Origin of the sequence: Chryseobacterium lathyri (assembly GCF_019970085.1) — a bacterium.
Taxonomy (GTDB): domain Bacteria; phylum Bacteroidota; class Bacteroidia; order Flavobacteriales; family Weeksellaceae; genus Chryseobacterium; species Chryseobacterium lathyri.
The window spans coordinates 1-461,373 of sequence record NZ_JAHXYG010000004.1; the positions used below are offsets into that span (position 1 = coordinate 1).

The 461,373-nt window shown below is 37.1% G+C and carries 466 protein-coding genes, 2 tRNA genes and 2 pseudogenes (1 of these 470 only partly in view); 209 read left to right on the forward strand and 261 right to left on the reverse strand.

Annotated features, from left to right (window positions below; genetic code table 11):
- Positions 1-607, reverse strand: a 607-nt coding sequence (locus LC418_RS12860; RefSeq protein WP_338075539.1) for an MvdC/MvdD family ATP grasp protein, incomplete at its 3' end; no start/stop codon positions are given.
- Positions 608-678: 71 nt separating this feature from the next.
- Positions 679-819, reverse strand: coding sequence for a microviridin/marinostatin family tricyclic proteinase inhibitor (locus LC418_RS12865; protein WP_111953573.1), 141 nt, complete (start codon positions 817-819; stop codon positions 679-681).
- A gap of 735 nt (positions 820-1,554) precedes the next feature.
- Between LC418_RS12865 and LC418_RS12870 the strand changes: the two genes are divergently transcribed.
- Both LC418_RS12870 and LC418_RS12875 read left to right on the forward strand, forming a co-directional pair.
- Complete coding sequence (locus tag LC418_RS12870; RefSeq protein ID WP_223559412.1) at positions 1,555-1,983, forward strand: transposase; 429 nt, start codon at positions 1,555-1,557, stop codon at positions 1,981-1,983.
- Positions 1,956-2,291 (forward strand): helix-turn-helix domain-containing protein, encoded by a 336-nt coding sequence (locus tag LC418_RS12875; protein ID WP_223559413.1) that lies wholly within the window; start codon positions 1,956-1,958, stop codon positions 2,289-2,291. Before LC418_RS12870 ends, LC418_RS12875 begins: the two co-directional genes overlap by 28 nt.
- A 107-nt stretch (positions 2,292-2,398) precedes the next feature.
- Here the strand turns inward: LC418_RS12875 and LC418_RS12880 are convergent, their stop codons facing one another.
- The 7 genes from LC418_RS12880 to LC418_RS12910 form a co-directional block, all read right to left on the reverse strand.
- Complete coding sequence (locus tag LC418_RS12880; RefSeq protein ID WP_223559414.1) at positions 2,399-2,956, reverse strand: DUF4256 domain-containing protein; 558 nt, start codon at positions 2,954-2,956, stop codon at positions 2,399-2,401.
- 55 nt (positions 2,957-3,011) lie between these two features.
- Positions 3,012-3,425, reverse strand: coding sequence for a DoxX family protein (locus LC418_RS12885; protein WP_111953565.1), 414 nt, complete (start codon positions 3,423-3,425; stop codon positions 3,012-3,014).
- Positions 3,426-3,442: 17 nt separating this feature from the next.
- On the reverse strand, positions 3,443-4,021 hold the full coding sequence (locus tag LC418_RS12890; protein ID WP_223559415.1) for a YdeI/OmpD-associated family protein: 579 nt from the start codon (positions 4,019-4,021) through the stop codon (positions 3,443-3,445).
- Between the two features lie 81 nt (positions 4,022-4,102).
- Complete coding sequence (locus LC418_RS12895; protein WP_223559416.1) at positions 4,103-4,564, reverse strand: SRPBCC family protein; 462 nt, start codon at positions 4,562-4,564, stop codon at positions 4,103-4,105.
- Positions 4,565-4,643: 79 nt separating this feature from the next.
- On the reverse strand, positions 4,644-4,976 hold the full coding sequence (locus tag LC418_RS12900) for an ArsR/SmtB family transcription factor (protein ID WP_034725549.1): 333 nt from the start codon (positions 4,974-4,976) through the stop codon (positions 4,644-4,646).
- Positions 4,977-5,183: 207 nt separating this feature from the next.
- A complete protein-coding gene (locus LC418_RS12905; protein ID WP_223559417.1) occupies positions 5,184-5,579 on the reverse strand; it encodes a VOC family protein in 396 nt (131 codons plus the stop codon).
- A gap of 694 nt (positions 5,580-6,273) precedes the next feature.
- Positions 6,274-6,657, reverse strand: coding sequence for a winged helix-turn-helix transcriptional regulator (locus LC418_RS12910; protein WP_111953557.1), 384 nt, complete (start codon positions 6,655-6,657; stop codon positions 6,274-6,276).
- A gap of 128 nt (positions 6,658-6,785) precedes the next feature.
- Here LC418_RS12910 and LC418_RS12915 point away from each other — a divergent pair, with 128 nt between their 5' ends.
- Positions 6,786-7,577, forward strand: a complete 792-nt coding sequence (locus LC418_RS12915) for an SDR family oxidoreductase (RefSeq protein ID WP_223559418.1) — start codon at positions 6,786-6,788, stop codon at positions 7,575-7,577.
- A gap of 21 nt (positions 7,578-7,598) precedes the next feature.
- Positions 7,599-7,922 (forward strand): nuclear transport factor 2-like protein, encoded by a 324-nt coding sequence (locus LC418_RS12920; RefSeq protein ID WP_223559419.1) that lies wholly within the window; start codon positions 7,599-7,601, stop codon positions 7,920-7,922.
- 218 nt (positions 7,923-8,140) lie between these two features.
- On the opposite strand, the gene LC418_RS12925 is transcribed toward LC418_RS12920, so the two are convergent.
- Positions 8,141-8,314 (reverse strand): hypothetical protein, encoded by a 174-nt coding sequence (locus LC418_RS12925; protein ID WP_157963351.1) that lies wholly within the window; start codon positions 8,312-8,314, stop codon positions 8,141-8,143.
- A gap of 173 nt (positions 8,315-8,487) precedes the next feature.
- Between LC418_RS12925 and LC418_RS12930 the strand changes: the two genes are divergently transcribed.
- The 4 genes from LC418_RS12930 (at position 8,488) to LC418_RS12945 (ending at position 14,075) form a co-directional block, all read left to right on the forward strand.
- Complete coding sequence (locus LC418_RS12930) at positions 8,488-9,450, forward strand: beta-1,6-N-acetylglucosaminyltransferase (RefSeq protein WP_223559420.1); 963 nt, start codon at positions 8,488-8,490, stop codon at positions 9,448-9,450.
- Positions 9,451-9,671: 221 nt separating this feature from the next.
- Entirely contained in the window at positions 9,672-12,539 is a 2,868-nt protein-coding gene (locus LC418_RS12935; RefSeq protein ID WP_223559421.1) for an AsmA-like C-terminal region-containing protein, read from the forward strand.
- Positions 12,540-12,658: 119 nt separating this feature from the next.
- Entirely contained in the window at positions 12,659-13,444 is a 786-nt protein-coding gene (locus LC418_RS12940) for an XRE family transcriptional regulator (RefSeq protein WP_223559422.1), read from the forward strand.
- Between the two features lie 19 nt (positions 13,445-13,463).
- A complete protein-coding gene (locus tag LC418_RS12945; protein ID WP_223559423.1) occupies positions 13,464-14,075 on the forward strand; it encodes an alpha-ketoglutarate-dependent dioxygenase AlkB family protein in 612 nt (203 codons plus the stop codon).
- Between the two features lie 11 nt (positions 14,076-14,086).
- On the opposite strand, the gene xth is transcribed toward LC418_RS12945, so the two are convergent.
- The gene (gene xth, locus LC418_RS12950; protein WP_223559424.1) at positions 14,087-14,860 is read right to left on the reverse strand and encodes an exodeoxyribonuclease III; all 774 of its coding nucleotides are present in this window, start codon (positions 14,858-14,860) and stop codon (positions 14,087-14,089) included.
- 141 nt (positions 14,861-15,001) lie between these two features.
- Between xth and LC418_RS12955 the strand changes: the two genes are divergently transcribed.
- The 4 genes from LC418_RS12955 (at position 15,002) to LC418_RS12970 (ending at position 16,962) form a co-directional block, all read left to right on the forward strand.
- A complete protein-coding gene (locus tag LC418_RS12955; RefSeq protein ID WP_223559425.1) occupies positions 15,002-15,229 on the forward strand; it encodes a glutathione synthase in 228 nt (75 codons plus the stop codon).
- Between the two features lie 10 nt (positions 15,230-15,239).
- Positions 15,240-15,470: a hypothetical protein gene (locus LC418_RS12960; RefSeq protein WP_223559426.1), complete on the forward strand. Its 231-nt coding sequence runs from the start codon at positions 15,240-15,242 to the stop codon at positions 15,468-15,470.
- 142 nt (positions 15,471-15,612) lie between these two features.
- Positions 15,613-16,179: a YciE/YciF ferroxidase family protein gene (locus LC418_RS12965; protein ID WP_111953541.1), complete on the forward strand. Its 567-nt coding sequence runs from the start codon at positions 15,613-15,615 to the stop codon at positions 16,177-16,179.
- Positions 16,180-16,359: 180 nt separating this feature from the next.
- Complete coding sequence (locus tag LC418_RS12970) at positions 16,360-16,962, forward strand: DNA-3-methyladenine glycosylase (RefSeq protein WP_223559427.1); 603 nt, start codon at positions 16,360-16,362, stop codon at positions 16,960-16,962.
- A 50-nt stretch (positions 16,963-17,012) separates the two neighbouring features.
- On the opposite strand, the gene LC418_RS12975 is transcribed toward LC418_RS12970, so the two are convergent.
- Complete coding sequence (locus LC418_RS12975) at positions 17,013-18,410, reverse strand: alkaline phosphatase (RefSeq protein ID WP_223559428.1); 1,398 nt, start codon at positions 18,408-18,410, stop codon at positions 17,013-17,015.
- A gap of 130 nt (positions 18,411-18,540) precedes the next feature.
- Positions 18,541-18,879, reverse strand: coding sequence for a MerC domain-containing protein (locus LC418_RS12980; protein ID WP_223559429.1), 339 nt, complete (start codon positions 18,877-18,879; stop codon positions 18,541-18,543).
- 86 nt (positions 18,880-18,965) lie between these two features.
- Here LC418_RS12980 and LC418_RS12985 point away from each other — a divergent pair, with 86 nt between their 5' ends.
- On the forward strand, positions 18,966-19,355 hold the full coding sequence (locus tag LC418_RS12985) for a Fur family transcriptional regulator (RefSeq protein WP_223559430.1): 390 nt from the start codon (positions 18,966-18,968) through the stop codon (positions 19,353-19,355).
- Between the two features lie 148 nt (positions 19,356-19,503).
- Complete coding sequence (locus tag LC418_RS12990) at positions 19,504-19,995, forward strand: hypothetical protein (protein ID WP_223559431.1); 492 nt, start codon at positions 19,504-19,506, stop codon at positions 19,993-19,995.
- Between the two features lie 88 nt (positions 19,996-20,083).
- Here LC418_RS12990 and LC418_RS12995 read toward each other — a convergent pair whose 3' ends face one another.
- The 4 genes from LC418_RS12995 to LC418_RS13010 form a co-directional block, all read right to left on the reverse strand.
- Positions 20,084-21,103, reverse strand: coding sequence for an alpha/beta hydrolase family protein (locus LC418_RS12995; RefSeq protein WP_111953529.1), 1,020 nt, complete (start codon positions 21,101-21,103; stop codon positions 20,084-20,086).
- Between the two features lie 90 nt (positions 21,104-21,193).
- On the reverse strand, positions 21,194-22,039 hold the full coding sequence (locus LC418_RS13000; RefSeq protein WP_111953527.1) for a helix-turn-helix domain-containing protein: 846 nt from the start codon (positions 22,037-22,039) through the stop codon (positions 21,194-21,196).
- A 52-nt stretch (positions 22,040-22,091) separates the two neighbouring features.
- On the reverse strand, positions 22,092-22,556 hold the full coding sequence (locus tag LC418_RS13005; protein ID WP_223559432.1) for an NUDIX hydrolase: 465 nt from the start codon (positions 22,554-22,556) through the stop codon (positions 22,092-22,094).
- A gap of 44 nt (positions 22,557-22,600) precedes the next feature.
- Positions 22,601-23,443, reverse strand: a complete 843-nt coding sequence (locus LC418_RS13010) for an AraC family transcriptional regulator (protein WP_111953523.1) — start codon at positions 23,441-23,443, stop codon at positions 22,601-22,603.
- Between the two features lie 90 nt (positions 23,444-23,533).
- Between LC418_RS13010 and LC418_RS13015 the strand changes: the two genes are divergently transcribed.
- The 5 genes from LC418_RS13015 (at position 23,534) to LC418_RS13035 (ending at position 27,978) form a co-directional block, all read left to right on the forward strand.
- The gene (locus LC418_RS13015; protein ID WP_223559433.1) at positions 23,534-24,511 is read left to right on the forward strand and encodes a polysaccharide deacetylase family protein; all 978 of its coding nucleotides are present in this window, start codon (positions 23,534-23,536) and stop codon (positions 24,509-24,511) included.
- 11 nt (positions 24,512-24,522) lie between these two features.
- Positions 24,523-24,927: a DoxX family protein gene (locus LC418_RS13020; protein ID WP_223559434.1), complete on the forward strand. Its 405-nt coding sequence runs from the start codon at positions 24,523-24,525 to the stop codon at positions 24,925-24,927.
- A gap of 162 nt (positions 24,928-25,089) precedes the next feature.
- Positions 25,090-25,257, forward strand: coding sequence for a lmo0937 family membrane protein (locus LC418_RS13025; protein WP_111953517.1), 168 nt, complete (start codon positions 25,090-25,092; stop codon positions 25,255-25,257).
- A 173-nt stretch (positions 25,258-25,430) separates the two neighbouring features.
- Complete coding sequence (locus LC418_RS13030; RefSeq protein WP_223559435.1) at positions 25,431-27,089, forward strand: FAD-binding dehydrogenase; 1,659 nt, start codon at positions 25,431-25,433, stop codon at positions 27,087-27,089.
- A gap of 85 nt (positions 27,090-27,174) precedes the next feature.
- A complete protein-coding gene (locus LC418_RS13035) occupies positions 27,175-27,978 on the forward strand; it encodes an SDR family oxidoreductase (protein ID WP_223559436.1) in 804 nt (267 codons plus the stop codon).
- Positions 27,979-28,058: 80 nt separating this feature from the next.
- Here the strand turns inward: LC418_RS13035 and LC418_RS13040 are convergent, their stop codons facing one another.
- The 6 genes from LC418_RS13040 to LC418_RS13065 form a co-directional block, all read right to left on the reverse strand.
- Positions 28,059-29,051, reverse strand: a complete 993-nt coding sequence (locus LC418_RS13040; protein WP_223559437.1) for an aldo/keto reductase — start codon at positions 29,049-29,051, stop codon at positions 28,059-28,061.
- Positions 29,052-29,188: 137 nt separating this feature from the next.
- Positions 29,189-30,085 (reverse strand): hypothetical protein, encoded by an 897-nt coding sequence (locus tag LC418_RS13045; RefSeq protein WP_111953510.1) that lies wholly within the window; start codon positions 30,083-30,085, stop codon positions 29,189-29,191.
- 10 nt (positions 30,086-30,095) lie between these two features.
- A complete protein-coding gene (locus LC418_RS13050; RefSeq protein ID WP_223559438.1) occupies positions 30,096-30,920 on the reverse strand; it encodes a hypothetical protein in 825 nt (274 codons plus the stop codon).
- 12 nt (positions 30,921-30,932) lie between these two features.
- On the reverse strand, positions 30,933-31,760 hold the full coding sequence (locus LC418_RS13055; protein ID WP_223559439.1) for a hypothetical protein: 828 nt from the start codon (positions 31,758-31,760) through the stop codon (positions 30,933-30,935).
- Positions 31,761-32,015: 255 nt separating this feature from the next.
- Positions 32,016-32,336, reverse strand: coding sequence for a helix-turn-helix domain-containing protein (locus LC418_RS13060; RefSeq protein ID WP_223559440.1), 321 nt, complete (start codon positions 32,334-32,336; stop codon positions 32,016-32,018).
- Positions 32,337-32,343: 7 nt separating this feature from the next.
- Positions 32,344-32,778 carry a transposase gene (locus LC418_RS13065; protein ID WP_223559441.1) on the reverse strand — a complete coding sequence of 145 codons (435 nt, stop codon included), beginning with the start codon at positions 32,776-32,778 and terminating at the stop codon, positions 32,344-32,346.
- A gap of 404 nt (positions 32,779-33,182) precedes the next feature.
- Here LC418_RS13065 and LC418_RS13070 point away from each other — a divergent pair, with 404 nt between their 5' ends.
- Both LC418_RS13070 and LC418_RS13075 read left to right on the forward strand, forming a co-directional pair.
- Complete coding sequence (locus LC418_RS13070) at positions 33,183-34,784, forward strand: tetratricopeptide repeat protein (RefSeq protein WP_223559442.1); 1,602 nt, start codon at positions 33,183-33,185, stop codon at positions 34,782-34,784.
- Positions 34,785-35,017: 233 nt separating this feature from the next.
- Positions 35,018-36,865 carry a chloride channel protein gene (locus tag LC418_RS13075; RefSeq protein ID WP_111953498.1) on the forward strand — a complete coding sequence of 616 codons (1,848 nt, stop codon included), beginning with the start codon at positions 35,018-35,020 and terminating at the stop codon, positions 36,863-36,865.
- A 102-nt stretch (positions 36,866-36,967) separates the two neighbouring features.
- Here LC418_RS13075 and LC418_RS13080 read toward each other — a convergent pair whose 3' ends face one another.
- The 7 genes from LC418_RS13080 to LC418_RS13110 form a co-directional block, all read right to left on the reverse strand.
- Positions 36,968-37,912, reverse strand: a complete 945-nt coding sequence (locus LC418_RS13080) for an aldo/keto reductase (protein WP_223559443.1) — start codon at positions 37,910-37,912, stop codon at positions 36,968-36,970.
- 226 nt (positions 37,913-38,138) lie between these two features.
- Entirely contained in the window at positions 38,139-39,944 is a 1,806-nt protein-coding gene (locus tag LC418_RS13085; RefSeq protein WP_223559444.1) for a hypothetical protein, read from the reverse strand.
- 215 nt (positions 39,945-40,159) lie between these two features.
- Entirely contained in the window at positions 40,160-40,852 is a 693-nt protein-coding gene (locus LC418_RS13090) for a hypothetical protein (RefSeq protein WP_223559445.1), read from the reverse strand.
- A gap of 72 nt (positions 40,853-40,924) precedes the next feature.
- Complete coding sequence (locus LC418_RS13095; protein WP_223559446.1) at positions 40,925-41,494, reverse strand: Crp/Fnr family transcriptional regulator; 570 nt, start codon at positions 41,492-41,494, stop codon at positions 40,925-40,927.
- A gap of 39 nt (positions 41,495-41,533) precedes the next feature.
- The gene (locus tag LC418_RS13100; protein ID WP_223559447.1) at positions 41,534-42,316 is read right to left on the reverse strand and encodes a siderophore-interacting protein; all 783 of its coding nucleotides are present in this window, start codon (positions 42,314-42,316) and stop codon (positions 41,534-41,536) included.
- Positions 42,317-42,326: 10 nt separating this feature from the next.
- A complete protein-coding gene (locus LC418_RS13105) occupies positions 42,327-43,502 on the reverse strand; it encodes an MFS transporter (protein ID WP_223559448.1) in 1,176 nt (391 codons plus the stop codon).
- Positions 43,503-43,587: 85 nt separating this feature from the next.
- The gene (locus tag LC418_RS13110; RefSeq protein WP_111953486.1) at positions 43,588-44,196 is read right to left on the reverse strand and encodes a hypothetical protein; all 609 of its coding nucleotides are present in this window, start codon (positions 44,194-44,196) and stop codon (positions 43,588-43,590) included.
- Between the two features lie 312 nt (positions 44,197-44,508).
- Between LC418_RS13110 and LC418_RS13115 the strand changes: the two genes are divergently transcribed.
- Together LC418_RS13115 and LC418_RS13120 are read left to right on the forward strand one after the other, a co-directional pair.
- Complete coding sequence (locus tag LC418_RS13115) at positions 44,509-45,204, forward strand: Crp/Fnr family transcriptional regulator (protein ID WP_223559449.1); 696 nt, start codon at positions 44,509-44,511, stop codon at positions 45,202-45,204.
- 335 nt (positions 45,205-45,539) lie between these two features.
- Entirely contained in the window at positions 45,540-45,884 is a 345-nt protein-coding gene (locus LC418_RS13120) for a mannan-binding lectin (RefSeq protein WP_040995112.1), read from the forward strand.
- Between the two features lie 76 nt (positions 45,885-45,960).
- On the opposite strand, the gene LC418_RS13125 is transcribed toward LC418_RS13120, so the two are convergent.
- Positions 45,961-46,743 (reverse strand): helix-turn-helix domain-containing protein, encoded by a 783-nt coding sequence (locus tag LC418_RS13125; RefSeq protein WP_223559450.1) that lies wholly within the window; start codon positions 46,741-46,743, stop codon positions 45,961-45,963.
- A 72-nt stretch (positions 46,744-46,815) separates the two neighbouring features.
- On the opposite strand from LC418_RS13125, the gene LC418_RS13130 reads away from it, so the two are divergent.
- The gene (locus tag LC418_RS13130; protein ID WP_223559451.1) at positions 46,816-48,021 is read left to right on the forward strand and encodes a CynX/NimT family MFS transporter; all 1,206 of its coding nucleotides are present in this window, start codon (positions 46,816-46,818) and stop codon (positions 48,019-48,021) included.
- 200 nt (positions 48,022-48,221) lie between these two features.
- Here the strand turns inward: LC418_RS13130 and LC418_RS13135 are convergent, their stop codons facing one another.
- Positions 48,222-48,656 (reverse strand): nuclear transport factor 2 family protein, encoded by a 435-nt coding sequence (locus tag LC418_RS13135; RefSeq protein ID WP_223559452.1) that lies wholly within the window; start codon positions 48,654-48,656, stop codon positions 48,222-48,224.
- A gap of 125 nt (positions 48,657-48,781) precedes the next feature.
- On the opposite strand from LC418_RS13135, the gene LC418_RS13140 reads away from it, so the two are divergent.
- A complete protein-coding gene (locus LC418_RS13140; protein WP_223559453.1) occupies positions 48,782-49,186 on the forward strand; it encodes a winged helix-turn-helix transcriptional regulator in 405 nt (134 codons plus the stop codon).
- Between the two features lie 32 nt (positions 49,187-49,218).
- Here the strand turns inward: LC418_RS13140 and LC418_RS13145 are convergent, their stop codons facing one another.
- Together LC418_RS13145 and LC418_RS13150 are read right to left on the reverse strand one after the other, a co-directional pair.
- The gene (locus LC418_RS13145) at positions 49,219-49,926 is read right to left on the reverse strand and encodes a DUF421 domain-containing protein (RefSeq protein ID WP_223559454.1); all 708 of its coding nucleotides are present in this window, start codon (positions 49,924-49,926) and stop codon (positions 49,219-49,221) included.
- A 92-nt stretch (positions 49,927-50,018) separates the two neighbouring features.
- Positions 50,019-50,780, reverse strand: coding sequence for an MBL fold metallo-hydrolase (locus tag LC418_RS13150; RefSeq protein WP_223559455.1), 762 nt, complete (start codon positions 50,778-50,780; stop codon positions 50,019-50,021).
- A 92-nt stretch (positions 50,781-50,872) separates the two neighbouring features.
- Here LC418_RS13150 and LC418_RS13155 point away from each other — a divergent pair, with 92 nt between their 5' ends.
- Complete coding sequence (locus LC418_RS13155; RefSeq protein ID WP_111953480.1) at positions 50,873-51,190, forward strand: winged helix-turn-helix transcriptional regulator; 318 nt, start codon at positions 50,873-50,875, stop codon at positions 51,188-51,190.
- Here LC418_RS13155 and bioA read toward each other — a convergent pair.
- The 5 genes from bioA to LC418_RS13180 all read right to left on the reverse strand — a co-directional run bounded on the left by bioA (position 51,144) and on the right by LC418_RS13180 (position 55,937).
- Positions 51,144-52,466, reverse strand: a complete 1,323-nt coding sequence (bioA, locus tag LC418_RS13160) for an adenosylmethionine--8-amino-7-oxononanoate transaminase (protein WP_223559456.1) — start codon at positions 52,464-52,466, stop codon at positions 51,144-51,146. The genes LC418_RS13155 and bioA overlap by 47 nt on opposite strands.
- 101 nt (positions 52,467-52,567) lie before the next feature.
- Complete coding sequence (gene bioB, locus LC418_RS13165) at positions 52,568-53,554, reverse strand: biotin synthase BioB (RefSeq protein ID WP_223559457.1); 987 nt, start codon at positions 53,552-53,554, stop codon at positions 52,568-52,570.
- 2 nt (positions 53,555-53,556) lie between these two features.
- Positions 53,557-54,171, reverse strand: coding sequence for a dethiobiotin synthase (bioD, locus tag LC418_RS13170; RefSeq protein WP_223559458.1), 615 nt, complete (start codon positions 54,169-54,171; stop codon positions 53,557-53,559).
- Between the two features lie 49 nt (positions 54,172-54,220).
- Positions 54,221-55,321: an aminotransferase class I/II-fold pyridoxal phosphate-dependent enzyme gene (locus tag LC418_RS13175; RefSeq protein ID WP_223559459.1), complete on the reverse strand. Its 1,101-nt coding sequence runs from the start codon at positions 55,319-55,321 to the stop codon at positions 54,221-54,223.
- The gene (locus LC418_RS13180; RefSeq protein ID WP_223559460.1) at positions 55,314-55,937 is read right to left on the reverse strand and encodes a hypothetical protein; all 624 of its coding nucleotides are present in this window, start codon (positions 55,935-55,937) and stop codon (positions 55,314-55,316) included. Before LC418_RS13180 ends, LC418_RS13175 begins: the two co-directional genes overlap by 8 nt.
- 65 nt (positions 55,938-56,002) lie before the next feature.
- Here LC418_RS13180 and LC418_RS13185 point away from each other — a divergent pair, with 65 nt between their 5' ends.
- Positions 56,003-57,490 (forward strand): aminotransferase-like domain-containing protein, encoded by a 1,488-nt coding sequence (locus LC418_RS13185; protein WP_223559461.1) that lies wholly within the window; start codon positions 56,003-56,005, stop codon positions 57,488-57,490.
- 450 nt (positions 57,491-57,940) lie between these two features.
- On the opposite strand, the gene LC418_RS13190 is transcribed toward LC418_RS13185, so the two are convergent.
- From LC418_RS13190 to LC418_RS13230, 9 genes are read right to left on the reverse strand one after another with little or no spacing between them, the layout of a single operon-like run.
- Positions 57,941-59,125: a PepSY-associated TM helix domain-containing protein gene (locus tag LC418_RS13190; RefSeq protein ID WP_223559462.1), complete on the reverse strand. Its 1,185-nt coding sequence runs from the start codon at positions 59,123-59,125 to the stop codon at positions 57,941-57,943.
- Between the two features lies 1 nt (position 59,126).
- Complete coding sequence (locus tag LC418_RS13195) at positions 59,127-61,565, reverse strand: TonB-dependent receptor (protein WP_223559463.1); 2,439 nt, start codon at positions 61,563-61,565, stop codon at positions 59,127-59,129.
- Positions 61,552-62,940 (reverse strand): AMP-binding protein, encoded by a 1,389-nt coding sequence (locus tag LC418_RS13200; RefSeq protein WP_223559464.1) that lies wholly within the window; start codon positions 62,938-62,940, stop codon positions 61,552-61,554. The genes LC418_RS13195 and LC418_RS13200 overlap by 14 nt, the downstream gene beginning before the upstream one ends.
- A gap of 4 nt (positions 62,941-62,944) precedes the next feature.
- Positions 62,945-63,190, reverse strand: coding sequence for an acyl carrier protein (locus tag LC418_RS13205; RefSeq protein WP_062646915.1), 246 nt, complete (start codon positions 63,188-63,190; stop codon positions 62,945-62,947).
- A 1-nt stretch (position 63,191) separates the two neighbouring features.
- Positions 63,192-64,595 (reverse strand): MATE family efflux transporter, encoded by a 1,404-nt coding sequence (locus LC418_RS13210; RefSeq protein WP_223559465.1) that lies wholly within the window; start codon positions 64,593-64,595, stop codon positions 63,192-63,194.
- Positions 64,592-66,406, reverse strand: a complete 1,815-nt coding sequence (locus LC418_RS13215; RefSeq protein ID WP_223559466.1) for an IucA/IucC family protein — start codon at positions 66,404-66,406, stop codon at positions 64,592-64,594. Before LC418_RS13215 ends, LC418_RS13210 begins: the two co-directional genes overlap by 4 nt.
- A gap of 7 nt (positions 66,407-66,413) precedes the next feature.
- Entirely contained in the window at positions 66,414-67,730 is a 1,317-nt protein-coding gene (locus tag LC418_RS13220; protein WP_223559467.1) for a lysine N(6)-hydroxylase/L-ornithine N(5)-oxygenase family protein, read from the reverse strand.
- A complete protein-coding gene (locus tag LC418_RS13225) occupies positions 67,723-70,149 on the reverse strand; it encodes a GNAT family N-acetyltransferase (protein ID WP_223559468.1) in 2,427 nt (808 codons plus the stop codon). Before LC418_RS13225 ends, LC418_RS13220 begins: the two co-directional genes overlap by 8 nt.
- Positions 70,121-71,647, reverse strand: a complete 1,527-nt coding sequence (locus LC418_RS13230; RefSeq protein WP_223559469.1) for a pyridoxal phosphate-dependent decarboxylase family protein — start codon at positions 71,645-71,647, stop codon at positions 70,121-70,123. The genes LC418_RS13225 and LC418_RS13230 overlap by 29 nt, the downstream gene beginning before the upstream one ends.
- A gap of 217 nt (positions 71,648-71,864) precedes the next feature.
- Here LC418_RS13230 and LC418_RS13235 point away from each other — a divergent pair, with 217 nt between their 5' ends.
- A complete protein-coding gene (locus LC418_RS13235) occupies positions 71,865-72,962 on the forward strand; it encodes a TauD/TfdA family dioxygenase (protein WP_223559470.1) in 1,098 nt (365 codons plus the stop codon).
- A gap of 304 nt (positions 72,963-73,266) precedes the next feature.
- Here LC418_RS13235 and LC418_RS13240 read toward each other — a convergent pair whose 3' ends face one another.
- The 7 genes from LC418_RS13240 to LC418_RS13270 all read right to left on the reverse strand — a co-directional run bounded on the left by LC418_RS13240 (position 73,267) and on the right by LC418_RS13270 (position 79,104).
- Positions 73,267-74,079, reverse strand: coding sequence for an alpha/beta hydrolase (locus LC418_RS13240; RefSeq protein WP_223559471.1), 813 nt, complete (start codon positions 74,077-74,079; stop codon positions 73,267-73,269).
- 292 nt (positions 74,080-74,371) lie between these two features.
- Positions 74,372-74,941 (reverse strand): Crp/Fnr family transcriptional regulator, encoded by a 570-nt coding sequence (locus LC418_RS13245; RefSeq protein ID WP_223559472.1) that lies wholly within the window; start codon positions 74,939-74,941, stop codon positions 74,372-74,374.
- A 13-nt stretch (positions 74,942-74,954) separates the two neighbouring features.
- On the reverse strand, positions 74,955-75,476 hold the full coding sequence (locus LC418_RS13250) for a GNAT family N-acetyltransferase (RefSeq protein WP_223559473.1): 522 nt from the start codon (positions 75,474-75,476) through the stop codon (positions 74,955-74,957).
- A 9-nt stretch (positions 75,477-75,485) separates the two neighbouring features.
- Positions 75,486-76,496: a S41 family peptidase gene (locus LC418_RS13255; RefSeq protein ID WP_223559474.1), complete on the reverse strand. Its 1,011-nt coding sequence runs from the start codon at positions 76,494-76,496 to the stop codon at positions 75,486-75,488.
- A 68-nt stretch (positions 76,497-76,564) separates the two neighbouring features.
- Positions 76,565-77,359 carry a helix-turn-helix domain-containing protein gene (locus tag LC418_RS13260; RefSeq protein WP_223559475.1) on the reverse strand — a complete coding sequence of 265 codons (795 nt, stop codon included), beginning with the start codon at positions 77,357-77,359 and terminating at the stop codon, positions 76,565-76,567.
- Between the two features lie 66 nt (positions 77,360-77,425).
- The gene (locus LC418_RS13265; RefSeq protein ID WP_223559476.1) at positions 77,426-78,007 is read right to left on the reverse strand and encodes a 5'-methylthioadenosine/S-adenosylhomocysteine nucleosidase family protein; all 582 of its coding nucleotides are present in this window, start codon (positions 78,005-78,007) and stop codon (positions 77,426-77,428) included.
- A gap of 395 nt (positions 78,008-78,402) precedes the next feature.
- Positions 78,403-79,104, reverse strand: a complete 702-nt coding sequence (locus LC418_RS13270; RefSeq protein WP_223559477.1) for a DsbA family oxidoreductase — start codon at positions 79,102-79,104, stop codon at positions 78,403-78,405.
- Positions 79,105-79,569: 465 nt separating this feature from the next.
- Between LC418_RS13270 and LC418_RS13275 the strand changes: the two genes are divergently transcribed.
- Positions 79,570-80,691 (forward strand): hypothetical protein, encoded by a 1,122-nt coding sequence (locus LC418_RS13275; RefSeq protein ID WP_223559478.1) that lies wholly within the window; start codon positions 79,570-79,572, stop codon positions 80,689-80,691.
- 176 nt (positions 80,692-80,867) lie between these two features.
- Here the strand turns inward: LC418_RS13275 and LC418_RS13280 are convergent, their stop codons facing one another.
- Positions 80,868-81,842 (reverse strand): helix-turn-helix domain-containing protein, encoded by a 975-nt coding sequence (locus LC418_RS13280; RefSeq protein ID WP_223559479.1) that lies wholly within the window; start codon positions 81,840-81,842, stop codon positions 80,868-80,870.
- 203 nt (positions 81,843-82,045) lie between these two features.
- On the opposite strand from LC418_RS13280, the gene LC418_RS13285 reads away from it, so the two are divergent.
- The 4 genes from LC418_RS13285 to LC418_RS13300 all read left to right on the forward strand — a co-directional run bounded on the left by LC418_RS13285 (position 82,046) and on the right by LC418_RS13300 (position 85,100).
- The gene (locus tag LC418_RS13285; protein ID WP_223559480.1) at positions 82,046-82,687 is read left to right on the forward strand and encodes a hypothetical protein; all 642 of its coding nucleotides are present in this window, start codon (positions 82,046-82,048) and stop codon (positions 82,685-82,687) included.
- Positions 82,688-82,827: 140 nt separating this feature from the next.
- The gene (locus tag LC418_RS13290; protein WP_223559481.1) at positions 82,828-84,090 is read left to right on the forward strand and encodes a hypothetical protein; all 1,263 of its coding nucleotides are present in this window, start codon (positions 82,828-82,830) and stop codon (positions 84,088-84,090) included.
- 230 nt (positions 84,091-84,320) lie between these two features.
- Entirely contained in the window at positions 84,321-84,743 is a 423-nt protein-coding gene (locus LC418_RS13295; protein ID WP_111953428.1) for a transposase, read from the forward strand.
- Between the two features lie 30 nt (positions 84,744-84,773).
- The gene (locus tag LC418_RS13300) at positions 84,774-85,100 is read left to right on the forward strand and encodes a helix-turn-helix domain-containing protein (protein WP_223559482.1); all 327 of its coding nucleotides are present in this window, start codon (positions 84,774-84,776) and stop codon (positions 85,098-85,100) included.
- A gap of 59 nt (positions 85,101-85,159) precedes the next feature.
- Here the strand turns inward: LC418_RS13300 and LC418_RS13305 are convergent.
- The 3 genes and pseudogenes from LC418_RS13305 to LC418_RS13315 all read right to left on the reverse strand — a co-directional run.
- A pseudogene (locus LC418_RS13305) lies at positions 85,160-85,268 on the reverse strand (DsbA family oxidoreductase); the annotation flags it as partial.
- A 39-nt stretch (positions 85,269-85,307) separates the two neighbouring features.
- Positions 85,308-86,480: an MFS transporter gene (locus LC418_RS13310; protein WP_223559483.1), complete on the reverse strand. Its 1,173-nt coding sequence runs from the start codon at positions 86,478-86,480 to the stop codon at positions 85,308-85,310.
- Between the two features lie 2 nt (positions 86,481-86,482).
- Entirely contained in the window at positions 86,483-87,418 is a 936-nt protein-coding gene (locus LC418_RS13315; protein ID WP_223559484.1) for an alpha/beta hydrolase, read from the reverse strand.
- Between the two features lie 157 nt (positions 87,419-87,575).
- On the opposite strand from LC418_RS13315, the gene LC418_RS13320 reads away from it, so the two are divergent.
- Entirely contained in the window at positions 87,576-87,962 is a 387-nt protein-coding gene (locus tag LC418_RS13320) for a winged helix-turn-helix transcriptional regulator (RefSeq protein WP_223559485.1), read from the forward strand.
- Here LC418_RS13320 and LC418_RS13325 read toward each other — a convergent pair.
- Entirely contained in the window at positions 87,959-89,101 is a 1,143-nt protein-coding gene (locus LC418_RS13325) for an MFS transporter (RefSeq protein ID WP_262901796.1), read from the reverse strand. The genes LC418_RS13320 and LC418_RS13325 overlap by 4 nt on opposite strands.
- A 416-nt stretch (positions 89,102-89,517) precedes the next feature.
- On the opposite strand from LC418_RS13325, the gene LC418_RS13330 reads away from it, so the two are divergent.
- Both LC418_RS13330 and LC418_RS13335 read left to right on the forward strand, forming a co-directional pair.
- On the forward strand, positions 89,518-90,267 hold the full coding sequence (locus tag LC418_RS13330) for an NUDIX hydrolase (RefSeq protein WP_223559487.1): 750 nt from the start codon (positions 89,518-89,520) through the stop codon (positions 90,265-90,267).
- A 75-nt stretch (positions 90,268-90,342) separates the two neighbouring features.
- Positions 90,343-91,074, forward strand: a complete 732-nt coding sequence (locus tag LC418_RS13335; protein ID WP_223559488.1) for an MBL fold metallo-hydrolase — start codon at positions 90,343-90,345, stop codon at positions 91,072-91,074.
- Positions 91,075-91,094: 20 nt separating this feature from the next.
- Here the strand turns inward: LC418_RS13335 and LC418_RS13340 are convergent, their stop codons facing one another.
- Entirely contained in the window at positions 91,095-91,436 is a 342-nt protein-coding gene (locus LC418_RS13340) for a helix-turn-helix transcriptional regulator (protein WP_111953414.1), read from the reverse strand.
- A gap of 606 nt (positions 91,437-92,042) precedes the next feature.
- Here LC418_RS13340 and LC418_RS13345 point away from each other — a divergent pair.
- Entirely contained in the window at positions 92,043-92,636 is a 594-nt protein-coding gene (locus LC418_RS13345; protein ID WP_223559489.1) for a Crp/Fnr family transcriptional regulator, read from the forward strand.
- Positions 92,637-92,669: 33 nt separating this feature from the next.
- Here the strand turns inward: LC418_RS13345 and LC418_RS13350 are convergent, their stop codons facing one another.
- Positions 92,670-93,299 carry a chloramphenicol acetyltransferase gene (locus LC418_RS13350; protein WP_223559490.1) on the reverse strand — a complete coding sequence of 210 codons (630 nt, stop codon included), beginning with the start codon at positions 93,297-93,299 and terminating at the stop codon, positions 92,670-92,672.
- A 205-nt stretch (positions 93,300-93,504) separates the two neighbouring features.
- Between LC418_RS13350 and LC418_RS13355 the strand changes: the two genes are divergently transcribed.
- The gene (locus tag LC418_RS13355; RefSeq protein WP_223559491.1) at positions 93,505-94,362 is read left to right on the forward strand and encodes an NAD(P)-dependent oxidoreductase; all 858 of its coding nucleotides are present in this window, start codon (positions 93,505-93,507) and stop codon (positions 94,360-94,362) included.
- Positions 94,363-94,392: 30 nt separating this feature from the next.
- Here the strand turns inward: LC418_RS13355 and LC418_RS13360 are convergent, their stop codons facing one another.
- The 6 genes from LC418_RS13360 to LC418_RS13385 form a co-directional block, all read right to left on the reverse strand.
- Positions 94,393-95,262, reverse strand: coding sequence for an EamA family transporter (locus tag LC418_RS13360; protein ID WP_111953404.1), 870 nt, complete (start codon positions 95,260-95,262; stop codon positions 94,393-94,395).
- 223 nt (positions 95,263-95,485) lie between these two features.
- Complete coding sequence (locus LC418_RS13365) at positions 95,486-96,289, reverse strand: helix-turn-helix domain-containing protein (protein WP_111953402.1); 804 nt, start codon at positions 96,287-96,289, stop codon at positions 95,486-95,488.
- Positions 96,290-96,307: 18 nt separating this feature from the next.
- Positions 96,308-96,709, reverse strand: coding sequence for a GlcG/HbpS family heme-binding protein (locus tag LC418_RS13370; RefSeq protein WP_223559492.1), 402 nt, complete (start codon positions 96,707-96,709; stop codon positions 96,308-96,310).
- Positions 96,710-96,712: 3 nt separating this feature from the next.
- Entirely contained in the window at positions 96,713-97,504 is a 792-nt protein-coding gene (locus tag LC418_RS13375) for an SDR family oxidoreductase (protein WP_223559493.1), read from the reverse strand.
- Positions 97,505-97,788: 284 nt separating this feature from the next.
- Positions 97,789-98,322: a DUF4442 domain-containing protein gene (locus tag LC418_RS13380; protein ID WP_111953396.1), complete on the reverse strand. Its 534-nt coding sequence runs from the start codon at positions 98,320-98,322 to the stop codon at positions 97,789-97,791.
- Between the two features lie 2 nt (positions 98,323-98,324).
- Positions 98,325-98,876, reverse strand: a complete 552-nt coding sequence (locus LC418_RS13385) for a TetR/AcrR family transcriptional regulator (RefSeq protein WP_223559494.1) — start codon at positions 98,874-98,876, stop codon at positions 98,325-98,327.
- A gap of 177 nt (positions 98,877-99,053) precedes the next feature.
- Between LC418_RS13385 and LC418_RS13390 the strand changes: the two genes are divergently transcribed.
- Genes LC418_RS13390 through pdeM form a run of 4 tightly spaced genes read left to right on the forward strand, consistent with a single transcriptional unit; the run spans position 99,054 to position 104,877 of the window.
- A complete protein-coding gene (locus tag LC418_RS13390; RefSeq protein WP_223559495.1) occupies positions 99,054-100,076 on the forward strand; it encodes a ligase-associated DNA damage response exonuclease in 1,023 nt (340 codons plus the stop codon).
- Complete coding sequence (locus LC418_RS13395) at positions 100,073-101,653, forward strand: ATP-dependent DNA ligase (RefSeq protein WP_223559496.1); 1,581 nt, start codon at positions 100,073-100,075, stop codon at positions 101,651-101,653. The genes LC418_RS13390 and LC418_RS13395 overlap by 4 nt, the downstream gene beginning before the upstream one ends.
- Entirely contained in the window at positions 101,654-104,101 is a 2,448-nt protein-coding gene (locus LC418_RS13400) for a ligase-associated DNA damage response DEXH box helicase (RefSeq protein WP_262901798.1), read from the forward strand.
- Positions 104,098-104,877: a ligase-associated DNA damage response endonuclease PdeM gene (gene pdeM, locus LC418_RS13405; RefSeq protein ID WP_223559497.1), complete on the forward strand. Its 780-nt coding sequence runs from the start codon at positions 104,098-104,100 to the stop codon at positions 104,875-104,877. The genes LC418_RS13400 and pdeM overlap by 4 nt, the downstream gene beginning before the upstream one ends.
- Positions 104,878-104,962: 85 nt before the next feature.
- Here the strand turns inward: pdeM and LC418_RS13410 are convergent, their stop codons facing one another.
- Entirely contained in the window at positions 104,963-106,177 is a 1,215-nt protein-coding gene (locus tag LC418_RS13410; RefSeq protein ID WP_476727398.1) for an MFS transporter, read from the reverse strand.
- Between the two features lie 148 nt (positions 106,178-106,325).
- Here LC418_RS13410 and LC418_RS13415 point away from each other — a divergent pair, with 148 nt between their 5' ends.
- The 4 genes from LC418_RS13415 (at position 106,326) to LC418_RS13430 (ending at position 108,098) form a co-directional block, all read left to right on the forward strand.
- Entirely contained in the window at positions 106,326-106,916 is a 591-nt protein-coding gene (locus LC418_RS13415) for a TetR/AcrR family transcriptional regulator (RefSeq protein WP_223559498.1), read from the forward strand.
- A 68-nt stretch (positions 106,917-106,984) separates the two neighbouring features.
- Complete coding sequence (locus LC418_RS13420; protein WP_223559499.1) at positions 106,985-107,443, forward strand: hypothetical protein; 459 nt, start codon at positions 106,985-106,987, stop codon at positions 107,441-107,443.
- A 2-nt stretch (positions 107,444-107,445) separates the two neighbouring features.
- A complete protein-coding gene (locus tag LC418_RS13425) occupies positions 107,446-107,748 on the forward strand; it encodes a DUF3817 domain-containing protein (protein ID WP_223559500.1) in 303 nt (100 codons plus the stop codon).
- The gene (locus LC418_RS13430) at positions 107,745-108,098 is read left to right on the forward strand and encodes a rhodanese-like domain-containing protein (RefSeq protein WP_223559501.1); all 354 of its coding nucleotides are present in this window, start codon (positions 107,745-107,747) and stop codon (positions 108,096-108,098) included. The genes LC418_RS13425 and LC418_RS13430 overlap by 4 nt, the downstream gene beginning before the upstream one ends.
- A 168-nt stretch (positions 108,099-108,266) precedes the next feature.
- Here LC418_RS13430 and LC418_RS13435 read toward each other — a convergent pair whose 3' ends face one another.
- On the reverse strand, positions 108,267-109,223 hold the full coding sequence (locus LC418_RS13435; RefSeq protein WP_223559502.1) for a nitrilase family protein: 957 nt from the start codon (positions 109,221-109,223) through the stop codon (positions 108,267-108,269).
- A gap of 57 nt (positions 109,224-109,280) precedes the next feature.
- Positions 109,281-110,078: a helix-turn-helix domain-containing protein gene (locus LC418_RS13440; RefSeq protein ID WP_223559503.1), complete on the reverse strand. Its 798-nt coding sequence runs from the start codon at positions 110,076-110,078 to the stop codon at positions 109,281-109,283.
- Between the two features lie 184 nt (positions 110,079-110,262).
- On the opposite strand from LC418_RS13440, the gene LC418_RS13445 reads away from it, so the two are divergent.
- Positions 110,263-110,769, forward strand: coding sequence for a pyridoxamine 5'-phosphate oxidase family protein (locus tag LC418_RS13445; protein ID WP_223559504.1), 507 nt, complete (start codon positions 110,263-110,265; stop codon positions 110,767-110,769).
- 121 nt (positions 110,770-110,890) lie between these two features.
- On the opposite strand, the gene LC418_RS13450 is transcribed toward LC418_RS13445, so the two are convergent.
- Entirely contained in the window at positions 110,891-112,036 is a 1,146-nt protein-coding gene (locus tag LC418_RS13450; protein WP_223559505.1) for an Atu1372/SO_1960 family protein, read from the reverse strand.
- Positions 112,037-112,105: 69 nt separating this feature from the next.
- Between LC418_RS13450 and LC418_RS13455 the strand changes: the two genes are divergently transcribed.
- On the forward strand, positions 112,106-112,912 hold the full coding sequence (locus LC418_RS13455; protein ID WP_111953362.1) for an AraC family transcriptional regulator: 807 nt from the start codon (positions 112,106-112,108) through the stop codon (positions 112,910-112,912).
- Here the strand turns inward: LC418_RS13455 and LC418_RS13460 are convergent.
- From LC418_RS13460 to LC418_RS13500, 9 genes are all read right to left on the reverse strand, one after another.
- Positions 112,909-113,565, reverse strand: coding sequence for a DUF6766 family protein (locus tag LC418_RS13460; protein ID WP_223559506.1), 657 nt, complete (start codon positions 113,563-113,565; stop codon positions 112,909-112,911). The two genes, LC418_RS13455 and LC418_RS13460, sit on opposite strands and share 4 nt — an antisense overlap.
- 64 nt (positions 113,566-113,629) lie before the next feature.
- Positions 113,630-114,376 (reverse strand): SDR family oxidoreductase, encoded by a 747-nt coding sequence (locus tag LC418_RS13465; protein ID WP_223559507.1) that lies wholly within the window; start codon positions 114,374-114,376, stop codon positions 113,630-113,632.
- Positions 114,377-114,382: 6 nt separating this feature from the next.
- A complete protein-coding gene (locus tag LC418_RS13470; RefSeq protein ID WP_223559508.1) occupies positions 114,383-114,883 on the reverse strand; it encodes a CinA family protein in 501 nt (166 codons plus the stop codon).
- A gap of 43 nt (positions 114,884-114,926) precedes the next feature.
- A complete protein-coding gene (locus tag LC418_RS13475; RefSeq protein ID WP_223559509.1) occupies positions 114,927-117,059 on the reverse strand; it encodes a catalase in 2,133 nt (710 codons plus the stop codon).
- Positions 117,060-117,118: 59 nt separating this feature from the next.
- On the reverse strand, positions 117,119-117,505 hold the full coding sequence (locus LC418_RS13480; RefSeq protein ID WP_223559510.1) for a hypothetical protein: 387 nt from the start codon (positions 117,503-117,505) through the stop codon (positions 117,119-117,121).
- Between the two features lie 14 nt (positions 117,506-117,519).
- On the reverse strand, positions 117,520-117,822 hold the full coding sequence (locus LC418_RS13485; protein ID WP_146896905.1) for a hypothetical protein: 303 nt from the start codon (positions 117,820-117,822) through the stop codon (positions 117,520-117,522).
- A 286-nt stretch (positions 117,823-118,108) separates the two neighbouring features.
- Positions 118,109-118,723, reverse strand: coding sequence for a Crp/Fnr family transcriptional regulator (locus LC418_RS13490; protein ID WP_223559511.1), 615 nt, complete (start codon positions 118,721-118,723; stop codon positions 118,109-118,111).
- A gap of 377 nt (positions 118,724-119,100) precedes the next feature.
- Positions 119,101-119,322 (reverse strand): hypothetical protein, encoded by a 222-nt coding sequence (locus LC418_RS13495; protein WP_111953348.1) that lies wholly within the window; start codon positions 119,320-119,322, stop codon positions 119,101-119,103.
- Positions 119,323-119,406: 84 nt separating this feature from the next.
- Complete coding sequence (locus LC418_RS13500; protein ID WP_223559512.1) at positions 119,407-120,291, reverse strand: DMT family transporter; 885 nt, start codon at positions 120,289-120,291, stop codon at positions 119,407-119,409.
- Positions 120,292-120,384: 93 nt separating this feature from the next.
- Here LC418_RS13500 and LC418_RS13505 point away from each other — a divergent pair, with 93 nt between their 5' ends.
- Positions 120,385-121,797 carry an aminotransferase-like domain-containing protein gene (locus LC418_RS13505; protein WP_223559513.1) on the forward strand — a complete coding sequence of 471 codons (1,413 nt, stop codon included), beginning with the start codon at positions 120,385-120,387 and terminating at the stop codon, positions 121,795-121,797.
- A 1-nt stretch (position 121,798) separates the two neighbouring features.
- Here LC418_RS13505 and LC418_RS13510 read toward each other — a convergent pair whose 3' ends face one another.
- The 5 genes from LC418_RS13510 to LC418_RS13530 all read right to left on the reverse strand — a co-directional run bounded on the left by LC418_RS13510 (position 121,799) and on the right by LC418_RS13530 (position 125,064).
- Entirely contained in the window at positions 121,799-122,392 is a 594-nt protein-coding gene (locus LC418_RS13510) for a Crp/Fnr family transcriptional regulator (protein ID WP_111953342.1), read from the reverse strand.
- Positions 122,392-122,769, reverse strand: a complete 378-nt coding sequence (gene ytxJ, locus LC418_RS13515) for a bacillithiol system redox-active protein YtxJ (RefSeq protein ID WP_223559514.1) — start codon at positions 122,767-122,769, stop codon at positions 122,392-122,394. Before ytxJ ends, LC418_RS13510 begins: the two co-directional genes overlap by 1 nt.
- Positions 122,766-123,227 carry a DUF1569 domain-containing protein gene (locus tag LC418_RS13520; RefSeq protein WP_223559515.1) on the reverse strand — a complete coding sequence of 154 codons (462 nt, stop codon included), beginning with the start codon at positions 123,225-123,227 and terminating at the stop codon, positions 122,766-122,768. Before LC418_RS13520 ends, ytxJ begins: the two co-directional genes overlap by 4 nt.
- Positions 123,221-123,757, reverse strand: coding sequence for a YfiT family bacillithiol transferase (locus tag LC418_RS13525; RefSeq protein ID WP_223559516.1), 537 nt, complete (start codon positions 123,755-123,757; stop codon positions 123,221-123,223). Before LC418_RS13525 ends, LC418_RS13520 begins: the two co-directional genes overlap by 7 nt.
- A gap of 164 nt (positions 123,758-123,921) precedes the next feature.
- The gene (locus tag LC418_RS13530; RefSeq protein ID WP_111953336.1) at positions 123,922-125,064 is read right to left on the reverse strand and encodes a DEAD/DEAH box helicase; all 1,143 of its coding nucleotides are present in this window, start codon (positions 125,062-125,064) and stop codon (positions 123,922-123,924) included.
- 436 nt (positions 125,065-125,500) lie between these two features.
- Between LC418_RS13530 and pncA the strand changes: the two genes are divergently transcribed.
- Positions 125,501-126,106, forward strand: coding sequence for a bifunctional nicotinamidase/pyrazinamidase (gene pncA / locus LC418_RS13535; RefSeq protein WP_111953334.1), 606 nt, complete (start codon positions 125,501-125,503; stop codon positions 126,104-126,106).
- 188 nt (positions 126,107-126,294) lie between these two features.
- Here the strand turns inward: pncA and LC418_RS13540 are convergent, their stop codons facing one another.
- Entirely contained in the window at positions 126,295-127,479 is a 1,185-nt protein-coding gene (locus LC418_RS13540; protein WP_223559517.1) for a pseudouridine synthase, read from the reverse strand.
- A gap of 101 nt (positions 127,480-127,580) precedes the next feature.
- Between LC418_RS13540 and aroB the strand changes: the two genes are divergently transcribed.
- From aroB to LC418_RS13565, 5 genes are all read left to right on the forward strand, one after another.
- A complete protein-coding gene (gene aroB / locus LC418_RS13545) occupies positions 127,581-128,627 on the forward strand; it encodes a 3-dehydroquinate synthase (protein WP_223559518.1) in 1,047 nt (348 codons plus the stop codon).
- Between the two features lie 279 nt (positions 128,628-128,906).
- Entirely contained in the window at positions 128,907-129,536 is a 630-nt protein-coding gene (locus LC418_RS13550; protein WP_223559519.1) for a porin family protein, read from the forward strand.
- Between the two features lie 316 nt (positions 129,537-129,852).
- A complete protein-coding gene (locus LC418_RS13555; protein ID WP_223559520.1) occupies positions 129,853-130,536 on the forward strand; it encodes a porin family protein in 684 nt (227 codons plus the stop codon).
- A 4-nt stretch (positions 130,537-130,540) separates the two neighbouring features.
- The gene (locus tag LC418_RS13560) at positions 130,541-131,233 is read left to right on the forward strand and encodes a porin family protein (RefSeq protein WP_223559521.1); all 693 of its coding nucleotides are present in this window, start codon (positions 130,541-130,543) and stop codon (positions 131,231-131,233) included.
- A gap of 334 nt (positions 131,234-131,567) precedes the next feature.
- On the forward strand, positions 131,568-132,275 hold the full coding sequence (locus tag LC418_RS13565) for a porin family protein (protein ID WP_111953607.1): 708 nt from the start codon (positions 131,568-131,570) through the stop codon (positions 132,273-132,275).
- Positions 132,276-132,449: 174 nt separating this feature from the next.
- On the opposite strand, the gene LC418_RS13570 is transcribed toward LC418_RS13565, so the two are convergent.
- The 6 genes from LC418_RS13570 to LC418_RS13595 all read right to left on the reverse strand — a co-directional run bounded on the left by LC418_RS13570 (position 132,450) and on the right by LC418_RS13595 (position 139,227).
- Positions 132,450-133,394, reverse strand: coding sequence for a glycerophosphodiester phosphodiesterase family protein (locus tag LC418_RS13570; RefSeq protein ID WP_223559522.1), 945 nt, complete (start codon positions 133,392-133,394; stop codon positions 132,450-132,452).
- Between the two features lie 141 nt (positions 133,395-133,535).
- Positions 133,536-135,035, reverse strand: a complete 1,500-nt coding sequence (purF, locus tag LC418_RS13575) for an amidophosphoribosyltransferase (protein ID WP_111953326.1) — start codon at positions 135,033-135,035, stop codon at positions 133,536-133,538.
- A gap of 105 nt (positions 135,036-135,140) precedes the next feature.
- Complete coding sequence (gene purC, locus LC418_RS13580) at positions 135,141-135,860, reverse strand: phosphoribosylaminoimidazolesuccinocarboxamide synthase (RefSeq protein WP_223559523.1); 720 nt, start codon at positions 135,858-135,860, stop codon at positions 135,141-135,143.
- Between the two features lie 33 nt (positions 135,861-135,893).
- Positions 135,894-136,589, reverse strand: a complete 696-nt coding sequence (locus tag LC418_RS13585; RefSeq protein ID WP_223559524.1) for a DUF3307 domain-containing protein — start codon at positions 136,587-136,589, stop codon at positions 135,894-135,896.
- A 2-nt stretch (positions 136,590-136,591) separates the two neighbouring features.
- Complete coding sequence (locus LC418_RS13590) at positions 136,592-137,197, reverse strand: SatD family protein (protein WP_111953320.1); 606 nt, start codon at positions 137,195-137,197, stop codon at positions 136,592-136,594.
- A gap of 164 nt (positions 137,198-137,361) precedes the next feature.
- Positions 137,362-139,227, reverse strand: a complete 1,866-nt coding sequence (locus LC418_RS13595) for an endonuclease (protein ID WP_223559525.1) — start codon at positions 139,225-139,227, stop codon at positions 137,362-137,364.
- A gap of 192 nt (positions 139,228-139,419) precedes the next feature.
- On the opposite strand from LC418_RS13595, the gene LC418_RS13600 reads away from it, so the two are divergent.
- The 9 genes from LC418_RS13600 (at position 139,420) to LC418_RS13640 (ending at position 147,895) form a co-directional block, all read left to right on the forward strand.
- On the forward strand, positions 139,420-140,559 hold the full coding sequence (locus LC418_RS13600; RefSeq protein ID WP_111953316.1) for an acyl-CoA dehydrogenase family protein: 1,140 nt from the start codon (positions 139,420-139,422) through the stop codon (positions 140,557-140,559).
- 17 nt (positions 140,560-140,576) lie between these two features.
- Positions 140,577-141,074, forward strand: a complete 498-nt coding sequence (locus tag LC418_RS13605; protein ID WP_111953314.1) for a DinB family protein — start codon at positions 140,577-140,579, stop codon at positions 141,072-141,074.
- A gap of 192 nt (positions 141,075-141,266) precedes the next feature.
- Positions 141,267-144,197: a reprolysin-like metallopeptidase gene (locus LC418_RS13610; protein WP_223559526.1), complete on the forward strand. Its 2,931-nt coding sequence runs from the start codon at positions 141,267-141,269 to the stop codon at positions 144,195-144,197.
- A 400-nt stretch (positions 144,198-144,597) separates the two neighbouring features.
- Positions 144,598-145,311, forward strand: a complete 714-nt coding sequence (locus LC418_RS13615; RefSeq protein ID WP_223559527.1) for a glycohydrolase toxin TNT-related protein — start codon at positions 144,598-144,600, stop codon at positions 145,309-145,311.
- A 10-nt stretch (positions 145,312-145,321) separates the two neighbouring features.
- Positions 145,322-145,741, forward strand: coding sequence for a hypothetical protein (locus LC418_RS13620; protein WP_223559528.1), 420 nt, complete (start codon positions 145,322-145,324; stop codon positions 145,739-145,741).
- A 314-nt stretch (positions 145,742-146,055) separates the two neighbouring features.
- On the forward strand, positions 146,056-146,523 hold the full coding sequence (locus LC418_RS13625; RefSeq protein WP_073063272.1) for a pyrophosphohydrolase domain-containing protein: 468 nt from the start codon (positions 146,056-146,058) through the stop codon (positions 146,521-146,523).
- 1 nt (position 146,524) lies between these two features.
- Positions 146,525-147,091: a TlpA family protein disulfide reductase gene (locus LC418_RS13630; RefSeq protein WP_223559529.1), complete on the forward strand. Its 567-nt coding sequence runs from the start codon at positions 146,525-146,527 to the stop codon at positions 147,089-147,091.
- A 2-nt stretch (positions 147,092-147,093) separates the two neighbouring features.
- Positions 147,094-147,699, forward strand: a complete 606-nt coding sequence (locus LC418_RS13635; RefSeq protein ID WP_223559530.1) for a DUF4230 domain-containing protein — start codon at positions 147,094-147,096, stop codon at positions 147,697-147,699.
- Between the two features lie 13 nt (positions 147,700-147,712).
- On the forward strand, positions 147,713-147,895 hold the full coding sequence (locus tag LC418_RS13640; protein ID WP_223559531.1) for a hypothetical protein: 183 nt from the start codon (positions 147,713-147,715) through the stop codon (positions 147,893-147,895).
- A gap of 352 nt (positions 147,896-148,247) precedes the next feature.
- Here LC418_RS13640 and leuB read toward each other — a convergent pair whose 3' ends face one another.
- The 4 genes from leuB to LC418_RS13660 are packed head-to-tail and all read right to left on the reverse strand — an operon-like array spanning position 148,248 to position 152,556.
- Positions 148,248-149,372, reverse strand: coding sequence for a 3-isopropylmalate dehydrogenase (gene leuB, locus LC418_RS13645; protein ID WP_223559532.1), 1,125 nt, complete (start codon positions 149,370-149,372; stop codon positions 148,248-148,250).
- A complete protein-coding gene (gene leuD / locus LC418_RS13650; RefSeq protein WP_223559533.1) occupies positions 149,353-149,958 on the reverse strand; it encodes a 3-isopropylmalate dehydratase small subunit in 606 nt (201 codons plus the stop codon). The genes leuB and leuD overlap by 20 nt, the downstream gene beginning before the upstream one ends.
- A gap of 16 nt (positions 149,959-149,974) precedes the next feature.
- Positions 149,975-151,363: a 3-isopropylmalate dehydratase large subunit gene (leuC, locus tag LC418_RS13655; protein ID WP_223559534.1), complete on the reverse strand. Its 1,389-nt coding sequence runs from the start codon at positions 151,361-151,363 to the stop codon at positions 149,975-149,977.
- 29 nt (positions 151,364-151,392) lie between these two features.
- Complete coding sequence (locus LC418_RS13660) at positions 151,393-152,556, reverse strand: 2-isopropylmalate synthase (protein ID WP_223559535.1); 1,164 nt, start codon at positions 152,554-152,556, stop codon at positions 151,393-151,395.
- Between the two features lie 146 nt (positions 152,557-152,702).
- Here LC418_RS13660 and LC418_RS13665 point away from each other — a divergent pair, with 146 nt between their 5' ends.
- A complete protein-coding gene (locus LC418_RS13665; protein ID WP_223559536.1) occupies positions 152,703-154,247 on the forward strand; it encodes a hypothetical protein in 1,545 nt (514 codons plus the stop codon).
- 104 nt (positions 154,248-154,351) lie between these two features.
- Here the strand turns inward: LC418_RS13665 and LC418_RS13670 are convergent, their stop codons facing one another.
- Positions 154,352-155,368, reverse strand: coding sequence for a dipeptidase (locus tag LC418_RS13670; protein WP_223559537.1), 1,017 nt, complete (start codon positions 155,366-155,368; stop codon positions 154,352-154,354).
- 224 nt (positions 155,369-155,592) lie between these two features.
- Here LC418_RS13670 and thrS point away from each other — a divergent pair, with 224 nt between their 5' ends.
- Together thrS and infC are read left to right on the forward strand one after the other, a co-directional pair.
- Positions 155,593-157,512 carry a threonine--tRNA ligase gene (thrS, locus tag LC418_RS13675; protein ID WP_223559538.1) on the forward strand — a complete coding sequence of 640 codons (1,920 nt, stop codon included), beginning with the start codon at positions 155,593-155,595 and terminating at the stop codon, positions 157,510-157,512.
- Positions 157,513-157,670: 158 nt separating this feature from the next.
- Positions 157,671-158,171: a translation initiation factor IF-3 gene (gene infC, locus LC418_RS13680; RefSeq protein ID WP_172617123.1), complete on the forward strand. Its 501-nt coding sequence runs from the start codon at positions 157,671-157,673 to the stop codon at positions 158,169-158,171.
- Between the two features lie 307 nt (positions 158,172-158,478).
- Here infC and LC418_RS13685 read toward each other — a convergent pair whose 3' ends face one another.
- The gene (locus LC418_RS13685; protein ID WP_223559539.1) at positions 158,479-159,039 is read right to left on the reverse strand and encodes a hypothetical protein; all 561 of its coding nucleotides are present in this window, start codon (positions 159,037-159,039) and stop codon (positions 158,479-158,481) included.
- Positions 159,040-159,300: 261 nt separating this feature from the next.
- Here LC418_RS13685 and LC418_RS13690 point away from each other — a divergent pair, with 261 nt between their 5' ends.
- Positions 159,301-159,822 carry a hypothetical protein gene (locus LC418_RS13690; protein WP_223559540.1) on the forward strand — a complete coding sequence of 174 codons (522 nt, stop codon included), beginning with the start codon at positions 159,301-159,303 and terminating at the stop codon, positions 159,820-159,822.
- A gap of 254 nt (positions 159,823-160,076) precedes the next feature.
- On the opposite strand, the gene LC418_RS13695 is transcribed toward LC418_RS13690, so the two are convergent.
- Positions 160,077-160,706 (reverse strand): response regulator transcription factor, encoded by a 630-nt coding sequence (locus LC418_RS13695; RefSeq protein ID WP_111953286.1) that lies wholly within the window; start codon positions 160,704-160,706, stop codon positions 160,077-160,079.
- A 1-nt stretch (position 160,707) separates the two neighbouring features.
- Positions 160,708-162,915 (reverse strand): tetratricopeptide repeat-containing sensor histidine kinase, encoded by a 2,208-nt coding sequence (locus LC418_RS13700; protein WP_223559541.1) that lies wholly within the window; start codon positions 162,913-162,915, stop codon positions 160,708-160,710.
- A gap of 363 nt (positions 162,916-163,278) precedes the next feature.
- Between LC418_RS13700 and LC418_RS13705 the strand changes: the two genes are divergently transcribed.
- From LC418_RS13705 to LC418_RS13735, 7 genes are all read left to right on the forward strand, one after another.
- Positions 163,279-164,100, forward strand: coding sequence for an alpha/beta fold hydrolase (locus LC418_RS13705; RefSeq protein WP_111953282.1), 822 nt, complete (start codon positions 163,279-163,281; stop codon positions 164,098-164,100).
- Between the two features lie 190 nt (positions 164,101-164,290).
- Positions 164,291-164,860, forward strand: coding sequence for a hypothetical protein (locus LC418_RS13710; RefSeq protein ID WP_223559542.1), 570 nt, complete (start codon positions 164,291-164,293; stop codon positions 164,858-164,860).
- Positions 164,861-165,039: 179 nt separating this feature from the next.
- Entirely contained in the window at positions 165,040-165,237 is a 198-nt protein-coding gene (gene rpmI, locus LC418_RS13715) for a 50S ribosomal protein L35 (protein ID WP_047453167.1), read from the forward strand.
- A 117-nt stretch (positions 165,238-165,354) separates the two neighbouring features.
- Positions 165,355-165,699 carry a 50S ribosomal protein L20 gene (gene rplT, locus LC418_RS13720; RefSeq protein WP_034705993.1) on the forward strand — a complete coding sequence of 115 codons (345 nt, stop codon included), beginning with the start codon at positions 165,355-165,357 and terminating at the stop codon, positions 165,697-165,699.
- Positions 165,700-165,899: 200 nt separating this feature from the next.
- Entirely contained in the window at positions 165,900-167,075 is a 1,176-nt protein-coding gene (locus tag LC418_RS13725; RefSeq protein ID WP_223559543.1) for a M28 family peptidase, read from the forward strand.
- Between the two features lie 26 nt (positions 167,076-167,101).
- The gene (locus LC418_RS13730; RefSeq protein ID WP_223559544.1) at positions 167,102-168,286 is read left to right on the forward strand and encodes a M28 family peptidase; all 1,185 of its coding nucleotides are present in this window, start codon (positions 167,102-167,104) and stop codon (positions 168,284-168,286) included.
- 82 nt (positions 168,287-168,368) lie between these two features.
- Positions 168,369-169,559: a M28 family peptidase gene (locus tag LC418_RS13735; protein WP_223559545.1), complete on the forward strand. Its 1,191-nt coding sequence runs from the start codon at positions 168,369-168,371 to the stop codon at positions 169,557-169,559.
- A gap of 267 nt (positions 169,560-169,826) precedes the next feature.
- Here the strand turns inward: LC418_RS13735 and hisIE are convergent, their stop codons facing one another.
- The 11 genes from hisIE to LC418_RS13790 all read right to left on the reverse strand — a co-directional run bounded on the left by hisIE (position 169,827) and on the right by LC418_RS13790 (position 179,720).
- Complete coding sequence (gene hisIE, locus LC418_RS13740; protein ID WP_262901799.1) at positions 169,827-170,414, reverse strand: bifunctional phosphoribosyl-AMP cyclohydrolase/phosphoribosyl-ATP diphosphatase HisIE; 588 nt, start codon at positions 170,412-170,414, stop codon at positions 169,827-169,829.
- Positions 170,411-171,163 carry an imidazole glycerol phosphate synthase subunit HisF gene (hisF, locus tag LC418_RS13745; protein WP_223559546.1) on the reverse strand — a complete coding sequence of 251 codons (753 nt, stop codon included), beginning with the start codon at positions 171,161-171,163 and terminating at the stop codon, positions 170,411-170,413. Before hisF ends, hisIE begins: the two co-directional genes overlap by 4 nt.
- Positions 171,156-171,878: a 1-(5-phosphoribosyl)-5-[(5-phosphoribosylamino)methylideneamino]imidazole-4-carboxamide isomerase gene (gene hisA / locus LC418_RS13750; RefSeq protein ID WP_223559863.1), complete on the reverse strand. Its 723-nt coding sequence runs from the start codon at positions 171,876-171,878 to the stop codon at positions 171,156-171,158. The genes hisF and hisA overlap by 8 nt, the downstream gene beginning before the upstream one ends.
- A gap of 3 nt (positions 171,879-171,881) precedes the next feature.
- Positions 171,882-172,460 carry an imidazole glycerol phosphate synthase subunit HisH gene (gene hisH, locus LC418_RS13755; RefSeq protein WP_223559547.1) on the reverse strand — a complete coding sequence of 193 codons (579 nt, stop codon included), beginning with the start codon at positions 172,458-172,460 and terminating at the stop codon, positions 171,882-171,884.
- A gap of 1 nt (position 172,461) precedes the next feature.
- Entirely contained in the window at positions 172,462-173,556 is a 1,095-nt protein-coding gene (hisB, locus tag LC418_RS13760; protein ID WP_223559548.1) for a bifunctional histidinol-phosphatase/imidazoleglycerol-phosphate dehydratase HisB, read from the reverse strand.
- The gene (hisC, locus tag LC418_RS13765; RefSeq protein WP_223559549.1) at positions 173,553-174,584 is read right to left on the reverse strand and encodes a histidinol-phosphate transaminase; all 1,032 of its coding nucleotides are present in this window, start codon (positions 174,582-174,584) and stop codon (positions 173,553-173,555) included. The genes hisB and hisC overlap by 4 nt, the downstream gene beginning before the upstream one ends.
- Positions 174,585-174,588: 4 nt before the next feature.
- Positions 174,589-175,863, reverse strand: coding sequence for a histidinol dehydrogenase (gene hisD / locus LC418_RS13770; protein WP_223559550.1), 1,275 nt, complete (start codon positions 175,861-175,863; stop codon positions 174,589-174,591).
- Between the two features lie 2 nt (positions 175,864-175,865).
- A complete protein-coding gene (gene hisG / locus LC418_RS13775) occupies positions 175,866-176,723 on the reverse strand; it encodes an ATP phosphoribosyltransferase (protein ID WP_223559551.1) in 858 nt (285 codons plus the stop codon).
- A 253-nt stretch (positions 176,724-176,976) separates the two neighbouring features.
- The gene (locus LC418_RS13780) at positions 176,977-178,074 is read right to left on the reverse strand and encodes a glycosyltransferase family 4 protein (protein WP_223559552.1); all 1,098 of its coding nucleotides are present in this window, start codon (positions 178,072-178,074) and stop codon (positions 176,977-176,979) included.
- Between the two features lie 124 nt (positions 178,075-178,198).
- On the reverse strand, positions 178,199-179,011 hold the full coding sequence (locus LC418_RS13785; RefSeq protein WP_111953256.1) for a 2,3,4,5-tetrahydropyridine-2,6-dicarboxylate N-succinyltransferase: 813 nt from the start codon (positions 179,009-179,011) through the stop codon (positions 178,199-178,201).
- A gap of 136 nt (positions 179,012-179,147) precedes the next feature.
- Positions 179,148-179,720, reverse strand: coding sequence for a C40 family peptidase (locus tag LC418_RS13790; protein WP_223559553.1), 573 nt, complete (start codon positions 179,718-179,720; stop codon positions 179,148-179,150).
- A gap of 154 nt (positions 179,721-179,874) precedes the next feature.
- Between LC418_RS13790 and LC418_RS13795 the strand changes: the two genes are divergently transcribed.
- Positions 179,875-180,543, forward strand: a complete 669-nt coding sequence (locus LC418_RS13795) for a hypothetical protein (RefSeq protein WP_223559554.1) — start codon at positions 179,875-179,877, stop codon at positions 180,541-180,543.
- Between the two features lie 16 nt (positions 180,544-180,559).
- Here the strand turns inward: LC418_RS13795 and LC418_RS13800 are convergent, their stop codons facing one another.
- Positions 180,560-180,928, reverse strand: coding sequence for a hypothetical protein (locus tag LC418_RS13800; RefSeq protein WP_111953252.1), 369 nt, complete (start codon positions 180,926-180,928; stop codon positions 180,560-180,562).
- Positions 180,929-181,343: 415 nt separating this feature from the next.
- Between LC418_RS13800 and LC418_RS13805 the strand changes: the two genes are divergently transcribed.
- Complete coding sequence (locus LC418_RS13805; RefSeq protein ID WP_111953250.1) at positions 181,344-182,027, forward strand: hypothetical protein; 684 nt, start codon at positions 181,344-181,346, stop codon at positions 182,025-182,027.
- 134 nt (positions 182,028-182,161) lie between these two features.
- Here the strand turns inward: LC418_RS13805 and LC418_RS13810 are convergent, their stop codons facing one another.
- Positions 182,162-182,626: a hypothetical protein gene (locus tag LC418_RS13810; RefSeq protein ID WP_111953248.1), complete on the reverse strand. Its 465-nt coding sequence runs from the start codon at positions 182,624-182,626 to the stop codon at positions 182,162-182,164.
- A gap of 233 nt (positions 182,627-182,859) precedes the next feature.
- Here LC418_RS13810 and LC418_RS13815 point away from each other — a divergent pair, with 233 nt between their 5' ends.
- On the forward strand, positions 182,860-183,615 hold the full coding sequence (locus LC418_RS13815) for an SDR family oxidoreductase (protein WP_111953246.1): 756 nt from the start codon (positions 182,860-182,862) through the stop codon (positions 183,613-183,615).
- Positions 183,616-183,707: 92 nt separating this feature from the next.
- On the opposite strand, the gene LC418_RS13820 is transcribed toward LC418_RS13815, so the two are convergent.
- The 3 genes from LC418_RS13820 to LC418_RS13830 all read right to left on the reverse strand — a co-directional run bounded on the left by LC418_RS13820 (position 183,708) and on the right by LC418_RS13830 (position 186,141).
- Positions 183,708-184,145: a Rid family detoxifying hydrolase gene (locus tag LC418_RS13820; protein WP_223559555.1), complete on the reverse strand. Its 438-nt coding sequence runs from the start codon at positions 184,143-184,145 to the stop codon at positions 183,708-183,710.
- A 66-nt stretch (positions 184,146-184,211) separates the two neighbouring features.
- Positions 184,212-185,120 (reverse strand): alpha/beta fold hydrolase, encoded by a 909-nt coding sequence (locus LC418_RS13825; RefSeq protein WP_223559556.1) that lies wholly within the window; start codon positions 185,118-185,120, stop codon positions 184,212-184,214.
- Positions 185,121-185,316: 196 nt separating this feature from the next.
- Positions 185,317-186,141, reverse strand: a complete 825-nt coding sequence (locus tag LC418_RS13830) for a helix-turn-helix domain-containing protein (RefSeq protein WP_223559557.1) — start codon at positions 186,139-186,141, stop codon at positions 185,317-185,319.
- Between the two features lie 131 nt (positions 186,142-186,272).
- Here LC418_RS13830 and LC418_RS13835 point away from each other — a divergent pair.
- The 4 genes and pseudogenes from LC418_RS13835 to LC418_RS13850 all read left to right on the forward strand — a co-directional run.
- A pseudogene (locus LC418_RS13835) lies at positions 186,273-186,416 on the forward strand (AraC family transcriptional regulator); the annotation flags it as partial.
- Between the two features lie 163 nt (positions 186,417-186,579).
- Positions 186,580-186,653: transfer RNA gene (locus LC418_RS13840), tRNA-Ala, on the forward strand.
- Positions 186,654-186,748: 95 nt separating this feature from the next.
- Positions 186,749-187,861 (forward strand): tyrosine-type recombinase/integrase, encoded by a 1,113-nt coding sequence (locus tag LC418_RS13845; RefSeq protein WP_223559558.1) that lies wholly within the window; start codon positions 186,749-186,751, stop codon positions 187,859-187,861.
- Between the two features lie 306 nt (positions 187,862-188,167).
- Positions 188,168-188,809, forward strand: coding sequence for a Rha family transcriptional regulator (locus tag LC418_RS13850; protein ID WP_223559559.1), 642 nt, complete (start codon positions 188,168-188,170; stop codon positions 188,807-188,809).
- A 30-nt stretch (positions 188,810-188,839) separates the two neighbouring features.
- Here the strand turns inward: LC418_RS13850 and LC418_RS13855 are convergent, their stop codons facing one another.
- From LC418_RS13855 to LC418_RS13865, 3 genes are read right to left on the reverse strand one after another with little or no spacing between them, the layout of a single operon-like run.
- The gene (locus tag LC418_RS13855) at positions 188,840-189,010 is read right to left on the reverse strand and encodes a hypothetical protein (protein WP_223559560.1); all 171 of its coding nucleotides are present in this window, start codon (positions 189,008-189,010) and stop codon (positions 188,840-188,842) included.
- On the reverse strand, positions 189,000-189,533 hold the full coding sequence (locus tag LC418_RS13860; protein ID WP_223559561.1) for a DUF4468 domain-containing protein: 534 nt from the start codon (positions 189,531-189,533) through the stop codon (positions 189,000-189,002). The genes LC418_RS13855 and LC418_RS13860 overlap by 11 nt, the downstream gene beginning before the upstream one ends.
- Positions 189,534-189,535: 2 nt before the next feature.
- A complete protein-coding gene (locus LC418_RS13865) occupies positions 189,536-189,940 on the reverse strand; it encodes a hypothetical protein (RefSeq protein ID WP_223559562.1) in 405 nt (134 codons plus the stop codon).
- Between the two features lie 252 nt (positions 189,941-190,192).
- Between LC418_RS13865 and LC418_RS13870 the strand changes: the two genes are divergently transcribed.
- Positions 190,193-190,465: a hypothetical protein gene (locus LC418_RS13870; RefSeq protein WP_223559563.1), complete on the forward strand. Its 273-nt coding sequence runs from the start codon at positions 190,193-190,195 to the stop codon at positions 190,463-190,465.
- A 100-nt stretch (positions 190,466-190,565) separates the two neighbouring features.
- Entirely contained in the window at positions 190,566-190,982 is a 417-nt protein-coding gene (locus LC418_RS13875; RefSeq protein WP_223559564.1) for a hypothetical protein, read from the forward strand.
- Positions 190,983-191,218: 236 nt separating this feature from the next.
- Here LC418_RS13875 and LC418_RS13880 read toward each other — a convergent pair whose 3' ends face one another.
- The 3 genes from LC418_RS13880 to LC418_RS13890 form a co-directional block, all read right to left on the reverse strand.
- The gene (locus LC418_RS13880; RefSeq protein WP_223559565.1) at positions 191,219-191,737 is read right to left on the reverse strand and encodes a hypothetical protein; all 519 of its coding nucleotides are present in this window, start codon (positions 191,735-191,737) and stop codon (positions 191,219-191,221) included.
- Between the two features lie 163 nt (positions 191,738-191,900).
- Positions 191,901-192,191 carry a hypothetical protein gene (locus LC418_RS13885; protein WP_223559566.1) on the reverse strand — a complete coding sequence of 97 codons (291 nt, stop codon included), beginning with the start codon at positions 192,189-192,191 and terminating at the stop codon, positions 191,901-191,903.
- 130 nt (positions 192,192-192,321) lie between these two features.
- The gene (locus LC418_RS13890; protein WP_223559567.1) at positions 192,322-192,825 is read right to left on the reverse strand and encodes a hypothetical protein; all 504 of its coding nucleotides are present in this window, start codon (positions 192,823-192,825) and stop codon (positions 192,322-192,324) included.
- Positions 192,826-193,000: 175 nt separating this feature from the next.
- Here LC418_RS13890 and LC418_RS13895 point away from each other — a divergent pair, with 175 nt between their 5' ends.
- From LC418_RS13895 to LC418_RS13960, 14 genes are all read left to right on the forward strand, one after another.
- Positions 193,001-193,273, forward strand: coding sequence for a hypothetical protein (locus LC418_RS13895; protein ID WP_169234523.1), 273 nt, complete (start codon positions 193,001-193,003; stop codon positions 193,271-193,273).
- Between the two features lie 30 nt (positions 193,274-193,303).
- On the forward strand, positions 193,304-193,624 hold the full coding sequence (locus tag LC418_RS13900; protein WP_223559568.1) for a hypothetical protein: 321 nt from the start codon (positions 193,304-193,306) through the stop codon (positions 193,622-193,624).
- Between the two features lies 1 nt (position 193,625).
- Positions 193,626-193,814 (forward strand): hypothetical protein, encoded by a 189-nt coding sequence (locus LC418_RS13905; RefSeq protein ID WP_223559569.1) that lies wholly within the window; start codon positions 193,626-193,628, stop codon positions 193,812-193,814.
- 169 nt (positions 193,815-193,983) lie between these two features.
- The gene (locus LC418_RS13910) at positions 193,984-194,163 is read left to right on the forward strand and encodes a hypothetical protein (RefSeq protein WP_223559570.1); all 180 of its coding nucleotides are present in this window, start codon (positions 193,984-193,986) and stop codon (positions 194,161-194,163) included.
- Between the two features lie 14 nt (positions 194,164-194,177).
- Positions 194,178-194,774, forward strand: coding sequence for a hypothetical protein (locus LC418_RS13915; RefSeq protein WP_223559571.1), 597 nt, complete (start codon positions 194,178-194,180; stop codon positions 194,772-194,774).
- Entirely contained in the window at positions 194,761-195,033 is a 273-nt protein-coding gene (locus LC418_RS13920) for a YqaJ viral recombinase family protein (RefSeq protein WP_223559572.1), read from the forward strand. The genes LC418_RS13915 and LC418_RS13920 overlap by 14 nt, the downstream gene beginning before the upstream one ends.
- Positions 195,034-195,100: 67 nt before the next feature.
- Entirely contained in the window at positions 195,101-195,325 is a 225-nt protein-coding gene (locus tag LC418_RS13925; RefSeq protein WP_223559573.1) for a hypothetical protein, read from the forward strand.
- A 3-nt stretch (positions 195,326-195,328) separates the two neighbouring features.
- A complete protein-coding gene (locus LC418_RS13930) occupies positions 195,329-195,481 on the forward strand; it encodes a hypothetical protein (protein WP_223559574.1) in 153 nt (50 codons plus the stop codon).
- Positions 195,482-195,542: 61 nt separating this feature from the next.
- Positions 195,543-195,929, forward strand: coding sequence for a hypothetical protein (locus LC418_RS13935; RefSeq protein ID WP_223559575.1), 387 nt, complete (start codon positions 195,543-195,545; stop codon positions 195,927-195,929).
- 2 nt (positions 195,930-195,931) lie between these two features.
- The gene (locus LC418_RS13940) at positions 195,932-196,423 is read left to right on the forward strand and encodes a hypothetical protein (RefSeq protein ID WP_223559576.1); all 492 of its coding nucleotides are present in this window, start codon (positions 195,932-195,934) and stop codon (positions 196,421-196,423) included.
- On the forward strand, positions 196,420-196,671 hold the full coding sequence (locus tag LC418_RS13945) for a hypothetical protein (protein WP_223559577.1): 252 nt from the start codon (positions 196,420-196,422) through the stop codon (positions 196,669-196,671). Before LC418_RS13940 ends, LC418_RS13945 begins: the two co-directional genes overlap by 4 nt.
- Positions 196,672-196,674: 3 nt before the next feature.
- On the forward strand, positions 196,675-197,112 hold the full coding sequence (locus LC418_RS13950; protein ID WP_223559578.1) for a hypothetical protein: 438 nt from the start codon (positions 196,675-196,677) through the stop codon (positions 197,110-197,112).
- A 28-nt stretch (positions 197,113-197,140) separates the two neighbouring features.
- Positions 197,141-197,341 (forward strand): hypothetical protein, encoded by a 201-nt coding sequence (locus tag LC418_RS13955; protein WP_223559579.1) that lies wholly within the window; start codon positions 197,141-197,143, stop codon positions 197,339-197,341.
- Between the two features lie 195 nt (positions 197,342-197,536).
- A complete protein-coding gene (locus LC418_RS13960; RefSeq protein ID WP_223559580.1) occupies positions 197,537-197,752 on the forward strand; it encodes a hypothetical protein in 216 nt (71 codons plus the stop codon).
- 30 nt (positions 197,753-197,782) lie between these two features.
- Here LC418_RS13960 and LC418_RS13965 read toward each other — a convergent pair whose 3' ends face one another.
- From LC418_RS13965 to LC418_RS14010, 10 genes are all read right to left on the reverse strand, one after another.
- Positions 197,783-200,827: a DNA polymerase III subunit alpha gene (locus LC418_RS13965; RefSeq protein ID WP_223559581.1), complete on the reverse strand. Its 3,045-nt coding sequence runs from the start codon at positions 200,825-200,827 to the stop codon at positions 197,783-197,785.
- A gap of 11 nt (positions 200,828-200,838) precedes the next feature.
- The gene (gene dinB / locus LC418_RS13970; protein ID WP_223559582.1) at positions 200,839-201,987 is read right to left on the reverse strand and encodes a DNA polymerase IV; all 1,149 of its coding nucleotides are present in this window, start codon (positions 201,985-201,987) and stop codon (positions 200,839-200,841) included.
- A 252-nt stretch (positions 201,988-202,239) separates the two neighbouring features.
- Positions 202,240-202,989 carry a GLPGLI family protein gene (locus LC418_RS13975; RefSeq protein ID WP_223559583.1) on the reverse strand — a complete coding sequence of 250 codons (750 nt, stop codon included), beginning with the start codon at positions 202,987-202,989 and terminating at the stop codon, positions 202,240-202,242.
- A gap of 4 nt (positions 202,990-202,993) precedes the next feature.
- Positions 202,994-203,290, reverse strand: a complete 297-nt coding sequence (locus tag LC418_RS13980; protein ID WP_223559584.1) for a hypothetical protein — start codon at positions 203,288-203,290, stop codon at positions 202,994-202,996.
- Between the two features lie 139 nt (positions 203,291-203,429).
- The gene (locus LC418_RS13985; protein WP_223559585.1) at positions 203,430-203,870 is read right to left on the reverse strand and encodes a lysozyme; all 441 of its coding nucleotides are present in this window, start codon (positions 203,868-203,870) and stop codon (positions 203,430-203,432) included.
- Positions 203,871-203,970: 100 nt separating this feature from the next.
- Positions 203,971-204,543 (reverse strand): hypothetical protein, encoded by a 573-nt coding sequence (locus LC418_RS13990; RefSeq protein WP_223559586.1) that lies wholly within the window; start codon positions 204,541-204,543, stop codon positions 203,971-203,973.
- Positions 204,506-205,051, reverse strand: a complete 546-nt coding sequence (locus LC418_RS13995) for a hypothetical protein (RefSeq protein ID WP_223559587.1) — start codon at positions 205,049-205,051, stop codon at positions 204,506-204,508. Before LC418_RS13995 ends, LC418_RS13990 begins: the two co-directional genes overlap by 38 nt.
- A 12-nt stretch (positions 205,052-205,063) precedes the next feature.
- The gene (locus tag LC418_RS14000) at positions 205,064-207,775 is read right to left on the reverse strand and encodes a phage tail protein (RefSeq protein WP_223559588.1); all 2,712 of its coding nucleotides are present in this window, start codon (positions 207,773-207,775) and stop codon (positions 205,064-205,066) included.
- Positions 207,775-209,616 (reverse strand): sialate O-acetylesterase, encoded by a 1,842-nt coding sequence (locus tag LC418_RS14005; protein WP_223559589.1) that lies wholly within the window; start codon positions 209,614-209,616, stop codon positions 207,775-207,777. Before LC418_RS14005 ends, LC418_RS14000 begins: the two co-directional genes overlap by 1 nt.
- A 160-nt stretch (positions 209,617-209,776) precedes the next feature.
- Positions 209,777-210,349, reverse strand: coding sequence for a hypothetical protein (locus tag LC418_RS14010; protein WP_223559590.1), 573 nt, complete (start codon positions 210,347-210,349; stop codon positions 209,777-209,779).
- Positions 210,350-210,476: 127 nt separating this feature from the next.
- Here LC418_RS14010 and LC418_RS14015 point away from each other — a divergent pair, with 127 nt between their 5' ends.
- The 9 genes from LC418_RS14015 (at position 210,477) to LC418_RS14055 (ending at position 213,911) form a co-directional block, all read left to right on the forward strand.
- Positions 210,477-210,743, forward strand: coding sequence for a hypothetical protein (locus tag LC418_RS14015; protein WP_223559591.1), 267 nt, complete (start codon positions 210,477-210,479; stop codon positions 210,741-210,743).
- A gap of 339 nt (positions 210,744-211,082) precedes the next feature.
- On the forward strand, positions 211,083-211,403 hold the full coding sequence (locus tag LC418_RS14020) for a hypothetical protein (RefSeq protein ID WP_223559592.1): 321 nt from the start codon (positions 211,083-211,085) through the stop codon (positions 211,401-211,403).
- A 73-nt stretch (positions 211,404-211,476) separates the two neighbouring features.
- Positions 211,477-211,875, forward strand: coding sequence for a hypothetical protein (locus LC418_RS14025; protein WP_223559593.1), 399 nt, complete (start codon positions 211,477-211,479; stop codon positions 211,873-211,875).
- A 128-nt stretch (positions 211,876-212,003) separates the two neighbouring features.
- On the forward strand, positions 212,004-212,258 hold the full coding sequence (locus LC418_RS14030) for a hypothetical protein (RefSeq protein WP_223559594.1): 255 nt from the start codon (positions 212,004-212,006) through the stop codon (positions 212,256-212,258).
- A 181-nt stretch (positions 212,259-212,439) separates the two neighbouring features.
- Complete coding sequence (locus tag LC418_RS14035; RefSeq protein ID WP_223559595.1) at positions 212,440-212,700, forward strand: hypothetical protein; 261 nt, start codon at positions 212,440-212,442, stop codon at positions 212,698-212,700.
- Positions 212,693-212,941, forward strand: a complete 249-nt coding sequence (locus LC418_RS14040; RefSeq protein WP_223559596.1) for a hypothetical protein — start codon at positions 212,693-212,695, stop codon at positions 212,939-212,941. Before LC418_RS14035 ends, LC418_RS14040 begins: the two co-directional genes overlap by 8 nt.
- 9 nt (positions 212,942-212,950) lie before the next feature.
- Complete coding sequence (locus LC418_RS14045; protein ID WP_223559597.1) at positions 212,951-213,247, forward strand: hypothetical protein; 297 nt, start codon at positions 212,951-212,953, stop codon at positions 213,245-213,247.
- A gap of 14 nt (positions 213,248-213,261) precedes the next feature.
- Entirely contained in the window at positions 213,262-213,660 is a 399-nt protein-coding gene (locus LC418_RS14050) for a hypothetical protein (protein WP_223559598.1), read from the forward strand.
- A gap of 20 nt (positions 213,661-213,680) precedes the next feature.
- On the forward strand, positions 213,681-213,911 hold the full coding sequence (locus tag LC418_RS14055; RefSeq protein WP_223559599.1) for a hypothetical protein: 231 nt from the start codon (positions 213,681-213,683) through the stop codon (positions 213,909-213,911).
- Positions 213,912-214,193: 282 nt separating this feature from the next.
- Here the strand turns inward: LC418_RS14055 and LC418_RS14060 are convergent, their stop codons facing one another.
- Both LC418_RS14060 and LC418_RS14065 read right to left on the reverse strand, forming a co-directional pair.
- Positions 214,194-214,559, reverse strand: a complete 366-nt coding sequence (locus tag LC418_RS14060; protein WP_223559600.1) for a hypothetical protein — start codon at positions 214,557-214,559, stop codon at positions 214,194-214,196.
- A 44-nt stretch (positions 214,560-214,603) separates the two neighbouring features.
- Positions 214,604-214,822, reverse strand: coding sequence for a helix-turn-helix domain-containing protein (locus tag LC418_RS14065; RefSeq protein WP_223559601.1), 219 nt, complete (start codon positions 214,820-214,822; stop codon positions 214,604-214,606).
- A gap of 87 nt (positions 214,823-214,909) precedes the next feature.
- Here LC418_RS14065 and LC418_RS14070 point away from each other — a divergent pair, with 87 nt between their 5' ends.
- The 3 genes from LC418_RS14070 to LC418_RS14080 all read left to right on the forward strand — a co-directional run bounded on the left by LC418_RS14070 (position 214,910) and on the right by LC418_RS14080 (position 216,635).
- Positions 214,910-215,404: a hypothetical protein gene (locus LC418_RS14070; protein ID WP_223559602.1), complete on the forward strand. Its 495-nt coding sequence runs from the start codon at positions 214,910-214,912 to the stop codon at positions 215,402-215,404.
- Positions 215,405-215,442: 38 nt separating this feature from the next.
- Positions 215,443-215,700 (forward strand): hypothetical protein, encoded by a 258-nt coding sequence (locus LC418_RS14075; protein WP_223559603.1) that lies wholly within the window; start codon positions 215,443-215,445, stop codon positions 215,698-215,700.
- 74 nt (positions 215,701-215,774) lie between these two features.
- A complete protein-coding gene (locus LC418_RS14080; protein ID WP_223559604.1) occupies positions 215,775-216,635 on the forward strand; it encodes a hypothetical protein in 861 nt (286 codons plus the stop codon).
- Between the two features lie 6 nt (positions 216,636-216,641).
- Here LC418_RS14080 and LC418_RS14085 read toward each other — a convergent pair whose 3' ends face one another.
- The 7 genes from LC418_RS14085 to LC418_RS14115 all read right to left on the reverse strand — a co-directional run bounded on the left by LC418_RS14085 (position 216,642) and on the right by LC418_RS14115 (position 221,901).
- Positions 216,642-217,694 (reverse strand): hypothetical protein, encoded by a 1,053-nt coding sequence (locus tag LC418_RS14085; RefSeq protein ID WP_223559605.1) that lies wholly within the window; start codon positions 217,692-217,694, stop codon positions 216,642-216,644.
- Complete coding sequence (locus LC418_RS14090; protein ID WP_223559606.1) at positions 217,691-217,831, reverse strand: hypothetical protein; 141 nt, start codon at positions 217,829-217,831, stop codon at positions 217,691-217,693. Before LC418_RS14090 ends, LC418_RS14085 begins: the two co-directional genes overlap by 4 nt.
- Positions 217,828-219,213, reverse strand: a complete 1,386-nt coding sequence (locus tag LC418_RS14095) for a phage portal protein (RefSeq protein WP_223559607.1) — start codon at positions 219,211-219,213, stop codon at positions 217,828-217,830. The genes LC418_RS14090 and LC418_RS14095 overlap by 4 nt, the downstream gene beginning before the upstream one ends.
- Positions 219,213-220,664, reverse strand: coding sequence for a phage terminase large subunit (locus LC418_RS14100; protein WP_223559608.1), 1,452 nt, complete (start codon positions 220,662-220,664; stop codon positions 219,213-219,215). The genes LC418_RS14095 and LC418_RS14100 overlap by 1 nt, the downstream gene beginning before the upstream one ends.
- Complete coding sequence (locus tag LC418_RS14105; protein WP_223559609.1) at positions 220,654-221,127, reverse strand: hypothetical protein; 474 nt, start codon at positions 221,125-221,127, stop codon at positions 220,654-220,656. The genes LC418_RS14100 and LC418_RS14105 overlap by 11 nt, the downstream gene beginning before the upstream one ends.
- A 37-nt stretch (positions 221,128-221,164) precedes the next feature.
- Positions 221,165-221,401 carry a hypothetical protein gene (locus tag LC418_RS14110; RefSeq protein WP_223559610.1) on the reverse strand — a complete coding sequence of 79 codons (237 nt, stop codon included), beginning with the start codon at positions 221,399-221,401 and terminating at the stop codon, positions 221,165-221,167.
- A gap of 179 nt (positions 221,402-221,580) precedes the next feature.
- Positions 221,581-221,901 carry a VRR-NUC domain-containing protein gene (locus LC418_RS14115; protein ID WP_223559611.1) on the reverse strand — a complete coding sequence of 107 codons (321 nt, stop codon included), beginning with the start codon at positions 221,899-221,901 and terminating at the stop codon, positions 221,581-221,583.
- A gap of 224 nt (positions 221,902-222,125) precedes the next feature.
- On the opposite strand from LC418_RS14115, the gene LC418_RS14120 reads away from it, so the two are divergent.
- Positions 222,126-222,641 carry a hypothetical protein gene (locus tag LC418_RS14120; protein ID WP_223559612.1) on the forward strand — a complete coding sequence of 172 codons (516 nt, stop codon included), beginning with the start codon at positions 222,126-222,128 and terminating at the stop codon, positions 222,639-222,641.
- Positions 222,642-222,980: 339 nt separating this feature from the next.
- Here the strand turns inward: LC418_RS14120 and LC418_RS14125 are convergent, their stop codons facing one another.
- The 10 genes from LC418_RS14125 to amaB all read right to left on the reverse strand — a co-directional run bounded on the left by LC418_RS14125 (position 222,981) and on the right by amaB (position 234,602).
- On the reverse strand, positions 222,981-223,463 hold the full coding sequence (locus LC418_RS14125; RefSeq protein ID WP_111953238.1) for a MarR family winged helix-turn-helix transcriptional regulator: 483 nt from the start codon (positions 223,461-223,463) through the stop codon (positions 222,981-222,983).
- Positions 223,460-223,957 (reverse strand): GNAT family N-acetyltransferase, encoded by a 498-nt coding sequence (locus tag LC418_RS14130; protein WP_223559613.1) that lies wholly within the window; start codon positions 223,955-223,957, stop codon positions 223,460-223,462. Before LC418_RS14130 ends, LC418_RS14125 begins: the two co-directional genes overlap by 4 nt.
- 158 nt (positions 223,958-224,115) lie before the next feature.
- On the reverse strand, positions 224,116-225,531 hold the full coding sequence (locus LC418_RS14135) for a TolC family protein (RefSeq protein WP_111953234.1): 1,416 nt from the start codon (positions 225,529-225,531) through the stop codon (positions 224,116-224,118).
- A 90-nt stretch (positions 225,532-225,621) separates the two neighbouring features.
- Positions 225,622-228,768 carry an efflux RND transporter permease subunit gene (locus LC418_RS14140; RefSeq protein ID WP_223559614.1) on the reverse strand — a complete coding sequence of 1,049 codons (3,147 nt, stop codon included), beginning with the start codon at positions 228,766-228,768 and terminating at the stop codon, positions 225,622-225,624.
- 1 nt (position 228,769) lies between these two features.
- The gene (locus LC418_RS14145) at positions 228,770-229,954 is read right to left on the reverse strand and encodes an efflux RND transporter periplasmic adaptor subunit (RefSeq protein ID WP_111953230.1); all 1,185 of its coding nucleotides are present in this window, start codon (positions 229,952-229,954) and stop codon (positions 228,770-228,772) included.
- 1 nt (position 229,955) lies between these two features.
- The gene (locus tag LC418_RS14150) at positions 229,956-230,411 is read right to left on the reverse strand and encodes a transcriptional regulator (RefSeq protein WP_034727861.1); all 456 of its coding nucleotides are present in this window, start codon (positions 230,409-230,411) and stop codon (positions 229,956-229,958) included.
- A 116-nt stretch (positions 230,412-230,527) separates the two neighbouring features.
- On the reverse strand, positions 230,528-231,040 hold the full coding sequence (locus tag LC418_RS14155) for a GNAT family N-acetyltransferase (RefSeq protein WP_223559615.1): 513 nt from the start codon (positions 231,038-231,040) through the stop codon (positions 230,528-230,530).
- Between the two features lie 290 nt (positions 231,041-231,330).
- Positions 231,331-231,561 carry a DUF2007 domain-containing protein gene (locus LC418_RS14160; protein ID WP_111953226.1) on the reverse strand — a complete coding sequence of 77 codons (231 nt, stop codon included), beginning with the start codon at positions 231,559-231,561 and terminating at the stop codon, positions 231,331-231,333.
- A gap of 62 nt (positions 231,562-231,623) precedes the next feature.
- On the reverse strand, positions 231,624-232,949 hold the full coding sequence (gene lat / locus LC418_RS14165; protein WP_111953224.1) for an L-lysine 6-transaminase: 1,326 nt from the start codon (positions 232,947-232,949) through the stop codon (positions 231,624-231,626).
- A gap of 102 nt (positions 232,950-233,051) precedes the next feature.
- Positions 233,052-234,602, reverse strand: a complete 1,551-nt coding sequence (gene amaB, locus LC418_RS14170) for an L-piperidine-6-carboxylate dehydrogenase (RefSeq protein ID WP_223559616.1) — start codon at positions 234,600-234,602, stop codon at positions 233,052-233,054.
- Positions 234,603-234,737: 135 nt separating this feature from the next.
- Here amaB and LC418_RS14175 point away from each other — a divergent pair, with 135 nt between their 5' ends.
- Complete coding sequence (locus tag LC418_RS14175; RefSeq protein WP_040995320.1) at positions 234,738-234,890, forward strand: histidine kinase; 153 nt, start codon at positions 234,738-234,740, stop codon at positions 234,888-234,890.
- A 95-nt stretch (positions 234,891-234,985) separates the two neighbouring features.
- On the opposite strand, the gene LC418_RS14180 is transcribed toward LC418_RS14175, so the two are convergent.
- From LC418_RS14180 to LC418_RS14190, 3 genes are all read right to left on the reverse strand, one after another.
- Complete coding sequence (locus tag LC418_RS14180; RefSeq protein WP_111953220.1) at positions 234,986-235,183, reverse strand: type II toxin-antitoxin system antitoxin; 198 nt, start codon at positions 235,181-235,183, stop codon at positions 234,986-234,988.
- A gap of 159 nt (positions 235,184-235,342) precedes the next feature.
- Positions 235,343-236,206 (reverse strand): SPFH domain-containing protein, encoded by an 864-nt coding sequence (locus LC418_RS14185; protein WP_111953218.1) that lies wholly within the window; start codon positions 236,204-236,206, stop codon positions 235,343-235,345.
- A gap of 211 nt (positions 236,207-236,417) precedes the next feature.
- On the reverse strand, positions 236,418-239,687 hold the full coding sequence (locus LC418_RS14190; protein WP_223559617.1) for a cytochrome c biogenesis protein CcsA: 3,270 nt from the start codon (positions 239,685-239,687) through the stop codon (positions 236,418-236,420).
- Between the two features lie 555 nt (positions 239,688-240,242).
- Between LC418_RS14190 and LC418_RS14195 the strand changes: the two genes are divergently transcribed.
- The 5 genes from LC418_RS14195 (at position 240,243) to LC418_RS14215 (ending at position 246,739) form a co-directional block, all read left to right on the forward strand.
- The gene (locus LC418_RS14195) at positions 240,243-242,789 is read left to right on the forward strand and encodes an FtsK/SpoIIIE family DNA translocase (RefSeq protein WP_223559618.1); all 2,547 of its coding nucleotides are present in this window, start codon (positions 240,243-240,245) and stop codon (positions 242,787-242,789) included.
- Positions 242,790-242,854: 65 nt separating this feature from the next.
- Positions 242,855-243,502, forward strand: a complete 648-nt coding sequence (lolA1, locus tag LC418_RS14200) for an outer membrane lipoprotein periplasmic chaperone LolA1 (RefSeq protein ID WP_223559619.1) — start codon at positions 242,855-242,857, stop codon at positions 243,500-243,502.
- Positions 243,503-243,613: 111 nt separating this feature from the next.
- Positions 243,614-245,068, forward strand: coding sequence for an LptF/LptG family permease (locus LC418_RS14205; protein ID WP_111953210.1), 1,455 nt, complete (start codon positions 243,614-243,616; stop codon positions 245,066-245,068).
- Positions 245,069-245,217: 149 nt separating this feature from the next.
- On the forward strand, positions 245,218-246,009 hold the full coding sequence (locus tag LC418_RS14210; protein ID WP_223559620.1) for a hypothetical protein: 792 nt from the start codon (positions 245,218-245,220) through the stop codon (positions 246,007-246,009).
- Positions 246,010-246,097: 88 nt separating this feature from the next.
- Positions 246,098-246,739 (forward strand): hypothetical protein, encoded by a 642-nt coding sequence (locus tag LC418_RS14215; RefSeq protein ID WP_223559621.1) that lies wholly within the window; start codon positions 246,098-246,100, stop codon positions 246,737-246,739.
- A 50-nt stretch (positions 246,740-246,789) separates the two neighbouring features.
- On the opposite strand, the gene frr is transcribed toward LC418_RS14215, so the two are convergent.
- Positions 246,790-247,344 carry a ribosome recycling factor gene (gene frr / locus LC418_RS14220; RefSeq protein ID WP_111953204.1) on the reverse strand — a complete coding sequence of 185 codons (555 nt, stop codon included), beginning with the start codon at positions 247,342-247,344 and terminating at the stop codon, positions 246,790-246,792.
- Positions 247,345-247,469: 125 nt separating this feature from the next.
- Positions 247,470-248,177 carry a UMP kinase gene (gene pyrH, locus LC418_RS14225; RefSeq protein WP_111953202.1) on the reverse strand — a complete coding sequence of 236 codons (708 nt, stop codon included), beginning with the start codon at positions 248,175-248,177 and terminating at the stop codon, positions 247,470-247,472.
- 166 nt (positions 248,178-248,343) lie between these two features.
- On the opposite strand from pyrH, the gene porQ reads away from it, so the two are divergent.
- From porQ to LC418_RS14250, 5 genes are all read left to right on the forward strand, one after another.
- On the forward strand, positions 248,344-249,336 hold the full coding sequence (porQ, locus tag LC418_RS14230) for a type IX secretion system protein PorQ (protein WP_111953200.1): 993 nt from the start codon (positions 248,344-248,346) through the stop codon (positions 249,334-249,336).
- A gap of 84 nt (positions 249,337-249,420) precedes the next feature.
- A complete protein-coding gene (gene cmk / locus LC418_RS14235) occupies positions 249,421-250,095 on the forward strand; it encodes a (d)CMP kinase (RefSeq protein WP_111953198.1) in 675 nt (224 codons plus the stop codon).
- Between the two features lie 91 nt (positions 250,096-250,186).
- Entirely contained in the window at positions 250,187-250,537 is a 351-nt protein-coding gene (locus LC418_RS14240) for a YtxH domain-containing protein (RefSeq protein ID WP_040999207.1), read from the forward strand.
- Between the two features lie 79 nt (positions 250,538-250,616).
- Positions 250,617-250,925: a phage holin family protein gene (locus LC418_RS14245; protein WP_111953196.1), complete on the forward strand. Its 309-nt coding sequence runs from the start codon at positions 250,617-250,619 to the stop codon at positions 250,923-250,925.
- Between the two features lie 3 nt (positions 250,926-250,928).
- Positions 250,929-251,426 (forward strand): phosphoribosyl-ATP pyrophosphatase, encoded by a 498-nt coding sequence (locus LC418_RS14250; RefSeq protein WP_223559622.1) that lies wholly within the window; start codon positions 250,929-250,931, stop codon positions 251,424-251,426.
- A 140-nt stretch (positions 251,427-251,566) separates the two neighbouring features.
- Here LC418_RS14250 and LC418_RS14255 read toward each other — a convergent pair whose 3' ends face one another.
- Positions 251,567-252,292, reverse strand: coding sequence for a TrmH family RNA methyltransferase (locus LC418_RS14255; RefSeq protein ID WP_223559623.1), 726 nt, complete (start codon positions 252,290-252,292; stop codon positions 251,567-251,569).
- On the opposite strand from LC418_RS14255, the gene tamL reads away from it, so the two are divergent.
- On the forward strand, positions 252,278-254,884 hold the full coding sequence (gene tamL, locus LC418_RS14260) for a translocation and assembly module lipoprotein TamL (RefSeq protein ID WP_223559624.1): 2,607 nt from the start codon (positions 252,278-252,280) through the stop codon (positions 254,882-254,884). The genes LC418_RS14255 and tamL overlap by 15 nt on opposite strands.
- On the opposite strand, the gene LC418_RS14265 is transcribed toward tamL, so the two are convergent.
- Entirely contained in the window at positions 254,881-255,471 is a 591-nt protein-coding gene (locus tag LC418_RS14265; protein ID WP_223559625.1) for a SanA/YdcF family protein, read from the reverse strand. The two genes, tamL and LC418_RS14265, sit on opposite strands and share 4 nt — an antisense overlap.
- Positions 255,472-255,494: 23 nt before the next feature.
- The gene (locus LC418_RS14270; RefSeq protein ID WP_223559626.1) at positions 255,495-256,619 is read right to left on the reverse strand and encodes a flavin reductase family protein; all 1,125 of its coding nucleotides are present in this window, start codon (positions 256,617-256,619) and stop codon (positions 255,495-255,497) included.
- A gap of 32 nt (positions 256,620-256,651) precedes the next feature.
- Here LC418_RS14270 and LC418_RS14275 point away from each other — a divergent pair, with 32 nt between their 5' ends.
- The 12 genes from LC418_RS14275 to LC418_RS14330 all read left to right on the forward strand — a co-directional run bounded on the left by LC418_RS14275 (position 256,652) and on the right by LC418_RS14330 (position 267,707).
- Positions 256,652-257,212 carry a TlpA family protein disulfide reductase gene (locus LC418_RS14275; RefSeq protein ID WP_111953184.1) on the forward strand — a complete coding sequence of 187 codons (561 nt, stop codon included), beginning with the start codon at positions 256,652-256,654 and terminating at the stop codon, positions 257,210-257,212.
- 22 nt (positions 257,213-257,234) lie between these two features.
- A complete protein-coding gene (locus LC418_RS14280; RefSeq protein WP_223559627.1) occupies positions 257,235-258,206 on the forward strand; it encodes an iron ABC transporter permease in 972 nt (323 codons plus the stop codon).
- A 95-nt stretch (positions 258,207-258,301) separates the two neighbouring features.
- A complete protein-coding gene (locus LC418_RS14285; RefSeq protein WP_223559628.1) occupies positions 258,302-259,225 on the forward strand; it encodes an ABC transporter ATP-binding protein in 924 nt (307 codons plus the stop codon).
- A gap of 166 nt (positions 259,226-259,391) precedes the next feature.
- The gene (locus LC418_RS14290; RefSeq protein WP_034727924.1) at positions 259,392-259,844 is read left to right on the forward strand and encodes a MarR family winged helix-turn-helix transcriptional regulator; all 453 of its coding nucleotides are present in this window, start codon (positions 259,392-259,394) and stop codon (positions 259,842-259,844) included.
- Between the two features lie 6 nt (positions 259,845-259,850).
- Entirely contained in the window at positions 259,851-262,244 is a 2,394-nt protein-coding gene (locus LC418_RS14295) for a 3-hydroxyacyl-CoA dehydrogenase/enoyl-CoA hydratase family protein (protein ID WP_111953178.1), read from the forward strand.
- Between the two features lie 47 nt (positions 262,245-262,291).
- Positions 262,292-262,645: a four helix bundle protein gene (locus tag LC418_RS14300; protein WP_223559629.1), complete on the forward strand. Its 354-nt coding sequence runs from the start codon at positions 262,292-262,294 to the stop codon at positions 262,643-262,645.
- Between the two features lie 47 nt (positions 262,646-262,692).
- Positions 262,693-263,871 carry a thiolase family protein gene (locus tag LC418_RS14305; RefSeq protein ID WP_223559630.1) on the forward strand — a complete coding sequence of 393 codons (1,179 nt, stop codon included), beginning with the start codon at positions 262,693-262,695 and terminating at the stop codon, positions 263,869-263,871.
- A 36-nt stretch (positions 263,872-263,907) separates the two neighbouring features.
- Positions 263,908-264,264: a four helix bundle protein gene (locus LC418_RS14310; RefSeq protein ID WP_111953172.1), complete on the forward strand. Its 357-nt coding sequence runs from the start codon at positions 263,908-263,910 to the stop codon at positions 264,262-264,264.
- Positions 264,265-264,316: 52 nt separating this feature from the next.
- Complete coding sequence (locus LC418_RS14315; RefSeq protein ID WP_111953170.1) at positions 264,317-266,098, forward strand: acyl-CoA dehydrogenase family protein; 1,782 nt, start codon at positions 264,317-264,319, stop codon at positions 266,096-266,098.
- Between the two features lie 166 nt (positions 266,099-266,264).
- Positions 266,265-266,573, forward strand: a complete 309-nt coding sequence (locus tag LC418_RS14320; RefSeq protein WP_223559631.1) for a hypothetical protein — start codon at positions 266,265-266,267, stop codon at positions 266,571-266,573.
- A gap of 34 nt (positions 266,574-266,607) precedes the next feature.
- The gene (locus LC418_RS14325) at positions 266,608-266,943 is read left to right on the forward strand and encodes a YegP family protein (RefSeq protein ID WP_111953166.1); all 336 of its coding nucleotides are present in this window, start codon (positions 266,608-266,610) and stop codon (positions 266,941-266,943) included.
- Between the two features lie 317 nt (positions 266,944-267,260).
- Positions 267,261-267,707 (forward strand): phosphohydrolase, encoded by a 447-nt coding sequence (locus LC418_RS14330; RefSeq protein WP_111953164.1) that lies wholly within the window; start codon positions 267,261-267,263, stop codon positions 267,705-267,707.
- On the opposite strand, the gene LC418_RS14335 is transcribed toward LC418_RS14330, so the two are convergent.
- Together LC418_RS14335 and LC418_RS14340 are read right to left on the reverse strand one after the other, a co-directional pair.
- Entirely contained in the window at positions 267,704-268,420 is a 717-nt protein-coding gene (locus LC418_RS14335) for a DUF2490 domain-containing protein (protein ID WP_111953595.1), read from the reverse strand. The genes LC418_RS14330 and LC418_RS14335 overlap by 4 nt on opposite strands.
- Before the next feature lie 71 nt (positions 268,421-268,491).
- Complete coding sequence (locus LC418_RS14340) at positions 268,492-270,303, reverse strand: TonB-dependent receptor plug domain-containing protein (RefSeq protein WP_223559632.1); 1,812 nt, start codon at positions 270,301-270,303, stop codon at positions 268,492-268,494.
- A gap of 634 nt (positions 270,304-270,937) precedes the next feature.
- Between LC418_RS14340 and uvrA the strand changes: the two genes are divergently transcribed.
- Positions 270,938-273,730 (forward strand): excinuclease ABC subunit UvrA, encoded by a 2,793-nt coding sequence (uvrA, locus tag LC418_RS14345; RefSeq protein WP_223559633.1) that lies wholly within the window; start codon positions 270,938-270,940, stop codon positions 273,728-273,730.
- 252 nt (positions 273,731-273,982) lie between these two features.
- On the opposite strand, the gene LC418_RS14350 is transcribed toward uvrA, so the two are convergent.
- On the reverse strand, positions 273,983-274,618 hold the full coding sequence (locus tag LC418_RS14350) for an NAD(P)-dependent oxidoreductase (protein WP_111953160.1): 636 nt from the start codon (positions 274,616-274,618) through the stop codon (positions 273,983-273,985).
- An 881-nt stretch (positions 274,619-275,499) separates the two neighbouring features.
- Here LC418_RS14350 and LC418_RS14355 point away from each other — a divergent pair.
- A tRNA-Arg gene (locus tag LC418_RS14355) sits at positions 275,500-275,571 on the forward strand.
- A 99-nt stretch (positions 275,572-275,670) separates the two neighbouring features.
- Here LC418_RS14355 and LC418_RS14360 read toward each other — a convergent pair.
- From LC418_RS14360 to LC418_RS14375, 4 genes are all read right to left on the reverse strand, one after another.
- Positions 275,671-276,498, reverse strand: coding sequence for a hypothetical protein (locus LC418_RS14360; RefSeq protein WP_223559634.1), 828 nt, complete (start codon positions 276,496-276,498; stop codon positions 275,671-275,673).
- Between the two features lie 68 nt (positions 276,499-276,566).
- Positions 276,567-277,481, reverse strand: a complete 915-nt coding sequence (locus LC418_RS14365) for a helix-turn-helix domain-containing protein (RefSeq protein ID WP_223559635.1) — start codon at positions 277,479-277,481, stop codon at positions 276,567-276,569.
- A gap of 76 nt (positions 277,482-277,557) precedes the next feature.
- Positions 277,558-278,355: an SDR family oxidoreductase gene (locus LC418_RS14370; RefSeq protein ID WP_223559636.1), complete on the reverse strand. Its 798-nt coding sequence runs from the start codon at positions 278,353-278,355 to the stop codon at positions 277,558-277,560.
- Positions 278,356-278,561: 206 nt separating this feature from the next.
- Positions 278,562-279,620 carry a 3-oxoacyl-ACP synthase III family protein gene (locus LC418_RS14375; RefSeq protein WP_111953152.1) on the reverse strand — a complete coding sequence of 353 codons (1,059 nt, stop codon included), beginning with the start codon at positions 279,618-279,620 and terminating at the stop codon, positions 278,562-278,564.
- 240 nt (positions 279,621-279,860) lie between these two features.
- Here LC418_RS14375 and LC418_RS14380 point away from each other — a divergent pair, with 240 nt between their 5' ends.
- Positions 279,861-283,205, forward strand: a complete 3,345-nt coding sequence (locus tag LC418_RS14380) for a DEAD/DEAH box helicase (protein WP_223559637.1) — start codon at positions 279,861-279,863, stop codon at positions 283,203-283,205.
- Between the two features lie 111 nt (positions 283,206-283,316).
- Here LC418_RS14380 and LC418_RS14385 read toward each other — a convergent pair whose 3' ends face one another.
- The 5 genes from LC418_RS14385 to LC418_RS14405 all read right to left on the reverse strand — a co-directional run bounded on the left by LC418_RS14385 (position 283,317) and on the right by LC418_RS14405 (position 287,577).
- Positions 283,317-284,615, reverse strand: coding sequence for a GEVED domain-containing protein (locus LC418_RS14385; protein ID WP_223559638.1), 1,299 nt, complete (start codon positions 284,613-284,615; stop codon positions 283,317-283,319).
- Between the two features lie 379 nt (positions 284,616-284,994).
- Entirely contained in the window at positions 284,995-285,510 is a 516-nt protein-coding gene (locus LC418_RS14390; protein WP_338075546.1) for an endonuclease V, read from the reverse strand.
- Complete coding sequence (locus tag LC418_RS14395; protein WP_223559639.1) at positions 285,510-285,872, reverse strand: VOC family protein; 363 nt, start codon at positions 285,870-285,872, stop codon at positions 285,510-285,512. Before LC418_RS14395 ends, LC418_RS14390 begins: the two co-directional genes overlap by 1 nt.
- A complete protein-coding gene (locus LC418_RS14400) occupies positions 285,869-286,318 on the reverse strand; it encodes a GNAT family N-acetyltransferase (protein WP_223559640.1) in 450 nt (149 codons plus the stop codon). Before LC418_RS14400 ends, LC418_RS14395 begins: the two co-directional genes overlap by 4 nt.
- A 206-nt stretch (positions 286,319-286,524) precedes the next feature.
- Positions 286,525-287,577: a M28 family metallopeptidase gene (locus LC418_RS14405; protein WP_111953144.1), complete on the reverse strand. Its 1,053-nt coding sequence runs from the start codon at positions 287,575-287,577 to the stop codon at positions 286,525-286,527.
- An 88-nt stretch (positions 287,578-287,665) separates the two neighbouring features.
- On the opposite strand from LC418_RS14405, the gene LC418_RS14410 reads away from it, so the two are divergent.
- On the forward strand, positions 287,666-288,805 hold the full coding sequence (locus LC418_RS14410; protein ID WP_223559641.1) for an aminotransferase class I/II-fold pyridoxal phosphate-dependent enzyme: 1,140 nt from the start codon (positions 287,666-287,668) through the stop codon (positions 288,803-288,805).
- 122 nt (positions 288,806-288,927) lie between these two features.
- On the opposite strand, the gene LC418_RS14415 is transcribed toward LC418_RS14410, so the two are convergent.
- From LC418_RS14415 to pdhA, 11 genes are all read right to left on the reverse strand, one after another.
- Positions 288,928-291,663 carry a sodium-translocating pyrophosphatase gene (locus LC418_RS14415; protein WP_223559642.1) on the reverse strand — a complete coding sequence of 912 codons (2,736 nt, stop codon included), beginning with the start codon at positions 291,661-291,663 and terminating at the stop codon, positions 288,928-288,930.
- 243 nt (positions 291,664-291,906) lie between these two features.
- Positions 291,907-292,518: an inorganic pyrophosphatase gene (locus LC418_RS14420; RefSeq protein ID WP_111953138.1), complete on the reverse strand. Its 612-nt coding sequence runs from the start codon at positions 292,516-292,518 to the stop codon at positions 291,907-291,909.
- Positions 292,519-292,534: 16 nt separating this feature from the next.
- Positions 292,535-293,047, reverse strand: a complete 513-nt coding sequence (locus LC418_RS14425) for a DUF7935 family protein (RefSeq protein ID WP_223559643.1) — start codon at positions 293,045-293,047, stop codon at positions 292,535-292,537.
- Between the two features lie 24 nt (positions 293,048-293,071).
- Entirely contained in the window at positions 293,072-294,235 is a 1,164-nt protein-coding gene (locus tag LC418_RS14430; protein ID WP_223559644.1) for a hypothetical protein, read from the reverse strand.
- A gap of 84 nt (positions 294,236-294,319) precedes the next feature.
- Positions 294,320-295,312 (reverse strand): phytanoyl-CoA dioxygenase family protein, encoded by a 993-nt coding sequence (locus LC418_RS14435; protein ID WP_223559645.1) that lies wholly within the window; start codon positions 295,310-295,312, stop codon positions 294,320-294,322.
- A 32-nt stretch (positions 295,313-295,344) separates the two neighbouring features.
- Positions 295,345-296,256, reverse strand: coding sequence for a hypothetical protein (locus LC418_RS14440; protein ID WP_223559646.1), 912 nt, complete (start codon positions 296,254-296,256; stop codon positions 295,345-295,347).
- Entirely contained in the window at positions 296,253-296,930 is a 678-nt protein-coding gene (gene radC / locus LC418_RS14445; protein WP_111953128.1) for a RadC family protein, read from the reverse strand. Before radC ends, LC418_RS14440 begins: the two co-directional genes overlap by 4 nt.
- A 34-nt stretch (positions 296,931-296,964) precedes the next feature.
- Positions 296,965-297,543 (reverse strand): murein L,D-transpeptidase catalytic domain-containing protein, encoded by a 579-nt coding sequence (locus LC418_RS14450; RefSeq protein WP_223559647.1) that lies wholly within the window; start codon positions 297,541-297,543, stop codon positions 296,965-296,967.
- A gap of 16 nt (positions 297,544-297,559) precedes the next feature.
- On the reverse strand, positions 297,560-298,228 hold the full coding sequence (locus tag LC418_RS14455; RefSeq protein ID WP_111953124.1) for an ABC transporter ATP-binding protein: 669 nt from the start codon (positions 298,226-298,228) through the stop codon (positions 297,560-297,562).
- 139 nt (positions 298,229-298,367) lie between these two features.
- The gene (locus LC418_RS14460) at positions 298,368-299,981 is read right to left on the reverse strand and encodes a 2-oxo acid dehydrogenase subunit E2 (protein ID WP_223559648.1); all 1,614 of its coding nucleotides are present in this window, start codon (positions 299,979-299,981) and stop codon (positions 298,368-298,370) included.
- Between the two features lie 87 nt (positions 299,982-300,068).
- Positions 300,069-301,070 carry a pyruvate dehydrogenase (acetyl-transferring) E1 component subunit alpha gene (pdhA, locus tag LC418_RS14465; RefSeq protein ID WP_111953105.1) on the reverse strand — a complete coding sequence of 334 codons (1,002 nt, stop codon included), beginning with the start codon at positions 301,068-301,070 and terminating at the stop codon, positions 300,069-300,071.
- Between the two features lie 124 nt (positions 301,071-301,194).
- Here pdhA and LC418_RS14470 point away from each other — a divergent pair, with 124 nt between their 5' ends.
- Genes LC418_RS14470 through LC418_RS14480 form a run of 3 tightly spaced genes read left to right on the forward strand, consistent with a single transcriptional unit; the run spans position 301,195 to position 304,101 of the window.
- A complete protein-coding gene (locus tag LC418_RS14470) occupies positions 301,195-301,797 on the forward strand; it encodes a phosphatase PAP2 family protein (RefSeq protein ID WP_111953103.1) in 603 nt (200 codons plus the stop codon).
- A gap of 9 nt (positions 301,798-301,806) precedes the next feature.
- The gene (locus tag LC418_RS14475; RefSeq protein ID WP_223559649.1) at positions 301,807-302,292 is read left to right on the forward strand and encodes a BlaI/MecI/CopY family transcriptional regulator; all 486 of its coding nucleotides are present in this window, start codon (positions 301,807-301,809) and stop codon (positions 302,290-302,292) included.
- Positions 302,293-302,310: 18 nt separating this feature from the next.
- Positions 302,311-304,101, forward strand: a complete 1,791-nt coding sequence (locus LC418_RS14480) for a DUF4153 domain-containing protein (RefSeq protein ID WP_223559650.1) — start codon at positions 302,311-302,313, stop codon at positions 304,099-304,101.
- Between the two features lie 173 nt (positions 304,102-304,274).
- Here LC418_RS14480 and LC418_RS14485 read toward each other — a convergent pair whose 3' ends face one another.
- Entirely contained in the window at positions 304,275-304,643 is a 369-nt protein-coding gene (locus LC418_RS14485) for an RNA recognition motif domain-containing protein (protein ID WP_111953097.1), read from the reverse strand.
- A gap of 310 nt (positions 304,644-304,953) precedes the next feature.
- On the opposite strand from LC418_RS14485, the gene LC418_RS14490 reads away from it, so the two are divergent.
- The 11 genes from LC418_RS14490 (at position 304,954) to LC418_RS14540 (ending at position 316,634) form a co-directional block, all read left to right on the forward strand.
- Positions 304,954-305,157, forward strand: a complete 204-nt coding sequence (locus LC418_RS14490; protein ID WP_111953095.1) for a helix-turn-helix domain-containing protein — start codon at positions 304,954-304,956, stop codon at positions 305,155-305,157.
- A gap of 59 nt (positions 305,158-305,216) precedes the next feature.
- Positions 305,217-305,627 (forward strand): DUF6157 family protein, encoded by a 411-nt coding sequence (locus tag LC418_RS14495; protein ID WP_223559651.1) that lies wholly within the window; start codon positions 305,217-305,219, stop codon positions 305,625-305,627.
- A gap of 95 nt (positions 305,628-305,722) precedes the next feature.
- Positions 305,723-306,115, forward strand: a complete 393-nt coding sequence (locus tag LC418_RS14500) for an acyl-CoA thioesterase (RefSeq protein ID WP_111953091.1) — start codon at positions 305,723-305,725, stop codon at positions 306,113-306,115.
- Positions 306,112-306,672: a helix-turn-helix domain-containing protein gene (locus LC418_RS14505; protein WP_223559652.1), complete on the forward strand. Its 561-nt coding sequence runs from the start codon at positions 306,112-306,114 to the stop codon at positions 306,670-306,672. The genes LC418_RS14500 and LC418_RS14505 overlap by 4 nt, the downstream gene beginning before the upstream one ends.
- 199 nt (positions 306,673-306,871) lie before the next feature.
- Positions 306,872-309,730: a heavy metal translocating P-type ATPase gene (locus LC418_RS14510; RefSeq protein ID WP_223559653.1), complete on the forward strand. Its 2,859-nt coding sequence runs from the start codon at positions 306,872-306,874 to the stop codon at positions 309,728-309,730.
- A 4-nt stretch (positions 309,731-309,734) separates the two neighbouring features.
- Positions 309,735-310,463: a DUF72 domain-containing protein gene (locus LC418_RS14515; protein WP_223559654.1), complete on the forward strand. Its 729-nt coding sequence runs from the start codon at positions 309,735-309,737 to the stop codon at positions 310,461-310,463.
- A 323-nt stretch (positions 310,464-310,786) separates the two neighbouring features.
- Complete coding sequence (locus LC418_RS14520; protein WP_223559655.1) at positions 310,787-311,653, forward strand: polysaccharide deacetylase family protein; 867 nt, start codon at positions 310,787-310,789, stop codon at positions 311,651-311,653.
- Positions 311,654-311,769: 116 nt separating this feature from the next.
- Entirely contained in the window at positions 311,770-312,429 is a 660-nt protein-coding gene (locus LC418_RS14525; RefSeq protein ID WP_223559656.1) for a YggS family pyridoxal phosphate-dependent enzyme, read from the forward strand.
- A 56-nt stretch (positions 312,430-312,485) separates the two neighbouring features.
- Positions 312,486-313,670 (forward strand): sigma-54-dependent transcriptional regulator, encoded by a 1,185-nt coding sequence (locus tag LC418_RS14530; protein WP_111953079.1) that lies wholly within the window; start codon positions 312,486-312,488, stop codon positions 313,668-313,670.
- A 103-nt stretch (positions 313,671-313,773) separates the two neighbouring features.
- The gene (locus tag LC418_RS14535) at positions 313,774-315,135 is read left to right on the forward strand and encodes an MATE family efflux transporter (protein ID WP_111953077.1); all 1,362 of its coding nucleotides are present in this window, start codon (positions 313,774-313,776) and stop codon (positions 315,133-315,135) included.
- A gap of 485 nt (positions 315,136-315,620) precedes the next feature.
- Positions 315,621-316,634 (forward strand): terpene synthase family protein, encoded by a 1,014-nt coding sequence (locus LC418_RS14540; protein WP_223559657.1) that lies wholly within the window; start codon positions 315,621-315,623, stop codon positions 316,632-316,634.
- 294 nt (positions 316,635-316,928) lie between these two features.
- On the opposite strand, the gene LC418_RS14545 is transcribed toward LC418_RS14540, so the two are convergent.
- Together LC418_RS14545 and LC418_RS14550 are read right to left on the reverse strand one after the other, a co-directional pair.
- Entirely contained in the window at positions 316,929-317,432 is a 504-nt protein-coding gene (locus LC418_RS14545) for a GNAT family N-acetyltransferase (RefSeq protein WP_174772301.1), read from the reverse strand.
- Positions 317,433-317,701: 269 nt separating this feature from the next.
- The gene (locus LC418_RS14550; protein WP_223559658.1) at positions 317,702-318,268 is read right to left on the reverse strand and encodes a Crp/Fnr family transcriptional regulator; all 567 of its coding nucleotides are present in this window, start codon (positions 318,266-318,268) and stop codon (positions 317,702-317,704) included.
- Between the two features lie 77 nt (positions 318,269-318,345).
- On the opposite strand from LC418_RS14550, the gene LC418_RS14555 reads away from it, so the two are divergent.
- Entirely contained in the window at positions 318,346-319,035 is a 690-nt protein-coding gene (locus LC418_RS14555; RefSeq protein WP_223559659.1) for an HAD family hydrolase, read from the forward strand.
- A gap of 46 nt (positions 319,036-319,081) precedes the next feature.
- Here the strand turns inward: LC418_RS14555 and LC418_RS14560 are convergent, their stop codons facing one another.
- Positions 319,082-321,484, reverse strand: a complete 2,403-nt coding sequence (locus LC418_RS14560) for an alpha/beta hydrolase family protein (RefSeq protein WP_223559660.1) — start codon at positions 321,482-321,484, stop codon at positions 319,082-319,084.
- Between the two features lie 128 nt (positions 321,485-321,612).
- Between LC418_RS14560 and LC418_RS14565 the strand changes: the two genes are divergently transcribed.
- Positions 321,613-321,774: a bacteriocin-like protein gene (locus LC418_RS14565; protein WP_223559661.1), complete on the forward strand. Its 162-nt coding sequence runs from the start codon at positions 321,613-321,615 to the stop codon at positions 321,772-321,774.
- A gap of 60 nt (positions 321,775-321,834) precedes the next feature.
- Here LC418_RS14565 and LC418_RS14570 read toward each other — a convergent pair whose 3' ends face one another.
- Entirely contained in the window at positions 321,835-322,263 is a 429-nt protein-coding gene (locus LC418_RS14570; protein ID WP_111953067.1) for a DoxX family protein, read from the reverse strand.
- Positions 322,264-322,330: 67 nt separating this feature from the next.
- On the reverse strand, positions 322,331-323,206 hold the full coding sequence (era, locus tag LC418_RS14575; RefSeq protein ID WP_223559662.1) for a GTPase Era: 876 nt from the start codon (positions 323,204-323,206) through the stop codon (positions 322,331-322,333).
- A 130-nt stretch (positions 323,207-323,336) separates the two neighbouring features.
- On the opposite strand from era, the gene LC418_RS14580 reads away from it, so the two are divergent.
- From LC418_RS14580 to LC418_RS14590, 3 genes are all read left to right on the forward strand, one after another.
- On the forward strand, positions 323,337-323,669 hold the full coding sequence (locus LC418_RS14580; protein ID WP_111953063.1) for a hypothetical protein: 333 nt from the start codon (positions 323,337-323,339) through the stop codon (positions 323,667-323,669).
- A gap of 5 nt (positions 323,670-323,674) precedes the next feature.
- Positions 323,675-324,238, forward strand: a complete 564-nt coding sequence (locus LC418_RS14585; protein WP_223559663.1) for a Crp/Fnr family transcriptional regulator — start codon at positions 323,675-323,677, stop codon at positions 324,236-324,238.
- 241 nt (positions 324,239-324,479) lie between these two features.
- The gene (locus tag LC418_RS14590; RefSeq protein ID WP_111953059.1) at positions 324,480-324,806 is read left to right on the forward strand and encodes a DMT family transporter; all 327 of its coding nucleotides are present in this window, start codon (positions 324,480-324,482) and stop codon (positions 324,804-324,806) included.
- Positions 324,807-324,873: 67 nt separating this feature from the next.
- On the opposite strand, the gene LC418_RS14595 is transcribed toward LC418_RS14590, so the two are convergent.
- From LC418_RS14595 to LC418_RS14625, 7 genes are all read right to left on the reverse strand, one after another.
- Complete coding sequence (locus LC418_RS14595) at positions 324,874-325,641, reverse strand: class I SAM-dependent methyltransferase (RefSeq protein WP_223559664.1); 768 nt, start codon at positions 325,639-325,641, stop codon at positions 324,874-324,876.
- Positions 325,641-326,450 carry a type I methionyl aminopeptidase gene (map, locus tag LC418_RS14600; RefSeq protein WP_111953055.1) on the reverse strand — a complete coding sequence of 270 codons (810 nt, stop codon included), beginning with the start codon at positions 326,448-326,450 and terminating at the stop codon, positions 325,641-325,643. The genes LC418_RS14595 and map overlap by 1 nt, the downstream gene beginning before the upstream one ends.
- Positions 326,451-326,627: 177 nt before the next feature.
- Positions 326,628-327,059: a BT0820 family HAD-type phosphatase gene (locus LC418_RS14605; RefSeq protein ID WP_111953053.1), complete on the reverse strand. Its 432-nt coding sequence runs from the start codon at positions 327,057-327,059 to the stop codon at positions 326,628-326,630.
- A gap of 91 nt (positions 327,060-327,150) precedes the next feature.
- Positions 327,151-328,131, reverse strand: a complete 981-nt coding sequence (locus LC418_RS14610; protein ID WP_223559665.1) for an acyl-ACP desaturase — start codon at positions 328,129-328,131, stop codon at positions 327,151-327,153.
- 152 nt (positions 328,132-328,283) lie between these two features.
- Positions 328,284-329,825: a 2,3-bisphosphoglycerate-independent phosphoglycerate mutase gene (gene gpmI, locus LC418_RS14615; protein ID WP_223559666.1), complete on the reverse strand. Its 1,542-nt coding sequence runs from the start codon at positions 329,823-329,825 to the stop codon at positions 328,284-328,286.
- A 390-nt stretch (positions 329,826-330,215) separates the two neighbouring features.
- Entirely contained in the window at positions 330,216-330,995 is a 780-nt protein-coding gene (locus tag LC418_RS14620; RefSeq protein WP_223559667.1) for a hypothetical protein, read from the reverse strand.
- Positions 330,996-331,667: 672 nt separating this feature from the next.
- Positions 331,668-333,107, reverse strand: a complete 1,440-nt coding sequence (locus LC418_RS14625; protein ID WP_223559668.1) for a tetratricopeptide repeat protein — start codon at positions 333,105-333,107, stop codon at positions 331,668-331,670.
- 933 nt (positions 333,108-334,040) lie between these two features.
- Between LC418_RS14625 and LC418_RS14635 the strand changes: the two genes are divergently transcribed.
- Complete coding sequence (locus LC418_RS14635) at positions 334,041-334,364, forward strand: helix-turn-helix domain-containing protein (RefSeq protein ID WP_223559670.1); 324 nt, start codon at positions 334,041-334,043, stop codon at positions 334,362-334,364.
- A 103-nt stretch (positions 334,365-334,467) separates the two neighbouring features.
- Complete coding sequence (locus LC418_RS14640) at positions 334,468-334,791, forward strand: translation initiation factor (RefSeq protein WP_111953039.1); 324 nt, start codon at positions 334,468-334,470, stop codon at positions 334,789-334,791.
- A 2-nt stretch (positions 334,792-334,793) separates the two neighbouring features.
- Here the strand turns inward: LC418_RS14640 and LC418_RS14645 are convergent, their stop codons facing one another.
- The 3 genes from LC418_RS14645 to LC418_RS14655 form a co-directional block, all read right to left on the reverse strand.
- The gene (locus tag LC418_RS14645) at positions 334,794-335,693 is read right to left on the reverse strand and encodes a leucine-rich repeat domain-containing protein (RefSeq protein WP_223559671.1); all 900 of its coding nucleotides are present in this window, start codon (positions 335,691-335,693) and stop codon (positions 334,794-334,796) included.
- Positions 335,694-335,747: 54 nt separating this feature from the next.
- Positions 335,748-337,901 carry an alkaline phosphatase PhoX gene (locus LC418_RS14650; protein WP_223559672.1) on the reverse strand — a complete coding sequence of 718 codons (2,154 nt, stop codon included), beginning with the start codon at positions 337,899-337,901 and terminating at the stop codon, positions 335,748-335,750.
- 277 nt (positions 337,902-338,178) lie between these two features.
- A complete protein-coding gene (locus LC418_RS14655; RefSeq protein ID WP_223559673.1) occupies positions 338,179-340,008 on the reverse strand; it encodes a cytochrome-c peroxidase in 1,830 nt (609 codons plus the stop codon).
- Positions 340,009-340,330: 322 nt separating this feature from the next.
- On the opposite strand from LC418_RS14655, the gene LC418_RS14660 reads away from it, so the two are divergent.
- Together LC418_RS14660 and LC418_RS14665 are read left to right on the forward strand one after the other, a co-directional pair.
- A complete protein-coding gene (locus LC418_RS14660) occupies positions 340,331-340,786 on the forward strand; it encodes a hypothetical protein (protein WP_223559674.1) in 456 nt (151 codons plus the stop codon).
- A gap of 19 nt (positions 340,787-340,805) precedes the next feature.
- On the forward strand, positions 340,806-341,660 hold the full coding sequence (locus LC418_RS14665; RefSeq protein WP_223559675.1) for a nucleoside phosphorylase: 855 nt from the start codon (positions 340,806-340,808) through the stop codon (positions 341,658-341,660).
- A gap of 165 nt (positions 341,661-341,825) precedes the next feature.
- Here LC418_RS14665 and LC418_RS14670 read toward each other — a convergent pair whose 3' ends face one another.
- Entirely contained in the window at positions 341,826-342,608 is a 783-nt protein-coding gene (locus LC418_RS14670; protein WP_223559676.1) for a Rossmann-fold NAD(P)-binding domain-containing protein, read from the reverse strand.
- Between the two features lie 575 nt (positions 342,609-343,183).
- On the opposite strand from LC418_RS14670, the gene LC418_RS14675 reads away from it, so the two are divergent.
- The 6 genes from LC418_RS14675 to LC418_RS14700 are packed head-to-tail and all read left to right on the forward strand — an operon-like array spanning position 343,184 to position 349,224.
- Complete coding sequence (locus LC418_RS14675; RefSeq protein ID WP_223559677.1) at positions 343,184-345,373, forward strand: type VI secretion system Vgr family protein; 2,190 nt, start codon at positions 343,184-343,186, stop codon at positions 345,371-345,373.
- 2 nt (positions 345,374-345,375) lie between these two features.
- A complete protein-coding gene (locus LC418_RS14680; RefSeq protein WP_223559678.1) occupies positions 345,376-346,218 on the forward strand; it encodes a hypothetical protein in 843 nt (280 codons plus the stop codon).
- Positions 346,199-346,471: a hypothetical protein gene (locus LC418_RS14685; RefSeq protein ID WP_111953022.1), complete on the forward strand. Its 273-nt coding sequence runs from the start codon at positions 346,199-346,201 to the stop codon at positions 346,469-346,471. Before LC418_RS14680 ends, LC418_RS14685 begins: the two co-directional genes overlap by 20 nt.
- A gap of 11 nt (positions 346,472-346,482) precedes the next feature.
- A complete protein-coding gene (locus LC418_RS14690) occupies positions 346,483-348,024 on the forward strand; it encodes a PAAR-like protein (protein ID WP_223559679.1) in 1,542 nt (513 codons plus the stop codon).
- A 24-nt stretch (positions 348,025-348,048) separates the two neighbouring features.
- Positions 348,049-348,753 carry a PoNe immunity protein domain-containing protein gene (locus LC418_RS14695; RefSeq protein ID WP_223559680.1) on the forward strand — a complete coding sequence of 235 codons (705 nt, stop codon included), beginning with the start codon at positions 348,049-348,051 and terminating at the stop codon, positions 348,751-348,753.
- A 3-nt stretch (positions 348,754-348,756) separates the two neighbouring features.
- The gene (locus LC418_RS14700) at positions 348,757-349,224 is read left to right on the forward strand and encodes a DUF6630 family protein (RefSeq protein WP_223559681.1); all 468 of its coding nucleotides are present in this window, start codon (positions 348,757-348,759) and stop codon (positions 349,222-349,224) included.
- Between the two features lie 147 nt (positions 349,225-349,371).
- Here LC418_RS14700 and LC418_RS14705 read toward each other — a convergent pair whose 3' ends face one another.
- Both LC418_RS14705 and LC418_RS14710 read right to left on the reverse strand, forming a co-directional pair.
- Complete coding sequence (locus tag LC418_RS14705) at positions 349,372-350,751, reverse strand: hypothetical protein (RefSeq protein WP_223559682.1); 1,380 nt, start codon at positions 350,749-350,751, stop codon at positions 349,372-349,374.
- Between the two features lie 263 nt (positions 350,752-351,014).
- Positions 351,015-351,575 (reverse strand): DNA-3-methyladenine glycosylase I, encoded by a 561-nt coding sequence (locus LC418_RS14710; RefSeq protein ID WP_223559683.1) that lies wholly within the window; start codon positions 351,573-351,575, stop codon positions 351,015-351,017.
- A gap of 143 nt (positions 351,576-351,718) precedes the next feature.
- On the opposite strand from LC418_RS14710, the gene LC418_RS14715 reads away from it, so the two are divergent.
- Both LC418_RS14715 and LC418_RS14720 read left to right on the forward strand, forming a co-directional pair.
- Complete coding sequence (locus tag LC418_RS14715; RefSeq protein ID WP_111953012.1) at positions 351,719-352,018, forward strand: hypothetical protein; 300 nt, start codon at positions 351,719-351,721, stop codon at positions 352,016-352,018.
- Positions 352,019-352,137: 119 nt separating this feature from the next.
- A complete protein-coding gene (locus LC418_RS14720) occupies positions 352,138-352,947 on the forward strand; it encodes an enoyl-ACP reductase FabI (RefSeq protein WP_111953010.1) in 810 nt (269 codons plus the stop codon).
- A gap of 79 nt (positions 352,948-353,026) precedes the next feature.
- On the opposite strand, the gene LC418_RS14725 is transcribed toward LC418_RS14720, so the two are convergent.
- The 6 genes from LC418_RS14725 to LC418_RS14750 all read right to left on the reverse strand — a co-directional run bounded on the left by LC418_RS14725 (position 353,027) and on the right by LC418_RS14750 (position 363,535).
- A complete protein-coding gene (locus LC418_RS14725) occupies positions 353,027-354,466 on the reverse strand; it encodes a glycoside hydrolase family 30 protein (RefSeq protein ID WP_223559684.1) in 1,440 nt (479 codons plus the stop codon).
- A gap of 42 nt (positions 354,467-354,508) precedes the next feature.
- Complete coding sequence (locus LC418_RS14730) at positions 354,509-355,318, reverse strand: glycoside hydrolase family 16 protein (RefSeq protein ID WP_111953006.1); 810 nt, start codon at positions 355,316-355,318, stop codon at positions 354,509-354,511.
- A 76-nt stretch (positions 355,319-355,394) separates the two neighbouring features.
- Complete coding sequence (bglX, locus tag LC418_RS14735; protein WP_223559685.1) at positions 355,395-357,617, reverse strand: beta-glucosidase BglX; 2,223 nt, start codon at positions 357,615-357,617, stop codon at positions 355,395-355,397.
- A gap of 9 nt (positions 357,618-357,626) precedes the next feature.
- A complete protein-coding gene (locus LC418_RS14740; protein ID WP_223559686.1) occupies positions 357,627-359,051 on the reverse strand; it encodes a glycoside hydrolase family 30 protein in 1,425 nt (474 codons plus the stop codon).
- Between the two features lie 3 nt (positions 359,052-359,054).
- Entirely contained in the window at positions 359,055-360,605 is a 1,551-nt protein-coding gene (locus LC418_RS14745; protein WP_111953585.1) for a RagB/SusD family nutrient uptake outer membrane protein, read from the reverse strand.
- A gap of 11 nt (positions 360,606-360,616) precedes the next feature.
- Positions 360,617-363,535, reverse strand: a complete 2,919-nt coding sequence (locus LC418_RS14750; RefSeq protein WP_223559687.1) for a SusC/RagA family TonB-linked outer membrane protein — start codon at positions 363,533-363,535, stop codon at positions 360,617-360,619.
- Between the two features lie 177 nt (positions 363,536-363,712).
- On the opposite strand from LC418_RS14750, the gene LC418_RS14755 reads away from it, so the two are divergent.
- The 4 genes from LC418_RS14755 to LC418_RS14770 all read left to right on the forward strand — a co-directional run bounded on the left by LC418_RS14755 (position 363,713) and on the right by LC418_RS14770 (position 369,127).
- The gene (locus tag LC418_RS14755; RefSeq protein ID WP_223559688.1) at positions 363,713-364,900 is read left to right on the forward strand and encodes an MFS transporter; all 1,188 of its coding nucleotides are present in this window, start codon (positions 363,713-363,715) and stop codon (positions 364,898-364,900) included.
- A gap of 23 nt (positions 364,901-364,923) precedes the next feature.
- Positions 364,924-365,712: an NUDIX hydrolase gene (locus tag LC418_RS14760; RefSeq protein WP_111952996.1), complete on the forward strand. Its 789-nt coding sequence runs from the start codon at positions 364,924-364,926 to the stop codon at positions 365,710-365,712.
- A gap of 128 nt (positions 365,713-365,840) precedes the next feature.
- Complete coding sequence (locus LC418_RS14765; protein WP_111952994.1) at positions 365,841-367,019, forward strand: acyl-CoA dehydrogenase family protein; 1,179 nt, start codon at positions 365,841-365,843, stop codon at positions 367,017-367,019.
- Between the two features lie 164 nt (positions 367,020-367,183).
- A complete protein-coding gene (locus LC418_RS14770) occupies positions 367,184-369,127 on the forward strand; it encodes a T9SS type A sorting domain-containing protein (protein WP_111952992.1) in 1,944 nt (647 codons plus the stop codon).
- A 61-nt stretch (positions 369,128-369,188) separates the two neighbouring features.
- On the opposite strand, the gene LC418_RS14775 is transcribed toward LC418_RS14770, so the two are convergent.
- The 5 genes from LC418_RS14775 to LC418_RS14795 all read right to left on the reverse strand — a co-directional run bounded on the left by LC418_RS14775 (position 369,189) and on the right by LC418_RS14795 (position 374,955).
- The gene (locus LC418_RS14775) at positions 369,189-371,882 is read right to left on the reverse strand and encodes a PD-(D/E)XK nuclease family protein (protein WP_223559689.1); all 2,694 of its coding nucleotides are present in this window, start codon (positions 371,880-371,882) and stop codon (positions 369,189-369,191) included.
- Positions 371,879-372,415 carry a DUF922 domain-containing protein gene (locus LC418_RS14780; protein WP_223559690.1) on the reverse strand — a complete coding sequence of 179 codons (537 nt, stop codon included), beginning with the start codon at positions 372,413-372,415 and terminating at the stop codon, positions 371,879-371,881. Before LC418_RS14780 ends, LC418_RS14775 begins: the two co-directional genes overlap by 4 nt.
- Positions 372,416-372,417: 2 nt before the next feature.
- Positions 372,418-372,822, reverse strand: coding sequence for a hypothetical protein (locus tag LC418_RS14785; protein WP_223559691.1), 405 nt, complete (start codon positions 372,820-372,822; stop codon positions 372,418-372,420).
- Positions 372,823-372,884: 62 nt separating this feature from the next.
- Positions 372,885-373,520: a 16S rRNA (guanine(527)-N(7))-methyltransferase RsmG gene (rsmG, locus tag LC418_RS14790; protein ID WP_111952984.1), complete on the reverse strand. Its 636-nt coding sequence runs from the start codon at positions 373,518-373,520 to the stop codon at positions 372,885-372,887.
- Between the two features lie 97 nt (positions 373,521-373,617).
- Complete coding sequence (locus LC418_RS14795; protein WP_223559692.1) at positions 373,618-374,955, reverse strand: M20/M25/M40 family metallo-hydrolase; 1,338 nt, start codon at positions 374,953-374,955, stop codon at positions 373,618-373,620.
- Between the two features lie 224 nt (positions 374,956-375,179).
- On the opposite strand from LC418_RS14795, the gene LC418_RS14800 reads away from it, so the two are divergent.
- The 4 genes from LC418_RS14800 (at position 375,180) to LC418_RS14815 (ending at position 377,856) form a co-directional block, all read left to right on the forward strand.
- Positions 375,180-376,376, forward strand: a complete 1,197-nt coding sequence (locus LC418_RS14800; RefSeq protein ID WP_111952980.1) for a pyridoxal phosphate-dependent aminotransferase — start codon at positions 375,180-375,182, stop codon at positions 376,374-376,376.
- A gap of 173 nt (positions 376,377-376,549) precedes the next feature.
- Complete coding sequence (locus LC418_RS14805; protein ID WP_111952978.1) at positions 376,550-377,182, forward strand: peroxiredoxin; 633 nt, start codon at positions 376,550-376,552, stop codon at positions 377,180-377,182.
- Positions 377,183-377,299: 117 nt separating this feature from the next.
- Positions 377,300-377,608, forward strand: coding sequence for a thioredoxin family protein (locus tag LC418_RS14810; protein ID WP_034707328.1), 309 nt, complete (start codon positions 377,300-377,302; stop codon positions 377,606-377,608).
- Complete coding sequence (locus tag LC418_RS14815) at positions 377,608-377,856, forward strand: DUF6952 family protein (protein WP_223559693.1); 249 nt, start codon at positions 377,608-377,610, stop codon at positions 377,854-377,856. Before LC418_RS14810 ends, LC418_RS14815 begins: the two co-directional genes overlap by 1 nt.
- Positions 377,857-378,236: 380 nt before the next feature.
- Here the strand turns inward: LC418_RS14815 and LC418_RS14820 are convergent, their stop codons facing one another.
- From LC418_RS14820 to LC418_RS14830, 3 genes are read right to left on the reverse strand one after another with little or no spacing between them, the layout of a single operon-like run.
- A complete protein-coding gene (locus tag LC418_RS14820) occupies positions 378,237-378,926 on the reverse strand; it encodes a Bax inhibitor-1/YccA family protein (RefSeq protein WP_111952976.1) in 690 nt (229 codons plus the stop codon).
- 24 nt (positions 378,927-378,950) lie between these two features.
- Positions 378,951-379,394: a peptidylprolyl isomerase gene (locus LC418_RS14825; protein ID WP_223559694.1), complete on the reverse strand. Its 444-nt coding sequence runs from the start codon at positions 379,392-379,394 to the stop codon at positions 378,951-378,953.
- A gap of 44 nt (positions 379,395-379,438) precedes the next feature.
- Positions 379,439-380,473: an acyl-CoA reductase gene (locus tag LC418_RS14830; RefSeq protein ID WP_223559695.1), complete on the reverse strand. Its 1,035-nt coding sequence runs from the start codon at positions 380,471-380,473 to the stop codon at positions 379,439-379,441.
- Between the two features lie 59 nt (positions 380,474-380,532).
- Between LC418_RS14830 and LC418_RS14835 the strand changes: the two genes are divergently transcribed.
- From LC418_RS14835 to LC418_RS14870, 8 genes are all read left to right on the forward strand, one after another.
- On the forward strand, positions 380,533-380,883 hold the full coding sequence (locus LC418_RS14835) for a 4Fe-4S binding protein (protein ID WP_040999034.1): 351 nt from the start codon (positions 380,533-380,535) through the stop codon (positions 380,881-380,883).
- Between the two features lie 122 nt (positions 380,884-381,005).
- Positions 381,006-382,070 carry a 3-phosphoserine/phosphohydroxythreonine transaminase gene (gene serC / locus LC418_RS14840; RefSeq protein ID WP_111952970.1) on the forward strand — a complete coding sequence of 355 codons (1,065 nt, stop codon included), beginning with the start codon at positions 381,006-381,008 and terminating at the stop codon, positions 382,068-382,070.
- Positions 382,071-382,191: 121 nt separating this feature from the next.
- A complete protein-coding gene (locus LC418_RS14845; RefSeq protein WP_223559696.1) occupies positions 382,192-383,157 on the forward strand; it encodes a D-2-hydroxyacid dehydrogenase in 966 nt (321 codons plus the stop codon).
- 3 nt (positions 383,158-383,160) lie between these two features.
- Complete coding sequence (locus tag LC418_RS14850; RefSeq protein WP_111952966.1) at positions 383,161-384,405, forward strand: DUF1015 domain-containing protein; 1,245 nt, start codon at positions 383,161-383,163, stop codon at positions 384,403-384,405.
- Between the two features lie 55 nt (positions 384,406-384,460).
- Complete coding sequence (locus LC418_RS14855) at positions 384,461-385,864, forward strand: M20/M25/M40 family metallo-hydrolase (protein ID WP_223559697.1); 1,404 nt, start codon at positions 384,461-384,463, stop codon at positions 385,862-385,864.
- Between the two features lies 1 nt (position 385,865).
- Positions 385,866-387,224, forward strand: coding sequence for a M20/M25/M40 family metallo-hydrolase (locus tag LC418_RS14860; protein ID WP_223559698.1), 1,359 nt, complete (start codon positions 385,866-385,868; stop codon positions 387,222-387,224).
- A 3-nt stretch (positions 387,225-387,227) separates the two neighbouring features.
- Positions 387,228-388,586 (forward strand): M20/M25/M40 family metallo-hydrolase, encoded by a 1,359-nt coding sequence (locus LC418_RS14865; RefSeq protein ID WP_223559699.1) that lies wholly within the window; start codon positions 387,228-387,230, stop codon positions 388,584-388,586.
- Positions 388,587-389,381: 795 nt separating this feature from the next.
- Positions 389,382-389,645, forward strand: a complete 264-nt coding sequence (locus LC418_RS14870) for a hypothetical protein (protein WP_146896919.1) — start codon at positions 389,382-389,384, stop codon at positions 389,643-389,645.
- Between the two features lie 201 nt (positions 389,646-389,846).
- Here the strand turns inward: LC418_RS14870 and LC418_RS14875 are convergent, their stop codons facing one another.
- From LC418_RS14875 to LC418_RS14900, 6 genes are all read right to left on the reverse strand, one after another.
- The gene (locus tag LC418_RS14875; RefSeq protein WP_223559700.1) at positions 389,847-391,019 is read right to left on the reverse strand and encodes a retropepsin-like aspartic protease; all 1,173 of its coding nucleotides are present in this window, start codon (positions 391,017-391,019) and stop codon (positions 389,847-389,849) included.
- Positions 391,020-391,095: 76 nt separating this feature from the next.
- Positions 391,096-392,877, reverse strand: coding sequence for a DUF262 domain-containing protein (locus tag LC418_RS14880; RefSeq protein ID WP_223559701.1), 1,782 nt, complete (start codon positions 392,875-392,877; stop codon positions 391,096-391,098).
- A gap of 132 nt (positions 392,878-393,009) precedes the next feature.
- Positions 393,010-394,050 (reverse strand): peptidylprolyl isomerase, encoded by a 1,041-nt coding sequence (locus tag LC418_RS14885; protein WP_223559865.1) that lies wholly within the window; start codon positions 394,048-394,050, stop codon positions 393,010-393,012.
- 81 nt (positions 394,051-394,131) lie between these two features.
- Positions 394,132-394,644, reverse strand: a complete 513-nt coding sequence (locus LC418_RS14890) for an FKBP-type peptidyl-prolyl cis-trans isomerase (protein WP_223559702.1) — start codon at positions 394,642-394,644, stop codon at positions 394,132-394,134.
- Between the two features lie 383 nt (positions 394,645-395,027).
- Positions 395,028-396,308 carry a spondin domain-containing protein gene (locus tag LC418_RS14895; RefSeq protein ID WP_223559703.1) on the reverse strand — a complete coding sequence of 427 codons (1,281 nt, stop codon included), beginning with the start codon at positions 396,306-396,308 and terminating at the stop codon, positions 395,028-395,030.
- Between the two features lie 105 nt (positions 396,309-396,413).
- Entirely contained in the window at positions 396,414-397,487 is a 1,074-nt protein-coding gene (locus tag LC418_RS14900) for a branched-chain amino acid aminotransferase (RefSeq protein ID WP_111952950.1), read from the reverse strand.
- An 85-nt stretch (positions 397,488-397,572) separates the two neighbouring features.
- Between LC418_RS14900 and mnmC2 the strand changes: the two genes are divergently transcribed.
- Positions 397,573-398,271 (forward strand): tRNA (5-methylaminomethyl-2-thiouridine)(34)-methyltransferase MnmC2, encoded by a 699-nt coding sequence (gene mnmC2, locus LC418_RS14905; RefSeq protein WP_223559704.1) that lies wholly within the window; start codon positions 397,573-397,575, stop codon positions 398,269-398,271.
- A gap of 97 nt (positions 398,272-398,368) precedes the next feature.
- A complete protein-coding gene (locus LC418_RS14910; protein WP_111952946.1) occupies positions 398,369-398,785 on the forward strand; it encodes an NUDIX domain-containing protein in 417 nt (138 codons plus the stop codon).
- A 66-nt stretch (positions 398,786-398,851) separates the two neighbouring features.
- On the opposite strand, the gene LC418_RS14915 is transcribed toward LC418_RS14910, so the two are convergent.
- Positions 398,852-399,556 carry a DUF4294 domain-containing protein gene (locus LC418_RS14915; RefSeq protein WP_111952944.1) on the reverse strand — a complete coding sequence of 235 codons (705 nt, stop codon included), beginning with the start codon at positions 399,554-399,556 and terminating at the stop codon, positions 398,852-398,854.
- A 51-nt stretch (positions 399,557-399,607) separates the two neighbouring features.
- Between LC418_RS14915 and chrP the strand changes: the two genes are divergently transcribed.
- Both chrP and rpe read left to right on the forward strand, forming a co-directional pair.
- Entirely contained in the window at positions 399,608-400,681 is a 1,074-nt protein-coding gene (gene chrP, locus LC418_RS14920) for a chryseobasin maturation metalloprotease ChrP (protein WP_223559705.1), read from the forward strand.
- 336 nt (positions 400,682-401,017) lie between these two features.
- Positions 401,018-401,668 carry a ribulose-phosphate 3-epimerase gene (gene rpe, locus LC418_RS14925; RefSeq protein ID WP_111952940.1) on the forward strand — a complete coding sequence of 217 codons (651 nt, stop codon included), beginning with the start codon at positions 401,018-401,020 and terminating at the stop codon, positions 401,666-401,668.
- A gap of 326 nt (positions 401,669-401,994) precedes the next feature.
- On the opposite strand, the gene chrI is transcribed toward rpe, so the two are convergent.
- From chrI to LC418_RS14960, 7 genes are all read right to left on the reverse strand, one after another.
- A complete protein-coding gene (gene chrI, locus LC418_RS14930; protein WP_223559706.1) occupies positions 401,995-402,492 on the reverse strand; it encodes a chryseobasin maturation helper ChrI in 498 nt (165 codons plus the stop codon).
- Positions 402,493-402,525: 33 nt separating this feature from the next.
- The gene (gene chrH / locus LC418_RS14935; protein WP_223559707.1) at positions 402,526-403,620 is read right to left on the reverse strand and encodes an MNIO family chryseobactin maturase; all 1,095 of its coding nucleotides are present in this window, start codon (positions 403,618-403,620) and stop codon (positions 402,526-402,528) included.
- A 3-nt stretch (positions 403,621-403,623) separates the two neighbouring features.
- Positions 403,624-403,836 carry an MNIO class RiPP chryseobasin precursor ChrA gene (gene chrA, locus LC418_RS14940; protein ID WP_223559708.1) on the reverse strand — a complete coding sequence of 71 codons (213 nt, stop codon included), beginning with the start codon at positions 403,834-403,836 and terminating at the stop codon, positions 403,624-403,626.
- Between the two features lie 272 nt (positions 403,837-404,108).
- Positions 404,109-404,525, reverse strand: a complete 417-nt coding sequence (locus LC418_RS14945) for a nucleoside-diphosphate kinase (RefSeq protein ID WP_034707297.1) — start codon at positions 404,523-404,525, stop codon at positions 404,109-404,111.
- Between the two features lie 595 nt (positions 404,526-405,120).
- Positions 405,121-406,047, reverse strand: coding sequence for a ribosome small subunit-dependent GTPase A (gene rsgA / locus LC418_RS14950; protein WP_111952934.1), 927 nt, complete (start codon positions 406,045-406,047; stop codon positions 405,121-405,123).
- Positions 406,048-406,219: 172 nt separating this feature from the next.
- Positions 406,220-407,299, reverse strand: coding sequence for a chorismate mutase (locus tag LC418_RS14955; RefSeq protein WP_111952932.1), 1,080 nt, complete (start codon positions 407,297-407,299; stop codon positions 406,220-406,222).
- A gap of 433 nt (positions 407,300-407,732) precedes the next feature.
- Positions 407,733-408,068 (reverse strand): hypothetical protein, encoded by a 336-nt coding sequence (locus tag LC418_RS14960; protein ID WP_111953579.1) that lies wholly within the window; start codon positions 408,066-408,068, stop codon positions 407,733-407,735.
- A gap of 16 nt (positions 408,069-408,084) precedes the next feature.
- On the opposite strand from LC418_RS14960, the gene LC418_RS14965 reads away from it, so the two are divergent.
- Positions 408,085-408,237 (forward strand): hypothetical protein, encoded by a 153-nt coding sequence (locus LC418_RS14965; RefSeq protein WP_223559709.1) that lies wholly within the window; start codon positions 408,085-408,087, stop codon positions 408,235-408,237.
- A 106-nt stretch (positions 408,238-408,343) separates the two neighbouring features.
- On the opposite strand, the gene dnaX is transcribed toward LC418_RS14965, so the two are convergent.
- The 5 genes from dnaX to LC418_RS14990 form a co-directional block, all read right to left on the reverse strand.
- Positions 408,344-409,429, reverse strand: a complete 1,086-nt coding sequence (gene dnaX, locus LC418_RS14970) for a DNA polymerase III subunit gamma/tau (RefSeq protein WP_111952930.1) — start codon at positions 409,427-409,429, stop codon at positions 408,344-408,346.
- 97 nt (positions 409,430-409,526) lie between these two features.
- Positions 409,527-410,168: a TetR/AcrR family transcriptional regulator gene (locus LC418_RS14975; protein ID WP_111952928.1), complete on the reverse strand. Its 642-nt coding sequence runs from the start codon at positions 410,166-410,168 to the stop codon at positions 409,527-409,529.
- Positions 410,169-410,174: 6 nt separating this feature from the next.
- Positions 410,175-411,431 (reverse strand): aminotransferase class I/II-fold pyridoxal phosphate-dependent enzyme, encoded by a 1,257-nt coding sequence (locus tag LC418_RS14980; protein ID WP_223559710.1) that lies wholly within the window; start codon positions 411,429-411,431, stop codon positions 410,175-410,177.
- A gap of 422 nt (positions 411,432-411,853) precedes the next feature.
- Positions 411,854-412,210: a helix-turn-helix domain-containing protein gene (locus LC418_RS14985; protein ID WP_223559711.1), complete on the reverse strand. Its 357-nt coding sequence runs from the start codon at positions 412,208-412,210 to the stop codon at positions 411,854-411,856.
- Positions 412,211-412,317: 107 nt separating this feature from the next.
- Positions 412,318-413,061, reverse strand: coding sequence for a response regulator transcription factor (locus LC418_RS14990; RefSeq protein WP_223559712.1), 744 nt, complete (start codon positions 413,059-413,061; stop codon positions 412,318-412,320).
- An 81-nt stretch (positions 413,062-413,142) separates the two neighbouring features.
- On the opposite strand from LC418_RS14990, the gene LC418_RS14995 reads away from it, so the two are divergent.
- From LC418_RS14995 to LC418_RS15010, 4 genes are all read left to right on the forward strand, one after another.
- On the forward strand, positions 413,143-413,790 hold the full coding sequence (locus LC418_RS14995) for a DUF1349 domain-containing protein (RefSeq protein ID WP_223559713.1): 648 nt from the start codon (positions 413,143-413,145) through the stop codon (positions 413,788-413,790).
- A 428-nt stretch (positions 413,791-414,218) separates the two neighbouring features.
- On the forward strand, positions 414,219-414,539 hold the full coding sequence (locus tag LC418_RS15000; RefSeq protein ID WP_223559714.1) for a hypothetical protein: 321 nt from the start codon (positions 414,219-414,221) through the stop codon (positions 414,537-414,539).
- A complete protein-coding gene (locus LC418_RS15005; RefSeq protein WP_111952913.1) occupies positions 414,536-415,147 on the forward strand; it encodes a response regulator transcription factor in 612 nt (203 codons plus the stop codon). Before LC418_RS15000 ends, LC418_RS15005 begins: the two co-directional genes overlap by 4 nt.
- A 398-nt stretch (positions 415,148-415,545) precedes the next feature.
- Entirely contained in the window at positions 415,546-415,962 is a 417-nt protein-coding gene (locus LC418_RS15010) for a hypothetical protein (RefSeq protein ID WP_223559715.1), read from the forward strand.
- 58 nt (positions 415,963-416,020) lie between these two features.
- Here the strand turns inward: LC418_RS15010 and LC418_RS15015 are convergent, their stop codons facing one another.
- The 3 genes from LC418_RS15015 to LC418_RS15025 all read right to left on the reverse strand — a co-directional run bounded on the left by LC418_RS15015 (position 416,021) and on the right by LC418_RS15025 (position 419,759).
- The gene (locus tag LC418_RS15015) at positions 416,021-416,575 is read right to left on the reverse strand and encodes a thermonuclease family protein (protein ID WP_223559716.1); all 555 of its coding nucleotides are present in this window, start codon (positions 416,573-416,575) and stop codon (positions 416,021-416,023) included.
- Positions 416,576-417,364: 789 nt separating this feature from the next.
- The gene (locus LC418_RS15020) at positions 417,365-418,018 is read right to left on the reverse strand and encodes a LuxR C-terminal-related transcriptional regulator (RefSeq protein WP_223559717.1); all 654 of its coding nucleotides are present in this window, start codon (positions 418,016-418,018) and stop codon (positions 417,365-417,367) included.
- The gene (locus LC418_RS15025) at positions 418,002-419,759 is read right to left on the reverse strand and encodes a sensor histidine kinase (protein ID WP_223559718.1); all 1,758 of its coding nucleotides are present in this window, start codon (positions 419,757-419,759) and stop codon (positions 418,002-418,004) included. The genes LC418_RS15020 and LC418_RS15025 overlap by 17 nt, the downstream gene beginning before the upstream one ends.
- 438 nt (positions 419,760-420,197) lie before the next feature.
- Here LC418_RS15025 and LC418_RS15030 point away from each other — a divergent pair, with 438 nt between their 5' ends.
- From LC418_RS15030 to LC418_RS15060, 7 genes are all read left to right on the forward strand, one after another.
- Positions 420,198-420,614: a hypothetical protein gene (locus tag LC418_RS15030; protein WP_223559719.1), complete on the forward strand. Its 417-nt coding sequence runs from the start codon at positions 420,198-420,200 to the stop codon at positions 420,612-420,614.
- 181 nt (positions 420,615-420,795) lie between these two features.
- Positions 420,796-423,807, forward strand: coding sequence for a sensor histidine kinase (locus LC418_RS15035; RefSeq protein WP_223559720.1), 3,012 nt, complete (start codon positions 420,796-420,798; stop codon positions 423,805-423,807).
- Positions 423,800-424,414: a response regulator transcription factor gene (locus tag LC418_RS15040; RefSeq protein WP_111952892.1), complete on the forward strand. Its 615-nt coding sequence runs from the start codon at positions 423,800-423,802 to the stop codon at positions 424,412-424,414. The genes LC418_RS15035 and LC418_RS15040 overlap by 8 nt, the downstream gene beginning before the upstream one ends.
- A 274-nt stretch (positions 424,415-424,688) precedes the next feature.
- On the forward strand, positions 424,689-426,263 hold the full coding sequence (locus tag LC418_RS15045; protein WP_223559721.1) for an autotransporter outer membrane beta-barrel domain-containing protein: 1,575 nt from the start codon (positions 424,689-424,691) through the stop codon (positions 426,261-426,263).
- 156 nt (positions 426,264-426,419) lie between these two features.
- Positions 426,420-427,346 carry a hypothetical protein gene (locus tag LC418_RS15050; protein WP_223559722.1) on the forward strand — a complete coding sequence of 309 codons (927 nt, stop codon included), beginning with the start codon at positions 426,420-426,422 and terminating at the stop codon, positions 427,344-427,346.
- Positions 427,347-427,717: 371 nt separating this feature from the next.
- On the forward strand, positions 427,718-428,077 hold the full coding sequence (locus tag LC418_RS15055; protein WP_111952883.1) for a prevent-host-death protein: 360 nt from the start codon (positions 427,718-427,720) through the stop codon (positions 428,075-428,077).
- A 74-nt stretch (positions 428,078-428,151) separates the two neighbouring features.
- Positions 428,152-428,493 (forward strand): nuclear transport factor 2 family protein, encoded by a 342-nt coding sequence (locus LC418_RS15060; protein WP_223559723.1) that lies wholly within the window; start codon positions 428,152-428,154, stop codon positions 428,491-428,493.
- Between the two features lie 90 nt (positions 428,494-428,583).
- Here LC418_RS15060 and LC418_RS15065 read toward each other — a convergent pair whose 3' ends face one another.
- Entirely contained in the window at positions 428,584-429,195 is a 612-nt protein-coding gene (locus LC418_RS15065) for a DUF4142 domain-containing protein (protein ID WP_223559724.1), read from the reverse strand.
- A 345-nt stretch (positions 429,196-429,540) separates the two neighbouring features.
- On the opposite strand from LC418_RS15065, the gene LC418_RS15070 reads away from it, so the two are divergent.
- Positions 429,541-430,164 carry a hypothetical protein gene (locus LC418_RS15070; protein WP_111952874.1) on the forward strand — a complete coding sequence of 208 codons (624 nt, stop codon included), beginning with the start codon at positions 429,541-429,543 and terminating at the stop codon, positions 430,162-430,164.
- Positions 430,165-430,190: 26 nt separating this feature from the next.
- Here the strand turns inward: LC418_RS15070 and LC418_RS15075 are convergent, their stop codons facing one another.
- A complete protein-coding gene (locus LC418_RS15075) occupies positions 430,191-431,660 on the reverse strand; it encodes an alpha-amylase (RefSeq protein ID WP_223559725.1) in 1,470 nt (489 codons plus the stop codon).
- 440 nt (positions 431,661-432,100) lie between these two features.
- Here LC418_RS15075 and LC418_RS15080 point away from each other — a divergent pair, with 440 nt between their 5' ends.
- Entirely contained in the window at positions 432,101-433,597 is a 1,497-nt protein-coding gene (locus tag LC418_RS15080; RefSeq protein ID WP_223559726.1) for an autotransporter outer membrane beta-barrel domain-containing protein, read from the forward strand.
- A 130-nt stretch (positions 433,598-433,727) separates the two neighbouring features.
- Here LC418_RS15080 and LC418_RS15085 read toward each other — a convergent pair whose 3' ends face one another.
- Genes LC418_RS15085 through LC418_RS15095 form a run of 3 tightly spaced genes read right to left on the reverse strand, consistent with a single transcriptional unit; the run spans position 433,728 to position 435,635 of the window.
- A complete protein-coding gene (locus LC418_RS15085; RefSeq protein ID WP_111952865.1) occupies positions 433,728-434,099 on the reverse strand; it encodes a VOC family protein in 372 nt (123 codons plus the stop codon).
- Between the two features lie 45 nt (positions 434,100-434,144).
- A complete protein-coding gene (locus tag LC418_RS15090; RefSeq protein ID WP_223559727.1) occupies positions 434,145-434,738 on the reverse strand; it encodes a dihydrofolate reductase family protein in 594 nt (197 codons plus the stop codon).
- 30 nt (positions 434,739-434,768) lie between these two features.
- Positions 434,769-435,635 (reverse strand): alpha/beta fold hydrolase, encoded by an 867-nt coding sequence (locus LC418_RS15095; protein ID WP_223559728.1) that lies wholly within the window; start codon positions 435,633-435,635, stop codon positions 434,769-434,771.
- A 287-nt stretch (positions 435,636-435,922) separates the two neighbouring features.
- Here LC418_RS15095 and LC418_RS15100 point away from each other — a divergent pair, with 287 nt between their 5' ends.
- Both LC418_RS15100 and LC418_RS21140 read left to right on the forward strand, forming a co-directional pair.
- Complete coding sequence (locus LC418_RS15100; RefSeq protein ID WP_157963349.1) at positions 435,923-436,066, forward strand: bacteriocin-like protein; 144 nt, start codon at positions 435,923-435,925, stop codon at positions 436,064-436,066.
- 22 nt (positions 436,067-436,088) lie between these two features.
- The gene (locus LC418_RS21140; RefSeq protein ID WP_167409388.1) at positions 436,089-436,235 is read left to right on the forward strand and encodes a bacteriocin-like protein; all 147 of its coding nucleotides are present in this window, start codon (positions 436,089-436,091) and stop codon (positions 436,233-436,235) included.
- Positions 436,236-436,508: 273 nt separating this feature from the next.
- Here LC418_RS21140 and LC418_RS15105 read toward each other — a convergent pair whose 3' ends face one another.
- The 3 genes from LC418_RS15105 to LC418_RS15115 form a co-directional block, all read right to left on the reverse strand.
- Positions 436,509-437,066, reverse strand: coding sequence for a sugar O-acetyltransferase (locus LC418_RS15105; RefSeq protein WP_223559729.1), 558 nt, complete (start codon positions 437,064-437,066; stop codon positions 436,509-436,511).
- Between the two features lie 304 nt (positions 437,067-437,370).
- Positions 437,371-438,108: an SDR family NAD(P)-dependent oxidoreductase gene (locus tag LC418_RS15110; RefSeq protein ID WP_223559730.1), complete on the reverse strand. Its 738-nt coding sequence runs from the start codon at positions 438,106-438,108 to the stop codon at positions 437,371-437,373.
- 78 nt (positions 438,109-438,186) lie between these two features.
- The gene (locus LC418_RS15115; RefSeq protein WP_223559731.1) at positions 438,187-438,756 is read right to left on the reverse strand and encodes a Crp/Fnr family transcriptional regulator; all 570 of its coding nucleotides are present in this window, start codon (positions 438,754-438,756) and stop codon (positions 438,187-438,189) included.
- A gap of 418 nt (positions 438,757-439,174) precedes the next feature.
- Between LC418_RS15115 and LC418_RS15120 the strand changes: the two genes are divergently transcribed.
- Positions 439,175-440,014, forward strand: coding sequence for a GLPGLI family protein (locus tag LC418_RS15120; RefSeq protein WP_223559732.1), 840 nt, complete (start codon positions 439,175-439,177; stop codon positions 440,012-440,014).
- 357 nt (positions 440,015-440,371) lie between these two features.
- Positions 440,372-440,812 carry an NAD(+)--rifampin ADP-ribosyltransferase gene (gene arr / locus LC418_RS21145; protein WP_420837288.1) on the forward strand — a complete coding sequence of 147 codons (441 nt, stop codon included), beginning with the start codon at positions 440,372-440,374 and terminating at the stop codon, positions 440,810-440,812.
- Between the two features lie 141 nt (positions 440,813-440,953).
- Here the strand turns inward: arr and LC418_RS15130 are convergent, their stop codons facing one another.
- The 12 genes from LC418_RS15130 to LC418_RS15185 all read right to left on the reverse strand — a co-directional run bounded on the left by LC418_RS15130 (position 440,954) and on the right by LC418_RS15185 (position 457,145).
- Positions 440,954-441,751: an HAD family hydrolase gene (locus LC418_RS15130; RefSeq protein WP_223559734.1), complete on the reverse strand. Its 798-nt coding sequence runs from the start codon at positions 441,749-441,751 to the stop codon at positions 440,954-440,956.
- 85 nt (positions 441,752-441,836) lie between these two features.
- The gene (locus LC418_RS15135; RefSeq protein WP_223559735.1) at positions 441,837-442,910 is read right to left on the reverse strand and encodes a UDP-glucose--hexose-1-phosphate uridylyltransferase; all 1,074 of its coding nucleotides are present in this window, start codon (positions 442,908-442,910) and stop codon (positions 441,837-441,839) included.
- Entirely contained in the window at positions 442,870-444,057 is a 1,188-nt protein-coding gene (gene galK, locus LC418_RS15140) for a galactokinase (protein ID WP_223559736.1), read from the reverse strand. Before galK ends, LC418_RS15135 begins: the two co-directional genes overlap by 41 nt.
- 42 nt (positions 444,058-444,099) lie before the next feature.
- Positions 444,100-445,068 carry a transketolase family protein gene (locus LC418_RS15145; RefSeq protein ID WP_223559737.1) on the reverse strand — a complete coding sequence of 323 codons (969 nt, stop codon included), beginning with the start codon at positions 445,066-445,068 and terminating at the stop codon, positions 444,100-444,102.
- An 11-nt stretch (positions 445,069-445,079) separates the two neighbouring features.
- Entirely contained in the window at positions 445,080-445,928 is an 849-nt protein-coding gene (locus LC418_RS15150) for a transketolase (RefSeq protein WP_223559738.1), read from the reverse strand.
- A 4-nt stretch (positions 445,929-445,932) separates the two neighbouring features.
- A complete protein-coding gene (fsa, locus tag LC418_RS15155) occupies positions 445,933-446,586 on the reverse strand; it encodes a fructose-6-phosphate aldolase (RefSeq protein ID WP_223559739.1) in 654 nt (217 codons plus the stop codon).
- Between the two features lie 130 nt (positions 446,587-446,716).
- On the reverse strand, positions 446,717-448,750 hold the full coding sequence (locus LC418_RS15160; RefSeq protein ID WP_223559740.1) for an alpha-glucuronidase: 2,034 nt from the start codon (positions 448,748-448,750) through the stop codon (positions 446,717-446,719).
- Between the two features lie 148 nt (positions 448,751-448,898).
- Positions 448,899-449,867 carry a glycoside hydrolase family 43 protein gene (locus LC418_RS15165; protein ID WP_223559741.1) on the reverse strand — a complete coding sequence of 323 codons (969 nt, stop codon included), beginning with the start codon at positions 449,865-449,867 and terminating at the stop codon, positions 448,899-448,901.
- Between the two features lie 42 nt (positions 449,868-449,909).
- Positions 449,910-451,031 carry an endo-1,4-beta-xylanase gene (locus LC418_RS15170; protein WP_223559742.1) on the reverse strand — a complete coding sequence of 374 codons (1,122 nt, stop codon included), beginning with the start codon at positions 451,029-451,031 and terminating at the stop codon, positions 449,910-449,912.
- Positions 451,032-451,270: 239 nt separating this feature from the next.
- On the reverse strand, positions 451,271-452,725 hold the full coding sequence (locus LC418_RS15175) for an MFS transporter (protein WP_223559743.1): 1,455 nt from the start codon (positions 452,723-452,725) through the stop codon (positions 451,271-451,273).
- 84 nt (positions 452,726-452,809) lie between these two features.
- Entirely contained in the window at positions 452,810-454,717 is a 1,908-nt protein-coding gene (locus LC418_RS15180) for a sialate O-acetylesterase (protein ID WP_223559744.1), read from the reverse strand.
- 55 nt (positions 454,718-454,772) lie between these two features.
- Positions 454,773-457,145 carry a glycoside hydrolase family 127 protein gene (locus tag LC418_RS15185; RefSeq protein WP_223559745.1) on the reverse strand — a complete coding sequence of 791 codons (2,373 nt, stop codon included), beginning with the start codon at positions 457,143-457,145 and terminating at the stop codon, positions 454,773-454,775.
- A 521-nt stretch (positions 457,146-457,666) separates the two neighbouring features.
- On the opposite strand from LC418_RS15185, the gene LC418_RS15190 reads away from it, so the two are divergent.
- The gene (locus LC418_RS15190) at positions 457,667-458,353 is read left to right on the forward strand and encodes an NUDIX hydrolase (protein ID WP_223559746.1); all 687 of its coding nucleotides are present in this window, start codon (positions 457,667-457,669) and stop codon (positions 458,351-458,353) included.
- Between the two features lie 2 nt (positions 458,354-458,355).
- Here LC418_RS15190 and LC418_RS15195 read toward each other — a convergent pair whose 3' ends face one another.
- The 3 genes from LC418_RS15195 to LC418_RS15205 all read right to left on the reverse strand — a co-directional run.
- The gene (locus tag LC418_RS15195) at positions 458,356-460,263 is read right to left on the reverse strand and encodes a DUF294 nucleotidyltransferase-like domain-containing protein (protein WP_223559747.1); all 1,908 of its coding nucleotides are present in this window, start codon (positions 460,261-460,263) and stop codon (positions 458,356-458,358) included.
- Positions 460,264-460,309: 46 nt separating this feature from the next.
- Positions 460,310-460,954: a 3'-5' exonuclease gene (locus LC418_RS15200; RefSeq protein ID WP_223559748.1), complete on the reverse strand. Its 645-nt coding sequence runs from the start codon at positions 460,952-460,954 to the stop codon at positions 460,310-460,312.
- Positions 460,955-461,041: 87 nt separating this feature from the next.
- Positions 461,042-461,373 carry the 3' portion of a sodium:solute symporter family transporter gene (locus tag LC418_RS15205; RefSeq protein WP_223559749.1) on the reverse strand. Its footprint extends 1,396 nt past the window's final position, so the window shows 332 of its 1,728 coding nt (coding positions 1,397-1,728); its start codon lies beyond the right edge, outside the window; the stop codon is at positions 461,042-461,044.

Sequence of the window (461,373 nt, forward strand, 5' to 3'; positions counted from 1 at the left end):
GGAAGATCATCGGACAGTAAGCAATGTCTGCAATATGTTCCAGGGTATCTTCTTCAATGATCATCGTTGAAATAAGGTTCTCACCGCTCATTGATTTTGCGGTCAGGCTATGAAGTTTTGCAACCGCTTTACCATTGCAGAATTCATGAAAAAAGGCGGTGATCTGGTGTTCATCGTTGGAAAAAATGGTTTCAGGAATAGTCAAATGATTGTCTTTAGCTATTTTCAGCTGAAGCATTTTGTTTCCATCGATCTTCCTTTCATTTTCATAGGGATTAATCCATGGAATATCTTCCAAAACAGTGATCAGGTTATAACGGAGATTTGCGTACGAGCTCAGGAATATTTTTTTGTAGTCTTCATCCAGTTCCTCAGGAACGCTTATTCCCCAGGCCTTTCTGTGCCACACTGCTTTGATGTCTTTTGAATGAAGAGTTTTCCCATCCTCATCAGTGAGTTCAAATGAATCTTCATTCACGCTGATCTTCTGGAGATGGTTCATCCGGTCAGAGTTGAGCCTGAAACAGGGAATATTCTTAGAAGAAAGATATTCAAAAAAAATATCAATATTGTAAAAATCATTCGAGTGGGTAATGCAGAGAATCATTGGCCGGATTTTATTAAAAAAGGAAACTTAGTGGTAAGTTTCCTTGGAGATGATTTGTTATTATAACTGTCTTAGTTTACAGCTTCATCGTTGTCTGATGGATATTTTGTGGTATAGTTTGGCCCACTTCCTTTCACTTTTTTAGGATCTTTAACTTGCTTTTCTAAGAATGATGCAAAAAAAGGTTTCTTTTTTGGATTTTTGTCTTTCATAATGTTTTTGTTTAATTTAATATGATTGAGTTGTTATAACTGTATTAATTTACAAGCTTCATCATTGGTGTTCTTTAGTAACAAATCTAATAATAAAATTATTATATAAAATATAATCAGCATTGATAATGATACTCAAATTCCGAATTTTAATATTTTTTGTTTAACTCGAAATGAAAAAATATCTTAAAACAAATTTTACTAACCGAGGAACTTTTCATAACCAAACGGACTTTCGAAGGAAGAACTTCTATAACCATCAAACTATTCTGACATTCTTATCCTGCATGGTCTAATTTACAAAAAAATTGATATAAAATCTGTATTTCCCAGAAAACATTTTTGAGATCAGACATACAAGGGCCATGCTATGCTCATAGAAAGGATTAAAAACTATCACAACATTGATTACATCATTTTTTAGTAAAATTAATGAAATTCCGAATTTTATCATCTGTTTATGTGTTGTTTATCAGTTACTTATGAGTGGTTGTGTTTGCTGCTCTATTTTTTCCATAGAAGAAAAGATATCTTTGTAATCTTATATATCCTAAACAATTTTAGCTATGGGAAATAATTCTCCGGCTCGTGTTTAGAGACCTATAGTTCTCATACAGGAATTGCTGATTCCATACAAGATGTTATAATATATAAGTAAAAACACAGATTTATAAATAAACACAAATGATGACTAAAATGCTAAACAATTTAGTCTATTCGTACTAAAGAAAAGCAATGAATTTCAAAGAAATACATATCGGAGCTCTCATCAAACAGCGCGTTGCAGAACATGATATAGAAATCCCCCGTATCTGCAACTTTTTTAAATGTACTGAAGCTGAGATAGAGGAAATGCTGGTACAGGAGAATCTTTCAACAGATTTAGTTTTAAAATGGTGCAAATTATTGGAATACGATTTCTTTAGAATCTATTCTCATCATTTAATGCTATACTCTTCGCCCTCAACAATCAAAGGGGAAGACTCTGGTAAAGAGAAATCATCACTGCCTGAATTTCGGAAAAACATTTATACCAAAGAAATTATTGAATTTATTCTAGAGCTCATTAAAACCGGGAAAAAAAGTAAATATCAAATCGTAAATGAGTACAAAATTCCTAAAACTACGTTATATAGATGGATAGAAAAGTACATGAAAGAATAAGGCCGGATTATAAAAGAATATACTCAGACCTTATAGAATTAAAGCACCCTGAAAAGAAGGAAAAATGTAAAACAATATTATCTAAAGAACAGCTATCCAGCATCGACATTATTAGAATTAATATTATTATTTTCGGGAATAATGCGAAAAAAATTTCCCTCAATCAGAGACACCGTTCGTATGATAATGAAACGGTACAAAAGATTCTTGATTATCAAAAGGATAACAGTTTGAGTAACAGTGAGGTAGCCAGCCATTTTAATATCAGCAGAAATACCATTAGAAAATGGAGAAAAAATACGGTTTGAAATATCTGAAAGGCGAATGATTTTCAGAAGAGAGTAGGGTAAATTATGAATTTATTGTTTTTATAAATTGGAACAGATTACCCTCTCTCAGTATTTATTATCATATTTTAAACCTTTAATAGCCCCCTAAATCCTCTTGCCGCATAATAGGAATCTGCGCCATTATGGTATATAAAAACCGTATTGTAACGGCGGTCACCGAAAATGGCCCCTCCCAGTTCCCGGATATTTGCCGGAGTTTTTACCCAGCTGGAAGTTTTCAGATCAAACTTTCCGAGTTCCTGAAGCTGGCGATATTGCGCTTCTGTTAATAATTCGATGCCCATTTCGGAAGCCTTGTCAATAGCATTACTGTCAGGTTTGTTGGCTTTACGGGCCTCCCAGGCCTGGTAATCGTAGCAGAGACTTCTGCGTTTCGGGCTTTCCGGAGAACAGTCGAAAAAGATATATTCGTCTGTTTTTTTGTCGTAAGCTACCACGTCGGGTTCTCCTTCCGTTTCTTCCATTTCGTTCAATGACCAGAGTTTTTCGGGGACTGCTTCCAGTTTTTCCTGAATCTTTTCCCAGCTCAGGTCTTTATGACGGTTCATATTTTTCTCAAAACGGGTTTTCAATACCTTTAAAAGTCCTGTGCTCTGTTCGGCTGTCAGTTTCTTTTTGCTCATATCAGTTTTTTTTATTTAATGTTTGATTTTAACTGTTTAGTTCTTATCGATCATTTTATACATGCTCAGAAGGATTTATTACAGCTATTTTTCTGTCTGAAGGCCTGAAATACCATGAAATAATAACTAAAATCAGCAATAACAGAGCCGGAAAAGTCCTTCCAAAAGTATCCCCCACAATGATATGGGAAATAAGTGCTCCGGACATTACAAAGAAAAATCCTGCATAAGCCCACTCTTTAAGCAGCGGACGTTTTGGGATCAGTACAGCAATAACGCCCAGGAGTTTCCAGACCCCGATAATGGTCATCAGATAAGCAGGGTAGCCTAGATTTGTGAAGTTTGCAAGTTCATCCTTATTTTTCATAAGCTGAACAATGGCTGTAGATACCATTCCCAATGCCATCCAGATCGTGAAGATCCAGTAGATAATCCTGTTTCTTTTTTGAGATTTGTTCTGTGTTTCCATAAATAGTTTTTTTGAAGTTAATCGTTTATGCCTTTTCCTGTAAGGATGTGTGGAATATATTTTTCAATCCTGGCTTCTCTTGTTGCAGATTGTTTGGCGGAAGAGAAATGGAGCAGGTAAGCTCTCTGCCGTCCGGGAGTAAGGGCTTCAAAAGCTTCTTTGAGTTCCGGACTTCTATCCAGTTTACTTTGAAATTCTTCGGGCATTTCAAACTCCCTGGTTTTCTTCATAGGAACTTTTATACCGGATTTTTCTATTTCTACAGCTTCATACACATACGTTCTGATTACTTTTTCCAAATCAGTGATTTCTTTAAGGTCAGTAAAGCGGATCTGTCGTGCCGCCTGTACATTTTCTGTCTGCTGAATCAGGATATTCTGAGTGTCACTCAGTAAGGAACCTTTGAAAAAGAGTAGGGCACAGTATTCCTTAAACCCATGGATCAGAACAATATTTCTGCCTTGGTAAGTGTAGCAGGGACAGCCCCATTTCAAATCTTCTTCCAATCCTGTATCGAGAATAATCGTTCTTAATTTTTCAAATTCTTTTTGCCATTGTCCGGCCTTGTCAAAGAAAAAATCAACTTTTGGATTCATAGTGGTGATAGTTTTGAGTTTGAGAATATTAGAGTTGGAGAGTATATCAATTCTTAACCTTTAGTAACTGAAATCGAGTATCTAGCTTTTAAAATATTCCTGAAGTCGGTTATGAGCCATATTAAGCCCCTGTGCAAAAGGCAGTTTCAGCATCTGGTCTCTGAAATCAACAGATTTGTAAATGGTATGAATGGTAATTTTGCTGGTACTGTCTGTTAGTTTTTCAAATTCTAAAAATTCGATCTGAACAGGGAAGGGTGTATTTTCCATCTGGAAAGTCCTTGTGATCCTGCGGCCGGGAACAAACTCATGGATGGTTCCGTTGGCGCTAAAAACCACATCGCCCTGAGGATTGGAAGTCTGAAAGTGATAGCCTCCATGCGGTTTGTTTTCCATTTTAAGGACTTTGGTGCCCATCCATTGTTCAAAAATTTCCGGTTCGGTGTAGGCTTTGAAAAGAAGCTCAACCGGGAGATCAAATTCCCTGATGATGAATATTTCCTGCTTGCCGTCTTCGGCGTGAATTTTTGTTTTTAATTCCATGATTTTGAGTGTTTTGGGTTAGATAGTTTGAGGGTTTGACAGTATTAGAGTGGGAGAGTTTTGGGTAGGAGCGGAAATATTACTCATTACTTATCTTTTTCTGATAGGCTTTCATTACACTTTCCAGCTTATTGAATCTGTCGTCCCACATCTGGCGGAAAGGTTCTATAAAATCGGCTATTTCTTTCATTTTATTGGGATTTAGGTGATAGATAATTTCACGGCCGTTCTGTTCAGATCTCAGCAATTCGCATTCGGTAAGGATCTGAAGATGTTTGGAAACGGTAGGTCTTGCAGTGTCAAAATTGGAAGCGATAGCGCCGGCGGTCATAGATTGCGCGGCTACCAACATCAGGATAGATCTTCTGGTAGGGTCGGCTATCGCCTGGAATACATCTCTTCTTAAATTCATTGCGTAGTTATTTGACTACAAATTTAAATGAAGTTATTTGACTACGCAAGTTTTTTTTGTGAAAATTGTAATTAATATTGAAATAAAAGGGTTTAACGATAAATAATTGTTTCATATTTCCTGTAGATCTTAACGATTAAAACAGATTGAATGTATAAAAATCTGCAACATCTGCCTGATCTGTGAGAAATATTAACTTAATTTATTCTACATATGAAATACATTAAATTTATGCCCGTCAGGATCTGCGAAGACAAAACCATAATAATGGTCTCCGAAGCTTTCAGGTTCCGAAACGATAGTGCCGCCGGCTTTCACGACTTCCTGGGCCCACAGATTTGTCTGTTCTATGCTTTCTGCAGAAAGGGTGAATATAATTTCATTGGGGCTCTGAGAGTCACCAAATTTTACATTTTTTAGATTGGCTTCCAGTATTTCTTTTAAGAAAAAATGAATGATCAACTCATTTTCCCCGAAAAAAAAGCTGACCAGCTCATTGGAAGAATTAGGATTATTAGGCCTGAATCCGAGTTCTGTATAGAATTTTTGGGTACGCTCAAGGTTGCTTACTCCAAGATTGGCCCAGATCATTTTAGGTTTCATATTATTTTATTTTTTGGTTAGAATAAAGGTATTGCTTTTTGGAATAACTGAAATTGCCATGGGGCAAGATTTTGTATTTATGATCCAATTTAACATAATATATTGATGCCAGTAAGTCAACCAGTAAATACAGTGAGCGGAATGTTTATAAAGAAAATTCAATGATTCAGGAGCAAATACAAAGACAAGGCGGTGAGCGTTGAAAAATCTTTGTTGAGCTGACAGAGCATAAGCATCCTTTATGACAGAAAAAATTATGGAGAACTTGTTATGACCACGAGCTTGCCGTAATTATTTTTTCTAAGATCGGATTTTTATGTCGTATAGCCATGCACAGCAAATCAGAAATAATTTAAACGGTTTATAGAGAATAAAAATCTAACAATGTACATCAGAGAGAATAAGTTTATTGGGTGAGATTGAAAAAGGAAAGTTTTTGAATAAAGAAGATTCTCAGAATCCGTTAAAGAATGTCTGACAGAAAAGTTTTGAAAAAAATAGCAGAATCTGAAGAGGTTATACTCCTGTCATGTTATTTATTATTTGTCCTATAATTTATATTATGTTAAATTGTATGTGGTGTCCATTTTGTAAGAACACGATCTGAAGGTCTGTCCTTTTTATCAGATTTTTGTATTTTAACCCAGACAGACAATCTCTATAATTATCTTCTTTAACGTTTTTTGAGATTAATTTAGCTGAAATTTTCTATATCAGCAGATCCTTGAATTCTTTTTATAATCAACGTTCTTAGCCGATCCTCATGTTGATCTGCCCATTGACCTAAAATACCTATTACAGGAATCAAACTTTTACCAAACTCAGTTAAACTATACTCTACTTTTGGAGGTACGACCGGATAAATTTTCTTTGTAACCAATTCGTGGTCTTCCAATTCCTTTAACTGAATGTTTAAAACCCGTCGTGTTGCATCCGGTATCTTACGCTGCAATTCACTTGGTCTTTTATGTCCCTGATCAATGAACCAAAGCAAACGTATTTTCCATTTACCATAAAGTACTTCACCGATCAGATCAAGACCGCAATTTAAGTTCGGTATTATTTTTCTCTCATACATATTGCAAAATTAAACGTATGTTCCGATTAGTGCAATAGGGGAATAATTTATCCCTATATGAATCGTAATTCCGTACTTGTGCAAACTGTTTTTATACCCCAATTTTGTCCTATAAACAATTCTTAAAAATGGAACAATTTAATTTCAACAATGAGTTATCAGGCAAGATTGCATTGGTAACAGGAGGTACAAAAGGAGCAGGAAAAGCAATTGCAGAAAGGTTGCTACAAGCTGGCGCAACAGTTATCATTTCTGCTAGAAATGCACCTGAAAAAGAAAACAGCAATCTGCATTTTATTGCCTCCGATCTGAGCAAGGCAGAAGGAACACAAAAAGTAATCAGCGAAGTATTGTCTACTTATGGAAGGCTGGATATTCTTGTAAATAACCTTGGGGGATCATCTACGCCTGCAGGCGGTTTTGCTGTACTAACAGATGCTGACTGGGAGTCAACCCTACAAGCTAATTTGCTTGCTCCTGTTCGACTGGACAGAGGTTTTTTACCACAAATGATCGATAGGAAAAGTGGTGTTATCATTCACATCGCTTCCATCCAGGGTAAACTCCCTTTGTACGATTCAACTTTGCCTTATGCAGCTGCAAAAGCAGCTTTGAGAAACTATAGTAAAAGTTTATCAAACGAAGTTACCCCTAAAGGTGTTCGGGTTCTGACTGTTTCGCCAGGCTGGATCAATACGACAGCATCTGAAGCCTGGCTGGGCGAAATTGCAAGAAACGCAAACAGCACTGTAGAAGAAGCGCAACAAAGTGTAATAGATGCATTAGGTGGAATACCTTTCGGTAGACCTGCCGAACCAAAAGAAGTAGCTGAATTAGTTAGTTTTCTTGTATCACCAAGAGCCGGCTATTTATCAGGAACTGAATTCGTAATCGATGGTGGCACAGTACCAACAATTTAATAATCTTAAAAAAAAGAAAATATGAATTTACCAAAAGTAATCACAGAATTAGTAAAAGCTCAGAACGATTTTAATAGCGTTGCCTACGCAAATTGTTTTTCTGATACAGCTGTTGTTTTTGATGAAGGAAAAACACACAATGGAAGAAAAGAAATAGAGCATTGGATCGCAGATTCCAACGAGCGTTACAAATCGGTTATGACGCCTGTCAGTTATGAAGAAAATGGCAGTTCAAGTGTCTTATCTGCAGAGTGTTCAGGTACATTTCCTGGGAGTCCAATTATATTAAAATTTCATTTCGAAATTGTTGACGGACAAATACAACGTTTGAAAGTAACTGATTAAAAAACGGCTAAACTTAGCCGTTTTTTTTTGAATAACGGGCAAATCATTCTCGGAAGTAATTTTTATTGTTTTTTAGATTTCAAATATTTGAATTTATAAAATACTCCAATACTTTTTAAACCTGGTATTTTAAAGAATTTTTTTCGACAAATATGAACATCAAAAATGAACAGAAATTATTAAAAAACCTCCCGATTGAATTGAGAGGTTTTGAATTTTTACTTTTTATAATGACCTGGTGCATAATTCTTTGCTGATTTAGCGCCGGTTACTTTTTTAACCTGTCCCGGTGGAAGGCCATGATTTCCATTAGGCTTTAATCTGGGAGCACAAGAAGCTACAAATAATCCAACTAATACAGCTGCTCCAATTCTTTTAATTATTTTCATCATATTTTTTGAGTTATAATATAAAAAACCGTGCCAATTAAATTTTAAGTATAAATCACTATATTGTATTGCTTATTATATAAAAAAATCCATTTAATTTTTGTATATTTACGGAAATGTCTATTAATACTTTATAAAATAAGTTGTAAACATTCATAATTTTTAAATAATATAAAATGAGTAATGTTTGCCCTGAAGAGAGTAATGGACATAGTATCGGTAATATTCCGATGAAATCCATCAATATTGCGTACTTAATCTTAGTACATCGTTTACCAGACCAATTCAAGCGACTTTTTAAAGCTCTTTACGATCCTTCCAACTTTTATCTTATTCATATCGACAAGAAAGCCAATCAGGAGATTGGCGAAGAAGTCAGTGTCTTTTTACAGAAATACCCGAATGTACACATTCTTAAAAGTAAGAATGTTGTTTGGGGTGGCTACAGCATGGTTCAAGCAGAGCTGGACGGAATGAAATATCTGTTGGACATGGAGATGAAGTGGGACTACTTTATCAACTTAAGCGGCCAGGATTATCCTTTGAAATCACAGAAAATTATTAAAGAATTTCTGTCAAAAAACAATGGGAAGAGCTATATAAAAATTGCGGATCAGAAGAAAAGCAGGCCAGAAACGATGAACCGGATTGAAAATTACTTCGAAGAATCAGAAGATAAAATTTCAGAGGAAACCTATAAAAGAGATTTTATGAAAGGTGTCATTCCCTATATTGGCGGACAATGGATGATCCTCACCCGAAACTGCTGTGAATTTATCTGCAACAGCTCGGAAGTGAAAAGGTTTGAAGACTATTATCTGAATACCTTAATTGCAGATGAGTCTTTCTTCCAGACCGTGTTGATGAATACCTCTTTTGACGGTATTTTGGTAGATGATGATAAAAGAGCAATTATCTGGATTCCTGATGGCGATATTAAATTGAGGCCAAAAACTTTCACTGAAACAGATTTAGATTTTTTGCAAACAGGGAACCATCTTTTTGCAAGGAAATTTGATGATAATGTGGATAGTAAAATCATAGGATGCATTAAAGATCGGTATGATGAGCCTTTTGAAACGTTCATAAAAGTAAGTGATATAAAAAGTATTGCCAAAAATTTAAATCACCTCAATTAAAACTGAACTGAAAATCTCAAAAAAATTTCACAATCTCAAAGATACCCTGGCTGATTAAGCCAGGTTTTTTATTTGTAAAAACGGACTTTTCTTTTTTGTTTTTATGATGATAATTTTAACAAATGGCTTGATTTTAGATTGCGATAACTAATTATTGTTATCAGTTCATAATGATAACAAATCAAAATTATGGATCTATGGAAAGGTTTAAAAAAATAATTTTGAAAATTCTAAAATGGACAGGAATTTCAATAGCTGCCATTTTGTTTTTGATGTTTATTATTCCCATACTGTTTCCGGGAACAATTTCTCATCAGGTAAAAATATTTGCCAATAAACATCTTGCGGGAAAGCTCGACTATAAAAAGACCCATCTTACTTTTTTCCGGCACTTCCCTTCCCTTACGGTTTCAGTGGATAATCTTGTTTTACAGGGTTCAAAACCTTTTCAAAATGATACCTTACTGACGGCGAAAGAAGTTGCAGTAGGAATTAATCTTAAAAATCTGATTTTCAACCGTGAAGTAAAAATTGATGAAATATATGTAACCGATGCCAATGCCCATGTTTTTGTGAACAGTAAAGGAGAGGCCAACTACAACGTATACATTTCCAAAACTTCTGAAAAGTCCAAAGATACTACAGAAACAGGAGCATCCATAAAGTTGGATCTGATTAAATTCAGAAACTGGAATATCAAATATAATGATCATTCCGCAAGAGTTCTGGTTGATGCCAAAGGTCTTAACTACACCGGAAAAGGCGGCTTAAGCGAAGATATTTTCGATCTTGAGACTAATCTTGATATTGATAAAGTGGATTTTAGCCTGAACAGGATCTATTATGCCAAACAAAAAACCTTACATGCCGATCTGATTACAAGAATTAATACCAATGCCTTAACTTTTGTTCTGAAGAAAAATGAATTAAGGATTAATGATCTTCCTTTAAAATTCATTGGTTTTATTAGTATTCTAAGGGATGGCTACAATATGGATATCAATGCCGCTTCGGAAAAAACTACAATCCGGGAAATGATTTCCGTATTGCCGCCACAATATCTCGATTGGGCAAAAGGCACCCAAATTGAAGGGAACAGTGATCTGTATTTCCATATAAAAGGAAGGTTCAGTGAGCCTAAAAACATCAAGCCAAGACTCAAAGTACGTCTTTTGGTTAAAAACGGTTTTGTCTCCAACGGAAAAGCACCCGTTCCTATGAACCACCTGAATATGGATCTGAATATAGATCTCCCGTCATTAGATACCAATCAGCTTGTTGTCGACCTAAAAAAACTAAACTTTGATCTCGGTCCGAACAATAATTTCCGTGCTTTCGTGAAAACCAAAGGCCTGAATGAAATGCAGGTAGATGCTGATATAAAAGGTGCTGTAGATCTTCAGACACTTGATCAGGCTTTAGGTTTGAAAGATATTGATATCCGTGGACTTATGGATACCAATATCAAGGCCAATGGTATTTTTAGTATGGACAAAAAGTTATTCCCCAAAACTGACGGTTATCTTCATCTCAAAAACGGTCTGGTGAAAACAAAATACTACCCCAACCCTATTCAGAATATCAATTTGGTAGCCAATATTGTCAATACAGACGGTACTTTCAGAAGCCTTGGTGTAAAGCTGGATCCTTTCAGCTTTGATTTTGAAGGCAATCCAGTTTTCGTCAATGCTGATCTGCGGGATTTTGAAGACCTGCTGTATAAAGTGCGGGCAAAAGGAGTCCTGAATGTCGGAAGAATCTATAAAGTTTTTGCCAAAGAAGGATTTGATGTCAGCGGTCTCATTATGGCAGATCTTTCGCTTAATGGCCGCCAAAGCTATGCTACAAAAGGTCAGTACAGCAAGCTGGACAACAAAGGAACTCTGATTTTAAAGAATATTAAAGCAACTACAGAATATCTTCCAAAATCATTTTTTATCAGAGAAGGAAACTTCCGGTTTGAGAATGAAAAAATGTGGTTCAGAAAATTCCTGGCAACCTATGGAAAATCCGATTTTGCCTTAAACGGTTATCTTTTGAATACCATCAACTATTTTATTGAAAGAAAAGGAACCCTTCACGGAAAATTTGGCTTAAACTCCAATTATATCCTGATTGATGAGTTTATGGCACTTAAAAACGGGGATAATACGGATAAGTCTATAGAAGTAGAATATGCCAAAGTAGAAAATCCGGGAAGCAGCGGTGTTGTCATTATTCCGAAAAATCTTGATGTTTCCCTGGAAGCCAATGCTAGAAAAGTTGAATTCAAAGGATTGGCGTTTCATCATCTTAAAGGAAATGCTTCTGTCAATACAGGCCAGGTTTATCTTAAAAACACATCATTCGACATCATCGGAAGCCGTATGAACATTGATGCCCGTTACCAGGATGAGTCTCCCCTGACGGCTAATTACGATATCTCTCTTAAAGTTCAGGACTTTGATGTTCAGCGTGCTTATAAAGAAATTGAGATGGTGCGTGAAATGGCCACGGCTGCCAGGAATGTTAAAGGAATCGTATCGCTGGACTATAAATTGAAAGGAGATTTTGATAAAAATATGAAACCTATTTATCCGTCACTGGAAGGCGGTGGAATTGTTAATCTCCGTGATGTAGAAGTGAAAAATTTAAAAATGTTCTCTGCTGTCGGTGATAACATCGGTGCACAGGCTTTTGATAATCCTGATATGAAAGGAGTAAATATTGAATCCCATATCAAAAACAACCTGATCCACGTGGATAAATTTACATTTAAAGTTTCCGTGCTGAGGCCTTCCATAAGCGGAACAACAAGCTTCAATGGACTACTGGATCTCAGAATAAGAGTTGGGCTGCCACCGGGCGGATGGATTGGTTTTCCTGTCGTTGTGACGGGAACCCATGCCCAGCCGAAAATTAAGATTTTTAGTAAAACTGGACAGGGAATTATTGATGCCCTGTACAATAAAAAATCCAATAAAGTGATCCGTGAAGAAAGACGTGCCGAGAAAAAGACAAGACGTCAGCAACGCAAAGAGAAACAGGCTCAGGAACAAAAAGCGAAAAATGCGGAAAAGCAGATCAACACTGATCTTAAGGAAAAATAACTAATAAATACGAACAAGAAAAAAAACAAGTTGATTCCATGGGATTTATAAGCTTTGTACTGCAAAAACAAGTGCTTTTTTAATCGGAATTTGTACTTTTGTTGATATACTTTGTATCAATGTCGATTTTTTCAAACAATATTCGCTTTTTGAGGGATAAAAGAGAGCTTTCCCAACAATCTGTGGCCAATGAACTGGCCATTTCCCGTGTACGGTATTCCAAATATGAAAACGGAGTTTCTGAACCGCCTATCGGGCTTCTGATAAAAATATCTAAATATTTTCACGTCAGCATTGATCTTCTGGTCTCTGTAGATATCAGTAAATATCCGGTTGAAGATATGCTAAAACTTCCGGATAACAGAATTGTCCTTCCGGTGGCTGTAGATGATTTGGGTAATGATACCATTGAAATTATTCCGCAGAAAGCATCAATGGGATACCTTGAAGGTTACAGTGACGTAGGTTATATTGAAAGCCTGCAGAGAATTGCCCTACCCTTCCTAACTAATGGCAAATACAGAGCTTTCCCTGCAGATGGAGATTCAATGCCGCCTTTTAGGAACGGATCCTATATCGTAGGGAAATATGTAGAGGGAATTGATGAGCTGAAACCGGGAAAAACTTATGTTTTTATCACTCTAAATGACGGAATTACCTATAAACGTTTTAAGGAAAAAAAAGGGAATACTATCTGTGTAAGTGCCGATAATTCATTCTACGAACCTTATGATATCCCTTTTGAAGAAATTGTAGAAATCTGGCAGTACGCATCAGGGATTTTTCCTGAAGACTTCGAGCCCGGTGACTATGATAATTATAATTTTAAAGAAATGTTCCGGGAACTGAAGCAGGATATCAAACAGCTGGACCAAAAAGTTTCCGGACGCCGGAAACCTAAATAAAGCTGATATAAACAGTGAAATGGATCAGTTAAGCTTATTTAATTCAGATGAATATTTCCGGTTCCCGAAAGAATTGCTCGAGTACACCGAACACTTTTTACCGGAAGATGAAGCCTCAGAACTTGAGGAGCTTCTGCTTCGTGCAGCTCCGTGGAAGCAGAGAACCCAGAAAATGTATGATAAAATGGTTCTGACCCCGAGGCTGACAGCATGGTATGGAGATGAAAGCAGGACCTATCAATTGGGTGGCAACTCTTTTAATGTCAATCCATGGCTTCCTGAATTATTATCCTTAAAACAACAGATAGAAAAATCATCCGGTTACAAGTTTAATTCTGTACTGCTGAATTTATACCGTGACGGAAACGATTCAGTAGCCTGGCATCGTGACAAAGAAAGCGAGCTGGGGAACCGGCCAGTCATTGCTTCCGTAAGTCTTGGTCAGATAAGGAATTTTGATTTCCGCAAAGCAGATGACCATCGGAATAAATACAGCTTGCCGCTTCAGCACGGATCCCTGCTGATTATGAAAGGAGATCTGCAGGTTAACTGGGAGCACCGTATTGCCAAATCTGCAAAACCCATGAAGCCACGGATCAACCTAACCTTCCGCCTGGTTCATGAAATGTAGGCAATAGATATTTATTTTTCCAATTGAATCCATACAGGCGCATGATCGCTGCTTTTCGTCCAGCCACGGACATGACTGTCGACACCGCCGGATCTTAAGTCTGAATGAAGATATGGACTTAAAAGAATATGATCCAGCCTTATACCTGCATTACGGTCGTATGCCTTATACAGATAATCCCAGAAAGTGTAAACAGTATCATCCGGATATAGCGTACGGATGGAATCAAGCCAGCCTTTATTTAGCAGATCTTTGTAGGCCTTTCTGACTTCTGTCCTGAATAATGCATCATTTTCCCAGCGTTCAGGTTTATAAACGTCCCGGGGTTCAGGAATAATATTAAAATCACCGATAAGTATTGCAGGCAGTTCCATTTTGATGAGCTCATTAGTTCGTTTTTTAAAACGTTTGAGCCAGTCTAGTTTATAATCAAATTTTGGGCCCGGATAAGGATTTCCGTTGGGAAGGTATAGGCAGCATATCACCATCTGGTCAATAATAGCTTCAATATAACGGCTTTGCACGTCTTCAGAATTTCCGGGAAGGACTCTCTGAACTTCTGTGATCTCCAGATCTTTGGCAAGTATGGCTACTCCATTCCAGCTTTTCTGTCCGTTCCATATGGCCTCATATCCCGCTGCATTAATCTCTTTTAAAGGAAAACGTTCCTGGGGTGCTTTTAGTTCCTGAAGACAGACAATATCCGGACTGGCTTCTTTCAGCCACTGCAGCAAGACTGGTAAACGGCCATTGATTCCGTTTACATTATATGTTGCTATTTTCATAGTTTGAGATGATTTAGAAACTATTTACCTGTTTTAGAGGGCAATAATTATTCCATCAAATGGAATGTTGTATATTAAAAATAAAATCCGGAATTATATTGGCATAATTTATTCATTACAATAAAAATAAAACATTATCCCATGTTAAATAAAAATTTTACAAAAGCAGAATTCATATTGAATAATGAAAATCAGTATCAGTTAGAATTTACCATTCAGGAAATTGGTCAAGGATCGAACCTTATCGTTGAAAGGAAAAATGAAAACGGAGAATATGAAACAGTTCAGGCTATAATTACCAGGCTGAATGACCGTATCTTTATAAAATGGAGCGAGCCATTCGACGGTAGACTTATTTTTGAAAAATAAAAACAAGTTTATGAAATACAGTGAAGCCTTAGAATATAAAAAAGAAGCTTTAAAAAAAGCCGATCAATCTGTACTCGAGAATTTTCATATCATTATTGCACCTGCCGATACCGGAGAAAGCGCTAAATATATAGAAGATTTTTCGAAAAATCCTGATCATTTTAATGACAGCAGCTGTAAAAAATACTGCTCGAATGATGAGTACGAAGTGATGAGCTTCAAAAAGGAAACGGAAAATTAAGAGCCTCTTCCCTATTGGATTATTAAAAATTTCCGTATTCGTAAACTTTTATGATCTGCCACATACATACCCGAAAATGCAGGCTGGTCCCATAATTGTAGATATTGTACCATCGAATAATTAATCACTAAAATATATTATTATGGAAACTAAAAAAACAACAAGAAAAACAGCCTCGAAAACTGCAGCAAAAAAAACAGGAAAAACGCCTGCTAAAAAAGATGCAGCCAAACAGCTGAAAGATTTATTTGAAGATTCACTGAAAGACATTTACTGGGCAGAAAAAGCTCTCGTAAAAGCTCTGCCTAAGATGCATAAAAATGCCACAGACAAAAAACTGAAAACAGCTATTGAACAGCATCTTAACGAGACAGAAATTCATGTAAAAAGACTTGAAGAATGTTTTGCTGCTCTCGGCAAAAAAGCCCAGGCTAAAAAATGTGATGCCATGCAGGGATTATTAGATGAAGGTAAAAGCATTATGGAAGAAACTGAGGCTGGAGCTGTAAGAGATGCCGGGATAATTGCCGCTGCACAGAAAGTGGAACATTATGAAATTGCGACTTATGGGTCACTAGCTGCCTATGCTAAAGTTCTTAAAGAAAAAGTATGCTTAAAAAACCTATTAGCGACTCTTAACGAAGAAAAAAAATGTGATGAGCTGCTCACTAAAATAGCAGATACTGCCATTAATACTAAAGCAATATAAAAACTCAATTCAATATATTTAAAGAGACCTTCAAAAGGTCTCTTTTTGTTTTGTTTAATCTTAACAACAATATAGATGGATTTTTGTAATCTTTCTGAATGAAATGTCTTTGCTTTAATAATAATTAATATCAGTTGTTTAACTTTGCTTCATCTTAAAACTGCAAATAAATAAACAGATTTGAAGCTGCCACTTTCTTATTATTTAAATCAGGATGTTATTTTCCTGGCTAAGGATCTTTTGGGAAAAGTACTTTTCACAGAAATAAATGGGGACATCACTGCGGGGATCATTGTAGAAACCGAGGCCTATTTTGGTGTCATAGATAAAGCTTCCCATGCTTACGGTGGCCGACGCACCGGACGTACCGAAACATTATATACCCAAGGTGGTGTTTCCTATGTTTATTTATGTTATGGAATCCATCATCTCTTTAATGTTGTAAGCTCCGTTGAAGACGAACCCCATGCAATATTGGTAAGGGCTGTGGAACCATTAATAGGCAAAGAAATCATGGAAATCAGGCGGAATATGCAGGCTTCTAAAACTGCTATTTCATCAGGACCTGGTTCAGCAGCTAAGGCTTTAGGTATTGACCGCTCTTTTAACAAAAAGGATTTAACCGAAAATGAAATATGGATCGAAGACCACGGAATTAAATATTCTCCGGACGAGATCGTTTCAGGACCGAGGATTGGAGTTGCCTACGCTCAGGAAGATGCACTGCTGCCATGGCGTTTTTATGTCAGGGGCAACAAATATGTAAGCAAACCAAGATCCTGAGAACTGTTGTTAAAAATGTTAGTATCAATAAAAATGCCTGTTCGTGATATTTATATCTGTGCAGCTTTTAACATTAGGTAATGCAGATCTGTATTTTTAATAAAAGGTGGCAGAAGTTCTTTCCCCGGGCCATAAACCGCAACTTCTACATAATCTCCGGAATGGTCCATACTGATCCATCCGACAGAATTATGCTTTCTCTGAATTTCTGAATAAGCTTTAAAAGGTAATTTTTTATAGTTGTAAAGCCCAGCTTCCTGCTTTTCAAGCCCTGAATAAAAACTGAGCAAATGTTTGGCCTCATCATCAGCAAGACGTATTTTGTTGGTCTCATAGATCCAGTCTTTCATTTGCTGAAGATTAAAATCCGGGTGAATAGCATTCAGAATATATTCATTGGTGTATCGATAATCAGAGATGCTGTTAAAATTTTTGGTGGCATCCGGTCCGTAAATTGTTCCCGGATTAGCATTTCCATGGTCTGTTGTGATGATCACCAATGTATTTTGATCTTTCTCTGCAAAATCCATTACGGTTTTTATAGCTTCATCAAAAGCAATCTGATCATGAATTAAAGCAGAAATATCATTGGCATGTGCTGCCCAGTCAACTTTTCCACCTTCGATCTGTAAGACGAAACCTTCCTGATGATCTTTCATCTGATGAATAGCAGTTTGAGCTAGTTCAGCAAGAGAAGGGGTCTGCTGCAGCTCAGGAATATTCGCCCTGTCGATGGAATATGGTAAAGCACCGGAATTGAAAATCCCTAAAGTTTTCTTTCCTTTTTCTGAAGTTTTCAGGTCTGCCCTATTTTTAAGAACCTGATAACCTTTCTGCTTATAAAGGGCATAGATATCTTTCTTATCTTTTCTTTTTAAAGGATTAAAAAATTCATCTCCACCACCCATCATTACATCAAAACCTATTTCAGCATACATTTCCGCGATTTCATTTTCTGCATTTCTACTGTCTGAATTAACGCAGAAACCTGCCGGTGTCGCATGGGTAATCGTTACTGTCGTGACACAGCCTGTCTTTTTTCCAGCCTTTTTAAATTTTTGCCAGATTGGAACATATTTTTCTCCATTCCCTCCAATATTAAGGACACCGTTTTTCACACGGAATCCACCGCCAAAAGACGAACTGGCCGCAGCAGAATCTGTAACAATAGAGCTGGCAGAAGCAGTGTCCATCAAAGCTCTGGAAACTTTATTTTCAAGATAAAGATTCATCCAGTTTCCGTTTTTTCCCAGGATATTCTGAGAATACAGATTAGCCATTGCTAAAGTTCCCGAGCTCATCCCATCACTGATCATGAAAATAATATTTTTTGCTTTTTTCCCTGGACCTGAAACTTCCTTTGCACTGTTGGCAAAAAAATCAACCGGATTTAAGGTGAATAGGCCTGACAGCAGTGCTGAACCTTTTAAAAATTTGCGTCTGTTCATCTGGATAAATTTGGTATTGCAATTTAGAGGGTAATGCTAACTAATGAAACTAAGTTGCGTTAATTAATTATGAATTTTTATCATTAATATTCTGAATCATTCCGCTTCGGAATTTTAAGTAATCAGAATCTTAATGCTTGTGATTTTTAAAATTGATGATGTGGCCTGTAATTAATCCTGTTGCTCCTACGTAAATCAAAGGAATATGGATTTCAAAGATTAAATCTGCCAAAACAGAAATTGAGATAAGGATAATAGAACTCCAAAAAAGTAATTTAAGCCAGCTATTGGTTATATTTTTAGTCACTCTATAGACTACAACAGCGCCAATGATAAGGAAGGCAAGATCAATATAAGGATTATGGGATATTCCCAACGGAATGATCATTAACAGAGGAAAAACAACACAATGGATAAGGCACAGGACCGCTGCAGAAATTCCTACTGCATCAAGAATTTTTGATTTCATAAAGATAGGGATTTAAATTTCTTATTGTAACTTTGTTGCAAAAGTATAGATAAAATCTCAAATAACGCAACTTTGTTGCATTAAAAATGAAGCAAATCAGAAATACACAGGCTAAAACTGAAATTTTAAATGTCATTAATCATTCTGACATAGCTCTTTCACAACCGGATATTCAGAAAAAGTTGGGCGATCTATGCAATAGAGTGACGATTTACAGAGTGCTTGAAAGACTTGAAAATGAAGGCCTTATTCATAAGATTGTTAACGTTGACGGTGTTGTGAATTTCGCGAAATGCAGTGGGAAATGCAGTACAGAAAAGCATTTTCACAATCATATTCATTTCAATTGCAAGGAATGTCATTCGGTGACTTGTATTGAAAATGTGATTCCTGATATCAGCCTTCCACCAGACTTTATAGCACAGGAATATAATTTTATAGTAAGCGGAATATGTCCGAAATGTTCCAAAGCATAGAATCTTGTGCACCACCGCTTGATCGTTTGTTTGCTTTCTAGACGTTTATAAAATCCCAGCATCAGTTTTTCCTGTATCTGGAACAGATTAATGTTTGGTAAAGTAAATAAAAGTACTATTTTTATTTTCATAAAAGAAAACACCAATTATGCCGACTGAAGCTTCCCACAAGCTGATTCCGATGACAGATTTTGTTATTGAGTACTACTCTAACGAAGGATATGCCGATCTTCAGACATTGCGTCTGATGAAAAACTATGCTAATTTTCTAAGACGGCCTCTTACGCTTGGAATGTTTGTTCCTGTAGATCTAAACGGAAATGTATTGAAAGAACCGAAAAACTATACCTCCTGGAAATCACTGGATCACAATATCGTAAAACGAACTGATACTGCCGGATTTGAGGAATACGCCGGATATCAGACTGCAGAAAAGAACTGTCTGTTCGAAGGCTTTACCATTGCTTACAACGGATATTCTGTCGTAAGAATCGTAGCTTCCTATGATGAGACTATTGAAATCTCTTTTAATAAAAATGATCTGCTGTCAACAGCTTTTGCAGACATTGAAGCATTGACTGTTTTCGATGATATTTATCTTACGGCAAATGCTTTAAAATCTATAGGTATTAAGAAGTAGAACTCAGCCTAAGATTTAAATTAAGGAAGCGAATTTTAGATAGATTTATAGATATTATGAAAAAGGAGACCTTTGCGATCTCCTATTTTTATTTCATATACTTATCAAAAAAAGCGATCATCTTTTCCGGGTATTGTCCGAAATAATTGTAAGCATCAAATCTTCGATTTGTGCCTTCAATCCAAAACAATTCTTTTTCAGCTGAACCTATTAGATCAAATATGGCCTGTGCATCATTTGGATTGTCTGTCCAGGCATCATCTAAAACTTCTGCCATAAAATATGGCATTTTTACAGCGGGTGCAAATGGTTTTGGATCCATTTCGTAATGAGTAAAGCCTCCTAATTTCAATTGTTCAAAAGCCATTAGCTCTATATACTGACCAACACCTGCATATCCTGCAAATTTTTTCATCATTGCCGTCATACACAAAGTCATCGGTCCGAAAAAGCAAACAATATTTTCAAACAGTTCAGGGTGTTTGTACATTGCTTCATAGGCTGCATTTCCACCTGTACAACGATTGTACAAGGCAACTTTCATCTTACTTAATTCAGGATGGTTGTTTACATAATTTTGCGCACCAACCACATCGCGCCATTCGTAACGCCCGATTCCGCATATATTGTTGTTTGCTGTTCCACTGTTGCCATGATTTCGCAAGTCATATGCCAAAATATTATATCCTGCATCGGACAAATGTTTCATTTCAATAACAAAATCAATTTCCAAATCGTCCACACTTGAAAACGGCTCGCCAAAATGCCCGGTAAATCCGGAACGACTCATCGGTAGCGGATGATTTATAATAATAAGCTTGTCGGATTCGCCTTTTACGGAAGGAATATACCAACCTTCGAGAGGAATGCCATCACTGGAAGGAAAATAAATATCTTCCCAAACATGCATTCCATGATCGGCAGGTGTTTTGTGGACTGGTGTTCGGAACGGTGGCCGAATAGCCCTTTCTCCCAAAAATTTAATGGTGTCATAATCTTGCTCGGATATAATTTTTTGTTGTTCAATTGCTTTTTCATAGATCTCTTTACCCAAACGTCCTGCAAGAGTATGATCTACCTGATAATCTAAGGTTTTTTCAAATGACATTGTATTAAAGTTTTAAATGTGTTAATGGTACAAATTTCATTGAAAAACCCCGAGAGCTAAGAAAACAAATAAAGGCAGTTTGGATACAAATTACTGATTTTGAAAATTTGAAGGCGACTTTCCTGTCACTTTCTTAAACAGGCGCGAGAAGTAATTGGGGTACTCAAATCCTAATTTATAGGCAATCTCTGAAACCGTATGCTTATTGCTTTTTAAAAGACTTTTTGAGGTATCAATTATTTGCAGATGAATATGCTCCAAAACCGGTTTACCTGTGTGAAATCTTATCAGGTCACTCAGATAGTTAGGAGTGATATTTAGTTTTTTAGCAAAATAGGTTACGGTCGGTTGGGTAACATTTTGGTTATTGTTGTTGTAATAAGTGTTTAAGAGTTCGAAGAAGTCATTAACCAACCTATTATATTTTTCTTTTCTTTCACCAAACTGTCGCTCATAAAATTTTGAAACATGGGCAAACATCAGATTGCAATAAGCCAGCAATAAATTCATCGAAAAATCAGCACTCTCATATTCTCGCAAAGCGTCCTTAAATATCTGGGTTATGATCATTTCCTCTTCTTTTTCTAAATAAAGCGGTTCATGCAGTCCATAAGTGAGAAACGAATATTCTAAATGCTGATAGTTGGCAATAATATCTTCGGTAATTTGAATATAATATCCTTTAAAAGGTTTTTTCACATCCCATTCTATAGGTTGATTGGGACTTGAAAAAAACATAAGACTTCTGCCATCTTCATCCTCCAATTCAAACTTAATTGAAATACGATAGAAATTAGGACAAACAGGAGGGCTGGTCAAAATGAAACTATCAGGATAGAAGCCAATATCTATCCAATCATGCTTTGGCATTTCAGCTTTAACATACTGATTAAATGATTTAATGCCTTGTATCTTTTGAGGGAAATGCTTATTCATAGTAATTTTAGGTGTTTTCTCACATTTTGTGTTATTTTGGTTGAAGTTAATTTTATTTATGTTTATCCAATAATTCTTCCAGTTCTGTGATGAAAGCGGTCTGCGCCGGATTGATTCTTTTCTGGACTTCTTCTGATTCAAACCATTCCCATTGGTCTACCTCAGGAATTTCGATCATTTTAGAAGATCTTGGTGGCCATTCCATCTGTAATGTATTGCTGTGAAGTCCTGTTGTTTCAATATCACTCTCCAATGCCCATGCATAAACAGTTTTGCCGCCTTTCTGTTTAACAGGTGATAAAGCGGTAAATTTTCCCTGTACTGTTTGGCCTGTCTCCTCCTTAAACTCAAGTAAAGCCCTTTCCAGAGGATCCTCATCTGGCTGCACTTCCCCTTTTGGGAAAGACCATGCGCCTAAATCTTTATTTTTCCAAAAAGGTCCGCCTGGATGAACCAGAAAATAATACAGCGTATTTTTCTGTCTTTTATACAATAAAATGCCGGCACTTGTTTTCATAGCTTTAAGATAAGACTTTTTTAAAGTAATAATCAATCAGGCGGTTAGTTATTTTTTCTGAATGCTGATGGTGACATATTTTTATATCCCCGGAAAATCTTATTAAAATGGCTGGCATCATTAAATCCAAGCCGGTCCGCAATTTCATTGATGTTATAATTACTCTGCTTCAGAAGCTTTTCAGCGGCCTTTATTTTCTGATGCATCACGTGCTGTTGTATGGAGAATCCGGTCTGCTTTTTAATGTAAATGCTGATGTAATTCCGGGAAAGCATGAATTCCTTTGCCAGATTTTCAAGCTTCATTTTGTTGGCATCCATTGCATTAACATTGATATAATAGAGAATTCTTTCCGCCTGATTGAACCCTTTTGATATTCGCTCCATACCACCGCTGTTCATCGTATTTCTGATCAGAATGGTGATTATTGCCGAGAAAATATCTGCCGCTGTTTCTTTGCTGTACATACTTTTGTTGCCGAATTCATAAAGAAGGATTTTGGCAAGTTGTAGCAAGTGTTTCCTGTCTGTTGTATTCGTAATCGCCGACTCATATACGAATGTGCTGTCTTCCAGCATCAGGCGGACTACTTTATGAAGCTCAGCTTTTTTATCAGTCTGCAGACTTTCCCAGATATGATGTTCTGTAAATTTTATATAAATGAACCTGGTTTTGTTTTTTATAGAAAATTCGTGTGCATCGCTTGGTCTGAGCAGAAAAGCATCTCCTTTTTTATAGGTAAATGTAATCCCATTCAGGTAGTGTGTTCCTGTTCCGCTTTCGATAACAATCAGCTCGTAGAAATTATGATTATGGTATTCAATGTCCCAGACCTCCTTTTCAATACTGAAAACATTAAAAGAACTGAAATTGACAATACGCTTCATATTGAATGGATTTTTACAAATTTAGCATAAATTTTTACAATATAAGTCAACCGTTTATTCTTCAATTTTGTAGAACAAAAACTCTTTAAAATGAAGCATTTAAAACAATCAGTCTTCCTGATCGCATCTGCAATATTTTTAGTTTCCTGTTTTGACAGAAATATGAAAAGCACAGCTAAACAGTCCGCAGAAACCGGAACATCCTCTAAAAAATACTGGCCCAATGGTGCTCAGCTGGTTATCTCAGTATCTATGCAGTTTGAAACAGGAGGACAGCCTGAAGGTGCAGAAAGCCCTTTCAGCGGAACTCCCCTTCCCAAAGGCCATCCGGATCTCGCAGCAGAAAGCTGGTATCGGTATGGAGCCAACGAAGGAATTTACCGTATGCTGGATCTGTGGAAAAAATATGATATAAAAGTGACCTCTCATGTTGTAGGTACTGCTGCTGAAAAATATCCTGAAATTGCCAGAGCTATTGCCAACGGAGGTCATGAAATAGCTGCACACGGTTTTGCCTGGGACAGCCAGTGGAACAAAAACTATACAGATGAAATGCAGTTTGTAAAAGATGGCGTAGATGCAGTGGAAAGAATTACAGGACAAAAAGCAGTGGGCTACAACTGTAACTGGCTCAGAAGGAGTCCTAACACTTTAAAAATCCTGCAGGAGCTTGGTTTCCTTTATCATATAGATGATCTTAGCCACGATGAGCCTTTCATTACCCAAGTAAACGGTAAAAACTTTGTTGTGATGCCTTATACACTCAGAAATAATGATATTGTGAATATTGAAGGTAAACACTGGAGCCCGGATCAGTTTCTTACCCAGCTGAAGTTCGAGTTTGACCGCCTGTATGAAGAAGGAGCTTCTAAGAGAAGAATGATGAGCATCAGCTTCCATGACAGGATTGGCGGAACTCCGGCAATGGTTCATGCTATGGAAGAATTTATCAGATATACCAAAGAAAAACAGGGCGTTGTTTTTATGCGCAAGGATGATATTGCGAAAATGGTAGTGAATGATCCCGCAACGCCTGTAGATAACAGCGAAGAAAAATATAATAACTAAAAATAAATATTATGAATAAAAATATAGCCTATTTCCTTTTACGTATATCCATGGGAGTGAATCTTCTGGGACATGGTCTTGCCAGAATCCCCAAACTTTCCGTTTTTGCTGAGGGAATGACCAAAGGGTTTGAAAAAAGCTGGCTTCCACAGCCATCCGTATACCTGTTCAGTACTACTCTGCCCTTTCTGGAATTTATTATTGGTGCTTTGCTTATTCTTGGTTTTAGGACCCGTTGGGCAAACTTTGCCGGAGCCGGGCTTATCATTATGCTTCTTTTTGGGAGCAGTACCGTTGAAAACTGGGAAGCCATGGGAATACAAATGATTTATGCTCTTTTCTTTTATATTCTGATCAGCAGAATAGAAGATAACTGCTATGCCCTGGGTCAAAAGAAATCATTTCATACAAAGTAGATACCTCAGATTTTAATGATTTTCGAATATTATAATATATCTTAATTTGTTTCAGTTGTAAATACAGTATAGATACCACATTTTGGATATTATTGCTGGTTTTCTTCATAAAGGCATGGAATATGTATTTAATAAAAACAATAACATTAAAAAATTTGAGTCATGAGAAATTTATTATGGTTAGTAGCCGTCATTTGTATCGTTATCTGGCTTCTGGGAATGTTAAATATCGTACCGGGAATAAGTACTGGTTACTTAGTGCATGTTCTTTTGGTAATTGCTATTATTGTAATTCTTTATAATATCATTTCCGGCAAAAGGCCACTTTGATAATAATTAAAGCTTTTTTGAATAACAGATTAAAACAGGTCAGAAATCATTTCTGACCTGTTTTTTTGATACTGCCAAAAATATCTGATGATAAATCTTAAGGTATACGTCTGAATATTTTATATATTTATTATAGGATATAATGAAAGTATAAACAAAAGTAATTCAATACAATGGAGGAAAAATTCCAGCCTGATGTTATTATTGTGGGAACAGGGTTAGCAGGACTCACTGCCGCTATGGAAATTACCGATGCCGGAAAAAAAGTACTTCTCCTGGATCAGGAAACTGAACAGAATATTGGCGGACAGGCATTTTGGTCGTTCGGTGGTTTGTTTTTTATCAATTCGCCACAGCAGCGGAAAATGGGAATTAAAGATTCTTATGAACTAGCTCTGCAGGACTGGAAAGGAACAGCTGGATTTGATCGTCCGGAAGATTACTGGCCCAGAAAATGGGCAGAAGCCTATTTGAAATTCGTAGCCTATGAAAAATATGCTTATGTTTCTAAGCTGGGGGTCAGGTTTATGTTCATGGTAGGCTGGGCCGAACGTGGAGACGGATCAGCAACCGGCCACGGAAATTCCGTACCACGCTTCCATGTCAGCTGGGGAACCGGGACAGGAGTTGTGAAGCCTTTTGTAGATAAAGCGTATGAAGCAGAAGGAAAAGGTCTTTTACAGATGAAATTCAGACATAGAGTCACGGAATTGATCATAGAAAATGGTAAAACCAAAGGCGTGAAAGGTGATATCCTTGAAAATGATCATAAAGAAAGAGGTGTTGCCACCAACAGAAACGTAATTTCCCAGTTTGAATACCATACCTCTCATGTGATCATTGCATCAGGAGGCATAGGAGCCAACCATGAACTTGTGCGGAAGAACTGGCCGGAAAGATTGGGAAAAGCTCCCGAAAATATGGTTTGTGGTGTGCCTGCGTATGTGGACGGAAAAATGATTGGTGTTGCAGAAAAGTCCGGTGCACACATCATTAACCCGGACAGAATGTGGCATTATACAGAAGGAATACAGAACTGGAACCCGATATGGCCGAAACATGGCATCAGAATACTGCCGGGACCGTCTTCTTTATGGTTTGATGCCAGGGGAAACCGTTTTCCCGCTCCTTTTCTGCCAGGATTTGATACGCTTGGAACCCTGAAATATATACAGGAAACAGGGTTTTCTTACTCCTGGTTTATCCTGACCCAGAAAATCATTAAAAAAGAATTTGCTCTTTCCGGATCAGAGCAGAACCCCGATATTACCAATAAAGATTATGCTCTTTTTCTGAGAAGAATTTTTGGAAAAAAAGCTCCGGGACCTGTGGAGGCTTTTAAAGAACATGGAAAAGACTTTATTGTTTCGGATGATCTGAAAACCCTGGTGGAAAAGATGAATGAACTGTCCGGAACTTCCCTTTTGGATTATGAGAAGATAAAAGCACAGATCGAAGCCAGAGACAGGGAGCTGGACAATAAATATTCAAAAGATACACAGGTCAATTATATCAGGAATACAAGAAATTATTTAGGTGACAGACTCGGCCGGGTTGCCGCTCCGCATAAAATATTAGATCCTAAGAATGGTCCTCTGATCGCTGTCCGTCTCAATATTCTTACCCGGAAAACCCTGGGAGGTATTAAAACGAATCTTGACGGACAGGTTTTAAGAGATGATGATACGGTGATCGACGGGCTTTATGCAGCGGGAGAAGCTGCGGGGTTTGGCGGAGGCGGAATGCATGGCTACCGTGCACTGGAAGGAACATTTCTTGGAGGGTGTATTTTTTCAGGCATGAAAGCCGGAAAATATATTGCCGGACTTTAAAGGTCAGATCGTGAATTCTTCTTTGAAACTGAATGGTGAATTGTAAGAATAAGAGAGTAAAATATTAAAATAAAAAAAAACAAAAGTGAATACTTATTTTGATCATAAAGTGGTTTGGGTAACAGGAGCTTCGTCAGGAATAGGGGAAGCTCTGGTAAAAGAGCTGGCAGTGAAAAGCAATGCGAAAGTTATCCTTTCATCAAGAAATAAAGATCAGTTAAATGCTGTGGCTCAAAGGGCCGGACTGGAAGCAAATCGTTTTTTTGTTCTGCCTTTGGACCTTGAAGACTATAAAAAAATGCCGGATGTTGTGGAAGAAGCTGTAGAAAAATTCGGAAAGATTGATATTCTGATCAATAATGCAGGACTGTCTCAGCGTTCTCTGGCTATAGAAACTGACATAGAAGTTGATAAACGTTTAATGGATATTGATTATATAGGAACCGTAGCCCTTACAAAATCTGTGCTTCCCTATATGATCAGGAACGGCGGCGGACATATTGCTGTTGTTTCCAGTCTTATGGGTATTTTCGGAGCTCCGATGCGAAGCAGCTATGCGGCAGCAAAACATGCACTTCACGGTTTTTTTGATTCGCTGCGTGCTGAATTATATACGAAAAAAATTACAGTGACCATCATCTGTCCCGGCTTTGTACAGACCAATATTTCTATAAATGCATTAACGGGTAACGGCTCTCTGCAGAGAACAATGGATGATGCTACGAATAAAGGAATGCCCGCAGATGTGTTTGCAAGAAAAATGCTTGCGGCTATTGAAAAAAAGAAAAATCAGGCATCTATTGGCGGTCGGGAAGTAATGGGAACCTATCTCAAAAGATTTTTCCCCTCTCTGTTGGCTAAGATTGTCCGTAAGGCAAAAGTGGTATAGACAAATACAAAAACCTCCCATAATGAGAGGTTTATTGTATATCTGATTGAATAAGAATAAGCTATTATTTAAATTGCTTTTTAAGATTTAGGAACCTGCGCCTTTTCATAGATCAGTCCGTTAGACTTCAATTCGTTCCAGAATTCAGACGGAATAGTGGCCTTAAAACCTTCCACATTATCTTTAACCTGTTCCGGCCTGCCGGCTCCGGGAATAATAGAAGCAAATTCATCTGAAGCCAAAACAAAATGAAGCGCAGCATGTACAACATCTGTATTGTATTTTTGAGCAATAGCAGTTATTGCGGCACGTTTTTCGGCCATTCCTTTTGGAATGACATCCTTATAATTGTACCTTTCTCTTCCTGCAATATATCCGGAATTATATCCAGCACCCGAGACCAGTTTTACACCGGCTTTTTTAACTGCCGGAAGCAGCCTGTCGACGGCATCTTCATGTTCAAGGATCGAATATTGTGTTGCAGAAAGACAAATATCAGGATCAGCAGAATCAATACAGTCTAAAATAGGTTCAATTTTGTTGACTCCCATTCCCCATGCCTTGATCACTCCCTGGTCCCGCAGCTCGGAAAGAACTTTAAACGCTCCTTTCTTTGCCTGTTCCAGAAAATAAGGATACCGGTCCCCTACCTGATCTTCAGACAGGTCATGAACGTAAATAATATCAATATAATCCAGTCCTGTTCTCTGAAGGCTGTTTTCTATAGATCTTTTGACTCCGTCTGCTGTATAATCATGTTTAAAATCATAATTCAGCGGTTTTTTCCACATCGTAGGTGGAACTTCTGATTCAGGGACTTCATGAAACAGTCTCCCTACTTTAGTTGAAAATATAAAATCGCTCCTGTCTTTATCTTTCAGAAAGTGTCCGAATCTTCTTTCACTTTTTGTAAGGCCATACCAGGGAGATGTATCATAATAGCGGATTCCCAGATCCCAGGCGGTCTGAAGTATTTTATAAGACTCTTCATCACTTATATTTTCGAAGGCCGTTCCTATCGCCACCCCGCCTATTCCTAATCTGTGCTTTTCTGTTAAAACTTCTGTTTTCATATGATTGTATTTAAGTGTTGGTGATAAATAAAATGCAAACATCGTGCAGAGAAAACTAAAGGATATATAAAATCACCCCGAACGAGAGGTGATTTTTCGCTTTTCTGATATAGTTATTGTTTAGGCAGAAAATGAAATTACTGCTCAACAATTGTTAAAACATTATAGCCTCCTGTATTAAGAAGAGGACGTTTGTCCGGGTCCCACGATACATTGATCCATACAAAAGGTCTTAGCTTATCTCCTGCATTCAGATACAGGCTCGCAGTACAGGCAGATCCCACGATCACAGCATTCGGAGCAACTCCTGTGTCCTGAGGATAACCGTTATTGGTTTTTATCCTCTGTATAACCGTATTGGAAGAGTTTCTTACTTCCCAGATCGCTTCCGTCTGGTTTTGTCCAGAACTGGTATTTACCTGGTTGGGTGCTAGAGCAAAAGTAAAAGTAGCATAATATACGCCCGATCTCGGAGCAATAAATTCCCCTGTAGCAGGATCAAAATTAGTTCTTGGCTGCCCGGAGTCCGAATCCAGTTTTTCTGCCCATGAAGTAAGATAAGCAGAAGATCTTCCGGGGATTCCGTCTGTATAGTTTCCTATAGGCCACAAACCGGTTTCAAAAACAGTGGAATTATTATTGGTTTTCTCGGCCATCACCACAATTCTTGGCTTTCCGTATGGCAGAATAGGAACCCATACTGTTCCGTCAGAATATTCTATATAACCCTGGACCCCGATGGCTGGACTTGGATTGTAACGCATAGCTCCTGCCCCGGCCTCGGCTGCGGTTTGATTGGTCATTCCTATAGCCATAGAACCGTTGGCTCCATTTCTTAGGTCAATAGCCATTTTTGGAGTAGCTACCCCAACCCCTATTTTTCCTGTTTTATCAATAATGACTTTTTCAGTTGTGTTAATTTCAATGGAATTGGCAGGATTCGGATTATTAATACCAATACCTATCTGAGCTAAAAATAAGTTTGGGAGAAGTCCCAACCCCAGAAATAATATATTTTTTTTATTTAATTTCATCTTTGTTTGTTTATAGTTCGTAAACGCTGATACTGTTATTGGTACCGGTATTGGCTGTATTTATACTTTTATTGCTTCCGAAATTGTGAAATACTTTAAACTGGATGGTATCACCTGCTACCAAATTGAAAATAGCCGTACAGTTACCTCCTACAATATTATTCACTGTATTAACGTCCCATGCCGGGTATGAGTTTACACTTCTGTATGTCTGGATATTATTAGTGGCTGTATTACTTTCAATAATGGTTTCAATTCTTGAGTTTTGGGCAATATTCCCATCAGCTAAGGTAATATTGAACGAAACGATGTAAAATCCGTTTCTGGGTGCAGTAAAAGTAGTACCATTGAAATTAGACTGTGAATCTGTGACTACAGTCCATCCGTTTACAAGAGCGGTGGTATTATTTGTGAGGGTAAGCGCACTGCTTTTATTAGCCAGCACCACTGCTTTAGGCGGTAAGGTCATTGGAAGATTATGCCACGATACACCGTCAGAATACTGGATAATATTTCCGGTGCTGTAACGGATGGCACCACCACCTGCTGCTGCGGCAGTCTGTGAGCTTGTTCCCAATCCTATAATCCCTTTTTGATCGGCAGAGCGGACATCTACTTTTGTTTTGGGATTTAACAGTCCCACCCCCAGGTTACCATTGGAGGTTACTACTACATCATTTAATATCTGAGGTGCAGAAGGCGGTACACTGCTGTTATCTTTTGCACCGTCTAAATGAAAAGTCTGCATTGGATCTTTGGTGAAGAAACCTGTCTGTGCCTGTATAGAGAATGACAGAAAAAAAACCAGTAATTGATATAAATTTTTAATTTTCATGTTGTGTATTTTTTAATTTTCAATAATGGTCATATTGTTAAAACCTGCATCCGGGTGGGTCCAGTCTGCATTTGCTCTTAAAGCTCTTGGCCCGGATCCTGTGATGTTTTGATTAAGCTGTGGCCGCACAGTCTGGTTGGCAGTCAGGCTTACTGTAATGGTGGCGGAACCTCCTACCTGAGCATCTTCATTGCTGCGGGCAAAGGTCTTGTAAGAACGTGCAAGGATAGCTGCAGTAGTTGGGCTGTAAAACTGGCTGGTGACTTCAGAAGAATTGACTATTGATCCGGAAACAAAATTATACGTCATCAAAAACGTATAAACTCCGGTTCTTGGAGCCGTAAAAATCCCTGTAACAGGATCAAAACTGTTGGAAAGATCTCTTATCTCGTCCCATCCTGTAATATTTACATCAGTATTGTAAGGAACCGAGAACGGACTTGTCAGCCTGGCAACCACCACAGCTTTAGTGGGCAGGATAATTGCTGCTTCCCATACATTCCCGTCAGATACTTGAAATTTTGCCTGAGTAGGTTCATATCGCACGGCCCCTGCTCCCGCTGCGCTCGCTGTCATAGTTGTTGAGCCCAGCCCAACGGCATTCTGAAGTCCTGCTGAACGCATATCAAGTTTTACTATTGGATTTGAAACGCCTGCTCCTATAAAACCGGTATTAGTAATAATAAGGTCATTACTGATTTGTGCGGGAGTGGCTGATGCTGTATTGTCTTTTGCACCGTCAACATGCAAAATTCCCAATGGATTACTGGTACTAATTCCTATCTGTGCATTCAAGAGAGATGATGCAATAAAAGCTAGGGATAGCAATTTTTTTTTCATTTGAATTGTGTTTTTAAGATGTCAGGATTTAGTGGAACTTCTGATATAAAACTGCTTATTAACAAATTTGATACCAACATGCAAATTTAGGTTTTCTTAGTTAATGATTTAGGCTCAATACAAAAATTGGCAAATTCTTTCAGTATATAAAATGTATGGTGTAATATTTACTGAAATAAACACATTGGTTTTAGATTGTAAATATTTGATATATAAGTGATTATGTTTTAAAATACACTTTACATACCGTATCTGCTAAATAAGTTTCTTTTTCCAATTAGCAACCGTATTTCTGCTTAATTTAAAATGCCGGGCCAGTTGTGCGTTATTGTATCCATACTTTTCCTGGTAATTTAGTATTTCAAGAATCGATTGTTTATCATAAAAACGATGTTTCTGATTAAAAATAAAGGTATTTTTATCTTCCTTATCCGTAAGAATGTTGCTGCAAGCGATAACATCCAATATGGACAAAGTTTTTTTAGAGAGTATGGTTCTACATGCTTCCTTTTTATCAGGATATTTTTCATTGATAAGGTCTGTATAGATTCTTTTGTAATCCGGAATATTTTTCATTATGCCTTTATTTATTCATCATATCATATTTATGAAGCCATTTGTAGAGTGTACTTTTGGGAATTTTATACTCAGAAATTACACTGGATTTTGTCATTTCCCCTTTTCTGATCTTGTGCAGGACAAATTCTACAATCTCTTTGGTGTAAAGGCTCTTACGAAAAGCCGGGAGTAGATTATCTGTTTTTTTCTTTTGAATATAATTCATAGAAGACTGTGGAGAATACAAAATCAGGTGTTGAGAATAAAGTCTGAAGAAATCATATTGGAGGACTTTGGACCAGCGCAGAAGGACTTCCGTGTCAAAAGTAGGAGATTCATACATTTTTATGACATCTTCTTCATTGCAGTTCAGGAATTTGCATATTCGGTGTATTTCTATACCGCTTTTGGTAACCATTTCTTTTATCATTGATCCAATGTGCAGATGTTTTAGATCCATATATTTTCTAAATTGTTTGTGTTTATATAAATTACAGGATAAGCTCCAGCGGTTGGAATAGAGAGATAAAGAAAAGTAATATGATAAATTTATAATTGAAGGAAATGAGAAACCTTACAAAATTATTGCTTTTCATATGTTGTGTTTTAAATAAGAAGTACAATAATAGAACTTTGGCTGGTTATGAAAAAGCTTAATACGAAATGATTTCCGAAAAAAGGCAGGTATTTTAGAGCTGTTTATATGAAGATAAACAGTTAGGATTTGAAGCGGTTATTTAAATTTAAATTATTTAAAATCAGTTGGTTGAAAAATTTAATTAACAATGTAAATTCTGAAAAACTAACACTATTATTGTAAGATAATCATTAATATTGTACTTAATTTGCTGTTTCAAAAAACACATGATGAAAAATACCGTTTTATTTCTGTCCTGTTTTATTTTCGGGCTTTTTCATGCTCAACTCGATTTTGGATCTCCCACAAATTCACAAATTGATTCTGAAATTATCCGGGCTGAAGAGCTGTCTAAGAGCAATCCTGCAAAATCAATAGAACTTTCAAATGAGATTTACCGTGCCTCTAAAAAGACAGGCTATAAAAAAGGGCTTCTGGAAAGCACTTCTATCCTTATGGCCAGATATTATGACGCAGGAAATCATAAAAAAGTAATCGATCTGAGTACAGAAGGTGAAAAGCTCGCTATAGATGCAAACGATGATGCAAAACTGGCCAATATTTACAGGTTAAGAGCTTCATCTTACACAGAATTAGGCTTTAACAATGAAAGTATCAGAGATTTTAGAAATGCATTAAAAATATCTGAAAAAATAGAGTCTGAAGACAAAAAGAATTATTTGAAATCTTTGATATATACAGGTATAAGTTCATATTTGGCCCATGTGAATGCCCCATTGGATTCTGTGATACATTATCAGAAAAAATGCCTGGAGAGTGCAGTTCATATTGGAGAAAGCAAGGATTTTATATCAAAAAAATACCACCTTCTTGCGCTGTCTTATATGAACTTGGGTATGACAAGCGTCGCGTCCAAACGGATCCATGATGCGGAGGGTTATTTTGACAAAGCATTAAAGATAGCTCAAAATGAACATTATGGAGTATCTAAAAACCTGGAAGTTACTATTCTGAATGAATATGCATGGCTGTATTATGACCAAAAAAAATATGATCAGGCTGTACACTACGCAGAAAAGGCCGAACAGCTGGAAAAAGTAATGAGTATACCCTATATCCGCAGAGATATTTATGAAGTTAACTTCAAATCTTATGTAGAGCTTGGAGAAAAGGAAGCTTCAAAAAAGTATATGAATCTCTACACGAAACTGAATGACAGTCTCGTTAACGAAGAAAAGAAAACTATCAATACTCCCGTAAAAAAGATGATGGATCAGCAGGGAGAAGTTCATACCGGGAATATTCAGAAAATGCTGATGATTGTCTTTACTTTTATTATACTTCTTGTGGCGGGTGGTCTATTTTTCTGGAAAAGAAACCAGAGAAAACTTCATGAAAGTTATGAGACAGTCATTAATAACCTTAAAAAGACCAATGATCCTTCGGCACAAAATGTACAGCTGGAAATTTCTTCTGAGAAAAGCATTAATATCACAGACGAAACACTAAAAATGATCCTGACCAAGCTGGAAAAATTTGAAAAATCACAAAAATTCATTAAAAAAGATCTGAGCCTTACTTCCCTGGCCAATGACCTGAATACCAATACCAGATACCTCTCGGAAATCATCAAACAGTATAAAGGAAACAGCTATAATAACTACATCAATGGTCTCAGGATCAACTATATTACCAATAAGCTGTATGAAAATCACATTTACCGGGAATATAAGATCAGCTATCTGGCCGAAGCCTGTGGATTTTCGTCGAGAGAAGTTTTTGCAGTAATTTTCAAGAAAGAAACCGGAGTAAGTCCCTCCTATTTCATTAATAATCTGAAAAAAGACAATCTGGAATCGGTTTCTTAAAATTTTTACAGTGCTTTTAAATCAATATGATTAAAAATACCTGAGATTTCCGGATGGATCTTTCAATTGCAGGATGAAATTAAAATTATGAGAAATATTTATAATGATATAACCTATTGAATTTCATTATGCTGCGATAAGCTTTAATGCTTTTTTAGTAATCCATGACCAGACATTTATAAAGATATTTCATAAATTTACGAAACCATTACGGTTTTAAAATTGGTTTCCAAGTGAAAATTCACAATAAAAAAAAGTATTTAAGCTTTCTAAAATTTAAAAGAGACTTCCAGGAATACGGACTGGAAAAAGCCAGAAGCTATGAACTGATTCTTCACTGGCTTAATAACAGGCTCAGCAGGAACCAGTTTCTGGTACTTTCCGGAATACTCGTGGGTTGTACTGCTGGTCTTGCCGGAGTGGTCCTGAAAACGCTTGTACATACCATCCATAATTTTATTACGCATAAGGTACATTTTGAATATCAGATCTTATTCTATATTGTTTTTCCTTTTTTGGGAATCGTTCTTACTACAGCTATTGTTCTTACTCTGTTTAAAGGCCAGGACAGAAAAGGAATCGGTGCAATTTTGTATGAAATAGCTCAGAACTCAAGTATTGTAGCTTCTGTAAAAATGTATTCACAGATCATTCAGAGCGCCGTGACAGTTGGTTTAGGAGGATCTGCGGGATTAGAAAGTCCTATTGCAGTTACAGGGGCCGCCATCGGTTCCAATTATGCACAGACCTATCGGCTCAGCTATAAGGAAAGGACTCTCCTGTTGGCTGCAGGAGCCACCGCAGGTATTGCTTCAGCTTTCAATGCTCCGATTGCGGGGATCATGTTTGCTTTTGAAATTCTTTTGACAGGTGTGGTTTTTACAGATTTCATTCCTTTGGTAGTGGCTGCTGTCTGCGGAAGCCTTTTATCAAGGATTCTGCTTCAGGAAGATGTGCTTTTCAGGTTTTATACCAGAGAACCCTTTAACTATAAAAATGTTCCATACTATCTTATACTGGGAATTGTGACGGGACTGTATGCCCGTTATTTTGTCGTGATTTCTCAAAAAGTAGAACATTTCATCAAAGGGCTTAAGCTTTCAAGGATGCGTAAGGCTATGTTCGGAGGTTTGGTGCTGTCATTGTTATGTGTTCTTTTTCCGCCATTGTTCGGAGAAGGATATGAGACAGTGAAGGCTTTTACCAACGGAAGTACTCATTCTATTATCAGAAACAGCTTTTTCCGGTATTTTGAGATCGGAGACTGGACCATCATCATATTTTTGGTTCTGGTATGTCTGTTAAAAGCTTTTGCTACGTCTTTTACAATATTTAGCGGTGGTAACGGTGGTAATTTTGCCCCGTCTCTTTTTGCCGGAGGAACGGTGGGTTATTTATTTGCAGTAGTCTGCCAGCATATCGGGTTTACGGATGTTCCGGTAACTAATCTTGTTCTGGTAGGAATGGCAGGAGCAATGAGCGGTGTACTCTATGCTCCTCTTACGGCTATATTTCTGATCGCTGAATCCAGTTTTGGATATGATCTTTTTATTCCGCTGATGATCGTATCCATTATCTCTTATCTTATTGCAAAATGGTTCTCCCCGATCTCCCCGGAACTGGAATCTTTGGCTGATCAGGGGAAAATATTTACTAACAAGCATGATAAAAACCTGCTTTTTGCTTTAAGAACCGAAGATTTTATAGATAAATATTCAGAAACAATCCATGAAAATGCTTCCATTACAATATTGTTTGAGCAGGTGAAAAATGGAACTAAAAATATTTTTGCGGCAACAGATGAGGCAGGAAAACTGAAAGGCATCCTTACTTTGGATGATATCCGTCCCTATCTTTTTAATAAAGAAGCTGACAGCTCCATGACAGTTGCGCAAATTATGAAAGCTCCGCCTGCAGTCATTCACCGGGACAATAAACCGTTGGAAATTCTTCAGATTTTTGATGATACCGGCGTATGGAACCTTCCGGTAACCAGTGAAAACAATGATTTTATAGGGTTTATTTCAAAATCATCTATCTTGATGAGTTACAGACAGCTTTTGAAAGAATATTCTGATTAATTTTTTAAACATAAAGTTCAGAATCAAACTTCATCATTTAAAAACATAAAAAATATCCGTTCAGCAAACCGAACGGATATTTTTAATTTCAGATGAAATTAATTAATGACTTGCCTGATTAAGCAATTCAATATCTTCCTGGTCTAGAATAAGTTTTTGGGCATTGAATAAAGTATCAAGCTGGGAGGCACTTGTCGCACTTACAATAGGTGCAGTGATTAAAGGATTGCCCAGAAGCCATGCCAGGGCGACTGTCCCCTGTGTTGTTTTATGCTTTTCGCTTACGTGGTCCAGGACTTTTAATACTTCAAGACCTTTTGGATTCAGGTATTTTCTTACGCCTTCTCCTCTCTGGCTTTTGCCTAAATCTGTTTCATTACGGTATTTCCCGGTAAGAAAACCGGCAGCTAAGGACCAGTACGGAAATACACTCAATCCAAATTCTTCTACCAGCGGAGCATAATTTTTTTCAAAACCTTCTCTTTCCATTAAATTGTAATGAGGCTGTAGGGCTACATATTTGGGAAGGTTATTTTTTTCTGAAGCCTCAAATGATGCCTTCAGGCGCTCCGGGGAAAGATTGGAAGCAGCAATATAGCGTACTTTCCCGGCTTTTATGATCTCGTCGTAGGCAGAAAGCGTTTCTTCTACGGGAGTGGTATGATCATCAAAATGAGTATAATAAAGATCAATATGATCGGTCTGAAGCCTTTGAAGGGATTCATCCACAGATTTCAAAATATGTTTTTTGCTGATGTCAAAACCGTGTTCTTTGGTCTCAGATCCCACCTTGGTAGCCAGAACTATATCCTGACGGTTGGAACGACTTTTCATCCATTTTCCTATGATTTCCTCAGACTGGCCTCCTTTTCCGTTGACCCACCAGGAATAGGTATCTGCTGTATCAATAAAATTGAACCCGGCATCCGTAAACTGATCCAATATATCAAAGGACTGCTTCTCGTCCAGCGTCCATCCAAAAACATTTCCTCCAAAATTAACTGGGGCTACTGACAGGTCTGTATTTTTTATTTTTCTTTTTTCCATAAAAACAGATTGAATTAAAATTTCATGTACTAAGGTAAGGATTATCATGGAGGATTTCAGATTCAAAATAAGCATATGGCTTATAGTTATTATAAATAGAAAAGCTTATTCTGCCTCACTTTTTTACATTTAAGAGGAGAAGGTAACTGATTATTTTATTAGAATGAACATAAAAAAACAGCCTTCACAATGAAAGCTGTTTATCTATCAATTTAAAAAAATACTGTTACTTTTCAGCCTGAGGAATCTCAATGGCTGTAAGTATCAATTTATGTTCCTGCAGCTGCAGTTCTATGGTATTCAATCCGCTTTTAAAGAAAGTGGATGTATGAAACATGTGATGATAATATTCAATGCCTTCCAGAACATTCTTTTTGAATGTATTCCACTTTTTGGTTTGGGAATTTGTGATCTGTACTGAAGAATTACTGATTTCTTTTTTAAGATAATCAACATACATTTTCAGTTCATTGATGAACATATTCGGGCGCTGGTTATCCGGAAGGATATTAGCGTTCCCGTAGATGTGTTGTACCATTTCGGAAAGGGAAACTTCCCTGTCAAAAAAAGCCAGATTAGGTCCCGGACATATAACGACCCCCTGTTTTTCGCCCTTTATTTCAAGATTCTGTTCCATATAAGCGGCATTTACCAATCCTACACAGAGACAGGCTTTATCTGTAATCTCAGTCTTCCTTTTGCTAAATTCTTCAGCAGTAAGCTCAGGATCTGTCTGAAGTTCTTTCAGTTTAATATCCTGGTACTTCTTAGAGGCAGTACAGGTTCCCTGCGGTGAAAATTCTTTGCTTAGAGCCAGTAGTTTTTTCGGGCAAGAACTTCCGTATTTTCCGGCAGATTCCTTTTGTTCTTTTAATAGCTCATTAGATGTTCCTCTAACCGTATTGAAAGGTACTCCCAAAGGTGAGATATTACTCAGATAGAAGTCCTTTTCTCCAGATTTTAAAAGTAGATTTCTGGTTTCCGTATCTACAGAAGTAGCTTCAGGAACCAATAGAAATGGTGATCCCCATCCGACACTGTCTACATTATAGTTTTCAAGCAGAAATTCATGTTCTTCAGAGGTTCCCACTCCACCCTGAACTGTAATTTTCATTTCAAGAGGTTCGGAAACGGTATGTTTTCCTTTTTGCTCCAGGGCGGTGATCATTAAGGCGTGAGCAGACTGGATAAGGTCGTTCTTTTTCTGTTTAAATTCTTCCATGATAGGCCCCAGCAGCATCCCTTCCGTAGCAAATGCATGGCCTCCGCAGTTCAGTCCTGATTCAACTCTGTATTCTGAAATCCACAGTCCTTTTTTAGCTAAAAAATTGCCCTGGATCATTGCTGAACGGAAATCGCTTACTTTCAGAATGATTTTCTTTTTTAAAATACCCTTCTCATCGGGAAAGAAATCATCAAATTCTTCAATATAGCTGTACAAACGAGGATTCATTCCTGCGGAAAGTACCATTGAAGAAGATAGTTTACTTTGGGCAAAACCACGCAGTGAAGCATGGGCATCGTTAAAGATTACAGGAAGTTGCTGATCTTTTTTATAGTTGTCTTTATCAACTTTTGTCATGATATTGACATCGATACTTCCCGGTTTCAGGTTGTTTTCAATAAAGTTCTTAATATTTGAGCCTAAATTGTCTTTTTGGTTCACAAGATTTTGAAGTCTGCTTTTCAGATCTGAAGTATTGGGCAGAATGGCTATAAAGTTCTTTAATGCTTCCTTATTTCTAGTGATTTCCTGTTTGAAAGATTCAAATTTTTCATTCACGATATCATCTACCATATCCAGGTAAGCTGTAATTCTTTTAGCCCTGTAATCCTCAGTTTTTGTTGAAATTCCTAAATAATCAAGACTGAATTTCTTACTATAAAAGTTTTTCATTTTTTCCAGGATCTCATCATCAATAATGGAAATCACGGAAGAAATTCCATATTGGGCAACACGGATTGGACTGTCTATAGTATAAGCCAGGCCCATTACCGGAATATGGAAGTTGTGTAATGGTTTATGTGTCATTTTATTCTGATAAAAATTCTTTCGCTGAAAATGAATTAAAATCCCGGAATGGTGGATCCATATTGAAATGAGTGCTTCAGTTCAAAAACTTTAATTGACCTAAATTTATCATTTTAATATTAGCTATGCATTAAATAATACTTGTAATATCGGAAATATGTTAAATATCATTGTTTCAAAGCTTCTCCCCTTCTGGAGTACTCAAATGTGATAACTCAACTCCTGAAGTTTTTCAAATAGATATTCTTGGGCTCAAAAGAATATTCCTTCTGAAGAAATTCAGATATCAAAGAATTTATTTTCATACCTCCTGCCAAATACACTCTGCTGTTTTTTATATTTCCCGGAAAGTGTTTTCTGATGTATTCTAGAATATTTTCGGGATGTAAAGGATTGATAATAGAAAAATTTAAAGGAAAGCTGTGATCAAGATCCGGAAAAAGTCTGCCCGGGTGTTTACTGTAAATAAAACTTTCAACTTTTTTGCTGACGGCAAGAGCTCTGTTGATCTCATAAAGAAAAGATAAACCTGTATGATCTCCTATCAGAAAATACTGATTTACGGAATGATCTGTCACCGTTTCATTTAAAAATCTGCGAAAAAATACACTGTCTCCTTCCTGAGCTGTACACATCCAATCTTTTACACTGTTGTCTTCTGCTGTGATAACAAAATCCGCAGTATGATAAACCGGTTCATAATTCCAGAAGGCATATTCCCGACTCCTGCTGCGCGGACTATAATAAGGATCGCAAAGGAAAATTTCGGCGGTATATCCTGCGGCATATTGAATCGTTGAAAAACCCCGGCTCTGAACCTTGATGTGAAAGGTGTCGTATGCAATTTTATTTTTTGAAAGAATAATGCCTGTAAAAATATCTGAAGGTTGGCGCTCGCTATTGTTCATAGTTCTGATGATTGACTGCAAATTTGCAGACTGTCAGATCCTGAAACATTGATTTGGGTCAAAAAAAGAAACTTAAAGTTTTGATTTTAACCGGCTTAATGTTTCCTGCGAAATATTGAGATAGGAAGCCACCATTTTATTGGAAAGCCTCCGTACAATAATAGGGTTTTCATCCAGCAGCTGGCGGTACTTTTCAAGGGCGTCCTGCACCAGAAAAGACATCAATCTCCTGGTATTGTTTACATAAGCCATTTCAAGGTATTTTCTGTAGAATTTCTCCCACTGCGGAATCTCATCCAGCAGATGATAAAAGCTGCCGTGCGTTATATAATACACCTCCGAATCTTCCACAGCCTGTATAAATTCATCAGAAGGTTCTGATGTGATAAAACTGACCAGTGCGGTAGCAAACTGATTTTCAAAAGCAAAATACCGGGTAGAATCCTGGCCTTCTTCATTGATAAAGAAAATCCGGAGACAACCTTTAACCACAAAGAAAGTCCGCTGGCTGGACTGCCCGTTGGCGAGCAGCAGCTCATTCTTTTTCAGTTTCATCGGTCTGAAATGGGAAAGAATGATGTTCAGCTCCTCTTCTGTTACCGATATTTTGCTTTTAATGTATGAAGCTAATAGTTCTTCCATAATCTGAAATCAGTCCTGAGCAAATGTAGCAATAAAAGCTCAATCTCCCTGTACCGACCTGTCTTTGGAGGTTTCATCTTCCGATTGGCCTGCTTTCCAGTAAGAAACTGCATGCATGCCGTGGGAATCCCAGTTGAGTTCTGTTTTAAAATAGCTCCGGAGTTCTTTTACAGTACTGTATTCTGCCGTGACATATATATACTTTTTCAGTATTCCAGCGGGAAATTCAATTTTTTTGACAAGATCTGCAATACAGCTTCCTTTTTCGGGATGAGGATTATAAAGCCATTCTACGGAGAGTTCTGCTCTTGAACACAGCATGATTTCGTCTTCCTTTCCGGGAACTTCGAGGAGTATTTTTGCGGTTACATAGGAAGGCAGCAGTTCTGCAACAGCGCAGATCACAGGAAGTGCCGTAGCATCACCAACGAGTAAATAAAAGTCTGCATCAGGAACCAGTGGCCGGGTGCTTTCTTTCATTCCTATTTCCAATGTATCCCCCGGTTTTGCATTAAGCGCCCATAGAGAGGCAGGGCCGGTTTCACCATGAACAGCAAAATCAATCGTCAGTTCGCGGCTGTCCAGATCGATCTTGCGGTTGGTATAGGTTCTGGTCAGGAATAAAGGTTCCTGATTTTGATCTGTCATACCTGTTGGAATAAATAATTTATTGTTGGATCCGGATTGTACGTTTCTTAATAATTCAACCTGATTTTCTTCAATTTTAAAGATTACTCTGATAAAATGAGGACTAAGATATTGTTTATTTTTAACGGTAAATACCGAACGTATTTTTCTTGATATAGCTGGATTATTTGTCATTGCTTCAAGTTTATTTTTTGTTGAATAATAAAATGATTATAGAAATGACGCAACTCAATCCTCCAAACAGATACACCGCCTGATAATTGAACCATCCCGCAGCAAGACCTGCAGCCGGGCCCGCCAGTCCCAGTGAAAGATCCACAAAAGCCACATAGGCGCCTAAAGCTGTTCCTCTCATTTGTGGTTTTACTTTTTGAATGGCCAGCACACCCAATGCCGGAAAAATCAGGGAAAACCCTACTCCTGTAAGCCCACAGCCAAGAATAGCCATTGCTTTTGATGCCGAGGTCCAGATGATGATCTGCCCTGCAGCTTCGATTATCAGGGAAATAAAAGCAATTCTGAAGCCTCCGTATTTGTCAGGAAATGAAGCAAATAAAATTCTTGTCAATACATAACAGGCCCCGAAAGTTATAAAAGCCAGTGACGCATCACCCCAGTTTTTCTCCGTAAAAAACAGTCCCACAAAAGAAGCAATACATCCGAATGCCATAGAGGAAAATGCAAGGCTTAATCCCTGTCCGGATACCGTTCCTATAACTTTGTAAAAAGGAGTTCTTATATGCCCTTTATCCACAGGAATGGAAGGCAGTTTCGCTGTGGAAATCCAGCTGACAAACGGCAGTAGCATGATCAGGATAAATGCCGGAAGCACTCCAAAATCTTTACTCATCCAGATACTCAACGGAGCACCAACAGCAATTCCGGCATACATGGCAATACCGTTCCAGGTCATTACTTTTCCTGAATTCTGATGCCCGACAAGGCCAATCCCCCAGGTTAATGCTCCTGTAACCAGAAAACTTTCACCAACACCGTGAATCATTCTGGCAAGCAGGAGAAATACTAGCGCTGTCTGGGGTGATGCCTGGAAACTTACCGCAAGAATATAGGCTATACCTGCAATAACGGATAGCAAAACTCCCAGCATTTTGCTTTTCTTTGCTCCTTTTGTATCTGTAATTTTTCCGGAGTAAGCACGGGTTAAAAGTGTTGCCAGTGATTGTAACCCGATTACCATTCCTATGATGATACTGTTAAATCCTAAATTGTTCTGGACAAATTTCGGAAGCACACCTAAAGAAATTCCTATCGTAAGATATATGGCAAATACTGATAGGATAATAGGCATTGTGGCTGTATAGAAATTAATAGTCTGTCCTTTTTCTAATGTTGCACTCATAATTTTGTTTAAAATATTCGGTGCAAATGTCCTGTTACAGACAAAAAAAAACTTTGACTTAAGTCAAAAAACAACCTACAGGAATTTATTCAAAATCCAGAAAACCATCTGTCAGCTTTTTCCACTGGACCTTAGAAATTCCCATCATTCCTCCTACGGCAACCATAAGATTTCTGATAACATCAATATATCCGGCGTTAAAATTCGGCGTTTCATTCCGTCCGTAGACTGCGGCTTTTAGATGAGTAGGCGTTCTCGCGATCATAAAAGTTGAGGTTGCTATAGAGCTGTAAAAATGGGCAATATGACTGTTTTTTCTGTCCTGAGGATTTATGGAGGGTCTGCACGTTATTAAAATGCTTTCCGAATAGTTATCTTCCTGAAAGCAGATATCAGTAACTTCTACCCAGTCATACCCTTTGGCTTCAGTTTCTCCCGGTCCGGGAATATCAATTCTCATAAAATCTCCTTTCTGAGGTGGTCTTTCAGCAATATTTCCTTTTGAATCATAAAGTTTAAAGGCTGCAAATCCTTCACCGCAATAGCTTTTCCAACGGCTCACTGAAAAAAATCTTTGTTTCAAAATATCAAACTTGATCGGTAAAAGTGTCGGTTCAAACTGCTTCTGACTTTCTGTATCGTGAAATCCACCGGATTGCTGTTGTGGAACTCTGTTGATCTGCTTAGGCTTCATTGTACTGGATTTTATACTAATTTATAAAATATGAAAGTGTTTCTTTATGAGCACGATCATAACCCCATGATAAAAGCCTCTCGATGGAGAGGCTGATGTTAAAACTTAAATGGATCGGGATAAATGGATTTTAAATGCATTTATCAAAAATAGATTGAATAAATAAGATATTTTATGATTCAAGTCATGACGGTATGAATGAGTTTGCATTAAAGCACTATTATTTTTTATGAATAATTTTTGAATAAAAATTAAAAAGTGATAAAGAGAAAAATCAATTTAAAATTATATTTGTAAGTTCAGAATAGTAGTATGAATATGGTAATTGATGAAGAGCTTTTATTTTCCTCAGGGGCGGAACTGATGAATTATGCAGGGGGCGATATTATTTTCAAAGAAAATGATCAGCCTAAATATTATTTTCAGATTAAAACCGGAACGGTAAAAATTAATAATTACTATGAAGATGGACGGGAAATTATCCACAGTGTTCCTTTTGAGGGACATTGCATTGCAGAGAGTTTCCTGTTTATCGACAAACGCTACCCTGTGAATGCAATAGCAATGGGTATTTGTGAGATTATAAGACTGGATAAGAACAAATTCATGGAACTTATCGGAAGCTTACCTCACCTTCTCCCGAAACTCTGTAGCTATACCACAGAAAGAATGTATTACAGGCATGTGATGATGAACAATCTTTCTACGCCCGATCCGGGAACCAAAGAAAAGCGTGTAATGGACTGCCTGAAATCTTATAACCGTTATACGGACAAATACTCTTATCAGTTTCCGTTTACCAGACAAAATCTGGCTTCCCTTACCGGCTTATGTGTAGAAACTGTTATAAGGATCGTAAAGAAAATGGAGAAAGAAAAAACAGTAAGAATACAGAATGGCAAAATATTTTATTTACCTTTTTTAAATTGCCCTGAATCATTGGATGAAATTATTCAATTGTACCATTTATATTATTGGAATCTTTTTAATTTATTTTTTGTTTTATGATAATATATGATTGCTAAATTTCACGGTTAATGGTAAGAAAAGCATTATTGAACGAGTCCTTATTTTTAATTAGAATGAATGTTTTTTTAATATTTATGCTTATATGATGTTTTGCATAATATATTTTTTACTTATATTTGTAAATCGAAATAATTTTTTTTCATCATTTGTGTTTTTTTAAGGTCTCCTCCTTTAGGGGACCTTTTTCATTTTAGCCTATGATTTTTTGCAACTAAGTGTAAATACGGAATGGTAAATTTGGTATTTTCTACGCTATCATATATCTCATTAAAGTGACAACTTTGTAATGTTAAACAACTTAAAAACATTACACCATGTCAACATTCAAAATCAATATCATTGCAGGTCCGCTTTGGAGCAATGATGAAGCACAAAAAATCGGAGGTCGTATTGCTGCGGCACATTTAGGAAAATTCACTGGACAATGGAGCACTATTGTCGAAGGTCAGATGAGCGTTATCGAAGTTGAATATGATACGCAACCATCAGGAAGTACAGAATATACTATGGACGTTTTAGCAGGACCAATCTGGAGCAACGAAGATGCTAAAGAAATATGCCCTTCAATCTGTGCTTCTTACGGAGGAACCTGGAACGGACAGTGGACAACAGTCGTTGAAGGCAAAATGAGCGTTTGCGGATGCACATTTAAGTTCTAGAACTTATTTAGATTAATATGAATCTCTGGGGCAACCTGGAGATTTTTTTTGCTCTGATAATAATTTTACAGCTGAATTATTGAGTAGTTTTTATAAAATCCGTAGGTCTGGACTGCATTACAGACTGGAAACTTCTTGTAAAGGCCTGAACACTCTTATACCCTACTTTGTATGCTGTTTCGGAAATGGTATGGTCGCCGGAGCTCAGCAGTTCCAGGCTTTTAATAATTCTTAGTATCTGCTGGTATTTGGCCAGTGTCATTCCGGTCTCTTTTTTAAAAATGCGTTCTATTGTGCGTAAGGAAAGCATTGAAATTTCACTCAGATCTTCCATTCTTACGTCCTCCTGGTAATGACTGTGAAGATATTCAATAGATTTAGATAACCTTTTATCTTCAGGAAGTCTGATATAAAGTTGTAAGGAATGTTCCACAAAATGAGGAAGCTCATTAAAAAGTGCTTGTAAGAAAAGTGCTTCATCCGGATCTTTTGAAATGCTTTTTGACCATTTTTCTGCATACTTTATCATTTCTTTCAGAACAGGAGGAACGGAAAAAACATTAATCTTATGATGAAAAGCACTGCTTTTTTCTACATCGGCGAACATGATCATCAGTTTAATTTTTTCAGAGTGTGAATTGGTTTTATGGATGGCACCCGGAGGAATCCAGGCTGCATGGTTTTGTGGAAGAAGGTAGATCTTCCCGTCGACCGTAATATACTGGAATCCACTTTCTACATACACGAGCTGGCCTTTTTGGTGAGAATGAAGAATGTCATCATGCCGCCAGCCTTCTTCAAACCAGACAAAATAGGGCTTCTTCAGCTGATCAATATCTATAGTGTCGTGAACATTCATGTCGTTTTACGTTAAAACTTTGGCAAAATTAAATAAAACTGCTGAATTAATTTTGCATCAAATATTAATTATATGATGAAGAGCGAATTAAGAAAGAATGCTTCTTATATTCTGATGGTGGTCAATATACTGGTTGTGATCCTGGTATCCAGTAATCTGAGATCTCCTATTATCTCTGTTTCCCCGGTATTGGGTGATATACGGCATGCCTTGAATCTGGATAGTTTTCAGGTGAGCCTACTTACTTCTATTCCACTGTTTATGTTTGCAACATGTTCCGTTTTAGTGAGCAGATTTTCACATAAATTCAGTATCAGCCGGTTTCTGATGTATTCCCTGATTATTTTAAGTTTCGGACTGTTCCTAAGGATTACGGGATCTCTATGGACTCTTTTCACAGGATCTGTGTTTATAGGTTTGGGAATCTGTATCGGAAATGTAGTTACTCCGGGTTATATCAAGAATAATTTTCCTAAACAGATCGGTTTGATGACCGGAATTTTTGCAGTTTCTATGAATCTTACAGCTGCATTAGCCTCAGGCTTCAGCGTAAGGATCGGAGAATGGACGGGATTCGGATGGCGTGGCTCCCTGGGAATCTGGCTGATCATTGCCGGACTGGGACTTTTTGTCCTTATCCTGGAGCTGATATTCAATAAAAAGAATCCGGGACAGGCAAAAGCAGCTTTAAGTGTTTCTGATTTTAATATGTTTAAATCTGCGCAGGCATGGAATATCAGTGTATTTATGGGGCTGCAGTCTTTATTTTATTACTGCATGATGGCCTGGCTGCCTTCATTTCTTACTGATTGTAAAATGGAAGGTGAAAATGCGGGATGGGTCCTGTTTTTTATTCAGATTACCATGATCCCGATTACTTTCTGTGCTCCGATTATTGCCGGGAAAATGAAGGATCAGCGGATCCTGATCATACTTATCTGCAGTTTAATGTTCGGAAGTACGATGATGTTCGTCTGGCTGCAGTCGCAATGGATCTATGCTAATGCTGTCATTATCGGTATTTCTAATGGGTTGTCTTTCAGCCTGTCTATTCTGTTTTTTTCAACAAGAACGAAAAATAGCGCCAATGCGGTAAAAATATCCGGAATGGCACAGTCTGTGGGGTACCTGATTGCTGCATTCGGGCCTCCGGTTTTTGGAAAACTTCATGACTGGGATGCATCCTGGAAAAGCTCTTTTTATTTTTTGAGTTTCGCTGTTATCCTGATGTTTTATTTCGGAATGAAGGCGGCCAGGAATAAATGTGTGGAAGATTAAAAAAAATAAAAGAAGTCACACTAAGAGACTTCTGTATTTTTTTTCATTTTCATCGTTTTAAAACAAAACAAAATTAAAACCTCACAAAGAAATCTCTGTGAGGTTCAATTAATCTTTGAAAAGCTCAAAAGTAAGAGAACATTTGCTCTTCATATGAAATTATTTTCTCCATTTATTTAAGCCTACATTCATCTGAATTATTAAAAAAGCCTGGCTTCTACAATGGTGAAATAACCTATACGATCTTTTATGAGCCATTTCCCATCCTGATATACATATTGGTCATCATATTTTACACTATAATCCGTCAGAGTATCTTTGCCTTCTGTCTCACGAATCATTTTAATCTGGGAAAAAGAGGTACCTGTAGCAGTATTTCCATCTATTTCCACAGTATGCTGTCCGTTTAGTGTGAAATAGTTTTTAACCTGCGAAGCATGGCCATTAAATTCGTTTTCAAGTTTTTCTCTTCCCACAGTTTCTCCTGCCAGAAAGTCTCCCATATATGCTTTGTAGGTAGCATCCGATGTAAATAATTCCATTTGTTCTGCAATCTTTTTTTCATCGCCCAAGGATGCATAGGCATCAATTAAGTTTCTTAATTCTTCTTTTGTTTTTAAAATTTCTAATGTCATACTTTTAATTTTAATAAGGTTTTAAAATCTTTATTTGCTTGTTATTGTCTGACAAAACTATAGTATATTTGCTTACAATTTATTAGTCGTTACCAAAAGGTTAGTGACTAATGAAAACCTTAGTTATGGCAAAAGAGAAAGAAAATCAATCAGATAGCAAGGCATTTACAGAAGAATGCAGTACTGTTTTAATGGCCGTTTCAGATGCGCTTTATGCTATTGGAGGCAAATGGAAACTGATGATTATTATTGCAATGGCGAGGGGGAATAAAAGATTTACAGAGATTCAAAGACAGGTGAACGGCATATCTGCAAGGGTACTTTCCAGTGAGCTTAAAGAATTGGAGCTGAACGGATTTATTGTAAAAAAAGTTTCTGTTGGCTATCCTGTAAGTATTGAATATGAATTGCTGCCCTACAGTCATACCCTTGAAGAATTGGTAGGAGCTATGACCAGATGGGGAATACAGCATAGACAGAAAATTAAAAGCGAGATGTCCGCAGGAGGAAAGTCTTCCAGTACAAAATAAAAGGTTGATCACTGTATATCTGATATATTGATTTATGTCACTCTTCTTTTTTCACTTGCTTCCATCCATTCATCTTTTTGACATTTTGAGCAGTTTCCGGCATTTCCTTCCGTTTTAAATTCGGTATGTCCACAGAAGATACATGAATATTGACTTTCTTTATGAATTATTTTTAATGGATTTTTTAATGAATCCGGCATAATGGGAAGGCCGTATTTTACATCTTTATCTTCATAGTAAAATACACTGATCTCCCCGGAAATTTCTTCAATAGCTGTTTCAATCTGCCCAAGCTGTGAAACACCCTTCAACCTGAGCTCTGCAAAAAATTCATCGCTTCCCAAGTTTTCTTTTTTAAAGTTTTCAATAGCAAATTCACCGTCTTTGATCAGGCAGATGGAACTTCCTTCCACCAGTTTCTCAAATTTTTTGCTTCTTCCTATAAAAAAAGTGACAATACTATATAAAAGAATGATGACTATAAAAACGAGAATGGAAGAAATAATACCAACATCTTTATTGAACATAGGATCACCAGCCGCAGAACCTAAACCGATAATAACGACCAGCTCAAAAATAGAAAGCTGCTTTACCCCTCTTTTTCCTAAAATTCTCAGGCCAATAATAATGGCCAGGAACATGATCATAGTCCGTAATATGATTTCCAGAAGAAAAGACCATTCTTCGTGTCCCAGAAATAATTCTTTCCAGTTGAGTTCTAAGAGAAATAGGGATAGCATAGAAATTAATTTAGAGAAGGTATCCAAAAAATGAGCCATCCCCCAACCCATTCTTCTTAAAGATTAATAGATTTTAAACTCTTTTAAATTAATTATAAAGAATATTCCATCCCGTCCTGCAGAACTAAGCATCTGTTCTCCAGATTGTTTTCATTGATCTTCTTCTGAATGTATTCACGGCTTTCCTTACAGTGGCTGACTGCTTCAAGATGCGTGACCAAGATGGAGGCATTGGGTGCATATTCACAAAGTTTGATGATGTCTTCACTGGTCATAATAATAGGATCTCCCACTGCAAAAGTGGCTGCACCTCCGGCTACAACAATATGCTGAGGCAGATGCTTATCGATCTCTGCTGCAATTCTTTCATACCAGATACTGTCACCAACGACATAGAGAGTTTGATCTTCTGTTTTAAAGACAAATCCGTTTACTTTACCCATTTTCTCCCCTATTTCTCCGGTTCCGTGCTGCCCTTCTGTAATTGAAATATTGATATTTTCCCAGATGATACTGTCTTTAATAGAAATTATATTCTTAAAACCTGACTCGGCTATCTTTTCTGCAATGATCTCAGGGCAGATCACAGGAATATTTTTATCTAAAAATTCAATAGCTTTTTCGTCCCAATGATCAGGATGAAGATGAGTTACAGCTACCACATCAATTTTTGACAGTTTATCTTTTAATTCCTCTTCATTGAACGGAAGGTCAACCAAGGGATTCAGCAGTTCGCTATCTGTCATTGGAAGCTTTCCCAAAGAACCTTTTGCCCCAAGCATGGGATCAATTAAAATATTTTTTCCTCCTATTTGGAGCAGTAATGTGGCATTACGCCATAATTCCAGTTTCATTTTGTTTAATTTTGTCTTGCAAAACTATGGTTAAACCAAAGGTAAATAATAGACGGTTACCAAAAGGTTAACCATATATATAAAAGTTACCGATGAATTTTGAAGAATTTAAAAACTGCGGGCTTAGACGAAGCCTTGATATTCTTTCCGGAAAATGGAAACCGTTGATCCTTCTGAATCTTTTTGAGGAAGATCAGGTACGGTTTATAGAATTGTGGCGTAAAATGCCGAGGGTTTCAAAGAAAGTGCTTTCTGAACAGCTGAAACAGATGGAGGAAAATCATATCATTCAACGGATTGAAGTCTATAATTTTCCTCCTGAAGTCTATTATAAGGTGACTGATAAAGCCCGGAAATTAGGTCCTATTCTTGATCAGCTGCATGCATGGGGCAATGATCTTGATTCTTAAAAGTATTCAATACCTCCAAAATATTTCGGTAAATAAAATCAAGTTCTTCTGATGTGATGCAATACGGCGGAACCAGATACATAACATTCCCCAGCGGACGCATAATGATCCCGCGCTTAAGAAATTCATCATAGAGAACCTTTCCAATCTGGTTAAAATAAGAAGTATGTTGATCTGTTTTATACTCAAAAGCCAGAATGGTTCCGGTCTGACGTACATTTTCAACATGTGAATGCTTTGAAAGAATTTTAGAAAAATCGGAATGTTGGTTGTTGATACGATCAATGGCTGCTAATGTTTCTTCCTGCAATAAAAGCTCTATGCTGGCCAGAGCCGCAGTACACGCTAAAGGATTAGCCGTAAAAGAATGTCCGTGAAACAGGGTTTTATACTTATCGTCAGATAAAAAGGCATTAAAAATTTCCTGCGAACAGGTGGTAATTCCCATAGGCATTGTTCCTCCGGTGAGGCCTTTTGAGAAACACATAATATCCGGCACTTCCGTCAGGTGATTGGCCGCAAACAGTTTTCCGGTTCTCCCGAAACCTGTGAATACTTCGTCCTGGATCATCAGAATTTTTTTGCTTCTGCAGAATTTCATCAGTTCATCCAGATGTTTAGCCTCATACATCAGCATTCCTGCTGCGCCCTGTACCAATGGTTCATAGATAAAACAGGCTGTTTCTTCTGCCAGATCTTTAATCTGAATTTTTAAACTTTCCAGATTTTCTGCGTTAGGTATATCGATAAAGATCACCTCAAAGAGCATACTTCCGAAAGGTTTTGTCCAGACACTTCTCCCGCTCACAGACATCGCCCCGAAGGTATCGCCGTGATAAGCATTTTTAAAAGCCAGAATCTTCGTTTTTTCTTTCCCTGAATTATAGGCGTACTGAATACACATCTTCAGCGCTGCTTCCACCGCTGTGGAACCATTATCCGAATAAAAAACCTTTTTCTGGTTCTTCGGAAGCAGGTTCAACAGGTTTTCTGAAAGCTGAACAGCCGGTTCATGCGTAAATCCCGCAAAAATAACCTGTTCCAGAGTATTCAGCTGCTGAAAAACACGTTCTGCAATATAGGGATGAGCATGACCGTGCAAAGTTACCCACCAGGATGAAACGGCATCAATGTATTTTTTTCCTTCCTCATCATATAAATAGACGCCTTTTCCTTGTACTATAGGCACTGCATCTCCTGCTGTTTTCATCTGCGTGTAGGGATGCCAGTTGACGGCTTTATCTCTTGACTGTAGAGATTGTATTGATGTATTCATTTTTTTTAATTAAAAGTTAGAGAAATTAGTGGAGATGATCGTTCCATAAGCCAATTGTAGCTTTATAACCTGTAACTGGTACCCCTTCATCCCGAAACTCATTAACAACAACTATTCTCCTTCATCTTCATCGGCTTCAAGCCCAGTTTTTCCAGCATCTGCATGTCTTCGGAAACTCCCGGATTAGGGGTTACCAATAAAGTTTCTCTTTCTCCTGTGAAGATGGAATTGGCTCCGGCCATAAAGCACCACGCCTGCTCTGTTTCATTCATTTCAATACGTCCGGCGCTTAATCTCACCATGGAGGAAGGCATGACAATCCTGGCGGTAGCGATCATTCTGACCATTTCCCAGGTATCTACTTTTTCGTTGTCTTCAAGCGGCGTTCCTGCTACTCTCGCTAAAGCGTTGATGGGAACTGATTCCGGATGTTTTGGCATGGTGGCTAAGGTTAAAAGCATTGAAATTCTGTCGCTGTGCGTTTCACCAAGACCTATAATTCCTCCTGAACATACCGTTATTCCTGCTTTTCTTACATTATTGATGGTATTGATTCTGTTATCAAAGGTTCTGGTTGAGATAATTTCTTCGTAATACTGTTCAGAAGTATCTAGATTGTGGTTGTAAGCATATAAACCTGCTTCCTGAAGACGAATGGCCTGCTCTTCGGTAAGCATTCCTAACGTACAGCACACTTCCAGTCCAAGCTCATTTACGCCTTTTACCATATCGATTACCCTGTCGAAATCTCTGTTGTTACGGACTTCACGCCACGCTGCAGCCATACAGAAACGGGAAGAGCCACTGTCTTTTGCTTTTTGAGCGTGGGCAATCACGGTTTCTGTCGGAAGCAATGCCTGCACTTTGATATTAGTATGGTAACGGGCAGCCTGACCACAATAAGAGCAGTCTTCGGGACATCCTCCCGTTTTGATGGATAATAAGGTGGAAATCTGTACTTCTGACGGATCATGCCATTCACGGTGTACTGTTGATGCTTTATAGATCAGTTTCAGCAAGGGCTGGTGATAAATCTCTTCTATTTCTTCTTTTGTCCAGTTGTTTCTTACGGTTGTTTTTTGGTCCATTATCATAAATTTGTTTTTGTTAATTGTTCTGCGGCAGCTTTAATGCTGACTTTAGTTGGCTGGTCGATTTCAGGAATGTAGATAGTTCTCGTTTCTCTTTTAATAAAGTTGCAGATCACTCTTTCGGTATCTGGAGGAAAAACGCCGTTGAGGATCAGATATTCCAGTTTAAGTTTTCTTTGTTTTAAGGCCATGATGGAAAGTAAACTGTGGTTAATGCATCCTAAATAATTTCTGACGACTAACGCTACAGGAAGATTAAGTTTTTCAATAAGGTCTATCATAAAAATCTCATCCGAAAGCGGGACCATAAGCCCTCCCGCTCCTTCTACGATTAGTTTGTTATCTGTTTTGGGAAGCTGAAACTGATCTAAATTGATTTCTATATTTTCTTCCCTGGCAGACTGATGTGGTGATGCAGCCAGCTGAAGACGGTAAGTTTCCTGATGGCAGACAGTATTCTCTGTCCATGATTCTATTTTATGGCTGTCCGTATAGTCGAGATCCCCGGATTGCACAGGTTTCCAGTAATCTGCTTTAAAATATTGTGTTAAAACAGCGGAGCATACTGTTTTTCCTACTTCGGTGCCGATTCCGGTGATAAATATTTGATTCACTTGATGTTACAGATTACAGCGTTGTGGGGTTGGTGTTTATTGATTCGTCTTAAATAAATTCTTTAATAATTCTTGTGAGTTCTACAATTTCTTCTTCTGTATTAAAGCTGTGGAGGCATATTCTGAGTCTTTCGGTTCCTGCTTTTACAGTGGGACTGTAGACGGTGTAGGTTAAGAAATTATTATCAGATAGTGTTTTCTGTAAACTTCTTAATTGTTGATTATCCGGTATCAATACGGCCTGTATCGGGCTCAATTCTGAAGATGGGGTTTTAATATTTTGATTCCTGAAAATTTCAATATTCTTTTGAAGTCTTTCTGACAGTTCTGGTTTTTGCTTTAAGAATTCATAGCCTGTTTGAATAGCCATCCATAAAAAATCCTGAGCAGCAGTGGTATAGATAAAAGGAGATGCAAAATTCACTAAATAGGATTTTATGGTTTCATCACACAAAATAGCTGCACCATGGGCTCCTAAAGCTTTTCCATAAGTCATTACGGCGGCAAAAACATCATTCTGTAACTGATTCTTCTCAATCAGGCCATATCCGAAAACACCAAAAGCATGGGCTTCATCTACAATCAGTGCTGCATTATATCTTTTTGCTAAAGCTGCGATTTCCTGAAGGGGTGCGAGATCTCCGTCCATTGAATACAGGCTTTCGATAGCAACATAACAGTGTCTCGTTTGCTTTTTCAGGATAATTTCCAGATCTGCCAGGTCATTATGCCGGAATTTTAGTTTTTTAGCATGAGACATTCTGCAGGCATCATGAACTGAACGGTGAATCTGCTCATCAACAATAATCGTGTCATGACGGTCCGGCAGTGAAGAAAACAAAGCCAGATTTGCATTGTAACCGGAAGAAAAAAGAAGAGCTGCTGGGTATTGATGATGTTCAGCAATGTATTTTTCTGTTTCATCAACAATATTGCTGTTTCCGCTGATCAATCTCGAGCCAGAGCTTCCTGAAAGAAGCTTGGGATTTTCCTGAACATTCCGAAGCAACTGTAATTGAAGTTCTTCATTTCTCGCTAAGCCAAGATAATCATTGGAATAAAAATCAATCCCATTAAGTTTTGGCTTTAACGTTCTTAATATTCCTGCTTCCTTTCTTTTATCGAGAGCGTCCTGAAATTTTTTAAGCATAGTCTAATTGAGAAACTTCTTCAGCTATAGCATTAATCCATTCATCATGCAGTTCTTTTTCTATCGTCAGGATATTTTCTGCATGCAATTTCCAGTCTGCGGAGAATTCATTTAATTGATTGATCATTTCCTCAAGATGCCCTTCTTCTTCCAGAATAATAGATTTCACCATAATTCTCGAAGATTCCTTGGTCAGAATATCCTGGTAAACCGGATATAGCTCATCTGCACGAACTTCAATGGCATAAGTCACAAAAAGATAAGCTGCATATTTCAACTCTTCCTTATTCAGGGCAAATACGGTCTGAAGATACCTGCAAGCCTTTACATCCAGCGAATGAAGATACTGTCTTGTGGCAATAGGGGCCAGAAGTTCGTCTGCATCATAGGTTTTACATAATTCGGGATCTATTTTGCTGATCTGTTTTTTTAGATAATAAGCATGACGGTGCTCTTCGGCAGCATGTTTCAGCTGAATCAGCGTAACGGAAACCGGATGCTCACACTTAGAGATCTTTCTGGCACCGGCATTTTCCATGAACGAAAGCGTGTTCAGCCATTTGGCATGAGTTCCGCCATCCTGTACAATTCTTTCAAGCAATTGTTGAAATTCCATAGATTTTTATTTTGAACCAAAATTAGTATATTGCCGGACTGCTAAAAGGTGCCAGTTTTAATATTATGGATAGTCCGGTTAAAATTCCTTACGAAAGTTTTATAGAAATTGACAGAGATTCAGAGACTTCAATCTATATGCAGATTGCTAATCAACTGATCAATGCTATTCAGAGAGGTTTTCTGCCATACGGCACCAAGTTGCCCGGAACCAGAGCCTTCAGTGAAGTGTTGGAAATCCACAGGAATACCGCCGTTGCTGTTTATGATGAATTGTCAGCACAGGGCTGGGTTGAAAGTCTTCCGAACAAGGGAACGTTCATCATCGGAGAAAATCAGGAAAAACCGATAAAGGTTAAGGATTTTGCAAAAAACAACCTTCAGAATTATCCTGAAACGACAGGTTTTTCATTTAAAACTTCGAATATTTTAGATAATCCTTTTGAACATTCGGATTGCGAATATGTTTTCAACGACGGCGTTCCGGATATCAGACTGACTCAGATCGGGCAGCATTCAAGGTTTTACAGCTCTATTCTTAAAAGGAAATCCAATCAGAAAATGCTGGGCCATTACAATCATGACGGAAGTGAATTTTTTAAGGAACATCTGTCGCATTATCTTAATCTTTCCCGCGGACTGCCTATTTCAAAGAACAATCTTCTCATTACCCGAAGTACGGAAATGAGTATCTATATCGTTTCTGAAATTCTTCTTTCTGCGGGAGATACCGTATTGGTGGGAGCTTTGAGCTATTTTTCCGTCAATATGATTTTTCAAAAAGCAGGTGTGAATATTGTATCACTCCCGATAGATGAAGAAGGAATTATCGTTGAGCACGTTCGGGAAGCCTGTAAAAAGCAGAAAATCCGGATGCTTTATCTTACTCCGCATCACCACTATCCTACTACTGTTGCTTTAAGTGCACAACGAAGACTTGAGTTGCTCGACCTTGCCCACGAGTATAGTTTTATCATCCTTGAAGATGATTACGATTATGAATTTCATTATGATAAAAGCCCCATTCTTCCGCTGGCAAGTGCAGATACTAAGGGAATGGTGATTTATATCGGATCTTTCGGAAAATCACTGGCTCCGGGATTCAGGACCGGGTTTATTGTTGCTCCGGAAAATCTGATGGCTGAGATGAGGAAATATCTTGGAATTATAGACCGTCAGGGTGATATCTTAATGGAAAGGGCCTTAGGTGAAATGATTGAAGAAGGAGAAATACACCGGTATCTTAAAAAGTCTTTAAAGGTTTATCAGGAAAGGCGGAATCACTTTGCAGAACTTCTTAAGGAAAATTTAGATGAATTGATACAGTTTCAAAAGCCTTCGGGAGGTCTTGCTTTCTGGCTGGAATGGAATATTCCTGTCAATCTTATGCAGTTGAGCAGGAATTGCGCCCAGAATAATTTGTTTATTCCTAAAACACTGCTTTATCAGACGAAAGATATTACGGCAATGAGACTGGGGTTTGGAAATCTGAATTTTGAGGAAATGGAGAAGAGTATTGAAATCCTTTCTGGGCAAGTGAAAAAATTGTTATAAAAATTACCTGCCGATTATAACCACAAAAGTCACAAAAGTTTTCTTGAAACACTTAAGTTATTTAAAGTTTAAGAACCTACTGTAAAATGACACTTAAGTTTTTGTGAAAATCTTCCTGATCTTTTTTAATCTTCGAGAAAGCAAAATTTTAAACCAGTAAGGATTATTAAGTCTTTAAAAATATGAAGTTTGAGCTTCGCTTTAACGCGTACAACTTAAAAAAATCATTTGATTTTCTTAACTAACCTTATTATCTTCAGCTATCTTAATGTTTAAAAAGCGTAGGATGAAAATCTAAGTGAGAAAAAAAGTTGTGTTTTACTTTAAAATTAACCACAGATGACACGGATTTGCACAGATGTTTGCGTTGTATGCGGCTGTGAAATAAGGGGATTTTGAAATAAAAAAAGTGTAACACCCGGGTTACACTTATCTAATTTTTGTTGTTTTTTAATTGGAGGGAGTCAATATCTTCGCTTTCTTTTTCTTGGATTTCTTCTTTTTTCTGTTCAAATAGATAATGAATCCTGTGATGGGAAGTGAAGCCGCGATCATTCCTGCAAATAGATATAAAATCCTGCCAGTCATTCCAAAGATGCTTCCTGTATGAAGGTCATAATTTCTTTCTCTTAATGCGGTTCCATTGCCGATGTTTTTGTCTTTGTAGGATTGATGCTTTAGGATTTTTCCTGAGTATTGATCAAAATTGAATTGCTCATTCTGGTATTGCTTATTCCCATACGTTACTTCAGCATAATAAGTTCCTTCTTCTGTTTTAGGAAAGCTGATGAGTGCAGATTTTTTATCCGCCAGGCTCTGTTCTACCCTGTTTCCAACAATATTTAAAATATTTTTCTTGTCTGAATATTCTTCGGAAGGAATAGTACTTTTAGCCTTCTGTTCGGTTTTCGTCTTTCCGTTCAGTGTTTTTTTGACCCATTGGTCTAAATCTTCAAAATTCCATATCAATGCTGCGTATGAAATGAGGCATAAAGGAATAACGGCATAAAATCCCAGGACATTGTGCGTATCATAATTGATTCTTTTCCATTTAGCAGACGTTTTAATGAAAAACATTCCTTTCAGTGCCTTCTTATTCATTTTGCGCGGAAACCAGATCACCAGTCCTGAAAAAAGCATGATCGCCAATATCAGCGTAGAATATCCGGTAATGGTTTTACCGATTTTTTCACCCAATAAAAGTCTGCGGTGAAGGTCCATCACAATTTCAAAAAAATCATTTTTGGCGTTTTCCACCTCAAGAACTTTTCCGGTGTAAGGATCTACATAAACCCTGTAATAATAAATATATGAACCCCAATAAGTCAAAGCTTCCTTATTCATTTTCAGGGAGCGGAACGCATAGCTTCTGGATGGATCTGAGGATATTTCTACCCTGCTTACCTTTAAACTATCCGGAAGTGCCTGCTCAGCTTTGAGCTTGAGATCGGAAAACTGCAGTTTTTCTTTTTTTATGGTTTTGACGAAATATTTTTCCGGGTGTAGGGCATGTTTCAACTCTTTTTCAAAAGCGAGAATACATCCGGTAACTGCCATTATCACAACTATAAGCCCGGACGCTAGTCCGAGCCATAGATGTAATTGATATGCTGTTTTTCTTAGTATAGAATTCATATTAAAACTTAAGAGTAACCTCCGCTACAAAGTTACGGGGCATTTGGGCTACTATAACACCCTGCCCTGCGAAATACTGTGCATTTCCTAAATTATTCATTTTAAATCCTAATCTGTATCTTTCTTTTTCAAGAGATACGGAAGCGTTCACTAAAGTATAAGCCGGGAATGTAAACTGTCCGGTAGTTGCATTGTCTACAGTAACCTGCTCACCCACGTGGTTTACTCCAAAACCAAGTTCCAGACCTGAAAGTCCTTTGATCGGCAATATATAGCTTACCCATGAATTGAATACATTAGCCGGACCTGAAGACGATGGACGACGGCCATCTACATTGGCAGCAGCTTTTACAAACTTACTGTCGTTATAAGAATATCCCGCCATAATGTTCAGCCCCTGAATTGGATTAAGGATGGTTTCAATTTCGATCCCTTTACTTCTCTGCTCTCCGTCCTGGATGGTCACATTATAGTTTGTTCCGTCGCGGGTCACAACATCTGCCCGTAACATATTGTCAACCAGAATATCATAATATCCTACCGTGAAATTTACTCTGTTTCTCCAAAGATTTCCTTTGAATCCCATTTCCCACTGATTAGATCTCTGCGGTTTGAAATCTCCGCTATAGTCTGCAAGCGGTTGCGCAACCGGAGCTAAATTACTGAAACCATTCATATAGTTAGCATAGGCAGACAGGCGATCTTTAAGGATCTGATAGGATAAACCAAATTTTGGAGATAACGCATTCTGATTGAATGTCCCCGTATTTACATTTTTGATCAAATCCAGTTGTCCATTGCTTTCATAATGATCAAAACGTAAACTCAGCAAAGTAACCAAACGGTCTGTAATGTATACCGCATCGGAAATATAAGCGCCATAAATATTGCTTGATGCTGTATTTCTTACTAAAGGTGCTGTAGAAGTCTGAATTTTTTGTAACGCTAAATCTCTGGTGATATTTCCATATAATCCTGTTACCGGCGGCGCTATCGGTGCTGTAGGATTTTTAGGGTCAATGTAATCAAATACAACAATTGGAGAAAGGTTATTGTTCAAAGACTGGTTTAAATAATCTAATCCTACAAGAACTTTATTTTTGATTTTTCCTATTTTAAATTCCCCGTTAAAGTTCTGCTGAACGCTGGTAGACGCTCCTTCGCCATTCTGCCACTGTACATTACGCTCCAGAAGATTATCTGTAGCTCCTCTCATAAACTGATACTGATACAATCCTTCCGTTTTCCTGTAATTTCTTGAGATCAAAGTCTGGGAACTCCACTGATCTGAAATTTTGTAATTCACCTCAGCTTTTACATTGATGGAAGGCGCTTTTAAACTCATATCGTTATTGGAATAAGACTTTTTCCAGTCATATCCAAGCTCATCCGGAGTGGTTGCAATGAATGGTCTGGTTCTCGGTAAAAAGATGATCGGCGTATTGGTTCCTTCATAGGTGTAAATCTGAGCTCCCAGGTTAAATTTTAAACGGTCATTCACCTGGTAGCTGAATGTAGGCGCCACAAACATGGATTTTCTGAACTCTGAATCTCTGAATCCGTTCTGATACTGATACGCTGCATTCACACGGAATAAAGTCTTCCTTGAATCCGTGATTGGACCGTATACATCAGCCGTCACACGGTTCAGATTATAACTTCCCAAAAGATAAGAAGCTTCTCCGCCGAAATAATCTTTAGGCTTTTTCGTTACGACATTAATCAATCCTCCAAAAGAATTGACTGCGCCTCCGTATAAAGTTCCGGAAGGCCCTTTGATCACATCGATACGCTCAATATCAGCAGGGTCAATTTCTGAATTGGTGGTCGCAGGAACACCGTCTACCATAGAAACTCTCGTAGGAAAACCTCTTAAATTGTAGTAGAAACTTCCGTCTCCCGCTCTACCCGCACTTCCCTGCATTTTTACAATACCCGGAACGTTTTTTAAAGCGTCGGACATATCATACACCAACTGCTCTTTCAGAATCTGCTGGTTGATGCTTGTGTACATTTGAGGATTTTCAATGTTTTTCAAAGGCATTTTAGAGATCGAAGTACTGTCTCTGTCCAGAAATTTATTTCTACTGAAGGCATATACTGTAATTCCTTCAATCACATTATTTTCTGTCTCAGGATAAATCACCGGAATTTCAAAGACATCTTTTTCAATACGGATCTGCTCACGCATCAATTCAATATCATTTAAAACCACCTGAAGCGTATACTCTCCCGGTGGCACATTATCAAAATAGTATTCTCCTAAACTGTTGGTCTTAGCCTGATACGGCGTATTGACTAATCTTAAAAGCGCATTCTTCACGGGCACTTTTTCAGACAACATAATCTTTCCGTTGACACGTTCATTCTGCTGGGCAGAAACAAATAATGGAAGACCGACAAGAAATAAAAGTATTATAGGGGTTTTAAATATTTTCATGCTGTAAGTTTTGTAACAGAGGATAATTGATTTTGCCGTTTTGTGATAATGGAAATGATTCTATGTGTTCGGTGCGTACGTACTGCGGGTTGATTCGCAGTTTATTTTTAATGGTTTCTGTAATGGTTTGGGGATCAATGTTGATATTGTCATACAGAACAATGATTTTTTTGTCATTGCCGTTAAGACAGACTACTGTATTGCCTTCCAGTTCATTCTTAAGGATAAACTCTACCTCATCCAGGTTGAGACGGATTCCGAAAAGCTTCATGATCCGCTTGATTCTTCCTGTGATGTAGTACAGTCCGTTCTTCCCTCTTCTGCCTGTATCTCCGGTATGAAGAAGCCTTGGCTGTTCGTAGGTAGAAAGGTCTTCAAGCTTGTTAGCATACCCTCCGCTGATGCTTGCATGTAAAAAGAGTAATTCATCCGTTTCAGGATCGATCCGGAAGCTTCCTCCGTGTACAGGAGTGCCAATAGATGTTTCCTCTTCAAGAAGTCCGTCTGTAGTAAGATAAGCCATTCTTCCGCCTGCTTCGGTTTGTCCGTATTGGGCAAAGAACTGTTTATCGAACTCAAGGCAGTAATTGAAGATGGTTTTTCTCAATTCAGCATTGATCACCCCTCCCGTATGGGTCATGTATCTCAGGCTGGTGCTGTCTTTTCTGAAAAATCCGATTCTGTTGAGGTTTTCATACAGATACGGAACGCCTCCCAGCGTGCTGTAGCCGTACTCTTCCATTTCGTCCCAGAATGCTTTCTGCATGATGTCTTTGTCCGTACAGACTATTCTTCCCGCACGCATACAGTTGGTGGTAAAAATAGAAAAACCGTACACGAAATTAATCGGTACGTTGAGCGGAACTACATCAGATTCCAGGATAGGCATGTATTGAAGGATGCTCACGGCGTTCTGATAAAGGTTTTCATCCGAAAGCTTCACCAATTTTGGAACTCCGGTGGTTCCGGAAGTACTTAAAAGGATTTTGATGTCAGGATGAATGGTCACTTCCGGCTGATAATCTTCCTTAGCAAAGATTTTCACTGTTTCCGAAAACTCCTTTAACGAATATCCCTGAACCTCATCTCTTGAAGGATCAAAGATATATTTGGGACGGTATTCCGCTTCCAGACGTTCTTTAAATTCCGGATGCAGTTTCTGTCCCAAAATAGCAATGGCATGTGCGGTTCCATAGAAATTGAAGAACACTTCAATACTGGGTACCTGATTGTCATTGTACAAAAAGATCAATCCTTTTTCTACAGGATTGAGGCCTAAAGACCTGTACAGTGTTCCAACCGGCGTGGAAGCACCGGTGGAAGCATCTGTAAACAACAAGTTCTTGTTGGCAATTACATTTTCTAAAATTTTCATATACTTAGTTTTCTACGAGTACATCGTATTTTTTCATTTTTTCGCGGATCTTCCCGACGGTTCCCATTTCAAGAATGTCGTTGAAGTCAAACTTGACACGGTAGAACTGCTCCAACGCTTCTACAATAAGCAGATGCGACATGGAATCCCATTCAGGAATTTCCTGATAGGTAAGGTTTTCGTCTACCAATTCTTTTTTCACAGCGATTGCTGATGCGATAATTTCATAAAATTCGTCTGTTGTGTGCATTTTAAATTTTTATAGTTTTCCATTTACCATTTTTGAAGATCATGAGGAACAGTACAGCCAGTACGATTTCCGAAGAAACAATAGCCGTAAATATTCCCTTCAGCTCCCATTGAAGCCTTACCCCAAGCAGGTAGGCTAAAGGAAGCTGAATCACATAGAACATGATCATGTACAGCAGGGTCACCTGCATAATATTACCAGCCGCGTTAAGGGCACGGCTGATCACCATTGTAAAGCCTAATAAGAGATAAGCCATAGACACCACATGGATGTATTGTACGGCATATCGTGCTACCTCAGCTTCCTTGGTGAAGAACGTCACCACATATTCCGCAGCGAACTGCCAGAATATAGCGACGGCTATCAGATAAGTCATATTGATTCCTCCGGCTCTCCATACCGTTTTCTCTGCGCGGTCCGGATTTCCGGCTCCTAAATTCTGTCCTGTAAGAACCCCTGCAGCATTTCCTATTCCCCAGGCAGGCATCGTCGCAACAGAAGCAATTCTCTGCGCAATAATGTATCCTGCCAGAGCGGTAGTCCCGAAGGTGGCGATGATCTTAACCATGATCAGCCAGCTGGAAGCAGGAATAATATACTGAACCAGTCCGCCAAAAGTAATTTTCAGAATTTTCTTAATTAAAGGCAGGTCAAGATGAAACCTGACCAGAATATTCACACTGGTCTTGCGTGTAAGAAGAATAAAGAACTGATATAAAACCGCCAGTAACCGGGATAATATGGTAGCATACGCCAGTCCCATTAATCCGTAAGCAGGAATAAAACCAAGTCCGAAAACAAGAATTACCGCAAAAACCATACTGGAGATATGGCAAAGCCAAAGCGACTTCATCGCCAGATCCGCATCTCCTGCTCCTCTGAAAAGACCATTGATAGACAGACGCAGAATCACCAGACCGATACTCAGAAACACCAGTTTGGAAAAAGGAAGTCCGTTCTCTACAATCCCTGTATTGAATCCAAGGAAACTGATGATTTCACCCGCAAAAAGGAATGACAGGCCACCAATCAGTAATGCAAAGGCAGATGCCAGCAATATGATATAATGAGCAGTCCGGCTCATACCTTCCTGGTCTTTTTCTCCGGCTCTCCTCGCCGTAAGTGTTGCAGCAGCGATACCCAAACCAATGGCAATTGCATTGGCAAAATTGATATAGTTATCTGCAATTCCTACCAAGCCCAAGACTTTATCTCCTAATCTTGCAATAATTAAAAGATTGATACTGACAAAAACAGATTCCATCACGAGCTCCATCACCATAGGAATGGCAAGGCTGAAGATAGAACGGTTGATACTCCCTGAGGTAAGTTCTACTTTTTTTCCCGCTAAAGCTCCGTACGCAAATACAGAGCCTTCTTTTACAAGATGCAGAAACTTTCTCATACCGTCGCTACAGAGTTTTTATTCGCAATCTGATACAAAGGATTCGGCAGTGCACCGTCTTTCTTTGGAATAGCAAATGCTTTATTTTCACTGTAGCCATTGTTTTTCAAACGAAGACTGTTGATGTAGAACCTTTTAAATGTAGGAATATACAGATCATATTTTTCATACCGCTCATTCAGATGAGGATTATGGTTTTTGTAGTTCTCTATACAATCGTGAACAAGCGTCCAGAAGGTCTCTTCCTGAAAATTGGAATGGGTATGCAGAACATTGGATAAATACCTGAAGAACGCATCAAAAACACCCAAAAGAATAGACAGCGGAACATTTTCCTTGTTGGAAGACTGGATGAGTCCGTCTGCCAGATGATCAGGAAGTTTCTCCCTTGCTTCTGTGGTCAGGACAATATCATCTACAAAATCTTTGATCACAATTCTCTGTGGCACTCCGTTTTTTAATACCACCATGATGTTTTCTCCGTGAGGTGTTACACAAAGAGAATGGGTGTAATAAATGTGAAGTAACGGCGTAAGATAAGCATCCAGATAATCTGTAATCCACTGCTGAATACTGATTCCTGCCTGCTCTGCAAAAGCCTGTACCAATGGAATTCCATTCTGATCTACAAAAAGCAGGGAAGCCATAGTAAACATTTCTTCGTCTTCCTGTAAATAATTGGAAGCACTTTCGCGCCATAAAGCTCCCAGAAATTCGTTATACTGGTAAGGAACACCGGCAATCGCACTGTATTGAGGATGCAGATAAGCAATAGAAGCCTCTTCTCCTAAAAATATGGTTCCTTTTGTTTCAAGATAAGCATCACCTTTGATCAGTCCTTTCACCCAGTCTGTAATGGATGGGGCAATTTTCATCTGCTTAGGCGACAGTCCTCTGATATTTCCTGTACTTAAAATAGAAACAGCGGTTTTCAGGTATCTTTTTTCAGGATGATCTGTATTAAATAGAGTCCTGATGCTCTGCTGCGGGCTGTAGATATCATTTCCTTCTCCTAAGAGTATCAGAATATCAGATGCGATATCACCTGCAAAGTGAATTTTCAGCTTATGTTCCCACTGCCATGGATGCACGGGAATTAAATTATAATCCTCGGGAGATTTTCCGGAATCAATCAACCTTTGTTGAAATACCTGATACAATTCGTCTCCAATTTCAGAACGGTAAAATCCTTCCTGATCTATATGTTCCAGCGACTGGAACGCTGATCTGTCCTTATGAGCAGCCAGCCATAACACTTTTAAATCCTCTCCCGCTTCCGGAGCAAACGTTTCAAGATCGGTAGGAGAAAATCCTAATCTGCTTTTGTTAACGATTACCCAAGGATGGCCTGTCATCTGATGTTCTACCGTTTGGTAATTACTGGATGCCAGTTCTTTTGAAGACATAACGCCTCTCGATAAAATTAATGCGTCACAGTATAACGTATGCAGCAATTCTTCGGTATATCTCGCCAGCGTATTGGCATCCAGATCGAATACGGTCTGCATTTCAAGGAAGAACTGGGGAATATTCAGCGCTGAGGTGGGTACGCCATTCTCTATTTTCACGATACTTTGCGTATCAATGTGCCAGTAATCCATCATCCTTTCCTGTCCGCGGAAAATGTATTCTATAGTTTCGATCCCTGTTTCCAGTTTGAAGACCGTAAATCCTTCTTCATCCTGTGAAACGGCAACAGGTTTCAGCCGTTCTTCATGCATTAATTCTGCAATCGTCTTGGCCATAAGGTCTCTATTGGCCTGGAACCAGATTTCCTGGCTGATTGTATTATTTTTTAAGTTGGTGTTCATTGTTCTGTTATATTTTGACAGTTGATACAGCAGCGTGTTTCTCTACATCAAAATCCTGGAAAGCAATTTTCTTTTCGATTTTATAATGTTCTCTTCCCAAAATGTCATTGATGATATAGGAATTACGGTACGCCGCCATTCCAAGATCCGTAGAAATGTAGCTGTGGGTGTGTACTTCTGCGTGAAGCACATAGATTTCCCCGCCGTTATGGTCTATGGAATAATTCCTGTTGACCGCAAATAGTCCTGTGGAATCTCTTTTAATTCTGGACTGAATATTTTTTAAGAAAGCCGGTTCATGATAACGGTATCCTGTTCCTACTACCAGATAGTCAGCTTCCTGTTCGTAAGGAACCTCTTGTTCTAATTGTGTGAACTCAAGAGTCAAATGATCCGGATTGCTGTTATCTACTCTATCCAACTGGCTATTTGGAATGATCGTCAGGTTTGGATCAGCATTATCAATATTCAGGTCGTAGATGAAATCATAGATCTGGTTGATGAGGTCGTAATTGATTCCTTTAAACTGAGCCTGCTGCTTACTTAATATTGATTTTCTTGCCGCTTCATCCCTGCTGTAGAAATAATCCACATAATCAGGAGATGTCAGTTCAAGCGTCAGCTTTGAATATTCCATCGGGAAGAAACGGTCCGGACGTGAATACCAACCCAATTGGGTATTTTCATCACGGCTTTGCAATAAATCATAAAAGACCTCTGCAGCACTTTGTCCTGAACCAATTACGGCAATTTTTTTACCCTGAGCTAAAAGTTCTTCCTTACGGTAGAGATAAGAGCTTGTATGCAGAATACGGGAATCCTCTTTCGGAATAAACGAAGGAATGTGAGGCTGTGTGCCTGTTCCCAGGATCAGTCTTTCTGTTCTGAAAACTTCCGTCTCCTTGGTTTTGGTATGGATGGTTGTGATTAAATACAGTCCGTCTTCATACACAATATCAACCACCTGCGTTGAAAAACGGCACTGTGGAAGCTGGCTCACCACCCATTGGCAGTAACGGTTATATTCTTTACGCGGAATGAAAAAATCTTCCCTGATAAAGAATTTGTAGAGCCTGTTTGTTTCTTTCAGATAGTTCAGAAGGCTTAAAGGATTCGTAGGATCTGCCATGGATACGCAGTCGCACAGAAAAGGCGTCTGCAGGGTTACATGGTCAATCATCAATCCCGGATGCCAGTCGAAACCGTCTCTCTGGTCAAGGAAAAGTGTTTTTAATTCAGAAATCGGATTGGATAAAGCGGCCAATCCTAAATTAAAAGGGCCAATACCTATTCCGATCACGTTATATATCGTTTCGTTATTCATGTTCAGTGATTTTTACGGTGAATTCTACATCTTTGTTTTGCGGGAATTTTTCCCAGTACCATTCTCTGTAGCAGAAATTAAGGTTGGCTTTTTTATGAGGCATTTCAATGACTTTATCTACTTTGAACCCGACATGAGCCTTGTTCATCATAGACGCCAGAGAATCTACCGAGCCTTCTCCTACCATTTTTCCAACTTCAGGCTGGGCAAATACATAATCTACCATAGACTGTGTGGAAGGAGAAACGTATTTCTTCTTCGGATCTGTAGGTGCGATAAACTGATGGGTTCCGTAATCGGTAGGCAATACATCATAATAATCGCCCACAATATCTCTGCATGGCCAGTAAACCTCAATATTACATGTAGGTTCGCCATTACTCATGACAATGTAGCTGTGTGCTTCATCACCTGGCAGCATTAAACGGTAATAAGTTTCCAGCTCGTCAATCGGCCAGTTCATCTGCCAGATTTTGATCGCATGTTCACGGTTAAACCATTCATGAAGCATTTCAAGGTCAATATCAAGGTCAACAGGTCTCATCGTAACCGTGACATCATCTTTCTGGAAATAACGCTTGAAGAAAGCTTCTTTCCCTTTCGGATGAATCAGCTGATCTGAGAAGTAATGGTAGTGAAGAAGATTCGGAACTTTAGCATAAGAAATGGCTGCTGCACTTGTAATACCATCAATTTCATTAGCAACCGCCTTAAAGTTGGTTTTTGTTCCCCAATGACGGTTTTTAAGTGCATAACGCGTAAAATCTGAAGGCATTTCCTGATGAACCTGTTCAAATTCATTGTGCAGGATATCGATTAATGTTCTCTCTTTCACCCATCCTGTCTTTCCTAATGAAGCGATAAGTGCTGAAAGATTGCTCACCAGAACATGGTAAGAGATAATATCTAAAAGACGTTTATCCCTGATGAAAAGATCTTCAATCTCAGGGTACGCTTTGGAAAGCTCTGCATACTGTTCTCGTGCGCTTTCTCTTAATAAATATCCCTGTGCATCTCTTACAAAAAGAGTCGTTGGCAGCAACTGATCATCCAGTTGGATTAAAAGATTCTGTTGGTGTGCTTCAGGAGCCATGCCGTATTGGCTGTATAAATGGTTTAAAGGAGCAATCAGCAGATGAATATATTTTGCAAACCAAATGGTCACCGATTCTTCCGGACTTGTTCCCAGTTTCTCAGAAACATCTGTAAAGAACTTTTGAATAAAATTCTGTCCGTCTGCAGGTTCGTCCTGACATAATCTTGCTAAAAGAAGGATTTTATCTTCCGGCTGGAACGGATTTTCGCGGATCAGAAGATTTAGGCTTTCAATATTTTTATCCTGATGATAAACACCTAATGTTACAGGCTCCAAAAGCAGTTTAAACCGGTTGAAATCCTTTTCAAATGCTGCGCCTGCATGTTTTCTCCATAAAGCTGATGCATAGCCTCTTTTCAGATCCTTCTCCGTATTGATCCTTATCGATCCTGTTAAAAGAACATTTAAAGAAAACTTAGGCATCCACGGAATATGAGGGCTGTACATACTTCTGATGGAAGAGGTTGAATAAAATTCTTCTCCAAAAGCTCCGATATGGATCAGAGTACGGTCTTTGATCATTTCCGCCCCTTCTTCGATAGATAAAAGATAAGTAGCTTCCCAAGGATGGCAAGGAACCGTATAGAAATCAGAAATCTTCTCGCCTTCTTTAAGGTATTTCGCTTCAATATCTTCCGGTAATGAAACGATACTCTTCAGAAATTCGCTGTAAGGCTGCTCCAAAACCGACTGCTCCTGAACACAGCTTTTGTGCACCAGGAAATACTCCAGCTGAATGCCTTTATTGAATTCCGGACCATACAGAACCTGCTCTTCTCTGGAGAATCCCATTCTCGCTTTTGTGAAAGGGTGAAGATTATGTCCTACAGGAAGCTGCTGTTCAGATTCCAGGAAAGAATACGTTAGAGCATCTTGATCCTGTAAACCTTCCTCCATGATCATTTCCAGATTTTTTAAGCTGCTGTGAATTCTTTTCATAAATAATTCAAGGCCTTTTTCACTGAACTGCTCAGAAAGTTCGCGGTATACCAGTTCGGTAAGCTGATCAACATCCGGTTCAAAAACCTTCTGATTTTTATGATCAACCACCCATAAAGGCAATCCATAGTTGTGGAAAGCACTTTCAGAACGGTAAGAAACCGGAGCAAATAAAAAGATGTCGCTTTTCTTTAATTCAAATCTTATATGAAGCGGATAGATGCTGTTTTCCAGTGCCTGAGCCGTAAGGGCATCATATTTCGGAACTCCCTGATAGAACTTTCCGTTTCCAAGCTCACGAAGCATTCCGTTCAGCAGGATTCTAATCGTGATTTCCTGTGCTTTTTCCGTAAGCTTAGTTTGCTGTACTAAAATCTTCTCCATGCGATTTGATTGTATTTAAAATTTGGTGAACATCTTCTGTTGTTGTAATCGGGTTCAGGAAAGTAAACTTCAGGTAGAAATTTCCATCTACTTTGGTACTTGCCACCAGAATTTCCCCGCTGTAGAAAAGCTTCATTTTGATATGCTGGTTCAAAGCATTCAGGTCTTCAATATCAGGTCTGATATAACGGAAAACCAAAACGCTCAAATCCGTATCGGAAAGCAGTTCGAAGTGAGGGTTTTCAGTGATCATAGACGCTATATCTTTGGTAAGGTCTATCACTGTGTCTGTATATTCTGCGAGCTGTTCTTTGCCCATCATTCTTAAGGTAAACCACAGTTTCAACGCATCGAATCTACGGGTACTCTGGATGATGGATTTGTTGATTTGTGCAGGAATTTCCTCTTCATCCATTTCCGCAGGATTCAAATAGTCTGCATGGTGTTTCAGGATTCTTAATTCCCTTTTGTTTTTAACGATGAAAGCGCTGCTGCTGATCGGCTGGAAGAAAGATTTATGATAATCGATTGTCACAGAATCCGCTCTTTCGATGCCGTTCAGAAGATGACGGTACTTTTCGCTTAATAATAAAGCACATCCGTAAGCCGCGTCTACGTGCATCCAGATATTGTACTGCTCAGCAATATTGGCGATATCTTCCAGAGGATCTACGTTTCCGAAGTCTGTGGTTCCGGCCGTTGCTACAATTCCGATAGGAATATTTCCCATCTGCTCTTCTCTCTTAATGTATTTCTTCAGTAAACCGATGTCCATACAGAATCTTTCATCTGTAGGCACTTTAACAATACATTTTTCGCCTAATCCCATGATAGAGGCGTTCTTTAAGTTGCTGAAATGAGATTTATCGGAAACAAAAATTCTGAAATGTCCGGCCTCCTGTGGAAGACCATCCAGCTTAATATTATGGTTGTATCTCTTCTGGGAAAAGCAGTCACGCATCATCACAAGTCCCATCAGGTTGCTCTGTGATCCTCCTGCTGTGAAAACGCCGTCGCTGGTTTCTGCATTATATCCTAACTGCTCTGCGGTCCAGTCGATCAGCTTTCTTTCCATGAAGGTTCCTCCAGCACTCTGGTCGTAAGTATCCTGTGAAGAATTGATGGCACTGACAAGGATTTCTCCTGCCAAAGCGGGAATTACGACGGGACAATTAAGGTGTGCCACGTATTGTGGGAGGTGAAAAGCAGTCGCATGCTTTACATATATAGTATCTACTTCTTCAAGTAGCTCCTGATACGAAGACAGTTTTTGATTAAGGTCTATCTGCTGTACCATGCCTTTCATTTCTTTGGCTTCTATTCCGCTGAAGGGTTTGTCGGTTCTGTGAAGAAAAGTTCCTACAAGGTCTAAAGTTTCTTCGACAGCGGAACGATAATGATCGTAATTATCAGAATGAAAAATATTTCCAAAATTCCCCGAAATGTGAGGTAAGTAGTCGCTCAGGATCTCTCCGGCGGGCATTTGATTGTTATTCATATACGTATTTGTAAGGTGATTTTTAAAATCAATAAGTTGTGTAAAAGTGTATAGTATATAGATGTATATACCTGATAGTCAAGTTTTTATTTTTTACATTTTTTTTACTTTTTATTTGGTGGTTGATAAATTATTCATAAATTTGAACCGGTTATTGTTATTTAGAATAATTAAAAACAAATATAGAAATTATATTCACACACCAAATATTTTTTTAATGAATTCGCTAGAAATTTTAGATAACGACAGTATTACTGCGGTAAAACTGCTTCCGAGAGTCATTGAGATCACCTCTCAGGAAAGAAGAATGATACAAGATGCAGCGGTGCATCTTCAGAGAAAATATGACAGCTATGAAAACAGAGATTTCATTACCCATGTTCATCAGCTGGCCTCTTATTTTTTACCGGAAAGAATTCTGCATATAGCGGCTGATTTCGCCAGCGACTTTTCAAAAGATCAGTACGGAGCGCTTGTGTTTAGAGGATTAATGGATATTGATCAGGAAAGTATAGGAAATACTCCCCCGAACTGGCAGTCTGCCGATTATTCTAAATTCAATATCTATGGTTTTGCCTGTGCTTTGATCCACGGAGCACTTCCGTCGAAGCCCGTACAATATTATTCGCAGCGTAAAGGTGGCGGATTAATGCATGCGATCATTCCGGATGAAAAAATGAGAGAAACGCAGACCGGATCGGGATCTGCAACAGATCTTTATGTACATACCGAAGATGCTTTCCTGAAACATCAGGCAGACTTTTTAAGCTTTATGTATATCCGTAATGAAGAGCAGGTACCTTCTACCCTATATTCTATCCGTTCGCATGAATCTATGGGAGAAAAATTCAGGCCTCTTTTTGAACGGATGTATAAAATTCCAAAAGATGCCAATCTGGAAACAGCTGCAGAGGAAGAAGAAGCATTAGAAGCTGTTCTGTATGGTAATCACGAGCTGCCTTTCATGCGGTTCGATGCAGCAGAACAGCTGTTTAATCCAAGCATTAAACAAAGTGATGAGGCCCATCATCATCTGACAGAATTCTGGCAAGAGGCAAGAGATCTGATCTATTCAGGGTTTACGCCACAGGCCGGAGATGTGATATTGGTGAATAACCATTTATGTGCCCACGGGAGATCTGCCTTCAGAGCCGGGGTAAGAAATGTTGATGGTGTAGAGCACGAATGTCAGAGAAGAATTATGCTCCGGATGATGAGTAAAGTGAGTCTTATGGAAATGAGAGCGCATACGCTTACAGAAGATCCGTTCTTTGTAATTGAAGAACATTTGGGTAAAAATTTCGAAAACATTTAAAATGTTCTATTAGATATTTATTTGATAATAATTATGATGGATCCTTTTAAGCTTTATGCTTAAAAGGATTTTTTTAGCTGAATACTTTTTTAAACCTGAATAAAATATTTAAACCATTAAGAATATTTAAGTTTTTAAGATGATTAAGATAAGCTTCGCTTTTTAAAGTTTAAAGATTGAGCCCTGTTAACCATGTCAAGGTTAAAAACCTTGACATGGTTAGGAGATGTTGATTTCAACTTCAAATAAAGTAGCATAAATAATTATAATAAAACTAGATACATCAATTTATATAAAGCTAATTTTATAGCTTAAAAAATCGATCAAATAAAGTCAACTGCTCAGATAAAGATCTGCTCCAGTATTTAGGATCATGGATTCCTAAGGACTCTATATAAAGATGTTGAATCTTAAGGTCTGTGAGTTTTTTATGAAATTTTCTGTTCATTTCAATCATTTGTGTGTCTTCCGTACCGCAATCGAAAATGTACTGCTGTTCTGCTGTAGCCATAGTCTTCACTTTATTGTCTGTAAGAAATTTAGGATTTAATGATATTGCAGATCCTAATACTTTATCTACCTGATAATGAGTATACCCTTCCCCGAATGAATTGAAGTCCAGAGCACCACAAGAACTTCCCACAATGCCAAATGTATGATTGTATGCAGTCCCAATATTCACAGCACCATAACCTCCCATGCTCCAACCCAGGATACCACGGGATTTTTTATCATTTTTCACCGGATAGTTTTTATTGACAAAATCTACAAGTTCCTGCCCAATAAAAGTCTGGTACTGGGAATCTTTAACCAACGGACTGTCTACATACCACGAATTATAATTTCCATCCGGCAGTACATAAATCATTTTATACTCTTGTGCTTTCTGAACCAGATCCGGAATGTCCTGTTTGATTGTCCGTTCAGGATTCCCACTGTAACCGTGAAGAATATAAACCGAAGGATAGGTTGCGCCCTGCTGCACATCCGGTGTGATGATAATCGTTTTAACGTTCTTATTCATTTTGGCACTGAAAACCTCTTGATGAGTGACTTTCTGTGCGGAAAGCTGTGCAGATACCGTCAATACACAGACGATGCTTACTAAATTTTTCATAGGATAGAATTTAATTGATGAACTGGTACATCTGAAATCAATTGAAGCGGTCTTATTTTAAAATGAAATTTTATTGCTTTCACTTTTTTTGACGCAAAGATTTACTACTATGATGATTATTTAAGTGAGCTAAGAGGGAATCAATTGACATTGATTCTATGAAGCGGACTCATCATCTTTTTTTTCTCTTTCTCTTTCTCTTGTTCTTATTTAGACGTACAATTGTTCTTATTTATAGGACAAAGATGGGGCTCAGAAAATAAAAAAGCCTCAACATATGTTGAAGCTTTTGTCAGTTTATTTCTTTTTTTATGCGACTCAACTGAGTGGGTGTAATCCCCAGATAAGAAGCAATATGATGCTGTTTCAGTCTATCATGAAGAGGTTTGTTCTCCAGAAGCTGTAAATAACGCTGTTTGGCTGTTTCATGCTTTAAAGAGATCTCCAGCGGTTCTTTTTTTACTACCCAGTTTTTTTCCAGATAATGGATGTGAAATAATGCCAGGTCGTGGTATTGATTGATGAGTTCTCTGAAAGCTTTTGCCGGATATTTTATCACTGAACAGTCTTCTAAAGCAATGATATTAAAGTCGCTGGGCTTATCTTTGATAATAGCTGCCGTAGAAGCTACAAAACTTTTTTCTTCAAAGAAAATCTTATACACAGAATCTCCCTGCTCGTCTACAGTATAATATCCTACCAATCCTGATTTTATAAAATAATAGTATCTGGCGGCAGAGCCAGCTTCCTGGAGAAGGTCATTTTTGTGATATGTTTCCTCCTTACAGATATTCATCAGGGCTTTCACCGTTTCTTCTGACAGCGGATAATAACTATTAATCTGTTCTAAAAGGTCTTTCAAAGCTGATAATAATTTAATCTAAAATTTTCTTCATCATTAAATCAGTCTGGTCTTCATCACCCAGCCTGAATGTGTGGCTTCCGAATTCCTCAAAACCATTTTTCCTGTAAAATTGAAGGGCTCTCAGGTTTTTCTCCCAAACTCCTAACCATAGATAACTTTTGTTCAGGTTTTGAGCAGTTTCCAGAGCCTGGTCATAAAGCAGTTGGCCTACTTTCTGTCCATGATGGCTTTTTTTGACATAAATACGCTCTATTTCCAGGGAAGTATCGTCTTGTAATTCTGTTTGCGCAGCACCAGAGTTTAATTTGAGGTACCCAACAGGATTATCCTCTTCCCAGGCTATAAAGAAATAGGAATCAGGATTATTTAATTCCGACTTTACTTTTTCCGTACTGAAACTTTCTTCGAGATATGTTTTCATTGCTTCCTCAGTATTACTTTCTGCAAAGGTTTCTGAAAAAGTCTGTCTCCCAATACGCTGAATGGTTTCAAGGTCTTCTATTCCTGCTTTATGAATGATTATTGATGGCATATTATACATTTATTGCTCTAATTTATTAATAAGATTTTTTATTTCAGGTATGCTTAATTCTGTTTTTGTTTCTGTATTTAAAATATTTTTTAAAATTTTAAGATGAGCAGCCTTTAAAGCGTCTTCAGCTTTTACTTCCTGATCAGGAATCACGCCGACAGGTTCCCAGTTTTTATGGCTTATGACGGATTTTATTTGCCCAGCCGGGACCAATAGTAAATATTGATTTTGGATGATGAAATGATCTACCGGATTGGCAGCACCCCCTGTTTTTTCCCCGATTACTTCGGCCAGCTTATGTTCCTGTAAAAAGTAGGCAAGGCCTTCTGCTGCTGAAAAACTTTTTTTACTGGTTAAAATGTAGACTTTTTTATGAAGATATTTCTGTCCGGCAACTTTAGATTGGGTACTGTTTATCACTGTTTCCTCTTTATTTCTGAAGTATGTAGTATAAAGATCCGTTTTTTTATCAAAAAAATAACTGCAGAATAACAGAAGCATGTCATTGTCTCCGCCGCCATTCTCTCGCAGGTCAATGATCAGGGAATTGGTATTGGCAATAAAATTCATGGCAGCAGCCAATGTTTTTTCACTGGATTCCCGCGATGCAAAGCCTTTGAAGTTGATATAACCGATATTACCTTCCAGGCGTTGAACGTTTTCAAATCCAAAATTTTCAAGGCTGTTATGAAAATTGTTTTCTTTTTCTCTTTCTTTCTCATCAACAGCTTTTTGTGGACTGTAGTTTTCGTGGTATTTAACAAAAAAATGTTTGTCTTTTATAGTTGTTCTCAATTTTTGAGTCAGAAAGGCAGCAAAGTCTTTTTTACTCAAATTCTTAAAAGTTCCTTTTTCAGATTCATTTTGAAATAAAGAATCTACTTTTTGGTAGGCTTTCTTATCAATGTAGTGACTCTTCACTTTTTCTGTAATATCAGAGAGCACTACAGTGGTGTCATCTTTCTGTGCATAAGAAACCAGAGAAAGGGAAAGGAAAATTCCGGACAGTATTTTTTTCATTGAAATATGATTTAATATTTCAGTAAAAGTATTTCAATGATCATACTATAAATTGTAAAAATGGAAACTTAGATAAACAGCCAGATATTATTTTGTTCAATATCTACATTTTCAAAGAACTTTTTGGGACTAATTTTAGTAAATTCTTTAAAATCTTTAATAAGATGGGACTGGTCGTAAAAAAGATTTTCATAGGAAAGCTCTGTGAGGTTCCTTACTTTTTTATTGGATATCAGAACTTTACGAAATCTTTGTATTTTTCTGAATTCAGTCGCCGGCTTACCCAGATACCGCTTAGAAATTTTATTCAGATATTGTCTGGTTATACCATTTTTTACTGCAATCTCCTCAATGCTGAGTTCAGTTTCAAAATCAGTCAATATGGAGTAAGCTAACGTTAAATTTTTATATTGAAATTTTGAAAGCCAATATTTTTCCAGCATTTCAATTTGTTTTTTTCTGTGGGGCTCATTAAAAACTGTATTCGAGATTTCTTTAAAATCCGAAAAATGAATATGTTCCTGCATAATATCACTGTTATCGGCCTCAAAAAAATGATACATTCCCAACGGCTTAAAATAAACCGTAATTTCATTAATAGACTGCTGATAAAAAATTTCAGTAGGAACAGAACATCTGGCAACAAAGTCAATCACTAAATTTTCGGATAAAGACCTCTGGATTTCCACCCATCCTTTATCCTGGGCAATAGTCACATTCTGACAGGCTGAGACAATGAAATAGTTGTCCGGAAAAGTAAGATACCTGACCGGTTTATCGCTCTCATCTTTTTCTACAAAATAATATCCTTCAATATATTTTTTAAGTATAGGATTTACCGGTTGATAAAAAGTAACTTTCATATAATCGCAGACTGGATTTTAATAACAGACACAAAATAATGTTCGAAAGTTTCCTCAGGACTTATGCTATGAAAATAATATTTTTTTAAACGCTTCAGAAGCCAGGTGTACCTGAACTGACCAGTCGTCTGCGGCATCACTTCCTGCATCATCAGAAATATATTTCAGACACAGAAAAGGAATATTTTCTTTTTTTGCGATCAGGGCAAGCGGATACGCTTCCATATCTACAATATTATAGTCTGTTTCCAAATGATTCATCTCAAAACTGTCGCCGCTGCCGCAAATTCCTTCTTCCAGGCCGTTCATTTGAAGACCATATTCCAAAACTGGAGGAATTCCGGATAAAGGCGTTTCATAAAGACTGAAACCGAGGCCTCTTACATCCATATCTCTTTGAATAAATTTGGTACAGCATACTACTTCACCCTTTCCAAAACTTTTACTTCCTGCGGAACCCAAATTAATGATCAGTTTAGGTTTTCGGAAATGAATTTCCCGGGTAAGCTCAATAGCAGCGTTTACTTTTCCTATTCCTGTTACCAGTTTATTTTTCCCCTCAAAAGCCTGTCCGGCCTCCGAATCCAAAGCAAAGACAAACAGGGTCTCTGAAACAGGATAATGAGCTTCGGTATTGATTTTTATCATTGAACATAAATATTTAAACAAAAATAAGGATTGAACACCTAAAACAGGAATTCTTTCTTCTTTTTTTATTAATCTGTATGGAATAAAAAAACACCCCGGTTTGAGGCGTTTTATATTAAATATGCTAAATTATTATTCATTAAAACACTAATGTCACTAATCTTTTCACAAATTCCACGAATGTTGCTGACATTCAATAGTAACATTCGTGAATCTATTAGTGTTATTTGTGGTTAGGAAATTAACATAGTCAGGAAGCTGAAAGAGGGAGGTTGAAAGTAACTTTAGTCAATAAAAATTAAGAAATTAATCTTAAAAATTTAATAAAGTACATTATCATTCTGTAGTTGGAACTCAATAACTTCTCTCTTCCAGCTTCAGGCTTCCTTACAGTATTACACACTGCATCCATCAGCATCACACGATGCACCTCCTTCTTTGGAAAGGTCTTTAAACGGACTTACTGTTTCTTTGTACGTCTGCTGAAGGGCATCAGCAAAAACTTCTGCAGGCTGTGCCCCGGATACGGCATACTTTCCATTCAGAACAAAGAAAGGAACACTGGAAATACCATTGTTTTTGGCCTCATGGATATCCTGACTGATTTCATAATCAAACTGATCTGATGTTAAAGCCCGTCTTGCCTCATCTTCATCAATATTTAAATTCTTAGCAAGAAAAATAAGTTCTTCAATATCTCCTACATTTTTTCCGTCAATAAAGTGAGCTTTAAAAAGAGCTTCTTCCATCTCATTCGATTTATCATACTTTTTGGCAAGATGAAGTAATTTATGAGCAGTAAAAGTATTGATGATCAGTGCTTTTTCAAAATTAAAATCGATTCCTGATCCCTTTCCCATCTGGGCGACCTGACCGATCATTTGAGATGCCTGGTCTGCCGGAAAACCTTTTTTTTCTTTAAAATATTCAATTGTATTCTGAGGATGAGCAGCATCTAGGGTTGGATCTAGCTGAAAGCTCTTCCACTCTACTTCTACTTCGTCTTTAAATGGCAACTTTTCAAGAGCCTGTTCAAAATTATGTTTTCCGATATAGCAGAACGGACACATAATATCTGACCATATTTCTATTTTCATTCTTTATTTATTTTAATTCTGATAGAATTATCAGACTACAAAATTAATATATTTCTTAATTGTAACAAAATTTATTACAGTATATTGTGCTCTTCTGTTTTTCTATTTTTTTCTCAATAATGCTTCTGAGAAATGATAGTCCCAGAATACCGAAAATACAATTTTATAGAATACATTAAATTTATTTGACTCCTCACTGTATCAAGCAAAAGTCTTTTTACTTATAACATAATCTATTGCATACAATATATTATGTTTTTAAATTATTCAAAAATTTACATTTATTAAGAAAAAATATATTATATTTACTTTATTAAATTAAATTTTTGACAATACAAAATTAATCGTATTGAAATTTATATAATATTAACTTTAACCAGACAAAACATGAAAAAACATTTACAAACATTATTTTTTGTTTTTACCTGTTTGACAGTAAGTGCTCAAGTAGGTATTAACACGACGGTGCCAGATCCTTCTTCGGTGTTGGATGTTATATCCACTACCAAAGGAATACTTGTTCCTAGAGTAAATTTAACAACAACAACGGTTCAGCTAGGCACTGCTGCCAATGCAGTTAGCTTATTTGTCTATAATACCGGAACGGCCCTACCTAAGGGCTTTTATTTTTGGAATGGTACAGAATGGCGAGCTGTGGACAATTCTTCTGCAGTTAATGCCATAGCCACATTAAATTGTAATGGAGCCATATTAGACCCTCAGCAGATTATAACAGGTGGTACGCCTCTCATTGCAGGAACAATTATTAAAATTCCATATACTATTGCTAATGGCGGTAAATTTGTCGGGACAACACTTACATCCGTAGGTAATGCTGCTGTAACTGCAACTATTTCAGATGGTAAAACTGAATCCGGTTCAGGTTCCTTATCATTTAGTGTTTCAGGGACCCCTATTGCATCTCAAAACTCTCCTACGGGGATTACATTTGATTTAACGCCATTTATCACGTTGAATCCGGGATTTACCGGTTGCAGCAGTATAAATGTTGGCAAACAAGTAACTGCCGATATTAAAAGCCTTGCGGTAATGGATTATCTGAAATTTGTGACCGATTCAAATGGAACTAAAGGTTTTTCTGTTGAAGCGACAACGCCTGATGGCTTATATACTTTTAGGGTATTTTTATGGCATTCTAATCAAACGGCATCAGCTACTGCTACCAATAACACAACACAGGTACAATTGTCAGATGTGCAGATAAGGAATAATTCTGGTGCCAATAAAGTTTTGATGTGGAACAACTCAACTGAATACGGAGGATACATCGGCCAGGCGGGGAATACTTTAACAGCTGTTCCCAATTTATTTGGAGGGGATCTTAATACAGGAAATACTTGGAGTACCAGCACAACCGCTTCAAGAGTATATTGGGGGGACCCAGGTATTTATCAAGGGTCTAATAATGGACCTGAATATAGATATTATACCTGGATAGATACATCTACTACAACAAAAGTAGCCTATACAGCAACTATGATGGCAGGAGCAATTGGAGGACAGACGAGCACTAACCCGTTAACAATGAAAGTATTTATAAAAATAGATCAGATTACAGCTCCATAAGATGCGATTCTAAAAACAATTAAAGATGTAAGAAGAGACTGTCTCAAAAGTAACTCTCTCAGCTCTCCCTATGACAACTTTGCCATTTAGGAGATTCTCAGAGCATTATTACCTTTTGAAACAGCCTCTTTCTTTATATGTTATAACTTTAACTTAGTGCCAAATCCTATTTGGTACTAAGTTTTACTACTTTCCTTTTGAATATACTCGCTTGGAGTCATTCCTACAAATTGTTTGAACGTTTTATTAAAGGTAGATTGGTTAATAAATCCTGCTTCGGTATAGATATACATCAGGGTTACTTTTTCCAGGTCGCTTTTTGCAATTAATTCTTTTACATAACCAATCCTGTGAGAGTTGACATAGGTATTAAAATTAGAATATCCCTGTATCCTTATTGATTTTGAAATATAGTTATTGCTGATTTTCAGAATGGTAGATAACATCGAAATATTAAACTCCGGATTGGTGAAATGCTTGTTTGTGATGATTTCATTTTCTATTTTTTCAAATAATGACTTTGCACCGGATATTTCTTTTTCATCCAGTGTAATAGGAAGCGTAATTCGTTTCTTTTTTTCTATAATGGAAAGAAGTTCCTGCTCCCTTATTTTATCCTTATAATAAATGAGCAAATAAACAATTACAATATTAAACCCGAATGAAAGCAGGTCATTATACCGAAAAACATTTTCATAAGAATTTATTCTAGTGTGAAGCGGAGCAATATCACCAGTAAAGATAGCTACAACTGCAATAAACAAGGTATAAACTGAAAAAGATGAACCTTCTTTTTTACCAAGGAAAACATAGGCCCCAAGTGGCACAGGAACCAGCCAGCAAAATTGAAAAATGGAACATTTCCAGAAATAAAGTATGATAAAGTAAGTATAAATGGGCGCAATAATAAGATAGCCCCGCACTCTTTTTTCTAAAGAAAGTGATGGAAAAAAAGTATTTAATAAATATACATGGCTTAGCAAAGCAATAGCCCCAACCAAACAATAATATCCGAACAACTTTTCTTTTACGATGAAAAGATATATTAATGTAAATAATAATAAAATAGCTCCCATCAGATAATTATATCTTATTGAAAGTTCTTCTTTTAGTCTTAAGATCTCCTGTTCTCTTAGTCTTGTATTATCCATTTTTTTGTATTATTTACTGAAATAACCAATGAAAAGTGATCTTTACTTTATGCAACATGTTGTTTATCAATATTTTAATTTGTTTACTATTACTGATAACGAAACTTATTCATCTTTAATTAAAAAGTGATTTTTCATTGATGCTTTGACCTCTTTTGTTTTTCAATCTCCACTTATGCATATAATTTTGCTGCGAAATACAAATGATGAAAAATATTGTGACCATAGCAAAAAGCTTTTTATTAATATATGTTCTCACTTTGGGAACTTTGTATGCTTATGCTATGCGTCCTTTATTTGATCAAAAAAAAATCGAATCTGGCAAAAGTAATAAAAAAAATAAATCCACTGTAATTTTTGTATCTGAAGGAGCTTATGTTTTCAATAAAGATCAAATGCATAGCATTACAAAGGCTCCATTCTCTTTTCCCAATAAAGCCAAAGAAATAAAAACAGACAAGATTCTTTTTATTTCAGAAGGAACCATACTATATAATGGACACAATATTTTTATTGACGGGGAAAAGAAAAGGAATATTCCATCTGCAAGATCCCTAGCTAAAAAAGCATATAAGGAACCAACTGAAGTAAAGAAAAGCAAGGTTGCTAAACCTATAAACATTTGTTTTACAACAGATAGCAAAAGAAAATATTTCATTTTAGCTACGGATAGCAGATATTTTATCCCTTCCACATACAACGATTATCATAAACAGCTGATTAACGAGAACTGTTTCAGCCTTAACTCTTTTGTTTTCCCAAAAGATGTATCATGGGAGCGTAATAATAATACAGTATCCCATTCCCATATAAAAGTCTTCAGTATCCGGCCTCCCCCTTTTTAAAGCTATAAGCAAACAAGTAAGAATATCCCTCAACTGTAACCAGATGTCATTAACCATCGAAATCTGTTACAAAAACATAAAAAAATAAATAATAACAGAATATAGACCCTGTTATTCAACCGATTCTAAATTAAACAACAATGAAAAAAAATATATACTTAGCAATAGCCTTGACAACATCTTCCTTAGCCTGGTCTCAGGTCGGGATCAACACACAAAACCCACAAGGTATTTTCAATATAGATGGTGCCAAAAATAATGTGGCCACAGGAACTCCAACAGCGGCACAATTAAAAGATGATTTTATTGTAACTGCATCAGGATCTACAGGTATCGGAGCAGCTCCCGACGCATCTGCTATTCTGGAGCTTAATGTAAGCCAGCTTGCATCGGGAAGTCAAAAAGGATTTTTAGGTCCGAGAGTAGCTTTAACAGCCCATAACGACGCGGCTACAATTCCCAGTCCTGCAGTTGGCTTATTGGTGTACAACTTAGGAACAGCTGCCCTTGCCTTTCAAGGATATGTATATTGGGACGGAACCCAATGGAGACCTTTGGATGGACGCTCATTACAGCCGGGTACAATAGGTGGTCTGAACTGTGCAAGTGCTTCTCTGTTTCCGATCTCCTATACTGCAGGTACCCCTTATAGTGGTACAATGTCTATTCCCTATACAGGAGGAAATGCAGGAATATATGCTGCACAGACTATAGGACCTGTAAACGGACTTACGGCAACACTTCCGCAGGGTAATTTTGCACAGGGATCCGGTACTTTAAACTATACTATTTCCGGGACACCAACGGTATCCAGCCCGAATACAACAACATTTCCACTTTCAATCGGAGGACAGAGCTGTAGTGCAACAGTTGGCCTTGGAAAAGTACTTGCTCCTGGAGAGTATCAGTTCTTTACTTTTACATTACCAGCGACATATATTGGACTATTGAGTACATATATTGGGGGTACTTATGATGCTATTCTGGGACAAAAGGTAAGATTGGATATTAATTTTAATGCAAGTTCTAATCAAGGTTCCGGGGCAGTTACCTACAATCCCCGTTTGGTAAATATCTCTACTTCTAATGTTAAAATGTGGTATGCAGCATTATCAAATGAAACTAATTATCGTCGTGCTAATGTCCTAGTCGCTCCGGGAGGTTATCTGGAAACCGATAACGGAATTTATCTTAACTGGGGAGACAATATGAACAGCAGTTCAATTCCTGTAATAGCTACCAGCTCTAGTGATAATTCTCAGGAGATAGAAACAGTGGATTTACTTGTAGATGGAATTTGGTACAGAATAACAGTTTATGTTTCTGTAGATAACCTGAATGATACCGATCCTAACAATAACATCCGACGTGTCTTTATGACAGCACAAAGAATGTCGGCTTAAATGATTAATTAAACTGAAGCTCCCGTTTTTCTGAACATAAAGACACAAATGATGGGAAGAATTAATGGGAGCTTCTTTTTATCATAGGAAAAAACCAAAAATAAAATCAAACTTAGCCGGCCAGCTTTTTAATATAAGTTTTTATGTAGTAATCTTTTGCAGTATTTCTTTTGCTGCCGGCTTTATTATGAGAAAGGAAAGTCAAATCTATCATTTAAAAAAACACAAAAATGAATTTCAAAAGTATTCATATCGGACAAATCATTGAACAAGGCGTTGCAGAAAGCAAGATAGAATTGCAGCGAATATGTAATTTTTTTAAATGTACCGAAAAAGAGATTAAACAAATGTATCAGCAGGAAAGCCTTGATACGGAGACTTTGCTGAAGTGGAGCAAACTGTTAGAGTATGATTTTTTTCGTATTTATTCACAACACCTTATTATTTATGCTCCGCCAAGTGCCAAACAGAAAACCGGAAAAACAACGCTTCCTCAGTTCCGTAAAAGCATCTACACCAGAGAAATCATTGATTTTATACTGGAACAGATCAGCACAGGAGAAATGACCAGGATGGGGGTAATAAAAGAATACGGGATTCCCAAAACAACACTTTACAAATGGTTAATAAAACACAAAGAAAAGGTAGAATAAGCTATTCCTCTCTTTATCAAATCTATACATATGAAAAATAATCAGCCTAATTATAAAAACATTTATTCCGATATACTGACCAAGAAATTTCCTCACAAGCGAAAAGAATGTGAAGTATTGCTTAATATGGACAGTCTGTCTTTTTTGCATATTATTCAATTGAATACGATCATCTTTGGGACATCAGATAATCAAACTGAAAATTTCAATCAAAAACACCGTTCTTACCGCAAGTCTGATATTCTGAAAATATTGGAGTACCAGAAGAAGTACAACCTTAATAACATCCAATTGGCAAACCATTTCAAGTTAAGCCGTAATTCTGTTACCAAATGGAAGAAAATGTTTTTAGTATAGCAAATAGGCTTTTAACAGTTATCAATATTATATAGTGTGGAGGCAGCATCTAAGGTTAAATCTAGCTGAAAGCTCTTCCACTCTAATTCTATTCAAGAGCCTGTTCAAAATTATGTTTTCCGATATAGCAGAACGGACACATACATCTGACCATACTTCTATTTTCATTTTTCCTTTTTTAATTATTGCCCATCAAAATTTGTTACATTATTGACAGGGAATAATTGTTTTTTTCTTTTCAGTTCTTTTTTCCAGAATACTTCTCCCTATAATCATTAAAAATGCCAGCATACCAAATACAAAACCGATCCATGGATTGTAAGCGGCCCCTTTAGTCACGATCATCCAGCCTCCCAAGGTAGTCCCCAGTGTTACCCCCAGATTTCCAAAAGAAGTAGCTAAGCTGTTGGCAAATTCAAGAGAACCCGGTACAGAAGAAATCATATAGGTTGAAGCATTTTGAAAACTTGGAGAATACAGGAACCCCCAGATTGCTATACTGATAATATTGGCGAGCAGACTGTCTCCGGAAAAATACAGTAAAAATGGCATGATGACCGTACCGGAAAGAAACAGAGCTGTTGTTTTTGATACATTCCAGCTTAACATTTTCCCTGCTATCCAATTGGAAAAAACACCAATGATTCCAAACAGAAAAAGCATATAACTGATCATCGGTCCATCCATTCCTTTAGCTTTATTCAGATAATCTGCAAAATAGCTGTAGGTAGAAAACCAGGCTGTTATCATGAAAAAATTCATAGCAGTACTGATGAGAAATGTTGGCTGTGTCAAAATTTTAAGCTGACTTTTGTAAGATTTTTTCTCTTTGACAGGCATTGGAGGAAGTAAAAAATAGATAACAGCCAAAGCTATCATACTGACCGCACTCTGGATAATGAAAGAAGATTCCCATATCCATACACTGGCCAGCCATGTTGCAAAAGGAACTGTTGTCACCATAGCCAGGGCAACCCCTATAAAAACAATCCCCATCAGTTTGTTAGCCTGCTTTTCATCAGCACCGGACACAGCGACAGACAATGCTGTGGCAATATAGACAGGTTGCAGAAAAGCCGGAAGCACCCTCACCAGCATCAGAAGCCAGAACGATGGCGACAGTGAGGAAACTAAAGCAGTAAACAAAAAGATGGAAATTGCGGCAAGCATTACTTTCCTGCGATCAAATCCGGACATTAGTAAAGTCATGAAAGGCCCCGTTAAAGCAATGATCAAAGCAAAAGCACTGAGCAGCCACCCTGCTTTATCTATACCTATTTGATAATGTTCCGCGATTTGCGGAAGAATTCCAATGACCCCAAATTCACTGGTAATAACTGCAATGAATCCAAGGCAGCCGATATATGCATATTTTTTCATGCTTATTTTCCTGCAGTTTTAAGATGTTGATGTGCAAACTCTGCTATTTCATCAGTAGCCTTTTGGACCTCATTCAGGATCTCTCCCATATGCATGAAACCATGAACCATATCTTTATAAAAGCTGATACGAACAGGAATTCCTGCGTCTTTCATATGCTGTGACAGCTCTTCTCCTTCATCTCTCAAAGCATCATGTTCTGCAATAAGAACTAATGTAGGTGGCGTATTTTTAAAATCTTTGATCAAAATAGGTATTGCCAAAGGATTTGGATGGTCTGCTCCTTCAGGATGGTACCATTTCCAGGCTTGGATACCTCCTTCTTTATTAAGAACAGGGCCTGTTTCATACGTCTTCCATGATTTTGTATTGAGCTGATGATCTGCAGCAGGATAAATCAGTACCTGAAATTTCAACAGCTCTCCTATCTGGGTAGAAACACCTGTTGCAAGTGCGCCCCCGGCACTGTCCCCGATAATACCGATCTGGTTGGCATCAATTCCCAAAGATTCCGCATGGTCTGCGACCCATTTTACAGAATCGATGCAATCGTTTAAGCCTGCAGGAAAAGCATGTTCGGGAGCTAGGCGGTAATCCACAAAGATCACCACTGATCCGGTTTTATTGGCCAGTTTCCGAACTACAGCATCGTGGGTTTCAAAACTGCCGGCAATAAACCATCCACCATGAATATAAATGATTGCTGATGAATTTCGGATATCTTTCCCTTTTGGACGGTAGATCCGGACCGGAATCTGATGGTTTGTCAGAGGAATATTCAGCTCTTCTATCATGGCAACAGGTTCTTTTTTTCTGCTAAGCTGAAGGGACATGGTTTCAAGGTATTTTCGGGTATCCTCTAATGGATTTTTGGCATTGAATGAATGTATTTTTTCTAAGTGATTTAAAATCTGATTGATAGGTTCTGTTAACTGCATTGTTCTTATTTTTTATGTGAATACTATTTTTGGAACGTTGAGCGCTCTTGTTCCGGAACTGCTGTTTATTTTCAGTTTCTGAATGCAAAATTAATTTTCAAACCTTACATTTGCACTGTATACAGCTAATTGTACGGTACTAACAAATTTGTAAGCTATGGGAAAAATAAAGGAAAATTCAACGAATAACATCAATAAAAAGTACATACAGGAGTGTGATTTGTCTTATGCTGTCTGCAAGATCGGAGGCAGGTGGAAGCTTTTGATTTTAAACAGGTTAAAAGACGGAAAACTGCGTTTTAGTGAAGTGCGCGACCGGATCTGTGGAATTACCGAAAGAATGCTCACACTTCAACTCCGGGAACTGGAAAAAGAAGGGTTGGTAAAAAGAACAGTACATGCTGAAGTTCCGCCAAGAGTAGATTATGAGCTCACGGATATTGCCAGAGAACTGATCCCGATCTGGGAAGATCTGGAAAAATGGGGAACCAAACACAGGGACTTGGTTCAGGAAAATATGGGTAAGGCAGAGGCTGAAAATTAAGGCTGGGGTGCGTTTACTTTATTACTGAATACAAGATGAGCTAAAATGGCCAGCAGTCCAAAAGATGCTCCTACAAAGCATACTCCCTCCCACTGTGCATATTGCCAGGCTATAGAAGCCAGCCACGTTCCGAGGGATCCGCCGATGAAATAAGAAACCATATAAACAGTATTCAATCTGTTAACCGCATTGGATTTGATTAAAAAGTAATTGGTCTGGTTCATAATATGGCTGGACTGTACGCCCAGGTCTACCAGGATAACGCCAACGATCAGGCCCCAATAAGTTTCCCCGGCAAAATAGGTAAACGCCCAGCTTCCCACTACTATAAAAAGTGAGTACAATATGATTCTGTTGATATCCAGATATTTCTGAAGTTTACCCACTTTTGCGGCTGCCAGTGCTCCTACAGCTCCGGCCAGCCCGAAGCTCCCTACTACGGAAGAGCCCGCATTGAAAGGCGGCTTTTCCATATGAAAGACCAACGTTGTAAATAAAACACACATAGACCCGAAAGCCATCGCTCCCCGGAATGAAGCGAGACGTAAGATAGGCTGTGTTTTTGCCAGATGAACCACGGACTGCATTAGTTCCTTGTACGTTCCTTTGAAATTTGGCTGCATTTCCGGAAGCATTTTGTATACGGCGATCCACACTACGATCATTAATCCCGCTGCAATTCCGAACATAGCTCTCCAACCCCAGACTTCGCCTACGATACCGCCAATAAAGCGTGACAAAAGGATTCCAAGAAGCAACCCGGACATTACAAGTCCAATATTGGAAGATTTTTCTTTATCCGAAGATAATTCTGCTGCAATAGGCACAAACAGCTGTGGAATGACGGAAGTCGCTCCTATCAGCAGGCTTGCTGCGTACAGCATCCATAATTCGGTGGCAAAGGTCATCCAAAGCAACGATCCGAATACAAGAACCAAATCAAATAAGATTAATTTTTTACGGAAAAATTTATCTCCCAAAGGCACCAGAAGTAAAAGCCCCAGCGCATAGCCTACCTGGGTAAGCACAGAAATTCTTCCTGCTGCACTTTCAGAAACATGAAGATCGTCCGAAATCAGTGCCAATAATGGCTGGTTATAATAGTTATTGGCTACCACAAGACCTGAAATAACAGCCATAAGCCAAATTACAGTACGGGAGATGCCAGAGGATAAATTTGCCTGCATGATATGATTAGAATTATGAACTGCTAACGTTTAAGGGTTGAAACAGCCAAATAAAAAGTTCAGCTTAAGATTAGCAAAGATAATGAGGCCGTTTATTTGGAACGGCCTCTTTCAATCAACTATGGCATTTAATCTTAAAATAATTTGTCAGCAGTAAAAGCGGGAATTGTTTTTCGTCAGTTAATAGCTTTACAGAAAGTCAGCCATGTATTTTGTGTCTTATCTCTAACGTAAAGTATCTGTAAATATTTTGTAGTTGCTTTTCTTTTTTTAAGATTATTAAAGTGATTTTTTTAAAGTCTCTATGTAAAGGATTTTTCGTTTTTTTTCAGCAAATTTGTAATAAGACACAATCTCAGATTAGTTCCATGGATTTTAAACAACAGCTTTTACAGCAATCTGCCGAGGCAAAAGAAATTTTCCTGCCTCATATTTCAGCCGATCCCGTTATTTTTGGATTTGAGTATAATGAACTTAAAGTTCTGCTTCTAAAGACCAATTACAGGCAAAAATGGCTGCTGCCGGGCGGCTATGTTAAAAAAGATGAAGATCTGGATGAAGCTGTTAAAAGAATCCTCAAAGAAAGAACCGGTGTTGCAGATGTTTATCTTGAAGAATTCGGAGTGTTCGGAAGAAAAAACAGAAGTGAATCTTATTTTGAGGATTTTGATGAAACTCTTTTTCAAAAGCAACGGTTTATTTCTGTAGGATATTATGCACTTTATAACCCGTCAATGCTTAACATCATTCCCGATCAATACAGTGAGACCTGCGAATGGATCTTCCTCAGCAAACTGCAGGAAATTGAACTTGCGATGGATCACCGTGAGATCATTGAAAAAGCTCTTCTCATATTGAGGCAGAAAATTGCAGCAATACCTATCGGGCGAAACCTTCTTCCGGAAAAATTTACGCTTCCTGAACTTCAGAAATTATATGAAGCTGTGTTGGGAAAAGAACTTAACCGTGGGAATTTCTATACGAAAATGAAGTCTTTGGGAATCCTGAAAAAGCTTGAAGAACAGAGACGCGGTGGCGCCCATAAAGCTCCTGACCTCTACTCTTTTGATGAAGAAAATTATATCAGAGCTCTGAACAACGGGTTGAACAGCTGGTAAGATGATCGTTTTTTCCGATGAGCTCTATTGAAAAAAAGGTTTTCAGGTTTTAGAAATATTTGGGAAATTTGCAGAATGAAAATTATTCCGCTCAAAGAAGGCAACTTCTCGGCCAGCAAAACAAAGGACTTTACACTATTGACAGATGAAAATTTTGATACAGTGAAAGGAATTAAAATGTCTGTGCAGCCGTTTCTTATTATTACAGCCAATGATTATATCCTTCTTGATGCCGGCATAGGTTGGAAAAACGCTGAAGGAAAAACTATCATTTCCGAGCTATTGGAAAAAGAGGATATAAAACCGGAACAGATCACAAAACTTCTTCTTTCACACCTTCATAAAGACCATATTGATGGGAGTATCATACGGAACGGCAATGATTTTCAGCCGGCATTTCCCAACGCAGAAATTTATATTCAAAAAAGAGAACTGGCTTTTGCAATGGAAAATAAAGGGAATCCTTCTTTTGATTTTGATACATTGGAAAAACTGATCAGCCTTCCCAATATTGTATGGATGAGTGAAGATCAGGGAGAGATCGCTAGCGGGATTTCTTTTGAAGTGGTGGGTGGCCATACCCCTTTTATGCAGGTATTCTGGATCAGAGAAAACGGGGAAACTGTTTTTTACGGAGCGGATGATCTTCCCCAGGAATCTTACCTTAAATACCATCTTGCTTATAAAAGTGATTCTGATGGTAGAAAAGCAATGGAATTAAGACTGAAATGGCAGAAAGAAGCTGCTGATGAACAATGGAAAATACTGCTTTACCACGATCTGGCCAAAGCAGTAATCCAAATATAATCTAATGCAAAAAATTGTTTTTAAAGATCATTAAACCACTTGTAAATATCCATTTCGGAAGGAATATTAAGTTTTTTCCGGATCCGGTTTTTTCTGTTCTGAATGGCTTTTGGAGTCACAAAAGTATAAGTTGCAATTTCCTTAGTAGTGAAGTTAAGTTTTAGATAAATGCAAAAAATCAATTCAGAGTTTTTGAGATTGGGGTGTATTTTAGCTATTTTGTCAAAAAAATCAGGGTAAACTAACCTGAATTTATTCAACAGACGTGGTGAATTTTCTTTAGCTAAAGTGATAATTTCGTCCTGCATAAAAATCTTTTGATTCAAATCTTCTAAATTAGATTGCGGTTTTTCGTTTTTCATAATATTTTCTCATCTCTACTTATTTCCGGTGCTTTAGTATGTACAGCACCAGTACCTATTCTTCTTTTCCTGTTATTGTAACAGTTGTTTATGGTGTTATGGAAGTTTAAGATTACAGTCTATAATTTATAATTCTAAATACACTTTCCGGATCGGTATTTTTTCTTGCAAACCTCTATCTGACGCTCATTCTTTAACTATTTTAAAAGCAACAAAGAAAGAGAAAATGATTAAAATTCTACAGAATTAAAATACCACATACATACCACGCCCCGCTTATACTTAGTGTATTTATTATATTTCCAGCTCAAAATTTAGGTTAAACTATATTTTATATTTCAACAAATGTAGCAGATGTAAATTTTGTTTTTTATGATCTTAATCAATGTTCTTAAGGATTATATTCTCTATTACTGGTGAATATTAAAAGATTTTAATATGAGGCTATCAAAATATTGTGGTATGTATGTGGTAGGACATATTGAAGAAACTCATTAAAATTGCCGTTCTTTACATTATTGAAATTTTCAGCTTTTCTGTTTATTGCATAATGAAAGACATGAATGGTTAAACATTTGTTTAAAATTTTAATTAGCTTATTATACCATGATTGTAGAAGATTTATTAATTTCATTTGGAGCAGAAACTAAAGCATATAAATCGAGTGATATCATTTTCCGCGAAGGAGAATTTCCTATGTTTTATTACCAGATTAAGCAAGGGCAGGTTAAGCTCAATAATTATACGGAGAACGGAAAAGAATTTATTCAGAATATATTTTACGACGGATACAGTTTTGGAGAGTCTCTTCTGTTTATAGACCGTCCTTATCCAATGAATGCAATCGCTATAAAGGATTCCCAAATTTTCAAACTTCCAAAATCGAATTTTTTGAATTTAATAAAGGAAAACCAGGAAGTTTCCCTGAATGTCTATCAATGTATGGCAGAAAGAATGTATTACAAATATATGATGCTTTATAATCTTTCTTTCCAGAATCCTATGCTGAAGCTGAAACAGCTAATGGATTATTTCAAAAGCTATGATGAGGGCAAAACACCCTATTCTTTCCAAATTCCTCTGACGAGACAACAACTTGCTTCCCTTACCGGTCTGCGCGTAGAAACAGTAATAAGAGCCATAAAAAGTATGGAAAAAGATAAGATTTTGAAAATAGAGAATAGAAAAATTATGTACTGATTCTTACTTTAATAAAATAGAATTTTACAGGATTTAAAACTCATCAAGCTGCTTCTGAAACTCCTCCAGATATCTCGCGATATGAATTCCATCCGCCAGCCCGTGGTGAGCCTCCACAGAAACCGGAAGAAACTTTCTTCCGTCACGGATGCTGAATTTACCGAATGTAATTTTCGGAACAGATTCAGAATTGTTATAACTGGTAGGATGAAGCAGGGCGCTGAAAGAATTCCATGGAATGGTTGAATGCCTGATGAGATCCTTACCAAGCTCGCCATTATTCATCCTGATCCCTGATGTACGCTGTACATCCTCTATTTCCTCCTGCATAATACCATTGAATGTATTAAAGTCGTTTGAAAAAGGGATAAATGCAAAACCAAAAGTCCCGTCTGCCCTTCCTATTGTAGTTCCTGCATGAATGGCATCATATAAAACCACCTGATTGTCTACAATCCGCAGTTTCAGCTCATCTACGGCATTTACGGCTACCATCGACCTGTGAAGATAGGTCGCGAAAAAAAAATGGCCGTTTTCCTTTGCATAGGCATAAGCTTTTGTACAGTCTACTTCAGTGGTAAATCCAAAGTATGGGCTGTCCATTTTTGAGAAAAATTCAAAATGCTCTTTCCTGTTCCATTTTTCGACGTCTATGATCTTCATTGATTTTTATTTGCTGCAAATTTCCGTAAGTTTTCCGGGTTTTAAAAGTTAATCAACAAAAAATATTGTAAAAATACAGCCTTGCTTTGGTCGGTTTTTTGATGCAAATAGAGCAGGTTTACATGATGAAATTCATTTTTCCAGTGTAAATAATTTTATATTTTGGCTTAAATGCCATTGTTTAATCGCCGTAAAAAAATCAAGCATGGAGAAAGAGAAAATAGGATTCATAGGGTTAGGAAATATGGGCCATCCTATGGCAAAAAATATTGAAAAAGCAGGATTCCCGCTTTCAGTTTACAACAGATCATCTGAAAAAACTAAAGACTTTAAAGAAAAATCAACCGTTTACACTCAGATTTCTGATCTGGTGGAGAACAGCACCATCGTATTTACAATGCTTACCGATGACCATGCTGCCAAAGCAGTTTATGAAGATATCCTGAAATCGGATATTACCGGAAAACTTTTTATAGACATGAGTACGATCTCTCCACAGGCCACGGCAGAGCTCAGCGGAGCTATTAAGATAAAAGAAGCAGCTTTCATCGATGCGCCGGTAGCCGGAAGTACCGTTCCTGCTGCAGAAGGAACGCTGATCATTATGGCAGGTGGTGAAGAAAAAGATCTTTCACGGGCCATGCCATATCTTGAAAAGCTTGGAAGAGCAGTAAAGCATTTAGGTGAAAACGGAAAAGGAATTGCAGGAAAACTTTCCATCAATTATTTCCTGTCTGCTATTTACCAGGGATTGGCGGAAACGGTTCTGTTTGCAGATCAATTGGGAATCGACCGAACTGCCATGCTGGAAATCATCAACGAAAGTGCCAGCGGAAGCGGTGCTACCAAAGTAAAAACACCTATGCTGATCAAAAACCAATATGAGCCTGCTTTTGCTCTCGATCTCATGCTGAAAGATATTTTATTAGCTCAGAATGCCGGTGCTGATTTTCCTCTATCTGAGGTTCTGAGCAAAACCTACCAGTCTGCCCATGATGATGGTTTCGGTAAGGATGATGTGATCGGAATTATTAATTATTTGAAGAATCAGCCTGAAAAATGATACAATGATACACCTTTTTTATGCAGAAGCTTATTCTTTGCTTTGAACAATTTCATTCTGAGCCGTCGCTTTACTGAAAACAGTTGTTCCTATACTGGCCACAATGACGCAACTGATTGAAATCCATTGTAAAAAACTCAGTTCTTCTACCAGAAATACCCAACCTGAAAGAGCTGCAAATGCAGGTTCCAGGCTCATCAGAATACTGAAGGTCTTTGCGGGAAGTCTTTTCAATGCCATTATTTCCAGTGAAAATGGCAACGCACTAGACAAAATAGCCACTCCTAAACCTTTTACAAAAATAGAAGGCGTAAGATTGAATACAGCTCCGTCCCATATGGTAAAAGGGATGATAACCAGACTTGCAAATACCATTCCGGTGGTAACCGCATCTTTTCCATCCATAATTTTAGCCACTTTTCCACCCATGACGATGTATACCGCCCAAAACATTCCTGCAAGAAAAGCCAATCCAATTCCAACCAGATCAACATGATCGCTTTGCCACGGAACAATGAGTAATATCCCAATACAGGCCAGCAATGCCCATACTACGTCCAGCAATTTCCGGGATAAAGCAATGGCCAAAAATAAAGGCCCTGCAAATTCTACCGTAACCGCCAGCCCCAACGGGATCCTTTGAATAGCCATGTAGAAAACGAGATTCATCGCTGCCAGACCAATCCCATACATTGCACAGTACTTCCATTTTTGTGCGGTGAACTGCAAAAATTTCGGACGGTTAATCAAAATGAGCAACACAGCAGAAAGCCCGATCCTCAAACTAACAGTCCCAATAGGGCCTATCAGAGGAAAGAGCTGTTTAGCAATGGAAGCACCTCCCTGTACACAGATAATCGCTAAAAGTGTTGCTGAAATTGCCAGGTTTGAATTTTTCATTTCTAAATTTAATATTCGTAAACAACCTATAAAATGAATTTCAGGGTTAAACGAATTTTATTCTATAAGTTATAATCCGGATTTATCATCTAAGATAGCCACCCCAAATATATTAAAACTTTGCTTTTCCGGACACTTGCAATTATAGGTCATAATTTTAAGCATGTTAACAAATAAAAGGAGCAACGGTAAGCTGCTCCTTTTTTATAGATATGTGTTTTTATTAAACCTTGCTGGTCGTTAAACCAAACTTTTGTTTAAAAGAATAATAGAAATGGGACAGATTTTCAAATCCCAGTTCGAGATAAATATCAGATGGCTTTTTATTCCTATGCCGGATCTGATAATACGCTTCTTCCAGTCTTTTTTCTTTAAGCCATTGTTTAGGCGTCATGTTGAAAGCTTTATTGAAATCACGCTTAAACCCCGAAAGGCTGCGGCCTGTGAGCCTTGCAAATGTTTCCACCGGCACATTGAATTTGAAATTCTTATTCATAAACTCCTTAAGATCGATCTTATGCGGTTCTGAAAAATCAAAAAGCAGGTTTTTAAAATCAGGATTGGCCTGCAGAATCAGCTCAATTGCCTCTTTAACCTTTAAAACCGCCAGTCTGGAAGTGGCTGTTTTTGTTTTGTCAATATACGGAAGCAGTGAAGTAAAATATCCGCTGAAAAATTCATCAGACTCAAAAAAAAGCCTTTCATTATCTGGAAATCTTTCAGATGGGATCATTTTATATTCTGCTGCATACTGCCGGAGCGTTTCCTGGTCGAGAGTTATGGACAGAAACTGGTACTTTTTATTCTTTGAAGGATGTTTTACCGTTCGGATCAGTTGATTTTTTCTGACAAGCACTACTGTATTCTCCTTTATAACAGTTTTGCCTTTATCATGAAAAGCATGGGTTTCGCCGGACAGCTGATAGCCCAGAAAATGATCGGGAATAAATTCCTCGTGCCCCCTGTACATTTCAAAAGCACAGGAATATACCAGTTTATCAAATATGATTTCCGAAGTTTTCTCCATACTACAAATATCTGAAATTTAAGCCATAACAGCAGCACCTGCCTCTGCAATCTCTTTATCCTGTTCAGGAGTTCCCCCGGAAGACGCTATTGCACCTATGATTTTTCCCTCAGCATCTTTGATGACTACTCCGCCAGCAATGGTAAGAAGCCCGTCATTGGAATTCAGCATGCCATATCCGTGAATGTCTGCTCCCGCAATGATTGTTCCCATCACATCACTGTCGACACCGAACATTACTGCAGTTTTCGCTTTCTTAACTGCAAAATCGATAACACCGTAAACACTGTCCAGTCTTGCCATGGTCACAAGATGTCCTCCTGCATCCACAACGGCAATACTTACAGGAATATTGTTGGATTTTGCTTTTTCTGTGGCTGCCTGAAGCGCTTTTGCAGCCTGGTTATACGTTATACTCATTGTTTAACTTTTTGCAGTCCATGCATCGGCCTGTAATTGTTTTACAAAATCTTCCGTTTCTTTAGGGTGTACATTCCTGAAATTAGAATTGTCATCCAGCGCTACATTCACAATCACCTCTGCCATAGACTGCGGATCCAGCTGGTGGGCAAGAGAATCGGCCGCCCCGTCAAAAGCAGATTCAGGAGTAAAGTTCACTTCAGGATTATACCATCGGAAAATAGAGTCTACTCCCCTGTCATTAAACCCTGTTCCAAAAACGCCCGGGTTACAGGTTGCGATCTTGATATTGAACGGAGCCAGTTCAGTTTTTAATCCCTCAGCAATAGCTTCCATAGCATGCTTTGAAGCACAATAAGCTGCTACATATGGAACCGTCCATAATCCTCCCATTGAAGTTGTGAATACAATCTTGCCTGGCTTCTTTTGTTCAATGAATTTTTTAACAAAGCCTTGTGCCAGTTGCAATCCGCCAAAAACATTCACATCGAACATAGAACGGATAAGCTCCAGTGGCTGTTCGGCAATAGGGCCTCCTTCCATAATACCGGCATTGCTGATCAGAATATCAATATCATATTTTTTAAGGATATAATTGATGTCCTGTGAATTCGTTACATCCAGTTTATCAACCGTAAGTTCGATTCCCTGTTCGCCTGCTTCCCTGATTAAATCACTCATCTGTGGATACACTTGTGCTGTTGCAATAACCTTGTGGCCTTTTTTAGCCAGATCAAATGCGGCTATTTTTCCGAAACCGCTTGCTGCGCCTGTAATTAAAATTGTTTTGCTCATTTTGTTTTCTTTATTGTTACAGGACAAAGTTCATAGATTTCAGTAAGATATTTATTGCTGAAAAGTTCAATGTTTTATTGCTGGAAAGCTCTATATAAAAAACAGATTTATACTGATCATTTCAAACTGAACAGTATTTAAATCACTTAAAAATGCATGGGGAACAAGAGAGTTTAAGCTTGTGGAGAGATGATCATTAACTTTTGTCAATGACCGTAAGGAATACAGAACACTTTTGCCTTAATGTTTGTGTAATTTATGAATGGTATTTGAAGGCGGGTATGTTATTCAGGTTTCTGCTTTTTTAATTCCCGCTTCTGTTTATAAAAATTTTTATCAGCAATGTAGATTGTTTTCTTTATCTCACAGTAAAGGGTTTCTTTATTTTTATCTGTAAGTTGTGTTGTTTTTACAATGACAATTTCATTTTCGGTTTTTATCCGTTCTTTTATTTCATCCAATTCCTCTTTTGTGTAAATAAACTCCGCATAAAGGTCATTATTGGCAGGACGTTTGAAATAGATTTCTGCAGATTTATCCCAAATAACGTATTGATGGTTGGTAAGATATATCAGCTGTACCATTGGGATGGGATCTACTGAAGAAAACATGCTGCCTCCAAAAATGGTTCCCATATAATTTTTGTTCTTATAACTGATAGGAAGTTTTATGCAGATCTTTGATAAATCTTCGGATACAGACTGTATTCTGGCAGTGCTTCTGCGGTACATAGGAGATACATTGAAGGCCCATTTAAAGAGCTTCGGCAGTCCGATAATCTTTGCTCCGTATTTGCTTACATTTTGGTAAAAACTCATTTTTAAAGTTTTAGATTATTAATAATTTCGTCCATTAAAAGTTGAATATCTTCTTTCGCATATAATCTTCCTACCTGTGCCAGCCCAACTAACAGAGATAAAAGTTCCAAAGCCTTTAACCGGCAGTTCTTAATCATACGGAATTCTTTTTTTTCAATTCCTGATTCCAGAATTGCTGTTGTATGGGAAAGAATGGTCTCGTTGAACTCTTTTAATTTTTCTGTGATTTTTTCATCCAGTGAATTATAATCAGAGGCTAAAGTGCCGGTCAGGCAGATTTGCTGCTTATCAATTAGAAAAAGGTAATAATTAAAAAGTTTTTGCAGTTTTTCCGTTGCTGAGAATGTATTCTGGGAATTTTTCAGACTCAGGATCCGTTGCCTGTGCAGCTCAATAATGGCCAGGCAAAGCTCTGCTTTGGATGGGAAATGATAGTGTATAGAAGATGTTTTGATATTAATGCTTTTTGCTATATCAGCATAGCTAAAGGCATTATAGCCTCTTTCAGTGAGCAGTTTATTTCCTATTTCAATAATCTTATCTTTGGTATTCATATATCTATCTATTAGTAGGTAGATAAAAATACAAAATAAAACTGATTCTAAAGTTTTAATTTTAAACTCTTTAATATTTTCGTGGAAAATGTATGATTGGTTAGATTTTTGAAGGCTAAAACATAACCAAACTTCTATAAATACAGAACGTTTTATAGAAAATCAAAATATTTTCCATTGAAGCTGATAACATTTACAAAAAAAGGCATTTACTGCCCTCAGGGTAAATTTTATATTGATCCCTGGAGACCTGTAGACCTGGCGGTCATCACACACGGACATGCCGACCATGCCCGCTGGGGAATGAAGAAATACCTTTGCCATCATTATACAAAACCCATTCTTTACCAGAGAATCGGCCCTGATATAGAGTGCCAGGGTGTTGAATACGGTGAAACCATAACCCTGAATGGAGTAAAAGTTTCGCTGCATCCTGCCGGACATATCATTGGCTCAGCCCAGATCAGATTGGAATACAAAGGATATGTTACCGTTATTTCCGGAGATTATAAAGTACAGGAAGACGGTTTGAGTACCCCGTTTGAGCTGGTGAAATGCAATGAATTTGTAACTGAAAGTACTTTTGGACTGCCCATTTACAACTGGCTGGAGGTCCCTGATCTCAATAAAAAACTTCAGACCTGGGTCCTCAAAAACCAGGAAAATGCAAAAACATCCGTATTTATAGGGTATTCTTTAGGAAAAGCACAGCGTATTATGAAAGCGGTGGAGGGTTTGGGAAAAATTTATGTTCACTATTCCATCGGAAAACTCAATGAAGCCTTTGAATCTGTCGGAATTAATCTTCCGGATTATACAATCGCCGATTTCAGAGAGAATGCTAAAGAAGTTCAGCATGAAATTGTTATTGTTCCCCCAGCATTGCTTGACAGCAATATTATTAAAAAAATACCGGATGCAGCCACAGCAATCTGTTCCGGCTGGATGCAGGTCCGTGGTGCCAGAAGATGGCGAAGTGCCGATGCAGGATTTGCCATGAGTGATCATGCCGACTGGAAAGGGCTTTTGCAGGCCGTGAAAGCTACGGAAGCTGAAATTGTACACGTCACCCACGGACAGACCGAAGTTTTTTCGAAATATTTAAATGAAATTAATATCAAGTCAGATGTTGTACAAACCCAGTTTGGAGAAGATGAAGAAGAATCTGAAAAAGAAATCATTGAAAACCCCGGGCCATGAAACATTTTGCAGATTTGATCAATGCCTTGGAAACTACCAATAAGACCAATGCGAAAATAGACGCCATCATCGATTATCTGGAACGAGCTCCGGATGAGGATAAAGTATGGTTTATTGCTCTCTTTACAGGAAAAAGGCCTAAGAGAAATGTCAATACCAATTATATGAAAGAATGGGCCCTGGAAATCACACAGCTGCCGTTCTGGCTGTTTCAGGAAAGCTATTCTTCAGTGGGAGACCTGGGAGAAACACTTTCACTCATCCTTCCCCCACCAGCCGAAAAAATCGACCGTACCCTATCCCAATGGATGCTGGATATTGTTCATTTAAAAGATAAATCAGACGCTGAAAAAAAAGAATTTGTATTAAAATCATGGAACGGACTGGATTATACAGAACGCTTAATTTTTAATAAATTACTGGGCGGAAGCTTTAGAATCGGTGTTTCGGATAAAACACTCATCAATGCGTTGACCAGATTTTCTTCCCAGGAATCCAGCACTCTTATGCACAGCCTGATGGGTAAATGGGTACCCGGTGAAGTTACATTTCAGGAACTGATTTCGGCAGAAAATGTTAATCCTGATAATTCAAAACCCTATCCTTTCTGCCTGGCTTATCCGCTGGAAAAAGAGCTTGAAGAACTGGGAGATCCTGAAGACTGGCAGACAGAATACAAATGGGACGGAATCCGTGGACAGATTATCAGGAGAAATGATGAAGTCTTTATATGGTCAAGGGGTGAAGAACTTGTCACAGACCAGTTTCCGGAAATAAAAGATACCGTACAGGCCATGAAAGGTAATTTTGTTTTAGATGGAGAAATACTTGCGGTAAAGGATTCTAATGTTTTAAATTTTAATGAATTACAAAAAAGATTAAACAGGAAAACTTTAACCAAAAAAATGCTAGCAGATATTCCTATTGAAGTTTTTGTTTATGACTTACTGGAGCTTGAGGGAACCGACCTCCGTGAAAAATCAATGGCAGCCAGACGGGCAATGCTCGAAGAATTACTGCTGTACGAAACCCCTCAAAATATTAAGCTTTCCCAGGTCATTAACTTTGAAAAATGGGACGATCTCAATACAATAAGGGAAGCATCAAGAGACATCAACAGCGAAGGTTTAATGCTGAAACAAAGAAACTCCCCTTATCATGCCGGCAGGAAGAAAGGTGACTGGTGGAAGTGGAAAGTAAGTCCGCTAACGATTGATGCTGTTTTAATTTACGCCCAAAAAGGCAGCGGAAGACGGAGTGCCTATTACACAGACTATACATTTGCAGTAAAAAACGGTGATGCTCTTGTCACCATTGCAAAAGCCTACTCCGGACTTACTGATAAAGAAATCATGGAAGTCAGTAAGTTTGTTAATAAGAATGCCATTGAAAAGTTCGGGCCTGTCCGTACAGTAAAAGCTGAGCTGGTCTTTGAAATCGCCTTTGAAGGTATAGGATTCAGCAGCAGGCATAAAAGCGGTGTTGCCTTAAGGTTTCCAAGAATTGTAAGGTGGCGGAAAGATAAAACCGTAGAGGAAATAGATGAACTGGAAGAAATAAAAAAACTGATCCAATAATTGAAAGCATTTGAAAATACAGACGGGTTCAGGGTTATTCAGCAATGGATGGCTGATAAAGGTATTTCCCCTTTTAAATTCCAGGTAGATACATGGCAGAAATTCGGGAACGGATACAGTGGAATGGTCGTTGCACCAACCGGATTTGGAAAAACATTTTCTGTTTTCTTGGCTTTGATTTCAGATTTCATGAATCATCCTGAAAACTATAAGAAAGGATTGAAAATGATCTGGATCACTCCCCTGCGCTCCCTGTCCAAAGATATTGCCAAAGCGATGCAGGAAGCCATGGATGAAATTGGCCTCGACTGGACCGTTGGGGTGCGAAACGGGGACACAGACCCTAAAATCAGACAGCAGCAGGTCCGTAATATGCCTGAAATTCTGGTCGTTACTCCCGAAAGTCTGCACTTGCTTTTAGGACAGAAGAATCATGACCGTTTCTTTCAGAATCTGAAATGCGTCGCAGTCGATGAATGGCATGAATTGCTGGGCTCAAAACGTGGGGTTATGGTTGAGCTGGGCATTTCGCAATTGAAAAAATATGTTCCGAAAATAAAAATATGGGGCATCACAGCAACCATTGGAAACTTGGATGAAGCAATGGATGTCTTAATTCCTTACGATATTAAAAAAACAAAAATAACGGCCAGAGAACATAAAAAAATAGATATTCTTCCGGTTATTCCTGATGAGCTTGACATTCTTCCATGGGCAGGACATTTGGGTGCTAAATTAGCCGATAAAATTGTTCCCATTATTCTGGATTCAAAATCTACCATTGTTTTTACCAATACACGGAGCCAGAGTGAAATGTGGTATCAGCTTTTGCTGGATGCTTATCCTGATTTTGCAGGCCAGATTGCCATCCATCACAGTTCTATCGATGCTCATCTCCGGATTTGGATCGAAGAAAATTTAAGTGCCGGAAAACTTAAAGCCGTAGTATCGACTTCCTCGTTGGATCTCGGAATCGATTTTAAACCCGTAGATACTGTTATTCAGATCGGTTCGGCAAAAGGAGTTGCCAGATTTCTTCAGCGCGCAGGACGAAGCGGGCACTCCCCTTTTGAAACCTCTAAAATCTACTGCGTCCCCACTCATTCTCTTGAGCTGATCGAGGTAGCAGCACTCAAGGAAGCAGTAAAACAGAAAGTGATAGAACCCCGGGAACCCCAGGTTTTGTGCTTTGATGTGCTTGTACAGTTTCTGATGACCTTAGCTGTGGGAGACGGATTTTACCCTGAAGAAACATTCGAAAGGATTAAAAAAGTATTCGCTTTTCAGGAAATGACCGATGAAGAATGGAAAAGTATTCTTGATTTCCTTACCATTGGCGGAAGTGTTTTAAAAAGCTATGAAGAGTTCCATAAGATCGTCATCATGGAAGACGGTCTTTATAAAGTAACCTCCAGGAAAATCGCCATGCTTCATCGTATGAATATGGGGGTTATCGTGAGTGATGCCATGCTGAAGGTAAAATTTATCTCCGGAGGCTATATCGGAATGGTGGAAGAATATTTTATTTCAAAATTAAAAAAAGAAGAAAAATTCATTCTGGCCGGACGAACGCTTGAAGTAGCCATGATCAAGGATATGACCGTATATGTGCGGGCTGCAAAAGGAAAAGCAATGGCTCCAAGCTATCTGGGCGGAAGGCTTCCGTTAAGTTCGAATTTAGGGCATTTTTTAAGAGAAAAACTTTCCCATGCTTTAAACCCGAAAGCTTCAGAAAAAGAACTTAAATTTTTACATCCGTTATTAGCCAGCCAGGAAAAAAATTCCCATATTCCTAAAGATGATGAATTTCTTGTAGAGCTGATCAAAAACCGTGAAGGCTATCATCTTTTCATGTATCCGTTTGAAGGACGCCTCGTACATGAAGTAATGGCTGCGCTGATTGCCTATCGTGTCTCAAAGCTGGCTCCTATTTCCTTTTCCATGGCTATGAATGATTATGGCTTTGAACTGTTCAGTGATAAGGAAATTCCTTTAAATGAAGACAATCTGGATAAAATATTGACCCGGGAAAATCTGATGAATGATGTGATAGCCAGTATCAATTCTGCAGAAATGGCAAGAAGAAAATTCCGGGATATTGCAGTAATTTCAGGAATGGTCATCCAGAACTATGCAGGAAAGCAGCGCTCCAACAAATCCCTTCAAAGCTCTGCAGGCTTGATTTTTAAAGTGCTGGAAGATTATGATCCCAATCATTTCCTTGTCAGACAGGCCTATACCGAAGTTTTCAATATGCAGCTTCAGGAACCGCGTCTGGTGGAAGCATTTAAAAGAATAGAAAAATCAAAAATCATTTTAAAATATTCCCATACCTTTACACCCCTGAGCTTCCCTATTAAAGTAGACAGCCTCAGACAGACCCTTTCAAGTGAAAGCCTGGATTCGAGGATCAAAAGGATGGTGGAACAGGCAAGGAAAAGGGGTTGAGAATTTCAGTTTCCGCTTTCAGACTGGAAGTATTCCGTCCAACCTTTCTCGATCCCCATTCCCCTTCTCTGAAGGGGTGGATTTTTGCAAAGCAAAAAGACGGGGTAGTTAAAATAAAAACTATACAAAAATTGAATATTGCCACTAAAAATATCAGTCTTAACAGCGAAGTTTTCACTTTAACCAACCAGCGTGCAGCCTTTTGGAAAAAAGAGAAAGCCTTAATTTTATCCGATCTTCATATTGGAAAAACTGCCCATTTCCGGAAAAACGGAATTGCTCTGGCCAATCATATCATGAAAAGTGATTTGGAAAGGCTCTCTGTTCTTATTGAATATTTTCAGCCGGAAAAATTTATTGTGGTTGGGGATCTTCTGCATGCCGGGGATAATTCTGATGTAGATGAGTTCTGCAGCTGGAGAAATCAATATCCCGATCTTCAGTTCTGTCTTATTAAAGGGAATCATGATCGCTTGTCATTGGAATTGGAAAAAAAATTATGTTTGAATTTTAAATCCGAATCTCTTACCATTGATGGCTTTACTTTCGTGCATGATTTTGATAAAAACCTTTCTGAATTCCAGATCACAGGGCATATTCATCCCGGTGTTGTCCTGAATTCAGCGGTAAAAAATATCAGGCTGCCGTGTTTCGTGCAGACAAAAGATCAGCTGTTGCTTCCTGCGTTCAGTGAATTTACCGGTCTGGATACTAAAAATATTCCTAAAGGCGGAAAATTCTATGTTTTTACAGATTCTGAGATTCATGAAATATAAGCCGTATCAGCCTTCAATTTTGAAATAAAAGGACTGCCCCGTTAAAAGACAGTCTTTAAAAATATACCAAAGGTGAAAACTATTTTTAATTTTTATTTAAACGGATGCTGTATAGGGTAATCAGTACAGTAGCCAACAGGAATAAAGCTCCGATCCATGGTGTACTCGCCAGGCCTAATGAAGATGTTACAACAATTCCTCCGGTATATGACCCTATCGCTATTCCTATATTGAACGCGGCAATATTGATCCCTGATGCTACATCTTCAGTTCCCGGAAGTTCTTTTTCTGCAATCTGTACTACTAAAAGCTGAAGTCCCGGCACACTGGCAAAAGACAAGCCTCCCAGAAGAAATAAGGTAATAATGCTTAAAACCTGATCACCAGCTGTGAAATAAAAGGCAAATAATACCAGTCCCTGAGCTGCAAACATCCACAGAAGTGCTTTTAAAGGATTTTTATTCGCTGTTTTTCCGCCTAAAAGATTTCCCAGAGCAATGGCAATTCCATAAATAAGCAGGATAAAAGTAACCGTAGACTCCTGGAATCCTGTGATCTGCTGTAGAATGGGTGATAAATACGTGAAAACAACAAATGTTCCTCCATACCCCATTGCTGTCATTAAAAATGCAAAGATCATACGTTTGTTTCCGAATACTTTGGGAAGGCTTTTTAAAGAAGCCGTCTGATCACTTTTAAGGTTTTTGGGAACCAAAAGCATGCTTGCCAGCAACCCTATGATTCCAAGGAGAGAAACACCAATAAAAGTAGCCCTCCAGCCGAAATGCTGCCCTATAAAAGTCCCCAGGGGAACTCCCGTTACAATAGCCAGGGTAAGTCCTGCAAACATAATTGAAATAGCCGTTGCCCTTTTTTCTTCCGGAACCAGCGATGCTGCAATAGTAGAGCCAATGGAAAAGTAAACGCCATGTGCAAACCCGGTTAAGATTCTGGCCATGACCAGAGTAATAAATCCCGGGGCGATAGATGCCAGTCCGTTTCCGATAACAAAAAGGATCATGATTGAGATTAAAAGTGATTTGCGCGGTATTTTCCCTGTCAGTGCTGTCAGTATCGGAGCTCCTATAGCTACCCCGATGGCATACAGGCTTACCAGAAGCCCGGCTGATGGAATGCTGATTCCCAGATCTCCGGCCACTGTAGGAAGAAGCCCTACAATTACAAATTCTGTAGTTCCTATTCCAAATGCACTTATGGTTAATGCCCATAATGCTGCCGGAAGTCCTTTGCTCTTCACAGCAGAATTGATATTCATCTGTATTTCTTTCTGATTATTCATTGCGTTGTAATTTTGTTGAATTGACTATGCAAATTTCCGATGAATAATTGTATTATAAAAATTATTTAAATTCTAGTTTGTTATCAGAATAATAATAGATTTGTTTTTTAAAATTTCCGTTCCTTTGCAGTAAAGCCAGCTTATCCCAATGAAAAAATCAGAAGCCACCCGATTGAATATTCTTCAGAAAGCCTTTGAACTGATCTATGTAAAAGGGTATCAGACCACAAGCGTTGATGAGATCATTGCCACTACCCAGGTAACAAAAGGGGCTTTCTATTACCATTTTAAAACAAAAGATGAAATGGGACTGGCTATTATTAACGAACTTCTGATCAGCAATTTCAAAAGCACTTTCATTGAACCCCTGAAAAACAGTGACCATCCTTTGGAAAGCATTTACAAACTGATGTACGGAATTTTAATGGAAAACGATTTCTTAAAGGTTGAATACGGCTGCCCGGCATCTAATTTCACACAGGAAATGGCCCCATGGAATATAGAATTTACAAAAGCATTGAACACACTTTCTGCTCATTGGGAAAATGCAATCATAGAATGTATTGAAACAGGTAAGAAAAATGGGGCCGTAAAAGCAGATACCGATGCAAAAGAAATTGCTGTTTTTGTAATGTCCGGCTATTGGGGAGTAAGAAATTTAGGAAAACTGGAAAATTCAAAATCAGTGTATCTTATTTATTTAAAAGGACTTAAGACTTATTTCAAATCCTTTCAATAATTTTTTATCAAAAAACATACTAATTAGTATGTTTTTATATACCTTTGGAATGTTATAAAAAATTCAAAATGTACCAGACTCTTACATTTCTGCATTCCCTCTTCCGTTGGGTGGTTTTATTAAGTCTTATTTATGCCATATGGATTTCATTTAAGGGCTATTTTTATCATAAAACATTTACAAAAAAAGAAGATCTGGTCAGGCACTGGACAGCTACAATTGCTCATGTTCAACTGATTTTCGGGATCATTCTCTATACGAAAAGTCCAATTGTAAAATACTTTTGGAAAAATTTCAGTGAGGCCAAAACATCCTTAGACCTGCTTTTCTTCGGGATGATTCACATCCTGCTTATGATTACGGCTATTGTTCTGATCACCGTCGGTTCCGCTTTAGCCAAACGGAAACCTACGGACAGAGAAAAATTTAAAACTATGCTCATCTGGTTCACAATTGCACTGGTAGTTATATTTATTGCCATTCCGTGGCCGTTCTCTCCTTTTGCCAACAGACCTTATTTCAGATAATTATGATACATTTATTAAAAACAAAAACCGGACGCCTGAGAATTCTGGCCATTCTGGAAGGAATATCCCTGCTGATCCTCGTATTCATTGCTGTACCTGTGAAATACTGGCTCGGAAACCCTTCTTTTGTGAAACTAATGGGACCAGTTCACGGAAGCCTGTTCCTGCTTTTTCTGTTTAATACGTTAAGCGTTGGTGTAGAACAGCAGTGGAAATTCCGGGAGACTACCTGGAAAGTAATTCTGGCGTGCTTTATTCCTTTCGGAACCTTTTATATTGACTATAAAATCCTAAGCAAATTATGAAAAATGGGCTGATTTTTTGCGGAATTATTCTTACGGTCTATATTGTTTACAGGGTGTACAGATACCAGACGTTAGATAAAGGCCTTGATACATTAATCCAAAAAGGAGCCATTATTCTGGACGTGAGGACAGAGAAAGAATTTAAAACGGGCCATATTGAAGGTTCTGTTAATATTTCTTTGGGAACCATCAGAGAAAGGTATACTGAACTTAACCGGGATAAAACTTATATCACAGTCTGTTCTCATGGCTTACGGAGTGTAAAGGCTGAAAAGATCTTAAAGGAAAGAGGTTTTAGGCATGTGCATAACGGCGGTGCCTGGAGTGATCTTCAGGGATTGATAAAGTAAGGAGTTGGGAGCTGGAAGATGGAAGTTATTGAGATTAAAAACAGCTATGATTCTATTTCATTAAATTTTTTATTGAATAGACTATCCTGAGGTAATTTCGAGGTGTGCCTTTGTTAAAATTTAAAGCTTTGACAAAATATCTTCCAACTTTCAGCCCCTTAAGCCAGATTAAATAGCATTATCCTTCATCCACACCACTTTCTGCTCCGGATGATGGGGCATCCCAATGATATCCCTGTACAGCTCAGGTCTTCTTGCCTTGATATATCTGCTTCCGCCGGCCTGATGCAGCTTTTCCGGGAAAATGGTAACGGTTTCAGAACTGTCATCGAACGAACGGCATTCCGCAATAATATCCCCAAAAGGGTCAATGATCATAGAACAGCCATTTTTAAGCTGATCATCATCCATGCCAATAGGATTTGAGAAGACTACATAAATTCCATTGTCATAAGTTCTTGCGGGCAGCCATTTCATCAGCCAGTCTCTTCCTTTCATTCCATCAAATTCAAGGCGGAGCGAGGTAGGATCAGATTCCCTGTTCTTCCATAATTCCGGATCTACGAAGCCTGCTCCCGGCCTGGTAGAAGGTGTACACATGGTAACATGCGGCATGAAAATAAGATCTGCCCCCAAAAGTTTTGTAGCTCTTACATTTTCAATGATATTATTGTCGTAGCAGATAAGAATGCCACATTTCCACCCGTGAATGTCAAAAACGCAGTATTGGTTTCCTGGAGTCAGATAGGGATTAATAAAAGGATGAAGCTTTCTGTATTTGGCTTTCAGTCCGGTTTCATCAACGCAAACATAAGCTTTGAAGATATGATCATTTTCATCTTTTTCGAAGAGCCCTGCCAATATTGTGATGTTATGCTCTGCAGCGATCTGCTGTAATTTTGTTATGCTTTCGCCTGCAGGTATAAATTCTGCAATATCCAGAAGCTGTTCTTTGGAAAGGTTTCTGGCAAAAGTGTATCCGGTAACCGAACATTCGTGAAAGGCAATGACCTGTGAGCCCTTAGCCGCTGCTTCAGCCGATAGCTTTTCTATTACTGAAAGATTATATGCTTTGTCACCGCTTTTATTTTCAAATTGTGCAGTAGAAATTTTGAGATTGTCCATCTTTTTTCTGCAAAGCTATCATTCAGGATAATCAGGAGATTGTAAAAAACCGACATTTCAGCGTAACTGGATAAAATTGACTGCCAGCTTTTCTGTTTTTAAATATTGATTGGGAGTAAGTCCTGTATTGCTTTTAAAATCTTTAATCAGATGGGACTGGTCGCTGTAGCCTGAATCATAAGAAAGACAGGCCGTACTTTCACTTCCTGCATTTTCCTTCAAAAGATTGATGAAATGATGAAGCCGGATGATATTTCCGTATTTCTTCGGGGTAATGCCCATATAATTTTCAAATTTCCTTTCAAGATGCCGCTCAGAATACCCTGTGAACAGCTCCAGCTCTTTTGAAGATACCGAACCTTTGTTTTTAAGCATAAACTGTTGTACAACCCTGATCAGCTCATCATCGGAATTCATTTTTCCGGACATGAATCTGCTAAAGAAATGATTAAGCTTAATAATGATAGACCTGGGATCTGTTCCGGCCAGAAGGTCTTCCTGAAAAGACAACAATTCATTTTTTAAAACATCTTCAGCTGAAATGATTTGGTTTTTCACCTCTTTTGCAGAAAGATTAAGAAGAACATTAAAAAAATATGGCTGAAAAACGACTGCAATCATGGAAAATGAACCTGCTGCTGTAAAATCTTTGTATCCCGCAGGCTGTCCGTAAAAAAATGAAGAAGGAACCTGATCATTTGAATCAGCTGCATAAAAATTCCGGCTGCCGGATAAAATCAGCCCGGTACTGCCATCTGTAAATAACCTTAGCTGTTTACAATCATTTCCTGCATTTTCTAAAAAGATATAATGCCGGATATATGATGATAAATGCTTGGATGGCTTGATCTGCATAATGCAAAGCTACATAGAATAAAACATCTTTGATTTATGTTTTTAAAGAATTTTTTTAACTTTTACTACCACAAAAAAGTGGTGTTTGGTCAGGTATTTGAATATTTAATGAAATAAATATTATTGATTCCGGTTCCTGAGGAAATCAATTTAATTCAATACCAATCACTAAAATTATAATATTATGTCAACACAGAATTTAACCCACCTGGAAGCTATTAAAAAGATCAAAGAACTGTCGGAAAAGGCAAGAATATGCATGTTCTGTACCGAACTTGAAACCATACCGGTGAATTCCCGTCCCATGACCCTGCAGGAAACGGATGATAGTGGAAATTTATGGTTTATCAGCAGTGCTTCAAGCAATAAAAACTTTGAAATAAAGGAAGACCGGAGAGTACAGCTGTTCTTTATGAACAACAGCGATTCCCAATACCTTTCTGTGTATGGTGAAGCATCCGTTTATAAAGACAAAGCTACGATTGAAGAAAAATGGTCGCCAATGGCCAAGGCATGGTTTGACGGAAAAGATGATCCGGACGTTACCATTATCCGCGTAGAGCCTAAAGAAACTTATTACTGGGATACAAAAGCCGGGAAACTTGTCAGTCTGTTCAGCTTTGTAACCGCTGCTATTACCGGAATTAAAACAAATAATTCTGACGGTGTAGAAGGCAATGCCGTTATTTAAAAGAACAAAAACGGCCTTGGTTTCAGTATTTTACTGTACTAAGGCATATTAATATCCAGTGCTAAAAACTCTGGCAGTCCAAAATTCCGGCTGCCAGTAGTTTTTTAATGATAAAAGCAATTTATTCTACCTCAAAAACGGCCTGAATTTCTACAGAAGAGTTCACGGGAATAGAGGAAGCTCCCAAAGTGGCTCTGGCATGTTTTCCTTTTCCTCCAAAAATCTCTACGGTAAGATCCGAAGCTACATTCATCAGGTCTGCATGTTTTGTATAATCATCTTTTGTATTGAAAATTCCTGTCAGCTGTACACATTGTTTCACCTTATTGAGATCGCCGCCTACAGCTTCTTTCAAAACAGCTATAATATTGAGCATGGTAGCTTTTGCAGCCTCTTTTACCTGCTGTTCGGTAACGTCAACGCCCAATTTGCCGGGATTTAAGATTTTACCTTCTTTCAAAGCAACCTGATTGATGAATACCAGGTTTCCGGCGCGTACGAACGGCTTGTAATTACCGGCAGGCTGCGGAACCTGTGGAAGAATGATATTTTTCTGCTTCAAAACATCATTGATATCCTGAGATTTTTCTGGAATTGTTACTGCTGCCAGTTTTTTAGAGAATGTTCCTTTAAGGGCTAAAGCTGTTTTGGCAAAATTCCTTCCCTGCAGCTCTGCCAGTCCACGCTCATCTTTTGTAGGTCTTTCAACATCTTTCAGTGATGCCATGCTTGTTATTCCTAAAACCGTATTTCCCTGTGGAATAGCTTTGTTGATATTATCTGTTCCTCTGATTCCGTTGGAAACCAGAACCATTCCGTGAACAGCAAGACTATTCCAGAAAGCCTGAAGCGCAAGTTCTTTTCCTGCCCCGCTTCCGGCAGACATAAAAACTGTTGCAGGCATCCCTTCCAGTGCATGACTGGTCCATAATTGAACAGTTTTGGATAAAAATTCACTCATTCCGGTACTGATATTCCCAAAATAAACCGGGGATCCGAAAGCAATTCCATCATAGGAAGGCAGTTCATCTACTGACGCTACAGGAATGTTCTTCAGTTTAGGATTGGAAGATTCTTTAACCTGCTTGATAACTGCAAATGCATTTTTACTGCTTTCAATACCGGATGCTATTTCTTTGGCCAGTTCATAGGTTCCGCCGTTGTCCGAGTGAATAAGAACCAATATTTTAGCTTTACTGTCTTGTGCCATGACTGTGGTTATTTTTAATAATAGAATTAATACAAAAACCGTACTTAGTTTTTTCATTTTTTGATGGAATAATAATTACAATACAAAATTAGTATTGTCGTTTTTATTAAATTTGCCAAAAATTCTATGCAGAACGACATCGTAAAATGCGGTTTAACAGAACAGACCGACAGCCGATTTGTAGACACCATTGAAAAAGAAGCTTATGTCTGGTGTGAAAAAGGCTGGAAACATGATGATCACGAGCATGCTCACCAGCGTTCCCAGCTTACGTTTGTGGAAGAAGGATATCAGTATTTCCATATAGACCAGAAGATCTATCTTGTGCCTCAGCATCATGTGATCTGGATTCCTTCAGGAAAAGCACACAGGATAACTTCAGAAGCAAAAACGGTCAATTTAATGGTTTTTCTGTTTAAAACGGTTTTTGATGATGATTTCTATCAAAATGTTTGCGTCTTTGCTGTTCCTGCTGTTTTGAAGGAAATGCTTTTATATGCCTCAAAATGGAATCAGCTGATCGAAGAAGATGAGGAACAGGATTTGTTTTTTAAAGCCATTCTAAAAAGTCTTCCCAATTTCTGCAGAGAAAACAGCTATCTTGAGATCCCGGTTCCGTCGGATGTCCGTCTTATTCCGGTCTGCACCTCTATTAATTCAAATTTTAAATACAGCCTGAACACTGATGAACTGGCAGAAAAAGCACAGATGTCCGTAAGGAGTTTACAGAGGATTTTTAAGAATGAAACAGGAATTACCCTTCAGAAATACCTGCAGCTCGTCAGAATATTAAAAAGCATAGAACTGATTGATACGGGGCAGTATACTTTAAGCCAGATTGCTTATAAAGTGGGTTACCAAAGCCTGTCTGCCTTTACATCTTCTTATTATTCTATCATGAAAGCCAAACCCAAAGTAAAAAAACTAAGTTAAGGAGTTTCATCATGAGCCATATCTACCGGTTTGGATTCCGGTGATCCTTTTTCACGGAGCCATATAGAAAGAATGACTAAAGAGGCAACAGCCAGAAATTCACTCTGCCAGTTCTGAAAAGACTTAAACCAGAACCTGGACCCTGATATATACTGTACTGCAGTAACGGTGGGTTCTTTTTTTATGACCTGTTCTTCATTGAATTCCTTCATACTTCCATAGAAATGCATTGCGAAGCTGAGAATAAATAAAATAGCAAAAGCTAAGGATAAGGAATGCTTATAAATACTCAGCCATATTCCGCCTTTTTTTACCGGCCACGGAGCATTGGCATGGACTTTTGGTTCCCTGTCTACATCTTCTTTTTCTTCCAGGGATTTCGATTCACTGGAACCTTTCTGCCTCAGCGAGACCGTAAGTACAACATACAGCATCATCTGAAGAAATTCACTTTCCCAGTTTTCGAAGGTAGCCTGTATAAAATGTCCGCTCCGGACATAGGCTCCCAGGCTGAGCATTGAGCTGCCTTCTTCTGCGAGGTCTTTGTTCAGCGTTTTCCATCCCATGAAAAACTGTCCTACAAGGCTCAAAAGCATTAATGAAAGCAAAACAATACTTAAACTGTTACGGTAAAAGAAACTTTTTTTAGACATAATCAGCAGGTTAAAAATTTAAGATCAAAATTATAATCCCAAAGCTGGATATTGCTGCAGAATTTTATCCGTTGACAATCAGACCGCCGTTCGGGTGAATAACCTGTCCCGTGATCTGGGCGGCACCATTACCTGCAAGGAATAAAAAGCTGGCTGCAACTTCTTCCGGAGTAGCATTTCTTTCGAAAGGAGGTTTGTTAGGGTCTTCTTTTTCCTCTCCAAAGGTTTTTTGAGTAAGTGGTGTTGCAACCGGGCCTGGTGCAACTGCATTAATGCGGATTCCGTTTGGTTTGGCCTGAAGTGCCAGAGAACGTGTAAAAGATACAATAGCACCTTTGGTTGCGGCATAGTCCAGAAGCTCGGGATGCCCCTGATAAGCCGCTGCAGAAGTCGTATTAATGACACTGCTACCCTCTTTCAGGTAAGGAAAAACAACTTTTGTCAGCAGGATCATTCCTATAATATTGGAATCAAAAGTTTTCCTGATATTTTTTTCTTCAAGATCTTCTATGTTTTCTGCCGGAAACTGTACGCCTGCATTATTGATGAGGATATCAATGCCTCCAAATTCGGAAACTACTTTCTTCGTGGTATCTTCACAAAAATCGTAATCATTGATATCCCCACTAAAAATGATGCATTTTCTGCCCAGCTGTTCAATCTGTTCTTTTGTTTTTTGGGCATCGTTATCGTCTTTATAATAAATGATGGCAATATTGGCCCCTTCCTTTGCAAAAAGTAACGCTGTTGCCTTGCCTATTCCACTGTCTGCACCTGTAATAAGAACGGATTTATCTTTTAATTCCCCCATCTGAAATTACTTTAAAATTAGAAGTTGGTTAATTTCACTTTTAAAGCATCCTAAAATAAATTCTGTATAATATAACTGTGCATTCAGAGCCTGGGTTTTAGGATGCAGCTCCAGCTTTTTGGTAAGAATGATCTCCCCTTTATAAGAAAAAGCAAAGTAAGCAAATATCTTATAAGATGAGTTTCTGATGGGCGTACAGTATCCCGTGGTTGCAATTGACCAGTCGGATTCAAATATCTTGGCTACATTAAGAGCCATAGTTCGTGCAATATTTTCTGATACACAGTCGCATTCTTCAGCTTCCTGCCTGTCTACATTCAGCAGTTTTACTTTCTGAGGGAGCGTATAGGCTGTCATGCCTCCTTTGTAAAACAGGGAGGCATTCGGCATCTGTGAAAAAGCCAGCTGCAGACATCCTGATGTAACGCTTTCTGCAATTGAAATTGTTTCATCCGCATTCATGAGGGACTGGCTTATATATTCTAAAAGACTTTTTTGAAATTCCATAATTTTAAATATTTAGTGGTGTGAAGGTGTGTTGTATTTTCGTCTACATATTTCTTTCCATTTCAAGGTCCCAGACTCTGTGTCCGGCTATTGCTGTCATAAACTGCTTATCAGTTCCGCCGTCTTTTGAAATAATCACAGCACGATCTTCATGTTTTTTCATGGCTATATTGCTGCTCTTATACAGTTCTTCTGTGCCTGCCCCGAAATAAATGACCTTGCAATGCTTATAAGCTTCATTGATGAAGCGAAGACTAAGATGCTTGTTTTCGGGAGCCATCAATTCTGCTGCCGACTTTTCTCCGGCACCGATGTACAAAGCATCAAAGCAGACACTGGCCGTACTGGTAAGAGAGTGCTTTGGAATTACTGGTCCGTTATCGGTTATAACGGGAGCCAAACTCGGTGCGATAATTTCTACTTTTGCCCCTTTACTTTCAAGTTTAGTTTTCAGATCAGTAAGAGCGGCCCCATCTGTACCATCGGCAATAATAAACCCGATCTTTCTGCTTTTGATAGTGTCCTTAACGGTATCCTTCATGCTTAGTGCCTGGGATATTTTCGTCTTCGGCTCTCTTTCTTCACTCTGAAGGTCTGCGATATTAGCATCAGCAGGAATACTGTGGTTAGGCTGTTCTAATTTTTTAACTTTTACTCCTAATTTTTCTGCAACTTTTTTAGCGAGGATATTGTCGATAAAGGCCAGCTGACCAACCATTCTTTCCCTGATCTCGGGTATTGTTACCTTCGAGAGTTCAAAAACAAGGGCGTTCTGAAGATGGGTCTGTTCAGGAGCCGACTGGCTGTTATAGAATAATTTTGCCTGTGAGTAATGGTCTACAAAGCTCTGACTTCTTCTTCTGACCTTTTCACCCGAAACTCTTTCCTGATGGGAAGTAAATCCGCCTTCTGACATCATGGCCTGGAAAGGACATCCGCCTCCGATGGAATTGGGTTCATAACTTACTTTTCCTTTGGCAATCTGCTGTCTCATATGCCCGTCACGCTGGTTGTTATGGACTGTATTGATAGATCTGTTGATCGGTATTTCATGAAAATTAGGTGATCCTAATCTCGATAACTGGGTATCGGTGTATGAAAATAACCTTCCCTGAAGCAAAGGATCATTACTGAAATCTATTCCGGGAACTAAATGTCCTGGATGGAATGCTACCTGCTCTGTTTCTGCAAAGAAATTGTCAGGATTTTTATTGAGGGTTAAAGTTCCGACGATCTCTACGGGAACTTCTTCTTCGGGAACCAGTTTTGTAGGATCCAGAAGGTCGAAATCAAATTGATGTTCGTTCTCTTCCGGGATCAGCTGAACACCAAAATCCCATTCCGGATAAGCTCCGTTTTCAATGGCTTCCCATAAATCTCTTTTATGGAAATCAGGATCTACTCCGGAGATTCTCTGAGCTTCGTCCCAGGCTACAGAGTGTACTCCCAGTTTAGGTTTAAAATGGAATTTAACGAAATGAGCTTTTCCTTCGTCATTAATAAACTTGAAGGAATGAACTCCAAAACCTTCCATCATTCTCAAACTTCTAGGGATGGCTCTGTCGCTCATGAGCCACATAATCATGTGCATGCTTTCCGGCATCAGCGAAATAAAGTCCCAAAATGTATCATGTGCAGAAGCAGCCTGCGGAATCTCATTATCCGGTTCTGGTTTTACAGCATGAACCAGGTCAGGAAATTTAATGGCATCCTGAATGAAAAAGACTGGCATATTATTCGCGACAAGGTCATAATTTCCTTCTTCTGTATAAAATTTAATGGCAAAACCTCTTACATCTCTCGCCAGATCGGTACTTCCCTTACTTCCGGCTACAGTTGAAAATCTTACAAAAACAGGAGTTTCTTTCCCTACTTCTGATAAAAATTTCGCTTTGGTATAGGCGCTAAGGCTTTTTTTGAGTTTAAAAACACCATGTGCCCCGGAGCCTCTTGCATGAACAATTCTTTCCGGGATTCTTTCGTGATCGAAATGGGTTATTTTTTCTCTAAGAATGAAGTCTTCCAGCAAGGTAGGACCTCTGTCTCCGGATTTTAACGAATCCTGATTATTGTTGATTTTCAGCCCCTGGTTGGTTGTTAGTTTTTCGTTTTCATTAGAAGTGCTGTGTGCTTCCAATTGGTCTAACTTCTTGTTGTTTTGGGTATCCTTTTTCATATCAATTTATCTTTTAATGTGGTGTGAAGGTTAAAATCAAACTAAAAATCTTTTATGGATCATTCTTTTTCTGCCCTTTCTTTTTCCAAAGTGCTTAGCAGTTTATTGAGGTATTCTTCTTCTTTTAATACTTTATAGTATGCTGTTTTGGCATAGAGCGTAAAGTGTGAATTTTCAATATTTATTTCTGTATTCAAGTTTTCCGGAGGTAACGTAGTTTTACCATGATACTCGCTGATATTCAGAATATATTCTTTAATATAAGTGTCAATTACATTTTTCAGAATGTCACATTTTGCATTATTTTTTATCTTTTCTAATGATTTGATCAGAAAAGCGGTAACTCCGTAAGAATTGATAGCACTTGGGAAAAGAGATTCATTCTCTATCATATTGTTTTTATCATATAATCCGGAATGTATTAAAGTGTCGTTTTCAAATATCATATTCGTAGCGGTTATTAGTTATCGGAAATTTTTAAATATTTCTCAAAATAATGAAGGTCCTCCTTGTCTTTGATTGAAAGATAGAACATGATCTGCTCCGGTTCTTTCAGCCCTATACTGCCGAAACAGTCGAAATGTGCAATCAGAGCCTGTATATTCTCAATCTCTATGTCTTTCAGGATCACAAATAATAAAAAAATATTATTCTTTATTTCTTTGGCATAGATAGCTGCACCATCTTCAAACCAATTTCCTCTGTTAGAAACTTTAATGAAATCCTTATGCTTTAATGTTTTTACTATTTTATGACAATCCATATTTGAGTAATTGTGGTTATATACTTTCGGGAAAAGTTTCAACATCAATTTCTCTGAACTGCTGCTATTTTCAGTATTGTTACTGAGTTTTATAAAATCAATATGAATGGCATATGGCAATCTGCTGCTTCATGCTGTAGAGCAATGACCGGAATTTTTAATCATCTGAAAAGCCTGAAGCTTTAAACTGCCCTTACCTGGTTTAAGAATTGTATTGAAACTTATATTTCAAATGTACGCCTGAATAATTCACTTTTTTATGACCTCAGTCATATTAAGCCCTGCATTAATAAATAATTTTCCTGTTTTCTATGGTAATGCTTCCCTCTTTTTCCATTTTTTTTAAAGCTCTGATCACTGTTTCTACGCGTAAACCTACCAGATTGGCGATCTGCTGTCTTGTAAGCTGTACATGAAAGCAGCTTCCACAGCTGTCATCATGATAGCTTTTAAGATAATTAAGAAGCCCAGTGAGCCTTGAAGTAGGATTCAGAGAGGCCATATTCTGCATCATGATTGCTTTAAAATAAAGCCTATGGGAAAGACATGCATTCATTTCCAAAGAAAGCTTTGGGTCTGTCTTTATTAATTGGAGAAACTGGTCTTTCGGAACTCTTATAATTTCCAAAGGACTGATACAAATGGCATTCATAGGATAAAACTTATCCAAAAAGAGCATTGAATCCCCAAAGCTCTGATTTTTTCCGAGAATGTTGTGTATGAATTCTTTTCCTTCTTCATCATAATTGTTCAGCTTCACTTTTCCTTCTGTAATCTGTAAGTAATAAAGAGAATGGTCTCCCTCTCTGTATATAATCTCACCTTTTTTGTATTGTTTGGTTTCTCCTCCATATGAGTATAGCACTTCTTCGGCTATATTCATGCAGCTTATTGTCTTCATAGTTTTTTTATTTTATTTTCAATAAAAAATAGTGAAATTTATTATTGAAACCACGTTTAAAATAAATTTTTCAGATTAAAATATTTGAAAATTTATTTTCTGCTCTCTATCTGCTATCCTAATGGTTTTAGTAAAAAATTTATGAAATCAGATTCAATCAAACCAAATACAAATATTGAACCTTATTAATTTGTAAACTGTTAAAATAAGTTAAATAAATTAGCAAAAACAAAATATATTATTGAATTCTTAGAGATTAAATCATCATATTAATAAATATAAGTTTTCAATATAAGCTGTAATCCCGACAGCTGCTGTAAAAGACATTAAAACCCGCTTTAAATAAAACGGGCTTTAAAATCTATGAATGATAAAAATTATTTTTTGATAACCTTAGCTGTATCTGTTTTTTTGGTAGCTGCAGGATTTGCAGTATGCAAAGTATCGGAAGGCACAGGAGTAGTAACAACAGCGGTGTCTGCCGGTGCCCTATCAATAATTACACTGTCTGTTGTTGTGGTAGAAGTGTCTACTTTTGTTTCCTTTTTGCAGCTCAATACAGTCAAGCCTAATAGCATTAATGCGATGGTAAATTTCATAATAGATATATTTTGTAATATGTTCCAAAGATAATTCATTACTAAATGTCCTTTTATGACTTGGATCATAATGCTTTATTTTGATTATTTCGCAAACTTTTTGGTTCCTGCAACACATAAAATAACCCCAATGGTTACTCCCACCATACCTATGCTCACCTGCTCATGAAGAAAATAAGCAGCAAGTGCCAATCCGAAAAAAGGCTGCAAAAGCTGTAACTGTCCTACCGTAGCAATACCACCCTGCGCCAGACCTTTGTACCAGAATATAAATCCAATGAACATACTGAAAAGGGAAATGTAAGCCATCCCAAACCATCCCTGGAAACTTACGGTCTCGATATGATCTGGAAAATAAATGAAAAATAGAGGAATCATCACCGGCAAAGCTAATACCAGAGCCCAGGAAATTACCTGCCATCCTCCTAATGTTTTTGAAAGTTTTGCCCCCTCGGCATATCCCATACCGCAAAGGATAACCGCAAGAAGCATAAGGATGTCGCCAACAGGTGAGGCGGATATTCCCTGCGAAACAGCATATCCTATTACCAAAAGGCTTCCGATAACAGAAAAAAACCAAAATATAGGATGTGGTCTTTCTCCTCCACGAAAAACTCCGAATACAGCAGTTGCCAAAGGAAGCATTCCTAAGAATACAATGGAATGTGCCGAAGTAAGGTATTGAAGTGCCAATGCGGAAAGAAGTGGAAAGCCAACTACACAACCGATAGAAACCAGCAAAAGGGGAAATATCTGATTCTTTTCAGGCCGTTTTTCTTTATAAATCATCAGAACGGAAAGCGCCAGAATTCCTGCAATAGCAGCACGGGCTATGGTAACAAAAATCGGGCTCATTTCCATTACGGCCAATTTGGTAGCAGGCATAGATCCACTGAATAGCAACACACCTATAAAGCCGTTAATCAACCCGCTTATATTTTCATCTTTAGAAATTTTATCTGTCATCATTTTCTATATTTTTTTGATAATTCAAAATTAAAGCACTGAAATGAATAAACACAGTCTCAGTTTTGTATATTTGCATGAGTACAGTTGTGAAAAATGAGCAAAGAATTTATCTATACAGAAATTGCTGAGGGAATTGCTTCCCAGATCAGAAATGGCGTCCTGAAGGCCGGAGACAGGCTGCCTTCAGTAAGAATGATGTGCCAGGAACATCAGGTAAGCATGAATACGGCAAAACGTGTTTTCCTTGAGCTTGAGTCACAGTCTTTAATTGAGTCCAAGCCTCAATCAGGTTATTTTGTAAGCAGACTAATGTCTGTGAAGCTTCCTCTTCCCGAAGTAAGCCGGCCTTCTCTGATTGCCAATAATGACGAACCGGACGAACTGATCAGCAAGGTTTACGAAAATATGGGTAAAAAAGGGCTGACATTTTTTTCTATCGGAATTCCTTCGGGAGACCTTCTGCCACAGGCCAAATTAAAGAAGGAGATCATTAATGCAACCCGTGAATTAAAAGATGGCGGAACGGAATATGAGGAACTTCAGGGAAATTTAAAGTTGCGGAGAATGATTGCAGTGCGTTCACTTCAATGGGGCGGAAATCTCAGCGAAAACGATTTGGTTACCACAAACGGTGGGATGAATGCACTATCTTTCTGCCTGATGGCCTTAGGCAAACCTGGCGATACAATAGCCATTGAAAGTCCCTGTTATCCGGGTATTTTACAGCTGGCACACGGATTGGGTTTAAATGTACTAGAACTTCCTACCCATCCGACAACAGGTATTGAAATAGAAGCCCTGCGAAAAGTGATTCCACAGATAGATCTGTGTTTATTAATTCCCAATTTCAATTCACCGCTGGGAAGCTGTATGCCGGATGAAAATAAAAAAGAGATTGTGAGAATTCTTTCTGAAAACGGGATTCCTCTGATAGAAGACGATGTATACGGTGATCTTTATTTTGGAGCGAGCCGTCCGAAATGCTGTAAGTCGTTTGACAGAGACGGAAATGTGCTGTACTGCAGCTCAATTTCAAAGACGCTGGCTCCGGGGTATCGCGTAGGATGGATTGCACCCGGAAGATATAAGGATAAAATAATGAAGCTCAAGCTGCTCCATTCTACTTCATCTATTTCTATTGTTAATGAAGCGGTAGCCAATTTCCTCAAGTCCGGAAGGTATGAAAAGCACCTCCATCAAATGCGGAAAGCTCTTCAGAACAATTATCAGAATTATGTGCAGACTATCGCAGACTATTTCCCTGAAGGCACAAAAACAAGCCGCCCGCAAGGCGGTCTTTCCCTGTGGGTGGAGTTTGATAAAAATATCCGTACCACTGAACTCTATGATCTGGCTATTAAACAGAACATCAGTATTGCTCCGGGCAGGATGTTTACCCTGCAGGATCAGTTTGAAAACTGCATGCGTCTGTGTATTGGTCTTCCGTGGACAGAAGAAACCAGGCTATGTCTTCAGCAGGTTGGAACGCTCGCAAAAAGGATCTGATTTATCTGTCAGGAACAAAATTTTTCCGTGCCAGCTCTTTTCTTACCCTGCTCAGGCTTTCAGGCGTGATTCCAAGGTAAGATGCGATCATCCATTGGGGAACTCTCAAAAGAAGGTCGGGGTACATTTTAATGAATTTCATGTATCTTTCTTCTGCTGTTTCGCCTAATAAAGAATTGATCCTGTTCTGGAGGCTTCTGATGTGCTTCTGTAAAAGAAAATCACTTCTTTCGATACTGTTAGGAAATTGCTCTACGAGATTATTGAAAAAATCGGGGTGAAGAAACAGAACCTCTGTATCTTCCACCGCTTCTATATAGTAAATTGATTTTTCGTTGAAGTAAAGGCTGCTTCGGTCAGAAATCAGCCAGCTCTCGGGGGCAAACTGTATAATGTGCTCTTTTCCGTTCTTGTCAATGGAATACATTTTCAACAGCCCTTTTTCTACAAAGAATATATGCCTGCAGATTTCACCATACTGTAAAAGAAACTGATTCTTAGGTATTTTCTTCACTTCATAGTGTAAGCTGCACATGTTCACTTTTTCTAAAGGAACATTTAATACTTTGGCTAAATATGTGTTAATATTCTTCATTATGAAATCTGGCTTGCGGATATATCTTCATGCGATGCACTGTTAATGACTTTTCCATCTTCAATTATGATCAGCTGAGGACTCTCATGCCTGATTCCAAAGTCTTCGGAAATTTTATTGGAAATGGATCTGTATTCCAGCAAATCTAAGAAATATAAATCCAGCTTATTATCCAAACTATCTATTTCTTTTTCAAAGTTTTTCAATACTGTTTTGCTGATGAAGCAGCGTGTTGAATGTTTGAAAATAGCAATTTTATGGTGATGGGATGCTGCAATGGCTTTGGCCAGGTCTTCCTCAGATTCTATTTTTTTCCAGAAGGATTGATGCTCAGGGTTGTTTTCTTTTCCTCCGAATATTTTATCAAAAAAACTCATACATTAAATTGTTTTAAATGATGATCAAGATGTTTGTATTCTAAAAATCCCCAGTCTTTTTCAGTCATTTTCCCGAATAATCTGTGGTAGTCCGGAAGATCTTTATTTTCAGATGCTGTCCGGAAGTCCTTCAGTGTATTCAGCAGATTGGTTTTTGATTCATCAAAATCACATTCAAAATTAACGATTAGTTTTTGAAAAGTAGGCATGTTTCGGGGAATTCCGTTATTAAAGATCTGCATTTCTATTTTGGTTACTATTCCTATTGCAGCAAGAAAGAAATTAAGTTCCGGAAGTTCAACTTTTCTCAGAGCTATCTGAATAACAAAATCACAGTGTCTCAGCATTTGGGAAACGTTCATTTTCCCCCATCTTTGTGGAGTATTTTTAGTAAGAAGAGAAATTCTGTAGACAATTTCTTCAAAATAAACAGGATTATGCAGACTTTTCTTTACCACCCTTTTTCTCTCTTCAGATTTTCAATGTGGGCAAAATGATGATTACAGTGCCATACATAGAAAGCAAGATAATGTCTTAAGTCATAATCTTTATTCTGTTCAGGATGTCGGAAAGTTCTTTCGAATTGTTTATTGGTAAGAGTATTAAGCAGAACCGTCCATCTCTGATGCGTTCCTTTAATCATTCTCATCGCAGGCTTTACAGGCATATTGGCACTATCCTGAAGTTCTGCCCATTTGGCTTCATCATAAGGTTTGATCACAGGATTATCTTCTGTAAGGGCCAGCTTAAAACGTATAAAACTATTGATATGGCTGTCTGCAATATGGTTAACAAGCTGGCGGACCGTCCATCCTCCTTCTCTGTAAGGGGTATCTAATTGCTCATCCGTGAAATTCTCAATCAGATCTTTCAGTCTTGCCGGGAAATTCTTGATGACTTTAATATGCTCATCCAGCTTCGTGTCACAGATATTTTCAGACTGCTGAAACTGACCGATGGGAAATTTCTTTTGCTCTAAATCGTTCATTTTTAATTTTCTTGGTGGTATGTTTAATCAAGTTTTCTGTTGTGATAAAATTACTACAAGAAAAGCAGAAAGACAATAAAAAATAAAATTTCAAAAAATTATACTGAGTGAGAAAATAAAAAAGCTTCAATTCTAAATTGAAGCTATATAATTAAATTCATCTGCTAATAACCATGCAGATCAATTCCCTCCGTTCTCTGTAAAGTCACTTTCCTGCCCATCTTTTTTTGGATCACCCTGAAATGCTGCAGTTCGTCATCCGTCAGAATATTAATGGCAGTTCCTTTTTCGCCTGCACGTCCCGTTCTGCCAATCCTGTGAATGTAATCTAAAGGCGATCGCGGCAATTCATAATTGATCACACAAGGTAAAGATTCGATATGGATACCACGGCCAATAAGGTCTGTAGCAACTAAAATCTGAGCTCCATTTACTTTAAATTCTTCTAAATTATTTCTACGGGCACCCTGTGATTTCTGACTGTGAATGGCTACGGCTTTAATTTTATTCTTTTTAAGCTTTTCCACTAAATTATCTGCAGATCTTGTAGAGGAAACAAATATCAGCGCTTTTTCAACCTTCTTCTCTTTAATTAGATAGCGTAAAAAAGGACCTTTATTTTCCGGAGAAACATGATAGGCCAGCTGCTCGATATTATCAATTTCTACTTCTTCTTTTTTAATTTCAATAATTACAGGATTAATGGATAAGCGTTCCTTCATTTCAGAAACCTTATCATTTAAAGTTGCTGAAAACAGGGTCGTTTGTTTCACTACAGGCATCAGTGCGAAAAGCTTATCCATTTCTTCACCAAAACCTAGCTGAAACATTTTATCTGCCTCATCAATCACTAAATGCTGGATTCCTGAAATACTTAATGCGTTATGATCAATTAAATCCAATAAACGGCCGGGCGTTGCAATAAGAACTTCCACTCCAAACATTCCTTTCATCTGCGGATTGATAGAAACACCACCATAAACAGCCATAGTACGTACCTCACGTTTCAGATTTTCGGTAAAAGCCCTGAAAACTTCATCAATCTGAATGGCGAGCTCGCGTGTAGGAACCAATATTAAAACCTGAACATTACGGTCTTTTTTAACTTCTGAATTCTGTAATTTTTCTAAAATAGGCATCACAAAACAAGCCGTTTTTCCGGAACCCGTCTGTGCAATTCCCATCAGATCTTTTCCCTGCAGAATTACAGGAACAGCCTTCTCCTGAATCGGAAATGGCTTCAGGTAACCTAATTTGTTGACAGAACGAATAATATTGTGTGATAATCCTAACGACTCAAATGACATAAAATACTTATTTGGTGCAAAGATAAGCTATTGATATTTGACAGATAGCCCGAAATTGTATCTCCTACAAGCAAAAGTCTAATAATTTTAACCTGAGTTCGGGATAAGAAATTAAGATTGAAGTGCTGGAAGCAGGAAGAGGGGTGCTTGAAGTTACTATTGGACTATAGTTAAAATTGAATTATTATTCTTAAAAAAAATTAATAAAAAACCGAGGTATAGTTATTTTTTACGACCTCAATAACTTCCCTCTTCCAGCTTCAGGCTTCCTTATCATGTTAAAAACAGAAATGCCTTATCCCGAACTCAGGTTAATTTTAGTTTTCTCAGACCTTGCTCCTATCTGTTTTTTAAAAATTATATTGCCGATTTGTCCGATAATTCAGTTTTGGAGAGTTTTTTGAGTAATTTTATCCAAAATTCGAGAAATCTAAATATGAAAAAAGCGTTAATAATCGTAGATGTACAGAATGATTTCTGTGAAGGCGGCGCATTAGCAGTTCCTGAAGCCAATGAGGTCATCCCCTATATTAATCTTCTGATGGAAGAAAATGAATATGACCAGATCGTCCTTACACAGGACTGGCATCCTGCCGATCATAAAAGTTTTGCCAGCAACAACAACAGAAAAGTTGGCGAAAGCATTATCCTGAACGGCGTACCACAGTTCATGTGGCCGGATCATTGTATCCAGGGTACTTTCGGGGCAGAATTCCACAAAGATCTGAACAGAGATAAAGTAACCCACATTATCCAAAAAGGAAAAAATTCAGAAATTGACAGCTACAGTGGATTTCAGGACAACAATCACTTTATGAAAACAGGGCTGGATGATTTTTTAAAGTATCATGAAATTCAGTTGCTTGAAATTGTTGGTCTTGCAATGGATTATTGTGTGAAATTTACGTGTACAGATGCGCTTGCAAACGGATATATCACATGCCTTCATTTCAATGGAACGAAAGCCGTTAATGTAAAGCCGGATAATGGCAGAGATGCTATTTATGAGATGATCCAAAAAGGAGTTACAGTTCTCGGATAGGATTTACATATAATTTTGAAAGCCATAAACTGTTTTCAATTATAAAATATACCGATAAGAAAAAGGCGCAGAAATTTTATTTCTGCGCCTTTTTAATACGTATAATTTCCTTAAATGATTTAAGCCGAATATTCAATTATGATGCAGAATCAGCAGATTCGTCAGTCATAATTTATAACTCAAACTTATTAAAGCATTTTAAGATTATTAACTTCCAGATCTGTAAGGATTCTCCAATGGCCACGTTTGATGTTCTTTTTCGTAAGACCTGCAAACATCACTCTGTCCAAAGCTTCCACTTCATATCCAAGTCTTTGGAAAATTCTTCTGATCACACGGTTCCAGCCAATATGAATTTCGATTCCTATCTCATTTTTCGGTTTTCCTTCAATAAAAGAAATCTGATCTACAACAGCTACTCCTTCATCAAGGCGGATCCCTTCCACAATCAGTTTCATATCTTCATGGGTCAGTTTCTTATCCAGGGTTACGTGATAGATCTTTTTGGCATCAAAAGAAGGATGTGTCAGCTTTTTCGTCATGTGCCCGTCATTTGTCAAAAGAATAACTCCGGTTGTAGAACGATCCAATCTTCCTACAGGAAACAAACGGTATGGCGATGCATTAGCAACCAGATCCATTACTGTTTTTCTGGCTTTGTCGTCCTTAGTTGTAGATATGTATCCCTTTGGCTTGTTTAGAAGCACATATACCGGTTTTTCTGGGGTAATACCCTGGCCGTCGAAAACTACTTTATCAGTCTTCTGAACCTGATATCCCATTTCAGTTACCACCTGTCCGTTTACTTCCACAAGTCCTTGCGTAATCAGTTCATCAGCCTCTCTTCTGCTGCAGATCCCGGAATTGGCAATATACTTGTTCAGACGGATGGTGTCCTTATGAACATCTTTCTCAATTTTGTTTAACCTTCTTTTCTGTACAAAAGATCTTGCCTTATCATCATTTTTGTCATCTCCAGCGGATGGTCTTCTTCCGTATTTCAGGCTGCCTCTTTCATACTTGTCTCTGGTGTCAAAACTTTTTCCGCCTTTTTTGGGTGCTGACTTACCAAAAGTTTTTCTCTCACGTCCTTCACTTGAATTGGTAATATAAGCTCTGCTCTCAGTTTTTGCCTCGGAGTCCTCATCTCTGTTCGTAGGGTTATCTCCGCTTTTCTTAAAAGGTTTCGGCTCAAACTTCGAATTGCTTCCTTTATAGTCAGTATTTCTTTCACCAGCTTTTGGAAAAGGCTTCTTAAAAGGTTTTGATCCTGAAGAATTTCCAGATCTAGAAGCACGAGAATCATCAGAATTGTTTCTTGTTGAAGTTCTTGGTCTTTTTGGTCTTTCTGAATTATTGTTATCTCTGCTCATTCTAAAAATTTCTGCAAAGATAGTAATTTAGTTACGAGTTAAAAATTAAGAATCATAACTTTGCAGAATAGTTTTATTTTAATTTTAAAGAAACTCCAATAATGATAACAATATTAAACGATGATTTTTCTCAATTAAATAGTTTCCTTCACGAAAAATCTTTCAGTAAGATCTTTATTTTAGTTGATGAAAATACCCATGAATATTGTCTTCCGGTTCTATTAGGCAATATGGAAACAGACTTAAACTTCGAAATTCTTGAGATTGAGGCTGGTGAAGAAATGAAAAATATCCAGACCGCCAACCAGCTATGGGAGATTCTTACCGAAATGCAGGCAGACAGAAAAGCGCTAGTCATTAACCTTGGTGGCGGTGTAATTACGGATATGGGTGGTTTTGTAGCCTCTACCTATAAAAGAGGAGTCCAGTTCATTAATATTCCTACTACCCTTTTATCAATGTGTGATGCCTCTATCGGAGGAAAAACAGGGATAGACCTTATGCATTATAAAAATATGGTAGGAACTTTTGCCTTTCCGGAACAGATTTTCATTTATCCTAAGTTTCTGGAAACACTTCCGTTTAAAGAATTGCGGAGTGGTTTTGCAGAAATGCTGAAGCATGGCCTTATTGCTGACAAAGCGCATTGGGAAAGTCTTATTCAGATCCACAAACTTGATGTAGAAGCTATAGTTCCCCATATCCAGACTTCAATGGATATCAAGCAGGACGTCGTGGAAAAAGATTTTCATGAAAGAAACATTAGGAAGACCTTAAATTTCGGACATACAATCGGACATTCCGTAGAAAGTCTCTGCCTTAGCCAAGGAAACCCTATTCTTCACGGTGAAGCTGTTGCCATGGGAATGATCTGTGAAGCCCATCTGGCTTATCTTGAAGATCTTATTACCCAACAGGATGCAGCGGATATTGTGGAAAACATTCAGAGGTACTACCCTTATCTTGACATCAGTGATTTTACGGATGAAAGTATTACTGCACTTTTGCTGAACGATAAAAAGAATACAGACCGCAAAATTAATTTTTCATTACTTTCAGGAATCGGTTCGTGTACCTATGACCACCAATGCAGTGAGGAAAACATTTTGAAGTCTCTTGATTTTTACAGAAAATTGAATAATGCTTAAATTATTTATACAAAAGAATCATTCTTCTTTACTATTTTAATGGAATTAATAATTTAGATTATCTCTAAACAAACGTTTGTTTTTTAATGTAAATTATTAATAATCAATATTTTAAATAAAAGCAGCTTGTAATTTAGGCTGCTTTTTTTACTGACTTTTATCATGTTATCTGTTTTTGGCAAGCAATTTGAAAGATAATCTGCGTCAAACTCAGTAGTAAGTTTTTGACAGTAGTAAAATTTAAAATTAGAATAGTAAAATATTAAAAAAATTAAAGTTATGAAAAAGTTAATTTTAGGATTGGCAGTAACTGCAAGTTCATTAGCGTTTGCTCAGCAGACTCCATCATCTTCTTCTAACCCGGTAACATTTGGTGTAAAAGGTGGAATGAACGTATCTTCTCTTTCTAAAGACGAAGGTTTGGATGATCAAAAATCTAAAATCGGTTTCAATGCAGGTGTATTTGCAAATATTCCAATTGCAGAATCATTCAGCGTTCAGCCGGAGGTATTGTATTCTCAATATGGTGCAAAAGCAGATTACACTCTATTAGGGACTAAGTATTCTTCTTCAACTAAATTAGATTATATCGCTGTACCGGTAATGTTCCAGTATAACTTAATTCCAAATCTTTATTTAGAAGCTGGACCAGAGTTCGGGTTTTTGGTAAGTGCTAAAAACAAATTGAAAAACGAAAATAATGGAAACTCTACCACTTCTGATAATTACAAAGACCAATTACAAACATTCAACTTTGGTATCGGTCTTGGTGCAGGATATTATTTTACTCCTAACTTAGGAATTACAGCAAGATATGTAGCTGGGGTAACTGATATTTTCAAAGACAATTCTGGTGATGCTATAAGAAATAACACATTCCAGGTAGGATTAGCTTATAAATTCAAATAGTAAGCTTAACATTCAGAAACAAATTTTATATTCAATAGAAAGCCGGATTAATTTATTTAATTCGGTTTTTTTATGCACACAATATCTTCATCTTTTTTGGCAAGAATTTTGCCATTTGTAGATAAGCTGAAAGCATTTATATTTTATAAGTGTCTACAGCAAAGTTTCTTCATATATAAATTGATTTCAAATAGAAAAGGTCAGGTTTATTCATTTAAGCCTGACTTTTTCGCTTTTTAACATGATTTTTGTCATTTTATTCTCTTTGGCGGGAATTTTGCTGAAGTACGGAGAAATAAGTTAAAACTTTATAGCCATGAAAAAACTAATTTTAGGATTAGCAATTGCAGCAAGCCTTTCGGTTAATGCTCAAGAAAAAACAAAATTTTCTACACCCGTTACTTTTGGGGTTAAAGCTGGATTCAACGCTTCAACACTAAGCAAAGTGGATCAGTATGATAATGACCAGAAACTGAAGCCTGGTTTTAACGCTGGAGTATTTGCCAATATTCCGGTAGCAGAGAAATTCAGCATTCAGCCGGAGCTTCTTTTCAACCAGTTAGGTTCAAAAACTGAAGAAAGAGAAGTGTATTACTCCAATTCTGACAGATACACCAGAGAAGTAGATTATAAAAAGACACTGAGCTATCTTGCCGTACCTGTAATGGTACAGTACAATATCCTTCCTCAGCTTTATGTAGAAGCAGGTCCGGAATTTGGATTTCTGTTAGGAGGAAAAGATAAAGGTGATATTACCACTACCAAAACTTCCGGAAATACTACGACTACGCAGACAACAACATTTTCAGAAAAAATTGTTAAAGATTTATATAATAAATTCAATTTCGGGATCGGGATTGGAGCAGGATATTATTTTACACAGAATTTTGGGGTAACAGCCAGATTTACTGCGGGTATTACAGATATCTTTAAAGAAAACAGTGCAGATACTGTTAGAAATAATGCATTCCAGGTGGGTGTGGCTTATAAATTCAAATAATAATATGAGAAAGTTATTTTTAGGATTAGCCGTTACGGCAGGCTCATTGGTATTTGCACAGGAAAAAACAGAGACTATATCTAAATCTCCCATTACTTTTGGAGTAAAAGGAGGAATGAACATTTCTTCTCACACTGATGGAAATGAGGATACTTATTATTGGTCAAATTATGAGCGAAAGTCAAAGATTGGATTTAATGCAGGAGTTTTCGTCAATATTCCGGTTTCAGGCAAATTCAGTGTTCAGCCGGAAATATTATATAACGGATTGGGCTCAAAAATAGAAAGCACAATCAACTTTGATATTCCTGACGCCAGAATGAACAATAAAGAAACCCTTTCTTTAAGCTATCTTTCAGTACCATTAATGCTTCAGTACAATCTGTTGCCTGAATTATATGTAGAAGCAGGTCCGGAATTCGGATTCCTTCTGGGTGGGAGATCCAAAGGTGACCTCACTCAAACCAGTAATCAGGACGGAGCAAGCAGTACACAGAGTTATTCTGATAAAATTGTTATGGACTTATTCAATAAATTCAATTTTGGAATAGGTATCGGAGCTGGTTATTATTTCGCTCAAAATCTTGCAGTTACAACCAGATTCACGGCCGGAGTTACAGATATCTACAAGTACAATTCATACGATGCCGTTAGAAACAACGCATTACAGGTTGGTTTAGCTTATAAATTCAAATAGAGATATATTATTTTCAAGTTAATGTCGGATCTTTTTTGGTCCGGCATTTTTGTATCCTATCAGGGGAAACAACATTTCATATTTTCAATTTTAACTTTGTGTCAAATCATCAACATAAAGTCAATTTCACTTACAATCATCTTTCAAAAACAAATTTTCATAATATAATTTTTCTTAAAAAACAGTTAAAAGCATAGACAAGGTAATATGAAAAACCTTCATAAAAGCCCTTTAAATAAGGGTTTTTGGAGTTTGGCAAGCATTTTGCAAAATAAATCAAGTCTGATTGAAAAATCAGGTGAAAAGTAAAATAGTAAAATTAAAAAATAAAATTATGAAGAAGTTATTTCTAGGGTTGGCAGTTGCTGCTGGCATGATGACGTTTGCTCAAGAAACAAAAACAGTAAGCACAGAGCCAATCAAAAAAGAAACACAACCTATCAGATTCGGTATTAAAGCGGGTGGAAACTCATCTTATTTCAGTGAGCAGAAACTAAGCCTTAACAACCAGAAAATCGGATTTCATGCGGGGGTTTTAGTTAATATTCCACTTTCTCAGAAATTCAGCTTACAGCCGGAAGTTTTATACAACCAGTTAGGAGCGAAAAGTGTAATCTCTTCCACTGATGTAACTGTTGGTGATACTAATATTAAAACGAAAAGCGATTACAAAACTACCATGAACTATATTTCAGTTCCTTTAATGGTACAGATGAGACCTACAGAGAAATTTTATGTAGAAGCAGGTCCTGAATTCAGCTATTTCATTAACGGGAAAAATTCCGGAAACAGTACTATTTCTACAACTACAGGAGGAGTTACAACCACTCAGTCTGTATCTAACTCTGAAGACATTAATAAAGATAATGTTAACAAGTTTAACTTAGGTCTCGGTTTAGGTCTTGGATATGATATTACTCAAAATATTGGGATCAACGCAAGATATATCAACAGTCTTACGGATATGAGAAACCAAAAGCCTGAGGGTACTGAGCCATTGAACCACAGAGCGTTTCAGTTAGGCTTGAATTATAAATTCTAATAGAGGACAATCAATTATTTAACCTATAGTAAAGTCTGGACTTAAAAATTTTAAGTCCGGACTTTCGTTTTTACTGACGTAGAAAGTGATTTTAGAATAATGAATCTTATACCAATTGTCAACGGCACCCAAAACTCTCTGACTCTCAAACCCGTACCCGCGTAACTCAAATTATTAGAATATTCGTGGATCATCGCTGATCACTCCATCTACTCCCATGTCTTTTAATTCTTTTAGCCTTTCTTTGGTATTGACAGTCCATGGTATAACTTTCATACCCAACGCATGGCATTCCTGTACAAGCTCTGAAGTAACAAGTGTGTGATCAGGACTGTAAATGGTTGGGGTAAAACTCAGAAATTTCATATCTCCTGATACACCATTCAGATGATCAGGATACTGCCTGAATTTCTCTGCAGGGATATTTTTGAAATGAGCCTGCTGTTGTGCCAACTTTTTATCATCAACTTTTTCCACCAGCAAAGCAGTCATGATCTTAGGGTATTCCTTATGAATGATTTCCAATGTTCTGGGGTCAAACGACTGAATGATTACCCGGTCCTGAATTCCTTTTTTTAGAATAATGCTCATCATCAGATCTACAAATTCTTTTGGTTTAGGATGAAATATATGGTCAGAAAAAGGACGTGTTTTTGTTTCTATATTATAAAAAGGTAAAGGTCTTTTCAATTCACGGGAGTAAGCCTCACATGCATCTATTACTTCTGAAAAGAGAGGCTTTTGGGCCTTTATTTTCTTTTGATCAGGATAGTTATCAAGTTTCTTTAAGCCTACGTCAAATGTTTGAATTTTAGCATAAGGCATATCATAAATTTTATAGTAAAAACCTGAATCTTTGGGAATATAAGTTCCATCGGGCTTTGTTACTAATTCGGGAGAAAGAAAAGCGTCATGGGAAAGGATTACTTTTTTGTCCTTTGTAATAGCAAGATCCATTTCCAGCGTTGTGATGTTCATTTTCAGAGCATTCTTCATAGCCGGAACTGTATTTTCGGGATATAAGGACTTTCCTCCGCGGTGTGCCTGCTTATCGAAAGACTGAGAGGAATACAAATGGGCAAATACCAGAAAAATACCTGTTAAGAATACGTTTTTCATATGAAGTTTTAATAGCATAAAATTAAAACTTGCTTTTATATTGTATGATACAGGAATATTAAACTTTTGATACATTTATAAAAACAAAAAGAGCCAGATATAAAAATCTGGCTCTTTCATTTATTTCAAATGGATAGAATATTAATTAAACAATTCTACCTCCTCTCCTTTTCCTACCGGATATTCTTCTGTAAAACATCCGAAACAGTGGTTGGAAGATCCTAAAATCTCTTTCAGGCTGTCTGTACTTAAAAATTCCAGAGAGTCTACTCCCAGGTAATCTCTAAGCTCTTCGGTAGTCATGTTGGCAGAAATCAGATCATCTTTCGAAGGGGTATCTATTCCTAAGTAGCATGGGGCAATAATAGGTGGAGAAACACTTCTGAAATGGATCTCTTTTACTCCTGCATCTTTCAGAATTTTTACTAATCTTTTGGAAGTGGTACCTCTTACAATAGAATCATCTATGATCACAACTCTTTTGCCTTTGATCTCAGAAATGATAGGATTAAGCTTAAGGTTCACTACTCTTTCTCTCATTTCCTGTGTAGGAACAATGAAACTTCTTCCAATGTATCTGTTTTTAATCAGAACCGGACGGAAAGGTATTCCTGAGGCCTTGGAGAAACCAATAGCAGCCGGAACTCCTGAATCGGGAACTCCAATTACTACATCAGCTTCTACAGGGGCCTGTTCCCAGATCTTTTCACCGGATTTCTCCCTGATCTCGTATACATTGATATTTTCTAAAGTAGAGTCAGGTCTTGCGAAATAGATATATTCAAAAGAACAGATCCTTTGCTTGCCTCTTGCTTCATTGACCATGTAAGAATTAAGCTTACCCGGTTCGTTTTCATTCGTATAAATGATTTCACCAGGTAAAATATCACGTACATACTGGGCACCTACGGCATCCAATGCAACAGATTCGGAAGCTACAACGTAAGTTTTTTCGTCAACAGCTCCTAAAACCAACGGACGGATTCCGTTGAAATCCCTGAAAGCAAAGAATTTATTTCTTGTCATTCCCACTACGGAATACGCGCCTTCAATTTTCTCCATGGTCGCCTTAATGGCTCCGCGAAGTCCTAAATCAAGATTTTTTTGAATTAATCTTAAAATAACCTCAGAATCGGAAGTAGCTCTGAAAACTACGCCTTCAGCTTCCAATTCATTTTTTAATTCTCTCGCATTGGTAAGGTTACCGTTATGCGCTATAGAAAGAATAATCTGGTCATATTCGTTTTTCGCGAAAAATGGCTGGAAATTATACTTCTTTTTGTCACCTGCAGTCGTATAACGAGTGTGTCCGATTGCAGAATTTCCCATAAAAGCTTCAGGATCCTGGATCTCTTTATAAACATCCAAAACCAAACCTTCATCTTTCATATTGGTAATTTTTCCGTCTTTTAAAACAGAAATACCACACGCCTCCTGACCTCTGTGCTGTAAAGCAAAAAGCCCGAACTGCGAAAGAGAAAATGTATCAAGATCATTATCAGAATACATTCCGAAGATTCCGCACTCCTCATTCGGAGCATCCAATCTTTCTTCTTCCTGCGTTCTGAAAAGATTTCTTCCGTAGGTTTGAGTCTCAAATTGTTTTAAATATTCACTTTTATGAATGTCTAAACTTTTCATTTCTATTTTTTCTAATCTAGATTTTATTTTGATAGATTTTAATTAGATGAAAATTAAATATTATGTTAAATACAAAAACTTAACATCTAATTTTTATCTAAAATCTTATTTCTGAAGAAGAGTTTTAAGACGATTGTAGATTTCTACATAAGCCTCGGTAACTTCTCCTAAATCTCTTCTGAATCTGTCTTTATCCAGCTTTTTCATGGTGTCTTTGTCCCAAAGTCTGCAAGTGTCAGGAGATATTTCGTCTGCCAGGATGATTTCACCGTCAGAAGTTTTTCCTAATTCAATTTTGAAATCGACCAGGATAATATTCATTTTGTCGAAAAGATCGATCAGGATTTCGTTGATATCAGAAGTAAGCTCATACATCTCATCAAGCTCTTCATAGGTTGCAGCACCTAAGAAAACGGCGTGGTGATCGTTGATAAGCGGATCTCCCAATTCGTCTTTTTTGTAGCAGATATCGAAAATGGTAACCGGAGATTTAATTCCTTCTTCCACTCCTAATCTTTGAGCCATGCTTCCTGCAGAGTAGTTTCTTACTACCATTTCCAAAGGAATGATTGATACTTTTCTTACCAATTGTTCTCTCTCGTTCAATTGTTTAATGAAATGAGTCTTAATCCCTTTTTCATTTAAATATTCAAAAATCAAAGTTGTGATGGCGTTGTTCATTTCACCTTTCAAATCAACAGATCCTCTTTTTTGAGCATTAAATGCTGTAGCATCGTCTTTAAAACGTACTACTACTTGATCAGGATTATCGGTAGCAAATACTTGTTTTGCCTTACCTTCGTACAACATTTCTTTCTTTTCCATTTCTAAATTCGTATTAGTTAGATTTATTTTATATTACTTAATTAAAATTCCTGTTAAAACAGCCAGTCCAAAACTCAGCAATGTGCCAATAAGCACATATTCCGTCAGTTTTCTCTGCTTAGCTTGTGCCAGATCACTGAATCTGAAAACTGATTTGGCAGCAACCATAAAACCCACGCCTTCCCAATGATTCACCATAATAAAGGTGAAAACCAGGAGACGTTCCAAAATTCCTATATATTTTCCTGCACTCGACAGAGATTCGGTTTGTATACTGCTTTGTGTTTCCGGGGCCGGAGTCCAGGAAGACAATGCTATCTTAATAAAAATTGAAGCCGGTGTTGTAAGGAACAATACAGCCAACAATATTTTCAAAAATTGCTGATTCTGCAGAAAATCAAAACTGAATTCTTTGAAATAAAATGAGATCCCAGCAATGACAAGAATATGCAGCAGCTGATCTATGAAGAACCATCTTTTCTTGTTCTTTACAGTCTGGAAGATCAGTTTTGAGGCATCAATAATAAAATGGGTAATCCCGACAAGCAATGAAATCCACCACAGATCTGTATTCCAGAGAAAAACAAAGCTTAAAACGGTATGGATCAGAACATGAAGATACAAATATGGGCTTTTCAGCTTACGGCGTTCCTTATCTGCAACCCAGGAATTTGGCTGAAGAATAAAATCTCCGAGTAGATGTGCCAATATGAGTTTAGTAAAAATCATGCTTACAGTTCTGAGATTTTCTTTCTAAAATATTGATTAGTTTCTACGATAAGGTCGTAGTTGGCGCGCTTCAGTCTCTGGCTTACCGAGGACTGTGAAATAGCAAATTTTCTGGCGAGATCTTCCTGTGTGATATCCTGGTTCATGATCATTTCGTGAATGATCTCAGCCGTGGCTACCGTCCAGCTGTCGAAATCTTTTGAAGACCATTTCAGAAGGATATTCAGATCCCTGTCTACAGCTTCGTTTGAAGTTTTTATAGAAACGGTGTGCCCGTCACTTTTAAGGTCGTTGAGCAGTCTTCCGGAATGTACATAGGCCGTTCCGTTGGATTCGGTGATTTTTTCAGAGGAAAAATTCTCTTCACCGATGCCTATTGCAATTCTTACATCTAAATTTTCCTGACTTCTTATGAGGGACTTAATGGCTAGAAAACGCCAAAATACTTCATCAATACTGCACTTGAACTGAAATTCATCTCCTCTGTAGATTTCCCATGCGAGCGGTGAGCTTCCCCAGTTTTCCAGGAGATTCTTGAGTCTGGTGATCCAAACTTCTGTGTCTGCATGCTGTGAATTTATAATATCACCGGTTATGACCGCTATCATTATGCAAATATAAGCATAATTACTTATAAATAAAAAATATAAGCAGAAACACTTATAGATATTGATTATTAGTGAATCTGCTTATATCAATGATGCTTTAAATAATAACTCCATCAGTATATTTTATGAGATTGCTTCGCTCCGCTCGCAATGACATTTACTTGTTATTTTTTGATAAACTGATACGTTTTATCATCAAGTTTTAAGAGATATAATCCTGTTGAAAGATTCTGTATGGAAATATTTTTCTTATTTCTGAACGGATCATTTTCTGTATAAATTACTTTCCCCGAAAGATCCAATACCTGAGCTGTTTTTATATTCTGAGTTTCTCCGCTTACAAAAAGATCATCATGAACAGGATTCGGATATATTTTAAACTCTTTGTTGGAAGTAATCAGATCGGTTGCAGATAAGGTTCCACCTAAATTCTGACAATAATTTGCGGGATAGGAATCCCACTCACCTACAGTGAAAGTAGTTGTTGGCTGGCTTACCGTGGCTTTTCTGTAAAGAGAAACATCTCCGTATGAATTACTTACAAACTTGCTTCCTATAGCATCAACTGTTGCTGACTTATAGGCCAGCTCTAGATATTGGGTTCCTGCAAAAGTCAAAGCGTCACCTGCTGTAAGAAAGCGTGCATCATTATTGGTGTAACATGATAATGCAGATTTGGGATTCAGAATGACGAAATTTTCGTTATTAGGTATTTTTCCTTCAAGTTCAAAACTGTTACCAAAATAATAAGAATCACTTACACTATTGTAATATTGTACTTTTATGCTGTAATTGTTTAAATCTACTTCATGGCCCGTCTTATTTACAATTTCTAAAGCTTTGTTGTTACCCGTCCCTTCAATATATTTAACGATGAAAAGATCCTTTGAATTTGTATCTGCAGCTGATGTGGATACAGTAACTGCATTACTGTCAGGAGACTGCAAGTAGCCCTGATCATATGCTTTTACCGTAAATGAGTAAGAGGTAGAAGGTGTCAGATGATCAATAACTATTGATGTAGATTTTGTGGTGGTTAATAAAACGCCATTCTGATAAATATTATATCCGATAACATCTGAGCTTGTACTTGGTGACCATGTTAAATGAGTGAAATAAGCTCCGGATTGAATGGAATTTAAATTTAAAGGAGCCTGTGGCGCCAAAGCATCAGGTGTCTGCACCCAAATAGAATTTACCCATTGAGGGTTATCAATAAAAGGGTTTCTGTTTTTCTGAATGGTATAAATGGCATTATTTCGGTCTGTTTCCCTTTGAGATACAGGATCCTGAAGGTGCCATTGAAGAAGCATCGAAATATAGGCAGGATCAAAAGCCCGTTCTGCAGTTCCATCCAGGGGAGATCGGTCTATCGCAGGATTAATATTGGTTGAGTAATTAAATGAAGGCAGTTTACCTTCATATCTTACAGCAAAATAGAGCAGCATCCTAGCAACATCTCCTTTGAACTCATCCACAGGCTCATACACTCTATTCGTATAAATATAACCGGGAATAGCACTATTGGCAATTTTGGATGAGTTGGTAAATGTATAATGAACCGTGGAATTCCCGACACCATAAGGGTAATTATTTCTAAGCTGATTGATTCTTGCATCCGTAGGGATCACAAAATGTAAATCAGAATACATAGGATAATCACTGTTAAAAGTACTTTGCGGAACTACATGTTCTCTGTTATATCCCAATCCTTCAGCACCTGAAGTACTTATTAAGCTGGCTGATGTATATTCATAAGAATCAGGACCGGAAGGGATCTCTGAATAAATATCCAATAAAATAGTAGTATTGGCTGGTCCATGATCATAATATTTATCCAGATCTGTCTGATTATATAGATTGGGTAAATCACCATAATGCCAGTTGACATTTTTTTCAGAAATAATATCGTGCAGCTTAGATTTCAGTGCATAGCCTGTAAGCCCTACTGTTCCGTCATAATAACCGGCAGGAGCCTGGGCAACAGCAAATGATGAAATTAAAATGACAGGTAGTAAAAGTTTTTTCATTCTTAAAAATTGGGTGACTAAAATAGTAAATTAAAACACTTGAAGTTCTGAATTTTTTATTAAAAAATCATTAATTATCAAAATATAAAAAATTGATTATTAAAATATTGCGTATATAGCCCTATGAGCTAAATAATTATTTTTGGCTTTCCGTCAATTTAATTATCTTTGGGAACTAACTATTTTATCTATATGAACACAGAGACTATTGACAACATTAAAATGATAGCAGAAACAGCAAGAGAATTTGCTGAGAAAAATATCAGACCGAATATTATGGAATGGGACGAGAGCCAAACGTTTCCAAAAGACTTATTTCACCAGTTAGGAGAAATGGGATTTATGGGAATTGTAGTTCCTGAGCAGTACGGAGGTTCCGGTTTAGGCTATCATGAATATGTTACTATTCTGGATGAAATCTCTCAGGTAGACCCATCAATTGGTCTTTCTGTGGCAGCACACAATTCACTTTGCACCAATCACATCTATGAGTTTGGAAATGAAGAGCAGAGAAATAAGTGGCTTCCGCAGCTTGCTTCAGGAAAAGTGATCGGAGCATGGGGATTAACAGAGCACAATACAGGTTCTGATTCAGGAGGTATGTCTACTACTGCTGTAAAAGACGGTGATGAGTGGATCATCAACGGAGCGAAAAACTTTATTACTCATGCTATTTCAGGAGATATTGCCGTAGTAATGACAAGAACAGGTGAAATAGGTGCTAAAAATAACTCTACAGCTTTCGTTCTGGAAAAAGGAATGCCTGGTTTTACTTCAGGAAAGAAAGAAAACAAACTGGGAATGCGTGCTTCTGAGACCGCTGAACTTATTTTTGATAATGTTCGTGTACCGGATTCACACCGTTTGGGAGAAGTAGGAGAAGGATTCAAACAGGCTATGAAAATTCTGGACGGGGGTAGAATTTCTATTGCAGCATTAAGTTTAGGAACTGCAAGAGGAGCTTATAAAGCGGCTTTAAAATATGCTAAAGAAAGACATCAGTTCGGAAAAGCAATCGCTGAATTCCAGGCTATCAACTTTATGCTGGCAGATATGGCTACTGAAATTGATGCTGCTGAACTTTTGATTCAGAGAGCTTCAACATTGAAAAATGCTAAGCAGAAGATGACCAAAGAGGGAGCAATGGCAAAACTGTATGCTTCTGAAGCTTGTGTAAGAATTTCCAACAATGCTGTTCAGATTTTCGGAGGTTATGGATATACAAAAGACTTCCCTGCTGAGAAATTCTACAGAGATTCTAAATTATGTACTATCGGTGAAGGTACATCAGAGATCCAGAGACTGGTAATAGGAAGAGACATTACAAAATAATTTAAATACACTCACAAATGATCAAACAAGCCCTCCTAGGTGAATTTCTGCATGAAGCAGAAAGCACAAGAAATCTTTTAAAAGCAATTCCTGATAGTGCTTTAAACTGGAAGCCATCTGAAAAAAACTGGACTACCGGACAATTAGCTTCTCATATTGCAGAAGTGTATAACTGGTATGATTCTACCTTTAATCTTGATGTTTTTGATATGGGAACTTATCAATATGACAAAGGTGATATTTCTAAAGCCGAGAATATTTTAGCAAAATTTGAAGAAAATGTTGCTAAAGCTCAGAAAGTTTTAGAAAATTCAGATGAAGGAAACTATTTTAACGAATGGAAAATGGAAATGGGTGGAAATGCACTTTTTCCTCCTATGCCAAAAATTCAGGTGATCCGTTCTTTTTTATACAATCACTTATATCATCACAGAGGTGAGCTGATTGTTTATCTGAGAGCAACAGGAAATACCGTTCCTGGTTTATACGGACCGACTGCTGACGACCAGATGTAAATTTAGACTTATATTAAGATAAGTAAATAGCATACGTATTTTGCGTATGCTATTTACTTTTTTTGAGATAATATATTTTCAATGTATTGCATAATAAATTAGATGTATATTCTAAATTTTTCTTAAATATTTTTGTTTTTCGTAAATTATTTTTTATTAGCTTTGATATTCCACAATCTAAATGAATAATTTATGAAAAAACAACTATCCATGATTGGAATGCTTCTTATTACGGGCATTTCTTTCGCGCAGACTGATCGTCTCTGGAGTGAAGGTTCAAAAAAAGCACCTTCAGAAATTTTTGAAAACAAAACCTCAATTAACAATCCGAAAATCTATAGTCTAGATTTTGAAGGATTAAAAAACGCTCTCAACAGAGCTCCAAAAAGGCTTGCCCCGGGAGAAAAATCAGAAATTATCATTTCTTTTCCTAATTCTGAAGGAAAGATGGAGAATTTTAAAGTAAGAGAAAATTCAAATTTTGACCCTCAGTTAGCCGCGAAATATCCGGATATTAAATCTTATGTAGGTGAAGGCCTGACGGATTCTAATTCAACAGTTTATTTCAGTATTTCCTCACTTGGTCTTTCTTCTATGGAGATTTATGGTGACAAATCTGCAGTTTTTATTGAACCCTACGCCAAAGATCTTTCGTCTTATGTCGTATACAGAAAATCGGACAAAAAAGACGATCTCAATAAATTTGAATGTACAGTTATCGACGTAGCCCAAAAAGGAGTATCCAATAATACCCAGACTGCCAGACCGAATGCAGATGATGCCAAGCTGAGAACATTCAGGTTAGCTCTTTCCACTACAGGAGAATATACAACGTATTTTGGAGGTACTAAAGCAAATGCTCTTGCTGCCATTAACAATACAATGACCCGTGTAAATGGTGTTTTTGAAAAAGATTTTGCAGCAAGAATGGTTCTGATCGCCAACAATGACGCTGTCATTTACACCAATGCTTCTACAGACCCTTATTCTGCAGCTTCAGGAATGAGCAACTGGAATTCACAGCTTCAAAGCACACTGACTTCAGTGATCGGGGAAGCCAATTATGACATCGGGCATTTATTCGGAGCTTCCGGAGGTGGCGGAAACGCTGGGTGTATTGGATGTGTCTGTACAAACGGTTCAAAAGGAAGCGGATATACTTCACCGGCAGACGCTATTCCTTCAGGAGATAATTTTGATATCGACTATGTTGCCCATGAAATGGGACATCAATTTGGAGGAAACCATACCTTCTCTATGAATAATGAAGGAACCGGTGCTAATATGGAACCGGGCTCAGGATCAACCATTATGGGGTATGCAGGGATTACTGCTCAGGATATCCAACCTCATTCCGATGCATTTTTCCATGCGATAAGCATTCAGCAGATCACCAATAATATCAAAGCTAAAACATGTCCGGTAAGCACTTCTACAGGAAATGCCATTCCTACAGCGAATGCCGGCCTTGATTATACCATTCCGAAAGGAACACCGTTTATGCTTACGGGAACAGGAACTGATGCTAACGGAGATTCATTAACTTACATTTGGGAACAGATGGATAATGCATCATCATCCCAAACCGGAGCAAGCTCTGCAGCAAGTGCTACCAAAGCATCAGGTCCTACTTTCAGATCATGGACCCCTACCACTTCTCCAACAAGATATTTCCCAAGAATGGCATCCATCTTAACAGGAGGCACTACTACTGCAGGTTCAGAAATTACAGTGGAAGCACTGTCCAATGTAGCAAGATCTTTAAATTTCAGATTTACCGTTCGTGATAACAGAGCCGGAGGTTCAGGAAATAATTCTGATGATGCCCTGATTACTGTAAATGCAACAGCAGGACCTTTCAGTGTTTCATCACAAAATTCAGCTACTACCTATTCAGGAGGAAGCTCACAAACCGTAACATGGAATGTGGCGGGAACAACAGCCAATAATGTAAATGCAGCGAATGTAGATATCCTTTGGTCAACAGACAGCGGAAATACATGGACTACCCTTCTTGCCGGAACTCCAAATGATGGAACGCAGGCTGTAACTATTCCAAATTCGTCTACGACAACGGGAAGAATTATGGTAAAAGGATCCAACCATATTTTCTTTGATGTAAATAATGCAAATATCACTGTAAATGCAGGTTCAGGAGGCACAGATACGGTAGCTCCTACGGCTCCTACCCTTGCAGCTTCCGGAACTACATCTACTACGACTAATCTTTCCTGGAGCGGCGCTACGGATAATGTGGCGGTTACAGGTTACGATGTTTATCAAGGGGCTTCATTGATCGGTTCCACAGCATCTACAACCTATACGGTAACAAGTTTAACACCTGCGACAACATACAGCTTTAGTGTTAAATCTAAAGATGCAGCAGGAAATGTATCGCCTTCAAGTAATACAGTAAGTGTTACTACCCTTTCAGGAGGTACAGTAACTTACTGCTCATCTTCTGCAAGCAATACAGCGGATGAAAGAATCGGAAATGTGAAATTCGGAACTATTAACAATACTTCAACAGGAACAGCAGGTTATGAAAACTTCACTTCAGTTTCCACCAATGTAACAAGAGGAAGCGCTTACACTATCTCAATAACTCCAACATGGACTTCAACTGTTTACAGCGAAGCTTATGCTGTATATATTGATTACAACGGTGATGGTGACTTTACGGACAGCGGAGAATTAGCTTGGTCTAAAGCGGGTTCTACCACTACTCCTGTAACAGGAAGTATTACTATCCCTGCAACTGCAACTGTTGGTGCTACAAGAATGAGAGTCATGATGAAGTATAGTTCTATACCTACTTCTTCATGTGAAGCTTATACTTATGGTCAGGTTGAAGATTATACCCTGAATATCGTTTCTTCAGGAAGAGGAGAGCTTACTGATACCAAAGATCTGATCACTGATATCAAGTTATATCCAAACCCTGCAAGAGATATATTACATATTTCAAACACGACATCAGAAGATTATAAAATCTTCGATATGGGTGGAAAACTAATCAATTCAGGAAAATTGGAAAGAGGTAGTGTAAATGTAAGCGGACTTATCAAAGGCGCTTATATGATCCAGGTTGGAGAAGCTGCCAAGAGATTCATTAAAAATTAATAACCATTAAGTAAACACTTTGGAAGACTGCCTTCGGGCAGTCTTTTTTTATGCCAGATGATTTTAAAAATTTCCACGGAAATTTACAATGCAAATTAAACTTCAAAAACAACGCATAAGTATTTAAAATTTACTTATAATTATTTATTTAAATAAAATTCATTAAAATTTAAAAATTTTAATTTAAATTTATCATTCAAATTTCTTTGTACCGTTACTCGATCAGGCTAGATACATTCTGATATTGGTCTTTCAATTCATAGCATATAAGCCTCTCATTCTAATTTTTATTTCTCAAAATGATCCTGCAATGATAAATTGTTGAAGTAAGCTTATTTCATAAAACCAATATTTTAAATTAAAGAACAGCTTTAAAAAAATAACTATAAAAACTTTTACCATGAAACATTTATTTAAGTACATCTTTTTATTGACAACTGTATTATTTTCAGTTGCCTGTAGTTCGGACAATGAAGAAACTGATCACCCTACGGGAGTCGTTACCCATGTGTTCTATAAAAACGCAGATGAATTCGCTTTAACCTACGATCCGGCCGGAACTGTAAGCCAGGCCATCAGAAATCAGGCATTTGATTTGTATAAACTGGGGAAATGGAGTGAGTTAGAAGCATTATTCAACGCTAATAATCTTAATGGTGGCTGGCCTCCTGCAAACGGCGGGTACAATATCGTTGATGATGTTCCGTTTCAGGCAGGGCAAAAATTCGACAGGTATAGCGGCGCTATTGGCAGCTATGACGGAACAGGCGTTCCTACTTTAGGAGGAAGCTTTACAAGCCCGATCATCAATGGATATGTGTATACTTTCTCACAAAGAGCTTTAAATCAGCCTGAAAATAAATATGATTTCTACTATGAAATAGATGTCCTGAATAATTTACTACCTTTCAAGTCTCAAACGGCTGATGTCATTCCTTGGTTTAACCAGATTGGCGGAGGAAAACAGACGATGTGGAAAATCCCGATTGATGTTACAACAGGCTATCAGAAAACATGGAATAAGCTGGCACAGGAAGGCTATGTAAAGATTACCATCAAGAAAAGTCCGAGCGGAAAATATAACAATCAGGTCGGCACAGTGATTCAGCAATAAATAAACTCAGATGTATTCAATATCAAAAAAAATAAAACTTATCAGGCAGGCGGCTATTGCAAAAAATCATTTCAGCAATGATGAAACAGTTCCGGCTGCTGAAACAAAATTCACATGTTGTGATTGTGGTCAGGAAAATTCAATTGAAATATTTCCTTATAAATCCGGATTCCCGATTTTTGAGATTTACAATGAAAATAAAGTTTTATCCAGGAACGAATTATTAGAAAACAAAATCGTTACTGAAACTTCCCGTAGAATATTATATCTTGGAGAGTTAACGGTAAGTGATTTACCTACCCTATATTTTGGAACAGACTGCAGATTTTGTCAATCAAAATATATCTGCGTATTCAGTTACGGGGAATGGCAGCCGGGATTAACACTTTTAAACATTTCCTGTATCTGGAAATATGAAGAACTGGAATAGCTGTTATATTCTTAAACCATTAAGAAAAGTTAAGAAAAATCAAGAGGATTTTTCAAGTAAATCCTTAAAACGGCGAAGCTCATCTTAATATCCTTAAAAGCTTAATCATCCTTAATGGTTTAGAATTAAAGGTTCAAAAATTTTCATTAATACATTTCAAAATTAAAAATATAATCCACAGTTTAAACTGTGGATTGTTAGTGAAAACACGTTTGTAGTCAACGATTATTTAACCTTTTATCAGAACAGATATCTAATGGGTATTACACATTTTCCAAAATCGTTTTCTATCTTTGCTGTAAATAATAAAATTCATGGATAAAATTGACAGTCTGAACCAAGTTGCAGAATTCCACACCACTTTTAAAGCCCCTATTTTAGATACACCACAAATCCCGTCTCAGGAAAGATGCAACCTTAGAGTTGAGCTTCTTCAGGAAGAATTAAATGAATTAAAGCAGGCTATTGCTGATAATGACATCGTAGAAATTGCTGATGCCCTGTGTGATCTTCAATATGTTTTAAGCGGAGCTGTACTGGAATTCGGACTTGGCAATAAATTTGTAGAGCTATTCAACGAAGTACAGCGTTCCAATATGTCTAAAGCATGCGATAATGCAGAACAGGCAGAGGAAACTGTAGCATTTTATAAAGAAAAAGAAGTAGAATCTTTTTATGAAAAATCAGGAGAGAAATTTAATGTCTACAGAAAAGCAGACCATAAAGTTCTTAAGAATAAGTACTACTCCCCTGCAGATTTAAAAACAATTATCGAAAAATAATATGAAAAAATTTATTACCAATATTGTTGCCGTTTCATGTCTTGTTTTGGCTTCCCAGCAGTTCAGTGCCCAGAAAGTGGTGATGAACCGTGAAGTAGAAACTCAGAACGATGGCAAAATGCTTTTGGGAAACCAGTTCAAAGAGCAGTTCTTAAAGGCTCCGTACGCAGACTGGTATGTGAAAGAGCATGACGAATATGCCATTGACCAAAAGGCAATCGGTGAACTTAGAAAAGCCAAACTCACTTCGTATTCTCTTGTTGTTTTTATGGGGACCTGGTGTGAAGACAGCCACAGAGATTTCCCAAGATTGATGAAAATCCTTGAGGAATTGAAATATCCTGATAACAAACTGACGATCATTGCTGTTAACCGCAAGAAAGAATCTCCTACCGGAGACGAGGTACGCTATAATATCCAGAAAGTCCCTACTATTATTGTAGAAAAATATGGCAAAGAGATCGGAAGAATCATAGAAATGCCTACCAGCGGATATATTGAAAGAGATCTGGTAAACATTCTGAAAAAAGATGACAGTTCGGTAATCAAAGAAATTTTTAACAAATAGTGTTGAGAAATTATAAAGTAATCCTATCATTTGCAGCAGGAATTCTCGTTATGCTGATCCTGTTCTTCGGGCTTAAATCCTGTTTAAACCTTGGTGGAAAGACAGAGAAGTCGGATTTTTATATTCTGACCAACCAGATTTCTAAAATGAACAAAATGGTCGTCATGGAACAGAATGTATCCAGCATGCAGAAAACCAAGATGGGCTATGAGGTGTTTGGTAAAGAAGTTTCAAACAACAGCATTATTACCTACACCAAAACCAATGCACAGGTTTCTTATGATCTTAATAAAATGAAGATAGAAGTAGATTCTATCAACAAAAAACTGGTTATCACTGAACTTCCCGATGCGGAAATAAGAATAACACCAAGCGTTGAGATCCAGTCGCTGGACGATTCTTTTTTCAACAGGATCTCTGAAAAAGACATTAAAAATGTGACCCAAAAGGCTAAAGAAACTGCGGTTAAATCTATTAATGAGAATCAGCTGAGAACGGAAGGCCGCAAACAATTAATGGAAAATCTTAATAATATTTTCGTTTTGGCAAAAGCTTTGGATTATACCATAGAAGATGAAACCGGCAAGCTCGGTGTTTTAGGACTCTAAAAAATGTAAAGCTATGAATTCAGAAGACAACAAAAAAAAGGAATCTGCCAATTCAGCAGAAACGAAAAAGCAGAATCAGGATTTTCAAAATATTCCTGCTTCCTCCGAAAAAAGCAATCCACCTGATATTGATAAAGAAGATGTTCAGAAATCTTCCAAAAACAAATCGGGAAAAATGGATAACACTAAAAAATAAACGAAAAGATTCCACTCAAGTGAGTGGAATCTTTTTTATTGGAAATTTTAAACTACAAAAGTCACAAAAGTTTTTTTGTTTTTTTAACACTTTAAAACACTTTAGTTTCAAAGTTTTATATCCTGAAAATATTAAGTACACATAAACCTAAAATCAAAGATTTTAATATAACTTAAGTGTACTTCGTATGCGTAATGTATTAACCTTAAAATAATTAAAGTGTTCAACTAAGCTTTTGTGACTTTTGTGGTTTAAAAAGCATGTTCTTGTAAATCTTAAGCAGATAAAAACGAAAGATTCCGCTCAAATGAACAGAACCTTTCTTACTAATCTATTATATGGACTTAAATGATCATACGATGGTAGATTTTCCGATCTTGATATTTTCAAAATTGTAATAAGATTTCTCAGAATACTTAATATAATCTGCAATGAAACTACCTACTTCACTTGTAGAATAATGCTGCTCAGCATTAAGGTCTACCGTAACATACCTGTTTTCAATAGCATGCTCTACTGCCCTTCTTAATTTGTCAGCCGCTTCAGGAAGATCAAGATAATCAAGCATCATAGCTGCGCTTAGGATTGAGGCTACAGGATTGGCAATACCTTTTCCTTTAGCCTGTGGATAAGAGCCATGGATTGGCTCAAATAAAGCATTCTCTTCACCTATTGATGCTGATGGCAAAAGCCCGATGGACCCGCCAATAATACTGGCTTCATCGGAAATAATATCTCCGAACATATTTTCGGTCAGGATAACATCAAACTGTTTGGGGTTCAGAACAAGTTGCATAGCTGCATTATCAACAAATATATAATCCAGCTGTACATCAGGATATTGAGTGGCAATTTTCTGGCAGGTCTTTCTCCAAAGTCTCGAAGTATCCAGAACATTAGCCTTGTCGATCAGCGTAAGCTTCTTTTTTCTTTTTTCAGCTTCCTTAAAAGCCATATGGGCAATAGGAATAATCTCTTCCGTGCTGTATTTACAGACATCATAGGCATATTTACCATCCGGATCTGTAAATTTTTCACCGAAATAAATACCACTCACAAGCTCCCTGAAGATCTGGATATCCGTTCCCTCGATAATCTCTCTTTTCAAAGGACTCTTATCAATCAGTGAAGGATAGGTTTTCAGAGGTCTGATGTTAGCATACAATCCCAGTTCTTTACGGAGCTTCAATAGTCCCTGCTCAGGTCGTACCTTTGCTTCAGGATTGTTATCAAAAACCGGATCTCCAATCGCTCCAAACAGAACAGCATCCGAATCTTTGCAAATCTTTAATGTTTCTTCTGGAAGTGGATCGCCAGTTTTAAAAATGGCTTCAGCGCCCATTAATCCATAGGAAAACTGGAACCGGCATTTAAAGACTTCAGCCACAGCATCCAATACTTTAATACTTTCACTGACCACTTCCGGCCCAATCCCGTCGCCGGGAAGAACTGCTATTTTAAAATAACTGTTGCTCATACTTTTGTGTTTTTAGTTCAAATTGTTCTATAGCCTGCTTTTTGCTGATTAAAAAATCAATATCATCATAGCCGTTCAGCAGGCATATTTTTTTATAGGAATCAAGCTCAAAAGTTTCGGTTGTATCCTTAAAGCTTACCGATTGTAATTCCACATCAATGGCAATTTCATTATCAGGATTTTCCTGGATTCCTTCCAGAATTTCTTTTAAAAATTCTTCAGAAACTTTCACAGGGAGAAGTCCGTTGTTCAGGGCATTTCCTTTAAAAATATCAGCAAAATAGCTTGATATGATTACTTTGAAGCCATAATCTGTCAAAGACCAGGCCGCGTGTTCACGGCTGCTTCCACAGCCGAAATTATTTCCCGCAACAAGAATTTCACCACTGAATTTAGGATTGTTTAAAACAAAATCCGGATTCGGTTCTCCTGTATGAATATTGAATCTCCAGTCTCTAAACAGGTTCTCTCCAAAACCTTTTCTGTCAATACTTTTAAGAAATCTTGCCGGAATAATTTGGTCTGTATCTATATTTTCTGCCGGCAGCGGTACTGCACGGGATTTTAAAACAACTAATTTTTGCATGTACTTTTTAATGGATTTAGTTTAAATTTTCAAAAGCAGAAATTTTACCTTCTATCGCTGCTTTTGCTGCAGTAAGCGGACTGGCAAGAATGGTTCTCGCGCCTTGTCCCTGTCTACCTTCAAAATTCCTGTTTGAGGTTGAGACGCAGTATTCTCCTTCAGGAATTTTATCATCGTTCATTGCCAGACAGGCAGAACATCCAGGCTGGCGGATCTGGAATCCAGCATCATTGAAAATCTTATCCAATCCTTCTTCATGGATCTGCTTTACAACCTGTTGAGAACCCGGAACAATTAAGGCCTTTACATTTTCGGACTTACTTTTTCCTTTGATATACTGTGCTGCAGAGCGGAAATCTTCTATCCGTGCATTGGTACAGCTTCCGATAAATACATAATGTACTTTAATGCCGGAAATTTCCTGACCAGCCTTTAATCCCATGTATTGTAAGGCTTTTTCTTCAGATTCAGTCTGAGGAACCGGAATGACTTCGTGTACTGAAATTCCCATTCCCGGGTTGGTTCCGTAAGTAATCATTGGGAAAATATCCGAAGCATCGAATGTCAGCTCTTTATCAAAAACAGCGCCTTCATCCGTTTTTAAAGTTTTCCAATAGGCCAGTTTATCTTTCCATTCTTCTCCTTTAGGCGCAAATGTTTTTCCTTTTACATAATCGAAAGTGGTTTGATCCGGTGCGATCATTCCTCCTCGTGCTCCCATCTCAATACTCATATTGCAGACAGTCATTCTTCCTTCCATGGACATTTCTTCAAAAACATTTCCGGCATATTCACAGAAATATCCTGTTCCACCATCAGTTCCGATTTTGGAAATAATATAAAGGATGACATCTTTTGCCTGAACATTATCATTAAGTTTTCCATTGACTGTAATCCTCATTGACTTTGGTTTATTGAGCAGCAAGCACTGACTGGCAAAGACCTGAGCAACCTGGCTGGTTCCAATCCCGAAAGCGATAGCACCAAAAGCGCCGTGTGTAGAGGTATGACTATCGCCGCATACAATACTCATTCCCGGCTGGGTAATTCCCAATTCGGGAGCAATGATGTGTACGATTCCCTGATACTGATGTCCCAATCCGAATAATTCGATATTGTTTTTTTTGCAGTTCTCTGTCAGCTGTTCCACCTGATTTCTGGACAGTTCATCCCGAATAGGCTGTTCCTGATTAATGGTCGGAACATTGTGATCTGCCGTAGCTACGATCTGCTTTGGTCTGAAAATTTCAAGATTTCTGGCTTCAAGTTCTGCAAAAGCCTGAGGGCTGGTTACCTCATGGATAAGGTGTTTATCTATATAAATGATTTGAGGGCCGTCGGGAATCGTTTCTATTACGTGAGCATCCCAAACTTTGTCAAAAAGTGTCTTTTTATTGTTGTCCATATTCAATTCTCGTTGATTTTAAATCAATATTATCCTATTTTCCGGCTGCATGTTTCCATGATCATGTACAGATCGTCATTTTTAACTTCTTTCTTTCGGTCCGCAATTTTTAAAAATTCCTGATACAAAAAGTCAAGTTCATTTTTAGTGATATCATAACCGATATGCTTAAATCTGTATGCTAATGCAGAACGCCCGCTTCTCGCTGTAAGAATAATAGATGAAGCATTGACGCCTACTTCTGCTGGATCAATAATTTCATAGGTTTCACGGTTTTTAATGACTCCATCCTGATGAATGCCTGAGCTGTGTGCAAAAGCATTGGCTCCTACGATAGCTTTATTAGGCTGTACCGGCATTCCCATCAGATCTGAAACCATCAAACTCATTTCATTAAGCATTGTTGAATTGATATCTGTATGAAAATTTAAGTCCTTATGCTGTTTTAAAATCATGACCACTTCTTCCAATGCTGTGTTTCCAGCCCGTTCTCCCAAACCGTTTATCGTACATTCGATCTGGCGTGCTCCATTGATGACCCCTGCAATGGAATTGGCTGTAGCAAGACCTAAATCATTATGGCAATGGCACGACAGAATTGCTTTTTCAATACCTTTTACATTTTCTTTCAGGTATTTTATTTTCTGACCATATTCTTCGGGAAGGCAATAACCTGTTGTATCCGGGATATTCAAAACGGTGGCTCCGGCTTTAATTACTTCTTCGCAGACTCTTGCCAGGTAGGCATTATCGGTTCTTCCTGCATCTTCCGCATAAAATTCTACATCTTCTACATAGCTTTTGGCATATTTTACGGCTTCTACTGCCCGCTTCAGAATATCCTCACGTGTTGAATTGAATTTATATTTAATATGAGAATCAGAAGTTCCGATTCCTGTATGAATACGAGGCCTCTTTGCATGTTTCAATGCTTCAGCAGCCGTATCAATGTCTTTTTTATTAGCTCTTGTCAGTCCGCAGACTTTGGCATTTTTTACCAGTTTTGAAATTTCAGAAACAGATTCAAAATCTCCGGGGCTTGAAATCGGGAAACCGGCTTCTATTACATCAATTCCTAGCTTATCGAGCCTTTCTGCTATAATCAGTTTTTGTTTTGTATTCAGTTTACATCCGGGAACCTGCTCCCCATCCCTCAGCGTTGTATCAAAAATTTCGATTTTTTCGGAATTCATAATGAAGTTTTTTACTTAATTTTGATCAAAACTACTGCTTACAATATTTTTACATTTTCACCTTGACTGAAAATTACAATATTCAACAGCCGGAAAAATAACTACATTTACTTAATAATCAATTTATTACATTTTATAAATTTACAATGGCAGAATTGCAGAAAGATTTTTTGTTTGTACTGATTAAGTCATTAACCACTTCTGAAAAACGACAGTTCAGGCTGTATGTGAACCGCCTTGGAATTAATGTTGATGCCAAATTTCTGCTCCTTTTCTCGGAACTGGATAAGATGAAGGAATATGATGAGCAGATCATCATTGAGAAAAAAATTTCTACCAAACAGCAGCTTTCCAATCTGAAAGCCCATCTTTATAAGCAGATCCTCGTAAGCCTACGAATGAATCCCAGTCATCAGAACTACAGGATACAGCTTCGTGAACAGCTTGATTTTGCAAATATTTTATATCAAAAAGGACTTTATAAGCAGGCTTTGAAAATACTGGATAAGACCAAACAGTCTGCCCTGGAACTGGATGAAAAAAGCATTGCATCTGAAAGTATCAATCTTGAAAAAGTCATTGAATCACAATTTATTACCCGAAGCATTGAGGGGCGTGCCGATGAACTGATTAAGCAATCTACAGAAATCAGCAAACAGAATCATTATGCAACAGAGCTTTCTAATCTGTCGCTGAAATTATACAGTGAAATGCTTACGTATGGTTATGTGAAAAATGATACAGACCGGGAAAAAGTATTGAATCTGTTCAATGATCAGATTAAGAAAATTAAACTAGATCAACTGAATTTCACAGAAAAGCTTTGGTATTTCAAAGCTCATGTGTGGAAAAACCAACTGCTTCAGGATTACAAATATACATTGAAATATGCCTATCAGTGGGTAGATCTCTTCCACAAGAAACCAGAGATGATCATCAGCCATCCGGTGTGGTATATTAAAGGAAACACTTACCTGCTGAAAATTCTGTTCCTTTATGGAAATATTGATATCCTGGAGGAGCATTTTGAGCATTTCAATGCGATGGTCAATTCACAGAATTTTGCTCAGAATGAAAATCTGCAGGCACTGATCTTTCTTACCCATTACAATACTTTAATGAACATTCATTTTGTAAAAGGTGAATTTTTCACAGGGACAAAACTTATCCCTGAGATTGAACTGAAGATGGAAAGACTTCGGGAAAAAATTGACGAGCATCATTTTATGATCCTCTATCTGAAAATGGCAGCCATGTTTTTCGGAAGCAAAAAGTTTAAAAAATCCATCGAATATTCCATGAAGGTTGTTGAGTGTAAGGGTAATGTTCAGGAAGATCTTCTATTCCACACAAGGATCCTGATTCTAATGGCGAAATATGAATCCGGGAATGATGAAGATTATGATGAATTCATCAATTCTACCCTTAAATTTGCCCGAAAAATGAAGAAACCGGAAGCATTTCATTTTGAAAGCATTCAGTTTTTTAAAAACATTAACAGTCTGGTATTAGATCAACATCATAAAGCTTTTGATGCTTTTGATGAAGTGCTTGATGGATTTTCTAAAAATGAATATTACAGGAGATCACTGTTCTATATTGATATCCATGGCTGGGTAAAATCTAAGGTAAAAAACGTGGATGTGATAGAGATTATCAAGCAGAAAGTAAGATATAAGAGGAAGAGTTAAAAATCCTGCAGATGGCTCCGATAATTTCAACCAACTACAGGATTTTCGTTTTTTTAAGCAAATATAAAATAGTATCTGATGGCTTCGGCTCCTCATCCATCAGACTAAAACTTAAATCTTTCTATAAAGTCCAATGCATTTTTATGACTGATCTTTTCCATTATCTCTGTGGAAAAATCTTTTTCAATTCTGCTGTTGGTGGTGTTAAATAATGATGCATTATCATAGCCTTCAAAGAAAAAGGGATAGCGGGATTTATCCGGATGCCCTTTGTCGTAGAAAAAATCTGCACCATAGGCAATGGCATCCTCTCCTCCCAGATCAAGCCCATGTTGAATATGTTCATATAATCTCTCCGGATTCTTTTCATCAAGCCATTCACGGATAAGGTTGAGCCCTATCAGTCCTTTCCTTTTAATAATTTCTTTCGCCAGTTCATCCGGAAGATTTCTTTTTTTGTTCTGAATATTCCTGTAATTGGAATGGCTTGCTAAAATAGGAATGTTATAATTTTTTTGGTCTACATAATTAAGAATATCATATGCCAGCTGATCACTTGTGTGGGAAATATCAATAGCAATTCTCCGGTCTGCAATATAGTCGATCAGGACTTTTCCGTCATCCTTCAGGCCGGCTTCAGAGTTGTTCCCTCCCCCAAAACGGTTTTCAGTGTGGTGGGTAATTCCCAGGTAAAGAATTTTTTGTGTGTTTTCGATGATGGTTTCCAGATTTTTAAACCCTGCTTCCAGAGTATCATCTTCTTCGCAAAAAGCAGATGCATTTTCAATGGAAGCTATAATACCTACTCTATCTTTGTTTTCAGTATTTTTATAATTCCCGTTTTCAAACAGAAAGAAGTTTTCATTCTTTAAAAGATCTGAAAATATTTCACTCTGTTTTACACCCTCAACGGTACTGTTTGCATCTGTTGATGCATATATTGCCATAACCTGGAGTTTTACATTCCCTTCTTTTAGATACGGAAGTGAGCATCCCAACTCTCTGTCATCAATTGTGGAGCCCGCTTTTAATAAATAGTATAATAAATCACAGTGCAGGTCAATATTAAAGTTTTTCATATCATCGTACATATTATCGTTTCTTTTTCTTTGAATTATCATAGAATTTACAGCACAAAAACCTCATTATCATAGCATTGTTACTACAAAATAACGATAATGTCAGTGTGTTTCTTTATGAAAAATTCAGATTGGGGATGGATACATTTAAAATAACGGATCTAAATTTGAAGATTCAACAGTAATTCTTACTTCAAATATACTTTAAAAATAGCATATTATTTAAAAAATGCGTATTTTTGCATCTTAAAATTTCTTAGTAAACAATGATAAAAATTACACTTCCAGACAATAGTGTCAAAGAATTCGAAGGAGAAGTTACTCCTTTAGATGTGGCGAAATCTATAAGCGAGGGATTGGCTAGAAATACCATCTCCGCAGTTGTAAACGGCAAACAAGTAGAAACGACCACACCTATAACCACGGATTCAACGGTACAATTGTTAACCTGGAATGATGATCTTGGAAAGAAAGCGTTCTGGCATTCTTCTGCCCACCTTCTGGCGCAGGCTATCCTTGAATTTTATCCTGATGCTAAGCTAACCATAGGACCTGCCATTGAAAGCGGATTCTATTATGATGTGGATTTCGGGGACGAGAGCTTATCTGAAAAGGATTTCGAGAAGATTGAAAAGAAAGTTTTGGAAAATGCCAAGAAAGGTTCCACATTCTCTTTATATCCTGTTTCCAAAGAAGAAGCATTAAAAACATATGCAGATAATCCTTACAAAGTTGAGCTTATTACGAATCTTAATGACGGAGAAATCACTTTTGTAACACACGATGATTTCACAGATCTATGTCGTGGAGGACACATCCCCAATACAAGTATTGTAAAAGCGGTTAAGATTTTAAATGCAGCCGGAGCTTACTGGAGAGGAAATGAAAAAAATCCTCAATTAACAAGAGTTTATGGTATTTCTTTCCCTAAACAGAAAGAGCTTACTGAATATCTTGAAAAACTGGAAGAAGCCAAAAGAAGAGACCACAGAAAACTGGGTAAGGAACTGGGCATTTTTGCATTTTCTGAAAAAGTGGGTGCAGGACTTCCGTTATGGTTGCCAAAAGGGACTGCTTTAAGAAGAAAATTAGAGAACTTCCTTTCTGATGCTCAGAAAAAAGGAGGCTATGAATTCGTTATGTCGCCACATATCGGGTCAAAAGAATTGTATGTGACTTCCGGACACTGGGATAAATATGGTGCAGACAGCTTCCAGCCGATTAAAACTCCGAATGAAGGAGAAGAATTCATGCTGAAGCCTATGAACTGCCCTCACCACTGTGAGATCTACAAAACTTCGCAATGGAGCTACAGGGATCTTCCGAAGAGATATGCAGAATTCGGGACTGTTTACAGATATGAGCAAAGTGGAGAGCTTCACGGATTGACAAGAGTTCGTGGATTTACTCAGGATGATGCCCACCTTTTCTGTACTCCGGATCAGCTTTCGGAAGAGTTTGAAAAAGTAATTGATTTAACACTTTATGTGTTCAAATCATTAGGTTTTGAAGATTTTGTAACTCAGGTGTCTTTAAGAGATCCTGATAACAGAGAGAAATATATCGGTTCTGATGAAAATTGGGAAAAGGCCGAAAACGCAATCATCAATGCAGCTGAGAAAAAAGGATTAAAAACCATTGTGGAATACGGAGAAGCAGCCTTCTACGGTCCAAAGCTGGATTTCATGGTGAAAGATGCTTTGGGAAGAAAATGGCAGCTGGGAACCATCCAGGTGGATTATAATTTACCGGAAAGATTTGATCTTCACTACATCGGAAACGATAATGAGAAGCACAGACCGGTAATGATTCACAGAGCACCATTCGGTTCTATGGAACGTTTTATCGCAATCCTTTTAGAGAATACTGCAGGTGATTTCCCGTTATGGCTAAGCCCTGATCAGTTCATTATTCTCCCGATCAGTGAAAAATATGTAGATTATGCAAAAAAAGTTTCACAATTTTTGGAAAATCACGATATTAGCGGTCTGATTGACGACAGAAATGAGAAAACAGGGAAAAAGATCCGTGATGCGGAGTTGAAAAAGATTCCGTTCATGTTGGTTGTAGGTGAAAATGAGGAGAATGACGGCACAATTTCTGTAAGAAGACGTGGTGAAGGTGATCTTGGAGTCATGAATATGGAAGATTTTGTTTCTTACTTTAAAAAAGAGGCAGCAATCTAAGAACATTTAAAGAATAAAGAATTGAAATAAAAAATTCATCTTTTTAATTTTAAATGTTTCAATTAAAATTAGTAATTAACCAATAAAATTATAATACAATAGCACAAAGATTTAACAACAGGGGCCCACAGAGACGTCCGGTACAGGAGGACTTACACTTGATCAACGATAAAATTCGTGTGAGAGAGCTTCGTTTGGTGGGCGATAACGTAGAGCCGGGAGTTTATCCGATTGACAAAGCAAGACAACTTGCCACAGAGCAGGAACTTGATCTGGTAGTAATCTCCGATAAGGCTGAGCCTTTCATTGCAAGGATATTAGACTATAAAAAGTTTTTATACGAGCAAAAGAAAAAGCAGAAGGAACTAAAAGCTAAGCAGGTAAAAGTGGTTGTAAAAGAGATCCGTTTCGGACCTCAGACTGATGATCACGATTATGAATTTAAGAAGAAGCATGCTGAAAAGTTTCTTGAAGAAGGTTCAAAATTAAAAACCTACGTATTTTTTAAAGGACGTTCAATTATCTTTAAAGACCAGGGAGAAATTTTGCTTCTAAAACTTGCTCAGGAATTGGAGCATGTTGGAAAAGTAGATCAACTTCCAAAACTTGAAGGAAAAAGAATGATCATGATGATGAGTCCTAAAAAACCAGCTAAATAGTTTTAACAGACTCAATGTCTGTTACTTATTATATAAAAAACCTCAAAATATTTTGAGGTTTTTTTATATTAAAGTTTTCAGGGAAAGTTTTAAAAGATATAGAAAAAAATAGTTGATCCGGATCAATCGTTAAAGTTGAGGAAGCTAAATTTACTTACGAATAAAATGATTATATAGTATTGTGTTTTTATATAAGTAGATCATTTTAATGTAAATTTCTTTGAATAACTAAAGATTCTCCCTCAACTTTTAAGACTGATCTGTTGTGAGTCAACTGCTTATTTTCAAAATAATTTATAAGATTGTGTTATCCTTCAAAATCTCCACAATCATGCTCTTTGAAAAGAGACAAAGCTTTGTGGGTTGTAAAATATCTGGATATTCTTTTATTATTTAATTCCAGCTTTTGACCTTCTATAGCCAGCTCGTAGACAGGTGCTTTATCTATTTGGGTTAAAATATATGTTCTTTCTGATGTTTTTAAAATAGTTTTGCTTCCTTCGACAGAGAATGAGAACTCATCAATTTTAAAAGTATCATTCTCATCGCAGACATTGGTCCATATCATTTTATCCTTAGTGATGGATAAGCTTGCCAAATCGCATGAATAACAATTGCCGGAAAATTCTATACCATATTTTTCATACATATTTGTGCTTTTGCTGTTTAATACATCAATAGGAACCAACGCTGAAAAATCAGTCGGCATATCAGCTTTTGAAATACGATCCTTTACCGAACCGGACCTCTGAACAGTATCTTTTTTTACCGTTGTAGAAGCTACCTGGTCTAATTTTTTTTCTGTAGAAGGTGAACAAGAAGCCAGCAAAGCTATCACAAGTGAAAAGTTGATTATTACATTTTTCATGTGTCTACAATACTTAATTTATCTTTTGTAAAATTCTCTAAAATATACCATTTAACATATCCCTGCTTTCAGCCATTTATATCTATAAACCGTTTTGTTAGCTGATGCTTTGAATACACTGATCCCCTTAAAAACAAGATAAAAAACCCCTGAAACCAGCCAGTGTTTATGGAGCTGAAGTCCAATATCTTTGCTGCAGTTATTTAAAGAGATATAATGAAAAAAGTAAGTTTAACCCTCCTTTTTTGTTTACTAAGTTGTTTGTTTTTTGCACAAGCGTTAAAAGTAGTTATTAAACAAGACGGCAAAGTCATTGAACCTGTCAATGATGTTTACGAACTGAAAAAAACTGCTTTCCTATTCGAAATTACTTCTGTCAATCTGGAAGGTTTTTTAATTGGAGCCACTACGGATAAGGATATCTATACGGCTGCTGCAGGTCTTTATAACCCCGAGGTTCCATGGTTTCAGAATACGGGAATGGCGGAGGAATTATATAACAAAGACAAAGAGCTGTTTTTGATGGATACGGCACCATCCTATTGGTATTATACCGATGCCAAAGATCATAGGTTCGATAAAAACCCTAAAGGCAGTTTAAAACAATGGACGGCTACGCGTACCATTACAAGGTTTTATGACATTATGGCGGACCAGGCAATCAATTTAAAAGATTTTGACGGAAATGCTTATGTATTCATGTATGAGTCTATATATAATGATGAATATGACTTAACAGGAAAGAAAAACCTATTTCAAGCTGTATTGAAATTCAAAGATTAATTATTACACACCTAATTATTTGATTTATATAAAAAAGGTCTGCTTTACGATGTAAGCAGGCCTTTTTTGATAAGGATTTCAGTATCTGATGTTATATTTTAAGCAAATACTTCATTGCTTCTTTCTAAGCATACGCGTATCCTTAGAGCTTCATCAGCGACTTTGTCGTTTTCTTAGCTCCCTTATTAATAATTAATCAAATCTTATCTTTGCGTTTTATAAAAATTCCAGATTGCAGTTCACAAGAGTCCTATCTATTCGATAATCAAACCGTATTCTATGGCCAGTTTAATGGCTGAACTAAGATTAGAAGTCTGAAATTTTTCAATAAGGTTTTTCCGGTGACTTTCTACGGTGTGCGGGCTGATGAAAAGCTTTTCTGCCATTTGATTGGTCGTGAGTCCTTTCGCTACTTCGGCTAAAATTTCTTTTTCTCTTCTCGTCAGTTTTGGAACCTGATGTAGCCCATCCGCGGATTTTTTCTCCAAAACAGACTTGGTTTGCGAGCATAAAAACCGGTTACCTGCATATACAGCATTAATACCTTCAAGAATTTCGGAAACTGAAGCATTCTTCTGGATGTATCCCAAAGCACCTTCAGCCAGAGTGCTGTTAATCACAGGCAGCTCATTATGAACGCTAAGCATAATAATCCGGAGATTCCCGTACTTTTTCTTTAAAGGTTTTATGAGTTCGATACTGTTGGTATCTACCAGATTAATATCCAGCAACAAAATATCGACAGCCTGTTTTGCCAGGCCTGCATTCATTTCTGAAACGCTTTTGAAACAATCTACTACATCTATCGTATCGCTGTTTCCTAAAATATTCTTTAATCCTTCCAATAGAAGTGGATGATCGTCTGTTATGGCTACTTTTATCATGTTAATGAATAGGAATTTGAAGTTCTATACTGGTCCCGATATTCAATTCGGAGGTGATGTTCATCGTTCCTTTTAAAAACTGGACCCTTGATTCTATATTATGAAAACCTGCCGTTTTTCTTACGTCTAAGCTTGCAGGGTCAAAACCTTTACCGTTATCCTCCACCGTAAGATGTAATACATTTTCTTCTTCACTTATCTGAATAATAATTTCAGAAGTATCGGCATGTTTTATGGCATTATTGACCAATTCCTGAATGATCCTGTATAAGATCAGTTGCTTGTCTTCTGGTATGGAGTTACTGTAATTAATAAATTCGGTATGGATGTCTAATGCGCTGTTGGACATGCGAGTGGCAAATTCCTGGATAGCTGCTTCTAAACCGTATTTCATTAATAAATCGGGCATTAAATTATGTGCTACACGTCTCAGCTCTTCCACAGCACCATCAATCTGGTTAATTGATTTTGAAATTCCATCCTCTATATTTTCGGATTGATGGAGATCTAAAGAAGAAAGCTGAAGTTTAGTTCCAGAAAGCAAACCACCCAATCCGTCATGAAGATCGCGGGCTAAACGGCCTCGCTCCTGCTCCTGTCCCTCCAACAATGCAGTAAGCGTAGATATTTTTGAATTCTGTTTCTCTTTTTCCATGGCTAAGGCATGCAGCTCGTCTCTTTGCTTCATCGATTTTGCACGTTGCTTGTAGGCATACAGCAATAAGACGATCAAAACGATGAAAATAAAGATAAAAATAATGTAATAAGTATTGATCTTTTCCTTGAATGTCAAAAGCTTTTTATAATTGCTGATGTCATTGTTTTTTTGCTTGGTTTCTAATTTTGCCAACCGGAGTTGCTGCTCTTTTTTCTCCGATTCAAGCTCTGAAAATTTCAGTCGTTCCCGCTGATTTTCTTCCACCAGTTTTAAATTGTTGTAAACCTGTTCACGTTGTGCCCGAAGAATATTGATCAACCTGATTTCTTGTGCTTTTTTATCACTTTCCAGCTGGAGCTTTATGTACTTCTGTTCCTGTCGTTCTTTATCAAACTGCGATTCCAGCCTTTTGGTAATATCCAGTTTTTCCTGATCGTAAATACTTTTGTATTTATCTACATAGCTTTTATAGTATGTCAGCGCTTCTTTGTAATTGCCTTGTTCTTCGCTAATTCGGGATAAAGATTCAAGAATAGATAATTCTATATTATGATCTCTGACCGGGCTTTTCTCAATTTCCATAGAGGCTTTTAGAAAGTAAGACTTGGCTAAATCATAATTTTTACTCTGTAGGGCCAGTTCTGCCAAAATCCCAAATGAAGAAGCAATATGAATGGCATCACCGGTTTCCAGGCTCACACTATTGGCTAATTGCGCATATTGCATCGCCTTATCTCTATTAAACTCAGTATATAAATTCGCTAAATTGATGGCGGCATATGAAAGACTGCTCCTGTTGAGCATAGCCTCTTTATTTTTGTTGAAAGTTGCAATAGACTGTAAATAATATTGTTCTGCCTTATTTCTCAACGCTGTGTCCGATGGATTTTGAGCGTATTTCTGTTCATATACGTAACCCATCCGCATATAGGCATCGAAGATGAGATTAGGATCATTTTGCCTGGATGCCAACAGCAAAAACTGTTTACTGTATTTTTCTTCCAGCTGGTATTCATTAAGGTTAGAATAAATAGTGGACAACTCTTTAGCCGCGTTGCCAAATCTTCCGTACAGTGTAGAAGTTGTGGGCGAGTTTTCGTAATAGTCGATGGCTTTTAAGTAAGCAGCAACAGCATCGGCCGTTTTATTATTACGGATCAGAATCCAGCCCTTTGCATACTGGAAGTAGCCTTTAACTTCGCTGCTGCTCGTTTTTAAACTATATATCCTTGCCATGTCCAGGCTTTTTAAAGATTCAGCTTCTTTATTATCAAGCCGATAATTCATAGCCTGTACAGCATACAAAATGGTAGCGTATTTTCCATCGGCCTGTTTGGTTGCAATGGGAATGCTTGTTTCTAAAATCTGGTAAGATCTAGATTTAAATTTATGGAAAAATAAAGCAGTAGCGAATTTGGGAGCCAGATTTAATTGCTCTGTTGTATTTTTTGAAGCATGGTCATATTCCTTTTCTAATTTGCTTAAAACATTCTGTGCCTGAGCAAAAAACGGACAAATACATAAAGTAAAAATAAGTAACAGTCTGTACATCAAACTCTTGTCTCTATTAAGTTTTATTCAATTAAAAAACGTAAATATAGGGAAATACCCGCTAACCTGTTTCGAAACAGTGTTTCTCAGGCCATAATCGTTGAGTTAAAGATAATCAAAGGTATTAGATAAAAATATCCCTGATAATGGGGTTTTTTAGTTTATTCCGTTTTATCAGTTATACTTTAATCGTAAAAGGATACTGTTTTCCTTAGATGCTCTATTAATTTAGCGTTAATAATGCATTATGTTGCTTTATATTTTAATCAATATATTATCTTAGATCAACATATTGCAAATATTTTCCATATACATTTGTGATATATAAACACTATTCATTTATTAATCATAAAAAACAAAACAATGAGCACACTTACATTAAAAGACGGAACTGAAATTTATTACAAAGACTGGGGAAAAGGACAGCCTGTATTTTTTCATCACGGATGGCCATTATCCAGTGATGACTGGGATGCGCAGATGCTGTTTTTCCTGGAACAGGGCTACAGAGTTATTGCTCATGACAGAAGAGGCCATGGAAGATCTGAACAGACTGCAGAAGGACATAATATGGACACCTATGCTTCTGATGTTGCAGAAATTGTAGAAGCTTTGGATCTTAAAGATGTTATCCATGTAGGACATTCTACCGGAGGTGGTGAAGTGATCAGATATGTGGCACAGCATGGAAAAGGAAGAGTGGCAAAAGCAGTTTTAATAAGTGCCGTTACGCCAATTATGGTTAAAAACGAAAACAATCCGAATGGTGTACCCATGTCTGTTTTTGATGATATCCGTAATAATACTGCTCATCACAGACAGCAATTCTATATTGATCTTACATTCCCTTTTTACGGGTATAACAGAGAAGGAGCTAAAGTTTCTGAAGGTATCCAAAGGAACTGGTGGAGACAAGGAATGAATGGATCTATCAAAGCTCATTATGACTGTATTAAAGCTTTCTCTGAAACAGATTTCACAGAAGACCTTAAAAGTGTAGAGGTACCGGTTTTGGTATTACATGGTGAAGATGACCAGATTGTACCATTTGAAACTACCGGCAAGGTTGCCGCTACCCTTCTTAAAAACGGAAAATTAATTTCTTATCCCGGATTTCCACATGGAATGCCTACTACAGAAGCAGAAACGATCAATAAAGATTTATTATCATTTTTTCAATCATAATCAATTTACATTATAATATTTTAAAGCCGTCATTTGAAAAAAATGGCGGTTTAATATTTAAAATACACTTAATAGTGTGTTAAATTTAATTTAAAACTACCATTAATAAAGGATTTGTTTACATTAATTTAATCTTACAATTGTGATTTAATATTATAATTACTATTTTTGCAATGTTAAATCATAACCTATGAAAATTAAATTACTGACTTTATTAAGTCTTACGATGCTTCTTGCATCTTGCGCTCAGGATGATGTTCTTGACAATGTAAATACGAATGTGCAAAATGAAAAGCACAACATGGCAGGTAAAAACAATGAATCCCGTATTTTGGATCTTACACGCTATACCCTTTTAAAAGAGAGCACCAACCATCCGCAGATATTAGAAGCCGGTCAATCCATCACTATGGAATACGGCGGTAGCACTTACAAATTTATCATGCAGACGGACAATAATCTTGTTCTGTACAGGGAAAGACCAGGTCTAACTAATGTAATCTGGCATTCCAATACCTACAGAAGCTCAGGTACTCCTAGGCTTATTGTACAAAACGATGGAAATATGGTGATTTACAGAGACGGAAATGCTCTTTGGAGTTCCAATACCGCAGTTAACTATTATGTAGCCAATCCGCACGTTAAGCTTCAGCTTTATTCAAGAACCGGAGCTGCAATTCCTTCAGGATTCAGAATTAAAGTTATTTTAGGTGGAAATAATGAAGAAAGAAACGATATCATCGTTGAAGACTTCTTATAATAAAAACCTTTATTTATAGCCGTTTCATTGAGAAACGGCTTTTTATATTTATATCTGACAAAATCACAGATAATGAAAGTTTGGATTGATTTTTTTTGTATCTTTGCAAACTGTAATTCCTCTGTATTGCAGGAATCAAGGACAAGATATTGATAACAAAACAATAAAAAAGCAGAACAATGCCAAAATTAAAAACGAAATCAGGTGCTAAAAAGCGTTTTAAACTTACCGGAACTGGGAAGATTAAAAGAAAGAATGCTTTCAAAAGCCACATCTTAACTAAGAAAGAAACTAAGCAGAAGAGAAATCTTACGCAGACTTCTTACGTTGCTGCTGTGGATACAAAAAGCGTTCTACGTCAATTAGCCATTAAGTAGTTTTTATAAATCTATATTCGGTTTATAAGAATTCAAACAAATTCAACAATTTAACCCTGAAATGGTGCCACTAAGAGCAGTTTAACTGCCGCCCCTTTCAAAAAAACAATTTAAATTATGCCAAGATCAGTAAATGCAGTAGCTTCAAGAGCTCGCAGAAAGAAAATTATTAAGCAAGCTAAAGGTTTTTTCGGTAGAAGAAAGAACGTTTGGACTGTAGCTAAAAACGCGGTAGAAAAAGCAATGCAATATGCTTACCGTGGAAGAAAAGAGAAAAAGAGAAACTTCAGATCACTTTGGATTACTCGTATTAACGCGGGTGCCAGAGAGCATGGAATGTCTTACTCTCAGTTTATGGGAGCTCTTAAAAAGAACAACGTAGAGCTTAACAGAAAAGTTTTAGCTGATTTAGCAATGAATCATCCTGAAGCTTTCAAAGCAGTTGTAGATCAAGTAAAATAATGTAGAATTTTTTGTTATCAATATAAATCCCGGGCTATGTCCGGGATTTTTTATATCCATATAAATTAAAGGAATTTCGTGTTTCGGAAAGCAGATTAAAAAATAAAATCATATTAGAAAGTTTTCATTTTGGATAAAATAAATTGATTTTTATTATCTACATTTGCTGAATTATTAAATCTATAAATCTTTAGTTAAAAGTGAAAAAAATAACGACTCTTTTACTCCTTTCTTTATCAGCTTACAGTCTTCAGGGCCAGAATTTTATACAGGCTTATCAAACAAGGGTTGATAAGATATCCCAAGCCAATATTACAGCAAACCTACAGAATTTTGGAGATCTTGGTGTAAAAGCGACTGGTACCGTAGAAAATACAAATGCACTGAACTGGCTCAAAACCAAATACCAGTCTTACGGGTATGATGTAAGCCAGATCACAGAAGACAGTTTCACCTATAACGGCAACACTTCAAAAAATTTAATTGTCACCAAAACAGGAACCGTCTATCCAGACACTTATGTAATCATCTGTGGTCATTATGATACCATAGTTGGCCCCGGAGTAAGTGACAATGGCAGCGGAACTTCTATTATGCTGGAAGCAGCCAGAATTTTAAAAGATGTACCTACAGAATATTCTGTGAAATTTATTCATTTTTCCGGTGAAGAGCAGAATCTTTTGGGAAGTACACACTATGTCAATAATGTTGTTTTCCAGAATAATGTACGCCAGCTTAATCTGAAAGTTGTATTCAATATCGATCAGGTTGGAGGAAAACTGGGGAATGTAAATAATAATATTAAATGTGAAAGCGATCAGAGCGGGCAAACCGGTAATAACGCAGCATCATTGGCGATGACACAACAATTGGCTACCTGTACCACTTTATATTCACCGCTTCAGACGACCATGTCAAATGCCTATAGTTCGGATTATATGCCATTTGAAAATAAAGGGGACATTATCACAGGATTTTACGAAACAACCAGAAGCTATAACGAACATACCGTTAATGATACTTTTGCCAATGTGGATCCTGTTTATGTATTTAATGTCGGAAAAGCGGCTTTGGGCGCATTGCAGCATTTTGCAGTAGCTTCAACCGTTACCCTGGCAACAGATGATGTACAGACCAAAAATTCATTAGAAGCAATCAGGATTTATCCTAATCCGGCCCGTGATGTTCTAAATATTGAGCTGCCAAAGGACCTCGGTCACTTTAAGGTAGAAATTAGTGATATGAATGGCCGCTTAATTTTAAATGCAGAAAACGAAAAGAAAATGAATACTTCCGGTCTGGCAAACGGAGCGTATATGGTCACTGTAAAATCCGATAAAAACAGCATCACAAAAAAAATCATTATAGAAAAATAATCACACACCAACCCAAAATATTTAATATGAAAAAACGTACCATCTTTTTATGGGCTGCATTAGCGGCCGGAAACGTCAGTGCCCAAACTCTCATTCAGGCTTATAAGAACAGAGCCGATCTGGTTTCGCAGACCAGCATAACAAACAATCTTCAGGAATTTTCCAATTTAGGGATAAAAACGACGGGATCATTGAATAATGCCAATACCCTGGCCTGGATCAAGAACAAATATACCTCTTACGGATATTCTGCCAGCCAGATTGTAGAGGATCCATTCACTTTTGGAAGTACAAGCTCCAAGAACCTGGTTATTACCAAAACTGGGACTTTGTATCCTAATAAGTATGTGATTATCTGTGGACATTACGATACGATTACTGGTCCTGGAACCAATGATAACGGAAGCGGAACTTCGGTTATTTTAGAGGTAGCTAAAATTCTAAAAGATATTCCTACGGAATATTCCATCAAGTTTATTCATTTCTCAGGAGAAGAACAGGGCTTATATGGAAGTTCTCATTATGCCAACAATGTTGCGTACCAAAGCGGGGTGAAAAAGCTGGATATCAAATTAGTCTTTAATCTTGATCAGGTAGGTGGTAAACTAGGCAATCTCAACAGTAAAATCATCTGCGAAAGAGATACTGCAGGCCAGTCTGGAAACAATGCAGCTTCCAACACTGTTACGCAGCAACTGGCAACATGCACTACCCTGTACTCTCCTCTTCAGACCAGTATTTCCAACGCCTATTCCTCAGATTATATGCCTTTTGAACAAAAAGGATATGTGATCACCGGTTTTTACGAATATACAAGAAGTTATACTGAACATACGGTGAACGATACTTTTGCTAATGTAGATCCTGTTTATGTATTTAAAGTAGCCAAAGCTGCGGTAGGTGCCATGCAGCATTTTGCAACAGCATCTTCAACCGTTACAGCCGTTTCTGCAGGTAAAGAAAAGCCAGTAAAATTATTGGAATCTGTAAAAATTTATCCAAACCCGGCGAAGGATATTTTAACAGTAGAATTACCTGATCCAGCAATAAAAGATTTCACCGTTGAAATTACCGATCTAAAAGGACTTTCTCTATTGAAAGTAGAAAACCGGTCTCAGGTGAATGTTTCACATTTAAACAACGGAATTTATTTATGCACTGTTAAAACCGAAGGTTCAAGTGTTACCAGAAAGATCATTATTGAAAAGTAAATACACCTTAAAGTCCCGGCATTTATCCAGGATTTTTATTGTTCAGATTCACACCAATCACCACAATCTTAAACTAATTAAAATGAAAAAAACAATCACCATGCTGTCTGTTTGTCTTGCAGTATTCAGCAGTAAGGCCCAGACTTTTATACAGGCTTATCAGGACAGGGCCAATCTGGTTTCACAAACCAATATTACCACGAATTTACAGCAGTTCTCAAACCTGGGCATCAAAACTACGGGTTCACTCCAAAATGCCAATGCATTAACCTGGCTGAAAAATAAGTATACTTCATTTGGATATTCTGCCAGCCAGATCGTAGAAGATCCTTTCACATTTGGGAGTACAAGTTCTAAAAATCTGGTCATTACTAAAACGGGAACGGTTTACCCTAATAAGTATGTGATCATCTGCGGGCATTTTGACAGTATCTACGGCCCTGGGGTGAATGATAATGGAAGCGGAACCTCTATTATTTTAGAAGCTGCAAGGATTTTAAAAGATGTTCCTACGGAATATTCAATTAAATTCATCCATTTTTCCGGTGAGGAACAGGGATTGAGAGGAAGCACCCATTACGCTAATAATGTAGCTTATCAGAACGGGACAAGGGTATTGGATATCAAGCTGGTATTCAATCTTGACCAGGTAGGCGGTGTTATGGGCAACAACAATAATACGGTATATTGTGATCAGGATCAGGCTGGGCCAACTAGCAATAATGCCGCTTCGGCAGCAGTAACGCAGCAGCTCAGAAACTGTACGGCACTATATTCCCCTCTTCTGACGGCTGTGGATCCTGCAGAGGATACAGATTACATCCCATTTGAAAGAAAAGGAGAAGTGATCACTGGCTTTTTTGAAAGAATAAGAAGTACTTACCCGCATTCCATTGATGATACTTTTGCCAATACAGACCCTGTTTATATTTACAAAATAGGAAAAGCAACGGTTGGAGCACTACAGCATTTTGCAGTTGCCACTTCGGTAAGTTCCATCGTACTGGGAGCAAAGGAAACCGCTTCAAATCATTCTCTTGAAACAATCCTATCCATTTATCCCAATCCTTCTAAAGATACCATCAATATTGATCTTCCCGATACCGGCAGAAAAGATTTCAGCTTCGAAATTACAGATCTTTCAGGAAAATCACTTCTTAAGGCGGCTAATGAAAAGACAGTCAATGTTTCAGGACTGGCCGCAGGAGCTTATATTGGCGTTATTAAAGCTGATGGACAGACTGCTGTACGAAAAATTCTGATTGAAAGATAATTGAAAAATTAAATATGAAATGTGAGCAGGAAAAATCTTTCCTGCTTTTTAATTTAATCTAATTTGAATTTAAAATCAAAACTATAAGTCAGTTTTTTAATTTCCTTTTCTAATAAACTATTCCTGGATTAGTATGGAGACAGATACGATCAATATTTCTTAAACCGAACCCATATATTCTTAAGGGTCGCAAAGGAGGAATCGATCAGAAATCGATTCGACTCTAAGCCTTCGTTTTATTCTTCCCACAGTGTATACTTTCCCTGTCTATTTATCCCTGCTTAGAAGAATGGTCTCAATATCCTCCATCTCAAATCCTTTTGCCTTAAGCAGGATCAGGAAATGGTAAAGCAGATCTGCCGCTTCGTTCTTAAAAAGATCATCATTGCTGTCTTTGGCTTCAATAACCAGTTCTACAGCTTCCTCTCCTACTTTCTGAGCCATTTTATTGATGCCTCTCTGATAAAGAGCATATGTATAAGAATCTTCTGTCTTATGATCTATTCTTTCAGCAATTTTTGCTTCTAATTCATATAAAAATCCTTTGCTTTCTTTTTCACCGAAACAGCTGAAGCTTCCGGTATGGCAGACTGTATTTGTAGGAACGGCCTGAATCAAAATGGTGTCCTGATCACAATCTATACTTATGTTTTTTACGGTCAGAAAATTGCCCGATTCTTCTCCCTTAGTCCAAAGCCTGTTTTTAGAACGGCTGAAAAAGGTGACAATACCTTCCTTTTCCGTCTTTTTATAAGCTTCCTCATCCATGTAACCTAACATGAGTACTTGCTGTGTTCTGCTGTCCTGGATAATGACCGGGACAAGTCCGTTATTTTTATCAAAATCTATTTTCATCGTACGGGTATTTTTTGATTTTTTAAGTATTGCTTTAATTCCTGAATGGGCACTTCATTGAAATGGAAAATACTGGCTGCCAGAGCTCCTGTTGCTTTTGTTTCATCAAATACTTTAATGAAGTCATCTGCGCTTCCAGCTCCCCCTGAAGCAATCACAGGGATAGAAACAGCTTCCGAAACCAGCTTCGTGATGCGGATATCAAATCCGTTTTTTGTTCCGTCACCATCCATCGAGGTCAACAAGATTTCTCCGGCTCCCAAAGAAGCTGCTTCCTTTGCCCAGTTTACAGTATTTAAGCTGGTAGCCTGTTTTCCACCTCTGACGTATACAAGATCTGATCCATCTGTAAACCGGGTATCAACAGCTACAACCACGCATTGGCTTCCGAATTCTTTGGCAAGGTCATAGATCAGTTGCGGGTTTTTAACGGCAGAAGAATTGATGCTGATTTTGTCTGCTCCAGCTTCCAGAAGCTTCCTAACGTCGTCCACAGAAGAAATTCCGCCACCTACTGTAAATGGGATGCTCAATTCCCGGGCAATTTTCTTTACCAGATCTGCAAATGTTTTTCTGTCTTCCAGAGTTGCCGTAATATCCAGAAAAACCAGCTCATCAGCCCCTTCCATTTCGTATTTCACCGCAAACTCAACAGGATCTCCGGCATTCCGGAGCCCTTCAAAATTAATTCCTTTTACCGTTGTTCCGTCTTTAATATCCAGACAGGGAATGATTCTTTTTTTAAGCATTTTCAATAAATTTCTGAAGTTGTGGTAAACTTATTTTTCCTTCATAAATAGCCTTTCCGATAATTGTTCCTGAACATCCGATTTCCTTCATGCTGTACACATCTTCCATACAGGAAATTCCACCGCTGGCCATAAGCTTTACTGAGGTTTTACCCAATATTTCTTTATATAGATCTGTAGATGGCCCTCCCAGCATTCCATCCTTTGAAATATCGGTACAGATCGTTTGGCTGATTCCTTTTTTCTGATACTGAAGGAGAAAGCCTATGATATCTAAAGTACTTTCTTCCAGCCATCCGGACGTTTTGATCTTTCTGTTCTCACAGTCAGCCCCTAAAATGATCTTGTCATTGCCATATTTTTGAATCATTTCAAAACAGAATTCCGGGTCCTGTACGGCAATGCTTCCGAGAGTGATCTGCTTTGCTCCTGAATTAAAAGCAATTTCTATGTCATCCCCGGTCTTTAATCCACCTCCAAAATCAATATGAAGAGAGGTTTCCCTGGCTATATTTTCCAGGACTTTTTGGTTCACGATATGCTTAGATTTAGCTCCGTCAAGGTCAACAAGGTGAAGAAATTGGATTCCAAAGCTTTCGAATTCTTTGGCAATCTCTACAGGATCTTTACTGTATATTTTTTTGGTAGAATAATCTCCTTTTGATAGGCGGACACATTTTCCGTCAATAATATCAATAGCTGGAATAATCTTCATCATTTACAATTTTATAAAGTTGTTTAATATTCTGCTGCCCGTTACCCCAGATTTTTCCGGGTGAAACTGTACCGCAAAAAAATTATCTTTCTGCAAGGAAGCACTGAACGGCAGAATATAGTCACATACCGCAGCGGTAGACGCTGATTGCCCACAATAATAGCTGTGAACAAAGTAAAGATCACTGTTATCTTCAATTCCTGAAAAAAGTGGAGATTTCAGCCCGGAAATAGTATTCCAGCCCATATGGGGAACCAGATTTTCGGGCGGAAACTGTTTAACTTCCACATCAAAAATTCCTATTCCTTTTGTGTTACCCTCTTCATTATCACCACACATCAGCTGCATTCCCAAGCAGATTCCCAAAACAGGCTGTTTCAAACTTGGAAGAAGCGTATCAAGACCTTTTTCCTTAAGGACTTTCATTGTTGAAGAAGCTTCCCCAACACCCGGAAAAATAACTTTATCAGCTTTTAAGATGAGTTCAGGATCATCTGTAATGATGGAACCAATACCGAGCCTGGCCAAAGCATTCTGGACCGAGCTTACATTCCCCCCGTTATATTTTATTAGTGCAATCATATTATAAGCTTCCTTTAGTTGATGGTAAATTAAAACTGCTGTCCGACTGGTTCACCGCCATTTTAACGGCTTTTGCAAATGCTTTGAAAACAGCTTCTATTTTGTGGTGCTCGTTACTGCCTTCCGCTTTTATGTTCAGATTGGATTTTGAAGAATCTGTAAATGATTTGAAAAAGTGAAAAAACATTTCTGTCGGGACATCCCCTATTTTTTCTCTTTTGAAATCAACATCCCAAACAATCCATGGCCGGCCTCCGAAATCAATGGCAGCCTGAGCAAGACAATCGTCCATCGGAAGCAGAAACCCGTATCTTTCAATCCCTTTTTTATTACCCAGCGCTTTTACAAAAGCCTCTCCTAAAGCAATTCCTGTATCTTCAATAGTGTGATGCTCATCCACATTAAGATCTCCTTTAACTTTAATTTTAAGATCTAAATTTCCGTGTCTGGCGATTTGGTCCAGCATATGATCAAAAAAATGAAGTCCCGTTGAAATTTCTGCAATTCCCTTCCCGTTGAGATCTATTTCAATATCAATTTCAGTTTCATTGGTCTTTCTGTAGACTTTAGCCTTTCTTGATTCCTGCTTTAAAAAGCGATAAATCTCAGACCAATCTGTTGTTGTAAGTGCAGCATTTTCATTAAAGCTTTCATTGATAAAAATAGCTTTAGTTCCCAAATTTTGAGCAAGTTGAACATCTGTCATCCTATCTCCGATAACGTAAGAATTTTCAAGGTTATAACTTCCGTAAATGTATTTTGAAAGCATTCCAATGCCAGGTTTTCTCGTAGGAAGGTTTTCATGCTCAAAACTTTTGTCGATCAGAATATCGCTGAAAATAATTCCTTCGTTTTCAAAGGTCTTCAGCATTTTTTCCTGTGGTTTGATAAAATCTTCATAGGGAAAGCTTTCTGTTCCTAAACCATCCTGATTGGTTACCATCACCAATTCGTAATCCATTTCCCTAACAATTTTGGAAAGGTTCTGAAAAACTCCGGGATAAAATTCAAGCTTTTCCAGCGAATCTACCTGAAAATCTTCTGGCGGTTCTATAATAAGAGTTCCGTCACGGTCTATAAAGAGTACTTTTTTCATGATGCAATTGCTTTTAAAACATTGATTAATTTTTCGTTTTCTTCACGGGTTCCTATGTTGATCCTGATACAGTCCGGGATCGCAGGTGCTCTTTTACTGGTAAGAATTTCTTTTTCAAGCATTCCATTGTACACTTCTTCAACATTTTTCATTTTAATCAGGAAGAAATTGGCATCCGTTGGAAACACTTTTACGATACATTCAATGGCTTTAAATTGCTCTTCCAGCCAGGCTCTTTCCTTGAGTATACTATCAACATTTTCCTTAAGCTTATTTTTATCGTCCAAAAGGTTTAAAATAACTTCCTGGCTTAGGACATTCACATTATAAGGAGCTTTCACTGTATTGATCAGGCGAATAATCTCTTCGGATGCATAAGCAGTTCCTACTCTCGCTCCGGCTGTTCCCCAGGCTTTAGAAAATGTCTGCAAAACAATTAAGTTGGAGTATTTATTCAGCAGTTCAATTCCAGATTTGTTTCCTGAAAACTCAATATAGGCTTCATCAATGACAACAATACCATCAAAGTTCTGAACGAAAAATTCGATATCCTCAACGCTATTTCCCGTCGGATTATTCGGTGAGCACAGGAAGAAAATTTTAATCTCACGTTCTTTTGTAATCTTTAAAAAGTCATCTTTTACCATTTCAAAATTTTCATCCAGATTCAGCTTGAGAACTTCATTTTCATTCACTGCAGCGTAAAAGGCATACATAGCAAATGAAGGGTTCATCATCAGAATAGCATCTTTTTTAGGTTCGCAGAAAATTTTGATGATCAGATCGATCAGTTCGTCGCTTCCGTTCCCTAGTGCGATCTGATTGGATGAAACGTCTTTAAGTTCTGCCAGCTTTTTCTTAAGTTTTTTTTGTGTAGAATCCGGATACCTGTTGAATTCCCCGAACGGACATTCATTCGCATCCAGCATTACAGGAGCCTTGAATTCATTATGATCTCTGAAACTGATGTAAGGCTGTAGGCTCAGTATATTTTTTCTTACTAAAGTATTGAGGTTAAATTCTTTCATTATATTATTTTAATCTGATAGATACTGCATTTTTGTGGGCAATAAGGCCTTCGGCTTCTGCCATTATTTCTATTGTTTTTCCTATTTTCTTTAATCCTTCTTTAGACAAATGCTGAAAGGTAATTTTTTTGACAAAGCTGTCAAGAGAAACCCCACTGTAGTTCTTTGCATAAGCATTGGTTGGCAGTGTATGATTGGTTCCGCTGGCATAATCTCCGGCGCTTTCACAGGAATAATTTCCGAGGAAAACGGATCCTGCATTTTCAATCATTGGCACATATTGATTAAAATCTTCCAACGCAAGAATAAGATGTTCCGGAGCGTACAGGTTACTGAATTCCAGAGCTTCATCAATAGAATTGACCAGAATAAAAAGACTGTGATCCAACGCCTGACCGGCCATCTCATTTCTCGGAAGCTTTTTGATCTGCTTTTCAACGGCTTCAACGGTTTCTGTAAAAATCTTATAATCTGTGGTGATAAACACGACCTGGCTATCACTTCCGTGTTCTGCCTGCGACAGCAGATCTGCTGCACAGAACCCGGGAACGGCTTTATTATCTGCGATAACAAGAACTTCACTGGGACCCGCAGGCATATCAATCGCCACACCATAACGCTGTGCATATTCTTTCGCTGCAACGACAAATTGGTTTCCGGGTCCAAAAATTTTATACACTTTTGAGATGCTTTCTGTTCCCAGAGCCATCGCTGCAACGGCCTGTGCTCCTCCGGTTTTAAAGATTTTTGTAATACCGCAAAGCTTCGCTGCATACAGAATAGCCGGATTAATATTCCCTTTGCTATCCGGTGGCGTACAAAGAATAATCTCTTTACATCCTGCCAGATTCGCTGGTACTGCAAGCATGAGGACTGTTGAAAATAAAGGTGCTGTGCCTCCCGGAATATAGATACCTACTTTTTCAATTGCACGGTTTTCTCTCCAGCAGATTACTCCTTTTACCGTTTCAATTTTTTGTGTTTCTACAATTTGGGAAGCATGGAATTTTGAAATATTTTCTTTTGCCTGCTGAATAGCCTTCTTTAACTCTTCAGAAATTTCATTTTCTGCATTGGCCAATTCGGTTTCTGACACTCTGATTTGTGGAGTCACTGCTTTATCAAATTTTTTATTGAATTGAATAAGTGCCTGATCCCCATATTTTTCGACAGATTCAAATATTTCTGCAATAAGCCCGGATATTTCTTTACGCTCAAAAACAGGTCGTTGTACAAGATTCGTCCATGTTTTTTTTTCAGGATATCTGTATATTTTCATAATTAAATAACCATTTTATCGATTGGAATAATGAGTATATCCTGGGCTCCGTTTTCTTTCAGTTCATCAATCACGTCCCAAAATCTTTCTTCGTCAATTACGGAATGGATGCTGCTCCAGCCCTTTTCAGCTAAAGGAATGACGGTAGGGCTTTTCAATACGGGAAGAACCGAAGCAATATCGCTGATTTTATCATCAGGAACATTCATGAGGATATATTTCGAATTTTTGGCTTTTAATACGGATTTAATTCTGAACAGGAATTTATCCAGAATGGCTTCTTTTTGAGTATCGAGCAAAGAGGTTTTTGCTAAAACTGCTTCTGATGTCAGAATCGTAACGGTTTCCCTTAATCCGTTTTTAAACAGTGTGCTTCCGGAACTTACAATATCACAGATGCCGTCTGCCAGACCAATATTCGGGGCAATTTCCACTGAGCCGGAAATAATGTGAATATCGGAAGCAATTCCTTTTTCCTCAAGGAAATTTTTAAGGGTATTGGGATAAGAGGTAGCGATTTTTCTACCCTGAAAGTAGGAAAGATCATCGGTTTCCACATCTTTGGGAACGGCTAAGGAAACACGGCATTTTGAGAATCCAAGCTTCTGGACAATCTGGATATTTTTCTGTTTTTCAGCTAAGAGATTTTCGCCGACAATGGCAATATCTACCACCCCGTCTTCAAGGTATTGTGGAATATCTGAATTTCTGAGATACATGATCTCCATGGGAAAGTTGTCTACGGAAACTTTTAGCTGGTCTTTCCCGTTGTTAACAAAAATACCGCAGTCTTTGAGGAGCTGAAGAGAATCTTCGTAGAGCCGGCCACTTTTCTGAATCGCAATTTTTAATTTACTCATTGTATTATTTTAAGATAAATCTGAGTAAATGAAAACTGATCTGTTGGATACGTCCGGAAGAATCCGGGAAACAAAAAAACCGTCTGTTTACTCAGACGGTTTTAATTATTTTTTGATTTTAACACATGTTTCTATCAACCAATTCCGTCTTAGCAGAGATGATGATAGTAATGATGAAGTGTTAAAAAATTCGGTTTCATTGTTTTGAATTGTGGTACAAATGTAGGATTTATTTTTAAACTGCAAAGTTTTTTTACAGATTTTTTTTGTAGAGATCCATCAATTGCTTGGCAATAGGCTCGTCATTAAATTTCTGAACAAACTCGAAACTCTTTTCTGCACGGCGTTTTCTTTCGGATTCATTTTCCCAGAGAAATTTTATTTTGGCACCGATATCGAGATAATTGGCAGGATCGATGTAAACGGAGTCTTTTCCTCCTGCTTCCGGCAAGCAGCTGGCATTGCTTGTGATTGTCACTGTCTTTGAAAAAAGGGCCTCTATTACCGGAATTCCAAAGCCTTCAAAAAAGCTCGGGTACACAAAGATGTCTGCCAGTTTGTAAATTACAGCTAATTCATCCATGGAAACCCCTTCCAGGAAGATCACCTGTTTTTCCATTTTGTTCTTCCTGATAAAGGCTTCTACTTTTTTGTAGTAGTTAGTCTTTCTTCCAACAACAACCAGCGGAATATCTGTTCCGCTGATTCCTTTAACAATATTGAGAAGGTTTTTACGGTCTTCGATGGTTCCAACGTTTAAAATATAGCGTTCCGGAAGACTGAACTTTCCCTTTACCTCCTGAGTAAATTCATTAGACTGCTGTTCTTTAAAAGCTTTGTGGCATCCCTGGTAAATAACTTCAATTTTGCTTTCAGGAACTTTTAAATAGGTGATAATATCTCTTTTGGTCTGTTCTGAAATAGCAATGATCTTATCTGCTGAAGAAGCAGCTTTTTTAAATTTCCACAGGTGTATTTTCCGGTCAAAGAAGGAATAATACTGCGGATATCTCATAAAGATCAGGTCATGGATCGTTACAATTTTTTTGATAGGTTCTTTCCCCCATTTCAACGGAAGTTCACCGGAAAGACCATGAAATATATCTGCTCCCTGTTTTTGGGCATCTTTTCCCATTTTAAGCTGTCGGGAAAGATTTCCTTTTGAGGTAGATACAAACCGGACATTTGGTTTTTCCAGGATTTCTTTACCTCTCTCTGAACTGTTTTTGTTCAGCAGCAGGTATTCGTTTTCAGGATAGTATTGAGAAAGAATCCTGACAAGGTCTCTTGAATAATTGCCCAATCCGGACGTATTGTGAAAAAAACGTTTTGCATCGAAGGCAATTTTCATATCAAAGTTTTTAATAAGCTTTTTTAACTGTTTAAAGGTATAAATAAAATAAACCCTAAATGACTATTCAGGGTTTATTATATAAATTTTAAAATGAAACTTTAAAATTTAGGGAAAACACAGCTTATACGGCTACATTATTCTCTCTTAAAGCATCATTAAGGGATGTTTTTTTATCTGTAGATTCTTTTCTCTGGCCGATAATCAATGCACATGGAACCTGGTATTCTCCTGCAGGATACTGTTTTGTGTAGCTTCCCGGGATTACTACTGAACGGGCAGGAACTCTTCCTTTGATCTCAACAGGCTGGTCACCTGTAACGTCAATAATTTTTGTAGAAGCAGTCAGTACAACATTAGCACCCAATACGGCTTCTTTTTCGACGTGAACACCTTCTACAACGATACATCTTGAGCCGATGAAACAATCATCTTCAATGATAACAGGAGCTGCCTGTAAAGGCTCTAATACACCACCGATACCAACTCCACCACTCAGGTGAACATTTTTACCGATCTGTGCACAGCTTCCTACTGTTGCCCAGGTATCAACCATAGTTCCTGAATCTACATAAGCTCCGATATTTACGTAAGACGGCATCAAAATCACTCCTGAAGCAACGAAAGATCCTTCTCTGGCAATTGCATGCGGTACAACTCTTACTCCTTTTTCGGCATAATTTCTCTTCAAAGGAATTTTGTCATGAAATTCAAACGGACCTACTTCAATAGTTTCCATCTTCTGAATCGGGAAATACATTACTACGGCTTTCTTCACCCATTCATTCACCTGCCATCCGTTTTCTGTAGGCTCAGCAACACGAAGTTCTCCTGAATCCAATAAAGAAATAACTTCTCTTATCGCTTTCTTGCTGTCTTCGTTCTGTAATAAATCTCTATTATCCCAAATGTTTTCAATAGTTTGTTGTAACGACATGTTTCTTGTTTGATTTTAGTATAAATTATCCCTGCAGCTTCCCACAGTTCTGAAGGCCAAAAATACAAAAGATTGTCATAGTATACAAGTTAAGTCACAGACCCTGCATACTGTTATTCACAAATAATAGTCTTAGTTATAGTACTCTCTGAGCGTGGAGATAGGCTTTATTCCAGTATTTTTCGTTTAATGAAGAGATAATCACCCCTTTTGAAGTTGAAGCATGGATGAATTTCACTTCTCCATCTGCCCCGATATCGTGAACAATACCTACATGGGAAACCCTACTTCCTCCGGCTGTTGCAAAGAAAAGCAGATCTCCGGGCTTTACTTCCTTGATGTCAATCTTTTTACCAGCATCGGCCTGGTCTGATGATCTTCGCGGAAGGGAGAAATCATTTTCTTCAAAAACTTTTACGGTGAATCCTGAACAGTCAAAACCTGAAGATGTATTTCCTCCAAATCTATAAGGCGTTCCGATATATTTTTCAGCATCTTTCAGGATATCGCTGACTGATCTGGAAATGCTTCCGTTAAACTTTGAATCTAGTTTTCTGAGATTCTCAGTTTTTACAACAGTTTTATTTCCTGTATTTTTTTTTGAAGATACCTTCTTTGAAGATCCGCAGGAAACTGCAATAACAGAGGCAATCATAAGAACGGAAAGCTGCTTTATTCTTAAGTTTTTTTCAAATAATCCCGGTATCATAGTCATCTGATTTTAAATGAAGTAACTAATTATATGGCAAATATACATTTTTATATTTTAACTATAGTATAACTATACTACAACTATATAATAAATATATGTTAAAATTATAATTTCATATATTTATTAGTATATTTGAGTCCAATTTTGTGATATGGCAACGTACGAAAGTTTAATAAAGATCAATGGAAGCGTAGGCGATCTGGTTTTTTACAGCCTGAACGGGAAAAATGTGGTACGGAAGAAAAGTGGATTCAATAAAACGGCTTTCAAGAAAAGTCCTACTTATGAAAAAGTAAGGCAGAACAGTTCTGAATTCGGGCATTGTTCGAAAGCAGGAAAAACGATACGAAGCTGTATTGAAAACTATATTAAGGAAACCGGTGAGCCTCTGCTCTACCAAAGGTTTGCGAAACTGATGACCGTGATTAAGGATTATGATGCTGTTTCAGAGAAAGGAAAAAGAACCGTGCACAACGGCCTTCTTACTGAAAGAGGAATGACGTTTCTCAAGGAATTTAAATTTGGAAATAAAAAGAATTTCAGCAGTGATTTTTTTGTTTTTGAAGAAAAGGAAGATATGGTCCTGAATGTAGCGGATAATCTGCCAGCAGATGAAATAGTAATAATCACCATACACCCGGATCTGGAAATATATTCTGCTGAATATTTTGAAGATCAACTTTTGGTAAAGCAGGATGCAGAAATCCGTTTTAGGAGGCATTTTCAGGATGCCGGGCTCCTACTCTGTTTTTTAGTGCTTAGAAGTAAGGGAGAAACTACCCATATGGGATTTATTGAAATAAAAAAGCCTGCAGATTAATCTGCAGGCTTTCTGTTTATTGTTTGTTTCCTGTCCAGGTTCCGGATCTAGCCGGTGTAGGAACAGCGTTTGACCAATTTCCGTTTCCATTTTTTTCTCTTGAAAGAGTTCCTTTGAATTCTCCATCGGAAGGAAGCCCGACTACAGCAGTAAGATCTCCGGTATCAGTTAAATTTCCGGAAATGTTATAATTTTCGTCATTGACTGTAGAATGCATTGTTCCGGTTACCTTCCCGTCACTGGCAACCACAAGATTCCAGGTTCCATCATCGCTTCCGGTATATTTTCCTGACCATGTTCCTATATAATCATAAATAGTATCATCATCAGAGCTGCATCCGATAAATAAAAAGGCTGTTAAAAGAAGTAAAAAAAGTTTCTTCATAGTTTCTAATAGTTTATAAGCTAATCAAATTTTATTGTTATTTATTCATCTTCTACTTTAGAAATAGAAAAACTGAATAAGTATTTTGGCTTGTTCCGTGCAAATCTACTAATTTTTTTGATTCAGATTGTCTGAATTTTAATCAGCTGTTTATATTTTTATGAATAAGCTGCATATTTTGGCTAAAATACAATTATTTACTAAATGGAAACAAGCAATTACACGGTAAGATATTAAAAATAGGTGCGGTATTTCATTATTTCAATAGCAATTACTTTAATTAATTATTACACGACTCAACTTTTCATGATTTTTTTCCTGCCAGAAATAATTTATATGAAATTTATCTTCAAGATTATAAATATTTCTTACTTTAGTGAAAAATCTAAATAACTATTAAAATTCAAATAATAAGATGAAAACAGGATTAATATTTTTTGTTGCAATAGCCTTTTCCGGCGGTGTGAAATCACAGGTAGGGATTAATATAGAATCACCTACCCATACCCTGGATGTCAACGGGCTGGTTCGGGTGAGAGGGCTTGCCAATGCGGAAAGAAAAATAGTTGCTGCAGATCCGCAAGGAGTTTTAACGTTAGTTTCACCTGAAGAAATTTTCTCTCCGAAAGCATTATTAAACACCTCCATGTCTCCTGCTGAACAAAGGCTGACCGTTTATGAAGGAAAATGTTTCCAACCGACTGATAATGCCTCTTCCTGCACGGTTAGTGTAAATCATTATAGCTCATGTGCTGGTTTTACGAAGGCAATAGATACTCAAATCGTGGTAGGGCAAACTATTAATACGGGTAATGGACAGTTTTTGGGAACCTGGGCTGCGCGCTTTATTGATAATAAAGGTTATGTAGGCGGACTAACAGCCGCTGAACAGGTTGCCCCCGATTATCCCAGAATCTCCTACCCTGTTGCGAATGCGGCCAACTATTTGGGAAGCGGATCCTTCTCCGGGCAATGTAATGCGGATCTGGTAACCACCATCAATCAGACAACTGGTGATATCAAAGTAGAGTCTGTGAAAAGAAGTATGTTTGCCCATCTTGTCTATCTCTTATCTATATCACGCTCAAGAAGTAACTAGTAAACATTTTTTATAGAAAGAAAATAGCTGTATTTTATTATGCGGCTATTTTTTTTTGAGAATGCATAATTCTAGTTTCTAGTTAAAATTTATAGATCATTGCAAAGACAGCCAATAATCACTAAATCGATATATTATTTAATATTACGGCGGATATCCTGATATTGTTCCGTAAATAATTCCGGAGTAATTTTCGTCTCTAAAAGCAATAAAATCTTGCTGAACTTTACTTTGAGATAGAAACCTTTATCCAGTTCCAGTTTTCTGTCAGAATAATGGATGATTACTTTGGGTGTTTTGTATTTTCCTAATCTAACCATATCTACTTTTATAATATCGTTCCAGGAAATAACATGTTTCCTCAGTCCACCGGTAAAACAAATTCCTTTATCGGAAATAACCAATTTTAGCCTGGTATAAAAAAACATAGAAACAGCAATTAGAAATATCAAGGGAACCAAAAAAATAACCTCCCCGACTGCATCTTTAAACACTAATAAAGTAATTCCCAGCAATATTAAAGCAGGGCTCAAAATGTACACTATTATTTTTAGCCATTGGGGTGCTGAAAAAGATTCTTCATGTAATATTAATTGCATTATGTAAAAATATGTTTTTTTGACATGAGTTTATACTCTTCGTATTACTTAAATCAAGAATTATAATTATGCATTACTGTAAGTTCAAATGAATTGAATTTTCGGTCATAGCAGGGTTTAATTTCAAGCAAGGTCAAATAAATTCGGAATTTCTAACAACTTCTGAAAAGTTCACCATGTTTAGACATAACTAAATAGTCATATTTGTATGTACAAAAATTAAAAACAATATTATGTCGAAAAATAATTTACAGGGCAAAGTTGTATTAATTGCCGGAGGAGGTAAAAATCTGGGAGGATTACTAAGCAAAGATTTTGCAGCTAAAGGAGCAAAACTTGCCATACATTACAACAGCGAAAGCTCTAGAGCAGAAAGTGAAAAAACTTTATCTGAAGCTCAGGCTTTAGGAGCAGAAGCATTTTTATTTCAGGGTGATCTCACCAAAGTGGAAAACGTTACTAAATTCTTTGATGAAGCTATTGCTAAATTCGGAGGTATTGATATTGCGATCAATACAGTGGGTATGGTATTGAAAAAACCGTTTACAGAAACTACTGAAGAAGAATATGATAAAATGTTCGGAATCAACTCCAAATCAGCCTATTTCTTTTTACAGGAAGCCGGTAAAAAGCTAAATGATAATGGTAAAATCTGTACTATTGTAACTTCATTACTGGCAGCTTATACAGGTTTATATTCCACTTATGCAGGCGCCAAGGCTCCGGTAGAACATTTTACAAGAGCAGCTTCTAAAGAATTCGGAGCCAGAGGAATTTCTGTAACAGCTGTTGCTCCAGGTCCAATGGATACGCCTTTCTTCTACGGACAGGAAAGTGAAGATGCAGTAGCTTATCACAAATCAGCATCAGCATTAGGTGGGTTGACGAATATTAATGACATCGCTCCGCTGGTAGAATTTTTAGTGACTGACGGCTGGTGGATTACAGGCCAGACTATTTTTGCAAACGGCGGCTATACAACAAGATAAGCCGGATTAGCTTTTATGGATCAGATAATGGGTAATTAGGATTACAAAGTCTAATTATCCATTTTTTTAAGCATTTTTATTTATTGAAATATTTATTTTTTAACAGCTATACATTCAATTTCAATACTTGCATTTCGAGGCAAAGACACTACTTCAATAGTACTCCTTGCGGGGAAATGATTATGAAAATACTTGCTATATATTGTATTGACTATTTCAAAATGCTTCATATTGGTCATAAAAATGGTTGTTTTTGTGATATGTTCAAAATCGGAATGATTGTCCTCGAGAATAATCTTTAAATTTTCAAAAATCTGAACTGTCTGTTCTTCAATTCCTGCTTTTAAACTGTTTGTTTTTTGATCCAATCCGATCTGGCCTGAAATAAATATCAGATTCTCATAATGTGTTGAATGGCTATAAGGGCCTATGGGGTTTGGTAAATCAGTATGTTTTACCGCCATAACTTCTTTTTTTATACTGCATGACACCAATGTCAGCGAAAACAGTAAAAATATAAATTTGCTCATGTTAATTGATTTTATGAGATAAAAAAGAAGTTAGCTTGTAGAAAACTAACCTCTTTTGTTTTTCACTTACTTTTTGATGAAGTTGAATAATTCGTTATTAAATTTTTCCAGTTCCTCGATGAAAAGGGCATGACCGCTTTTTTCGAAAGGAACCAAAGTGGCATTTTTAAGTAAGGCTTTCATTTGTTCAGCAAGATCATAGGAACAGATTTTATCTAACTTACCGTGTAAAATCAGTGTTGGAATTGTTATTTTTTTCAGGTCATTACGCAAGTCACTGTCTCTTAAGGTTTTTAGCCCTTCTGCCATTGCGTAAGGTGATGCCTGAGCCTGAATATTTCCTAACCAGGCTCCATGCCCTTGAGACACACTGTTGTCATTTGCAGGAAAGATTTTACCGAATGTGGCGAATAGCTCTGGACGGTTTGTATTGTTGAGATTAATCAATCCATTAACATCCTCTTTGGTCCATAAACCATAATTAAAATCCGCACGTTTTGTCCATACAGGTGCCGCTGCTCCAAACAATGCCATTTTGGAAACATGGGCCGCATTATATTTGGCTACATAATGAATGACCGTTGCACCTCCCATCGAAAATCCACCGATTGTTGCATTTTTAATGTCCAGTTTATCTAAAACGACCTTAATATCATCCGCAAAAACATCATAGTTATACTTTCCTCCGGGTTTATCGGATAATCCGAATCCTCTTAATGTAATTCCTATCACCCGGTAGCCCTTTTGAATAAAATTGGCATATTGATATTCATACATAGCATCGCTCAATGGCCATCCGTGAATTAAAACAATAGGCTCCCCCTCACCAAGGTCGGTTACATGAAGCCGCACATTCTTTTCTACTTCAATATATTCTTCCCTTCCAAAGGAGGCGGGGCTTCTTTTAGTTTGTGAAAATACTTGGCTTGAAATTAATGTTGTAAATAATACGATTGCTAAAATTAAATTTTTCATGATTTTTAAATATTTAGTTGTTGTTATAATTGTTATTTTTTGATAGTACAAAGTTGGGGGAATTGTAAGGTCATATCAATGGATGGTTTTCGCTTTGAATTGCACTTTTTGCCTAACCGGGTTTAGGGTACATACGAAAAAAGCACGATCTGTGAGATTGTGCTTTATTATAGGATGATATATAAAAGATGGTCCTTTAAAACTGTTTTCTGAAACTGGTTGGTGATATTCCAACATGTTTTGTGAAAAAGCGGACAAAGTAAGCATCATCTTCGTAATTCAGACTATAGGCAATTTCTTTCACGTTCATTGCTGTATGTGCTAAAAGCCGTTTGCTTTCAAGAATAATGCGGTTTTTTATAATTTCATTGGGAGTGTCTTTGCTCACTAATCCTATTTTTTTACTCAGATTTTTTGGGGTAACGCACAGCAAATCTGCATAATCCGCAACAGTATGAAGCGTTTTATAATGTTGCTCGACCAATTTGCTGAATTTTCTTAAAAACTGCACATCAGCCTGCTGCTCTTTGTCAGATAATTGATGCTGCTGTTTCCAGATTCGAGTAGATTTCAGAATAATTAATTTTAAAAGGGTCCTTAACATCTCTTCTGTACCGGAATCTTCATTTCTTAGCTCAGACTGAATATCTCTGATGATCTTTTGAATCTCGGTAGACTGTTCTTCGTTTAAATTTATAAAAGGGATTTCAAACACATTATTGTACAAAATACCATCGCACGCCACTTCATGATCATGAATTTCTACACAATAAAAATCTCTGTTAAAATGCATTAGCTGACCTCCGATGGTTTCACAGGGCTTTAAAATGACATGGGGATTAATGAACAACAAAGTGTCGGTTTTCATTTCGATTTCCTGAAAATCCACTTGAATAATAGCGTTTTGAGGAATAAACAGGACTTTGATATGTTCATTTATTGTTGTGAGAGCATCATTTTGAATTGAGTTTTTGCTGAATTCCAGGTTGCCAAATTTTTTGTATGAAAATTCCTTTATCATTGTAGGGTTTGAAAAGATTGTTGTTAATTTATTCGCGTTAACATCTTCTTGTAAAATTAATAAATTATAAAATACGGGCTTTCTTCAAATGGAATTAAAGTTCCGAAACCCAATATAGAAAATATAAAGTAGCTACCTTAGCCGATGAAACAGGGTTTTCTTCACCCAATAAATTTACGACGGTATTTAAAAAAGTAACCTCTTTGTCTCCATCCTTGTTTATAAGCTATTTAAAGAAAGAATCTGAAACAGAATTTGATAAAATAAATAATTGATTCATTTCACGATAAAATTGCCTTCAAATCAGATTGTTAAGCTTACTTAAAATTTTGTATCGCATATTAAAGCTTTAAAAATCATTATAAATTCTGATAAATAAATGAGAAAAAATTTGGAAATATCGTTTAAATACTTACTTTTGTACCGCTTTAAGGAAAAGGGGAATTAGCTCATCTGGCTAGAGCGTTAGACTGGCAGTCTAAAGGTGACGGGTTCGATCCCCGTATTCTCCACTCATTCAAACCCTTTCCCACAAAGGGTTTGATTTAAATCAAATTTTTGGAAGCGTATTAATCGGTAACAAAATCGGTAACAAAAATTAATACGTATGAAAAATCTTAATTTCGGATGCAGACGCTCCGAGTTCCTTGTGACCAGTTCAAATGATGACTGGTTTATTCAATGTCGCTTCTATGAAGAAGGCCGAGAAAAACCCTTTACTTATCGTCGTAAGCTAAATCGTTTCAAGTCTGAGAAAGAACGAAAGGAGATTGAAAGACTTCTTTTAAAACAGATGACTTCTCTTCTTGATGAAAAAGATTACAATCCCCGAACTAAGCAATTCATGTTCATGGATGATGAACTTAACCCTAATTTGTCATTGCTACAATCCCTGGAACTTGTTTTAAAGAAAAAAATCTACACGCCTGAGCACCGGAAAGTTGTTGAGAGCTGTTTGAAAAAGTTTAAAGAAACTGCTGAAAAGCTTGAACTGGATTACCTGAAAATTAAAGATGTGGAACTTATCCATGTCAAAAAAATTCTAGAATATTCGGAACTTACGAATTACAGCTACAATCAATACAAGAAAATGCTATCCTCCTTATTTACTGATCTTGTAGATGAAGCGTGCCTGAAAGTTAACCCATGTACGGGAATTAAATCTAAAAAGCACATTGTAGAGAAGAAGGAAATATTTACAGATAAAGAACTGGAACGCATTGTTGAGCGTATTTTAAAAGATGTACCTCAATTCTATAATTTCTATCAGATTTTCTATATGTCCGGGTGTCGTGTTCCCGAAATGCTTGGATTGAAAGCTAAAGATGTTAATTTGGAAAAGCAGGAATTTACTATACTCCTTAAGAAAGGAAGTTTAGATATAAGAGAAAAAAGAGCGATCGTGCCTGACGCTTTGGAGTTTTGGAAAAGGCAATTAACGAAAATTTCAGATGATGAATTTGTTTTTTCTTATGGATTTATTCCAGGTAATACAGAACTCCACAGAGATTACATTTATAAATTTTGGAAGAATAAGATCAGAATAGGAACAATATATAAATTAAAGTACACATGGCTTGATAAAGTTGAGGCAGCCCATTACAGTGCTCAAATTATGGCAGGACACCGTGACGACAGAACAACCTCCATATATACTGTTGGGCGTGAAAAAAGAAGATTAGAGGCTCAAAAAAGCATACGGATTAAATCAACAACCTGATAAAATCAACAAAAGGGACTTTAAGTAGTCCCTTTCTTTATGTAAAGAAAATTATAAACCATAAAATACTAAATTTTTCCGGAAGATACAAAAAAACAGAAATTAAAGTATAGATTTAGATAAAACCGGTAAGTAATTGTAAATTAGCTATTGGAAAATCGGAAATCACGATTTAAATTTGTCATGTCAATATAGTCATATCAAATCCGATTTGAATTACTAAACATAAAAAAGCCACTTTAAGGGTTACACTTCTCTAAATGTATGATGTATTGACACCCCTTATTGTGGCTTTTATTTTTCACTATGAATGCAAATGTAAACAATTTTGCCGGGAATAATGGCAATGAAAAAATGACAAGTTTGATGCTTGCAGAGTTAACTGGAAAACCTCATTCAGACCTGATGAAGTCAATTAGAAGAATGGAGCCAGCATGGACGAATGTTAACCAAGGAAAATTTTCCCTCGTTAATTACAGTGATGTGAAAGGAGAATTAAGGCCAATGTTCGAATTATCAAAAACTGAGTGCTTATTTATTGCTACAAAATTCAATGATGAAGCAAGAGCAAAGGTGATTCTAAGATGGGAGCAGTTAGAAAAAGAAAAATCTAATTCAATGAATTTATATCAAAATGATCCGTTTATTCAATTACGCATGAACCAAATTCAACAGCAGCAGCAAATCGAGCAACTGGAATCGAAAGTAAATCTTATTGAAGCCAAATCAGCAACAAGACCGGACTATTTTTCTGTAATGGGATTTGCGATATTGAATAAAATAACCGTAGGATTAACGATTGCTTCGTCGATTGGCAGAAAAGCCGCTGCAATTTGTAAGAAAAACGGTTTTCCGACAGACGAAGTTCCGGATCCACGGTTTGGAAAAGTCAAACTTTACCCTAGAAACGTTCTGGAAGTTGTATTCAACGAAACTATATTCTCATAAAATAATAAGCTCCGACAATCTGGGGCTTTTTTATTTTTTATCAAGCCATTTTTTGTAATCATCTACCCTCTTCTTCCTGTCGATTTTTTCGGTTGGTAGTCCCTCAAGTATTTCAGCGCAAAGCTTTCTTTTTTCATCAGTAGAAAGCAGGTCAAGCAAAGCTTTCGCTGCAATGTAGTTTGGGTTTATCCTACCAGTCATTACTCCCCTCGTACTTCTTATTCATTGCTTCTTTTAAATCGGAAACAAGAGATTCTATTCTGGAATTAGTCAGGCCCTTAATTTCTCGCCATCCTTTATTTGGACATTTATCCTCAGGAGCTTCCAAGTCATTTGTTAGCACTCCGCAAGAAGTTATTCCCCCACCTTCGCACCTAGTACCTTCATGGATAAAAGAATGCAATACATATTTGAATCTACCATCCTTTATATAAAGATTGATTTTGTATGTTATATAGCCTCTTGCGCAATCGGCACCAAAATAAAATTTATTTGGATCATATCGTATTGATCCATTTCCTGATATTTCACCCAATGCCTTATCCTCTATACTCATAACGTCCTTCTCGCTTTTGTATGTATTGGCAATCCAGCTTCTTGCGCGGTTGTATAACTCATCTTTAGCTACGGTAGAGTCTACTTTTACAACTTCTTCGTATTTTAGTTCTTGGGAAAACAGAATTGTAGTTAGTATAAATGCAAAAAATATTAGTGTCTTTTTCATGGTTATTGTCTTTGATATCTATCCTCATTAGTATGCTCGAATATAGAAATAAATTCATTATCAAGGGAAATGATAAGTATTTTTTTAGATAATATTTCCCCATTGCTCTTGCTGCGAAGCAATAAATAAGGATTTGTTTTTCCCGTTGCATGAATAATATCAAAGTCGCCACTCAAAATTGTTCCCGAAGCTTCATCAAAATAAGAAAAGGTTCTATTAGAATTAAATATATAAATAAACTTCTGATCCGGATCGGCAGGAATCCAATTATTCCTTTCGATAGAAAATCTTCCCCAGAATTTCCATGTTCCGATCAACTCTTTTTGAATTCGGCTTCCATCATGCAGGATATTTTCATTTTCCTGATCAGAATTATTCACACAACTTTGCATTATGAGAATTGACATTGTTATAAAAAAAAGTAGCAGTTTCTTCATGATATGTTTTTTGCAAAGATAAATATAATACTTCCACTCCATTACGGGTATCCGTAAATACCCCCTTTTTTTGAATGATTATAAAATAAATGAAAATAAAAAATAAATCATTGTAATTTGAAATATTTATTTATATTAGCAATTCAAGGAAAAGTGACATATAATGAAGTAAGTGACTGATTTAATTAGTAATTTTATAAAGAATTTAAAACTTTATTATCAATGAAGACAAAACTAATTATTTTAGCTGTAGCAGGAAGTGTATTGCTATTTTCATGCACACATGAGAGAAACGACGATGAGACCGTAAAGCCTACTCTCGAATCTAAAGTTGTAAAAATAGAAAAACTAAAAATTACTAACACAGGAGAAGAAACAGCTAAGGTTGGTGATACAATACTAGCAAGCCCTACAGATGGGGCCGGTTTAGATCCAGAAAACAATATTGACCCAAGTGAAGGAGGAGACCCAAAAGACGTTCCACCAAGGAAATAAAATTAAGAAATCAAAATCAGCTTATATCGGGTCGGTACTAGTAATAGTGTCGGCTTTTTTACCTAGTTTGGATGTTTTGTCAAAATGGCTTATTCCAGGGATGGAAGATGCTAGAGATTCTCGAGGCGTTTTAATGACTGTTAACATATGGTTAGCAACATTATATATTGCGCCCGTTATTCTAATAACAGCAACATATTTCAAACCAAACCCAAGACTGTACTTTTTCCCCCTAAGCATGTTCTTGTATGCGGGTGCTGTTTACTTTTCGCCTATAATTGGAAAAGAAGTAAATTATTTGCAATTAAATAGCTGGCTATTTTTCGTCATTTCGGTTGTTGGGACTCTATGCTTTATGTATGTTTTAAGATATGTTAGGCTACTAACTATAGTTGAAAATGCAGAAAATATTTTCCAAGAGGACGTAAAAGATAGATTTGACAAATTAGCTAACGAAAATTCACAACTGAAAAATAAAATAACCTTACTTGAAAATAATCAACATGAGATCTCCTGAATATTTACTCCTTGAAAAAATGCTTGAAAAGAATAGAAGGCTTTATAAACAAAACAGTATAGAGTTCGAGGAATATATTGAAAATCACGCCCTCATAATGGATCGATTAAATAGGTCTTTATTTAGAATGGAATCAACCGACTTCAACTATCTTACAGCGATAGATGTTGATGACTGTTTAGATCGATTTCGAAAAGGTATTTTTATAGTCCAGTACAATTTAAATTAGGAGAACTCTATTTTGTGTTCTCTTTTTCTTTTCTTACATTTTCTTTTTTAAAATAATCGAATACCGCCGTAAATTCATTTCGCATTGCCTGTAATATAGCTTTAGTATGATTCTCTTCTGTTGCTCTTAAATCTGAAACTTCTTTCCTTAAATCGTTAATTTCTTTATGAAGTTTTTTCATTTGGTCATCATACGATTTATCCTTAATTCTGTCGGCAACGCTCGCTGTTTCATTTTCTTTAGGAGCTTTCTTCTTATCAAGATTGTCTTTATATTTTTCGCCAACACCGGTTAAAAGCCAGACTTTACTTAAATTAGGTATGTAATTCAATAACGCATCAATCAAATCATCTGTGACTTTATTCCTACCATTCTTAATGTGAGTCAGCTTGGAAGGAGTAATTGCTGTTTTGTCTTTTTTTAATCGATACCCTGTTAGATTATTCTCTTCAAGAATCTGCAGAAACCGAAGGCTCAAATCCGGCAATTGTTTTACATTATGTGTATCATTTTGTTTTTCTTTCATATATTTGTATAAAATATTAAATGGTTATGGATTATAAAAATTTACCTGCAGGCCCAAAAAGTCTTCAAAAAACTAGAGAAAGAGTGATGCTCCAATTATTAAACTCTAAGAAATATGTTTTCAATACACCAATTGACACGATTGTTACTGGATCAATTATCTGTCATTTTATAGAAACCGGCGACCTCCCAATTTCTAATAGTAATGGCGGTAGGCTACTTGTCGAAGAAGCAGTTCTTAAGGTAGCTAAACAAATCTCTAATGAACGAGCCAACTCCGTCTCCAATTGGTTGACATCGGATATGTACCCTCTTTTTTTCAAATCATTAACTAAGAATTGATCTTCTTTATATGATGGATTATCCCTTTTTAGCCACCAAAGCTTTATTTTATCTAGAATGTTTCTACTTTTTTTATGTTCTAAAAGATAAATCATTAAAAAATCATTCTTCATATTAGACTATTTCGTTTTAGGTGGCGGTGGCGGTGGGTTCCGATGTGTAGGTATGTTATTGCTACCTTTGTCTGGGTTGGGATTTTGATTTGGACGCTGTGGCGGCTGTTGCGGCCTTGGTTGTTCTTGTTTAGCCATTATTATTGGTATTAAATATGTTATTAAAATAATTATCGCACTCCATCTCAGCCTTATTCTGAAAAGCTAATTTTTTACTTTTGATAATTTCATTTACAATTTTACTTATATCTTTTTCCTTAGAGACTATTGCATAAAATTTCTTCATTGCCTTAGTCTCATTTATATTTTCACGATCAAACTCATACCATAGATTTTCTAATGTGTTAAAGTAATCACAGTACATATCAATCGCTTTTTCAGCCTTTTTAAATGTGTTATCATTTGGCACTAATTCGGTCCCTAATAATTTTACAAGAGACATAATCATAATAATAATACTTGTAGCAAAAGGGAATCCTTTCCAAAATGGCCACCCTATTACCCCAGAAGTAGAAAATGCCAATATAAATACATTAAACCACTTATTAATAATCCTTTGCCTTGATAAAAAGATACCGCAATAGATACTCTTATATTTTGCATCTACCATTTCGTACCAAATACGTTCTCTCATACTAAATTTTTCTCACTGGTTATCAATGTTTTACATAATGTAAAATAAAATAGTTTACAAAATGTTTTATATTTTACAATTTGTGTAATATATTTGTACTACAATTACAACGATAAGGGCTGTAATTAGAATACAAAAACAACTAAAACAACAAAAGTAATAAAAATTTATGCTAATGCTAAAAATAAGAGAACCGATTTCGGTTAAGATTTCAGATCACTTGAGAGAATTCACAACAAAGTATGATAGGGCCGATGTAATAAGCAAAGTAAATGGTGTTAGTTCTTCAACGTTGAGAGATCTAGTTTACCGAGGTAATTCAGTTTCAGAAAACAATTTACCCGCCTTGAAACTTCTATTGATTAAAGCTTGTGAAAATGCTGATGCAAAAATGAAACAGGCTAGCAATTGTAAAAGAGACATTAAAAAAGTCATCGACTGCATCTAAAAATATTATTCAACCATTAATTCTTTCATCATGCATACAACCATCTCAATACCACAGCTAGAAAACATCGCATTTCAAAGACTTGAAAATGAGAATTTCATCACTGGTGAAGTTGATTTTAATCCGACTTACGGGGTGTATACTGGTTACTTACAGATCACACCGACAATCTGCATTGACTTTACAGATTCAAAGTTTTGTCTGGCTGATGAGGGTGAAAAGATCGCTGACTTGACCTATGATCTTGAAAAAGCGGTAGAAAACTACTTGAAAGACAACTACTCTATTGAGATGAATGAAGATGATTATGACTTTGCAGACATGAGAATTAAACTACAAAAAGAATATTAGTATGAAAACAGTATTAAATATTTTAATCGCTGCATCGATACTGGTTATCATGAGTGATTGTGAGGCAAATGCAAATAGAACTGCATTGAATTATTCAAACTCAATTCTTGCAGCCGCAGGGTTAATGATTTCGGGCTTTTTGAGATTGTATGTAAATGAATTTATCACCTTTTTAAATAAACCACAATGAGACTAAAAAATAGATTCAAGAACCGTTTTGTATCACATCAAAAATGGGTAGAATGGTTTACAGCTAAAGACTTTAAATCGGGTGTAGTTGCCTGCTTGGCAAATCCACATTTTCTAAATAATTGGCGATACACTATTAGACAACAGATATCAGCAAAATTACATTTAGCATGAAAAGTTTATCAACAAAAATATTAGAGCAAATACCGATTGAACACATTTATCGGTTTCTCGACCAAAAAAACGCTTCCAAAAAGCCCAATGGCGGTGAACGAGTGGGATCGAACACCGCCAGCCGAAAGGCTAAAACCGCCGCTCTTGAAGCTATGGCCCGTCAACTAGCAAAATAAATAATACACAAAATATGAGTACTAGCAATAAAAACCTACCAACCCTTGCAGACTTGACAACTGACATAGAATCAGCATGGAAGAATGACCAATTGAATTTTTTATTGAGTCAAAATCCGCCGCCAAAATGGATTGTGAAACACCCTATTATTAAGAAAGAAGTGATTATTAATGGTGCAAAACAAAAACAACCTTATGAGTATTTGCCTATTGATAAGGTAGAACATCTTTTGAGAAAGATTTTCAAAGAATACAAGATTGAAATAACTAGTCAAGGATCATCATTCAATGGCGTCTGGGTGACGGTAAGAGTTCATTTTAAAAGCCCTATCAATGGTGAATGGTATTTTCATGACGGCATCGGTGCAAGTCAATTACAGACAAAATCTGGTACAAGTCCATCCGATCTGCAAAACATCAATAACAATGCAATTTCAATGGCTTTTCCATTGGCAAAAACACTAGCAGTTAAAGATGCTTGTGATATGTTTGGTAACATCTTCGGCGCAAACCTTAATAGAGCCGACTTAGTTGCTTTTACGCTAGATTCTAATCTCGCAGAAACCGGAAAGTCTAATACAGAAAAAATGCAAGCTCATGGTAAATTATAAAGGCTTCAAAAACGACGAAGAATGGTTGAGCTTTCGTGCGAGCTACTTTACAGCAAGTGAGATTTACAAGCTTCTTTCAGAGCCAAAAAATAAATCTGAGGCATTGTCAGTGGGTGCAAAAACCTACGTTTCAGATTGTGTTGCTGAAATGCTTTCACCACCAGAGCCGCAGTATTATAATTCAGCTATGGAAAGAGGTAATGAAGTTGAACCGAGAGTAGCTGAAAGGATCGCAAAGTTGGTATGGAACAATACTTAACTATGGAAATCCTCTGCACATACTCTGGAAAAATTCAGGAGGAATTGTTACTTACTTTAAGGACGAAATGAGTCTTTTTTCAAAAGTAATTGGTAAAGAACCGATGCTTAACGATGTGCTGGAATGGTATGATGAGCATGTTGAAATTACTGAAAATAACGGCCAAGGATTTTTTACGAGAGGTTTTTATGATCAGTTTGAAAACTGGATTGAATGGGATATGTCAAAACACTATTTAAAAGACCAATCCTCGGAACTGATAAGTTTTCTACACTCACTAATTAAAAAATAACCAATGGAAAAAATTAAATGTTATAAACTAGAAATTAACGGGAGCTATTTAATATCTCATAATCTTGATGATATTATTGAAACATTAAAATTAGAAATAGAAGAAGGTGTTAACATAGGTGAAAATATTCAGTCTGAAATTATGTTATCGAAATGAGTGAAGAAGAATATAATAATCTGCCTGAATTTGATGGATTTTAACCACTAAAAACAAAACAATGACAAAAGAAGCCTACAAAAAAGAATTAGAATCTTTAAATAAAAGAAGACGGGAAATAAATGAACTATATCAAAATCAACTTTCTGATGAGTACCATGATGAATTAACATGCTACATTGGTAAATATTATAAATATGAAAACTCTTATAGTTCAGAAGAAAAATGGTTTGAATATTTAAAAGTATTGGAAATACTATTTGATAGTGTTTATGATCACGGTGATTATATTTCATTCAGATGCATTGTTAAAAGATTCTGTCAATTACCGGATGGCGAAATCAGAATTAATATGCATGAAGAAGTTTCAAGTAATCTTTTAGAAATTGAAATTAGCGAAGATGAATTAGACACAGCAATGAACACAATACTTCAGAATATCTATTAGCTATGACAAAAGAAGAACAATTGAAAATATACGCTGCATACTTTCCGTATGGTTTGGAAGCTAGAGTAGATAAAGACACTTACCTGCAGCCCGATAGTGAAAGAATTGGAAAAGTAACTCAAATTAATTTAGAACATGGAAATTACGAATTAGTGATAACCGCTGAGAATGGATATTATCTATGTGACCTCGATCAGGCAAAACCAATACTCTACGACCTATCCTACCTAACAAAGGAAATAGAAGGTGGGGTATTTTTAATCAATGAAATAGCGAATGTAATCAGTCCCGATCAAAGCTTTTCTATTATTCAAAATGAAGATATGATCATATTAGATTTTGATGAAGAGTATACCTTTCATACGTTAAGTGTCAAAAACATGATGCGCCAGCCTTATGAGATTATACAGATTTTATTGAAACATCATTTCAATGTCTTCAACCTTTCTGAAGATCAGTATATCAACAAAGCAACTTTAACCAATAAATCATGAAACTATTTATAAGCTTTCCAGACCAAAGTAAAAGCTTCTGTGCTGGGGTTGAATATGGAAAACTATACGACCGAATGGAAAAAGGAGAAACACATGTTACTAATGACGGGTTCCCGGTTAGAAAAGAGAATCAGGAATTATTAAAAAATACCTGTCATAAATTAGGATATACATATTCATTTGGCGCTGAATATTACGGTGAATGGATTGAGTTCACAGCTTTTAAAATACAGACATCAAAAAATTAAATCATGAAAAACGTACAAGAATACAGAATTGGAAATTTAGTAACGGGAATATGGGAAGATCTCGAAACTGATGAGCAGTATAAAGGACTGTGCAGAATCACTGGGATTGATGAAAATGGAGCATTAGGTGAAGGTTGGCACTATATGTTAGAAAATTTATATATCCCACGTGTTGAAAGTTATTGTGGTTCTGAACCAATCGAACTTACAGAAGAATGGTTGTTGAAATTTGGGTTTGAGATAGAAAAATCTAATTCTCATTGTATAGCATTTAATGAAAATTATGAACACGAATTACAATTGGATAAAGAATTTGAAACAAAGGAAAATTGTTGGAATATTACGAAGTATGGAGGCGGGTATCGATTAATTTATTACGTCCACCAGCTCCAAAACTTATATTTCGCATTAACCGGAGAAGAACTAACAATAAAAGAATAACATGAGAATATTGGAAATACTGTAAAAGATGATAGCAATGCAATGGTATAAAGTAACAACAAAAATGCCCGATGAGAGTAAAAAAGTTTTATGTGTTATAGAAAAGAATGGAAAAAAAGAAATGGAGATAGGAAAATGGACAGGTAAATTCTGGATTGTAGGTAATTTTTTTGAATGGGATATTGGCAAGGTTATATTGTGGGGAGAATTACCACTTATACCTGATTAATTACGGAAACCCACAACCCCAAACAAAACAAGATAACTAAATTTGAAACCATGAAACAATTTATTAAAGACTGCTTGCTTTTTCAACATAAAGATACTCAAATGCAAATGATCGGAGTTTTAGCCTGGATTTGGATAGCTGGAGTAGCTTACTTTTTACGCTGGATGTTATCAAAGTAATAATTATCTTTGTCTCATGGACAGAGAAGAACTAGAAAAACAGATACTGGAGATCGTTAAGGCGAAACAAATTAAAAACGGAGGAAACGGAGGCAATAAGATGGGTGATTTTGACCATATATTGAATCTATCAATCGAAGATCGTAATGCTTTTCTTCAGAGAATGGCTGACGAAAATAAAATAGTAATCAGAGAAGGTGCTAATCAGAAAATGATTATGCTGCCGAAATAAAACAAAGCCCCTGCATTAACAGGGGCTATTTTATATCTTTTTTCTAGGAAGTCCGATTTCATGCTCTTGTGGATAAGGAGCTCTAAATGTCATGCTAACATCTTCCTTAATTCGCTCCTGTGCTTCATATCTCTTTTCTTCATCATGGGAATATCTCGGATCTGGAATAAAGGGCATCTTTGCCATTTTTGTAATGGTAATCGTCGGAAAATGGAAATCAACTTCCACAATACCCAACAAAAGATAGCAGCCCCCACCCTGAAACGGGTATTTTTCCAGACAGTCCGGAAAGTGCGCGGTATCAAAATAGTTTCCCTCAACATCTATCCAGGTGCCAAAGAACATCGTTCCTCTTTTAGTTGGTACATGCTTTCTTGAAATCAAGTAGGCAAGCATTTTAACCTCTCTTTTATGGTATTTGACCAACTCATTAGCCATAACATGGCCTCTATACTTTGTCTGTAAAAGATCGAACGGAGTACACGAAACCGGAAAGCTCAATATTTCGATTTCATCAAAAGCGTCTTCAAAGATATTTCGTTTCAATTCAGGAAATTTAAAATCCTTTACCGGCTCTTCAAATAAGGTCTGAAGTCTACGGTCCGGCCTAAAGTCTCCAAGCAATACTCTGGCTTTAAGCAACAGTTCGTTCTTTGGAACCCCTGCAAATCTGAAAGCTCCGATGAAAATTAGAGTTTGTAGGGTTTCTATACCTACCGGAATCCTCTTAACGAAATCTTCCATCGATTTATATTTTCCACCTCTCCTTCTTTCCTCCGGAATCAATTGAGCAATTTTCGACTCTACTTTCTCCAAAAGCATCAACCCCAGATAAATGTCATCTCCATAGATCGTTGTTTCATATTCGCTTTTATTTACACAGGGGTTAAGTATTTTTCCACCCGCCATTTTAGCCTCATGAACATAAACTTCTGTCCTGTAAAAGCCTCCCATGTTATTGATTGCTGAAACCATAAATTCCAGCGGATAATAAACCTTAAGGTAAAGACTCTGGTAGCTTTCAACTGCATATGATGCTGAATGCGCTTTACAAAAAGAATATCCCGCAAAAGATTCAATTTGCCTATAGACTTCCCTGCTTAAGTCCTCCGAATGTCCCAGGTTCCGGCATGATTCAAAAAAATGATCCTTTACTTTTTGCAGAGCATCCAATGATCTGTATTTACCACTCATGGCCCTTCTGAGAATATCACCATCAGCAGCAGACAATCCTCCAAAATGCAAAGCGATTTTTATCACATCCTCCTGGTAAACCATAATTCCATAGGTCTCACCCAGCTGCTCTTCAAATACCTTATGAAAATATTCAAACTGATTAGGATTATTATGCCTGAAGATATACTCTCTCATCATTCCGGATTGGGCTACTCCAGGGCGTATTATTGATGAAGCGGCAACCAATACTTTATAATTATCACATTTCAGCCTTCTTAAAAGCCCCCTCATTGCTGGTGATTCTATATAGAAACATCCAATAGTTCGGCCTTGACTCAAAAACTCATTACACGCTTTTTCGTCTTTCGAAATTGTTGTATCCTTAATATCCACAGTAATCCCCCGCTTCTCTTCAATAAGCTTTACTGTATCGTTAATGGTACCGAGTCCGCGCTGTGAAAGAATATCGAATTTTTCAAACCCCAGCTCTTCTGCCACATGCATATCCCATTGTACAATTGGAAAGCCTTTTGGTGGCATCTCCAATGCTGTAAAATTTGTCAACGGTTCCTCGGAAATAATAATACCACAAGCATGCATGCTCCGTTGATTAGGGAACTTCTCAAGCAATTTTCCATATTTTTGAACTTTCTGCACGATTTCATCTTTAAATACACGTTCAGGGTTTTTACTGAGTTCGTCCAATTCTTCTTTCGGCAAACCAAACGCTTTTCCAACCTCCCGGATGATTGAGCGATATTTGAATTCGACATTGGTACCGCAGAAAGCCACATAATTTTTACCGTATCGATTGAAAATATAATCCAGAATAATATCCCTTTCCTGCCAGCTCCAATCTATATCAAAATCCGGCGGGCTTTTCCTATTTAAATTAAGAAACCTCTCAAAATATAAATCAAGCTCTAAAGGGCATATGTCCGTTATTCCAAGACAATAGGCGACAATACTATTTGCTCCACTTCCCCGCCCTACATGCATAAAGCCCATACTGTTACTGTAGCGGATAATATCCCAGGTGATCAAAAAATAACCACTAAAATTTAACTCATCGATTACCTTCAGCTCTTTATCAATTCTGGCCTTCGCCTCCGGATGGTTCCTTCCGTACCTTCTTTCTAAGCCTGCATATGCCGATCTGGTTAGGAGCTTTAAATCATCGGCCTTTGTACCTGTATAATGCTTTTTATTGCGTGGTGTTGAGAATTCAAACTCAAAGGTGCACTGAGACAAAAGCCTTTTAGAATTCTCAATTATCTGTGGGTAATGCTTAAACCCAGCCAGTAACAATTCAGGCGACATGAAGTACTCAGATTTCTGACAGATTTCTGATTTAGGCAGTAATGACAATAGTGTATTATTGTCAATAGCCCTTAAAATGCAATGTAAGTTATATTCTTTTTTGGTTGCAAAAGTGACCGGCTGTAGAATAACCATTTTTGAAATAAGATCCTTGTATTCTGGCCTGATTAAAAGATTTAATTCCTCTAGCCTTATTCCTATATATTCATTGTCTTTCAGGGACCCCGGTCTGTTTTGAAGGGGATAAATAATGAAATTATGGTGAAAGTTAGGATGTTCCGGTAGTTCAATGCCATCACAATTATAAGCTGTTAAAATCTTGTTTACCTCTCCTAATCCGGCAAACTCTTTTGCAACGGTGATATAAAATAGATCACTACCCTTTCGAACTTCAACACCTGCTATTGGCTTTATTCCTTTTGATTCACATTTCTTTTTGAACTCATAAATTCCGGTAATAGTATTAATATCAGTAAGCACAAGTTCGCTTATGCCCAAAGACGCGGCCTGTGACACTAGATCGTCTATAGATAACGTTCCGTATCTCAGACTATGATATGAATGACAATTCAGATACATGCTTCTGATTATTAATGTGGGAAATCAAATCCTACAGCCCTACCGACTGCAGCACTACCAAACCTGTTTTTAATATTATCCATTGCCTGGTAAAGACTCATTAATTCGGCCGTATCTTCAAATAAATTCATCTGGTAGCTACCGTGGACCAGATCGGTGAATCTTAATCCAACGAGTCTTAATCGCATACGTCGAGAATAAATTTTATCAAAAAGCTCCAAAGCAACTCTGGAAAGCGTGTGGTCAGCAGAAGTATAAGCAACACGACACTGTTTCGTTTCCGTGTCAAAATTGGCATATCTGATCTTAACCACTACGGTGGCAGTAAGCCACTTCTCCTGGCGCAGTTGGTGAGCTAGTTGCTCAGCCATTCCTGATATTAACCTCTTCACTTCGTTAACATCCATTGTGTCACTACTAAATGTCCTTTCTTTAGAAATTGATTTTCGTTCTGAATAAGGAACTACTGCCGTTTCATCAATTCCATTTGCCTTTTTCCAAAGATCAGTTCCATTCTTGCCAATCATTTGCTGCAGAACTTCAACCGGCATTTCGGAAAGTGTACCAATAGTTCTTATTCCAACACGAGACAATAATCTGAAAGTAGCATCGCCAACCATAGGCATTTTTTTGATAGGCAATGGATTTAAAAAAGAATGAACCCCGATAGATGGTATTTCTATATGCCCGTGTGGTTTAGATTCTCCCGTTCCTATTTTACTTACTGTTTTATTAATTGAAAGCGCATAACTGATCGGGAGCCCCGTTTCTTTTTCAATCTTCGATCCTAATTCGTTTGTCCATTTATAGGCGCCAAAAAAACGATCCATTCCAGTCAGGTCAAGATAAAATTCATCAATCGACGATTTTTCCATGACCGGTGCTTTTTCTTCGATAATTTCTGTTACAGCATGAGACATTTTAGAGTACAATTCCATATCTCCCTTTACTACTTTTGCCTGAGGACAAAGTCGCAAAGCCATACGCATGGGCATTGCTGAACGTACGCCAAATTTTCTGGCTTCATAGGAACATGACGAAACAACACCCCTGTCTCCACCGCCTATTATTAGGGGTATTCCGTTGAGTTCAGAGTTTACCAGCCGCTCGCAGGATACAAAAAAAGTATCCAAATCCATATGTACAATTGCACGTTCCATGTGACAAAATTAGATATATTTTAAATCAAAATATGTAAAAACTATTGATACATTTTATATCAAAATACATTTTCCCTGAAACCATGCACTTATCAGAGAGAAAAAATTTACTCACCAAAACAACGCATCTTATGCGACAAAACGTGACGCATTAAAAAGCTATCCACAAAAAAAAGCCTCCCGGGATACGAGAGACAAAGTATAATTTTTAAATACAAAGAAAAGGTTGCCCCAAAGTGAGGCAACCTTTTTTTATTTAGTGGGTTGTTCTTCCCATTCAAAAACTTTTTCTACACCAAATCTTTTGGCCACACTTCTTCCGGTACTTCCAGGAACATTGATGTTGTTTGAAAATCTTTCCCGATCCTTGTCCTTTAGCTCTATAAGTTTTTTCATTTGAACTTTTTCAAGACTGGGAAATTGAGGTTTATATTCGATTTCATCTGTATTGCCCGTTTCTACTTTTATGGCTTTCCATAAATCATAATTTTGTCCATCTACTCGGACATCCAAAATTGCGCCAGGTAGTCCATAAAATTTGAAAGGGCCAATTGAATATGGTATTTTTTTCGCAAAATAAGCAGTAATATTTGATCCTCTAAAAACTGCTGTAGCTTTTGTACATTCATAGCCTAAAATAGACTTAGTAGAACTTTCATCTATTATCCAGTTTATTTTCGGCACATTATCATGTACAAAGTAATCACTTTCCGAAGAATATCCTAAACTCTCTGTGAATAAGAAAACTTTTGAATCCTTTGTATTGTTATCTATATCAGAAATGAAGAAATAATCTTTTCCTTTCTTTTTTTTGTCAAATTCAGGATTTGTGTATATAATATTTCCGTCTTGTTTAGAAATTACATTTTTCCCATTACTATACAGATCTTCATACACATTTGCAATAGTAGACCTTACATTCATGTATTTTATATGTATCTGTTTTTGAGCTGATAAGGTTCCCAAAAAAAGAATAAAGGAAAGAAAAAGAAACTTTTTCATAATTTTAATTTACATCAGTACTTGCTCCAGTAGCAGCTTTTTCAACTCTATATCCCTGACTTTGTAAATTGGAAATAACCCCATCTTGATATGATTGACAAGCCGATAAAGTGGGTTGATCAGAGGTAAACCATTTTTGATCATACATTTTTCCTTGGGCATCAAAATAAGTTACCATTACTCCACAAAGCTCAAAAGCAACTTTAGCACTTCCTTTGGTTTCAATTTTGTTTTCAACTGTTTCTTTAGCCCCCATAAGGCCAGCAACTCCGAAAGCTGCTAATAGGATAATTTTTCTCATAATTGTCTAATTTTTAAATTGTTAAATTTTGTGATTGCAATCTTAATACAAGTATACAAATTGTTTTTTATTCACAATTATGGGAAGCCTTATTTTTTTTTAACTTTTTTATTATGTTAAAATAAGTGTTCTCGTAAAGCTATTTAGAGAAGTAAAAATCAGCTTCAGCTTTTCTTCTCCGGATTAGGCCTTTTAAGACTTTACCACCTGATGTAATGTATTTTGTTGTAAACCAATTTCGGATCGAATCATCAGATGCATTTTTATTGATGAGTGAAAATAAAGTATCTGAACCTCCTGTATTGTAAGTGTGAGAAACCAGTGCGTCAAATTGGTTTTGTGTTAGTGACACCTTAATTTTATTCATTACTATTTTTTCATACACCGGAAGAACTGCAGCAAAGATCTCTTCTCCTTTATCTTTTGAAATCGATGCATCTTTCATGGTCACCTTTTTCCCACCTGGATAGTAAGTATTTCCATATCCAATCGTAGGTATTCCGGCAGCATCCAGATAAGGCTTAGAACTAAACCCTTCGAATGACAAAATTAAATCTATTCCTTTTTTTGATGTTTTCATTTTTCTAGTATTTCGTCAATTATTGTTTTTAAACATATGCCGGAGCCCAAACCGAGTAAGTAATATGTAAAGATCAATCCAACCTTTAGCATTGTTTCTGTCATTTTCTTTTAAAATATCTATAGATGGCAAAAATTAGAATTGCCACAATTCCCAATACTGCACAGACTACCCATAAACCAGCCTGAAAACCTGTTGACTTTATCTTCTTAGTTCCCTGCTCAACTTTAGAAGCAACATCCTTAATCGTCTCTTTTGAAACCATATCCCGGGCCGTTTGCTGTATCACATTTAATTTTTCATCGCTGGACATTTCCTTTTTGTCCTCGTTTGATTTCTTATAGTGATTAGAAATGTAGTAATCAGCTTTTCCACGTATCAAAATACTCTGAAGCGTGTCCCCAGCAACTACGTTATGAAAGATCAAAGGATTCAGCGTATCGCTTTTGCCCTTTATCACGATGTCTCCGGAAAAATCTTCAGTTTGCTTTTTGACGGCTTGATCGGTTACTTTCTTTGTTGATTCTTTCACTGTGTTTTCTTTTACAGAATCCAGTGAAGCGCGCTCAATTTCTGTCTTACCTTCCTTGGAATAGAAAGATGTTTTTTGCTTTGTCCTGCAACCCAGGAGAAAACTACTCAGAAGGATTATTATTAGTATTTTCAGTCTCATTGGTGATATTTTTCAATTCTTTCAAGTCTCCTGTCTTATTGAATTTAGCAATCCTATTAAGAACAAATAGCGGCGGAAATTTTCCACCTGTAAGAATTCCCATGTTAACCATTACGTTTCCAGCTGGCCATGCAAACAGTAAAAATCTTAGAAATCCGGTTATAGCTAATGATTCATATCCTGAATCTTCTAAAATCTGTAAAAAAGCTTCAGAGAAAAAATAAAAAACAATGGAGAATGCGAGCTTCTTTGTAAACCCCAGTAACATTTTTTCAAAAGAAAAGCTGTGATTCTCCAAGTGCTTCCACACTCCTAAAATTAAATCTGCAATCAACGAGAAAGCCAGTATAATAATGTAAGTCTCCCTTTCAAGATACCATCCTGTAATTCTTTCAGAAATTGACCATCCAGCCGCTGGGACCGCCGCCAATTTTAATGAAGCCCAAATCTTCCCACCCACTCCACCTGAGTGAATTGAAATTAGATTTTTAATTATAAATTCTTTCATTGATTATTTTTTTTAGCCGTATGCAACTAAAATTCCCCTTTCAAAACGTAGGGCTTTGTTATTCCCGACAGTGTCTTTATATGTTATTAAAACCGTTTGTCCTACATCACTCCCTATAGCAATATTTCCTTGATCAATCGTAAGAGCATTGTTTCCCGTGCCTCCAGACGCACTTAGGCTTAAAGCGAAGTTAGCACCAGGACCTTGTGCCACTATATCAGCCGCAATGTTATTTTTATTGATAACGTTCTTATTGCTGCGAATTCTAAAGTTATTTAAGATGTTCGGATTGGTTGGAAATGTATTACCTGCGATTATTAATCCATCTTCCAGATTATCAAACGTGTCTACGGTTCCAAACATAATTCTTCCTGTTTGGCTAGTTAACGAGTCGTTTGTAATAGACCAATTGCCTATAACTCCTTCAGATGAAGAAATTTTACCTTCTATCTCTGCATTTTCAGCTATCAGCTTTCCATTATCAAGTACTTTGAAGGGCGCGTCATCTTTATGATCATAGTCAGCGCCTGCTGCAAATCGTATGCTTTCTTCTCCTGCATCCGTAATTCCTGATATAAATGCGTTTCTTTCGGTTCCATCACCCACTTCTATTCTCTCACTCGTTACTACACCTCCATTAATAGAGGTGAATCCGTCTGAACCGTTCAGGAATTTTATTTTAGCCTTGATCTCTTGTGTGTCCAAATTGATTGTCATTTGTCCGTCAAGGGATGAAATTATCCCGGTCCTGATCAATCCCCCATTTATAGTGGTTGTTCCAACAGTAATAGAAAGCACACGCACATTATCAACAACTGAATGTAGAATTCCTATAAGAAAATAGTAATCGTTTGGATCTTCATCAAACAATTTTTTATCCTGAGTAAAAACCATCGAAGCTGTATTGTCTGTTTTAGAACAAACAGCATAAACGTACCGATATTGGTCATCCGGTATGGTTACTACATCTTCCGGAATATTCCAGGTCTTTTCAAATGTTTGAGAATAAATCAATCCGGCATTAACTTTTATCTTATTCTTGTTGTTCTCAAACATTACGTAAAATACAACTGAGCAACTTATTTGCTGGCTCTTTGCGCCAACGGTAAGCATATTTGTTTCAATTGAATTCGGGCGTATATTTTCCGGATCAAAGAATCCGTCCGTATCAAATACGAGATTCTGCAGCTCCTGAGTTGTCTTCAGCCCTATCTTCGAGTAATTGATCTGCCCCAAGTTGGTAATCGACATCACGTTTTTAATCTCCTTGATATCCAGAATAAGTTGAGAGCTGTAATTGATCTCATAAGTATCTGCAATTACGATTTTTGTTCGATAAGGATTATATTCTCCACTCTGGATGAAATCAGTCGTAATCTGATTCACTCGAAGAACTTTGTCAATCCCGAATATAGGATCATAAACCTGAATATAATCTCCAATATCAAACCTGCCTAATCCTATCTTTTCCATGTATGCCGGATCTACTTCCAGATCATAAGAAACCTTTGCGTTTTTATGCAAGTCGAATTGTTCAATCCCTTTTATTAATAACTCATTTTCAGCGTTATCAATGTATGTTTTTGGCATTACAATGTCTAATATGACATATTCATCACCTAAAGCTAATTGAAAAGCCGCAGAAGCTTCGTCTGGAAAACTTTGACCTTGGTCGTTTTTGAATGGAATAATTTCAAATGTTTTTGTCGTATGATTATATCCACCCTTTTTTATCTCGAATTCATAGCCAGCCAGATTTCCGGTGTTGAAGTGTACTTTTGCAGATGTTCCGGCAACCAAATATTTTGTAGTAACTCCGTCCGTTTCTTTTTCGTTCAAATCAAAGTCCATCGTAGAATCTGAAAACTTGAATTTTGTATCTCCTAACGCGGTAATTTTGCCGGTCCTGTGCGGGTAAATATCATCAAAGGTTATAGATCCTTCTTTTAGTCCAAAAGAAGCAATCGCGGCCGGATCTTCAAGATAGTCAGCACCCGGTAGTTTTAATTTAGTACTGAAGTTGCGGTACTCATTCGGGATATTGTTGGAACCACCGGATACGTAGAGACGATTGATGATGTCATTTTCATCAACGTTGTTACGGTTCCAGCCCGTTAATCCTTTTCCCTTGCCATATTCAAATTTGATCGGAACTTTCTTCCCGTAGTCTCCAGTATGAATTACGAACTTGCCATTTTCATATTTGATCCAAAAATCAGTTTTGAATTCATTGCAGATTTTCTGAAGTGCGGAAAGGCATGTGTCGTCCCCGAAGGTCAGTGTTTTGGTTTCCCCATTGGTAAAGTTTCCAATCTCCCACCCTGTAGAAAATCGCTCCATATTGTTTTTTAGGCAAATAAGGAAAGTCTCTATTGTGCCGATTAAAGGAAAATCTGTATCTGTTTTGAATCCGGTTCCATCCGCATTAAAGAACTTGCAGCGCAATAAATCAAACATCAACCCCTGAGCTGTAATAGCATATTCAAAACGTGTGCTGTTTATCTCTGTTAAACCGGGAAGAGTATTGATTCTATATACAGAGCCGAATAAAACAAAATAATCATTGATTAGTATATCTAATTTTTCTCGTGAATTCAATTTGATTGAAACCGAATCATCAGAAAGTAAAACACGATTTAGAGAAGCAGAATCCACAGAACGTTTCCCCCTTTCAATTAAATTGAAAAGAGGATTCCCGTTCCTATATAGAGTTATGTTGTTCATTAAAGAATGATTTCAAATATTGTAGCCCAATTGTAGAGATTGAAATAATTACCAACCGGATTAAAATAAGTTTGTGAGTCTCTCAGGTTTCCTCTTGCGCCTTCTGTTCTTCCTGATCTCCTGAGTGTAGGGTATGTGCCATTGATTACATCTGAACCAACTCCGTTAACACCGTATGTCAGGCGAGTGCCTGCAGCAGGCGTTCCAGACATTGTAATTTTAACTGTATCAGAACTCACTAATTCAACATTAGTAATAGTTGTTGAAGATGCTGCAATTGTCGCAGTTGTTGAGTACTCATTTGCTACGTTTACCAAACTAAATCCTTTCTTTCCGTCTGCTAATGGAGAAACCCATGCTTCATCAAAAACCAAAGGCTTCACCGGAACTTGAAATTGGATATATATTGAAGATCCTACTACAGTACTTTTAATTGGATAAATGGGCAGTCGGTGTTCATTTTTAACAATTGCGTCAAAAAGAGCTATACCGTAATGATTTCCCATGTTTCTATAGGTTTTGTTTGGTGGATGCACGCCATCAGCATTGTATTCTACATCATACATGGTCTTTGCTAGAATTATACGTTTATCTAGCGTTGCTGCTTTTAATTGTTCGATTGCAATTCTAGGGTATCTCCCATAAGGATTATGAGATGCTAGTTGATACATTATGCACTTAACATCATCTGTTTGACCTGTAATGGCTTTAATATCCGTGTTTAGATCATCTATAAGTTTTATAAGTTTTGTAGCGTATTCAGTCGGCACATAATTTCCTGTACCATAATTAGCCGCTACACCACCTGCGCGATAATCTTCTTCTCCCTGCGTCCAGCAAAATGCAGGCACTGAAAACGATTTACCTAGTGAATTGGCTGTATTTTTAGCTGTCTGAACATTACTGATTAATGTATTATAATATGAAGAGCCTTTCGATAGTTCAGTGATTGATTTTCCTCCTGCGCCTCCTAAGCAAGTCATTATTTTAAAGTCTGTTGGAAGAGTATAGTTATTTTGTTTTGCCATTTCTTTAAACATCTCAACATACCCGCCATTCATATCTTGAATATTAGAGTTTACATTTCCGGTTGTGAACGCTATATCAACAGGCGTAGTAAATGTAGAAGCTCCACCATCAGTCCCAATTGATAAAGACTGTCCATAACTAGGTATTAATAGGACCTCCGTTATTGGCTTGGCGGCATTATTTCCTATAAGAGAATTTACCAGTTTCATAGATGGCCAGTGTAGATCATCATTATTATCACTTTTCAATTCAGATACTACACGTCCTCCTGTTGGCTCATATGAGGTGTTGTCATAGTTAATTCTAAATTCTATAGCAGCTGTTGATGGCGATAAAGATGACTTTGTTATACTTGCGGTTGAGCTCGCTGCGTATGTGTTAGATCCTAGCAATCCCGTATACCCCTCTGCTCCCCCAGCAATAAAGTAAACCTGTACCCCTCCTATAAAAATTACATCATTTTTTTGAAAGGCAAAATCGTCTAATGGTAATGTATTTAATCCTGTAGTTACAGCAATTGTTTTACTTGCTCTATGGACATAGCTTGTTCCGTTATCTGTGTAAACTTTAAAATAAAGATTCCCGGCTGAAAAGCATCTAATGGTTAATGTTTTTCCTGTTCCTGCTTCAGGAAAAACGTTTCCTGAAACCCAATAAACAAAACCACTAGCCGTATTAGTTGTTGACGCCTGTGTTGAAACACCGTAATTTTTATTTTCAACAACTGGGTCAAAATTTCCAAACAGCATTTTATCAGTTATTTTTGCACTAATAGATTCGGTTTCATTATTTGAATCATATATTGTTGCCATTGGATTTCCCGGAATACTTGTGATATCAAGTTTTGACACTCCATTTGTTACGTTAATGTAGACAAGTTTTTTATCCAGATCTGCAGTAGTTACTTCAATAGGCTGATCACTTGCATCTTTGAAATTAGTGTACGTACCTGCCGTTTTTATTTCCCACTTCTCATACAGTCCTTAACGACTGCTCATAAGCGTCTGATTTAGCTTTTAAGCTTGCTGCAAAGGCTTCAATTTCTTCATCACTTTGAAAGGTTCTTTCAGTTGGTGATTGTGGGAGAATGTCTAAGTAAGATTTAGATACTTGCAGCTCGTCTAATTTGCTTTGCAGTTTTTGAGCATTGGTTTGTGCTGTTTTTTCAGCTTGGAAGCCAGAGATAAGTTGGTTTTGTTTCTCCATTTGTTCTCTTATTGCTTTCGCCCATGCTGGTTCTGGTTCGCCCGTTGGTGCTGGATTAGGATTTGCTGGTTCAGGATTTGGATTAGGAGTAGGTTCAGGATTAGCTGCCCCTTTTTCCTTTTTCAAATCTGCAATCTCTTTAGCCAACGTTCGGTTTTGATCAGCGAATGATTGGAATATTGCCAAATCATCCTCTACCCCTGCTACTGCATTTTCAATGTCTTCCTGTTTTTCGACCGCCTTAGACAATTGTTTTGCTTTGGCTTTCAAAATTGTTTCACTCAACCCCAAGTTTTTATACTTGGTTTTAAGCTGTGTTAGGATTTCTTGTTCAAACATTACTTGAATTGTTAATTGTTAATTAGTACGTCAAAAATACTTTCAATACTATTGTATAACAATATGTAATAATGTATATTAGCAGTAATTAATTAAAGTATTACTTTAAAAGCTGTTTTTGAAACATATGAATGATATATTTAAAAAGAGATGTGCGGATATGACTGTTTTGGAAGTCATGGAATACGCGGAAATGTTCAATCTGATAAAAAACCCTACAATGACAATGGAAGCTTTTTGCAAGGTTTTGAACAAATCAAAAAGAAGAGTTTATACGTTACTGGAAAACAAAATATATCCAGAAGAATTAATCGTTGACGGCTACGAATACCGCGAAAAAAGAAAATCACCAATATTCCATACTCATAAAGTAATTGAGTGGCTTAAACAATAAAGGATATGAAAAGCTTGTTATTTAATTCAAATCAGCATCTAAGAGATAATTTTCCGGGTTATTCATGCTGTGAACGATGTGGTAAACCTTGGCCATGCACGAAGTCGAAAAGCGTTACAACATTAGAGAATAGAGGAACATTTGCGACCTGCTTAGATTGCTGGAATGTATCTACCCTTGACGAGTTGAAACAATACTACGCAGAAACATATATTCAACAAAAGGAAAGTCTGGTTGGAAGCAAATACACAATGGACTACCCCATACAATTCCTGTTAGATTGTGTTGAAAAAGAATTTAAACTGAACCATCCTTTTAATTCATCAAAATAAAATATTCATGAAATGGAAATTTGAAACAGAAAAAAAAGATTATTCATTCATCATTGAAGCAGATGATCATGAAAGCGCCTTCGATGTGGCTTATGACACTTATGGGCCACAGGTTGAGAACATGATGTATCATAAAGTTAAGAAAGGAGAATTGCACGGTGAATGCAATAGAACCGCTTGTAATAGTCAAAATGCTATGTTTTACAATCATAGTACCCGAATGCATTATTGTAGCAGTTGTGCTTATGAAATCAATCGTTGGACACCTGATTTCAAAAAAGAGAAAGGTCATGAATTATGTGTATTAGTTAAAAGTGATTCCCTATGAAGAAATACGGCTTACTCCCCAACGGGAAAAAGAATTTGAAACCTAAATTTATTAAACCTAAAAATAAAAGACGATGATACCAATTAACTTTGAATACACTAATACAGTTTTTGCAGTAAATCAACCAGAATATCAACCATTACCCGCACACACAGCAATTAATGGTGATGTATCGATCTGTTGGGAGTTGACCGACGTCGAAATTGAGAAATTAAAAGAAACTAAAAAACTTTTCCTTTCAGTGAAAACTTTCGGTCAGCCCTTGCAACCATTATTTATGACAACGGAAGTAGGTGATGTAATTCCATTGATGAAATGTGAGAGTTGCGAAAAAGAAACAGATATAGAGACAATGACGAGTGATGACGATTCTAATTGGTTTTGTGAAAAATGTTGGGAAGAATTGGCTCCTGCGATGAAAGCTGATTATGATGAAATGGTGAAGAATGGTGAAATCGACCCAAATGATTAAGCCATGACACTAGAACAAATAAAAGCCAATTGGACGGCAACAGATACCTTGGTCTATAAAACCCCTGAGATAAAATTAAAGTCCTTGGAGGCGGCGAAAACAAAAGTAATAGCTAAAAATTAAACGAAATGAAAATCTACAAAGTAACAACAGAAGGTGATGCCGAAGGTAAAACGACCAAATCATTAGGTTATGCACAAGGTGATAGGCAAGATATTATTGATTTCTTTTCGCCACAGAAATATTATGAAATTCATCTTGAAGAAATTACAATTCAAAACATTACTCCTGCCTTAGCATACAGGTCTAAAGAACTCAATGAGGAAAAAATACAGATTGAAAATAGATTAAAAGAAATAAATGTAATGTTAACAGGTAAATAATTAAATATGAGTAATGCAAAACGAATCCAGAAGAAAGTACTAATAATTCAAATGAAGCAATTTAGAAACATGTTGCAACATATCTCTAAAATAGATACAAGACCATTGGTGTCAGCACTAAATAAAATGGGAGAAACACTAACGGAAATAGCGAATATTGCGAACATAATAAAAATAAAAAATGAGCAACTTTAATTTTTACGATTTCCTAACTGAAAAAGAATATCAGAAGGAAACAATCAGAGACGGATCAGGTGTTACCTTCTGCACCAACTATCAGAAAGAACTATCCGAGAACATTTGGAACTCATTAACGGTACACAAAGACAAAACTATTACCGGAGCATCACCGAAGAATGGAATTGTGTTTAAACAGATTCCTCAGCCGACAACTACTGAAGACGCAGATCTTCTTTTAAAACAAATTGAAGTATATGGGTAGTGTAATTGTTCTTCAAAAAGAAACTTGCGGTGGCTGTCCAATGATTTGGGAGGGAACTATTGATAATAAACCAATGTACATTCGGTATCGTTGGGGTGTTCTGTCATTAAATATTAATGATGTAGCAGTGAGACATGAAAGAATAGGCGATCACTTAGATGGTGTATTACCAGTACAGGATGCAATTGAAAGCCTGAAGTCTCAAGGATATGAAGTAATAAATGAAATAAAATTAACTTAAATTTGAATTATGAACGAATACGAAATACATGGGAGATTATACGAAATATCTCTAATTTTAGATTGTGATGTTTTGGACTTAATTTTTATTAAAAAGCAAATAGATAAAGATGGATTTAATGCGGATGATAAAAGACAATTGAGAGATTTAGGATTAAGGGTAAATTATGAAACTTTTGAAGAATGCATAAAAGATTTTAACGATCAATTCGGCATAATGTCAACTAATATTATTAATAGCAACTCGTATCAAGCTAAACGGAAAGGATTGGCATTATACAATGCTTTAAAAGATAAAATGAAATAAGAGATATATTTATTATGGAAGCAATCGAATTAAGAATGGGAAATTTTATCAATTATCCTTTAAATACTAAGGTTAATCCAATAGTAGTAAATGGGGTAATTGGAAATAAAATATACACAGATTCTTTTGAAGGTGATGCCGAGTGCTTTTTCCCCATACCCTTAACCGAAGAATGGCTTTTAAAGCTAGGTTTTGAGTATAGCGATAGTAAAATTAAAGACCATCCTCAGTTATTATCAATTGAAATATCAAGCCTTGAAACTTTAGATTTTGAAGATGGTGAGTTTTTTATTTCAAATGCGTCTTCTGTGAGGGTGTTGACATTATGGAATCAGCCGGTTTCTGTGCATCAATTACAAAACTTACTTTTTGCACTTAAAGGAAAAGAACTGACTTTGAACAAAAATTATTAATAAACATAAATTTTTTAAACATGAAAAACTTCATTATTACTATTAGACATGCTAGTGGTAACTTCAAACTAAATGTGGCATCTGAAAAATTAGAAGAAATCAAGGAACATATCATGTTCTGTATTTCAGGAAAACAGGATGCTTTTACAAATAAAGATCTAAAAGGAAACGAACAAATATACCCAGCAGAAGTACTAAAAAACAGCATTATATCCATTGAAATCGACAATGAAGATGATGATGTAAAATAAAGACAAAGCCCCAATTAAGGGGTTTTTTTTCGATAATACAATTAAAACCTACTTTATGGCATTGTTTATATTTTCCATGATAGTTTCATAGCTTTCTACTGCATAAAAGGAATCTCCTGTGCTTAATTTTACCGTACATCCTTCTTGTCCATTAGGCTCTAAGAACACAATATGATTAACATTTACTACAACGTACAGTGTAGTGCTTCTAAAAATTTGTACAAACATGATATTTAATGATTTTCCACAAATATAACAAAAAGCTTTATCAAAAAGCAAAAACTACAACGCTACTAAATACTTCCTAAAACTTCCATTACGAGCTAAAGCCGGATCTTGCAATATCTGATTTCGCCAGTACACAAAATTCTCAGCTTTGTATTCTAAGTCATTTTCCCGGGTAATTGGTTCTTTTAGGTAAATAAGGAGATTAGCAAAGGCATTGGAAAGATTTGGATATTGTTTAGAGTCTACTTCCTTATAAAGCCGTTCAATCCGGTACGATAGTTTCTGGTACAGATGAGAAAGGTAGTTGTCATTGTAGAAGTGAAAACAGTAATACCTCAGATCCTCGATTTCTTCACCGAAAATTACATTCTCACAGTATTCTATAAACAAAGGAGTGAGAGCTATAAAGTGTAGCTCCATTTCGTGGGTGAGGCGGTCGTATTCGGTGTGTTCTTGTGACGTCATTAAGGCTTTTCAGAGTTTTTAAGGATTAATTCTGGCAAAACTTCAAGTGCTTTGCAAATTTCGGTAATTGTTTCAATTGATAAGTTTTGCTTTCCTGATTCATATCGAGTAATCGTCACACGGTCTTTTCCCATCAATTCAGCTAATTGAAGCATAGTCAATCCTTTATCTTTTCGTGCTTTTTTCAGGCTTTCCCCGACTTGCTTTTTGAAATCCATATTGCAAATATAAATAATATAGTACAATATATTGTATAGTACCTTTTATTGTACTATTTTTGTAAGACAGAAATAAAATTATTAGTCATGAGTGAAATTAAAGACGTATTAGATGCTTTAACTGTATCAATCAAAAAAGAACAGATAGAATTATACAAGCAAATTATTCAAACGAACAAGATAACTTCCTTTGATGGTCCCGAAGAATTTTTCTTTGCTGTTATTTATCCGTTCGAAAAGTTTGTAAGTGGAATGATCAATTGTTCAGTTTCAAAAAATCCTGACATTGAGTTTATTTACGAAAACTACAATTTTGTTGAGAGAATGTTTTTAAGACTTGTAAAGGAAAAGGAAGGCTTTTCTTGTAGTGCTGATAAATCAAGAACCATAATCAGAAGTCTTATAAAATTCTTTGAGACAAACACTGAAATAAGTTTTAATTACGATGGTGAATATACCTATCATTTGCCTAAAAAAATATTCAGCAATCACAAAGAGATTATAAATTTTTATGAAGCGATTAAAAAGCTTTACTGTGGTAATCCTGATAAATATGTGGAATTTATTTCTGAATTGAAATAGTATTCCACCCTAGCCCAGCACTAATAAAAAAAAACGATATGGAATTACAGGAATTAGAAAAAGCATCAAAACTTCACGAAGAGTTTATTAAAGTAAGAAATAACATATCTCTTTGGGAACACATCACAAGTATAACAATACAACGAAACACTTGGAGTCATTCTTCTGAAAGCGCAATTGGTGAAACTGAGAATTTTAAAAACGGCACTGATATTTTCAATGCTGTTAGAAAAGAAACGCTGGAAAAGCTTAATAAACGGAAAGATGAACTTCTAAGATCAATCGAGGAAATCTAAGCTGACATCTTACTGTCTCATGGTTATTAGTTTTATCCTCGGCTACGGTTGGGGATTTTTAATATATTTGGGTTATGGAAAACAATTACTTGCGTGATATAGGTGATAGACTTCAAGAATCTAAAAGAATAGATGATAAATTCGTTAGATTACATGATAGATTTCTTGCTGTAGCGATGGATTATAAATGTTATATCAATGATAAATTTGGCGATTCTGAAATATTCAAGTTTAGGGATAATGTTATTTTTAGACTACAAAGTGCTAGATTTCATTTTAATCTTTTGCTTCAATTCCAGGATCTTATCGAAACGAACTTGAATAAGTTGTCGCCCATTGAGAATCGAATGGAATTTCATTCATATCAAAGGCAGGCTGCCGAAGAAATTTACTCTTTGTTTGACAGCATGGTATATCACGTATGTTCTATCTTCGATTATTTATTCAGTTTAATAAATTTCATTCATGGAAAAGAAAAATTAGATAAGCCAAAATGGAACACATTCAGAACAGATAAGAATAAAAAAAAGAATCTTTATTGTAGTGTTGAAATGATAGAAGCACTCACTAAAATTGACGACAATTTCGTATTTCCATTAATACAACATAGATCTCACTTAATTCACACGGAACATTCCGTTGGAAACATTCATATTAGTTATGAAAATAAGAAAGTAAGATTTTTAGTTACAGACACGCTAAAATCACATTTTCCAGAATTCACTAAAGAGAATGGGAATATTCCAACAACACTGGCATTTTCTGCTAAATGGTTAATTGACAAATCTTTTTTAAGTATCACTGAAGTTTTATTTGAAACAAGAGATGACATGATTAGAAATAAAAAAGTGGAAACTCCTCCATTCTTTATATGGGAGGATAATAAAATGAAAGAAGCTTCAATGCATTATTGGGGAAATAGAAAACAGATTTAAAAACAATTATAATAAATGTTTTAACTTTTCTTTATTTTCTTCTAAGAAATAAGGCTTACTTTTTCTCTTTTCCAAAGTCTCACGATTTTCTGAGAGCCATGAGTGGAAATTGTCTGGAACACCTGAGACAAAGTTCGCCGATGCTTCTGGTGATAGGTTTTGACTGTTGTTTATTTCGGTAATGAGTTCGGATTGAGATTTAAGGATCATAGTTCGGAAGCATTTGCAGCCAACATGCCAACTTGACCAATTGAAATCCTTCGGGTAACTTCCTTGCAGCTCGTCACACATATCATAAACCTTATGTTGAGGACTTAAATTAATCTTCTGACCTACGACGTCATTGTTACTCATGATTCGCAGTTGTTCTGCTTCTCGGTAAGCTGTATTGATCTCATTGGCTGCCAAACGAAGTGCATTTTTATGAGCTGAACGATAAACACCTTGTCCGGGATGAAAAGATTGCGCGTTTTTAGACAAAACTAAATTTCCGTGCTTATCTCGTACTCTTCTGAATAGTTTATCGGGATCATTCAGGTTATGTTTTATCTTTCTGGCCAGATCCTGAGCAGACATTCCTTCACTGAGCGCATCATCTATGGCAATTTCTAGGTTTTCTTTGGCTTGCTTGGTAATATTCCAAACTCTATCAGAGACGGTAAATTTACCCTTCTTTCTCTCCTGGAATGCTTCAAGTGCTTTCTTGTTTTGAGAGTGTGTAGAGATTTCCTTCAATTTAACATCATAGGCGAGTCCTGAAACCTTTCCTTTTATTTTTGCTAGGTTCTCTGCAAGTATTTCACTGACTTTAGCATTTCCATAGTCCCATTCATACTTAGTGTACGTTTGGATGGATGAGAAAAGATTATCATGGTATGTATTCAGGGCATTGCTTACTTGGGTAGTAATTTTCTGGTAATCTCTGAAACGAAATATCTTGCCTGTTAGCCTCTGTTTTACAACTAGCAAAGCAATATCTCTTACAAGATCGTCAAAAAGCCCGTTGATTTTCCTGAGGTATCTGTTTATTCGCTTGATATGTCTTTCGTCGGGGGTCACTTACTGCCATTTTTGATGTTTGCGACCATTTCTTCATAAGCTTTCAAAGCTTTAAGATAATCTTGCATAGCCTTATTACCTATTTCTTTGATACCTTCTCTTTCTTTTTCGGTTAAGCCGTCAAATGTTCCTTTCATAATAAATCGTTACTCATTTTTAATTCCTGCTCAGACTTGATTTGCTCTATCTCTTCATCAATATTCTTAACTCCTGCCTGCTCCATCGTAGTTCTTTGACTAAATAATGGCTGATTCCCGTTCACCGTCATTAACATCTCGTAGAACTTACCAACATTATTTATGATGTAAGGCGTAATCACTGGTTCTGCATCTAAATCCGAATTTCTGAAACTTGTATTCATTAACTGCAGGAATGATTTAACAATTGACATTCTACGTTTCAGCGCCGGCACATACACACTCATTTTATCCATTACCTTCAGGTGAGGTAGCATGAATAAGTAGGCAGCGTTTTCGGTTGCGAGCATATTCCCCATGCCTTCGAGTGCTTCCGGAGAGATATTGACTGAATTGGTCATTTTGTAAAGGATCGTTTCCAAGTCTTCTTTCTCGTTGGAAAGTGACTCACTTGCGTTTGGTGGCTGAACAAATACCGCACTAGCTTTATCTCCTGTAAGCTGCAGAACCTTTCCGGTTTTATCTTTTGAGAAGCTTCCAGTCACTTCACCAGTCAACGCTAATATAGGCGCTGAGAACTTCTTATTCACCTCCCCTGCATCACTGGAAATCTCTTCCAATCTTTCGATAGCCTTCTGGGCTTTGGACCATTCTACATTGTCAAACTGATAGAATACAATTGGAATTTTACCAATTGAATTTGCGGTCTCTGAAACGACCTCTATTCCACCATTTGCATCTCGTAATATTGCGATCCGTTCAGCCGTGTAAATTTCATAGTATTTTACTTTCTGGCCGTTGATTTTCTTTTCGTATTCCCGGAGAAAAGCAACCATGTCACTCTGGTCGTTAAAGTAAGGGTACATTTTATTTTTATCCGGAGAAAGCACGGTAACCTTCAGCCTAAACTGCGACGGAAAACCATAGAACTGATTTACCTCATCATCTACCCACCATAATTCAGCACACTGAGTGAAACGGCCATTAGTCTTGGCAATTTCTCGGTCTATGAATATCATCTTTTCTTTGTCCAGGATCTTCATGTAAGCATCAAACATGGAAGTATCCTCGATATTGTTGGTATACTTCACTGGGTTCCCGTAAAGAAATGTGACTGCGTTGGCAACAATCTCTTTCTGATAGGCCAGAGGAATACGGTTGAGCTTTTCGATACGCTTTCCTTCTTTCTTTTTGCCTTCTTCATCCGTGTACTCATACTCCACAATTCTGTCAGGGTAATTGTAAAGATCAGTCATGATGCGGTGCTTATTCTCATCCCATTCATTATTGAATTGCTCAATATTGGGAAGTTCTAAACCGTTATCCTTGAGATATGCGATTTTTTCACCGATGGTGCTGAGGTTGTTAAATTTTTCGTCCATTATATCATTGATGCTATTCTGTTCAAATTGTTTCTTACTGGCTTGTTGAAATCGAAATAAGCTCTCATTAAGATCATATCTCGGTAATCGGGTGATCTTCCGATATTTTCCTTAATTTCTTTTTTATTGACTAAGGTTATCACATCAAATTCCGGATCTTGCTCGATTGTGTCCAATTCTTCTTTTATTCTTTCCTTTTGCTGCTCACTCAATTCCGCTGAAATGAACATTCTATTTTTATTGATAATTTGTTCTGCCAAATACACTAATAATTGAGTTTGTGCATTTTTATATTTTGGAACTTCTTTGCCATCTCCGGTATCTTCCTCAAATGGTCGCCCGTTGTTCACAAATCCGATGATATCCAGATTATCAACCACACCTCCACCAACTCCATCAGCATCAGCAATACACATATCTTTAGGAATATTATGTTTTTTCTGCATTGACTTAATACACGCTTGTATTTCGGTGGTTTTACTAATTTCAAAATCATGAACTTCAATTAAATCCCAATCGTGCCACACTCCAATCGAAGCTATATCAGAACCAAAGCGAGCAACGTCAGCAGATATGTATTTTTCTGGCCTGTTTGTCAGATGGTCATTTCTCCATAAATCCAGAATCTTATCGTAAATACAAAGTTTGTAAGGATTATCATCATATTCCCAATTCCCATTTAAAAGCCTTTCCTTTTTCGCCTTATCCTTTGTGTTCTGTAGCTGCTCAATGTAGAGTTTATCAATAAATGGGTTATCCTGTACAAATGCTTGCAAAAACTTCTGAATAGGCTCAAGAAGATTTGCTTTGAATGGTTTATAAAAATGGGAGTACATCCAATTCTTCTTCGGGTTGCAGGTAACGAACATTTTCGGCACCAAACCAAATTCTTTATTCATATGACGGCCTACCCTCGTATTTAAAACATCAAAAGCACCGAAATTAATTTCTCCACCTTCTTCAATCCATCCACCGGTATACTCCAAAGAACCAAATCTTTCATAAAGCGGATCACTCGGTTTATTCTGTAAATCCAGCATATCTATTCGGGAACCGTTTTTAAACTGAATGTAATTATCTTGGCCGTTGTATCTCCATTCACTTGCAGGAATAGAATATGCTTTGCAAACTTTCTGAAACGTGATTAATGTTGAAGATCGAATTCTCTTTAGTTCCTCACGTCCAATAAACCATTTAGAACCAGGATAAAGTAGAGACATAAAAAGCAACCAACTTGCGCCCGTCCATGATTTCGCTCCACCTGCAGCACCACCATATAGAAATTCTCTTGTGTCTTTATCACAGAGTATCTGTAATGCTTCTTCTTGCTTTAAATGCTTTTCACCTTGATGGGTTGTGATAAAATCAAAATTCCCCCTTCTGAATTTCTCTACATAGATTTCAAAGAGCTGTATTTTTAGTTGGGAAAGTAAAATCTTATCACTTCTCATCGTTTTTGAGTGCTGCCATCAAATCATTTAAGGTATCATCAGATAACTTTGATGTATCAACAGCAGTTTTTATATTTACATCAGTTTCGTCTTTGATTCCTTCATCAGATTTAAACAACGTCATTAATCGGCTTGCATACTCCATTCTCGCATTCACACCAACTACAGCATCCATATAAACAACCTTCCCGTTTTCGTCTTTTTTTATTGAGCCTTCATCATCAAATTCGGGAGATTTAACTATTCCAGCTAAAACTGCAGCTACTTGAAAATTACTAATGTCTTGGAAGGTCTTTTGTCTTGCTGATTTTTGGATATCAAGCAATTCCGGATTCTTTCTTATCCGACCATATACGGAGATATACGTCACACCTAACATATCAGCTGCTTTTGTTGGCTGTCCTGATGTTTTTATCAGAGCATCCTTTAATTCTTCATCGGTGTATGTATCTACGTTAGCCATATTAAATAATGTTAAATATTACTGTTCGTTTGTTTTTCTACCATTCAATTATCCACGCATCTATGAAACCAATCATATTACCTTTCGACACTTTAAAACCATCTTGCATAATACTTAGTATCACTTCTTCAGAGATGTAGGCTTCCGGCGGTATTGCGTGTCTATATATTGATGTATTATTGTATCGTGTAATATTCTCATAAACTTCCGCTTTTGTTAATGATTTCTTTGTAAGATCTGAGGCTTTTCTCAGAATGAATTTTTCTTTATCCATACTATTGAAATTTAGATTTATTCTTTTGACTTGTTACATGCCATCCGTGACATTCTTTGCAGTAATACTTTCTCTTTGGTATTTTACTTCTACTGCTTGCGTGTTTGCATTTATGAATTACATCACTTGCTTCTCTTTCGGTTGTGTACATGATTTTTGAACATCCACCGTCTCTTACATCAATCCTCATTTGTCTTTAGATTTAAGTACCAATCGATAAGCTTTACTGCATCCTGTAAATCCCATTTGAAATCTGCATAATATCCGAGATTACGTAAATTCTGAATGGTTTCTTCCTGAGCTTTCAAATGCGCATTTTCTAAAAGAGTTCCGTCTCTCTTGTATGGTGTTTTTGTTTTCAGTTCAATGAAAAGTCCGTGATAAATTCCACGAGGTGCAAAAATGATTAAATCTGGGGTTTTAAAACCTCTCTTCTGTATACTTGCATTTCTTGTTGCCTGAGCTTCGGTAAGTTTTACGCTCGCAATTGTGTCCGACATGAAAAGAACCTGAGGATGTTGCACTCGTAGATAAGTACAAACTTGTCGTTGCAAAACAAATTCAGGGTGTTTTTTCATATATATCATATCACAAACAAAAATATTTATATATTTGATTTATTGAAAGTTAAAAGTACATATGTAAACTTATACTTTAATAAAATATGATTTAAAAACCGTTTTTGTTGCATCGATTGAATTATTTATATTTACAGCCAAAAAACATGAATAAAGATGAATTAGCTCAAATACTTGAAATACTAAAAGCATCAGTTCCTATTTTTTCTATTGTTGCCGTTGTTGTTGCAGCATTTTTGAATGCACGTTTTAATAGGAAACAAAAAGAGCGTGATGAGTTAATGTCCTATAAAATTAAAGCCTATGTAAGTCTTTGTGAAGTAATTGCCCAGACTAGACAAAATTATGATGCTTTATTAAGTAATATTAGTTCGGGTAAAGTAGATCGTGGAACCGATTCAAAATCTCCTGAAGAAGCATATCAACAGTTCAATAAGGTACTGTACAAAAATATGCTTTTTCTGAGCAGATTTAAAAAAAACAAGTTATACTTGCTAACTGCAAAACTTCATCTTACAGCGATCCAATTCAATATTAACGCAAGCCACATAATATATGAAAAAGAGGATATTATCGCATCCTATAAAGAAGTGATATCAGAATGTGATAAAGTTACAGATTACCTTCATATGGATTTAGGTTTTCACCAAATAGATCACTAAAGAAAAAAGGAAATATGACCCAACATACTAAATGGTTAGGAATAAAAAATAAAAAAGGGACTACTTAAAGTCCCTTTTGTTGATTTTATCAGGTAGATTTCTGTAAAAAAAAAGTAACAAAATCGGTAACAATAATTATCTTTACACCGATTAAAATAACAAAAAGCCGGGCTTAAACGCCATTAATACGTATAAAATTACAGATTTTCTGACTGGCAGTCTAAAGGTGACGGGTTCGATCCCCGTATTCTCCACAAGAAAGCGTAGACTTAAGCTTATCACAAACGCTTAAAAGCTTTGAAACCTGTAATTAAAAACTACAGGTTTCATTTTTTTCAATCATTCCATTTCTTTCTTCATCTGCATGGCACGCTGGTAAAAAGACTGCATAGCAATTTTTTCTTCCGCCTCATTAATAGCTGACAAAAGATGATTTTCATTATCTGCAATTTCTCCCAATACTTTTGATACCAACTCCCAAACCGGTTTCATTTTTTCGATGAGTTCAAGACCTTTTGGAGACAGTACGATCAGTCTTTTTCGCTCATCCTGTTTATCTTTTTTCGATTGGATCAGCTTCTGCTTTTCCAGCTCTTTTAGTAAGCTTATGGTTGAAGGATGTGTGTATCCTATTTCGTTGGCAATCTCTACCACACTCAGCATTTTTTTGTGATGTAAGGTAAAGATTACAGGAAACCATTTGGGTTCAAAATCAATTCCGAATGACTTATAGATCAAAGCACCATCTTTTCTGAGCTGCTCACTGAGACGCTGCAATCTCGTTGATATGGCCAGGATTCCTGATTCATCTATTATATTCATACCGTGTGGTTTATATGTAAAGAATAAAAAACATTGTCTGCACTCATCAATGGAAAGCGGTTGGGTAAATTTTCCTTTTCAACCTGTAAAAAATGATTTCTTTCATAAAATCTCATGGCAGCCTTTAACACATTAACCGTTCCCAGGTATATGGCATCTATTCCGTTTTCACGACAGTAAGAAATCAAAACTTCCAAAAGCTCCTGTGCAATATTCAGCTCTTTTCCTCTGAATTCTTTTTTTACGAACATCTTCCTTACGGCTCCTTCCCTTTCATCATATTTAACCAATGCTATAGAACCTACCAGCTCGCCCTCTACAAAAGCTCCCCAGAAATTTCCTCCTGGTTCCATATAAAAACTTTCAATCTGCTTAAGATCTGGCTGATCTTCTATCGTAATAGGTACGTTAAATTCTTTTTGCTGGATCGTCAAAATCAGATCAATCAGCTGATCCGAATACGTATTATTCAGTTGTTGAATATGTACTTTCATATCATTGTTATTTTTACAATACAAAACTACGTAGTCTACTACATATATACAAACAAATATTTCTTTTTTATAAAAATTTTAACAATATAAAAGTCTAACCAATAAAAAACGTATGCCATTTCGGACATACGTTTTTAATATTTTTAAGCTGAAAATTATTATTTCCATCCACCACCAAGAGCCTGATAAAGCTCTACAGCGGCTTTCATTTTGCTGTATTCTGCGTTGGAAATATTCAGTTCTGCATTTAATGAGTTAACACTTGCATTGAGCACTTCAAGATAGTTTGCCATACCGTAGTTGACAAGTTCCTGAGAGTATTCAACAGAATTTTTGTAAGCATTCAGCTCCTTCTGCTTTAAGTCTATAAAAGAATCCTGAACAGAAAATACACGGATGGCATCTGAAACTTCTTTTCCCGCTGTAAGAACTGTTTTTCTAAAGTTCAGATATGCCGTTTCCTGATTGGCCAGACTTACTTCGTAATTGGTTTTGATGGCTCTTCGGTTGAGGATCGGCTGAGCCAGACCTCCTACCACACTTGCAAACAGTGAATTGACACTGAACAAATGATCAATATCAAGAGACTGGATTCCTCCGCTTCCTGTAATTTTTAAAGTAGGATAAAACTGAGCTTTCGCAGAATTGGTCAGTTCAAAAGCATTCATCAAATTGTATTCCGCTCTCATTACATCAGGGCGGTTGGCCAATAGCTGTGCAGGATATCCCAGTCTTAAATCAATGGGAACTTTCTGACTTTCCAATGTTGATCTTTCAATGGTATGAGATGGCTCTCCCATCAGCAAACTCATTGTGTTTTCCAACAGCTGAATTTGGGTATCCATATCAATTAATAACGATTTTGCATTGAAAACCAATGCCTCACTTTGCTGAACGGCAACCTCTGTTACTGTTCCTGCAATTTTTAAAGCCTTAGTAGTCTCTAGATTTTTCTCACGAACTTTAATGGTCTCCGTAATAATTCTTTTTTGATCATCAAAAGTCAGTAATTGATAATAAGCGGAAGCAATAGATGCCACCAAATCACTTTTTACGGCCTTATGAGCCGCAACAGTTCCCAAATAAGTAGCCAATTGAGCTTTTTCCTGAGCTTTCATTTTGCCCCAGATATCCGCTTCCCAGCCTAAACTTGCTGTAATATCAAGCTGATTGATATAACGTCGTTGCCCAAACAACTGTCCGGTTTGTGTATTTAGAGACTGAGTCTGAAATGCATAACCGGGGCCTACTGTTAAAGTAGGCTCATAGGCTGCTTTACTTTGCTTTAAATAAGCTTCTGCAGAATTGATACTTTGCAGGGCAATTCTAATATCCAGATTGTTATCTAAAGCCTTCGAAATATGCTTTTGAAGTATAGGATCGGTAAATATTTCTTTCCAGGAAATATTGGCAACTGTTGTACTGTCTGAAGGCAACATATCCGTACGGAAAAGCTTTTCGTCTACAACACTTTTCGGTCTCTCATACTCTTTTCTGGCCATGCACGATGTAATGGCGCCCAGTATGACAGCTGAAAAAGTTATTCCTTTTATGATGTTTAATAAACTCTTCATTATTTGAAATTAGAAGTTAGGTATTAGAGGTTTAGAAGCTAGATTTAGAGCTAATTTCTAATATCTAACCTCTAACTTCTCTAATTAATTTTATTCTGCTAAATTGATTTCTTCTTTTTTAATCGGCTTCACTCTTTCTTGTAAAGTTTGGAAAATCACATACAAAACCGGAATTACAAATAGCCCTAAAATTGTACCTATTAATAATCCAATTGCTGCACCCGTTGCAATAGATCTGTTACCTACCGCACCAATTCCACTCGCCAGAACCAATGGTAATAAACCGAAAATAAAAGCAAATGAAGTCATCAAAATTGGTCTCACCCTGGCTTTAGCTGCATTAATGGCAGACATAACAATGGTTTCGCCATGATGCCTTCTCTGGACAGCAAATTCAACGATAAGGATTGCGTTTTTCGCTAATAATCCTACGAGCATGATCAGGGCGATCTGGAAGTAAATATTGTTTTCCAAGCCCATAATCTTCTGCCCGAAATAAGCTCCCATTACCCCAAGAGGAAGAGAAATTACAACGATTAGCGGAAGGATATAACTTTCATACTGAGCAGAAAGAATAAAGTAAACAAAGACTAAGCTTAATCCGAAAATCAGAAGGGTCTGCGAACCGGAATTTAATTCTTCTCTGGTCAATCCGGTAAATTCTACCGCATAATTCTGGTTTAGCGTTTCACTGGCCACCTGCTGTACAGCGGTAATGGCATCTCCGGAACTGTATCCTGCAGAGTTAGCTCCCGTTACCTTTACTGAAGTAAACAGGTTATAACGGCTTACAGACTGCGGTCCATATGCTTTTTTCAGAGTGACGAACTGTGAAATAGGAGACATTACTCCTGATCCTGTTTTTACATAGAGCTCATTCAGGTTTTCAATATTTTTTCTGTTTTCAGGAAGTGCCTGAACCATTACTCTGAACTGTTTTCCATACTTTGTAAAGTCGGCAGTATAAATACCTCCGATATATCCCTGCATGGTAGCCAGGATATCACTTACGGAAATACCAAGCTGTTTGGTCAGAGGAACATTGATTTCCATCTGATACTGAGGATATTTTGTATTGAATGAGGTTTGGGCAAATTCTATCTCAGGTCTTTCCATCAGCTTTCCGATGAACTCATTTGTTTTGTTATCCAGATCTGCATATTCTCCGCCTGATTTATCCAAAAGGACCATCTCAAAACCGGCACTGTTACCAAAACCAGGTACACTTGGCGGCTGGAAGAATACAACTTTGGCATCAGGAACAGAACCTACTATTCCAAATAGTTTTTTAGTGATATCATCAGAGGTCTGACCATCTTTTTTCCTTTCATCAAATGGCTTTAATTTTACAAAGGCAAGGCCGTTGTTACTTCCGTTTCCGGATAAGAATCCTCTACCGGTGGAAATCGTGACATTCTGTACACCCGGAACTTTTAAAGCTTTGGCCTGAAGGGTCTTCAGAGCATTGTACGTTCTTTCCATAGAAGCTCCCGGAGGAAGCTGAACATCTGTAAAGATAATTCCTCTGTCTTCTGTAGGGACAAAACCTTTTTTCATGGTGCTGCTCGCCCAGAATAAAATACCTCCGGTAACCGCGAAAATAATCAATGTTACCCATTTATGTCTCAATAAAAATACAAATCCTCTTCCGTAACGTTCAGTGGTTGTCTTGAACGCAATATTGAATTTATAAAAGAATTTCTGAAGGAAATTAAGATTGCTGTATTCTTTATGATGTTCTGAGTGAGGCTTTAAAAACAATGAACATAAAACCGGGCTCAGAGTCAAAGCGTTGATTGCAGAAATAATGATTGCAATAATAAGAGTAATCCCAAACTGCTGGTAGAATACTCCTGTAGGACCTGTAATGAAAGTCACCGGAATAAATACCGCCGCCATTACCAGAGTAATAGAAATAATAGCCCCTGTGATCTCATCCATAGCTTCTACAGTTGCTTTCTTGGCATCTGCAATACCATGTTCCATCTTGGCATGAACGGCCTCGACGACGACAATGGCATCATCCACCACAATACCAATCGCGAGTACCAATGCGAACAGGGTTAACAGGTTTAGTGAATATCCAAATAAATTCAGGAAGAAAAATGCTCCCACAATAGATACCGGAACCGCAATAGCCGGGATCAGGGTAGATCTGAAATCCTGAAGGAATATATATACAACGATAAATACAAGAATAAAGGCTTCGATCAGGGTATGTACTACTTTTTCAATAGAAGCTTCAAGAAATTCATTGGTATCAAAGTTATAGGTGTATTTAACTCCCTTCGGAAAGGTTCCTTCAACTGATTTCAGATAGGTTTTGATATTTTTAATGATCTCCTGGGCATTAGATCCAGGAGTCTGGAAAAGTCCCATACTGATGGAAGGATTGTTCCCATTTTCTCCGACACCGGAATAAGACTGGCCTGCCAGCTCTACTTTGGCAACATCTTTCAGCATTAAATTCTGCCCGTCACCAAGGGATTTGATAATGATATTATCGTACTGCTCCTTATCATTGAATTTACCTACATATTTAATGATATATTCAAAAGAGCTTCCGCTGTTCTGTCCTATAGAACCCGCTGCTGCTTCTCTACTCTGCTCGTTGATGGCATTGGTAACATCTGTAGGCGTTACACTGTAAGCAGCCATTTTTGCAGGATCCAGCCAGATTCTCATGGAGTAGTTTTTACCGCCGAAAACGTTGGCATCCCCTACACCATTGATTCTTTTAAGATTAGGGATGATATTGATATTCAGGAAGTTTTGAAGGTAAACATCATCCAGATCCTTGTTTTCAGAATAGAAAGACATATACATCAGTGCACTGGTCTGCTGTTTCTGCGTTACCACCCCAGAACGTGTTACCTCGGAAGGTAAAAGTGGTGTAGCTCTTGCCACACGGTTCTGTACGTTTACGGCCGCAATATCCGGGTCTATTCCCTGTTTAAAGAAAACCTGAATCTGTGCAGAACCATCATTTCCGGCACTGGAAGTGATATAATCCATCCCTTCTACCCCGTTGATCTGTTCTTCCAGAGGTACTACAACACTTTTCATTACAGTTTCCGCATTAGCTCCTGTGTAGTTTGCTGAAACGCTTACTGTGGGAGGTGCAATGTCAGGATACTGTGTGACCGGCAGCGAGATAAGCCCTAACACCCCGAGTATAACAATAATAATTGATATAACGGTGGATAAAACCGGTCGGTTTATAAAATTTTTAATCATTTTAGAATTTCGGTTTTATTGATTGAACAAGGCTATCCATTTTCACTTTTTTAGGCTTAACGGCTGTTCCCGGTTTTAATCCTCCAATACCAGCTGCAACAATGATTTCTCCTTTGCTGACACCAGATTTTATAAGAGCCAGATTATCTATCCTGTCAATCACATTGATTACTACATTTTTAGCCGTGTCTTTATCCACTTTGTAAACATAAACAATACCTTGCTGCTCGTAAGTTGCACTTTCCGGCACCACCAATACATTATCATAATGTTGTGGGAACCTGATGGTTCCACTGTTACCGTTGCTTAATAGTTTCTGGGCATTGGTAAAGGCTACTCTGAACTGGATGGTTCCGGTTGTAGGGTCTATCTGTCCGGTAATTGCTTCAATTCTTCCTTTTTCGGGATAAAGGCTTCCGTTTGCCAGCTGTAGTTCTACCATCGGAAGATTTTTAATCTTTTCAGGCATAGATGCACCCGGAGATTTTTCAAGGAAATCAAAATATTCTTTTTCATTCATTGAGAAATAGGCAAAAATCCCGGAAGTATCGGAGATCGTTGTCAATGCAGTCTGGTCAGTAGGTCCCACCAAACTTCCCACTTTCAGTGGAAGCCTTCCGATCACTCCGGAAATAGGGGCACGGATGATAGAATACTCAATATTGGCTTCTACTCCTTTATAATTGGCAACTGCCTGTCTTTTTGCAGCATTGGCCTGTTGCAGCTGGGCCTGAGCCTGGGCCAGATTTGCCTGAGCCGTCTGCAACTGTACGTTACTGATGATATTTTTCTGAACAAGAGGCTTTAGCTTATTGACTTCTACCTGTGCTGCATTTACAGAAGCCTGTGCTGCGGCAATTGTAGATTCTGCGGCACCGATACCGGCTTTGGAAGCAGCAGCATTTTCGGTCAGGATATTGGTTTCCAGACGGAATAACGGCTGTCCTTTTGTTACATACTGCCCTTCGTCTACCAAGACCTGCGTAATATATCCCTGTATTTTTGCACGGACATCATTGTTGACCCTTCCCTGTATGGTGGCCGGAAAGGTCTGATAGCCCACTATATTTTTTGACTCCACAGAAACTACAGGATAAGGTTTTGGGCCATCCTGTTTTGGAGCTTCTTTTTTGCAGGCTGTCAGTGAAAGCGCTGCAATAGAAAGTATAACTAGCTTATTATTCATTTTAAAGTTTATTAAGAGATTCCTGAATATTTTCTATGTTTTTGTATAAAAGTGCTTTGTAAGCTTCTACCCGTTCGTTGTATTCATTATCATGATTTTTTTTAAAGTTGTTTAAGTCATCCAGTAGTTTGAGTTCGTCCTCCATTTTTTGAACAATTTTTTCAAATCTGATTTTTTTATACTCATCATTGATGAAAAAATACCGTTTTCGCTCATCCATTTTGTTGTGGTCAATAATCAGCTGTGCATTCAGCAGTAGTGATATACTGGTAGAAACAGAACTTTTACTCGCGGAGAGTACTTCCACAAATTCATCAAAGGTAATTCCCACTTTCTCATAATCGAAAAGCAGGTAAGCATAAATCTTTGAAGCTAATGGCGGTAGGTTGAAAACGGTGCCGTAAAATTTTACAGCATCTTGAAAAATTTTTTCATCAATTTCTATACTTTGGTGCATAATATAAAAATTTTGACAAAAGTAGAAATTAGTTCAGAACTAAACGAACAAACATGATAGAGTTTATAAATGAAGATTCTTTTAAAAATTCAATGAAACATGATTTAACTTTTGGCTTAAATTATAATCTTTTCATAGGCTTTTCTCATTCCTCCGGCCAATAATACTTCACCACAATAGGAATAACCCTTACTTTCAAGGATCTTCAGCATGGCATTATTATCATAATTTGTATCTACTTTTATACTTTGAATTCCATGAGATCTTGTAAAATCTTCAATGTGATCAAATAATTTTTTCACCATACCCTGGCCGGCAAATTTTCCATCAACCGCCACTCTATGTACAACAACAAATTCTCCATCGCTTAGCCAGGCTCCTTCAATAGTACTGTAGGCAGGTTCGTCATTTAAAATCAATGCTACATAAACGGCAATTTCCCTATCAATGGTAAGGACATACCCAAAGCCTTTTGCAATATCGCTTTCTACGGTTCCTAAATTAGGGTATCCATTCTGCCATTGGGTGCTCCCGTCCTGTTTTCTTCTTTCAATGGATTGTTGGATAATTCCCCAAATTATATCCCTGTCATCAATTTCTGCTTTTCTAAGTTTGGTCTCTGAATTCATTGTTAGTTGTTTATTGAATTGAATGATTTAAGTATTTAAAAGATTTGGATATGTTTTTAAGTTTTGGCTAAAGCCAATTGTAATTTTTTAATTTTTAAGACGGGCTAAAGCCCACCTCTATTGAATAATGTAGTCTAATTGAGTCATGATCCAATATTTCTAATCTCTACATCTCAAATTTTTAAATACTTAAATCTTTAATAATTAATATTATTTGAATCAAAAAACCGAAAACTAATTAAAATTAATTTTCGGTTCGAAGTAGTAAAATTTAAAATTATGAAATTGTTTTATTGATTTTCACTTTGTTGAAGATAAGCATCTATAACTTCAAATGCATTCTTCTCGTCTTCCAACTTTACCATAATTTTTAATGACGTTGCGGTAGGCGTTGTCGTAAATGTAAGATAATTGTTCTCGACGCTGTTTGTAATTTGTGCATCATCCAATTTAGACTTTATTAGCTGGATTTCTGAAGGCTTGTCACTTTCAAAAACCGATACTCTCGTACTTCTTTCCATATTCTATATCGTTTGAGTATCTAAATATACGATGTATTTTTTAAAATTACAAATCTTTGAATTTAAATTTTATTAATATTGTTCTCTATTTTATCAAGAGCCAATTGAATTTCTTGCTGAGTAACATTCAGATGCGGTCTGAAGCGAAGGGAGTGATCTCCACACTGAAGAATGATCAGTCCGTCTTTGAAAAGCTCGTTCATCAAGCGGTTACGCTGTTCTGCGGAAGGAAGATCAATGGCACACATAAGACCCCTTCCTCTTGCATTTGAAATTTTATCTGGGTATTTCTGAGCCAGCTCTTTTAATCTTTCCAACAGATAATCTCCAACTACTCTTGCATTTTCAACCAGGTTTTCCTTTTCGATAACTTCCATCACCAATTGGAAACGAAGCATGTCAATAAAGTTCCCTCCGAACGTAGAATTGATCCTTGAACTTTCTCTGAAAACGTTATTTGGAATCTCATCAAATTTTTCTTTATTAGCCAAAACACCACAAACCTGAGCTTTTTTCCCGAAAGAAATAATATCCGGTTTTGCTGTAAAATGCTGAAATGCCCACATTTTTCCTGTGATGGCAATACCTGTCTGAACTTCATCAAAGATCAGTAAGATTTCGTTCTGATCACAAAGTTTTCTCAGCCCCATTAAAAACTCATCTCTGAAATGATTGTCACCACCTTCGGCCTGGATAGGCTCAATGATGATGCAAGCTACTTTATCAGGGTTCATAAGAATTGCTTCTTCGATCTGAAGAAGAGCCAGCCTTTCATTCTTGATGGTTTCCTCTAAATTTTCTTCTGTAATTGGAAAAGATAGCTTAGGGTTTAAGATTCTTGGCCAGTCAAACATTGGGAAATACTGATATTTTCTAGGATCGGAAGTATTGGTTAAGCTCAAAGTATAACCGCTTCTTCCGTGGAATGCCTGTCTGAAATGGATACAGATTCCAGCTTCTGTCTGAAGGCCTTTTTCAAAATTCTTACGGGTTTTCCAGTCGAAGCATGCTTTCATTGCATTTTCTACTCCTAATGTTCCTCCTTCGATAAAGAAAGCATACTGCAGTTCTTCAGGAATCACTACTCTTTCAAAAACTTCCAGAAAGTGGGCATATTCCTCTGAATACACGTCTGCCAAAGTGGGTTTGTTGACAGCCATTTTCCCCAGCCACTCTGATCTTTCTACCAGATAAGGATGGTTGTAGCCTATTGAAGCTGATGCAAACATAGAGAACATATCCAGGTATTCTTTGTCTGTAAGCTTGTCATACAGCCATGATCCGTGGGATTTTTCTATATCCATCACAAAATCAAAGCCGTCTGCCAAAACGTGTCTTCCTACGGTTTCCTTTACTTTATTTGCTTTTATATCAATTGTTTGTTCCATAATTAAAATAGTTGTGTGATTTAATAATTGAATGATTAAAAGTCTTAAACATTCAGGTTATTAATTTTTAGTTTTTTTGTTGAATTGATTTAAACCTAATTTTTACAAATCAAATTTAATTCCTTGTGCTAAAGGAAGTTGAGCTGTATAATTTATAGTATTGGTTTGTCTTCTCATATAGTATTTCCAAACGTCTGAACCGGACTCTCTTCCGCCTCCTGTTTCTTTTTCACCACCAAAAGCACCCCCAATTTCAGCACCTGAAGTTCCGATGTTTACGTTGGCAATACCGCAGTCTGAACCTGCATGAGAAAGGAATAATTCTGCTTCTCTCAGGTTCTGAGTCATGATAGCAGATGATAATCCCTGGGGAACATCGTTCTGGATAGCAATAGCTTCCTCCAATGTTTTATATTTGATCAGATACAGGATCGGCGCGAAAGTTTCGTGCTGAACGATCTCGTAAGAGTTTTTCACTTCTGCGATGCATGGTTTCACATAGCATCCTGATTCGTATTCTTTTCCGCTTAAAACACCTCCTTCAACTACAAATTTTCCGCCCTCTTTCTTACATTTCTTGATAGCTTCTTCATACTGATTCACTGCATCTACATCGATAAGCGGCCCTACATGGTTATTTTCGTCTAATGGATTTCCGATTTTCAACTGTCCATAAGCTTTTACCAATCTGTTTTTTACTTCATTGTAAACACTTTCATGGATGATCAGTCTTCTTGTTGATGTGCATCTCTGTCCTGCCGTACCTACTGCTCCGAAAACAGCTCCGATGATTGACATGTCGATATCTGCATCTTTGGAAATAATGATCGCGTTGTTTCCTCCCAATTCAAGGATAGATTTCCCGAATCTTTCTGCCACTTTGGAAGAAACCATTCTTCCCACTCTTGTAGAACCTGTGAAGGAAACCAGGGAAACCCTTTTATCATCAACCAGCTTCTGCCCGATCTCATGATCAGCAACCAGTACACTTGAAATACCTTCGGCAAGATTGTTCTCCTTTAATACTTCAGACATAATGTTCTGACAAGCGATAGCACATAAAGGTGTTTTTTCAGACGGCTTCCAGATGGTAACATTTCCACAGATCCAGGCTAAAGCTGTGTTCCAAGCCCAAACGGCAACAGGGAAATTAAAAGCAGTGATGATTCCCACAACGCCAAGCGGATGGTATTGCTCATACATTCTGTGACCTGGTCTTTCTGAATGCATGGTATAGCCGTGAAGCTGTCTGGATACCCCTACTGCAAAATCACAGATGTCGATCATCTCCTGAACTTCCCCAAGACCTTCCTGAAGAGATTTACCCATTTCATAAGAAACAAGTTTTCCAAGGTCATCTTTATATGTTCTTAATTTCTGACCTAACTGTCTAACGATCTCCCCTCTTTTAGGAGCAGGGATGGATCTAAATTCCTGAAACGCCTTCTGAGCCGTCTCAATTACTTTGTCATAATCACTTTCTCCGGAAGTCTTAATTTTAGCGATTAGCCTGCCATCTACGGGAGAAAAACTTTCTATCGTTTTCCCCGAAGCAAAATATTTTCCGCCCACTGAAGTCCCCTTATTTTCTTCTTTAATACCAAGGTTTTTGAGTGTTTTTTCGATTCCGAAATCCTTTACTTTTTTAGACATAAAATGTTTACTTTTCGTTTCCTCTAAAGATAGAAATATTATGCGAACCTCAAAATTTTAATTTTTAACATGCTTTTTATTTGGACTAATTATAAACATACTTATCTTTGTCATGTAATTTTTTGATATTCAGACATGGAAAATTCACAGGAAAATAATAATTCGAAGTTCAAGAAGTGGTTCAAACGTGTAGGCTGGGCAGGATTTGCTTTTTTCACGATCAAAGGCTTGATTTGGCTCGTTATATTCTACTTCGGAGCTGATACGCTTCAGAGTTGTATAAAATAAAAAGCAGAGAAATTTCTCTGCTTTCCTTTTTAGTAAGGTTAATTGGATTGTTATTGTCCTTTTATTGGATTAATAATCTTCATCTTATTTTTATCCTATCCTTCTTGGTCTTTCTTTTTCCTTCCTGAATTGACCAGGCTTTGATGCAGCAGATACTCGATCTGTCCGTTTACACTCCTGAATTCATCATTCGCCCACTTTTCCACCAGCTTATAGGTCGCTTCATCGATTCTTATGACGAATGACTTTTTGCCTTTAGCTTCAGAGGATTTTGAAGTTTTTTCCGATTTCATCCTTTTCTCTTTGCCTGTTTAGTAATACTTTTTTAATAACATAAAAGACGCAAAGATTTCGTTTAAATAAACTTTTCTATCTGTTCGCAAGGCGTTTTACCCGGCTAAGTTTTTTATGAAATCTAAGTATTTATTCTTCATTTTTCTCTCTTTATTTTGTTAATAAAGAGTTCCTGCATTTAAGATGGGCTGGGCTGCTTTTTCACCACATAGCACCACCATTAAATTGCTGACCATGGCTGCTTTTCTTTCATCATCAAGCTCTACGATATTTTCTTCTGAAAGCTTTTTCAATGCCAAATCCACCATTCCTACAGCACCTTCCACAATCTTGGTTCTTGCTGCAACAATTGCTGTTGCCTGTTGCCTCTGAAGCATTGCTCCCGCAATTTCCGAAGCATAAGCAAGGTGAGAAATTCTCGCTTCCTGAATCACAATTCCCGCTTTTGAAAGACGGTCCGTAAGCTCCTGCTCCAAAATAGAATTGATCTTATCACCTCCTTCTCTCAAAGTAATCGGCGCATGGTCATCTTCTAAATTGTCGTACGGAAAACTCATCGCCAAATGACGTACCGCAGCTTCACTCTGCATTCTTACAAAGTCTGAATAACGCTCAACGTCAAAAGCTGCTTTGTAGGTATCTCCTACTTTCCAGACCATTACCACTGCGATTTCAATAGGGTTACCCATTTTATCATTTACTTTCAGTGTTTGCCCTTGTAAGTTTTCTGAACGCAATGACATTTTCTGTGAAGAATACAGAGGATTGATAAAAAACAGTCCGTTGTCTTTCACTGTTCCCACATACTTTCCAAAGAAATTCAACACTCTTGAATGGTTCGGCTGAATGATCATCAGTCCCTTTAAAAAGAAACAGAACAGCAGAAAGCAAAGCATTGCAATGATCACGAATGTAATACTCTGTTCAACTCCGGAAATAAAAAAATAAACTGCTCCGGCAAATAAAACCAGACAGAATACTAACGCCAGATAGCCTGACATAGGCTTTAATACTTTTTCCATGATTGTAATTTAATTTGATATTATTTTGATATCATAAAGATATAAATAAACTTTAAGATTTTGAGCTATAATCTATTTTTTTTTAGTGCGGATTTCTGGATGTGAGTTTGAATATTATGAGGTCATTAGTTTCAGGTTATTTGGATCCTAAAACGTGAAAAAAAAATCCCGGAAAATGAATTCCAGGATTTTGATTTATATTGAAAGAAATCTATTTCTTCGTTAATACTTTGAACTTGAAATAAGAAGCAGCTGATAAAGCCAGCATAGTTCCTAATCCAATGTATACCCAAGCCGGAACCGGAACCGGATCTCCTGCTGCATATGAGTGAAGTCCGCTCAGGTAATAATTAACTCCGAAGTAGGTCATTACCATAGAACAGAACGCAAACATCGTGGCTACGTGGAATGCCCATCTGCTTCTCAGTCCGGGAACTAATCTCATGTGCAGCACGAAAGCGTATACCATGATAGAGATGAATGCCCATGTTTCTTTAGGGTCCCAGCTCCAGTATCTTCCCCATGATTCATTAGCCCAGATACCACCTAAGAAGTTTCCTACCGTTAAGGCAAAAAGACCGATCGTCAGCGACATTTCAGAAACGATTACCAGTTCTTTCAATGTGGTGTCGTGGTGAAGCTTATATGTTTCTTTATTTGAAATAATATAAAATACCAAAGAGATTACAGCAATAATCATTGACAGGGCAAAGAAGCCGTAACTTGAGGTAATGATTGCTACGTGAACAATCAGCCAATAGGATTTCAGAACCGGAACAAGTGGCGTAATCTGAGGGTCAAGTGCTGAACCTCCGTGTGCAAATCCCATCATAATAACTGCTACCATAAATCCGGCTGCAGGAATAAGAGCATTCGCGTTTCTGTAAAGGATCAACCCGGCTGTAATACCTACCCAAGAGATAAAGATGATTGCTTCGTATCCGTTACTCCAAGGTGCGTGTCCTGAAATATACCATCTTGCTACAAGGCCTAAGAAATGGCATAAATACCCTACTATGCCTATAGCAATAATTACTTTGATTATTTTATTTAAAACCTTATTGGATTTGAAAAGCTCTACAAATCCTAAGATCAGAAGAAGTCCTCCGATTATAGTATAGAAGATCAATAGTTTGAAGTTGATGTTCACTTTATTCATGAAAACCTCAAGATCTACTTTAGATTTTGCAGGAACTACTGCTTTACCCCACTTTTGCTGGTAGTCTGAAAGTTTTGCCAGTTCAGCATCGGCTTTACTCCAGTCTCCTGTTTTTTGTGCAGTAAGAGCTTCTGCAAAATAAGGTCCCATTACCTGCTGGGATTCCATATCCGGCTCAAATTTCTGATCAAGCCATGAATGCCATGTGTGGTTGGCATCGTTTTTCACAGGAACAATTCTCATAAACTGGCCGCTGAAAAACTCGTTGAAAATCTGTACTCTTTCGTTTACAGAAATCACTTCTTTATCATAATTGGTCTGCTCAGAAGGTTTCTTACGGAATGCCGTGTTGTAATCGTGTTCCAGGATATAGGTAAGATTACCGTTAGCATCTGCCGGAAAAAGGTTCATCAGTGAAGTATATCCTTCATCATCAGCCTTCGTTTTATTTTTTAATTCGTCACCTCCTTTTGTTCCTACTTTAATCATAGGAACCATAGTCCAGCTTGGCGTATCTGTATTGATCGACAAGAACCATTGGTTAGCCGTAAGAGACTTTCCATCTGTTCCCTTGAACTCGTCTTTCTTATATAATTTTCTTAAAATATCCAGTGCTTCCGTGTTGATAGGAACAATTCTTCCTTCAAAATTCTGAACCAGAAGATATCCGAATTTATCTGCATGTTCTTTGCTGATTTTGTTTCTGGCAATAATCTCGTCCGGAGAAATAGATCTCATTTTGCCCATTGGTGTTGCCAGAGAGTTCTGCTTTGGAGCAGTTCCATCAAGCGGTTGGGCAGACGGAGCCGGAGCGTGAGAATGATTGTCTCCTTCCACATGAATATGTTCTCTGCTCCCGTCTGTTGTGCCATGGGTTTCAATTTTCTGTGCATTTAATCCTAAACTTAATAGCACTAAAAGCACTACTGCCGTTTTCTTTTTATTAACATCAGTCAGCATTTTATTCAGTTTCCAGAAGTGAGTTCCTTTCCAGAAGAAGATCACAAACATTCCTAAGAACAGAAGTCCGTATCCGATATAAGAAATAATGGTTCCCCAGAAATCGTGGTTTACAGAAAGTACGGTTCCCATTCTGTCCGGATCAAAACTTGACTGGAAGAAACGGTAACCTTTATGGTTAAGAACGTGGTTCATGTAAATTTTATAAGGGGTTTCTTTTCCTTCATCAATGATCTTTACGTGGCTTTCATAAGCACTTGGAGATGTACTTCCCGGATAGGTTTCCATCACAAAATCATCCAATTTCAATGCAAAAGGTGTAGTATATACTTTAGGTCCGAAACCTACCATAATATTCAGGCCATCCATTGTTACCTGTTTGTATGCATTCGGGTTTCCTTTTTCTACAGAAAGATCTACCATTTGTTTTGTTTTTGGCCCCTGAAGTTCTATTCTCATTACATCCGGGACCATAGCATCTTTCTTTTTATCGCCTTCAAAAGCCATAAGCCTCCCTTTTTTAAGACCTTCAGGAACAACCAGTTTCAATTCGTTGATCGTATATAAACTTCTCAATACCAAAGGCTGGAATTCATCTTTCTTGGTACTTCCGGTAGCCTGCGTTGCCATAGTCATAAAGGCTGCATCAACAGGAGTCTTAATGAACAGTTTTCCGTCCTCTTTTTTAAATTCTACCGCACCGTCTATCGCTCTGTTGAACGTTACTAAAGTTCCGTTGATAGATTTTGTTTCTCCCGGTTTGATGTAAATATTTTGTCTTCCGGTAGTTCCTGTAGACACCAGGTGAAGATATTCTGCACCGTTGGGCTCAGCAATTAAGCTGTCTTTTTTTCTCTGGATATAGTCTTTTGTAAACACCTTTATTTCCTTTCCGTGGAAATCATAGGTTGCCTTAAAGTCTTTATGCAAAGGAGACATCAGATAAGGAACATCCTGATAGTTAAGAACATCCCCTTTCTCTTCAATCTGGATTTTAAAGAAATTTTTGTCAGTTACAATCTCATTGGAAGTTTCACCTTCTCTGATATGCATTGTCCCTTCAAAACTGATGTATCTTGTAATAGCACCTCCTATAAATATAAGGATAAAGGCAAGGTGAAATACCAGAACCGGCCATTTTTCTCTTCTCCACAGTCTGTATCTTGCGATATTTCCTATAAAGTTGAGAATGAGCAGAAACATGATTAATTCAAACCATTTTGCTTCATAAATTAGCGCTTTAGCTGTAGGAGTTCCGTAGTCGTTTTCTAAGAACGTTGCATACGCCATTGCAAATGCATACACCAGTAACAGCACAGCCATTGTTCTGGTTGAGATAAGAATATCTTGGAGCTTCTTCATGATTTATTTTACTTGACATGCAAAAATAAGGATGATAAACAACAAAGAGGCTAAAAAAAGCTGTTTTTTGTCATTTAAAGGCCTATTTTGGTTATTTTGAATCATTCTTAATAATATATAATTCATTAAGGAAAATTCGATTTTAAGATCATGAAATTCCGGATCTAACTTACTTATCTGTGATCAGTTCTGATTACTACAGGCAAATAATCATTTTATTACGTCAATAATTATAAGACTGTGTCCTTCATCTTCTTTTTATTTTATATTGATTGATGATAACGAAATTAAGGCCAGGCAAAAATGCCGGGATATTTTTTGACCATATTTTTGATATTTTTTTCACTTTTACACTTTATGGAACAAAATTAGCGGAGCAATAGCTGCTGCATTTTGAAGGAGTTTAAAAGTACCTGCTGCAGTACATTTCAGGAAAAAAAATATCTTAAAACTGATGTTTAATTTTAAAAAATAACCCTAAATTACGCTATCTTTTTTGCAGAAAAAAAGATTCTATTAATGTTGAAAAAACATTAAATTTGCCACATTGATATTATGGATAAAAAGACACAGACAAAACAGACTGAATCGCCTGATAAAGGCAGAATACTATCTAAGCCACGTATATTTTTCGGGCTTACCTTTATACTTTTCTCTGTCGTTCTGGCATTTTCGTTCATCTCCTATTTGATGAACTGGAAAGCAGACCAGAGCCAGGCAGGAACTATGACCGACAAAACGATAAAATCTTCAAATATCTTTGGGAAGGTAGGCGACTGGCTGGGAAATATTTTTATATTCGAAAGCATCGGGATCGCATCCTTCATTATTGCCTTCTTATTTTTGGTTGTGGGAACGCTTATCCTTAAAAAAAGAACCTTCAAACCATGGAAAACCATCGGACACTCTTTGTTTTTTATCTGCTGGCTTCCTATTTTTATGGGAGCAGTAACTAAAGGCCAGGGTGTTTTAGGAGGCGTTTACGGTTACCAGATCATGGATTATCTGAATGCCATCATCGGACCTGTAGGACTTTGGGTAGTACTTGTTTCAAGCATTCTTTTATATTTTATTTTGGAATTCAATCTTCGTCCAAGCTCTATTAAAGCTAAACTGGACAAGATCAATGACAGTACAATCGGCAAAGTTAAATCCATGATGCCAAGCTCAGAGGAAAACTTTGAAGCGGATGTTGAACTTGAAGAGGAAGCTGCAGAAGCCGGCCAGAATGTTACCGTTACAGACGTTTCGAATAAGGCAAAAACTAAAGAGCAGGAACCGGTAAACGTTCCTAAAGGATTTCCGGAAGTTCAGCCTTTAACAGATTTAGAACCTATTGTAACGCCTAACCAGACTTCTTTTGAAGAGGAAGAGAAACCTGTCAGCTTAAATCTGAATGCAAAACCTTCTGTTCCTACTTCAACTCCGGAACAAGCATTTGATATGACACCGGTAAGTCCGGCGATTAGTCCGGTTCCTCCAGTTTCTACTCCAGCTCAGGACAATATTAAATTTAATGTAGAGATCGCTCCGGTAGTAGATGTATTGGATGATTCTGACAGGAAATCACAGGAACTTGTAGAAAAACACGGACTGTATGATCATAAACTCGATCTGGCAGGTTTCCAAATGCCTACAGTGGAATTGCTGAAAGATTACGGAAGCGAAGAAATTTCAATCAATCAAGAAGAATTAGAAGAAAATAAAAATAAGATTGTAGGACTTTTAAAGAACTTCAATGTCGGCATCTCTGAGATCAAGGCAACGATAGGTCCAACAGTTACTTTATATGAAATTGTTCCGGAAGCCGGAATCAGAGTGTCAGCTATTAAAAAACTTCAGGATGATATTGCCCTGAACCTTTCCGCCTTAGGAATCAGGATCATTGCCCCAATGCCTGGAAAAGGAACAATCGGAATTGAGGTGCCGAGAAAAAATCCTACGATGGTTTCCATGCGTTCGGTTATTGCTTCCCACAAATTCCAGAATACCGATATGGATCTTCCTGTGGTTTTCGGAAAGACGATTTCTAATGAGGTATTCATGGCCGATCTTTCAAAAATGCCTCACTTACTGATGGCAGGTGCTACAGGTCAGGGTAAGTCTGTAGGGATTAATGCCATTCTTACTTCTCTCCTCTATAAAAAACATCCAAGCGAATTGAAATTCGTTATGGTGGATCCTAAGAAGGTTGAACTTTCATTATATTCAAAAATTGAAAGACATTATCTGGCTAAGCTTCCGGATGCTGAGGAAGCGATCATCACAGACACGAATAAAGTGATCAATACCCTGAATTCTCTTTGTATAGAGATGGATACAAGATATGACCTTCTTAAAAATGCATTCTGTAAAAACTTAAAAGAATACAATAAGAAATTTACGGAAAGAAAATTAAATCCAGAGAATGGACATCGTTATTTACCATACATCGTTTTGGTAGTGGACGAGTTTGCCGACCTTATCATGACAGCAGGTAAAGAAGTTGAGCTTCCGATCGCCAGACTCGCGCAGCTTGCAAGAGCAGTAGGAATTCACCTGATTGTTGCCACGCAGAGACCTTCTGTCAATGTAATTACGGGTATGATTAAGGCCAACTTCCCGGCAAGGGCTGCCTTCAGAGTAATTTCCAGTGTGGATTCAAGGACTATTCTGGATTCTCCGGGTGCAGACCAGCTGATTGGTAAAGGTGATATGCTTTATTTCAACGGAAATGAGATCTTAAGACTTCAGTGCGCATTCGTAGATACACCGGAAGTGGAAAGACTTGCAGAATATATCGGCGAGCAGAAAGGCTATTCATCTGCATTCCTGCTTCCTGAATTTGTTTCTGAAGATTCTACCAGTACGGTAGGCGCTTTTGATCCGAATGAGAAGGATGCTTTATTTGAAGAAGCGGCAAGAATCATTGTTTCTACACAGCAAGGATCTACTTCCATGTTGCAGAGACAGCTGAAACTGGGGTATAACAGAGCAGGAAGAATTATGGACCAGCTTGAGGCTACCGGTATTGTAGGAGGATTTAACGGAGCAAAAGCAAGAGAGGTGATTATCAGTGACCTTCATTCTTTGGAACAGTTTTTGGAAGATTTGCGTAGTTAAAGGAAAGATGCTTTATAAATTAAACCTTGAAGCATTAGAATGTTTAAAGTTTATTAAATAAAAAAATGAAAAATATTATTTCAAAAGTTATAGTCGGAAGTTTTGTAATAGGTGCTGTAGGATTTGCCGATGCACAGAAAATTGATGCGAAAGCTAAAAAAATTCTTGACGATATCACAGCCAACTACAAGTCTAAAAAGAACTCTTACTTCAAATTTTCTTTCGGAACTGGTGTGAACGGACAGGTAACCAAAACAGAACCGGGAATTTACTATTCTGCAGGAGATAAATATAAGCTGAAGATCATGGATACGGAACAGATCTTCGATGGAAGCAAAATCTATAACATCAATGCAGACGATATGGAGGTAACCATTGCAAAACCTAACGGAAGCAGCAGCATGTTCTCCCCTATCAATTATCTTTCAACCTACAGAAATGATTATAACGTAACCTATAATGGGAAAAAGAATGTAAACGGAGTGAATGCAGATTTCATTAAGTTGACCCCTGTAAAATCCAACGGAATCCAACATGTCTATCTTTTTGTAGATTCTGCTAAAAAGCAAATGGTAAAACTGGAGCAGCATGGCAACAATAAAGATGTAGCTGTAATTGCCATCAAAGAATATAAAGAAAACCAGACACTGGATCCTAATATGTTTGTTTTTGACAAAAACAAGTTCAAAAACTACATCATTACAGAGCTTTAAAAAGACAAAAATGGGACAAGAGCAATTATCTCTTTACCTGTTAATATAAAAAGTAATAAAAATTATAAGAGCCACAAGTAAACTTTGTGGCTTTTTGATTAATTTTGACGCATGCTAAAAATACTAGACCGATATATCATAAAAACCTTCTTTGGCCCTTTTTTCTTTATATTCAGTGTTTTGTTTTTCATTTTTATTGTAAACATTATCTGGGTGCAGCTGGGGCAATTTATGGGAAAAGGATTAAGCTACTGGCAGATCCTCAAACTTCTTTTTTATCTTGGGGTAAGTGTTATCAGTCTGGTACTTCCTCTTACTATCCTTTTGGCAAGTATTATGTCCTTCGGGGAATTTGGAGAACGGTATGAACTTGCTGCGATGAAGGCTGCAGGAATTTCCCTGACACGGGTAATGGCACCCCTTATGGGAGTGGCAACGGTATTGGCAGTCATGCTTTTCTTTTTCTCCAATAATATCATTCCGGACTTCCAGAAGAAAGCAAAGAATATGCTTTTCAATATTGCACAAACCAAACCTGCTTTAAACTTTACACCGGGACAATTCATTGACCAGCTTCCGGGATATATGGTGAAATTTGATAAGATCTATGGTGAAAACGGAGAAAATATTGAAGGGGTTTTTGTACACAGAAAAGCCGGCACCTATGAAAACCAGCAGTCTATTGTCGCAGAAAAAGGGAAATTTGTCCCTGCAGCTAATAAAAACTTCCTGAAGCTGGAGCTTTATAACGGTTATATATTTGAAGACAATTTCGCAGGCAAAGGTGAAAATGTAAGGCTCAAACAACCGGATCAGGCTATTAAATTTGATACCTTAGTTTCACATTTTGATATCAGTGAAGTTATTAATAAAGCTATTGAAAAGGAGCAGATCACAGATGATTACCGTTTTCAGACGTATGGACAGCTTAATGAAACCGTTGCTAAAAACAAGAAAGAGAATGCTGAATTCTTTTCGAATATCGGTGCCGATGTTTTGAGCCAGACTAATTCGGTGATCAGCTATATGGATAAAACAAAATCCAAAGCGGTTGCCAAACAACAGATTAAGCTGGATACCGTAAAGGAACAAAAAAAGCTGGAGATTATTTCTAATGCCTATAACAGGCTGGATAATCTGAAATCTACATCCATGGGTAAAAAGAATGAATTCAGTTCAAATGTTAAATATTTCAGCAAGGTCGTTATTTACCAGCAGAGAATTGTTTCTTATTCTGTAACATGTATCATCTTTTTCCTGATTGGGGCCAGCTTAGGATCCATCATCAGAAAAGGAGGAATGGGGCTTCCGGTAATCATCGCAATCGTTATTTTTATCATTTTTTATGTAATGAATCTCGGTATTGAAAATATTGCATGGGGAGGAGGAATGAGCCCTTATCTGGCAGCGTGGCTTCCTAACCTTATCCTTCTTCCGTTCGGAGTATGGATGACGTATAAAGCCCTTACCGACTCACAGCTGTTTGATGCCGAAAAATATAAAGCGCTCTTCAAACCAATTACAAAGAGATTCTCAAAAAACAAAGAACATCAGAGATATCAGTAATTGTATTGAAAGATTAAAAATTGAATCATTTTAAAATATTCAGGCCCTGAATTTCCGGGTCTTTTTATTGGAAGTTGTGGTATTTATTTCAACTCGTCATAAGGTATAAAAAGCTATATTTACAAAAATTTGTTAAAAACAATAATTACATGAAGAAAACATTACTATTTAGCCTGTTTACATTGATGTCATTCAATGCCTATGCACAGGAAGACAACACAGATTATGAATTAAGAACCGATGAAAAATACGGTTATATCATTGATAAAGGTGGAAAGAAAATTGAAGGAATTGTAAGACTGAACGGAGATGCCATGAATCCGTGGAGCAATCAGAAAAAAGTAAAATTCGTGGCAGTGTCGGATATCGATAAGTCCAAGAAGAAACAAAAGTTCAAGACCCTCGATCCGGACGATATTAAAGAATATGTTGCTTTTGATGAGAATAACGATGAGAGGCATTTTGAAATGATCAAGTATACCAATACCAAAGAAGGCTTCAATACAGCCACCGGAGGTTTAAGCGGGAATATCAAAGCATTCAACAACCTTACAAAAAGTAATCAGTTTGCAGAAGTCGTGAAAGACGGTAAAATCAAAGTCTATAAATTATACGGCTACCCTACTACATTCTCTGCCGGCGGCCAGATCGCAGTAGCAGAAAAGGAAACAGAAAGAATGAGAAATTCCCCTTCTTACATTTATTCTAAGAAAGGAGGTAAGATCGAGGAACTGACTTTAGCCAAAGCCAAAATGATCATTGCAGACTGCAGCTATGCAAAAGGCAAGTTAACAAGCGGTTCTTATGCTTCGCTTAAAAATGATGAAAAGAAACGATCCGGGTTAGGAAAACTGATCAAAAGCCAGATTGACGATGTGATGTCCAATGTCCCGCAAATTGTGGAAGAAGTGATCACGGATTACAACGAAAACTGTAAATAAAAACTAAGTACAGAGACTTTCCATTGAAAGTCTCTTTTTTGTTGCTGTAGATTTTTTGTAATTTTAGAAACCACCAAATAACTATCATATGAAAACAATGCTCATCGCAGCCATACTGTTGCTTGCTGTTTCGTGTAAAAATGACAAAGATAAGGCAGCTCATACGACATCTGTTTCCACTGACAGCATGATTGTAAAAAAGGATTCACCCCAACAAAATACAGATGATCCCATAGCTGAAATCAAAAAGGAATATGGCATGCTTCAGGCACAACTGGAGGCAAAAAAACTGAGGTCCAATGGTTTTACATACAATTGTAACGAAGAACCCTCAGGAAAGGTTACTTTCTTTTCCGACAAGGGTGAAATTAAAGTGATAGAGCATTTTTATACTGAGCACAGTCATTTTTCAGCATCTGAAAGATACTTTATTAAAAACGGAGAACCATTCTTCATATTCAGAGAAGAAACCGTGTGGAATTTTGATGGCGGAACTCCGGAAAAACCGATCACTAAAGATGATATTACAGAAACTCGTATTTATCTTCAGCATAATAAGCCGCTGAAATGCCTTGAAAAGAAATACAGCATAAGATCGGATAGCAAAGAAAAAAATATTTCTGATCAGATATCCGGAAAAGAAATTCAGTGCAATACCGATGAATTGTTAAAAACCTATCGGTCCCTATTGAAACATAAAGATCAGAAAGGAGAAATAAAATGTCTGTAAACAAAAAGAGGCTTCACATAAGAAACCTCTTTTTTATTTTAAATCTAAAATTATACTTTCATAATTTCAGCTTCCTTAGTCTTAAGATGCTCATCGCAAAGCTTCACATATTTGTCAGTAAAACCCTGGATTTCTTCCTCTACTCCTTTCACAACATCTTCAGAAACACCTTCAAGTTTTTTAAGTTCTTTCAACCCATCCTGTCTTGCATTTCTTACGGTTACTTTAGTACTTTCAGCTTCTACTTTAGCCTGCTTTGCAAGTTCTCTTCTTCTCTCCTCTGTTAAAGGCGGAACATTAAGAATAATATTTTCCCCGTTATTAGAAGGTGCAAAACCTAAGTTTGAATTGATGATCGCTTTCTCAATAGCACCAATAGCAGTTCTGTCCCAAGGCTGAATAGAAATCGTCATGGCATCCGGTACAGAAACGTTGGCAACCTGGTTGATAGGAGTCGGAGCTCCATAATATTCTACCATTACATCCTGAACCATTGCCGTAGAAGCACGTCCTGCTCTAATTCTTTGAAATGCATGATCCAAGTGCTTTACAGCGGCGTCCATGTCGTGCTTTACAGATTCTAATATAAGATCTAATTCTTCCATTATATAGTTAAAATTTGATAAATTACACATTTTTATAAATGATGACTGATAAGTGATAATTGATCAGTAATGAGAAATTTTAAATTATTAAATCTTTTAATTTTTCAATTACTTTAATCTGCCACCTACAAATCAACTAAAGTTCCTACATTTTCTCCATCCACGATTTTCTCTAAATTCCCATCCTTATTCATATCAAATACGATAATCGGCAATTTATTCTCGTGACTTAAAGTGAAGGCAGTCATATCCATTACTTTAAGATTTTTAGCATATACCTCGTCGAAGGACAGTGAATTGTATTTTACAGCATCAGCATTCTTTTCAGGGTCCATATCATAGATTCCGTCTACTCTGGTTCCTTTTAAAATCACATCTGCCCCGATTTCGATAGCTCTCAAAGTCGCTGCCGTATCCGTTGTAAAATAAGGATTTCCTGTTCCTGCCCCGAAGATCACTACTCTACCCTTTTCAAGGTGTCTTACTGCTCTTCTTTTGATGAAAGGTTCAGCTACTTTATCCATTTCAATCGCAGACTGAAGTCTGGTTTTGATTCCTGCATCTTCCAGAGCTCCCTGAAGAGCCATCCCGTTGATCACCGTTGCCAGCATTCCCATATAATCTCCCTGTACCCTATCCATTCCTTTTGCAGCGCCTGCTACCCCTCGGAAAATGTTTCCTCCTCCAATAACGATCGCAACTTCGCAGCCTTTTTTCACTACTTTTTTGATCTCTGCGGCATATTCCTGCAGTCTTTCATTGTCTATACCATATTGTCTGTTCCCCATTAAGGCCTCACCACTCAGTTTCAGAAGGATTCTTTTATATTTCATCTTTAATTTTTAATAAGCTTTACCGGAGTAATTTTCTCCGAAATTTAATTTTGCAAATATAATCATTAAAAATATTGAATAAAGAAAAATATTTACGCAGAAATAATGGCAGAAATATTTTGATAAGTACGAAAAAGGATTATTTTTGCATTAATTATAAATTGAATTGAAGAAAATTGTCATTTTTTCATTATTTCTGTCAGGAATTGTTTCTTATGCGCAAACAGGAACAAATGTTTATCCTTTCTTAAACATCCCTGTATCTGCCAGACAGGCTGCCTTAGGTGGCGATGCAATTTCCATCAGAGACTATGATGTTTCCTTTGCTATTGCAAATCCGGCCCTTTTAAATAAAGATTCAGACAAACAGCTTTCAGTGAATGCCGCAGCTTATCTTGCTGATTCAAAATATGGAACTGTTGCCTACGCCAGAGATTTTGATAATGGACATATGGCAACCATCAATGCCCGATACATGACCTACGGAAGCATTCCAAGAACCGATGAAAGTGGTGAACAAAACGGCGAGTTCAAAGCTTCAGACGTAGCAATAGGTGCAGGCTATGCTTATCAGTTCGAAGAAGACTGGACCATTGGCGGTGGCATTAATTTCATCACTTCAAAAATTGACAACTATACTTCTTCTGCGATCTCCGGAACCGCAGGAGTTACCTATCATAATAAAAAAAACAAAGAAGTTCTTTCCCTTGTGATGAGAAATTTTGGATTTCAGCTGAAATCCTTCAACGGAACCAGGGAAAACCTTCCGTTCAGGGTAGATCTCGGATATACCAGAATTCTTAAGGCTATTCCACTTGCCGTTACCATTACTGCACATGATCTTCAACAGTTTGATATTTCTTCGGAATATAATGTGAACGGTCAGGAAGTAGGTTTCGGAAGAAAGCTGGCAGACCACTTTTCTATAGGAGCAGAACTTTTCCCTGAAAAAAGCTTCAATATAAGGCTTGGGTATAATGCGAAAAGAGGAAACGAACTTGCCGTGGCAGATCAGAGAAACTTTTCGGGGCTTTCGGGTGGATTTGGAATTAAATTACGAAGATTCCGTATAGATTATGCCCATATCCGTTATCATAACTCATCCAACGTGAACCAGATAGGCGTCTCTATGGACCTTAGCAGCCACGCGGGAGAGTAATTTCAACACGAAAAATTGACATAACAATGTAGATTTTTTTCTGTACAACCTTGATTTTTTAAAAAAATTCTTGAAATTTGCGGTATGAAAAAACCTGTAATAGCTATCGATGGGTACTCGTCTACCGGAAAAAGTTCAATCTCCAAAGTCATTGCCGATAAACTGGATCTTATACATCTGGACACCGGTGCGCTTTACAGGGGGATTACATGGTTTGCCATACAGAACTGCATGAATGATGACGGCTCTATCGATCTTCAGAAATTATTCTCTTCCTTAGATCAGATCGAGCTTGAATTCAGAAACAGTGACAACGAACTGATTCTTTACCTGAATCATATTGATATTTCAAAACAGATCCGTACCACAGAAGTTTCAGATAATGTAAGTATTGTCGCAAAACAGAAAGAAATAAGAGACTTTCTTCTTCACTCACAGCGTTCGCTGGCAGAAAAAGGAGGTATTATTATGGACGGACGTGACATAGGGACAGTAGTTCTGCCAAATGCGGACTATAAATTTTTTCTTACTGCCAGTATTGACGAAAGAACCAACAGGAGATATTTTGAGTTAGCAGGAATGGGAATACAGGCAGACAGAGAACAGGTAAAGCAAAACCTTACAGATCGCGACAAGATCGACAGCGAAAGGGAAATAGCGCCTTTAAGGCAAGCTGAAGATGCTATTGTTATTGACAATACGAAACTTACCAAAGAAGAAACAATTGATCTTATTCTCTCACATATCCATAAAATTTAACATTTTTTAATAATACAATGCCTCCTTTGGTATACAAATTGTACATTTTCACACAGAAAACTAATATTATTAACTATTAAAAAAGCTTAAAATGTCGAAAAACGGAAAAAATACAGCAGGTATATTGGCAGGACTTCTTGCAGGTGCTGCAGCAGGTGTAATCTTAGGAATGCTTTATGCGCCTGAAGAAGGTAAAGAAACAAGAAAAAAAATCAAAGATAAAGCAGGTGACCTAAAAGACCAGGCTAAAAACAAATACGGCGAAGTGTCTGAAAAAGTAAAAGATCAATACAGCAATATATCTTCTACTTTCAAAGAAACGGCCAGCAGTGTAGCCCATACGGTAAAAGACGGATATGATAAATACAAAGATCAGATTGTTTCCAAAACTGCAGACGTAGTAAAGGATGTAGAAACGGAACTGAACGATCTTAAAAAATAAGTAGTTTATTTTTTGAGTAAATTATGGGAAGGAACTTTTTGCACGAAAGTTCCTTTTTTTGTAACTTTAAAAAAAAACAATGATAGAGACTATTAAAGAATATGCATCAAAGAGAATAGATCTTCTGAAAATTGAAGCTACTGAAAAATCCTCTCTTTCTGCAGGGCTCATTACCTACTTTGTAGTGCTGCTAGTTGCTTTTACTTTTTTTATTATCCTTTTTAATTTTGGAATGGCATTTCTTATCGGCAAGGCGCTGGATAATACTTCTTACGGTTTCCTGATCGTTGCCGGGTTTTATGTTGTGGTAATGGGATTTATCATTGCTTTTAAAAATAAGATTGTCAATATGGTGGCGGACCAGGTTATTAAATTTTTAAATCATTAAGCTATGGGCAGAAATTACGAAAGCATTGAAGAACTAAGAAGAAAGAAAAAACTGCTTAAAAGCGAGATCAATGATCTGGAAAACCTTCTTACCTTTAAAAACACAAAAGAAAGCCTGAGTGCATTCACCAATGGTCTTACAGATCAGTATCTGCAGGAAAAAGTAGATGATGACGGTGATGAAAAGGTTGTTCTAAGAAAAGATGTCATTGCCAGGCATCTAACTTCCGAAGTAAAAGATATGTTCATCAATAAACAAACAGCTGTAGGAATCGCAAGTACTGCATTAGGTGGTAATGTGACAGACAGCCTGATAAAACTGGGAATTACCGCTTTGGTTGGAAATTATGCCAAAAACAACATGAAAAGCCCTAACTGGAAGAAAAAACTTCTGGGTGCGGCTATGATTTATCTGGCTCCTATTGCCCTTAAATACGTCAGAAAGAAGCTGGAAGTATACCAAAAAAACAAGAGTGTTTCAAGTCTGGAACAGTTGATATAGAGAAACTAGAAGTTAGATATTAGAGGTTAGAAATTTTCATGAATAAGAAAATTTTCTCACTGTTAAATTGTTCTAAATTAATAGTGATATTTAGACTTCATCAGCTAATTTCTAATATCTAACTTCTAGTTTCTTAATTTCTATTTAGAAAATAGTTGCCCTAAAATTATTCCCGCCGCCATAGAAACATTCAGGCTTTCTGTAGACTGGGATTTGCCAAATCTTGGAATGGTAATGCACTTTTTAAGGAGTTTCTCCGTCTCGGGCCTCATACCGTTTCCTTCATTACCTAAAATAAGGTTAAGTTTTTCAGGTTTTTCAAAAGTATAGATATTTTCCCCTTCCATATCCGTACCGATATTGATATTCTCCGTTTTCGAAAGATATTCCACAAGATCAGTATACATAATATTCACCCGGGTGAAAGATCCCATAGTGGCCTGAATCACTTTAGGGTTGTAAACATCCACAGTATCTTCACTGCAAATAATCTGTTCTATTCCGAACCAGTCTGCCAGGCGGATAATAGTTCCGAGATTGCCCGGATCCTGAATACCGTCCAGAACCAACTGAACATCCCTATCCTCCGTTTTTTCTTCATCGGGCAGATAACAAACTGCTACAGAATCTTTAGGTGTTTTAAGGAAACTGATTTTTTTCAGCTCATTTTCAGTGATCTGGGTAACGGGTACATCTGTCCGGTCCAATTTTTGCGGATCGGTAGAAAATATTTCTTTAACTTTAAAATTAGATTCAGAAAGTTCACAAATGATTTTATTACCTTCAACCAAAAACAAATTGTATTTTTGTCTGAACTTCTTTTTATCTAAAGACTGTAAAATTTTTATTGTATGAGCTGTAAGCATTATAAGAATTCTCCTCAAAAATATTATAAAATTATCTCATTTGCAACATTTGTTGGTCTCCTTTATGCGTGCAGTACAACTAAAAAAGTTCCAGACGGCGAATATCTGCTTACCAGGAACAACTTTAAGTTTGAAGACAAGAAAGAATCTTTCGATGAGGAACTGAAAGATTATGTACAGCAGAAGCCCAATAAAAAGCAACTCCTTTTCATTCCGCTGGGTTTAGGATTTTACAATATGGCGAATCCTAAATATGATACCTTACTCAACGAATATATGACTTATCCCAGTGAAATGAGAAATCAAAAGCTGAGAGACTCTCTTTTCATTAAATATAATATGAAAAGCAGTGTGGGAAAAACATTGTTTTTGGACCGTTTGCTTCATAGCTGGGGAACCCCGCCTGTAATCCTCGATCAGACGAGAAGTGAAAAAAGTGCTGAGTCTATTGAGAAAAGGCTTGTTTACAGAGGATTTTGGGATGCTGATGTCACTTTCAAGCATTCTATGGATTCTGCTTCCAAGAAGGCAGCCGTTAATTATTTCATCAAGCATAATGATCCTACCTATATTAAAGATTATTATTACAATATCACAGACCCCACTGTGAAAGGCCTTTACTGGCAGAAACTAGACAAGAGCCTGATAAGATCCGGACAGAGACTTGACCAGACCGTTCTTGAAAAAGAAGTAACGAGAATTACTGAGCTGATGCGGGAAAACGGCTATTATAGGTTTAATAGTTCCAATGAAGAGATCTACTTCGTAGCAGATTCACTGAAAAGCAGGAAACAGGTTCCCCTTACCCTGGAGATCCATAAAGATTCTGCTGACCATCCTTATAAAGTGGCGACCATCGGGAATATTGACGTGGCCATTGTAAACGAAGCCGGCGATTTTCCGAAAAATACCATTAAGGACAGTTTAAGGAGGATAAGGTTCCATAAAATGGACGAAAGCTATAAAACATCTTCTTTATGGAGAGCCGTGATTGTAGACAGTAAGAAAGTGTATGACCAGAAAGCTTTGGATCTTACAAAAAGAAACTTCATCGCGATGAATAACTTCAGTATTCTGAAGGCAAGGGATTCTTTAAGAAGAGGTGGTGGTACTTCACCGAATGACAGCATTGTTGATGTTCTGTATCTCTTGAAGCCGCTTCCTAAATATGAGCTTAAAGTGGGAACAGATATTAATTATTCTCAGATTCTGAACCTTGGGATATCCCCTTCTGTAGACCTTACCACAAGGAATGTTTTCAGAGGTGCAGAAAACCTTTCTACAAGCATTTCAGGAACATTCGGATCAATAAGAAGTACAAAAGATATTGATAAGAGAGATCTTGCTTACGAAATTTCAGCGCAGGCTTCTCTTAATTTCCCAAGACTTCTACTTCCATTCAATTATTATAAGCTTCTTCCCAAAAGATATACCCCAACCTCTTCTATCCTGTTGGGAGCTTCAGTACAAAACAATATCGGCTTAGGAAGAGTGAACTTCAATACGGGATTGAATTACCATGCAAACGTCAATGACCAGGTGTCACACAGGCTTACCCTTTTCAATACGCAAATTAGTCTTACGAAGAATAAGGATGCTTATTATGACTATTTCAGTAATGATGAAATTATAAAAGACGATATACTTGCGAGTTATTTTGCCTATGACCCGATTACCCAACAAAAATTCCTTTCAGGTGAACTCAGCCTTGACAATGTTTCCAGGCAGATTGTTCAAGATACAAACTATCAGGGAGCGCTTGACCAGAAGGGGCAGGATCTTCTTACAGCCTTCAAAGGAACCCTTGTGAATAAAGACAGACAGACCCAGGATGTGATTATTTCTTCCATGATCTATAATTTTGTTTATAATGAGATTGGTAAAAAAGATTATCCCAATGCCTTCTATTTTAACGGAAAAATAGAGCTTGCAGGTAATATTTTAAGCTTATTCAATCAGAAAAGAGATGACGGGGGCGTTGTGGTAAGTCCGCAGAGAACAATCTTCGGAATTCCCTATGCTCAGTTTGTTAAATTTGATATTGATACTAGAAAATATTTTAAATTCAATGGCAATCAGACGTTGGTTTTACGTCAGTTCATAGGAGTGGGTGTTCCTTACGGAAACTCTACCGACATGCCTGTTATTAAGTCTTATTTCAATGGTGGATCCAATGATATCAGAGCATGGGTAGCATTTGGAGGACTAGGTCCATCCGACTCACAGGTCGACGAAAGAGTCCGCACCTATATGACGAATAATGTAAAGCTAACCACGAATATAGAATACAGAATCCCTTTTAATGAAATGTATGAAGGTGCCATATTTACTGATATAGGAAACACCTGGAGTATTAGAAAGCCTGGTACAGACAGCAGTTATGGTGATGAATTCAAATTCAATAAGTTTTTAGGACAAATGGGAATCGGCAGTGGATTCGGTTTAAGGGTAAATGTAGCCTACATTACTTTCAGACTTGATCTTGCCTATAAGATTTATGATCCGAATAAACCTGAAGGAGACCGATGGAGATTCAAGAATTTCCAGCCTTTCAAACCAACATTGAATATCGCGTTCGGATATCCTTTCTAATCCGGAGAAATTCCCAATATGAAGTAAACTACAGCAATCACTCTGGCGAGTATTTCCCTGAACTGATTCCTGTAGTAACTTTCCGGTTTGCTGACATCCTGCGCATCAAAACCCAAGGCATTCATAGTGTTATTCCTTGCAAAAAATAAGGCACGGAGATTATGGAAGCCTTGTGATACAATGATCACATCTTTCTTTTTGTAAACATCTTTACAGCGCAGAATACTTTTATAGGTATTGAATCCTTTCGGATCTTCTATGATGATGTCTCCCGGAACTCCTTCCTGATTGACCAGGTAATTTTTCATAGCAGCAGGCTCGTTATAACCTTTACTTTTTTCTCCGCTTACAATAATCTTTTTAATCTTACCATGATGATAAAGAAGTGCTGCAGCATCCATTCTTTTCGTAAAATAAGGATTAGACTGACCAGATCTCATCTTTGGAGAAGTTCCCAGTACCAGGGCAACTTCCCGTGGCGGAATTTTAGAAATCTTGGTATAGGTACGCCCATTGGTAAGTCCGAAAACCCATGCATTACAAAGACATATCAGCAGAATTCCTATTTCTGCTGATACAAACCCCAAGTTAAATATGTTCCTGATAACTCTCAACTAAGGTCAAAGTTAAGCTTTATTTTCTTACTTTTTACAATGGACATGCATGCCAGTATTTTGCCTTGTGCTTCTTCTTTTTCAGTCAGATATTCATTTTCAAGCAGCTCCACCTCTCCTTCTTCAAGATAGCATTCGCAGCTTCCGCATATTCCGGATTTGCATGAATAAGGAACCGGAAAATTCTGGATCAGAAGCTGTTGAAGAATCTTCTCTCTGTTATCAGGAAGATGGGTTGCATATTCTTTTCCAAGCATTTTAAACTTAACTTCCACATTTTCGATCAGCGGAAATTCTTTTTCTACAGGATAAATGTCATCATTATATTCTTCAAAAAGTTCAAAATGAATATTCTTTTTCGGAATTCCGTGGTGATAGCAGGCATTCGCAAGCGATTTTATCATCTCTCCTTTTCCGCATATCAATACTTCATCTACCGCATCCCAAATTGTAGATTCCTCATCCGTATCATCCAGATGAAGAATTTGATTAATAATCAAACTCAATTTCTTTTCGTCCAGCCTTCCGTAGAAAAACTGATCCGCTGTTTTTTCCTTTGAAAAAAAGTAAAAAATCTGAAGTCTTTCACCGTGCATTCTGGCAAGATTATCCAATTGCTCTCTGTAAATAACTTCTTCAGAGCTTTTATTTTCAAAAAATAAAAAAAGCCTGGTGCGCGGTTCCTTATGAAGGATATTCTTAAAATGACTCAGGATCGGGGTAATCCCTATTCCGGCTGCAAAAGCAACAATGGTCCGGAATTCGCTTGGTTTGGAGACCAGTGTAAACCTACCGGAAGGCTCTCCTACCATCAGCTCATCTCCAACATTATAATTTCTGAACAACTCCGAAGTGGCTCCATCAGAAGAATTCACCTTGATTCCAAGGCATATTTTTTTCTCATAAGGCGCTGAAGTCATTGAGTAATCGTTGACGACTTCCTCACCGTGAGCAATAAATTTTATGCTTACAAATTGTCCCGCTTCAAACTTGAAATTCTCCTTCAAATTCCCTGGAATCTCGAATTCCAGAGAAAAAGTATTTTTGGTCAGTTGTTCCTTTTTCGCTACTTTTAACGGATGAAACTGTATCAGTTTCCCTTTATAGATTTGTTGTTCCATACTTCAATTCAAAAATAGTCAAAAAATAATTTATGAAGAAGATAATTTTATCCACGCTTATTCTTACGGCTCTTTACAGCTGCAAAAAAGAAGGTCAGAAAACCGTTGAAACCACTGTCAAAGATTCAGTTTCCGTTGCGGACAATACAGCTTCTGAAACAACAGCTTATACATCTAAGGAACTTTCTCCGGATAATCTGGGAAAATATTTAGCTCAGAAGAATGACACTTTATACGTTACCAATTTTTTTGCAACATGGTGCGGACCGTGTATGAGAGAAATCCCTCATTTTAAGAACAAAATGGAGGAATTAAAAGATAAGCCGGTAAAGTTTACTTTTATCAACCTTGATGATAAGTCTGAATGGAATACTTCTGTGAAAAAATTTGCACAGGAAAATAACCTTGCAGCAAATATCATTCTTTTGGATGGTCAGAAGCTGGACGCGAATTTTTTCACAAATAATTTTAAACAATGGGACGGCGGCTCAATTCCCTTTACTTATTTGAGAAAAGGAGATAAAGTTGACGAATATTTAGGAATGATGACCGAAGAAGTATTAAATTCCAAGGTCGATGCTCTTTTAAAATAAAACATCCAGATTCTTTCTGATCATGTCAAAAAAATTCAAAATCCTGTGTTTACTGCTGACGGCTGCTATTATTCTTACTGCAGTGATCAACCTGAACACAGGGTTTTTAAATTTAACCTTTCAGGATTTCTTTCAGGATTCTGCCCAAAGCCAGATCGCCGAAATTCGTATCAACCGGGTACTGGTGATGCTTCTGGCGGGAATATCAATTCCAACATCCGGTTTTCTGATGCAGGAATATTTTCAAAATCCTCTGGCCGGTCCGGATATTTTAGGAATTACGTCTGTAGCCAGCTTATCCGTAGCTTTTTATATTTTCTTCTCCCACGATTTTCTAATCCCGGAATTTCTGCAGAACAGTTTCCTCAGTCTTTCAGCCATTGTAGGAAGCCTTGTATTGATGCTGGTTTTACTATCCATGTCGAATAAGTTTCAGGATAAATCTTATCTCATTATATTCGGTTTCCTTATTTCGGCATTTGCCGGCGCTGTAGTTTCTTTATTACAGTTCTATGCAGAAAATCAAAGTCTGAAAAACTATATTTTATGGTCTTTCGGAGCTAATAATATGGTAACCAGAAACCAAATTTATGTATTATCAGTTTTAGTTTTTATAGGCGTGTTTTTCTGTTTTAAAACAATAAAGCCATTGATCGGAAATTCATTGGGAACATCGTATGCTCAGAGCTTAGGAGTCAATCTTAATCAGTTGAAGATCCTTATTATTGCAGCCTCTTCCCTGCTTTCAGCTTCTATTACGGCATTTCTGGGACCTATTTTATTTATCGGAATTATTGTTCCGCATTTTTGCAGACTGATCTATAACCCTTCCAAATTATGGCAGCAATGGATCCTGAATATGTTTCTCGGAATGCTGATCATGCTGGTATTTTCTATTACAGCAGAAAAAACCCAGATTCCCATGAATGTGATAAGCTCTGTATTTGGGATACCGGTGATTTTGCTGATGCTTTTGAAACAGAATAAAATTTAAAGGTCAATAAGTCAATGGTAAATTGTGAATTTAATCAAGCAGATTTAAAATAGTATTTTTGTAAACAATGCATCTGGGCAATTAATCAATATCCAATGTTCCTACAAATCAAACAAGCTAATATAGGCTACGATAAAACTTTAATTTCAAATGCTTATGCAGATTTGAAACTGGGTGATGTGTGTCTTTTGATTGGTAATAACGGTGTAGGAAAAACAACGCTTATCAAATCCATTTTAAATCAGATCTCTCTTTTAGGTGGAGAAATTTTAATTAATCATAAAAATATAAAAGACCTTTCCGTTAAAGAAACTGCGGAAAATATTGCTGTTGTTTTCTCAAAATCAAATGTTCCGCAACATCATACTGTTGAAGACCTTATTTCATTAGGAAAATACATCTATTACCCTTTTTATTTCGAGCTTAAAAAAGAAGACAGGGAGGAAATTTCCCATATCATAGACGAATTGGATCTTGCTCAATACAGACACACTCTTCTTAAAAACCTTTCGGATGGTAATTTGCAGAAAGCATTTATAGGCCGGGCTATCGCTCAGAATTCTCCTGTTGTTATTCTTGATGAGCCGACAACCCATCTTGATGAAAAAAATAAACTCATCATCTTAAAAAACCTTCGCAGACTGGCCAAGGAGCAGCATAAAATCATATTATTCTCTTCCCACGACTGGCGACTGGCCAAGGAATTTGCAGACAAAATATGGTATGTAAAGGATAATCAGCTTTTTTCCGGACTTGTAGAAGATGTATTGCTTAAGCATGATGAACTTACCAATGTTTCATTGTTTCAGGTGAATGAGAATTTTGTTCCGCCTTCTATTAATGCACCGCAGGTTCACAAGGAAATGCTTTATTCTTTACTGCAGAAAAACTTCGAAAAAGACCTTTCTGCCCTGCATTTTGAATATAAGAATGGTTTTTGGGGAATTCTCACCGACACTTCTAATCAACAATACGAATCCTTTGAAGAAATAATTGATTTCATTAAAAACATTCATTAATACTGCGTTTCTGTTACGTATTTCATATACTATGCATGCATAGTATTATGCTAATCATACAATTTAATCCGTTTACTATCAGTTAATTAACAAAATTTAACGTTAATAAATACTATGCATGCATAATATTTACTAAATTTGGGTAACACCATTAGTGGATAGAATGATGGATAATAATAAAGAAAAAATAGAAAACGTAGATTTAGTTTTAAAGCAGACCTGGTTGGCTGTTTCAAAAATGTACACAGAACTTGCCCAAGAGCATGATTCTACTGCTGTACAGGCCCTCACTCTTCTTAAAATTGACCCTAAGGAAGGCACCAGAAGTACCAATTTAGGTCCTAAAATGGCTATTGAACCCACCTCTTTGACCAGAATCATTAAGCTTCTGGAAGACAACGGATATATCTATAAGGAAAAGACGACTGCCGATAAAAGGGAGGTGATCATTAAACTTACGGATAAAGGTCTGAATTCAAGGAATATGTCCAAAGAAGTGGTCGTCAATTTTAACAAAAAAGTGATGGAAAAGATTGCTCCTGAGAAAATTGAAACCTTCAAGGAAGTGATGTCCGAAATCATGAAAATTGCAAACGAATTATTAAATAACAGAAAATAAATTATAATGAAAAGAAGAATCAAACATGTAACGGTTCTTGGTTCAGGAATTATGGGCAGCGGTATTGCGGCACATTTCGCCAACATTGGTGTGGAGGTGTCTCTTTTGGATATCGTTCCTTTTGAACTGACGGAAGCTGAACAAAAAAAAGGTTTGACCAAAGATGACAAGGTGGTAAGAAACAGAATTGCTTCTGAAAACTTTGAAAAACTGAAAAAAGCAAGTCCTGCCCTTCTCTATTCTCCAAAATTTGCAGATAGAATTAAAGTAGGTAACTTCGATGATGATCTTAAAAACATCAAGAATACAGACTGGATTATTGAGGTAGTCGTTGAAAAGCTTGACATTAAGAAATCTGTTTATGAAAAAATTGAACAGTTCAGAAAGCCGGGAACATTAATTTCTTCTAATACATCGGGAATTCCTATCCATTTCTTAACGGAAGGAAGAAGCGATGATTTCAAAAAATATTTTGCGGGAACACACTTCTTCAACCCGGTAAGGTACCTTCCTCTTTTAGAGATTATACCAACAAATGATACAGATCCGGAAATTGTAGATTTCTACATGACTTATGGAGCTAAATTCTTAGGAAAAACTACCGTTCTAGCTAAAGATACTCCAGCGTTTATCGCCAACAGGATCGGAGTTTTTTCGATGATGGATCTTCTTCACAACGTACAGAAATTAGGATTGACGGTTTCTGAAGTTGATAAATTAACAGGTCCTGTCATCGGACGTCCAAAATCTGCAACATTCAGAACAGCTGATGTGGTAGGTCTTGACACCTTGGTAATGGTAGCTAACGGCGTTCGTCAGAGCGGTGCTGAAGCCAATAATTTCAATGATGTTTTTGCCCTTCCTAATTATATCCAGAAAATGATGGATAATAAATGGCTGGGTTCTAAAACGGAACAGGGATTCTACAAAAAAGTGAAAAATGCAGAAGGAAAATCTGAGATCCACGGATTAAACCTTGATACGTTAGAATACGAGCTTCAGGGAAAATCTTCTTTCCCTACTTTAGAATTAACTAAAAATATAGACAAGCCAATTGACAGATTCAAAGTTTTAATTGGTGGAAAAGATAAGGCCGGCGAATTATATAGAAAATCTTTAGGTGCCCTGTTCGCTTACGTTTCTCATAAAGTTCCGGAAATCTCTGATGAAATCTATAAGATTGATGATGCCATGAGAGCTGGTTTCGGCTGGGAAAACGGCCCGTTTGAAATCTGGGATGCCGTAGGTGTTCAGAAAGGTATAGAATTAGCAAAAGACGCAGGCTATGAAGTTTCAGATTGGGTTAAAAATGTAGAAACTTTCTATAAAGTTAATGATGAAGGTCAAAGCATCTTCGTGGATAAAAACTCAGGAGAATACAACAAAATTCCTGGGCAGGATGCCTTTATTATCTTAGACAATATCAGAAAGAACAAAACACTTTGGAGCAACTCAGGAGCTGCAATCGAATATCTTGGTGATGGTATCATCAACTTTGAGATCCGCTCAAAAATGAACTCTCTTGGAGGCGAAGTTCTTGATGGACTAAACAGAGCTATTGATTTAGCAGAAAAAGAATACGATGGATTGGTTGTTGGAAACCAGGGAACAAACTTTTCTGTAGGAGCCAACCTTGCTATGATCCTGATGATGGCTATCGAACAGGACTGGGATGATCTGAATATGGCTATCGCCTATTTCCAGAAATCGATGATGAGAGTACGCTACTCCTCTATTCCTGTAGTGGTTGCCCCTCACGGAATGACGCTTGGTGGTGGTTGCGAAATGACTATGCATGCAGACAGAGTGGTTGCGGCAGCAGAAACTTATATCGGATTGGTAGAAACCGGAGTTGGAGTAATTCCTGGTGGTGGTGGTACTAAAGAACTTACCTTGAGAACTTCCAGAGAATTCCACAGCGATGACGTTAAAAATAACAGACTTCGTGAAGCATTCATGAATATCGCTATGGGTAAAGTAGCCACTTCCGCTTATGAAGCCTATGATATGGGAATTCTTGAAAAAGGAAAAGATATTGTATCCGTAAGCAAAAACAGACAGATCGCCGAAGCTAAAAAAGTTGCAAAACTATTGGCAGAGCAAGGATATACACAGCCTATCGAACAGAAAGTAAAAGTTCTTGGGAAAGATGCCTTAGGAATGTTCTACGTAGGAACAGACCAGATGCTTACCGGAAAGTTCATCTCTGAGCACGACAAAAAAATTGCAGACAAACTGGCGAACGTTATGGTAGGAGGAAATCTTTCCGAACCAACTGTCGTAACTGAACAATATCTATTGAATCTTGAAAGAGAAACATTCCTTCAGCTTTGTGGGGAGAGAAAGACGCTAGAGAGAATTCAGTACATGCTGCAGAATGGAAAACCGTTGAGAAACTAATTTTTCTGTAAAATGTAAAAAGTATTAACGTAAAAAGTATTTTTAACATGCATGATTTCAGACAGCTTGAAGTTTGGAAAAAATCAATTCAACTTTGTAAAACGTATTATTTCTTTTCAAAGGAATTTCCAAAAGATGAATTATTTGGACTTACTTCCCAATCAAGAAGATGTTTATATTCCATTCCTTCTAACATAGCGGAAGGCGCGGGAAGAGATACCAAGCCTCAATTTTCACATTTTCTGAATATTGCATTGGGTTCTTCATTTGAATTTGAAACTCAAATTATAATTGCAAAAGAATGTGAGTTTCTTCCGGAAGACAGATTTCAAAAAACACTTACTGAAATACAGTATATACAAAATATGATTATTAAACTGAAACAAGTTTATTCAAGTTAACACTTTAAAATACATTGTACATTATACATTAATACATTATACAATTTATGAAACAAGCATATATAGTAAAGGGTTTCAGAACTGCCGTAGGAAAAGCTCCAAAAGGAAGTTTAAGATTCACAAGACCCGACGTGATGGCCGCTACAGTTATTGAAAAATTAATGGCTGAGCTACCACAATTAGATAAAAACAGAATTGACGACCTTATCGTAGGAAACGCAATGCCTGAAGCAGAACAGGGTTTAAACGTTGCCCGTTTAATTTCTTTAATGGGATTAAATACCGATAAGGTTCCGGGAGTTACTGTCAACAGATACTGTGCATCAGGAAGTGAAGCTATCGCTATTGCTTCGGCAAAGATCCAGGCAGGAATGGCAGACTGTATCATCGCAGGAGGTACAGAATCTATGTCTTACATCCCGATGGGAGGTTACAAGCCGGTTCCGGAAACGGATATTGCCAAAACGAACCCTGATTATTACTGGGGAATGGGCTATACTGCTGAAGAAGTAGCTAAGCAATATAATATTACAAGAGAAGAACAAGATCAGTTCGCATTTGAATCCCATATGAAAGCTTTGAAAGCTAATGCAGAAGGAAAATTTGCCAATCAGATCGTTTCAATTCCTGTAGAATATAATTTCCTGGATGAAAACCAGAAAATGCAGTCTAAAAAGTTTGATTTCTCTGTAGACGAAGGACCAAGAAAAGATACTTCTTTGGAAGGTCTTGCTAAACTGAGACCCGTATTCGCGAACGGAGGAAGTGTAACAGCCGGAAATTCATCCCAGATGAGTGACGGAGCTGCTTTCGTAATGGTTATGAGCGAAGAAATGGTAAAAGAATTAGGTCTTGAGCCGGAAGCAAGATTAGTGGCTTATGCTGCAGCAGGTCTTGAGCCTAGAATCATGGGTATGGGACCGATTTATGCTATTCCAAAAGCTTTAAAACAAGCCGGTCTTGAATTAAAAGATATTGAATTAATTGAATTGAACGAAGCATTTGCATCACAGTCTGTAGCGATCAAAAAGGAATTAGGCCTAAACCCTGATATCCTGAATGTCAACGGAGGCGCTATCGCTCTTGGCCACCCGCTCGGATGTACCGGAACAAAACTGACCGTTCAGCTTCTTGATGAAATGAGAAGACGCGGCAACAAGTACGGAATGGTTTCTATGTGCGTGGGTACAGGACAGGGAGCAGCAAGTATTTTCGAACTTCTTTAATTAATTATAGATTTTAAATTATAAATTTTAGATGAAATGAGTTTCAAAGAAGACAATTTGATTCAGATAAAAACTTTTGACTTTGCTTTAAGAATAATTAAATTTTATACTCAATGTAAATCTCAGAATGAATTCATTTTATCTAAACAAATTCTTCGCTGTGGAACTTCAATTGGCGCAAATGTGGAAGAAGCAATTGCTGCACAATCTAAAAAAGATTTTATCTCAAAACTTTCTATAGCCAACAAAGAAGCACGAGAAACAAAGTATTGGCTAAGACTTTATCAATCTTCAAATTTAGTTCAAATTGAAATAGACTCTTATTTGAAAGAAATTGAAAGTATTATTAATATTTTGACCAAAATCATCAAAACTTCATCCGAAAATTTATAACAGAGAATCAATAATTTAAAATTTATAATCTAAAATTTAAAATCATAAAATAATGAGTAATACACTTAATAAAACACTGAAGGGAGGTGAATTCCTTATAAAGGAAATTCCTGCAAATGATATTTTCACTCTTGAAGAACTTTCAGAGGAGCAAAAAATGCTTCGTGATTCTGCGAAAGAATTTATCGACAGAGAAGTAATTCCTCAAAAAGAAAGATTTGAGAAAAAAGATTATGCTTTAACTGAGGAAAAAATGCGTCAGTTGGGCGAAATGGGACTTCTAGGAGTTGCTGTTCCTGAGGAATACGGTGGTCTTGGAATGGGATTCGTGAATACTATGCTGGCATGTGATTACTGCTCAGGAGCAAATGGTTCATTAGCTACAGCTTATGGAGCTCACACGGGCATCGGAACCCTTCCTATCCTATTGTATGGTACAGAAGAGCAAAAGAAAAAATACCTTCCGGATCTGGCAACAGGTACAAAATTCGGAGCATACTGTCTGACTGAGCCTGATGCTGGTTCTGATGCCAATTCAGGAAAAACAAGAGCAAAACTTTCCGAAGACGGGAAACATTATATCATCAACGGGCAAAAAATGTGGATTTCCAATGCAGGTTTTGCAGAAATCTTTATTGTCTTTGCTAAAATTGATGATGACAAAAACATCACCGGTTTCATCGTAGAAAAAGAAGGAACCGAAGGGCTTTCTTTCGGTGAAGAAGAGCATAAACTGGGAATTCGTTCGTCTTCTACAAGACAGGTTTTCTTTAATGATATGAAAGTTCCTGTTGAAAATCTTTTAGGTGAAAGAAACAACGGTTTCAAAATCGCTCTGAATGCTTTGAATGTCGGAAGAATTAAGCTGGCAGCTGCCAACCTTGACGGACAGAGAAGAATCTTAAACCACTCTCTTCAATATTCTAACGAAAGAAAACAGTTTGGAGTTTCTATCTCCACTTTTGGAGCGATCAGAAAGAAACTGGCAGAAATGGCAACTGGAATTTTCGTTGCTGAAGCTGGTTCTTACAGAGCGGCAAAAGATGTTGAAGATAAAATCAACGAATTGGTTGCCGGTGGAATGAACCATCAGCAGGCTGAATTAAAAGGAGTTGAGGAATTTGCTGTGGAAGCTTCTATTCTGAAAGTTTTCGTTTCAGATTTAACACAGCATACTGCCGATGAAGGAATCCAGGTGTACGGAGGAATGGGATTCTCTGAAGATATGCCGATGGAAGCAGCCTGGAGAGATTCAAGAATTGCAAGAATCTATGAGGGTACCAACGAGATCAACCGTCTTTTAGCAGTTGGAATGTTGATTAAAAAAGCAATGAAAGGAGAATTGGATCTGCTTTCTCCTGCAATGGCAATCAGCAAAGAACTGATGGGAATTCCTTCATTTGATGTTCCAGATTACTCAGCATTCATGGCTGAAGAAAAGGCGATTATCGCTAACCTTAAGAAAGTATTTCTTATGGTTTCCGGAGCGGCTCTTCAGAAATACATGATGGATATTGAAAAACAACAGCATTTATTACTGAATGCTTCTGAAATCCTTAATCAACTTTATATGGCAGAATCTGCTATTTTAAGAGCTGAAAAACATTTCTCTGCTGATTCTGTAGAAGCAGCAATGGCACAGCTTAACCTTTACAAAGCTGTTGAAAAGATCATCGCAGCTGCAAAAGAAGGAATTGTTTCTTTCGCGGAAGGTGATGAACAGAGAATGATGCTTTCAGGTCTGAGAAGGTTCACGAAATATACCAATCATCCGAATGTAGTGGCTTTAACTGAAAAAGTTGCCGCACACTATATCGGTAAAGGAGCTTATTAGTCTTTTATAACATAAATTTTGATTGAAGCGTCTCATTTTTTTGAGGCGCTTTTTTTTAGCTTATATTAAGACATAACAGACAGGATTGTAAACCAATAAGTAAAATCTATGGTGCTTGTGAACTTAAATTCCAATATTTTTTATATTTTTATTTTAAATTAAAAACATGAAGATTTTATTATTTCCTTTCCTTCTTATTTCTATTATACTAACTGCTCAGAAAAAAGAAAGAAAGCTGATCCTGCTGAAAACAGATACCACCAAGATTCTCAAGCTTAATGATCCTAAAGAAATTCAGGAAAAAATGGGTATGGATCGGAAGGAACAGTATAAAATGCTTACTGTAACCCCAAAAGATACAGCAGCATATATGGCTTTAAAGGAACCTAAAAAGGATTATTCAAAATACAAGATACTGAACCCTGACATTCCTGAAAAAATTGCAGACACAAAAAAGGCTCAGCCTTCCAAATAATTAAAAAAATAAACAAACCACAAAACCAATTACTATGGGAAAATTTATTATCTCGAAGAGAACAGACAGTGACTTCAAATTCAATCTGAAAGCCGGCAACGGACAAGTAATTTTAACAAGCCAGGGATATGGCTCAAAGTCATCTTGTGAAAACGGAATAGAATCTGTACGTACCAATTCGCAGGACGATTCAAAATTCGAAAGAAATACGGCTAAAGATGGCCGCTGTTATTTCAATTTAAAAGCAGGAAATGGGCAAATCATAGGAACCAGCCAGATGTATGAATCTGAAAATGGAATGGAAAACGGTATAGAATCTGTAAAAAACAACGCGCCAGGTGCTTCAATAGAGGATGAAACCCTGCTTTAAACTGAGTCAGGGATAAGACATTTCAGTTTTATCATGATGTAAGGAAGTCAGAAGCTGGAAGAGGGAAGTTATTGAAGTCCAAAGATAGAAATACAGGGTATTTTTAGTAATCTTTATAAAACTACTTCAATAAATTTAAAAGAAATTGTTAATACCGGCCAATAGTAACTTCCATCCTCCAACTTCCATCTTCTAGCCTTTTAATTTTAACTTTTTATCCCTAAATCAGCTTATTTGATATTCCTTAAAATATTCTCAATAAAAATGTCTTATTTTTTAAGGCATTTTTTATTTTTGTATTCTATTTTCTATTAGAAATGACAAAAGAAGAAATGCTCAACAGAGCCATAAAGATAGCTGATAAAGCACATAAAGGTCAAACCGACAAGTACCACGCTCCCTACATCGCTCATGTGATGCGTGTCATGGAGTATGGTAAAACCATAGACGAAAAAATCGTAGGGGTGTTGCACGATGTGGTAGAAGATCATCCGGAAGAATTCAGCCTCGATTATCTAAGAACCGAAGGTTTTCCGGAATACATTATTTTTGCTATAAGCTGCCTTACCAAATTTGATCCCGAAGAAGACTACGATGAATTCGTTAAAAGAACAGAAAGATCACCTCTGGCTGTCGCTGTAAAGCTTAATGATCTCCGCGATAATATGGACCTCAGAAGAGTAAACAGGGAGCTTAGCCCTAAAGATATCAAAAGGTTCAACAAATACCTGAAAGCGTATCGTTATCTGATAGAGAAATATTAATCCGCTCCCGGGAAATCATAGGTTTTTGTAGGATGGTTCGTACCGTCGATATTAATGTTTAAGGCCAGATAGATAAAGTGAAGGTTTTTATTGCCTTTTGCTTCGAATTCGCGCTGCCACAGATAACCCGTCAGGATTCCGAAATAATCATCAATCTGATAGCCAAAACCACCATATACCCTGTTTCTCGCGAAAGTAGGCTTCATTGGGCTTACCAGGAAGATCTCGTCATAAGCATTCGCGAAAACAGTTCCTTTTTTAACGGTTTTTGCATTCAGGGGAACACTTATGTTCAGACGGTATCTGTAACGCATTCTTTGGGAAGCTTTATCTGTTGCCGGCTCATAGAACCAGCTTTTCTCTGCACGAAAACGGTTTTCAAACTTGACGATCCCTTTTTTGAGGTCAATCACGTCCTGTAGCCATACCCTGAACTCTTCTCTACTCAGGCTGTGTTCTTTATAATTCACGTATCTTCCAAGGCCAACAAAAGGTTTGTGATTTTTGGTAAGATTGTATCCCACTCCCCCTTTGATCTCGTAATAATCCGGGTAGGTGTAATCTTCATTTCCTCTCAGCTGACCTTCGGCATAAAGAAAAAATTTGGGATGAAACTTGTAGGTGAGAGTCACTGCATTGAAGCTGGAAACGTGGTCCTGTGCTTTGAAAAAGGTCATACTCAAAAGTAAACTCAGACTTAAAAAAAGTTTCATAAAAAATTTTTGCAAAAATAAATTATTTAACAATTTGTTAATATTAACTTTCATTCATTTCAAATTAACATTTACTTAATATTGATCGTATAAGAGAAGCCTAAGTGGAACCATCTCTGAGGCATTTCTACTCCGAAGGCTTCCGTATATTTTGTATTGGTCAAATTATTGATCAGCACATATACGGAAAAATCTTTTTTCGCAAAGCTCAGCTTTTCATCAAGAAGGTTATAAGTTCCAAGATTCATTCTTTCATTATACCTGTAAACCAGCTCATTCGTAAAATATTGAAAGAATCTCGTTTCAAGTTTCGCAACAATCTGATGCTTCAGATTATCAAGTATATACCTGGATACAAGCTCATTAGACTTCTTCATTTTGCTATCCAGATAAGTATATCCTGCTGTATACTTCAGCCAGTCAAAAACCCTGTGGCTCAATTCTACCTCAATTCCTTTTGTATCTATTTTTCCTACATTCTGAGCGTACCATACCGGATCGGTCATGCTTTTTTTAACCCAATCGATAGAATTGTTGGAATTTCTCATAAATCCGCTCACTTTTGCCAAAATTCTACTGTTCTGGTATTGGTAACCAATTTCAGATGAAACCGCATTTTCCGGAAGCAGATCAGGATTTCCCTGTTCCGTTTTGCTTACATAATAAAGATCGGTAAATGTCGGAACACGGTGAACCTTTGCAATATTTCCATAGATTTTATTGTTCTGATTGAAATTATAGCCAACATCTAATCCAGGATAGAAAAAGTTCCCCTCTTTGGAATAATTCGCCCATGAAATTCCCGGGCTGATGTTCAGCTTTTTATCCAGTAATGAAAAATGATGCTCAAAGAAAACCTGCGAAACAAAACGGTTTCTCTCGCCTAGATTATTACTCGCAAGAAACTCCTTTCTCAGTTCAACACCGACACCCGTAGTTCCCAATCCCCACTGGTAGCTGGAGTTTATTTCCCCGCCTACATTATTCCCGATATGCATATTTCTGTAACCATCCGGCTTATTCCTGTCATACAAGTACATATCCTGCCCTCTTCTCCAGTATACATTCGAGCTTAGTTTCAAATGACCAAACGTCTGCTGATGGGCTAAACTTACTATAGAAGCCTGCGTTTCCTCATATTGCTCGGTAGCACTTTTAGAAGCATAAAAACCGTTAGCCCCAAATTTCTTTTCAGAAAAGCCCGCTTGCAGCTTCAGATCACCGTTTTTAATATTGAGCTTGCTTTGATAGAAAACATTTCGGATTTCGTAATCCGTATTGTACATATATCCCTGTGATGAGGCAGAATTAGCCTGAAGAGAGTTAGAAAATTTTTCATTTCCCAGCTGTGCGTTGAAGCCGAAGCTGTAAGTTTCGTAATCTCCGCCTTCAGCACTTATTTTCACCCGTTTTCCGGGAGTTGTTTTCGTAATGATATTGATGACGCCGGCATAGGCATTCTGTCCAAATCTTCTGGCAGCAGGACCTTTGATGATCTCAATTCTTTCCACATCATCCATATCTACCGGTACATTCATAGAATTGTGTCCGGTCTGGGAATCATTCATTCTGATGCCATTCAGCAACAGCAATACCTGCTCAAAAGAACTTCCCCTGAAACCTATGTCACTCTGTACACCATTGGCTCCTCTTCTTCTGATATCCATTCCCGGAACCTGTTGAAGAACCTCGTCAATACTTTTTGCAGGAGAATTGGCAATATCTTCTTTCGTAATAACCGTAATATTCTGATTGGCATTTTTATAAGGTGTAGAAATAAATTTTCCCTGAAATTCAATGCTTTCAATATCTGTGGTTTTCTCCTGTGCATGAGCACAGAGCATTGAACCTAATAAAAATATACTTCCAATCTTCTTGATCATAATAGTTCCCGTTTTGTTTTGAATCAGTTTTCTTTAATAACGGACCCAAAAGTAAGGGAGTTCCCCAAGAAAGACAAATGATAGTTATCATAAAAAAAGATGCAGTAGGATTTACTGCATCTTTTGAGGGGAATAACTTCATCTTTTTCTCATTAAATGTGTAACAAGATCTCTGAATAATTTTCTCATTTCTATATTACATATTTATGAATACAATTTTAACTAATTTTAAAATACAAAACAAGAGCAAAATGCAAAAACATATTGAAAATCATAAATTATTTTTCAATTTTATAATTATAAAATAGTTAACATAATCTTATGGATGTTAACAGCTTATCCATCAATTTTTTTCTGACTGAAAATAGAAATATTTTATTTTTTTTGGCTTGTTAATAATTGAATATAATTATCTGGAAGCAAATATTTAAACGTCTTATTTTCACTAAAATTTTGTAATTTTGTGAGTCTTAATTTTGTGATGAAAATAATCATCTTTCCATACTTTTACAGGCACTTTTAATCAATGCTCAATCTTGGACGGATACAGAACAATTTATCAGGCAGCAGAATTTACACAAGAAAACAGTCACACTGGCACAGATGATTCTCAGTCAGTATATATTTTATGAACATGACTAAAACAGTAGAAATAGATATAAAAAAACAGATCTTCGTTAAGAATGCCCATCTTAATAATCTGAAACATATAGACGTTCTGATCCCGAAAAATAAATTAATCGTAATCACGGGGGTTTCCGGAAGCGGAAAATCTTCCCTGGCATTCGATACCATTTATGCAGAAGGACAGAGAAGATATGTGGAAAGTTTAAGTTCCTATGCACGTCAGTTTTTGGGTAAACTGGAAAAACCCAAAGTGGATGATATTAAAGGACTTGCCCCTTCCATTGCCATTCAGCAGAAAGTGATTTCTTCCAATCCCCGTTCTACGGTGGGAACTTCTACGGAGATCTATGATTATATGAAACTTCTTTTTGCAAGGATCGGGAAAACTTTTTCTCCGGTTTCAGGCGAAGAAGTAAAGAAGGATTCCGTTTCTGATGTAATCGATTTTATCAAGGCTTCAAAAAAAGACACTTCGTTTTTACTGACAGCTCCCTTGGAATATGACGCAGATAATTTTAAGGAAGCATTGAATGTTTTAAAGCTAGCAGGTTTCACAAGACTTGAGATCAATGGTAATGTAGCAGGTATTGAAGACCTGGAAAGCTTCGGCTTTACTCCTGAAAAAGGGATGACCATTAATCTTGTGATCGACCGTTTTTCTTATGAAGAAGACGAAAGTTTCCTTCAAAGGCTGGCAGATTCTATCCAAATGGCATTTTACGAAGGTCATGGCTATTGTTCACTAAAAAACCCGGATACCGGAAAGGTAAAAGAGTTTTCCAATAAATTTGAGCTGGATGGTATAGAGTTCCTTGAACCGAATGTTCATTTTTTCAGCTTCAACAACCCCTATGGAGCATGTCCGGCATGTGAAGGTTACGGAAAAGTGATCGGAATAGATGAAGATCTTGTTATTCCTAATAAAACACTATCCGTTTATGAGGATGCAGTCGTTGCCTGGAGAGGTGAAAGCATGAGTGAATGGAAAAAAGCATTTATTAAAAAAGCCGGAGACTTCCCTATCCACAAACCCTATCATCAGCTCACCAAAGAGCAAAAAAGTTTTCTGTGGAAAGGAGACGGTAAAAGCAGTTTCCCTTCTATTAATAATTTCTTCAAAATGCTTGAAGAAAATCTGTACAAGATCCAGTACCGAGTTATGCTTTCCCGATACAGAGGAAAAACACTCTGTCCTACCTGCGAAGGCCTGAGATTAAGAGAAGAAACGAGCTGGGTAAAAGTAAACGGGCACAATATCCAGTCTATGATTGAGCTTCCTCTTGATGAATTGTATCCTTTAATAGACGGGCTGAAACTTTCCGAGCATGATCAGGATGTAGCCAAAAGGTTATTGTACGAAATCAAAACCCGTATCGAATTTTTATTAAAAGTAGGTTTAGGTTATTTAACGTTAAACAGAACCTCCAATACCCTTTCAGGTGGTGAAAGTCAGAGGATTAACCTTGCGACAAGTTTGGGAAGTTCTCTTGTAGGATCTATCTATATCCTGGATGAGCCTTCCATCGGTCTTCACTCAAGAGATACCGAAAACCTGATCGAAGTTTTAAAAAACCTTCGGGACCTGGGAAATACCGTAATTGTTGTTGAACACGATGAAGACGTTATGAAAGCTGCTGACTATATTATTGATATTGGCCCTGAAGCAGGCTATCTTGGTGGTGAACTGGTATTTGCCGGAGATTATAATGATCTTAAAAATGCGGATACGCTTACTTCAAAATATTTAACCGGAAGGATGGAAATTGAGGTTCCTAAAAAGCGCAGAAAAGCCAAGGAATGGATCCACATCAAAGGAGCAAGACAAAATAATCTGAAAAATATAGATGTAGATGTTCCTTTGGAAAGCCTTACGGTAATCTCGGGAGTTTCCGGAAGCGGAAAATCTACGCTGATGAAGGAAATTTTAACCAACGACATCCAGATCCAGCTTGGAATGGGTGGCAAAAAAGGAGATTATGATTCTGTAGAATTCCCAAAAAAACTGATTAAAAACATTGAGCTGATCGATCAGAATCCGATTGGAAAATCTTCACGGTCCAATCCTGTTACTTACCTGAAAGCGTATGATGACATCAGAGATCTTTTTGCCAAGCAGAAAGTTTCAAAAATGATGGGTTACAAGCCCAAGCATTTCTCTTTCAACGTAGACGGCGGAAGATGTGACGAATGTAAAGGAGAAGGTGTGATCAACGTATCCATGCAGTTCATGGCAGATATTGAGCTTGAATGTGAAGTATGTAAAGGTACCCGTTTTAAAAACGAAATCCTGGAAGTGAAGTTCGATGAGAAAAGCATTTCCGATATTCTTCATATGACGGTGGATGAAGCTTTGGAATTCTTTAAAGACAATAACGAAGAAAAGATCGTCACAAAACTGAGACCGCTTCAGGAAGTCGGATTAGGCTATCTGCAGCTGGGGCAGAGCTCTTCTACCCTTTCCGGTGGTGAAGCACAGCGTGTAAAACTGGCATCCTTCCTTGTCAAGGGAGTGACGACGGATAAAACTCTGTTTATCTTTGATGAACCTTCTACAGGGCTTCATTTCCATGATATCCAGAAGTTACTGAAATCCCTACAGGCATTGATTGATCTTGGTCATTCTGTAATTGTTATTGAACATCAGCCGGATATTATCAAATCTGCAGATTATATTATAGATATTGGCCCGGAGGCAGGAAAATATGGCGGTGAAGTTGTTTTTGCCGGAACCCCGGAAGACCTGGCGAAAGATAAAAAATCGCATACCGCAAAATATATCAAGGAAAAACTTGAAAGCTAAATATGAATAGAGAGCCAATAAATGGCTCTCTATTTTTTTAACCCTTGAGGTTTATTTAATTTGTTTAAATGTAAGTTGAGTTTCGCATAAAAGCTTTTTTAAACCACAAAAGTCACAAAAGCTTTTTGACACTTAAGTGATTAAAGATTTAATGCTTTATGAATAAGAAGTTCACTTAAGTTTAAAAAAATCATAGATTTTTTGTATTAGACCTCCAAAGCTTTAAACCTTAAACGTTGAACTTTAAACCCTTCAAAGATTATACAAAAACGGGCTTTGTTTAATATAAGCTTCATCATCGATCTGGGACACCAAAAACTCAGACAGATCTGCTGCACTGATTTTCTCTCCTGGACAATCCGTCAGATTCGTCTCTGTTCTGAAGTGCTCGGAAGTAGGAATTATTAACGGAAGTCTCACCAATGTCCAATCCAGATTACTCTTTACAAGAATTTCATATTCATCCTGTTTGTCTTTTGTTGTCTTTGGATAATTCTGATACATCCACTCAGTTGCCATTTTTACTTTATCATTTTTATGATCAAAAGGCGTGTTAACGTTCAAACCGGTGATAGTAATATATCTTTTAATTCCGTGAGAATTCATCGACTGTATAATATTGTTTGTAGCATCCGTGAATATCGATTCTTCTCCGGCAGGCTGTCCTATTTTACTGATTACCGCACTGCAATCTTTAATAAGACGGTTCACAGCTTCAGAATCTCTTGCATCTCCCTGTACGATTTCAATTAAAGGGTTTTCAATAGTAAAATTTTCAGGAGTCCGAAGTAACAGTTTCATGGGATGTTTTCTTTTCAGAAGCTCCTGGACAAGGTAATGTCCTGTTTTTCCTGTGCCACCTATTACGGCTATTGTATTTGTTTTCATAATGATCTCTTTTGTTGGTGAAATATGATCCAATAATGAATGAGAATGCCTCATCAGTTATCGTCAGATTTCTTTTTGGGTATTAAGTAATAGAATAACGGGGTTCATAAAATTTGAACCTTAGGATCTCAAGTACTTAGAAATGCACTTGAATAATGATATTTATAAAGAGATTTTAATGAGTCAAATATAACTAATTATTTTAAAAAGATAAAACTTTAGAATCAAACGCTATTTAGCCCTAATTTTTTATCTTAGAAAACAAAATCATATATTATTCATTCACTGGTTTTTTACCTTTTTAATCTGATTAAACAATATGAATTATAAAATTCTATCTGCTCTTCTGTTTATTCTGTTATTATGCAGCTGCACATTAAAAAAAATGATCAATTCAGATAATAATCAACGATATGGATCACTGGTATATTGAGAAAAAGAAGTGACAAGGAAAAAATACTTGAAAAACACCATTTTAAACATATTGAATAACAGTTGATTATAAACTTATCCACAACAAATTGTGGATAAGTTGTGAATTTTAACATTAAATTCATGTTTCGTATTAAAAATTGTACTACATTTACTATGTAATACAACTGAAATGAAATCATTTTTTGCTTTTTTCAGCTTTGAAATTGCAATTAAATTTGAAATAAAAATTTAAGCACAGCATTGTCGGCTGTGCTTTTTTATTGTTGTCTAATTAAAAAAATGAGATGTATTTATCTACTGGATCCGCTCCTAAAGAGCGGATTCTTTTTATGCACAGGTTCAGTTCCTGTCCTGAATGAATTCTGAATAAAATCATTGAAAAACAAACTGCAATTATTGGAAAGTTTTTATTTATTTAAATTAATTAGTATTTTTATTTTTTCCAAGGCCTCATAGTTCAACGGATAGAATAGAAGTTTCCTAAACTTTAGATCCAGGTTCGATTCCTGGTGAGGCCACAAGTGTAAATAAACAATAAAATACTGGCAGCCCTGTTATATTTGTCGTAGTTGTATGTATTCCTTAAAGCCAGGCAAGTAGCTGCATGTCCAACTTTATTATTTTTTAGGTATTTTCATTACATTTATAAAATCCTCCCGCATTACCTTAGTCATGTGTTTTGCGATAGTTGTGCCAGGCCAGAGGAGACGGGCGCCGACCGCCGAATAATCTCCGGTACTACTGCAACTTGAGTATGTGAAACCTTCTCCCCCTCCAGCTTCATCACTTAAATTACACATCACTTCATATTTGTGCTGATATATGTTCCGGTCATAGTTATTGAAGTCAATTACTTCACCATTCCACACGGCTTTATTTGCTTTCCATAATCTGAACATAGAGATAGCAGCCTCTTTATCCTCCATAGTATATGCAGATACATCAGGTTCCAGATCGGGATCTATATTAAGGATTTTACAGATATCCTCGTAGCTGTTGACTTCTGATCTGGAATTTATTGTACTTAGTTTTAATGATTCATTACCCGTTTTTATTATTTTTTCAGGTATTTTCATCATATTCATAAAATCCTGCTGCATCACCTTAGTGACGTGTTTTGCTATGGTAATGCCAGGCCAGAGGAGGCGGGCACCGACATGGCTCCTGTTGCTGACGGGACGGTAAGTAAAGTACATCAAACCTGAATCCGGATCAACTTCATCACCCAGATCAAACAAAATTTCATACTTCTCCTGATCATCGTTATTGAAATCAATCATTTCGCCATTCCATGCAGCCTTATTTGCGTTCCACAATCTGAACAGGGAAACAGCAGCCTTTTGATCCTCTTCATCATAGGCAGATACATCTGGTTTCAGGTCAGGATGTATGTTCAGTATTTTACAAATATCTTCATAACTGTTCATTTCCAATTCGAAATTCATTTTTAATTAGCTAATGATAGGTAGTCCATTCTTTTCCTCCCAATATTACTCATCCTATGAAATATACCTCAATTAAATGATTGTCTGTAACTTAAAGGAGTTTTTTCCATTTTCTTTTTAAAAAGCTTATTGAACGACTGAGGATGCTCAAACCCTAAAGCATAAGCGACTTCCGATACGGAAAAATTCGTAGCTATAAGATATTCTTTAGCCTTTTCAATCAGTTTTTCATGAATGTGCTGCTGGGCATTCTGCCCCGTAAGGTTCCGGAGCATATCACTCAGATAATGCGGTGAAAGGTTCATTTCTGAGGCCAGGAACTCCACGGTGGGAAGTCCTTTGGTTAATGTTTCCTGTTTATTGAAATAGTCTTCCAGTATACCTTCCATTTTAGATAAAATATCACTGTTGACTGCTTTTCTGGTGATAAACTGTCTTTTATAAAAGCGGTTGCTGTAATTCAGCAGAACCTCAATATAAGACACAATAACGTCCTGGCTGACTTCATCAATCGCTGTATTCAACTCATTCCTGATATTATCCAGTAATCCGGTGATGATTGTTTTTTCCTGATCAGATAGATGCAGTGCCTCATTGGTATCATAGGAAAAGAATCCGAATTTTTTAATGTTCTTGCCCAAAGGATAGGTCCGTATAAAATCCGGATGTACAAGCAGCGTATATCCACAGTATTCTGCGTCTGCATCGGTAGAAAGAATCTGTCCCGGCGCCGTAAACATCATGCCTCCTTCGTTAAAATCATAATATCCCTGTCCGTAGCCCATCTTTCCATGTTCAGAAAACTTATACGAAATCTTATAAAAATTCAGGTAAAAGCTTCTGTTCAGCAATTCCTTATTCACAATCATTTTCGTATTATCTACCAGGCTTACTAACGGATGAAGCGGTTTGGGAAGTTTCAGCAGGTTGTGAAGCTCCGATATGGATGAAATTTTCATAGGTGTATTATCCTTCTTTTCCATGATATAAATGTATTAAATATTTGAATTAAAAGACAGCATAAATAAAATCTATGCCGTCTCAATATTTAAAAATATCTTAAATAAACTGTTTGCCGAACTGCTCTCTGAAAGCTTCAGCTCCCAGTTCAAGACGCTGAGCATATAATGCTTTTGCATCCTCTCCTGCTACGTATCTTAACTGCTTCTTGCCATCTGTAGCTGCTTCATATACCACTTCAGCAATCTGCTCAGGTTTGGAAGCCGCTTCCATCATTCCTTCCATACTGGAAAAAAGGGAATTGGTAATCTCTTCATAGGCCGGGCTCGTTGCGGAATCTAAAGAACGACTTACAAAATCGGTCTTAATTCCTCCTGGAGATACAGTTTTGATATTAATGCCGAATTTATTCAGTTCATAAGATAGACTCTCGCTCCAACCCTCCAACGCCCATTTGGTTGCATGATAGGTTGAACCCAAAGGAAATGCAATCAATCCTCCGATTGAGGTGGTAGAAATAAACATTCCGCTCTTTTTCTCTCTGAAATATGGAATAAAAGCTTGTGTTACACGAATCACCCCAAGAAGGTTGGTATCCAGCTGCTTTAAAATCTGCTCATCTTTTAAGGCTTCCAAAGGACCAATAAGCCCATATCCTGCATTATTGAAGACTACATCCACATTACTTAACTCAAGAGCCTTCGTAACAGTTGATTTTATCTGTTCCAGATTGGTAACATCCAAAGGAAGCAGGGTTACATTGTCCAAGGCGGCAAGTTCAGAAGCTGCTTCCGGGTTTCTCATAGTAGCAATAACGTTCCAGCCTCTGCTTTGAAATAATTGGGCAGCCGCTTTTCCTAATCCTGTTGAAGCGCCTGTTATAAAAATTGTTTTCATTTTGTTCTGTATTAAATTAACAGGACAAAGGTCAGGATTCGAATAAAGGCTGGAGTTGCCAAATTGGACTAACGTGTATCCAAAATGGATTTTAAATAGTTTTTTGAAGGAATTATCTCAAAATAGAAAGGCCCGGATTTAAAATCCAGGCCTTGTTTATTAAAAAGAGAAATGCAGTATAAGCTGTGAATTCTCTTCAGATTATCTTAAAATTTATAGACAAATGAATTGATATTCATCCCTGCTCCTACAGAAGCAAATAAAACCACATGTCCTTCTTTTATTTCATGGGAAGGAAGTTCTCCATTCAGGATCATCGTAAGCAACGTTGGAATGGTAGCCACACTGCTGTTCCCTAATTTATCGATTACCATCGGCATGATATTCTCAGGCATTGTCAAATCATAAAGCTGATAAAAACGTTTTACAATCGCCTCATCCATTTTCTCATTAGCCTGATGAATGATAATTTTATCTAGCTGATCTATAGAATATCCGCTTGCATCCAGACACTTCTTCATAGCATCCGCCACATTTACAAGAGCAAATTCATAAATTTTTCTGCCTTCCATTTTGATATATTTCGTATCAGGACAGCTTTCATTGTTGTATGACTTACCAAAGAAAAGGTAATCTTTTTCGTTCAGGGTATAAGAAGCCGATAAATGGGACTGTATTCCTTTACCATCTTCACTTATTTCCATGATAACCGCTCCTGCACCATCCGCATAGATCATACTGTCCCTGTCGTGAATATCAACGACTCTGGAAAGTGTTTCTGCACCAATAACCAGGCAGCGTTTTGCAATACCCGATTTGATGAAGGCATTAGCCTGTATCACACCTTCTATCCAGCCCGGGCATCCGAACAGAACATCATAGGCTACACAGAAATTATTTTTGATCTTTAGAAGATGTTTTACTCTTGAAGCCAGACTTGGCACACTATCCGACTGAACGGTGCCAAAGCGGACATCACCAAAATTATGGGCAAATATGATGTAATCCAGGGTCTCCGGATCTATTTTTGAATTTTCTATTGCTCTCTGTGCTGCAATCAGCCCCAGATCTGAAGTCACCTGATCCTCAGATGCGTATCTTCTTTCTTCTATGCCGGTAATTTCCTTGAGCTTTCTGGCAATAATATCATTCGCTTCCTTTAATGACTCCCCGTTTTTATTAATAAAATGATGCTTGTCAAAAAATAAATTTGTAATTGTTTCCGGCGGAATATAATTGCCGACTCCTATAATCTTGCTTGTCATTAAAAAAAAATTATAATCTTCTTAAATTCATTTTGGTTTTTTCATGAATTTAAATATTGTACAATATTAACGATAAAATATCTATTAATCGTATGATAAAATAGAATTGAATATTTATATTGGTATTCAGAGCATAAAATGAAACATTACCATCCCTCAGATCGCTTTCTATCATTAGATTTTCACTTCATTCTCAATCCCTTAGATTGTTGTTTTCATTTTTTGTAAATTCGCATGCTTATGGCAGCCTATATTCTTGAAAATACAAGCATCAATATACTTTCCGTTTATGATCTCCTGAAACATACTTCAGGCAGCGCATTCCTGGAGATCAAAGATTTTCATAATATCTATCCTACTGCCATCGAAAATAATATAGGCGTTTTTACTAAAAGATCCCCGTTAAAAGATTTCCCGGAGGTTTCCGTCAGCCAGATTGGCAGCTCTATAATAAGCACATGTACCTGCCATACCCCTAAAGACAAACTTTGTGAGCATCAGGCAGAAATCATCCACTGTATCATAGAGGAGAAAAAATTCAGGACTTTTTTTGATCCTTTTCTTCGTAAGAAACTGTTTATTGCTAAAGCTAAAAGTTACGGCTTAGAAAATGAACCGGAACTTGATATCTATTTTGAGCTTGAATATGTTAATGACAAAATCGAAGTACAGCCTAAGATCAGGGAAATGTTACCTATAGATGAGGATATTTTTAAACAGCAGCTTCTTCCTCAACGTTCTTCAGTAATCAATCAATTAGCATTACAGGACAGTGGGAAGAGAAAAATACTGGTCATCGGAAGGCACCGTTATTACAGCCACCTGAATTTTTCACTCATGGAAGCTGAAACTACCCAGGAAGGAAAACTCAAAAATCCTGTCCATCCTGTTGATGCCATGCAGCTTATCTGGAAAGCTGAAGAGCCACAGCATATTAAATTCTACACTGCTGTTTCAGCGTTTCAGAATAATTATAATGAGGATTACAATACTGCAGAGCTGGAAGCTCTAAAACTGATCGTACAGAATCCGCTTGGGCTGGAAACTTATTATCATGACCGTGAGCTGTCCGAGACCGTTTCATCAAAATCTCTTGTCCCTGTACATCTTGAGGTTTTACAGGCAGAAATACAGCTTAGCGTATTCAAAAAGGAACCTTTTTATGAGGTAACCGGAGCGTTAGAATTCAATGATGTATCCATTCCTTTTAAAAATATAATGATCAGGAATGAATATTTTGTCTATAGCCGGAATACTTTCAGTTTTGTAGATGATCCGGATATGCTGAGGGTAATTAAATTTTTTAAAACCAATAATGAGATCCTGCTTGTTCATTCCTCGAAATATGAAGGATTCATGAAAAATATTCTTTCTTCACTGGAAGAACGTATTCATATCAATTATAGTTATATACAGCCTGCAACACCAGTACAGCTTGAAGAAGAAAACCACAGTAACGAATGGGTCATTTATCTTCGCCAGCAAGGAAATTACATTGCTTTGACTCCGGTCATGAAATATGGACAGGCAGAAGTTGCCGTCTATTCCAAGAAACAGCTTTTCGGAACGGATCAGAATGGAAATGTATTTAAAATTGACAGAAATGACGCAGAAGAAGCCCGTTTTACCTATCTCATTATGAAGCAGCACCCCGACTTCGAAGCACAGATGGACGGCTATGATTATTTTTATCTGCATAAAGATAAGTTCCTGGATCAGGACTGGTTTCTTGGTGCTTTTGAAGTATGGAGACGTGAAGGTGTTGTCATTCTTGGATTCAATGAGCTTAAAAATACTAAACTCAATTCTTACAAAGCAAAAGTCAATATTCAGATCACCAGTGGGCTGGATTGGTTCAATGCTAAATTAAAGGTAAGCTTCGGACAGAAGGATGCCACACTGAAACAGCTTCATCGCGCTATACGCAACAGAAGTAAATTTGTACAGCTGGACGACGGGACGCTCGGAGTTCTCCCGGAAGAATGGATCAACAGGATGAATGAATTTTTCCGGATCGGGGAAATTGATGCTGAGGAACTTAAAATTCCAAAGATCAATTTTACGGAAGTGTCTTCACTGTTTGAAAAGGATATTTTGAGCAGCGAGGTACAGGAAGAGCTTTCTTCTTATTCACTTCAGTTCTCATCCGTTAAAGATATTCCCCAAATCGATATTCCTTCAGAATTGAAAGCTGTTTTGAGGGATTATCAGCATGACGGACTGAACTGGCTGAGCTTTTTGGACAGCTTTAATTTCGGGGGATGTCTGGCGGATGATATGGGTCTTGGAAAAACACTTCAGGTGATCGCGTTTATTCTTTCTCAACGTAAAAAACGAGGCCATGTTACCCATCTTGTCGTGGTTCCCACTTCCTTGCTCTTCAACTGGCAGGAAGAGATTAACAGGTTCGCTCCTTCAATAAGTGTAATGACTCATTATGGAGCCGAAAGATTGAAAACTGCAGAACATTTTTCTGAATATGAGGTAGTACTTACCAGCTATGGAATGTTACTTTCGGATATCCGTTTTCTGAAAGACTTCCGTTTTAACTGTGTTTTCCTTGATGAATCACAGACAATTAAAAATCCTAATTCAGAAAGATATAAAGCAGCCCGCTTGTTGAATTCAAGAAACAGGTTTGTTCTTACAGGAACTCCTATTGAAAACAACACTTTCGATCTTTACAGTCAGCTTTCTTTTGCATGTCCGGGACTTTTGGGGAGCAAGCAGTATTTTAAAGACATTTATGCCGTTCCCATTGATAAATTTGAATATGGTAAGCGTGCCCAGGAGCTTCAACAGAAAATCAAGCCTTTTATTCTCCGCAGGATAAAAAAGCAGGTTGCCAAAGAGCTTCCTGAAAAGACGGAAATGGTAATCTACTGCGAAATGGATACTGAACAGCGTAAAATCTATGATGCTTATGAAAAGGAACTCCGTGAATTTATTGCCGCCAATGATGACGATGATCTGAATAAAAACAGCATGCATGTTCTTACCGGGCTTACCAGGCTCAGACAGATCTGTAATTCTCCTGTACTATTAAAAGAAGGATATTCAGGCGATCATGCTGTGAAAATAGAAATACTGATGGAACAGATCCAAAGTAAGTCGAAAGATCATAAAATCCTTGTATTCTCACAATTTGTAGAGATGCTGGACTTGCTTAAAGCTGAACTTGAACGTAAAAAGATTCCTTTTGAATATCTTACGGGACAAACCAAAAACAGAGGCAAGACCGTTAATAATTTCCAGGAGAATGAAGAGATCCGGGTATTCCTGATCAGTTTAAAAGCGGGCGGCGTAGGACTTAATCTTACTCAGGCAGATTATATTTACCTCGTAGATCCGTGGTGGAATCCTGCAGCGGAAAACCAGGCGATCGACCGTAGTTATAGAATCGGTCAGACTAAGAATGTGATTGCAGTCCGGCTGATCTGTTCAAATACTGTGGAAGAGAAGATTTTAAGTCTTCAGAAAAAGAAAAATGAGCTGGCCCAAAATCTGCTTCAGACTGACGGAACAGGCATTCAGAAGCTGTCGAAGCATGATTTATTAGAAATACTGGAATCAAAATCATTGTAAAACCTTTCAACACAATATTCAGTTATACCTGACTAAAAAGAAAACCGACAGATAGAATCTGCCGGTTAAAAAAAACAAAAATTGATATGGATATGATTAGATAAAGTGTTCTTATTTTTTAATGATCTTTTTGATGATGCTTTTTTTATCTTTAGTGTAGATCCTGATCAGATAAGTCCCGGGAGTAAAGCCATTCATATTAACAACACCGGATATTCCTTCTAAAAGCTTCTGTCCAGATACGCTATAAACTTCATATTTTTCAAGTCCGCCTTCTGTTTGTACCGTTACGGAACCTGATGTAGGATTTGGGTATATTTTTGCAGATGATTTTTTTGTTACCTCCGATGTAGCCAGATTGGATGCCAGCACATTTAAAGTATAATCTTCAACCTGTCCAATGAACCACCCTGCTGGACATGGCAGATTTTCCAAGGTTCCCATCCATGAATTAGATTCATAAGCTTTAACAATTCTGAACCGGGTTGATCCCAGCATTGCATCAGCAGGAATGCTGATTGTTCCAGACGTTACTCCAGACTGTCTGCCGGGAATAGGATCAGAATTATCCAGATAGCCTAAATTAAACGCTTCGTTCGGATCAAAAGTATTATTGTGATTAAGATCGATATAGGCATACACTGAGACGGTTGTCTGTCCCTGAGTTCCTCCAGTGACGGTTATTGGATAAGAATTACCTCTGTTCACACTGAAAACTGTAGATGTAAAGTTCTCAACTGCGTCTGAAGTTCCGTCTATATGACTTTCGTTAGAAATTCCTGTAAATTCTATCTTTGTAATTTCACTAACAGTCAGGGTTGTGACATTTTCAGCTCCGCAGTAGGGCCATGGGAAAACCATATTATTTCCTGCAATATTTACAGTGTAATCTTCGGTTTGTCCCGCTCTTAAGCTGGTATCACAAGCTGTAGTGATCGAATTCGGTGCGTTGGGATCAGAATAAGCAGCTGTATTGGTATTTTTCAGTACTCTCATTCTTGTGGCACCGGATGCTGCATTCGCAGGAACTGTAATGGTACCGTTAATAGTAAAGGCATTAAAAGGATTCGCTGCTGCCAGTCTGCCTATATAAAAATTTTCTCCCGCATCATCAAAATTACCGTTCTTGTTAAAATCAATAAAAACCACAACGTCACTTGGAAAAGTACCGGAGGGCCCTTTTATAGAAATCTGATAACTGTTTCCGGCCTGAAGATCTACAGACAGTGAGGTAAAATCCTCATAAGGCTGCGCATTCCCTGATTGTGAAGTTGAGGTATTATTGATATTTCCAAAACTTACATTGGTGATCATATTGCTATCTGTACCATATTGAAATGCAGGAGTACAGTATTGTGCATTCATCATCATATAGAATACCACAGCAGAAAAAGTAGATAATTTCTTCATTTATTCTTTTATTTTGTTGAGACAAATTTATATTTATTTAGAATTAATAAAAATAAGAATCAAATGATATTTATCACTTTTAAAAGAATAATTAAAAAAATAAGGTAGATAATTTAATAATTCTCAGATAAAATTACCAGTCAATACGCAGTAAAAAAGTTATCACAGCAAAATAAACATCTGCTAAAAGTAAGATAAAATTAACCAAAAAATAAAAAGCTTTGTTTTTTGAGAATTTTAGAATAAGATAAAAATTATAACATAAAGCAATAAAAAATAAGGGTGTGAGCCAGAAAAAAAAATCACGTTGTAACAGAAAATATATTAATAAAAATATAAATGATGCTATCAAGATATATAAATAATTTTTCATATGAAATTAAGCTCTGGAAAGCTGATCGAGCTTTTTCAACAGTGCTGGTATCCGGTAAGCTCCGGACATCTGCTCTACTTTAGGCAGTAGTTCATCTACATCTGCACCTTTTGCGGTAAGAAATAACGGAGTTTTGCTTTCTCCTCTTAAAACACTTCTTCTTTGGGAATCCGGAGAAGCAAACTCGTTTTTTGCAATTCCAATGATTGCATATTTTCGGTCTAAGGCTTCATAGAGATATCCTCCAAGACCTATTTTACCATCATTATCAAGGGTAACATAGCCATCTACGATAATAATGTCTCCTTCTTTTAAGGATATTTCCTTTAATAGGCTCAAAATGCAGGGCAGTTCCCGCTTGTAGAAAGCACCACTTTCATATCCGGAAGGGACTTCTGTTTTTTCAGTATAAATATCAGACTCATTTTCTGAGGTCCAGTCTTCAAATGCGATACACACAGTGTTTGCATGGTCATCATAATAATAAGTATCAAAAGCGTAAATCATATTCCTTTCTGTCATTAAAAAAATTCACCGAAGTGCCACAAAACCCCGGACGGATCATGTACAAAGCATTCTTTTCCCCAGTCCATTGTTCTTACGGGGGTAAGCTTTACTTTTTCATATTTCTCAGTAAGACGCAAAGTCTGAAGTTCCTTCCAGAATTCATCCGTATTCTCGACTTCCATAAAGACCATGGTATTGTCTATCCAGTCTTTAGCATAGTAATCCTGAAGATAGAATCCGGTTTCCTGCCTTTTAAACAAAGATAATTTAGGTTCAAGAATTATTTCCTCAAATCCAAGATCTCTGTAGAAGCTTCTGCTTATTTCAAAATTTTCAGCCCCGATAAATGGCCTGATGGATTTTACATGCTGTCTCATTGTTTTCTGTTTTTCCAGTTATTATAAGTCATTTCAAATTTGATTTCTCCTTTTCCATGCATACCTCTCTCCTGCCATCCGGACTTCCTGTAAAATGCTTCCGCTCTTGTTCCCGGTGCAGTTCCCAGCCATACATCTTCTTTGGTTTGTTCAAAATACCAGTCAAGCATAACATCATGAAGCTTCCTTCCAATTCCGAGATTCTCAAAATCAGGATGTATAAAAAGTGCCCAGATATTATTTTCCTTCAGATCTACAATAGAAAAACCAATAATCCGGGATTCTATCTCACCTACCCAGCCTTTTCCTCTTTCAAACAGAAATTCTTCACAGTCTGCGTCAGTTACCAAGGCGGGATCAGAAAGCATATTCTCTTTTACTGAGTTCCGGACGATCTGGATCTGTGGAATGTCTTCAGTCCTGGCTTCGCGAATTGCTGTTTTCATTTGGTTATTCTTATGTTGGTTAGCTATTTTTATAAAATTGAAGTTGGTCAATGCAAAGGCACAATTTTATGTGCCTGATGCTTTATTAGGAATCTCCGATAAAATGTACCTTACTAAAAAACACAAACCATTGGTTTATTAAACTTTAAACATTATTAATTAAAGCAATTTTTATTTTGTGTTTTGTGATGATTCAATAAAATATTTTATTTTTTATCTACTACAATTCTTTCTGCTCTGTTGGCAATTTCCCAGGCAGTGGCAAAAACCAGCTGGGCTCTTTTTTCCAGCAATGGATAATCAATTTTCTCAGGATCATCGGTTGGTTTATGATAATCTTCATGAATACCGTCAAAGAAAAAGGCTACCGGAACATTGTTTTTAGCGAAATTATAATGGTCTGAACGGTAATATAGCTGTTCCGGATCCGCAGGATCATCGTATTTATAGTTTAATTCCAGATTATTCGTCTTTTTGTTGGCAGCTTCATTGATGACCTTGAGCTGGGAGCTCAGCATTTCAGAACCTATCACATATACATATTGTTTTCCTCGGTTTGCGGCATCATCACGTCCAATCATATCAATATTGAGGTCAGCTACAGTATTGGCAAGCGGGAATACGGGATTGCTGGTATAGTACTCAGATCCGAACAGGCCATGCTCTTCTCCTGTTACATGAAGGAATAGAATTGATCTTTTTGGCCCGTTTCCAGCCTTTTTAGCTTCCTGGAATGCTTTCGCGATCTGCATAACGGCTACAGTTCCGCTTCCGTCATCATCAGCTCCGTTGTAAACAACTCCGTTTTTGGTTCCGACATGGTCGTAATGTGCAGAAATCACTATTATTTCGTCAGGTTTCTCACTTCCTTCAATGAAAGCAAGGATGTTTTCAGAATCCGGAAGGTTTCCGCCTCCTCTTTTCTTCATAAATTCTGCTGGAACCTTTTGATAGTAAGAGCCTAATGCCTTTGGCGGAGTAATTCCTAGGCTCTTATAATAATTGATCATATACTCACCCGCTTTTTTCTGTCCAGGACTTCCGGTATCTCTTCCTGCCATTTCATCGGAAGCGATCACATATAAGTTTTTCTTTAGTTCATCAGATTTAATGGTCTTATATGCAGCAAGAAAGGCTTTATCCCCTTTTGCTACAGACACGGATTGAGTAGATTGGGCCGAAGCACCTTCAGAAGTTTTCGCCGTTCCGCAGCTCACCATAACAGCCAGCCCTAACAACGGGATAAGTATTTTTTTCATACAATAATAATTTGCTTAAAAATAACAAATTTTATTTAACCTTCAACGGATGCCTATTTTTCTTATATTTGATATAAATGCAATATAGATGGAAAAAATTTACGGATTTACACACTATTCCTTTTTCACGGAAATGTCTGAGCTGGCTACAAAACATAATAGTTTTGATCTGTCTTTAGGACTTCCCGACTTTGATATTGATGAGCGATTAAAATCATTTTTAAAGGAGGCTGTAGATTGTAATAAACATCAGTATGAGCCACTTGCAGGAAATCCGATGCTCATTAACAATATCATTACTTATAACACAGCACGTAAAAACAGCATCAGACTTAAAGAAAATGAGGTAACTGTTGTTCCCTGTACAACTTTTGCTTTAAATACAGCCCTTAAATCTATTCTAAATCAAGGAGATGAAGTTATCATTATTCAGCCTTCCTATTATACTTATGCACCTTCAGTTGTTCAAAATGGTGGTATTCCTGTTTATTATGACCTTGATAATGATTTTACCATAAACTGGGAAAATTTTCAAAAATGCATTTCCGGAAAAACAAGAGCCGTTATTGTTAATTCGCCACAAAATCCTACGGGAACAATCTGGAAGCAAAATGACTGGAACCAGCTTTATGAACTGATAAGGCATCAGGAAATTTACCTTATTTCGGAAGAAATTTACGATACCTATTGCTACGACGGACTTGAACATTACAGTTCTTTTCTTCATCCTGAGCTGAGAAACAGGACCTTCTGTATCTTCTCTTTTGGAAAAATGTTTCATACTTCCGGTTGGAAGGTGAGTTATTTAATTGCCTCAGAATATCTTACCTCAAAATTCAGATGCCATCAGCAATATATTTCCTATAGTGCGAATGCTCCAGCCCAATATGCTCTTGCTAAATATCTGGAAGTATTCGATTCCAGTGAAAACAAAAATATAATGCAGCGAAAAAGAGATATTTTTAATGAAATGATTGCATTTACACCTTTGGAAGCTATCAAAAAGGCTGAAGGAAGCGTCTTTCAGATCGTTAATTTCAGGAATGTTTCTAAAACTATGACAGATGTAGAATTTTCAAAATGGTTGACGGTAGAGAAAGGAACAGCATGTCTTCCACTTTCTGCTTTCTATAATTCGCGGCAGAACTCCGATTATGTGCGGTTCAGTTTTGCTAAAAAGGATGAATTAATCATCCAGGCTTTGGAACACCTGCAGAAAAACCTTTAATATTTGAAACCTGTCATTACAAAGAATCATAGTTTATGCATAAAGAAGATTATTAATTAAAAATCTTCATATCAATGAAAAAGCACCGCCTAAGACGGTGCTTTAAATATTTGTTATTTGATTTAAAGAGCGAGAACTCTTACATCAATTCTTCTGTTTTTTGCTTTACATTCATCCGTGTCATTCGCTTCGCAAACCGGATGCTGAGAGCCATAGCCTTCTGCCTCTACCCTGTCTGATGAAATTCCCAGTTCCAAAAGCTTCAGTTTTGCAGTCTGAGCTCTCAGATTCGATAATTTCTGATTGCTTTCTTCATTGCCGGTATTATCTGTATACCCTCCCAATTTAATTTTCACGTCAGGATAGGCATTTAAGATTTCAGCAAGGTTATTAAGCTGAGCATCTGATCCGGCTTTCAGATCACTGGAACCGGTTTCGAAATAAAGGTTTTCCAGAGTATACCAGTTATTAGGATCTATGACAGTCTGATCTTTTTGATTTACCGAATTGTATAGCTGGAACAGTCTGCTTCCTTCTCCTAAAGCGATTGTTTTTCCGCCTTTCAATTTTATTTCCTGAATGTTTCCTGTCTCATAAACAAAATCCCCGTTTTCATTAAGATGTCCTTTGATTTCTTTTGGAGAAGCGGGAACGGTTTGAAGATCTGTATGGGTTGCAGTTGAAGTCGCATTATAAGCTCTTGTCAGGCTTTCCAGTTTCGCTTTCCTGTTGGCTTCAATTTTATCTTTATGCAGTACTGCCAATGTTGGTGCAATAACTAATGAAACAATGGACATTAATTTGATCAGGATGTTCATTGATGGTCCTGAAGTATCTTTAAAAGGATCTCCCACAGTATCTCCGGTTACGGAAGCCTTATGAGGTTCTGAACCTTTATAATAGGTCTGACCATTGATATCAACGCCTTTTTCAAATGATTTTTTAGCATTATCCCAGGCACCACCTGCATTATTCTGGAACATCCCCATCAGAACACCGCTCACGGTAGCTCCGGCTAAAAATCCTCCTAAAACTTCAGGTCCGAATATAAATCCGATCAGCAAAGGTGAAATAATGGCAATAGCCCCTGGAAGCATCATTTTTCTGATGGATGCATCTGTTGATATGGCTACACATTTTTCATATTCGGGCTGTGCTTTTCCTTCCAGAATCCCCGGAATTTCACGAAACTGTCTTCTTACTTCTTCTACCATGGCCATCGCAGCTTGTCCTACTGCAGTAATGGCAAGTGAAGAGAATATAAACGGTATCATTCCTCCTACAAATAAACCTGCCAGAACATCTGCTCTGTAGATATCAATTCCATCGATTCCGGCAATTCCTACAAAGGCAGCAAATAAAGCCAGCGCCGTTAATGCAGCGGAAGCAATTGCAAATCCCTTTCCTGTAGCTGCTGTGGTATTTCCTACAGCATCCAGGATGTCTGTCCTTTCACGGACTTCTTTTGGAAGTTCACTCATTTCAGCAATTCCTCCGGCATTATCAGCAATCGGTCCAAAAGCATCAATGGCGAGCTGCATGGCAGTAGTGGCCATCATTCCGGCTGCTGCAATTGCCACACCGTAAAGTCCTGCACATAAATAAGAACCGTAAATTCCTCCTGCCAATACAAGGATAGGAAGTAATGTTGATTCCATCCCTACTGCCAAACCACCGATAATATTTGTTGCATGACCTGTAGAGGATTGTCTTACAATACTTGAAACAGGCCTTTTGCCCATAGCTGTATAAAATTCCGTAATGATGCTCATTAAAGTACCTACTACCAGACCTACCATTATAGCACCGAAAACACCCATTTTAGTGAACTCGTGTCCTCTGAGCGTCATTTTCTCGGGAAGAAGGTAAGTGACCAGAAAATAAGAAGAGATCGCTGTAATGACAATACTTCCCCAGTTACCCAAATTCAGAGCATTCTGTACGCTGGAAGTAGATGAGCCTTCATTATCATTGATTCTTACAAATAAAGTTCCTATCATGGAGAAAATGATTCCTGTCCCGGCAATAAGCATTGGAAGAAGGATAGGTGCAAAACCACCGAAGGCATCATCAGACATTGTTTCTCTACCCAAAACCATTGTCGCTAATACTGTTGCAACATAAGATCCGAAGAGGTCGGCTCCCATCCCAGCTACATCTCCTACATTATCACCTACGTTATCTGCAATAGTGGCTGGATTCCTTGGATCATCCTCAGGAATTCCCGCTTCCACTTTTCCGACAAGGTCAGCTCCAACATCTGCAGCTTTTGTATAGATACCACCACCTACTCTTGCAAAAAGAGCAATGGATTCTGCCCCAAGAGAAAATCCTGTAAGAATTTCAATGGTCCTTTCCATTTCATGGGAATCTACTGTTGCATCAGGAGCGAAAATCTGTTTAATGATCAGAAAAAGAGCACCTAAACCTAGAACTGCCAATCCGGCCACTCCCATTCCCATAACGGAACCTCCGGTAAAAGAAACTTTCAGAGCTTTGGAAAGTGATGTTCTTGCGGCTTCTGCTGTTCTTACATTGGCTTTTGTTGCGATTTTCATTCCGATAAACCCTGCCAATGCAGAAAATACAGCTCCCACGGCAAAAGCAACCCCAATACTCCAGTGGGAATTGGAATTACTGGATCCCATCACAGCGAGTAATATCGCAACCACCACTACGAAATAGGTTAAAATCTTGTACTCGGCCTTTAGAAAAGCCATTGCACCGTCAGCAATATGTCCGCTGATTATTTTCATTTTTTCATTCCCGGCATTCTGCTTACTTACCCAGTTACTCTGCAGGAAAGTATACAATAAGGCGACAACGCCGAAAACCGGAATTAAATAGAACAAATCCATAGTTTATTATTTTAATATTAATAAATAGTAATTAGTTTTATAAATATAACAAAAATTCTATGGTTTTATTAAGTCTGATTCTATAATATATTTTCTGAAAATTTGAAACAGCATAAAAAGGAGCTATTCCGGGAAAGCATTAATATATTTAAGTTTTTATCCTCTATCAAAAAAGATGCTTATTAAACAAATAAAGGCAGATGAAATTCATCTGCCTTTATTATGAGTTGGAAATGCTATTTTTTAGCCTCCGAATTTTTCTGCGTAATCTTTTTGAGAAGCTTTGATCACTTTTTTAGCATGCTCAGCTCCATATACCTCATGAATTCTACATTTTGCAGGCTCATCCGGTAAATTTTTATACGTTAAAAAGTAGTGCATTAATCTTTTCACTTCAGCTTCCGGAAGTTCAGAAATATCTCTGAAATGTCCAAAAGCGTGGTCACCAATCATTACAGCAACAATTTTGTCATCTGCTTCTCCTCCATCGATCATTTTGAATCCACCGATTGGAATAGCTTCCATTAATAACCCTCCTGAATGAATATTGTGAGAGCTTAACACACAGATATCAAGCGGATCATGATCACCTTCCGTCACATCATCAGCGCCAGCTTCTACAGCTAATTTCATGACTTCATTATGGCAGTATGTTCTTGGAACAAATCCGTATAAAGCGGGAATAATATTGGAAAATTTCTGAGGTCTGTCAACCTTCAAAAATCCTGTTTCTTTATCTACTTCATATTTAATAGTATCTGAAGGAACGATTTCCACGAATACGTTTACAACATTTGGCGCATCTTCTCCTGCAGAAACCCCATGCCATGGATGTGCTTTAAAATTTGGAATCATTATTTATTTGTTATTTTTAAGTTATAATTAAAATTTCTCTTCTAAGGTCTTCTATGGTAGCAGCAATATAGTCATCGCCTTCCATATAGTTCATAATGAAAATGGTTTTGAACTCTTCAAGATCTGCATTTCCATTCAGACCATCATATGTTTTATGAAGTAAATCGATCAAAGCATTTTTTGAGTCTACAATATTCTTCCATGAGCCTTTTGTAATATACAGCTGTTGTGAAGAATTGTACTCAAACTCCTCATTAATGGTTTTTTCTGTAAGGAAAATAAACTCGTGTACTGCCAGACCTTTATCAAATTTCTGGATGATATTCGACGGTTTTATTCTTTCTAAAAAGAGGGTCATTCTTTCATAGGAATGTGCTTTGTTTTCAGCGTTTGATTTCACGGAAAGAAGCTTGATCTCCTGATTTTTAAGGGTAATGTACGAGTGTACGAATTGTCTCAGCAAAACCAAAAAAGGAATTGCGATAATTAATGCAAAAGCATACGGTAGATATCCTGAAAAATTAGTCATAATTTTAGACCGCAAAATTACTAATTATTTTCCGGCTTCTAAAGAGTTTTTAAATATATCAGTCTTAGAATTCTGAATATAGATGAGAGACAGAACAATGATCAGATAAAAACCTATCATCATTCTGTTGGCCAGGCTTGGAAAAACCAGATATCTTACAAAAACTGCTGCATAAACAGCTCCGAAAAATAAGCATTGAGCCCAGCTTTTTTTGCTGTTCAAAGAAAATTTATTGGCCAGAATAATAACGATAAACAATAAAAGCAGCGGGAAATATGATCCGTTAAAGTCCAGCATCATTGTTTTTTTTATAAAATTCACATAATCCGGAAAATAGAACGGATCAGGATTCGATATTGGATAAATCTGAACTTTTGTAAACTGATTCATAAATAAAACAGACCATGAAATCTGATTGAAATACTGGATCAGAAAAAACGAAAGAAAGATATAGCCGTAAGATAAAAATACTTGCGTTGTTTTAATCTGAAGGGTGTTTTTATAAAAATAAATCAAAATATAAAGAAGTGAATATAAAATAAAATATTCCGGTCTTGTTAAAACACAGAGCATCGCAAAAACCGTTGCTGCAAGATGATTTTTCTTAATTATAAAGGTATAAAAACTTAACAGAAGCATTAAACAGGCTAAACTGTCTGCCGAAGCATACCGGCTTGCCTCCAAAAGAGGTTTGAATAATGAAATAATGACCGTTATAATGAATGCTAAAGGGTAATTCTTTAAAATCCTGATCAGGAACCCAAATATTAAAGTAATGATAAAAACATAAGAAAATATTGAGGTTAAAGATATTGAGGTTAAAACATTAAAACCTAATTTATAAAACATCAGGTTCACAAAATTATAAAATGGTTTCACAGAGAACAGCTGAAGTTCTTCTTCATAGGCTTTAGGATTTTTTGACAGCGTATAATAATAAGTGTTTCCCCCTATTGCAATTTCTTCAGCTTTGGAAATTTCAGAAAGTTTAGGATTTATATTTTTTAATTCTGTATAAACTTTTTTATGAATATCTTCTATTTTAAGATCAGAATGTTCGGTTTTGTAAATAAGGCCCATGTAGGCTTCTAAATCTGCATTATAATACTGATGGGTATACAAATAGTAGGACATCAGGCATACATAGATCGAAAAAATAAAAACAAGAATATTTCCAGTTTTTTTCATCTGCGTTTGAGTTTATTCTGTTAAGGATGCAAAAGTAAAAAAACTATTCTTTCAGCTGCTATTATTCAGATGTTTTTATAGTAATTACAATTCAAACAGGGCAGGTCTTTGCGTTACTTCATGATAACATACACTGTTTTCATCAAAAAAGTGATATACAAGGCTTTTCCTGGTTTTGTTTTTGTCTGTATGCGGTTCTCCACCGTGAAGAATATTGGCATGCCATATTAACATATCCCCTTTTTTTGCTTTAAATATTTCTTTTTTCAGACCAAGTTCTCTGACTTTAGATTCCAAAAACTCTTCATAGGCACGGTAGCTTTTTTTACCGATTTTAAATGCACTACCTTCATTCTCATAATCAGAATTAAGGAAATAAGGAAGTTTATGACTTTTAGGAATATAGTGTAGTGCACCATTGGTTTCATCCACATCCTCTAATGCAATCCATACTCCCAAAAGCCCGCCTAGAGGATAAGTCGTCATATGAATACTGTCAGAATGCGTTTTCTGCTGGCTGCCATTAATGAAGTTGATACTCTGGAAAAGCTTTGCCTTACCATCTAAAAGGACAGACAGAAAATCCAGCAGGTTCTTATCATTTCCAATATTTTTAATGATTTCAGAATGATGAATGGCAAACATCAGCTTTCCTCCGTAAATAAATTTCAGGGTGCCATTTTCCATCAGCTTTTCAATTTCATTATTGATCCTGTCTGCATCATCTGGACTAATGAAATTTCTTACAATCATGTATCCGTTTTCATCATACTGGAGGGCACTTTGTTTATTTTCAGCATTAAGTTCTTTGAAAAACGTAGTGTCAACAAGTCTATTCTGGTCTATTCCTCTTTTTGAAGCCGGAAGATGGGCAAAATCAGTGCTGGAAATGCTGGAATAGTAGTTTTTTTTGAGGCCATACTTTTTATACAAGGGGATATTATGCTGTAATTTCTTCTTATTAAAAAAATTATAAATAATATAGGGCAGTTTATAATAACGGATCTGCTTTAGCATGGCTGGATTATTAGGATAAATACTGTATAAAGGTACGGAATAATATTTAATTAAAATCATTCTAAATAACGAAAATAGACATGATATTCATCTTAAGAAAGTTTACCTCTCATTAGAAAACGGGCAAAATCCCTGATCAATGTCTTTTTAGAATTTTCTATAACTGCGTAGTGTTTTAATTCCGGTCTGAAGCCTCTGAAAAACTCCTCAATACTCGGAAGGTTTCCTCCTTCAAAATCAAAAATAAAATTTTCAATATTCTCTTTGATTACGTGATCAATAAGCGTAGATGCCCCGGCCATTTTAATATATTTTTTATCATTAAAGGTTCCTAAAAGAGCAATGGTATCGTAATCCGAATAAATGGCGATCATATTAGTGATTTCGTGATGATAATAAAAGGCCAGAAATTTTAAATGCTTTGATGCATGAAATGTTTCAAGCGTTTTCAGTAGAGTATCTGTATCATGTTCTTTATCCAGCCCTATCACATTGTTTTTTATGAAAGTTTCTGCTTCTTTGTACTGTATTTCCTTAAGCTCTGAATTTTCCGTCACTTCATCATCCAATCTCAGTTTTCTTTTTCTTTTGGGAGAATATTTAGCAAATACTTTAGCATATTCATTAGGATATAAAAGAAAATTCTTCTTTGTCTTTAGCTTTGAATCAAAACTATTGGTTTCATTAAAATGATAAGCTCTTATCAGGTAATTTTTCTGGAGAAAATACAAAAACTTTTCGTTGAGCTTCTTATCATCTTTTTCTGAAAAAACGCCAAGCTGTTGGCATATCAACGGATTATGCACAATCTTAATTCCTTTTTTGAGGATAAAAGGAACAGGCATTACAGCATTATAATCATTATACACCAAAACATCCCATTGCTTGTTTGTCGTTATATCTAAAAAGCTTTTTGATGCTGAATATTTCCTCTGTTCTGACTTTTCCAGACAGTCAGTATATTTTTTAAAATCAATCTCGTTATATTTCAGTCTTCTAATCATAATAATCCTTCATCTGAGAAACTAAAGTAGGCATCCTGCGTCACAATGATATGGTCTAAAAGCTGTATGCTTAATGTTTTCCCTGCCTCATTTATTTTTTTGGTAATGTTGATATCCTCTTTACTGGGTTTCAGGCTTCCCGACGGATGATTGTGCGCAATAATAATTCCTGTTGAAAAATGGTCCAAGGCTGTTTTAAACAAAATTCTTACATCTACGATTGACTGGTTTATCCCACCCTGTGTCAGTTGTGAGATATGAATTACCTTATTGCTTTGATTCAGGAATATTGCCCAGAATTCTTCAGTCCTTAAATCTGATAACTGGTTTTTAAGGATAAAATATGCATCATCACTATTGGATATCACAGCTTTCTCAGGTATTTCCTGAACGGTTCTTCTCTTTCCTATTTCTAATGCAGCAATGATGGAAACAGCTTTTACCTGCCCAATTCCTTTGAATTTCATAAGTTCTTTATTGGAAAGAAGGCTCAACTGGTGCCAGCTGTTGTTTACTGAGGCGAGGATTTTTCTTGCTAACTCCAATGCACTCTCGTCTTTACTTCCGCTACCCATAATGATCGCCAGAAGTTCAGAATCGGAAAGGGAATTCTTTCCTTTCAGCAAAAATTTTTCTCTGGGCCTATCGTCTTCGGCAAGGAATTTTATGGTCATTTGTGTGTTATAAAGTTATAAATAAGGAATCAATTTAATAAAATGCATACAATATCACTGGATATTTTGACTTGTCAAGATATTTTGCAGTCAGCACTAATGCATTGGCAGAGAGCATAGGACATCCTAAGCTTAAGCAGGCAGGTGTCGGAGATTCCTGATCCGGAATGCATCCGAAAGAATGCAGGACTATTGCCCTTTGCATCGCATTGCTGTTATCAGTATCCAGACCGTTTAGCCTGTAAGCTTTTCCAAATTTTCCGTTATAGCTGTTCAGGATTTCATACTTTCCCAGTGAAGACTGGTAGGATCCTTCTATATTGCTGAATTTCAAAACATCTGAATTCTTAATAACCGAACCTGAACCATGTGAAACAATTGCTTTCTGTAATATTTTATCGTTTTTCAGATCATAAACAAAGTAACGGTATTTCCCGGAATGAATCTTAAAATTGATAAAAACAGCAATATCCTGGTTATAGCTCTTCTCTTTCACAAAATTTTTAATTTCCAGGACCTTTGCTGCCGGAAGAGTACCGGAAGCATTACTTTCCTGAGACTCAGCTTTGGAGCAGGAAATCATAAAAAGGAACAGGAAAATAAATTTTTTCATTGAGATAAGATGATTTTTATTCGATGATCATTCCATCTTTCATAACCAGTTTACGGTCTGTGATCTCGGCAAGGTTTGGGTTGTGGGTTACAATAACAAAAGTCTGGTTGTATTTATCCCTAAGATCAAAAAATAACCTGTGAAGATCATCCGCATTTTTTGAGTCTAAGTTTCCTGTAGGTTCATCTGCAAAAATAATCTTGGGAGAATTGATCAGCGCTCTTGCTACGGCTACCCTTTGTGCCTCTCCACCCGATAATTGATTGGGCTTATGATGCAGTCTCTGTTCTATTTTAAGGTCTTCAAATAAGGCATATGCTTTATCTAAGGCCTCCTTTTCATTGGCACCTCCAATTTTTGTCGGAAGAAGCACATTTTCTAAAGCAGTAAATTCCGGAAGAAGCTGGTGAAACTGAAAGACAAAACCGATATTCTGGTTTCTGAATTTGGAAAGCTGCTTATCATTCATATTAATGAAAGACTCGCCTGCAATGCTGATTTCGGTGTTGTATTTATTGGAATTGCTGGGATGATCCAGCGTTCCCAAGATCTGAAGCAACGTAGACTTCCCTGCTCCGGATTCGCCTACAATAGAAACCACTTCACCTGTTTTAATGTGAATATCAACCCCTTTCAGTACTTCTAAATTTCCATAAAATTTATGGACATTACTCGCTTTAATCATGATTCAAAAATAGTGATTTCTCCAAACAAAAATATAATTAATTAAAATTTTTATAGAATGTACAACACAGATATTTTAATTAATTTAAACAAAAAAAACCTCTCAAAGTGAGAGGTTTTAATATGTACAATCTGAACTGTTACAGTAACAGGGTTAAAGGACTTTCCAGATATGTTTTTAAAGTCTGTAAGAACTGGGCTCCCGTAGCACCGTCTACCACTCTGTGGTCACATGCTAATGAAAGCTTCATGATATTTCCTACCACGATCTGCCCGTCTTTAACGATCGGCTTTTCGATGATCGCTCCTACTGAAAGGATAGCAGAATTCGGCTGGTTGATGATACTTGTAAATGTTTCGATTCCGAACATACCCAGGTTGGAGATGGAGAATGTAGAACCTTCCATTTCATTAGCTTTAAGGCCTTTGCTTTTAGCTCTTGAAGCCATATCTTTTACTGCTGCAGAGATCTGAGTGTAGTTCATCTGGTCTGTATTTTTAAGTACAGGAACCACTAATCCGTCAGGAATAGCCACTGCTACCCCCACATTGATATTTCCTCTGTGGATGATCTTATCCCCTGCCCAGCTTGAGTTCACCTGAGGATGTTTTCTTAAAGCAACAGCAGTTGCCTTAATGATCATATCATTGAAAGAGATTTTCGTATCCGGTAAAGAATTGATTTCTTTTCTGGCCTCAATTGCTTTATCCATATTGATCTCCACCATCAGATAATAGTGAGGCGCTGAGAATTTACTTTCAGCAAGACGTTTTGCAATAATATTTCTTACCTGAGAGTTTGGAGTCTCCGTATCTTCACCCTGAACAAAACTCAATGCAACCTGAGCCGCTGCAGGAGCAGAAGCTGCCGGTTGAGCCTGTGCCTGGGAAGGCTGATAGTTTTCAATATCTTTTTTAACAATTCTTCCGTTTTCTCCTGAACCGTGAACACTGTTGATGTCAACACCTTTATCCTGAGCCATTTTCTTAGCTAACGGGGAAATTGCTACCCTGTCTGAAGATGAAGAACTTGCTGCCGGAGCCGCTTTTTCTTCTGCTTTTGCTTCAGTTTTCTGTTCAGCCGGTTTTTCAGAGGCCTGAGCCGCTGCTTTTGGAGCACCTACAGCAGAAACATCTGTTCCTTCCGGACCGATGATCGCCAATACTGAATCTACCGGAGCAGCACCACCTTCTTCTACGCCCTGCTTCAATAATACCCCGTTGAATTCAGATTCAAAATCCTGAACCGCTTTATCTGTTTCGATCTCAGCAAGAAGATCTCCTTCTTTTACGGTATCGCCTACATTTTTATGCCATTTTGCCACTTTACCTTCCGTCATCGTATCGGAAAGTCTTGGCATTGTAATAATTTCTACACCTGCAGGAACTTCCGCAGTAGTCTGCTCAACACTTGTAGCGTTATTTTCTGTTTTGGATTCTTCTTCAGACTTCTTCTCTTCAGAAGCACCTGCAGCAGGAGCAGCAGCTCCGCCAGTCAGTCCTGAAATATCCTCACCTTCATTCCCAATAATCGCTAAAACAGAATCTACAGCAGCAGCAGCGCCTTCTTCCACCCCAATATATAAAAGAGTTCCTTCTATTTCAGATTCGAAATCCTGAACAGCTTTATCTGTTTCAATTTCGGCTAAAATATCTCCTTCTTTTACTTTATCTCCTACTTTTTTATGCCATTTCGCCACCTTACCTTCCGTCATAGTATCAGAAAGGCGGGGCATCGTAATTACTTCTGCCATAATTTATTGTATTATTTTTTTAATATGGTGATTAATAATAGAAATCAATGCTTTTCGCATCATCTATCATTGGATCAGCAAATTATTTTAGTTTTCTAATTTATCTAAGAATGGATAGTTTTCCTGAGCATAAACATATTCATACACCTTATCCGGATCCGGATATGGAGAATTTTCCATGAATTCGATACATTCGTCTACAAAATCTCTTGATTTATTGTCGATGGTTTCTAATTCTGCTTCAGTAGCCCAACCATTTTCCAAAATTCTGTGTTTTACCAGTTCCATAGGGTCATCATTCTTGTGAATCGCTACTTCTTCTTTACTTCTGTAAGGCTCGGCATCAGACATAGAGTGTCCTCTGTAACGGTAAGTTCTGGCTTCAATGAAAGTAGGCCCGTCTCCTCTTCTTGCTCTTTCAATAGCTTCGTAAGCTGCTTCAGCCACTTTCTCAGGATCCATTGCATCTACGGCAAGGCAAGGCATTTCGTATCCTAAACCTAATTTATAGATATCTTCATGGTTGGCTGTTCTTTTTACAGAAGTTCCCATCGCATATTGGTTGTTTTCTACAACAAATACTACAGGAAGCTTCCAGTTCATCGCCATATTGAATGTTTCGTGAAGCGATCCCTGTCTTGCAGCCCCGTCTCCGAAGAAACAGATATTTACAGCTTTTCTGTCAAAATATTTATCTGCAAAAGCAATTCCAGCTCCCAAAGGAATCTGTCCGCCTACAATACCATGTCCGCCATAAAAACGGTGCTCTTTGCTGAAAATGTGCATAGAACCGCCCATACCTCCGGACGTTCCGGTAGCTTTACCGCAAAGCTCAGCCATGATTCTCTTCGGATCTACTCCCATCGCCATTGGATGGATGTGGCATCTGTAAGCAGTAATCATACTGTCTTTCGTTAAGTCCATTGCATGCGTGAAGCCGGCAGGGATAGCCTCCTGACCGTTATACAAATGTAAAAAACCTCTGATCTTTTGTTTTAGATAAAGAGAACGGCATTTGTCTTCAAACCTTCTCCACATAGTCATATCTTCATACCACTTCAGGTATACCTCTTTAGAAAATTCTTTCATGTGCTAGCTCTTGCTTTTTTATGATGAATATTTGAGCAAAATTATAAAAAAAACTTTGTTTTTATCGTATACATACTAATTGTTTTTTTGCTTATAGTGTTATATTTGAATTTTAAACTTGAACATGGAAGAAAAACAGCCTTCAACAGTACATAAAATTTCAAAAATCATCTCAGATTTTTTCAATCCGCTAATTTCTTTATTTATTTTTTTCGTTTATATGAGTATAAAGGAATATTCACTCGAAGATTCTCTTCTTTATTTTGTTCCTATATTATTAATGATTATTGCACCGGTTGTGATCTGGCTGGTTTGGAATGTAAAAACCGGAAGATATACGAATATGGACGTTTCGAACCGTATTCAAAGGAAAACACTCTATATTTTTATTGCGGCCTGCGTGGTTACTTATCTTATTTTCAATTATGTAAGAAACGGGTATATTGATCTCGTCATGCTGTTTGTCCTGATCCTTGTTTTCACTATGCAGATCAGTAACTTCTTTATTAAAAGCTCGATGCATACAGCGTTTAATGTATTTGTTGCAGCATTATTTTTCACATTGGACTGGAAAGCAGGACTGGTATGGCTGGGAATTGCTGCTTTAGTGGGAATTACAAGAATCATTTTAAAAAGACATACAATAAAGGAAGTATTTATGGGTGCCGGAATAGCATTTGTGGTATCTTTTATTTATCTTTATTGCAATATACAATTTCAACATTAAGAACTTTCTATGAAAATAAATCATCTTACCGGTGCTGAGGAAAATTTTATGAAGCTGTTTTGGAAGCTTGAATCTTTTTATCTTAAAGACATCATGGAGCAGCATCCTGAACCAAAGCCGCACCAGAACACTGTTTCTACTTACCTTAAAATATTGGTGGAAAAAGGTTATATCACCACTCAAAAGGAAGGAAGAATCTTCAAATACACCGTAGTTGTCCCTATGGAAGAATACCGTAAATTCTTGCTGAAAGAGCTTGCTCATAATTTTTTCAATGATTCCGGAAAGGAAATGCTGGAGTTTTTATTCAATGAAAAATTAATATCACAGGATGATCTGAAGAATTATTTTGATCTAAAAATTGAGATTATTCCTACAAAAATTGAGGAACCGAAATTTGAATATGCAGATGAGATCTTAAATCCTAAAAAAGTTAAAAACAGTAAAACAAAAGATAAGGATAAAGACAAGAAGAAAAAAAAGAAAAAAGACTAAGCACAAAATACACGAATCATGAAAACGAAAATCCGGGAAATAACAGGGAAGGCACAGGATGTTCTGTCGCGCTATCCAATGGTTTTATTAATGGGACTGCTCTCTTCTGTGGGAGCCATCCGTATGCTGGACAGCAAATATGACCGTGAATCATTATTCATTCATTCGAAATTTACTATTTGCTGCTGTCTCGGTATTTCCCTTATGTTTGCTTTGAAAATCCTTTCCCAAAGGATCGGAAAAAGACTTTTACTGGAAATATTGGGAACAGTTTTCCTGATAGGATTTTTTTTCATTTTACCTGCAAAAGAGAGGGATTTTACCGAAGTTCATGGCTTCATCATCGCTATTGCTCTTCTTCTTTCTCACTTACTGGTTTCTTTTGGCGCCTTTCTCGAAAAGAACAGGGAGCTTAATTTCTGGCAATACAATAAAAATCTTTTTGTTAATATTTTCCTGACCGCTATTTTTACAGGAGTACTTACGGGAGGTGTAGAGCTGGCCATCCTGGCAGTTGACAAATTATTTGATTTTAATTTCAGTGATAACCTATATGCCGATACGTTCTATGTCCTGGCCATTTTTGGGAGCAGTTTTATCTTTCTCCTTTTCAATGAAACCGGGCTAAGCTATCTGGAAAAAGACAGTACCTATCCGGTGATCTTAAAGTTTTTCACACAGTTTGTCCTGATTCCGCTGCTTTTCATTTATCTGGTCATCCTGTATGTTTACTCATTTAAAATAGTTATCAACTGGGAACTTCCGAGAGGATGGGTTTCTTATCTGGTCCTGGCTTACAGTATCATTGGTATCCTTGCCTTATTGCTTGTCTATCCGCTTAAAGAGGAAAAAGCAAAATCGTGGGTCAAAGTATTTTCAAAACTGTTTTACTACACCATAATTCCGTTACTTGTTTTATTATTTATGGCCATATTTACAAGAATCCTGGAATACGGCTACACAGAACCCAGATACTTCGTCTTGCTATTGGCACTATGGCTGCTGGGTGTAGTTTCTTATTTTGTTTTAAATAAAAAGGCAAGCATAAAATTTATTCCCATCAGCTTATTTGCGTTTGGAGCTTTTTCGTTGATCTTTCCTTATTTAAATGCATTCAGTATAGCCAAAAGAAGCCAGAAAAACCAATTGATGACTCTTCTGGATAAAAATAAACTTCTGGTTAATAACAAAATAGATTTTCAGAAGAAAGTATCTGACACTCTCGTTAACGAAATTGCTGATAAATTTGAGTTCCTGGCTGAAAGAAAGCAAAAAGATTTTTTACTGAATCTGACTGCCGGCAAAACGCACGATCTTTTAGCAGGAGACTTTGAGAACATTCATTCTTCGCTGATCAGCAGTACCCTTAGAAATGCTTTTATACATGTCAATAAAACTTCGGATGGATCAGAATATGAAAGGCTTGTTTTAGACTCGGAATCAAAAGTAATCAACATTCAAGGTTATCAGTATTTAATTAATTTTGACAGCTATAATCAGCAATCGAAAGATATTAATGGAGATACATTTTTGATAGACAGCCAGACCGGAGTTAATAATGGAAAAACGATAAAGGTGATTCTCAATTCAGAAGAGACAGTAGATTTCAGTCCGGTGATAGATAAGCTATTCGAAAACAACGCCAGCCATTCGGGAACCATAAAAATGAAAGAAATCTCTATGGAAAGCGATTTGGGGAAATACCACATCAAAATAGTTTTTCAGAATATCTCAAGAGACAGCTCTCCTTACAACAAACAAAAGACCATATTTTATAATAATGCAGCATTATTGATCAAAGAAAAATAAAACTCATAAAGTGGCTTAATTGCCGCTTTATTTATTTAGTGTTCTATAATTCAGATTAAATTATATGGTTTTCAATAGAAAACAGATAAAAATAAGTATCCCTTCCTGCAATTACATCAGGAAGGGATAAATAGTCCATAAAAAAAGCGGCTAAAAAGCCGCCTTATATTTTTTTACCAACGGTTTCCGCCGCCGTTACCACGGTTATTTCCACCGCCGTATCCGCCGCCGCCATTACCACGGTTGTTTCCACCGCCGTATCCGCCGCTTCTGTTGTTGTCAAAGCTTCTTCTTGGTTTTTCTTCTCTTGGTTTAGCTTCTGATACGTTTAACTCTTTTCCGTTAAATTCTTTCTGGTTAAGAGCCTCGATAGCTTGCTTTCCTTCTTCATCACCCATTTCTACAAAACCGAAACCTCTTGAACGGCCAGTTTCTCTGTCTGTAACAATTTTAGCTGATGATACATCACCAAATTCTGCAAATAGATCGTGCAACTCATACTCTTTAGTTGCGTAATTGATGTTTGAAACAAAAATGTTCATTTTAAATAAAAATTAAAAATTAATAAAAATTTGGTATATAAAAGAAAAACAACATAAATTAATGAACAAATATTGATTCCAAATATAAACGTATGCAAGATACAATTAAAAATTTTAAATCAAAGTTTTTTTTAAAGTATTTGTCACGTTTCAAGGAGTCAAAAGCTGTTTTTTATTGATTAATAATAAATAAGTATTGTTTTATAATAAAATTATATTGAAATTTACCAAAAGTTAAAGTTAGTTAACATAATAAAAACGATTCTGTAAACGTGCAAAAAACATCCTTTTTAAAGATAAATACAGCCTTATGCCTATTATAATAAACCTTGATGTGATGATGGCTAAGAGAAAAATGTCACTGAATGAGCTTTCAGAAAAAATAAATCTTACGTTATCCAATCTATCCAATCTAAAAACCGGAAAAGCAAAAGCGATCCGCTTCAGTACGCTTGATGCCATCTGCAAAACTCTGGACTGCCAGCCCGGTGATATTTTAGAATTCAAAGAGTAACCTGAATTTATAATCAGGAATAATGCCATTAATAGTTAACCTTTATTGACAACATCTTTATGAAACATACTACAAATTATACCAACACCTTTATTGAAGTCGCCGATGATTGTCCTGTTTCCCAGGCCGAGACACCGCCTGAAAAGAAAATAAAGACACTGGCAGAGCTTCAGTATGAGCAGATCATGAAAAATCCTTACCACTACACTTCGGATGATATCATATTCGAATGTTATGCTCTGAAAAATGATATTCCGGAAAGCGAAAAACAGCAGGCAAGGATACAGTTCTTCTCCAAAGGACAACCCTGCCTCAGATCCTCTCCTCTATCCAAACGTTATGGGTTCGGAACCCATCACAATGACGAAGGTAAAGTAGCAATATTCCCCGTTGAGAGTAAAGAATATCAAAAATTTTTAAATGATCCTACCGTAAAAAAAGTAAAAGCGATGCGTTCCAAGAAAATATGATTGAGAAAATGAATCATTTCCTTAAGATCAGTAAATACTGTTTCTTTGATAAAACCAGTTTTTAACACTAAATTTGTGAAGTAAATTATTAAAACATGAACTATCATACCAGAAAATGGGTAAAACCCGAAGACCTGAATCCCAATCATTCTCTTTTCGGGGGAAGACTTTTACAGTGGATCGATGAAGAGGCGGCGCTTTACGCAATTATTCAGCTGGAAAATACAAAAGTGGTTACAAAATTTATTTCGGAAATTAATTTTGTGAGCTCTGCAAAACAGGGAGATATTATAGAAATCGGGATTGAAGCTACGCACTTCGGATCTTCATCCGTCACCTTAAAATGTGATGTAAGAAACAAAATGACCCACCAGACCATTATTACCGTTGATAAAATTGTCATGGTGAACCTGGACAACGAAGGAAACCCGGCTCCTCACGGAAAAACACAGATTGAATTTGTAAAAGACAGACTGAGCAAGCCATGAAAATTTTTGTAAAGAATATGGTCTGCAACCGCTGTATTTCTGCAGTGGAAAAAATATTCAGCGATGCTGGTATAGCAGTAAGCTCTGTTACATTAGGAGAAGTTGAAACCGGAACCGACATTTCAGCTGAGAAAATGAAGGCTATAGAAAAGAGTCTGCTGGATACAGGTTTTGAAAGAATCAAGGATTCCGCTCACCAACTTGTCGATAAGATCAAAAACATCATCATTATCAAGATCAGTGAGCTGGATATTGATGAAAACTTTCTTCTCTCTGAGTTTTTAAGCTCAAAAATCCCAAAAGATTACAGTTCTCTTTCCAAAACCTTTTCGCAGAACGAAAACATTACCCTAGAACAGTTCTTTATTCTTCACAAAATCGAAAAAGTAAAAGAACTGCTTCTTTATAATGAATTCACCCTTACTGAAATCGCTGGCAAGCTCGGCTACAAAAGCGTTCAGCACCTTTCTTCCCAATTCAGGAATATCACCGGATTTACGCCTACCGAATTTAAGAAACTGAAGGATCATCAAAGGAAAACATTGGATAGTTTCTGAGTTGGAATGTGAGAGAGTTCTAGAGTAAAGGTGTTTTAAAATACTCAATAATTACGGTATTAAGCTCCCCCACTCTAAGACACTCAAACCCTCCGTTTCGCCCACCCACACCGCAGGCAAAATTCTATAACTATTATCCTTAAATTTATAACAGCCTTACCAATTCATTTTGGAAATTTGTAGTATAAATTCAAGGATCATGAACAGACAATATAATATACTCGGAATGACATGCTCCGGCTGTCAGAAAAAAATTTCTGAAAAGCTCAACGCTATTGAGGGAGTTAGCGCCGATGTAAATCTGGAGAATAATACAGCAACCATCACTTCCGATAAAGAAATTGAACTATCGGTTTTAAATAACGCTTTAGGAAATAAATACAGACTGGAAGACCCTAAGAAACCCGAAACTACATTTGTAAAACCTCAGGACAGGGTTTCTCCGTCTTCAGTTTATTATTGTCCAATGGAATGCGAGGGTGACAAAGTATACTTTAAACAAGGTGAAAGATGCCCGGTTTGTAATATGTATCTGGTTCCCATCGAGGAAAAACATGCTAAAGATCCAAATCATAAACCCACCTACTCTTCTTCAAATCTACCAGCCAATTTTAAAGACAGCATGGGAAAATACTATTGCCCAATGTTCTGTGAAGGGGATAAAGTATATGACGAAAAAGGTGACTGTCCGGTTTGCCATATGCATCTGGAAGAAATCACAGAAGATCTTGCGAAAAATGCGGCCTCACAAGGCCATCAGCATGTTCATTCCCACCATCACGATCACAGCCATCATCATGAAGCTCCCAAAGTGACAGATGATATGGCTGGAAAGTATTACTGTCCGATGTACTGTGAAGGGGATAAAACTTATGATTCTAACGTAGGTTGTCCTGTCTGTGGAATGGATCTGGTAAAATATCCGGAAAAGAAAACTGCAAAATACACATGTCCCATGCATCCGGAGATCATTCGTGATGAACCTGGAGACTGCCCGATATGCGGAATGGATCTGGTAAGAATGCCAGACAGCGGAGAAGATGAAGAGGATGAAACCTACAATATCCTGAAAAGGAAATTCATGATTTCTCTTGCCTTCACTATTCCGGTTTTTATTCTTTCCATGGGCGGAATGTTCATCAATTTTCCTTTTTCCCATACAGTACAGGGATTTATAGAGCTTGCCTTGACGCTTCCTGTGATGTTTTATTCAGGATGGTTCCTGCTGAAAAGAGGCTGGGTTTCGTTTAAAACCTGGAATTTAAATATGTTCAGCCTGATTGCTTTAGGGGTTGCAGCAGCCTTTATTTTTAGCATTGCTGCATTGTTCTTTCCTGATATCATTCCTCATGAAATCAGAGGTCATAATCATGAAATACCACTATATTTTGAGGCAGTCTGTGTCATTCTAACCTTGGTAATTTTAGGACAGCTGATGGAGGCCGCTGCTCATAAAAAAACAGGCAATGCCATCAAGGAGTTGATGAACCTTTCTCCTGACGAAGCCAATCTCATCATCAACGGAGAAGAAAAAAGAGTATTGCTTTCCCATGTAAAAATCGGAGATCTTTTAAAGGTAAAACCGGGTGAAAAAATCCCTGTGGACGGCAAGATCACAGAAGGAAGCTCTTTGGTCGATGAAAGCATGATCACCGGAGAACCTGTACCTGTAGAGAAAAACATCAATGATAAAGTTTCTTCGGGAACCATCAATGGAAACAAAGTATTCATCATGAAAGCTGAAAAAGTAGGTGATGAAACCCTTCTTTCGCAGATCATTAAAATGGTGAATGAAGCCAGCCGAAGCAGAGCCCCGATACAGAAACTAACCGACAAGGTTTCTAAAGTTTTTGTTCCTGTTGTGATTTTGATTGCTGTTCTTACCTTTGTTTTATGGCAATTTTTTGGACCGGAAGGCAAAAGAAGCCTATTTGCTTTTGTAAATGCGGTTGCAGTTCTCATTGTTGCCTGTCCCTGTGCGCTTGGTCTGGCAACTCCGATGTCCCTGATGGTTGGAATCGGGAAAGGAGCTAAAAGCGGAATACTCATCAAAAATGCAGAGGCACTGGAACAGATGCATAAGGTTAATGTTCTGATTACAGACAAAACAGGGACTTTAACAGAAGGAAAACCGTCTGTAGAACATATTGAAACTACAGGAAACGAAAATAAAAATGAGATCCTGAAACTTGCTTTTTCCCTAAACCAAAACTCAGAACATCCCTTATCCAATGCCGTGATCAAAAGAGCAAAAGAAGAAAATTTAACGGCTGAAAAGGTAGAGCATTTTGAAAATATTTCAGGAAAAGGAGTTCAGGGGAATATCAATGGAAAAACAGTTTATTTAGGAAATGAAAGCCTTCTGACCTCCAGCAGCCTCTCTATCCCCCAGGAATTAAAGCAAAAAGCTGTAGAAGTGCAGTCAAAGGCACATACCATCTCTTATATTGCTCAGGAAAAAACGGTATTAGGTTTCATCAGCTTTACCGATAAAATTAAAGAAACTTCCAAAAAAGCGGTTCAGCGTCTGATGAATGAAGGAATTGACGTGATCATGATGACCGGAGATAATGAACATACGGCTAAAGCGGTTGCTGGCGAATTGGGAATCAAACATTATAAAGCTGGCTGCCTTCCGGAAGACAAGCTGAATGAAGTAAAAATACTTCAGCAGCAGGGTAAAATTGTAGCCATGACCGGAGACGGGATTAATGACTCCCCTGCTCTGGCGCAGTCTGATATAGGAATCGCCATGGGAACAGGGACCGATGTTGCTATGGAAAGTGCTGAAATCACTCTTTTGAAAGGCGATATTTTAGGCGTAGCAAAAGCTAAATTATTAAGCGAAAAACTTCTTAGGAATATTAAAGAAAATCTGTTTTTTGCATTTATCTATAATGTGCTGGGAATTCCGGTAGCGGCAGGATTATTGTATCCTTTCTTTGGAATACTGCTGTCCCCTATGATTGCAGCAGCAGCCATGAGCGTCAGTTCACTCTCTGTTATCCTGAACTCACTACGGCTGAACTCTGTAGATCTGGATGCAGATATAAAATAAAGTTATGAAAAAAGGAAGTCTTTACATTGGATGTTCGGGATTTTATAATAACGACTGGAAAGGGTCGCTATACCCTGAAAATGCTCAAAGTAAAGACTTTCTTACCTTATATTCCCAGGTTTTCAATACAGTGGAGATCAATTCCACTTTTTACAGAAAACCAACCGCAAAAACCCTTTTAAAATGGCACGATGAAACTCCTGAAGAGTTTAAGTTCTTCATCAAAATTCCTAAAGCCATTTCCCATGAAAAGCGGTTGAAAGATTCTAAAGAAGACATTTCAGAATTCTGTACCCATATCCAAACTCATTTAAAAGAAAAGCTTTCCGGATTTCTGTATCAGTTTCCGCCTTCTTTTAAAAAATCGCAGGAAAACATCGATCTGATCCTGACCAGTCTTGATTTTAATTATTTAAATGTTATAGAATTCCGTCACAATTCCTGGTGGACTGAAGAAATTTTCAGTGTTTTAAAAGAAAATAATATTGTTTTTTCCGGCGTCAGCTTTCCCGGTGATCTTCCGGAAGAAATTATTGACAATCATCCTGAAGTTTTGTACTACAGGCTTCACGGAAAACCGGTCCTTTACAAATCGGAGTACAGCTTGGATTTTCTTGATGATCTTGCTGAAAAAATCAGACATTCAGAAAAAAAATCATTTGTATTTTTCAATAATACATGGGGCACTGCTGCAATTAAAAATGCACTATATCTGAAGAAAGTTTTAGAATAAGCCTCGCACACAAAATCTTTCGTGCTTATTCTAGCCAAAAAGCAAATTCACCTGTTTACTTTAAAATAATTCCCCAATAAAGGAGGAATGTTTTAATTTCAATAAGAATAGAAAAAAGCTATTGTTTTTACAATTATAAATGTTAAATTTCAAGAATAAGAAAATAGAATTGAAAAAGCATTTCGTTCTACAAAATATTGCTTAAAATAAAGTTATTAAAATAAAATTAAAAAGCAGTGTTTTATCAAATACTGGCATATAATTTGTTAACATTTCAGCAGTATTTTTAACAATTTTTAACGATTTAAACCTCCATTATCTTTATGAAAAAAATTTTTGGGGAAAAGTCAAAAAACATGGCTTTTCTGGGAATGACTGCATTGGTGAGTGCAGCTTCAATTGTATTCAACGGCTGTAACAGCAAAACTGATGTGAAAGAGTTTGAAAAAACAGTCTCACTGGAACCTCCCACCGTACAAACGGTCCCCAAAATAGATGATGAGAGCGTAGAATCTGATAAAAGAATTATCTACCTTACTTTTGATGACGGCCCCAACCAGGGAACGGAAAATCTCCTTAAAATATTAAACAAAAGGAATGTATGTGCAACTGCTTTTCTGGTAGGAAAGCATGCCTACGGAAGCAAAAGACAAAAGGATGATATGGAGCTTTTAAGAAGCAATCCGCTGATTGAGCTTGCCAATCACAGCTTTAGCCACGCCCATAATAAATATACTGATTTTTACAAGAATCCTGAGGCTGTAGTCCATGATTTTGATATTGCTAAAGACAGCCTTAAGCTTTACGATAAGATAGCAAGAACTCCGGGAAGAAATATCTGGAGGCTGAGCAATATTAATGTTACTGATATTAAAAGCTCCACCGATGCCGCAAACGGCCTTAAAAAAGCAGGCTATAAAGTAATTGGCTGGGATCTGGAATGGAGACCTTCTCAAAAGATGACTTTAAAGGGAAGCCATGAAGCCATGATTAAGAAGGTGGACAGCATCTTTCTTAATGATCTGGAAAAAACATCAAGACATCTGGTTTTTCTTACACATGACCAATACCTCAGAGATGCAGATTCCATCAATGAACTGGATATGTTTATTGAAAAGCTTCAGAAAAGCAATAAATTTGTCTTCAGAAAGATTTCTCAGTATCCGCAGATCAATGACATTCTTAATTAATGTAATACTCTATCAATGTAACAATTACATTGATGGTAACCGCCAACTAGCAACTAGAAACAACAATTTTACAGATTCATTAGTTTTTTGCTTTTAAAATTCAGAAATTTGCATTCATGGATATTAAAGAAAATTATACAGCAATACAAAATCAGCTTCCATCGGGAGTTCAGCTTGTAGCAGTTTCAAAAACGCATCCGGTTGAAGCCATTCAGGAAGTCTATAACCTTGGGCAAAAAGTCTTTGGCGAAAATAAGGTTCAGGAGCTTATGGAGAAATACCCTCTCCTTCCAAAAGATATCCAATGGCACCTTATCGGACATCTGCAGACCAATAAAGTAAAGTATATTGCTTCTTTCATTGATACCATCCAAAGTGTGGATTCTGAAAAGCTTCTTATAGAGATCAGTAAGGAAGCCGGAAAAAACAGCAGAACCATTAAAGTACTGCTTCAGGTAAAAATTGCAGCAGAGGAAACTAAATTCGGACTTGAGATTGCTGAAGCAAAAACATTATTCCAACAGTATATTGACGGAAAATTCTCCAATGTTGAAATAACCGGCCTGATGGGAATGGCCACATTTACAGATGATAAAGAACAGGTGAAAAGAGAATTTTTAATTTTAAAAAGGCTTTTTGATGAATTAAATCAATTAAAAACCCTCGAAACTTTATCTATGGGAATGAGTGACGATTTCCCGGCTGCCATTGAATGTGGTGCCAATTCCGTAAGGGTTGGATCCGCCATTTTCGGCAGAAGAGATTACTCAAAATAGTATATTTAGGTATAGTTTTTGCTAATAATTGAATCAAAAAATCTAAATTTGCAACTATGCAAAAAATCCTTATTGTAGAAGACGAAAAAGCAATCTCGGGAGTATTACACAGTATCCTTTCTGATGAACTTACCGATTACGAATTTGTTATCGCTGAAGATGGCCTTGAAGGCTACAAACAGATAGAAAAAGAAGATTTCGCATTGGTGATCTCTGATATCAAGATGCCTAAACTTTCAGGAACAGAACTTTTAAAGCAAAGTATGATCTTAAAACCTGAAAGCACATTCATCATGATCTCTGGCCACGCGGATATTGATTCTGCTGTTTCCTGTCTGAAGGAAGGTGCATACGATTTTATTTCCAAACCTATTGATATCAACAGACTGATCACAAGTGTAAAAAATGCTTTAGCCAAAGAAAGTCTGAAAAAGGAAAATAAAAATCTTCAAACTGAAAATAAGACCTTAAAGAAAAAGGTTAACAAAAAATACCAGATGATCGGCGATTCTCCTGCTTTGAAGAAGATTCAGGATATGATCGAAAAGGTAGCTGCTTCTGATGCCCGGGTTTTGATTACAGGGCCAAATGGTGCTGGAAAAGAACTCGTAGCCCATGCTATCCACAATCAAAGCGAGCGCGCAAGAGGCCCGATGATCGAAGTAAACTGTGCCGCTATCCCTTCTGAGCTTATTGAATCTGAACTTTTCGGACATGTGAAAGGTTCTTTTACAGGCGCTATTAAAGACAAGCAGGGAAAATTCGAGCAGGCAACCGGCGGTACCATCTTCTTGGATGAGATCGGAGATATGAGCCTTATTGCTCAGGCCAAGGTTTTGAGGGCATTGCAGGAAAGCAAAGTTTCTCCTGTAGGAAGTGATAAGGAAATAAAAGTTGATGTAAGGGTAATTGCAGCAACCAATAAGAACATGCAGAAGGAAATTGAGGAAGGGAAATTCAGGGAAGACCTTTACCACAGGCTTTCTGTAATTGAAATTTATGTTCCGCCGTTGGATGACAGAAAAGAGGATATCAAATTATTGGTAGATCATTTTTCCGGATTAATTGCCGATGAGCACGGTACTGCCGTGAAAAAGTTTGATGATAAGGCGATTGAGGCGCTTAAAGTTCTTTCATGGACTGGAAATATCAGGGAATTGAGAAATGTTGTGGAAAGATTAATTATTCTTGGTGGAAATACTGTTTCCGAGGAGGATGTTGCAAGTTTTGTAAGGAAATAATTTAATTGAACATTAAATATATGATAACAATTTGCAGTAGCCTTACTGCAAATTTTTTTTTGCCCTACTTTTAAATATTAAACTATATGAATCATAAACTATTATGAACTTTTTAAACAAAAACTATACGAAAGAATGCCTTACCCTGGCTCTTCCTGTCATGCTTACGCAGGTTGGGCAGGTCTCGGTGAATCTGTTCGACAATATCATTGTCGGGAAACTTTTAGGTGCTGATGCACTGGCTTCCGTTTCATTGGGGAATGCTGTATTTTTCTCGGTGTTCGTGCTGGCACTGGGATTTTCATTTGCTATTCCTCCTCTGGTTTCTGAAGCACACTCTAAGGAGGATCACGGAACTATTAATTCCGTATTCAGTCACGGATTTGTGATCAATATGTCTGTGGGGATTATTTTAATGGCTATTCTGCTTTTAGGGATGCCGCTACTCTATCATTCCGGACAGCCGGAGAAGATCATTCCGAATACGGTAGATTTCCTGGGTATTATGGCGATCAGCATGATCCCGTTTATGGCTTTTCAGACGCTTCGTGAAGTTTCTGAAGGATTATCCTATACCATAGGCGTTACCAAGGCTACGATCATTGCCAATATCATCAATATTGCCCTGAACTATGTTTTCATCAAAGGACTTTGGATCTTCCCTGAAATGGGAGTAAAAGGTTCCGCCTTAGCAACATTAATCTCCAGAATATTTATGGTGGTATTCCTGTATGTGGTATTGGTTAAAGAGAAAAAAACAAGACGTTATATCAAAGATTTCTCTTTAAAAATACAGGTTTTCTCCAGAAATATGTTTGATAAGATGGTGAAACTGGGGCTGCCTACCGCTTTACAGATGTTCTTTGAAGTTACGGCTTTCGCAGGTGCTGCATTTATTTGTGGTCTAATTTCGGCTCACGATATTGCTTCTCACCAGATCGCCCTAAGTATGGCTTCATTTACCTTCAACCTTTGTGTAGGATTCAGTGTGGCTTCAACGGTCATGATCGGAAGAAAATTGGGTGAGCAGAACTTTGTTGAATTAAGAAAGGTCGGGATCAACAACCTGAAAATAGCCTTTATTTTCATGTGTATCTGCGGAATGATCTTCATTTTGGGAAGAAATATTTTACCGACTTTCTTTACCAAAAAAGAGGAAGTTGAAGTGATTATGCTGGCTTCAAAATTAATGATTATCGCTGCTTTATTCCAGCTTTCGGACGGCGTTCAGGTAACGGCTTTGGGGATGCTCAGAGGACTTCAGGATGTAAAGATCCCATCGATCTATACTTTTATCGCTTATTGGGTGATTACCATTCCTTTAGGGTATTTCTTATGTGTCACTTTAAAAATGGGGGCATTCGGAATGTGGATCGCTCTAGGACTGGGCCTCACAGTTTCTGCAGTTTTCCTGGTGAAGCGGTTTTTAAACATGTCTGCGAAGAGAATTAAGCAGAATTCTTAATTAGATAATAATTAACTAAAAAAAACTGCGCGAAGTCTTCGACTTCGCGCAGTTTTTTTAGCCAAGAATAAGAAAATATTGGAAAAATTATCAATATTAATTAACCTACAATCACATCACCTACGAAATTATATTTGATGAATATTGAATATTTTAAAATAAAATTTTATTACGGATAATAAATTCTTATTTTAGTATTCAAAACTAAACCAAAAAACATCACAATATGAACATGAAAATTTCAACACACTTGAGCTGCTTTACAAATAATTTCAATATCCTTTTCCAGCATTAAAAAATCCCCAACCTGGTTATTTTTTTCAATCAGTAATCAAAACGAGGTAACCAGACAGTATGCATTACAATATCTTAAGGTAATCCAGCATGAACATCTGAAAGAATTTGTGGAGCATAACAACTTAGAAGATAATAACATATTGAGTATAAATACAATTTTTTTTCATTTTAAACTAAAACCATATATTATGAATCAATTTAATGTGCCCAAGCCAGTATACCCTTGGGAAACCCTCTCAAGCCCTTTCGCTGGAACTTTCTATGAAGAAGAAACCAGTTGGTATGACCAGGATTATCAATTCTTATCAAAAGAGGCAATGACCCGGTACAGAAAAATGCGGTTAGTTGATGTAGGCCCCTTTATGGTACCTGCAGCTACCGAAAAGGACAGAATTCTCCATGCAACGCGTTTTGCTATTTATATGACAGTGACTGATGATTATGTTGAACTTTTGCCCGTAAAGGAAATTGCAGCAATCAGAGACCGTATTTTTGAGGTGATGATGGGAGATGATCCAAAACCGGAGGAAATAGGCATGTTCCGTCAAATGCAAACAAACAGAAAGGAATGGATTGCGCTTGGGATGCCAGACTTCTGGCTTGAGCGGATCGCTAAGAATTATAAATACCGTTTCGTTACTGATGGAATTATGGAAGAATCACCATATAAAATCAGTAAAGATATTCCTCCTATTCCTCTTTTTCATTTAATCCGTGCAAATTCCATAGGAATGATTCCATTTGTTGATTTAATTTGCCCTTCAACTGGTTTTGCTTTACCTGATTACATTTATAATCATACCGTTATACAGCGTATTATTATGCTACAGTCAATCATTGTTGCTCTTCAGAACGATTTTGCAACTATTGGCAAAGAGCTCGCCATAGAATCAGAGATTTTCAATATCATCAAATTATTACAGCATCACAATAAAATTTCTTTTGATGAAGCCTGCAAAGAAGGAATGAGGATTCATGATGAGCTTGTAAATGAATTTGTAACATTATCAAATCACCTACCGGATTTCAGTCCATATCAAAAGGAGACAGAGGAATTTATTTATTACATAAAACAAATGATCAGTGGGTTAAATAATTGGTATTATAAAAGCGGAACAGAACGATATGAACCTGGTGGATTTGCTGTGCCACCCAATGGAAAAGGTGAGACAATGGACAGAGTAGAAATTAAATATTTCTAGGACTGATAGTTAATATTTTACAAAATTTAAATCTTAATAATTCAAAAGATCACATGCCATGTAGCCATTACCTTGGCCGACTTTATCCATTCACATGCAGAGCAGATGGGGAAAGATACAGGATGGATAATGGCTACATTTTCCTGACAGAATAATAGCCTGAAATATACAAAAATGAGACTGCATGTGTACTGCTAGTATGGTACCTGACTTAACGCTTCAGCAATTTTTTATCCAAGAATAAGAACTCTACAAACTTAAATTATAATCCTCCATATACCAAATAAAAGAGATTTAACTCACCTTTTTCCCTAAAATTGTCAGGCTCCTTTCTATTCCATCCAAAATGGCCACATCTGGAAACATTCCCCAATCTTCAAATCCAAAATTCCTGAAAAGTTTCAGGCTAGCTTCATTATGTGAGAAGATAAATCCAAGAAGTGTTTTTATCCCTAAACTTGGAGCCTTATCAATACAGTATTCCATTACTTTTTTCCCAAAACCTTTTCCTCTGCAGGATTCATCGAGGTAAATACTCATTTCAACGGTTCCATTGTATGCAGGCCTTCCATAAAATGAAGAAAAGCTCACCCAACCTACTGTTTCATGATTACTATTTTCAATGATCCAAAGTGGTCTTGTTTCAGGATTATGTTCATCAAACCATTTTTTCCTGCTTTCTACAGTAACGTTTTCAGTATCGGCAGTCACCATTCTTGACGGAATGGTAGAATTGTATATCTCAACAATTCTTTCTAAATCTTTCAGGTCAGCATTTCTGAATTGCAGTTCTCCCATTTTATAAATTCCGGTTTTATCTGTACAAAAATACGGAGGATAATATTTTTATGAGCAGAAATTCAATCAATAATTGTAATTAATAGGAAGGATGAAAGATGGTTATTATTAGTCTTCCAGATAGCCTTGTCAAGGTTTTGAACCTTGACAAGGCTATTGCTCGATATTTTTACAGTAAAAAAGTAATCTAATTGTTCTCCTATGAAAACATACTGGTTGTCTTTTAACACTCAATAACTTCCCTCTCCCATCCTCTATCCTCAACTTGTTTACTTCCCTAAATTCTTCAAAGTCCGGTTCAGACTTCTTACTGTAATTCCCAGGTAAGCAGCCATATCCTCTTTTGAAATCTCAATTTCTTCATGTTTCTGCAGTTCAAGAAGCTGGGACAAAGTATGTTCAGCCGCGTACAACTGCTGATAAGAGGCTCTTTTGGATGTATTGACAATGCGTTCGGCAAATACGTCCAGCAGCAGATTATTCAGTGAGAGGTCAGTTTTAATCAAAGTCCTGAAATACGGTATAGCTACAGCATACACAGTAACGTCTGTGACTGCTTCAATACTGCAGAGGCAGGAAATATTCCGGATCAGTTCTATTTCCCCGATGATCTCACCTTTTCCCAGAAATTCAACAATATATTCCTTGTCGTTTTCTTCAACGAAAAAACATTTGGTAATTCCCTCTTTGATCAGCATTACTTTAGAGGGTTCTTCGTTTTGCGTGAATATTCTATCACCTTTGGGAAAAGATCTTATCACAATATCTTCTTTTCGTTCCTGTTTTTCGTATAGATCTTCCAGATAATTTAAAAATAGCTGATTGGTCCGTAACATATTTTATCCGGGACAAATGTCCTTTTCTGTTTGAATTTTTATATTGAATTTTGTCACGAGAAAAATACAAAAGTAAAATGAATAATCATATAACAACCATCGCTTTTGATGCAGATGATACACTATGGATCAATGAACCTTATTTTCAGGAAGCAGAAGAAGAATTCTGTGTACTTCTTGAAGATTATCTGCCACAGCATTCTGTCTCTCAGGAATTATTTAAAACTGAAATGAAAAATCTTCATCTGTATGGCTACGGGGTAAAAGGATTTATGCTTTGTATGATAGAAACCGTGAGCAGAGTTTCGGACGGTACAGCATCGATGCAGCTGATTGATAGAACCATTGAAATTGGTCAGGAACTCCTGCAGAAACCTATAGAATTACTGGAAGGCGTTACCCAAACATTAGATGCATTAAAAGGAAAATACAGGCTGGTTGTGGCCACAAAAGGAGATCTCCTGGATCAGGAACGAAAGCTTAAAAACTCCGGACTGCAGGACTATTTTCACCATATAGAAATTATGAGTGACAAAAAGGAAAGCGACTATCAAAAGCTGTTGAAACATCTGGACTGTAAACCAGAGCAATTTTTAATGCTCGGGAATTCTATAAAATCAGATGTTCTTCCAGTACTGGAGATCGGAGGCTTTGCAGCACACATTCCTTATCATGTGACCTGGAGCCATGAGCAGCATGAACATCATCTGGAACATGATAACTTCATGGAACTGACAAGTATTGATGAAGTACTGAAGTATTTATAAAAAAAAAGCCCGTTTTAAATAATGAACGGGCTTTTTTTTAACTATTTTATTTTTTCAGACACTTCTCAAGGAACTGATCCTGTTCCCATAAAAGGTGTAGAATATTTTCTTTAGCCACATAACCATGTGCTTCTTTTGGAAGAAGGACCATTTTTACAGGAGCTCCCAAATTTTTCAGAGCCTGGAAATATCTTTCCGTCTGCAAAGTAAAGGTTCCCGGGTTATTGTCGGCATCACCATGAATTAAAAGCATTGGTGTTTTCATTTTATCAGCATTCATGAATGGCGACATTGTGTTATAAATTTCCGGAACATCCCAGTAATTTCTCTGCTCACTCTGGAACCCAAACGGAGTCAGCGTTCTGTTATAAGCTCCACTTCTTGCAATACCACAGGCATAGTCCTTAGAATGGGTTAAAAGATTAGCCGTCATAAATGCACCATATGAATGACCTCCAACAGCAACTTTAGTTATATCAATATAGCCTAACTTGTCTACAGCATCTATAGCTGCTCTTCCATTTGCTACCAACTGTGGAATGAAAGTATCATTTGGTTCCGTCTTACCTTCTCCAATAATCGGGAAAGCAGCATCATCCAGTACAGCATAGCCTTTTGTAGTCCAGTACACGAAAGATCCGTAATATGGAAACGTAAAGTCGTTCGGGTTCTGGGTATTCTGCCCTGCTGTATTTTTATCCTTGTATTCAGTAGGATAAGCCCAGATCAGTAACGGAAGTTTTTCTTTTTTAGCTTTTCTGTCGTAATTGGCAGGCAAGTATAGGGTTCCCGTTAAAGTAACACCGTCATTTCTTTTGTATGTAATTACCTCTTTATAAACGTCTTTAATACTTTCAAAAGGATTTGCAAATTGAGTTACTGCTTCTGCTTTATTGGTTTTAATATTCTTTTTAAAATAATTCGGGTACAGGCTTGGGGACTGCTGGGTTGTCAGAATTTCACCTTTTGAAGGATTAAGGATATCTATGATCTCTTCCTTACCATTCTTAATGTTAGATGTATATAATCTTTTCTTTTTTAGCGACTTTACATCCATTTCATCAATGAAAGGATGCTGTCCGTCTTTGGTAAATCCGTCTCCGATCAGATAGGTTTTTCCTCCTTTCATATCAATAACATATCTCCCGTATTGATTTTTTGTAGTACTAAAGTTCCCAGGATCACTGTAAACATCCTGGTAATTTCTGTCATCAATCACTTTTGATTCGCCGTTATTAAGATCCACAAGGAAAGATTTTGTATTTCTTGTATCATACCAGCCTTCAGAAACTATGGCATAGTGATCGTTGGTCCAGCTTACACCTTCATATCTCTGTTTTGTTTTAAAGAATGATTTTGGAGCAGCAGTAAAAGGTGCTTCCCATGTAAAGATCTCATCTCTGTACTCTGCAGATTTAGACTGGTCACCTCCATCCAATGCTTCAGCAAATACTAAAGTTGCCGGTGCATCATTTCTCCAGCCCATGCTTCTTTTTCCTGTTCTTACAGACGAAAACCCTTTTGGCATTATTTCGTTCAAAGGAACATCATTTACTATTTTTACTGCATTTCCTTTCATATCATACACCGTAGTTGTCATTGGAAATCTGCTCAAAGGAACAATGTATGAAAAGGGTTTTTTGATCACCGTAGCCATCAAATAATTTCCGTCCGGAGAAAAGCTTAAACCGGAATACATATCCTGGTCTTTTACTTTTTTAAGGGTTCCATTCAGGTCTACACTATAAATTTCTGAAGCGGTAAGAACCTCAAAGTTTTTTTCATCCTGAGGATTTTTTAAAAGATCCTGATAGGTTCTGTTTTGCGACACTTTACCGTCAGCTGTAGAAACGATAGGTCCGGTTGGAAGATCTTTGCTGGCATCTATCAGAGCTGGTCTGTTCTGGGGAAGGGTCCTGATCAGAAGACTTTTGGAATCATTGTACCATGTATAGGGCGTTCCTAAGTTAGCATTAAGATTATCACCAGTAATTTTTTTGGCAGTAGCAGTTTCCATATCTACGGACCAAAGCTCAACTCCCTTATTGGTTGTGTTGGTAAATGCCAGTGTTTTTTCGTCCGGCGAAAATGAAATATAAGTGATTTTAGCATTGGAAGGTAGGTTCTTCACCTGAACCTCGCTTTTATCATTAATCTTTCTGATCTTCAGATTATCGGAGTATGTGACACTGCTTGAAATATTAGTAACCGGATTAATTCTTAAACCGGCAAGTTTCATTTCCTGCTGGTTAAGGTCTTCCAGTGTTTTATAGGTCGGACGGTAAGTGAAAACCACCCAGTCTTTTTTGCTGTTCATCAGGACGCTTGGCGGTCTTTCATAATCTGCGAGCTTTAGAATTTCAGCAGATGGTTTTTGATAAGTAATATTCTCCTGTGCATCATAGAAATTGAGAAATGCCAGAAGGCAAATGGTCAGTTTTATCTTCATATAAATTCGTTTTCCACGAATTTAGTGATTTTTAGGATATAACTAAAATTGTTAATTTTAACACACAGGCTTGTGATATAACTAAATACTTTTATATTAGCAGTGTCAAACAATCAAAATATTATACTATGAAAAATTTAAAAAAATTATCTAAAAGAGATTTAAAAACCATTATTGGAGGACAAGCGCCATCATGTCCTTCAGGATACAAGGCATGTGTAGCCGGAGAAGATGAAAACGGAACAATCATATGGACCTGCATATGGTCTTCTTTACCTTGCAATCCATAATAAAAACAAAAAAGAGCATTAGTTGTCTAATGCTCTTATGCTTTATATTTCAAGACCTGTTTACCAATCCGAAGCTCTTTTTCTTTTTTCTATCATATGATCTACCGATACTTTTCCTGCACCAAAAACCATGAGAAGCAGATAAACAGACAAATAGATCAGACTCATTTCTTTTTTCTCAAAAGGATCTCCTCCATGAACCACAAAAGCAGCAATGACCATTGTAAAGATCAGAAATCCTAAAGAAATCCTTGTAAAAAGACCTAATATAAGAAGTATTGAACAAACAAATTCAGCAATAACCGCAAGAACCAGGGTCACTGTAGGGCCTAACCCTATAAAGTCGAAAAATTCAATTTTGCCGCCTTCAAGCAGCATCTGAAGTTTCGGAAACCCGTGAGATAGCATGGCAAAACCAACAAATACTCTTACTACTAATAAAATAATATCTTTAGGTACTGAGCTGGAATTTGAGTTAAAATAGTTCATTTACTAAAAATTTAGATTAAAGTTAATAAAAATCTTTTAATAGAACGGAATTCCGGGCATTTTTAGTTTATCTGTATCCGAAATTTTTCAAATCCCTGTCGTTTTTACGCCAGTCCTTTTTCACTTTTACAAAAAGATTCAGGTGAATTTTCTTGGAAAAGAATTTTTCCAGATCCAATCTGGCTTCAGTTCCTACTTTTTTGATAGCTTCTCCCTTATGCCCAATGATAATTCCTTTCTGGGTATCTCTTTCCACATAAATAATAGAATCGATGAAAATAATGCCTTCTTTTTCTTTAAACTGTTCGGTCACTACTTCTACAGAATAAGGAATTTCTTTCTCATAGTTTAAAAGGATTTTTTCACGGATCGCCTCGTTGACAAAAAATCTTTCCGGCTTATCGGTGTACTGCTCTTTGTCATAATATGGAGGGTTTTCCGGCAACAGAGATCTTAATTTCGGAAGAATGATATCTGTATTGAAGGCATTAAGAGCAGAGATAGGAAGAATCTCGGCTTTAGGAATCCTGTTGTGCCATTCTTCTACCAGTTTTTCAAGTCCTTCCTGGGTAGTCTGGTCTACTTTGTTCAGCAGAAGCAATACCGGAACCGGAATCTTATTAAGTTTATCAATTAAGAATTCTGAAGGTTCGGCCTTATCTGTAACATCTACAATGAACAGAAATACATCGGCATCCTGTAAAGAATCCTTTACAAAATCCATCATTTTTTCCTGAAGACCATACTTGGCGTCTAAAACTCCGGGAGTATCTGAAAATACGATCTGTAAATCCTCCTCATTATAAATTCCAAAAATCCTGTGGCGTGTTGTCTGTGCCTTTTGTGTTACGATAGCCAATTTCTCCCCCATTAACTGGTTTAATAAGGTAGATTTTCCCGCATTGGGCTTTCCGACTATATTTACGAATCCTGCTTTGTGCATATAATATTTTTTAGGCTCAAGATTGAACCGGGCTGCAAAGTTAGTGAAAACAAAATTTAATTGGGTTTGGTTTCCATGAAAAGTACGTGCAGCCTTTGAAAAAGTAATATATTTATAGCAAAATTCATCTATGGCTGAAGCAGAAAAACATTTTGCAGAATTAGCAGCAGAAATCCCGGAGGCCCAGCAGGGAAAAATGTTTGGCGCTCTTTGCCTGAAAGCTCCTAATGGTAAAGCATTCTTATTATCAAAAAATGGAAGTATTGCGATAAAACTCAGTGGATCAGTCTTAGAAGAAGCTTTAGGTTTAAATGGAACTTCTATTTTTGAACCTTCTGAAGGGAAAAAGATGAACGGATGGGTTCAGATACCGGCTGAACATCAAAACAAATGGAAAGATTTTGCCCAGTCCGCATTAACAGAAGTTAAGAACATAGAGAAGAAAATTTCAAAAAACAATTAAAATTCATGGATATAGATCAGATCCTTGACCGTATTTATGTTTTGCCAGAAGCTTCTAAAAATGCTTTGAAACAGCATATTCAAGAAGTATCACATCCCAAATATTTCTGCCTTATGGAAGCAGATAAAATTATCCCACATATCTATTTTATCAGGAAAGGTATTGTACGTGCTTATGCTTCTACTGCTGAGAATGATATTACATTCTGGTTCGGAAGCGAAGGAGAAACAATAGTTTCCATGAAAAGTTATGTAGAAGACAGACCCGGCTATGAAAGTATTGAGCTTCTGGAAGACTGTGATCTGTACATTCTGGAAACGGAAAGCCTGAGAAAACTTTTTAATGAAGATATTCACATCGCTAACTGGGGAAGGAAATTTGCAGAAAGGGAACTTGTGAAAACGGAAGAACTGATTATTTCAAGACAGTTTAAAACCTCCCTGGAACGTTATAAAGATCTGATGACGAATAAATCCGATCTTTTAAAAAGAGTTCAACTGGGACATATTGCCTCTTATCTTGGCATTACACAGGTAAGTCTGAGCAGGATCCGGGCGGAAATAAAATAAGAAGGCTGGAAGCTGGAAGCGGGAGGCTGGAAGTTAGTATCCTTGATCCTTGTCAAGGTTTAAAACCTTGACAAGGATCAGTTCCAAAAATTAATAAAGACAGTATTCTAGTCATACTTTCGGTATCAGTAACTTCCCTCTTCAAACTTCCCGACCCTATAAAATAAATTCCTTTTTTAACAAATGTAAAATTGTTTCTCCTTTCAAATGCGGAAATTTGCAGGAGAGAAAATTTAAAAAAATGAATTGGATTATTTTAATCATCGCCGGATTGTTTGAGGTTGCTTTTGCATCTTGTTTGGGTAAAGCCAAAGAAACTTCCGGATCTGAGATGTACTATTGGTATGCCGGTTTTCTGGTGACTATGACAATCAGTATGGTACTGCTGATCAAAGCTACGCAAACGCTTCCAATTGGGACAGCTTATGCAGTATGGACAGGGATAGGAGCCGTAGGAACAGCTTTGATGGGAATTTTCTTTTTTAAAGATCCCGTGAGCTTCTGGAGGGTATTTTTTATCGTAACCTTAATTGGTTCTGTAGTAGGACTGAAATCTGTTTCTCACTAAGATCGAAAACAACTTCTATCTATATTTAAATAAACCCGTCTTCAACGTGAGGACGGGTTTATTGTAATTATTTTTTGAAAACTACAGGTAAGATCTCATTTTGTCTCAGCCCGTATTTTTTGATTTCTTCTTCTGAAAAATTCTGGGAATAGAAATTGGGTTCAGTTTCAAAGCCGGCCTTCCTCAAACGGTCGAAATAATCCATTCCGTACCAGCGGACATGGTCGTACTGTCCGAAATGTTTCTGACGTTCTTTCGGATCCTTTATTGAAAAATCTTCATAGGTCTTTTCCATAGAGTTTCTCATGGGAACCTGAAAAATTCCCCAGCCTCCGGGCTTCATTACTCTATACAATTCACTGATCGCCTTTGCATCGTCTTCAATATGTTCCAGGACATGATTACAGAAAACAATATCAAAACTTTCATCAGGAAATGGTAGATCCAGAATATCCGCTTTCACATCTACGATGGGGGAAAAAAGATCTGCAGAAATATAATTCAGATTTTTCATCATCTTGAATTTTCTGAGGAATTCCTGTTCAGGAGCGATATGCAGAACTTTGGCGTTTTTAATGAAAAAATCGGTCTCGTTTTGAAGATAGAGCCACATCTGACGGTGTCTTTCTAAACTCAGCGTCCCCGGAGAAAGCGCATTTTCGCGTTGTTTTCCATAGCCGTAAGGAAGGAATTTCCGATAGGATCTTCCGTCGATAGGATCATAGAATTCCTCTCCTTTGAAAAACTGATAAATAAGCGGCCTCGCCCAGATACTCATTTTAATAAGCATTGGACGAGGTATTTTATTGAGTAAAAGTTTAGTTACTTTTTTCATTAAAAATCCAATTGGAAAGGCTTTTCTTCATCACTTACGATACCCAGGGCCTCATAAACATATTTGAATGTGGAAAGCAGCACCGGTTTCCCGTTGATTACTGCTACGTCATGCTCAAAATGGGCAGAAGGCAGGTTATCCAAAGTAGTGACCGTCCAGCCGTCATTATGGAATTTCACCTTTTCCGTACCCAGATTCACCATCGGTTCGATAGCAATGGCAAGACCGTCTTTGATGACTTTTCCGCTTCCCTGTCTTCCGTAATTCGGAACCTGAGGATCTTCATGCATTTTTCTTCCAAGACCATGTCCTACAAGTTCTTTCACCACCCCATATCCTTCTTTTTCACAATGTGCCTGAATGGCATGGGAAATATCCCCAATTCTTTTTCCTCTTACGCACTGCTCAATTCCTTTGTAAAGGGATTCTTTGGTTACCTGCAATAGTTTTTTAACCTCAGGTTTCACTTCCCCGATCTCAAATGTATAGGCATGATCTCCTACAAAACCGTTGAGAATAACCCCACAGTCTACAGAAAGAACATCTCCTTCTTTGATAATATCATTATTCGGAAAACCGTGAACAACCTGATCGTTTGGAGAAATACATAAAGAATTCGGGAAACCGCCATATCCTAAAAAAGCAGGTTCTGCCCCATGATCTTTAATGAAATCATGAGCCAGCTTATCAAGATATAAAGTATTGATTCCAGGTTTTATTTCTTTTGCAAGCATTCCCAGTGTTTTTGAAACCAGGTGTGCACTCTCCTTCATCAGGCGGAGCTCCTCTATTGTTTTTAATTGAATCATTTTTATAGATGTTAGATATTAGATGTTAGAAGTTAGACTACAACTTAATGTATATTTTAAAGTAAGATTAAATGATAGCCTTCCCAACATCTACGGTTTTCTGATAAAGTTTTAAACGAAGCAGCAGCATTAAAAAACTATTTCTAATCTCTAGCTTCTAACTTCTATTTTAAATTGTTACCAGAAAAGTCCTTTTTTCTTTTCTTTTTTAAGTTTTGAATAGGCCAGAACTTCTTTTCCTTCTACACGGAATTCTATTCTTTCCTGGATAATATTGTAGATTTCTCCCCAACCTGGAAATCCTCCTAAATTCCTGTCATCGATGAACCAGTCTGCATCCAGTTTTCTTGACTGATTTTCAGGATCAAAAACTTCTCCTTCAAAACTGGAATTCACCGCGTAAAATTCTACACCATTATTTCTGCAAAATTCTACAGCTTCATCCAAAGTCTTTCCGTGTCTGTATGTCCAGAGAATTAGCCTGTACCCTTCTGCCTGAAGTCTTTTTAATGTTTCGAAAGCAAAGATTTTTGCTTTACCAATTGCCGGGTATGCATCATCAACAATAGTTCCGTCGAAATCAACAGCAATTTTCTTGTTATTTAACATTTTGTCTTTTTTTAGCTTTGCAAAGATAAGAAATAAAAAGAGTGCCGAAAACGTTGGCACTCTTAAGTTTTATAATTTAATGTTTGTAAAGTTAGCCTTTTACCCACTTAAACTGAAACTGTAAATCCGGAGTTGAAATTCTGTCCGTAATTTTCTGAAGTCTCGCAGGCAGTTTCATCAGGTATTCCTGAGCTTTTTCAGCTTGTTCAGTAAGTCCTTTTACATGCTCTATCTTCCATTCATCCAATAAGTCTTTCATAATATTGATATAATCCTGACCTGTATATACCATGCATCTTTGTGCTGCATCTGAGAAATGCCCCCAAAGCTCTCCGGCTTTTTGCCCAGACTGTCTCATCATATGAGCAGGCATTACGATTTTTTTACGCATCATATCTTCAAATGCAAGGATCATTTCTGATGGGTCTATTTCTAAAATTTTAGCAACGAAATGTTTGTATGCTTTTGCGTGTCTGGCTTCATCTGCAGCAATTACACCACACATTTTTGCTAATTTTCCGTTTCCTGACTGTTTTGCCAATGTACCCACTCTTCTGTGCGATATATTGGTAGCCGTTTCCTGAAAGCTTGTATAAACGAAGTTTCTGTATGGATCCATGCTTGTCCCTAAATCGAAGCCGTCATTAATTAAATACTGAGTGGTCACTTCCAGTTCTCTCATATTCACTCTTCCGCACAGATAAAGGTATTTGCCCAAAAGATCTCCATGTCTGTTTTCTTCACCAGTCCATGCTCTTATCCAGTGGGCCCAGCCCACTTCTTTCTGCTCCTGATCTATTCCGTCTACTCCCATTAACCATGATTCATAAGAAGGCAATGCTTCTTCTGTGATACAGTCGCCGATCAGAGTTACAAACAAATCATAAGGCATTTCACGGGCAAAAGTCTGAATTTCTTCTAAGTCATATTTAAAATTAGCACTTGACGGATCCGGAAGATAATCGGAAGGCTGCCAGATTTTTTCAATTGGCGTTAAAAATTTATCCAGAAAAGAACCTACTTCCTTTTCCAATATTCCCATTACTTCTTTTCTGACAAGCTTTTGATACATCTTACTATATGGATTTTAATTTACAAAGATATGATTTATTTATTATTTGTCGCATAATAACCTATGCAACTCATACAATGACTGATATAAATCATACAAAAATGCCGCCATCTATACCATAACGGCATTTTTCGGACAATATTATTGAATTTTTAACTAACTAAGATATCTCCTGTCATTACTTCCGGAATCTCTACTCCCATCACTTTTAAGATAGTCGGTGCTACATCTCCAAGTTTCCCAGGTTTTAAATTCCATGTATGGTCTTTATCCATCACAATAAATGGTACAAGGTTCGTAGAATGCTGTGTGTTGGGAGTACCGTCCGGATTGATCATTACATCTGAGTTTCCGTGGTCAGCCAGGATAAATACGGCATAGCCATGCTCATAAGCTGCAGTTGCTACTTTCTCAATACATTTATCTACTGTTTCAGCGGCTTTTACTGCTGCTTCAAAAACTCCGGTATGACCTACCATATCTGTATTGGCAAAATTCAAACAGACAAAATCCGCTGTTCCGTTTTCCAATTCGGGCACAATGGCATTGGTAATGTCATAAGCAGACATTTCCGGCTTAAGATCATAAGTGGGAACATCTTTCGGACTTGGACAAAGCAGTCTTCTTTCTCCGTTGAATTCTTCTTCCCTGCCCCCGGAGAAGAAAAACGTTACGTGAGGATATTTTTCTGTTTCGGCAATTCTGATCTGTGTTTTACCGTTTCTTTCAAGAATTTCACCCATTGTTTCCTTCAATACTTCTTCATCAAACACAACCTGTACATTCTGATAGGTTTTATCATAATTGGTTAAAGTGATATAATGAAGGTTGAGTTTACGCATAAAGAAATCAGGGAAATCTTTCTGGGTAAGAACTTCTGTGATCTCACGCCCTCTGTCTGTACGGAAATTGAAACAGATGACCACGTCACCATCTATAATTTTGGCTACCGGAACTACGTTTCCTGTTTCTGTTGTTTTAACCAGAATAATAGGCTTTAAGAATTCATCAGTCACATTATTATCATAAGACGACTTAATAGCGGTCAAAGCATCTGTCGTCTGTAGCCCTACTCCTTCTACCATCGCATCGTATGCCAGTTTTACACGTTCCCATCTTTTATCACGGTCCATTGCATAATATCTTCCGATCACCGTTGCCAGCTTGCCTACTGTAACCTCCATATGGTTCTGAAGCTCTTCTATAAACCCAAGCCCAGAATGTGGATCACAATCTCTTCCGTCTGTAAAGGCATGTACAAAGACATTTTCGTGCAGTCCAAATTCATGTGCGGCAGTCAGCAAACCTTTTAGGTGATTGATATGTGAGTGTACCCCCCCGTTGGAAACCAATCCAATAAAGTGCAGCTTTTTATTTTCTCTTTTAGCGTAGTCGAAAGCATCCTGAATGACCTGCTGTTGTCCCAGTGTTCCGTTCTCAACAGCCATATTCAGTTTTACAAGATTCTGATAGACCACTCTTCCTGCTCCCAAATTCATGTGCCCTACTTCAGAATTTCCCATCTGTCCTGCAGGAAGTCCTACAGCCAGTCCGCTGGCTTCAAGTGTTGTATGTGGAAATTTTTGATAACAGCTGTCTATAAATGGAGTGTTTGCTTTATCTAAGGCAGACACCTCTGGATTTGTTCCCAGTCCCCATCCGTCAAGGATTGCTAATATTGCTTTTTTTGACATTTCTTATAACTTTTTGTTACACAAATTTACCTAATTTCGGATGAATGGACGAATTTGGGAGAGTTATTTCAAAAATATTTAGATATAATGAAGGATCTTTTATGATGTTTATATTCGTGTATGGCTGTTTTTAATCTCTCGAAGATTTAGCAGAGAATGCAGATTTTTATTTTTGCTATAGTATTAAACTGCCACATTCCTGTGGCAGTTTTACAAGATTCATAAAAATATTTACATCCGGAATGTCTAAAAAGTTTTACCCCTAACCTGGTTTTGAGGGAATATCATTTGTGAATTTAGAACCTAAACTACGTGTTGAAGGCTAGGTTGAGGAGTAAAATAATATATGATTCTAACTTGTTTCAGCTTCTAAAGTCTAAGTAAGCCGTATTAATTCATTTTAAAAAGTAACAGCTGTGTACTTTTACCTTTTAATGTTCCTCCTGCCCCGCTACAGTTTCCGGACTGTCCCCTACCTAATTTTATTGGCCATGTTCTACCAGCCGGAACAGTTGTTGTATAAGTTACTACGCCACCATGATTACTAGACCCCCCTGTATTATGAGCAGCCGTAGTATGTATTCTATTAAAAGCAGTACCCGCTCCCTCTGGGAAGTCAACAATATAAGAACTGATAGTACAACCAGTAGCATTATGATCGCCTTCATAAACAAATTCCATTTTGTAAATTCCGGCAGGAAAAGTAATAGTGCTAGTATCCTCATTATAGGACAGTCCAGTGATACTATTAGAAACCAACTTCATTGGAATCGTTACAGCACTTCCTGGACCTACTCCATTTAAAAAACTGGTTATATTATTCTCTAACTTAAATACTGCAGGTGCTAGCAAAGGCAGACTCGTTTCATCAAGCATTAATTGCCATTTATTAGAAGTGGCGTTGAACTTATAAAAATTGTCTTTTTTTACAGGACTAGCTCCTCCCACATCTACCAGATTATACACTAACAAACCATTAGCGGGATTAGGTATCGTGGTAACATCAGTATTTCCCGTTAATGATACACGGGGAATTAATAATCCCTTATTAGTAGAGACTATATCCAAAATTGAAGATGGATCAGGTGTTGTAGTATTTATTCCTACCTGTGAGAATAAACTTACAGAAGATGTCGTCATGGCAATTAAAAATAAAAGTTTTGTTTTCATTGTGTTTTTCTTTTTTGTGAATACTTATTTTAAATTTGTTTTATCATTTTTTTTACAATCAATCTTTATTCAAGAATAGAATCACAATTCCATTTTCGGGATTATTAATATCTAATGGGGACTGTTTTAAGCTAAAATTTGAGACAAAAGATTCCATAAAACATCTTTCTAAACATTTTTTCTATTCATTAAAAAGTTTTTCAACTATTTCAATGTATCTATAAGTTTGGGTGTATCTGATGCCAGGTTTAAAGGCTATCTGTGTAAGATTTTTTTGTTTTGTTTTTTTTCATTGGATTCATATTAAAAAGTAATCTTTTGCTTGCGGCGGTTGGCTGATAACTCTTATTATTACAACCAAAAATCATGTTGTTACTCAATTAATTTTCCAACTATACTTTTCTCATTTGTGCATCAATTAAATCTTGATACAAATTTGAATTATCCATCCGGTTAATCAAAAAAAACGGATATAACACAGGTATAACATTAGCGTAATTAAATGATAATCAATATTATAAAAATACATAATAAAATTATTCTGATTCGTTTTTCTTTTTTCATTAGCAGATATAGAAAAAGAAATCTAACCTTTCATAGGTTTAACAAAAAGAAAGTTTGATTTTTATAAAAAACTATAGCAAAAAAAGATATATAATTCTATTGAAGACATCAATTATTATTAATGTTTTTCATCCAGATATACAGATCTTCTTCTGAAGAAATGTTGAGTCTTTTTCTCAGTCTATTCTTCCTGATCTGTATTGACCGAGGTTGTACGAATGTATAGGCAGCAATGTCTTTGGAAGAAAAGTTCAAAAATAATAAAGCGCAGAATTTTAATTCGCTGTTTTGCAATTGGGGTTCAATTTGTAACAATCTTGGAAAAAAATTAGGATAAACTTCCTGAAATCTTGTCATAAATTCGGGATCGTTTTTTTTAGCGAGTTGAATTACCTGATCGAAAGCAATATTTAATTTTTGATTTAACAGTTGGGTTTCCTGTTCTTTTACACTCAAAATTTTATTTTTTTTTCGCTCCCTCTTTATTATTATCAGAATAAAAATGATTACAGAAAAACTCCCTATCCATATAATATAGATCAAAAATTTGTTTTTGGATTTTATTTCTTTTTCTTTTTGTACAACTAATTCCCGCACGGTATTTTCAATGGCCGGTTGTTTAGCATTGGCTAGACTATCTTTAATAGAGATATATTTCTGCAAATATTTTTGGGAAGAACTATTATCGCCTGATTGCTGATAAATTCTGGAAATATCACTATATAATCCTTGCAATCTTTCGACATTGCCGGTATTTTTGGTTAAAGAGATGGCTTTCTGAAAATTAAAAATAGCTGAATCATATTCTTTTCTATATTCATTAATCATTCCTTTTACCTTATACAACTGGAAATTATTATTCCCCAATATTTCTTTTGATGAGGCATCCAACGATTTTATATATATTTCTGATGAATTTATCTTTTTTTCAGAAACATCATATTCAGCCAGTATTAAATTATTGTATACCAAATACATCTGTAATATACGATCTAATTTTTTTTCATTTTTTAAAAGATCAATTCCCTTTTTTATATACCATTTACATGAATCCAGTTGGTTTATTTTTTTATATGTAGCACCTATTTCGAAATAAGCTATAGATTTGACTTTTATTTTAGAAGAATAATCACTAATGCTCTCTGATAATTTTACGTTTTCTTTAAATTCATCAATCGCTTTTTGATAAAGACCAATATTATAATAGTTAAAACCAAGTTCTCTTTTAATTTCACTTTGTAATTTAAGATCGTTTTTAGAATTTTCATTTTCCTCTTCTGCCAATTTTAAATATTCCAATCCCTTTTTATAATTTCTTGAATTTGAATAATAATATGAAAGCCGTAAATAACCTCTTGCTATTCCCTTAGAATAATGAATTTTTTTAGATTCCTCCAGTAAAAATATATTTTTTTTTAAACCTTCATGGATCTTTGCTTCAGAATATAAAATGTCAAGTTTATTATATTCCGAATCAATATATTGAGGGGTTATTTTTTGCTGAGCAAATAACAGCCATGGGAAAAAGACAATAAGGCATTTCATCATTTTACAGTGTTTACATACACAAAACAAATCAATAAAATAAAAATAAATGTGATTTCTCAAAAAAAAAGCGCTACATATGCAAATTTAATAATAAAAAACATTCGTTCTTTTATTAATCATTTATTCGTTTGTTTTTAATTGTTTTATTTAAAAGATTAGATTTATCAGAGCAACAATGTTATAGATAAAAAAAGGAAAAATAGATTTCGAAAGCTATAACACAGATATAACATTTATTTTTTTTATGATATTTACTCACCTCAAGAAAATTCAAATTTTTCTTATAAAAAGAAATCAAGCACATAATAATCAAAACAATTAATAGGAATACAATAAAAATATTTAAATGTTATACATAGGTATGGCCTGTTTCTTTGCGTCACTAACCACAAAGATGTAACATTGTAAAAATTTTTTGATAAGAATAAGTGGTCCTTAAATCATTATTATTTCCACCAATCAAATTTTAAATAAAGCTTTTATTGAAACACAAGATGATACCAGATCTCAAAGAAATTTATCTCGGACAACTAATCAAACAAAGAGTTTCAGAATGTGACATTTCTGTAACCAGAATAAGTAAGTTTCTTAAATGCAGTGAAGAAGAAGTCAAAAAAATATATGAAAAGAAATCTATAGAAGTTGATATACTTTTAAAATTAAGTAAGTTACTCGAGTACGATTTTTTCCGGATATATTCTCAACATCTTATTCTATATTCTCCACAAGCATCGATGAAGTATAAATGTAATAAAACACAACTGCCCTCTTTTAGGAAAAATATTTATACAAAGGAAATTGTTGAGTTTATGCTGGATCTTTTAGAGACACGACAAAAATCCAAGACACAAATAATACAGGAATATGGAATTCCTAAAACTACCCTTTACAAATGGATAGCTAAATATCAAAAATGAAAAAAATTATAGAAGCATGATTAATACTCCTAATTATAAAAAGATTTATATCGATATCTTAGATCAAAAGTATCCTCAAAAAATATCTATATGTCAAAGAATATTAAATAAAAAAAAGCTTTCTACTCTGGATATTATTGCATTAAATAAAATAATATTTGGTGAGCAGGACAGGGAATCTATGACTTTTAACCAAAGGCATCGTTCTTACTGTGAGAAAACAATAATAGAAATTCTTGACTATCAAAAGAAATATAACCTTAACAATACTCAAATTGCCTTACATTTTAAAATGAGCCGTAACAGTCTTACAAAGTGGAAGAAAAAATATCTTGTTTAAACAGTAATCTAGCCCATTAAGCCCTTTACTTCCAAAGAACCATTATTCATATATTTTTGATCTCATCGATGGTCTTTTCTAAATTATTATTTAATTTTGCTATATGGATTTAAGAGATCAGTTAAAGAACCTTTTCCCTGAACATGAGGAAAAGGACTTTGAAATGCCTAAGGAAGAGTTTAAGCAGCAGGAACCTTTGGTGTGTAAATTTGAGAAAAAAGGCAGAAACGGTAAGCCTGTAACGATTGTTGAAGGCTGGGAAGGGAGTGAGGAAGATTTAAAGAAAATCTCAAAAAAAATAAAAACCACCTTAGGAATAGGCGGTTCAGAGAAAGATGGAACGATCATTATTCAGGGCGATAACCGTGATAAAATAATGAATATCCTTAAAGAAATGGGATATAAAACCAAAAGAGTCGGCGGGTAGATCTAGAAATAGATCTGGGTTTCCGGCATCAGGCTTTTCAATCGTTCAATCTTAGTTTTTTCTATAGGATTTCCTGTCAGGATAAGGGTTTTCAGTTTTTTCAACTGCCCTATTTCTTCGGGAATATCTTTCAGATTATTATTGGCAAGATTCATACTGACAATATTTTTCAGTCCTTTTATTTTAGGGGATATTTCTGTGATATGATTGCTGCTTACGTTCAAAAATTCAAGATTCTGAGCCCTGAACAGGTTTTCCGGCAATTTTACAATAGCATTCTGCTGCAATTCAAGATATTTTAAATATTTAGGGAAAGAAAGATTCCCTAAATCATTAATCTGGTTTTCAGATAAATTCAAAAATTTTAGATTTTTTATTCTGTATAAACGGTCCGCGATGATACTGATCTGGTTTCCCTGAAGGTTAATTTCTTCCAAAGCCGGTATTTCCATCAGGGCTTCGGGAAAAATATTCAGGTTATTGGCATCAAAATGTACTGCTTTTAAATTCTGAAGTTTTGCAACATTGGGGTTAATGCTTGTCAGACCGTTAAGATTCATGGAGAATGTGTTCAGCTTTTTCAGGTTTCCAATTTCGTCTGGAATATATTTTATGCTGTTTTCATTCACATTTAAGATCTCCAGCTTCGTTAATGCAAAGATTTCCTGATCCATTTTTTCAAGCTTATTTCCCATGATATTAAGGAAAAATAAGGATTCCAGCTTTGAAATTTGAGGAGGCAGGTTAAAAAGTCCCTTTTCCCTGAAACTCATACTGTAAACAGTTTTTTCACTGTTCAGCGCTTCATCAATATTGGTAAATGTAGGATATTTCACAGGATCTATCTGTGCCTTTGCAAGACAGAGAGAGAAAACAGAAATCAATAGAACAAGCTTTTTCATAGAGATAAATTTCGGGCGGCGGCAAAGCCGCCGCCCGAAATGAGTATTAATAATTTACTTTTTTACTAGCTTCACAGTTTTCTGGAAACCTCCTTCTGCTTCGATATTCAGAACCAGAATGCGGGATCCTTCAAGCTGATGCGTAAAGTCAAGATCCAATGATCTGTTAATTCCGCTGAATTTCTTCGTATAAACGATCTTTCCATCCAGGCTGTATGCTGTTACAGAAATGTCTTTCAATCCTTTTGGTGAGTTGATTTTAACAATTCCTGAAGTAGGATTCGGAGCTACCTCAACGGTATTTTCAGCATTATGACTTTCAACAGTCCCCAATGCACCAGCTGTTCCTAAGTTTTGTTTTAAAGCAATAACAACTGTAGCTGATTTCCCTCTGTAATCAATTGTATTTCCTGTAGCGTCAATATCCGTAGAAATTGTAGAATCAGGATGCTGAATCGAGAAGAAACCAAATTTATGATCCGGTGTGAATGTCAGTCCTGTAGGTTCTGATCCTGCAGGCATAGAAGCAAAAAGTCTCACTTTAGGATTAGCCTGTGTATGATCCGGAGCGATTACCCAGATGTAGTTTTTTCCACCATCCTGAAGAACCCAAAGGTTTCCAAGTTCGTCAAAAGTAAGGTTGTCATTTCCATCGCCCCATGCTTCAGATTTCATTCCCTGAGGAGTGTTAAAAGAATATGCTGTAGAAGCACCTCCTGCAAAAGTTTCTACCTGGGAAGCAGTTGCTCCGTTATCCTGCAGACGGTATATTTTATCCAATCCTTTTGCTGTAAAATAAATTTTTCCGTCTAAAGGGCTGATGTCCACATCTTCCACTCCGTTAAATCTTGTTCCTCCTAAAGACTGGGCAAGTGCAGTTGTATTATTCTGATCCGCTTTTATTTTATTTGGAACCTGAACCCATGTAGCTGTAGTTCCCACAGGATCTCCGGAAGTACTTAATCCCTGATCAAGCTTTAATACATAAAGGTTTCCAGAAGAAAGATCATTTGGAGTATCCATTACATATTTATAGACCATATGGGTTCCCCCGTCTTCTCCGTAATAGGCTGTAGTTCCTGCATTATTTACCACTACATTTTCGTGGTTCATAATTCCCATCTGCCAAAGCTTTCCTTTGGATCCGTCTGTATTTTTGGAAATAACCTGCGCTGTGGCCGGATCAATTTCCACTAACCATCCGTAATCTTTGTAGCCATCACTGTTTACGTCATTGGAAGTAACAGATTCTTCGGCAGTAACAACAGTTCCCCAAGGAGTAACTCCACCTGAACAGTTTCTGATCGTCTGAACCAAACTTGGATCGGAGAAACTTACTGCTCTTGATCTTGTCAGCTGCCAAAGTTTTGTGGAAGAATTGTAGTTAACCTCAGCCATCGTAACTCCTCCAGGATTGGTTTCATGGTTTACAGAAAGATATCCGTTCGTGCTGCTTCCTGTCTTGGCAACATAGGCAGTAAAGTCATTCTGACCTCCTACCATTCCACCTCCTTCGGTGTAACTGTCACCTTCTTTTAAGATAAGCTGGTATTTATGTTCAGTCGGAATGATCAGTTTATTGGTTTGTGCCGTAGGAACAATAGAAGTAAAACAACTGATGTGCGTTCCTGTACATGCAGTAGGTGGCGTAACAGTAGCTGTTGTCTTTAAATAAGCATCAATTCTAAGGTCTGAGCTGGCCCCGGTTCTGTTGTGAAGTTCTACAGAGATCCTGTTGGTTCCGTTTACAAATTGAGCTTTCGGAATAGAAAAGATATTATAAACGCTTTCTGCAGCCCCGTCAATTGTTGTACTGGAAGGTGTATTGAAAGCAATAGCCCCTGTTGGCATATTATCTCTCACTACCTCAACTCCGTTAAGATAAACAACGATTCCGTCGTCTCTCATTACTCCTAATTCCATATTATCTGAAAGGGTTAACAAGTCTACGGTGAAATCTTTAGCAAAATAAGCAGTTGTAAGACCTGAACTGATGGTAGTGGTTACAGGATCTCCATAACCCAGAGGACCGTTCCCTGCGGTCCATGTTGAAACATCAAATGTCTGATCTTTCCACGAATCTGCCAGAGCCTGGTTGTTATCCTTATAGCTCCAGGACGAGTTCTTGTTGAATAAAAAGGTCTGTGCCTGTGCACTAAAACCAGCCACCATAGCCAGCGCTGCAATTGTAAGTAATTTTCTCTTCATTTTAATTGATTTATTAGACTCTGCAAAGCTATTTTTTTGGCGAGGTACCTCTGTTAATAGGAGTTTAAATATAGACTGGAGAATATTAATTAATTTATAACCCAATGTTAAGGGAATTAAATAATTGTTAAATATTTGAGTTTGAGAGTGGGAGTGCTGGAAGTGTAAAACTCAATAGTAATATTATTCAAAGTTCATCCTTTAGTAAAAGTAGTTGCAGATAATAAATCTTATATCCAAATTCATTTAAACCTCCAACACTCTCAAACTCTCCAACTCATCTAGCCTTACTAATATCGGTCAGTGAATTCAGGAAAGCAATGACCTGCTTGATCTCTGTTTTTGTAAGTTCCAGTTTATCCGGTGGCAGCGTTTGATTTTTCATCTTTAAACCGAGGCCTTCTCCTCCACCTTCGTTATAGAAGTCCATAACTTCTTCCAGAGTATTGAAAGCTCCGTTATGGAAGTAAGGTTTGGTAAGAGCAATATTTCTTACCGTAACGGTTTTGAAAGAGTAATCATAGATCCATGATTTCTCTTTTTTCACAGGGCTGTTGCCTCTTCCAAGATCCTGGTCCAACTGAATAGGAAGCTGATGGATGGGTTTTGTAGTTACCCCTAAAACTTCTGATTCATTTTCATTAAAGAACGGCGGCACAAGACCCGAAAAATGTGGTGCAAAATGACATGTTGCGCAGTTGGCCTTTCCCATAAACAGGTTATATCCTTTTTTTACATCTTCGGAAACATCTTTTTCATTCCTCATAAAACGATCGAAATCACTGTCAAAAGAATACAGGGATGAAACATAAGAGCTTAAAGCTTTGGAAAAATTTTCTTTATTTATTTTACCATTTTGAAAAGCAGCACGGAAAGCTCTTTTGTACTCAGGCTTTGTTCTCAGTTTTTTGATGATGTCTTCATAGCTGGTATTAAACTCATCACCATTGTAGATTACATGTTCTGCCTGTTGTTCAAGGTAAAATGCCCGTAAATCATAGAAAAACCTTTTGGCAAAAACAGCATTGTATAAAGACGGAGAATTTCTCAGAACTGTTTTACCTTCCACATTGCTCTGGGACTTTACTTTAAGGTCCGTAAAAGCATTTTCCTGAAGATGACAGACCGCACAGCTCATTTTACCATTTTGACTCAAATTCTGATCATAGAAAATAGATTTCCCCAAACTGCGAAGCTCTTTACTATCTTCAGTAGACTGCAGCAATGTGTAGAAATACGGATCCAGAAAATCACTGCTGAAAAGGTTTTTACTCTTTACGTTCCAACCGGAAAATTCTTTTAGATCATCTGCCCTTCCGTCCCATTTTCCGAATTCTTCATACAGAGGCTGAATGTATTTTTTATAAAACTCAATTCTGTCAAAATTTTCAAAATCTTTATTCACAGAAACATAATTGATTCCTTCATTAAGGATCTTGTTGGCTTTCTGAACATTATAGTTTTTAAAATACACGTCGTCATTAATGTATTTTTTTATTCCGGTAAAAGCATGGCCGGCTTCCTCTGAAACATTCAGAGAACCTGGTGTATCAAAGCCTGTAACCCCCAATGTATAAATTCTTATCAGTTCTATCCTTAGTGGCAGCGTTTTGTTGTTTCCGCGGCTTAAACCGTTCTTTATGGTACTCAGATAAAAACTTGAATAGGAATTGTACAGAAAATCCGTAATCGTTTTAATCTTCTCCTTTTCATCTCCTGCTTCATCGGAAAAGATCAGCTCATCCAGAACCTGGAGTCCTTCCGGTGGCAGTGTATAGGCAGAAGTTCCCGCAGCTTCTATATGAAACAGCGGAGCGGCATTAAGATGAGTTTTTGTGAATTCCGGATAATGATAGGCGATATAAAATTCGATTTCTTTAAACGAATTTCTTGCCCCCCTTAAGGAATTTCTAAGCTCTTCAAGAGAGATTTGATCCTCTGAGAATTTGTATACGTCTGATTTCAACTGGTCAAGCCTGTTTTTAAAATCCGACAAACCTTTATTGACAAAGGTATTTTCATTTTCTTCTCCCTTATCAATCGGATTAAAAGACATGACAGCAAAACCTATCAACACAATCACAGCTAGCAGCGGATATAATCTCATTAATTTTTAGCGGCAAAAGTACCGTTCCGATGTTATCGCAACTTTAACGGCAGATTAAAAAATGTTTATGTTTTGACCACGTAATTATTATGGAGGGCTAGTTTTAACACAAATTTAAAATCCAGCAGGGCTATTTTAAAAGCGTAAAAATCTACAAACGGCAGTTTCTTATAGAAATATTTTTATTAATTTTAAACCCCGAAATCAAATTCATTATACTTAAGAACGGCTGATTTCTATAGGCCGCTTCAAAAAAGATGACGAAAGATATTGGGAGAGGATTTATAACATCATTTCAGCAAATTAAAAACAAGATATTATTATGAAAACAAAAGTATTATTTGCTTTTGCGGCGAGTTTCCTTTCCATTTGTGCATTTTCACAGAAAAAGAAGGAAATGGCCGTGTACGCAGAGAAAAAAGGCAATGATTATTATCTGGTACGCCTGGAAGAAGGCAAACAAGTTCCAAATGTTTATGTATATTCAAATGGAGTAACAAAACCTTACAAGAACTATACTGACCTCAAGGATATTGTTATGGATTTTCCGGGAATGATGGACTCTAACAATTCAACCAAGGAGGAAATGGTCTCTGTTCTAAAAAAAGGAGATAAGCTCTATGAAATTACAACCCAAAGAAAGGATCCGAAAAATTTTGAAAAAACCATCATTACGGTCTATGAGATTTTCCAGGGACAGAAAAGAATCGTAGAAGAATATGATACGATCTATGATCTTGCCGGATCGCCTTACAAAGAAGCTATATTCATTAATTAAAAAATAAAAAATATAAATTATGCTAAATAAACTTGCTGCCTCAGAACTGGTGCTGAATGACGACGGAAGTGTATACCACTTAAATCTTTTACCTGAAGATATTGCTGATAAGATCATCCTTGTGGGAGATCCGGACAGAGTGGCAAAAGTTTCAAAATATTTTGACAAAGTAGAAATCAAAAAAAACAAAAGGGAGTTCTATACCCATACCGGAACACTTCGCGGAGAAAGAATTACCGTAATGTCTACAGGTATCGGAACAGAGAATATTGATATCGTGATGAACGAGCTTGATGCCCTGGTGAATATCGACCTTAAAAACAAGGAGTTTAAAACTGATCATAAAGCCCTTGAACTTTTCCGTATGGGAACCTGTGGAAGTGTAAATCCGGACGTACAGGTTGATAACATGCTCGTAACCCAGAATGTTGTAGGTCTGGACGGACTGATGCATTTTTATCAAGACTACAGCTTCGAGAATGAGTTTTCCAAAAGTTTCATGGAAAAATTCCCGTATGAGAAGATCAAACCTATGCTTTATTTCTCAGACTGGGCAGAAGAAATGGGAGACTATTATAAAGATGCCAAATACCACGGAAATACGGCTACTTTCCCAGGGTTCTACGCTCCTCAGGGAAGACAGCTGCGTTTAAAAGCAGTTGATGATAAGTTCCTGGAAACATTGAATGACCTTGGAGTAACTAACTTTGAAATGGAAACTTCAGCGATCTATGCTCTTTCAAAACTATTAGGCCACAAAGCCATTACAGTGAATAACGTTATTGCCAACAGAAGACGTGGAGAATTTTCTGCAGACCACCATGCTTCTGAAAAGAACCTTATTGATTGGGTACTGGAAAGAATTATCAAGTAAAATAACTCACGTTTTTATCCTTAAAATCAAACCTTATAGGTTTTAAAAATCTATAAGGTTTAGCTTAAATTATAGCAAGATCTGCTTAATTTACTCAATCTGCAAGCGGTTTTTCTCTCGCAGATTGAGTAAATTAAGCAGATTTTTTATTTCATCTAAGTTTTCTTAGAGTAAAGAAGTATTTAAGTGAAATGCTCTCGGATCCGGATATTTAAATATAAAATCCAATTCTGAAATCAGCTTTGAAGACAGGATTATTTTCCCCTCACCTATTGTCACTGTTTGTTCAGAGGATTTTAAATTTTGCTGAGCATTGATCACCTGGGCTTTCGACGGATGTTCTGGAGCCGTTACATTGTACAGTTTTCCTTCTGATCCTGTTTCGATCATTTTTTCAATTACTCTACAGATATCTTCATAGTGAATATGATTCACCGGTGCTTCCAGGTTTGAGATATTATAATTTTTCAGAAGCCGGTTATCTCCCATCAATCCTGCTAATCTCAAGATATTTATCTGCGGATATTTACCTTTGATCATTCGCTCTCCCTGAACATGATCTGAAGAAAGATTTTCTTCTGCATATTCACCAGGAATATCCGGATAGACACCGGTAGAACTCATCACAAATATCTGGCCTTTAAAATCGCCGATAAATGAAAATAAATGCTGAACCCTGTTGTATAACGAACTTGCACAGCAGCTTTTACCGGAAATCGGAATAGTGATAATGAGAACATCTATGTCTTTAATCTCAGTCCACGGAGTAACCTTTTCTTCCAGCTGAAAATCCGGGAAGCTGGCGACAGAAGTATTAAATCCTTTAGAAGACAGCTCATCAGCTTTGTTTTTTGTAGTGGTGGTGGCATATATTTTATACTGTCCGGACATTGAATCAGCAATCCTTGATCCCAGCCAGCCGCAACCTATAATTCCTATTTTCTTCATAAATTTTCAAGTATATGCATTAAGGATTTAAATCTTCTTCCTTTTAATAAGTAGAACATTGGCAAAATTAAATCAATTTATGCTGTCCGCAATTTTCATTGCATTATATTCTTAAAATCTAAATCAGCCTTTCTTCAGCTGTATTTAATTTGTGCTTTTCTTTCCGTACAGCCCATGTATCTATAGGTTCTTTTTTGTCTCATTTTGAACCTAACAACTGTTAGTAGTAAAACTACGACAAAAAGAAAAATAGCCTTTCATTTTTTTCCTCATTATGTCTTTGCTTCTTATATTTGTTTCACGTGGATGTGATTTTAATATCATCATTACAAAACTGTAATTCAGAATATTAAATTCATTAAAACTAAATATTAATTATATTTTAAAACTTAAAAATATACAGGGATCCATTCCCGGCATCAGGTGAAAGCAGAACGATAATTCCCTCACAAAAGATACTATTCTGTTGACATTAACAAGACAGTATTTTGATCTGTAGTGAGTAATAAGAACAACCATTATGCAGTCCGGCATGCCAGACTGTTGTTACATACATTAACCAGAAAAAATATGTTATGTTCCAGGACAGCAAATCATCAAAAAACCAGATTCCAAAATCTAAAAAAGATCTGGACAGTATAAAACCCGCAGATCCAGACCCAGTTAATAAAGCTGAAAAAAAAGCTGAAAAAATAAAAAAAACGGTACAGACAGCCGGGCAGGCACTCTCCTATACCGATAATTTCATGAACAAAGCTACACAACCTAATACAGCTTTGGTTTCTGAAAATAAAATTTGGAACGAGCAACCCACTTCTAAAATATTCAATGCCGGATCAATTCCGAAAAGTGAGCTTTTAGGGATCAATCGTGTGGTTAAACTTGAAATCATTATTGAAGGAAAAATAATTAAGCATTTCAAGCATTTTAAACTCACCCAAAGTGCTGTTAAACATCATGAATTCAATCTTATGCTCGCTCATGATGCTTTGGGAGGGGCAGAAAATCATAACCTGGAACAGGCACAAAACTTTCTGGGCAAGAGGATCACAGTAGTATTTAAATATAAAGACGTAGAAGAAAGTCCTGAACGAAACTTTGTAGGGGTGATTACGGAAGTAGGGTTCAGCCAGGAAAAAGGCAGTTTGGGAAATATTGTACTTACCGGAAACAGCCCTACTGTACTTCTGGATGCTGCCCCGCACATTCAGAGTTTCGGTGGCGCCAAAGAGATCAGCCTGAACAGCATTGCAGATTGGGTGATTAAAGAAGGACTTGGTTCCAATAAATTTGATTTCAGAGTAGATTCCCAGCACGGAAATGTTTCTTACAGCTCTCAATATGAAGAAACCCACTACAATTATCTCGCAAGAATAGCAGAAGCTTACGGGGAACAGTTTTATTATGATGGTGAGGTTCTTCATTTCGGAAAACTGCCTCCACAGGAAAAGCCGGTACAATTGGTATACGGAAGCAGCGTACATGATATTAAGATCAAAATGAGAGCCCAGCATGTAAACCCTGTTTTTTACGGCTATAACAGCAGCAAAAATGAAAAGCTCACAACAGGAAGTTCAAAAATAAATCATCAGTCAGATATTGCGAAACGAGCCTATGAAATATCCAAAGCAACTTTCACAACCCCTTCATTAAGGGTAGCTCCCATCAAAGCATCTACTTTTATGGATATTGATGCTTCACAGAAAGGTACAGCAGGAAGTAAAGCTGTAGACGTGTTTATCACATCCGGAAGTACTTCTGTCCCGTTTTTATATCCTGGATGTACCGCGGATGTAGAAATGCGGAAATCTGAAACCAACCAGACCGCCTATTTTACCAAGCTTATGATCACAGGGATCAGCCACGAGGTAGATGCAAGAGGTCATTATACCGGAAATTTTGAAGCAATAGCAGCAGATACCGGATACATGCCACGGCCTGAATTTGAGATGCCTAAAGCAGAACCTCAGTTCGCTAAAGTTATTTCAAATACTGACCCTCTTAACCAAGGCAGGATTCAGGTTCAGTTCGACTGGCAGAACGGGCAGGATACCACTGAGTTTATCCGCGTTATGACTCCTGATGCGGGCGGAAGCGATAAAGTAAGTAAAAACCGTGGTTTTATGGCTATTCCTGAAGTTGGAGATCAAGTGGTTGTCAATTTTGTACACCAGCATCCGGACCGTCCCTTTGTAATGGGAGGAATGTTTCATGGAGGTGTTGGCGGAGGAGGCGGACAAAACAATAATGTTAAAAGCCTGAGCAGCCGAAGCGGTAATAAACTGGAACTGGATGATGGTGCAGGATCTGTGTTTCTGACCGATCAGGGAGGAGCCAATATGAAATTTGATGGAGCCGGAAATGCAATGACCAATGCCAATAATGATAAAACAGTAACAGTTGGGAATAATAATACGGTAAATGTTGGAAGTGTAAGTTCTATTAACGTAGGAGGAAAAGAAGGCGGAGGAGCCAATTCTATGCTTAAAATGGATAATAGCGGAAAAATCACTCTGGAATGCGACACAACCATTACCATTAAAACAGGAAGCAGCTCAATAACCATGACTACGGGAGGAGACATCACCATAGAAGGTCTCAATGTGAAAGTCATAGGAAAAACGACTACAGAGTTAGGAAAAGCTGCTGCCAATCCTGGAATTAAGATTGATAGTGACATCAATGCCAATGCCGCCAAAATTAATACCTCATCTTCAGGACCTACCAATATCAAAGGGGCTGATGTGGAAATCAATAAAGGATAATTATGCAGGTTAATATAGAAAACAAGGGCGAATATCGTAACTATACCTTTCTAAGAGAAGAAAGATATCAATTTCAGGGACTCAGAAATGAAAACTATATTGAAGCTGAGCTAAAAGTCACCCTAAGTTCTATTGAAAATGAAAAGCCTGTTTTTACCGTTGAAATGCCATTGTATAAGCAATCCAATAAAGACGGTATGTACAAATGGGTCGGAGACCTGCATCAGCTGAGAGAAAAAATAGTATGCACCCTCAATGAAAACGGACAACTTGGAAAGATTATCAACTTAACTGAGGTACAGAATAAGTGGCTGGAAATAAAGCCTAAAATTATCCTGAAACATCGAAGTGAGCAATACCGTGAAATTTTCATCAAAGGTGTAGAAGAACTTTTGGAAGATGGCGAGCGCCTGGCAGAAGCTCTCCGTTTCGCAATGCCTTATCAATTGCTATTTCCCGGCATTCATTTCAAGGAGTTCAAAAAAAACGAGATCATCAACGGATACCGTGAGCTTCCCAACTTTATTGCTACCAAGAGCGTCCCTATTACTACAGAAGAAACAATTTCAGAATTAGAGGACGGCAGGTACCAGATTGATGTGAAAGGAAGCATAGATGAAGATAATTTTGAACAGGATAAAGTAACCGCCATGATCCGTGTTTTAAAGAACCGTCCCCGTGTGCCGACTCTCCTGCAGCTTAATTATATAGAACGCTATCTCCTGGAAGAGTGGCCGTGGTCTGAACAGAGTATGTGTATGAGCCTGGCACAGATTCCTGGCACATTATACCGTGAAGAAAAAAACATTTTAAAAGCTGCAGCCCATGACCATTCCCCTGCTTGATATTGTATTCCAGAATGACCGCTACTATCTTCTCTTCGATGATGAGAAGATCCTGGAGGCTCCGGCTGCCAGAGAATGGCATGTATATGCAGACGGACAATATATATGCTCTGTCAGTAACTGTAAAGTTTCGGAGCTGTTGAAAGTTCCGGGTAAGATTTTTCTGGAGACCCGGGAAAACCTTAATAAACTGGAAAATAGTTTCAGAAGATTGAAAAATGTAACCCTGAGCTCAGATAAAATTAACATCTAAATCATCGCATTATGGCAAAAAAATACGTACCTGAAGGTGCCTTTTTAGCTTGCGACAAAGGAACAAGCCCCTCTACCCTGCGGGTAAGCAATAATAAAAACACTACCATATACAGTGTTCCCATGGCTTCGGAACTGGATTTTCTTCCTTTTTTCAATATCAAACCTATGGGACTTTGTACCAACCCTTTGAAATGGGCAACAGGAGCTTCTTGTCTACCAACCATTCTTACCGGATGGCAAGCGCCAAAAGATGGGGTAAAGATAAATGGAAGCCGGATGCTATTGGAAGATTCTTTCTGTAATTGTATATTTGGTGGAAAGATCAACATCTTCTTCGATAGGGCTGCTGCCGTATCATATGGCGTCGGAGAAGGAAAAATGCCTTCCGACTATATCAAGGAAGGTTTTGACTGGATCGCCGAGCAAAACAAAAAAGGTCGGGAAATGCGGGACCAGATGCTTCCGGACTGGATGAAACCCGTAACAGGTGTCGGAGACTGGTTCAGTGATCTGGGAACAGGGCTGGTAGAAGGAGCCGTAAATGGTGTAGTTGGCTTAGGTGAAACACTTTATCAGGTTGGCCAGGATCCCGTAGGCACTGCTGAAGCATTGGGCGGAATGGTAAGTGACGGATGGAACGCAGCTACCGAAGGGGTCGGAAATGCATGGGACTGGGCCAGCAAGGGAGACAACTGGAGCAATGCCGCTGAAGGAGCCTGGAACTGGGCCAGTGACGGACAAAACTGGGCAGATGCAGGAAACGCAGCCTGGGAAGGTACCAAAGATGCTGCAAGCTGGGTAGCTGAAAACCCAAGAAAGATAGGAACCACTGTTGGAGAATTTATTCCGGATGTAGCAGCAGCAGCATTTAGTGGGGGTTCTTCCTTAGCATTGACCGGTGCGAAAGTTGCAGGAAAAGAAGCACTTGAAGAAGCTGGTGAAAGAATTGTCCGAGAAGGTGTAGAAGAAGCAGGGGAACGGGCAGCGAGAGAAGGAGGAGAAGCGATAGCTGCCAGAACAGGTAGAGAACTTATAGAATCGTTGGGTGATGACGCAGCTGATATTGCACGAGTAATTACAAGAACTACGGATGATATTCAGGATGATATTATAAAACAGGTTAAGGATGGAGATATAGAACTTAATACTTCTGCAAGAAAAGGTAACTTTGGCGAAATGACTGCGGATAGAGATATGATGGATAAAGGGTATGAACCTTTACATCAAAGGCTAACAGACATTGATGCTTCAACTCACCAAGGAATTGATGGAGTATTTAAAAATCCCGGACCACCACCATCATACGTTGTTGTAGATGCTAAATACGGTCAAGCCGGTCTCAATACGCTGACAGACGGGACTAGGCAGATGTCCGATAAATGGATACAGGACAGATTAGGTAATACTGTCTCTAGACAAGAGTTGCGTAATATAACACAATCAGGTTACGAGAGAGTTGTGGGAAAAGTTGATGCCAATGGAAAGATTGTTTATAGACGTGTTGATGCAAATGGATATATAATTAGAGGAAATGCAGGAAAATGGCCATAACCAATAAAAAAATAAAAGAAAAATATGAGAACTAAATTGAAGAGCCCTGAGTATTTTGAAAACTATATCACATTAAATAATGAAGATATTGAATTTTATGAAGATGGATTAAAATCCGGAGCTACTAAAGAAGATCGAATTCCCGCCGTAAATAGACAGATCTTTACAACAAGTATTCATACTGTTATTGCAAAATATTCTGCGGGTGCCGCTATTCAGGAAATACAAAATGACTTTTTAAAAGTTATTGATAATTTAAAAGCCGGGTGGCAGAGCGATACTCCTAATATTCAGTTTGATGATTATATATTAATGCTTTGGATGCTTTCGTTAGGTATTTTATTGGATATTTCGGAAGATGATTACAAAAAAATAATAACTGTCCTGGATGATAGCAATCACAAAGATTATATTTATGATATAATTATTTCGTCCAAACTGTCAGGCAGAAATATAGATTCCAACATATATTACCCTAACGAATTTGGTTTTTTAAAAGATCTTTATGACAAAAAAAATATTTCTGTGTTAAAAGATTATTTAAATGATAGCTGGTACAAAAAAATGAAGCCTGCTTATTGGTACGATAATGATAAAAACAAAAATGATGTTTTCTTTGGGTACTGGAGCTTTGAAAGCGGAGCTTTTGTGAAAATCTTAGGATTGGATGATTCGTCTTTAAAAGAACAACAATTTTATCCTTACGATCTGGTTCATTGGAAATCATAATATATGAAAAAATATGTAGAAATTATTACACTCCTTGTTTCAAATAAGGACGATAGGAATTCTATTATTGACAGGCTAATTGAAATTGAAGGTGATTCTTCACTATATGAAGATACTTTCTTCAGAATGCCGGATGATAATCAAGATATAACCTGGCTTGCAATGGTTGATTTACTTATTGAAAAAGGATATGCTTTTGAAATTGACTGGAAAGAAAATTACAGTGTTGCCAAATCAGGGATTGAAAATTTATTATCAAAATGGGATATTTCAAATAGATATCAAGATAATAACAATTTATATGACGAATATGCTGATCAGTTTTTTCCGAAAGTAAATGCTATTCTTAAGGAGTTAAACTATACAATTCTTTGTCTGGATATCAATAGTGATAGCTATGTGACAGTAATGATTCCAACCGCAAATGAACAGTACTTTTCGTCTTTGGATTCCAGAATAAAAAAATATTAATATGACACTTAAATATAAAAGAAACCAATCAAACCTTAGGATTTAAATTAACATAACCTATAACTATTAACCGCTTTATGGCGGTTTTTTCATTTTGATATCTAAAAATTACAGGACCAATGGCATAGCTTGTAAGATTTTTTCAATTTAAAACTCATTAATCATCACATAAAAATGCCCGGAATACAAACTTTCAGGTCCGCCTGAGATATTTGTGAGATTAATTGTAACACTTGTAGTAGAAGTCATTCTTGGATTGGATACCGAAAAAGAAGTATTGCCTGCAAAATCGCCCGCCGGAGAAACTACAATTGCTGCTCTTACAGAACCCGGCTGCATATTCGCAGGAACAGGAATTTCGAGCGTAACAGATTTTCCGGGAGGCAGATTATTCACAGAAACCGATGGCCAGGCTTCAAAACTTATCTGGTTTTTTTGTACACTCCCCTTTTCCCCCAGTTTGTATCCACCATTTACATCCAATTTAGCAGATGTATTAGGGAATCCTGTACCTATTCCAACATTAGCATTATTATTTCCAATGACAATTGCATTAGCTTGGGAAGTCGCCGCTGCATATCCAATCGCTGAAGAAAACTGCCCCAAAGCATTCGCTCCCGATCCTATTGCCGTAGAATTCTGATTATTGGTCACTGTATTATATCCTACAGCCGTTTCACTGTTAGAACTTGTTTTTGCATTATATCCTATTGCAGTAGACTGAAAGCCTGATGCTGTTGAATTTTTACCTAAAGCTGTCGCATCATTTGTTGTTGTTTTGGCATTATACCCTGCTGCGATCGATTGAAAGCCTGATGCTTCCGCATTATTCCCTATTGCTGTGGCTTCATTCATTGTTACTTTGGCATTGAATCCTACTGCTGTTGACTGATAACCGGAAATTTTAGTATTGGCTCCCAAGGCTACCGATTCATTGGCCGTAACAGATGTATTTGTTCCGATGGCGATTCCCTGGTAAGCACTGCTGGAATTACCCAGAGCAATACCATTCTGATCTGCATGAGCTGCCATACCAAAACTTATTGAGTTATTTACACCCAAATGTCCTACTGTGGTAGAATTTACTTTAAAAATAAGATCATCTGAAGTATTGGTCCCTAAAGAAAGATTGGTATTAGCTCCAGCCGAATTACCGCTGTTTGTTGCCGAGCTATTCCATGCTGAAAATGGAGCGACACTTCCTCCGCCGGCTCCGTTTCCGTTCGTTCCTGGAATGGTGGCAAGCATATTCCATTTGCCCTTATTCCAGTAATAAAACCCGGTCTCCGTTAAACTTCCTTGTCCATTATTCCAAACAATGAGCCCTTCAGCCGGATTTCGAATAGTTAACTGATCTATATTGGATGCTAAAGACACACTTGGAAAAAGCACTCCTTTATTTTTTGAACTGATGTGCAGCATAGCAGAAGAATCAGGCTCAGGTAAACCAATCCCCACCTGTGCGATAATAAAATTATTAATCAGTAAAAAAAGAAGAAAGAGCTGAAGTTTGAATTTGCTTTGCATCGCCTTATTGCTATAGTTTATTTTTTGAGGATGCAAATATATGAATTTAAAACAAAATAGCCTTATTTTTTATCAAATCAATAAATATACACTTAATAGTGATTAAATCCACCGTTAATCACTTATAATTGAAACATTATCATAAATTAAAAAGCATAAAACCTAATAACAACACAGTTCCAAAGGCATTATATCTTCTATCATGTAAAAAATTAAATTACATTATATATAAAAAAATCACGTAAAAATGAATAAAATAAAATTTATTTTTGTCTTACAAAGCAGCTTTCAATATGATCGTTCACCATTCCGGTGGCCTGCATATGAGCATAAACCACTGTAGATCCCACAAATTTAAAACCTCTTTTCTTCAGATCTTTAGATAAAATATCAGAAATATCTGTTACAGCCGGAACATCACCTAAAGTTTTGGGACAGTTATCCACCGGCTTTCCACCTACAAAACCCCATATATATTCTGAAAAGCTTCCAAACTCTTTCTGAACTTCCAGAAATTTCTGCGCATTGGTTACTGTAGCCATTATCTTAAGCCGGTTTCTTATAATGCCGGGATCGTTCATAAGCTCCTCCATTTTCTCTTCCGTATAAGCTGCAATTTTTTTATAATTGAAATCATCAAAAGCTTTTCTGAAATTCTCTCTTTTAGAAAGGATCGTATACCAGCTCAGTCCCGCCTGAAAACTTTCAAGGATCAGAAATTCAAAAATAGTTTCATCATCGTATACGGGCCTTCCCCATTCCTCATCATGATATTTTCGGTACAGATCGTCTTTCTCACACCAGCCACATCGTATTTTTTCCATAATAGTAATTTTTTATACTGTACTAAAGATAATACTGATTTGAAAAGTATAACAAAAGATTAAGAAAAGTTTAACAGCATTTCCGGGTTTTAGGAATAGTTATTGTTTATTTACGTATACACAACAATAAAATATTATATATTATGAACAATTCAGAATACAACAAAGCGGAAAATGCAGTAAATAACACAGAAAATTCTTTAAAGAATGCAGCAGACAATGCTAAATGGAAAATTGATGACCTGGCAGCCAAAGCAAAAGATTACATCAATGAAAAGAGGAATAATGATGAAGAGGCACAGCAGGAAGACTGGTTTGAAAGAGTAAAGAATAATGCTGCAGATGCATGGGATGACATAAAAGATAAAGCAAACGAAGCTTGGGAAAAAACTAAAGATGCTGCGGAAGATGCAAAAGCAGAATGGAATAAGAAAACCAATTAAAATTTCAGTCATATAAATATTTCAAGAAAATGGAGTCTTAAATCAATAAGGCTCCATTTTTATGATGTTACAAACACAAATTATTGCTACATTTGTATTCAAATAAACATTAAAAAATTATGTCATACGGTTTACTTAAAGGCAAAAAGGGAATTATTTTTGGAGCCCTTAATGAGCAATCAATCGCATGGAAAGTTGCAGAAAGATGTCATGAAGAAGGTGCTGAATTTATCTTATCAAATGCCCCTATTGCTTTGAGAATGGGAGAACTTAATGGTTTAGCAGAAAAAACAGGTTCTGAGGTGATTGCTGCAGATGCTACTTCTATAGAAGATCTTGAAAAACTTTTTGATGCTGCGACAGCAAAATTCGGGAAAATAGATTTTATCCTTCACTCTATAGGCATGTCCGTAAATGTAAGAAAAGGAAAGCATTACACTGAAATGAATTATGACTGGTTGGAAAAAGGCTGGGATATTTCAGCAGTTTCTTTCCACAAGGTAATGCGTGTGGCTTGGGAGAAAGACTGCATGAATGAGTGGGGAAGCATTTTAGCACTGACTTATATTGCAGCTCAGAGAACTTTCCCTGACTACAATGATATGTCTGATAACAAGGCTTACCTGGAAAGTATTGCAAGAACATTCGGAAATTACTGGGGTGAGAGAAAAGTACGTGTCAACACGGTTTCCCAATCTCCTACACCTACTACAGCAGGTAGCGGTGTGAAAGGTTTCGGCGGCTTCCTTGGATACGCTGAAGATATGTCTCCGCTTGGAAATGCTACAGCTCTTGACTGTGCCAACTATTGTGTAACTTTATTCTCTGATCTTACTAAGAAAGTGACGATGCAGAACTTATTCCATGATGGTGGTTTCAGCAGCTCAGGAGTTACTCAGAAAGTAATCAGCAAATATGATGTTGAATAACAGCATTAAAAATATACTGTAAACAATAAACCGGCGGCCTCTACGAGGCCGCCGGTTCTATAAAAATGTTAATATGAAGTTACAGTATAACAGTCTGTATAGAATGGGCCGGCGCAAATAATTTCGCAGCCATTCCTTCGATCCACAGATTTGTTTCAATATCATTCCCGGAATCATTCATGATCACAGTAACCAGCTGGCCGTTTTCATTCATGAAAGTGGTAGATGTAAGAGCCGCTCTGTTTGAAGAACTTCCGATTCTCTGGGCATTAGGCTTGATAAATTTTGAAACATGGCCTACATAATAATATTCATAAGTATAATGTACCTCTCCTGTTTTGGTATCAGCAATGATAGGGGCAAAACAGAAGTTTCCGACATGGTTTGGGCCTCCGGTTTCATCCAGCAACACATTCCAGTCTGTCCATAAGGCTGTTCCTTTATTGAAATCATTAAGCATATTTCTTCCATAAAGTTCACCAAGACTCACATCATAAATTCCGGACATATTGAACTGTTCTTTACAACCTTCGGTAAAAGCCAGGAACTTATCCGGGAAAGCTTTCTGCGTTTCAGATAAATTATCGAAAAGCTGCGTTTTATTATTCCAGGTTTCATACCAGTGATACCCAATTCCGCTGGCATATTTCGAGGTTTCAGGATCGCTTAAAGTAGTAGTGGCTCTCTGGTAGATTAAATCCCGGTTGTGATCCCAGATCATTACTTTTTTGTCTTTGTAACCATTTTTCCAAAGTGTCGGCCCAAGGTTATTCTTAAGAAATTCGCCTTCCTCTTCAGCTGAATAAATGCAGGACTCCCAGGTCTGTGTCGCCATAGGCTCATTCTGTACAGTTAGACCCCAGATGTTGATTCCTCTTTTTTCATATTCTTTGATGAATTTAATGTAATAATCTGCCCAGGTCTGATAAAATGCATTTTCCAACCGCCCTCCTTTCAGCATACTTTTATTAGATTTCATCCATGCTGGCGGACTCCATGGGGAGAAGTAAAATGTGAAATCTTTCCCTATCGCTTTCTGAGCTTCTTTAATCATCGGGATCTTATACTTTTCGTCATGGGCAATATTGAAAGTCTTCAAAGCTGTATCATTATCTTCCACATAAGTATAAGAATCACTGGAAAAATCGCAGGAGTTCATATTGGTACGGACTACGGTGTATCCCAATCCGTTTTTTCCAAAGTAAGCCTCTATAATCTCTTTCTGCTTGTCCTTCGGCATTTTATAAAAGGTTTCTGCAGACGCATCAGTGATGGCCCCACCAATTCCGATCAGCTTCTGATATTTAAAATCAGGATCTACAAAAATACAGGCATCGGTTTCTTTGGGCTGTCCGAACTTCTCAAACTTAACCATTCCTTTATCTGCCATTTTCTCATTGGCCTTGGAGTTGGTAAGAATAACCTTTGCTGTTTTCCCTGCGTTCTTTTTCCAATAGTTCTGTGCATTAGCATTCAGAAACGCTCCTACTGCCAAACAGCTTACAATTAGTTTTTTCATAATTTTTTCTTTCTGTTTTTGGACGTAACTGCCCTCTCTTCATTATTTATTTTGATAAACCCTTACATAGTCTATATAATATTTTTGCGGAAATATGCTGTCATCTATTCCTTCTTTTCCGCCCCAGAAACCGCCTACTGCCAGATTTAAAATAATAAAATAAGGCTGATCGAAAGGCCATGCTTCATAAGTTTTTTCTTTATTTTCATACGTGAAAAACTTTTTATCGTCAATATAGACATCAATTTTTTCCGGCGTCCAGTCTACTTTATATACATGGAATTTTTCACTGGCATCTTTTACAATCAGAGTATCCGTTTTCTGTGTTCCCTGAATATGATTATACTTTTTGGTATGAACCGAAGCATGGATATACCCCTGATTGAAACCTACATGTTCCATGATATCCAGTTCGCCGTCATCCGGCCATTTTTTCATATTCTCACTCATCATCCAAACGGCTGGCCATGTTCCCCTGCCTTTGGGAAGTTTTGCCTTTACTTCTACTGTTCCGTATTGGAAAGAGAATTTCCCCTTGGTCAAAAGCCTTGCAGAAGTATATTTATTCTTATCCCAATTTTCTTTTCTGGCCTCAATAACAAGATTTCCACCTTCCATTCTGGCATTTTCAATTCTTTTCTTTGTATAAAACTGAGCTTCCTGGTTTCCATATCCGTCTCCTCCTACATCATAATTCCATTTTAATGAATCAGGAAGACCTTTCCCATTAAATTCATCGCTCCAGACCAGTTTTCTGCCGGAGCCTGCTTTGTTTGAGACGCAGCTTGCCACAGAAAGAACTAATATTCCGGCCGCACAGAGTTGAATGATATTTCTAAATTTGATTTTCATGAATGTGGTTGTAATGTAAGTCGTTTCCTATTTTATTATGTTAAACAGGCTAAAGCACCCGCTTGTATTGAATATTTTATTTACTCCATGTGATTCTTTTCGTCTGAACATCCTGGGAGTTGGTTCCAACCATAATATCGAATTCTCCACTTTCCCAATCATAATTCAGATCATTATCAAAAAATTTCAGGTCTTCCGAAGTCAGTTTGAAGTCTACTTTTTTGCTTTCTCCTTTTTTGATGGATATTTTTTGGAAACCTTTCAGTTCTTTCACAGGCCGTACTACTTTCCCAAAAAGATCTCTGATGTAAAGCTGTACGACTTCTTCACCGTCAAATTTTCCTGTATTGGAAACCGTTACGCTGATATTTAAAGTCTGGTTTCCTTTAAGACTAGTTGAACTTAAGACCATGTCAGAATATTTAAAATCCGTATAGCTTAATCCGTAACCAAATGGAAATTTCGGATCATTATCCAGATCAATATAAGCTGAAACATAATTTCTATCTGTGTTATTTTTCGCAGGTCTTCCTGTATTGTAATGATTATAATAAATAGGAATTTGTCCTTCGGTTCTTGGGAAGCTCATTGGAAGTTTTCCTCCGGGATTTACTGCACCGAACAGAACATCGGCAATAGAATTTCCTGCTTCAGTTCCCAGCCACCAGTTATAGGTGATGGCAGGAATATGATCTGCTGCCCAATTAAAGATCAAAGGTCTTCCAGCGTTAATCATTAAAACAACAGGTTTTCCCGTTTTAGCTATTTCTTTCAATAAATCTTCCTGTACGCCGGAAAAACCGATACTGCTTCTGCTTTTGGCTTCACCGCTCATCGCATGGCCTTCTCCTAACGTCATGATTACCACATCAGCTTTTTTCGCAGTTTCCACCGCTTCCGCAAACATGGATCTGTCCTGATCGTCTACATTACATCCTTTTGCATATAATAAGGTAGAATTTTTATCGAGCTGATTTTTAATTCCGTCAAACTGAGAAACGATTCTTTGGTTATCGTCTTTAAATGCAATGGACCAAAATCCGTGGTTAGCAACTGTTTCTTTCCCGAAAGGTCCGATGAGTGCCACTGTCTTAACGTTTTTTGAAAGCGGAAGGATATTTCCTTTATTCTTTAAAAGAACAATACTCTTTGAGCCGAATTCTCTTCCGAATTTCCGGTGTTCCTGATTATCAGTTTGTTCTTTCTGTCTTTTTTCATTGCTGAATCTGTAAGGATCATCAAAAAGCCCCATTTCGAATTTCTTGGTTAAAATTCTTCCTGCGGCATCATCTACTAATTGTATATCAACTTTTCCTTCTTTAACTAATTTTGGAAGTTCTGCCATATAAACGCGGCTTTCCATATCCATATCACTTCCACCTGATATAGCTTTTTCAGCGGCCTCGTTAGCGTCTTTGGTATAACCATGAGGAATCATTTCCCCGATACTTCCCCAGTCTGACACCACAAAACCTTTGTAATTCCATTTTCCTTTTAAAAGTTCTCTTTGAATATATTGATTGGCTGTAGCAGGAATTCCGTTGATATCGTTAAAAGAATTCATGAATGTGGCTACTCCAGCCTCAGCTGCAGCTTTAAACGGAGGCAGATAGGTTTCATTGAGCTGTCGTAAGCTCATATCTACAGAATTGTAATCTCTTCCGCCGACAGCTGCTCCATAAGCTGCAAAATGCTTGGCACAGGCCATTACCGCATCAAGGCTTCCTAAGCCCTTTCCCTGGAAACCTTTAATTCTTGCCAGACCAATCTGCGTTCCCAGGTAAGTATCTTCTCCGGAACCTTCCATTACTCTTCCCCATCTCGGATCTCTTGCTATATCTACCATAGGTGCAAAGGTCCAGTGGATCCCATAAGCAGAAGCTTCTGTGGCTGCAATTCTCTCAGACTTTTCAATCATTGCCAGGTCCCAGCTTGCTGCCTGACCCAGGTTAAGAGGAAAAGTCGTCCGGTAGCCATGGATAACATCCTGTCCGAACAGTAAAGGTATTTTCAGCCTTGATTGCTGAGCGAGTTTCTGAAAAGCCCTGGTTTCATCAGCGCCCGCTACATTGAGCATGGAGCCTACTTTCCCTTTCTTTATTTCTTCCAGTACTGCTGCTGAATTGGATTGCTGAGGCCCTGTGGCATATTCAAATCCGCTATACTGAACCATCTGTCCTACTTTTTCTTCGAGTGTCATTTTAGACAGCAGTTCCGCTACTTTCTGATCAATCGTTTTCTGCCCGTGGACATTGATACCTAATGCTGCAATTGCAAGTAAGAAATAAGTTTTTTTCATGATATTAAATTAAAAAACATAAGTCGCTGCCGAGTGTCCTGAAAGGGTAACCGGAGCAGTCTTTCCGTTATATTTGATATTAAAACTTTCATCTGTACTGCTTCCGTTCTGGATAATAAGTACAGTTTTTCCGGCAGGGGTTTTAAAGGCTGCCGTAGAAAGTGTTTCTGTCTGTGAGGAGGCAATACGCCGGGAACCTGCAGGTACAAATTTGGAAGCGTGTGCGATAATGTAATAGGAGACATTTCTGGTGAAGTTTTCACTGTCCGAAACTGTTATTGCCCCTTTACATTCTGTACATCCTCCGTCTGTATGCGGTTTGTACTGCGGATCATTTGCTATATTCCATTCCAAAGCAATTTTGCTCCAGTTTCTCATGGAACCGATGATTACATTTTTAACATGCCAGTTCAGGTCTTCATTAAAAGTTCCCTTCGATCCCGTCCACTGCTCGGTAAAATACAAATTTTTATCGGGAAATGCGTTGTGAACCGTGCTTAACGCCGAAATGTCTCCTTCATACAAATGGAAAGCCGAGCCGTCAATATATTGATACGCCTCCGGATCTTTCAGAATATCAAGGGCATATTCCGGTTTGTTGCAGTTATGATCGTAAACAACAATTTTTGTTTTGATGTTGTTGGCTTTAAAAACAGGACCCAAATGACCTTTGATAAAGTTTTTCTGTTGCTCAGACGGCATATACAGGCTCGGGTTGTTTCCGGGATGGAGAGGTTCGTTCTGAGGCGTAATGGCATCAATGGTAATCCCTGCCTTTTGCATTCCCTGAATATATTTTACAAAATATTCTGCATAGACTTTATAAAATTCAGGTTTTAAGCTTCCTCCTTTGGATTTTCCGTTGTCCTTCATCCAAACTGGAGACGACCATGGAGCGGCAATAATTTTGATATCGGGATTGATGGCTAAAATCTCTTTCAGCATCGCAATCAGATCTTTATCCTTTGCCAGGCTGAATTTTGAAAGTGTCGGATCTGTCTGGCCTTCCGGAAGATCGTCGTAAGAAAAAACTTCACCATCGAGATCGGAAGCTCCAATACTTAACCGCAGATAGCTTATGGAAATTGAATTTTTATCTTTCCCAAAAAGTTCATCCAAAAGCGCTTTCCGTTTTGAAGATGAAAGCCTGTTGATCACCTCAACACTTCCTCCTGTCAGGGTATAGCCAAAACCGTCAACATATTGAAATTTCTGGGTATCATCAATTTCAATATTCTGCCAGTTATTGGCATTTGTTGTAAACCTAACCGGACTCTGCTGCTGTAATTTTACACTTTCATTTCCTTTCGTCAGCCAGGATTGAACACTTTCTTTATCACTATTTACTGACGCACATGATACAGGAAAAAGTACCACGCCGCAAAGCAGCGCAGTACCTTTAAAAAAGAAACTATATAAACTGTGAAACTTCATGTTTTAGTAGCCTGGGTTTTGTTTTAAAGCAGTATTTGGCAATTCATTGAACGGAATTGGAAGAATTTCATTTTTATTTGCTTTAAATCCTTTAGAGGCAAGCTTAGAAGGAGCATCTCCCCATCTGACAAGATCGAACCATCTGTGTCCTTCTCCGGCAAGCTCTCTTCTTCTTTCGTCTTTAATAGCCTGTAAAGAAACAGGAACTGATGCTAAACCTACTCTTGCTCTCACGGCATCCAACAGAGCCTGTGCTCTACCTCCGGCACCGCCTAAGGCTTCTGCTTCCATCAGGTAAGTATCTGCTAGTCTTATGGCTACATAATTTTGTCTGAAATTCAGTTCTGCCGGTCCTGGAAGTGAGCTTTTCAAATCGTTCGTAGGCAAATATTTGTTTAAGAAATATCCTGTATCTGCAAAGGCAGGGCTGTAAGAAATTTTACCATCAGCGACCAATTGTTTCGCATTGAAAACGGTTACATTTAATCTGGGATCCCCCTGCATGAAATTAACGAAGTCATTCGTTACTGTATTAAAAGCCCATCCGGAATAAATATCCGGTGCATTATTATTCGGAACATTTTTTAAAGAATAAGAACGCGGTCCTACCATTACGTTGATAGAGTTACCTTCATCTTTTCCCTGTCCCCAGAATCCCCAGTCGGAGTTTCCTTTGTTGGTATGCATAACTTCCAGAATGGATTCTGTTGAAAATTTATATGGATCTGCCGTTTCCGGTCCCACTTTGAATAGATCGGCATAGTTGGCCACAAGTTTATATCCATATTGGCTGGTTCCTCCCGGTGTACCATTCACTGCTGCCAACTGTGTTGCCGCTTCGGGCATTTTTTTATCGTAAAGATAAATTTTACCTAATATTGCCCTGGCTGTTCCTTGTGTAATTCTACCCTTGTCATTGCCGCTAGACGTCATCATTAAATCTGGAATGGCCGCATTGATGTCACTCTCTATCTGCGCATATACATCACTTGGTTTCGCCTGTGGTATATTCCAGTAATCATCACCGAACTGAATAGTTTTGAGCACTAACGGAATATTTCCAAACATTCTTACCAATTCGAAATAATATAAGGACCGGAGTACTTTGGCCTCTGCAATATATCTCTTTTTAATATCTTCACCCATAGTAGCTCCAGGAACTTTTTCTATTAAGAGATTAGCACGTGCTATCCCTTGATAAAAATCTTTCCAGTAACTCGCAGGCATAGTATTGGGATTAATTGTAAAATTATTCATTCCCTGGATTCCTGCTCCATCATTGGAGTTTCCACCTCCGGAATAAAAATCATCAGATCCTGCATTAAAAAAAGTGACCGTATTCTCGAATCCTCCGGAATATTTTCTTAAAATATCATATACGGAAACCAATGCACTAAAAGACTGTTGTTCATTCTGAAAATACAGATCGGTATTAAAAGACCCTGAATTCTTTACGTCATCCAGATATGAATCACTACAGGCAATATTACTAAAACTCAGGCCTGTAAGAAACGTAATAGCAAGCCCTTTATATAAAAAATTCTTATTTTTCATTTTGTTCATTATTAAAATTGGATATTAGCACCTAACAAAAATGTTCTGGCTTGTGGATAGTAAGCTCTGTCAACTCCTATTATATCTTGTTCGGAATTGTTTCTTCCTGCAATTTCCGGATCGTAGCCCGTATATTTCGTAAAAGTAAAGACATTTTCTCCCGTTACGTACAGTCTTACTTTGCTCATTCCAAAACGGTTTGTAACATCCTGAGGAAGTGTATAACCTAACTGGATGATTTTTAAACGGACATAATCTCCTTTTTGAAGATAATAATTTGACATCCAGGAATAGTTATGGTTAGGATCATCCCTTGTAACTCTAGGGTTACTATTGGTGGAACCTTCCCCTGTCCATCGATCTAAAACCCTTGTCTGATAATTAGCATCAAGCATATCTAATCTTCTTAAACCCTGGAAAATTTTATTCCCGGCTTGTCCTTGTGCAAACATCATAAAATCGAAATTTTTATAATTTAAATTGACGGTCAGTCCAAAAGTATATTTCGGGATAGAGCTTCCTAAGTTTACTTTATCATTGTCATCAATTTTACCGTCGCCATTATTGTCCTGCCATATAAAATCTCCTGGTTTCGCATTAGGTAATAACTTGTTTCCAGTTGCATTGACGTAGGAATCAACCTGTGTCTGATTCTGGAAAACCCCACTATATGTGTATCCGTAAAATGATCCGTAAGGCTGTCCGACTGCTACTCTAGATACCGCTCCCATGGTCTGAAAAGAGGCAAGGTTGAAATAATCTATATCATCTTCCAATCGTAAAACTTTGTTTTTAATAGTAGCAAAGTTACCGTTAACCGAAATGCTAAAATCTTCCCAGTTCTTTTTGTAACCTAGCTCAAGTTCTAGTCCTGAGTTTTCCATATCTCCAACGTTTGCCCAAGGCAAATTAGGAACACCTACATAACCAGGGATATTCACCTGTCTTAAAATATCAGATGTTTTCTTTTTGTACCAGTCTGCTGTAAAAGTGAAGTTGTTGAAAAGTTTCAAATCTGCTGCAATATTCAGCTGGCTGGTCTCTTCCCACTTCAGGTTCGGATTTTCCAGTGTACTTGGTGCATATCCTATGATAATATTATTTCCGGCAGTGGTATAGTTGCTTCCGGAAACCATGAAACTTGCAAATCTGAAGTTATCCATTTCATCATTTCCTAAAACTCCGTACCCTCCTCTTAATTTCAAATTATTGATCACTTTATTTTGAGGCCAGAAGTTTTCTTTATGAACATTCCATCCTAATGACATGGAAGGGAAAGTTCCCCAATGCTGATTCGTGGCAAATTTTGAAGAACCGTCTCTACGGATAGTTCCAGTAAATAGATATTTATCTGCATAATCGTAAATAATTCTACCAAAATAAGATGCTTTACGGGTCTGAATTCCATCCCATCCTGTAGCCGTAATATCATCCTGAGGGATATTAAAGTTGAAAGATGCATCCTGCCAGTTATCAATAGGCAGATTACTATAGGTCAAACTTGCCCCGCCAGCAATATTATATCGGTAAACTCCCTGTCCCAACAATACACTTAAATTATGATCGCCGAATTTATTCTGATAGGTCAGAGTATTTTCCATACTCCATTCGAATTTATTTTCGTCTACCTTATTCAGACTGTTGAAGCTGGTATTGTTAAAATTAGGGCTCAAATAATATTTCGGCGTAAAAGTGCGGCTTCCCCAATACGACTTCTTACCATTTAAACTTGTTTTGAAAGTGAAGTGATCAAGAAATTTAAGCTCAGCAAAAACATTCCCGACAAAGTCATCCGACCAGCTATAATTTCCCTGTTGGATGTGGCGGAAAGCTTGTGGATTGGTCATTTCCTGATTGACATAACGGGAAATTCCATATGGATTACCATTCTCGTCACGGATAATATATGGGTTGGTATAACCGTTAGGATCTACTAAAGACCAGTCTGTAACGACTACCGGAGTGGTAGGATCTAAATTAACTGCTGAAGCTAATGGACCACCGAATTCTTCGTTGGCACTGATTCCCTGAGATTTTACGTGTGTATACGCAAAGGTTTGGCCTATGGTCAGGTAGTCTGTAACTTTATGTGTTGAATTAAATCTGGCATTTATCCTTTTATAATAGGAAATATCGCTCATGACAATACCCGTTTGATCAAAATATCCAAACGAAGTATAATAGGTTGACTTTTCATTACCACCTGTAATACTTATCTCGTGAGAAGATTTTTCACCGGTTCCGAAGATAGCATCCTGCCAGTTTGTTCCCTTTCCAAGTGATCCGGGATTGGCATATCTAGGTGTTCCCCCATCATTTACAAACCCTTCATTAATGATGTTTGCATATTGAGTAGCATCTAAAAGGTCTAATTTTTTGGAAGTATTTGAAAAACCATAAAACCCATTGTACGAAAGACTCAGTTTTCCTTTCTTTCCTTTTTTTGTCGTAACCAGAATTACTCCTTTTGCTGCAGAAACCCCATAGATAGCAGATGATGCCCCATCTTTCAGGACTTCCATACTTTCTATATCAGATTGGTTCAGCCATCCGATATTGTCTACTACAATACCATCCACCACCCATAAAGGGCTGTTACTACCTGCACCAAAACTGGTAATTCCACGCACCCGTACCGTAGCAGCAGCTCCGGGCTGCCCGGAATTCGTCACTACAGAAACACCCGCAGCTCTTCCCTGTAATACCTGCTCAGGTTTACCTGCCGGAATGTTTTCTATGTCGCTTGCTTTAATACTTGCAATAGCTCCGGTCACATTACTTTTTTTCTGTGTACCGTAACCGATCACAATAACCTCCTCTATTTTATTCTCTTTCGGAACAGTGTCTTGTACGCTGGTCTGTGCACTGAAATTAGCTGTAAAATACAGCACAGCAACTACTCCCAGACTTCTTGATACTCTTAGATTCATATACAGTTAGTTTTTTAATTCTCAAATTGAGACAATAAAAATATATTTTTTTTTAATAAATTAACATTCTATTCACAATTATTTTAATTTTTCGTTTATTTTTGGGAGTTGAAAGCCTTATATCTTCTTCATAATTCATAAAAAAATCGTAAAAAAACAATAAAAAAAGTCCCCAAAATGACAGCCAAGCTTTCCAAGATCTCTCTTCCTCTAAAACTAACCTTCCTTATTTTTTCAATGGTCTTGAACTGCATGGGTATTGTGATCCTTCAGCTTTCAGAGGCAAAGATCACCTATGAAAAATTAGGTTTTTTAGAATCTTTCAAAGATATTCCCATTGCATTTATTTCACTTTTTGCAGTGAATTTTATAAGCAAGACGGGTACTAAAAAAGCATTGGTTTCTGCTTTAGTCATTGTTGGAATCTGCTCATGTTTCCTTCCATTTATAGAAGATTTTTGGTTCTATAAAGTCTGGTTTGCTATTATCGGGACCTGTTTTGCCGTAGGAAAGATCTGTGTTTTCGGAATTATCCGGAACAATATTTCAGATGAAAAGTCTCTTGCCAAAATGATGAACAGCGTGGAAGCCTCATTTATGGTCGGTATTTTTATAGTAAATACCGGTTTCGGGTGGCTCATTTCCAGCCGCTATTCCGAATACTGGAAGTTCGGTTTCCTTTCTATAACAGTACTCTGTGCTGTAACGATATTTCTTTTTTCAAAGCTGAACATCTCAGAAGCGAAAAAAACGGAGAATAAAAGTCTTATGGCTGAACTTTCAGTATTTGTAAAACCCACAACAATCATGTTCCTTGCTGTAGTTTTTTTTATTGTTTTTGTTGAGCAGGGATTTAATTCATGGCTGCCTTCTTTTTATAAAAATCACCTGAATGTCAATTCATTTTTTGCTTTACAGGCCACTTCTTTTCTTGCTCTTTTTTCTTATGCAGGCAGAACAGCAACAGCTAATATCATTCACAGATTTTCACTGTCAAAATATTATATTCTGTGCATTTCTTTAATTATTGCTGTGCTGGTAATTATCGTGGGAATACAGTATTTTGATTCTGTGAATTCCGGTATTATTCTATTTTTATTTCCGGTGATCGGACTTTTCCTTTCGCCGCTCTACCCTGTCATCAATTCAAAGATGATTGCACAGATCGACAGGGAAAAAATCAACCTGTTTACATCCCTGATTGTCATTTTTTCATCGCTTGGCAGCTCTGTCAGTTCAATTATTATGGCAGTTCTGTTCGGAAAACAACTGTTAAACTACTATCCGCTTTATATATTACTTGCTGTTTCTGTGCTTTTTACAGTGAGTTTAATATATTTTAAGCTTGCAGGAAAGAAATTATAGAAAATAATTTTATTTTTACTCCCATGAAAATCAAAGACACCAAAAACAAAGAAACCCTTCAGGAACTTATTGATACAAAAGATTTTGTAGCACACGTATCTGTTGACTGCACAATATTTGGTTTTCACAATAATATTTTGAAGGTTTTGCTTCTGAAGTACCACGATCTGGATCTGTGGTCGCTTCCGGGCGGTTTTGTTTTCAATGATGAAGACCTTCGTGAAGCCGCTGCAAGAGTACTGTATGAAAGAACCCATCTCCAGGACCTTTTTTTAAAACAGTTTCACACGTTTGGGAGAATTGACCGAACGGAGAATAATGTCCATCAAATCCTTCTTAACAATAAAGGAATTGAGGTTCCGAAAGATCACTGGATCTTCCAGAGATTTATTACGGTGGGCTACTGTAGCCTTATTGATTTTTCCGTCGCCAATACTTTTCCGGATGCATTCAACGAAAGCTGTGAATGGTTTGAGGTTAATAAACTTCCCAAGATGGCCTTCGACCATGACAGAGTTATAGAAACGGGCCTTGAATATCTTCGTATGAATATCAATACCGAAGTGGCAGCCAGTAATCTTCTTCCTGAAAAATTTACGATGAAAGATCTTCAGTCGCTGTATGAAACTATTCTGGGACAGAAATTCAGGAGAAATAATTTTCAGCGTAAAATATTAAGCTTGAATATTCTGGACAGACTGGAGAAACTGTATGACGGATCTGCCAATAAGGCTCCATATCTGTATAAGTTCAAAAGTAAGGTACACAATGCTGCCAATCAGTATCCTATCTCTAATGATGAGGAATCTTAGGAGACTGTATTTTAACTGAAATCCTGTATGTTCCCATTTATCTTACTGAAAATCAAACGCAACAAAGATTCGTAAAAAAATTTTTCAAACCAACGAAAAGTATTACTTTTAAGCAAATCAAAAAAATCATGTCATATTATCCTCTTACAAGCATTCCAGACTACTACGGAATTGATGCTTTACTTACTGAAGAACATAAACTGATCCGTCAATCGGTAAGAGATTGGGTGGAAAGTTTTGTAATGCCGCAGATTGACCAGGCCGCGCAAAATCATACTGATATTCCGGGCTTAATGAAAGAATTGGGAAAGATTGGAGCTTTAGGTCCATACATTCCTGTTGAATATGGCGGTTCAGGGTTAGATCAGATTTCTTACGGTCTTATTATGCAGGAGCTTGAAAGAGGAGATTCTGCGGTGCGTTCTGCTGCTTCGGTACAGAGCTCGCTGGTGATGTTCCCTATCAACGAATTCGGTTCCGAGGAACAGAAGAAAAAATACCTTCCGCATCTTGCTGCAGGGGAAATGATCGGTTCTTTTGGATTAACTGAGCCTAATCACGGTTCAGATCCAAGTTCTATGGAAACGTATTTCAAAGATATGGGTGACCATTATCTTCTGAATGGAGCCAAAATGTGGATCACGAATTCTCCTCTGTGCGATATCGCAGTAGTCTGGGCAAAAAACGAAGAAGGAAAAATACAGGGCTTAATCGTTGAAAGGGGAATGGAAGGCTTTACTACGCCTGAAACTCATAATAAATGGAGCTTGAGAGCTTCAAAAACCGGAGAGCTGGTATTTAATAATGTAAAAGTTCCTAAAGAAAATTTACTTCCTGGGGCAACAGGGTTAAAAGGACCTTTATCTTGTTTAAACTCAGCGAGATACGGAATTTCATGGGGTGTAATTGGGGCAGCAATTGACTGCTACTGTACAGCTGTTCAGTATTCTAAAGAAAGAAAACAATTTGGCAAGCCGATTGGTTCTTTCCAGCTTCAACAAAAGAAATTAGCTGAATTCTTAACAGAGATCACAAAGGCACAGTTATTATGTCTTCAGTTAGGAAATCTTAAAAATGACCACAAAGCAAGTCCTGCACAGATCTCAATGGCTAAGCGCAACAACGTGAAAATGGCTATTGATATTGCCAGAGAATCCAGACAAATCCTTGGCGGCATGGGAATCATGGGCGAATTCCCGATGATGAGACACGCAGCCAATCTTGAGTCGGTAATTACGTATGAAGGTACACATGATGTTCATTTACTGATCACTGGCTTAGATATTACAGGAATCAACGCTTTTTAAATAAAAGCTCAAAAATATACTGAAGAGGAGTTCGGCCGAATGGCCGGACTCCTTGTTTTACTCACTTTGCAGGGAACTTATATTCAATGAATAATTATTGATGTATTAACATTATCCATTTTTTATTAAAAATATTTAATTTAATAACATCAAAAAATATTGATATGAGAAAATTATCTACACTTTTATTAAGTTTCACTGCTCCGTTCTTTTTTGCCCAACAGGCAGGAGATGTTGTGAGTTTTGAACAAAAATTGGATCTGACTCCACAGGGAGTTACTAATTTCATCGCCAACAGTCTGGGCGAGCAGAACGCTCCGGATTTTGTCAGCTATCTCAATGGATTCAATGTGGGGCTTAAGGGCTATAAAATTACTTATTATACCAAAAATGAAAAGAATGTCTTAGTAAAGGCTACAGGACTTCTGATGTATCCGAACGTTAATTTTAAACTTTCCACGGTGGTTTCTGATCACGGAACGACCGACAGCAGAGATAATGTCCCTTCTAACTTCAAAGGAGCCTTAACCGCAGGATTCGTAGTTGAATTATCATATGTACTCAACGGCTATATTCTGATGGCACCTGATTACGTAGGAATGGGAAGCGGAGACGGCGTTCATCCATATGTAGACGCTGCTACGGAAGCTGGCGCAACGATAGACTTTGTAAAGGCAGCCAATAAAGTGCTGGGTCAGTTAGGAATAAAAAGATACGATGAATACTTTCTGGCAGGCTATTCACAAGGTGCGCATGCCGCCATGTCCACTTTAAAAAGCCTGAATACCTCTAACCCAACCAATCTGAAGTTCAAGTATGCTTACATGGGAGACGGACCATATGATTTTTCAGGAGTTACCCTGAATAAAGGAGTCCTGGAAAAGGATTTTTATCCTTTCACTTCTTTCCTTGCCAATGTATTGCATACCTGCAATAATACAGGTTATAAAACCTACAATACGAGCATTTCTGAGGTCATTTCTCCGGAATATCTGGATAAATACAATTACCATGTGGTTCAGGACAACGGAGGCCTTCTTTGGGGGCCTGTGATCTGGAGAAATCTTTTCACTCAGAATTTTGTTAATGATGTTACCAATAATCCCAACAATAACCTCAGACGATGCATGAAGCCTAAGGATGTGTATGACTGGTACAACAAAACCCCTATGACCCTGGGACATTCCTCAGTAGACCTGGCTATTCCACCGGAAAACACTTCTAAAACCATTGATGTACAGCGGGGATATTATGCATGGTGGGATCTGAACAAATATAAGCTGGAATCATTATTTTGGGGACCTTTAGGCCATGTAGGGGGAATTGTTCCTTTTACATTGGCCTCCAATGCCAAATTCAATACACTCAGAAGCGGAGGTTTTCTGAATGAATGGGCCATACTGACTTCAAAACAACAGGGAAACAGCCAGGCTGAGACCCATACACTCTATTCTTCTCAATTAAAGCCGGATCTTGGAAAAATGCAGCTTGTAGGAGTTACAGATTTCAATCAGGAAAAAGCAGTAAGCAAATCAGGAACAAACGGCAGTTTATCATCATTAACAGACGGTGTTTATCTTTTAAAAGTACAGGAAAATAACAATCAGAAATTAATTCCATACGTTAAAAGCACACCCGTAGAAGTTCCTGAAAATGAAATTGTACAGTCTGAAAACAATAATATTTTAAAACTGAAAATACCACAGGAAGAACTGATCACTGTCAATATTTTTGATGGCAATAAAAATCTTTTAAGAACAGTTTCTCAGAAAGAGTATGCCGAAAACAATGGAATTGACATAAAAGGTCTTAATAATCAGAACACTTTTGAAGTGGTCACTCAGTTTTATAATCTTCAGTTCAAAAAAGCACTGGAAAACAGCTCATTATCTGACAAGGCTGAGATATTTACGAAAAACCGCCAGATCGTTGCCAGAGCAGGCAATGGCATTAAAAACATCAGCATCTATAATATTTCGGGGGCATTGATTATTCAGCAGGAAGTCAATAAATCAGAATTTGAATCAAAAAGCTTGGAACCAGGCATTTATGTAGTTCAGTTTACCGGAAACGATGGTAAAACGGTGAATAAAAAAGTAAAATTATAAGACAATAGTACTAGTATATCTTCATTTCAAATGAGATGCACTTCAGCAATGAAGTGCATTTTTAATTGGAATACGGCTTGATATTCTCAATAAAACTGAGATCAGGGTTCAATATTTCCAGAATAAGGTTCTTTACAGACTGCATGGCATCATCAATATTCCCTTTATCAAACTGCAGAGAAATGACTCCTTTTTTAGCTTCTGCAAAGCTCCAGATTCCCATTTCTATAGGAAGTCCCCAAAATTCCGGAAGATTTTGTACCACATAATGATAAATGCAAAGCTGTAGAGCCTGTTTCCTTTCGCTGTTATGGAAATATTCATCTACGTTATTTTCATCTATTTTTACCATGAGGTTTTTGATCTTTGCCGTTTTATAATCAATAATTCTTAGGGTCCCGTTAAGGCGGTCTATCCTGTCGATAAATCCGAAGAAAGAAATTTTGTCGTTGCCATCAAGATAAAAATCTACATTTTCGAATCTTTTTTCAATGTCCAGAATCTCCAGGGTATTACCATTTCTCACCAGTTCAAGATCATGATTCAGTACATTCTCTATCACTTTTTTAGCAATAGCCCTGTGAATAAAATTCATGCCTTTTTCATAGAATTCAGGCTGATGCTTCAGCTTTTCAATAGCAATATTAATGTATTGATCTATTTCTTTAATTGAATTTTGTAAATCCTTTTCTTTTAAGACTTTACCTTTAAGTAATTCATACACTTCTTGAAGTGAATAATGAACCAGATTTCCGTAATTTTTAACAGACAGTTCTTCTTCTATTTCATCCGTTTCCGAGGTCTTCAATATCTTGGAAAGATAAAAATCTATAGGATTATAAAGATAGCTGGTCAGGTGTGATGCAGATACTTTTTCCTTCCATTTCTGCAACCTTTCCATCACGATTTCCGTCTTCAGAATTTCTATTGGTTGCGAAGCAATAGGTTCGGAAGAATTCTCAATAATAAGGTGCTCTATCTTATGGGAGCTCTCCATTTCTATCTGTGTGATAAATCTGCTCTTCTCTCCAGTATTCACTCCGGAACTGAGTGCATTGTACAGAAGATGGACATTTCGGGAATCCTGGATCAGCCTGTAAAAGTGATAGGCATAAATACTGTCATTTTCCAGAAACGTATGCATATCAAAATACCTTCTGATATCAAACGGAATATAAGTATTCTGTGAATTTCCTAAAGGCAGCTTCCCTTCATTCACAGAAAGCATGATTACATTTTCAAAATTCAGAAGACGGGTTTCCAGAAGACCCATAATCTGAAGTCCGCGGAGCGGTTCCCCCTGGAAATCTATACTTTCGGAATTGACATGCTGGTTGATCAGGATTTCCAGTGTTTCCATTTTGATTTCAAAATCATATGGACTGAGCTGGTTTTTAATAATTCTGAACGCATTTTCAAAATGGGAAACGTTTTCATATTGGATATCATCTATTTCCAGCCATTTGATCCGTTTACAGAAAGCGATAAGCATATCCAGGTAAACACCTGTATGATCAGCTTTTCTAAGAAGTCCATAATAAGAAAGCCCACCCAGAAGTTCTTCTAAAAGCTTTTTTGATATATAAACGATATTCCTCTCCTCTATTTTCGTCCTGAAATTACCGATAATCAACTCATCTTCAGAAGACTTCGGAAGCTCTTCAAGGATCGGGAAAATATCTCTGTAGTAATAGGAAGATTTATTTTTCTCCAGCTGTTTCTGAAGATAGAAAAGCTGTTTTACGGCATTGGAAAAAGAAAGATTCTTCAAAGGAAAACCCATGGTAATGTTCAGGTTTTCAACACCGTACATCACATCCAGACTCGCAGGAAGAAGATTTTCATCCAATAATACCACTGCGGTGTTGGAATAGGTCTTATTTTCAATTTCCTTAAATATTTCAGGCAGAACTTTAGTCTGCGTTACATTTCCGGAAACCTCATAAACTTTTATATTTTTTGGCTGATTAAAATCATCTTCTATCCACTGAAAAGTCCTGTTGTCATCAAATTCTTTCCATGTTTTATGGTTCCTGAGGAATTTTCCGGCTTCCTGTCTTTCATCATCAAAATAATAATGATCCGCCTGAAAGAAGCACTGTGCCTTATTCCAACGCAGTAAGCTCCTTACGAGCTTTTCTTCCACCGGTGTAAAAGCATTGAAGCCACAGAATACAAAATGTTCGGAAGTATTTTCGGCAAAAGCTGAGATCTTGGCCTTCGCAGTTTCATGAATCATCCCGGAAGTCGCCCAGTTTCTTTCCTGTAGTTTTTTCTTTAGAATTGGAAGAAAAACGTTCATATTCCGCCAGAAATTAAGGAATTTTTTACGTGGAACATCATCATCTTCACCCAGATCCTGAGCCCATTCTTTGATCCTTTCTTCATCAAACATATACTGCAAAACAGCTTCATCACTTTCAGAGAACTTCAGGATATCGTCCCAGTCCTTCTGAAGGGTCGGAAACCACTTTAAAAAGTCTGCAAAATCATCTTTCGGGATTAGACCAAGACTCCGGTAGACATCAAAGGCAAAAAGCCAAAGAGAGATTCCCTGAACAGGCTGTTTGCCTGCAATCCTGTCGATCAGCTCTTCTATGGTAAAGAAATTGGGAAGAAATCCTGAATAATTGTTTTCTTCCAGGATCTGCCTGATGAATACGATGGGACGTTTTCCGGGCAGAACAATATTGAACTCCGAAAGATCCTGGTTTTGGGCCAGCAGTTCGTGGATGATTTTATTGAGAAATTTCAAGAGGCTTTATAGCTTTTTAAATGGTCCAGTTCTTCAGCAATGAGAGCATTGTATTCTGCTTGCTTTTCTTTATTCATTCCATGTTCCGTAACCCTGTCATAGGACATCTGGAAATTTTTGTAATCGTTTGATATTTTGCTGTAAACTGCATTAAAATTTTTATTGTAATCACCGGAAGTTTTGATCTTCTCTCCTATCTCTTTCCTGAATTTTCTGACAAACAATTCTGCAATATCAAAATGCATTTGCTCATGCAGCAGGATATAATCATTTATTTTTTTGATATCTTTCCAGGATCTGTCTTCATTAAAAATAGCAGTGATCTCAATTTTAACCGGAGATTTAGGATTGGTGGATTTCACTACAGAATATTCCCAGCCACAGTGTGTATAGGCAGCGACATCGGGATGATTTTTTCTGTTTATGGGGCTTTTAAAGTTATCCCAGACCAGCTTATGATCTTCCTGCCAGATAATTTTCTGCCCAAAAAGAGCATTGGCAAAAAGAAAAAAGCAAAGTGAAATCCATTTCATTATTATTCTACTACAATTTTTTTGGTGACCCAGCTGTTACCGCCATTCCAGAATTTAAAGGTATACGTTCCTGTCTGGCGCGGACTGAAGTTGATCTGGTTGGCTCCCACATGGGTTTCCTGTGTACAGGGACCGTCCGTAGTATATTTATAAGCGGTAACAGATCTTTCCAGGCTGCTGTCATGAATATAATCATATCCATAAAAACCCTCACATTGGGACGAATAGGTAGAATACGTCTTAATACTCTGTATTGAATATACATCCATAGTATCCTGCATGATCTTTACACTGTCGATTTTGATCTTACCTATAGATTGTACAGTCTGGTAATCATCGTCTTCGCAGGAAACAAAAACCATTCCTGAAAACAATACAGAAAATCCAATATTTAAAAGTTTTTTCATAACCTTAAATTTACTGATTATTAATAAAAATTCAGCAAAAATTATTCCTTAATTCATTAAAATTAAGAATTAAAATTGCCTTTTGATACATAAATCACTTTTTTAGTATCAAAAAATTCTTCATCAAAATAGTTTTTAAGATTGAAGATTTCACATTTAATTCCGGCTAATTCTTCTGCAAGGTCGCCGCCTTTTAAATATAAAACCCCGTTATGTTTGGGATTAAACTGTTCTTTCTCAAACTTTCCTTTCAGCCATCTGAGGAATTCCGGCATCTGGGTTACAGCGCGGCTTACCACAAAATGAAACTTTTCTTTTACTTTTTCCGCTCTTCCGTGAATGGCCGTTAAATTAGTTAGCCCGATTCCTTCTGCCACTGCTTTCACTACAGTAATTTTTTTTCCGATAGAATCAACTAAAGTAAATTCTGTTTCCGGAAATAAAATTGCCAGGGGAATTCCCGGAAAACCTCCTCCTGTTCCTATATCCAGCACTTTTGTTCCGGGTGCAAATTCCATTATTTTTGCAATTCCTAAGGAATGCAGAACGTGCTTCTCATACAGCGATTCCATATCTTTTCTTGAGATCACATTGATTTTTTCATTCCACTCATTATACAGTTTCTCCAACTGGGAAAACTGCTCGATCTGCTTCTCCGTAAGATCAGGAAAGTATTTTAATAGTAACGATGCTGCCATATGAATTATTATAATCTACAAAAATAAGTTTTATTTCTGTTGTATTCAAATGAAGTTGTCCGGATCAGATTTTAAATTTCAGCTTCCTTAGTCGATATTATTTCGCAATCCCCGGAATAACAGGTACACTTAAATTTCCGGCCTGATTAATCGTCTGAACGGCAAAAATATAATTGTCTTTTGAAAGTGGGATTTTAATGGAAAGCTCTTTAGTGAATATCTTTTTTTGCCAAACGGGACTATCCGTTTCTCTTACAAGAATATAATACCCCGCTGGTGTTCCGGATTTTGGCTTTTCCCATCTTAGTGAGGTGGAGTTGGTAAGCTCTTTAACCATTACTTCTACCCGCTCAGGCTTTGAAGCAGCTTTGGCCAGACTTGCCAGAACAGCAATATTTGCCGCAACGTTTCTTTTCAGATAGTTAAAATCTATAAATTCAGGAAGATCTCCGTACTGCTTATTATTTTCAACTCTTATATCCTGATGTTGATGATCGTAGTTTTCATAATATTCAGTGAGCCTTACGGAAGGAAATCCCTGACTGACAAAGCTGGAATGATCTCCGCCACGTAAAAACCTGTCGTTCCTGTAAATCAGCTTCACTTCTAGTCCTTTTACATATTGTTCTGCAATTTCTTTAATATACCGGGCCAGTTGCCGGGATTCACTGTCGTTTTCAAGTCCCAGGTTCCTTATACCCATTGCTTTTTTATCGAGTTCTGCATAAGGCAGCCCTTCGCTAAAAACCCTTAACGTATGGTTATTGATCTCTCCTGTTTCTCCTGCTTTAGAATTTCCGATCATGTCATTGTTCAGGACTGCTTCTATCTGCAGGTTTTCTTTTTTGGCTTTATCTGCCAGAAGCTTAGATCCAAGCAAAGACTGTTCTTCTCCGGAAAAAGTAACGAAAATAACGGATGCCGGAAAAGAAGATCTGCTCAAAATTCGCGCAGCTTCTATAACAGCACTCACTCCGCTTCCATCATCGTTGGCACCCGGCGCGTATGAAATTCTGTTCATTACATCGGTAACCCGCGAATCCAGGTGTGCAGAAATCAGGAAAATTCTTTTATCATTAGGATCTGTACCTTTTAAAAAGGCTATAGGATTTCCCAGGTTGGTAACCCTGTCTATCCGTTTTCCATCCGGCTGAATGTTTTCCTTCTGTAAGTAAACATCCATTCTTCCTCCGGAATTCTTTGCATAGTCTTTAAATTTTCCAAGTACCCAGTTCCTTGCCGCTCCTATTCCCTGATTTTTATCATCAACAGAACTTAAAGTATGCCTGGTATGAAAGCTTACAAGCTTGCCGATATAGGATTTTAAAGAATCCGAACTTACTTCAGAAACGTATTTTTTTATTTCATCATCTTTTGTTTTTGTTTGGGAAAAACTTACAAAAGGAACCAACAATAAAAGGAGAGAATATTTCATACCCACTGAATATTTAGATAGCTAAATATACAAAAACATAATATTGGGCACCGCTTTTCATTTCCATGTTCTTAGGAACTGAATATTTCGGCAGAAAAGTATAAAAGACTATACTTTAATGATTAAAATTTAAAAAACCTGACAAAAATCTTTTTTCCTGCCTTACTTTTATTTCCCGGCAAAACGTTTTTATTATATATTTGTTAAAATTCAAAAAGACCCACATGGATAAACTTTCAGATAGAGTAAAGAGATTAGGTTACTCACAGACTTTCGTAATGTCAAACAAAGCAAGAGAAATGAAGGCCGCCGGCATTGATGTGATTAGTCTGACACTTGGCGAACCGGATTTCGATGTTCCGGACAATATCAAACAGGCAGCTTTTGACGCGATTAACCAAAACTACAGCCATTACTCTCCTGTTCCCGGGTTTCTTGAACTTCGTGAAGCGGTTGCCCACAAATTAAAAAGAGACAACAATCTTGATTATAAGCCAACCCAGATCTGTGTTTCCAACGGAGCTAAACAAGCTATTTTAAATGTATTGGCCTCCGTGGTCAATGATGGTGACGAAGTTCTTCTTCCAGCACCTTATTGGGTAAGCTATGATGAAATGGTAAAAATGATGGGGGGAACTTCAGTAATGCTGCCGACTTCTTATGTTACAGATTTCAAGATCACTGCCGAACAACTTGAAGAATCCATTACAGATAAAACAAAAGCTATTCTTTTCAGTTCTCCTTGTAACCCTTCCGGCGGATATTATACCTATGATGAGTTAAAATCGATGGCGAAAGTTATTGCCAAATATCCTCATGTAACGGTTATTTCGGATGAGATCTACGAGTACATCAATTACGAAACAAAAACAACATCCATCGCTCAATTCCCTGAAGTATATGAGCAGACTGCTGTGATTAACGGAATGTCTAAAGCATTTGCCATGACAGGATGGAGAATCGGGTATTCTGCCTGTCCGGAATGGCTGGCTAAAGCCTGCGAAAAGGTTCAGGGACAAATGACCAGCGGAGCCAATACAGTGGCGCAGAGAGCTTCTATTACTGCTCTAAAAACAGATCCTTCCGAGTACAAATACATGATTGATGCGTTCCAGAAAAGAAGAGATCTGGTGTATGACCTGATGAAAGAAATTCCAGGATTCAAAGTATTACTTCCAAAAGCTGCATTTTATTTCTTCCCGGATATCTCCCACTATATCGGAAAAACACTGAATGGCACTGAAATCAAAGACTCTGATGATTTCGCTATGTTTTTATTGGAAAGTGCTCATGTAGGATGTGTAGGCGGTGTTTCCTTCGGAAGCCCGGAATGTATCAGATTTTCTTATGCAGCTTCTGAAGAGGATCTTAGAGAAGCGATGAAACGAATTAAAGATGCTTTAGCTCCATTTAATTCATAAATTAGACTGAATAAAAATTAGTATAAAGTAAACAAAAAAGCTCTGATTTCAGGGCTTTTTTCTTATAGTTCCATTAAAAACAATTATAGATTTTATTTATCAATATTGATTTGTTTGATAGATGAAATATTTATATATTTGCACAAGAAAATTTAATATAAAAACAGAAAATTATGTCTTTAGTAGGAAAAAAATTCCCAAATGTAACAATCGATGCTATGTCTGAAATGGGTGATGATCTTAGAATCAACATCCTTGAAGAAGCTACTTCTAACCAGCAAAAAGTAATTTTATTCTGGTATCCGAAAGATTTCACTTTCGTATGTCCTACAGAGCTTCATGCTTTCCAGGATGCTTTAGGTGAATTCGAAAAAAGAAACACTAAAGTAATCGGTGCTTCTTGTGATACTAACGAGGTACACTTTGCATGGTTGAACACTCCAAAAGATAACGGAGGTATTGAAGGAGTAACTTACCCACTTTTAGCTGATACTCACAGACAATTGGCAAATATCCTAGGAATTGTAGATCAGGATTTCGAATACAATGAAGATGGAGAGGAAACTTTCACAGGTTCTAATGTAACGTACAGAGCAACATACCTAATCGACGAAACTGGAAAAATTTTCCATGAGTCTGTAAACGATATGCCTCTTGGTAGAAACGTGAAAGAATATTTAAGACTTATCGACGCTTACACGCACGTTCAAAAACATGGTGAAGTATGTCCTGCCAACTGGGAAGAAGGAAAAGATGCTATGAAAGCAGACAGAACTTCTACAGCAGAATACTTAGCTAAGAACTAAATTTAATATAACAATGTAGCAATCTAACAGTATAACAATTTTAAGATTCGTTTTTTAATTGTTAGATTGGTAAATTATTAGATTGCTACATTGTTTATTTTTTCTAAAAATAAACTTATGTACACAGAATTAACAGAAGATACTTTACAGAATATCGTGAACGACAATGAAAAAGTAGTTGTTCAGTACGGTGCCACATGGTGCGGAAACTGCAGAATCATGAAGCCTAAATTTAAAAAATTAGCATCAGAAAATGAAGAAATTCCGTTCTTATATGTAGATGCTGAAAAGCTTCCTGAAAGCAGAAAATTAGCAACCGTTGATAACCTTCCTACTTTCGCAGTTTTTAAAAATGGTGAATTGGTAAACCAGGTACAGAGCAACCAAGCTGAAAGTTTAATTAATCTTTTCAAAGAAATACAGTAATGAAGTTACCCGTAATCCGACAGTTTTATCAGAATCAGACGCCTGAAAATCTTGAAAAAACATTAGAGGTTTTAGAAAGCTTCTGCGAATTCAGAGGAACCAGCGAAGAAGATCTGAATCTAGCAGGAGAGCTGATCACAAATATCTGCGGCGCTTTGGAAGTGCACGCCAGCGTTCAGAACGGAATGAGCGAAAAAGACGCTTTAAATTCTTTTGCACAGAAGGTCTTAGGATCCATTGACAAGTAATTTTTTCATTCGATCGATTTTAACGATTAATAGTAAAAAATTACAACAAAAACACAGTACTACTGAGGCTTTCCTCGATACTATATTTTCTCAATTCTTTAGTTTTTAATTTAAACACACGCTTCAAAGCTTCTGTAATATGCCATTGCTGAAGCTGCTGCTTCTGTTTATATAGATTAAAGAATCCACTAAAATCCCAGTGATATTTTCACCGGGATTTTTTGGTTAAATGGCTGAATTAAAATTAAAGAATTTTTTTTAAAACATTTGTGCCATTTGTGTAAAAAAATACAAAAAATAATCCCGGTGAAAATATCACCAGGATTATTTATAAGATAGAATCCGAATTTACAATTCTTCTCCTTTCATTTTTAAATTAACTAGCTTCTTCTGCTCATTAAGATTCTCAGAATATACCAGAACAAAAGCATAATGGATGCAAAAAGCTGCAATGAAGCACCTACATACTGCCCTGTAGAATAAACATCTTTAAGCTTACTTGTTTCATAAAGAATACTTGCAGAAGCCAAAAGCACCATTCCTACTGAGAACCAAAGTCCCAGATTGAACCCAAAAATCGCTCCGGCTACAATAAGCCCTATCGAAAGAAAACCTCCGATAACAATAATATTTCTTAGGAACGAAAAATCTTTTTTTGAAGTAAATGCCACTGCCGAAAGTCCGGCAAACATGGCAATCGTAAGCATGGCAGCCTGGAATATAATATTTCCTCCACCCTGCATTCCTGCTGCGATATAGATCATAGGCATGAAAATCACAGCTTCCAGAATAATATAGAAGCCTAATCCGAAATACTGTGTTGTTCTGCTCTGCGAAAGTGACCATTTAGAAGCCAGCATCGAAGCCAGCCAGAAAACACCGATAATCAGTAGCCATGTGTATTTCTGTCCGAACATCATAGCAATGATCTCCACAGGAACCGTTTTCAGTAAAATAGTTTCAACCCCTATAAATGCAAGGATTGATAAAGCGACATGCAGGTAAGTTTTTCTGTAAAAAGCTGCTTTTTCCACATCGGAGGAATGAGCAACTAAAACATCTGTCATCATAGTTAGTATTTTTATTGTTTTAAATTATTTATCTTTTTTTGCCGGCATTACCCCAATAATCTTTCCATCCTCTTCAAAAACAGCCATAATTACCTCTTTTGAAGAAGAATCTCCTGCATATTTGTAGTTGATGCTTGGCAAACTGGAACCATCCATCAATCTGTGGTATCCCGTTTTTAAAATTTCCAGCTTTTTATTCACATCAAAGCCTTCTTTTACTTTTTTAAGAACATCGTCCGTAACAATATCTTTTACCTTATCGGAAAGAAGTGCATCAACGCCTGAACGATCCGAAGATTTAAGTGCTTCAACAAACTTAAGAAAGTTGTCATTATACAGATTAATCTTCTCTTTGCTTAACTGCGCAGGAATTTCTTTCTGAACTTTTTCAACCTTCACGCCTGTTACTTTCTGAGCAAACATCAGCTGTGCGGCAAGAACTGTAAGTCCTAAAAATATTTTTTTCATAATCTTTTTTGTTATTGGTAAAATAGTGAGTTAAGATACGAAAATCAGACCACTTCCAAAAATTTCATCGTATCTACATTATCGGCATACGTATCCAAAGCAGGGTGCTGCGCTTCTCCGAAAGGAATTGAATCCAATCCCAGCTCATCTTTTGCCACAATACACTGGATATTCTCTTCATTTTCGGTAATGAAATTTTTAACATCATCCAAAGATGAATATCTGCTGAAATGGATCACGGAAAGCGGGCTGAAAAGCTTATCATCCTCTTTCAGCATAACAAAATTATTATCCCAGAATTTATCCTGGTTCAGGAGATAAACTGCTCTGTTATAATCATAGTTATTTGCATATTTATTATGATTAATGATATCCTGGAAGCCTATAAAACTTTCAAATAGCCTGTCGATAAGAAAGTCTTCAGGAATAAAAATTCTGGTTACATTTCTGCATCCCAAACCGAAATACCTGAAAATATCTTCCGCCAGAAGCTGAAGTTCTTCAGAAGTCTCATCACCTTTCAGAACCGCCGCAGAGGTTCTGTTTTTTCTAATAATGCTTAAATGGTCCTTGAAATAATATTCCAAGTACCTTGCAGTATTATTGCTTCCTGTTGCAATCACAGCATCAAAATTCTCCAGTCTTTCAACAAATTCAAACTGGACAGCTCCATCTGACAACTCATTCCATTTTTTCAGCAGGAACGGGACCATCTGCTTATCTTTTGAAGACAGCTTAATCAAAGGAATGTGTCCGCTTAAAACAACAGATATCACATCATGCAGTCCTACCAATGGAATATTTCCGGCCAGGATCAATCCTACTCTTTTTGAAGTTTTGGAAACGGAATAATTTCTGAGCCAATTGTTTATATTTTCCTGAGTAAGCAAATGAGTCCATTCTGTAAGAGCAAATTTCTGATTCTCAAGGGTAAACCAGGGATTCTCTATTTCGGATCTTCTCAGCAATAACTCAAACTCCGTATCATGATCATTATAATCCGCAGGATTCTTTGCTAAAAACTCTTTTATATATACACTTAACTTAATAAGTCCTAAAACTTTATTTTCGATATTCATAATTACTTTTAAATTGGGGAATATTTTGTAATTTTGTGCAAATTTAAAAAAAATTAGCGATGGCTATTAAAATAACTGATGAATGCATTAATTGCGGAGCCTGCGAACCGGAGTGCCCAAATAATGCAATATATGAAGGGGCCGTAGATTGGAAAGCTTCTGAAGGTACTGCCCTTACAGGTACTGTGACCATGCCGTCAGGACTTACTGTAGATGCAGATTCGCCGCAGGAACCGGTAAGTGATGATGTATATTTCATTGTAACAGATAAATGTACGGAATGTAAAGGCTTCCATGAAGAACCTCAGTGTGCAGCTGTCTGCCCGGTAGACTGTTGTGTTCCGGACGAAGACCACGTAGAATCTGAAGAAACCCTGCTTAATAAAAAAGCATTCTTACACGGTGAATAATAAAAGCTCCGTCTCAGCATAATGAGGCGGTTTTTTTAACCATAAACTTAAAGGAATCTAGTAAAATATCAATAATAAACCGCAAGTCCATAAAATTCTTGCACAACCAAAAAAGTAAAAATATGAGCAAAAAGCACAACTTCAGCGCAGGACCATGCATCTTACCTCAGGAGGTATTTGAAAAATCAGCAGAAGCTATTTTAGATTTTAACGGAATCGGACTGTCTCTCCTTGAAATTTCGCACAGAAGCAAGGATTTTGTTGCTGTAATGGACGAAGCACGTGCCATTGTGAAAAGACTGATGAACCTTGGTGATGATTATGAAGTGCTTTATTTAGGTGGCGGTGCAAGCCTGCAGTTTGCGATGGTTCCCTACAATCTGCTGAAAGTAGGCGGTAAAGCAGCTTACCTGGATACAGGAACATGGGCGGCAGGAGCTATTAAAGAAGCTAAGAAATTAGGAAATGTGGATGTGGTAGGCTCTTCCAAAGAAGAAAACTATTCTTTTATTCCTAAAAATTATACGGTAGGTTCAGAATACGATTATTTCCACTGCACTTCGAACAATACAATCTACGGAACTCAGATGAAATCTTTCCCCGAAGTAGATACTTTGATGGTTTGTGATATGAGTTCTGATATTTTCTCAAGACAACTTGATTTTTCAAAATTTGATCTTATCTATGCCGGAGCTCAGAAAAATATGGGACCTGCAGGAGTTACCCTGGTGGTCATTAAAAAAGAAATTCTTGGGAAAACAGGAAGAGAGAACATGCTTTCTATTCTGGATTATTCCCAACATATTTCAAAAGAATCCATGTACAACACCCCTCCGGTTTTCCCTGTCTATGCTTCCCTTCTTACTTTACAGTATCTTGAAAAGAACGGAGGAATTGCAGCAGCAGAAGCCAGAAATGAGGCAAAGGCAAAACTTTTATATGATGAGATCGACAGCAATCCTCTGTTTGAAACATTCTGTGTAAAAGAAGACCGTTCCTTAATGAATGTTTCTTTCAACATCACAGATGAGAGCAAAAAAGAAGCATTCGACACTGCATGGAAAGCCGCAGGAATAAGCGGACTGAATGGACACAGAAGCCTGGGTGGTTACAGAGCAAGTTTATACAATGCTTTACCTATTGAAAGTGTGCAGGTTCTTGTTGATGTTATGAAATCTATTAAATAATTGAGCATTAAAAATTCAAAGATTGAAAAATTTAGAGCAGTTAATTAAAATTTATTAATTTGCGCCCCGATTTAAAATTTTTAAATAATTAAATTTTTCAATCTTTAAATCTAAATAACACATGAAAGTTTTAGCAAACGACGGAATCTCGAAAACAGGAGAACTGGCCCTTACGGAAGCAGGATTTGAAGTCCTGCCGAACAGAGTGGCACAGAATCACGTGATCAATTTCATTAATGAAAATAACGTGGATATTCTTTTGGTAAGGAGCGCGACGAAAGTAAGACAGGACATAATCGATGCTTGCCCAAGCCTGAAAATCATTGGACGCGGCGGTATCGGAATGGATAATATTGATGTTGATTATGCTAAAAGCAAAGGTATAAAAGTGATCAACACGCCTACAGCATCTTCAAAATCAGTAGCTGAGCTTGTTTTCGGACACTTTTTTGCACTGGCAAGATTCCTTCACGAATCGAACCGACTGATGCCATTGGAGGGGGAAACCCATTTCGATGCTATGAAAAAGTCATTCAGCAAAGCGTATGAACTTTCAGGAAAAACACTTGGAGTAATCGGCTTTGGAAGTATCGGGCAGGAAGTTGTAAAAATAGGGATAGCATTGGGAATGAAAATTAAGGTGCTGACGAAAAATCCTAAGACAAGAGTTCTTACCCTGGACTTTTTCGATGGGCAGAGTCTGAACTTTGAGATCACTTCCACCAATGATATGGATGCTTTCCTTAAAGATACAGATTTCATCAGCATCAATACTCCAAAAACGAATGAATATATTATAGACACACCTCAGTTTGAAAAAATGAAAGATGGAGTCTACATAGTAAATACTGCAAGAGGCGGTGTAATCAATGAGGTAACCCTTATAGATTTCATCGAATCTGAAAAAGTAGCGGGAGCCGCACTGGATGTATTCGAAAACGAACCGACTCCGGAACTCCCTTTACTGATGAATCCTGCATTATCTCTTTCACCTCACGTAGGTGGAAACACCATAGATGCACAGGAGAAAATCGGAGCAGAACTTGCAGAACAAATTATTAAGCTACAAAAAGAAACCATAAGATAAAATATGCCTGTTTTTAAACCTTTCCGTGGAATAAGACCTCATAAAGACTTTGAGAGCACTTTCCCTACCCATCCGCTGGACAATTTCACCCAAGAGGAGATTGCAGAGAAAGCTCAAGTTGAAAATACTTACATCAATATGATTAAACCTTATGTTGTAAGTAAATCCAAAGATATTGACCGGAATTTAAGGAAGATCCGTTCAACATTTGAAGAACTTCTGGAAGAAAAGAAACTGATCCAGGACAGTTCATCATATTACCTTTATGAGCAAATCTATCCCAACAAACAGGTTTTCAGAGGCTTGCTGGGATTAGCAAGTATTGAAGATTTCTGGAACGGAAAGATCAAAAGACACGAAAGTACCATTCCACAAAAAAAAGAAAAGCTGGCCCATTATCTGGACAAAGTAAGTCTTCAGGCTGAACCGGTGCTTCTTACCTACCCTTCCAATTCCAAGATTGAGCTTCTGATGAATCATGAAGAGAAGAATGTTCCTATTTTCAACCATGTGGATTCTATCGGGATCAGGCATAAGATCTGGAGAATAGATAACCGTCTGAAACTTCAGCAATTCAAAGAGGTAATCGATCAAATTGACTCGTTTTACATTGCAGATGGTCACCACAGGATCGGATCTACTGCTCTGAATGCTAAATATCACAAGGAGAAAAATAAAAGACACAACGGTACGGAAGCCTATAATTTTGTCTATAGTTTTATCGTCTCCAACCAGTCGATCAAGATTCATGATTACAACAGAATTCTGTCCGATCTTAACGGGCTTTCCAGCGAAGAGTTTTTAAAAGAGCTGGACCAGTATTTCCTGATTCATGAAAAAGGTGAAACTTCTTATTTCCCTTCACAGAAATTCCACATCTCGATGTACCTGGATGGTAAATTCTACTCACTTCACGTAAAGCATGACCTACGTTCAACGGAAATGTCCCTTGACAACCTTGACCACCATCTTTTAGATAAATACATTTTCAAAAATATCCTTAAAATAGAAAATTCAGACAGTTCTGAGAAAATATCATACGCCAAAGGAACATCCAATATCCAGGGAATCAACTATTTAAAAGAAAAAATAGACAATGGTGAGGGCAAAGTAGGGTTCGGAATCTATCCAGTGAGTTTCAACGATATGATCAAAATTTCTGATCTTAAGCTCAGTATGCCTCCAAAATGTACATTCATTGAACCAAAATTGGTTACAGCACTGTTAATGTACGATATGAAACCTTAATAAATTCCTAATTTTTCCCTACTTTTATCTTCGGAAAAAGAAAGGTAAATAAAAAATGAAAAAAATCTTCATTATACTTCCACTCTTTTTGAGTGGATTTTTATTTTCTCAAAAAAAGCCACAGAAAAAACCGGTAAAAAAAACAACCGTGGCTAAGTTCAACTATCATGATGAATTCAAAAGAATCTCAGACGAGGTAATGACCAATGGTACCGCTTACGAAAATCTTGGGGAACTTACCAAAGGGATCGGTCCCCGTTTCAGTGCTACTCCCGGTTATATGAAAGCGGTGGAATGGGCAGAAAAAAAACTCAAATCTATCGGTATTGAGATGATCTGGAGAATGGAAGCCAAAGCTCCGGTCTGGATAAGAGGAAGAGAATCTTTGCAAATAAAAACAGCGAATGGAGATTGGAAAAATATCAGAATGCTGTCTTTCGGGAATTCTGAAGGAACTGGCGGGAAAGATCTTACAGGCGAAATTGTTTTAATTAATTCAACTTCTGAGCTTAATGCTATGTCGGTTGGACAATTGAAAGATAAAATCGTTTTCGTCAATCTTCCGATGGATCCGAAGATCATTAATACAAATGATTCTTATTTAATTACCGCAAAATCTAAATTAATTTCCGCTTCCGTGATTGCTAAAACAGGAGCAAAAGCTTTAATTATAAGATCTTTAACAACAGCTATGGACGATACACCACATGCAAAAATGGTATATTACGAACCTGATGACAAAGTAAGAATTCCTGCCGTGTCCATTGGAGTAAAATCCGCTGATGAATTAGAAAAATTATTAAAAAATCAGAAAGTTGCCGCCAAACTGAATATGACGGCGCAATCAAAAGGCGATACTACCAATCCGAATATTATTGCTGAAATTCAGGGTAAAAAAGATTCTAAAGTGATTGTTTTAGGAGCTCAATTAGATTCGTGGGATTTTGGTGAAGGGGCTATTGATGACGGAACCGGTGTTGCACAGTGCATTGAAGTTTTAAGAACATTCAAAGCTCTTGGGATCGAAAATAATCATACGATAAGAGTTGTTTTTTATGCAAACAGCGAAAACGGGGGACAAGGACGTGAAATGTATGCAGCCTATGTGAAAAAGAAAGGAGAAAAACATGTTTTTGCTTTAGGAACAGATGCAGGAGGATATTCTCCAAGAGGATTTTCCTTAGATATGTCTCCACAAAGACGAAGACAGATCTTCGAATGGAAAAATTATTTCCTTCCTTACGGTATTTATGATTTTGACCAAACTGAAGCTATTCAGGATATTTCTCCGCTGAAAAAATTGGATATTCCTTTAGCTGAACTGGTTGTAGATACACAAAGATATTTTGATTACCACCACTCTGAACAGGATACTTTCGATAAGGTGAACAAAAGAGAGCTACTGTTAGGGGCTACAGCAATGACGCAACTTATTTTTATCATCGATAAAAACTGGTAAAATGAAAAAAACCGTCACTCTTTCACTTTTAATGGTAAGCATGACTATTTTTGGGCAGTCTAAAGAAGATTCGATACAGTTCAGTAAAATTTCTACAGAAATACTGAATAATGGGAAAGCTTACAATGAACTGAAAGACCTTACCAAAAACATTGGAAACCGTTTAAGCGGTACCGAAGCGTATGAAAAATCTGTAAAATGGGCAGAACAGAAGCTCCGTGATGCCGGCGCTGATAAAGTATGGCTGCAGGAAGTAATAATTCCAGTCTGGGTCAGGGGTAAAGAATCCCTGCAGATTAAAACAGCAGACGGGCAGTGGAAGAAGCTGAAGATGCTTTCTCTCGGAAACTCTGAAGGAACGGGTGGAAAAGATGTTTCCGGCGAGATCATTATGGTAAGATCATTAGAGGAATACAACAGGCTTCCCGCAGATCAAGTAAAGGATAAGATCGTGTTCTTTAACTACCCTTTTAATCAATCACATGTGCAAACCTTCATTTCATACCGGGAAGCCGGAGCATACAGAAGGTCTGCAGCCAATTTAACAGCTCAGAAAGGAGGAAAATTTGCCATTATAAGATCTTTATCTTCTGCTTTTGATGATGTTCCTCATACAGGTAATATGCGGTATGACGACAACGTCTCCAAAGTACCTGCAGTGACTATCGGAAATACAACCGCAGATGAACTGGAAGCATTGTTAAAAAACAAAAAGATTATTACCAAGCTCAATTCCAACTGCGGAATGAAAGGGGAGAAACTCTCCCATTCTGTGATTGGTGAGATTACCGGGAAAAAAGACCAGAGCGTCATCGTAGTCGGTGGGCATCTGGATTCATGGGATGTGGGTGAAGGTGCACATGATGACGGCGCCGGAATTGTACAAAGCATTGAAGTTCTGAGAACATTTAAAAAACTTGGAATTAAAAATAACCATACCATCAGGGCTGTTTGTTTCGCCAATGAAGAAAACGGAACCAAAGGCGGAAAGCAGTATGGAAAAGCAGCAAAAGAAAGCAATGAAAAACATCTTTTTGCGATAGAAACGGATGCGGGAGGCTTCTCACCAAGAGGCATTTCCCTGGAAATGGATGATAAAAACAGAAACCAGATCAAAAGCTGGGTAAATCTGTTCCTGCCTTACGGAGTATACAATTTTGAAGGCAAATATTCCGGATCAGATATCGCTCCACTGCATGAGATGGGTGTTCCTACCGCAGAACTGGTTCCAGATCCGCAACGTTATTTCGACATTCACCATACAGAAGAAGATACTTTTGAAAAAGTAAACCGCAGAGAATTACTTCTCGGTGCTGCGGTAATGACACAACTTATTTATATGATCGATAAAAATTGGTAAACTATGAAAAAGATAATTGGAACTTCATTATTATTCCTGGGAATGGCTGCTTTTGGCCAGTCAAAAGAAGATTCTGTCCAGTTCAGCAAAATCTCCACAGAAATCCTGAACAACGGAAAAGGCTATACAGACCTTAAAGATTTGACTAAAAATATTGGACATCGCTTAAGTGGTTCTCCCGCTTATGAAAAATCTGTAAAATGGGCAGAACAGAAGCTCCGTGATGCCGGCGCCGATAAAGTTTGGCTTCAGGAAGTAATGGTTCCGGTCTGGACCCGCGGAAAAGAATCCCTGCAGATCAGAACCTCTGAAGGCAAATGGAAGAACCTGAAGATGCTTTCTCTCGGAAATTCTGAAGGTACCGGCGGAAAAGATGTTTCCGGCGAGATCATCATCGTAAAATCTATGGAAGAATATGACAGACTTCCGGCAGATCAAGTAAAAGATAAGATTGTATTCTTTAACTATCCTTTCAGTCAGTCTTTTGTAGAAACATTCAGAGGCTACAGCGATGCTGCAAAATACAGGGTAACTGCTGCTGCTTTAACGGCTAAAAAAGGAGGTAAATTTGCCATCATCAGATCTCTTTCTTCCGCTTTTGACGATGTTCCGCATACCGGAGCCATGCGCTATGAAGATAAAGTTTCAAAAATTCCTGCCGTAGCCATTGGAGCAACAACTGCGGATGAACTTGAAGCTCTTTTAAAGACACAGAAAGTCACTGCAAAGCTTAATTCCAACTGCGGGATGAAAGGGGAAAAGCTCTCCCACTCTGTCATTGGCGAAATCACCGGTAAGAAAGATCAAAATGTGATTGTAGTCGGTGGACATCTGGATTCATGGGATGTGGGTGAAGGTGCTCATGACGACGGAGCAGGAATTGTACAAAGTATTGAGGTTTTAAGAACATTCAAAAAACTGGGGATTAAAAATAATCATACGATCAGGGTTGTTTGCTTTGCCAATGAAGAAAATGGCGTAAAAGGAGGCATTCAATATGGAAAAACGGCCAAGGAAAAGAACGAGAAGCACCTTTTCGCCATAGAATCCGATGCGGGCGGCTTTGCTCCAAGGGGAATTGCCCTGGAAATGGATGATGTGAAAAGAAACCAGATCAAGAGCTGGGCTGGTTTATTCATTCCATACGGAGTATATAATTTTGAAGGAAAATATTCAGGGACTGATATCTATCCGCTTCATGATATGGGAGTCCCTACGGCAGAGCTGGTACCGGATTCCCAAAGGTATTTTGACATCCATCACACGGAAGAAGATACATTTGATAAGGTGAACAGAAGAGAGCTTCTGTTGGGTGCTGCAGCTATGACCCAGTTAATCTATATGATTGATAAGAACTGGTAAGGTATTGTTCTAAACCAGCTTTTTACCGCAAAATTACGTCAACAAGTTGATTCAAAGGGGAAGTTTTATTTTCTTTCCCAATCAACTTGTTGACTTCTTATATAGGGACCCAATTTTTGCATACCTCCCATAGGTCTCTCAGATTACACATACTTTTTATCAAATCTTTGATTTTTTTAAGCTTTTGTGATAATTCTATGTTAAGCTTTGAACCTGAAAATTCTAAAGTACTCCACAATTTTTGTAATCTTTGTTGCTTTAAAAAAATTGAATTCAATTCTTTTGTTTTTCAATTTCTATATTTCTCTGTTAATCATCTACAAACTTAAACCTACTTAATACTAAAAACAAGCAGGAAAATTCACTTTGGCATGAAATTCGCAAGCTAAATCATTGAAAAAAAATTATTTAAAACACAGACGATGAGAAAAGGTTTCCGTGGGAGCTTCAGTTTCCATTGAGTCGAATAAAGGTTTCATATTTTAATATGGCCTTTTCTTTAGATACCGTATGCATCGGAAAAGATAGTCCCTTATCAATTCCATTTACGATGATGATTGTGTACGGTGTCATAAAGCTCATGAATTCCTTCCGGAATTCAATACTGTTTTTTAATTAAAACTTTCTGGGCAGCTTAAAGCATACCCTGATGTAAAACAATCAAACGGCCATAAGATCATAACCTTAGCCAAGTTTAACTATGATCCGTATGCCATTTAATTTATATCGGAAAATGATTCCGGACCGTTCTATTGAAGAACGGAAAACAGATGTATAACCCTTAAAAAGTGATTAATGATGAGAGACTTTTTTGAAATGATTTTTAAGAGAAATGAAGATGCTGCAAAAATGAATATCTGGAGCCTGATGCTCCTGTTGAGTTTTGCTGTTTTTTCCGTGCTGGTGTATTTCATATATGCCTCAAAACCAGATTTTAACAGCTTAATTGTATACCTTACCGCGTTTGCGGCATACCTCGGCTTTGGAATTGTATTTATCAGCTCCCTTGCCGGAAAAATGAATTCTTCCGATACAAGGAAGAAATCGAGACACGCATAACTTTAATTTCTACTTTACTAGAAAGCCGTTCAATACATTGAACGGCTTTTTTTTATTAAAATTACTTTAAATAAAAACCTATAATCAGCTGTTATTCAAAGTCTATAGGATTAATAGTAAAAAAAAATAAAAGCTCTTACACTGAAACAGTATCTATACACTTCCTGTTCTCAAACTTTAAAAACTCTCTAACACTCAAATTTAAACCCCTACTTTCAAAAACTCTTTTCTATCCAGCTTCACCTGCATTTCCTTTCCGTCTCTCCTGATTTTAAGATCAATTGAATTCTGCCGGTTTTCTACTCTATTAAGAAAATAATGACAGGCACTTTCTTTGTTAAGGTTATCCAGATTAATGTTATTGATGCTGATAATAGCATCTCCCACTTTCAATGGAAAATTTTCTTCCTGAAATACAAAGGCCACTGTCGGTTTTGAATCTATAAAACGGTAACCGAAACCGAAAGACTCCAGTTTAGCAGGCTCATTTTTGATCCGTTTCATATAGATCTTATTTCCGGACCAGTCGAGGATGAATACAAAATTTTTAAAGAAATCATTCCCGATCAGGTTGGTCCCCCCTGTGGCAATTATTTCATTAAAGAAGCTTTTATTACCTAATGACAGAGCTGCGGTCCGGAAAATATATCCCGGTGCAGGTTTTCCGGCCCCATAAGCGCCAATAGAGTTTGTTCCATAGACTTCTATACTCTTTAATGCCTTTTGAGCCTCATATGCACCATCTGTGATCTTCATCCTTCCGGAAAATCCGGTATCGAAGGTAAGCTCTATTTTTTTTCCCTGCAGATCAGTTTCTACAACGGGTGTTTTTTGTGTTCTGGGGCTGAAAGGAATGACAATATCATAATCTGCCGGGTTAAACTGCGCAAGATCTTTTGAAGCTTCAAGTAAGTTTTCCGAATAATTAATTTTCCAGAAAAGTTTGGCCATCTGATTGGCTCCAAGAATCCCATCGATTTTGAAGCAGCTCAACTCAGAAACACTGAAATCCATCACGACAACTCCCACATCTTTGAAAACAGCTTTATCAACGGTCATTTCCGGCAGAATAGTGAAGATCTGTTCCTGTTTGTTTTTCTGTGAATCCTTTACGTTACTTTTATGTTTTTTCTCCAATCCCAGCTCAGTGTATACTGCTGTAGAGATCACCGTTGGCGCTCCGGTATCAAACAGAAAATTGTAAGGCTTCCCATTAATGCTGACCTGTACAAAAGGCAGATCATTGGCATATCTCAGGTTGATCTTTTCTACTGGATTCTGAAGCTGTACCTCACCGCTTTTGAAGAATTTTTTTCCCTGTGCGGAAAAAGTAGTTGTGGAGAGAATAAGAAGGGTGTAGAGGACTTTTTTCATGTGAATAATTTATACGAAAATAGGAAATTAAAAGAATTTTACAAATTAAAAACCGTCCTAAGATAGGACGGTTAATTTATTTATATGATTGAAAAAATGATGCATAATTCTCTGGTTTAATTTCCTCTACGTTCGCTCCATGTCTAACATAATACTTACCATTATATATTAAAGGCGTAGTCAATGATTTCGTCTTGAATATGACAACATCTTTATCAAAATAATTTACTATTCTAATATTTTTAGAAATATAATCTTTTGTCTCCTCTGATATAGGCTGCTGTTTAATCTTTTGAATGATTTGTCTGTAAAAATCATCTAAATCCTTAGCTAAAATAATTGCTTCATGTAAAATACCCGTTACAAAAAAACCACGATATTTCTGAGGATCAACATCATAAATCTCCTTAATTCTCTCTACCTCTTTTATATTATCACAAACACCTATACATACATAACCACTAGTATTTGCTGAATTATTTGCAATAGCCGTTAATGTGAGTATAATTTTACTGAAGTTATCTTCATCAAATTGTTTTTTATCGTCCAATCTAGTAAAACCTTGTTTAAAATCATAAGATGTTTGCTCTGTTTTTGATTGCATTAAAAGAGACTCAAATTCAGTTAACCATTTTGCTGCAGCTGGATCATGGGTTTTATCTCTAAAGCAACCGCTTAAAATTCCTGCCACTGCATCTACATTTTGATTTCTATTTGTTGCACTCCAATTTCCTCCCTCTGTAATTGTAATATGAGTAGAAATTCCTGTTAGACGATCTACTAGTTCAGTATAACTATTAACTTCTTTATTTTCCTTAAAAACTAATTTATGAATTGCCAGAAAAACAACTTGGAAATATCTAGGGATTTTTTGTGAATTATCGTCAAATAATAAATTACGAAAATTCTTTTCTGCAACTTTTATAGATTCTCGAATTATATTATATACAGTTAAAAATTGATGTCTTAATTCTGTTGGCCCAATTTTTCGTAACGCAATATCTAATTCATCAGATTTGGAACTCTTTCTTAAACCATAATATTCATCTAATATTGTTGAGCTAGTACCTGGAATCGATCCTAAAGCAATTGCAGAAAGTAAGTCTGCAACAATTTCTTCATCTTTCGATTCACGTACCATTTCTTTTGTTATTATGTTGTTAGAAATCCAAAATAAACTATCAACGTTAATTCCATAATCTAGACCTGCATTAGTGATACTGATTTCTTTCATTTGTCTAAGGCTCAAGATATCTCCATGAGAAACATCTGTTCGTATTTCTGAAGAAACTCCTCTAACCAAATCTCCAAAAGATTCTAGTGTTCCCGCAGCTCTTAATTCTTGTCTAGATAAATGTCTACCATAGCTATTAATACGAATAAAAACTTCATCAACTTTATCCTCATCTGAAAAGTAATAAATAGAAATAGGTAAAATATAGCTTGCAAATCTTTCACATTTTGACCGATCAAGGATAGGGTATTTTTGCTGTAAAATGCCGGAATCAAGTAAAGATTTTGATTCAACTAAAGTATTAAGATCAAAATACGCAGCTTCATAAGTAAATTCTCCTTCAATAAAAGAATTAATTGTATTAAGGCGTTGCATTCCATCAATTATTTCATATGATGTATTTCCAAAATTCTCAGTTTCAGCTAATAATATTAGTGGAATTGGTAACCCACTAATAATAGAATCAATAAACCTTTCTTTTTCTTCAATGGTCCAGATTAGTTTTCGTTGATATCTTCTATTTACGTAAAATAAATTATTTTTATAAAAATTAAAAATTCTTTGAATACTTTCGTTTCTTATTGAAACGTCTGTCTGAACAGTACTTTCTTTATGATTAGCCATTATTATAATTTAGAATTTTAAAAATATAAATTTAAATTTAAATATTTTTACGGTTATCCGTATTTTCCCGGTATTTTTTCAAAACAAAAAAGCCGTCCTCACGGACGGCTTCAATATATTTTAAAACTTCAATTACTGTACTTTCACAAGCTCAACATCGAAGATTAACCAGGCATTTGGCGGGATAACCCCTCCTGCTCCTCTTTCTCCGTAAGCCATTGCCGGCGGGATCAATAAAGTAGCCGTTTCGCCTTCTTTAAGTAACAGGATCCCTTCATCCCATCCTTTGATTACTCTTCCCATTCCGATTGGAATTTCGATAGGCTCATTTCTTTTGAATGAAGAATCGAATTCTGTACCGTCGATTAATTTACCTGCATAGTGTACAGATACATTGTCACCAGCTTTAGGAGCCTTTCCAGCCGGAGCTGTTTTAGTGATCTTGTAATATAATCCTGATTCAGTTTTCTGCATTCCGGCTTTCAGGTCTTCAACCATTTTTTCCTGGTTAGCTTTGAATTCCTCTTCTTTTTTCTTTCTGTCAGCTTCTTCTTTAGCAATGTAAGCTTTATTGTTTTCTGCGATTTTAGCTTTTCCTTCTGTGAAAGTTTTTGCTGCATCGTAGTTTTTGTATTCGTCACCTTTGCTGAAAACAGAAACTTTTTCTAAAACGATATCTGTTTTAGGCTTATCCTGAGCTCCTTTTTCTACGTTAGCAATGGCATCGATCACATCATTACCTTTAACTACTTTTCCGAAGATGGTGTGTCTTCCATCTAACCAAGGTGTAGCCACTTCAGTGATGAAGAACTGAGAACCGTTTGTGTTAGGTCCGGAATTTGCCATAGAAAGGATTCCTTTTCCTGTATGCTTAAGGTCGTTTTTCTCGTCTTCGAATTTATATCCAGGATCTCCCATTCCTGTTCCCTGAGGATCACCTCCCTGGATCATGAAATCTTTGATCACTCTGTGGAAAATAGTCCCGTCATAATAAGGAACTCCTTTCGCCTTCGCTTTGTTGTCTATTTTTCCTTCTGCAAGACCAATAAAATTGGCTACAGTTACCGGTGCTTTTTTGTCTTCGAACTGCACAATCAGGTTCCCTTTAGAAGTCTGAAGATTTGCATAAAGTCCGTCATGAAGACCTTCGTAAGTTTCTTTGTCTACGTTCATTTTTTTATAGATTGGGGTACAACTCATCAGCGAGATACTTGCCGCTGCCAGAATTATATTCTTGTTAAACAATTTCATTATTTATAGAGCTTTTAATTTTATGATTAATGGTATATCGTTGTCTATATTCTTTTCGTCTCCAAAGGTTCCATAGGCCAGTGAAGAAGGTACCAAAAGCGTCACTTCCTCTCCATCATGCATAAAACGCAAAGCATTCTCTACCGCTTTCAGTTCATCAAAATGCCCGAATCTGGCATCTCTCCTTTCAAAAGGTTTGTCATAGATTTTGGTTTCATCAAAATCATAGAGATCATAAGAATAAGAGATGGGTGTATTATCCGCTCTTCTTTCTCTCTGATCAAAACCTTCAACACTTACCCAGTAATTAAGCTGAGTAGGATAATATTTTACAGGCTGACCACTAATCCAATCCTGGATCTGGCCACGCTCTATGGTATTGAGATTTCTCATTCTCTCCTTGGAAACATCCAGGTCTTTCTGGCTCAATACTCCACCTACGGGAGGGTGCGCCGTGGGTGCATTCCGGTTACAGCTTAGCAGGCTTACTGCTGATATGAAGAGTAATTTTTTCATAAACTTTTGCGAAAATACGCATTTCGGGGAAATATTGTTCAATAGGTTTTAAAAAATTTTGGAGAAAATAGTGAAGTATTTCCGGGGGATGAAATTATGGGGATTTAAAAATTAAAAATTCAAGGATTTAAAAATTTCAACCACAAAAGTCACAAAAGATTTGAAACACTTAAGTGTATTTAAAGTTTAAAATCCAACTGCAAAAAGTACATTTAAATTCTTATGAAAATCTTTGATTTTCTGCTTATGTGATCTTATTGTTTCCGGGATGGCAAGACTTTTATAACCAAAAAAACTTTTGTGACTTTTGTGGTTAAACAGATGGGGATTTAAAACAGAAAATCACCCCGAAAAGAGGTGATCCTATATTTGATATTCAAGTATTATTGAATCGTCACTTTAATCATCTGTGGAAGTGACGGAAGTGTATTGAACTGGTTCGGGTTGGCAAGCTGCTGTACCGGCTGGCTTTCAGCCTCAGCCGGCTCCGACCCTATGTGGGCTCCCGGAAAAGAGCTCACCAGCGTTCCACTGTCAAAAAGCCCAATGATCGAAGAGATATCGCCACGCGTTGAGCCGTCTACCCCGTTATTCATGGCTGCAATAAACCAGTCATTGGATTGTCCGTACATTGTTGCCAGTGCAATACGGTCTCCTTTACGTGCAGATATTACCTGTGAAGCCTTACCGCCGTTATTTCCGTTTATTCTAGGTCGTAAAACACCTGTAGCCGGATCTTTAAGGACGAATACTTCTTTTATTCCCGGCTTGCCTTTAAGGAAAGCTGCTATAACATCAGCATTACCCTGCTGAGAAAGCTCCTTCAAACCTTCTCCACGGTCATTCTCCCCGGTTTTAAAGATAGGATTATCGTTACCGCTGTATACTACGACCAGTACCGGTGAAAATGCAGAATTAGGACCTGTTATACCTGTAAGGTATTGTTCCAGAGGCGTCGTTTTTCCGGTTTCAGCAAGGTCTGTCAATCCGTTAGCTGACGGCTTTCCTGGTGAAAAAATAGGATCTTCCTTCAAAAGTGTTGTCCCTGAAATATGGGAAACAGCCCAGACTCCGGCACTTATTGGCGTTTCATTGGCTGTACCGCCTGAAGTATTGGTTAATTTCAAAGTAAATTTGGTTCCTCCCTCATGGGTCAATTCCGCTTTCAGCAATTGTGAAGCGGGTGTTGCCAATGCAATTGCTGTAACATTCAACGGAGTACCTTCTGCAACACCGGGATGAGTAACACCAGGGCCCGTAGGTTCATTTTTACGTGTCCCGTTATCCCAAAGCTTGATCTGTGAAGAAACATTTCCTGTTACCGGATCTCCGTTATCCTGATACAGTTTCAGTCCCGGGTTGGCCGGGGCAAAAAATAAATCGTTACTGTTTCCATACATGGCAGCAAAACTTACCGTCTGTCCTTTTCCTGCATAAAATGTAAATGAGGCTGATTCCCCGGGATTAATGACAGGCGATGACCCCGCATTCCGGAAAGTTCCGAACTGTGTCAATGCTTTACTTTCAATTATATTTTCTACAGTTATTGTGGCCGCATCGTTTACCAACATTTCTCCGTCATCATCTTTACTGCAGGAGGAAACAGCTAAAAGACTGATCACAGAAAGCAGACCAAGAGGTAATTTGAACTTTAGGAATTGCATAGTATTCTAAATTTTGTGAAAAATTACCAATAATTGGCGAGAAAATAAAAAAACCGGCAGAAATAAATTTCTGCCGGACATATTATGAATCAAATAATATTGAAATTAAACAGTTTCCAAAACGTCTTTTTCAACCATAACTCTCCATCCGAAAGGATCTTCGCTAAGGTTGTTCTGAAGGTCTGTAAGATCTTTTTTAAGAAGAGCTGCAAAGCTTTCCTCATCCGACAATTTAGGAAGTTCAAGCTTTACGCCCTGGTATCCTAAGGCTTGGAATACAGTAGTTACAACAGCTGTTCCCACTCCCCAAACTTCTTTCAGCGTTCCGTTCTTCTGAGCTTCTATAACTGTTTTCACAGCTACCGGCTCTATTTTTACCTCGATTCCTCTTTTGTTGGCAAGCTGGATGAAGCTGTCTCTTGTTACCCCGTCAAGGATTTTTTCGGAAGTAGGCGGCGTATAGATCGTATCGTTAATTCTTACGAATACGTTCATTGTTCCACTTTCTTCAAAATATTCATGAGTAGAATCATCAGTCCAGATGATCTGCTCATACCCTTCTTCAATAGCAAGCTGTGTAGGATAGAAAGAAGCGGCATAATTTCCTGCTGCTTTAGCAGAACCTACTCCTCCGTTGGCAGCTCTTGAATAATGATCTGAAATTTTCACAGAAACCGGTTCTGAATAATAACTTTTCGCTGGTGTCGCAACGATTGCAAACATATATTTATTAGCAACTCTTGCTTTCAAAGCTTCCTCTGTGGCAAAAATCAATGGTCTGATATATAATGACATCCCTTCTCCCTGCGGGATCCAATTTCTGTCGATATCTACTAATGCCTTCAATCCGTCTAAAAACATTTCTTCAGTCACTTCAGGCATTGCCAGACGTTTTGCTGATTTATTGATACGTTCAAAATTCTTTTCCGGCCTGAAAAGGAAAACCTGCCCGTCTTTGTCTTTATAAGCTTTCATACCTTCAAAACAAGCTTGCCCGTAGTTTACACCCATCATGGCTGGCGTAAATGGTATTGGACCATAAGGAACCAATTTCACATCACCCCATTTTCCATTTTCATACTCACATATAACCATATGGTCGATAAAAGTATTTCCAAATGAAAAATTGTCCGGATCAAAGTCCGAAAGTCTGGAGTTTTCAGTTTTTTGAATTATCATTTTTTAAAATTTTTACGATGTTCTACAAATTTAATATAATTTTCTAAATATAAAAATTTTAGAGTAAATTTGACAAAAAAATAGCTTGAAAAGAGAGATTAAGACCACAAACGACGGTAGTAAAACATTGTTTATCAATGATTTAAACGAAAACTATCATTCTCATCATGGGGCGCTTCAGGAAGCAGAACATGTGTTTATTAAAAATGGACTAAATCAATTAAATGATTACGAAATTAATATTTTAGAACTCGGTTTTGGAACAGGTTTGAATGTTTTGGTGACAATTAATGAATATTTAAAAACTGACAAAAATCATGTCATCAATTATTTTTCTCTTGAAAAATACCCGATAAATGAAGCTGAAATGAATGACCTTGCCTATTTTGAGCATTTTGATAACCCGGAATTCAAAAATATTTATCAAAAAATTCATCAGGCAGAATGGGAAAAACCATCTGAAATCATTAAAGGCTTTACCCTGAAAAAGATCAAGTGTGACTTTTTCGACCTGAAAGACATAGACTTACCTAAAATCAACCTGGTTTATTACGATTGCTTTGGTGCGAGAGTACAGCCTGATCTGTGGGAAAAACCGCTTTTTGAAATGGTTTCCGACAAAATGTCCGTTAACGGATTGTTAACAACTTATTCTTCTAAAGGAAGTGTAAGAAGGATTCTTCAGGAACTGAATTTTAAAGTAGAGAAAAAGCAGGGCCCTCCCGGAAAGAGAGAAATGATTAATGCGGTAAAGATGGAAAGTGAGGAAAACAGAGAAAATTAGAAAAGGGAAACAACAGGTTATATAAGAGCTAATTTGCAAATGGGTTTATTGGCTCTTTCTACTAAATTCCTTATTTTAGCTATACAAAATATTACATATGATTGATAAGATCAACATTCGGGTGTATGCCTGTGCAGTAAAGGATAAAAAAGTACTGACGCTGTTTGAAGAGTATGCCGGTGAACAATTAATGAAATTTCCGGGAGGAGGCCTGGAATTTGGCGAAGGGCTTATAGAATGTCTTCACCGCGAATTTGATGAAGAGCTGAATGTAAAAATTGAAGTTGTTGAACATTTTTATACCCAGGAAGATTTTCTGGTTTCACGTTTCAGAGAAAATGAGCAGCTGCTTACCATATATTATATAGTCAATATTACAACAGAGGAAGATTTTCTGATCCTTGATCCATGCATTGAGAAAATAGAATGGATCGATATCAACAGACCCGATAATCCTTTTCCGCTTCCAATAGATCAAATTGTATTCGATAAATTAAAAGAAAAATTCCTGTAAAAATTTACAGGAATTTTATATTTAAAGTCTGTTCAGATTTATTTTTTAATAAGCTTAAACCGGTTCTTATTTTCTTACCTTAAAATCGGAGGCACCGGGATAAGGCTGTAAATAACCGGAATTCCAGTTGGACTGAAGCAGAGATTCTATAAATTCATCCGTTCTGTTTTTGTGCGGGTTGTATTGGTCTTTCAGGTCTATATCTGCCACCTTCCCTTTTACATTCCACCAGAAAGCGATCCATCCGCCTCTCATCTCTTTAATAATCTCATAAACATTTTTTCCCGTTGCTCTGTTCATCAGCTTGGCAAAAACCTGGCCTTCTGTCGTGGTAAGATCTCTCAGCTGTTTTTCATACTGATCCGCAAGTATATTCTGCCTTTCTCTTATAAATTTCCTTTTGGCTTTGCTGTCCATATCTGTCATATCCGCCTGGATACCTCTATATTGCTCAAGCGCAGTGACAAATAACGGATAAACCCTGTTCAGCTTTTTATTAAGAAAATAATAGTAATTTTTATCCAGCTGATTATTAAACCGCGGTTTATTAACCAGGACCAGCTCATCCAGCACTACTACAGGCTCACCGTTAATTTCATAAATCTTTACCTTTTGACGTTCGTCATAATAGTACTTATTACCGAACTCATCCGTTTTTAAAGATTCAGCAGGATATTGGTTGAGGGGTTTCGCAATGATAGAATCCTTCTGACCAAAAACACTGACTCCAAAAAAGAGGATAAAAAGACAGACAATCTTGCTAAAATTCATTATTTTTACACTTCTAATAACAAAAATTACCCGCAAAAATCATTCCCTTTTATGAAATTTGAAAAGAAATCTTTGAAATTTTTAGAAAAATACTTAAACACCTCTTCACCAACAGGTTACGAGCAAAAAGGCCAGGAAATCTGGATGGATTATATCAGACCGTATGTAGATAAAATAGAAATAGATCATTACGGAACTTGCTATGGGATAATCAATCCCGATGCTGAATTTAAAGTAGTGATTGAAGCCCATGCTGACGAGATCTCATGGTATGTGAATTACATTACAGATGAAGGATTAATCTACGTGATTAGAAACGGAGGTTCAGATCAAACGATAGCTCCTTCAAAAGTTGTTCATATTCATGGTGAAAAAGGAATAGTAAAAGGCGTGTTCGGATGGCCTGCAATCCATACAAGAACCAACCAGAATGAACCGACCCCGAAAATTGAGAATATCTTTATCGACTGCGGAGCCATTTCCAAAAAAGAAGTTGAGGAAATGGGAATTTATGTAGGATGCATGATCACCTACCCGGATGAATTCTTTGAAATGAACGACAGGTATTTTGTCTGCAGAGCACTGGATAACAGAGTCGGAGGCTTTATGATTGCAGAAGTAGCAAGACTTTTAAAAGAAAACAAAAAAACAATTCCATTCGGTCTGTATATCACGAATTCTGTACAGGAAGAAGTAGGACTTTATGGGGCAGATATGATCGCTGACACCATTAAACCTAATATCGCCATCGTAACAGATGTTACCCACGACACCACCACTCCAATGATTGAAAAGAAAAAAGAAGGCGATCAGAAATGTGGTGACGGACCTGTGGTCTTCTTTGCCCCAAGCATTCATCATACCATCAGAGAACTGATCATTGATACAGCAAAAGCTAAAAAGATTCCTTTCCAAAGAGCTGCCGCAAGCAGAGCAACAGGAACAGATACCGATGCTTTTGCACATTCTAACGGCGGAGTACCAAGTGCATTAATTTCCTTACCTTTGCGCTATATGCATACCACGGTAGAAATGGTGTCTAAAGAAGATGTAGGCAATGTAATCCAGCTGATCTATGAAACCCTTCTGAAGATTAAGCCGGAAATGAAGCTGAAGTATCATTAAAATGAAGAATGTCCTTTATAATTTAATCCGCAAGCCCACTTTTATATCAATTTTAACTGCTCTTTTTTTTATTTATATAGCTTTTTTAATTGTATATAAAATATTTGACCCTCCCAAAACAGGCTCAGCATATAATATGATTCTTGAAATGTCATTAATTTTCAGTATCGTGCCTTTAGGATTATTTATAATTGACAGGTTATTAGTTATTAAAATTAACTATATCAAATTAACAATCATAGAAACAATTGTATTTGGAATTATCTTCCTATATTATTTTTTGTTTGTTAACCCATTTTAAAGATTGAAATCTAAGTAAAAGTATAAAAAGTAAAAATGAAAACTAAGCTTATTGCTCCTTCCCTTTTATCCGCAGACTTCGGGAACCTGCAAAGAGACATTGAAATGCTGAACAATTCCCAGGCAGACTGGTTCCACATTGACGTGATGGACGGAAGATTTGTTCCCAACATTTCATTTGGCTTTCCTGTAATGAAAACGGTACAGCAGCATGCCAAAAAATTTGTGGATGTCCATTTGATGATCGTAGAGCCTGAAAAATATGTGGATGAATTCATCAATCATGGTGCAGACCTTATTTCTGTACATTATGAAGCATGCACACATCTTCACAGAACGATTCACCATATCCAGAGCAGAGGGGCAAAGGCAGGGGTTGTTTTAAATCCTTCCACTCCTGTACTGATGCTTGAAGATATCATTGCTGATGTAGATCTTGTTCTTTTAATGAGTGTAAACCCTGGATTTGGAGGTCAGAAATTTATTGAAAATACATACAAAAAGATTGCGGAGACTAAAGATCTTATCCTGAGCAATAATTCCACAGCGCTTATCCAAATTGATGGCGGAGTTAATCTAGACAACGCTTCAAAACTTTTCGAAGCGGGAGCAGACGTCCTGGTAGCAGGAAATGCTGTTTTCTCTGCAGAAAGTCCTGAAAGAACAATCGAATTGCTGAAGATCTAATCTCTTCAGATTGATCTCACATAAAAGGCAGCTTTATCGGCTGCCTTTCTTCTTTAAGACGAGTCTGGATCTTTTATTGTATTGAGTAGAAGATCAATAAAGTACTCCTTTGAGGTAACAGTCTAAAAAATAAAAGGCAGCCCTTGGGAGACTGCCTTTCTTCTTGCGGAATTTGAGCTTATGTGGTTATTAGTTTTTGTCTTAAAACTTTAAATGCTTAATATTCCTTGTGCTATTGCTGATGTAAATTTGCAAATAAAATCATATATAAGACATCCGTATAAATACTGAATTTCACCATTAAGTATTTCTACGCATAGATCAAATTATTTGGGTAATTCCCCGTTCCAGATACATGCGCAGATGACCAGAACAATACTTATTACCGAAAATGCAGTTCTGATGTTATTTAAAAGGTTCCATCTGTTCTCAAAACTTTCCCGCATCTGTTTAACTGCTTCTGCTGTTGAGTTACTGATATCAAATTGATCCAGCATATCATTCAAAGGGACATTTCCAACAATGGTCACTCCAAAAACACCTATCAGATAAGCGGCAGTTGCCAGCAAAAGAAAAAGAAACCCCGGCTGCTCTCCCCTATACAGAAAAGTAGTTAACGGAAGCAATACAGCAGTTCCCATAAAGCTCATAAAAAACACAGGATTAAGGATTTCGCGGTTGATACTCTGCATGGCCCTTAAATATTCCGTATCAGAAAGTTTTCCCAACCCCAGAACCACAGAGCATGAATAGGCATAGAAGAGCCCGGCGATCAAAGCCGTAAGCACGGCCGTAATTAGTAAAAATACCGTTGTCATTTTCATATATTTTGATTTGTGATGCATTGAAAAAAGTCATTAGTAAGGATTCCATTTTTTGATAATTTGCTGTGCAGTCGTAATCATTTCTTCATCCCAGTTTTCAGGTTTAAAATAATGAAAATCATGTTTTTTTACAGAATGAATCTGGGTTCCATCAAACAGCATTTTAGTTAGCTCAGTCTGCTCATCGTACAACAGCAGATCTTCAAGAGGTACTGAAGGTTCTTCATTTTTTTTATGCCAAACCCTTTTATTCCCTGGGAGAGAATCTGAAGCCTGGATGATCTTTTTTACACGGTTAAAATCATCAAAAAAAGCATCTTTCTCTGAATCTGTATTTAACGTATGCCCCAGTCTTTCAATAATGATGTATTCCAGATTGTGGCATTGGGATAAAACTTCAGGAAGTATATTTAGTATTTCTTCTGGAATGCTTTCATCATGAGTATCTCTTCTTACCGGTTTTTTTCCGTAAGCACTTTCCTGCCAGCTTCCACCTGAAAGATGAATTTCCTTCACCTTTTCCAAAGGATACAGTCTGATAATTTCTTGCATACTGATCTCAAAGTTCCATGACTGGCAGTAGATATTATGAAGATCAAGAATAAGAAAACCGTCAATATCTTCTATAAGTTTATCAAGAAAATCCCCCTGCTCTTTCACATCATCTATGGAAAACGAAAAGGCAAGATTTTCTACTCCGACAGGAATTTCTACAGCATCCTGAAGCCTTTTGAGCCTGTCCTTCCCTATTTGAAGTGTTTTAGGATGAAGTGGTACGGGCAACGGAACCCCCTGATGAAAATTTTCAGTATTCATAAATCCGAAGTGCTCGGTAATATGATTATATTTTCTATGTCTGAACTCCTTTTTTAATTTTTCAAGCCAGCCTTCCTGTCTTTCAGTCCATTTGGCATCAAAAAGAGAATAATAAACACCGTGACCAAGAAGCCTGTTATTTGCTGAATAAAAATCCAAGAGTCCGGAAAGCCATTCCGGTTCCTGTGCATCATAAAATGTATCGAAAGACCATTCCAATACATCTACAGAATTATTTTGCAGAATAGGAAGGATAGCGGAAACAAAATCTGCTTCCGGCATCATAGATAATCCTAACAACGGTTTTTTCATATCTTATCCCATTCCACAGGCCGGACAGTAACCACCGCCTCTAAGAATAGTATCTTTCTTCGGAATAAACTTAGTCTCGGCTGTTTTTATCGGCTTAGGAGATTCTGTTTTTTTAATTTTACTTACCGGTTTTTTCGCTTTACTGACTGGCTTCGTAGCCTGTCCTGATACACTTACGGCTAATAAACTGGCCATTACTAATGCTGGAATTTTCATAACATTTCTTTTCAAGGAGTTTACAATAAGCATTCCATTTATGATAATGCTAAAAATACAACAATTTATTAGAGATTATTTCAGAATTTACATCAAAATTTCCCTCTTTTACTATGGTATTCGGATTTAATCCATTTCTCTAAAATTAGACCTTCTTATTATTATATCTCAAAAAAGCTATTGTAACAATTTACACTCTGCCATTTCAGACATTTTGGCATAAAAAAACCAGAGAAAATTCTCTGGTTTTATATTTTTTGAGATGGGTTTTCTTAAAAAATCTCTCTTCCTGAAAAATGGAATTGAGCTTCGATAAGAGCGTTCTCGTCAGAATCTGAACCATGAACCGCATTTTCACCGATGCTTCTTGCAAACATTTTTCTGATTGTTCCTTCTGCTGCATCAGCAGGATTTGTAGAACCAATCAATGTTCTGAAGTCTTCTACTGCATTGTCTTTTTCTAAAACTGCAGCTACGATAGGACCTGAACTCATGAATTCTACCAACTCACCATAAAATGGTCTTTCAGCATGTACTTCGTAGAACTTTTTAGCATCAGCAACTGTAAGTTGAGTTAATTTTAATGCTTTGATCTTAAAACCTCCTTCAGCGATCTTACCTAATATAGCACCGATATGTCCGTCTGCTACTGCATCAGGCTTAATCATAGTGAATGTAATGTTAGACATAAATGTATATTTTTTTAATGCCGCAAAATTACAAAAAATATCTTTCATTTTTATTTTAATTTTTTTTTAACATAAAAATAACTTTTATTAAGAAATGGCGTAAAAGTTTTGGCACAGTAATTGTTAATTCTATTACGATTCTCATGTTTAATTTGAGTTTTCATGGTTATTAGTTTTTACCCAGCCTCGGCTGGGTTTTTTATTTGCAATAAAATTAAGTTTATATTGCGAATTTAATAATTTAAAAATCACATTAAAATCATATTAATACCTTATTGCTTCAATTGCAATCAATGAAATAAAAGTAATTTTTTGATATTTTTTCATGATCGATTTTTGAACAGAATTCAAATTCTTCAAAATAGTCATATTTGACAAAAATAATTAAGACAAAAAGTAGAGTTATTGTAAAAGTGGAAGCATTTTTATTCTAAGGAAATATTATTCTAAGAAAAAAATCATTTTTTGACAGCTGTAAAAAATGTAAATTTTATTATAAATGCTTAAGCTTTATGCTAAAGTATCTGGTCGGGATTACCTCAAAAGTTTATATTATTAAAAATCAGGGTTACAGACTAAAAAACCTGAGGAAGTTCTATTTTTGGGAAGCTTCTTCAGCCTCTTCCATCAGCTTTACATAGTTGGCATAACGGGAATATTGGATTTCTCCGGTTTCAAGGGAAGCAAGAACCGCACATTTCGGCTCATTAATATGAAGACAGTTATGAAATTTACATTCTTCCCTTTTTTTGAAGATCTCAGGAAAATAATGCTGCACCTCTTCTTTTTCAATATCTATCATGGCAAACTCGCGTACACCGGGAGTATCGATAACGTTACCACCAAAATCCCAAAAATGCATCTGGGCAAAAGTTGTAGTATGTTTTCCTTTGAGGTGAGAGTCTGAAATTTCAGAAGTTTTTAAATTTAAACCGGGCTGTAATGCATTAACCAGTGTAGATTTTCCGCATCCTGAATGCCCGAAAAAAACAGAAGTTTTATCTTTAAGAAGTTCCTGAAGCTGATCAAAATTGAGTTTGGAGTAGGATGAAATTTCCAAAGTATCATAACCAATTTCCTGATAAAGAAATTCAATATCTTTCACAAGCTCTATTTCCTCTTCGTTCAGAACGTCAATTTTATTGAAAAGAATCAATGGAGTAATATTGTAAGCTTCACAGCATGCCAAAAAGCGGTCAAGGAATCCAAGTGAAGTTTCCGGGTGTTTCAGGGTAAAAATAAAACAGGCCAGATCTATATTGGAAGCAATGATATGAGCCTCTTTTGAAAGGTTAACGGATTTTCTGATCAGGTAATTGGTACGCGGCTCTATTTTAGTGATCCAAGCGATGTCATCCTGTTCTAACTGAAATTCCACAAAATCTCCTACAGCAAGCGGATTGGTAAGTCTGGTCTTGATCAATTTAAATTTGCCGCGGATTCTGGCCTCGAAAATTTTGTCTGTTTCGAATTCCATAACCTGGTACCAGCTGCCTGTAGATTTAATGATTTTTCCTTTCATAGATAATATGGATGCAAATATAAGGAATTAGGGATTAGGGTTCAGGATATAGTTGAAACATATTAATAATTCTCCTCTGATCATGAAATTTCAAGCTCCATTATTTATATAAAACTTTAAGAAAGTTTCTCCAGCTCCTAATCCCTAATCCCTAATTTCTATTATTATCCTATTATCTATCAATCATGATACTATTTTGTACTTCAATAGATTCTTCGTGGATTGCTTTGAAAACTTTCTCAATAAATTCCTGAGACATCCCAGTTTCCCTAGCTTTCTGCGTAGCATATTCTGTGATCACTTTCCATCTTTCAGGCTGGAAGATCGCAATATCATTTTCCTTTTTAAGCTTACCGATCTTTTCGGAGATCTTCATTCTTTGGGAAAGAAGCTCGATCAGCTGGAAGTCAAGATCAGAAATCAGTGTTCTGTGTCTTCCCATCTCATTGTCGAAGCCTGCCAAACCTGAATTTCTTACTTTTAAGTTTCCGATCAGTTCTGCCAATACCTCAGGAGTGATCTGCTGTGAAGCATCACTCCACGCTTCATCAGGATTGCAGTGGGTTTCAATAATTGCTCCCTGGTATCCTACGTTGAATGCTTCCTGTGTAATATCAGCCAGACCTGTTCTGTTTCCGCAGATGTGGGAAGGATCTATCAGCATTGGAATATTAGGAAACTGGCTTTTGAAGTCAAGGGCAATCTGCCAGTTCGGGTTATTTCTGTATTTTGTTTTCTGGTACGTTGAAAATCCTCTGTGAATTACCCCCAGATTTTTAATATCCTGTCCTAAAAGTCTCTCTAACGCACCGATCCATAAAGCAAGATCCGGGTTTACAGGATTTTTAACGAATACAGGCTTATCAGTCCCCCTTAAAGCCATTGCAATTTCCTGAACGGTAAAAGGGTTTACTGTAGAACGCGCCCCAATCCAAAGGACATCTACATCTGCTTCTAAAGCTGCAAATACGTGGTGGGCGTTGGCTACTTCTGTAGCAGTCTTGAATCCGTATTCTTCCTTTACTTTTTTCAGCCAGTTCAGACCGATAACCCCTACTCCTTCAAATCCGTTCGGCTTGGTACGCGGCTTCCAGATCCCTGCACGGAAAATAGGTACCTGAGCATTGGTTTCTTTTATCCTTCTAGCAGTTTCAAGCATCTGAGCTTCACTTTCTGCACTGCATGGCCCTGCGATCATTAATGGCTGCGAAAGCTCGTTGATCCACTCGTTTTTTACATCTTTTAAATTCATATTTTTAAATTTATTGTTTTTATTTTTCTTGAATTAACAGCAATAGTCCTTTGATTATAAAATTGATTTTTATAATTCTTTTCAAAAAATGCCGTTCAAAGTTTTTTAAAGGAATCAGGAAAATAAAAGGACTTTAATTCTCCTGTATTTTTTGGAAAGAAATTCAGTTAGCAGTACCAATAAAATCGATAATACGTTCTGAAATTTCTATAATAGAAAGCAGAAAAACTAAAATAACCGCTAAAGAAATTAGCGGGTACAAAATGAGACAGATATGGGATGAATAATTTTTCCACTTTGGGTCTGAAACTTCTGTTGTCTAGTTTTTTAAATCTAATTTGTTTTTGTCAAAAACTTATTTTTTACAAAAATCTTTGACAAAGATATAAAAAAAGTCAATCTAACAAAAAAAAACTGTGATAAATACAATAATTTATGTCAGGTCAAATTTCATTAAATCATCAAGGTCTTTTAAAAGCGGGTTTTTTTCGATAAACTTTTCGAATATTTTTCTTTTGGTAACCACTTCAATTTTGAGGTTGTCAAAGTCCCGCTGGTAATCTATTTCAATAGCATGGTTGTGAACCTTAGTTTTAAAATGATTGAAAAATTCTCCGGCGATCTTGTCAAACTCAACTTTGGCAGAATCTGAAGGGTACAGAACTTTAATGGTATTTTCTCCTGCCTTGATCAGTTTGAATGTTTTTACAGCATTAAAGATAAAGCTGTTTTTTTTCTGAAGCTGTTTGAGCATCAGATTCCATTCCATCTGCAGGTCCGTATCTGTGAAATGGTTTTGGGGAAGATGTTCTGTTTTTACGGCTACTGCTTCTTCTTTCTCTACTTTTTCTTCTTTATTGAGAAAAGAATTGATGCTGAAACCTGAAGAGATTCCCTGTCTTGATAAAGGTTTTGTTGTTTTTACAGTGGTTTCCTGAACGGCTTCAAGCCGTTGAACGGGTTGTTCTGCTACGGGTTCTTTCTTTTCGGGAGCCTTCTCCTGTATTTTTACTTCCTGCTTCTCACTGAGAAACGGAGCCAGTATTAAGAACTTTTTTTTTTAGTATCACCTAAATTGGCTGTCAGGGAAGACAGCTGCATCAGTGCAATTTCTACTGTAAGTCTTGGGTTTTTGGAGTTCTTATAATTAATATCCGCATGGTTACAGATCTCGACGGCGTCAATGAGCTGCTGGGCATTCCATTTCTGGCTTTGCTCTACGAATTTCACCTTGGTCCTCTCACCTACTTCAATAAGTTCTATTGTTCTGGCGTTCTGGGCCATCATAAGGTCTCTGAAATGATTTCCCAATCCAGCAATAAAAATATGCGGATCAAAGCCTTTTTTTACAATTTCATTGAAAGCGAAAAGCGTTTCTGGAATTTTGTTCTCCTTGGCCAGGTCCACTATATTGAGGTACTGATCATAATCAAGGATATTGAGCACTTCGGCAGCTTTGGCCAATGTAATGTTCTTCTGGGAAAATGTAGAAAGCCTGTCAAAGATAGAAAGCGCATCTCTTAGGGCACCATCGGCTTTTTGGGCAATAAGATACAAGGCATCATCTTCATACTGGATATTTTCCTTTTGAGCGATGTTTCTTAAATGTCCCTGGATATCTTCAATGGTAATCCTCTTGAAGTCATAAATCTGGCAACGTGATAAAATAGTAGGGATTATTTTATGCTTCTCTGTAGTCGCCAAAATAAAAATAGCATGTGCCGGCGGTTCCTCAAGGGTTTTAAGGAAAGCATTAAACGCTGCAGAAGACAGCATGTGCACCTCATCGATAATATAGACTTTATATTTACCTACCTGAGGCGCAAAGCGGACCTGGTCTATCAGCTCCCTGATATCATCCACGGAATTGTTGGATGCCGCATCTAATTCATAGATGTTATAAGCAAAGCCGTCTTCTGAAACTGAACCATCCTTTTCATTGATCTTTCTGGCCAGGATTCTGGCACATGTGGTTTTACCCACACCCCTAGGACCGCAGAACAGTAAGGCCTGAGCCAGCTGATTTTCTCCAATAGCATGTTCTAAGGTATCTGTAATATGAGATTGCCCTACTACAGTATCAAACTGCTGGGGGCGGTATTTTCTTGCAGATACGATAAAATTTTCCATTGGTCAAAAATAAGAAATATAGTTTTAATCTGAAAATTAAAAGTTTTCAAATTATCAACAAAAATTTATTTTCGGAAAATTGGAAAACTTTTAATCATTATTCTTTTGCTTTTTTCGTTTTGTAGTAGTGTTCTATAATCTCAACGATCACTTTCTCCACTTCGGCTCTTCCTTCATCAGTTCTCATATCAATACCGCAGAATTCTGTTCCGTTGTATGCAGGAAACAAGTTCAGATAATAAACTCCAGCCGCTATTAAAGCTAACATAGCTCTTACGTTTTTAGCGTTTTCCCCGAAATAAGGATCCGTAACATTTTCAAATAGATTGGCCGCTACATCTTCTCTTTGCTTTAGTATATTTTTAAGTATCGGCTTGCTTTCGGAAAGTTCCCAAAGAATAATTTTCTGTAATTCTTTATTTTTCTTCAGACTTTCAAACTGCATGAGAATTCCCTGAATCAGGACTTCTTTACCTTTTCCAACCTGTACTTCTTCCTCAATATCCGGGCTAAACTTGCTCCAGTAATCCTGGGATTTTATATACTCATCAATAAGTTTATCTGTACTTCCAAAGTACTCATAGATGAGTTTCTTATCGAACCCGGCTACTGCTGCAATTTTACTTACTTTTAAACCGGAGTAACCTTTTACTCTCAAAATTTTACCAACTGCTGCCAGCAGTTTTTGTTTTGTTTTTTCTTTGTCCCTAATAGGGCCTTGGACTACTTTTCTGGGCATAATTTATTATTTTTTTGCAATATGCAATTTTTTATTTATATCATCAAAAACATTCAGTGTTTTGTCAAGATGTTCTTTTTCGTGTCGTGCTGTTACAGTCATCCTGATACGTGCATCTTTTCTGGCTACAGCGGGATACATAATAGGGTTTGTATAGACTCCTTCTTCAAGCAGTATTCTCCCAATATCCCACATTTTATTCTGATCTCCAATTTTCACAGGAATAATAGCTGAGCAAGTAATACCGGTATCTAAGCCAAGATCATTAAGCCCTGTTTTAAAATAATTGATATTATCCCATAGTTTATCTTTCCAGAAAGGTTCTTCATCAATCAAATCAATTGCTTTTAAAATTCCGAAGGAAGAAGGTGGTGCTGTTACTGAGAAAATATGCTGCCTGGACTGGAACTTAAGAAATGATGTTATTTTTTTGTTAGCAATCACATATCCTCCGAGGTTGCCAAAAGTCTTGCTGCATGTTCCTGTTATAAAATCTATCTTATCCAATAAACCGTCGTCTTCAAGAGCTCCTCTTCCGGTTTTTCCCATCACTCCTACTCCATGTGCATCATCTACCATGAGATAAGCATTATACTTTTTCACAAGATCGTATATTTCTTTAGCCCGTGAAGTGTCCCCTTCCTGAGAGTAAACTCCATCTAAGATAACCAGCTTTGTACGGTACGTATTCTCACATACCTTCAAAACATGTTCCAAAGCTTCCAAATTATTGTGCGGAAATGTTTTTTTATTGGTAAAAGCACATCCCTCATGTACACTGGCATGTACTCCCATGTCTAAAATAGCGATATCTTCCTTCTGCATTAAAATCTGTAAAGTAGCGCTATTAGCGGCGTATCCAGTTGTAAACAAAATGACCTCCTCCTCATCTCTTCCAAAAAAATCAGCAATCTTTTTTTCTATCGCATTATGATAATCAAAATATCCACCTATCAGAGGTGATGCTCCTGTACCTGTTCCATATTTTTCAATTCCTTCAATTGCTGCCTCTTTAACTTTAGAATGCTGTGTAAATCCTAAATAATCGCTGGAGACAAAACTTACATAATTTTTATTTTGGTTTGCAATATCTATATTTAATGTTGCATTGCTTCCTGAAGTATTTTTCAGTCTGTAATTCATATGACCTCTGGATTTCATATGGTCAAGGAATTCATAAAAATAATTAGCTCTTTGAGCAATATCATAATCTGAAATATTCTCAAAATCTTTAAAAGTTGCTGTTTCAAAATCGATACTCATCCTTAATGTTGTTAGTGTTAATTGTTAGTGTTTAGTGTATGTTTTAGTTGTTTGAAGAAACAAATATATGATTATTTAAAGCTTGTAAAATCTATCAATTATATTAAATATTATACATCATATAAGACGTTTTACTTTATGATCTGATAATCAAATCACTTTATTATCCATATAGCTGTTGAGTATTTCAAGGGTTAGTTATTTTTTTTAATGAATCTAAATTTAACAAAAAAAATACAACAATAAATCACTATTTTCAAATAAATCACAAAAAAAGGACAAATATTTCACAATTGTCTCATTATTAAAATCTTATTTTTCAGATATGTTTTTGGATGTTAAAATTCATTAAAATCTAGGAATTATAAAAAGGAATTTTTATGCTATTTTTGTCCCGTCACGGAAAAAATACTGAATCTTAATCACTGTAATCTACTCTTCTTTCTGAATGCTCCCGGTGTAATTCCTGTCATCTTTTTAAAGAACTTGGAGAAGTTGGACGGATCATAGGTAAACATTCTTGCAATTTCTGCAATAGACCGATCTGAGTTTGCTATTATCTCCTTGGCTTCGTTTATGATTTTCTCATCATAGAAATAGCACGGATGCTGTCCTTTTTCTTTTTTTATAGTATCCGTGAGATGCTGATGTGAAACAGCAAGCTGGCCGGCAATTTCATTGAGTTCCATAAATTCCTGAACAGCTCCGGTAATTACATCCTGAATATGCTTTTCAAGAAAATCAAAATATTGCCTGGTGATCTCTTCACTTCTTTTCATTTGTTATCATCATTTGTTTATAGTAAAAATTTAATCTATAAAATTAAGCATAAGAATAAAAAAGGCATGGTGAACTTTCCGGAGTTTGCCCTATAAAAGAACCACCGTTAATAAAAGCTGTCTTTAAATGCCTGTACAGAATTTTTCACTTTCAGTTTTTCAAGGATATTCTGGCGGTGCCTGCTTACTGTATTGATGCTTATAGACAGAAAATCTGCTATTTCTTTACTGGCATAGCCTTGGCCTACATATTTTAAAACTTCCAGCTCTCTTTTTGAGAGAATATTCTGATAGTTGAGCTTATCTTTTACAATAATTTCACCTTTAGCTGTATTAATGATCATAAAATCGGAAACCTGAAGCTGCGTCTGATCCAGCGCAATATGATAAAGACAAAATGCAAATCTCAGCTTTCCGTTATCCGGAGAATAAATATAGAACATCCGGTGCTTTACAAACCTGTATTCATCATCTTTATCTTTCATCCTGATTTTAGAAAGTACAGAATAGTCTGCCCGAAGCTCTGCATCCATAGAATCCATCATTTCATAAAACCGAAGTTCATGGATATATTTTTTGAGCCTGTCATCCGGATGTATCTTTTTAATGATCTCTTCTTCCCAGATAGAATTGATCTCTGACGGGTTTTCCTCCATACTTAAACCTAATTCCCATGCAGCTTTAGATTTATACACATAACTTTTATCTGCCTGCATGTCGCTCAAAACAGATATGGCACCTTCCATCTGGGAATATATCGATGCTCTCTGTTTATACTCTTCTATATCAAGCCTGCATTTCTGAGATGATCTGTCCAAAAGCCGGCTGTTCAGTTTTTCTACGATTTCCATAAATGGTTATTTATCAGTATTGATGAAATATGGGTATAGTTATACTTTTGCTAAAATAATAATTTACACCCAGCTAAGAGGATGAAGAGATTGATTTTAAGTTTTTGCGCTGTTCTTATGGCCGAGAAAACGCTTTCGCAGACTTTGGAAAAGATGAACTGGTTTAATGAGCCTGAAAAATGGGAAATTAAAAACAACAGCCTGCTAATGAATGTTACGCAACAAAGTGATTATTGGAGGATTTCCCATTATGGATTTACAGTAGATGATGCTCCTTTTTATTATACGACCTATGGCGGAGAATTTGAAGCGAAGGTAAAGATCAGTGGAAACTATAAGACAAGATTTGACCAGACGGGGCTTATGCTAAGGACTGATAAAGAGAACTACATAAAGGCGGGTATTGAATTCGTAGATGGTAAATACAACCTCAGTACTGTAGTTACGCATGGAACAAGCGACTGGAGTGTTATTACACTGAACACCACTCCTTCTGCAGTCTGGATAAAAGCCGTAAGAAGACTGGATGCTGTAGAAATATTTTATTCTTTTGATGACAAGAATTATACAATGATGCGCAATGCATATTTACAGGACAACACCCCTGTAATGGTGGGCTTAATGGCTGCCTGTCCGGATGGAAACGGCTTTACTGCAGCCTTTGAAAACTTCACGGTAAAACATCTTCCCGACCAGCGCAGGCTGAAATGGCTTGAAAATAACAAATAGCGATTGAATTTTATTCAATATACAGTCAATTTTTATTCGCCTCCCTTTTTCGGGGAGGCTTTTGTTTTAATTTTCTTCTGAGCAGCATTAAGATTAAAAAAATCATACTATTTCACCGCGTGAAGATAAAATAAATATAAAATTATGCTTAATGTGTCTGGTTATTAGATAAAATTCATATCAAATACATCTCGCTATGGTAATTTATGTTTATAAAATTACTAATTTTACAGTCCAAATTCAACTTGTTTTAACGGCAAGACATCAAACACAAAAAAATTAATGAAAAGAAATGCATTCAGTATTCCCAACACTTAAAAAACTTCGGCTTGTATAATGACTATTATTAATAAATTTTCGCCCTAATCAAGCGGAAAGCATAGATCATTTATGTATTTATGAAAGCCCGGACTTTGTTTTTTGTAATTATGTTTTCAAGCATTTACAAACAGCGTCATATTTTCACGAGGTTTATTACTGACAACGGATTTCTGCAGAATGATGCAAAAGCCATTGTCAAGGATGATCATGATTTTACAGGGCTTGTTGCTGAAGCTGTTCAAAAAAAAATTACAGCTATTATAGCAACCGCAAACAAAACCTTCCGCTTTTATACCTTTCAAAATAATCAAAAACTAACCCCGATAACCACAGGTACGGAATTGAAATATCCGCTAACATCAAATTCAAATGCAGATATTTCAAAGGAAGTATTCGTTGAAACAACTCCTATTAAAAATTTTATATGAATGAAAGAATTTTAATCGCTGATGATCACTATGTAGTAAGAGCAGGAGCTGCTCTGGTCTTAGAGTCTGCCTATCCGAAGCTCAAAATAGATTTTGCAGAAAATTATGACCAGGTAAAAGAACAGATATCTGAGACCCTTTATGATCTCCTTCTTCTTGATATTGATATGCCGGGAACACAATATAAAAAAATGATTTCTGAGCTTAAAAGTATCCAGGAAAATCTTAAAATCCTTGTTTTTTCCGGACATGGTAAGGATGTGGCGATACAATATATTCGGGAAGGTGCTGAAGGTTATCTCAGCAAACAGGGTTGTGAAGAAGAAATCCGGGAAGCTGTAAGATCAGTCATTCAGAAGGGTTATTACTATCCCAGTGAACTGATCGGGCTTATTATCCAGAATAAAAAAAGTAATCCTGCAGAAAAGCTGTCTTCAAGGGAATATGAAATCTTTAAACTTCTGGCCAAAGGGTCCGGAAATCTTGAAATCGGGAATAAACTGGACATTCAGATGTCTACCGTAAGTACCTACAAAAAAAGAATCTTTAAAAAACTTAATGTTTCGAATATCGCCGAGCTCATCAAAGTACATGAAATGATGCATTAGGATACGGGAAAACATCCAATTTGACCGAAATTGAATGTATAATATCCGACCTCGGATTTTGCTGCTTTGAAAATGGCAATATTCTTATTCTCCAGTATTCATTTTATTTATAATGGTTTATTTTGAGATAAATGTGAAATTTTATTTCAGATCTGCTTAGAACAGAAGATTAAGAGATATTAAAACTCTTTAACGAACAATAGATACCACATAGGTACCACACAAAATATTCTATTTCTCTACCAATTCAGTTAATTTCCGTATTATTTTAACATATAATTAATTATTTATGTTAAAAATTAATAAAAACATTAACAATACAGGATATTTACTATTAGTCAGGGCATAATATTTGCAATTAAATATTCACAAACACACCTTTCTAAACTCAAAATATTATGAATGCAGCAGATCTTAAAATTAAAAACTTAGTTGAATACAAAAATCAGATTTACACCATCACTGAAATATTTCAGGGTAAAGGTCACGATTATTTTGTAAAAATAGAAAATGACATCCACAGCATTTCAGTTCCGGCAGATTCTCTTAAACCCATTTGCATAACAGAGGAATGGCTTGAAAAATTTGGGTTCCTGAGAACCTACAGCTCAAATGAAAGAATCCGTTATGAAAGACCCGAACCATTTATTAAATATGATATTGATTTAAGTTCAAGGAAAATTCTTGAGGGTTTGAAAATATATGGAAACTCCATTAAATGCAAATATATCCATGAGTTTCAGAATATTTTCTCATGTCTTTTCGGAAAGGAACCTGCAGCTTTTAATTTAGGACTGTTAAAGACAGAGTCTTAGTTTATTATTATGTTGATTATAAGGAAACCGCTGCAAAAAAGAGCAGCGGTTTCTTATTTTATACCGTCTTATTATTCCGGAAGCCCTGTTCTTTTTCTTTTTGTGCCTGATGTTCCAGCAGTTGTTTTTGAAGCCGTTTTTTTTTAGCATTTTCGCGCTGTTCTTTACGGAAATCCCAGGGAGAGACTGCTTTTTTATCCTGCCAGAGTCCTAGCTTTTTATTTTTTGCCGTTTCCTGCATTTTTCCCAGATCAGCATTTTTAGAATAGGAATAGTACCACCATCCATACCCGGCTTTTATAATTTCTGCGGAAAGATATTTTCCATTGTCATAGTATATTTTAGCTACTGAACGTCCATAGCGGTCTTTATTGGTTTCTATAAACCTGATCTGCTTTGCAAAAACCTGATCTGAGGTAAACTTTTTCGCATTTTTTCCAAATGGCTGCCGGTTTTCGGGGCAGTCTACCTCTGCCAGCCGAAGTTTTTTCTGTACATTTCCGTCCAGTAAGACCGTAATTGTATCTCCGTCTGAAATCCCAACTACTTTAGCTGTTGTTTGTGAGAAGAATAAAAGAGGAAAGCACAGTAGTGCCGAAAGAAATATTCTCATGATGCGAAATTATGTAATTTATTTCCAAACCCCCTTACCAGACGAAGTTTTTTTATTTAATCCACTCTGAAAAAACAAAAAGTATATGAAGTGCTCAGAATTACCGCTCAATAAAAAAGGAGGCTAATTGCCTCCCTTTTTCTGTATCAATGATCTATAAACTTCTTTATATTAATTTTGTGTTTTTTTAAGTCGAGTTTAAGAAGTTACTTAAAGATCATTCATACCTAATATTGTTTCATCATTTGTGTTCTAATAAAGTCTACCGTTTGTATTAAAAAACTTTTTCAGTTAATATATTCCGTTTGGTAAATTTTATTAGGACAAAGTAACAACATTAAAGAATAATATTCTCTGTAATTAGCGTCGATATATATCGATAAAGTCATAGATGTTTTTCAAATAAAAGTTTATCCCGGTGTAATTCTATTCTGGCATTACTCCAATAAAAAAAGGAGACTATTGTCTCCCTTTTTTATGTATAAAATGACCTACAAAGACCAAGCCTGCTTCTCTATATTAATTTGTGTTTTTAATAATCAGCTTTCGAGAAGTTTCTTCAAGGCCATGCATACACTTATATTTATCTCATCATTTATGTGTGTGTTATAAAACTTACCGTTGTACTAAAATCAGAAAGTATCTTTGGTTAATTTTACTGAGACAAAGTAACAACATTAGGAGGAAATATTTCTTATAGTTGACATCGATATATATCGATAAAGCCATAGATGTTTATCGATAAAATACTTTAACGGGGAAGAAATGAAGAACGGATCTTAGAAAATACTATATTTTGTGATGAGTGTTGATGAGATCGATCAATTCGACAAGGTTTTCTATTTTTAATTTATCAAAAATATTCTTCTTGATGGTGCTCACAGTATTCTGTTTTATATCCAGATCATTTGCAATTTCCAGGTTGCCATATCCTTCTGCATACATTTCTGCAATCTGCAGCTCTCTTTTGGTTAAACGGCTAAGCGGGTTGATTAAATCCGGATTCTGAACCAGCTGCAGCATCAGGTTACGAGAAAGCGGAGAGAAATATTCTCCCTTATGTACAATATCTGAAATTGCCTGTCTTATTTCTTCTTCCTCACTTAATTTGCTTACATATCCGCTGGCTCCGGCTTTAATAAATTTCAGCACATGCAGATCTTCTCCCAGACCTGTGAAAACTAAAATTTTAATATCCGGATTCACAGCTTTCATCAATGGTAAAACATGGAGACTGTTGCCGTCCGGAAAATGAGCATCAATAATAGCTATTTCCACTCCTTTTGACTGTACCAGCTCTACGATCTGCTGTGATGATGAGGTTTGATAAACTTTAGAATTTGGAACAATTTCATCGATGAGAATTGCAATTCCCTGGCGAACGATACTGTGATCATCCGCTAAAAGAAATATAATCTCTTTATTTTCAGTTGGTGCTTCCATGATGATTAATGCTTAAATTTATTCTGAATGTTACCTTTGTCCCTTTATGCAGCTTACTTGAAACTGATATTTCTCCATTAAACAGCTCTATGATTTCTTTGCATAAATTCAATCCCAATCCGGCCCCGAAATTATCAATCTTATCAGAGATCATCCCCTGATAATAGGGTTCAAAAATTTTCTCCAGATCAGAATCTGAAATTCCTACACCGGTATCCCCTACTGTTGTGATCAGAGAAATAGTATTTTCATCTACTTTCTCAGTTGCCATAGAAAGATCGATCTGTCCGTTTTCTGTAAACTTGTTGGCATTTCCCAGGATATTCATAAATATCTGGTTAATTTTTATATTATCTGAATTTACAACTAAATCCGCAGGAATTCTGTCTGTTACCAGAAATTTATTGTTCCTTGTTTCTATATAAGGCGTAATGGCTGTTACAATAGACCCTATCTCATCCTTAAGATTAAAGACCGTTTTCACCAGTTTTTTCTCAACTTCCTGGTTTTTTGTGTATTCAAGAATTTGGTTGGACTGTATAAGCAAGGTACTGTTGGTAAACTTTATTGATTTAAGGTAGTCTTTGGTGGTCTCATCTTTTGTGGTCCTGTTGATCTTATCAATAAAAATATTGATAATCTTCAGAGGCGACATCAGCTCGTGGCTCAACATTCCAAGAATTCTGTTTTTGAAATTAAGACTCTTTTTAATCTCCTTATTCGCAGCATTAAGCTTCATTTCGTATATGAATGCTATTCTTGTAAAATACATAATCAGAATGGATACAATAAACATTAAGACCATTAATCCCAGTACGAGATAGGTCCTGATTCTGTTGTTCCTGGAGCTCTGCTTGTTATATTCTTTTTCTAAATCGGATTTAAATTCTTTAATAGCTTTTTCATAAACATTGATCAGTCCGTTGCTGTATACCAATAATTTACTGAAATTACTGTAGAACTTTATATTTTCACGCTGGCTTTCAGCCATGGATTGCTGCTTCTGAACTGTAGAACGCTGAATTTTTTTAACCTCGGTGGTATAATATTTATCCATAGATTTCGCCAGGCTATCCATCCTAAGTTTTATTTTAGAAAGATTAGCCGGCTTTTTATTGGTCATGGTAATCACGGTACTTTCCTTTTGTACATCTACCTTACCTGATATAGCGTCTTTTAAACGCCCCATGAGGCCTTTCTTTTTGATGGTATCTGAATAGGTTTGGGTTTGTATGTTCAGATCTTCAAAGTCGTCCATGTTTTTATACCTTTCCAGCTCGTAATGCTGATCCGGGATGATTGTTACAGGCGGTTTCAAAGAATATTGATATACAGAGTCTATAATCGTCTGTAGCTTTACAATTTTCAGAGTATCTTTTTTTTGCTTTGCCAGTTTATTTTTCAGTCCCAGATTTGTATCTCCATAATCATTTATTTTTTCGAAATTGCTATTTAATCTTTTAAGAGATTCAAAGTATAGCTTCAGATCTTTGTCATCCTGGCTGATCACATACTTTTGAAAGTAATTCTGTGCATCCATGAAATCTTTCCTCGAATTATCCGTTAAACCGCCCAATGCTTTACTTTCGTCCAGTTGATTTTTAATAAACTGAAGCTTTTTTTCATTGACAAATTCGTTGTAAAAAAATATGGCTATAATAACCTGTATCAACAATATGCACAGGATTAATGAGTAATGAACAACTTTTCTCAATTTAAAATCTAAGAATTTATATTTCATATCTTTTTATCAGCTAAAATAGTTTTCTGATTATCTAAGTCTGCAGGTATTAGTTTTTAACGCCATCATCACATTACCAAAATCATGCTAATGTCTATATCATTCCTTTGGCAAAGTTAAAGTAATTTTTGTCTTCTCATAACAGTAAACAGGTGATAAATACAGAGAACTAATTTTATTTGAAATTACAAAAATCTAAGAAAACTCCAGGATTTCATTCAGTGTAAGTATATTTTCCTGTTCAGACACACATATTGAAAACAATAATCGTTAGTTTTTTCTAAGTACATAATTTTTCATGGTAAAAAAAATGTCAATTTCCATGTTATACATAATTTTAATAGGCTTTACAACCCCCTGAAATGAAAATCAATCTCAAGATGGGCAATATACATTATAATTCGGAATAATTATTCTAACTTAACATAAATTTCTGCTATGAAAATTCTGTCATTTGTATTTTTTTCATTTTGCTTTTTATATGTTCCGGCACAAAAGCAATACAGTTTGGAACTCAGTTTTGTGACTGACAGTAATCAACGTGCGTCCAATGTTAGCGTGATCTTCATTAAAGACACCAAAGAAGGCGGTATTATAGTTGAGAAGGCTACCGCTGACAATAAAGGTGTTTTAAAGCATACAATTTCTGAAGATTATTTTGATGAAAACGGCTTACTGATTATCGAAGCCTCATATTATAATCAAGATATCTATTATTTTGATTATCATGAAAAGCTTTCAAAAAAACAGTTTCCTTTCAGGAAAACGGTTGTCCTGGAACATATTGTTCCGCCGACCCTAGAAGAGATCAACAAGATGAATCCGCCGCCTCCACCACCTCCCAAAGCTAATTAACAAGAATAGAAAACTGTTAAATACCTGAAACCAAAAAACTTAAACTTCTGTCAACCGAAAAATAATACAGACAATACCCTATTTTAATTTTTTTTGCCAAATGTTAAAAAAAAACCTTTTATTGATATTGTTTTTACAAATTCAGTAATAACTTTGCCGTACCATTAAAATAAAAAGATTTGTGCAAAAATATACTTCCGCTTTTCTGTTCTTCTTTTTTTTCATTATTTACAGCCAACAATATAACATTCAGTCATATAATACAGACAACGGGCTTCCACAGAACAGTGTAAAAGATATTATTAAAGACAGATATGGTTTTATATGGCTGACCACTGAAAACGGAATTGTAAGGTACGATGGAATGAAATTCCTGGTTTACAGGAATCTTCCGCTAAACAGTCAACGGTTTAGGTATTTTTACGGCTCCCCCGAAAAAGACAGCATCTATACTACAGCAGATTACGCAAAAACCGTGCTTATACACCAAAAGTCCCCTAAGGTAATACGCTCTATAAAAAAGAATTCGCATTTTATATTTAAAGACCACATGAATTACTTTTTATACAGCTCCAATTACACTTACACTACATCGCCAGGCATGAATCTGTATTTTCCCCTTAAAGAAGGTACCTATTTTATAAAGCAGAACTCTCTTCAATATATAGATGCCACTTCTAAAAAAGAAGAGAATCTAAATATCAAGGCATTCTATAAGAACATTGCCAGAATCTTTGTAATTGATAAATCAGTGTTCTTTATTGATTATCAGTCAAAAAACATTCAAAAAATAGAAAAGGGAAAAATCGCTGATTATTACCATGAGCCATTACTGACGGACATCCATAGCAAGGTGTACTGGAGCCTGATTAATAATCAGGTTTTTATCATCAATAAAAACAGCATTTACAGGTGCCAATATGAAGGAAAAACATTAAAAGTAACAAAACTTGTACAGCTTGATGATATTGCAAAAAATATCATCAGCATATATTATGATACAGTTTACAAGAAGCTTTATCTGGGAAGCAGTACCAACGGCCTGCAGATTATCAGTTTTCCAGATTTTGTTACCATCCAGAGACCCCCTTCAAAACCTGAATCTGTTTTTTACAATACTTTACCTTACAGTCATTCTTCAGTTATTACCACTTTCGGAGAGATCTATGACCGTAACGGACTTGTAGAAGACAAAAAATTTAACAGTATCGTTCCATTCTTCATGGCTTATGATGAGAAAGAAAACATCATTGCGCGTAAGGCAAGCGATCTGATAACCTATCAGAAAAAATCTTATTATACGAAAAGTACTTTTAAAAAAAAATTCGATTTAGTAGACTTCTTCTCCGATGCCCAGAGGTATTATGCCCTAGAACTGCAGCCTAAAAAAAGTGGAACTCCCGCCTACAGCGGATTCCTTCTGATCTATGAGGACCTGTCTTTCAATTCACTGAAAAAAAAGTTTTTTTTTAATAATGAGCCTGTCAAAGCCTTGAAGTTTGATGAAGAACATATATTGGTAGGCACTACAAAAGAACTGTACAAAGTATCATTAAAAACCAATAAAATACTCCAGCTAAATCCCGGCAACGAGCTGTCAATCCGCAGTATTATACAGTCAAAAGACGGTAATTTCTGGATCACCACTTTAGGGAAAGGCTTTTATCTGCTGAAAAACAACCACCTGATCAAAATGCCTTATGATACCAACAACAATATTTCTTCTTCACATACCATTTTAGAGGATTCACGCGGATTTTTCTGGATCCCTACCAACAACGGACTTTACAGAGTTCCGGAAAGCCAGTTGCTTCAGTATGTTCGGAATAGGAAATTAAAAGTCAATTATTACCGTTTTTCAAAAGATTCAGGTTTCAAAACCAACGAATTCAATGGCGGTAGTAATGTATGTGGTAACAGGCTAAAAAATGGAGAATTTGTACTTCCTTCTTTAGATGGTCTGGTTTTCTTCGATCCATTGAAAGTAAAGAGCTATTATCCCGGAAACGTTTATATAGAAAGGGCCGTTATCGATAACAAAGAACAATATTTCGATAAAATACTCAATTTAAAACCAGAATCCAATCGTATTGATATTTTTATTGATGTTCCCTATTATTCAAACCCCGACAATCTAATTATAGAAGCAAAGCTGAGCGGAATACCCAACGCCAACTGGGAGCCTATAGGAAAAGACGGAAAATTTTCCATTTCAAACCTATCTTACGGAAATCATTCTTTCGTAGTGAGAACACTCATCTCCGATAAGGGAGAATACATTTATAAAAAAATACATATTATCATTCCGCCTTATTTTTATCAGACGGTATGGTTTAAAATATTTCTTTCGTCCATAATCCTGCTGCTGCTGTACTTTTTGGTCAAGTGGAGAATACATTTCCTGGAAAAGAAAAACCATGAACTGGAAGAAATTATAAACTCCCGCACAAAAAGCCTCTCTGATACCGTAGAAAAACTAGAGATTACAAAAATAAAACTCCATAAAGAAATTGAACAGCAAAAAAAACTCATCGGAACGATTACCCATGACATTACAACTCCGGTAAAGTTTATTGCACTCACCGCAAAGGAAGCTTTGAACAGGAATGGCTTTAATGAACAGCATCGTGAAAAGATCCTTAACTCTATTTACAAATCTTCGGATCAGTTATATAATTTTACTATTACCCTGAAAGAATATGCGGATATCTATACGCATCACCGGTCTGATAAAACAGAACTTTACTCTCTGCATAAGCTGATAGAGGAAAAGAAAATACTTTTCAATGCTATCGCAGAGAACAACAACACCCTCATCATCAATAATGTAGACAAAACGCTATGGGTCTGGATCAGTAAGAATATCCTGTCTGCAATTGTTCATAATCTACTGGATAATTCTGTAAAGTTCACAAAAGACGGCTTCATCACAATAGAAAGCCATGTGGAAGGAAACACCATTACCCTGTTGATAAGAGATACCGGAATTGGGATGGACGAAAAGAAGATAGAATATTATACAAAGCTTCAGGACAATATTGAAAATGAAAAATTATTGCTGCAAAAATACGGGATGGGACTTCACCTTGTTTTACAGCTTCTTCAAATGATAGAAGGGAAAATTGTCTTTAAAAAAAATAAATTAAAAGGAACTTCATTCAAACTGATTTTAACGAATAAAAAAAATGATTAAGAATATTCTTATTGCTGATGATCACGACATTGTTCTGGTAGGTACAAGCATGATTTTAGAGTCACGGATTCCGGGGGTCGTTATAGACCAGGCTGAAGATTATCCGCAAGCCCTTGGAAAAATTTCAGAACGGAAATACGATCTTGTTATTCTGGATATCAATATGCCGGAAAGCAAAAATAAAAAAATGATCACCGAAATTAAGGCATTGGATCCTGCAATAAAAATACTGATATTTTCGGCTTATGAAGAAGAAGTGGCCGTACAGTATATCAAAGAAGGCGCTAACGGATACATCAGCAAGCTCAGCAAATCTGAGGAAATCTCGGATGCTGTAAACAAAATATTTTCTGAAGGCTTTTATTATCCTCCATCTATTGTACGGCAATTGCTTCAGAAATCTCCATTAGATTCTATAAAAAATCTATCCACGAGAGAGTACGAGATTTTTATTTTAATGGTAGAGGGCAACGGCAATTTAGAAATTTCCAATAAGATGGGGATACAAATGCCAACGATCAGTACGTATAAAAAAAGGATCCACAATAAATTAAAAACAAAGAACCTAGCCGACCTTATCAAATTATATCAAACTTATATTTCCTGATTCATAAGCCTTTTATAAATCACAGCATGTAGAAAATTTTCTACATGCTTCTTTATTTTATTCTACGAAACACCCTCTTTACTGTAGTAATATTTCTATATTTTTACATTATGAATAAAGATGTTTAAAATTTTTAAGCAAAAAACATGAAAATTCATAATTTTTTAAACATTAAGTAACATATAATTAACCCATTATAAAACAATTTCATTATGTAATACATAGCAAATTAAGATAAAAGCTAATCTGTAAAACTGAAATAAAACTGAAAATAATGCTAAAAAAAATTACAAAATTAGGACAAATAGTGGGGCTGGTGACTTCATCTGTCATTTTTGCACAATCTGGAAATGTAGGAATAAATACTCCAAATCCGGGATCTACAATGGATGTCAATGGTTCTATAGCTGCCCATTATCTTGCAGTAACTGCAGCCGTTTACAATTTAAATTCGTCGGATTTTCATGTCTCTTATAATGGTACCGCCAATGCGGTATTCAATCTTCCGGCAGCCATCAGCGGAGTGGGAAATTTTAAGGGACGAATGTATACGGTCAAGAATAATACAAACTTTACCATAACGGTAAATTCTGCTGCCCCGGAAACCATTAATGGAAGTGCGAGTATTACAGTACCAGCGAATCAGAGTGCCCAATTGATCAATACCGGACTTACAGGTGCCAATTCTACATGGGAAGTAGTCTCCATGGGATCTTCTTCTACAGGTGATTATATTATTGTAAAACCTAACGCAGCTCAATCTGTTTCTACAGGATCAGATGTAACATTTGGATCTGTAATTGCTTCCAATAATATTACCTACAGTGCCGGAGTTTTCAATTTAAAAGCAGGCAAAACTTATGTACTGCGCTGCCAGCTGCATGCTACGGACTTCTCCCTGGCAGGCGGCTTTTTTGTGTACGAATGGGTTGATGCTTCTAATAATTCTGTACTTCCATCCAGTACCACCGGAGTTGTTGATGCAATAAATAATTATCCTGCGACCACAATAGGAGGACAACCGGAAGCATATGCCATTTATAGACCTACTGTTGATACCTCTGTAAAAGTAAGACTGGGCGGGGCCGGAACAGCTCAATTAAATCCGGGTATAGGATTTATGTCAATCACAGAGCTTGAAGGAGGCAGCGGCAGCGGAACTACGATCATCAATAATAATATTACGGCGAGTAATGGTCTCTCCATGTCGGGCACAGATGTTAAATTAGGAGGTACTCTATCCCAACCCACTAATATTGCTACTGCCGGAAATAACCTGAGCGTCAACGGAACCGGAAAAGTTTTGATCGGAACCAATACGGTACCTGCCGGAGCCGCCAATTCTAAAATTGTTATTGACAATGGAACCACCAATGGTGCGCTACAGATTAAAGACGGTACCCAGCAGCTGGGCTACGTGCTGACCAGTGACGCCAATGGTCTAGCCACCTGGTCATCAACTGTTACTACTGCGTTTGCCGACAACTGGACTTCATATTCAGGAACACTCGTAAATCCTTTTACCGGAAGCCAAGGAGGCCTTCTTCCAACGGGAATTTCAGTAACTATTCCTGCAAAAGGATGGTATTTTTTCCGTTGTGGGGTGACAATACAATCAAACTGTAATGATTATGGATTTTATATTGATGGAATCGGTGAGATTTGGAGGACTTACTGTAACGTTGCAGATGTTCAGATGATGTCACCAAGAGATCAAAACCGAGTACTTTATTTTTCTACTCCCGGTACTTATTCCATTGTCGCTGTAAAAACTAATGCAAATGTACCAGCAGGATTCAACATAGGTAACCCTGCATTTTACTTAAGTTTTGTAAAATTCCAAAATTAAGGAAACCACAATAACCATGATTCTAAATACATAAAGCTGAAAATTGAACTGCTGCAAAATTCCCTCATTCCTGCAGCGGTTCATTTAAAATCAACTCTCCCTATCAAACTAATAATTATTTATTTACCTGCTATTTATTCATTTAATCTTATTAATATGAAAAAAATGTTTTTCCTGCCATTAATGGCCCTTTTAAACAGTAGTCTGATATATTCTCAATCCGGAAATATAGGCATTAATACCAGCGATCCGGGCAGTAAGCTAACCGTTAATGGCTCATTTGCTGCAACGTATAAAACTACTGGAGCAAGTGGTCCTGTTGACGCCAATGATTACTATATAGCCTACACTGGTAACAGCAATGGTACTTTAACTCTACCCGCTGCTGTAAGCGGATCCGGCAATTTTATTGGAAGAACCTACCATTTCAAAAATACCGGTACCGCAACATTATCTATTGCCGCCAGCGGAACAGAGCTCATTGACAATCAAAGCGGTGCAGGAGTAGCTTCTGTCAGCGTACCTCCGGGTTACTATGCCTTTTTTATAAGTAAGGGAACAGTTACCGATACAACATGGGAGCTTATTTTACTCTCAAGCTCCAGCAGTCTGCCCGCAGCAGCGTCCACTTATGCTTTTTCCACCATAAGCACTACAACAAGACAGTCACTTCCTGCTACAGCCAGCGGACCCTTTATCAATGCTGAAATTAATTATCCTCAAGGAACGGTCATCAATACAGGAAATGTAATGAATACAGCCAATGGAAGGTTTACAGCTGCTACCAGCGGATATTATATGTTCTACGGCTCCACCCAGTTTGATAATGGTGCGCTTGCAGGTGCTCCCAATTTTGCATGGGCTATATTATATCTTGTAAAAAACTTCAGTACCACTCCCAATAATGTATTGGTTCAGTCTTACCAGTCGAACCCCGGCATATTGGTAGGAACCAATGTTTCATGCATCACCTATCTGAATGCCGGAGAAACCGTGAGTATGGCTTCAGCAGCAGCTGTAACCAGCGGGACGACTTACCAGGTAGTGGTAAGTTCATTTTACGGCTACAAAATTGCTAATTAAACTGCACAATATTATATAAATTAGTCAATCCCCCTCCTATCATTACATGACGCCATATATGATGAGAAAGAAAACAATTTGTTCCCAAACAAAAGGGGGATTCTAATTTATATTTATGGTTGAAGGATGTTATCAATAAATTGTTACTCAGGCATTGGAATTAAGAATCTACTTATCTGGAGATTTTAGAATCAGGCTTAGAGACTATCTTCATTATTTTTTTGTCCTGCCCAATACCGGACATAGTTATTTTTCATAAATGTTTAACCGTAAGCGAAAAAGCTATTGATTAGTAGTTATTAAAAAGTTAAATTTCTATTTTACTTTGATTGTTTTAAGCTTCTGAGTAAATTTGTAAAAAATAAAAATAAATGAACTATACACTTGAGCTTAATACTCAGGATGCTTACTCTACAATTGTTTTTAACACAATTGTATTTGACTCGTTCAAGGTTAATATAGTTGAAAGATATACAGGGCGAATGAATTTCCAGCCAAAACTATCATATGCTTTATTTAAAGTCAGAACCCTGGATAATGAAATTATTAAAACAAGAGACGGCAATGGAAGAGTCAAAATTAAAGGAGACCATTTTGAAACTTACCAGAAACTGACAAAGGTCCTGAATTCTTATGCCTATAAAAACAAACTGATGAATGTAAAAGAAGCTCAGGAGGATTATGTCCATTTCATTTTGAGCTTAGTCATCGTTAATTATCAGCTTAATTAAATCTTTTATTTCCAAATGATTATCCCGGATACTGATAATCATTATTGATTTATATACTTTTTAATACCTGCCTTATGGATAATAAAACTGTTCTGGAGAAAGCCAATGCTGCCATATCAATGGGGGATCATGAAACCTTTCTTTCGTATTGCAGCGAAAATACAAAGTGGGTATTTATAGGAGATCAGGTTCTTTCCGGGAAGGAAGAGGTACGGAAGTATCTGGCAGATGCCTACAGAGAGCCTCCCAAGTTTGATGTAGAATATATGATAAGTGAAGGAGATTATGTAACAGCAGTAGGTGTAATAAGCCTGCTGAACAAAGACAACCAATGGACAGATTATGATTACTGTGATGTATGGAGATTCCAGGACGGAAAAATGGCAGAGCTGAGAGGCTTTGTTATCCAGAGATAATTCTTCAGCCATTCTAATGAATTTTGATAACATTCTGAAAAATAAAAGCTCCTCTAATGACAGAGGAGCTTATTCTATACGTACTATATATTATTTTACGGCATTCTTTGCTTTCTCAGATTCCATTAAATGATGCTCTAAAGTGGGCAGTGTTTTGCTCGCAAAAGATTTTAATGATGCCTCCTTACCTTCTGAGGCCTGTTTTTTAAATTCTTCTACGTCTTTTTTATGATCACTCACCATCAGATCGGTATATTTTTTATCAAATTCAGCACCTTTTTTTGCTTTCAGATCATCATATTCCTTCTGTTTGTCGGCATCCAGGCCAGTTGGCAGCGTGTAGCCTGCTGTTCCAGCCCATTTTTTGAGCTCGTCATTGGCTTTACTGTGATCTTTTACCATCATTTCTCCCAATGCTTTTACTTTTGCATTAGTAGCATTAGTGGCTGCAAGCTGACCCATCATTACTTCCATCAGGCCTCCTTTTGCTGCGGCATCTGCAAATTTCTTGTCATGATCACTCAGAGAATTTGTAGTAACCTTAGTATCAGAAACTTTGGTAGAATCAGTAACCGTCATTCCAGATTCAGCAGGAGCAGATACAATTTGCTCATCTGTAGATTCATTTACAGATTTGGTTTCAGTTTTTTTGCAGGCTATCAGTGCAGCAGCTGCAAAAAGTGTTAAAACAAAATTTTTCATAATAATAATTTTAAAGTGATGATCAATAAATACAACAATTTATTTGCCAAAATTCATATTTCTGCGATGCCAATCCGCTTATAAACAGCACTTAATAAGTCTTTTATAATCAAGGTGAACTTACGCTCTTCTACAAATACAGTTTATAATTTAAACTGAATCTTGCGGTAGAAAAACTTCCAACCCTGAATGATAAAATTAGCCGACCAAAAGCTTTGAATAAAGGATATAAATTTTTTGTTTAATATTAATATCCAGATTTTTAGCTATTTAGTATCGGTGTTTGTATTTTTGATATATTTGTCATGTACAACTTATCAGTTTTAAACCTAAAATATTATTGTTATGAAAAAACATTACTATATCATAGCTTTTTTTCTGCTTTCTTCTATCGCTGGTGCCCAGTCATTCACCGTTGAGCAGAAAGCCCAATTTAATAAAAGTGAAACCATACAGTTGATGACAGGCGGCAAATCAACAATTAAAGGGCAGGCTTTTGCTAAAGATAATCAATCGGGCATCAGAGGAATTGCAGTTCTTAACATCAACAAAAGACAATATGCACCTAAAGGAACGTCTATTATTGTAATGCCACAAACTGCCTATTTTAAAGAATGGCAGGAAGTAAGCAAAAAGTATGAAAAGGAAGGTAAGATAGTAGAACTGCACAAAGAGGCCAGAGCCTGCATTAAAGTAATACAGGTAAAGGATGATAAAGGCAGCTTCGAGATCAATAATCTTATGCCCGGACAATATTTACTGATCACAGGGTTCAACTACATACAGGATAAGCAGCAGACTTATACCTTGGGTTATGAGAATACCTATATCAATAATACTCTTCAAAGCTCAAGAGAAATAGAGGGGCATCATTACTTTAAGATTCTAAGTGAGGCAAACATCCGAAAATCCGTTACCATTAAAAAAGATGGCGATGTGGAAGACGTCAATTTAAGAATGACTCTTTAGCCAATATTAAGTCAGTAGGCTGGAATCTAAACTTTCACCCACACACTTACAGATTGTGAATTGACCACAAATCTGGCTTTGCCATTTTCATCTGTTTCAACTGGGTCTTTTCTTTGTCCGGTAAAATCCCGGTATACGGAATTTGCGTTTTCTTTTCCAAGCTCAATATCTTTATAGCCGTCTTCGCTGTTAGATAGGATCACAATACAGCCGGGATATTCAGTATTCCCTTTTCTGACCCACGCAATGCAGTTGGGATGATCAAAATAGCTAACCTGCTCGCCATAAGCAAACTGCTGCCGCGCTTCAAGCAATTTAGGCAGAACTTCCACCTTTGGCATAATGATTTTTATTTCTTCACCATCTTTCGAATCCGTATATTCTGCTCCGAAAAGATCGGGATAAAAAATACAGGGATATGCCTCTTCTGACAATAAAATAACAGCGTAAGCCAGAGGCTTGAACCAATCCTGTACAGCTGATTCTAAAGCCTGTAACTTCTGCGTATCATGATTTTCAATAAATGAAACGGAAAAGACCGGTTTTTTCTCCAGAAAACTGCCTTTTAAAATCTGGCTGAGATCATAATTTTCCCTCTCCTTTGATGCTTCAAAAAAATTGTAATGGAGAGGTGCATCAAAACAGGAGATCATATCATTAATCTTATCAGAAAAATCAGATATTTTTCCAGATTCCGACTTCCAGAATTCGCCCAAAATATAACAATCCGGATTCAATTCGGTTTTTATATAGGTAATCCATTCCTGTAAGAAATCAACGGAAATATGCTTCAGGGCATCCAGGCGCAATCCATCTACATGGGTGGTTTCCAGATACCATTTGATCCAGTTTTTCATTTCTTCGACGACGTAAGGATTACGGTATTCTACATCAGCTCCCATCAGATAATCATAATTTCCGAACTGGTGGCTTACCGCCCGGTTCCATTCTGTTCCGTATTCGTTATGGATTTTGAAAATTCCTTTTATTTCTTCATGATCTTTCTGAATAATGTCTATTCCGCTAAAACAAGTATAATCCCAGATAAAATCCGAATACTTTCCGTTCCGTCCCGGGAAAAGGAATTTCGTAAATACCTTTGCACTGAAAGGTTCACCAATGGTTTCATTCCGGTTTTCCTCATTGATCTGCTGTACAGTAACAGTCTCTCCTTCGTCTCCCCCTATTCTGTGATTCAGTACAATATCGGCGTAAACGGATATGCCAGCTTCGTGGGCTTTTTTAATAGCGGACAGGTATTCATCTTTGGTTCCGTATCTTGTGGGAATTCCTCCTTTCTGATCAAATTCTCCCAGGTCATACAAATCATAGATATCATATCCTCTGCCCTCCTGCCCTAACACACATTTTGTTGCGGGTGGAAACCACACTGCTGTAAATCCCAGATTCCTAAGATACTCACACTTTTCCGTAAATTCATTCCATAAATTTCCTTCATGATACCAATGAAAGAATTGTATAATAACTCCATTCATATTTTAATTCGGTTTTCTGTTAAACATTAAAAGCTTTATTTATACTGATAATTGCTCAAAATAGATCAGGAATATGATGCACCATAGTTTGCATCCTGTCTGTTCCAGCAATACTAAAAAACCTCCCAAAGGATGAAAGGCAAAGTGTAGCATTTTAGATAGTATACATGCATAATCATTTACAAATCTAAGGTGTATCCTTCACTGCCATCATGATTAAGATCATAAAACATCATATTTTGGTGAATTTTAATTAATATTTTTATGATTATAATCATAATTCAATAATTTGGGATTTATTAAATTTACTTATCAATTCTTACTGCTATTATTTATTAAAATTTAACTGATCAGCTAAGTATACAGCTCGAATCCATTACTGAAACATTTTCGGCCCATACCGGGACCAATCCTATTATTAATAACATAATTAATTCACCATGAAAAAAAAATTTACCCTCCACTATTACAAGAATTTTTTCCTGCTGTTTTTCATATTTCTGTTTTATGCAGGGAAAGGTCAGATTGGAATTGGAACTCCCACTCCCAATACAAGTGCTATGCTGGACGTAAGTTCCACAACCAGAGGAATGCTGGCTCCAAGAATGACAACAGCCGAAAGAAATGCGATAGTAGCTCCCGCCGATGGACTCCTGGTTTACGATACTACATTGAAGCTATTCTATTATTACGTAAATTCTACATCATCATGGGCTCCGTTGGCAAGCAGTGTGACTGAGAGAATTAACTTTAAACGCATAAAATCTACTGATGTCCTGAATACAGTTTTAGCTGAAGAACTTGCTGCCGGAGGCGGTGGGAAATATCTTATGGATGCTAATACACTGTATGAGATCAATGGACAGGTAACATTTGATCTGCCCATTGATATTAATAATTCTTACATAACCGGCCATGACAGCAATAATGACATTATCCGGAGAACTTCGGGCAATATTTTTGAGGGAGCCACGGGCGGGAGCATCAGAAGCTTAACCCTTACAGCACCAGGCGGAAACGTTTTCAATTTAAACGGATCTCCTACTCAAAACCTTATATTCCGGGACTGTGTTGTTGCTAATTCCAATACTGTTGGAACTGTTTCTGGCTTTGGGCTGGTATTTTTGAGCATCATTCAATTTACAGGAAACAGCAATGGTATCACCTATAACAATATAACACAACTGTTACTCAGTAATATAGGATGGTTTGGCAATAATTCCGGGACTTATGAGCGTTTGACGGGTACTTTTACATTGATAGAAAAACAGGGCGGATTCAGCCAGGTAAATGGATCTGCCACAGGATTTGATGTATCAACATCCGGTCTTACAATAACCGGTGATGCTGTTATGGAATCTGTCGTTTTTACGGGGGCCAATACTACAGGTTATATCAGGCCATATGCTACAGGAACCTATCCCGGGTATAATTTTAACAATAGCTGGACGGTAAGAGCTGCCGGCATACCTACTGAAGCTGACACCAATGCTGTTGGAGATTTTTCTGTAGACTATCCTGTAGGAACCGGCATTGGTGTCAGTTTTACCAACAATGCAAACCCCAGCAATATCGTAAAGATCGGTACTGCATCTTCAGTTTCCACCTCATCCAATTTATTCAGGTTTTCAACAGACGGTGTTCCCAACAGATTAAGATATCTGGGCAAAAAGAAAAGAATTTTTCAAATAACAGGATCAGTTTCTTTTCAGGTTCCCGCAGCAGGAACTTATATCATATATATTGCCAAGAACGGAACTGTTTTAAGTCAATATAAAGTGTACGGACGAGGATCATCTACCAATGATATTGTTGTACTGCCAATAAACGGAACTACTGAGCTTCTCAATAATGATTATGTTGAAATATTTGCTCAGCGGTATTCAGGCTCTAATGGCGACATTGTGGTTCCGAATATGACGATCACAATCAAGTAATTGAAATCAATTCTATGGTGGATTTCAGTCTATAAAAACGGTCATTATTCTGCAAATAATTAAGAGTATAAAAAATTACATTTCAATAAGATACAAAAAAGCTGCAATCAGTCAGATTACAGCTTTTTTATTATTCCGGAGTTTCCTGTAGATTAAAAACCGTGCCTGCCGGGTCAGTAATCCAGTGCATATTTTCAGGAAGCTCCTCAATTTCGTCACAGGTTTCCACACCATTTGACTGCAAATATTTTGTCGCTTCATCTATATTGGGAACGGTAAGCTGTAACCAAGTTTCAGAATGGGTATAGTTGTCCACACAATCCAGCCATATAATATTGTTGCCGAATTTTACTTCATGCGTCCGGGAAACGGTAGGATTGTTAATTGGCTTTTCTTCAACATCCAGCTTTAGAATATCCCTGTAAAAAGCAACTGTTTTTTCATATTTATTTTTCGGAATTTTTATGGCTATATTAATTCCTGCTTCAAATTTTGTATTCATTTTAGAGTTTCCAAGAGTTGTAAAGTTATTCTTTGATCAAAAATTTTACAGTTCAATATCACCTGTTATAATCTCCCCATTACGCTTGTAATTGGCTATAATCACTCCTTTTGATGTCACATGGCTTTCTGTTAAGGCAAAGGCTGCCGGAACCGTATCACTGTCAAATAATCTTTTCCCTTTACCCAGGACCAAAGGGTAAATTTTGAGTCGAAGCTCATCTACAAGATCATGCTTTAGCAACAGGTGAATAAGCTCACTGCTGCCCCAAACCTGAAGATCAGGCCCTTCCGATTGCTTTAGCGTCTGTATATCTGCCAGGCTTTTGAGGAAAGCTGTATTTTTCCAATCTGAATTTTCCGTGGTTTGAGACAGGACATATTTTGTCCCCTCATTAACAGCCGGCCAAAAATCAGCATGGTCCGGCCAGTAAGATGAAAAAATATCAAATGTCTTTCTCCCCAAAAGATAGTCGGCGGGCTTCATCTCTTCCTGCATGATCCTTCCAAAAAGCTCATCACCATAAGATACTGTCCAGCCACCATATTTAAAGTCTCCGGAAACATCTTCATCAGGACCGCCAGGTGCCTGCATAACACCATCCAGCGTAATCATTGATAAAACAGTTATTTTTCTCATTTTGATAAATTTATTATTTCAGTTATGGTATTACTTTAAAAAACTGTCCAGGTAGCTCAGGATCGTTGCATTCTGCATCATCAGGCTGACATGTCCCTGCCCGGGAACGATTGCCAGCTGAGATTTTGGCATAGAGCCAAGGTCGGCAGAAATGCCACCTCCCAATAATGTATAGGTTTTTGCCAGCTCAACTTTATCCAGTCCGTCATTGTCACCGGAAATGATTAAAACGGGTGCCGAAATTTTAGAAATATTGGAATCGCCTAAGTCAAAAGGCTGTTTGGCAGTAGCAATCATCTGCTCCAAAAATTTTGTCCATTTTGTTTTATCTGGTGCCACAGCGTCATAGGCCACCTGCATAGGGCTGTTTATAAAAAGATCAGGTTTCATCCCTTTAAAGGCGTTATTTACTTCGGGTATCCAACCGGTACTTTTATAGGTTGCAGAAATAATCACCATCTTGTTTAATCTTTCAGGGCTTTGTATAGCAAACTGGTAAGCTACAGCACCACCAAAACTATATCCTATTACATCTGCTTTATCAATTTTCAGCTCATCCATGACTCCTTTTACATCAGCGGCTAATGTAGCGTGTGATAATTTGCGGTCTGAAAACGGCGTGTGTCCGTGTCCCTGCAATTCTATGGCAATTACCTTCCGGTTCTTCGACAGCTCCGGAATCAATTGGCCCCAATTCATATCAATGGTCATAAAAGCACCATGCAACAATACAACAGGCTTACCTTCCCCGTAGACTTCATAATATACTTTGATGCCGTTAACAGGTACATAGCCACTAGCAGAAGGTTTTACTTTCTGGCCGTATAACGGTGATGCTGTAAGCATAATAATCACCAACGCTAGTAATGGCTTTAGGATTCTGAATAAATTTTTCATAATGTTATTTGGATTTAGGTTAATTAAAACTTTTATCCAAAATTAATAAGTCATCACGAAAGCTAACTTGCCACAAGACAAGATTTTATCTGATGAAGTCATTTTGGGTGGATACATTAAAAAATTACTTCTAAACATCTTCATAAGCCTTATATTTTGCTTGGCTTAAAAGAGCTTAAAGTAAAAATATTAACACCAAAACACTTATTGAAGATAAACATTTTATAAATAATTACACCGAATTGAAGAAAATTTATTAATTTCGGACAGAACTAAACCTTATTTTTATGAAAAATTTAAAGAAAATCGAAAGACAGGAAATGAAGTCAATTACAGGAGGGATTAACTGCCCGGGTGGTCAGCTATGCTTAATCAGCGGAAAATGGCAATGTATGCCATACGATGGATGTGGCGGTGGAAACCAGCCTTAAGTTTAACCCAAATTACTTTATTATGAAAAATTTTAAGAAAATTTCAAGAGAGCAGCTGAAAAATATTAATGGCGGGGCATTAAGCTGCTCCCAAGCATGCTGCCCACCTCCGGGAATAAAAAGATGTCCGTGGGTTATTTGTGTAGCACCGTGTGATATATTGAGTTAAAAAGTAAACTACTTTCTGAATACTATACTTTTCAGAAATAAGAAAAAAACCTTAGAATCGTTGATCCTAAGGTTTTTTTGTAGGAGAAGGCCTCTATAATTAAAAGCTCTTGCCCTATTGTATTTATCTTTTTTACAGATATTTTTAATAAAGGTTTGTGTATAATTTTTTTAAGTACTGCAATCCATATTGTAGAAAATAAAAGTGTAAGGCAAGTGATGTCATGTTTTTACCTTAAAAAACATATAGTATCGATATGCAGGTATGTCTGCTTTATACTGATTTGATGATTTTCGCGGGAGTGCCGGCCACAACTGTGTCTGCAGGTACATTTTTAGTTACGACAGCACCGGCAGCAACGACCGAATTCTCCCCTATGATTATTCCCGGAAGAATGATGGCACCGGCACCAATCCAGGCATTTTGTTTAATATGAATTTTCCCCGGCACCAAGGAATGTCTTTCAGCTGAAGGTAAAGGATGGCCTTCGGATAGTATGCTTACTTTAGGTCCTATCATTACATTGTCTTCTATAACAATACCACCTAACGTTAGAAAAGTACAATCAAAATTGATAAATACATTTTTACCAACCTCCAAATGTTTGCCATAGTTGATATAGATTGGCGGAAATATCGCTACAGTCTCATCAATGGCTGTATTGGTAATTTCGCTCAATATTTTTCTTATTTCTTCAGGATTGGAAGAAGCATTAAGCTTTTGTAACCAACTGATCGTAGCATAAGAGTTATCTCTTAAATCTTTTATCTGTGGATGCTGAGGGGTTACGGTCGTTCCGTTTTTTAACTCATCAAAAATTGTATTGCTCATATTTTTTCTAATTAACTGACCGTGTAAAGTTACGATCATCATTATTCTCAATGATTACATTATGTACCTGAAAAATGTCAAATATTACCTTTTTTAGTCGATTGCGGTGTCAGCCTATAAATGCAAATGGTCAGCCTCCAAAATGTACGCAATTCCACTAAAATTATACTTTTTTATTAGTCATGAGCTATTCAGCTATCAATCCGGATTTTCCATGTTGTCTTAATTCATGACCATAACAAAAAAGAGAAACCTTTCAGTTTCTCTTTAATCACATCTTATCCTGTAAATTTTGATATAAATACTACCATGGACTTATTTCTGTCCCATCTTCTATATCATGACTAAAATACTGTCCTGTAGGTGCATTTTCATCCGTCAGTGTGTGTTTAATAATAAATGCTGCTGCATTTTCTACAGATCCTGGCCCGCTGTGGTGGTTAAAATCTGTTGCAGTATAGCCGGGATCGATGGCATTCACTTTAAAAGGCGAATCTTTCAATTCATAAGCCAATACAATGGTGTATGCATTTAAAGCTGACTTTGAAGGACCATAGGCTGCCCCTTTCACACCATAATACTTCCAAGTAGCATCGCTGTGCAATGTTAGTGATCCAAGTCCGGAAGTTATATTGCTGATTCTGGGAGTGTCCGATTTTTTGAGCAGTTCTAAAAATGCCTGTGTCACGCTGATTACCCCAAAGAAATTGGTATCAAACACCTCCTGAATATGTTCAATGGAAGTATCCGCTGCCGTTTGAGGGTTTACGCCCAAGATCCCTGCGTTGTTAATCAGAACATCAAGCTTTCCCTGTTCTTTCGCGATGATATTCCTTGCTTCAGAAATTGAATGAGGTTTGGTAACATCTATTTCAACCGCTTTGATATTTTGAAATCCTTTTTCGGCCAATTCTTTTACGGTCTCTTCACCTTTTGCAAGATCACGGCTTCCCAAATAAACGAAATACCCTCTCTCTGAAAGTTGCTTTGCTGTTTCCAGGCCAATACTTCTGTTGGCTCCTGTAATTAATGCTGAATTCATTATTCTTTTGTTTTAATTGATGATGTAAAATTCCGCCAATTAAAAATAAAACCGTTTGCCATTTGGCAAAAAGCAACTTTAGCGGATATTTTTTCTTATTCTACTCAGTGAAGACTGTGTAACACCCAGATAAGAGGCAATATACGACAGTGGGACACGGTTAACAACAGTAGGATAGATTTCCAAAAATTTAAGATAACGGGTTGTTGCATCTTCGGAAACCAACGGACTTCTTCTCTCTACTTTCTGAATCAGCGCCCTTGAAATAATTTTATGTACAATTGCATCCCATCCAACAATGGTCTGTAAAAGCTCCATCCAGTCTTTTCTTGAAAAAACGATTATTTTGGTATCGGTTATTGCCTGTACATATGTGCTTGAGCAAATTTCATTATCAAAGCTTTCCAGATCCACCACCAGATTATTTTCTTCAATAAAGTATTTGGTGATTTCTTCGCCTTCATTATTATAATAGCAAACCCGTAATATCCCGTCTACAATAAATCCAACCTGACGAGCAATTTTACCTGCCTCTGAAAAGTATTCATCTTTCGGAAGGTTTATTTCCTGGGCTTTACTTGAAATAAAATCAATCTGTTGCTGATTAAGATTTCCAAACCTTAAAATAAAGTCAAATAGTTGTTTCATAAGTGCAAGTTAATTAAAGTCAGTTTCACAGTATTTGTCATTTGGTAAAATAAATGAAAAATGATGATTATAGTTTTGTCACATGAATATTTTGGAATTCATGCAACAAGAAAGCAAAAAAACTGTTATTAATTTAAGTGAGTAACTCAGACCGACATTTTAAAGTAGACTAATTATATTGATTATCCTCAAATTGCCGCATGAAATGAGTTTCAAAATATTCTTTATATGTTGTGTACGGATTTATTAACGTCTGATAGCATTTAATAATTTATGAGCTAATGCATTAGTTCTCTATGCATTATTTTTTTCCAGCACTTAATAATTTTGTATTTTTATTAAGCAATCATTTAATACTAACCCATATGAAGGGCAAGATCACCTATAAGATTTTTTTATTATCTTAAAATAATTAATTATGAAAAATATTTTTGCCCTACCAGCATTGTTCTTTATTATATTCCTTCACTCACAGACTCATAGATTTGTTTATGAACTACAGTACAAAATGGATTCGGCCGAAGCAGAATATGAAAAACTGAATATGCTTCTTGACATTAACCCTAAGGAGGTCAAATTTTATGGCCATAATTTACTGGTAACCGATTCTTTAAATAAAAAGTTCGGAACCAACAACAGCCATACCGACATGTCCGGACAGATCGTGAAAAGAAAGATCAACACGTATGACAATACAAATTTCATTGCGATTAAAGAAGGATATTATTCATTTAAAACAACAGATAAAATAAGCTGGGTAATTTCAGATGAGACAAAAAAAGTGGAAAATTACACCCTGCAGAAAGCTTTTACCCGATTTGGAGGCAGGAATTGGACGGCTTGGTTCTGTAAGGATATTCCTTTTAATGAAGGTCCTTATAAATTCCGTGGACTTCCGGGACTGATTTTTGAGCTTTCGGATTCAAAAAAGAATTTTATATATAATCTGATAAAAAGCCAGGAGCTTTCAGGTACTTTTCCAACTGATAATTTTGTAGAATCTAACTTCGGAAACAAGGCAATCCCCATCAATGAAAAGCAGAAAGTGAAGCTGACCCTAGATTTTTACAATGATCCTTTTGCCTTTGAAAGAAATAATTTCAGCAAAGCAAATACTAATCTGAAGATCAATATCAATGGAAAAGAGATCCATACTGTAGACGAGTTGAATACTCAGACAAAAAGTATGCAGCAAATCATCAGAAAATATAACAATCCTATTGAGATTGATAAAGCGGTTCATTACAAAGAATACTAGTGTAATATGCATAAAACACTATTTTTACATTCTTAAAAAAAATAATCATCGAAAATGGAATTCAATCCCAACAATCCCGTTATACAGCTCTGTATGCAAGGTATGCATATGGAAGAAACTGCAAATCTGGAAGAAGCCGGTAAATTATTTCTTCAGGCCTGGAACAAGGCAACAAACGACTTTGAAAAGTTCCTTGCCGCCTGGTATGTTGCCCGAAGTCAGGCAAAGGTTGCTGACAAATTAAGTTGGTATGAAACTGCTCTGGAATTTGCCTTAAAAGCTGATAATGAAGCGGTAAAAGGAGCTTTTATTGCTCTTTACTCAAACATTGCTGAATGCTATGAAAATATTGGCGACATGGATAATGCAAAAAGATATCATGAACTAGCGTTAGCATCCGTAAGCCAGCCTTCGGATAAAGGTCCCTTTTACCATGGTACAAAAGCGGACCTAAAAGTAGGTGATCTATTGACCGGTGGGCGTACTTCCAATTATCAGTCGGAACTAGTCATGAATCATATTTACTTTACTGCACTGGTTAACGGGGCGGGTCTTGCTGCAGCTTTGGCCAAAGGCGATGGTACTGAACATGTATATATTGTTGAGCCCAGTGGTCGTTTTGAGGATGATCCCAATGTCACCAACAAAAAATTTCCCGGCAATCCGACACGTTCTTACCGCACCAACGAACCGTTGAAAATAGTTGGTGAAATAAGAGACTGGCAAAGACTAACACCTGAGCAATTACAGCAATGGCGGGAAAAATTAGCTAATAATAAAGGAGAGATTATTAATTAAATTATGACAATTTTCTAAAATGACAGCATAAAAAGCAAATACTTCGTTCATAATTTCAATTTAGCTAAATTCAAGTATTCTATTAAATAAAACCTGATCCAAGTAATTGAACTAAAAGAAAGTCTTTCTAAATTCTTAGGATTAAATTTTTAAATATTCGCTGATGGTTTCTAAGACACCAAAATCATCATTTGAAAGTGTAGAAAAGCTGGCAGCCACCTTTACAGAAGGATGAGCATTTTCCATTGCATAAGAATATTTTGACCTTTCCAGCATCGTAATATCATTCATATAATCTCCGAAAGACATGGTTTGGGACGGCGTAATATTCAGAAGATTCTGTAACTTTTCCAGTGCATTACCCTTGTTAATATCTTTATTCATAATATCAAGCCAGTATTTTCCAGATACAACGACTTCCAGATTATTTTCCCGGAATTTTTTCAGGAAAGGATAAAGATTCTTTTCAGAACCCTCTGGATGATAAACGGCGATCTTGAACGCATCATCATCCACTTCTTCTCCCAAATCATTTACTTTTTGATTTTCAGTATAATATTTTGTAAAATAATCAATAAATTGCTGATCATCACTTTCATAATACGCTTTCTTTTTTGCAGACAGAACTGCTCTGGCACCGGGAATTTCCCGGACAGCTGCTGTAATATCAACAATAAACTGATGGTCTAATTTATCTGCAAAAAGCTCTTTATTCTTGTAAATAACATATCCTCCATTTTCTGCAATAAAACCGATCTCATTTTTAATGTCCTCAAAATATTGGGTAATACCCGGCATTTGTCTGCCGCTTGCAGGAACAAACAGGATATTCCTTTTTTTCAGTTCTTTAAATACGGAAGGAAAATTGGGACTTACTTCATAATCTGAATTGAGAAAAGTACCGTCCATATCTGTGACAATCAGTTTAATATCTGTCATAATAGTATTCTTTACAAAAAATTCCTTTTGAATTTTTTGATGGTAATTCAATTAAAATTTACAATGCAAAGGTAAGCTCTTTTATTTATACATTTTTGTAATGTACCTTTGAAAGATGCTGCAATATTTCCGCACTTTGTTCCGGTGTGAGATCACGCTGTGGTTCTGCCAGCATTTCATAGCCTACCATAAATTTTTTTACTTCAGCATTTCGGAGTAAAGGAGGGTAAAAATGCATGTGAAAATGCCATTCCGGATGAGGTTTTCCATCCGTTGGTGCTTGATGAATTCCCGCTGAATATGGAAAAGAAATTTCAAAAAGATTGTCGTATAAAATTGTTAAACCCTTTATTATTGACGCTAATGAATACTTCTCTGAATCAGAAAACTGCAGAATATTTTCAGCTTTTCTTTTGCTTACAATCATTGTCTCGTAAGGCCATACTGCCCAGAATGGAATAACAGCTACAAAATCCTCATTTTCAAGAATAACTCTTTTTTCAATTTCCAATTCTTTTTTGATATAATCTTCCAGAAGAGAACTTCCATTTTTTTCAAAATATTGTTTCAGATTTTCCTGCGTTCTCAAAACCGTCGAAGGAACAGAAGATTGTGCCCATATTTGTCCGTGAGGATGCGGATTACTACATCCCATCACACTTCCTTTATTTTCAAAAATCTGAACATGATTGATGTAATCTTCAGCTCCCAATTCCTCATATTGCTGTTGCCACACATCAACTACTTTTTTGATGTCACCGACTTCCATTTCCGGTAAAGTAAGGCTGTGATTTTCTGAAAAACAAATCACCCTGTTAATTCCCCGCTCCGGCTTCAATGTAAAGAAATCTGAATTTTCATCAGAGAATTCAACATCATCTCTCATCAAAGAGCCAAAATCATTTTCAAAAACATAAATACCTTTGTAATTGGGGTTTCTTTCTCCATTTACACGGAGATTTCCGGAACATAAATAGCAATCAGGGTCGTGAACCGGGAGTTTTTCCTCGGCTATTTTTTCGGTTTGTCCCTGCCAAGGCCGGCTTGCCCGTTGCGGAGACACCAGAATCCATTCATCCAAAAGCGGATTATACCTTCGGTGAGGATGCTTTTTCTGATTAAATGACGAATTCATTTCTTTTATATTCTTTAATTCCATCCGATATTTTTACATGGTACACTTTCATTTCAATGCCAAAACCGGCTTTGTACGCTGCACTGATTTTTTCGATTACCTCATTTACATTTTCATCTTTAATCAGATTGATGCTGCATCCGCCAAAACCGCCGCCCATTATTCTTGCGCCTAAAACGCCATTTTCTTTTACCGTTTTCTCTACCAGAAAATCGAGCTCTCCGCAGCTCACTTCAAACTCAGTAGAAAGTCCGGAATGGGTTTCGGTAAGAAGTTTACCCAGATATTCTACATCGCCTTCTGATAAAGCTTTGGCTGCCTTTTCGACTCTTTTGATTTCCTTTAAAAGATACCGACATCTTTTGTATGAGGTCTCTCCTATTTCCGATCTGACTGCATCCAGCATTGAAAAACTGAAATCTCTGAACTTCTCGATTTCAGGAAATGTTTCCCACAATATCCTTTTTCCTTGATCCACATCTTTTCTCCTGTTGTTGTAGCCGGAAGTGAGATGGGTATGTTTTACGCAGCTATCGAAAAGTACAAGGCTGTAACCTTCCAGATTAGCTTCGAAATACTGGTGTTCCAGAGAATGGCAGTCCAGCATAATCACCTGATGTTCTTTACCGAAAACAGAGGCAAACTGGTCCATAATTCCGCATTGTACTCCAACAAAGGTATGTTCGGATTTCTGACCTATAAGAGCCAGATCTTTCCTGCTTAAATTTAAATCAAAAATCTGGTTCAGAATAAAGGCGAATCCACATTCCAGCGCTGCTGATGAAGATAAGCCGGAACCCATCGGAATGGTACTGCTAAAAGCAATTTGTAAACCACCGGTCTTTTTCCCACTTTCCTGAACAGTATTAAATACGCCCAGTAAATAATTGACCCAGGTCTGCGAAACAGGACTTTGCTTTTGGTTGATATTAAAACTAAAAGAATCGTCAAAGTCTTTAGCAAAAAAGGTACAGGTTTCCGAGTCCTCAACTTTTTTTACAGCAAAGCAAATGTATTTGTCAATAGCTGCTGGAAGTACGAAACCATCGCTGTAATCAACATGTTCACCAATAATATTAATTCTTCCCGGAGCCAGAAAAATATTTTCCGGATCTGAATGAAAGAAAGCCTGGAATGCTTCTGTTGTATCATTAACTAATTTCTCCTTCATAAATAACTACAATGTATACTTTTAGGTGAATTGAGCATAAATTTAAAAAGCATTCAACTCCTTTCTTTTTATAACTTTTTTTGCCGCCTCCACAATATCATTGGCCGTCAGCCCATATTTTTCCATCAGTTGATCAGGTGTTCCGCTTTCGCCAAAACTGTCGTTTGCGGCAACATATTCCTGTGGCGCAAGATGTTCCGTGATCAGAAGCTGTGCAACGCTGTCGCCCAGACCTCCTAATCTGTTATGTTCTTCGGCAGTAACCACACATCCTGTTTTTTTAACCGAATTAAGAATGGCCTCAGCATCTAAAGGTTTGATGGTGTGGATATTGATAATTTCAGCATCAATTCCTTGCTCTTCCAGGATTTCTCCAGCTTTTATCGCTTCCCAAACCAAATGTCCTGTTGCAATGACTGTCACATCTTTTCCTTCGTTTATCATCCAGGCTTTCCCGATTTCAAAAGTTTGATTTTCATCGGTAAAAACAGGAATTACAGGTCTTCCGAAACGCAGATAAACCGGACCTTCATAATCTGCAATAGCAATGGTTGCTGCTTTCGTCTGGTTGTAGTCGCAGGTATTGATAACAGTCATTCCCGGAAGCATTTTCATCAGCCCAATATCTTCCAGAATCTGGTGTGTTGCGCCGTCTTCGCCTAAAGTAAGGCCCGCATGCGAAGCACAGATTTTCACGTTTTTGTCGGAATAAGCCACCGACTGACGAATCTGGTCGTACACTCTTCCGGTAGAAAAATTGGCAAAGGTTCCCGTAAATGGAATTTTGCCTTCTGTGGCCAAACCTGCTGCAATACCAATCATATTGGCTTCTGCAATTCCGATCTGGAAAAAACGCTCCGGTGCCTTTTCAATAAATTTTTCCATTTTCAGGGAACCGATAAGATCTGCACAAAGAGCTACGACATCAGAATTCTTGTCCGCCAATTCTGCAAGACCGGCTCCAAAACCGCTTCTGGTATCTTTTTTTTCTGTATAAGTATATTTTTTCATTTGATATCTGTTTAATAATCTCCCAAAGTTTCTTCAAGCTGGTCTAATGCTTTTGCCAATTGCTCATCATTAGGCGCTTTTCCGTGCCAGGCGTGGCTTCCCATCATATAATCTACACCATAACCCATTCCGGTTTTTAGCAGAATACAAATAGGCTGTCCTTGTCCTGTCAACGACTTCGCTTCATCTAAAACTCTAAGAATTTCGTCCATATCATTTCCATTTTCCACTTCAAGAACTTTCCAGTCAAAGGCTTCAAATTTGGCTTTAAGGTTGCCTAGAGAAAGGACTTTTGAAGTGGGGCCATCGATCTGCTGGCCGTTGTAATCTATTGTCGCAATGAGATTATCTACTTTATTGTGAGAAGCGTACATAATGGCTTCCCAGTTCTGCCCCTCCTGCAGTTCGCCATCACCGTGGAGCGTGAACACTAAATTTTCATCTTTGTCCAGCTTTTTACCAACTGCGTGACCGATTGCCACTGACATGCCCTGCCCAAGAGAGCCTGATGCAACACGGACCCCGGGAAGATGTTCGTGTGTGGTTGGATGTCCCTGCAGTCTTGAATTCAGTTTTCTGAAAGTGGCTAATTCTGACTTATCAAAATAACCCGCATGTGCCAAAACACTATAAAAAACCGGAGAAATATGGCCGTTGGAAAGATAAAATACGTCTTCACCTTTTCCATTCATATCAAATCCTTCCTTTCTTTTCATCGCATCAAAATAAAGAGCAACCAAAAAGTCGGCACACCCGAGCGAGCCTCCGGGATGACCTGATTGGCAGGCATGAACCATTCTTACAATATCTCTTCTTACCTGGGAAGCGATATTTTTGAGTTTTGAAATATCGTGCTGCATATATTTATTTCATTTTTTGTGAATCTTTGATAAACTGTTCCAAACCGTTGTCTGTTAACGGATGTTTTAGCAATGACAAAATGGGTGGCAAAGGACAGGTAACAACATCTGCACCTATTTTTGCACAATTGATGATGTGCATACTGTGTCTTACGGAAGCCGCTAAAATCTGCGTTTCGAATCCGAAATTATCATAAATGGTTCTGATTTCTTCAATTAAATTCAAACCGTCCGTAGAAACATCATCCAGCCTACCCAAAAATGGTGAAACATACGTTGCTCCTGCTTTCGCAGCTAAAAGTGCCTGTCCGGCGGAAAAAATTAAAGTACAATTTGTTCTGATTCCTTTTTGTGAAAAATATTTGATCGCTTTAATTCCGTCTTTAGTAACAGGAACTTTTACCACGATCTGCGGGTGCAGGGCTGCCAGCTCCTCTCCTTCCTGAATCATTTCGTCATAAGCAATTCCGATAACTTCGGCACTTATATCGCCATCAACGATATCACAGATTTTAAGGTAATGGTTAAGAATATTTTCTTTTCCGGAAATCCCTTCTTTTGCCATCAGAGACGGATTGGTTGTAACGCCATCCAGAATACCCAAAGCATTGGCTTCTTCAATCATAGCAAGATTCGCCGTGTCTATAAAAAATTTCATAAAATAAATTGTTAAGGTTATAAGTGTTAAAATTACACTTAATTAAATAAATGAGCAAATTTTGCTCATTATAATCAAGATGAGATTTAGTTTAATGATAAATTGAATACTGGGAATTTAATTAGCCATTCTAATTATGATGTCCCATATTGAGCTTAATTTTCTTTAAATCTTCCAGTTCGTGAACCGGTCGCTCGATGTCATAAGGAATCGGCATTTTCGAAAAAGTCTGAAAATACAGCAGACACGCATCTTTCCACCAAACGGCATCTTTTGCCTGAATTTTTAATTTTGATTGAACGTTCTGGAATCGTTCTTCATCAACATAAGGCTGCATTTTGTCCCAGACTTTTTGATATTCGCGTACATTTTTAACGCCTGTATCGTATTTGTAAGATAATTCTTCCCACAAAGTTTTGCCATCTTTCATCTGATAATTCCACGGAACATGATGAAACCAGAGAATCAGGTTTTCAGGGCAGGTCTTGATATTTCCATACACTTCATTCAAAGGAGGAAAATAATCTGAAACTGCATTACTTCCGGTTTTAGTTCTGTCAAAACCTACTCCATTTGCATCAGCTTTGTGGTAATAAACTGGCGACCAATCTGCTCTAGTTCCTTTGTAATCACCCCAAGGTTCAGGTCCATAATGGTGCATTCCTGCAAAGATATGGTGCAAACCAAGAGGCATCATATAATCCACTGCCGTTTCCCTTGATGTCAGCATCATTTCTTTCACAGGACTGAGGAATTTGTCATTATCGGTAAACGTCATTTTAATCCATTCTTCAGCAATCTGTTCAGAAGTCAGATCGTGGTTCCACGCCAGACGCCCGAAAGCGTACCAATTGGCCTGTGCAAAATGATGACCCGTCCAGTTTTTATCTTCCCCGATATTGGAAACCGCAGAAATAGCCGTAATTTCCGCAGGTCTTAGCGTTCCGTCCGTAATTTTAGCAATCGTAGAACCTTTTCCGTCAGAATAGGTATCGCTGTCCAGTGTTTCCTTAAACAATGGAGCGAGATAAACCAGATGATTGGCTTGCCCTAAATATTCCTGAGTAATCTGAAACTCAACCATTTCAGAAGTTTTCTTCAGCGCTCCAAAAAGTGGGTTAAACGCTTCACGGGGCTGAAAATCAACAGGTCCGTTTTTAATCTGAACAATAACATTATCTCTGAATTTCCCATCAAGGGGAACGAATTCCAGATAGGCTTGTTTTGCGCGGTCTTCTTTGCTGGGACTATACACAAAAGCTCTCCACATTACGATTCCTCCGTAAGGCTTCAGAACGTCTGCCATCATATTAGCTCCGTCTGCATGTGTTCTTCCATAATCCTGAGGTCCGGGTTGCCCCTCGGAATTGGCTTTCACCAAAAAACCTCCAAAGTCCGGAATTAATTTATAAATCTCTGAGGCTTTATCTTTCCACCATTTCTGAACATCTTTGTTTAAAGGGTCGGAGTTCTGAAGTTCGCCTAAAACTTTTGGAGACGAAAAATTAACTGAGAGGTATACCTTGATCCCGTAAGGTCTGAAAATGTCTGCGAGAATTTTTACTTTTTCAAGATAGTCTTTACGGAGCATATTGGGTGATGCATTCACATTATTGAGAACAGTTGCATTAATTCCTATTGAGGCATTGGCTCTTGCATATTCTTCATATCTCGGGGAAATTGTATCCGGTAAATCTTCCCATTTCCAAAGTGAATGTCCTGCATAACCACGCTCAATCGTCCCGTCCAGATTATCCCAATGGTTGAGAATTCTGACATCATAAGATGGTTTTTCGGTAATATTAAGATTAGTTACCATTGATTTTGTTTGCTGCAAACGTAAAATATGATACACTCCATACAACAATCCGATTTCTTTTTCAGCAGAAATGACCAATTTGTTCTGAACTGATTTTATTGTATAACCACCTTTCAGATTTTTTAAAGATTTATCTGTACGAAGTTCCACAGCCTGTCCTTGCCAATGATTCATCAATTCTTTTTTGGCAATATTTAAAGTCGGATTGTTTCCTTTGGAAATAATTTTGTCTGAGGACACTCCATTTTTTGCCGGAAACCGAAGCCAAAGCTGACTTCCGTCTTCTGCGAAAATCGTTAATGGAATCATTAGAAATAATAGGATGTACAGTCGGAAATAGCGCATTAGATTTTCTTTTAATTTTTATTTAAATAAGTTTTGGCTAAAGCCAAATTGTATCTCTTCATCTTTAAACGGGCTAAAGCCCGTTCCTATTGATAATAGGATTTCATCCTATCCTTCGTTAAATCGTCTCTTCGGGACTTTTTATAGATTATTCTTCTAAACCTTCAATGGTTTTAATTTTACCATTGCTGTCATATTCAAGTTCGATTACCTTCATACTTCTGAGCCATGTTTTTCCTTCACTAGGAACACTATCGTGGAAGAACAGATACCATTTCCCTTTAAACTCCACAATACTGTGATGGGTTGTCCATCCAACAACAGGCGTCAGAATTTCTCCCTGAAAAGTAAATGGTCCATAAGGATTGTCTCCCGTTGCATAACATATCAAATGCGTATCGCCGGTAGAATATGAAAAATAATAGGTGTCATTGTATTTGTGCATCCATGAAGCTTCAAAGAAACGGTGTCTGTCACCGTGAAGCAAAGGATTACCGTCTTTATTAAGAATCAGAACATCTTTTGGTTCTTCCCCAAATTCCAGCATATTGTCACTCAACAAAGCTACTTTTGAAGGAATTGCCGGTTCATTTTCATTGGGAAGAACCGCGGACTCAAGGGCTTTGTTGTTTCTATAACGTTGCAGTTGCCCGCCCCAGATTCCACCAAAATACATATAATATTTTCCATCTTCTTCAAAAATACAAGGGTCGATGCTGTAACTTCCCATCATCGGGTGTTTCTCCGGAATAAACGGTCCGTAAGGTTTGTCGCTTACTGCAACCCCAATTCTGAAGATGTCATTTTTATCTTTTAAGGGAAAGTACATATAATATTTACCGTTTTTGAACGCCACATCGCAATCCCACAACTGTCTTCCTGACCACGGAATATCTTTTACAGAAAGGACAACACCATGGTCTGTAATTTCGCCGTTTTCTACATCATCGAGAGAAAAAACGTGGTAATCATTCATATCAAAATGATCTCCATTGTCATTTTCTTCCATTCCGCTTTCCCAGTCATGAGATGGGTAAATGTACAATTTGCCTTCAAAAATGTGCACAGAAGGGTCTGCCATATAATCTTTCGGGAATAGATATTTTGATTTTTTCATTGCTTTAATTAGAAGTTAGATTTTAGAAACTAGATATTAGATTTATTTTTCTTTTGTTAACTGAATGATTTTTTCCACCACAGGTTTTGTCTGATCGTTCCGGTCGAAAAGTAATGGATAATCGGTTCTTCCTTTTACCGGGAAGTCATTTTTCCAGGATTGGGCATCAGTAACGCCCCACAAGGTTACTCTTCTGATTTTATCCTGATGCTTCAGGAATAATCTGAAAAAATCCAGATAACGGTTTTCCCATTCTGCTTTTATATTTTCGGGAAGCCCTACCTTATAAGGATTCATTTTTGCCTGATATTCCACGGTATCTGAAACGTTGGCAGAAGTTCCCCAAGGTGACGGAAGTGCGCTGATCTCCATTTCGGTAACATTAACCTTCACTCCGTTTGCTGCATAAGCTACAATTGCTTTTTCATATTCGTCAAGTGTTGGTGTATCGAGACCTACGTGAGTCTGCATCCCAACACCATCGATGCGGATCCCTCTGGATTTCAGGTTCTGCACCATTTTGCTGACGGTCTGCACTTTTCCGGGATACCATTCGTTGTAATCATTGTAATACAATTCCGCATTCGGATCAGCTTCCTCCGCGTACTGAAATGCCAACGGAATGAATTCTTCACCTAATATTTCGTAAAATTTACTTTTCCGATAAGAACCGTCTTCCATGATGGCTTCGTTAACCACATCCCAGCCTTTCACGCGGCCTTTATATCTGCTTACAACCGTGGTGATGTGATTTTTCATCCTCTGCTTAAGGACTTCCTGAGAAACGTCTTTCCCGTCTTTATCAACGAAAAACCATTTTGGCAGCTGAGAATGCCAGATCAACGTATGGCCAATGATAAACATTTTATTTTTCTCTCCAAAAGCCACAAACTGGTCAGCATCATCAAAAAAGAATTTGCCTTCCTGTGGTTGCAGGAACATAGATTTCATACAGTTTTCGGCTACAATGGAACTGAACTGATTTTTAATAATCTCAACAGATTTTACTTCTGTTTCGTGAATCTGCGGAAGGCTCATTGCTGTTCCGATGTAGAATTTATTTTTGAATGCGTTTTTCAGAGAATCATTTGAAGTTGCCGTATTTGCTGTCTTGCACGAGACGGTCAAAGTTAAAATTCCTAATAATGCTACTATTTTTTTCATAAAATTTTTATTTTCATTTGGCTTTTAGCCGAAACTTATTATAAATTTTGGCTAAAGCCTTTTTCCTTGTCTTGTATTAAACGGGCTAAAGCCCGTTCCTATTGATTCCAATTAATCTTGTCAAGATTTTTGAATACGAATCACTCGCAGCCCGGCTTGAACGGAGCTCTTTTTGTGGAGCAAGCGGAACAAAAAAGCGGGAGTGGAAGACGGATCAGCTGTCCAAAAAATATAATTGATTAATCTGTTGATTTTCTTCTTTCTTTCAAATCCTGCTCGATTTTGATTTCCATTTTTTTGTTGATTTCATAGAACATCAGCAATCCGCACGCTAAAAAGAACGGAATGGAAGGAAATACACTGACCAGCATTTTTGCTCCTGCGGAAACAGTTTCCGGCTGTATCACGCTTATCGCACCTTCTGACGAAATGTAACCGTATTTTCCGATAATCAATGCAACCAAAGAACTTCCGATACTCAAGCCGACCTTTAAGCCGACCATCATCGCAGAGAAAATAATGGCTGTTGCGCGCCTGTTATTTTTCCACTCGGAATAATCTGCCACATCTGCAATCATCGCCCAAAGTAAAGGGGTTCCGATTCCGTAAAAGAAACCGTGTAAAATCTGTGACAGGAACATCAACCCCACCGATTTTGGCGGATAAAATATAAATGCCAGTACGAACAATGTTGAAATGAACAATGAGGCGATGAATGCATCTTTCTTACCATATTTGTCAGCAAATTTTTTGGAAAAAGCAATCCCTACAATCATCATGATAATCCCGCCTGCATTGAAGAGCCCGAAACCTGCTGACCGTGGATCTTCTCCAAAGAAATTCATGCCAATGGAATTGAAGAAATTCGTAATCGGTGATATAAATTGCTGAAGTGATGCTTCATCTACATAGTTGTTAAAATAATAGACATATGAGCCACCTTTCATCGCGAGTGTAATGAAAATCAATGCGGTAACTATCAACATGATAATCCATGGCTTATTTTTCTTTAAATCTTTTAAATCAGCGCCCAAAGTCGATTCCTGTTCCGGTTTTGGAATCACCCTTTCTTTGGTTGTAAAAAACGTTATCAGCAACATGACCGTTCCTATAATGGCGAGCCAGGTCATTACAACCTCGATTCCGGCTGCTTTATCACCATGTCCTGCAGATAAAATAATGGGCAACATAAATACCTGAACAAAAAACTGTGCAAACATGACGGCAACAAAACGGTAGGAAGAAATACTGTTTCTTTCACCCATATCTCCCGTTATCACGCCACTCAAAGCAGCATAAGGTAAATTATTGGCTGCATAAAGCAATAGCAAAAGCGAATATGTAACTGCTGCATAAATCATTTTTCCTTTGTAAGAAAAATCGGGTGTGCTGAACGCAAAAAGTGCCGCTGCACCCAGTGGAATTGCGGACAGTACAATCCAAGGACGGAATTTCCCCCATTTTGTCCGGGTTCTGTCTGCCAAAGCACCAATCACCGGGTTGAATACAAAGCCTGCCAATAAGCCTACAGTAAGGGTGATAATGGATGCATCTTCCGCTTTTAATCCGTAAATATCTGTGTAAAAATAAGCTAAATACGTTACAAGCGTCTGGAAAACCAGATTGGCCGCTAAGTCTCCTAAACTGTAGCCGATTTTCTCAACAACGGATATTTTCTGGGATGGATTGTTCATATGAATTAGATATTAGATAAAAAGATTTATAGACTGACAGATCATAGAATAAAATCCGCCTTTATTATATGTTTGGTTTAGTAATTATTCAGTAGTAAATGGTGATGCAGGAAGTCCGGTCTTATTTTTAAGGTTTCCGTCGGGATTGTCTGCCCAGTCGTAGCGAACAGCGAAAGGTTCTTTTACATCATCGTTCCAAACCATTATTTTATTACCTTCCACTTTGGCTTTTGCCCACTCATATTTACCGTTTTTACTTTTGACAGCAAAACCTTTCAGCTCTGAAACAGGCTCAAAATCATCTGTTCCGGGTCTGAAAGAGAGCATAATTTTATTTCCTTCCACTTTCATTGACTGATACACCGGTCCGTCTGCCGTGATATTTTTTCTGTATGCCACTTTTAATGCCTGTAAAGCCAGTCTGTCTCCCACTGTTTTCTTATCAAGCGGATGAATGTCGTTCCACTCTCCTAAATCAATAATTACGGCAAGTCCTGTGTTTGGAACTTTCAGCGAAACTTGACGTTGCTGGTCTCTGAGCTCTGCCCAATTACTTTCGACAGGCTGGTTTTTCGGTTCCATAAAATTGGCCAGCTGTACGGTGAAAAACGGCAAATCTTTTTGGTTCCATTTGTTTCGCCAGTCCAGAATCATTGTGGTCAGCAAGTCTCCGTATTCTTTTGGTTTTCCGGTATTGCTTTCGCCCTGATACCAAATTGCCCCTTTGATATTATAATTGATTAAAGGGTGAATCATTGCATTGTATAACCCTGTCGGTTTCCAACGGATGAAGGTCTGTCCGGGAGCCATTTTTTCCATTTTAGCCCCGACTTTATATTTCCATTCGGTTTTTAAATCAATTTTATTTCCATCAATATCAAGATAGTAAGATTTGTCAGCAATGAACTGCCCTTTTCCGCTTCCGTTTGTAATTCTTACGGCAATGACATTTTTGCCTTCTTTTAAAATACCTGCCGGAATATTGTACCAGCGAGGCGGATATTCATAGGTTACATTTCCGACTTTTGTTCCGTTGATGTAGGTGACATCAGCATCTTTTATTCTTCCTAAATTTAAAAATGCGGCTTTTCCTGCCTGATTTTTAGTTAAATTAATTTCTTTTCTAAACCAAACCGAACCTTCAAAAGAACCTTCTTTATCTTCCCAAGAACCTGGAATATTCATTATTTTCCAATCAGAATCGTTTAGGTCGAAGTTTTCCCAATGTTGATTAAATCCGATATCACTTTGGTCGAGTTCTGTGTACCAAGCTTTGCTTAACGCTTGTTCGGTAGATTCTGTAGATTTTATTAAATCATCATTCTGCCATTTTTTGGCTTCGTCAAGATATTCAGGATACTTTTTCAGAGAATTTTCATCCATCCAGGCCTGGATTGGTGAACCACCCAAACTGGTGTGGATAATTCCAACGGCAACTTTGTTTTTTTCACTTAATTCTTTCGCAAAAAAATAGGCAACTCCGGAAAAATTAAGAATCGTCTGTGGATTTGTTGCTTCCCACCTGCCACCATCAAGCTCAGTCTGAGGTAATTTAAAATTATATTTTTGTGGAACAGTGAAAAATCTGATGTTCTGATTATTTGCATTTTTAATCTCATCTGCATAAAGCGGTGTCAGTCTGCGCATCGGAAGTTCCATATTCGATTGTCCTGAAGCCAGCCAGACATCGCCGATAAGAATATCCTTCAATGTAATTTCATTAATGGTCATTGTATAAGGACCACCTGCTTTTTGCTCCGGAAGCTGAATTTTCCAGTTTCCGGCCTGGTCGGCGGTTGTGCTGTATTTTTTATTGATGAATTTAATTTCTACTTTTTCTCCGGCATCAGCCTTTCCCCAAACATTCAACCTTTGGTTTCTCTGCAAAACCATTCCGTCTGAAACCAATGCGGGAAGCCTGATTTTAGCTTCAATGAAAATGCAGAATATACAGAGCAGCAAGCTTAAAATTTTGTTAAATCTATTGTTCATATGGATTGGAATATTTTGTAGTTTTCTCAAGGTTTAAAAACTTGACAAGACTTGTTTAGTTTTTATTTGGCATTTGATTCAGCAATCTGACTTCGATGATTTTCGGGGTAAGGGATTTTTCACCTGAATTAAATTTTACTGTCAGAACTTCCTTACGACTTTCAGATTCGGGAATTGGAATTAATAATGATTGTGGAGAGCTGCCTAGTTTTCCGTCGAAATTTTCAGAAATTACCTTGATTCCGTTAATTTCTGCATTCAACGTTCGGTTGGTATTGGCATCGAAATAAAGAAGATAAAGATACTTTGCCTTTTTATCTTTGTTTCTCATCTGATAGCTGAACCAGCCTTTTGCCTCACGGAAATGGCGGTCCTCCATATAACCGGTATTGGAATCTTTGCTGTCGATGAAATGATCTGATTCCGGTTGTTGCTCACCCAGCTGAACTTTATCTGAAGTGATGCTGTCAAGCTTTCGGATTTCCTCTTCTTCTTTAGCTTTCTGCTTCTGAATCTTTTCAATCTTATCCTGATCTGCCTGAGGAAAATAAATGATGTAGCGCTCTTCATGAATCTTGTAAAATGGAACTAATTCCAGTCCGTTACTGAATTTATTCTGGGGATACAGACCACTCAATCTGAAGGTCAAATCTTTTCCGCTAACCGTTTCCAAATGATTTAAAACCGAAGCTGAAGGGCCTGAAATAGTTGGAATTTCATTTAAAGGAATCTGTGGACCGTGCGCGATATGTCCACCCCTGCTGTCATCGGCGAAAAGTCCATCCTGGTTTTCTTTTCCGTATCTGGCAGCTAAAACAACCGGACCATATTTAAACGCGAAATAATCTGAATGATCGGGAAGCTGTTCTGCGGAAAGATGCATCGGCATTTTCATCTCGACCACGTCTCCTTTTTTCCATTTTCTTTTGATACTAAAATACCCTTCAGCATTCACAGGCACATTGATGTGTTTACCATTTACTGAAATGTTGATTTGAGAGGCATCTGACCATTCCGGCGCTCTTAATTTTAAATTGATATTTGAGGCTGATACAACATCAAAAATCAGTTTCGTAGATGGTGATTCCGGGAAATTATTTTCCTGTCTCAGAATTATTTTCTTTTCAGACCATTTTAAAACGGAAGGAATAAACAGGTTTACATACAGATCTTCATCAGAATACGCATAGACCATTTCACCATATTTGGCATGGTTCTCCATTCCGGAACCTACGCAGCACCAAAAGCTGGTTTCCGGCTGGGAATACACCCTGTAATGACCGGGACGCATCGGTGTAAAATAAACAAAACCACCTTTTCCGGGATTTTGCGTGGAAAGAATATGATTGTACAGAGCCTTTTCGTAATAATCCACATAAGATGATTTTGGATTGGCTGCGTACAATTCCTTGGAAAGTTTCAGCATATTATAGGTATTGCAGGTTTCGGGACCTTCAATACTTTTAATCATTCCGCTGAAATCACTGGTCGGATTGAAATGCTCGCTGACACTGTTTCCTCCGATAACAGCTGATCTTTTCTGCGTAACATTGTTCCAGAAAAAATCGGCGGCATTGCTCCACTCTTTATTGTTTTCCAAATTGGCAATGCGTTTAAATCCAATCACTTTCGGAATCTGTGTATTGGCGTGGATGCCGGTGAGTTTATCTTCATCATTCAGCAGTGGATTCAGAATCGCAAGATGAGAAAAACGGTGGGCAAGCTTTAGATATTTTTCATTTTTTGTAATGTCGTAAACATCAGCAAAAACTTCATTCAGACCACCGTGTTCACTTTGCAGCATGTCCTGAATCTGTGCATCGGAAAGTCCGGAAACTTCTTCAGCCATCCAATCCGTGAGCCTGATGAGCATTTGTTTTGCTTTCCCGCTGTCCGCATACCAATAGGCATCACGTAAACCCGAATATATCTTGTGAATGTTATATAAAGGAACCCAACGGTCATTCAAACCGAAAGTTGCTGCCCGGATATTTCCGCCGGCAATTTCCTTCCAGATTTTTTTACCGTTCGGAACTCCCGAAAGATAACCGTCTCCTGAAAGATTCTGACAACGCTCCAGCTCATCAATCATATAATCCAGACGCTGCTTTATTTTTGAATCACCTGTAGAAGCATACATTAATGCCAAAGCGGATACATAATGACCGCCAATATGACCATCCAATCCTGTATTTTCCCAATTGGGATAGTTCTCTTTGCCGGGTTTAAGTCCAGCTTCTTTCTGAAAGGGTGCCAGAAGCCGGTCTGCATCCATTGCCAGGATATATTGCTCATCCGTAAGCATCGCCCGGCTGAAAACACTTTCGGACAAATGAACCTTGTTGAGCGGAAAGTAGCTAACATTTCTCTTTACTTGTCCAAAAGCCGTAGTAAAGCCCAGAAGTACTATCAGTGATTTTTTGTTCATTAATAAATGTTATTTCTACATTTCTAAAATAAAAGAAAGTATCCAGATAGCAAACAGTTTTCCCCGTTTAGCAATATGTCCTTTTGAAAACGCATTTTGAAATAAGTAAAAAAACTTTTACAAACCTTTACCTTATCATAAAAAACAAGAATAGACAAACTATAGAATATCAATTAAATAAATGTAATCCTGTCATTATCAAAATACATATCGTGTGTTTATAAAAACCGGGAAAAAATTATATCCGGGCTTATCGTATTTTAATAATAACCCTGAAAAAAAGCAGAGTGAAATACCGGATCGAAATTTTAACATATTTTTAACATTGCATTCATATAGGATTTACCATTATTTCAGCAAATAATTCGTTTAAATGATGAAAATAATTCCCCAAAATACTATTTGAAACTACAAATCATCAAAATGAGTATTAGGAAAAATATAAAGTGTTTAACATACATTTATTAATTTTTCATATTAAATCTACATTAAAAGAATTAACTTTGTTTAAAATCATTTTGATGGAAGAAAATTATCTTACTTATCCCAAACATCTTGTCGCAGTAGACTGTATCATCTTTGGTTTTGGTGGAGAAAACCTTAAAATTCTTCTGGTAAAAAGAAACTTCGAGCCCAAAAAGGGAGAGTGGTCACTGATGGGAGGATTTGTTGATGATAAAGAAAATTCCGATCAGGCTGCCAACCGTGTTCTGAATGCTCTGACCGGACTTGAAAACATCTACCTTGAACAATTGAAAGCTTACACAGAAATTGACCGGGAGCCTACTGCCAGAATTATGTCGATTTCATACTATGCTTTAATCAATATCCAGGACAATATTCAGATCAACGAAAAATACAGTGCGAAATGGTTTGATCTGAAAGACCGTCCCGATCTTATTTTTGATCATAACGCAATGGTAAAAGATGCTGTTTTGAGACTGAGAAGAAGAGCAACGACAAGGCCGATTGGCTTTGAGCTTCTCCCTGAAAAATTCACCATGAAAGACCTTCAGAATCTTTACGAAGCTATTTTCGATGAAAAATATGACAAACGGAATTTTACCAGCAAAATCAATGCTTTGGATGTTCTGGTAAAAACTAATGAAAAAGATATGAACTCATCTAAAAAAGGATCTTTTCTTTACACTTTTGATGAAGAGAAATACAATAAGAAGATCTCGGAAGGCTTTATGTTTAAAATTTAGTCTTAGAAATTTCCGGTAAATTTTACTTTGATTCCCAGTTGAAAATTGGCAATGGTCTTGAAAATTTCGATCAGTGTTACTCTTTCTATTTTAGTAAGTTTACTAATTTCTACATAATTATCAGGGCGCTTTTTATCTATATTGATTTGATTGGCCTGGTTTTTAAGCCGGAGCGCCATCAGATAATAATATGACTGATGCATCTCATTATACTGCTGCTGTGTGAAAATTCCGATTTCCTTTAATCTTTTCATTCTTTCCCCAGTATTTTCAATTTCGAGCTGATTTTCCAGCGCGTAGACCCTAACCAGATCTACAATTGGAGACATCGCCGTTTTAATGTCGAAGACTTCTGATTTCCCGATAGTCTGGGTCTTTATTCTTTTAAAAAAGGTCAATGGCGGTTCATACTGCAGTGCATTTTTAGCAATATGGGCAAAAAACAGCTGATTGGGCGAAGCCAGTTTTTCTTTGATAAAAGTTTTCAGCTCACGGACAATAGCGTCATCACCGTAAATAAAACGGAAATCAAAAAATGTGGAAAAATTCATCGCACTTTCAGGCAGAGATTTTTCAATCCATTGGGTATAATTTCTTTTCCAGTGAGAAAGAGAATGCGTCCACTTGGGATTGCTCGCCATAAAGCCACCTTTGCAGTATTCAAAACCAATGGTATTGAGGTCGTCGGAAACTTTTCTGGCAAAATCCAGGAAATATTCCCTTACCATTTCCCGGTCTTCGTTGGCTTTGTCTTCATAGATAATTCCGTTGTCCTGGTCGGTATTCAGCGTCTGCTCTTTTCTTCCTTCGCTTCCTGTGACAATAAAGGCAAATTTGGCAGGCGGCTTTCCTATCTGTCTGATGACCTTTTCTATCACTTTTCCTGTAATTGTATCCGCAATGGTGGTAATAACCTGACTGGCAATTTCACCATGAACTCCCCTACCCAAAAGCTGATTGATGATATCAGGTACCTGGTTCCATTTTTTGCGGAGCTCTTCCGTATTTTCTGCCTGCTTTACAGACTGGATAAACACCAACGGGCTCTGCGCCTGCTCGCTCAGCAAACGGTTTCTGCTGAGGAAGCCTACATATTCTTCTTTATTTTTTACCAGAAGATATCTTGTTTTGGTTTTAAACATCATCAGAACCGCTTCATACAGGTAAGCATCACTGGAAATACTGACAATTGGATTATCCATTACCTCCAAAATGGCTGTTCTTGAATCCAGGCAGCGGGCAATGACGTTATCCCGTAAAGTAATATCTGTCGCATAACCGATAATCTCGTCACTCTGTGACTTCCTGATAAAAATACAGCTCACTTTGCTGGCTGCCATCATTTTGGCGGCTTCAAAAACGGGTGTGCTTTCTTCACATGACACAATACTTTTGTAAGCGATGCCTTCTATTTTTCTGGAATACAGCTGATCGGCAGCAAAATAACTTTCTTCAAAAGTAGCCGGGGTTTTTACAAAGTGCGAAAACTCCTCATCCAGCATTTTTATTCCAAAATCTGAAGTGAAATAATGAAAAAAGCTGTCGTACGCATTACATAATTCATAAAACTCCTTTCTGGGTAAGGTGTAAACCACAGTTCCTTTTTTGGCTATCGCAGATTTTAGTGCACGAACCCGGTTCAGAACAACTGAAATTCCGCCGAAACAGTAAGGCGGATAATGTCTGGTCAGACATCTTTTGTTTTCTGCAGCATCGAAAAAGAAAGTTTCGTATTCTCCTGATGAAATAATATCGACCCCTCTCATCTCGGTCACTTCCTGACGATACACCAATGTATCTTTAGAAAACTCAGTTTTTGTAAGCGATTCAGAGATTTCGGCAAGAACCGTTTCAGGCAGAAGATCAAAAGGTTTTGTTACTTTTAATAGCGAAATAATTTTTTCTTCCATAATGATTAAATAGGTGGCATATATTCAGATTAATAAATTATTTCATTTACTTATTGATTTTATCTAAAAATTTCAATTTACTTTCAATTTTGTGATGGATATTCTGAAGTTCATCTTTTGAAATTTCACCACGGGAACGAATCTCAAAGAAGCATTTTGCTGTCATTTCTGCATCAATCACAGCATCGTGAGAGCGTTCCATCTTTTCATTAAAAAGAAACTCGTAAAGCTGTGGTAACCGGAAGTAATCTGCTTCAGGATTAAAAGCATAGCCTTTGCTTTTGAGCATCGTACAGTAAAAATAACTTTTTTGAAAAGGATTTTCCAAACCTGCCCTGTAATAATCACAGCTTAGCGTGTGAATATCAAATTCTGTGAAATGTCCGGTTATGAGCGGCTGATATTGCTGTATATCTTGCGAAAGCTTTTCTAAAACCAATTTCCGGTTCTGTCCGTTTTTACTCAAAAACGTTTTGGTAATCCCGTGTACTTTAACCGACTGTGCACTGATTTTTAAATTTTCATCATAAATATAAAAATTCTCCCATTTAATTTTGTTCCCGGTTTCATCGTACAAAATCCATGCAACCTGAACTGCTGATGGCCAGTTGTCTGTTTCAGAATAAGGAAGATTCCAACGTTTCGGAATTCCTGTTGTTTCGGTATCGATAAAAAGGAGATATTTTTTCAAAACTTTATTTAAAATTACAAAATCATCAGACTCTTTAACAAAAATAGGATGCCAATCATGACATCCTATTTATAAATTATTTATTAATTACCAGAATCTCACATAAAGTGCAGTCAGTAAAAGAACTGTTACTACAATCATAACCAATGTTCTGGAATCTACTTTAAACATGGTTGCATCTATAGCGAAAGCTTTAGGATTTACTTTCGGACCTGCCAAACTTATCATCACCATAACAACAACTGTAATAAAGAATGACCAACCCATATTAATTAAAAATGGAATTTCCGTGATCGTATGAACGACTCCGTTTTCTAATTTTTCATAGGTAAAAGCAGTGTATAGCCAGGTTTCTTTCCCGAAAATATCTACTGCAAAACTGTTGAAGAAAATAGCCAGTAAAAAGCCAAGAAGAACGC

Bases quoted from the DNA above. Each gene is read 5' to 3' on its own strand.
- LC418_RS13095 (WP_223559446.1), bottom strand. From the start codon at position 41,494: ATGGAAGAACTATTAGCTTCATACATTAAAAGCAAAATATCGGTAACA.
- LC418_RS13470 (WP_223559508.1), bottom strand. From the start codon at position 114,883: ATGGAATTTCAAAAAAGTCTTTTAGAATATATAAGCCAGTCCCTCATG.
- LC418_RS13640 (WP_223559531.1), top strand. From the start codon at position 147,713: ATGAATTCAGAAGACAACAAAAAAAAGGAATCTGCCAATTCAGCAGAA.
- LC418_RS14660 (WP_223559674.1), top strand. From the start codon at position 340,331: ATGAAAACAAAAGTATTATTTGCTTTTGCGGCGAGTTTCCTTTCCATT.
- LC418_RS14835 (WP_040999034.1), top strand. From the start codon at position 380,533: ATGGCTATTAAAATAACTGATGAATGCATTAATTGCGGAGCCTGCGAA.
- LC418_RS13280 (WP_223559479.1), bottom strand. From the start codon at position 81,842: ATGGATAATACAAGACTAAGAGAACAGGAGATCTTAAGACTAAAAGAA.
- LC418_RS14675 (WP_223559677.1), top strand. From the start codon at position 343,184: ATGTTCCAGGACAGCAAATCATCAAAAAACCAGATTCCAAAATCTAAA.
- LC418_RS13460 (WP_223559506.1), bottom strand. From the start codon at position 113,565: ATGTCTAAAAAAAGTTTCTTTTACCGTAACAGTTTAAGTATTGTTTTG.
- LC418_RS14610 (WP_223559665.1), bottom strand. From the start codon at position 328,131: ATGTATCAAAAGCTTGTCAGAAAAGAAGTAATGGGAATATTGGAAAAG.
- LC418_RS13140 (WP_223559453.1), top strand. From the start codon at position 48,782: ATGGCAAAAGAGAAAGAAAATCAATCAGATAGCAAGGCATTTACAGAA.
- LC418_RS13040 (WP_223559437.1), bottom strand. From the start codon at position 29,051: ATGAAAACAGAAGTTTTAACAGAAAAGCACAGATTAGGAATAGGCGGG.
- LC418_RS13605 (WP_111953314.1), top strand. From the start codon at position 140,577: ATGATCAAACAAGCCCTCCTAGGTGAATTTCTGCATGAAGCAGAAAGC.
- LC418_RS15195 (WP_223559747.1), bottom strand. From the start codon at position 460,263: ATGGAAGAAAAAATTATTTCGCTATTAAAAGTAACAAAACCTTTTGAT.
- LC418_RS14365 (WP_223559635.1), bottom strand. From the start codon at position 277,481: ATGGAAAAGAAGGATAATACACCTATGAAAATTTCATCCATATCGGAG.
- LC418_RS13365 (WP_111953402.1), bottom strand. From the start codon at position 96,289: ATGGAGAAAACTTCGGAAATCATATTTGATAAACTGGTATATTCCTGT.
- LC418_RS13015 (WP_223559433.1), top strand. From the start codon at position 23,534: ATGAAGCATTTAAAACAATCAGTCTTCCTGATCGCATCTGCAATATTT.
- LC418_RS14885 (WP_223559865.1), bottom strand. From the start codon at position 394,050: ATGAACGTAGACAAAGAAACTTACGAAGGTCTTCATGACGGACTTTAT.
- LC418_RS14525 (WP_223559656.1), top strand. From the start codon at position 311,770: ATGGATATTAAAGAAAATTATACAGCAATACAAAATCAGCTTCCATCG.
- LC418_RS15090 (WP_223559727.1), bottom strand. From the start codon at position 434,738: ATGAGAAAAATAACTGTTTTATCAATGATTACGCTGGATGGTGTTATG.
- LC418_RS13395 (WP_223559496.1), top strand. From the start codon at position 100,073: ATGAAACATTTTGCAGATTTGATCAATGCCTTGGAAACTACCAATAAG.
- LC418_RS14780 (WP_223559690.1), bottom strand. From the start codon at position 372,415: ATGAAATGGATTTCACTTTGCTTTTTTCTTTTTGCCAATGCTCTTTTT.
- LC418_RS14590 (WP_111953059.1), top strand. From the start codon at position 324,480: ATGAATTGGATTATTTTAATCATCGCCGGATTGTTTGAGGTTGCTTTT.
- lolA1 (WP_223559619.1), top strand. From the start codon at position 242,855: ATGAAAAATATTATTTCAAAAGTTATAGTCGGAAGTTTTGTAATAGGT.
- LC418_RS14795 (WP_223559692.1), bottom strand. From the start codon at position 374,955: ATGAAATATTCTCTCCTTTTATTGTTGGTTCCTTTTGTAAGTTTTTCC.
- LC418_RS13010 (WP_111953523.1), bottom strand. From the start codon at position 23,443: ATGAAGCGTATTGTCAATTTCAGTTCTTTTAATGTTTTCAGTATTGAA.
- LC418_RS13925 (WP_223559573.1), top strand. From the start codon at position 195,101: ATGAGTCTTTTTTCAAAAGTAATTGGTAAAGAACCGATGCTTAACGAT.
- LC418_RS14830 (WP_223559695.1), bottom strand. From the start codon at position 380,473: ATGAATATCGAAAATAAAGTTTTAGGACTTATTAAGTTAAGTGTATAT.
- LC418_RS14060 (WP_223559600.1), bottom strand. From the start codon at position 214,559: ATGGAGCTACACTTTATAGCTCTCACTCCTTTGTTTATAGAATACTGT.
- LC418_RS14800 (WP_111952980.1), top strand. From the start codon at position 375,180: ATGGATAAACTTTCAGATAGAGTAAAGAGATTAGGTTACTCACAGACT.
- LC418_RS14075 (WP_223559603.1), top strand. From the start codon at position 215,443: ATGGAATTACAGGAATTAGAAAAAGCATCAAAACTTCACGAAGAGTTT.
- purC (WP_223559523.1), bottom strand. From the start codon at position 135,860: ATGGAAAAGAAAGAAATGTTGTACGAAGGTAAGGCAAAACAAGTATTT.
- LC418_RS14645 (WP_223559671.1), bottom strand. From the start codon at position 335,693: ATGAAAAAGCTTGTTCTATTGATTTCTGTTTTCTCTCTCTGTCTTGCA.
- LC418_RS13810 (WP_111953248.1), bottom strand. From the start codon at position 182,626: ATGCAATTAATATTACATGAAGAATCTTTTTCAGCACCCCAATGGCTA.
- LC418_RS14005 (WP_223559589.1), bottom strand. From the start codon at position 209,616: ATGGCAACAATATATGATTCAAATAATGAAACCGAATCTATTAGTGCA.
- hisA (WP_223559863.1), bottom strand. From the start codon at position 171,878: ATGAAGATTATTCCAGCTATTGATATTATTGACGGAAAATGTGTCCGC.
- LC418_RS14455 (WP_111953124.1), bottom strand. From the start codon at position 298,228: ATGATTAAAGCGAGTAATGTCCATAAATTTTATGGAAATTTAGAAGTA.
- LC418_RS14535 (WP_111953077.1), top strand. From the start codon at position 313,774: ATGAACTTTTTAAACAAAAACTATACGAAAGAATGCCTTACCCTGGCT.
- LC418_RS13915 (WP_223559571.1), top strand. From the start codon at position 194,178: ATGAGTACTAGCAATAAAAACCTACCAACCCTTGCAGACTTGACAACT.
- LC418_RS13920 (WP_223559572.1), top strand. From the start codon at position 194,761: ATGGTAAATTATAAAGGCTTCAAAAACGACGAAGAATGGTTGAGCTTT.
- LC418_RS13020 (WP_223559434.1), top strand. From the start codon at position 24,523: ATGAATAAAAATATAGCCTATTTCCTTTTACGTATATCCATGGGAGTG.
- LC418_RS14750 (WP_223559687.1), bottom strand. From the start codon at position 363,535: ATGAATCTAAGAGTATCAAGAAGTCTGGGAGTAGTTGCTGTGCTGTAT.
- LC418_RS14415 (WP_223559642.1), bottom strand. From the start codon at position 291,663: ATGGATTTGTTCTATTTAATTCCGGTTTTCGGCGTTGTCGCCTTATTG.
- LC418_RS13255 (WP_223559474.1), bottom strand. From the start codon at position 76,496: ATGAAAAAAATACTGTCCGGAATTTTCCTTTCCCTTTCTCTGGTTTCT.
- map (WP_111953055.1), bottom strand. From the start codon at position 326,450: ATGATTCAATTAAAAACAATAGAGGAGCTCCGCCTGATGAAGGAGAGT.
- LC418_RS14305 (WP_223559630.1), top strand. From the start codon at position 262,693: ATGAAACAAGCATATATAGTAAAGGGTTTCAGAACTGCCGTAGGAAAA.
- LC418_RS15075 (WP_223559725.1), bottom strand. From the start codon at position 431,660: ATGAATGGAGTTATTATACAATTCTTTCATTGGTATCATGAAGGAAAT.
- LC418_RS13905 (WP_223559569.1), top strand. From the start codon at position 193,626: ATGAAAACAGTATTAAATATTTTAATCGCTGCATCGATACTGGTTATC.
- LC418_RS12985 (WP_223559430.1), top strand. From the start codon at position 18,966: ATGAAGCAAATCAGAAATACACAGGCTAAAACTGAAATTTTAAATGTC.
- LC418_RS13895 (WP_169234523.1), top strand. From the start codon at position 193,001: ATGCTAAAAATAAGAGAACCGATTTCGGTTAAGATTTCAGATCACTTG.
- LC418_RS14820 (WP_111952976.1), bottom strand. From the start codon at position 378,926: ATGATGACAGATGTTTTAGTTGCTCATTCCTCCGATGTGGAAAAAGCA.
- LC418_RS14755 (WP_223559688.1), top strand. From the start codon at position 363,713: ATGACAGCCAAGCTTTCCAAGATCTCTCTTCCTCTAAAACTAACCTTC.
- LC418_RS14040 (WP_223559596.1), top strand. From the start codon at position 212,693: ATGGGTAGTGTAATTGTTCTTCAAAAAGAAACTTGCGGTGGCTGTCCA.
- LC418_RS12885 (WP_111953565.1), bottom strand. From the start codon at position 3,425: ATGGAAACACAGAACAAATCTCAAAAAAGAAACAGGATTATCTACTGG.
- LC418_RS12955 (WP_223559425.1), top strand. From the start codon at position 15,002: ATGTTAAATAAAAATTTTACAAAAGCAGAATTCATATTGAATAATGAA.
- LC418_RS13190 (WP_223559462.1), bottom strand. From the start codon at position 59,125: ATGAATTCTATACTAAGAAAAACAGCATATCAATTACATCTATGGCTC.
- LC418_RS14440 (WP_223559646.1), bottom strand. From the start codon at position 296,256: ATGATTAGAAGACTGAAATATAACGAGATTGATTTTAAAAAATATACT.
- LC418_RS13320 (WP_223559485.1), top strand. From the start codon at position 87,576: ATGGGAAAAATAAAGGAAAATTCAACGAATAACATCAATAAAAAGTAC.
- LC418_RS15010 (WP_223559715.1), top strand. From the start codon at position 415,546: ATGAATGCAGCAGATCTTAAAATTAAAAACTTAGTTGAATACAAAAAT.
- LC418_RS12915 (WP_223559418.1), top strand. From the start codon at position 6,786: ATGGAACAATTTAATTTCAACAATGAGTTATCAGGCAAGATTGCATTG.
- LC418_RS14095 (WP_223559607.1), bottom strand. From the start codon at position 219,213: ATGGACGAAAAATTTAACAACCTCAGCACCATCGGTGAAAAAATCGCA.
- LC418_RS12910 (WP_111953557.1), bottom strand. From the start codon at position 6,657: ATGTATGAGAGAAAAATAATACCGAACTTAAATTGCGGTCTTGATCTG.
- LC418_RS13205 (WP_062646915.1), bottom strand. From the start codon at position 63,190: ATGCACACAACAGACGAATTTTATGAAATTATCGCATCAGCAATCGCT.
- LC418_RS14080 (WP_223559604.1), top strand. From the start codon at position 215,775: ATGGAAAACAATTACTTGCGTGATATAGGTGATAGACTTCAAGAATCT.
- LC418_RS13550 (WP_223559519.1), top strand. From the start codon at position 128,907: ATGAAAAAGTTAATTTTAGGATTGGCAGTAACTGCAAGTTCATTAGCG.
- LC418_RS14245 (WP_111953196.1), top strand. From the start codon at position 250,617: ATGATAGAGACTATTAAAGAATATGCATCAAAGAGAATAGATCTTCTG.
- fsa (WP_223559739.1), bottom strand. From the start codon at position 446,586: ATGAAATTTTTTATAGACACGGCGAATCTTGCTATGATTGAAGAAGCC.
- LC418_RS14470 (WP_111953103.1), top strand. From the start codon at position 301,195: ATGGAAGAAAAACAGCCTTCAACAGTACATAAAATTTCAAAAATCATC.
- LC418_RS13155 (WP_111953480.1), top strand. From the start codon at position 50,873: ATGAATTTTGAAGAATTTAAAAACTGCGGGCTTAGACGAAGCCTTGAT.
- LC418_RS13870 (WP_223559563.1), top strand. From the start codon at position 190,193: ATGAAGACAAAACTAATTATTTTAGCTGTAGCAGGAAGTGTATTGCTA.
- LC418_RS14890 (WP_223559702.1), bottom strand. From the start codon at position 394,644: ATGAAAAAATTACTCTTCATATCAGCAGTAAGCCTGCTAAGCTGTAAC.
- LC418_RS14145 (WP_111953230.1), bottom strand. From the start codon at position 229,954: ATGAATAATAAGCTAGTTATACTTTCTATTGCAGCGCTTTCACTGACA.
- LC418_RS14460 (WP_223559648.1), bottom strand. From the start codon at position 299,981: ATGGCAGAAGTAATTACGATGCCCCGCCTTTCTGATACTATGACGGAA.
- LC418_RS15160 (WP_223559740.1), bottom strand. From the start codon at position 448,750: ATGCGCTATTTCCGACTGTACATCCTATTATTTCTAATGATTCCATTA.
- lat (WP_111953224.1), bottom strand. From the start codon at position 232,949: ATGGAACAAACAATTGATATAAAAGCAAATAAAGTAAAGGAAACCGTA.
- LC418_RS14850 (WP_111952966.1), top strand. From the start codon at position 383,161: ATGCCTGTTTTTAAACCTTTCCGTGGAATAAGACCTCATAAAGACTTT.
- LC418_RS14185 (WP_111953218.1), bottom strand. From the start codon at position 236,206: ATGGAAAAAGTATTAAAGCCTATGTCAGGCTATCTGGCGTTAGTATTC.
- LC418_RS14340 (WP_223559632.1), bottom strand. From the start codon at position 270,303: ATGATCAAGAAGATTGGAAGTATATTTTTATTAGGTTCAATGCTCTGT.
- LC418_RS13625 (WP_073063272.1), top strand. From the start codon at position 146,056: ATGGATAAAATTGACAGTCTGAACCAAGTTGCAGAATTCCACACCACT.
- LC418_RS14900 (WP_111952950.1), bottom strand. From the start codon at position 397,487: ATGATAATTCAAAAAACTGAAAACTCCAGACTTTCGGACTTTGATCCG.
- LC418_RS13525 (WP_223559516.1), bottom strand. From the start codon at position 123,757: ATGAACGATTTAGAGCAAAAGAAATTTCCCATCGGTCAGTTTCAGCAG.
- LC418_RS15165 (WP_223559741.1), bottom strand. From the start codon at position 449,867: ATGAAAAAATCAAAATATCTATTCCCGAAAGATTATATGGCAGACCCT.
- LC418_RS13590 (WP_111953320.1), bottom strand. From the start codon at position 137,197: ATGATAGCGGTCATAACCGGTGATATTATAAATTCACAGCATGCAGAC.
- LC418_RS13960 (WP_223559580.1), top strand. From the start codon at position 197,537: ATGGACAGAGAAGAACTAGAAAAACAGATACTGGAGATCGTTAAGGCG.
- LC418_RS13735 (WP_223559545.1), top strand. From the start codon at position 168,369: ATGAAAAAAACAATCACCATGCTGTCTGTTTGTCTTGCAGTATTCAGC.
- LC418_RS14745 (WP_111953585.1), bottom strand. From the start codon at position 360,605: ATGAAAAATAAGAATTTTTTATATAAAGGGCTTGCTATTACGTTTCTT.
- LC418_RS13555 (WP_223559520.1), top strand. From the start codon at position 129,853: ATGAAAAAACTAATTTTAGGATTAGCAATTGCAGCAAGCCTTTCGGTT.
- LC418_RS13350 (WP_223559490.1), bottom strand. From the start codon at position 93,299: ATGAAGATCATAGACGTCGAAAAATGGAACAGGAAAGAGCATTTTGAA.
- LC418_RS13890 (WP_223559567.1), bottom strand. From the start codon at position 192,825: ATGAGAGAACGTATTTGGTACGAAATGGTAGATGCAAAATATAAGAGT.
- LC418_RS13670 (WP_223559537.1), bottom strand. From the start codon at position 155,368: ATGATAATTCAAAGAAAAAGAAACGATAATATGTACGATGATATGAAA.
- LC418_RS13880 (WP_223559565.1), bottom strand. From the start codon at position 191,737: ATGAAAGAAAAACAAAATGATACACATAATGTAAAACAATTGCCGGAT.
- LC418_RS13805 (WP_111953250.1), top strand. From the start codon at position 181,344: ATGAAAACAGGATTAATATTTTTTGTTGCAATAGCCTTTTCCGGCGGT.
- LC418_RS14150 (WP_034727861.1), bottom strand. From the start codon at position 230,411: ATGCACCAAAGTATAGAAATTGATGAAAAAATTTTTCAAGATGCTGTA.
- LC418_RS14550 (WP_223559658.1), bottom strand. From the start codon at position 318,268: ATGTTACGGACCAATCAGCTATTTTTAAATTATCTGGAAGATCTATAC.
- LC418_RS13935 (WP_223559575.1), top strand. From the start codon at position 195,543: ATGACAAAAGAAGCCTACAAAAAAGAATTAGAATCTTTAAATAAAAGA.
- LC418_RS14385 (WP_223559638.1), bottom strand. From the start codon at position 284,615: ATGAAGAAATTATCTACTTTTTCTGCTGTGGTATTCTATATGATGATG.
- LC418_RS13295 (WP_111953428.1), top strand. From the start codon at position 84,321: ATGAATTTCAAAAGTATTCATATCGGACAAATCATTGAACAAGGCGTT.
- LC418_RS13360 (WP_111953404.1), bottom strand. From the start codon at position 95,262: ATGAAAAATTCAAACCTGGCAATTTCAGCAACACTTTTAGCGATTATC.
- LC418_RS13630 (WP_223559529.1), top strand. From the start codon at position 146,525: ATGAAAAAATTTATTACCAATATTGTTGCCGTTTCATGTCTTGTTTTG.
- frr (WP_111953204.1), bottom strand. From the start codon at position 247,344: ATGGAAGAATTAGATCTTATATTAGAATCTGTAAAGCACGACATGGAC.
- LC418_RS13420 (WP_223559499.1), top strand. From the start codon at position 106,985: ATGTACCAGACTCTTACATTTCTGCATTCCCTCTTCCGTTGGGTGGTT.
- LC418_RS12920 (WP_223559419.1), top strand. From the start codon at position 7,599: ATGAATTTACCAAAAGTAATCACAGAATTAGTAAAAGCTCAGAACGAT.
- LC418_RS15030 (WP_223559719.1), top strand. From the start codon at position 420,198: ATGAAAATTCTGTCATTTGTATTTTTTTCATTTTGCTTTTTATATGTT.
- LC418_RS13475 (WP_223559509.1), bottom strand. From the start codon at position 117,059: ATGAAAAAGGATACCCAAAACAACAAGAAGTTAGACCAATTGGAAGCA.
- LC418_RS13375 (WP_223559493.1), bottom strand. From the start codon at position 97,504: ATGAGCAAAACAATTTTAATTACAGGCGCAGCAAGCGGTTTCGGAAAA.
- LC418_RS14715 (WP_111953012.1), top strand. From the start codon at position 351,719: ATGAACAATTCAGAATACAACAAAGCGGAAAATGCAGTAAATAACACA.
- LC418_RS14285 (WP_223559628.1), top strand. From the start codon at position 258,302: ATGTTCCTACAAATCAAACAAGCTAATATAGGCTACGATAAAACTTTA.
- LC418_RS13060 (WP_223559440.1), bottom strand. From the start codon at position 32,336: ATGAAAAATATTCCGGATTACAAAAGAATCTATACAGACCTTATCAAT.
- LC418_RS12895 (WP_223559416.1), bottom strand. From the start codon at position 4,564: ATGGAATTAAAAACAAAAATTCACGCCGAAGACGGCAAGCAGGAAATA.
- LC418_RS13050 (WP_223559438.1), bottom strand. From the start codon at position 30,920: ATGAAAATTAAAAATTTATATCAATTACTGGTTTTTTTTCTGTCATTC.
- LC418_RS13005 (WP_223559432.1), bottom strand. From the start codon at position 22,556: ATGAAAACAAGTGCCGGCATTTTATTGTATAAAAGACAGAAAAATACG.
- LC418_RS13210 (WP_223559465.1), bottom strand. From the start codon at position 64,595: ATGAGAAAGTTTCTGCATCTTGTAAAAGAAGGCTCTGTATTTGCGTAC.
- LC418_RS13850 (WP_223559559.1), top strand. From the start codon at position 188,168: ATGAATGCAAATGTAAACAATTTTGCCGGGAATAATGGCAATGAAAAA.
- LC418_RS13180 (WP_223559460.1), bottom strand. From the start codon at position 55,937: ATGGAATTTCAACAATTGCTTGAAAGAATTGTACAGGATGGCGGAACT.
- galK (WP_223559736.1), bottom strand. From the start codon at position 444,057: ATGAAGGAGAAATTAGTTAATGATACAACAGAAGCATTCCAGGCTTTC.
- LC418_RS14730 (WP_111953006.1), bottom strand. From the start codon at position 355,318: ATGAAAATCAAATTTAGAAATATCATTCAACTCTGTGCGGCCGGAATA.
- LC418_RS13570 (WP_223559522.1), bottom strand. From the start codon at position 133,394: ATGAAAAACGTATTCTTAACAGGTATTTTTCTGGTATTTGCCCATTTG.
- LC418_RS14495 (WP_223559651.1), top strand. From the start codon at position 305,217: ATGAAACATACTACAAATTATACCAACACCTTTATTGAAGTCGCCGAT.
- LC418_RS14045 (WP_223559597.1), top strand. From the start codon at position 212,951: ATGAACGAATACGAAATACATGGGAGATTATACGAAATATCTCTAATT.
- LC418_RS13865 (WP_223559562.1), bottom strand. From the start codon at position 189,940: ATGTCAATTCTCATAATGCAAAGTTGTGTGAATAATTCTGATCAGGAA.
- LC418_RS13335 (WP_223559488.1), top strand. From the start codon at position 90,343: ATGAAAATTATTCCGCTCAAAGAAGGCAACTTCTCGGCCAGCAAAACA.
- LC418_RS14870 (WP_146896919.1), top strand. From the start codon at position 389,382: ATGATGAGAGACTTTTTTGAAATGATTTTTAAGAGAAATGAAGATGCT.
- LC418_RS15120 (WP_223559732.1), top strand. From the start codon at position 439,175: ATGAAAAATATTTTTGCCCTACCAGCATTGTTCTTTATTATATTCCTT.
- rsmG (WP_111952984.1), bottom strand. From the start codon at position 373,520: ATGGCAGCATCGTTACTATTAAAATACTTTCCTGATCTTACGGAGAAG.
- LC418_RS13385 (WP_223559494.1), bottom strand. From the start codon at position 98,876: ATGAATACCAAAGATAAGATTATTGAAATAGGAAATAAACTGCTCACT.
- LC418_RS15190 (WP_223559746.1), top strand. From the start codon at position 457,667: ATGGAAGAAAATTATCTTACTTATCCCAAACATCTTGTCGCAGTAGAC.
- LC418_RS14700 (WP_223559681.1), top strand. From the start codon at position 348,757: ATGAAAAAATATGTAGAAATTATTACACTCCTTGTTTCAAATAAGGAC.
- purF (WP_111953326.1), bottom strand. From the start codon at position 135,035: ATGAAAAGTTTAGACATTCATAAAAGTGAATATTTAAAACAATTTGAG.
- LC418_RS14205 (WP_111953210.1), top strand. From the start codon at position 243,614: ATGCTAAAAATACTAGACCGATATATCATAAAAACCTTCTTTGGCCCT.
- LC418_RS14695 (WP_223559680.1), top strand. From the start codon at position 348,049: ATGAGAACTAAATTGAAGAGCCCTGAGTATTTTGAAAACTATATCACA.
- LC418_RS13825 (WP_223559556.1), bottom strand. From the start codon at position 185,120: ATGAAAAATTTAATTTTAGCAATCGTATTATTTACAACATTAATTTCA.
- LC418_RS14350 (WP_111953160.1), bottom strand. From the start codon at position 274,618: ATGAAAACAAATACAATAGCCGTAATAGGTGGCACAGGAAAAACAGGA.
- LC418_RS14020 (WP_223559592.1), top strand. From the start codon at position 211,083: ATGAAATGGAAATTTGAAACAGAAAAAAAAGATTATTCATTCATCATT.
- LC418_RS14595 (WP_223559664.1), bottom strand. From the start codon at position 325,641: ATGAAAAAAGTAACTAAACTTTTACTCAATAAAATACCTCGTCCAATG.
- LC418_RS14420 (WP_111953138.1), bottom strand. From the start codon at position 292,518: ATGATTCCAAATTTTAAAGCACATCCATGGCATGGGGTTTCTGCAGGA.
- LC418_RS14070 (WP_223559602.1), top strand. From the start codon at position 214,910: ATGAGTGAAATTAAAGACGTATTAGATGCTTTAACTGTATCAATCAAA.
- LC418_RS13985 (WP_223559585.1), bottom strand. From the start codon at position 203,870: ATGAAAACATCAAAAAAAGGAATAGATTTAATTTTGTCATTCGAAGGG.
- LC418_RS13540 (WP_223559517.1), bottom strand. From the start codon at position 127,479: ATGAGCAGAGATAACAATAATTCAGAAAGACCAAAAAGACCAAGAACT.
- LC418_RS13705 (WP_111953282.1), top strand. From the start codon at position 163,279: ATGAGCACACTTACATTAAAAGACGGAACTGAAATTTATTACAAAGAC.
- LC418_RS14520 (WP_223559655.1), top strand. From the start codon at position 310,787: ATGAAAAAAATTTTTGGGGAAAAGTCAAAAAACATGGCTTTTCTGGGA.
- aroB (WP_223559518.1), top strand. From the start codon at position 127,581: ATGATAACAATATTAAACGATGATTTTTCTCAATTAAATAGTTTCCTT.
- LC418_RS14805 (WP_111952978.1), top strand. From the start codon at position 376,550: ATGTCTTTAGTAGGAAAAAAATTCCCAAATGTAACAATCGATGCTATG.
- LC418_RS14490 (WP_111953095.1), top strand. From the start codon at position 304,954: ATGCCTATTATAATAAACCTTGATGTGATGATGGCTAAGAGAAAAATG.
- LC418_RS14435 (WP_223559645.1), bottom strand. From the start codon at position 295,312: ATGATTTTAATTAAATATTATTCCGTACCTTTATACAGTATTTATCCT.
- LC418_RS14770 (WP_111952992.1), top strand. From the start codon at position 367,184: ATGAGAAAATTATCTACACTTTTATTAAGTTTCACTGCTCCGTTCTTT.
- LC418_RS14275 (WP_111953184.1), top strand. From the start codon at position 256,652: ATGAAGAAGATAATTTTATCCACGCTTATTCTTACGGCTCTTTACAGC.
- LC418_RS13000 (WP_111953527.1), bottom strand. From the start codon at position 22,039: ATGAATAAGCATTTCCCTCAAAAGATACAAGGCATTAAATCATTTAAT.
- LC418_RS13430 (WP_223559501.1), top strand. From the start codon at position 107,745: ATGAAAAATGGGCTGATTTTTTGCGGAATTATTCTTACGGTCTATATT.
- LC418_RS12880 (WP_223559414.1), bottom strand. From the start codon at position 2,956: ATGAGCAAAAAGAAACTGACAGCCGAACAGAGCACAGGACTTTTAAAG.
- LC418_RS14055 (WP_223559599.1), top strand. From the start codon at position 213,681: ATGAAAAACTTCATTATTACTATTAGACATGCTAGTGGTAACTTCAAA.
- LC418_RS15000 (WP_223559714.1), top strand. From the start codon at position 414,219: ATGTTTTCAAGCATTTACAAACAGCGTCATATTTTCACGAGGTTTATT.
- LC418_RS13955 (WP_223559579.1), top strand. From the start codon at position 197,141: ATGATAGCAATGCAATGGTATAAAGTAACAACAAAAATGCCCGATGAG.
- LC418_RS14410 (WP_223559641.1), top strand. From the start codon at position 287,666: ATGGAAAAAATTTACGGATTTACACACTATTCCTTTTTCACGGAAATG.
- pyrH (WP_111953202.1), bottom strand. From the start codon at position 248,177: ATGAAATATAAAAGAATCCTTCTGAAACTGAGTGGTGAGGCCTTAATG.
- LC418_RS14015 (WP_223559591.1), top strand. From the start codon at position 210,477: ATGAATGATATATTTAAAAAGAGATGTGCGGATATGACTGTTTTGGAA.
- LC418_RS13565 (WP_111953607.1), top strand. From the start codon at position 131,568: ATGAAGAAGTTATTTCTAGGGTTGGCAGTTGCTGCTGGCATGATGACG.
- LC418_RS14810 (WP_034707328.1), top strand. From the start codon at position 377,300: ATGTACACAGAATTAACAGAAGATACTTTACAGAATATCGTGAACGAC.
- LC418_RS13995 (WP_223559587.1), bottom strand. From the start codon at position 205,051: ATGAAAGAATTTATAATTAAAAATCTAATTTCAATTCACTCAGGTGGA.
- LC418_RS14985 (WP_223559711.1), bottom strand. From the start codon at position 412,210: ATGAAAAGAAGTGAAGAGATCACCAGGCAATATTTTGATTTTCTTGAA.
- bglX (WP_223559685.1), bottom strand. From the start codon at position 357,617: ATGAAAAAAACTTATTTCTTACTTGCAATTGCAGCATTAGGTATCAAT.
- LC418_RS14955 (WP_111952932.1), bottom strand. From the start codon at position 407,299: ATGAATTTAAAAGATGTAAAAAACGAGTGGATCAACGAGCTTTCGCAG.
- LC418_RS14725 (WP_223559684.1), bottom strand. From the start codon at position 354,466: ATGAAAAAACTAATTGTAAGCTGTTTGGCAGTAGGAGCGTTTCTGAAT.
- LC418_RS13025 (WP_111953517.1), top strand. From the start codon at position 25,090: ATGAGAAATTTATTATGGTTAGTAGCCGTCATTTGTATCGTTATCTGG.
- rplT (WP_034705993.1), top strand. From the start codon at position 165,355: ATGCCAAGATCAGTAAATGCAGTAGCTTCAAGAGCTCGCAGAAAGAAA.
- LC418_RS14315 (WP_111953170.1), top strand. From the start codon at position 264,317: ATGAGTAATACACTTAATAAAACACTGAAGGGAGGTGAATTCCTTATA.
- LC418_RS14035 (WP_223559595.1), top strand. From the start codon at position 212,440: ATGAGCAACTTTAATTTTTACGATTTCCTAACTGAAAAAGAATATCAG.
- LC418_RS13785 (WP_111953256.1), bottom strand. From the start codon at position 179,011: ATGTCGTTACAACAAACTATTGAAAACATTTGGGATAATAGAGATTTA.
- LC418_RS13710 (WP_223559542.1), top strand. From the start codon at position 164,291: ATGAAAATTAAATTACTGACTTTATTAAGTCTTACGATGCTTCTTGCA.
- LC418_RS14240 (WP_040999207.1), top strand. From the start codon at position 250,187: ATGTCGAAAAACGGAAAAAATACAGCAGGTATATTGGCAGGACTTCTT.
- LC418_RS15180 (WP_223559744.1), bottom strand. From the start codon at position 454,717: ATGAACAATAGATTTAACAAAATTTTAAGCTTGCTGCTCTGTATATTC.
- hisC (WP_223559549.1), bottom strand. From the start codon at position 174,584: ATGAAAGAATTTAACCTCAATACTTTAGTAAGAAAAAATATACTGAGC.
- LC418_RS14515 (WP_223559654.1), top strand. From the start codon at position 309,735: ATGAAAAAAGGAAGTCTTTACATTGGATGTTCGGGATTTTATAATAAC.
- radC (WP_111953128.1), bottom strand. From the start codon at position 296,930: ATGACCATAAAATTCCTTGCCGAAGACGATAGGCCCAGAGAAAAATTT.
- LC418_RS13660 (WP_223559535.1), bottom strand. From the start codon at position 152,556: ATGAATTCCGAAAAAATCGAAATTTTTGATACAACGCTGAGGGATGGG.
- LC418_RS13495 (WP_111953348.1), bottom strand. From the start codon at position 119,322: ATGAAATTTACCATCGCATTAATGCTATTAGGCTTGACTGTATTGAGC.
- LC418_RS14865 (WP_223559699.1), top strand. From the start codon at position 387,228: ATGAAAAAGATAATTGGAACTTCATTATTATTCCTGGGAATGGCTGCT.
- LC418_RS13465 (WP_223559507.1), bottom strand. From the start codon at position 114,376: ATGGGGGAATTAAAAGATAAATCCGTTCTTATTACAGGTGCAGACAGT.
- LC418_RS14815 (WP_223559693.1), top strand. From the start codon at position 377,608: ATGAAGTTACCCGTAATCCGACAGTTTTATCAGAATCAGACGCCTGAA.
- LC418_RS13110 (WP_111953486.1), bottom strand. From the start codon at position 44,196: ATGAAGCCTAAGCAGATCAACAGAGTTCCACAACAGCAATCCGGTGGA.
- LC418_RS15130 (WP_223559734.1), bottom strand. From the start codon at position 441,751: ATGACAGATATTAAACTGATTGTCACAGATATGGACGGTACTTTTCTC.
- LC418_RS14910 (WP_111952946.1), top strand. From the start codon at position 398,369: ATGATTGATAAGATCAACATTCGGGTGTATGCCTGTGCAGTAAAGGAT.
- LC418_RS13910 (WP_223559570.1), top strand. From the start codon at position 193,984: ATGAAAAGTTTATCAACAAAAATATTAGAGCAAATACCGATTGAACAC.
- gpmI (WP_223559666.1), bottom strand. From the start codon at position 329,825: ATGTCAAAAAAAGCAATATTAGCAATCCTTGACGGATGGGGACTGGGA.
- LC418_RS13875 (WP_223559564.1), top strand. From the start codon at position 190,566: ATGGAAGATGCTAGAGATTCTCGAGGCGTTTTAATGACTGTTAACATA.
- LC418_RS13730 (WP_223559544.1), top strand. From the start codon at position 167,102: ATGAAAAAACGTACCATCTTTTTATGGGCTGCATTAGCGGCCGGAAAC.
- LC418_RS14335 (WP_111953595.1), bottom strand. From the start codon at position 268,420: ATGAAACTTTTTTTAAGTCTGAGTTTACTTTTGAGTATGACCTTTTTC.
- LC418_RS14425 (WP_223559643.1), bottom strand. From the start codon at position 293,047: ATGACTAATTTTTCAGGATATCTACCGTATGCTTTTGCATTAATTATC.
- LC418_RS13560 (WP_223559521.1), top strand. From the start codon at position 130,541: ATGAGAAAGTTATTTTTAGGATTAGCCGTTACGGCAGGCTCATTGGTA.
- LC418_RS13620 (WP_223559528.1), top strand. From the start codon at position 145,322: ATGTATTCAATATCAAAAAAAATAAAACTTATCAGGCAGGCGGCTATT.
- LC418_RS13030 (WP_223559435.1), top strand. From the start codon at position 25,431: ATGGAGGAAAAATTCCAGCCTGATGTTATTATTGTGGGAACAGGGTTA.
- LC418_RS14760 (WP_111952996.1), top strand. From the start codon at position 364,924: ATGAAAATCAAAGACACCAAAAACAAAGAAACCCTTCAGGAACTTATT.
- LC418_RS14380 (WP_223559637.1), top strand. From the start codon at position 279,861: ATGGCAGCCTATATTCTTGAAAATACAAGCATCAATATACTTTCCGTT.
- LC418_RS13665 (WP_223559536.1), top strand. From the start codon at position 152,703: ATGGCAGAATTGCAGAAAGATTTTTTGTTTGTACTGATTAAGTCATTA.
- LC418_RS14880 (WP_223559701.1), bottom strand. From the start codon at position 392,877: ATGGCTAATCATAAAGAAAGTACTGTTCAGACAGACGTTTCAATAAGA.
- LC418_RS15150 (WP_223559738.1), bottom strand. From the start codon at position 445,928: ATGCAGCACGATATTTCAAAACTCAAAAATATCGCTTCCCAGGTAAGA.
- LC418_RS13090 (WP_223559445.1), bottom strand. From the start codon at position 40,852: ATGAACAATAGCGAGCGCCAACCTTCAGATATTTTTACAGGCATTATT.
- ytxJ (WP_223559514.1), bottom strand. From the start codon at position 122,769: ATGAGTTTTTTTGATAAAATATTCGGAGGAAAAGAAAACAACCCTGAG.
- LC418_RS13340 (WP_111953414.1), bottom strand. From the start codon at position 91,436: ATGAAAAACGAAAAACCGCAATCTAATTTAGAAGATTTGAATCAAAAG.
- LC418_RS13150 (WP_223559455.1), bottom strand. From the start codon at position 50,780: ATGAAACTGGAATTATGGCGTAATGCCACATTACTGCTCCAAATAGGA.
- LC418_RS13415 (WP_223559498.1), top strand. From the start codon at position 106,326: ATGAAAAAATCAGAAGCCACCCGATTGAATATTCTTCAGAAAGCCTTT.
- LC418_RS14160 (WP_111953226.1), bottom strand. From the start codon at position 231,561: ATGGAAAGAAGTACGAGAGTATCGGTTTTTGAAAGTGACAAGCCTTCA.
- LC418_RS14690 (WP_223559679.1), top strand. From the start codon at position 346,483: ATGGCAAAAAAATACGTACCTGAAGGTGCCTTTTTAGCTTGCGACAAA.
- LC418_RS14530 (WP_111953079.1), top strand. From the start codon at position 312,486: ATGCAAAAAATCCTTATTGTAGAAGACGAAAAAGCAATCTCGGGAGTA.
- LC418_RS14130 (WP_223559613.1), bottom strand. From the start codon at position 223,957: ATGAAAGTACATATTCAACAACTGAATAATACGTATTCGGATCAGCTG.
- amaB (WP_223559616.1), bottom strand. From the start codon at position 234,602: ATGTCTAAAAAAGTAAAGGATTTCGGAATCGAAAAAACACTCAAAAAC.
- LC418_RS14120 (WP_223559612.1), top strand. From the start codon at position 222,126: ATGAATAAAGATGAATTAGCTCAAATACTTGAAATACTAAAAGCATCA.
- LC418_RS14765 (WP_111952994.1), top strand. From the start codon at position 365,841: ATGTCATATTATCCTCTTACAAGCATTCCAGACTACTACGGAATTGAT.
- LC418_RS13115 (WP_223559449.1), top strand. From the start codon at position 44,509: ATGAATATGGTAATTGATGAAGAGCTTTTATTTTCCTCAGGGGCGGAA.
- LC418_RS14215 (WP_223559621.1), top strand. From the start codon at position 246,098: ATGAAAACAATGCTCATCGCAGCCATACTGTTGCTTGCTGTTTCGTGT.
- LC418_RS14710 (WP_223559683.1), bottom strand. From the start codon at position 351,575: ATGGAAAAAATACGATGTGGCTGGTGTGAGAAAGACGATCTGTACCGA.
- LC418_RS14175 (WP_040995320.1), top strand. From the start codon at position 234,738: ATGGAAAATTCACAGGAAAATAATAATTCGAAGTTCAAGAAGTGGTTC.
- rpe (WP_111952940.1), top strand. From the start codon at position 401,018: ATGAAAACTAAGCTTATTGCTCCTTCCCTTTTATCCGCAGACTTCGGG.
- leuB (WP_223559532.1), bottom strand. From the start codon at position 149,372: ATGAGCAACAGTTATTTTAAAATAGCAGTTCTTCCCGGCGACGGGATT.
- LC418_RS13980 (WP_223559584.1), bottom strand. From the start codon at position 203,290: ATGAGAAAAATTATCCTATTAGCAGCTTTCGGAGTTGCTGGCCTTATG.
- LC418_RS14430 (WP_223559644.1), bottom strand. From the start codon at position 294,235: ATGAAAAAAACTGGAAATATTCTTGTTTTTATTTTTTCGATCTATGTA.
- LC418_RS14635 (WP_223559670.1), top strand. From the start codon at position 334,041: ATGATTAATACTCCTAATTATAAAAAGATTTATATCGATATCTTAGAT.
- LC418_RS13125 (WP_223559450.1), bottom strand. From the start codon at position 46,743: ATGAATGTTCACGACACTATAGATATTGATCAGCTGAAGAAGCCCTAT.
- LC418_RS15015 (WP_223559716.1), bottom strand. From the start codon at position 416,575: ATGAGAATATTTCTTTCGGCACTACTGTGCTTTCCTCTTTTATTCTTC.
- LC418_RS13490 (WP_223559511.1), bottom strand. From the start codon at position 118,723: ATGAAGACAATAAGCTGCATGAATATAGCCGAAGAAGTGCTATACTCA.
- LC418_RS14375 (WP_111953152.1), bottom strand. From the start codon at position 279,620: ATGACAAGCAAGATTATAGGAGTCGGCAATTATATTCCGCCGGAAACA.
- LC418_RS14310 (WP_111953172.1), top strand. From the start codon at position 263,908: ATGAGTTTCAAAGAAGACAATTTGATTCAGATAAAAACTTTTGACTTT.
- pncA (WP_111953334.1), top strand. From the start codon at position 125,501: ATGAAAAAAGCGTTAATAATCGTAGATGTACAGAATGATTTCTGTGAA.
- dnaX (WP_111952930.1), bottom strand. From the start codon at position 409,429: ATGGAAAATTTTATCGTATCTGCAAGAAAATACCGCCCCCAGCAGTTT.
- LC418_RS13290 (WP_223559481.1), top strand. From the start codon at position 82,828: ATGAAAAAAAATATATACTTAGCAATAGCCTTGACAACATCTTCCTTA.
- era (WP_223559662.1), bottom strand. From the start codon at position 323,206: ATGCACAAAGCAGGATTCGTAAATATAGTCGGAAAGCCCAATGCGGGA.
- LC418_RS14980 (WP_223559710.1), bottom strand. From the start codon at position 411,431: ATGAGTATCGATTTTGAAACAGCAACTTTTAAAGATTTTGAGAATATT.
- LC418_RS14705 (WP_223559682.1), bottom strand. From the start codon at position 350,751: ATGCAAAGCAAATTCAAACTTCAGCTCTTTCTTCTTTTTTTACTGATT.
- LC418_RS13780 (WP_223559552.1), bottom strand. From the start codon at position 178,074: ATGAAAATTGCCTTCGATGCAAAACGTTTTTTTCACAATACGTCCGGA.
- LC418_RS13300 (WP_223559482.1), top strand. From the start codon at position 84,774: ATGAAAAATAATCAGCCTAATTATAAAAACATTTATTCCGATATACTG.
- LC418_RS14680 (WP_223559678.1), top strand. From the start codon at position 345,376: ATGCAGGTTAATATAGAAAACAAGGGCGAATATCGTAACTATACCTTT.
- LC418_RS14785 (WP_223559691.1), bottom strand. From the start codon at position 372,822: ATGAAAAAACTTTTAAATATTGGATTTTCTGTATTGTTTTCAGGAATG.
- LC418_RS12905 (WP_223559417.1), bottom strand. From the start codon at position 5,579: ATGAAACCTAAAATGATCTGGGCCAATCTTGGAGTAAGCAACCTTGAG.
- LC418_RS13585 (WP_223559524.1), bottom strand. From the start codon at position 136,589: ATGATTTTTACTAAACTCATATTGGCACATCTACTCGGAGATTTTATT.
- LC418_RS13270 (WP_223559477.1), bottom strand. From the start codon at position 79,104: ATGAAAATAGAAATATGGTCAGATATTATGTGTCCGTTCTGCTATATC.
- LC418_RS13455 (WP_111953362.1), top strand. From the start codon at position 112,106: ATGCAGAACGACATCGTAAAATGCGGTTTAACAGAACAGACCGACAGC.
- LC418_RS13700 (WP_223559541.1), bottom strand. From the start codon at position 162,915: ATGTACAGACTGTTACTTATTTTTACTTTATGTATTTGTCCGTTTTTT.
- LC418_RS14255 (WP_223559623.1), bottom strand. From the start codon at position 252,292: ATGCTTACAGCTCATACAATAAAAATTTTACAGTCTTTAGATAAAAAG.
- LC418_RS14330 (WP_111953164.1), top strand. From the start codon at position 267,261: ATGACAAAAGAAGAAATGCTCAACAGAGCCATAAAGATAGCTGATAAA.
- LC418_RS12900 (WP_034725549.1), bottom strand. From the start codon at position 4,976: ATGAATTTAAGAAGAGATGTATTCCAGGCGATAGCCGACCCTACCAGA.
- LC418_RS13510 (WP_111953342.1), bottom strand. From the start codon at position 122,392: ATGAAGAATATTAACACATATTTAGCCAAAGTATTAAATGTTCCTTTA.
- LC418_RS15050 (WP_223559722.1), top strand. From the start codon at position 426,420: ATGAAAAAAATGTTTTTCCTGCCATTAATGGCCCTTTTAAACAGTAGT.
- LC418_RS12925 (WP_157963351.1), bottom strand. From the start codon at position 8,314: ATGATGAAAATAATTAAAAGAATTGGAGCAGCTGTATTAGTTGGATTA.
- LC418_RS14180 (WP_111953220.1), bottom strand. From the start codon at position 235,183: ATGAAATCGGAAAAAACTTCAAAATCCTCTGAAGCTAAAGGCAAAAAG.
- LC418_RS14580 (WP_111953063.1), top strand. From the start codon at position 323,337: ATGGCTGAAGCAGAAAAACATTTTGCAGAATTAGCAGCAGAAATCCCG.
- LC418_RS14270 (WP_223559626.1), bottom strand. From the start codon at position 256,619: ATGGAACAACAAATCTATAAAGGGAAACTGATACAGTTTCATCCGTTA.
- rsgA (WP_111952934.1), bottom strand. From the start codon at position 406,047: ATGAAAGGAAAAATCATTAAATCTACAGGCAGCTGGTACCAGGTTATG.
- LC418_RS15115 (WP_223559731.1), bottom strand. From the start codon at position 438,756: ATGAAACAACTATTTGACTTTATTTTAAGGTTTGGAAATCTTAATCAG.
- LC418_RS14135 (WP_111953234.1), bottom strand. From the start codon at position 225,531: ATGAAGAGTTTATTAAACATCATAAAAGGAATAACTTTTTCAGCTGTC.
- LC418_RS13500 (WP_223559512.1), bottom strand. From the start codon at position 120,291: ATGATGACAGATAAAATTTCTAAAGATGAAAATATAAGCGGGTTGATT.
- LC418_RS12890 (WP_223559415.1), bottom strand. From the start codon at position 4,021: ATGAATCCAAAAGTTGATTTTTTCTTTGACAAGGCCGGACAATGGCAA.
- LC418_RS13100 (WP_223559447.1), bottom strand. From the start codon at position 42,316: ATGACAAATAATCCAGCTATATCAAGAAAAATACGTTCGGTATTTACC.
- LC418_RS13885 (WP_223559566.1), bottom strand. From the start codon at position 192,191: ATGAAGAATGATTTTTTAATGATTTATCTTTTAGAACATAAAAAAAGT.
- LC418_RS13085 (WP_223559444.1), bottom strand. From the start codon at position 39,944: ATGACACATAAACCATTACACAACTTCCATATTCCGGTAATGGGCCTG.
- LC418_RS13410 (WP_476727398.1), bottom strand. From the start codon at position 106,177: ATGAATAATCAGAAAGAAATACAGATGAATATCAATTCTGCTGTGAAG.
- chrH (WP_223559707.1), bottom strand. From the start codon at position 403,620: ATGAAAAAACCGTTGTTAGGATTATCTATGATGCCGGAAGCAGATTTT.
- LC418_RS13610 (WP_223559526.1), top strand. From the start codon at position 141,267: ATGAAAAAACAACTATCCATGATTGGAATGCTTCTTATTACGGGCATT.
- LC418_RS15060 (WP_223559723.1), top strand. From the start codon at position 428,152: ATGGATAATAAAACTGTTCTGGAGAAAGCCAATGCTGCCATATCAATG.
- LC418_RS12940 (WP_223559422.1), top strand. From the start codon at position 12,659: ATGTCGATTTTTTCAAACAATATTCGCTTTTTGAGGGATAAAAGAGAG.
- LC418_RS15025 (WP_223559718.1), bottom strand. From the start codon at position 419,759: ATGAAATATAAATTCTTAGATTTTAAATTGAGAAAAGTTGTTCATTAC.
- LC418_RS14250 (WP_223559622.1), top strand. From the start codon at position 250,929: ATGGGCAGAAATTACGAAAGCATTGAAGAACTAAGAAGAAAGAAAAAA.
- LC418_RS14405 (WP_111953144.1), bottom strand. From the start codon at position 287,577: ATGAAAAAAATACTTATCCCGTTGTTAGGGCTGGCTGTTATGGTGAGC.
- hisG (WP_223559551.1), bottom strand. From the start codon at position 176,723: ATGAGTAAATTAAAAATTGCGATTCAGAAAAGTGGCCGGCTCTACGAA.
- LC418_RS14395 (WP_223559639.1), bottom strand. From the start codon at position 285,872: ATGAGACAGCATGTAAAATCCATCAGGCCATTTATCGGGGCTGAAAAT.
- LC418_RS13260 (WP_223559475.1), bottom strand. From the start codon at position 77,359: ATGAAAGTTACTTTTTATCAACCGGTAAATCCTATACTTAAAAAATAT.
- LC418_RS14030 (WP_223559594.1), top strand. From the start codon at position 212,004: ATGAAAATCTACAAAGTAACAACAGAAGGTGATGCCGAAGGTAAAACG.
- pdhA (WP_111953105.1), bottom strand. From the start codon at position 301,070: ATGAAAGAATTTTCTAAAGAGGTATACCTGAAGTGGTATGAAGATATG.
- LC418_RS13185 (WP_223559461.1), top strand. From the start codon at position 56,003: ATGGATAGTCCGGTTAAAATTCCTTACGAAAGTTTTATAGAAATTGAC.
- LC418_RS14895 (WP_223559703.1), bottom strand. From the start codon at position 396,308: ATGCAATTCCTAAAGTTCAAATTACCTCTTGGTCTGCTTTCTGTGATC.
- LC418_RS14325 (WP_111953166.1), top strand. From the start codon at position 266,608: ATGGGAAAATTTATTATCTCGAAGAGAACAGACAGTGACTTCAAATTC.
- LC418_RS14975 (WP_111952928.1), bottom strand. From the start codon at position 410,168: ATGCCCAGAAAAGTAGTCCAAGGCCCTATTAGGGACAAAGAAAAAACA.
- LC418_RS13600 (WP_111953316.1), top strand. From the start codon at position 139,420: ATGAACACAGAGACTATTGACAACATTAAAATGATAGCAGAAACAGCA.
- LC418_RS15110 (WP_223559730.1), bottom strand. From the start codon at position 438,108: ATGAATTCAGCATTAATTACAGGAGCCAACAGAAGTATTGGCCTGGAA.
- LC418_RS14360 (WP_223559634.1), bottom strand. From the start codon at position 276,498: ATGAATTTCGAATTGGAAATGAACAGTTATGAAGATATTTGTAAAATA.
- LC418_RS15095 (WP_223559728.1), bottom strand. From the start codon at position 435,635: ATGAAAAATTTATTCAGAATCCTAAAGCCATTACTAGCGTTGGTGATT.
- LC418_RS13145 (WP_223559454.1), bottom strand. From the start codon at position 49,926: ATGCTATCCCTATTTCTCTTAGAACTCAACTGGAAAGAATTATTTCTG.
- LC418_RS14295 (WP_111953178.1), top strand. From the start codon at position 259,851: ATGAAAAGAAGAATCAAACATGTAACGGTTCTTGGTTCAGGAATTATG.
- chrI (WP_223559706.1), bottom strand. From the start codon at position 402,492: ATGAAAATGACAACGGTATTTTTACTAATTACGGCCGTGCTTACGGCT.
- LC418_RS14915 (WP_111952944.1), bottom strand. From the start codon at position 399,556: ATGAATTTTAGCAAGATTGTCTGTCTTTTTATCCTCTTTTTTGGAGTC.
- LC418_RS13135 (WP_223559452.1), bottom strand. From the start codon at position 48,656: ATGACATTAGAAATTTTAAAAACAAAAGAAGAATTAAGAAACTTAATT.
- LC418_RS15065 (WP_223559724.1), bottom strand. From the start codon at position 429,195: ATGAAAAATTTTGTTTTAACACTTTTTGCAGCTGCTGCACTGATAGCC.
- LC418_RS13250 (WP_223559473.1), bottom strand. From the start codon at position 75,476: ATGCCATCAATAATCATTCATAAAGCAGGAATAGAAGACCTTGAAACC.
- LC418_RS15100 (WP_157963349.1), top strand. From the start codon at position 435,923: ATGAAAAATTTAAAGAAAATCGAAAGACAGGAAATGAAGTCAATTACA.
- LC418_RS14510 (WP_223559653.1), top strand. From the start codon at position 306,872: ATGAACAGACAATATAATATACTCGGAATGACATGCTCCGGCTGTCAG.
- LC418_RS14565 (WP_223559661.1), top strand. From the start codon at position 321,613: ATGAAAAATTTAAAAAAATTATCTAAAAGAGATTTAAAAACCATTATT.
- LC418_RS14320 (WP_223559631.1), top strand. From the start codon at position 266,265: ATGAAGATTTTATTATTTCCTTTCCTTCTTATTTCTATTATACTAACT.
- chrA (WP_223559708.1), bottom strand. From the start codon at position 403,836: ATGAAAATTCCAGCATTAGTAATGGCCAGTTTATTAGCCGTAAGTGTA.
- LC418_RS13830 (WP_223559557.1), bottom strand. From the start codon at position 186,141: ATGATAAAGGAATTTTCATACAAAAAATTTGGCAACCTGGAATTCAGC.
- LC418_RS13435 (WP_223559502.1), bottom strand. From the start codon at position 109,223: ATGGACAATCTCAAAATTTCTACTGCACAATTTGAAAATAAAAGCGGT.
- LC418_RS14540 (WP_223559657.1), top strand. From the start codon at position 315,621: ATGAATCAATTTAATGTGCCCAAGCCAGTATACCCTTGGGAAACCCTC.
- LC418_RS14875 (WP_223559700.1), bottom strand. From the start codon at position 391,019: ATGAAAAAAGTCCTCTACACCCTTCTTATTCTCTCCACAACTACTTTT.
- LC418_RS14025 (WP_223559593.1), top strand. From the start codon at position 211,477: ATGATACCAATTAACTTTGAATACACTAATACAGTTTTTGCAGTAAAT.
- LC418_RS14390 (WP_338075546.1), bottom strand. From the start codon at position 285,510: ATGACAGAAAGGAATATGATTTACGCTTTTGATACTTATTATTATGAT.
- LC418_RS14670 (WP_223559676.1), bottom strand. From the start codon at position 342,608: ATGAAGAAAATAGGAATTATAGGTTGCGGCTGGCTGGGATCAAGGATT.
- LC418_RS14450 (WP_223559647.1), bottom strand. From the start codon at position 297,543: ATGAAAAAATTTATTTTCCTGTTCCTTTTTATGATTTCCTGCTCCAAA.
- leuC (WP_223559534.1), bottom strand. From the start codon at position 151,363: ATGGACAACAATAAAAAGACACTTTTTGACAAAGTTTGGGATGCTCAC.
- xth (WP_223559424.1), bottom strand. From the start codon at position 14,860: ATGAAAATAGCAACATATAATGTAAACGGAATCAATGGCCGTTTACCA.
- LC418_RS15045 (WP_223559721.1), top strand. From the start codon at position 424,689: ATGCTAAAAAAAATTACAAAATTAGGACAAATAGTGGGGCTGGTGACT.
- LC418_RS13800 (WP_111953252.1), bottom strand. From the start codon at position 180,928: ATGAAGAAACTTTTTTTACTTCTTTTAACAGCCTTTTTATTTATCGGA.
- LC418_RS15070 (WP_111952874.1), top strand. From the start codon at position 429,541: ATGAAAAAACATTACTATATCATAGCTTTTTTTCTGCTTTCTTCTATC.
- LC418_RS13355 (WP_223559491.1), top strand. From the start codon at position 93,505: ATGGAGAAAGAGAAAATAGGATTCATAGGGTTAGGAAATATGGGCCAT.
- LC418_RS13065 (WP_223559441.1), bottom strand. From the start codon at position 32,778: ATGGATCTAAAACATCTGCACATTGGATCAATGATAAAAGAAATGGTT.
- LC418_RS13445 (WP_223559504.1), top strand. From the start codon at position 110,263: ATGTCAACACAGAATTTAACCCACCTGGAAGCTATTAAAAAGATCAAA.
- LC418_RS13370 (WP_223559492.1), bottom strand. From the start codon at position 96,709: ATGAGTATAACGTATAACCAGGCTGCAAAAGCGCTTCAGGCAGCCACA.
- LC418_RS14065 (WP_223559601.1), bottom strand. From the start codon at position 214,822: ATGGATTTCAAAAAGCAAGTCGGGGAAAGCCTGAAAAAAGCACGAAAA.
- LC418_RS14480 (WP_223559650.1), top strand. From the start codon at position 302,311: ATGAAAACGAAAATCCGGGAAATAACAGGGAAGGCACAGGATGTTCTG.
- LC418_RS14155 (WP_223559615.1), bottom strand. From the start codon at position 231,040: ATGAATTCAGAGACCAAACTTAGAAAAGCAGAAATTGATGACAGGGAT.
- LC418_RS13815 (WP_111953246.1), top strand. From the start codon at position 182,860: ATGTCGAAAAATAATTTACAGGGCAAAGTTGTATTAATTGCCGGAGGA.
- LC418_RS15105 (WP_223559729.1), bottom strand. From the start codon at position 437,066: ATGAGCAATACAATTTTTGATGAGTTAAAAAACGGAACGACCGTAACC.
- LC418_RS13685 (WP_223559539.1), bottom strand. From the start codon at position 159,039: ATGAAAAATGTAATAATCAACTTTTCACTTGTGATAGCTTTGCTGGCT.
- LC418_RS13310 (WP_223559483.1), bottom strand. From the start codon at position 86,480: ATGAAAAAATATGCATATATCGGCTGCCTTGGATTCATTGCAGTTATT.
- LC418_RS13425 (WP_223559500.1), top strand. From the start codon at position 107,446: ATGATACATTTATTAAAAACAAAAACCGGACGCCTGAGAATTCTGGCC.
- LC418_RS13175 (WP_223559459.1), bottom strand. From the start codon at position 55,321: ATGCTTAAAAAATTTCAGGACGCTCTCGATAAAAGAAAGGAAGCAGGA.
- LC418_RS14300 (WP_223559629.1), top strand. From the start codon at position 262,292: ATGCATGATTTCAGACAGCTTGAAGTTTGGAAAAAATCAATTCAACTT.
- LC418_RS14000 (WP_223559588.1), bottom strand. From the start codon at position 207,775: ATGAACAACATAACTCTATATAGGAACGGGAATCCTCTTTTCAATTTA.
- LC418_RS13530 (WP_111953336.1), bottom strand. From the start codon at position 125,064: ATGTCATTTGAGTCGTTAGGATTATCACACAATATTATTCGTTCTGTC.
- LC418_RS13055 (WP_223559439.1), bottom strand. From the start codon at position 31,760: ATGAAAAAAAAATTGCTATCCCTAGCTTTTATTGCATCATCTCTCTTG.
- LC418_RS15085 (WP_111952865.1), bottom strand. From the start codon at position 434,099: ATGAATACAAAATTTGAAGCAGGAATTAATATAGCCATAAAAATTCCG.
- LC418_RS15135 (WP_223559735.1), bottom strand. From the start codon at position 442,910: ATGGAATTAAAGAATATAAAAGAAATGAATTCGTCATTTAATCAGAAA.
- LC418_RS14560 (WP_223559660.1), bottom strand. From the start codon at position 321,484: ATGAAGATAAAACTGACCATTTGCCTTCTGGCATTTCTCAATTTCTAT.
- LC418_RS13950 (WP_223559578.1), top strand. From the start codon at position 196,675: ATGAAAAACGTACAAGAATACAGAATTGGAAATTTAGTAACGGGAATA.
- bioA (WP_223559456.1), bottom strand. From the start codon at position 52,466: ATGAATACATCAATACAATCTCTACAGTCAAGAGATAAAGCCGTCAAC.
- LC418_RS13940 (WP_223559576.1), top strand. From the start codon at position 195,932: ATGACAAAAGAAGAACAATTGAAAATATACGCTGCATACTTTCCGTAT.
- LC418_RS14995 (WP_223559713.1), top strand. From the start codon at position 413,143: ATGAAGAGATTGATTTTAAGTTTTTGCGCTGTTCTTATGGCCGAGAAA.
- LC418_RS14740 (WP_223559686.1), bottom strand. From the start codon at position 359,051: ATGAAGTTTCACAGTTTATATAGTTTCTTTTTTAAAGGTACTGCGCTG.
- LC418_RS21140 (WP_167409388.1), top strand. From the start codon at position 436,089: ATGAAAAATTTTAAGAAAATTTCAAGAGAGCAGCTGAAAAATATTAAT.
- LC418_RS14100 (WP_223559608.1), bottom strand. From the start codon at position 220,664: ATGAGAAGTGATAAGATTTTACTTTCCCAACTAAAAATACAGCTCTTT.
- LC418_RS14655 (WP_223559673.1), bottom strand. From the start codon at position 340,008: ATGAGATTATATCCGCTGCTAGCTGTGATTGTGTTGATAGGTTTTGCT.
- LC418_RS12865 (WP_111953573.1), bottom strand. From the start codon at position 819: ATGAAAGACAAAAATCCAAAAAAGAAACCTTTTTTTGCATCATTCTTA.
- LC418_RS14665 (WP_223559675.1), top strand. From the start codon at position 340,806: ATGCTAAATAAACTTGCTGCCTCAGAACTGGTGCTGAATGACGACGGA.
- LC418_RS13285 (WP_223559480.1), top strand. From the start codon at position 82,046: ATGATGAAAAATATTGTGACCATAGCAAAAAGCTTTTTATTAATATAT.
- LC418_RS14010 (WP_223559590.1), bottom strand. From the start codon at position 210,349: ATGTTTGAACAAGAAATCCTAACACAGCTTAAAACCAAGTATAAAAAC.
- uvrA (WP_223559633.1), top strand. From the start codon at position 270,938: ATGACTAAAACAGTAGAAATAGATATAAAAAAACAGATCTTCGTTAAG.
- LC418_RS15005 (WP_111952913.1), top strand. From the start codon at position 414,536: ATGAATGAAAGAATTTTAATCGCTGATGATCACTATGTAGTAAGAGCA.
- LC418_RS15055 (WP_111952883.1), top strand. From the start codon at position 427,718: ATGAACTATACACTTGAGCTTAATACTCAGGATGCTTACTCTACAATT.
- LC418_RS13820 (WP_223559555.1), bottom strand. From the start codon at position 184,145: ATGAGCAAATTTATATTTTTACTGTTTTCGCTGACATTGGTGTCATGC.
- LC418_RS12945 (WP_223559423.1), top strand. From the start codon at position 13,464: ATGGATCAGTTAAGCTTATTTAATTCAGATGAATATTTCCGGTTCCCG.
- LC418_RS14190 (WP_223559617.1), bottom strand. From the start codon at position 239,687: ATGAAGAAGCTCCAAGATATTCTTATCTCAACCAGAACAATGGCTGTG.
- LC418_RS13965 (WP_223559581.1), bottom strand. From the start codon at position 200,827: ATGTATCTGAATTGTCATTCATATCATAGTCTGAGATACGGAACGTTA.
- LC418_RS15040 (WP_111952892.1), top strand. From the start codon at position 423,800: ATGATTAAGAATATTCTTATTGCTGATGATCACGACATTGTTCTGGTA.
- LC418_RS13130 (WP_223559451.1), top strand. From the start codon at position 46,816: ATGATGAAGAGCGAATTAAGAAAGAATGCTTCTTATATTCTGATGGTG.
- LC418_RS13195 (WP_223559463.1), bottom strand. From the start codon at position 61,565: ATGAAAATATTTAAAACCCCTATAATACTTTTATTTCTTGTCGGTCTT.
- LC418_RS14555 (WP_223559659.1), top strand. From the start codon at position 318,346: ATGAATAATCATATAACAACCATCGCTTTTGATGCAGATGATACACTA.
- LC418_RS15080 (WP_223559726.1), top strand. From the start codon at position 432,101: ATGAAAAAAAAATTTACCCTCCACTATTACAAGAATTTTTTCCTGCTG.
- tamL (WP_223559624.1), top strand. From the start codon at position 252,278: ATGAGCTGTAAGCATTATAAGAATTCTCCTCAAAAATATTATAAAATT.
- thrS (WP_223559538.1), top strand. From the start codon at position 155,593: ATGATAAAAATTACACTTCCAGACAATAGTGTCAAAGAATTCGAAGGA.
- LC418_RS13315 (WP_223559484.1), bottom strand. From the start codon at position 87,418: ATGCAGTTAACAGAACCTATCAATCAGATTTTAAATCACTTAGAAAAA.
- LC418_RS14860 (WP_223559698.1), top strand. From the start codon at position 385,866: ATGAAAAAAACCGTCACTCTTTCACTTTTAATGGTAAGCATGACTATT.
- LC418_RS12965 (WP_111953541.1), top strand. From the start codon at position 15,613: ATGGAAACTAAAAAAACAACAAGAAAAACAGCCTCGAAAACTGCAGCA.
- LC418_RS13595 (WP_223559525.1), bottom strand. From the start codon at position 139,227: ATGAAAAAACTTTTACTACCTGTCATTTTAATTTCATCATTTGCTGTT.
- hisF (WP_223559546.1), bottom strand. From the start codon at position 171,163: ATGCTTAAAAAAAGAATCATTCCCTGTCTGGATATTAAAGACGGAACA.
- LC418_RS14845 (WP_223559696.1), top strand. From the start codon at position 382,192: ATGAAAGTTTTAGCAAACGACGGAATCTCGAAAACAGGAGAACTGGCC.
- LC418_RS14505 (WP_223559652.1), top strand. From the start codon at position 306,112: ATGAAAATTTTTGTAAAGAATATGGTCTGCAACCGCTGTATTTCTGCA.
- LC418_RS13215 (WP_223559466.1), bottom strand. From the start codon at position 66,406: ATGAACACCAACTTAAAAAATAATACAATCAGCCAGGAAATCTGGTTC.
- hisB (WP_223559548.1), bottom strand. From the start codon at position 173,556: ATGAAAAAAGTACTCTTTATAGACCGTGACGGAACTCTTATTATAGAA.
- bioB (WP_223559457.1), bottom strand. From the start codon at position 53,554: ATGGACCAAAAAACAACCGTAAGAAACAACTGGACAAAAGAAGAAATA.
- serC (WP_111952970.1), top strand. From the start codon at position 381,006: ATGAGCAAAAAGCACAACTTCAGCGCAGGACCATGCATCTTACCTCAG.
- hisIE (WP_262901799.1), bottom strand. From the start codon at position 170,414: ATGAAAATAGATTTTGATAAAAATAACGGACTTGTCCCGGTCATTATC.
- LC418_RS14945 (WP_034707297.1), bottom strand. From the start codon at position 404,525: ATGTCTAACATTACATTCACTATGATTAAGCCTGATGCAGTAGCAGAC.
- LC418_RS13380 (WP_111953396.1), bottom strand. From the start codon at position 98,322: ATGAGTTTTTACCAAAATGTAAGCAAATACGGAGCAAAGATTATCGGA.
- rpmI (WP_047453167.1), top strand. From the start codon at position 165,040: ATGCCAAAATTAAAAACGAAATCAGGTGCTAAAAAGCGTTTTAAACTT.
- LC418_RS14640 (WP_111953039.1), top strand. From the start codon at position 334,468: ATGGATTTAAGAGATCAGTTAAAGAACCTTTTCCCTGAACATGAGGAA.
- LC418_RS13440 (WP_223559503.1), bottom strand. From the start codon at position 110,078: ATGCAGATCAAGCCATCCAAGCATTTATCATCATATATCCGGCATTAT.
- LC418_RS13230 (WP_223559469.1), bottom strand. From the start codon at position 71,647: ATGAATAACAATCAAATGCCCGCCGGAGAGATCCTGAGCGACTACTTA.
- LC418_RS13485 (WP_146896905.1), bottom strand. From the start codon at position 117,822: ATGGATTGTCATAAAATAGTAAAAACATTAAAGCATAAGGATTTCATT.
- LC418_RS14570 (WP_111953067.1), bottom strand. From the start codon at position 322,263: ATGAACTATTTTAACTCAAATTCCAGCTCAGTACCTAAAGATATTATT.
- LC418_RS12875 (WP_223559413.1), top strand. From the start codon at position 1,956: ATGGATAGAAAAGTACATGAAAGAATAAGGCCGGATTATAAAAGAATA.
- LC418_RS15145 (WP_223559737.1), bottom strand. From the start codon at position 445,068: ATGAAAAAATATACTTATACAGAAAAAAAAGATACCAGAAGCGGTTTT.
- LC418_RS14625 (WP_223559668.1), bottom strand. From the start codon at position 333,107: ATGATGAAATGCCTTATTGTCTTTTTCCCATGGCTGTTATTTGCTCAG.
- hisD (WP_223559550.1), bottom strand. From the start codon at position 175,863: ATGAAAATATACAGATATCCTGAAAAAAAAACATGGACGAATCTTGTA.
- LC418_RS14370 (WP_223559636.1), bottom strand. From the start codon at position 278,355: ATGAAAACAATTTTTATAACAGGCGCTTCAACAGGATTAGGAAAAGCG.
- LC418_RS13240 (WP_223559471.1), bottom strand. From the start codon at position 74,079: ATGAAAAATTTAGTAAGCATCGTCTGTGTATTGACGGTATCTGCACAG.
- LC418_RS13790 (WP_223559553.1), bottom strand. From the start codon at position 179,720: ATGATACCGGGATTATTTGAAAAAAACTTAAGAATAAAGCAGCTTTCC.
- LC418_RS14050 (WP_223559598.1), top strand. From the start codon at position 213,262: ATGGAAGCAATCGAATTAAGAATGGGAAATTTTATCAATTATCCTTTA.
- LC418_RS14545 (WP_174772301.1), bottom strand. From the start codon at position 317,432: ATGGGAGAACTGCAATTCAGAAATGCTGACCTGAAAGATTTAGAAAGA.
- LC418_RS14620 (WP_223559667.1), bottom strand. From the start codon at position 330,995: ATGAAAACAAAACTTTTATTTTTAATTGCCATGACGACATCTTCTGTA.
- LC418_RS13070 (WP_223559442.1), top strand. From the start codon at position 33,183: ATGATGAAAAATACCGTTTTATTTCTGTCCTGTTTTATTTTCGGGCTT.
- leuD (WP_223559533.1), bottom strand. From the start codon at position 149,958: ATGCAAAAATTAGTTGTTTTAAAATCCCGTGCAGTACCGCTGCCGGCA.
- LC418_RS14115 (WP_223559611.1), bottom strand. From the start codon at position 221,901: ATGTCGGACACAATTGCGAGCGTAAAACTTACCGAAGCTCAGGCAACA.
- LC418_RS14475 (WP_223559649.1), top strand. From the start codon at position 301,807: ATGAAAATAAATCATCTTACCGGTGCTGAGGAAAATTTTATGAAGCTG.
- LC418_RS13845 (WP_223559558.1), top strand. From the start codon at position 186,749: ATGAAAAATCTTAATTTCGGATGCAGACGCTCCGAGTTCCTTGTGACC.
- LC418_RS14090 (WP_223559606.1), bottom strand. From the start codon at position 217,831: ATGAAAGGAACATTTGACGGCTTAACCGAAAAAGAAAGAGAAGGTATC.
- LC418_RS13450 (WP_223559505.1), bottom strand. From the start codon at position 112,036: ATGAAAAAACTAAGTACGGTTTTTGTATTAATTCTATTATTAAAAATA.
- LC418_RS13505 (WP_223559513.1), top strand. From the start codon at position 120,385: ATGAGCAAAGAATTTATCTATACAGAAATTGCTGAGGGAATTGCTTCC.
- LC418_RS13615 (WP_223559527.1), top strand. From the start codon at position 144,598: ATGAAACATTTATTTAAGTACATCTTTTTATTGACAACTGTATTATTT.
- LC418_RS14720 (WP_111953010.1), top strand. From the start codon at position 352,138: ATGTCATACGGTTTACTTAAAGGCAAAAAGGGAATTATTTTTGGAGCC.
- LC418_RS13930 (WP_223559574.1), top strand. From the start codon at position 195,329: ATGGAAAAAATTAAATGTTATAAACTAGAAATTAACGGGAGCTATTTA.
- LC418_RS13695 (WP_111953286.1), bottom strand. From the start codon at position 160,706: ATGATAAAAGTAGCCATAACAGACGATCATCCACTTCTATTGGAAGGA.
- LC418_RS12980 (WP_223559429.1), bottom strand. From the start codon at position 18,879: ATGAAATCAAAAATTCTTGATGCAGTAGGAATTTCTGCAGCGGTCCTG.
- LC418_RS13200 (WP_223559464.1), bottom strand. From the start codon at position 62,940: ATGAAAATTTTAGAAAATGTAATTGCCAACAAGAACTTGTTGTTTACA.
- LC418_RS13855 (WP_223559560.1), bottom strand. From the start codon at position 189,010: ATGACTGGTAGGATAAACCCAAACTACATTGCAGCGAAAGCTTTGCTT.
- LC418_RS15170 (WP_223559742.1), bottom strand. From the start codon at position 451,031: ATGAAAAAAATAGTAGCATTATTAGGAATTTTAACTTTGACCGTCTCG.
- LC418_RS13945 (WP_223559577.1), top strand. From the start codon at position 196,420: ATGAAACTATTTATAAGCTTTCCAGACCAAAGTAAAAGCTTCTGTGCT.
- LC418_RS14110 (WP_223559610.1), bottom strand. From the start codon at position 221,401: ATGGATAAAGAAAAATTCATTCTGAGAAAAGCCTCAGATCTTACAAAG.
- LC418_RS13265 (WP_223559476.1), bottom strand. From the start codon at position 78,007: ATGATAAAAATCAATACCGAAGCTCATTATCCTGTTTCAGAGACCCTG.
- LC418_RS13045 (WP_111953510.1), bottom strand. From the start codon at position 30,085: ATGAAATTAAATAAAAAAAATATATTATTTCTGGGGTTGGGACTTCTC.
- arr (WP_420837288.1), top strand. From the start codon at position 440,372: ATGGATAATGCAAAAAGATATCATGAACTAGCGTTAGCATCCGTAAGC.
- LC418_RS13080 (WP_223559443.1), bottom strand. From the start codon at position 37,912: ATGGAAAAAAGAAAAATAAAAAATACAGACCTGTCAGTAGCCCCAGTT.
- LC418_RS14280 (WP_223559627.1), top strand. From the start codon at position 257,235: ATGTCAAAAAAATTCAAAATCCTGTGTTTACTGCTGACGGCTGCTATT.
- LC418_RS14140 (WP_223559614.1), bottom strand. From the start codon at position 228,768: ATGATTAAAAATTTTATAAACCGACCGGTTTTATCCACCGTTATATCA.
- LC418_RS13235 (WP_223559470.1), top strand. From the start codon at position 71,865: ATGAATTCGCTAGAAATTTTAGATAACGACAGTATTACTGCGGTAAAA.
- LC418_RS14210 (WP_223559620.1), top strand. From the start codon at position 245,218: ATGAAGAAAACATTACTATTTAGCCTGTTTACATTGATGTCATTCAAT.
- LC418_RS14105 (WP_223559609.1), bottom strand. From the start codon at position 221,127: ATGGCTAACGTAGATACATACACCGATGAAGAATTAAAGGATGCTCTG.
- LC418_RS13860 (WP_223559561.1), bottom strand. From the start codon at position 189,533: ATGAAAAAGACACTAATATTTTTTGCATTTATACTAACTACAATTCTG.
- LC418_RS14125 (WP_111953238.1), bottom strand. From the start codon at position 223,463: ATGAATATAATAGATGAATCAGGAATCCTGGCCATATCAACGAGATTG.
- LC418_RS13795 (WP_223559554.1), top strand. From the start codon at position 179,875: ATGGCAACGTACGAAAGTTTAATAAAGATCAATGGAAGCGTAGGCGAT.
- LC418_RS13105 (WP_223559448.1), bottom strand. From the start codon at position 43,502: ATGAGTGCAACATTAGAAAAAGGACAGACTATTAATTTCTATACAGCC.
- LC418_RS14855 (WP_223559697.1), top strand. From the start codon at position 384,461: ATGAAAAAAATCTTCATTATACTTCCACTCTTTTTGAGTGGATTTTTA.
- LC418_RS12870 (WP_223559412.1), top strand. From the start codon at position 1,555: ATGAATTTCAAAGAAATACATATCGGAGCTCTCATCAAACAGCGCGTT.
- LC418_RS15185 (WP_223559745.1), bottom strand. From the start codon at position 457,145: ATGAACAAAAAATCACTGATAGTACTTCTGGGCTTTACTACGGCTTTT.
- hisH (WP_223559547.1), bottom strand. From the start codon at position 172,460: ATGATTGCACTAATAAAATATAACGGGGGGAATGTAAGCTCGGTCCAG.
- LC418_RS14990 (WP_223559712.1), bottom strand. From the start codon at position 413,061: ATGGAAATCGTAGAAAAACTGAACAGCCGGCTTTTGGACAGATCATCT.
- LC418_RS13480 (WP_223559510.1), bottom strand. From the start codon at position 117,505: ATGATATTTGAAAACGACACTTTAATACATTCCGGATTATATGATAAA.
- LC418_RS14400 (WP_223559640.1), bottom strand. From the start codon at position 286,318: ATGAAAACAGCAATTCGCGAAGCCAGGACTGAAGACATTCCACAGATC.
- LC418_RS14605 (WP_111953053.1), bottom strand. From the start codon at position 327,059: ATGTTAAATAACAAGAAAATTGCTGTTGATTTCGACGGAACTATTGTT.
- LC418_RS14650 (WP_223559672.1), bottom strand. From the start codon at position 337,901: ATGAAGAGAAAATTACTTACAATTGCAGCGCTGGCTATGGTGGCTGGT.
- LC418_RS12990 (WP_223559431.1), top strand. From the start codon at position 19,504: ATGCCGACTGAAGCTTCCCACAAGCTGATTCCGATGACAGATTTTGTT.
- LC418_RS12995 (WP_111953529.1), bottom strand. From the start codon at position 21,103: ATGTCATTTGAAAAAACCTTAGATTATCAGGTAGATCATACTCTTGCA.
- LC418_RS14500 (WP_111953091.1), top strand. From the start codon at position 305,723: ATGAACTATCATACCAGAAAATGGGTAAAACCCGAAGACCTGAATCCC.
- LC418_RS14290 (WP_034727924.1), top strand. From the start codon at position 259,392: ATGGATAATAATAAAGAAAAAATAGAAAACGTAGATTTAGTTTTAAAG.
- LC418_RS14960 (WP_111953579.1), bottom strand. From the start codon at position 408,068: ATGGAATGGAATCTGATGCTCAAACAGCTTCAGAAAAAAAACAGCTTT.
- LC418_RS13220 (WP_223559467.1), bottom strand. From the start codon at position 67,730: ATGAATAACGAAACGATATATAACGTGATCGGAATAGGTATTGGCCCT.
- LC418_RS13330 (WP_223559487.1), top strand. From the start codon at position 89,518: ATGGATTTTAAACAACAGCTTTTACAGCAATCTGCCGAGGCAAAAGAA.
- LC418_RS13345 (WP_223559489.1), top strand. From the start codon at position 92,043: ATGATTGTAGAAGATTTATTAATTTCATTTGGAGCAGAAACTAAAGCA.
- LC418_RS15175 (WP_223559743.1), bottom strand. From the start codon at position 452,725: ATGAACAATCCATCCCAGAAAATATCCGTTGTTGAGAAAATCGGCTAC.
- LC418_RS13225 (WP_223559468.1), bottom strand. From the start codon at position 70,149: ATGGAGAAGATTTTAGTACAGCAAACTAAGCTTACGGAAAAAGCACAG.
- LC418_RS15020 (WP_223559717.1), bottom strand. From the start codon at position 418,018: ATGGAAGCACCAACTGAAAATAAAGAGATTATATTTCTTTTAGCGGAT.
- LC418_RS12975 (WP_223559428.1), bottom strand. From the start codon at position 18,410: ATGAACAGACGCAAATTTTTAAAAGGTTCAGCACTGCTGTCAGGCCTA.
- dinB (WP_223559582.1), bottom strand. From the start codon at position 201,987: ATGGAACGTGCAATTGTACATATGGATTTGGATACTTTTTTTGTATCC.
- chrP (WP_223559705.1), top strand. From the start codon at position 399,608: ATGAAATTTGAAAAGAAATCTTTGAAATTTTTAGAAAAATACTTAAAC.
- LC418_RS13990 (WP_223559586.1), bottom strand. From the start codon at position 204,543: ATGAGACTGAAAATACTAATAATAATCCTTCTGAGTAGTTTTCTCCTG.
- LC418_RS12960 (WP_223559426.1), top strand. From the start codon at position 15,240: ATGAAATACAGTGAAGCCTTAGAATATAAAAAAGAAGCTTTAAAAAAA.
- LC418_RS13325 (WP_262901796.1), bottom strand. From the start codon at position 89,101: ATGGCTGTTATTTCAGGTCTTGTGGTAGCCAATAACTATTATAACCAG.
- LC418_RS14825 (WP_223559694.1), bottom strand. From the start codon at position 379,394: ATGAAAAAAATATTTTTAGGACTTACAGTTCTTGCCGCACAGCTGATG.
- LC418_RS14585 (WP_223559663.1), top strand. From the start codon at position 323,675: ATGGATATAGATCAGATCCTTGACCGTATTTATGTTTTGCCAGAAGCT.
- LC418_RS13900 (WP_223559568.1), top strand. From the start codon at position 193,304: ATGCATACAACCATCTCAATACCACAGCTAGAAAACATCGCATTTCAA.
- LC418_RS14485 (WP_111953097.1), bottom strand. From the start codon at position 304,643: ATGAACATTTTTGTTTCAAACATCAATTACGCAACTAAAGAGTATGAG.
- LC418_RS13120 (WP_040995112.1), top strand. From the start codon at position 45,540: ATGTCAACATTCAAAATCAATATCATTGCAGGTCCGCTTTGGAGCAAT.
- LC418_RS12930 (WP_223559420.1), top strand. From the start codon at position 8,488: ATGAGTAATGTTTGCCCTGAAGAGAGTAATGGACATAGTATCGGTAAT.
- LC418_RS13975 (WP_223559583.1), bottom strand. From the start codon at position 202,989: ATGAAAAAGTTTCTTTTTCTTTCCTTTATTCTTTTTTTGGGAACCTTA.
- LC418_RS14685 (WP_111953022.1), top strand. From the start codon at position 346,199: ATGACCATTCCCCTGCTTGATATTGTATTCCAGAATGACCGCTACTAT.
- LC418_RS14195 (WP_223559618.1), top strand. From the start codon at position 240,243: ATGGATAAAAAGACACAGACAAAACAGACTGAATCGCCTGATAAAGGC.
- cmk (WP_111953198.1), top strand. From the start codon at position 249,421: ATGAAAAAACCTGTAATAGCTATCGATGGGTACTCGTCTACCGGAAAA.